Here is a 456,601-nt window from a genome sequence, read left to right as displayed (position 1 = left end):
TTCAGATCAGCATCATGCACCGCGGGCATCTGATCCACCGGGCGCACCGTGACGCCGGACGCAACGATATTGACCGAGAGACCGTCATCCGGGATCGGCGGTCCCTTGCGCGACAGGTTATGCACCGGCGAATTGACGCCGACATCGATGCGCTGGAGCGTACCGCGGTCGATCCGCTCGATCACCCATTCGCGCACTTCGGGCACGATGATGACCGGCCACATCCGCTTCAGGGCGGACGCCGACATCGGCGTGCCGGCGAATCCGAGCTGCAGCCGCGGCTCGCCGGAATAGTCGATGCTGCCGGTGCCGGCGACGCCGATCTCGCCGTTAGAGATGTCGGCCTGGGTCAGCAGCACCCGCTTCTTCTCGGTGTCGAAGCGGAAGCCGATGTTGATGCGATTGAAGATCAGCGGCGGTTCGTTCTTGTCGGCGCCGGCGAGCACGATGGTGCCGCCGGACAGTCCCGCCTGCCAGTCGGTGACATTATCGTTGGGCGGCTCAAGATGCCCGAGCAGCGTGATGCGGTTGGCGCCCGAGACGATCTTGATCGGCGCCAGCAGCACCCGCCGCCCCGAATCCCACTCGACGCTCATCTCGGCCGAATCGACCGGCATCGGGTAGTCCGGCGTATCGGTGTCGATGATGTTGCCGGCGCCGACATTGATCTTGCCGCGGAAATAGGTCGGCAGCCCGTCGCGGCCGAGCTCGCCCTTCATCTCGCCCGACAGCGGCAGGTCGGCGGTGTAGGTGAGATCCTTGGTCCGCATCGCGAGCAGGATGTTCCGGGTGGACACCTTGTCGGCCTTGATGTCGACCGAGCGCACGCCGTTCTGCTGCGGTCCGACCAGGACGCGCACCGACCAGGGCTTTGCGCCCTCCTCGCCAAAGCTGAGCGCAACGCCGCCGCCGCTCGGGCGCCGCAGGCTCAGGCTGATATTCTCGAAGCTCCATTTGTTGCCGCGCTGCTGGTCGTCGACGACCAGATTGCCGTTCTTCAGACCGATCTCGTTGAGGTTCTGACCGTCGAGGCCGGTCATGCTGAGGCTGTCGAGCCAGTCGAGACCAGCCAGCAGCCCGCTCTGGGCCGAATCCGGCGCGGCCGCCGAGGGCTCGGAAGCAACCGGCGGCGAGGCAGCCGGCGGCGGCGCTGCGGGCGCCGGACGCGGGAATGTCGGCGGCAGGCCCGCCTCGCGCTTGGAGGCGACGCCGGTCGCCAGCGGTTTTGCGGTGTCGCCGGCGGACACGGTCACATTGCCATCGGGCGTGATGCGGACCGACAGTTCCGCGTCGACCAGATTGAGGCTCTCCGCCCGCAACTGGCCCATCAGCAGGGCCGTCCCCGACAACCGCACTTCGGCTTTCGGCGCGCTGGCAACCACCGCGTGGTCGCGGTCGCGCACGATGATGTCGCGGATGCGCACCGCGATCCTGACCCGGCCGGCGCGCTCGATCTGCGTTCCGCCGACCTCGACCGTGTTGCCGTGGCCGATATTCTCCTCGATCGCCGCGGCCAGCCACGGCGTCGCCAGATCGAGATTGATCGGACCGGCGCCGAGCCGCCACCACAATGCGCCGAAACAGGTCGTGAAAAGCACGACCAAGACCACGAGAACCAATCCGATGCGACGGATCCAGCGCTCGCCATGCAGCCAGCGCTGCATGCCGGAGCAGAAATCGGTGAAGCGATGCAGATTGGTGTTGGAACGCGACAGCAATTGCCGCGCACGGTTGCCCGCCGCCTCATCCTGCTCGTCCCACGCGGCGTCGTCTTCCCATTGCGAGAAGTCAGACCCGGCGCGCGGATTTGGACCCTGCGGCGACGTGTTCCTTGCCATTGCCTCTCGGTGCTGACGGCGAAGCTGCTCGCCGTCATCGGGGCGCCCGTCGATTCGTATCGAGCGCTCCCGTGCCGGCATCGCCGCCTATCCTCGCCTAATCATGTTACTCGCCGATGGCCCCCAGAACGGACCAAACCAACCAATCAAAAAGCCAATTCAGCAAGCGGACGGGTTACGCGTCGAATTCCTTGTCACCATACTCCGCGGCCATCAAACTTGCCCAGCGGCCGACGCGAATCCGGCCACTGCGAATAAGACCCGCAATACCCCAATGGTTGAGCTTCGGAAAGCGACGAAAGGAAGGCGTATGTCCAAGAAAACGCGCAAGAAATCCTCCAACACAACCGGAAAGCGGGTCGCAACAAAGGTTGCGCGCGCCGCAAGCGCAAGCACTGGGAAGTCCGCGACGAAAACCCGCACAACGGTTGCGAAAAAGCCTGTGGCCAAGAGAGCCAACAAGAAGGCCACCAAGACAACGAAGCCAAAGGCCAAGTCCGCAGCGGGTGTTCAAGGCAAAGCCTCGCACAAGGCTGCATCGAAACCGTTAAAGCCGGAGCCGGGCCCGACCGTGACCAAGTCGCCCGCTGTCACACTTGCCGAGGGTGCCGCGGCGCCTGGCTTCGACCTGCCGCGCGATGGCGGGGGCAGCGTTTCGCTGAAGGATTTCGCCGGCAAGAAGCTGGTGCTGTTCTTCTATCCCCGCGCCGACACCCCCGGCTGCACCAGGGAGGCGATCGACTTCACCCGGCTCAAGGGCGAGTTCGTTGCTGCCGGTACCGAGGTGGTCGGCATTTCAGCCGATACGGTTAAGGCGCAGGAGTCATTTCGAAACAAACACCAGCTATCAGTGCCGCTGGTCTCGGATAGCGCCCATCAGATGCTGGAGGCGTACGGTGCCTGGGGCGAAAAATCCATGTATGGCAGGACCTTCATGGGGATTATTCGCACCACGGTTCTGGTCGATTCCAGTGGAAAAGTCGCCCGAATATGGCGCCATGTGAAGGTCGACGGCCATGCCGAAGCGGTATTGGAGGCCGCCCGGTCGCTCTGACGGAAGGGGTTCCGTTTCCTGAAAATTAACCATGGCGGGCTCAAATCGGCCCCGCAAATTAGCCGTACGGAGCTTGGTCCGACCGGCCGCGGGAGTACCGATGTCGAGCCGGTCCGGTCATCACCAGGAATACCAGAAACACCATCATCCCCAGGACCATGGCCGCGCACCGGCGCGCCGTTCGGCCGCCCATCACGCCGCACCGGCGGCGGCCTCAGGCGAGGGCTATACCCTGGTCCATGCCGGCAAGCAGGTCCGGTTCGGGCCGGTCGTGTTCTGGATCGCGGTCGGCACCGTGGTCCTGCTCGGCATGTGGTCGGCGGCGACCGCGACCTATTTTGCGTTCCGTGACGACGTCCTGACCCGGCTGATCGCGCGCCAGGCCGAGATGCAATACGCCTATGAGGACCGCATCTCCGAGCTGCGCGCCAAGGTAGATCGCACCACCAGCCGCCAGTTGCTCGACCAGGAGCAGTTCGACCAGAAGCTCGACCAGATCATGAAGCGGCAGTCGACGCTGGAATCGCGCGCCACCGCGCTCGGGGCGATGCCCGATGCCACCTCGACCGGTTCGATAAAGCCGCAGGGCCGCGCCGAGGCGGCGCCGTCATCCGGCACGCCAAAGCCCTCCCCGATCAGCGACACCGTGATCTTCGTGGCGCCGCCGGATCGCGAGGCGCGGCTGGAATCGCGCGCCCCGCTGATCGCCAAGGCGCAGCCGAACCAGTTCGCCAAGGCCCAGGGCGTCGACAACGTCCTGGTCCGTCTGCAGACCTCGCTTGACCAGGTCGAGCGCCGCCAGGTCGCCGCGCTCTCCTCGGTCGAGGACGGCATCGAATCGCGGGTGCGCCGGATGCGCGGCGTGATCTCTGATCTCGGCCTCAACATGTCGCAGCTCGAAGCCGCTGTGCCGCGCTCCGGCATGGGCGGCCCATATGTGCCGGTGAAGCTCGCGCCCGACGCCGGCGCGTTCGAGCGCCAGCTCTACCGCATCAACATCAACCGCGCGCAGATGCAGCGCCTGAACCAGACATTGGCGCTGGTGCCTTACCGCAAGCCTGTGGTCGGCGAGGTCGAGTTCACCAGCGGCTTCGGCGTTCGCAGCGATCCCTTCCTCGGCCGGCCGGCAATGCACACCGGCCTCGACTTCCGCGCCGCGCAGGGCGACCCGGTACGCGTCACCGCCAACGGCAAGGTGGTTTCGGCGGGCTGGGCCGGCGGCTATGGCCGCATGGTCGAGGTCGACCACGGCAATGGCCTTTCGACCCGCTACGGCCATCTCTCCGAGATCGGCGTCAAGGTCGGCGAATACGTCAAGATCGGCCAGGTGATCGGCGCGGTCGGGTCGACCGGCCGTTCCACCGGTCCGCACCTGCACTACGAAACCCGCATCGACGGCGAAGCGGTCGATCCGCAGCGCTTCCTCCGCGCCGGCATCCGGCTCAGCGCGGGCTAGCTCAATCCCACGACCATCGATCTGAACATCGGCGCAAGCGTCTCGCTTGCGCCGATTTCGTTGTGCTTCAGCGGCGGCCGCCGCCGCCCATGCCGCCACCCGGCCCGCCGCCACCGAACCCGCCACCGCCGAATCCGCCGCCCGGCCCGAACGGGCCACCGCCGCCACCGGGACCAAACGGTCCGCCGGGCGAGCCAAAGCCGCCGGGGCCAGGACCAGTCGTTCCGCCACTCAGCGGATCAGGTGCAGGACCGCCGCCGCCGCCAGGCGGCAGTCCGCCTGATGGTCCGGACGGCCCTCCGCCGGGCCCGCCACCCGGGCCGCCACCGGGACCACCCCGTCCGCCTGGTCCGGATCCACCTCCCGGCCCGGAGCCGCCGCCACCCGAGCCGCGGCCCGGCGTGCCGGGGCTCCTCACCGACGAGCCCGGGAACTTGGCAATCGATTGCACCGATTCGACGCGCAGCTCGCGGGTGCCCGTCAGCTGGGCGTTGACGACCACGCGCGTATCGGCCGCCGGCGCAAACCGCGAGTGGTCGCGTGCGACAAAGCCGGAGCCGAGCTGCAGATCATTGCCGACCCGCCGCACATAGGCCTCGATGAGCAGCCGCTTCGCGCCGGCAAGATCGGAGAAGTCGTCGGCGCGGCTGCGCGAGACCTGCATCACGCCCTGCGCGACATGGCCCTCGGCCTGTACGCGCTGGCCGGCCAGCGCCGCGTCGACGCCGCTGAGCTTGAGCTCGCCGATCCTTAAAGTCCCTGCGCGATCGTGCTCGAGCGGCCCGGCGACGCGCATCACGGCGTCATGACGCTCCTGCACCAGACTCGCGACGACGAGACCGTCGGTGCGACGCAGCCCGAACACGGCAACATGTGTTCCGACCTTCAGCCAGCTGTCGCGGCCGCTCCAGGCGACCTTCTGGCCGAGCACCGTCAGCTCGCCCGATTTCATCTGCTCCACCGGTCCGGTCACTTCGCTCGCCACGTCGATGCGCTTGGTCGACAGCGTGCCGCCGGCATCGCGCTCGGCCACCACGCGCGCGAGCTGCCCTATCCGCAGCGCCTTGGCGCTCGCCGCCTCGCCATCAATCCGAACCGGCACGTCAGCCGCATAGGCGACGCGCTCGCCATTCACATAGATCGAGCCGAACCGCTGGATCACGCCGACGATGCCGGTGCCGCCGATGCCCTGGTCGGAGCCGGTGATCCCGGTGCCGCCGATGCCCTGATCGTTGCCACGCTTCTTGACCTGAGCACCCGCGAGCGACGTGCCGGCGAGCCAGAACGCGGCGAGCAGCGCGCGGCGCGAGATGATGGGGCCGCTCATGTCGCGCCGCTTTCGTCTGAATCGTCATCGACGGGACCGTCCGGTCCCTCGCGATAGATGTAGATGCCGAAATTCCAGCGGTAGTCGCCACCCTTGTCCTTGGCCAAAGCACGGTTGGCCTCGCGGTTGGCGACCTTCAGCGCCTCCATCGCAAGTTCGCGCGAGCGGCCCTCGAGCCGCTTGGCGAGCTTGGCCGACAGTCCGTCGTAATGCACCGCGCGTTCGAGGAAGCGCGGTGCCGCGGAGGACACGTTCATCTCGGCGGCTGCGACATGGTCGTGCAGATTGCGGCCGAGATAGTGCCATTTGCGGTCGTCGTCGCCATGCGGCACGAACGCCTCTTCGACCAGCATGATCTGGTCGCGGTCATTGATGGTGACGAGTTTGCGGTCGAGCCATTCGTCCAGCACCGCGCGCGGCCGCACGTCCTTCGTGATCGATTCGACCAGCGTCTCGAACGACGGTGCGCCGCCATCTGCGGTACGCGGCAACGGCAGCGGATCGCCCTTCGCGTCGGTGAACTCGGGCGCGGCCAGCCAGCGCGCGATGATCGCGCTGGTACGCGACAGCGTCGCCGGCACCGCGTTGACCGGCGCACCCGCGCCGCGCAGCCGCGCCACCTCCTTGCGGTGGATGCCGGTCAGCAGGCTGACGCGGCTGTCGGTCTGCTCCTTGCCCTCGAGCGCGAAGTCGTGTTCGGCGACATTGACATAGAGCTCGCGCAGCAGCTGGGTCAGCGCCGGGAAGGTCATGCCGCCGCGGATGCAAAGCCGCACCAGCGGGCGCAGCATCCGCGCGAGCGGCGCGTGCAGATTCGCTGCGGCGATCGGCGCAGGCGATCCCACCTTCGACTTCGGGGCCTTGGCATTCATGCTTAACTTTTACCCGTCCCCTGCGTGGGATACAATCCCACCTCACTTGACGTGTGACATTTTCCCACTTATGGGAAAGTCACCTCCGGACACAACGCCCGCTGGCGGGCGCGGCTGTCACGGTGGCCCGGCACAGCCGCCAATACGGACCGCTCCATGACATCACCCCGATTCGACCTTGCGATCGCGGAAGCCTGCCGGATCGCCCAGGTTCCTTACGAGGAGTTCGTGTCGACAGTGATGGCGGGCGGCTATCCCTGCCTGCCGGGCGTGGTGCCCGGAACGCCGCGCCGCTTCGACGAAACCGACCTGCTGGCGCTGTACATCTATGGCCGCCTGCTCGCGTTCGGCTTCGGCGGTCTGCGCGCCGGCGAATATGCAAGCCGCGCGCATGCCGGCCTCATCACAGAGCCGCGCGCAAATTCGATCTCGATCGCGCTGACATCGGATGGCGGCAAGCGTGTCGTCATCGAGCAGGATTTGCAGCGGCCGGCGGCCGCAATGCTGCCCGAGCGGATCCATTTCGACATCCCGGCCATCAGGCGCCAATTGCAGCAGCCGACCGAACGCAGCTCCGCCGAGCCGGCCTGACGGCTCCGCCAGCAACTCCCGCATTCGCCCGATCGCCCGCGCAGTCGCGGCGCGACCGCGCGCCATCATGCGTTCCGAATTCCCTCAATTCCCTCCTCCCAAAAAAGTTGTCCACCGCCTTACGTGGGACATAATCCCACATTTTAGTCCCCGACGCCATTGACGTGTGAAATTTTCCCACATATCCAGAAATCCATTCAGCAGGGAATCCGACGCAATGTCTCTTCGTTCGGCCCGCGACCCCGAATCCGCTCGGTTCGCCGCCATCACCCCCCGTTTCACCGCGCAGGCGCCGTTCTGCTTCACGCCGCAGGCATTCTCGTTCACGCCGCGGGCGGCCTGCGGTCCGATCGAGCCGGTGTTTCCGGCACTGCTGCGTTCGGCGGTGTTCTTCACCGCGCTGGCGCTGCCGTTCGTCGTCGCCCTGTACGCAGCATGATCCGGATCGAGCCGCCCATGATGGTTCTCAACCAGCAGCCGGCCCGGCGTCCGTCGGTGCTGCACATCTTCAAGGTCTACTACCCCGACCTGTTCGGCGGCACGCTGACCGTGATCCGCGACATCTGCGCCGGGTTGAAGGACACGTTCAACGCCGCCGTGCTGGTCTGCTCGCGCTCCGGCGGCGAGCGGCAGATCGTGGTCAATGACGTGGCCGTCGAGCGCGTGCATTCGTTCGGCGACGTGCTGTCGCTGCCGGCCGCGCCGACCTATCCGTGGCGGCTGTGGCGCCGCATCGCCGAACACGATCTGCTGGCGCTGCACGCGCCCTTCCCGCTCGCCGACCTCGTGTTCGCATTCGGGCTCGGCCGCACCCGTCCGCTGGTCGTGCACTGGCACGCCGACATCGTCTCGCACGCGGCATTGCGCTTCCTGGTCGAGCCGATGATGCGGCGAACCTTGCGGCGGGCGTCCGCGATCATCGTCTCCGATCCGGTGCTGATCGAAACCACACCGCTGCTGCAGGAATTTTCCGACAAGTGCCACGCCGTTCCGTTCGGCGTCGATGTCGAGAAATACGACCGGCCTGCCGCGCACAGCGACGACGTCAACGTCCGCGGCCGCCTCGTGCTCGCCTGCGGCCGGCTGGTGCCTTACAAGGGCTTCGACGTCCTGGTGCGATCGGCCCACGCCCGCAATTTCGAGGTCTGGATCGTCGGCGAGGGCCGCGAGCGCGACCATCTCGAGCAGCTGATCCGCGACTACGGCTTGCAGGACCGCGTCCGCCTGCTCGGCTCGGTGTCCGAGAGCGAACGCGTCAAGCTGCTGCGCATCGCCGACGTCTTCGTGATGCCGTCGGTGACCAATGCGGAAACCTTCGGGCTGGCCCAGCTCGAGGCGATGGCGGCGAGCCGTCCGATCGTCAACACCGCGCTCGACACCGGCGTCCCCCATGTCGCCCGCGACGGCCTCGAGGCCATCACGGTGCCGCCCGGCGATCCCACCGCGCTTGCCGACGCCATCGAGACGCTGATCAACGATCCGGAGCGGCGCCGCCGCATGGGGCAGGCCGCGCGGCATCGCGCACTGACGAAATACTCGACAACAGCCTTCAAGGAGGGAGTGGAGACGGTGTACCGCAAGGTCGTTTCCGAAGAGGCCACCGCAAAGGACGCAGGGTCATTAGCCCCAGCCCCGCGTCCCCAAACGGCCGGTTTCGTCGGCGCGATCCAGATCGCCGCCGCGCTGGCCTGGTCTGACGTACGCCATCGCTACGTCCGCTCCCTCCTTGGACCCTTCTGGATGTCGATCCAGATGGCGATCATGGTGGCCGTGCTCGGCTCGGTCATCGGCCATCTCTCCAACGCCAGCGCAGTGGCGCGGCTGCCGATGCTGGCGGCGAGCCTCACCGCCTGGACCTTCCTCAACAGCGTCGTGCTCGACGCCACCACCGCGCTGCAGGGCTCGGCCAGCCTGATCAAGGATCGCGCGCTGCCGCCGGTGATCTTCCTGCTGCAATGTACCTTCCGCCAGGCGCTGTTCGCGGTCCACAACGCGGTGGTGCCGCTGGTCCTGTGGCTCGCGCTGACGCCGAGGGACGTCGGTGGTGCGGTCGCCGCCTTGCCCGGCCTCTTCCTGTTCGTCATCGCTGCCCTCGGCGTGAGCCTCGTGCTCGGCGCGCTGGCGACCCGCTACCGCGACATCAAGCCGATCATCGAGTCCTCGCTGACGCTGGCATTCCTGGCCTCGCCGATCATCTGGACGCCCGAGATGATCGATCGCGGCTCCACGGTGATGCGGCTCAATCCGCTGACCCATCTGTTCGCGGTCTGGCGCGATCCGCTGGCGTCAGGTCATGTCGCGATGACCAGCGTGATCTACGTGCTGGCCTGCCTTGCCGCGCTCGCGGCCGCCGCGGTCGTGACCATCACTCAATTGCGCAAAGCGGCGTTCTGGATCTAGGCATGGCACGCATTCACCTCCGCGACGTCTGCCTCGATTATCCGCTGTACGGCGCCTACGACTTCTCGCTGAAGCGCCGCCTGCTCGGGAGCCTATTCCGTCAGAGCAGCGAGATGCGCATCATCCGCGCGATCGATGGCATCTCGATCGAGGCAGAGGCCGGCGCTCGGATCGGCCTCGCGGGGCCGAACGGCTCCGGCAAGTCCACCCTGCTGCGGCTGATCGCCGGCGTCTTCCCGGCGACCAGCGGCAAGGTCGGGATAACAGGCAATATCGTGCCGCTGCTCGGCCTTGGCGCCGGCGTCAATCTCGATTTCGTCGCCGCCGACAATATCAGCCTGCTGCTGCGGATCTCCGGCCGCAAGCCGACGCCGGCGATCCTGGAAGAGATCTGGGCCTTCACGGAGCTGGAAGAGCGCATGCAGCGGCTGCCGCTGCGCATGTTCTCCTCGGGCATGCTGATGCGCGTGCTGTTCGCGACCGCGACCGCATTTCCCGCCGACATCCTGCTGCTCGACGAATGGCTCAGCGTGGTCGACGAGAATTTCTCGGCCAAGGCAGAGCAGCGGCTGCGCAAGATGGTCGAGACCGCGGCGATCGTGATCATCGCCTCGCATGACCACGCGCTGCTGCGCCGGACCTGCAACAGCATCATCAACCTCGATCACGGCCGCATCGCCAGCACCGTCGCGCTGGATGCACCCGTCCCGCATCACCTCGAGCTCAGAGAAATCAGCGCATGACAAAGATCCTGGTCGTCAGCGAGGCGCTCGGCGAACCCAACCACAAGCGCGGCATCTTCCATTTCACGCGCGAACTGATCCGCTCGCTGGCCGGCGACGGCCACGAGCTGACGCTGCTGGTCGAGACCACGCGCCGCTATCGCAAGCTGCGCCGCCGTCAGCAGCGCACAAGGCTGCTGCCCGACGGGTCGCGGCTGATCGAGCTGCTCGCGCTCTATCGCTTCCTCGACGAAGCCGACATGAATGCGCCGGTGATGCGCAGCAGCGGCGGCCTGCGCCGCACCATCGAGTGGTTCCGCAGCAAGCTCCGCGCCGCGACCTCGCTGGAATTCGCGGTCAGCTTCCTGCGCGCGCTGCATTTGCTGCCTGCCGGCGTCAGCCTGATCGAAAACCATGCCGACGGCCTCGAATACATCCCGACCGATCTGCGCCATCTCAGGCTGTTCGGCGATTTCCTGCTCGAACCCGGCTTCTACAGCTATCAGGACACATCGGCGCTGCTGCGGCTGCCGCCGCCCCGCGTCGATGCGCGCGGCTATGACGTCATTCTCATCGATACGCCGACGCGGGTGGCGATCCAGCGCAAGCGCGGCGCCAAGGTGATCTGCGTCGTGCACGACCTGTTGCCGCTGACCGACCTCAAGCTCAGCGACGTCGCGACGCGGCTGTTCCTGTCGCGTCTGTTCACCAGCCTGCAACAGGCCGACGAGCTCGCCTTCGTCTCGAACTACAGCCTCGGCCGGTTCCGCGTCCTGCTTCCGCAATTCGCGCATCTGCCGGCGCGGGTGGTCTACCCCCGCACAAAGTTCGACACATCAGCGCCGCCGCTGGCGATGGCTGGCGCAAGCAGCAGACGGCCCTACTTCGTCGTGATCGTCTCTGCCGAACCGCGCAAGAACCTCGCCGCCGTCATCCGCGCGTTCCGCAAGCTGCCGCAGGCCGATCTCGTCGTGATCGGCTACACCGGGGACCCCACCCTGACCCGCCATGCGCCGCCCAACGTCCGCTTCTCCGGTTATGTCGAGGAATACGAGAAAGCCGCGCTGATCGCCGACGCGCATGGCCTGATCATGCCGAGCCTCGCCGAGGGTTTTGGGGTGCCGATCATCGAGGCGCTGGCCGCCAACACGCCGGTGCTGTGCTCCGATATCGCCGTGTTCCGCGAGGTCGCGGGCGATCTCGCCGACTACTTCGACCCGTTCTCGATCGAGTCCATCGGCGCCTCGGTGACCCGGGTTCTGGCGCAGCAGGAGCAGTGGCGCGACCGGATCCGCGAGCACCGGGCCGAGCTCGCCGAACGGTTCGGCCACCACACCCAGGCGCGCGACCTGCTGTCGCATCGGGTCGCCACGGAGACCATGACCTCGGTGCCCGCGGCCTCTGCCGCGATGGCGGCATTCAATGGCGCCACCGTGTAGCCCGTCATGACCACCGATCTCCACGCGATCGATGCCGCCGTCGCGCCCGCCATGCGCTGGCGCGACCGCGTTCGCACCTGGTCCGGATCGACAGCTTATGTCCGTGCGACCGACATCCTGATCGTGCTGGCCGCGGCCTCGCTGCCATGGTCGACGTCGCTGCTCGCGATTTTCATGCTGCTGTGGCTAGTCGCCGTGATCCCAACCGTCGACTGGGAGCAGTTCATTCTCGACCTCACCCGGCCCGCCTTTGCATTGCCCGTTGCGTTGCTAGCGCTCGCGGTGATCGGCGTGGCGTGGTCGGAGACCGGCTGGGCCGAACGGCTCCAGGGCATCAAGCCACTCAGCAAGTTGCTGCTGCTGCCGTTCCTGCTCGGCTACTTCCAGCGCTCGCAGCGCGGGCTCTGGGTGTTCCTGGCCTTCCTGCTGTCGTGCACGCTGCTGATGATTCTGTCCTGGATCGTGCTGGCGCTGCCGCAGCTCAAGCTCGCGCACACCGCCTCCGACGGCGTGCCGGTCAAGAATTACCTCGACCAGAGCCAGGAATTCGCGCTCTGCGCCTTCGCGCTGGCGCTGCCGGCATTGACGGCCCTGCGGGCCCGACAGTGGCGCCTCGCCGCCGGCGCCATCGCGCTGATGCTGCTGTTCGTCGTCAACATGCTCTACGTCGTCTCGGCGCGGACCGCGCTGGTCTACATGCCGGTGCTGTTGGTCCTGTTCGCCTCGCTGCATCTGTCCCGGCGCGCCACACGCCTGTTGTTCGCCGCGGTCGCCGTCACGAGCCTCGTGGTCTGGACGACGTCACCCTATCTGCGCCAACGCATCGCCGATGTCGGCATCGAGTATCACGCGCAGGATACTTCGGGCATCGCCTCCACCGCGCAGCGCCTGACCTATTGGCGGAAGTCGGTGAAGTTCATCGGCGAGGCACCCTTGCTCGGCCACGGCACCGGCTCGATCAAGCAGTTGTTCACGCGGGATGCAGCCGGGAAAACCGGCCTTCAGGCCGAGGTGATCAACAACCCGCACAACCAGACCCTCAATGTCGGGGTCCAGTGGGGGCTCCTGGGCATCCTGCTGCTCTGCGCGATGTGGGCCAGCCACGTCAGGCTGTTCGCCGGCCGCGATCTCGTGAGTTGGATCGGGCTCGCCGTGGTGGTGCAGAACATCACCAGCTCGCTGCTCAATTCGCACCTGTCCGATTTTCACGAAGGCTGGATGTACGTGATCGGCGTCGGCGTCGCCGGCGGCATGGCGCTCCGCGCCCGCCGGCCGGAGAATATCCTGGCGGACGCCGCCACGGTGCGCCGGGGATGACCTGCGCTTTGAACCCACGACCGCGCAACAAACTCGATGTCGTCCCGGGCAAGCGAAGCGCGACCCGGGACCCATAACCACAAATGGCTGTTGTTGCACAGCGCTGGAGTCCCAGCTCGCTTCAACAACACGCGCCTGTGGCTATGGGTCCCTGCTTTCGCAGGGACGACAGCGGTGTGTCGGCGCGAGCCGGGTCCTTCTCAGGAGCGAGCTCCTACCGTGTCGCGTCGTGACCTACCTCGCCCGTGATGACGTCGCCGAACAGCTCCCAAGCCTCGCCGTTGAACCGCATCAACTGCATCTGCTCGATCGGGAAGTAGTCGTCCGGCGAGGTGTTGACCATGACGCCCGGCAGCATCAGGTCGGAGTGGAAGTTCTTCAAATTGGCGGCCTGCTTCATCACGTTCTCGCGCGTCAGATTGTCGCCGCACTGCTTCAGCACCTGCACCATGGCCTCGGCCTGCACATAGCCATAGAGGTTGTTGGCGTTGCCCTTGTCGCCGTCGGGATAATATTTGTCCATGAACGCGCGCCATTTCACGACGGGAGGATCCTTGTCCCAGGTCGGATCGGTCGGGTCCTTCAGATAGGCCGTCGAGATGATGTCCTTGGAATATTCGAGCCCCGCCGGCTTCAAGACCGAGGCGACCGAGGTCGCGGTGTTGGCGAGGAAGAATTTCGGCTTCCAGCCGAGTTCGCCGACCTTGCGAATCGCCTGCGCCGATCCCTTCGGCGCCGCCCATGAAAAGAAGATGTCGGCGCCGGAATCGTGCAGCGCGACGATCTGCGAATCGATCGAGGGATCGGAGACCTCGTAGGACTTGTCGGCGATGATCATGCCCGCCTTGTCGCCGAGCCCGTCCTTCAGGCCCTTGAACTGATCCTTGCCGGCATCGTCGTTCTGCCAGAACACCGCGATCTTGCCGTTTGGAAACTTGTCGCGAATGTATTTCGCATAGATGCGCCCCTCGCTCTGGTAGTTGGGCTGAAAGCCCATCGTCCAGGGGAAATTCTTGGGGTCGCCGAACTTGGTGCCGCCGGAGGCGACGAACAATTGCGGCACCTTCTTGGCATTCATGTATTTCATGATTGCCGAATTGGACGGCGTGCCGAGCGCCTGGAAGATCAGCAGCACCTCGTCGCTCTCGACCAGCTTGCGCGCCTGCTCGATCGCCTTCGGCGGCGAATAGGCATCGTCGTAGCTGATGAAGTTGATCTTGCGGCCGTTGATGCCGCCCTGTTCGTTGATCATCTTGAAGAACGCGGCCTCGGTCTTGCCGATCACGCCGTAGGACGACGCCGGGCCGCTATAAGGCATGATGTTCCCAATCTTGATTTCGGTATCGGTCGCGCCGGGATCGTATTTCTTCTGGGCGTGGGCCGAGGTCGTGAGCAGTGCCACACTTGCGAAGGCCGCGATTGCGCCAATATATCCAGAACGAGCCGGCATCGTTTTCTCCCGATTTTTGTCGTGGTTTTGACGGCAAGTCTCGCAAGAGACGCATACGCTGGCAAGCGCCGGGTTTTTCCGTTGGGCGAAACGGCATTGTTGCCTGGCGCTATTTATGATTGAAGGTCGATCTGGGGATCACGAGTCGAGGCGTTCTGATTGCGTAAACCGGACATTCGTACCGGTCCGCGGCATCCGCGTATTGCGGCTGCGGGCTATGAAATCACGCGCCGCCTCAGCGAACGTGCGCTGGCTGGTCGCGGCCTGCACAAGGTCAATGGCGAGTTCGCGCAAGCCACGATCGCCTCGATCCGCGAAAGGCTGCAGCGCGGCGAGACCGTCTATATCGCGGGCCTCGCCTGCCCCGGCACGCACAACACCGGCGTCGCGCTGGTCGAGGTCACCCAGAAGGACGGCCCGCGCCTGATCGTCAACAACGAGGAAGAGCGCTTTTCCGGAAACAAACATACCAACGAGTTTCCGCAATACGCGCTCGAGGATATGCGCAAGGTGCTGCAGCGCATGGGCCGCGACATCGGCGACATCGCGGCCTTCGTCACGACATGGGACTATCCGGCACTGCTGTCGATGCTGATCCGCACCTCGCTCGAGGAAGCGCCGGCCAGCATCAAATTGCTGCGCGCGCCGATCGCGCCCGCCATCAACCTGCGACAGATGGACCAGGTGCGGCGCATCTCGCGCAGGCTCGGCAGGATGTACGGGCTCGGCGAGCAACTGCCGCTGATCTGCATGCCGCATCACGACAATCACGCCTGGTACTCGTTCACTGCCTCGCCGTTCGCCGATCTGCGCGAGCGCGTCGCGATCGCGGTGCTCGACGGCACCGGCGATCTCGGCTCGATCTCGCTCTATGTCGCCGAGAACGGCGAGATGAAGCAGCTCTATTGCAACGAGAGCCTGTTCGATTCGCTCGGCGCCTTCTACACCGTGATCTCGTCGAGCCAGGGCGGCTGGACCTGGCTCTCCAGCGAGGGCCGCTACATGGGCGCCGCCGCCTGGGGCGACATGAACCGCGCCACCAATCCCTACTATCAGCGATTGAAGGACGTGCTGCAGCTCGGCCCCGACGGCAGTGTGCAGCTCAATCGTGCGATGGCCAATTGGTATGCCGATCCCGCCGACAATCCGTACAAGCAGCCGCTGATCGACATCCTCGGTCCGCCGCTGCGACCCGATCAGCTCTGGAATCCCGACGCCGTGCTGCGCGTCGAGGACATCAATCACCGCCCCGACACCAAGGATCGCGTCGACAAGGCCGCCGCGACGCAGCTGGTGTTCGAGGATGCGATGATCCATGTCATCGATCACCTCTTGCGCATCACCGGCACCGATCGCCTGGTGCTGACCGGCGGCGTGGCGCTGAACGCGCTCGGCAACATGCGGCTGCTCGAGCATTTTGACGAAGCGTGGTTCGAACGCGCGCAGCAGCGCAAGACGCGGCTGCACATGTGGGTACCACCGGTGCCCGGCGATCCCGGCGTGCCGATCGGCGCCGCATGGCTGTTTGCGCATATGGCGGGAGCGCCGCGCGGCGCGCCGCTGTCGCATGCGTTCTATTGCGGCCTGCCGCCCTCGAACGCCGACATCACCGCGGCGCTCAACGCCGACGACATAGCCTCGACCGCGATCGGCAATGTCGCAACGTCGGAGGGGCGCGATGCCGTTGCCGATCTGATGGCGAGCATGGTGGCGCAAGGCGGCGTGATAGCGATCTATCAGGGCGCGGCCGAGACCGGCCCGCGCGCGCTCGGCCATCGCTCGATCCTCGCCAACCCCTGCGATCCCGAGGTGCGCGAGCGGCTCAACGAGCGCGTCAAGTACCGCGAGGCGATCCGGCCGCTGGCGCCGATGGCGACGCTTGAAGCCGCACGCGATTATTTCGAGCTGGAAGACGGCGCATCCGACGGCGACTACAACGCCTACAACTACATGGTGCTCACGGCGCATTCGAAGCCGGAAGCGCGGGCCAGGATTCCGGCCGTGGTTCACGCCGACGGCACCGGCCGCATCCAGATCGTGCGCGCGGCCGACGATCCCCTCACCTACGCCTATCTGAAGGCGCTCGGCCGTCACATCGGCGTCGAGATGTCGGTCAACACGTCGTTCAACGTCGCAGGCCCGATCGCGCAGACCCCGGCGCAGGCGATGGACACGCTGCGCCGCTCCAAGGGCCTCGATGCCGTGGTGCTGGTCGCCGATGACGGCACCGCCTATGCCGCCTGGCACGGCGGCGAGCGCGACAGCGGACGCTTTACCGGATGGTATGCGGCGTGGAAGCAGGCGCGCGGCTGAACCAGCTCAGCACACGCCCGTCGATCAGCAGCAGCGCGCTTGAGATCACGAGCGCGCCGATGATCTCGCGCAGCGCGATCGGCTCGCCGAGGACGAGGTAGCCGAGCAGCATCGCGGTGACTGGAATTAGCAGCGTCACCAGCATCACATTGGTCGCGCCGGAGCGCTGCAGGATCTGAAAGAACACGATGTAGGCCAGCGCCGTCGACAGTGCCGCGAGCCCAAGCACGGCGAGCCACGTGGTCGAATGCGGCATCGGCAGCAGCCAGGGCCGATCGGCCACGGCGGCGATCGGCGCCATCATCACTGCCGATGTCATCATCTGGAATGTCGCCGTGCCGAGCGGCGGCACGCGCTGTGGCAGCCGCCGCCCGACCAGCGCCGCGATGCCGTAGCTGAAGGCGCCGGCGAGGCACAGCAGGATGCCGATGCCCTGGCGGCTCTCGAAGCCGAGTGCATCGCCGTGCAGGATCGCGACCCCGATCAGCCCGACCACCACGCCCGCGACGCGGCGCGCCTGCAGCCTCTCCTCGCCGGCCGTTGCCATGATGATCACCGCGAACAGCGGGGTCGTCGCGTTGAGGATCGAAGCCAGCCCGCTCGGAATATAGGTCTGCCCGAACACGATCAGCGAGAACGGCAGCACGTTGTTGAACAGCCCCATCGCGAAGAACGGCGCCCAGGCGGAGGCGCCGCGCGGGAATTCGATCTTCGCGGCTCGCAGCAGCGGCAGCAGGATGATCGCGCCGAGCATGACGCGCAGCAGCACCAGCGTCAGCGGCGGCAATTCGCGCAGGATCACGCCGTTGAAGAAGAACGAGCCACCCCAGAGCACCGACAGCAGGCCAAGCAGGCCCCAGTCGCGGCGATCGATCCTGTTGTCGGTGGAAGGCATGTCGGGCTCTCGTCGGCGCTGGCACCGCTGACTAGCGCGATGCTGCGAAAATTCCCACCCGATTTCCGTGAATGACGGCCCTGCCTATTTCGGCCGCGACACGATCTCGATCATCTGGCCTTCGTCGCCGTCGGGGGCATGAGCCCTCGCCTTGTCGTAGGCGGCGAGCGCGGCGCGGCTCACGGGCACGCCGGGCAGCAGCGTCTCGGCGAGCCGCACGGCATATTCCGCATCCTTGTGGCGCAGCGCCGCAGTGAAGGATGCGCCGGAGAAATTGCGCTCGACCATCCGCTTGCTGTGGCGGATCACCTGCGGGCTGGCGATCGCGCCGGTCCCGAGCGCCTCGGCGACCAATTTCATGTCGAGACCGGCCTGCTCGGCGATCGCAACGCCCTCGGCGAGGCTCGCGATCTGCACCGCGCCGATCAGGTTGTTGATCAGCTTGAACACGGTGCCGGTGCCGACCGCGCCGAAATGGCGGATCGTGCTGCCGATCGGCGCGAGGAACGGCCGTGCCTTGTCGAGGTCGGCACTGTCTGCGCCCACCAGCAGCGTCAGCTTACCGGCGGCTGCCGCTTCCGGCAGGCCGGTGACGGGGCAATCGATGTAGATCAGGCCGCGGCTCTGCAGTTCGCGCGCCATATCGAGCGTGTGCTGATAGGAGACCGTGGAGCACTCGATCGCAAGCGTGCCGGCCTTCATCGTGGCGGCGGCACCATCCCTGGTCAGCCAGACGGCGCGCGATGCCTCATCGTCAGCGACCATGGTCACGACGGCATCAGCATCGATTGCCGCATCCTCCGGAGAGGTCGCCCACAGCGCGCCGCGGGCGATCAGGTCCTCGGCCTTGGGCTTGCTGCGGTTCCACACCGCAACAGTGAAGCCGGCATCGAGGTAGCGCGTCGCCATCCCGTGGCCCATGCGTCCCAATCCGATGAAAGCGACGCGCGGCATGGGCTAATCCACATCCTCGACGGAGCCGGGCCCGGTGCCGAAGGCACGTTGCGCCAGGGTCGCCGCCATGAATTCATCGAGATCGCCGTCGAGCACCCCAGAGGTGTCGGAGGTCTGCACGCCGGTGCGCAAATCCTTCACCATCTGATAGGGCTGCAGCACATAGGAGCGGATTTGGTGACCCCAGCCGATGTCGGTCTTGGCGGCCTGATCGGCAGCCGCCTGCTCCTCGCGCTTCTTCAGCTCGATCTCGTAAAGCCGCGCACGCAGCATGTCCCAGGCCTGCGCCCGGTTCTTGTGCTGGGAGCGGCCGGCCTGGCAGACCACGGCGATGCCGGTCGGAATGTGCGTGAGGCGCACCGCCGACTCGGTCTTGTTGACGTGCTGACCGCCGGCGCCGCCCGACCGCATCGTGTCGGTGCGGACGTCGGACTCCTTGATCTCGATCTTGATGCTGTCGTCGATCACAGGGAAAATCTGCACCGACGAGAACGAGGTATGCCGCCGCGCATTGGAATCGAACGGCGAGATGCGCACCAGGCGGTGCACGCCGGCCTCGGTCTTCAGCCAGCCATAGGCATTATGGCCGGAGATCTGGATCGTGGCGGACTTGATGCCGGCCTCTTCGCCCTGGGACTCTTCGAGGAACTCGATCTTGAAGCCGTGCTTCTCCGCCCAGCGCGTGTACATGCGCAGCAGCATCTGCGCCCAGTCCTGGCTCTCGGTACCGCCGGCGCCGGCATGGACCTCGAGATAGGAATCGAACTTGTCGGCCTCGCCCGAGAGCAGCGCTTCCAGCTCGCGCCGGGCAACCTCCTTCTTGAGGTCCTTGAGCGCCTTCTCGGCTTCAGCGACCACGCCGGCGTCGTTCTCGGCCTCGCCGAGCTCGATCATGCCGACCTGATCCTCGAGCTCGCGCTCGACTTTGCCGATGCCCGAGAGCGCGTCCTCCAACGAGGTGCGCTCCTGCATCAGCCGCTGGGCCTTCTGGGGATCGTTCCAGAGATTGGAATCTTCTGCGAGCTTGTTCAGCTCAGCGAGGCGTGCCGTCGATTGTTCGACGTCAAAGATGCCTCCTCAGCAGCCCGACTGACTGCTTGATCTCTTCAACAAGGCGTTCGATTTCCGCGCGCATGGTCTTTCAGGTGTTGGCGAAAAGGTTCCGGGGGATGTAGCGAGCGGCGCGGCAAAGCGCAATCGGCTTGGCCGCACTATCCCGGCGATTTGCGTTCGTAGGCTGCTGGAGCCATGCCCACGATTGCATCGGAACGGGGCTCTAGCGTTTTGTTTTGACGGCTGTTCTTCAGACGAGCCGGTGTCCGCTTCGCGCGAAAACGCCCTAGTAAAGTCCCCCGGTTCCCGGGCGCATGAAGAAGCCGCCGTCGGGCTGGCCGCCACTCTGCGACGGCTGCGGGCCGGGCGCAGGGCTGCGGCCATCGGCATCGGCGACCCCGATCACCGAGTAATTCTCCGGCGGCGCGGTGCCCGGCTTGAAGGCTTCGAGGATGGTGTTGCCGCCATCGCCCGGGCCGGCGCGCATGCCGGTCTTGGCGTCGACGCGGATCAGCTTGATCCCGGCCGGCACCTTGAACGGCGTCGGCGGCTTGTCGGCGAGCGCGAGCTTGAGGAAATCGCGGGCAATCGGCGCGGCCACGTGACCACCAGTGGCGGTGCGGCCGAGATTACGCGGCTTGTCGTAGCCCATGTAGACGCCGACCGCGAGATCCGGCGAGAAGCCGACGAACCAGACATCCTTCTCGTCGTTGGTGGTGCCGGTCTTGCCGGCGATCGGCTTGCCGACCTCCTTCACGACGGTCGCGGTGCCGCGCTGGACGACGCCCTCCATCATCTCGGTGATCTGGTAGGCCGTCATCGGATCGAGCACCTGCTCGCGGCGATCGACCAGCTGGGGCTCCGGCTGGCTCTTCCAGCCCCCCGGCGCGTCGCAGCCGCGGCATTCGCGGGTATCGTGCTTGAAGATGGTATGGCCGTAGCGGTCCTGGATGCGATCGATCAAGGTCGGCTTCACGCGGCGGCCGCCATTGGCGAACATCGAATAGGCCGTGACCATGCGCATCACGGTGGTTTCGCCGGCCCCGAGCGCATACGACAGATAGTTCGGCAGCTCGTCATAGACGCCGAAGCGTTTTGCATACTCGCCGACCAGCGGCATGCCGATGTCCTGTGCGAGGCGCACCGTCACCGTGTTGAGCGAGCGCTGCAACGCGTTACGCAGCGTGGTCGGGCCGTAATACTTGCCGGTCGAATAGTTCTCCGGACGCCAGACGCCGGCGCCCTGCCCCTGATCGATCTCGATCGGCGCGTCGATCACCGTGGTCGACGGCGTATAGCCATTGTCCAGCGCCGACGAATACACGATCGGCTTGAACGACGAGCCCGGCTGCCGGTAGGCCTGCGTCGCCCGGTTAAACTGGCTCTGGTCGAACGAGAAACCGCCGACCATCGCCAGCACGCGGCCGGTCCACGGATCCATCGCCACCATCGCGCCGGAGACCTCGGGCAACTGCCGCAGGCGATACTGGCCTTCGACCGCCGTGCCTTCCTTGGTCACCAGCGGATCGGCATAGATCACGTCGCCCGGCTGCAGCACCTGCGACACCGCCGTCGGCGCCTTGCCCTTGGTCTTGGCCCAGCGCACGCCGTCGATCGTGATGATGCCGGTCTGCCGCTCCTTGCTGACCGCGCCGCCGAGTTCGCGGCCCGGCTGGAAGCCGATCCGCGCCGACTGATCGCTGGTCTCGAGCACCACTGCCATCCGCCACGGCGAGATGTCGGAAAGCGATTTGACGTCGGCCAGCTTGACGCCCCAGTCGCCGGAAATGTCGAGCTTGTGCAGCGCGCCGCGCCAGCCCTGCGCCTCGTCGTAATTGACGAGACCTGCGACCATGGTCTTGCGCGCCATCACCTGGATCTTTGGATCCAGCGTGGTGCGCACCGACAGGCCACCCTCGTAGAGTTTCTTTTCGCCGTAGCGCTCGAAAATGTCGCGACGGACTTCCTCGGCGAAATACTCGCCGGCGAAGATGTGCGCGCCGTTCGAGCGGCTGGTGACGTTGAGCGGGTCCTTGCGCGCCTTGTCGGCATCGGCCTGTTTGATCCAGCCGTTCTCCAGCAGGCGGTCGATCACGTAGTTGCGGCGCTCGATGGCGCGGTCGCGGTTGCGGACCGGATGCAGCGCGGCCGGCGCCTTCGGCAGCGAGGCAAGATAGGACGCCTCCGCGATCGTCAGCTCGTTGACCGATTTGTCGAAGTAGACCAGCGACGCCGCCGCGATGCCGTAGGCACCAAGCCCGAGATAGATTTCGTTGAGATAGAGTTCGAGGATGCGGTCCTTGGAATAGGCGCGCTCGATGCGCATCGCCAGCAAGGCTTCCTTGATCTTGCGCGCGAACGAGACCTCGTTGGTCAGCAGGAAGTTCTTGGCGACCTGCTGGGTGATGGTCGAGGCGCCCTGCGGGCGGCGGTTGGAGCCGTAGTTCTGCGCGTAGAGGATCGCAGCGCGCGCCATGCCCTGGTAGTCGATGCCGCCATGCTCGTAGAAGTTCTTGTCCTCGGCGGCGAGGAACGCGTTGATGACGAGCTTCGGCACCGCCTGGATCGGCAGATAGAGCCGGCGCTCCTTGGAATATTCGCCGAGCAGCGCGCCGTCAGAGGCGTGCACGCGGGTCATCACCGGAGGCTCGTAGTCCTGCAGCTGCGAGTAATCGGGCAGATCCTTGGAGAAATGCCAGATGGCGCCGGCGACGGCTGCGACTCCGACCAGGAACACGACGGTTCCAGCGGCGAACAGGAAACCCAAAAACCGCACGAGCAGGCGCATTATCGACGTTCCGTTCCTACCCTCCGGCGCTCAGTCGTCAGAAGCGCCTGTCCAAAAGTGCGAAACCTCACACAACGAGGCCTTGGCCCAGCGAGCCATCGAGCGCACACGAAAATACAAGAGCCGCCGGACAATATGGTCGATTCTGCGGACCTGCGGTCCATTGTCTATACCGTCGGCGCTGTGGCCAAACTAGGGCTTCCGGGCAACGACCCCGGCTTTTCAGACTGCCGATTTCACTTTGCCGGTCCGGCAGTTGCCAGCCGTTTGGCGAAGAACGTGTCGATCGCCTGGACCATCGATCCGACGGCCTTGTTCCGCCAGTTCTCGGACACCAAGTGCTCGAGGTCGCCCTTGTTGGAGACGTAGCCGATCTCGACCAGCACGGACGGCACGTCGGGAGCCTTCAGCACCCGGAAGCCAGCCGATTTCAGCGGATGCTTGTGCATCCGCACCGTGGTCTTCATCTCGTCCATCAAAAGACGGGCGAACCGATTGGAAAAGGTCTTGGTTTCGCGCTGCGCGAGGTCGATCAGGATGTCGGCGACCTCGGTCGGCTCGTCGGTCAGGTTGACGCCGGCGATGGCGTCAGCCTTGTTCTCCGCTTCCGCCAGCCGCTCGGCCTCGGCGTCGGAGGCCTTGTCCGACACCGTGTAGATCGTGGCGCCCTGGGCATCGCCCTCGCGGCGCGGCAAGGCGTCGGCATGGATCGAGACGAACAGCGCCGCGGATTGCGCGCGCGCGATCTTCACCCGGTCGTTCAGTGGAATGAAGGTATCGTCGGACCGGGTCATGACCACGCGATATTTGCCCGACTTCTCGATCCGGTCGCGCAGCGCAAGGCCAAAGCCCAGCACCAGGTTCTTCTCGGTCTGGTCGCCGGACTGGGTGCCGTTGTCGATGCCGCCGTGACCGGGATCGATCACGATCAGCGGGCGCGCGTCGGTGGTCGCAAGCGGCGGCAGCGCCGCGCTGGTGACGGCCGGAATGGTCGCGGTGGTGGATTCGGAGATCGCCGGCTTCAATTCGGGTCGGCTCTCCGGCGCGAGCGACTGCACGAAGCTGGTGCGATCGACCTGCTCGAAATCCAGCACCAGCCGCGGTGGCTGGCCATTGGCAGCGTCGAGCACGTAGGAATTGGCGATTTTCACCGGACCGGTCATGTCGAACACTATCCGCGAGCCGCCGGGCATCACGAGGCCATAGCGGAACGCCTTCACCAATCCCCGCGCCGCCGAGCCGGTGCCGGCCGCGAGCTGGAAATTGACCTGCGGGATGTCGACCACCACGCGGTACGGGTCGGCCAGCGGGAAGGCGCGAAACTCGATCTTGCGGTCGAGATCGAGGATGAATCGGGTCTGCTTGTCGTCTCCGGCGAGCCTGGCGCCGGATGCGACCGGGAAATTCGGGGTGCTGGCGTCGGACGAGGTGGCGGCGGGCGCGCTTGTGGGCGGCGCAGACTGACCGGTCTGCGGTCCTTCGGCTGCGCTCGGGGCGCTGGCCACGGCAAACACCGATGCTGCAGCGCACAACAGCCCGCATCCCAGAAAAACAAGGTGTTTTGCGCGGTTCTCCACCCGATTCGGAGCCTCCCAGCTGCTTCTTACCGCATTAGAACCACACGGTTAATCGCACCCTAATGACGCCAAGGCGAAAAGAACCGAGTGTTGCGGCGGCGTGACGCTTCGCTTGCGCGCGACGGTCAATCCACGTATGTACGGGATGCTGACGGCTAGTACTCCCGGTTGTGTCGCGTTCAGCCTCCCGGTGCAGCGGTGGAACCTTCCAAGTCGAAGATCCCGCCGTGTTTTTCCGGTCCCTCCCCAGCCAGCGCCGCGCGCGGCTGACACGGAGTGGCGGATTCAAGCCCGAGCGGCGTCCGGTCCCAGACACACTCCCTCGCCAGAGGGACGGTTTGAGACACGGCGTAACCGATTATCCGGTCCCTTGGGGCCTCGATATGCGATGGCCGGCAGGCGCTTCGGCGCCGGACGGGGCTTTCAGCAAAAGATACGGCGGTCAATTTCGCCGCCAACATGTTTAGACGGGCCGACGCTTAATGCGCCAGACTGTATTGCCGACCAGGATCCCCCGAATGATCGCGCTGACGCGAGGTGAAAACCTCGCCCGTCGCATCATCCCGGTGAGTTCCCGTCCGGCGCTGCGCCGCGAGACGCGTTTTGGCCTTCCCCTCACCCCCGAATCAGGTGGACCGTCGCGTCACCGGGCGGCGCAGTTTGCGCGCGCCATGATCCGCGCCCGCCGCCGTCAAGAGCCCCAAAATGCCCAACAAGATGTTGATCGATGCCACCCACCCGGAAGAAACCCGGGTCGTCGTGGTCCGCGGCAATCGCGTCGAAGAGTTTGATTTCGAGACCGCCCAGCGCAAACAACTGCGCGGCAACATTTACCTCGCCAAGGTCACGCGCGTTGAGCCGTCGCTGCAGGCTGCCTTCATCGAGTATGGCGGCAACCGTCACGGCTTCCTGGCCTTCAGCGAAATCCATCCCGACTACTACCAGATCCCGGTCGCCGACCGTCAGGCGCTGATCGAAGCCGACGAGCGCGCCCATCGCGAGGCCGAGGAAGAGCACGAGAATCGCGGCCATCGCCGCCGCTCGCGCCATCGCAATGCCCGCCGCCGCGGCCATGGCGACCGTGTCCAGAGCGAGGTGATCGAGGGGGCCGGCGACGCCCAGGCGCTGCCCGCGGCCGAACACCCGGTCGATGCCGAGCACCATGAACATGATGCCGAGCACCACGAGCATGGCGTGATCGCCCACGAGGGTCACGAGCATGAAGCGCATGATCATGCGCAGCACGAGGACCACGAGCATCACCATGATCATGATCATGACCACGCTCATGACGATCATGGCCACGATGACCACGATCACGACCACCACGACCATGACCATGCGCACGACCACGACCACGCCCCGGCCGTGAGCGAGGCGCCGGCTGCCGACGCTCCGACCGATCCCGTCGTCGCGGTGGTCGAAGCCTCGGTTGCATCTGCCGCGCCGGAGGCCTTCGAGCCCATCGAGGTCAATCACGAGCCCGAGCGGGCCCATGAGGAGCAGGTCGAGGAAAACGCTGCTCATGCCGACGACGCGCCGCATGTGGCTGACGACGAAGTTCACGCCGTGGCCGATGAGCATGCGGTCGCCGAATATGCCGCGTTCGCTGAAGTGGCCGCGCCCGAGGCCGTGCCTGGCGACGACGCCGGTGAAGATGATGAAGAGGATGACGGCGAGGAAGGCGAGGAAGAGGACGTCGTCGAATCCGTCGGCGGCGACGATGTGCTCGAGGAGGTTCCGGAGCGCGCGTTCCGCCCGCGCCGCCAGTACAAGATCCAGGAAGTGATCAAGCGCCGGCAGGTGATGCTGGTGCAGGTCGTCAAGGAAGAGCGCGGCAACAAGGGCGCGGCTCTCACCACCTATCTGTCGCTCGCCGGCCGCTATGCCGTGCTGATGCCCAACACCGCGCGCGGCGGCGGCATCAGCCGCAAGATCACCTCGGCCCAGGACCGTTCCCGGCTGAAGGAAGTGGTCCAGGACCTCGACGTGCCCGAGGGCATGGGGATCATCCTGCGCACCGCCGGTGCTTCCCGCAGCAAGCCGGAGATCAAGCGCGACTTCGAGTACCTGATCCGGATGTGGGAGACGGTGCGCGACCTGACGCTGAAGTCGCAGGCGCCGACCCTGGTCTACGAGGAAGGCTCGCTGATCAAGCGCTCGCTGCGCGACCTCTACAACAAGGAGATCGACGAGATTCAGGTGGCGGGCGAAGCCGGCTACCGCGAAGCACGCGACTTCATGAAGATGCTGATGCCGGCGAACGTGCGCGCGGTGAAGCAGTATCGCGACGGCCAGCCGCTGTTCTCGCGGATGGGCGTCGAGAGCCAGCTCGACGCGATGTTCTCGCCGACCGTGCAGCTGCGCTCCGGCGGCTACATCGTGATCAACCAGACCGAGGCACTGGTCTCGATCGACGTCAACTCCGGCCGCGCCACGCGCGAGCACCATATCGAGGACACCGCGCTCAAGACCAATCTGGAAGCCGCGGAAGAAGTGGCGCGACAGCTGCGCCTGCGCGATCTCGCGGGCCTGATCGTCATCGACTTCATCGACATGGACGAGAAGCGCAACAACCGCGCGGTCGAGCGCAAGCTGTCCGACTGCCTGCGTCAGGATCGCGCGCGGATCCAGGTCGGCCGCATCTCGCATTTCGGCCTCCTGGAAATGTCGCGCCAGCGCATCCGCGCCAGCGTGCTGGAGAGTTCGACCGAGCCCTGTCCGCAATGCGGCGGTTCAGGCCACGTCCGTTCGGTCTCGTCGGTGGCGCTGCAACTGCTGCGCGGCATCGAGGAAATCCTGATGAAGGGCGCGACCCACAATCTCGTGGTCCGCACCCGCACCGACGTCGCGCTCTATGTGCTCAACCACAAGCGCGGCCATCTGCGCGACCTCGAAGACTCCTTCCGCGTCTCGCTGTCGATCGTCGCCGACGCCACGGTGCACGGACAGCAATCCTACATCATCGACCGCGGCGAGCAGGTCCATACGCTCGAAGCTGCCAAGGCGCTGCTCGCGGCGCAGGCGGCCTCCGCGCCCTCGCAGGCCGAAGAGGCCGATGACGAGGAAGAACTGTTCGAATACGAGGCAGAGGTTGAGACCGACGAGACCGAAGGCCTCTCCGACGACCGTGCGGCCGGCGAGGAGACAGGTGCCGCCGAGGGTGAAGGCGACGGCCAGCGCCGCAAGCGGCGCCGCCGGCGCCGCGGGCGTGGTGGTAGCGAGGCGCGTGACGGCGCTCAGCCGCCGCGCGAGGACGGCGATCTGATGCATGTCCTGCCCGAAGGCACCGAGGCGGTAGCCGCCTCCGATGCCGAAGGCGAAGAGGAAGAAGGCGACGAAGCCCAGGGCGCAGCCCGCGACGATCAGGCCGGCAACGGCGATCGCCGTCCGCGTCGCCGCGGACGCCGTGGCGGCCGCCGCCGGCGCGGCAGTGGCGGGCCGGATGATGGTCTCGCCGGATCGATCGCAGATGAGCTGAGCCCGGCGCCGGCGCCCGAAGCCGCCGACGCGGTCGCCGATTTCGACAGCCACGACGCGGAGCCGGCGCCCTCGCTCGTGCAGCCCGAACTGATCGCCGCGCCGCCGGAATGGCAGCCGGTTGAAGCCGCGCCTGTTGAGGCGGTCGCCGCGCGCGAGCCCGAACCCGTTGCAGCGCCCGTCGCAGACGACACGGCCGCCGAAGGCGACCGCGCGCAGCGCCGCCGCTCGACGGTGCGCGAAAAGGTCAGCTTCACGTCGAGCCCGCAACCGGAGGCACCGGCTCAGAGCCCGGCGGAGCACACTGCCCCCGCGCCTGAACCCGTAGCTGCTGCGCCAGAGCCCGCAGCGGCCGAGGCGCCGGCCCGCAAGGGTTGGTGGTCGCGCCGTTTCGGCGGCGGCAACTAGCGCCAGCGACAAGTCAAAACGCCCGGTTCACGCCGGGCGTTTTTATTGGACAGGTCATCCGTTCGTCAGGCGTAACGGAGCCTGACGGAGACGGATGCAATGCAAAGCGCGATCGTTCTTGGCGGCGGCATGGTGGGCGTCAGCACGGCGCTGCATTTGCAGCGCCGCGGCTGGTCGGTCACGCTGGTCGACCGCAAGGAACCGGGCCGCGAGACCAGCTACGGCAACGCCGGCATCATTCAGAGCGAGGCGGTGCGGCCCTATCCGATGCCGCGCGATCCCGCCACGCTGGCGAGGATCGCGATGGGGCGCACCAACGACGTGCGCTACCGCCTGGCCTCGCTGCCGCGGCACGCCGGTCCGCTGCTGCGCTATTGGTGGAACTCGACGCCGGAGCGACACCGCGAAGCGACCCTCGCCTGGGCGCGCCTGATCGCCTACGCCACCGCGGAGCACGACACGCTGATCCGCGACGCGCATGCCGACAATCTGATCCGCCGCGCCGGCTATCGGCTGCTGCACCGCGACCCCGCAGCGCTCGAGCAGGCGATCGCCGTCGCGGAAGAGAACCGGCGCGACTTCGGCGTGCAGTTTCGCGTGCTCGACGGCCGCGAACTCGCCAAGGCGGAGCCGTTGCTGCGCGACGACCTGCCCGGCGCCATCCACTGGCTCGGGCCGTGGACCGTGTCGGATCCCGGCGGGCTGGTGTCCGCCTATGCCGGCTTGTTCGAGCGTCTCGGCGGCACGCTGCTGCACGGCGATGCGCAGACGCTGGCGCAGACGACGTCCGGCTGGTCGGTCGACACCACGGGCGGCCGGATCAATGCCGCCAACGTCGTCGTGACGCTGGGTCCGTGGTCACCGCAATTGCTGCGCAAGTTCGGCTACCGGATCCCGCTGGTGCGCAAGCGCGGCTACCACATGCACTACCAGGGCGGCCGCTCGCTCGATCTGCCCTTGGTCGACACTGCAAACGGCTATGCGATGGCGCCGATGGCCAAGGGGATCCGCATCACCACCGGCGCGGAGCTGACCAGTCCCGATGCGCCGGCGACGCCGATCCAGCTCGGCTACGCCGAAGCTGCGGCGCGGCAACTGATCGAGATCGGCAGCCGCGTCGAACCCGAGCCATGGTTCGGCACCCGCCCCTGCACCACCGACATGCTGCCGGTGCTCGGGCCTGCGCCGCGCCATCGCGGACTGTGGGTGAACTTCGGTCACGGCCATCAGGGCTTCACGCTCGGCCCTGCGACGGCGCGGGTGCTGGCCGAAACGATGAACGGCGAGGCATCCGCGGTGGACACCTCGCCGTATCGGCTGGACCGGTTCTAGCTGCGGACGCGGATCAATCCGTCGTCAGCGCGGTCTCCATGTCGGTCGGATCGATCTGCCGCGAGAGATTGGCGTTGAGCTTGTCGCGGTCGAGCTCGCCCTCCCACCAGGCGACGATCACGCAGGCGACGCCGTTGCCGCACAGATTGGTCAGCGCGCGGCACTCGCTCATGAACTTGTCGATGCCGAGCACGATCGCCATGCCCGGCACCAGCCGCGGATCGACCACCGCAAGCGTTGCGGCCAGCGTGATGAAACCCGCGCCGGTGATCCCGGAGGCGCCCTTCGAGGTCAGCATCGCCACGACCAGGATCGTGAGCTGCTGGCTGAACGAAAGGTCGTAGCCCAGCGCCTGCGCGATGAACAACGTCGCCAGCGTCATGTAGATGTTGGTGCCGTCGAGGTTGAACGAGTAGCCCGTGGGCACCACGAGCCCGACCACGGATTTCGAGCAACCGAGCCGTTCGAGCTTCTCCATCAACGACGGCAGCGCGCTCTCGGAGGACGACGTGCCGAGCACGATCAGGAGCTCGTCCTTGATATAGGCCAGGAACTTGAAGATCGAGAAGCCCGCGATCCGCGCGATGATGCCGAGCACCACGAACACGAACAGCGCGGCGGTCAGGTAGAACGTCGCGATCAGCCCCATCAGATTGAGGATCGCGCCGGTGCCGAACTTGCCGATGGTGAAGGCCATCGCGCCGAACGCGCCGATCGGCGCCGCCCGCATCACGATCGAGATCACGCCGAACACCGCATGAGCGGCGTCGTCGATGAACGAGCGGATGGTGTGGCCGCGCTCGCCGAGGCCCATGATCGCGAAACCGAACAGCACCGAGAACAGCAGCACCTGCAGGATCTCGCCCTGCGCGAAGGCGCCGACCACCGTGTCCGGAATGATATGCAGCACGAAGTCGACGCTCTTCTGCGCCTCCGCCTGCTTGGCATAATTGGCGACCGCCTGCGCATTCGCCGCCGCGCTGCCGAAGCCCGCACCCGGCTTCACCAGATTGCCGATCAGCAATCCGATCACCAGCGCGAAGGTCGAGACGACCTCGAAATAGACCAGCGCCTTGACGCCGATGCGGCCGACCTTCTTGGCGTCCTGGATATGCGCGATGCCCGAGACCACGGTGCAGAAGATGATCGGCGCGATCACCATCTTGATCAGCTTGATGAAGCCGTCACCGAGCGCCTTGATCCAGTCGTTGGTGGCAAGCGATGGCCAGAACGCGCCGACCAGCGCGCCGAGCACGATCGCGATCAGGACCTGGACATAGAGAATCTTATACCACGGCTTGCCACCGGCAGACGCCGGTGAAGCCGTGGCAACGGTTGCCGTTGCCATGTGTCACTCCCCCTCAGAAATGGCGGAAATAGCCAAGATCAACTTGGCCGTTCAAGTCAAATGGAACTGTGTGAGGCCTGCCGTTTATCCGCGGCGATCTGTCGCGTGCCGCAGCGCCGAAACAGGCACGGCGCTTGCGAAGCGGATCGAACCGACAAGATGGAAGGCTCTTGAAGATTGCGGGCTATTTAAGCCAATGCGCGATCCGCGCAACTGCTTCCTGCATCTCCGCCGCGGAACGCGCATAGGAAAATCGGATGAAGGCGCGGCCGTGGATCGGATCGAAATCGACGCCAGGGGTCGCCGCGACATGCGCCTTCTCGAGCATCTCGCTGGCGAAGGCGAAGCTGTCGGAGGTGAAGTCGGAGACGTCGGCATAGAGATAGAACGCGCCGTCGGCCGGCAGGAACTTGGTCAGCCCGGCCTTCGGCAGGCCTTCGATCAGGATGCGGCGGTTCTCCTGATAACCGCGCTTGATCGCCTCCATCTCCTCGCGGCCCTCGAACGCGGCTTCGGCGGCGATCTGCGACAGGGTCGGCACCGAGATCGACAGGTTCTGCTGCAGCCGTTCGATCGGCCGCACCAGCACCTCGGGCACCACCATCCAGCCGACCCGCCAGCCGGTCATGCAGAAGTACTTCGAGAACGAGTTGATCACGAGCGCATTCGGCGACAGCTCGGCCGCCGTCACCGCGGGGAACGCATAGTCGAGCCCGTGATAGATCTCGTCGGAGATGAAGCGGATGCCCGCACTGTCGGCGGCCGCCATCAGGCTCGACAGCGCCTCGCGCGACATCATGGTGCCGGTCGGGTTGGCCGGGCTGCCGACCAGCACGCCCTTCAGCGGCGCCTTGCGATGGGCTGCCAGCAGCGCCTCGCCGGTCAAGGCATGGCGGGTGTCGCCAGAGGTCTCGATCAGCACCGGCTCGCAGCCCAGCGCCGTCAGGATGTGCCGGTACGGCGGATAGCCCGGTACGGTGACCGCGACCCGGTCGCCCGGCTCGAACATCGCGAGGAACGCCAGGATGAAGCCGCCGGACGAGCCGGTCGTGACGATGATGCGCTCGGCATCGACCGCGCAGCCATACGTGTCGCGGTAATGCCGCGCGATGCGCGCGCGCAGCGAGGGAATCCCGAGCGCCGAGGTGTAGTCGATCCGGCCGCCGGCAAGCGCAGCCTGCGCAGCCGCGATCGCCTGCTTCGGCGCGCCCTCGGCGGGCTGCCCCACCTCCATATGGATGACATGGCCGCCGGCGGCCTCGATTCGCGCCGCGGCGGCCATCACGTCCATCACCATGAACGGCGGAACATCGCTCCGCCCGGACGCTGTCAAAAGGCTGCTCACACGGTCTCTCGCTGTCGCTTCAGGCATGGATTTCTGCTATTGCACGGCCGCGGCCGGATTTGGGTTCCCGTCATCCGCGACCGCCCCAGACTGGCCGCATTCGGTGGCTCCTTATAGCGCTTTCAGGCCAGGTGAATACCCCAAGTGCATCCCCGGTTCGCGTGAAGAAGAACTGTAAAAACAACAGACTGCGCCACGCGTACGATCCGGCCGGCCCCGGAACCCGCGTTTGCTTCGGCGCGGCCCGTCATCGCCGATAGATCGCCCATGCTGTTCCGCCTCACTCGGACCTTCAAGCTGACCGCCCTGCTGACCGCGGTTGCCCTCGCCGTTGGTCCCGTCGTCCCTGCGCGGGCCCAGCAGAAGGGCCCGCCGGTGCTGCGCGACACCGAGTCCGAGCAGCTGCTGCGCGAATACACCCGGCCGATCCTGCGCGCCGCCGGTCTGGAGAAGCAGAACATCCAGATCGTGATCATCAACGACAGCTCGTTCAACGCCTTCGTCGCCGACGGCCGCCGTATCTTCGTCAATTACGGCGCGCTGCTGCAATCGGAGACGCCGAACCAGATCATCGGCGTGCTGGCGCATGAGACGGGCCATCTGGCCGGCGGCCATCTTGCCAAGATGCGCGAGCAACTGGCGCAGGCGCAGACCCAGATGATCATCGCGATGCTGCTCGGCGTCGGCGCGCTCGCCGCGGGTGCGGGCGGCCGCGGTGCCGGCAACGGCCTTTCCAGCGCCGGCGCGGCGGCGATCTCGGCGCCGCAATCGGTCATCCAGCGCTCGCTATTGTCCTATCAGCGCCAGCAGGAAGAAAACGCCGACCGCGCCGGGGTCAAGTTCCTGACTGCGACCGGGCAGTCGGCCCGGGGCATGTACGAGACGTTCAAGCGCTTCACCGACGAGAGCCTGTTCGCCGCGCGCGGCGCCGATCCCTATCTGCAGTCGCATCCGATGCCGGTCGATCGCGTGTCCGCGCTGGAGGAACTGGCGCGCTCGAGCCCCTATTGGGACAAGAAGGACGATCCGGCGCTGCAGCTGCGTCACGACATGATGCGCGCCAAGATCTCGGGCTTCATGGAGCGACAGGACACCGTCTACCGCCGCTACCCGCTGTCCAACACCAGCCTGCCGGCGCGCTATGCCCGCGCGATCACCACCTATCTGCACGGCGATCTGCGTTCGGCGATCGCGCAGATCGACGGCTTGATCCAGGTCCAGCCCAACAATCCCTATTTCTACGAATTGCGCGGCCAGGCCCTGCTCGAAGGCGGCCGGCCGGCGGAGGCGATCGCGCCGCTGCGCCGCGCGGTGCAGCTCTCCAGCAATTCACCGCTGATCGAGATGCTGCTCGGTCAGGCGCTGGTCGCCACCGACAACAAGGCCACCACCGACGAGGCGATCAACATGCTGCGCGCCGCGGTGGCGCGCGAGCCCGAGGCGCCGCTCGGCTACACCCAGCTCGCGATGGCCTATGGCCGCAAGGGCGACTATGCCCAAGCCGACCTCGCCTCGGCCCAGGCCGCCTATCTCCGCGGCGACGCCAAGACCGCCCGGGAGCTGGCGTCGCGCGCCAAGACGCGGTTCGCGATCGGCACGCCCGGCTGGGTCAAAGCTGACGACATTGTGAGCGCCAAGCCGATGCCGGGTCAGAAAAACAACTAGAAATAAACCGTAGTTCCATACAACGATCACCGAAACCGGCCCACGGCGATGCCGCATTTCGGGCCACCTCGAACAAGGATTTTGTCTATGCCAGCGCTTCGTTTTCTTGCCCCTGCCCTGCTCGCGCTAGGCGTTTGCGCCGCGCCGCTGACGGCGTCCGCGCAGAGCTTCAACGACACCCAGCGCGGCGACATCGAGACCATCGTGCGCAACTACCTGATCGCGCATCCCGAGGTGCTCGAAGAGGCAATGAACGAGCTCAGCAAGCGGCAGGCCGCCGCCGAGGCCGAGAAGCATGAGCAGAGCGTCGCCAAGAACGCCGACACGATCTTCAACTCGCCGCGCGGCGTCATGCTCGGCAACAAGGACGGCGACGTCACCTTCGTCGAGTTCTTCGATTACAATTGCGGCTACTGCAAGCGCGCGATGTCCGACATGCTCGACCTGATGAAGTCGGATCCGAAGCTGAAGGTGGTGCTGAAGGAATTCCCGGTGCTGAGCCAGGGCTCGGTCGAGGCCGCGCAGGTCGCGGTTGCCGTGCGCATGCAGGATCCGACCGGCAAGAAGTATCTCGAGTTTCACCAGAAGCTCCTGGGCGGCCGCGGCGCAGCCGACAAGGCGCGCGCTCTTGCAGTTGCCAAGGACGTCGGCCTCGACATGGCGAAGCTCGAGAAGGACATGGCGAGCCCCGAGGTCAAGGCGACCATCGAGGAGAACTTCCGTCTGGCCGAATCCATGGGCATGAACGGCACGCCGAGCTACGTGATCGGCAAGCAGGTCGTGATCGGCGCGGTCGGCGTCGACGGCCTCAAGGAGAAGATCGGCATTGCCCGCTGCGGCAAGGCGACCTGCTGATCCCCTTCCCGACGAAGCTCGTTCACTCAACGAAATCCGGCTGCCAGGCAGCCGGATTTTTTGTTGCGGTCACCGAACCAACTCCGCGCTGGCCGCAACCAAGGGCCGTCACCAACAACGGAAGCCGCACGCGATGCCGCTCGCCCCGCCAACCCTTGGCTACGACCTCACGCTGCTGAAGACCGCGCCGCAGCGCGGCTCCGACCATGATCACGGCTGGTGCTACGGCCTGCCATCAGGCATTCGCAGCGAGCAATGGCCGCTCAGTCCGCACGACGGCTTTCCGATGCAGCACTGCTTCACGCTGCGCGTTCCGACGCAGTATCGCGCCAACGGCGACGCCTATGTCGCGCTCGCGATGTTCGCCGATCAGCAATACGACGAACCCGTCGAGATCGATGCGGTCGCGCAATATCTCGCGGCCGAGACCATCGAACGTCCGTCCGATCTGAATCTGTTGCCGTACTTCGCGTATCGACAGAACCGTCATCCGATGGAATTCCGGATGAAGGATATCATCGACCACAATTTCGCGGCGATCTGGCTCACCGAGGCCGAGTTCGCAGGATCGCTGTGCCAACCACCTGAGCTTGCCGACAATCCGCTGCTGGAAGCCAATCCGCCGCCGCGCTGGCTCGTGAAGGGCGCGGCGCGCACGGCGTTCGACGTCAATGTCGGACGCGGTACCCGGATCGACGAGCTGGAGAAGACCTACTGGTATCGCCTGTTCGGCTGCATCCCGGAGACCGGACACCACGCCTACGGCATCGCGCTCGCGCCGCGCGACGACGATCCCAATGTCGGCAAGCCGCCGCGCGATCATCTGCTGCACAAGGGCGAGCTCGGCGACTACATCGCGCCCTATGGCGAGGCCGGCACGTCGCAAGGTCTCGACCGGCTGCACGGCCGCAACCATCTCGGCGGCACGATGTTTCCCAATCAGTGGACGCCGAAATACAGCGCGACCTATCTCGAGATCGAAGAGCATTTCGGCGGTTTCAATTTCGGCGGCGGCAATGGCCAGCTCGATCTTGCGAGCATGGAGTTCGACTGGGCCTGCGGTTGAAGCGCGCGCTGTTCATCGCGCATTCACACAGGAAACAAAGCGGGGGGAACCGCAAATCAACAGGAACATCGCACATCCTCTTTTGTTGTCGGCGCGGGCAATGCTGAAGAACGAGGAGGAATTTCGATGTCTAAACGCTTTCTGATTTCGGTCGCTGCGGCGGCTCTGCTCGCCGGCACCGGTTTCGCGAATGCACAGGGCGCCGGCGGCGCCAACAAGGAATCCGGGGCCGGCGGTGGCGCGACCATGCAGCACTCTGCACCGTCAGGTGGCGCGTCGTCGGGCACGATGCAGCATGATTCCGGTGGCATGAAGGGTTCCGATCATTCGACGACCGGTGAGTCTTCTTCGGGCATGAAGGGTGAATCGCCCGGCATGAAGGGCGCCGAGTCCGACAAGGCAGGCCCCGCCACCAAGGGCGCCCAGGAAAATACCCAAAAGTCGAAGGGCATGAGCTCGGAGAACGAGACCACCAAGGGCAAGGAGAGCTCGAAGGACATGAAGGCCGAGGGCCGCGACAAGAGCGGCAACATGAAGGCCGAAGAGCGTGACAAGAGCGGCAACATGAAAGCCGAGGGTCGTGAGAAGAACGGCAACATGAACGCCGAGAGCCGCGAGAAGAACGGCGCCACCACCAACCAGAACGCTCAGACCAAGAGCCCGACCGACACCAATCGCGCCCAGACCAACGACACCAGCCGCACCCAGACCACCACCGGCAACGCGGCGACGTCGGCCACCGCGGCTCCGCCGGCCGAGAAGCGCACCCAGATCTCGACCGCGATCAAGTCGGAGCACGTCACCGAGGTCACCAACGTGAACTTCAACGTGGCGGTTGGCACCCGCGTCCCGACTGACGTGCACTTCTATCCAGTGCCGGAGCGGGTCGTGACGATCTACCCGCAGTGGCGCGGCTATGAGTTCATCCTGGTCCACGGCCGCTACATCATCGTGCAGCCGGAGACCCACGAGATCGTCTACATCATCGAGGGCTAAGCCGGCCTCGGTGCGGGGGTGCCGTGAGAGGCCCCCGCCGACTCTCAACCCCGCCCCATTCGGGGCGGGGTTTTGCATTCGGCCGGCTCTCGCGTCACGGCGGTGGATGGCGGGGCGGGAGCGCCACCCCGGCGTGGCTTCCGCGAGGTTTGGTTAACCAGCAATTTCCGTAGGTTACACCAGCTACCTGACAACGCGGAGGAAGCCGTTGAAGGCATTCCGATTTCACCTAAAGGCTTCCCCTGCGGCCGGTTGTTACCTATAACCCGGCCCACTCCACCCCTCGTCGGAACCCCTCGGACCTCTTGTCGGACCTCTTGGCCGGAACCCCTGCAATGGCTGCTGCCGGAACGATCTATGTGCTGAACGGCCCGAACCTCAATCTGCTGGGGACGCGCGAGCCGGAGACCTACGGCCACGCCACCCTTGCCGATGTCGAGAAGCTGTGCGCGGACACCGCGCGCCAGTTCGGGCTGACCGCCGACTGCCGGCAGTCCAACCGCGAGGGCGAACTGATCGACTTCATCCATGAGGCCCACGCCAAGAAGGCGGTCGGCATCATCATCAATGCCGGCGGTTACTCCCATACCTCGATCGCGCTGCATGACGCGCTGGTTGCGGTGAGGATTCCCGCTGTCGAGGTTCATGTCAGCAACATCCACGCCCGCGAGAGCTTCCGGGACCACTCGTTCACTGCTAAAGCCGCCTTCGCGTCACTTTGCGGCTTCGGCATCGACGGCTACCGGCTTGCGATCATCGGCCTTGCCACCAAAATCGGTGCCAAGATCGATGCAAAGGCAAAGACTTAATCGTCAATCCTGACGTTCCCCGTCACCAGACAGAGATTTCGGATCAAACAACATGGCGCGCCAGCCAGACGACAAATCAGCCGTAAAGTCCAAGAGCGAGTCGAAGAGCGACGACAGCGCCCTCATTCGCGAGCTCGCGCTGCTGCTCGCCGAGACCAACCTCACCGAGATCGAGATCGAGCGTGCCGGCCTGCGCGTCCGTGTCGCCCGCAACATCAGCATCGCGGCATCCGTGCCCGCTGCCGTCCACGCGGTTGCCGCGCCCGCCGTCGTCGCAGCGCCTGCTGTTGCGGCTGCGACCGACCTTGCGAAACATCCTGGCGCCGTGCCCTCGCCGATGGTCGGCACCGCCTATTGGGCGCCCGAGCCGGGCGCCAAGCCGTTCATTGAAGTCGGCTCGAAGGTCAGCGCCGGCCAGACGCTTCTGATCATCGAGGCGATGAAGACGATGAACCAGATCCCGTCGCCGCGCGCGGGCACCGTGACGCAGATCCTCGTCGAGGACGGCCAGCCCGTCGAATTCGGCGAGCCGCTCGTGATCATTGAATAGCTTCCGTCAACGTCAGGCGCTGCGATGTTCGACAAGATCCTCATAGCCAATCGCGGCGAGATCGCGCTTCGCGTGCTGCGCGCCTGCAAGGAGCTCGGCATCTCCACCGTCGCGGTGCATTCCACCGCCGACGCCGACGCCATGCATGTGCGGCTCGCCGACGAGAGCGTGTGCATCGGCCCGCCGCCGTCGAAGGATTCCTATCTCAACGTTCCGGCGCTGCTGGCCGCCTGCGAGATCACCGGCGCCGACGCCGTGCATCCCGGCTACGGCTTCCTGTCCGAGAACGCGCGCTTCGCCGAGATCCTCGCCGACCACAATCTCGGCTTCATCGGTCCGAAGGCCGAGCACATCCGCCTGATGGGCGACAAGATCGAAGCCAAGAAGACCGCCAAGCGCCTCGGCATTCCCGTCGTGCCCGGCTCGGACGGCGCGGTGACCTCGGAGGGCGACGCGCTGGCGATCGGCAAGGAGATCGGCTTCCCGGTGCTGGTGAAGGCGGCGGCCGGCGGCGGTGGCCGCGGCATGAAGGTCGCGCACACCGAGGCCGACCTTGCGCTCGCGCTCTCCACCGCGGCCAACGAAGCCAAGTCGGCGTTCGGCGACGCCTCGGTCTATCTGGAGAAATACCTGCAGAAGCCGCGCCATATCGAGATCCAGATTCTCGGCGACGGCCGCGGCGGCGCGATCCATCTCGGCGAGCGCGACTGCTCGCTGCAGCGCCGCCACCAGAAGGTCTGGGAGGAAGGCCCCTCGCCCGTGCTCGCAGCGGCCGCCCGCGCCAGGATCGGCGAGACCTGCGCCAAGGCGATGCGGGACATGAAATATCTCGGCGTCGGCACCATCGAATTCCTCTACGAGGACGGCGAGTTCTATTTCATCGAAATGAACACCCGCATCCAGGTCGAGCATCCCGTCACCGAAAGCATCACCGATATCGATCTGGTGCTGGAGCAGATCCGGATTGCCGCCGGCGGCGACCTGCCGGCCAAGCAGAGCGACATCGCGATCATCGGCCACGCCATCGAGTGCCGCATCAATGCGGAGAACCCGCAAACCTTCCGTCCCTCGCCCGGACGGATCACCCAATTCCATCCGCCGGGCGGCCTCGGCGTGCGGATCGATTCCGCCGTCTACCAGGGCTATGTGATTCCGCCCTATTACGACTCGCTGGTCGGCAAGCTGATCGTGCACGGCAAGACCCGCGGCGAATGCCTGATGCGACTGCGCCGGGCGCTCGACGAGATGGTGGTCGACGGGATCGAGACGACGCTGCCGCTGTTCCGCGCGCTGGTGCGCGAGCCCGACATCATCGAGGGCGACTACCACATCCACTGGCTGGAGCAGTACCTCGCCGGCCAGCCGTCCGACGTTCCAAAATAGTTCGGAACTCCGTGGAACCCGAGCCCTGTTCAAGCGTATTAAAGGGTTATTGGCTTTCCACGGGGACGCATTGAATCCCAATCCCGCAAAGAGACCGTCGTGACGCCAGTTTCACGACGCCGATCCACGTTGCAAATCCTCCTGCTGTCGGCGGGATTTTTCGTGCTGGTCGCGATCAGCGTGGCGTCCGTCCTGCTGGTCAACAAGGCGCGCGAGGATAACGCCTGGGTCGTCCACACCGTGGAGGTCGAGAGCCAGGTTGCCAACCTGCTGCTGGATATCCGGCGCGCCGAAAGCGCGACCAGGGCTTATCTGCTGACATCGGCACCACAGTACCTGACCGAGTACCAGTCGGCCGCGGCGGGACTCCCGGCCGCGCTCAGCCATCTTCAGCTGACGACCGTCGATAATCCGGTGCAGGTCGCCAATGCCGCGAAGCTCAAGGCCGCGGTCGAACAACGGCTCGCCGAGTTCGCCCTCAGTATCGAGCGCGTCAGAAACAACGACGCCGTGACCAGCATCGACGTCTTGCGCAAGGGCACCTCGACCGATGCGGTGGAGGCGATCACCCGGATCGGCCGCGATATGCGCGCCGAGGAGGACCGCCTGCTGGCAGCGCGCACCGCGACCGCGGACCGGACCCAGGTGCTGGCCTCCTCGGTCACCATCGCCGGCTCCTGCATGGTGCTGGCGCTCGCCGCCCTGTCGGTGATGCTGCTGCGGCAATCGTCAAAGGCACGCGACGAGGCCGAAGCCAGGCTGCGCGACAGCAACGTCAATCTCGAAACCATCGTCGACGAGCGGACCTCCGACCTGCGCGAGGCCAACGAGGAAATCCAGCGCTTCGCCTATATCGTCAGCCACGACCTGCGCTCTCCGCTGGTCAACATCATGGGCTTCACCAGCGAGCTGGAGGAATTGCGCGGCACCATCTTCAAGCGCATCGCAACGCTCAATCGCAGCGCGTCGCTGGCGCCGGCGATGCCGGAAGATGCGACCGACGTGGCCGAGCCCGAGCTCGAAGGCCCCGACAGGCAGCTATCCGACGATTTCAACGAATCGCTCGGCTTCATCAAGTCGTCGATCGCCAAGATGGACCGCCTGATCAGCGCGATCCTCAATCTCACCCGCGAGGGCCGCCGCGAGTTCAAGCCGGAGCGGATCGATCTCCGCGAGCTGATCGAGGGCATCGTCAAAACGGTCGCGCACCAGGCGGCCGAGGCCAACGCGGCCGTCCAGATCGGCGCGTTGCCGAATATCGTCAGCGACCGCCTCGCGCTGGAGCAGATCTTCTCCAACCTGATCGACAATGCGCTCAAATACCTCAAGGACGGCGTCCCCGGCGAGATCGCGATCGAGGGCCGCACCAAGCTCGGCTTTGCGATCTTCGAGGTTACGGACAATGGCCGCGGCATTGATCCGAAGGACCATCAGCGAATCTTCGATTTGTTCCGCCGCGCCGGAACCCAGGACAAGCCCGGTCAGGGCATCGGGCTTGCCCATGTCCGCGCACTTGTGCGCAGACTGGGCGGCACCATGTCGGTAGCATCGGAACTTCACAACGGCAGCACGTTCACGATCACGCTGCCTATCAAATGGTCAGGCAAGAACCGGGAAAAAGCATCATGAGCGATCCAGTCACCATCATCATGATCGAGGACGACGAGGGCCATGCCCGCCTGATTGAGAGGAATATCCGGCGCTCAGGTGTCAACAATGAGATCATCCCGTTCACCAACGGTACAGAGGCCGTGAACTACCTGTTCGGCAAGGATGGCAGCGCGGTCGAGCGCAAGAACAAGGCCCTGCTCATCCTGCTTGATCTCAATCTGCCTGACATGACCGGCATCGACATTCTGAAGCGGGTCAAGGAGAACAAGTATCTCAAGTCGACGCCGGTGGTCGTGCTGACCACGACGGATGACTCCCAGGAGATCAAGCGTTGCTACGAACTCGGTTGCAACGTCTACATCACCAAGCCGGTGAACTACGAAAGCTTCGCCAACGCCATTCGCCAGCTTGGCCTGTTCTTTTCCGTGATTCAGGTGCCGCCAGCCTCCGCATGACCAGCGCAACGCCGACACTGCTCTATATCGACGACGATGCGACGCTGGCGCGCCTGGTCGAACGCGGCCTAACGCGCGCCGGCTACAAGGTCGTGCACGCCGCGAGCGGTCAGGAAGGCCTCGACCGGCTCGCCCAGGGCGGCATCGACGTCATCGCGCTCGACCAGTACATGCCCGGCCTAGACGGGCTGGAGACGCTGGAGCGGATCCTCAAGATACCCGACGCCCCTCCGGTGGTGTTCGTTACCGCCTCGCAGGACTCGGCGATTGCGGTCACCGCGCTGAAGGCCGGCGCAGCCGACTATCTGGTCAAGGATGTCAGGGGCGAGTTCATCCCCCTGCTCCAGGTCGCGGTGAATGGCGCGGTGCGGCGGGCGGAGATCCAGAAAGCGCGCGACGAAGCCGAGGCCGAGGTGCACGCCTCCCGCGACCGCTACGCCGCGCTCGCCGCCGAGCGCGAGGTGCTGCTGCGCGAGGTCAACCATCGCGTCGGCAACTCGTTGCAGATCATCGCATCGCTGCTGCATCTGCAGGCCAATTCCGCGAGCCAGCAGGACGTCAAGGCGGCGCTCACCAACGCCATGGGCCGCGTCGCCGCCGTCGCGCAGGTGCACCGCCGGCTCTATACCTCGCACGATTTCAAGACCGTGATGCTCAACCAGTATCTCGAGGCGCTGCTCGAGGACCTCAGGCGATCGGCCGAAGGCAACAAGATGTCGCGGCTGACGCTGAAGGCCGAGCCGGTCGAGATCGATCCCGACCGCGCAGTCGCGATCGGCATCATCGTCAACGAGCTGGTAATGAACGCGGTGAAGTACGCCTATCCCGATGGCGCCGGGCCGATCCATGTCGAGCTCAAGCCGCAGGGAGACGACCTCCAGCTTGCGATCAGCGATGAAGGCGTGGGGTTCTCCGACAAGGCCGATCCGCGCGGCACCGGCATGGGCCAGCGCATCGTCGCGGCGATGGCCGCCAAGCTCGATGCCAGCGTCGAGCGCGACCCCACCCACAACGGCACCCGCTTCGTGGTGCGGTTCGCGCGCGTCAGCCCGGCGCCGGTGAAGTCGACAAGCGCCGCAGCCAGTTAGGCTGCGGCCGCGGGCGGATTGATCGACTTTTCGCGGTGGCCTTAACGCGCGCGTCACCCTGTTGTTCAATCGCAGCCGGCTGCTCTGACCGGTTAAGACAAATCTGGGCTTTGTTCGCCATGCTTTTCGCCCAGCTTGGCAGGATCGGCACGCGATGTTCGGGCGCAGGGTGGTTTTCGGAAAGAAGCAGGAGACCTTGAGCGAGCTCAAGGAGGCCGTGCGTGCGGCTCCCGATGCCGATGGCGCAGCCCCCACTTTTCACAAGAAGCAGTGGGATGATCCGAGGATCGGCTCGATGCTGCGCGACGCGGGTTTCGCGCCGGATGACGAACGCGGCATTGCGCCGACCGCCGACAATCGCCTTGCCGTGTTCGCTGCGGCCAACCAGCGGCTGCAGCAGCGCACCGAGGCCTTCAACCGCGACATGACGGCGCGCCACGGCCATTGCCAAGCGGTACCGTTTCTGGTCATCGATCAGAAGATCTGGGACGGGCCGCACGGCGCGTTTCTCTACGCGCAGATGGGTCTGATCGGCTTCGACGAGTGGAACGTGATGATGCTGGCAGGCGATCCGCAGACCACGGAGGCATGCGGCCTGGCCGGCCATCCGGGCTTTCTCCCGGCGGTGACGCAAGCCATGACCGAGCATGTGATCGGGTGGAAGGCGCAGCACGACACGCTGCTCAAGACGTTCGGGATCCCCGCCGGCGGCGGCCGCGACGTCGCGCACGAGCAATATGAGATGGAAAGGGACACCCTGCGCCGTGAGATTATCGACAAGGCCGGCTGGATGAAGCCGCGCATCATCGAAGATCTCCTGCGCAAGGGCTAACGGCGCAGGCCCCTTCCCGAGCATCTCAATCGGGCCGATCGCGCAGTCGCCGCTGATGATGCGGGCGGCAATCCCGGCACGGTGCACCGAAGATCACCTGCGACGGATACGGCCGCGCCGAGTGATATGGCGTCGAGCCGAACAGACCTGCCGCGCCGAAGCCCGCGCTGAAGGGATCGGCGGCGAAGCTGCCTGGGAACGAGCCGTTGCTGCGGAAATCGCGGTCGTCATTCCTGCCGTCGAAATACGCGCCGCCGGTGCTGCCGTAGCGCAGCGGCCGGTCCTGAGCCGATACGGCAGCCGTGCCGAGCGCGACGGCAGCGCAGGCGATCAATGCTCTGCTGGCGATCATGGCGGAGATCCTCATGGCGGAGTGGTCCCCCAGTCGCCCTTCCAGGCGATCAGGCGGCCCTTGCCGAATTGCAGATAGAGCCCGTCGCTGCGCCGCGACAGCACGCTGCCCCTGACATTGGGCAGCGCGACGAACAGTTCATTGCCCGGCGTGCCGTGCACATAGTTCAAGGGCACGCCGAGCGACTGGCTGGCCTGGTCGGCGTTCATGCCGAAGGCGAGCGGAACGCTGTTGGGCGGCCGCTGCTGCGCCCGGGCCATGCCGACCGGCGCCCCCAGCGCGACGACAAGGGCAACGACGAAGAGTGTGGCGAACCGCTGCATCGTCGACCTCACTGCCCTGCTGCCGCAAGCGTGCCGGCCGGCGTCCAGCCGCCGCCGAGCGCCTGGAACAGGCTACTCGCCGCCAAGAGCTTGTTGAGCCGCACCGTGACCAGATTGTTTTCGGCCGTGAACAGCGTCTGCTGCGCCTGCAGCACCGTGATGAGGTTGACCGTGCCGCCGCGCAGCTGCGTCTCGGCAACCTCGAACGCCTTGCGCGAGCTTGCCACCACGTCGGACTGCAAGCGCTCCTGCAGCGTATACTTCTGCAGGGCGATCAGCGCCTTCTCGACATCGGCGAAGGCCGACAGCACCGCCTTGCGATAGGCCTGCAGGTTCTGCAATTGCTGGCCCTTGGCGAGCTTGAGCTGGCTCTCCAGCAGGAAGCCGTCGAACAGCGGCTGGGTCAGCCCGGCGGCCAGCGTGTAGTACCAGGCGCCCGGCGCGAACAGCGAGGCGAGCGCCGCGCTCTGGAAGCCCGTGGTGCCGGTGAGCTGGATCTGCGGGAAGAACGCCGCGCGCGCCGCATCGACGCTGAAATTGGAGGACGCCAGTTGCGCCTCGGCCTGGCGAATGTCGGGCCGCTGGTAGAGCAATTCCGACGGCATCCCGGGCGTCACGCGCGGCACCGCGATCTGCGTCGTGGAGCCGCCGCGCACCTGGAAATCGGCCGGCGCGCGCGCCACCAGCAGGGCGAGCGCGGCCATGTTCTGCCCGACCGTCACCTCGAGCGGCGGGATCGCCGCGCGCTGCGTCGCGACCAGTGCCTCCTGCTGCGACAGATCGAGCTGCGAGGCGGTGCCGCCGGCGAACTGCGATTTGATCAGCGCGAGGATACGCTCGGCCGCCGCCAGATTGCGCCTTGTGACCCTGATCTGGTCCTGCGCCGCCAGCACCTGGAAATAGGTGTTGGCAACCGTCGCCATCGTGCTCAGCGCGACCACCTCGCGATTGTAGCGGGCGCTGGTGGCGCTCTCCTCCGACGCCGCCAGCGTCGCGCGGTTCTTGCCCCAGAAGTCCACGATATAGCTTGCGCTCAGTCCCAGGCTGTACTGCGAGAATGTCCCGCTGCTGCCGCCGAGCAACGAACTCGATCCCGTCGCCACCTTCTGACGCTCGGCATTCGCCGATCCGGAGAGGGACGGTAGCAGCGCGGCGCCGGACACGCCGACCTGCGCGTCGGCCTGCACGATTTGGGCGATCGCCACCGCGATATCGAGATTGTAGAGCTGCGCTGACTCCATCAGCCCGGTCAGTTCGGGCGAGCGGAAGCCGCGCCACCAGGCGAGCGCCGGAACGGCGGCGTCGGCATCGCCCTTGGCGGCGGCGCGATAGGTCGCCGGCACTTCGAGGCTGAGCTCGGGCTTCTCCGCCCCGGGGATGCAGCCGGACAGGCCGAGGCCGAGACCAAGGCTCAGGCCGCCGAACGCCGCCCCACGCAGGAATCGGACCGGCTTTCGCATGATTTCAAGACTTCGCAACGCTGCACCTGTCGGCATTTACTCGCCCGGCTGAAGTGAGGAGCCCGGCATCCGCATCGCGCCGCCGTGGCGGACGCGCAGGGCCCATAGGCGGAACCGGTCGAGATAGAGGTAGATCACGGGCGTCGTGTAGAGCGTCAGAACCTGGCTCAGGATCAGGCCGCCGACGATGGCGATGCCGAGCGGCTGCCGCAACTCGCCGCCGTCGCCCATCCCGACCGCCAACGGCACGGCGCCGAGCAGCGCGGCCATCGTCGTCATCATGATCGGACGGAAGCGCAGCAGGCAGGCCTCCCTGATCGCCTCGAGCGGCTCCAGCCCGCGCCCGCGTTCCGCCTCCAGCGCAAAGTCGATCATCATGATGGCGTTCTTCTTCACAATGCCGATCAGCAGGATGACGCCGATCAGCGCCATGATACTGAACTCGGTCTTGAATGCCATCAGCGCCAGCAAGGCGCCCACACCTGCGGAGGGCAATGTGGACAAGATGGTCAGCGGGTGAACGTAGCTCTCATAGAGCACGCCCAGCACGATGTAGATCGTGATGATCGCGGCCAGGATCAGGAACGGTTGGTTGTTGAGCGAATCCTGGAACGCCTTGGCGGAGCCCTGGAAGGTGCCCCGGATCGTCGCCGGAACGCCGATCCGGTTCATGGTCGCCTCGATGCTGGCGACCGCGGTGCTCAGCGACACGTTGGGCGGCAGGTTGAACGAGATGGTGTTGGCGACCAGGAGGCCCTGGTGGTTGACCGCCAGCGGCGTCGCGCCCTGCCTGAACGCCGCCACCGCCGAAAGGGGGATCATGGTCTCGCTGTTGGTCGAGACCGCCGATCCGGTCGAGGCCGCGCCCTTCCCAGTCGAGCCGATCGAATTGGTGGCCTGGTTGCGCGCGGCCTGGGCGTTGGCAGAACTCGCCGCGCTCGAGGTTCCCGCCGCCACCACGGTGCCCGCCACCGCGTTGGTCGATTGCGATCCGCCGACCGATGCGCCCGAGGTGCTGATGTAGACGTCCTTCAGCGTCTCCGGACTCTGCCAGTAGCGCGGCGCGACCTCCATGATGACGTGATACTGGTTGCGCGCGACATAGATCGTCGACACCTGGCGCTGGCCGAAGGCGTCGTAGAGGGTGTTGTCGATCTGGCTCACCGTGATGCCGAGCCGGGCCGCGGCGTCGCGGTCGATCACGAGGTCGGACTCCAGGCCCTTGTTCTGCTGGTCGCTGTTGACGTCGGCGAGGTTCGGATCGCGCTGCAGCGCCGCCGCGATCTTCGGCGTCCAGTCATTGAGCTCTTCCAGCGTCGAGCCCTGCAGCGTGTACTGATACTGCGCGTTCGACGCCCTGCCCCCGACCCTGATGTCCTGCACCGCCTGCAGGAACAGGCTCGCGCCGGGCACCACCGCCATCTCGCGGCGCAGCCGCGCGATCACGCCGTCGGCGCCGAGCTTGCGCTGGTCAAGCGGCCGCAGCGAGACGAACACGAAGCCGGAATTGGTCTGCCCGCCGCCGGTGAAGCCGACCACGGTCTCCACCGCCGGATCGCGCTTGATGATGCCGACAAACTGCGCGAGCTTCTGCTGCATCAGCTGGAACGAGACGCTCTGGTCGGCCTGGATCGAGCCGACCAGCCGCCCGGTGTCCTGTTGCGGGAAGAAGCCCTTCGGGATCACGACGTAGAGATAGCCGGTCAGGCCGATCGTGACGAAGAAGATCAGCACGATGCTCAGGGGATGCTCGAGCGCACCGGTCAGTGTCCGTCGATAGAACCCCAGCATCGCATCGAAGAAGCGCTCGCTGAACTGATAGAGCCTGCCGTGACCACCGGTATCCGGCCGCAGCAGCACGGCGCACATCATCGGCGTCGTCGCCAGCGAGACTGCGAGCGAGATCACGATCGAGATCGAGATCGTCACGGCGAATTCGCGGAACAGGCGGCCGATGATGCCCGACATCATCAGGATCGGGATGAACACCGCGATCAGCGAGATGCTCATCGACAGCACGGTGAAGCCGACCTCGTTGGCGCCCTTCAGGGCCGCCTCGAGCGGGCTCATGCCCTCCTCGATGTAGCGGGTGACGTTCTCCAGCACCACGATGGCGTCGTCGACCACGAACCCGGTCGCCACCGTCAGCGCCATCAGTGACAGATTGTCGAGGCTGTAACCGAACAGGTACATCGCCCCGAAGGTCGCGACCAGCGACACCGAGACCGCGACCACCGGGATGAAGGTGGCGCGCGCGCTGCGCAGGAACGCGAACACCACGAAGACCACCAGCAGCACCGCGAGGATCAGGGTGCGCTCGACGTCCCTGAGCGAGGTGCGGATCGTGGTCGAACGGTCGACCGCAAGGCCGATATCGATCGCCGGCGACACCGAGGCCTTCAGCTGCGGCATCAATGCCTTCACGAGGTCGACGGTCGAGATGATATTGGCATTGGGCTGGCGGTAGAGGATGACCAGCACGGCCGGCTTGCCATCGGCAAGCCCGGCGTTGCGCAGATTCTCGACGCCGTCGGCCACCTCGCCGACGTCGGAGAGATGGACCGGCGCGCCGTTGCGGTAGGCCACGATCAGCGACCGGTAATCGTTGGCTTTGTTGGCCTGGTCGTTGGCGTAGACTTGGTAGCGCTGGTCGCCGACATCGATGCCGCCCTTGGGGCTGTGGGCGTTGGCGTTCGACAGCGCCGCGCGCACGTCCTCCAGGCCGATGCCGTATTTGTAGAGCGCCTGCGGGGTCAGATCGACGCGGACGGCGGGCAGCGAGCTGCCGCCCACCACGACCTGGCCGATGCCCTCGACCTGCGACAGCTTCTGCGCCAGCACCGTGGACGCCGCATCGTAGAGGTCGCCGCGGGTCAGCGTATCCGACGTCAGCGTCAGGATCAGGATCGGCGCGTCGGCCGGATTGACCTTGCGGTAGGTTGGATTGCTGCGCAGGCTGGTCGGCAGATCGGCGCGCGCCGCGTTGATCGCGGCCTGCACGTCGCGCGCGGCGCCGTCGATGTCACGGTTGAGGTTGAACTGCAGCGTGATCCGGGTCTGCCCGACCGAGCTCGACGAGGTCATCTCGCTCACATCGGCGATCTGGCCGAGATGCCGCTCCAGCGGGCTTGCCACTGTGGTCGCGACGTCCTCGGGGCTGGCGCCGGGCAGCGTCGCCTGTACCGAGATGGTCGGGAAATCCACCGCCGGCAGCGGCGACACCGGCAGCTTGAAGAACGCCACGATGCCTGCCGCCGCAAGTCCGAAGGTCAACAGCGTGGTTGCGACCGGCCGGCGGATGAATGGCGTCGACGGACCCATGGCTCAACGCGACCCGCTCGCCTCGCCGACCTCGTCCGCCCGCCCGGCAAACCGCAGCGCCAGGCGATCGAACCACAGATAGATCACCGGCGTCGTGAACAGCGTCAGCAGCTGGCTCACCAGGAGGCCGCCGACGATCGAGATGCCGAGCGGATGCCGCAGCTCCGAGCCGGCACCGCTGCCGAGCATCAGCGGCAGCGCGCCAAGTACTGCTGCCATGGTCGTCATGATGATCGGCCGGAACCGCAGCAGGCAGGCCTGGTAGATCGCCTCGCGCGGCGGCTTGCCCTCGTTGCGTTCGGCGTCGAGCGCGAAGTCGATCATCATGATCGCGTTCTTCTTCACGATGCCGATCAAGAGGATGATGCCGATGATCGCGATGATGGTCAGATCCTGCCCGGCCATCATCAGCGCCAGCAGCGCGCCGATGCCGGCCGAGGGCAGCGTCGAGAGGATGGTCAGCGGATGGATGAAGCTCTCATACAGCACGCCGAGCACGATATAGACCGTGATGATCGCGGCCAGGATCAGGAACAGCTGGTTGGACAGCGAGGACTGGAACGCCAGCGCCGCGCCCTGGAAGCTCGTGATCATGCCGAGCGGCTGGTTGATATCGGCCTGCGCCTGCTTGATCGCCGTTACTGCACTGCCGAGCGAAGCGCCGGGCGCGAGGTTGAACGAGACCGTGGCCGACGGGAACTGGCCGAGATGCGAGACCTGCAGCGGCGCGGTTTCCACCCGCATCTTGGCCATGACCGACAGCGGCACCGGCGTCGAGCCGACCGATGACGGCAAGTAGATCGACGACAGCGAATCCAGCGAATTCTGCAACGACGGGTCGGCCTCGAGGATAACCCGGTACTGGTTCGAATTGGTGAACACGGTGGAGACGATGCGCTGGCCGTAGGAATCGTACAGTGCGTTGTCGATCGTCGCCGGCGTGATGCCGAACCGCGCCGCCTGGTCGCGGTCGATGTCGACGAACACCGACAGCCCCTGCGCGGAAATATCGCTGGAGACGTCGCTGAGTTCAGGCAGCTCACGCAGCTTGTCGACCAGCTTCGGCGTCCATTCCGCAAGCTCGTTGGGATCGGCATCCTGCAGGATGAACTGGTACTGCGTCCGGCTCACCGTGCCTTCGATGGTGAGGTCCTGCACCGGCTGCATGTAGAGCGTGATACCGGTCAGATCAGCCGTGCTGGCCTTGATCCGGTTCATCACCGTCGCAACACCGGCCTTGCGCTGCTCGTGCGGCTTCAGATTGATCAGGATGCGGCCGCTGTTGAGCGTGGTGTTGGTGCCGTCGACGCCGATGAAGGACGACAGGCTTTCGACGTCGGGATCCCTGAGGATCGCGCTGGCGAGCCGCTGCTGCCGTTCGGCCATCGCCGCATAGGATACCGATTGCGGCGCCTCCGAGATCGCCTGGATCACGCCGGTGTCCTGCACCGGAAAGAAGCCCTTGGGGATGACGACGTAGAGCAACGCCGTCAGCCCGAAGGTGGCGAGCGCGATCAGCAGCACGAAGGTCTGGCGATCCAGCACCCAGTTGAGCATCCGGGCGTAGATCGCGATGACATGGTCGAAGCCTTCGCGGCTGAGCCGCTGGAAGGTGTTTTCGCGCGACATGGCCTCCGGCTTCAGGAGTTTCGCGCAGGCCATCGGCACCAGCGTCAGCGACACCACGGCGGAGATCAGGATCGTCACCGACAGCGTGATGGCGAATTCGCGGAACAGGCGGCCGACGACGTCGCCCATGAACAGCAGCGGGATCAGCACCGCGATCAGTGACACGGTCAGCGAGATGATGGTGAAGCCGATCTGCTCGGAGCCGCGCAGCGCGGCTTCCAGTGGCGACTCGCCCTCCTCGATGTAGCGCGAGATGTTCTCGATCACGACGATGGCGTCGTCGACTACGAAGCCGGTCGCGATCGTCAGCGCCATCAGCGACAGATTATTCAAGCTGAAGCCGAACAGATACATCGCCCCGAGCGTGCCGACCAGCGACAGCGGCACCGACAGGCTCGGGATCAGCGTGGCGCGGGTCGAGCGCAGGAACACGAAGATGACAAGCACGACCAGGATTACCGCGAGCGACAGCTCGTATTCGACGTCGCGCACCGAGGCCCGGATCGTCACGGTACGGTCGGTCAGGATGTTGAGGTCGATCGCCGCCGGCAGCGTCGCCTGCAACTGCGGCAGCAGGTCCTTGATGCCCTGCACGACCGAGATCACGTTGGCGCCGGGCTGGCGCTGGATGTTGAGGATGATCGCCGGCGTCTCGTTCATCCAGGCGCCGAGCTTGTCGTTCTGCGCGCCGTCGACGACGTTGCCGACGTCGCTGAGGCGGACCGGCGAGCCGTTCTTGTAAGCGATGATCAGCGAGCGGTAGTCGCTGGCATTGCGGATCTGGTCGTTGGCGTTGATGGTGTAGGCGCGCATCGCGCCGTCGAAATTGCCCTTCGGCGTGTTGACGTTGGCATTGCCGAGCGTGGTGCGGAGATCGTCGATGTTGAGGCCGTAGGCCGCGAGCTTGCGGATGTCGGCCTGGATGCGCACCGCGGGCCGCTGGCCGCCGCTGATGCTGACAAGGCCGACGCCGGGCAGCTGCGAGATCTTCTGCGCCAGCCTTGTGTCGACGAAGTCCTGCACCTGGGTCAGCGGCATCGTCTTCGAGGTCAGCCCCAGCGTCAGGATCGGCGCGTCGGCCGGATTGACCTTTGCGTAGATCGGCGGCGCCGGCAGGTCCGACGGCAACAGATTGCCCGCGGCATTGATCGCGGCCTGCACCTCCTGCTCGGCGACGTCGAGCGAGATCGACAGGCCGAATTGCAGCGTGATGACGGACGAGCCGGCCGAGCTCACCGAACTCATCTGGTTCAAATTCGGCATCTGGCCGAATTGAACCTCGAGCGGCGCCGTCACCGACGACGTCATCACGTCAGGGCTGGCGCCGGGATAGAAGGTCTGCACCTGGATGGTCGGATAGTCGACCTCCGGCAGCGCCGCGACGGGCAGGAATCTGAACGCCAGCATGCCCGACAGCATGATGGCGATCATCATCAGGGTCGTCGCCACCGGCCGCAGGATGAATGGCCGCGACGGGTTCATTTGGTCTGCCCGTCCTCGGACCGCTTGTGCTGGCCGCCTCCCGCCTTGTCGGGATCGGCGCCGCCCTTGCTATCGCCCTTCGCAGCCCCATTTGCCGCGCCACTCACCGTCCCCTTGGCCGCGCCGGCCGGGTTCGCAGCATCGGCGGCGGAGCGCACGACGACCTTGGCGCCCTCGCGCAACTTGTCGGCGCCGTCGATCACGATGCGATCGCCGGCCACAAGCCCCGACGGCACCTCGACGCGGTCGCCGTCGGTGACGCCGAGCTTGACCGGCCGCACCGAGACCGTGCTGTCGGCATTGACGAGATAGACGAAGGTGCCGGGTACGCCGCGCTGGATGCCGGCGGTCGACATCGTGGTGGCATCCTTGTGGGTGTCGAGCAGGAGGCGGATGTTGACGAACTGGTTCGGATACAGCGTGCGCTTGTCGTTCTCGAACTGGGCGCGCAGCTTGATCGTGCCGGTGGTCGCATCGATCTGGCTGTCGAAGGTCTGCAGCGATCCCTCGGCGAGCTTGTTGGCGCCGCTGCGGTCATAGGCCGCCGTCGGCAGCACCGCGCCCTCCTTCAACCGCTTCGCGACCGCCTGCAGATTGTCCTCCGGCAACGTGAACAGCACGCTGATCGGCTCGAGCTGCGTGATCACGACCAGGCCGTTGGTGTCGCCCGGCGTCACGTAGTTGCCGAGATCGACCTGGCGCAGTCCGACCCGCCCGTTGATCGGCGACACGATGCGGCAATACGCCAAGTTCACTTCGGCCGACTTCACCGCGGCGCGGTCGGCCTCCACCGTGCCCTGATACTGCGCGACCAGCGCGACCTGGGTATCCAGCGTCTGGTGCGGCACAGCGTTCTGGGTGGCGAGGCCCTGATAGCGCGTAAGATCGACCTGGGCGCCCTTCAGTTGCGCCTCGTCGCGCGCCAGCGTGCCCTTGGCCTGCGCCAGCGTCGCCTCATAGGGTCGCGAATCGATCTCGGCGATCAGGTCACCCTTCTTGACCTCGTCGCCCTCCTTGAAATCGATCTTCATCAGGTAGCCGCTGATCTGGCTCCTGATCGTCACGGTCGCGAGCGATGTCACGGTGCCGAGGGCGTTGAGGCTGACGCCGATATCGCCCTTGCCGATGGTCTCCGGCACGATCGACATCGGACCGGCATTGCGCCCGCCGCCGGCCTGCGGCGGTGCGGCCTGCTGCCGCGTCCACCAGACGATGCCAGCGAGTATCGCCAGCACCACACATCCGGTCAGAAACCCCGGCCAACGCGACGCTCGCCTGACGGGTCCAGGTGCGACGATCGACGGGTCTTTGATATGCTGGTCCATAAACTTGCCCACGAAGAAACACGAACGAGCTCGCGCGGCTCTATGTGTCCCCTGAAATCCGCGCGCGCCACATTCGAGGAAGCATTTTGAACGCTTCCCTCTGACAATGCGCGTTAAGAATCGGAAAGGATGGCCCCTCCTTCCCGGTCGAGCGCTGTTTCACGCTGGATTGTGGCTATTTTACCCGATCGACTGTAACCAGGGCAACACGATCAGCAACAATCCGGCAAAGTAGATCAGGCCGAAGATCAGCCCGAATTTCCAGAAGTCGCCTTTGCCGATATAGCCGCTGCCGTAATACATCGGCGCCGGTCCCGTGGCGTAGGGCGAGATCACGCCCATCAGCCCGAGCGAATACACACACAGCAGCATCAGGGTCTGCACCGACAGGCCGGGAATGCTGGAGCCGACCGCGAGCACCACCGGCAGCACGGCCGCAGTATGCGAGGTGATGCTCGAGAAGAAATAGTGGATCCAGAAGAAGAAGGTGACGAGCAGGATCATCCCGACCAGCGGCGAGGTGCCGGAGAGCGGCTTGGCGTAGCCCTCGGCCACCCATTTGATGAAGCCGATCTCGTTCAATCCTGACGACAGCGTGAGCAGCGAAGTGAAATAGAAGAATACCTCCCAGGCGCTCTTCTCCGCGACGATGTCCTCGAACGCGATCACGCCGGTGAGAAGCATCAGCGAGATCACGACGAACACCACGGTGGTCGCGTTGATGAAGTTCGAGCCGAGCAGCGGCACGCTGATATTGGGGTTGGAGCCGCAGATCCACAGGAACATCGCGAGCAGCACCAGCACCGCCATGATCCATTCTTGCCGTGACGGCGCCCCCATCTTGGCGAGCTCGCCCTCGCTCCAGGTCACGATCTCCGGGCTCTCCTTGATCTCGGGCCGGCAGACCAAATAGCTCAAGAGCGGCACCAGCAGCAGCAAGAGGATACCGAGCGGCGCGAAGCCGATGAACCATTGCGACCAGCCGACCTCGATGTTGACGAGCTTCTTGGCGATCGAGAGCGCGGCGGCGTTCGGCGCCAGCGCGGTCAAAAACAGCGAGCTGGTCACCGCCGTGGTCGCGAACGCCGTCCACATCACGAAGGTGCCGATCTTGCCCGCGGTCGGACCGGGCTCGGAGCCATAGATGCGCGGGATGTTGCTGACGATCGGATAGATGGTGCCACCCGAGCGCGCGGTGTTGGACGGCGTCGCCGGCGCCAGCACGAGATCGGAGAACGCCACCGCATAGCCGAGCCCGATGGTGCGGCGGCCGAGCCCGCGCACCAGCAGCAGCGCCAGCCTTCGGCCGAGCCCGCTCTTGCGGTAGCCGATCGAGAACACGAAGGCCCCGACAATCAGCCACACCGTGCTCTCGGAAAAGCCGCCGAGCATCCAGCGCAGCGACTTGTTCGGATCGGGCTCGACATAGCCGCCGACGCCGGCGACTGTCAGGCCGATCAGGCCCACCGCGCCGACCGGCATCGATTCGAGGATCAACCCGGTGATGACGGCGGCGAACACCGCAAAATAGTGCCACTGATTGGCGTTCAGCCCTGATGGCACCGGCACCAGATAGATCACCAGCCAGACCAGCAACGGCGCAAACGTCCGCCATGACGACTTCATGCAGCGTCCCCCTCAATGTGTCCTGATTGTCGGGCGTGCAAGCCGCCAAGTGCCCAACCAAGTCCCGGGCGGCGCCGCCATGTTTTTGTTGCAATGTAGCACGGTCGCGCAGTCCGTCTCGGGTGACTGCGGCCGAATGGCGCGGCTTGTGGAGGAACTGGCGCGTTTCGTCAACACGTCGCGCCCCCGCGGCAGCCCCCATCGCAAGACCGCCCGCGCTTTGCTATCCTCTGTGGCATGACGTCACGCGACTCCGCTTCCTCCGAGATCACACCCGAGGTGCTGCTGCGCGCCTATGCCTGCGGCATCTTCCCGATGGCGGAAAGCGCCGACGATCCGACCCTGTTCTGGGTCGAGCCGGAGTTGCGCGGCGTGATTCCGCTGGACGGCTTCCGCGTCTCCTCCCGCCTGGCGCGCACGGTGCGCTCGGACGTGTTCACGGTCACCGTCGACACCGCGTTCAAGGCCGTGATCGCCGGTTGCGCCGCGCCGCAGCCGGGCCGCGACGACACCTGGATCAACAAGCGCATCCGCGATCTCTATCTCGGGCTGTACACGTCGGGCCATTGCCACAGCGTCGAGGTCTGGCAGGACGACAATCTGGTCGGCGGCCTCTATGGCGTCAGCCTCGGCCGCGCCTTCTTCGGCGAGAGCATGTTTCACATCGTGCGCGACGCCTCGAAGGTCGCGCTGGTGCATCTGGTGGCCCGACTGATCGCCGGCGGCTTCGAACTGCTCGACACACAATACGTGACCGAGCACCTGAAGACGTTCGGCGCGGTCGAAATCTCGCGCCGCCGCTATCGCGCGCTGCTCGACAAGGCGATATCGGGCGCGCCGGCGGATTTCCGCAAGCTCGACGCCACGCAACCGGTCAAGGGTGCCGACGCGCTCGCGATCATCGCGGCCCGCCGCTAGACAGATCCCGCCGGGATCGTCGGCAAGCGCGTCCAGAAGGGCGTGACCGTGCTCGGGCGGGTTTCAAACTGGATGGGCGGCGTGCATCGCGGAACGTCCACGCACCTGCACTTCGATTGCAGCCAGACGCTTCAGCTGGGCGGCGGCAAGGTTGGCAATATCCATATCCCGATCTATCCCTCGCTGATCGTCGCCTACGCGGACGTTTGGCAACTCACCGGGCTGACCGTGCAGAACCACGTGCTGCTGCCCGGAAGCCCCTTTGAAAAGTGAGACGCACATGCGCCGCAGCACAGAAGGCCCATCGACCCTCACGCGCCGCGATGCGCTGTTGGGATGCCTTGCCGTCTCGGCATTCGGGCATCGCGCAACCGCCGCAACGTCGGCTGCCGTGAAGCTTCAGCTTCCAGCTGATCGCCGACTCGTCGGAGGACGTCACCCGGGCCCTTCCCGCCATCAAGCAAAGCGGCGTCAAGGCGATCGTCACATACTACGCAGCGGGCTACCAGCCGAGCCTGCCCACCAAACGCATCACGAAACCGGAGGCCGATGCGATCCTGGATGCCGGCCTCGCACTGGGCATCGCGTACCAATACAACAACAGCAGCCTTCAGACGTTCACGGCCGAGCGCGGCAGAACGGACGCCCTGTTCTCGCTCGATGAGGCCGGCCGGATTGGCCAGCCTGCGCGAACCACGGTCTATTTCGGTGTCGATGGCGATTGGCCGGACGCCCGCAGCGTCGCAAAGGTCCTGAGCTATTTCGAGGCGGTCAACGAAGCGTTCCGGCAGCGCGGGACGCTCCACGTCGGCGTCTACGGCTCCGGCAAGATCTGCAACGAACTCGGACAGCGCGGGCTCGCCACGCAGTTCTGGCTTCCAGGCTCCACCGGATGGGCCGACACAAGGAGCTTCTACAACAATGCCGGCTGGACGCTCTACCAGCATGCGCTGGAGCTGCCGTGCGGCAATGTTTCACTCGACGTCAATCTGGTCCGAGCCGACGCCGCCAGCCTCGGCTTCTTCGATCGCTCGGGGCCGTGGATCGCCGCGGACGACCTCACCAGGATCAATCAGTCGCGCATGTTCGTGGAGCAGCCTGGAGCCGGCCTGTTCGCGCAGCCGTCGGCAGGGTCCGACGTGCTCAAATCTCTGCGCCGCGGATCGACGGTGACGGTCCTTGAGAGCAAGTCGAGCTGGGTGCGTGTCGCGGCGACCGAAGGGCGCGATGGCTCGGGCTTCTGCCATGCCGGACAGCTCGCCCCGATCAATCGGATGCCTTGATCGGGATGAGCGTCCCGCGGTCGTCGCAGGACGCGATCAGTTTCCGAACAGGCCGCCGAACAACCCGCCCGGCCGCTGCTGCTGGGGCGGCGGAGGTGGCGGCTGCTGCTGATATTGCGGCAGCGGCTGCGGCGGCGGACGCGGCGCGGCCTGCTTCGGCGGCGCGCGCTTCTGGGCCGGCGGCGGAGGCGGCGTCGGCGCCTTCGGCGGATCGGGCGCGGCGGTCACGATGGTCTGGTCCGGCCCTTTGCAGTCGGTCAGCCAGATGTCGTAGATCGGATGCTCGACACCATGCAGGCCGGGGCTCGCCGCGAACATCCAGCCGGAGAAGATACGCTTCACCTCGCCCTGCAAGGTGATCTCGTCGACCTCGACAAAGGCGTCGGTGTTGGCGGCTTCGGTCGACGGCCTGGTGTAGCAGGCATCGGTCTTCACCCGCAGCGCGCCGAACTGCACGGTCTCGCCGATATCCTCGTCGAAATTGATGATGCGTCCGGTGATCTTGTCGAGGCCGGAGAAGCTCGCCTTCTTGTTGGTGATCTTGGTCGAAGGCGGCTCCTGCACCACCTCGTCACCCGGCTGCAGCGCGGCCGGCGTCTGCGGCGCGGCGCCCTGTGGTGCAGCTTGCGGCGCGCCCTTGGGCCGCTGTCCCGGCGGCAATGGATTGGCGCCGGGCGGCGTGTTGGCAACGGCGGGACCGCCGGGCTGCGGCGGCTGCACGGCAACGCCGGGCGGAGCGACCGTGGAGCCGGGCGGCGGCGCCAAAGGCTGCGACTGCACGTTGCCGGGCGGCGGCACCGCTTGGCCTGGCGGCAATGCCCGCGGCTGGGTCGGCAGCAGGCGGCCGCGCGGCAATTCCGGCACTTCCTCGTCGTCGTCGCTGGGCGGCGCCACCTGGCCACGCGGGATCGAGCCTGGCGGACGCGGCGCGGGATCGGAGAAAATCGTTCCGATCTGCGCGCGCGCGGGCGGCGCAAGCGAGATGGTTGAGGCGGCAACCAGGGCCGCAAAGCCAGTCAGGGCAACGGTTCGAAGCATCTCGCGCGGCTTTAAAGGGCGAATCGGGCTCGCGACAGTCTACCTTGATATCGGCCGCTCGCAGGCCACCGGTTAACACGCCGAATACGGCGGGGAAAGGGCACCCGGCCACCTCTCCCCGGCCCGCCGGCCACCCTCTGGTCACCCTCTGGTCACCCCTGGGAACACGTGTGATAGTCCTCACGCTGAAGCCACGCGGCACCGCGTGAAACCAGGAAAATCCGGATCGAACCGGACCAGCCAGAGGAAACCCAACATGCCCGATCGCATCAGGCTCGACGGCCGGGTCGCCGTCGTCACCGGGGCTGCCGGCGTCATCGGAACCGCCACGCTCCATCTGCTCGCCGAACGCGGTGCGCGGATTGTCGCAGTCGACCGCAAGGGGGCCGATCTTGCCGCCGCCGTCAAGGACCTCCCCGCCTCGGCCGAGGCCTTGGCGATCACGGCCGATGTCACCGACGAGGACGAGGTCAAGGACTATGTCCGCGCCGCCGTGGACCGCTTCGGCACCATCGACGCCTTCTACAACAACGCCGGCATCGAGGGCGACGTCAGGCCGATCCCTGAATATTCGCTGGAGAGCTTCCGCCGCGTGCTCGACGTCAATGTCGTCGGCGTCTTCCTCGGCATGAAGCATGTGCTGCCGGTGATGCTGAAGCAGAACAAGGGCAGCATCATCAACACCGCCTCGATCGCCGGCCTGATGGGATCGCCGATGATCGCGGTCTACAGCGCCAGCAAGCACGCGGTGATCGGGCTGACCAAGAGCGCGGCATGGGAATGCACCGGCACCGGCGTGCGGGTCAATTGCGTCTGCCCGGGCATGATCGAAAGCCGAATGCTGAGCACCATCCTACAGGGCCGCTCCGGCGGCAACGCGCCGCCCCCGGTCGAGAAGATCGTCGACCGCATCCCGGCGCGCCGGCTCGGCCTCGCCAGCGAGGTCGCCTCCATCGTCGCATTCCTCGCTTCCGACGAGGCGAGCTACGTCTCCGGCTCCGCCTACACCGTCGACGGCGGCCGCACCGCCGCCTGACACCCCAGCCCAGCATCACAACAAGGTTTGTCGTCCATGCCCGTCGTTCTCGATCCCGATGCCGCCGCCGTCTACAAGGCGTTCCAGGAGGCCGGCCGCCCCGCCTATGAATCGCTGACCGCGCCGGAAGCACGCGAATATTATCGCGCCGCCCGTATCGTCTCCAATCCGGAGCCGCCGGCGCTTGAATCGAGCAAGGAGCTCGCGATCCCGGCGCCGCACGGCAGCATCCCGGCGCGCATCTACACGCCGAACACGCTGCGCAAGGCGAACGGGCTCGCGCCGTGCCTGGTGTTCTTCCACGGCGGCGGCTGGGTGATCGGCGACCTCGATACCCATGAGGTGGTCTGCCAGAAGCTCGCCCATGAGGGCGAGCTGATCGTGGTCTCAGTGGACTATCGCCTCGCGCCCGAACACCGCTTCCCTGCCGCGGTCGACGACGCCGTCACCGCAACCAGATGGGTCGCCGCCAACGCCAAGGATCTCGGCATCGACGCCGCGCGCCTGATCGTCGGCGGCGACAGCGCCGGCGGCAATCTCGCGGCGGTGGTTGCACTCACCACCCGCGACGGCGGACCGAAGCTCGTGGCCCAGCTTCTGGTCTATCCCGCGACCGATTTCTCGCGGCAGCATCCCTCGCATCGCGAGCCCGAGACCAGCATCCTGCTGACCCATTCGGTGATCGGTTGGTTCGGCGACCACTATCTCGGTGATGCCGACGACAGCGACTGGCGCGCATCGCCCGCGCGCGCGAACGACTTCGCCGGCCTGCCTCCGGCCTATGTGCTGACCGCCGGCGCCGATCCCTTGCGCGACGAAGGCGACGAGTACGCGAAATTCCTCGAGGGCGCCGGCGTGCCCGTGACGTACCGGCATTTCCCCGGCCAATTCCATGGCTTCTTCACCATGGGCAAGCTGCTCAATCAGGCCAATGTCGCGGTGACCGAGATCAGCGCCTGGCTGAAGTCGCTGGGCTGATGTCCTCCTCGATCGAAATCGCCAGGCACACGCTGCTCTCCTGCGGCCTGGTCCTGGCGATCGGCACGGTCGCGGCGCTGCTCGCCCAGAAGATCCGGATTCCCGACGTCGCGGTGTTCCTCATCGTCGGCATCCTGATCGGCCCACATGCGCTGGGACTCGTCAATATCGCTGCCGATTCCGCGCTGAACCAGATCATACTGCTGTTCGGCGCGAGCTACATCCTGTTCGACGGCGGTGCGACGCTGCGGCTTGCCGTGCTGAAACAGGTCTGGGTCACGATCGCCGTGATCGCGACGGTTGGCGTCGTGATCACTGCGACGATCACGGGAACGGCGGCCAAGTTCATCCTGGGCGTTCCCGCGATCGTGGCGTTCCTGCTTGCGGCAACACTCGCCTCGACCGATCCGGCGACGCTCGTGCCGATCTTCCGCCAGGTTCGGATCAGGGACCGTGTCGCGCAAACCGTGATGAGCGAGTCGGCGTTCAATGATGCCATGGGTGCGATCATCACCTTCAGCCTGCTGGGCCTTGCGACCGGCAGTGCCTTCTCGCTCTCCGCCTCCCTGCTCCAGTTGCTGACGCATTCCGTCATCGGCATCGTCGCCGGCGTCGTGCTCGGTTATCTCGCGGCGCTGTTGATCGCTCACGAAAAGTGGGCGTTCCTCGCGGAATATGCGCCGGTGGTCACCGTCGTCGCCGTCATCAGCGCCTATTTCACCGCCGAGGGCATGCACGCATCCGGCTTCATGGCGGTGTTCGTGTTCGGCATCATGCTCGGCAACAAGGAGAGTTTCGGCTTCCAGATGGAGCCCGGCGAAGCGCAAAAGCTCGACGAGTTCGTGCTGACCACGGCCTTCATCCTGCGCCTCTTCATTTTCATTCTGCTGGGCGCTCAGGTCAATTTTGCGCTGATGCAGCAGTATTGGCTTGGCGGCGTCGCGGTCACGCTGGTGTTGATGTTTCTGGCGCGCCCCGCCACCGTCTTCCTGTGCGCGCTGCCCGATCGCCGCGCTCGCTGGAGTTTGCCGGAAATGCTGTTCATGTGCTGGACCCGCGAGACCGGCGTGATCCCCGCCGCGCTCGCCGGCCTCATGCTCGGCATGAAGGCGCCCGGAGCCGAGATGATCGCCTCCGTCACCTTCATTGCGATCCTGATGACGATCCTGATCCAGGCCTCGACCACACGCTGGCTTGCGTCGCGGCTCGGCCTGCTCGCGGTCGATTAGAACCGCCAGGCAAGAGCACCGGTGCGCTGCCGACGCTTATGTCGTCTTTATGCCGCGCGACCGCCGGTCGTCTCGCTTTCCTATGCCGTTCCCGCCATGTTTCGCGAGGCAAACGGCGCACGATCCCGTGGCGCCGCAGACGAGTTCCTCATTGAGGTGCGGTCATGCAGTATCCGTCACAAGACAACGATCGGAACCCGTATTCGCCGCTGCTGTGCATCGCCGTTTTCCTAATGTTCGGCGCGGCCACGCAGGTCAACGGTTTTGCGGGCTGGTTCTGACGGCTCCTCTCCTGCGCGCTTTTGACGCCCCGGCCGGCGCGCCACCACGTCGTCGCGAGCCTCGGTTAGGGTTGCTTTGCCCGGATTGCCGTGCGAAATCGCCCATGGGTGTTTGCTGCATGGAGCAGTGACAGGTTGAGCGATGGTCGGGCCACCACGCGGGAAGCGTGCGCCCGATGGACCACCGACTGCCAGCCGAAGACCCGCCGTCAACCCAACTGCTCGCGCAGCGCGCGTTCGCGACGCTCCAGCGTTTCCTGCATGTCGAGGCCGTCAGCGGTTGCGTGCTGCTGATGGCTGCCGTGGCGGCGTTGATCTGGGCCAATTCGCCCTTCGCCGGCAGCTACCACGCCCTTTGGCATCAGCCCGTCGCGATCCAGCTTGGCTCGTTCGTGTTCTCCAAGCCGCTGCACTTCTGGATCAACGATGGCCTGATGACGATCTTCTTCCTCGTCGTCGGCATGGAGATTCGTCGCGAGGCCCACGAGGGCGCGTTGAGCAGGTTCGACCAGGCGATCCTGCCCGTGGTCGCCGCAGCCGGCGGCGTCGTCGCCCCCGCCCTGATCTATCTGAGCCTGAACACCGATGCGGTGCGCGGCCAGGGTTGGGCCGTCCCCACGGCGACGGACATCGCGTTTGCCGTCGGCGTGCTCGCGCTGCTCGGACGGTCGATCCCGGTCAATCTGCGGATATTCTTGCTGGCGCTGGCGATCGTCGACGACGTCATCGCGGTGCTGATCATCGCGTTCTTCTATTCCGGAGGCCTTGGGTTCGGCGGCCTGCTTGTCGCCTCGTTCGGCATCCTGATGGTGCTGGCGCTGCAACGGATCGGGATCGGCTCGGCAATTGTCTACATCGTCCCCGGCGCGATCGTCTGGTCTGGTCTCCTGATGAGCGGAGCCCATCCGACGCTTGCCGGCATCGTGCTCGGCCTGATGACGCCGGTGCGGTCGATGCCTCTTGGAGAACATCCGTTGCAGATGCTGTCGCGGGTCGCCGGAGAGCTGCAAAACGGCGACGCGCTTCAAGGCAGTGAGACGCATCATCTGGCGTCACCGCGGCGGCAGCTTCGTCTCGCGCAACGCGAGATGTTGCCGCCCGTGGTACGCGTGCAGACTGCACTGCATCCCTGGGTCTCCTACGGCATCATGCCGCTGTTCGCATTGGCCAACGCCGGCGTCAGCCTGACTGGAATTGATCTCTCGGCCGGCGCTCAATCCGTGATGCTGGGCGTAGGCTTTGCACTCGTCGTTGGAAAGCCCGTTGGCGTAATCGGTACGACCTGGCTTGCGGTGCGGCTCGGCTGGTGCCGGCTGGCCCCCGCCGTTTCGTGGGGCGGCGTCTGCCTGGTCGGCCTGTTGGCCGGCATCGGCTTCACCATGTCGATCTTCATCGCGATGCTGGCCTTCGCCGATGAAGCCCTGTTGAACGCGGCTAAGCTGGGCGTGCTGCTCGGCTCGGTCGTCGCCGCCATGCTCGGCCTCGGTTGGGGTGCGATCTACATCCGGCGCCGTCGCAGCGTGACGCGCGCGCGTCGGTCGCCTGCCGCAGATCGATATGCCCGGAGACCGCACGGGCAGCCGGGCGAACGCTCGGCCGCCGGCTAACCCGCGACCGGCGCTCCGCATTGACGCTCCTCGCCCGCGCCCCGTTGGAACAGACGGACGACGAAATCGAAGCGGTGAGCTCGCATCGACCACGTGGCAATATTCGACCTCTCTCACCGATGCCGGACTACGTCGAGCACCGCAATGGCGTCAATGAAGTGGGCAAGCTGTCGGCCGAGGCCGTCGTGCGCGAGTATGAAGCGGCGGTGAAAGAGATCGAGGCCCTCGGAACGGAACAGCAATTGGCTGCCAAGAACTGCGAAGTAATGGTGGCCGGCGTCCATGACATGATCGCAGAGATCAAGGAGTTCGCCGCGGGTTACCGCGATCAGGGCAAGCGCTTCTTCCTGCAGATCGAAGCCGTCTCGTTGATGACCATGGAGGTCAGGGATACCTGCGAGACACTCAAGAAGAAGATCGCGACCGATACATTGAGCCAGTGATTTATTTCGGTTGAAGCACATTTCATGATCAGCATCCGAGGATCTCTGCGATCGTGGGCTGATCCTGTATTTGGTAAATGACTGCGCTAGTCCGGCGCGGCGGAACCGTTAGTTCTATTCAAGACCAGTTTGTTCAAGACCAAGTCATTCAACATCTTGCCCCGCTTCGGCGGGGCATTTGTGTTGTGAGACGAGCATTCCCTGCACGCGTCGCGTGCTCGAACTGGCCGGCCCTTCGTCCTGACTTAGCGTGCGTCAGGTGCACGCTCGGCTGTGTCCGCGGCCGGAGACAATGCGGATATCGGGGACCAGCGGTCGCTGAAATCCTTGGCCGGCAGCGTGTCTGCACCGGAGGCGACGACGTCGTCGGTCCGCGACGCGTGCGACCTCATCGTGGCGGCGGTTGCAGTGACGGCCAGCAGGGCGACAGCCACGAACCCGGTAATCGTTCGATGCTTTGTCATTAGAACCTCCTCGGGTCCCCAATGCCCACTAGACGTGGGTCACGGGAACCTTCGCGAGGTTCATCAGCGCAAGACGGCATGCATCGCATGAAATCGGACAACGATATTGTCCCAGGACTCAAGGTGCCGTCATCGGGTAGCAGTTGCCGCTTCGCCGCCGGAATGACCTTCGATCCACAAATCGCCGCAGCTTCCGCAGTCGACGACCTACCCCGCCCGCGAGGCCCGGCGCAGCGATTGCGGGGGTTGGCCGAAGGCGCGGATGAAGGCGCGGCGCATCCGCTCGGGATCGCGGAAGCCGGTGATCTCGGCGACGCGCTCGATCGCCTCGCCCGACGACTGCACGCGCTGCCGCGCCACCTCTATTCTCAGCCGCTCGACGGCCTTCGACGGCGTGGTGCCGGTCTCGGCGATGAAGGCGCGGGTGAAATGCCGCGAGCTCATCCCGGCCTTGTCGGCGAGGTCCTCGACCGTCAGCGGCGCGTCGAGATTTTCCCGTGCCCAGGCCAGCAGCGGCCCGAACCTGCCGTTCGGCGTCTTCAATTCCAGCAGCGAGGAGAACTGCGACTGCCCGCCACTGCGCCGGTGATACAGCACGAGCTGGCGCGCGGTGTTCTGCGCGACCTCGTCGCCATAGTCCTCGGTGATCATGGCGAGCGCGAGATCGATGCCGGCGGTGATGCCGGCCGAGCTCCAGATATTGCCGTCGCGGACGAAGATCTGGTCCGGCTCGAGCTTGATCTTCGGATAGGTCTTCACGAAATGCGGCGTGCGCTGCCAATGCGTGGTGGCGCGGCGGCCGTCGAGCAGGCCAGCTTCGGCCAGCACATAGGCGCCCGAGCAGACGCTGGCGACACGGACTCCGCGGTCCGCCATCCGCCGCACGAATGACAGCGTGGTCGGACAGGTCGCCGGCGTACGCACGCCGTTGCCGCCCGCGATGATCAGCGTCGTGATTGCTGCCGACGGCTTGAGGCCGCGTGCCAGCATCTCGACGCCGGACGACGAGCGCACCGGCCCGGCCTTCACGGCAATCGTCTTGATGCCCGGTGGATTGTTGGCGAAGCGCGCCGCGATCTCGAACGCCGCAATCGGGCCGGCCGCATCGAGCAGCTGGAAGTCGGGAAAGATCAGGATGCCGATCATCGCCAAATCCTTTGAACCCGGCCTCGTCCGAAAACGAGGGAAATACGCCATTCTTGACAGGAGGCCATCATGGCATCCTGGTTCCGTCAAGCGCTATTTGGAGGCCTCCGATGTCCGACCCCCTGCAGATTGGATTGCTCGTCTTCCCGAAGGTGACCCAGCTCGACCTGACCGGTCCGCTGCAGGTGTTCTCCTCGGTCCCCGGCGCGAAGGTGCATCTGATCTGGAAGCGGATCGAACCGGTTCCGACCGATTCCGTCATGGTGTTGACGCCGACCACGACCTTTGCCGACTGCCCGCAGCTCGACGTGATCTGCGTGCCCGGCGGCTTCGGCACCGACGACATGGTCGGCGACGAGGAGATGCTCGGATTCCTGCGCCGCCAGGCCGCGGGCGCGAAATACGTCACATCCGTTTGCACGGGATCGCTGGTGCTCGGCGCCGCCGGCCTGCTCAAGGGCTATCGCGCCACCACGCATTGGAGTGCGATCGATTTCCTCGCGGGCTTCGGCGCCATTCCGACCAAGACCCGCGTCTGCGTCGACCGCAACCGCTTCACCGGCGGCGGGGTCACGGCCGGCATCGACTTCGCACTGACGCTGGTGTCCGAGCTGGTCGATCGCAAGACCGCGGAAGCGATCCAGCTCAGGCTCGAATACAACCCGGCCCCGCCGTTCAATGCCGGCTCGCCCGACACGGCACCGGCCGAGATCCTGGCGCTGATGAAGGAGCGCATGGGACCGGCGCATGCGCGTCGCGGCGAATTGATGGGCCGGGCTGCGGCGCGGCTGGCTTGACCTGTTCGCTGCAAAGAAACTTGACCTGATCGCCCAAAGAAAAAGGCCGCCCGGTTTCCCGAGCGGCCCTTCCTGTCTCACGGTAGCCTCACATTTGCGGGCGATTTCAGGACATCTGTACCGGGGGCCTATCTCCCGGCCGCATCCAACTCGGAGGCCGCTGCTCATCGGGACAGTCGCGATCTGGAGCCCGATCCGACGCGATGGTTTCCCATCTCCGTAAGATGGCTTCATTGAGCCGCGAAGATGCGGACCGCGCAAGTGGACAGCATCGGCGGCGGCCGACCTGTCCCCGCTGTTACCGTTGTCCACAGGCGCGCACCTGCGCTGCCCGGCAACGCGTGCGCTGCACGCGCGCGATTGCGCACGTGCAGGGGTCAGCAATGCGTGAAGATCAGCTTCCCGGGGTCCAGGCGTGGTAGTCGCCGGTCGCCTTCGGGCGACGGCCGCTTGCCAGCGTCGAGCCGGACGGACGGTAAGCCTGGGCAGTGCCGGTCATGTTCGGCAGATGCGGCTTTTCCCATTCCTTGGCGACGTACTTCTCGTCGGTCGGGGGCACGTCGACCGTGTGGTGCAGCCAGCCGTGCCAGCCGGCCGGAATCCGGGACGCCTCGGCATAGCCGTTATAGACCACCCAGCGGCGCTCGAAATGCAGCGTCGGGTCGATCTCGCCGCCCTTGGTGCGATAGTAGCGGTTGCCCTGCTCGTCCTCGCCGACCAGTTCGCCGAATCGCGAGGTCCACAATTGCGTGCCAAAGGTCTGGCCGTTCCACCAGGTGAAGAATTTCAGCAGGAATTGTTTCATGCGTGGCCGGTCACAGGTTCGAGGCAGTCCGGCTCTGATGCCACCTGAATCCGCAAATGTCCAGCCGCCGCCAAGGTAGCCAGGCACTCCCGGAATAGACCCCATCACCTGCCCGTTTGGCGACCAAATGACGCGGTCACGGAGAGTTTTGTTCACCTGCCATACATGCGCCTCCGGCCAAACAAAGATGACGGACAATCAATGTCGCGCGCTGGAACGTCCAACCGCAGAAATGGTTAGACATTGTCCGTTTTGATGGAGTCCAAAATGATCAATATGAAGGTTCTGAGCACCGCTGCGGCGCTGGCGCTTGCGCTGCCGCTGGCTGTGGCGCCGACCGTTTCGTTCGCCCAGACGGCCGCGCAAATGGGCGCGATGGGCGGTGGCGGTGGAGCACGCGGCGGCGGCGGCGGTGGTGGCGGCGGGGGCCGCATTGGCGGTGGCGGTGGCGGCGGCTGGCACGGCGGCGGTGGCGGCGGCCACTGGGCCGGTGGCGGCGGCGGTGGTTGGCACGGCGGCGGCGGTGGCTGGCACGGTGGCTACCATCGTGGCGGCGGCTTCTGGCCGGGCGCAGTTGCCGGTGCAGTCGTCGGCGGCGCCCTCGCTTCGGGCGCGTACTACGGCTACGGGCCGGGATACGGCTACTATGACGACAGCTACGGCTATTACGACGACAGCGCACCTGTCGCCGTGGAAGCCGCGCCGGGCGGCGATGCGAGCTACTGCGCGCAGCGCTACAGGTCCTACGATCCGGCCTCGGGTACCTATCTCGGCTTTGACGGCCTGCGGCACCCCTGCCCGTAACGAGGATCCAAATTCCGGTTGAACAGAGGGCGGCGGCAACGCCGCCCTTTTTCATACCGGCTAGTTCAGGTCCGCAGGGCCACCGCGACGGCCGCGAACGTCACCAGCAGCGCCGCGATGTCGCTCGCGCTGAGCGGCTCGCGCAGCATGGCTGCCGCCGCCAGCACGCCGACCACGGGAACCAGCAGCGTGCCGATCGACGCAGTCGCCGCCGGCAGCCGCTCGAGCGCCGCAAACCAACAGACGTAGCAAAGGCAGAACTGGATCAGCGTCATGTAGAGCATCGACGCCCAGCCGAGCTGCGACAGCGCGGCGAGCTGCGGCTGCTCGATCAGGACGCCGGTGATTGCGATCGGCACGCAGCCGATCGCAAGCTGCCAGGCCGCGAGCGACAGCGGCGGCATTGCGAGCTTGAAGAACTTGGTCAGCACCGTGCCGAGCCCGACGCAAAGCGCGCCCGCAAGCGCGAACAGAATGCCCGGCAACTTGCCGAGGCTGGCGTCGATCCCGCCGCCGCCGATCAGCGCCGCGATCCCGGCGAGCGCCACCGCAAGCGCAAGCGCGCGCGGCAGCGACACGCGCTCGTCGAGCACCGGCCAGGCCACCAGCGCGACCCACACCGGAATCGAGATGCCGAGCACGGCCGCCTCGCTGGCCCGCAGCCAGATCAGCGCGAGGCCCATCGACGCGACCCAGCCGCCGATCGACAGCGTCGACACCAGGGTAAGCCGCAACCACATGCCATCGGGCACACGCAGCGTCTGTCCGCGTGCGAGCGCCACCAGAGCGAGCCCGGCCGCGCCGACCACGCCGCACAGCCCGCGCGACGACAACGGCGGCCACTCCGTCAGCAGGAATTTCATGATCGGGAAATTGAGGCCCCAGCCGGTCGAGGCGACGACCAGGAATGCGAGGCCGAGCGGTGACAGCGGCGCGCGGCCGGCGACGGGAACTGCGGTCATGGACCTGTCGTAATGTGGACGGACAAATACTAGTGATGGTATCAGGGCTAGCTGGAAATCTGCTTGTCAGCAAACAGCATATGCATTCTATGATACAGACTTTCCATCCAGGTTCCGCCTTAATCGGCAGCCGGGCCTAGCGAGTCGTCGGCACGCGAGGCCGCAGAAAGAGGATGCATCGTGCCGAGCGTTCTCGTGGTCGATGACGACCCGATGGTGTGCGTTGCCATCGAGGTGTGTTTGCAGCGCCAGGGCTTCGACGTCACCGTTGCGGATGGCGGTGAAGCCGGCATGCGCGCGCTGGACCAGGCCGCGTTCGACGTCATGCTGGTCGACGTCTTCATGCCGCATATGCGCGGTTTCGAGGCGATTCGCATCTTCCACGAGCGCGCCCCCGATATTCCCGTCATCGCGATGTCGGGCTATGCCTTCGCCAATGCCGACCGAGCGCCGGACTTCCTGCGGATGACGATCGAGCTCGGGGCGTCCGCCTGCCTGCGCAAGCCGTTCACCCCGCAGGCGCTGGTTGCCGCCGTTAACGAATGTCTTGCGAAGTCTGCTCCTTCTGCTCGTCTTTCCAAATAATTGCTCGTACTAATCGTCGATGGCTTCCCAGCGTCTCATTCTTGGCAGTGGCCTTGCGATCCTCCTCGTCATCAGCGCGGCGTCGATCGGGCTGGACGTCAAGTCGCGCAGCGAGATTGATTCGGTCGATCACACCCTCAGAATCCTCAAATGCATCTCGGATGCGCGTCCGCTGCCGCGGGGCGTCGAGAGCGCGGCGCGCGGTTTCGCGCTGACGGGCGATGCGTCCTTTGCCAACGAGTTCCGCGAGCAGAGCGCGGCCCTCACCGCCGCCTTCGACGAGTTGACGAACGCGGTGAAGTCGGCGCCCGAGGAAGCGCGGCTGATCGCGGGCACCAGGGGACAGGTCGAGCGCGCCATCGCGCTCGGCGCCGAACTGATCAGGTTGCGCGAGGCGGGCGACACCGCCGGCGCCGCTGCGCTGATCTCCGCCGACGAAAGCCGCTCCCTGATGGACAAGGTCGGCACCGCGCTCGACCGCCTGGTCGCCGAGGAGCGCCGCCTGCTCGGGATCCGCACCGACCAGTCGAAGACCAACGGCCGGCTGCTGCTGGCCATCGACCTCGCCGGCGTCTCGATGATCCTGCTGCTCGCGATCGCGCTGACCGTGACGGCCCGGCGTGCCAGCCGTGAACTGCAAGGCGCGCTCAGCGCGACCAAGGCGACCAACCTGTCGCTCGAGGGCAAGGTGGCCGAGCGCACCAAGGATCTCGGCGCCGCGCTCGAAGGGCTGCGCCGTTCGACCTCGGTGATGGAAACCACCTTCCGCAGCATGGCTGAGGCGGTGCTGGTGATCGACACCGAGGGCATCGTGCTGCTGTCGAATCCGGCCGCCGAGAAGATGCTGCGCTACAAGACGGGCATGACGGTCCGGCAGCTGCGCGCCATGAGCAACGTGTTCCAGTCCGACGGCGTCACGCCGATGCAGGCCGACGACATGCCCTCGGCCAAGGCGCTACGCGGCGAGGAATTCGACGGTCTGGAATTCGTCGCCCGGCCGGTGCGCGGCGCGCCGGAGATTCACCTCGTGGTGTCGGGCCGGCCGCTGCGCGATGGCGACAACACCATCACCGGCGCGGCACTGATCTATCACGACATCACCGCCTCGCGCGAAACCGAGCACAAGCTGCAACAGGCGCAGAAGCTCGACGCCATCGGCAAGCTGACCGGCGGCGTCGCGCACGACTTCAACAACATGCTGACGGTTATCACCGGCACCACCGAGACGCTGGTCGACAGCCTGCGCTCCCAGCCCAAGCTTGCGCAGACCGCCGAGCTGATCGACCGCGCCGCGGAACGCTGCCGCGAGCTGATCCAGCATCTGCTCGCCTTCGCCCGCCGCCAGCCGCTGGAGCCGCGCACCGTCGACATCAACGGCACCGTGGTCGACATCTCCAAGCTGCTGCGGCCGACGCTCGGCGAGCAGATCGAGATCAACTCGGTGCTCGCGCCCGACGTCGCCAGCGTCCATATCGATCCGTCGCAGCTTGCCAACTCGCTGCTCAACATGGCGATCAACGCCCGCGACGCGATGCCGAACGGCGGCAAGCTGCTGTTCGAGACCAGCAACATCGTGCTCGACGATGCCTATGCTGCGATCAATCCGGACATCACGCCGGGCCGCTACGTGCTGCTCGCGGTCAGCGACACCGGCACCGGCATGTCGCACGCAGTGCAGGACAAGGTGTTCGAGCCGTTCTTCACCACCAAGGAGGTCGGCAAGGGCTCCGGTCTCGGCATGAGCATGGTGTACGGCTTCGTCAAGCAGTCCGGCGGCCACATCAAGATCTACAGCGAGGAAGGCCACGGCACCACGATCAAGCTCTATCTGCCCCCTGCCCGCGGCCAGGTCGAGGTCGAAGCGCCCGCACCGGAGCCGCCGCGTCGCGGCAGCGAAGTCATCCTCGTCGTGGAGGACGACCAGCTGGTGCGCAACTACGTGGTCACGCAGCTCGGCAGCCTCGGCTACAAGACCATCGCCGTTCCCGATGCCCGCGCCGCGCTGGCGCTGGTCGACAAGGGCGAGAAGTTCGACCTGTTGTTCACCGACGTCATCATGCCCGGCGGCATGAACGGCCGGCAGCTCGCCGACGAAGTGAGAAAGCGGCGGCCCGGCCTCAAGGTGCTCTACACCTCCGGCTATACCGAGAACGCCATCGTGCATCACGGCCGCCTCGATGAAGGCGTGCTGTTGCTTGCAAAGCCCTACCGCAAGGCGCAACTCGCCAGCATGCTGCAGCAGGCGCTCGGCGAGTGATGTGCGCGCGTCTCCTGCGGGAGACGTGACTTCTTTCGCACACCTCCAGGTGAGCTGATCCAGTTTCGGGAATTCAGCTTGCTCCGATCATCGATCGGATGTATGTGCACGCCCCTGCTTCAACCTAAACGTTCAACCGATGAGGAGATCAGCCGTGAAACCGCTCTCGCGATCGACACTATCCGTGCCGACGCCAGCAGTGCGTCCGGCTGAACGTCATCCCATCATGTTGAACGACAATGGCACAATCATTGATCCAGCGCCGGCAGGAGGCCGAGCGCGCGCGGGCTGAAGCCCATGCGTTCTCGCTGCGACATGTGTCGCAGCGGACGCGCCCTCCACCGGATTTCCAGAAGGCGATCAAAGAGGCCAGGCGCGGCTTCGAGGCATACGTCCTGCGTGACGCCGATGCCTGGAAGCCGCAGCTGAAGACTCGCGATGCAGCACGCCTGCGTCTTGCCGCAGCCCGTCATCTCTTCGCGCGCTTTCCCGTTGCCGAGCATCTGGAGCAAATCTGGATCGACACGGCCGGGCTGGGCGACGGCGAGATCGCGTTGCGCAAGCGCTGGTACGTCGCGGCGGCTGGCGGCGGCTCGCTCTACAAGGCGGGTGCGGACGCATGGCTGTCTCGCAAGGAGGTTCATGCGTTCCTCAATCCGCTGGGAAGCCTCGCCTTCGACGAAGCGATCTGGCAGGCGATCGCCCGTTCCTATACGGACGATCAGGGCGTCGCACTGAGGATCGCGCGCTCGGGCATCGCGCGGACGCCGCGCGCCCAGCTTGGCTTCTGGCGTGAGGTGGCGCGCTTCTTCTGCGTACATCCGGCCACGGTCGAGGAGATGAGCGATCTCCGCGATTACCTTGCCGCGTGTTACCGACGCAATCGGAAGTTCAGTCTCAAGGGACGGACCCCGATCTCGCTCGGGCGACAGATGCACGCATGGCACCGCGAGCTCGCGGCGAACGCGCGCATTGAGGCCGCTCGCCGTCGCGCTGCGGCGGCGCAGAACCGTGCGCACGGGGTGTCGGCGACGCTCGATCCATCCGGCGACAGCTGGCCAGGCATCTCGCTCGCGGACTGGTCATGGAGCCCATCGTGCAAGGTCCATGGCCGCCGCGAGGAATATGTGGTGGTCCAGCTGCGCACCGCGGTCGATCTCGTCACCGAGACGCAGACCATGCGCCACTGCGTCGCGAGCTACGCGGCAAAGTGCATTGCCGGCCACGCGTCGATCTGGTCGCTGCGTCGTCGCGCCGCGGGCCATACCGAGCGACTGCTGACGATCGAAGTTGATCGTCACCAACGTGCGGTGCAGGTGCGTGGATTTGCCAACCGCGCACCGCTCACGGAGGAGCGCAAGATCCTCGAGCGGTGGGCCAAGGCACGCGCAATTGCGCTGCTATGACGATGCGCTGCGCACTCTCGCGCAGCGCATCGTTCGCGTTCGGGACGCTACCGCGTCGCGAGCGCGACGCCGGCGAGCGTGAACAGCAGCGCGACGATCTGCGTCGGCCCGAGCGGCTCGTGTAGCGCGAGCGCGGAGGCGATCACGCCGATCACCGGCACCGCCATGGTGCCGATCGCAGCGACTGAAGCCGGCAGCCGTGCCAGCGCGGCAAACCAGGCGACATAGGCGACGCAGAACTGGATCAGCGTCGAATAGACCAAGAGCCACCAGCCGACCGTCGTGATGCGGTCGAGATGCGTGGTCTCGATCAGGAAGCCGACGATCGCGATCGGCACGCAGCCGAGGCCGATCTGCCAGGCCGCGGCCGGGATCGGCGGCATCACCAGCGGGTATTTCTTCGCCAGCACCGTGCCGAGCGCAAAGCCGAACGCGCCGCCGAGCGCCATGATGATTCCCGGCAGCTTCTCTTCGCTCGCGGAAATCCCGTTGCCGCCCATGATCGCGGCGAGCCCGGCGAACGCCATCACCAGCGCGATGGTCCGCAGCAGCGTCGGCCGCTCGCCGAGCACCGGCCAGGCCAGCAGCGAAGCCCATACCGGCATGGTGTAGGCGATCAGCGCGGTCTCGCTCGCCGGCAGCCACAGTAGCGCGAGCCCCATCAGCACCATCCAGCCGGTGACGTTGAGCGCCGCATACAGCACGAGCCGCGGCCACATCCTGGCCTCGACATGCAGGCTCTGGGAACGGATCAGCGCCAGCGCGGCCAGCAGCGCGGCGCCGATCACCCCGGTGGTGCCGCGCAGGGTCAGCGGCGGCAGCTCGCTGAGCAGGAATTTTGTGGACGGCCAGTTGAACCCCCAGCCCACCGAGGTGATGGCGAGGAACATCAAGCCGGCGGGCGCAAGGCGCGGCCGCACGGAAGGCTTCTTATCTGTCATGGAACCCGGCAAGGGCGTGAAAAGGATGTGAGTCGGCCGCACCTTGCCCGCGATTTTGTCGCCCGACCATCACGCCTCTGACATGCCTGATCCGTAGTTTGCCCGTAGCCTTACGTGAGTCCCCAAAATTCAATCCGGGACGGCGAATAAAAACTTCGCCTGTGAACAGCGGGGCGAAACTCCAATCCACAGGCGCTAGGAATTTTTTTGGCTTGGGAATCCCTGAGGACTCACCGATAGTTGGCTCGATCACAGGCGCGGCACCGCCCCCTGTTATCCCCTCCCCTCCACCATATTTAGTGTTTGATTCAGAAACTCGTACTAGTTCTTGACGGGCGTGACGGACATGGCCTAGCTTTCAACCTGTTCGGCGCGAGTGTGTTTGGGTCCCCGCCGGTCGCTCCCACAAGGGTTCCAAAATGACCACTCCGCCAGGCCTTCGGGCCGCGGGTGAAGGGCTTTTCTGCCCTGATTTTGGGTCGCCGTCGGGACGACAAACGGGCCGAGAAGGACCCGGAAACAGAGGCCGTAACCGGCCCGCAAAGAGCGTACGCGTGACGTGTCGCGTGAAGCGTTTTGGGGCGTTGAATGCATGATCCGGAGGACCCGACCAGTCGGGCACCCCCAAGGGATTGTGCCACTGCCGGGCCGGGCCAAACCGGTGCCGAGCGGACGAGAGAACAGGCCGGATCCACCGGCTGAGCTGCGGATGACGGGAGGCGTGCACGCGTGTCCCGAAGTCCGCGAACAGATAACATTCCGGCAACCTGCGGGGAAACGTGGGACCGGGCAGAAGAAGTGACGGGGCTCGACCATGCGAATCGAACGACGCAACACCACCAGCGGACAATCCCCCTACGCCGGGATCAATTTCCGCCTGACCACCTCAGAGATCCGCAATCCGGACGGCTCGGTCGTATTCCGTGCCGAGAACGTCGAGGTTCCGGAGTTCTGGTCGCAGGTCGCCTCCGACGTGCTGGCGCAGAAGTATTTCCGCAAGGCCGGCGTCGCCGCGCGCCTGAAGAAGGTCGAGGAAGAGACCGTGCCGTCGTGGCTGTGGCGTTCGGTGCCGGACACCGAGGCGCTCGCAGCGCTGCCCGAGAACGAGCGCATCGTCGGTGAGACCTCTGCAAAGCAGGTGTTCGATCGCCTCGCCGGCTGCTGGACCTATTGGGGCTGGAAGGGCGGCTACTTCTCTTCGGAAGAAGATGCCCTCGCCTTCTACGACGAGCTGCGTTTCCAACTGGCAAAACAGATGGTCGCGCCGAACTCGCCGCAGTGGTTCAACACCGGGCTCCATTGGGCCTATGGCGTCGATGGCCCGGGCCAAGGCCACTACTATGTGGACTGGAAGACCGGCAAACTCACAAAATCGAAGTCGGCCTATGAGCATCCGCAGCCGCATGCCTGCTTCATCCAGGGCGTCGGCGACGACCTCGTCAACGAGGGCGGCATCATGGACCTCTGGGTGCGCGAGGCGCGCCTGTTCAAGTATGGCTCCGGCACCGGCTCCAACTTCTCGAGCCTGCGCGGCGAAGGCGAAAGGCTCTCCGGCGGCGGCCGCTCGTCGGGCCTGATGAGCTTCCTCAAGATCGGCGACCGCGCCGCCGGCGCGATCAAGTCGGGCGGCACCACCCGCCGCGCCGCCAAGATGGTCGTGGTCGATGCCGATCATCCCGATATCGAGACCTATATCGACTGGAAGGTGAAGGAGGAGCAGAAGGTCGCCGCGCTCGTCACCGGCTCCAAGATCAACCAGAAGCACCTCAAGGCCGTGATGAAGGCCTGCGTGAACTGCGAAGGCTCTGGCGACGACTGCTTCGATCCGGAAAAGAACCCGGCGCTCCGCCGCGAGATCAAGCTCGCCCGCCGCGCGCTGGTGCCCGACAACTACATCAAGCGGGTCATCCAATTTGCAAAACAGGGCTACAAGGAGATCTCGTTCGACACCTACGACACCGACTGGGACTCGGAAGCGTATCTCACCGTCTCCGGCCAGAACTCCAACAATTCGGTGTCGCTGAAGGATGACTTCCTGCGCGCGGTGGAAACCGACGGCGACTGGAATCTGGTCGGCCGCACCACGAAGAAGGTTACCAAGACGCTGAAAGCGCGCGACCTCTGGGAGAAGATCGGTTACGCCGCCTGGGCCTCCGCCGATCCCGGCCTGCACTTCAACACCACGATGAACGACTGGCACACCTGCAAGTCGTCCGGCGACATCCGCGCCTCCAATCCGTGCTCGGAATACATGTTCCTGGACGACACGGCGTGCAACCTCGCCTCCGCCAACCTGCTGACGTTCTACAACACGTCAACCAAGCGGTTCGATATCGAGTCCTACGAGCATCTGTGCCGGCTCTGGACCATCGTGCTCGAAATCTCCGTCATGATGGCCCAGTTCCCGTCGAAGGCGATCGCCGAGCTGTCCTACGAGTTCCGCACCCTCGGCCTCGGTTTTGCAAATATCGGCGGCCTCCTGATGACCATGGGCCTGCCCTATGACTCGAAGGAAGGCCGCTCGCTGTGCGGCGCGCTGACCGCGGTCATGACCGGCATCTCCTACAAGACCTCGGCGGAGATGGCGGCCGAGCTCGGCACCTTCCCGGGCTACAAGAAGAACGCCGCCCACATGCTGCGCGTGATCCGCAACCACCGCCGCGCCGCCCACGGCAACGCGACCGGCTATGAAGCGCTCTCGGTCAACCCGGTGCCGCTTGATCACGCCTCCTGCCCGCAAGCCGACATCGTCGCGCACGCCAAGCTGGCGTGGGACGACGCGCTGGCGCTCGGCGAGGTCAACGGCTATCGCAACGCCCAGACCACCGTCGTGGCGCCGACCGGCACCATTGGCCTCGTGATGGATTGCGACACCACCGGCATCGAGCCCGACTTCGCGCTGGTCAAGTTCAAGAAGCTCGCCGGCGGCGGCTACTTCAAGATCATCAACCAGGCGGTGCCCTCGGCGCTGCGCGCGCTCGGCTATCGCGAGAGCGAGATCGCCGAGATCGAGGCCTACGCCGTCGGCCACGGCTCGCTGTCCAATGCACCCGGGATCAACGCCTCGACGCTGAAGGCAAAAGGCTTCACCGACGAAGCCATCGCCAAGGTCGAAAAGGCGCTGCCGACCGCGTTCGACATCAAGTTCGCCTTCAACAAGTGGACCTTCGGTGAGGACTTCATCCGCGACCAGCTCGGCATCGGCGCCGAGGCGATCGCGGCCCCCGGCTTCGACCTGCTCCAGGCCGTTGGCTTCACCAAGCGCGAGATCGAAGCCGCCAACGTGCACATCTGCGGCGCGATGACGGTGGAAGGTGCCCCGCACCTCAAGTCCGAGCACTATCCGGTGTTCGACTGCGCCAATCCCTGTGGCAAGATCGGCAAGCGCTATCTCTCGGTCGAGAGCCACATCCGGATGATGGCGGCCTCGCAGCCGTTCATCTCGGGCGCGATCTCCAAAACCATCAACATGCCGAACGATGCCACGGTGGAGGACTGCAAGTCCGCCTACCTGTTGTCGTGGAAGCTGGCGCTGAAGGCCAACGCGCTCTATCGCGACGGCTCCAAGCTGTCGCAGCCGCTCAACTCGCAGCTCATCAGTGACGATGAGGACGAGGACGATGCGGTGGAAGCGCTCTACGAGAAGCCGATGGCGGCGCGTGCCGCCCAGGTCTCGGAGAAGATCGTCGAGAAGCTGGTCGAGCGCATCGTCGTGATGCGCGAGCGCGAGAAGATGCCGGACCGCCGCAAGGGCTACACCCAGAAGGCTGTGGTCGGCGGCCACAAGGTCTATCTCCGCACCGGCGAATATGACGACGGCCGGCTCGGCGAGATCTTCATCGACATGCACAAGGAAGGTGCGGCGCTGCGCTCCTTCATCAACAATTTTGCGATCGCGGTGTCGCTCGGTCTGCAATACGGCGTGCCGCTGGAAGAGTATGTCGACGCCTTCACCTTCACCCGCTTCGAGCCCGCGGGTCCGGTGCAGGGCAACGACTCGATCAAGTACGCGACCTCGATCCTCGACTATGTCTTCCGCGAGCTCGCGGTGAGCTACATGTCGCGCTTCGACCTCGCCCATGTCGATCCGAACGAATCCGGCTTCGACGCGCTCGGCAAGGGCGTCGAGGAAGGCAAGGAGCAGCCGGAAGAGGCTCCGCACCACCAGGCCACCAAGTATCTGTCGAAGGGCCTGACCCGGTCGCGCACCGACAACCTCGTCGTCATGCGCGGCGGCTCGACTGCGGTGAGCGGCAATTCCGACAGCGCCCCCGCCGGCGGCAGCCGCGTGACCTCACTGGCCTCCCACGGCGCAACCGCCCGCGGCGCCTCCGACACCGTCGAAGGCGCAGTCGCCCTGAAGCAGGAAGTCAGCCACGACCTCTCGCCGACCGAGAAGCTCGAGGCCCTGAACTGGAGCAAGCCCGGCACCGCCGCAGCCGCAGCCCCGAGCAAGGCCGAGCGCCGCGCCGAAGCGAAGGCCAAGGGCTACGAAGGCGAGATGTGCTCGGAGTGCGGCAACTTCACGCTGGTGCGGAACGGCACCTGCATGAAGTGCGATACCTGCGGCAGCACGACGGGGTGTTCGTGAGGCGGTAACCGACGACGCCGACGATCGTCATAACCGGATGCGGCGACAAGCATAAAGCGCCCCCTAATAAAACGCCCTCTACTTTTGCAGAGGACAAAAAACCCCGCCGGAGACGGCGGGGTTTTCATTTTGGCAGTGTGTTACGCTCTTTTCCCGGGCTTCACGTCGTAGATCAGCAGCCCTTCATTGTGTGCTAAGGATTGCTAACCTCGGTCACGCTGTAAGAACGAGCAGAGGATTCATGTGTACCGGTACAACGGCAGTCGTGCTGTTTCTTGCCTTCTCTGCGTTCGCACCACCAGCGTATCCCGCGGAGCGCAAAATCGTCGCAACCCCACCCCTTCAGGTGATGACGCCGGGCCATCTGGACAAGGCGAATGGAATCGGACCGCGCTTCCAATTCGCCCAGCCCCCATCCGAATTGCCAGCGAAATGCGCCACGTCGATCAGGCCTCACCTCAACGACGGGGGGTTTGTTGACTATCCTGGACTGCGTACGGCAGAGGAATTTCGCTCAAAGGCAGCCCGCGGCGTCCCCTTGAATGCCGACGACGCCGCGGGCGCAGCAGTCCACACAAACTATACATTGAGCGGCGAAGGATCAGTGTCTCCTGCCCTCTGCTTCAACGCCAAGGCCGGCCCGGAGGCGCGGGGCTTCTGTACGGCAGTGATTTCTGGGAACGATTATACGGTCGTGTACAACTTCGATCCGGTTGCCTGCCAATACGACAATTTAGGCGTGGCAAGAGCTCTGGAAACCAGGCTCTCCGTCGGGAGCCTCCCGGTGCCCGAGGAATCTGATTGCGCGGCTAAATTGGAAGAGTTCGTGACGGACATCGACGAGGTCTTGTCGAAGAAGCCGCGCGATATTTTCGATGTCATGGACGTGCTGGATCGACATTTCCCACTGCACGGCTGCACAGCCGAACGCGTTTCATCGGTGTTGGGCAAATCCAGGTACTTCCGCTCCGTGGGCATGAATGGCCCAAAGATGCACGTATTCAGTCTCGCTTCTCGCGAAGTGGTGGTGGGATTTGGCCTCACCGATAGCGGGGATTCCGAGCTGCCCTACGCCAAGTGGACAACGCCGTCTCTATAGACTCGTGGGGGCTGGCCGTTCCGTCACTCTGAACCGCGTCCGCGAGTTCATTGCGCCCTGTTACTGAGCTAATAATCACTGAAAAGTAGCTGGCGCTTTATCGCCAGCGCTCTGAGGCTTGGACGCTACATCTAACAACGCGCGTCAGCAAGCGTAGGGCGGATTAGCCGAAGGCGTAATCCGCCGTCTCCAACGGTTGTCGGCGGGTTACGCTTCGCTAACCCGCCCTACCTGCTGCGCCCTGCCACCCGACCGCCGACGAGCAAACTCAGCTTTCGTTAATCTTGCGAGCGCGCGCTCGCCTTTGGCCCGCGACGGTCGTGGTATTGTGCCGCCGCTCCGCCCGGGATCAACCATGTTCCGCCTTTCCACTGAACCACACAGCTATTCGCAGTTGGACCCCGACGAATGGAAGCGTTCTCGAACGGTCAAATTCGTCGACGTTCCGGTTCTCGCTGAAGTCCTGAGCCGGGACGATGGCTTGAAGCTGATCTGTCTCGGCAACAGAAAAGGCATCAAGGGCCCCTACTATCGCTATATGAAAGGCGAGACCGTATTCGAGTTCGGCGCGGACCGCACGCATTGGGGCGGCACTGCGACCGACACCTACAGTGTTGTTTTCAATTTTCAGCGCGGATGGAGCCTCGGGGGTCGCACATGGCCGCTACCGCGCTCCGCGGTGGAGGACATCGCCGCCGATATCGATGCGGCTCTTCGCGCGTGGCCCACACCAGCCGGACACCCGCATATACCTGTTGGGGTCGTGTGCTTCCTCGTTCTCGTGTCAGGGACGGTTCCGCGCGCCCCTGCCGCAGTTCCTGGCGACTATGCTCGGTACGAATTGAAGTTCGGGCATCCGGTCGCGCTGCGTCAAATCCCTCCCTCATCGCGCTGGCAAATGCGCGTGACGCCCCTGCGCGTGCGCGACCGGCCGTTCGATCCCGATGCGGTTCGGGATCACCAGGTTTTGGTCCGTGACGACGGGGTCGAAGTGATCCACCGCCCAACGCTCAGGGGTCCCACAGACGATGGGCCGGACCGCTACGACTATGTTGATGACGGTCTGACGTTCGAATTTTCCGCCGAGCGTCGGCTCTCCATTACCCTCGTCACCGACACCTGGGAGGTGCGGCTCAATCCGCGGCGTTCGAACGGCTTCTCGCCGGAATTGCGCGCACGGCTCGGTGCGGCAAGGTGCGCCGCGATCATCGCGAACATCGAGGAGGCACTTTTCGCCTGGCCGCTCGGGAAGGGATACGCGGAAAAAGTCCCGGTCAACCGCGTCGTGTTTCTTGACGCTGAGACCGGGCCTCACCCGAACGGGCATGGCCCTGTCGATTGATCGGCAAGCGTAGGGCGAATTACCGCGAACCCTGGGCGCGCTTTTCGAGAACCAGCGTGCGGTCGGCGATGTCCTTCAATTCGAACGCCTGAGAGTCGAGGAAGGCGACGGAGCCGTTGTTGGGGTCCGCGGCGAGGCGATGGGTTTCGCTGAGATGATGCTTCAGCCAGGCCCGCTGCTCCCCGAGCAATTGCGCGTGCGCCTCGCCCTTCGAGCTGGCGAGAACGGCTTGATAGGCGGTGTTGAGCCTCGTGTCCCACTTGCCGATTTCGGCCTTGCCGCAATCGAGCATCTTGGTCGACACCCCTTCGGCCTTGGCCATGCACGCATCAAACTCGGCGCTTTGCTGCGCGCGAACCGCTGAAGTCCCGAGCACGAGCATGGAAGCAACAATGACAAGCCTTCGCGAAAGCATCACCACGTCCAAATCACCCTGCCTAGCGTCGTTCGCCAACCATCGCCGCACAAAAACGTCCGAAATGAGATCAAGGAATTGATGCACCTGCGATCCGGCGGGGGCTGCACGGCAAGCTTAGGACAGATGAGCCGCGCGACATCCGGGGTAAGTACTACAGACCATACGACCGCCCCGCATTTCGCTTCGCTCATGCGGGCTACTTGTTGTTGCCGAGATTGCGGCGCCTCGGAAACTCTTCCTCAACCCGTAGATGTTGTAAATTTCTCAGCCACATCCAGCGGGCGGAGTGTCCAGATGGGAACCTCGATTGGCGACACCGCCTCCACAATCGTGTCGATCACGCTCTTTGTTCTGGGGTTCGTCATAACGGTCCTGTGGGGGCCGCCGTCCCTCACGCGGCTCAGCGAAGACGTTGAGATCTTCAAGGTGGTCGGCATCGGGCTGATCGCGTTCTTCTGGATCGCAATCACCTTCAGGCTCATCTGAACACCGCCCTTGGAAGTGCGGCTCCGGGTCAAAGGGCGATAAAGGCGGCTGACCGCGCGACTGTCCGCTTCGGGCAAAGCCGAGGCAGATCAGCCCGCCGGGTCCGCGCGCATTGCGGCCCGATCACAGGCTCCGGCGTAATCCGCCGTCTCGCTAGCAACAGGGCGCCGCGGGATTTCTCACTTCAGCCAATTCAACAACACAGGCTCTATCAGAACAAAAGTAAGTAGTCCGGAGCCCACCACCGCTATGGCCCAGAGCCTGCTATATTGGTTGGGGCTGAGGTTGCCCTTTTTTCTGAGTGCATCGGTCCAAGGTGTAGCCCACCGCTCGTTCAGCATCGCCACTGCGAGCGAAACTGCGACGGCGATCAGTACTGCGGTGGTGCTCATGGAGCTCAACACCTGCTGGACTACATTAGCAAGCGTAGGGCGGATTAGCGAAGCGCAATCCGCCGTTTCGCCGGCAACAGACGCGGCGGGTTACGCTTCCGCCTTCGCTCAATGAGCTACGGCGGACAAGTCGCCAACCCGCCCTGCTCGCTGCCTTCTGGTGGAAGCGCACAACGCGCCTCCGCAGCCCTCACGCCGCCTTTGCGGTCTTGTCTTCCGCCGGTGCGGTTTCCATCGCGCGCATGTAGAGATCGAGCAGGCTTTCACGCTCGTCGCGCTCGTCCTGGTCCTGCTTGCGCAGCTTGATGATCTCCTTGAGGATCTTCACGTCGAAGCCGTCGCCCTTCGCTTCCGAGAAGACCTCCTTCTTCTGCTCGCTGAGTTCCTGGATCTCAGTGTCCAGGTTCTCGATCCGCTCGACAAAGGAACGGATTTTTCCGCCGGGAATGGTGATGTCGGACATGGTGCCTCCTGCTGAATGAGGTCGTGAAAATGCGAGCAAAGAGATGACCAATGTCTTAACCGTGCGATCGCCGCGGCGTCGGTATTGTAGGATGGCTAGAGCCAACGGGTCCGCAACGCGCGGCCCGATGATAAACTCCGCGAAATCCATCGACTTTCGTCCGTGGCACCAATGATGCGAACGTCATGGCAGCTTACCGTTGGGCAATCCGACAATAATGCCAAGAAACCATCCGCCAAAAAAGGAGACGACCAGCATGAGAAGATCGGTCGTCGTGGAGGGACCGAATTCTTGCGTGCCTTGAACACGATCAAACCCGATTAGCCCCAGCGCAAAGGCTGCCGCGCAGAATGCGGGCAAAAACGCCGCGAGCCGTCCCTGAGGGTTCCGTAATAGAGTTCTGGATCGACGATACGATATCGCGGCACTCAACACGACCACGATCAGGCAGGCGGCGAGGAAGTACATGGACACAATCCTTCATGCCTGAAGGTTTTATCGGCTCGCTCCAAAGAAAGACTTGCCGAGCAGATCGAAGTTTATCGATTGCGACGTTGGTTCCGTAACCCGCCCTGCTCGCGCCGCGCTCGCAAGCGTCACAACGTCATCGCAATCGATCACTCAGGCACCGTCCGCCACGCGCAACGTGATGCGCGTCAATTCTGAGGGACGGCCGAGCCGCAGGGCAAAGCCCGGCCACAGCGCGGTGCCGTTGTTGACGTAGAGCGTCATGCCGTCGACGTCGTAGCGGCCGGAGACGAAGCCGGCATTGGCGGGCGCGGCCAGGCGGTCGATGCCGACGATCAATCCGCCATGGGTGTGCCCGGAGAGTTGCAGGGCGACACCGTGCGCAGCGGAGTTGCGGGCATCGCTCGGCTGGTGATCGAGCAGGATGATTGGCGCGTCCTTGGGGGCGCCGTCGAGCACCGCGGCGAGATCGCGGACCGGATGCGCCCTGCGGCGCGACGCGCGGTCGGTAATGCCAGCGATCACCAGGCGGCCGCCGCCGCGCTCGAGCGCGATGTGGCTGTTCTCGAGCGAGCGCAGGCCGAGCGCAGCGTAGTGCGCCATCCAGCCGTCATAGCCGAAGATATATTCGTGATTGCCCGAGATCACGTAGACGCCGTCGGCGGCCACGAGGTCCTGCAGCGGCGCGATGTCGCTTCGCCGCGCATCGATGGTGCCGTCGATCAGATCACCGGTGATCGCGATCAGGTCGACGTCGAGCTTGTTCGATCGCGCGACGACCTCGCGCGCCCATGATGCAGGAAACAGCCGGCTGATGTGCAGGTCGGTCAGTTGCAGGATGGTGTAGCCGTCGAACGCGCGCGGCAGTCCGCGGATCGCGACTTCGACATCGTTCAGCGGCGGAATGCGCATCGCCTGATGGACGCCGATCGCGGCGGCTATGGCCGCGACGCCGGCAATTGCGTAGCGAACGCCGTCAGGCGCGCCGACGAAGCCGCCGTGGATCACCGCGGCGACGATCAATCCCGCATCGAGCGCCAGTTGCAGCAGCGCCAGCAGGATGATGGCACCGAACGCCCAGTTGAACAGCGCGACCACCGGACGCGGAAACTCCGGCGAGAATTCCGATCCCGACGACAGGCGGTTCCAGCGGTGAAACTGCAAGGCGACCAGCACGAACAGCGCTGCGACGATCTTAGCCGGGAGCGGCCAGTCGAGCGGCCAGATGAAACGGGCGAGGATCAAGAGGCTGGTCAGGCCGAAGATGAGTTGGGGAATTGGTTCGCTCCGGATCGGATCGGTTAAGGCTGGGCGGTCGGCGCCCGGCAAAGGTAGGGTGGATCGGCCGCAGGCGTAAGCGTCACCATCAGCACATTTTCGGCATGTGGCGCTTCGCTCAGGCCCCCTGCGCGCGGGCCGCCCCTATGTAATGGCGCAAACGCCGGAAGCGCCCGATCAGTCTTCGATATCGGCAATGCGCCTGAGCACGATCACGACGGCGAGGACCAGGCCAAAAACGCCGCTGGCAGCTCCGGCCAGACCAGAGCCGAAGGCACCACCGACATCCCGGTCGGACAGAACGAACACCACCACTTCAGCCGCAAAGCCCATCCCCAGCGGCAGGGCAATGATGATGGCGACGCATTTGAGAAATTCGATCGCAAATCGAACGGTCATATCTTCCAGGGCATCGAGCGCGCGGGTCATACGACTGTTCGAGCGAGGGGCGACCGGGCGACGCGCGCTCCGATGCGTGCCGATTGCGGCGCTGGAGGAGGCTGTGCCGATCAATCGGTTCGCACGGGGATTGTCGTTGGGATCATCGAGCGCCCTGATGTCCTGTTTGAGTTCTCGGCGCACAATCAGCGTAACAAGCAGCGCGCAACATAACAGCGCGACCAGGCCAGCCCAGATGTTGAAGCTACCCGCGAGCAAGATCAGAAAGACGCCGGCATACGCCAACACCTCGCCACAAGCATAACCCACCATCGCGGTGGCGATTTCAGCGAAAGACGGCCTTCGCTTGGCGAGGAAATCCGCCGGCCTCATCGGTTGCCTTTCGACGCTGCGCTACCTGCACGATCAGCCGCTCAATTCATGTGGCGCGCCGGCCGTCGGGTGCAATGCTTGCGCAGGCCGCGCCGACCGAGATCACAGAGGCGGCTGCAACGAGCGGCCTTCGCCACGGCTCAACTGAGCCGGTCTCGCCCATCCAGGCTGGCCGAAATCGCCGCACAAAATAGAACTTGAACATTGCTCAATCTTCTGGTCTATTATTGAACATTGTTCATTTTTGGAGCCGGCCATGCAGACGACCTTCCGGATCGACGGATTGACCGGGTCCGCGCGGCCTGTGAAGCCGTGGATGAAGGCCGCCCCGGCGATCGCCACGATCGGCATCATCGCAGCGTTCGCGCTGCACGGACGCATCGCGCAGCCGGCCCACTACAACGATTTCGCCGACCACTCGGCCCTTCTCGGAATCCCGCACGCAGGCGACGTGCTTTCCAACGCAGGCTTCGCGCTGGTCGCGATCTGGGGCTGGCTTGCGCTCCGGCCCCACCGCAAAAGCGATCAGCTTCGCGCCGGATGGCCGGGCTATCGGCAGTTCCTGATCGGGCTGTTGCTGACCGCGTTCGGCTCCGCCTACTTTCATCTCGCCCCCGGCAACGGCCGGCTGACCTGGGACATGCTGCCGATCGCACTCGCCGGCGCAGGCCTGCTGGTCGGCGTCCGCGGCGACACGCATCCGCGATCGCGCGCGAACCTCGAAGCGATCGCTCTCGCGCTTTTCGCCACGGCCGGCGTCGCGTGGTGGGTTTATACCGACAGGCATGGCGCGGGCGACCTGCGGCCGTATCTGCTGCTGCAGGTCCTCCCGCTGGTCCTGATCCCGCTGTGGCAGTCGATCCATCGTGCGCCGCGCAGCGAGCGCATCGCGTTCGCCGCCGCGATGGGGTTGTACGTTCTGGCCAAGATCGCCGAGGTGCTCGACCATCCGATCGCCGACGCGCTCGGCGTCGTCAGCGGACACACCTTGAAGCACCTGATCGCGACCGCAGCCACCGCCGCAATCGTCTGGGGCGTGACGCGACGCTTCGCCGGCGGTGGCCGGCGAACGGCGGGCACTCGCACGATTTCGGAATAATGGAAATGTATCGCTGATTTGCCCGACGGGTCAAGTCGCTTTTCGGAGTTCCGGCGGCCGCCCGCCGCTTTGCATGGGGTTGTTTTCGATATTTTGCGACGCGCCGCTTCGCGCCGTCGCCATCACCGGCGAATACCGCGGTCGCATCCGGCCGATTGACCCGCACGCAAACCATATCCATATGCATCTGCATGAATCGGCCGCCCGCGCCGTTTCGCCCCCACCTGGACACAGCCAAATACCACCGGCTCCCGTCCGCAACGTTCCGGAGCCGCCGTGGCCGCCCTCTCCATCCTTGATCTCGTCCGCGTCACCGAGGAAACCGACGCGCGCGGCGCGCTGTACAATGCGCGCGATGTCGCCCGCCATGCCGAGGCCTTGGGTTATCGCCGGATCTGGGTGGCGGAGCACCACAACATGGCGGGGATCGCGAGCGCCGCGACGTCGGTCGTGATCGGACACATCGCGGCGGGCACCAGCACCATCCGGGTCGGCGCCGGCGGCATCATGCTGCCGAACCACGCGCCCTACGTGATTGCCGAGCAGTTCGGCACGCTGGAGCGGCTGTTTCCCGGTCGTATCGACCTCGGGCTCGGCCGCGCGCCGGGCACCGATCAGCTGACCTTGCGCGCGCTCCGTCGCACGCCGGAGTCGGCCGAGAACTTTCCGCAGGACGTGCTCGAGGTGCAGGCCTTCCTCGCCGCCGCCGGCCCCAACCAGCGCATCCAGGCGGTGCCGGCCGCGGGCACCGACGTGCCGCTGTGGATTCTCGGCTCGAGCAATTTCGGCGCGATGCTGGCCGGCGAGCTCGGCCTGCCCTACGCCTTCGCCTCGCACTTTGCCCCCGAGCTGCTGAACCAGGCGCTGCAGATCTATCGCGCCCGCTTCAAGCCGTCGGAGCAGCTCGCGCAGCCGTACACGATGGTCGGCGTCAACATCATTGCCGCCGACACCGACGCCGAAGCGCGGCGGCTTGCGACCACGCAGCAGATGTCGTTCACCAACATCTTCCGCGGCGCGCGCGGCCTGAGCCAGCCGCCGATCGACGACATCGAGAGTTACTGGTCGCCGCAGGAGAAGGTCCAGGCGATGCGGATGCTGGAGCGCTCCATCATCGGCTCGCCCGAGACGGTGCGCGCCGGCATCGACGCGCTGGTCGCCGAGACCGGCGCCGACGAGTTGATGATCGTGTCCGACGTCTACGACCACCAGAAGCGGCTGCGCTCGTTCGAGCTGATCGCCAAGGCCGGCGGGATCGCGCCGCAGCCGTAGGCGGGCGCGGGATTGCGGGCCTACTTGCTCGCGATCTCGTTCGCCGAGACCAGGATCACGTCACCATCGAGGATCGGCTTCGCGACCTCGAAGAACCGCGCCACGGCGGGCGAATTGTTGTGCCGGTCCATCGCCGCCTGGTCGGCGTAGCGCTCGTAGGTCGCGAACACGCAGGCATCGGCGGCATCCTGTGACACGTGATAGCCGACGGTGGCCGGCTCGTTCGCCCTGACATGCGCGACGACGTCAAGCAGCGCCTGACGCATCGTCGCCTCGTGTCCCTTCTTTGCCCGGATGACCGCGGTAATCGTCAACATCCAGCCTCTCCTGCCCTGTGCATCTGCTTCACACCCGGCTCAACGCCTGCGCGATGTCGGCGACCAGATCGGACGGATGCTCGATCCCGATCGACAGCCGGATCGTGGTGTCGAGCACGCCGATCTTCTTCCTGATATCGGCCGGCACGCCGGAATGCGTCATGGTCGCCGGCAGGCTCGCCAGCGACTCGGTGCCGCCGAGGCTCACCGCGAGCTTGAAGATCTGCAGATTGTTGAGGAATGTCTCCGCGGCCTCTTGCCCGCCGACAATGTCAAACGAGAAGGTCGAGCCGGCCCCGGAGCTCTGGCTGGCGAACACCCGCCCCGCCGGCGATGCCGGGTCGTGATGGCCGAGATAATGCACCTGCGCCACCTTGGGATGGTCCCGCAGATAGTCGGCGACGATCCGCGCATTGCGGTCGGCCTTTTCCATCCGCAGGCTGAGCGTTTCCAGCGAGCGGCTGATCATCCAGCAGGAATGCGGATCGAGCTGGGTGCCGATCGCGCCGCGCAGCGCCTTGACGTCCTTCATCAGCTTCTTCGAGCCGAGCGCCGCGCCCGCGATCAGGTCGGAATGGCCGCCGACATATTTAGTCAGCGAATACAGCGACAGATCGGCACCGTGCTCGATCGGACGTTGAAACACCGGCCCGAGCAGCGTGTTGTCGCAGGCGATGATCGGGGTGAAGCCCTGCGCCTTGCCGATCGCGTCGGCGACACGCCTTGTCAGCGCGACATCGACCAGACCGTTGGTCGGATTGGCCGGCGTCTCGATGAAGATCATCGCAACGCGGCCCTTCTTCATCGCCTCGTCGGCAGCGGTGCGCACCACGCCCTCGTCGAGGCCGTCGGCAAACCCCACGGCCTGAATCGAGAACGCCGCGAGCGTCTTGGTGAACAGCGTCTCGGTGCCGCCATAGAGCGGCTGCGAGTGCAGGATCACGTCGCCGGGCCGCGCGAAGGCGAGCACCGTGGTCGAGATCGCCGACATGCCTGACGAGAACAACGCGCAGCTTTCGGTGCGCTCATAGATCGCGAGCCGGTCCTCGACGATCTCGCTGTTCGGATGGTTGAAACGCGAATAGACCAGCCCCGCGCCCATGCCTTCCGGCGGCTCGCGGCGGCCGGCGACGAAATCGAAGAAGTCCTTGCCGTCCTCGGCGGTGCGGAACACGAAGGTCGAGGTGAGGAATACCGGCGGCTTGACCGCGCCCTCGGACAGCTGCGGATCGTAGCCGTAGTTCAGCATCTGGGTTTCCGGATGCAGCAGATGGTTGCCGATGTGGGTTCTGGACGGAAACGGTTTTGTCATGGCCGGTCTCCTGTTCGCGAGACCACCGCGCCGGCGGCGATTCCCGGAATGATGCGACCGAGCATACCCCAGCTTTATGCCATTCGGCCAAAGCCCGGCATCACGCAGCTCTGGATAACAAACGGCCGGCATGCGCCTTGCGCCGCCGGCCGTTCGGAAGCTCACACGCTGGTGAGGATGCAGTTACCAGCTGCGATCCACGTTGCGCACCTCACCGGTGCGTGCGTCGACATCGACCTGCATCCAGCGGCCGAGCCGGTCGCGGCCCTCGACCTCCCATTCATCGCCGAGGAACTGGGTGTTGGACACCGTCACGACGCCGATGCCGGTCGCGACGTCGAGCGCGGCCTCCATCGAGATCTGGCTGCCGGAATCATAGGCCATCGCCGGCGTCGCCGCGCCGATCGCCAACGCCGCGATCGCGGGAATAATAAAGCTTCGCATCAGTCACTCCTCATGGAACGGGATGTCATGCCGCATAAAACGAGCGGCGCACCCGATCAGTTCCAGGAACAGCAACGACCGAACAGCGCGAAACTTCGGCAGCTGCGGCAATTTGGTGGCGGTTCCGGTTTCATCGGCGCGGTTTGCGCACCGCCTTCTTCCACATCCGGAAACCGCCCTCGAATGCGTTGGCATTGTCGCCGAACCTCACCTTCGGCGGCGGATTGTCGATCTTTTCGGCATTGCCGCCGCCGAGCACGATGTAGTCGGGCTCCAGCGCCGCCGACAGCCGCGCGATGACGTCGTCGACGCTCTTGCGCCACTTCTTCAGACCGCGCCGCTCGAGGCCGGCAGCGCCGACATAGTCCTCGAACGTCGCACCCTTGCGATAGGGCAAATGACCGAGCTCCATCGGCTCATACACGCCTTCCACGATCATCGCCGAACCGAGCCCGGTGCCGAGGCCGAGAAACAGCATCCGGCCGCCCTGATAGCTGCCGATCGCCTGCATCAACGCATCGTTGACGACCTTCACTGGCCGGCCGAACGCACGATGAAAATCGAAGCCGGCCCAGCCGCGGCCGAGATTATGCGGCTCGGTCAGCGGACGGTTGTGAACGACCGGTCCGGGATAGCCGATCGAGATCACGTCATAGGACCAGTCCCTGGTCAGCACCTTGACCTGCCGTACCATCTCGGTCGCAGACAGATTGCGACCGGACTCGAATTCGCGCTTGATGCGGTCCCGGTCGGTCATGACCTTGACATGCGTGCCGCCGACGTCGATTGCGAGCACCGTCCGGCGCGACGCGGGACCTTTCGCTGTTGTGCTGGTGGTCCCGTTCGTTTTCTTATTCGTCTTCCTGCTCACCTTCTTGGCTGTCTTGCCGGCCATCGATCCGCTCTCTCTTGTGCGCTCCGAGTGGAGCAGAGAAACGCCTCGCGCGCCACAACCGCGTTCTGCCTCTGACTCCAATTTGTTCGCGGGGAACGAATCGGAATCAGGAAAATCGGCGCGGCTCAGACATTAACAACATGTGTCGGCGGACGGCATCCGCACCATCGATGTTGTACCATGGTGGGAATATTGCGCGCGCTACGCAATATCTCCGAGCCATTCGCGGCCAATCGCATCCGCCGGCATCCCGGATCAAGCGCCAGACCGCATCATCGCCGCGTTCTCCGTTCGACTCCATTTCGTTCGCGAAGAACGAATCAGAATCGAAGAATCGGCGCGAAGCGATTCTTAACAACGCGTTTGCATAGCGCGAGCGATTCACCTGCATGTCGTTTTCCTTCATCCGCACGACATGCTTCGCCCATCGCGATCCGTTCCTCATCCGACTCCATTTTGTTCGCAAAGAACGAATCGGAATCGGACAAATCAGCTTGGACCGATTCTTAACAACATATTTGCAGTCGCGATGCCGATCGGCTTTGTAGGACGGATTGGCGCAAGTGCCGGCCGCCATCGAACGCAGCACGCGAGCCGCGGGCTACGCCTCGCTAACCCGCCTCGCGTTCTGCTTTTCGTAGGCAAGCTCCGGCCGCAGCGCGCGCATCTTCTCCGCGAGCCTGCGGCTTGCCGTCTCCTGCGCGCATGCGAGGCGGTTGACGAGCGCGACATAGTCGGCATCGCTCTTGTGCTGATTGAGTTTCGATTGCCCCTCGATCTCGTCGACGACGAGATCGATCACCCTGATCGACGCCAGCATCTGTTCGCGCTTGCCGGGCTCCATCTGCGTGAGGTCCCAGGCCTGCTTCGACAGCCGCGCCTCGGAGACCGCGAGCAGCGCGTCGCCGTGGCCGCGATTCTCGCCGTGATCGCGCAGCTGCGCGATGCCGGACAGATGCACCGCCTCGTAGAGCCAGGTCGAAACATTGTCGCGCGAGACGTACCAATCGTTCGAGATGTAGGCGTCGTCGCCGGAGACAATCAGCAGGAAGCGCCTGATGCCGTCGACGAGCTCGACCAGCGGATTCTTGGCGGTGAGATGGAGCTGCACGATCACGCGATCATCGCGCCGCACGATCACGAAGGGAACATGGGACGCTCGCGGGCCGCGTGCATCTGCGGCGACGATGGCGCCGAAGCCGCGCGCCGCCGCGAAGGCCAGCGCGTGGTCGTCCTCGATGCGAAACTGGGGACGGAGGATGTGCATGGCGGCGGCGCTCGCGGCTGGAGGGAGACGACCCAGCGAGGCTAGCGCAACTTTTGCCGGAGATCACCGCCATGCACCGTCCGGCTCAGCAGATCATGGCGTTGTCGCCGTGGTCGCAGACGCCGCCGGGCTGATCCCGGGGCAGCGTTTCGAATTCGCCGAAGCGCGGCACCGCCATGCGCGGCGGCCCGCCGCCCCAGCGGCCGGCGACCGCGGCATGGCCTTTCACGATTGCATATGTGCCGGCCGGGACGTCGCGCGCCATGGCCGATGTCGTCAGCATACCGAGGGCGAGCAAGCCCGCCGCGACGTGTTTGATCGTGGTCATCGAGCATCTCCTGCTGGATTCAACAGGATGGGATCATCTCGCCGGCCTGTCGAAGCGTTTTCGCTAGAACCATGACGAACGGCGCCACCAGATTATTCCGCGACGACGCAACGAATTTGCATGCCGGCGCCCCTAAAAGCCGGAACTCAGTTCGACACATTCGATTGATCGGAGCGTGACCGCTCGTCGTTCCGGGCCCCCGAAGGCTAGAGCCCGGAACAACCGCTGGATACGCGTGGTGCGCCCCATTGGCGCTGTCATCGCCCAGCTTGACCGGGCGATGACACTGCCGGTCTGACATCTTGACGCGGGAACCATCCATCGCCGTCGTCCTGGCGAAAGCCAGGAGCCGTTACCCCAACTCTCAATTGTTGCGCGACGCCGGGGCGACAGCGCGTTTCTACAATGTAGCCCTGTAGTTACGGGTCCCTGCTTTCGCAGGGACGACGGTGCGGAGGGAGGCACACTTCGATCTCAGCGGCGGTGTTCGCCCCGTTGAACTGGCGGCACACGGCGGGTTACGCTGTCACCCATCTCACGCCCTCCCGCTGGAAGGATCACCATGAACGGCAATCGGTATTACGGCGTCCGCGTCGAGGGTGCGAAATACGGCGTGGGGTTCGGCTCGGCGCTGGCGATTGCGATCTCCTACACCAAGAACCATTCGATCCTGTGGGCGATCATCCACGGCATCCTGGGCTGGCTCTACGTGATCTACGCCGCACTGTTCGGCTGATGCGGACACTATGACCGTCATCTCGATCCAGTCGCAGGTCGCCTTCGGCCATGTCGGCAACAGCGCCGCCACCTTCCCGATCCAGTTGCATGGCATCGACGTCGTCGCCGTGCCGACCACGCTGCTCAGCAACCGGCCGGGCTATCCGACCATCCGCGGCCGCGTGCTCGACGTGCAACTCGTCGCCGACCTCCTGCAAGGCATCGAGGAGCGCGGCGCGATCGAGAGCGCGCGGATGATTCTGTCGGGCTATCTCGGCTCGGCCGACATCGGCTCTGACGTCGCGGACTTCGTTGCCCGTGCGAAAGCGGCGAACTCGGCCCTGCTGTATTGCTGCGATCCGGTGCTCGGCGACCGCGACCGCGGCATGTTCGTTCGGTCGGACGTCCCTCCACTGGTGCGCGACCAGCTCTGTCCGCTGGCCGATATCATCACGCCCAATCATTTCGAGTTCGAGTTCCTCTGCGGTGCGCGCGTGACGACGATCGATGACGTCGTCGCCAAGGCCCGTGCGCTGATGGCGCGGGGTCCCGCGACCATCGTCATCACCAGCGCCGAGCTTGCCGGCACGCCGACGGCCGAGATCGAGACGCTGGCAATCGAGCGCGCGGGTTCCGAGGGCATTCGCGCCTGGCGCGTACGCACCCCGCGCGTGCCGATCAGCCCGTCCGGCACCGGCGACCTGTTCGCTGGGCTGTTCACGGCCGCGCGCGTGCGCGGCCTGGCGACGCCGGACGCGCTCAGCCACGCCGCGTCAGGCATCCACGGCGTGCTGGTGCGCACGGCGGAGCGAGGAACCGAGGAAATGCGCATCGTCGAAAGCGCCGGTGTGATGCTCGATCCGAAGCCGCGCTTCGCGGCCGTCACCATCGACGCATCCGAATATCAGGGACACGTTTCATGATCGACACCACCACCCTCCTCACCTACGCCGCCGTCGTGCTCGGCCTGTTCCTGATCCCCGGGCCCGCGGTGCTGCTGGTGCTCGCGCGCTCGGTCACCGGCGGACCGCGCGCCGGCGTCGCCACCGGGTTCGGCATCGCGCTCGGCGATCTCGTCCACACCGCGATGGCGACATTCGGCCTGTCGGCCGTGCTGATGACCTCGGCGCTGGCATTCTCGATCGTCAAATATGCCGGCGTGATCTACCTGATCGTGCTCGGCATCCGCGCCCTGTTCGAGAAGAACGACGACCTGCATCTGCCGGCGGCGCAGCCGGTCGATCCCAGGCGTGCGTTTCGCCAGGCGATCTGGGCGGAAATGCTCAATCCGAAGACCGCGCTGTTCTTCCTCGCCTTCCTGCCGCAGTTCGTGCATCCCGGTCACGGCTCGGCCGTCGCGCAATTCGCGACGCTGGGCTTGATCTTCGTCGTGATGAGCGCGGCCTACACCTCGCTGCTCGCGCTCGCCGCCGGCCAGATCAGCCCGTGGATCCGACGGCATCGCCGCATCGGCCAGTGGCAGGGCCGCGTGGTCGGCACGATCTATATCGCGCTCGGCATCCGCCTCGCGTTCCAGGAGCGCTGATGTCGCCGCTCAAGCCGCAAGCCACCTATGACGACTTCGCGCGCCTCGATATCAGGACCGGCAGGGTCGTCGAGGTGCAGCCGTTTCCGCGCGCCCGCAATCCGTCCTACAAGGTCGGCGTCGATGTCGGCGCCGGCCGGATCATGTGGTCGAGCGCGCAGATCACGAATTACGAGCCGGCGGCGCTGGTCGGCTCGCTGGTGGTCTGCATCTGCAATCTGGGGCCGAAGAACATCGCCGGTTTCACCTCGGAACTGCTGATCCTCGGCGCCAGGGACGCCGCCGGCCAGGTGATCGTGCTCGGCCCGCGCAGCGAGGTTGCGGTCGGCGAACCGATCTTCTGACGGCCCGCGCTCATCACGGCCGCGTGATTCAAATTGTCTGAAATCCCCGTAGTTTACCGATGGGGGATGATCCGGATTCTCGGTGCCCGCGCGCGCTGCTATTCCATCGTGCGAGAATCGCTTTGGCATGGGAATCGGAAGATGTCCGCAGTTTTCTTTCACTGCTCCGACGACAAGCACGTCATCCTCGACCGCACCGGCGTCGCCATGGACCTCTCGGAAGCCTGGGTGCACGCGGAGCGGCTGGCGCGCAGCTTTGTCATGACACCGAGCGCGGAGGACTGGCGCAACTGGGCGGTCCACGTCACCGACGACATCGGGACCGAGATCTTCGAGCTGCCGTTCACCGCCGTCCTCGGCGAATTGCACTGAGGGCGTGCCATGAACGCGATGGAACTCGCCCTGCAGCCCTTGCGCCGCGGCCTCGCCCGCATCGTTGCGCGCTGCGTCGCGCTGCTCGACGGCGTCATCAACCCCTATCGCCCTGAACTGTATTACATGCGCGGGCCCGGCCCGAAATGCCGCGCCAGGCGCCAGGCCGTGCTGCGCGACTAGCGTCGAGGAGCGCCAGAGCGCACCAGGAGCGTTCGCAAACGAGAAAAGGCCGGCGGGCGTTACGCCACCGGCCTTCTCCTGCAGCTGCCGGTTCCCGGAGTCCGGTTCCGCCGCGGTCCACTTGGGCTCAAGCTTGCGCCGACAGTTTTAATCAAATCTTAACGGCATGGCGGTGAGCTGGTTCAAAGACTTCTTCGCCGTGCCGCGCGTGCCTGATCGTTCGTCGTGCCTGACGCGTTGCACATCGTTTTTGCGCGGATCGCTCGACGATTGTGTCCATGCATCTTAGGGAATGCACGACTCAGTGTTACCCTGTGATGCAAACCGAAACGGAGAACTTCGGAATGCCGTACTACACCTTCGATCTCGTGGTGGGGGACGAGTTCCGTAATCAAGGAACGATCATCCTCGAAGACATCAACCTTGCCTCCGATCGCGCCGATCAGCTCGCCAACGAGCTGTCGCAGGTCAAGCCGGAATTGAAGGCGCGCGGTTGTGCCGTGCGCGTCACCGACATAGACCGGCGCGAGCTCTACCGGACGCCGCTCGATCCCGTGCCGCGGTGGCGCAGGATCGGCTAGCGTCGGCAGGCCTCAGGTACTGACGATCGCGCTTGTTGCCGCGCGCTGCCGGTCTTGCTGTGCGCGGCGGCCGGTCACTTCTTCAGGTTCAAGCGGCCGATGAAGTCGCGCTTGCCTAGCGGCGCCCCCTTGTGGCGCAGGATGTCGTAGGCCGTTGTCGAATGAAAGAAGAAGTTCGGCAGCGAGAACGACATCAGAAATCCCTCGGCCGTGAACGGCATCGACCGATCTCCGACCTTGAACGTCACGTCGCGCCCGAGCAGCGCATTGACCGCATCCGGCGTCAGGGCCGACAACTCACTTTGCGCGTCCTTCACCAGCGCCTGCAATGCGGCGTAGTCCAGGTCGGGCTTGCCGGATGGCGGGACGAATACGCCGTTCTTCGCCGCCTCCATCGCGCCGCGGGAGTGGTGCGCGAGCGAGACCACCTGAAAGCGGAACGGCAACATGTCCGGAAACAACCGGGTCTCGACGATCTCGGCCGAATCGATGCCGTTGTCCTTGAAATGCGCGAGGCTCTTCTCGAGAAAGCCCGAGACGGAGCCGAGTATCTGCAGATAGTTGGCAACGGTCGCGTCGTAGAGTGAAAAGGCCATGGCGAATTCCCCCAGATAGAATTTGTCTGCTGCTTGCCCGAACAGAGTTCCCGGAATTTCCGGCGAAGGCAAGCGGCTCTGGGGAGTTCACCAATCGAACGATCCGGCGTGCAGTGCCGGATCACTCGACCATGCTGACGATCAGCGGTCAGCTCTGATGCGGTCCGCGCATCATCTTCATGGCGTCTTCGATATGGCGCCAGTCGCGGGCGTCTTCGGTCTCGCCCTTGCGCTCGCAGGCCACCGCGTTCTGCGCTGCCTGCGCGATCGCCTCCGGCCCGTGCTTCAGCAGCATCTGCCGCGCAATGGTGTGAATTTGCATCTCACCTATCATGGCGCTCTCCTCGGCTGTCGACCGCCGCCGGACGGGCGAATGCGCGTCCCGCGGCGCTGACATCAGAACCACCGAATGCCGCCTCTGGTTCCCGCGCGCGATGCAATCAGCGGTTCCCACGCGCCTCGGCGGCGGTTACAGAGACCAACTCCATCCCTTTCCCGAGTTGGCGTGCCATGGCGCAAAACATCTATGACGATCCCGGCTTCTTCGCCGGCTACAGCCAGCTCCCGCGGCAGGTCCGCGGGCTGCTCGGCGCGCCCGAATGGCCCGCCATCCGCGCCATGCTGCCTGATGTCACGGGCAAGCGCGCCGTCGATCTCGGCTGCGGCTTCGGTTGGGTGTCGCGCTGGATGCGCGAGCAAGGCGCGTCCGACGTGCTCGGCGTCGACCTGTCGCAGAACATGATCGCCCGCGCCACCGCCATGACGCAGGATACAGCGATCACCTACGAGATCGCCGATCTGGAAACGCTGGAACTGCCGAAGGGCACATTCGATCTCGCCTACAGCGCCCTCACCTTCCATTACGTCAGGGACTTCGATCGCCTCGCGCGCATGCTCTACCGCACGCTCGTCCCGGAGGGGCATCTGGTCTTCACGACAGAGCATCCGATCTACATGGCAGCCACGCGTCCGGAGTGGCTGCAGGATGCAGGCGGCCGCAAGACCTGGCCGGTCAACCGCTACTTCATCGAAGGCGAACGCCGAACCGACTGGTATGTGCAGGGAGTGCTGAAATATCACCGCACAGTCGGCACCACGCTGAATGCGCTGATCGGTGCCGGCTTCATGCTGCGGCATGTCGAGGAATTCTCCCCGACACGCGAGCAGATCAAGGCGATGCCTGAGCTGGCCGACGAACTCGAGCGGCCGATGATGCTGCTGGTGTCAGCACAGCGCTAGCATGATCCGGGAAACTGCGAAGCCGGTCTCCCCCGCGACAGGCGCGCAGCGTTTGCGCGGAAATCCTGCGCAACCACGAGCATCACGCCGCGAGCAGCTTGTCGAAATCCTCGAGCGGGTATGATTTGCCGTCCTTGTCGGTGATCACCACCTGCCACCCTTCGCTGGCCCAGACCTTGGCCTTGGCGATGATGATGAAGGTGCTCTCCCGCTCGATCCTGACCGTTTCGTTCTCGCGTTCTGCGATCATCTTGTAGGCCAATGCTTGTCCCTCGCCGAGATCGTCCATCCGGCGGTGTGTTGGCAGCGGCTTTGGGCTGCATTTCGCTGGGAGTGTGACAATTTGGTGGAAGCCTGCCGCAAGATGCGGCAGAGCGCAATTTGTGATGGCAGTTACGTCAACTTGCCCATCAAGGTCGGCATATCCAGCGCCGACGAGTTGACATTGACGCTGCGCGCGAATCGCATCTGCGGTCCCTCGAATGTGCAGGTCACGGTGTCGCGGAACGCCGATTCGACGAAGGTCCAGGTCATCACGAAGGTTCGCAGGTCGCGCCAGGTGCCGCTCGCGACCACGCGCATCACATCGGGCTGATACTCGTGATGCAGCTTGTTGCCGGTCATCGTCGTGGTGCCTTCGCGCGGCGCGTCGAGTCCGACCTCGACCTTGTGCGTGCCTCTGCCGTCCTCGAGCGTGAAGGTGCAGGTCTTGTCGGCGAAGCTGAGATTGACCGATTTGATCGCATCGGCATTCTCCGGCATCTGCCAGGTCTTGCCGGAAATCTCCGCTGCAACCCGCGATGATGCCGTGACCAATGGCGGCAGCAACTGCAAGGCCGCGGTTCGCGCCTTCAGCTTCCCGGCATCTGCGTCGTTCTTCGCGACCGTGCCAGCGAACATCGCCGGGAAATGCCGGAACACCAGCTTGTTGAAACCGCTACGCTGCGGGATGCCGGCGGTGATCGCCAGCACCGCATTGTGCTTGGGAAAGACGAAGCTGAGCTGGTCGAACAGGCCGTCGGCGTAGAATGTCCCGGGCCCGATCCACCATTGATAACCGTAGGTGTCCTTGACGTGCGGCTGCTGCACCGCCGCTACCCAATCGGCCGGCAGCACCTGCTTGCCGTTCCAGATGCCGTTCTGCGCATACAGGATGCCGAGCTTGAGGCAATCGACCGTCTTCCAGCTCAGGCCGTTGGCGCCGGGTGAGATGCCCTCGGGCCCGACCGGCCATTGATAGCCGGAGATCCCAAGAGGATCGAACAGCCGCGGCTTCAGATAGTCGGCCACCGCCTCGCCGGTCGTCTTGGTGACGATCGCCGACAGCAGATAGGTCGCGGCCGAGGTGTAGACCCATTTGGTGCCAGGCTGGTAGACGACCGGAATCTTGAAGAACTCGGCGACCCAACTGGTCTTGATCGGCCGCCATGCCGATCCCGACGTCATCGAGGCGTGGCCGGTGCGCATGGTCAGCAGGTCTTCGACGGTCATCGCCGCGAGCTTGTCGTCGACGACGGGCGGCAGCTTGTCCTTGAAGAACGAGACGGCCTTGTCCTGCAGGCCGAAACGCTTGTCGGCCATGGCAAGCCCGACCGCGGATACGGTGACGCTCTTGGTCAGCGAATGCATCATATGGTTGCGATCGGCGCGATACGGCGACCACCAGCCCTCGGCAACCACCCGGCCGTTGCGCCACAGCATGAAGCTGTGCAGCTCGTAACCCTGGCGGTCGACATCGTCGAGGAAGTCGAGGATCGCTGACGGCGCGATGCCCTGCTCCTCCGGCTGACCGCGCGGCAGTCCATCGGAAAAGGCGGTCTCGGCCTGCGCCATCGTCACGGCACCAAGGCGTCCATCCGGCGCGAGCAGCACGGCGGCGCCGCCCAGAAACAGCTGCAATGCTCCGCGCCGAGAGGGCTGACTTGATACGACGGCGTCAATTTCTTGATTGTTGTTTGGCATGCGCCATCTTCCGAATGCGAAGCGGAGGTTATGGCTCCGACCGGCACTGTCAACGCGTGCGGCGCGCATGGCTCCAAAACAAAAAATCCCGCCTTGGCGGGACACTCCAAGGCGGGGAAAGGTTCGTTGGGTAGAAATCCACGCGCCTGGAAAATGCGAGCACGGGGAAGTAGCAGCGCCAATTCTATTGGGCTGGGTGCTTCGGACAACAGGATTAAAGCGCGCACTACGCCGGGAGTTTTTCCCGGTCCAGCCGGCAAAAAATCCCGAACCTCGGCTGTGCGACGCGGCTCACTGCACCACGTCGAGCCTGACATTCGCGACGCCCTTGCCGATCATGCCGAGCGACTGTGCCGCGGAATACGAGACGTCGACGATGCGCCCCGGCACGTAAGGCCCGCGGTCATTGACGCGCACGGTGACCGAGCGGCCGGTCTTGACATCGGTGACGCGCAGCTTGGTGCCGAACGGCAATGTCGGATGCGCGGCCGTCAGATCATGCGCATTGAACTTCTCGCCGCTCGCGGTCTCCTGCTCGTCGCTGTAGAAGCTCGCAACGCCCTGCGATGCGATCTTGCTGTCGGCGGTCTTGCGCGAGGCATACGGCGCGTGCCTGTGCGCGGTTGCGACATGCGTGCGCGTCGCCGACGCGGCCCGGGTCGGCTCGGCCGACGCCGGCCGACTGGCGAGCGCCTGCGAGCGCTGGCTGACGACGGATGATTGCGCGCAAGCCGCGAGCGAGGCGGCGCCGATCACCATCGCGAACAGCCGCAGCGGCTTTCGCGCATGGGCAAACCGGATCGCGGGCGCGGCACCGCGCGCGCGGCTGATAACGTCGACGTACGAAATGACTGCATCGTCGCGTGACATGTTGCATCCCCAACTCGCGCCCCAGCCCAAGCCGAAAATCCAACACCCGCCTAATGAGCCGAATCCAATCGGGGCAGAACGGTGGCGAACCGCAGTCAGACACGCCTTGCAGCGCACGATTTCCCCTCAGGTGTGGTGGATGCGCCACACAACCCTGGAGACTCCCCTGGAATTGCAGCCCTGGAGCTGACCGCCCGCATGTCAATTCCCGCGCCGTCGGCTGCCCGCTCCGGTTCCCGAAACTCCCCAACCTCTCCACCCTCTCGCCTTGCTTTGGTCAAACCCGGCTGGAGTTGTGGGGACAGGGCCAGGGGTCGATACAGAGCGAAATTTGCCGGCCGCCCATTTGCGGTTTGACCTTGGACTGAAACGGGGACCGCCATGCAATCCACACTGAAAGACGCAGATCCGCACGACATCTTCGCGATCGAACCGAGCTTCGCGCCGGCCCGCCCGGACAACGCTGCCGCTGCACCAGCGGCCGCCGGCAAGGCAGCGCCGGGGCAGCGCGAGCCGTGGTTCGGCCCAAGTCTCGCGCCCTCTTCCACGCCACAGGTCGCGCCTGCTGCTGCCGTGGCCTCGGTGCCGCCGGTCGCGCCGGCAGCGATGACGGCGGTGCCGCCGGCCGCGCCGGAATACAGCGCTGCGAGCCATGACGGCAGACTGGACGACATCCGGCTGGAGCGCGCGCCGCGCCCCACCAACAAATGGGCGATCCGCGCTTTCTGGTTCCTGTTCGCGATCGCCGGCGCCATGGGCACGGCGGCGTGGCAGCACTACGGACATCGCGTCAAGCAGATGGTGGCCGAGTACGTGCCGCAGGTCGAGGCGCTGACGTCGCTGCTGCCGGGCAAATCGACCGCCGCGCCGGACCAGGCCACCCCGCCGGCAGCACAGGCGGCAACCTCCGAGCAGCCCGCCGAGGCCGCTCCGACGGCTCCTCCGCAGGACGTTGCCACCGCCGCGCCCGCGCCTGCCGCAGCACCGGCCGCCGCCGCAGCGCCGGTCGCACCCGCTGCGCCGGCAGCGGCCGCAGCCGTGCCTGACCAGACGCAATTGTTGCAGTCGATGGCGCGCGACCTCGCGTCGATGGGACAGCAGATCGAGCAGCTCAAGACCAGCATCGATCAGCTCAAGGCCGGCCAGGATCAACTGGCGCAGCGTGTCGCGAGGACGACCGAGACCCGGGCCGTCGAACCACGGCCGGTCGCCCCGCGCCCACGCGCCGCGATCACGCCTCAGGCCGTGCCGCATGCGGCCGTTGCTCCGCCGCCGGTGCGCCGGCCGGCGCAGGCCTATATCCCGCCGCCGCCTCCGTCGGCCTCAGCGGCGCCGCTGCCGGCCCCCGTTGCGGTCGCGCCGCAGGCTGCGGCACCGCGGCCGATACAACCGCAGCAACAGTCGAACATCGTCGATGCTGATGATGGCGGCCCGGTGGTTCGGCCGCCGATGCCGCTGCGCTGACGGCTGACCAACTGCTAAAAAAAACGGCCGGTCGCGGTTGACGCGATCGGCCGCTTTGCACTTTGAGTGCGAATTAGGCGCTCTGGCCCGGCGGCAGCACGACCACGGTCGCGCCCGGCTTGACGTGCTGGTAGAGGTCGATGACGTCGGCGTTGTTCATGCGGATGCAGCCCGACGAGATCGCCTGCCCGATATATTCGGGCTGGTTGGTACCGTGAATGCGGTACAGCGTGTCCTTGTTGCCCTGGTAGAGGTAGATGCCGCGGGCACCCAGCGGATTGGCCGGCCCGCCGGCGACACGCGCCGGGTACGGCCCGAGCCGCTCCTGGATGTCTTTGGTCGGAACCCAATCGGGCCACTCGGCCAGGCGGCCGACGGTGGCGACACCGGAGAACGCCATCGCCTCCTCGCCGACGGCGACGCCGTAGCGGATCGCCTTGCCGCCGGGCAGCACGTAATAGAGGTAGCGCGCGTCGGTATCGACCAGGATCGAACCCGGCTGCTCCTTGCGCGTGTAATCGACAATGTGGCGCTGGAACTGATCCGGGATCTTGGCGTCCGCATAGGGCGGATGCGCCAGCAATTGCCGATCGCGCGGCGTCATCGCGGCATCCGTCACCGGCGACAGCGTCGCCTGCATGCAGCCGCCAAGTGCAAGCGAACCCACCAGCACCGCAGCAAGCCCCAACTTCGACACGATCATTCTCCCCTGCGTCAACTTGTGGCACTTGCTGCCGAATCGTGCTGAAATCGTGGCAGCCCCGGTCGGAACACGGCTGTTTGATCGGTTCCTTCGGCAGGTGTGTCCTTGCGGTTGCAGTCAGTTCCCGCGGACGCTAGCCTTGCGACAAAATGTCTAAAACCCTCGGGAGGAATTCGATGCGTTACGCTCTGCTGGTCGGCGGCCTGATTGTCGCGGCAACCCCGGCCCACGCCGATCCGCGCGCGGCCTATGTCACGATGGTGCTGCAGGCCTTCGCCGCCAAGGTCGAGTGCCCCGGCACCGATCTCGTCTATCAGGACCTCGTGCAGCGAGCGCAGGACATGCACCTGCCCGACGGCACCACCGAGCAGGTGCGCAAGGCGATCGCCTTCATGCATACCGGCGGCAAGATGGGCGAAAAGCAGTCCGACGAGTTGATGACCGAAGTTGCGATCGCAACCCAGACCACCGATCTCGATCAGCGCCGCGCCGGCAGCATGACGACCTGGTGCCAGGACCAGAAGACGCGGCTCGCAGGGTACATCAGGACCAAGTAGTCAGCGTCAATTCTCAATCGAGCTCCGGCGGCGCGAACCAGTTGGTCAACGACAATCCGCCGTCGACCACGATCGATGCGCCGGTGACATAGCCGGAGATCTTGTGCGACAGCACGGCGACCGCCAGCGGCGCAAGATCCTCCGCCTGGCCAAGCCGCCCGAGCGGAATGTGCTTTGCCAGCGCGGGATCGGCGACGAAGCCGCCGGCCGCGATCGCCCCGGGCACCAGCGCATTGACGCGGATGCCGTGGCGACCCCAGCTCTTGGCGAGCTCCTTCACCAGCATCGCCATGCCGGCCTTCGCCGTCGAGTAATGCGGCAAGTTGCGCGGCGTGCCGGCATGCAGCGAGGTGAGCAGCAGGAACGAGCCCGGCGTCTTCGCCGCGATCAGTCTGCGCGCCAGTTCGCGCGACAGATGAAAGCCCGCATCGAGATTGACCGCGTGCATCTGCCGCCAGGTCTCGTCGTCGACCGCCATCGCATGATCGGCCTCGCGACGCGGCGGCGAGGCGCTGTGGACGAAGTGCGTCACCTGCCCGAGTGAAGCTTGCGCATGTGCCAGCAGGGCATCGCACGCCTTACGCTGCGCAAGATCGCCGACCCAGGGCAGCGCCAGCTCCGGACGTGGGGCGGCCTTGATCGCGGCCAGAACCCTGTCCTCATGCAGATCGGCGAACACGGTGCGCACACCCTCGCCGACCAGGGCCTGCGCGATGGCGCGGCCGATGCCGTTGCCTGCGCCGGTCACCAAAGCTGCCTCGCGCGCGGGATCGAACGGCGATGTGAAGAGGCTCATGGTTCCTCAGCTCCCGGACTTGCAGACCTGCCTCAGTATGGCGGTGCCTTGCGCGCGCGCTGTGCCTTGGCGGCTTCGATCCACCAGGTGAAGTCGTCGGCGAAGCGTGGAAAGGCGCGCTCGAGCGCCTTGCCGCCCTCGCCGATCGGCTTGCCTTCGGCCGACAGCGTCTGCGCGATCGGCCCCGCGCTGATCGTGCTCGACACCACCACCATGCCCATCTCCGAGAGCGTGCCGTGCCAGGCGGTGGCGGCGCGCGCCCCGGCGAACCGCCCGGCCGAATAGCTTGCGATCGCCGCCGGACGCCAGAACCATTCCTCAAGGAAATGATCGGTCAGGTTCTTCAGCCCGGGCTGCATGCCCCAATTGTACTCACCGGTGACGAACAGGAAGCCGTCGGCGTCGCGGATCTTGCCGGCGAGCGTTTCCAGCACGGCCGGCGCCTGCCCCTTGGGATGCTCCTTGTACATGCGGTCGAGCATCGGCAGGCCGACCTCCTTGGCGTCGATCAGCTCGACGTCGTCGCCGCGCCCGCGAAGGCCGTCGATGACGAAGTGGGCCAGCCGGATGCCCATGCGATCTGAGCGATAGGAGCCGTAGAGAACGAGAATGCGGTGGGTCATGATGCGATCATCGTAGCACGCAGTCGCGACACCGTCGCGCCGCCGGCTTCGATCGCCCCCGCTCCATTGGGTCGCGCCGCCAGGCAGAAGTTAACGCCGATCCGGCCGGCTTTTCCCGGCATTAAGCAATTCGTCGCAGGTCCCCCGCCCCGGCCAAAAATCGCCAGATTTCTTTTCTGGATATGGATTTGCTTCGAGAAGGAGAACCCGACATGCGGATCGCAAAGCTGGTTTTCGCAGGTTCGCTCGCGGCCATCGCTGCCGTGGCTACGCCGGCGCTGGCGAAAAGTGCCGAGCGGCAGAAAGCCGAAGAGAAATCCACCGCCACCACTTCGGTCGGCTGCCAGGCCTACCAGCAGGCCGCCGACGGGACCTGGAACCAGCTTCCCTGCGGCGAAGCGGGCGCGGGCGGCGCCACGCAGCACCGCGCCGCGACCAAGGGCGCGGACGGCGACGAACACTGATCGTCACGCCGCGCTGCTGAGCGACGCGGCGCCTTCGACTTTCGGATCATACGAATGAGCGGGACCCCCACGGGTCCCGTATCATAAACCCTGGGTTAATGCGCACCCGGTACGGTTGAGGCCTCTCCTCTCCCCGTCAAGAAATGGCGCGCATCCCATGAAAATCGGTACTCTCCTGACCGCCGCGATCGTCTCGTTGTCCGCGGTCGGCGGCGGCCTCGCGGCATACGTCGCGGTCACCAAGTATCAGACCATGGACAAGGTCTCGACCGCGCAGAGCCGGCTCGAGATCGTCCGCGCCGTCGGCGATATCCCGCGCTACATGAACCCCGAGCGTGGCTACGCCACCAACCTGCTGCTTGGGGGCGCCACGATCGATCCGAAGCAGATCGCCGAGCTCGACCGTCAGCGTCAGCTGACTGACGGCGCGCTCGCCAAGGTCAACCAGGTGCGCGCCACCCTGCCGGGATCACTCGACGATGGCGAGGCCGTCGCGCGGGAGATCGACGCGCTGAAGGTGAAGTTTGCCGGGCTGCGCGACGCCATCGCCGCTGCAATTGCCGGACCGGCTGATGTCCGCCGCGCCGCCGCCGGCAAGATCGTCGCCGACAATTCAGTGTTCAATGCCGGCGTCACCACGCTGCTCGACGAGCAGGTGCGCCGCCTCGCCGGCCTCGACGGCAACGCCTACCGCCAGGCCAGCTACGCCAACGTTGCCTGGATGCTGCGCGACACCGGCGGCCTCAACGCCAGCCTGCATAAGGCGCTGGTCGGCGCCAAGCGCGTCGCGACCGAACCGGAGAAGATGGAACTCTATCGCTCGACCGGCCGCACCGAGCAGATCCTTTCGACCTTGCAGGAGCTCCGCAACAATCCGGCGACGCCCGCGAACGTCATGACTGCGCTCGGCAAGATGCAGGCCGACTATGTCGAGCGCTTCGGCAAGGCACTGAAGCTCGCCAAGGAAGGCGCCGTGACCGGCAAGTACGAGCAGGATCTCGACACCTACTATCCGGAATCGCAGATCGGCCTCGCCGCCATCATCACCGTGCGCGACGCGTTCTACGAGAATGCCGAGCAGGTGCTCGCCAGCGCCTATTCGGCGGCGCGCTTCAGCTTCGTGATTGCGTTGATCGGCCTGCTCGCCGTCAGCGCCGTCAGCGCCGGCCTCATCGTCGTGGTCCGCCGCCGCATCCTCAACCCGATCGCCGCCCTCACCGGCCGGATGTCGCGGCTCGCCGCGGGCGAGGTCGCCGAAGCGATCCCGGGCGCCGCGCGCAACGACGAGATCGGCGCGATGGCCGCCGCCGTGCAGGTGTTCAAGGACAACCGGATCGAGGCCGATCGCCTCGCGACCGAGAAGGAAGCCGAGAACGACGTCAAGATGCGGCGCGCCCGGGTGCTCGACGACCTCACCCGCGCCTTCGAAGCCAAGGTCACCGAACTTGTCGGCGGATTGTCCGCGGCCTCATCGGTCATGGAGGACACCGCGCAATCGATGTCGGCGACCGCCGCCGCCACCAACCGCCAGGCCTCGGTCGTCGCTGCTGCTTCGGATCAGACTTCGACCAACGTGCAGACGGTGGCGAGTGCGACCGAGGAACTGACCTCGTCGATCTCGGAGATCGCCCGGCAGGTCGCGACCTCGACCGAGATCGCCGCGCGTGCAGTCGACCATGCCCGCCGCACCGGCGACACCGCGCGCTCGCTGGCCGAGGGCGCGCAGAAGATCGGCGACGTCGTGACGCTGATCCAGAGCATCGCGGCGCAGACCAACCTGCTGGCGCTCAACGCCACCATCGAAGCGGCCCGCGCCGGCGAGGCCGGCCGCGGCTTTGCCGTGGTCGCCTCGGAGGTGAAATCGCTGGCCGGCCAGACCGCCAAGGCCACCACCGAGATTTCCGAACAGATCACCGCGATCCAGACCGCGAGCGACGAGACCGTGACCGCGATCAGGAGCGTCGTCGACGTCATCACCGAGATCGACCAGATCGGCACCGCGATTGCCGCCGCGATCGAGGAACAGGGCTCGGCGACCAAGGAGATCTCGCGCAGCGTGCAGGAAGCCGCACGCGGCACCCAGGAGGTCAACTCCAACATCTCCGGCGTGCAGCGCGCCGCCGACGATACCGGCGCGGCGGCAACCCAGGTGCTGGGTGCAGCCGAACAGCTCTCGACGCAGTCGAAGGACCTCGCCGGCCAGGTCAACCGCTTCCTGTCAGACGTGCGGGCGGCGTAAGCGCGATCAGTCATCGCGCTTTGGATTCCTGTTTCGGCATCACCTTGTCGGATACCGCTTCGCACTTTTCCGGATCATGCTCCCGTCAGTTCGCAAGCCGCTCGATCAGGAGATCGAGCAGCGCACGCAGGCGTGCGAGCCGCTTCAGGTCGCGATGATAGCCGACAAAGGTGTCGCGCCCCGGAGGTGGTGCGCCGAGATCGATCAGGCGCAATCCGATCATTGAATCCGCAAGCGGCCGTGGCAAGACGGCGATGCCGGCGCCCTCTGCACACATCCGTGCCTGCACCTCCCGATTGTTGCTGCGTGAGACGATGTGAGCATTCGGCATCATCTTCTTCAGCCACACTGCATCGGGCATGCCGCCGAACGCCGTATCCATCGTGATCAGCGGCGTGCCGCGCCCATCACCCGGCTTCGGCGCGAATGAACGGTCGGCTCGCACGTAGACGCCATATTCGATGTGCATCAGCCGCCGCGAGATCACCTCCGCCTCGTCGAACGGTGTAATGCGGAATGCGATGTCGGCCTCGCGGCGCGGCAGGCTGTACAGCCGCGCATCCGTTAGTAGCTCGACCACCACGCGTGGCTGAAGCCTGGCGAATTCGGCGAGTACCGGCGTCAAGAGATGGGCGCCGAACCAGTCCGACGATGAAATCCGTAACAGACCATCGAGCTGTCGATCCTGTCCGGCGACCTCGCGCGCCAGCGCGTCGGCTTCCTCCTCCATACGTTCGGCATGGACGAGCACGCTGGTGCCTTCGTCGGTCAGTACGAAGCCGCCCGCGGTGCGCTGAAATAGCGTCTGTCCGAGCGCGTGCTCAAGCGCGCGGAGCCGCCGCCCCATCGTCGGCTGACTCTGCCCGAGCTTGCGCGCCGCCGACCCAAGGGTCCCTTCGCGCGCGACGGCGAGGAATATTTTGAGATCGCTCCATTCCATCGGCCATCTCATTCAAGAATGAATGGACAGACTACAATATCGTCTATTTCCAAACAATCATGACGCCGTCAGATTTGAGCGCAACCAAGGAGTTCGAGATGACCGACCAATCTTCGATGCGCGCCGCGATACTCGACGCCCCCAACACGCCCTTTCGTCCGACCGACATTGCGCGGCCGCAGGCGGGACCCGGCCAGGTGCTGGTCCGCATCAACGCGAGTGGTGTGAATCCGCTTGATCTCAAGATTGCGGCAGGTAAGGCAGCGCATGCCCGGCAGCCGCTGCCTGCCATCCTCGGGATCGATCTCAGCGGCGTTGTCGAGGCTGTCGGCCCCGGCGTGACAGGATTCCACAGGGGTGACGAGGTCTACGGCATGACCGGCGGCGTCGGCGGGCTCCAGGGTGCGCTTGCCGATTATGCGGCCGTCGATGCCGACCTGCTGGCGCCGAAGCCTTCCAATCTCTCTATGCGCGAAGCCGCGGCACTGCCGCTGATCTTCATCACCGCGTGGGAAGGTCTGGTCGATCGCGCGCAAGTCGCCGCCGGCCGGAAAGTTCTGATCCATGGCGGAGCCGGCGGTGTCGGCCATATCGCCATCCAGATCGCGCGCGCCTTCGGTGCCGACGTCTATGCCACCGGCTCGGCAAACAGCCTGCCGCTCATCGAACGTCTCGGTGCAACGCCGATCGACTACACCAGCGCGACCGTCGAGGAATACGTCGCCCGCCACACGGACGGCCGCGGCTTCGACATCGTGTTCGACACCGTCGGCGGCGCGACACTCGACGCTTCCTTCAACGCGGTGCGCCGCTTCGGCCACGTCGTCAGCGCGCTCGGCTGGGGCACGCACGCACTGGCACCGCTGTCGTTTCGCGCCGCAAGCTATTCGGGTGTGTTCACGCTGCTACCGTTGCTGACCGGCGAAGGCCGCGTGCATCACGGCGAGATTCTGCGCGAGGCGACGCGGCTGGTCGAAAACGGCAAGATCGTGCCCCGCCTCGATCCGCGTCACTTCACGCTGGCGACGATCGCCGATGCGCACGCCGCGATCCGGGACCGGACCGCGACCGGCAAGGTGGTGGTGGATGTCGCGGTCTAGTCTTGGCCGTCGCGCCCCGAAGCCTAACCTCCCCGCAGGCCGAGCACGCGGCGCGCGATCGCCTGGCGATGGACTTCGCTCGGGCCCTCATAGACCCGCATCAGGCGGGCCTTCTGCCACAGCGCATTCAGCGGCAATTCCAGCGTCACGCCGAGCGCGCCGAGCGTCTGCATGGCGTGGTCGCAGGCGTCGTAGGCCATCTCGGTCGCGAATACCTTGATCATCGAGGCCTCGTGGCGGATGTCCTCGCCGCGATCGGTCTTGTCGGCGGCATCCCGCACCATCAGCCGGCAGGCGTGCATCCGCGTCGAGATGTCGGCGATCCACCACTGGATCGCCTGGCGCTCGGCGAGCCTGACGCCGAACGTCTCGCGCTGCTTGGCGTGCTCGCACATCATGTCGAGCGCGCGCTTGGTGATGCCGACGCAGGTCGATCCCATCTCGAGCCGCCGCGTGCGCAGGCGCAGCTGCATCGGCGCGTAGCCCTTGCCGACCTCGCCCAGCACGGAGTCCTTCGGGATGCGGCAGTCCTCGAACACGATCTCGTAGGTCGAGCCGCCGCCGACCATCGGGATCTCGCGCTCGATGATGAAGCCGGGCGTGCCCTTTTCGACGATGAAGGAGGTGATGCCACCCTGGCGCTGATCGCTGCCGACCCGCGCCATCACGATGATGAAGTCGGCGGCGCGCGCATTGCTGATCCAGATCTTGCGGCCGTTCAGCACCCACTGTTCACCCTCGAGCAGCGCGCGCGTCTTCATGCCTGCAGGATCGCCGCCGGCGCCGGGCTCGGAAATCGCGATCGCCGACGCCATCCGGCCTTCGATATAGGGCTGCAGGTATTTCTTCTTCTGCGCGTCGGTGCCGACCGCCTGCAGCATGCGCAGGTTCGGCGAGTCCGGCGGCAGCACGAACGGCACGCAGCTGCGGCCTAGCTCTTCGTGCACCGCAGCCATCGTGCGCGTCGGCAAATCGTGGCCTCCGAGATCCTCGGGCGCATCGAGGCCCCAGAGGCCGAGCTCCTTGGAGACGTCGCGCAGCCGCTTGCGATGCTCCTGCGTCAGCTCGGGATGATCGCTGCCGGGCAGTTTCGATTTCAGATATTGCGGCTCGAGCGGGATCAGTTCGCGGTCGACGAACTTCGCGACGGTCTCGCGGATCATGGCTGTCTGTTCATCATCGCTCATCTGACATTCCTCGCCTGTGCTGTTTCGTTTCACAAAACCAGTAGCGCATTTTTCATCGGCAGGAATAGCGGAAACGCGCGCTTACGCTCACTGTCGCGCGATGGTTTCATGGTGCGGAATTCAATATCCCGCGGCGCGGTCAGCGCGTGCGCAATTGCGCCGGACGCTCCGGCGCGTCGAGCAATCGATCTCGCAGCACCAGGTGATTGGCCGCAAGAAAGCGATCGACGATCGGCGCCCAGATCGCCGATCCATTGACGCTGAACAGCATGTGACCGTCGCTGCCGAAGGCGGCCGCGCGAACCAGTGAGAGCTTGCCGCCAGACTTGGCGAATGCATCCGACAACCGCGTCACGAGTTTCGGACCGAAGAAGTGGTCGTTGTCGGCGGAGACCCAGAGCAGCGGAACGCGCGAGGATTGGCCGAACTGCGCGAATGCGTCGACAAGCTCGCCTTCCCCGCAGACCGTATCGGGGCCGCTCGATCCACGGCCCGGCGCGAACACGATGGCGGCCGCCAGACCCGACGGAGCAATCGACGTCAAGGCGACCGTGGCGAAGCCGCCGGCCGAGCGGCCGACGCTGATCCACTTTCCCCTGCTGACGTAAGCCTGGCCGGTCATGAATTTGGCGGCGGCCGCGATGTCGCTGGCGCCGGCGCGGCCGGCTTTCTCGTAGTCCGGACCGGAGCACGGTCCGTAAGTCTCGGCCCACCCGCCCTGCGAGGTGCCGTAGCCGCGGCGCAGGAACGCCACCGCCACCCAGCCCCGCCGCGCAAACTCCGCAGCCTGCGCCCACATTCCGTAGGGGCTCATCGCCGGGCGGTCGCTCGCCGAAGGCGGCGAGCCGTGATTGAGCAGGACCAGCGGATGCGGCTGGCCGTCATCGGGCCGCAGCACGATCGCGTCGAGCAGCGCAGTGGGCGGCCCTGCCCCTCCCGCATTCGGCACCGGGATCTTGAGGGTATCGAGGCGCACGCCCTCGGCTCGCCCGGCCCCGAAGGTCGAGATCAAGAGCGCCAGGGCCAGAACGGCCGCGCCGATGCTGCCGCTCCGCGCTGGTCGGATCATTCGCTAGTCCGCAAAGCCGACGTAGCGAACGAAGTCGCTGTTGGCCTCGCGGTCCGACCGCACCGCATTGGCGGCAAAGCTGTCGTCGGGATAGCCCATCGCGACGCAGGTCATGATCACCTGGTCTTCCGGGATGTTGGCAACCTCGCGCACGATGTCCGAGCGCATGATGCCCTGGCCGTTGATCACGCTGCCAAGACCGCGATCCCAGGCCGCCAGCACGATGCCGTAGCAGAGCGCGCCGAGATCGAAATGGCAGACCGCGCCGGGATCGAGGATCCGGTCGTAGGCCAGGACCAGCGAGACCGGGGCGTCGAACTGGCGGAAGCCGCGCAGCACCCAGTCCTGCCGCATCGGCTTGTCGTCGCGGGCAATCCCCATGGCGCCGAACAGCTTCTTGGCGATGTCGACCTGGCGGCCGCGGTGCACGCCCTGGTACTCGCCATGGCTGACGATGTCGCGCTTGGCCTTGGCGCCGGCGACCATCTCCTCCATGTTGCGGCGGCGCACTTCCTCGAGCGGCTCCCCGGTCAGGACATGGACGTGCCAGGGCTGAGTGTTCATCGAGGACGGCGCGCGCTTGGCCACCTCGATGATCTCCTCGACGGTCGCCCGGGACACCGGCTGCTTCTTGAACCCGCGCACGCTTTTGCGTGTCTGTACCAGCGTCTCGAAATCCATTCCGCGTTTCCCCCATTTTGTTCCGCGCCGCACACGGAATTTTCTCGCGGCTATCCGGGTATTTTATAGACAAAATCGGCTGTGGGAACTTGATCGGGCCAAGAATCCGATATCCAATCCGGTCACTGGTTTGGTTTAGGGAGAACCCAGATGAAGCGGATTTTCTTGGCGGCCGTGATCGCGACCTTTGCCGCCGGTTCAGCATTTGCTCAGGACGCCTCCTGCGAGACGAAGGCCGTCGGCAAGGACGGCAAGCCGCTGGCCGGCGCAGCCAAGACCTCGTTCATGAAGAAGTGCACGATGGATACCTGCGAGACCAAGGCGGTCGGCTCGGACGGCAAGAAGCTCGCCGGCGCGGCCAAGACCTCATTCATGAAGAAGTGCCAGAGCGGCGCCTGAGGCCCCTCGCCGGCGCCTATTCACTCCCTCAATCGGGATCGACCATCGGGTCGCGCGGCGCGCGGCCCGTTCACTATTGACGCGTCGCGGCTGCGGCCCGTTGACTATTGACGAATGGATGGACCGCTCAGAACGAGACGCCGACCCGGACGCCCTTGCTCCAGACCCGCCGGCAACGCTTCCGGGTGTTGCCGTGAAACATCTCGAAGCGCTCGGGCAGCTGAACCGGCTTTGCGAATTCCAGGCAGGCTCCGCCGGCGGAATAATCCACCAGCCGGCACTCAATCAGCGGCGCCTTCGGCTCGATCTGAAGTTTGACCACGCTGGACACGCATCCTGACGGACGAACACGCGCAAATCGTCGGGGATGCATCAGGCCGCCTCTGGTGGAATCGTACCAACAGATTCCCCACCGGCCGTTAAGATTCCGTTCAGACCGAATGTTACGAATCATGTCTGGCGTCGGTCACGACGCCGGGACGACGCGAAGCCGCCAGCGTCTCCGACGGCGCTTCCCCGAACTGCGACCGGTAGCTCCGCGAGAAATCGCTGAGGTGCCAGAACCCATAGGCCAGCGCACAGGCCTTGACGCTGGGCGCACCGGCGAGCAGCTGCTGGCGCACCAGCCAGAGCCGGCGCAAACGCAAATAGCGATGCAGGCTCACGCCCCGGTAGCGCTGGATCGCATCGTGCAGCGTGCGCACGGACACCCCGATCTGCCTGGCGAGTTCGCCGCTATAGATCGGATGAGCGACGTCGCCGGCGAGAATGGCACGCGCGTCGTTGAACACCTTGAACTGGCGCGTCGTGTTGGCCCGCGTCGTCCACTTGGCCGGAACGACTTCGGAGAACGCGTTGTCGATCGCCGCAAGCAGCGTCTCCTTGATCGATGCGCCGGTCGCGAACTCGGCTATCGTCACCTGGTCAGACGTCACGAGCAGCACCTGTCTCACAAGTTCACGCAGCAGATCCTGCGCGCGTTGTGAAATTTCGTGAATGCTGAAATGGAGACCGGGGTTCGGCCAACCGCGGTCAAGGATCTCGGGCGTGAACATCACCGAGACGTACTGGCGGGGTGTCTCCTCGACGGACGTGTAGAACGCGCCGCCGCCGCCGAGCACGATCACCGCGCGGTCGCGCTCGACGCCGTTGAAGCGCATCGGCACGCCGTCGTCCATCGTGAAGCCGACCGCGGTCGTATGCGGCGCAAGCTGGGCGTCGACGATCCGTGGAAACGACTGCGTGTAGTTGAGCTCGCATCCCGGCAAGCTCAGGATGACCTGCTCGGCCGAAATCTTCCGCGCAAGTGGCGTGAAATCAACATCCAGGTTTCGGATCGAACTCCGGAACGCATCAACGTCGTCAAAACGAAAGACTCTCGGCACCAGCAATGGCGCCGTCAAATGACCGCTCCTATGAAATGTTCTTGAAATTTCTTGCGCGGCGCCGCGCCTGGCGCGCCGGCCTCATCGATAATGTCCATGCACCAAATGCGAATCGTCAGACGAATACAATCAGAAAAAATGCGGGCCGTTCGTCGAACCGGACAATCAGGCAAATGATCCCTGCTGCCGAATTTCGATAGTGTTAGCCGGGATATCCACCGTCGGGACCGGCCATCCCATCAAATTCTATACCCCTATTAAAGATTCGGGGAGCAGATTGGCATTGGGAACGATGATGTTCCCCGTCGCGGAACATTTTAAGGACCGCAATGACAGCTATTGCCTCGCCCGATCTCATTGCCAAGCTCGACCACGTCTTGAAAGCCGGCTCCCCCGACCTCTGCACGCGCATGCTGCAGGAGGTGGCCGGGCTGTTTCTCGAGGACGCGCATCGCCTCAGCGCACGCCACGTCGAGGTGTTCGACGACATCCTGCTCCGCCTGAGCGAGAGCGTCGAGCTGCGGACCCTGACGACGCTGAGCCGCTCGCTCGCCGACCTCCATCTGGTGCCGAGGAAGCTCGCGCGTCGCCTGGCCAACCATGACGACGCCGACGTCGCCGCACCAATCCTGCGGGCCTGCGACTGCATCCCCGAGACCGATCTGATCGATATTGCCTGGATGCGCGCCGAGGGACACCTCAGCGCGATCGCAGGGCGCAAGGCCGTCAGCCAGGAGCTCACGGATATTCTGCTGATGCGCGGTGACGGCAGCGTGCTTCGCGTGCTCGCGGGCAACCCCGGCGCCGATATCACCAGCGCAGGCCTCGCCATGATGGTCGACGCCGCCGAATGCGACGAGGAGATCGCGGGCGCGTTGATCGCGCGCAAGGACCTCCCTCGCCGCGTTCTCGCCGACCTCGTGAGGCGATCCACGCCCCGCCAGCAGGCCCGGCTGCTCAAGATCGCGCGTCCCGACATCCAGGACGCAATCCGCGCGGCCATTGATGCCGGCGCCGCCCGCGCCTTCGCGAACCCACCAGCCACGATCGACGATGCGAAGGCGCGGGCCAAGGCGATGACCAAGCCATTTTCAGTGTGAGTAGTGTCATGACGTATGGTGACCGCAGGGCGGAGCGCGTCAAGCTCGAGACGCGCCACCCCGTCAATCTGATGGGCGTCGATGGCACGTGGCGGCGAAGCTGCATCCTGCTCGACGTCTCGCAGAGCGGCGCCCGGCTCGAGGTCGACGGAACGCTGGATGTGCTGAAGGCCCAGGAGTTCTTCCTGGTGTTGTCCTCGCGGGGACTGGCGTTCCGGCGCTGCGAGCTGGTTCGCGTCGACGGCACCGAAATCGGCGTCAGATTCATCGAAGAACGCAAGCGAAAGGGACACCCCGTCATTCCAAGATGAGATTTGCCGAGATGAGGATTGGCGGCGACCGGCTTGAGGGGAAGTTGACGACATGACCGTGCAGAGAGCGACCAACATCGCGGTATCGACCGCGTCCGCCGGGCCCCTTCGCGGGACCATCGAAATCGATTGCGCGGGCACCGTCGCCGCGTTCGAGATCGATGAGGAACTCGCCCACCGCCTCTGCGCCGATCTCGAACGCTTCCTGACCCAGGTCCCGCGCCGGACCGGCACGGCGCGATCCGGGTGACCTGCCCCCCGAACGCCGGCGCCGCTACTCGCGCTTGAAGCGGTAGTCGAAGCGGTCGCCGTCCGCCGTGATCAGGCCGACGGTCGGGGCCGGAAAATGGACCGGCAGGATCAGCGTGTCGGTCCCGGCAACAGAGGCAAAGAATTTTCGCCGCGACACCGCCGACTGCTTCGGATCCCAATCGGGCCTTGCCGACCACTCCGGCTCGCGGCACTGGATCGCATGGTGCATCAGATCGCCGGCGACCACCGCGCGCTGTCCCTTCGAGAAGATGTTGACGCAGCAATGGCAGGGCGAATGGCCCGGCGTCGGCGTCAGCGTGACGGTGTCGTCGAGCGCATAGTCGTCGTCGACCAGGAGCGCCTGCCCGGCCTCGACGATCGGCAAGCAATTGTCGCGAAACACCGTGCCGGGCGGATTGGCGCCCTTGGCGTTCTCCGCCTCCCAGGCCGCATACTCACGCTTGTGGAAGACGTATTTCGCATTCGGAAAGGTCGGCACCCAGCGCCCGTCGCGCAGCGTGGTGTTCCAGCCGGTGTGATCGATGTGCAGATGGGTGCAGAACACGTAGTCGATCTGCTCATAGGAGATGCCGAGTGCGAACAGCTCGTTGCGCCAGCGCTCCTTGCCCGGGAAATCGAACGGCGGCGCATGCCCCTTGTCCTCGCCGGTGCAGGTGTCGACCAGGATGGTGTAGTGCGGCGTCCGCACCACGAAGGTCTGGTAGGTGATCATCATCAAGCCGCGCGCGGCATCGAAGACCTCAGGCTCCATCGTCTTGAGGTGATGCTTGAACACCGCGTCGTCATAGGTCGGGAAGAAATCCTGCGGCCGCCGCCACGGCCCTTCGCGCTCGATCACCGCGTCGATCGTGATGTCGCCGATCCTGATTTGTCTCATGCCGTTTCGCTCCCGCTTTTTTGCTGAAGCGTAACGGGCGGCACCTGGCCTCACAAGCCGAGCAGCACGCAGCGTGCCATGCCGCTTTGCATTGCTGGTGGGAAACGGCGATGCCGCAATTCATCCGAAATGTTGTCCATGCTGCGCCGATGACCCACCGCGCGATTCAGATTGCTCTCCTGATGCTGACGATATTGCCGACGGCGGCGGCGGCCGCGCCCGATACGGTTTTCTTCCCGAGCGCCGACGGCAAGACCGAGATCATCGGCTATCTGTTCAGGCCGCAAATCCCGGGCCCACACCCCGCGATCGTGCTGCTGCACGGCCGCGGCGGCCCCTATTCGATCAACGTCAACAAGGACTGCGCGCTGGTATCGCGGGCCAATCCGTCCGCGGCCTGCAATGCCGGCAGCCTGTCCAAGCGCCACGCGATGTGGGGACAGTATTGGGCCGACCACGGCTATATCGCGATCTTGCCGGACAGTTTTGGGCCGCGCGGCAAGGCCCATGGCTTCGGCCGCTTCACCCATGGCGATTCCGATCGCGCCGACGTCAATGAAAAGACCGTGCGGCCGCTCGACGCCGAGGGCGCGCTGAACTGGCTGCGCAGCCAGAAGGATGTCAGCACCAATCGCATCTTCCTGCAGGGATGGTCGAACGGCGGCAGCACTGCGCTGAATGTGATGCAGCGGCAAGGCGCGGCGTTGGGCTATCGTGCCGCGCTGGCGTTCTACCCGGGCTGCGGACCGGCCGCCCTGCTGGCACAGACACTGACGTCGGCTGCGCCGATCACGATGTTGCTCGGCACCGCCGACGAAGAGGTATCGCCCGAACGCTGCCAGGACGTCGCCCGCCGCTCGATCGCCGCCGGCAGCAAGATCGACGTCGTGGTCTATCCCGACGCGACCCACGATTTCGACGATCCCGGCCGCAAGCGTCAATCGAATCCCGCCAACAGCGCGGCCCTGGAGGACGCGATGGTCAGGGCGATCGCCGCGGTAGATGCGCTGAAAAACTAGACTGCGGGTACCTGTTCTCCTCTTCTGTCATCTCGCCGTAACAAAAATCGTGCGACTGAAACGGCTCGCCATATCGAGGACAATGCCATGACCGCACCGAAGCCTTCCCGCCCAAAGCTTGCCGAAACCGTCATCGAGCCGACGGTCAAGCTGCGGGAGGTCGAGATCGGGCGTTGCTGTGAAGTGCTCGGCGACACGGCGATCGAATACACCGAGCTCGGCGACTACTCCTATCTCGGCAGCGGCTGCATGGTCGCCGACGCCGTGATCGGCCGGTTCTGCGCGATCGCGGCGCAGGTCCGGATCGGCGCGCCGAACCATCCGGTCGAGCGCCCGTCGCAGCATCGCTTCACCTATTGCCCTGAATACTACTCGGCCTCCGCCGAGCGCGATCACGGCTTCTTCAGCGAGCGGCGCGCGGACCGCGTCGTGATCGGCAACGACGTCTGGATCGGCCATGGCGTGATCGTACTGCCCGGCGTCACCGTCGGCGACGGCGCGGTGCTCGCAGCCGGCGCTGTGGTCTCGCGCGATGTCGCGCCCTACACCATCGTCGGCGGCGTGCCGGCGCGGCCGATCAAGGAGCGCTTCAGCCGCAGGATCGCGGCCGAGCTGTCGCAGATCGCCTGGTGGAACTGGCCGCCGGAAACCATCTGGGAGCGCCTGCCGGAGTTTCAGTCCGGCGACGTGGAAGCGTTCTGCGCGCGGTGGCGGGCTTGAGCTAGCTCCGCAACCCGGGCGCTTCATGGCCGGTGCGCGCGACGTATTCGGTGTAGCCGCCACCAAATTGATGGATGCCCTCGGGCGTCAGCTCCAGCACGCGGTTGGAGAGCGCCGCAAGGAAGTGACGGTCGTGCGAGACGAACAGCATGGTGCCCTCGAACTCGGAGAGGGCGTTGATCAGCATTTCCTTGGTGGCGAGATCGAGATGGTTGGTCGGCTCGTCCAGCACCAGGAAGTTCGGCGGATCGAACAGCATCTTGGCCATCACCAGCCGGGCCTTCTCGCCGCCCGACAGCACCCGGCACTTCTTCTCGACGTCGTCGCCGGAGAATCCGAAGCAGCCGGCGAGTGCGCGCAGCGAGCCCTGCCCGGCCTGCGGAAACGCATCTTCAAGCGACTGGAACACGGTACGCTCGCCGTCGAGCAGGTCCATCGCGTGCTGGGCGAAATAGCCCATTTTGACGCTGCCGCCGATCGCGACCGCGCCATCGTCGGGGTCGGTTGAGCCGGCCACCAACTTCAAGAGCGTCGACTTGCCGGCGCCGTTGATGCCCATCACGCACCAGCGCTCGCGGCGACGGATCATGAAGTCGAGCCCGTCATAGATCCGCTTGCTGCCATAGGCCTTGTGGACGTTCTTCAGGCTGACGACGTCCTCGCCCGAGCGCGGCGCCGGCTGAAATTCGAACGCCACGGTCTGGCGCCGCCGCGGCGGCTCGACCCGCTCGATCTTGTCGAGCTTCTTGACCCGGCTTTGCACCTGGGCGGCGTGCGAGGCGCGCGCCTTGAAGCGCTCGATGAACTTGATCTCCTTGGCGAGCATCGCCTGCTGCCGCTCGAACTGCGCCTGCTGTTGCTTGTCGGACAGCGCGCGCTGCTGCTCGTAGAACTCGTAATTGCCGGAATAGGTGGTGAGCTGCCCGGCGTCGATCTCGACCACCTTGTTGATGATGCGGTTGATGAACTCGCGGTCATGCGAGGTCATCAGCAGCGCGCCCTCATAGCCCTTCAGGAACTGCTCGAGCCAGATCAGGCTTTCCAGATCGAGGTGGTTGCTCGGCTCGTCGAGCAGCATCACGTCGGGCCGCATCAGGAGGATGCGGGCCAGCGCCACGCGCATCTTCCAGCCGCCGGAGAGTTTGCCGACGTCGCCGTCCATCATCTCCTGGCTGAAGCCGAGCCCCGCCAGCGCCTCACGCGCGCGGCCGTCGAGCGCGTAGCCGTCGAGCTCCTCGAACTGATGCTGCACCTCGCCATAGCGCGCGATGATGTCATCCATCTCGTCGGCCTTGTCGGGGTCGGCCATCGCGGCCTCGAGTTCCCGGAGCTCGGCCGCGACCACGCTGACCGGTCCTGCGCCGTCCATCACCTCGGCGACCGCGCTGCGGCCACTCATTTCGCCGACATCCTGGCTGAAATAGCCGATCGAGATGCCGCGATCGAGCGAGACCTGGCCCTCATCGGGGATTTCGCGGCCCGAGATCATGCGGAACAGCGTGGTCTTGCCGGCGCCGTTCGGGCCGACCAGGCCGATCTTCTCGCCCTTCTGGAGCGCCGCGGAGGCTTCGATGAAGAGGATCTGGTGGCCGACTTGCTTGGAGACGTTATCGAGGCGGATCATTCGAATACTGGGGGATTGAGGGTTTGCGGCCTCTTATTCGATCTGGGACGCGGGTGGAAGCCCATTCCGCAGGTCAGCCGCCATGCTCTGTGCATGCCACGATCGTTGCCAATGGAATATGACATGAGTCCTGCGGCGATCCGCATTGGGGGCATCACATGCAAGTCTGGTTTCTCTATCTCCTCGCGCTCGGCGCCGGCATCAGCGTTGCCACCCAGCAGGTCCTGAACGGCAATTTGCGGTCGGCCCTGAACTCGCCCGCCTGGGCCGGGCTGGTCAGCTATCTCGGCGGGCTCGTGACGATGGCGGTCGTGCTGGTCGCGACGCGGGAGCCGGTACCGTCCTGGAAACTGGTGGCGGCCGTGCCCTGGTGGGCCTGGAGCGGCGGCATCCTCGGCGGCGTGTTCATCCTTCTGATGATCCTGCTGCTGCCGTCGCTCGGTGCCGCGACCCTGCTGGCGCTGGTGGTAGCAGGCCAGATGATCGCGGGCATCGCGATGGACCATTTCGGCCTGTTCGGCCTGACGCAGCATCCGGTGTCGATCTCGCGACTGGTCGGTATCGCACTGATCATCGGCGGCGTGCTGCTGATCAAGGATTGAGGAAGCAGTCGCCGCGCTTTGGTTAGGCGCGGCGCATCAGCCGCAGTTCGGCCGACAGGCGAAGGCTGCGCTTGCCGGCCAGCGCGATGCCTTCGAGCTCGGCGCCGTCCTCGCGGCACGAGCCGGCGAAGCCGATGCCGACCTCATAGCCGCCGAACACCGGATACTCGCCCCTCGCCGGCGTGTGCTCCTGGTTGACGATCTCGCCACGCCAGCGGCCATCCGCCGACGAATACGAGCCGAGATAGTAGAAGAACGCATCGCCGCCGAGGATGCGGCCGTCCATCAGCAGCATCACCCCGGTGAGGCCGGCATCGACACCATCGAGCGCGCGGAGCTGGATCGCGTAGAGCCCGTTGGCGATGCCGCCTGGCCCAACCGCCCCGCGTGGCGGCAACGCCTCATCGTCGAGCGGCGCCAAATTCGCCCAGAACACGCCGTCCGGCATGGCGTCAGCCTTGCCCTCGAGCAGGATGGTCGAGCCCTCGGTTCGCCCGCGCACCTTGATGACGGCGACGTCGGCGCCCATCAGCGGCTGGAAGTTGACATCGTCGTTGTGACGTTCGGTGATCACGTCGGCGATGATCTCGCCATTCGTCACCTGATAGGTGCCGAGATGGGCGAAGGCCGAATTGCCACCCATCATCTTGCCGTCGTGCAGGCACATGATGCTTCGGCCGAATGCGCCATTGATGCCGTACTCGACCTTGTAAAGTCCGTTGAGCACGCAAAAATCCAATGAATAAAATTGATTCTGTTCGCCACATAGCACCGGGCCCAAAACCGCACCATTGGGTGTTTTGGCGCAGGGCAAGCCGGCAATGTCAGGGTGTGGACACCGGCCGATTCGTCGCTTAGCTGTAGGCATCCGCCCGCGTCGTGCCGCGTCGCGCGGGATCTATACTCCCTGTTCACTACTCTCCAGTTCTTTGCGTCCAAGCATTTGCGCATTCCGCTAATGGTCGCGCGGCCGCATCCGGCTGCGGCGTTGGCGCGAGGCTTCGAGGAGCATCACATGATCAATCGATTTCGCGCGGCCGCCGCGCTGGCACTGCTGCTCGGCAACAGCGGTGCTGCGCTGGCCCAGTCGCTGCCCGACTACATGGCACCGATCTCGGGCAAGACCTCTTCGACGCCGGCCGATGTCGCGACCAAGGATGTGCTCGCGCTCAACACCGGCATGTTCGAGCTCTATGGCGATGCGGCACGGATCTTCCAGAAGAACGTGCTCGACAAGCACCCGGTGATCCTCGGCCTGTTCTCCGGCGCCGGCGGACGCCTGATCCTGTACCGGCCGGGCAAGCCGCCGACCGAGGCGCCGCAGGTGCCGATCGTCTATCAGCTGCTCAAATCGGTCGGCCACAGCACAATGGCGCTGGCCGAGGTGGTCGGCCCCTATGTCAACAATCCCGACGACAAATCGTGGCGTGGGTCGATGCAGGCCTATCGCAGCCGGATGCAATCGGCGCTTGACGGGCTCGACGCCACGCCGATGCAGGCGGACTGGCGCGACAACAACCGCGCCATCCTCAAGAACAACATCGCCTTCATGGACGAATGCCTCGCCGCCGGCGCGATCCCGTTCGCGACGCTCGAGGCATTCGGAAAGAAACAGGCGCCACTGCTCGCCAAGAACGTCGCCTGGGCAGCGCAGACCCAGGTCGCGCACTGGATGACGGTCATGGCCGATTGGAAGGCCCAGCTCGGCCCCGACTGGGACAAGACCTATGGTGCGAGCAACACGATCTACGTGGCTCGGCAGAACAACGTGATCTTCAGCGTGCTGGCGCAGTTCTTCGGGCCCGACGCCATCAACAGCCGCCTGATGCTGATCGAGACCATCTCCTTCACCACGACGCCGTCGGACATGCTGGAATCGCTGACCCGGATCATCGCCGACCGCTCGGTCGGCGCGCTGTTCTTCGGCAGCTACCATTTGATGGATTACGAACTGATGGGGGGCGATGCGCGCGAAGCGATCATCGCGGAGACCAGGAAGCGCGGCATGACGGCCTTCCTGCCGCCGCTGGTGCCGTTCGGCTCCAAGCAATGGCCGACCCTGATCACGCCGGGCCCGGGACCGGCCACCATCGCCGACCTCAAGTGAGGCCAACGCTGCAGGTGAGAAGGCTACGACCTATTGCGGCATTGCCGTTGCACTCGCTTTGCCGCAATACTTCCACGTGTATTTCAAAACTTGTTAAACCCCGGCGCGATATGCCGTCGAGGTGTCGATGAAAGATCGGACCATGCGGCCCTCGCGACGCGAATTCGTGAAGTGGTTGTCGGCAGGCGGCATCTCGGTCAGCCTGTCGCATCTGGCGCTTGCCAAGGAGCCGGCTTTCGCGAGCCGCGAGACGCTGCCCGGGCGCGGCCATTTCAATCCGGCGGCCAAGGGCGCCGGCCGCGTCGACGGCGTGGCCAAGGTCACCGGCGCAAAACTCTACGCGTCCGACTTTCGCGCCGCCGACATGCCGGGCTGGCCTGCGACCACCTCGCACGCCATCCTGGTCCGCGCCAACGACGCCACCCATGTCTATGCCGGCCTGGACCTCGCCCGCCTCGATGGTCCGGCGAAGCCGTCGGTCGTCGTGACCGCAGCCGACCTCGAGCGGATCGGCACAAGGGTGCCCGAGTTCCATGCCGGCGACCTGCTCTGTCCGGTCGGCAAGACGCCGCTCTATCTCGGACAACCGGTCGCGCTCTTGATCTTCGAGCAGTTCGACGCCTTCGACCGCGCGCGCCTCGCGCTGCGCGATGTCGGCTTCGTCAAGTTCGGTGACGAGACCGGGCCGGTCATCCTCCCGGACTTTGGCGCGTATCGCTTCACGCGCGTGGCCGGCGCGACGCCCGATGCGCCCGACGTCTATTCGCCGATCCAGGCCGGCTGGGTTTCGCCGAGCCGCATCCAGAACGCGGCGCTGCCGGTCTGGCTGCCGCTCGCCAAGGAGACCAAGGCCGACTACGCCAAGGCCGCAATCCATGGCGAAGCGATCCGCGCCCAGCTCGCCAAAGACGATCCGTCGCAGCTAGTGCTCGACCGCGAGTTCGAGACCCAGTCGGTCGATCCGATGTTCCTCGAACCGGAAAGCGGTCTGGCCTGGTACAGCGACAGCACCGGCAACCTCGAACTGGTGCTCGGCGTGCAGTCGCCCTATGAGGCGGCCGAGTCGATTGCCTTCATGCTCGGCAAGGCCCGGTCCCCGTTCCGCCCCTCGCACATCAATGCGCAGTTCGCCCATGTCGGCGGCGGCTTCGGCGGCCGCGACCACACTCCGTTCGTGCTCTACGTGGCGCTCGCGGCGATGTTCTTCCCGGGACGGCCGGTGCGGCTGGCCCACGACCGCTACCAGCAATTCCAGGGCGGCATCAAACGTCACGCGATCAAGATGCGCTCAAGGATCGGGATCGATCGCGCCAGCGGCAAGATCACGGCATTCGCCGCCGACCATGTGCTCGACGGCGGCGGGCTCGCCAACTTCTCCGCCAACGTCGCGGTCGTCGCCGCGACTGCAGCGATCGGCATCTACGATATCCCGAAGGTCGACGTCACCACCGTGGCGGTGCATTCGCGCGGCGTCACCGCCGGTTCGATGCGCGGCTACGGCACGCTGCAGACCATGACCGCGCTGGAAGTGCTGATCGACGAGGCGGCCAGCGAGCTCAAGGCCGATCCGATCGCGTTCCGCCGCAACAATGCGCTGAAGCAGAACGGCCGGACCATGACCGGCAATCCCTACATCGTGTCGGTGCGAACACCTGACATCCTCGACAAGCTCGAGAAGCATCCGATCTGGCAGCAGCGCGCCGACTTCAAGCAGAAGGCGCCGGAGGGACGGCTGGTCGGCACCGGCGTCGCCTGCGTCACCAAGGATTACGGCTCGGGCGCGGATTGCTCGCTCGGCCGGGTCGAGATCGATCCCGAGGGGCGGATCGCGATCCACTGCGATCATGTCGAGATGGGCAATGGCGTCGGCACCGCGCTCGCCAACCGGGTCGCGGGCCATCTCGGCGCCGTGGCCGACGAAGTCGCGGTCTCGCGGGTCGACAGCTACGAGGCGCTCGGGCTCGTCACCTCCGGCGATCCCTACACGATGGACCAGAAGACCCAGGACCGCGCCGAAAAAAATCCGCGCTGGGTGCCCGCGATCAGCTCGGCCACGAGCGCCTCGATCGGCGCCCATGTCGGCACGCACTCCGCGGCCGAGGCCGCCCGTATCATCTTCCGCTTCGGCCTGTGGCCGGCGGCGCTCGAGCTCTGGCACATTGCGAAGACCGATCCCCGCGCCCGGCAATGGGACAAAGCGCGCTGGCGGGACGGCCAGCTCGTGCTCGATGATCTCGCCCCGCTGCCATTGCCAAGGCTTGCGGCGACCGCGCATGCGCGCGGCTTCGTCACCGGCGCAATCGCGCACAGTTTCTCGCGCTGGGCCTGGTCGCGCGCGCGCTTCCCGCTGTTCGGCGAGCAGGTCCGCGCCGAGATCGATGCGCTGGCGATCCGCCGCGGCCGCGGCCGGTTCGAGCGGATCGACCGAACCAGCGTGAAATTTCCGCCGACCGACAACAACCGGATCGGCACCGCATACACCTCGATGTGCGGCACGCTGGTCCGCGTCGAGATCGAGCGCGCGACCGGCATCTTGCGCATCGCCAAGGCCTACAGCGTGTTCGAATGCGGTCAGGCGCTGGTGCCTGAAGTGGTGCTCGGCCAGTCGCATGGCGGTTTTGCCATGGGCGTCGGCTACGCGCTGCTCGAATCCCTGCCGCCGTTCGAAGGTGGTCCCGGCAACGGGCAATGGAATCTCGGCCAGTATCTGATCGCGCGCGGCTCCGACCTGCCGCTGCACGATCTCGAGATCGAGATGCTGCCGCCGCTGACGCCGGACGAGCCGCCCAAGGGCATGGCGGAGGTTGTCATGATCCCGATCGTGCCGGCACTGCTCAACGCCATCAACGATGCCACCGGCCACCGCTTCCGCTCGTTGCCGGTGACAACGAGCCTGCTCAAGGGAGCGCTTGCGTGACGACGCTCAACCTCACCATCAACGGCCAGAAGCATGGCCCGATCGAGGTCCGCGACGAGCTCTCGATGAACGATTTCCTGCGGGAAATGCTCGGGATGACCGGCACCAAGTTCGGCTGTGGCGCCGCGCAGTGCCTGAGCTGCGCCGTCATCATCGATAATCCCGACGGTACGAGCTACACCACGCCGACCTGCGTGGTGCCGGCGGCGAATTTCGACGGCATGGCGATCCGCACCGTCGAGGGCCACGCCAAGGACGGCGAGCTCTCGGCGTTGCAGCGCGCGTTCATCGACCACTTCGCGTTCCAGTGCGGCTATTGCACGGCCGGCTTCCTCAATGAGGGCCAGGTGTTGCTCGAGCGGCTGGCGAAGGCGCCGGTGGCGCGTGACCAGCTCGAGGCCGTCATCGCGGAGGCGCTCGACGGCCATCTGTGCCGCTGCACCGGCTACATCAAATATCACCAGGCAGTGCGCGATGTGATCCTCGCCGATTCCAACCGCTATCTGACCGCCAACAAGTGAGCCCGCGATGACATCGGACACGCGGTTTCGGATCATTGCGGTGCTGACGGCGCTCGCGACCAGCCTGTGCGCCGGCTACGCAGCGTCGGAGAGCGCAAGCCACGCCCTCGCCTCGCCGGAGAGCTTTGCCGGGATCGAGAATGTCGAGCAGCGCTCCGCAGCGATCTTCACCGAGCTCGGCAAGGTGCTGACGCATCCGCGCTGCACCAATTGCCATCCCGCCGGTGACAGCCCGCGGCAGGGCGACATAAGCCGCATGCACCAGCCGCCGGTCTCGCGCGGAGCCGATGGTCACGGCACCAACGCGATGCGCTGCTCGATCTGTCATCAGCACGCAAATTTCGATCCCGGCCGCGTGCCGGGGCACCCGGAATGGCATCTCGCGCCGCGCGAGATGGCATGGGCCGGCAAGACCGTCGGCGAAATCTGCGCGCAGATCCGCGATCCCGCACGCAATGGCGGCCGCAAGGTCGAGGAGCTGATCGAGCATATCGGCAAGGACACGCTGGTCGGCTGGGCCTGGCATCCCGGTTTCGGTCGCTCACCGGCACCCGGCACGCAGGCACAGGCCGGCGCGCTGGTCGAGGCCTGGGTGAAGACCGGCGCGGCCTGCCCCACGCCGTGACGCATGATCTGGAAAAGTGCGCAGCGGTTTCCGAAAAGATCATGCGTCCACAAAGAGCACGCGGTCCTAGTGGCGCTTGAAGTACTGCACGTCACGCTCGTGCTTCTCTGCGGCGGCGCGTGACTTGAAGGTGCCGAGATTGCGGCGCTTGCCGGTCTTCGGATTGACCTTGCGGGAGTACAGCCGGTATTCGCCGGAACGCAGCTTGCGGATCATGACGTCGCCTCGCCAATGCCTTTCGCGGGTCAACGATACGCGGGCGTGAGCGTTCCTGTTTGATCAGAAGCAAAGATTGGTCACGGCATTGCCGCGCTTGTCCTTGATGACATAGGGACAGCGGGCGCGCTCCAGCGCCTTCTTGGCATCCTCATCGCCGAGCGCGGCGGCGCGCTCGTAATAGGCTTTTGCCGCATCGCTATCCTTCGGCCCTCCGCGGCCGGCCTGCGCGAAGGCGCCCATCCGCTCGAGTGCGCCCGGATGGTTCTGCGCAGCGGCCTTCTCGAACAATGCCCGCGCGCCGGCATCATCTTGCGCGCCGCCCTTGCCTTCGGCGAGCATCATGCCGAGCTGGTACTGCGCTTCCGCATTGGTCTCGGCAGACTTGGCGAGCAACTCGCGCGCACGTGCCGGATCCGCAGCCGCGCTGCCGCCGAGCGCCGCGAGATTGCTGACGCCGCGCGCATTGCCGGCCTGCGCCGCGCGCTCGAACAATTTGCGCGCCTGCGCCTCGTCCTTGGCCACGCCGGTGCCGTTGCCGTAGAGCACGCCGAGCTCGACCATCGCCGACGTCGAGCCCTTGTCGGCCGCCTTGCGCCAGGCGGCGGCCGCTTCCGCCGTCTGCCGGTTGGCGGCATAGGCACGGCCGAGTTCGTACATCGCGCGGCGCGACGATTTTGCCGCCACTGCGCAATACTTGACCGCGGTCGCGATATCCGCCGACGCGATCTCGGACACGCCTTTCACGTCGGCCGGCTTGTCCGGATCGGAGGGATCGGCGGCGAGCCGGTCGCACAGCACGAGGTCGGCGGATTGCGCATGGGCGAGCGCCGGAGCAGCCAGCGCTGCGACGACGACAATTGCATGGAAGGGTCTGAACATGGGCGGCAGGTTGCGTCGCGGTGCAGGCAAATTCAAGGCTCGAGCCCGGTCTCGCGCAGCACCGGCGCGACCTCGGGTGACGACAGATAACGCAACAGATGCTCGGCGGCCGCGGCGCGCTGCGAGGCCGTCATCCGGCCTGCGGAAAACACCGCCGGCGTCTGCAAATCCAGCGGAATTGGCCCGACGACCTCGATGCCGTCGACCTGCTTCAACTCGCTGATCTGCTGGATCGCAAGGTCGGCCTCGCCGGTGACGAGCTTCTCCGCGGTGAAGCCCATTGGAATGATCACCGCGCGCGCGTTGATCGCCTCGGCGATGCCGAGACGCGCGATCAGCTGCGCGAACAGGATGCCGCTGGCGCCGAGCCGCGAATAGGCCACCGCCCGTGCCCCGAGCAAAGCCTCTCGCAACGCGGCTTCGGTCGCGATGTCGGGATGCGCAGCCCCCGCCTTCACCGCAACGCCGACATAGGAGCGCGCCAGGTCGACTGCACTTTCCGGCGTAACGCGCACCTCGCCGATCATCTCCTCGAGGCCTTCGCGGGTCAGGATCACCACATCGGCCACCTCGCCGCCACGCAGACGTTCGAGCAGCGCCAGCGTCGGCGCGAAATCCGCATCGATCGCAACCCCGCTTGCCGCCTGATAGGCCGCGGCAAGGCGCGCGACCGCGCCCTTCAGCGCCAGCGTCGAGAGCACACGAACCGAATGGTCCATCCCGCTTACGCCCGTCGCATCAGCTTGAGCGCGGCGGTAAGACGGAGGCTGCGCTTGCCGGCCAGTGCAGTCGCTTCGAGCACGGCGCCCTCCGCATCGCAGGTGCCGGCGAAGCCGATCCCGACCTCATGGCCGCCGAAGATCGGGTTCTCGCCCATCGCCGAGGTGTGCTCCTGGTTAAGGATCTGGCCTTTCCAGCGGCCTTTCTCGGAGGTGTAGGTGCCGAGATAATAGAAGAACGCATCGCCGCCGAGGATGCGGCCGTCGTTGAGCAGCATCACGCCGGTGAGGCCGCCGTCGATACCATCGAGCACGCGGATGTGGATCGAATAGAGCCCGTTGACGATACCACCCTCGCCGACCCCGCCGGCGATTGGGATGTCGCCCTCCGTGATCGGCGTCATCACCGACTGGAACGGCACGCCGGGCAACTCCTTCAGCTCGCCCTTGAAGCGGTAGAGCTCGCCGTCCGGCCCGCCTTTGGCGAGCAGCGTCGCATCATCGGTGCCGGCCATGGCGCGGTAGTTCAGGTCGGGGTTATGGCGGACCGTCTGGATCTCGACCGCGACCTCGTCGCCGTCTTTCTCGTAGGTGCCGATATGGGCGAACGCCGAATTGCCGCCGAGCATCTTGCCGTTGCCCACATACATCACGCTGCGGCCGACGGCGCCGCCCAGCTCGAACCGGACCTTATAAAACCCCTCAAACAAGCGCCGTGTCCCCGGCAGCAAATATTCATTCGTTATCTAGCGCGGTTCATAACGCAGCGAAACCGCTTTCGGCGGCGAGCCGCCCGCAAACACTGTCGTAAAAAGCAAGGGTCCGCCAAGGCAGTCGCCCTGGCGGACCCGATTGCGGTACCGGATGGCTCCATCCGGGTCCGGAAGCGCTCAGGCCGCAGCCGCTTAAGCGGCAGCCTTGGCGCCGGTCGGAACCTCGGAGATCGTCTTCAGGATCTGCGAAGCGATCTGGTAGGGGTCGCCTTGGGAGTTCGGGCGGCGGTCTTCCAGATAGCCCTTATAGCCATTGTTGACGAAGGAGTGCGGAACGCGGATCGACGCACCGCGATCAGCCACGCCGTAGCTGAACTTGTTCCACGGCGCGGTCTCGTGCTTGCCGGTCAGACGCTTGTCGTTGTCCGGGCCGTAGACGGCGATGTGGTCCATCAGGTTCTTGTCGAAGGCCTTCATCAGGCTTTCGAAATATTCCTTGCCGCCGACTTCGCGCATGTACTTGGTCGAGAAGTTGGCGTGCATGCCCGAGCCGTTCCAGTCGGTGTCGCCGAGCGGCTTGCAGTGGAATTCGATATCGATGCCGTAGCTCTCGGTGAGACGCAGCATCAGATAGCGGGCCATCCACATCTGGTCAGCAGCGGTCTTGGAGCCCTTGCCGAAGATCTGGAATTCCCACTGGCCCTTCGCCACCTCGGCGTTGATGCCTTCGTGGTTGATGCCGGCGTGCAGGCAGAGATTGAGATGCTCTTCGACGATCTTGCGGGCAACGCTGCCGACGTTCTTGTAGCCGACGCCGGTGTAGTACGGACCCTGCGGAGCCGGATAACCCTGCTCCGGGAAGCCGAGCGGGCGGCCGTCCTTGTAGAAGAAGTACTCCTGCTCGAAGCCGAACCAGGCGCCTTCGTCGTCCAGGATGGTGGCGCGCTTGTTGGACGCGTGCGGCGTCTTGCCATCGGGCATCATGACTTCGCACATCACCAGCACGCCGTTCTCGCGCGCTCCGTCGGGATAGCAGGCGACCGGCTTCAGCACGCAGTCAGAGCTGTGGCCTTCAGCCTGCTGGGTGGACGAACCGTCAAAGCCCCACAGCGGAAGCTGTTCGAGGGTCGGGAACGACGCGAATTCCTTGATCTGCGTCTTGCCGCGCAGGCTCGGCGTCGGCGTATATCCGTCGAGCCAGATATACTCGAGCTTGTACTTGGTCATTGAACCTCTCTGTTGATGATGCAAAACCGTGAGGAACCGAAAGCCAGTCGGCCGCCGCACGCGTACCCGGCCACCATCGGCCAGCTCTTACTAAGCAATTAAAATGCCAGTCGCTGCACTGCGGCACCGCCCAGCCGGCGGATGTCCACAGCGGACATCGCATTTTTCTCTGCGACAAAGTAGCGCGGCTGGCATGCGCCGCGATCAGCCAAAATCTTCTCCTCACCCCCTCCACCGCCCGTTTCTGCAGCAAATTCGGCTACGGCTTGGGCCGCCGATTAATGCGGCGGCAGCGCCGTGTGACAGTTCGTGTCCAACCGCCGGGTGCCCGGCAACCATCGGCTCGGCCCAAGCGTTGGTCAGCTGCATCCTGCCTCGCAGGATGCAAACCGGGACTTGCACACGAATTAGACAAAACCTGACTATTTCTTGGTCACTTGCACCCTGCCGAGCCCGGACCGATGTTGAAAGCACGGTAACCACACACGAATGAGTCGGGCGCACCATGGAGGCTCGCACCGGCCAAAGGAGACTTTGACATGATCACCACGGGCCAAAATCAGGGATCGGCAACGATCTATCAATTCCCGGCAGGGGGCCGCGCGGCTCTCGGCGGACGCCGCTACGGCGAAGTACGGACGGCACGCGATCTTGCCGCTGAGGTCGAGACCTCGGCATGCAGCGAGAGCTGGTACCACCAGGCCGCCATCGACGACGCCAAGCCGAGCCGCGATCACTGATGTCGATCAGGCGGAGAGGCGTGACGCACAAACGTCAGACAACAGAGCGGTAAGAGAGGGTCGGAACGAAGCGTTTCGGCCCTTTTTTCATGCCAGCTCGCAGGCCGTGACCGGCCGCTTCGCATGGCGCAGCGTGGTCAATCCGGCCCGGCTGATCTCCAGCGTGACGCCACCGCCTTTGTAGCGCGCACCCCTCAGCGACAGCCGTTTCGTCGCCGTCACCGCCTTGCCGTCGACCTGCAGATGCGCACGCGTGTCACCATTGAAGAACGCTGCAATGAACTGCGTGCCGTCGGCACAACGATAATTCCGGAAGGCGGACTGCGCCGGCGCCGCCGAAGAACCAAAGATCATTAGAAGAATTGCGCCGATCGGAATGGCGCCCCCGCGATAAGTCATATTCTCCCCCCGAGAGGCCGGCTATAGACCTGTCTGCGCCGATACTCCTGCGCAAGATCCTGCGCATCAAGACCTCCTCAATCAAGCCCGCAACAGCTGCAACAGGCCCGCCGATGTCAGAAGCCCCTGCCCGTCACCTCAATCTCGCCGGCGCCAGCAATTTTCGTGACCTCGGCGGCTACCAGACGCGTGACGGACGGACGGTGCGCTGGCGGCAAATCTTCCGCTCCAACCATCTTGCGCATCTCACCGAGCAGGACGTCGCGGTGGTGCGTGGCCTCGGGGTCAAGAGTGCATTCGATTTCCGCGGCGTCGCCGAGCGCGCCGAGGCGCTGTGCGGCATGAACGACGTCACCGTGCATTCCCTGCCCGTCGAGCCGACGGTGGTGGCTGCGCTGCGCGAGATCGCCAGCAGCCGCGCGCTCTCGGAAGCCGACGCGATCGACGTGATGCGAGATTCCTATCGCGGCTACGTGCAGGACAACACGCCGCGCTATCGCACGCTATTTGCCCATCTGCTCGAAGACCGCGCGCCGCTGGTGATCCACTGCACCGCAGGCAAGGATCGCACCGGCTTTGCCTGCGCGCTGATCCTGCACGCGCTCGGCGTATCCGAGCAGGTGATCGCGGACGACTATCTCCTGACCAACCAGTACTACAAGCGCGATCCGGCCCACAGCACCGAATTGCCCGACGACGTCAAGCAGGTGCTCGGCACCGTGCGCGCGGCGTTCCTGGAGGCGTCGTTCGAAGCGATCGATGCCGACTATGGCAGTCTCGACGGATATTTCCGCGAGGGCCTCGGGCTCGGCCCGGCCGAGCGCAAGGCGCTTGAAGGCCGCTATCTGCAGGCCTGATCGGTTCGCTCAGGCCGCGGCGGCCTCGAGCTCGAGCTCTGCGTCGAGATCGGCGATGACGTCCTCGAAGGCCGAGATGGCCTGCTGGATCGCCGCGATCTGCATCAATTCCCAGCTACCCACCGGGCCCTTGCGATTCTGTAGCGCTACGACGAGATCGCGCCGCTGTTCCTTAAGCTGAACGAGCGGTAAACCGTGATCCGGAAGATTTCCCATTGCAAAAACCCCTACCTTGGCTGGAGTTCCGCTTCTAAGGAAAGGGTTCTGCAAACGACTTACAGAACTGCCGCAAATTTTATCCAACTGGCCTTCCCCCGTAGTCTTACGTAGTCAGGACGACGTGTTCGCGCTGCGCGCCACCGCATCGTTGATCGCACCGAGCAACGCTTGCGTGACGCAATCGGTCGCCCACTCGCTCGTATGGAGATGCTCCTGCGCACCATCGTCGAGCTCGGAAAGCGGAATTCCGCCATCGACCCATTGCTTCATCAGCGCAAAGCGGCCGAACAGGTTGACCTTCCTGCTTGCAGCGACGTCGGCGATCATCGGCATGAACTGGTTGGCGAGCTTGAGCACGTCCGGCGTGCCGATGATTGCCTGGGTGTATTGCGAGTCCATCACCACGACGTCCAGCGGCAGCCCGGCGAGCACATCCAGCCCTGCCTCGAATGTCGCTTGCACCTGATCGAAGTTGTAGTTCCTGTACACCGCGTTGGTGCCGACCTGCCAAATCACCATCACCGGTGCTTCAGCGATGACATCGGACTCGATGCGCGAGAACTCTTCCGGCGCCTCTTGCCCGCCGATCCCCCGGTTGATGATGTCGATCATCCGGCCGAAGGACTGCTTCTGGCTCCGCCACAGCATCTCCAGCCGTGGCGGAAACGGGAGGATCTTGTCGGCTCCCGCGGTCGATGACGATCCGAGGGCAACGATCCTGATCTTGCGTTCGCGCTCGAGCGCTTGCGCAAGATGCGGCAATCCGTAGCTGAACTTGACGAGTTCGAGATGGGTTTCGCACGGCCTTGGTGTCGGCATCGCAAACATCCCTGAGGCGAATGAACTGATGAATGCGCGCAGTAGGAGATGAAATCGGCGGCATTGCAAATGAATTCCGCCTGATCATAGTGGACGCTCGCCTGTTGCTGATACGGAGACCGCCATGAACGGAAAAGCCATCGTCATCACCGGAGCGCTTGGCGCGCTTGGCAAGGTGGTCGCCGAAGAAGCCCTGGCGCGCGGTGCCCGCGTTGCCGGCATCGATCATGCGGCCTCGCAGCTTGCGGCGACGGCCGACCGCATCGAGCTCGGCGGGGTCGACCTCACCGACACCGCGCATGCGACGGCTGCAATCGACAAGGCGGCGGCGCATTTCGGCCGGCTCGACGCACTGATCAACATTGCCGGCGGCTTCACCTTCGAGGCGGTCAGCGACGGCGATCCCGCGACCTGGCAGCGCATGTATGCGATGAACGTGATGACCGCCTTCAACACCTCGCGCGCGGCGATCCCGCATCTCACCAAATCCGGCGCCGGACGCATCGTCAACATCGGCGCGCTCGGCGCCTTGCAGGCCGCCTCCGGCATGGGTCCCTACGCCGCCTCGAAGGCCGGCGTGCACCGCCTCACCGAGTCGCTCGCCGCCGAGCTCAAGGGCAAGGTTACGGTCAACGCCGTGTTGCCCTCGATCATCGACACCGCCGCCAATCGCGCCGCGATGCCGAAGGCCGATGTCTCCAAATGGGTGTCGCCGAAGGAGCTCGCCGAGGTGATCCTGTTCCTCGCCAGCGATGCTGCCAGTGCCGTCACCGGCGCGCTGCTGCCGGTCAACGGGCGGGTTTAGTCCGCAACCAAGAGCCGTAGCTTCGACCTGAAGCGGATGCTCTGCTTGCCGGCAAGCGCCATGCCGTCGCCCTCGGCGGTCTCGTCGGTATAGGTGCCGGTAAAGCCGATGGTCACGACCTTGCGTTCCCAGACCGGGCGTTCGCCGTAAGTCGGCGAATGCTCCTCGTTGGTGACCTCGCCCTTCCACCTGCCGTCGGCCGCGGTATAGCTGCCATAGGCGTAGAAGAACGAGTCGCCGCCGCGCATCTGGCCGTCGCGCAGCACCATGACGCCCTGGTTGCCGCCAGAGACGCCGTCGAGAAATTCGACGGTGATGTGATAGAGCCCGTTCCGGATCATGCAAATGGTCGCGCCGTTGTCCCCGGCCCAACATAACCGCTTGGCCGCGCATTGGGCAAATTCGATCCGCCTCGATGGGCGCAATTCCGCGCTATGCTGGCGCACCGAGTCGCGGCCGGAGGCCGCAGGAGCCTGCCCGTTGGAAACCGCGCTTTACCAGCCCGTCAAACGCTTCCTCGAAAAGCTCGGCTTCACGGTGAAGGGCGAGATCGGCGGCTGCGACCTCGTGGCGCTGAGCGGCGACGATCCACCGGTCGTCGTGATCGGTGAACTCAAGCTCGCATTCAATCTCGAGCTGATCCTCCAGGCGGTCGATCGCGCCGGCGCCGCCGACGAGGTGTGGATCGCGGCCAAGGTCTCGGCCCGCGGCAAGGGCCGCGAGAGCGACGCGCGGTATCGCAATCTGTGCCGGCGGCTCGGCTTCGGCATGCTCGGCGTCACCGATCGCGGCGACGTCGAGGTGCTGGTGCCGCCGCCGACCGCAGCACCGCGCCGCAATCCGAAGAAGCGCTCGCGCCTGATCACCGAGCATCGCAAGCGCAAGGGCGATCCTGCCATGGGCGGGTCGACGCGGGCGCCGATCATGACCGCCTACCGGCAGCAGGCGCTGGCCTGCGCCTGCGCGCTCTCGGACGGGCCGCGGCGCGTCAAGGACCTGCGGGCCGAGTGCCCTGACGCCGGCAAGATCTTGCAGCATAATGTCTACGGCTGGTTCGATCGCGCCGAGCGCGGCATCTATGTCCTGACCGATGCCGGCCGCGCCGCGCTGAAACGCTGGCCGCAGCAGCCAATCAGTGCGTCCGGGGCAGAAGCTGCCTCGTAAAGCATGATCCGGAAAAGTGCGAAGCGGTTTTCCGAGAAGATCATGCTCAAACAAGAACCCTGAGCGCGATGAAGACGTCGCGCTTTGGACTGGGGGAGATCATGATTGTCGTCACCGGCAGCGTCAGCGCCCGCCCCGACTCATTCGACGAGGTGAAGCGTTTGAGCCTCGAGCATGTCCATCGCTCGCGCACCGAGCCCGGCTGCATCTCGCACGCAGTCCATGTCGACTGCGAGAATCCGCTCAGGCTGGTGTTTTTCGAGCAATGGGCCGACCGCGCCGCGCTGGCGGCGCATTTTGCGGTCCCCGCGTCGCGCGATTTCGTCCGCTCCCTGCAATCTCTGGCGGCCGCAGCGACCACCATCGAACTTTATGACGCTCACAAGATTGAGAGACTCTAGCTGCATGGCTGTATTGCCATCCCACATTCATATTGCAATGCAACATTAGGCACCTTACGTATCTCCCGCGATTCAAGGATGAGGCGACGATGAGCGGAGATTGGAACACCAAATACGGCACAAGGCGTGTGCGGCACGATCCGCCGACGCTGGAAGAGGCAATCTTCGCCGCCATCGGTATCACCGACGACGTGGAGGCCCAGGCCGAGATTGCATCGTCCCTGATGGGGCTGCCCTATGACGAGGTGCTGGCCGAGGTGAAGAAGACCGCGCGCGTCAGCGCCCGCACCGGCACGGCGACCCGCGTGATCGCTGGCGAACAGGGCGCGCAGCGTTCCGTCGTGGTCGAGCGCCGCGTGGTCCGCCGCTTCGCGATCGACAAGCGCACCGGCACCTGAACGACACCATCCAGTCATTCAAAGAAAAAGGGCAATCCACTGAGTGGATTGCCCTTTTTACGTTTGACGTGAGATCTCAGCTTCAGGCGGCCCGACCCCAGCCGGACATCTGCATCACCATTCGCCAATAGGCGCGGTTCATGTCGACGAGCGCGCGCGCGGCCGCGACCGGCGTCACGGGCACGATCGCCGGTGCTGGCTCGGACTGGCGCTGTTCGGTCAGGTCGATGCTGCCCGTGGATTCACCGTGACGGAAGGTCAGTTGCGCACCGAACTTGGTGGCGAGCGCTCGCATTGCGTCGTTCTGCGCGCCGGTGGTGATGCGCAGGCCGGTGTAGCCCTTGGCATGCGCCTCGGCGATCAGCTTGCGGAACAGCGTGCTGCCGACGCCCTTGCGCCGCGCCGACCGCTCGACGCTGAAGGCGATCTCGGGCTGCGCATCCGGCGACTGCTCCGGCGGATGCAGCTCGGCCGCACCGCGGACCACGCCGTCCTCGAAATAGGCGATGATGACCGTGCCGTCGTTGGCGCAGCGCTCGGCATAGCGGCGGATGAAACTGTCGTCGATGAAGCCATGAAAGCGATCATGACGGCTGGTTCGATCCAGTCTCAGCAGATGATCGCGCAGCAGAGGAAGCTCCTCCTGCTGGCTCAACGTCCGCACGGTGCCCCGAGCAGATGTCGAACTGATGGAATCGTGGTTCATTTCATAACTCCTCTTGGTGGCCCTCGAGGAGGCGTCGACTCCCTAACCCGTCCTATATTGTGCGTTGCACCATATAATTCAAGTGTCTAGATTCATTTAAGTAAACAATGATGTGATCTGAAAATCACATCATTGCCTCATCATAATACCAATTGCGTTTGCGTAACCACGGCGACCAGCTTGCCGTCTTCGGTCTCCAGCCTGGTCTGCCAGACCTGGGTCCGCCGGCCCCGGTGAACCGGCGTCGCCGTGGCGATCACAGTGCTCCCCTCCTTGGCGCCGCCGATGAAGTTGGTCTTGCTCTCCAGCGTCGTGGTGCCCTTGGCATCCTCAGGCAGGTTGATCACGGTGGCAGCGGCGCCGACCGAGTCCGCAAAGGCCATCACCGCGCCGCCATGAATCGTGTTCCGCAGGGTGCAGAGGTCCGGTCGCACCACCATCTTCGCGACCACGCGATCCTGCCCAGCCTCGGTGAAGGTGACGCCCTTCAGTTCCGCAAACGGCATCTTCATCGACTGGATCTTTTCGAGCGGCGTCATGGGCACTCCCTGCTTGTGGCCTTCTTCGAGGTTCGTGCCGGCATGATGGATTGCCTGACCGGGCCGGGCAATGACCTCCGAGGTAATCAAGCGGATGACGTCATGGCGCCGTGACAACCCTTGGCGAGTCTGCATACCGTCCGCGATGCGCGACTTCCCTCCCCGCCGGATCGTCTGCCTGACCGAGGAGACGGTCGAGACGCTCTATCTGCTCGGCGAGCAGGACCGCATCGTCGGCGTCTCCGGCTACGCGGTGCGCCCGCCGCGGGTCCGCCGCGAGAAGCCGCGGGTGTCTGCCTTCATCTCCGCCGACATTCCAAAGATCCTGGCGCTCGATCCGGATCTGGTGCTCGCCTTCTCCGATTTGCAGGCCGACATCGTCGCCGATCTCGTGCGTGCCGGCATCGCCGTCCATGTCTTCAATCAGCGCGACGTCGCCGGCATCCTTGCGATGATCCGCAGCCTCGGTGCGATGGTCGGCGCCGCCGATCGCGCCGCACGGCTCGCGCAAAGCCTCGAACAACGGCTGGCCGCGATCGCGGCAACGCCACGTCCGGCACCGCGGCCAAAAGTCTACTTCGAGGAATGGGACGAGCCGCTGATCAGCGGCATCGGCTGGGTGTCCGAACTGATCGAGATCGCCGGCGGCGCGGACGCGCTGCCGCATCTGCGCGCGCACAAGGCTGCCAAGGATCGCATCGTCACCCCTGATGCCGTGCGCGCGACGATGCCCGACGTGATCCTGGCATCCTGGTGCGGCAAGAAGGTCGTGGCCGACCGCATCAGGGCCCGTGACGGCTGGAGCGACATTCCGGCCGTCCGCAACGATCGCATCGTCGAGATCAAGTCGCCGATCATTCTGCAGCCCGGCCCCGCCGCGCTGACCGATGGGCTCGATGCGATCGTCAATGCGTTGTGGTCGCGGCACCCATGATTGCTCACCGCAGACACCATGAGGCTTCGGGGCAACGCTCGTCGCTCACGTCACTGCATTCACGACCTGATACTCTTGCCGGCGCCACACCTCGCCAATGATCACCTCCTCGATGATCTCGGCGGCCTTCAGCAGCTCGGCCTCGCCGATATAGAGCGGCGTGATCCCGAACCGCATGATGTCAGGCGCCCGGAAGTCACCGATCACGCCGCGGGCAATCAGCGCCTGCATGGCGGCATATCCGCCGGCGAAGGCGAAGGACACTTGCGACCCGCGCTGCGCATGCGTCCTTGGCGTTACCAGCCTCAGCGACGGACAGCGTCGCGCGATCTCGGCTATCAGCAAGTCGCCGAGCGCGAGCGAGCGTGCGCGGACTTCGCACATATCGACACGATCCCAGATGTCGAGCGATGCCTCCAGCGCGGCCATCGCCAGCACCGGCGGTGTGCCGACACGCATGCGCTCGACGCCGCCGGCAGGTTGATAACCGAGATCGAAGGCGAACGGCTTTGCGTGCCCCATCCAGCCAGACAACGCGGCGCGCGCCTGATCGGCATGCTGCGGCGCGACGTAAAGGAAGGCCGGCGCGCCCGGGCCCGCGTTCAGATATTTGTAGGTGCAGCCGGCGGCGAAATCGGCGCCGACGCCGGCGAGATCGACCGGCAGCGCGCCGGCCGAATGCGCGAGATCCCAGACCGTGACGATGCCCAGGGCATGCGCCTTCGCGGTCAGGGTCCGCATGTCGTGGCGACGGCCGGTGCGGTAGTCGACCTCCGTCAAATAGAGCACCGCAATGTCGTCCGACAGCGATGGCTCGACCTCCTCCGGGGCTAACAGCCGCAATTGATGGCCGCGCCCGAGCGTGGCGATCAGCCCTTCCGCCATATAGAGATCGGTCGGGAAATTGCCGGCATCGGACAGAACGACCTTGCGCTCCCGGTTCATCTCGAGCGCAGCCGCAAGCGCCTGATAGACTTTGAGCGACAGCGTGTCGCCGATCATCACCGTGCCGGGCGCGGCGCCGATCAGGCGAGCGATGCGGTCGCCCACGCGGCGCGGCTGCACGTACCAGCCGGCGCTGTTCCAGGCCCGAATGAGCTCATCGCCCCACTCTGACGTGATGACATGCGCAACGCGTTCGGCAACGCCCAGCGGCAACGCACCAAGCGAGTTGCCGTCAAGATAGATGACATCAGCGGGCAGATGGAACATTGCCTTGGTGTCGTCGTAGACGCGCAGTTGCGATTTCGCTTCAATCATGACACCTCGCCTAGAGGACGGTCCGGACACGCCACAGTTCGGGAAACAGCTCGACCTCGAGCATCCGCTTGAGATAGCTGACCCCACCGGTACCGCCGGTGCCGCGCTTGAAGCCGATCACGCGTTCCACCGTCGTCACGTGATTGAAGCGCCAGCGGCGGAAATAATCCTCGAAGTCGACCAGCTTCTCGGCGAGCTCATAGAGCATCCAATTGGCTTCGGGAGCTTCGTAGACACGGCGCCAGGCTTGCATCACCCCCTCGTCGAAGTGATGGGTCTCATGGACGTCGCGTGACAGGACGGCCGCGGGCATCGTGAGCCCCTTGCGGTCGGCAAGCCGGAGCACCTCGTCATAAAGGCTCGGCGTCGCAAGCTCGGTCTTGAGCAAGGCCGTCACCTCGGGGTCATGTGCGTGCGGCTTCAACATCGCGCCATTGCGATTGCCGAGCAGATACTCGATCAGCCGGTATTGATACGACTGGAGGCCCGAGGATTGTCCCAGCCGCGAGCGGAAATGGGTATATTCGCTGGGCGTCATGGTCCGCAGCACGTCCCAGGCATTGTTCAACTGCTCGAAGATGCGGGAGACGCGCGCGAGCATCTTCATCGCCGGCGACACCTCTTCGCGGGCGATGGCGTGGCGGGCGGCCCGGAGCTCGTGGATGGCGAGCCGCATCCACAGTTCGGAGGTTTGATGCTGGATGATGAAGAGCATCTCATCATGCGCATCCGAAATCGGATGCTGGGCGCCGAGCAGCGCATCGAGTTGCAGATAGTCGCTGTACGACATTTTCCGGGCGAAATCGGTCTCGGCGCCCTCGACCGCGGGATCGTAGTCGTTGCTGCTCATGACACATCCTCTCGATCGATCCCCTGCCTCAAGCAAGGCCCAGAAGGCGCCTCGTGATGGCAGAGGATGGATCCTTCAGCCCATCGACGACAGTAAAATGGTTATGCCCGGGGTCGACGACGAGGTGCGTGGGCACGTCGAACCCGGTCCAGATGTTGGCCATCAGCTCGGCCTGACGGATGAACTCGGGGCGCTCGCTACCACCGACCCAGGTGGTCAGCGGCGACTTGCCCCGTGGCAGATGCAAGGCGGCGCTTTCGATTGCGGCCTCGCCCATGTTCATCCGGAGCGTCGCGTTCATCGCGGTCTTCAGAAGCGGCCGCAGGTCGTGCAGACCGCTGATCGACAGCGTCGCCACGATCCTGTCGTAGACCTCAGGTTCGAGACGGCCGTCGTCGCACAGCATGCGCGTAACCAAATGGCCGCCTGCGGAATGGCCGGCCAATCTTATCGGCCCGGAGACCTCGCCCGCGGCCAAGGCAATCGCGGCCGCGATCTCGGCCGTGATGTCCGAGATGCGCGCAGCCGGTGCCAGCGTGTAGCTTGGCAGTACTACCGTCCAGCCGTGGCTTCGCGCGCCTTCCGCAAGGTCTGTCCATGACGATTTGTCGAAGCGCATCCAGTACCCGCCATGCACGAAGACGACGAGACCTTTGCTGTCGCCGTCCGGCAGGATCAGGTCGAGGCGCTGCCGCTCTGCCGATCCATAGGCAATATCCGGCTTGAATGATTTAAGTCTGGCGCGATAGGCCGCCGCCCGCTCCGCCCACCGCGCCGGCAGCGCATCCGACCCCGGCACGTGGGCCGAATTGGCGTAGGCATCATCCCAATCGCGCATCGTGGCTCCCCCGAAGATTCGCCGTCGATCGGACGCCATTTTGCCACCGGCGGAGCTGTTCGCCCAGCCTTTATTTTAAACCTAAAGCATCTGGGTGACCCGCGCCCGATCCCTCCCCGGCAAACGGAGCGATAGCGCGGCGGGCCCGCAATGCAGAAAGGCTACGCCTTCTCCACCCCGCACCATTCCGCGACGAACAGCGCCATGGCCTTGGTCGCTTTCCGCAGCGAGTCCAGCTCGACATATTCGTTGAAGCCGTGCATCGCCGCGCCGCTGGCGCCGAAGCAGAGGCTTGGGATGTCGTAGTTCAGGCCGTAGAACCGCGTGTCTGTCAGCGCGGTGAAGGCGCGATCTTCGACTGCTCCGCCATAGACCGCCTGATGTGCCTTGGCGAAGGCAGCTTCCGGGGCCTCAGAGTTCACCAGCTCGTAGCCTTCCGACAGGAAGCCCGACCATTCCACCTGCGGCGGATTGTTGGACAGGAAGCGATGGTCGCGCGCCGCAGCCGACACGCAGGCCAGGATCTCCTTCTGGCATTCGGCGATCGACCAGCCCGGCAAGACCGCGATACGGCAATCGACATCGCACCAGGCCGGCACGCTGGAAGCCCAGTCGCCGCCCTTGATGATGCCCGGATTGAAGTTGATCGGATGATTGACGTCCTTGAAATGCTTGTCGGCCTTGGCGCGCTCGTTCCAGGCGATCTCGAGCTTCTCCAGCGCATGCACCAGATGATACGCCGCCATGATCGCGTTCGAGCCGGCGCCGGCCTCGAACACATGCACCGGGAAGCCGCGCACCTTCAGGCGAAACCAGATCACGCCGACCTGCGAGCGGATCATCTTGCCGTTGGTCGGCTCCGGGATGAAGCAGGCATCGGCGCGATAGCCGCGCTGCAAGGTCGAGAGCGCGCCGACACCGGTGCTCTCCTCCTCGATCACGGACTGGAAGTGGATCCGCGCCGTCGGCTTCAGGCCGGCCTTCTTGATCGCATCCAGCGCATAGAGCGCGGCGATGGTGCCGGACTTCATGTCGCAGGCGCCGCGGCCATACATCCTGCCGTCCTTGATCACGGGCGAGAACGGCGGCGTCTCCCACATCTCCAGCGGACCGGTCGGCACCACGTCGCAGTGGCCCTGCAGGATCAGCGATTTGCCGGAATTGGTCGCGGGGCGGTAGGTACCAACCACCGTGCGCGCCTTGGAGAAATCGTGCTCGATCGGGCCGAAGCCGCGCAGATCCCTGAGCTCGTCGAGATCGATGTGCCAGTCGTCGACCTCATAGCCGCGCTCGCGCAAGAGGTCGCCGATCATGTCCTGGCACGGCCCCTCGGCGCCGCGGGTCGAGGGAATCGCGACAAAGGCCTGCGTCGTCGCAAGCTGCGCATCGAATCCCTCGTCAACGGCGCTAAGGATTCGTTGTTGCGTCTCGGCAGTCATGCGGCAGCTCCATGGGGAAGTCAGAAAAGGCGGGAGCCGCAGCGTAACCTGATTTCAATCCGCGGGGTATTGCGCAAAATAGGCATCCCGCAATGCATCTTCGAGCAGACGGCCTTCCGAATAGCCATCGAGCGTCGCAGGCCGCGTCACGCCGTCGAGCAGTCGCGGGCACGGCTCGGGCGCGCCGAGCACGGTGCGCACCGGAATGCGCTCGGCGTAGATCGGCAACTCGTAATCCTCGTCGTCATCGGCGACGCCCTTGGCACGCACCTTGGCCGAGGCCTCCTCGATCTCCATCGCGATGAACGAGGTCGCCTTGATCTCCTGCCTGTTGCTGGCGCGCAGGCTCGCGGTGCGCTCGGGAAAGAAGCGGTCGACCATCGCGACGATGGCCCGCTCCTTCTCTGCGGGATCGGTGACGAGATAGGCCGACCCGAACGCCATCACGGCGCGATAGTCGGCCGAGTGGTTGAAGCCGCAGCGCGCCAGCACCAGGCTGTCGAGATGGGCGACGGTCAGGCACACCCGCTGTCCTTCCGATTGGTTCTCCAGCATCCGGCTCGCGCTCGAGCCGTGCCAGTAGAGCCTGGTGCCTTCGCGCCAGAAGAACGTCGGCGTGCAATAGGGCTGGCCGTCGATCACATAGGAGACATGGCACAGCATCGAGGCGTCGAGGATCTTGTGCACGGTGACGTGGTCGTAGAAGCCGCGGTCATGGCGGCGCTTGACCCGGTTACGGGACGACAGCGGATAGGACGGAGTGGATGCGCCTTCGGTCACGGTTAAGCCTCGTCAAATCTGGAATCCGTCCAGAGTTGTAGCTGTTCATTTGGTCTGCGATAGTGCCAATTCCATGCGAAAAATTCCGACCAATTCCCGCAGTTCCGCGGCGCGCAAGCCCGAGCTGCCGCTTGACCTCACCGGCCCGCATGTCACGGCAGGCGCGGCTTCGCAGCAGCAGCTCTATCAGGCGCTGTGCCACACCATCGTCGGCGGCCTGGTCAAGCCGGGCGAGCCGCTACCGCCGTCGCGGGCGCTAGCCAGGCAGACCGGCTTTCGCCGCAACGCCGTCACCACGGCCTATGAGCGGCTGATCGCCGACGGCTTTGCAGTGGCAACCACAGGCTCCGGCACCTTCGTCGCGGCGCGCATTCCGGCGCGGGCCGGCGCACAGCGACGCGCGAAGATCGAGATCGAGCCGCCGCAGCACAGCGCGCTGTCGCTCGGCTGCACCCATATCGATGAGCGCGCGCTGCAGCGCTTCCGCGCCTTTGCCGGTCGCAGGCTGCGCGCCTTCGGCTCCGAGCACCTGCACTACGGCGATCCCCGCGGCAGCGGCGAGTTGCGCGCCGCGATATCGGACCATCTGCTCTCGGCGCGCGGGCTGCGCTGCGACCCCGACCAGATCATGCTGGCGTCTGGCACGCTGCACGCGCTGCGCATCGTGCTCGGAACCATCCTCGAGCCCGGCGACCAGGTCTGGTGCGAGGATCCCGGCTATCCCGCGGCGCGGCGTGCGATCGAGCATTGCGGCTATCGCCCGGTGTCGGTGCCGGTCGACGCTTCCGGAATGCGCATCGACAAGGGGCGCGCGGCCGGGTCGCAGGCGCGCGCCGCCTATGTCACGCCATCGCACCAGTTTCCGCTCGGCGTGCAGATGTCGATGCCGCGCCGGCTCGAGCTGCTCGATTGGGCACGGGAAGCCGGCGCCTTCGTGTTCGAAGACGATTACGACAGCGAGTTCCGCTACGACGGCGCGCCGCTGCTGTCGCTCGCCGGCATCGATCATCTGCGCCGCGTGATCTACATGGGTACGTTTGCGAAGACGCTGTTTCCGGGATTGCGGATCGGTTACTGCGCCCTGCCCGAGGCCTTGATCGGTCCGGTGACTGAAGCGCGCGCCGCGCTCGACCGCTTTCCCGGCACGTTGATGGAAGGCGCGGTCGCCGACATGCTGAACTCCGGCGCCTTCGCCGCGAACTTGCGCAAATCACGAAAACTCTATCGCGAGGCGCGCGACGTGCTGGCCGCGACGCTTGCCACTGCATCGGAGGGCGAGCTTACGGTTCCCGTGCCGTCGCAGGGCCTGCATCTCGTGGCGCGGCTCGATCCCGCGACCGACCCGTTGGTTGCCGCGCAGGCGAAGACGGCCGCCGGCGTCGGCGGCTGGTTGCTCGCCGAGACCTATCATCGCGCGCGGCCGCTGCCCGGCTTCGTGCTGGGATTCTCCGGTCATCCGGTTCCGCAACTCGTCGCGGCGGCGGAACAACTGGCGAAGACAACGTTGAGCGCGCTGCGCGCGACGCGCAAGATGTCCGTCAAGGCATCCGCCAAGCCACCGCGCTCTAGGAGAATCGCAGCCACCTGACTAAGGTCGCCGCTCGTTGAGTCAGTGTCCGCTTTACGGAGATACCGGATGCCCAATCGCAACGTCCTGTATCTCGTGATCGGCGCGCTGGTCGTGATCGCAGGCATGCTCGGCTACAACCTCTACCAGGCGAAGAAACAGCCCGAAGGCCTGCAGATCAATGTCGGCCCCGACGGGCTCAAGATCCAGAACAAGTGAAGGAGGCTGCGATGTTGCGCATGGGACTGGTCGCACTGGTCAGCATCGCAGCGCTTGGCGCGATGGTTCACTCCGCTGCCGCAGAGCAGTCCTTCATGCGCGAGGGTGACATCGTCGACCTCAGGGTCGGTCAACGCGTCTTCGTCGATGACGGCTCGTGCCCCGCCGGGCAGATCAAGCAGGTCGTCGGTTCCAAGCTGAGCGAGAACGGCGTAGTGCGTACCCGCAGTTGCGTGCCGCGGCTCGCCAAAAAATAAACGCCCCGCTGTCGCGAGGCGCTTCCTTCATCGCGGCTTTGACCTGATTGCTCAGTTCGAGATCGGCTCGAACATGCATTGCAGCGTCGGCTTGGCGATCTTGGTGAAGGTCGGGCCGATCTCGCCCTGCTTGGACGGTGGCACCCAATCAGTCTCGATGGTCGGAACGCCGGTCTCGCTAATCCCGCGCAGCAGCGCCTGGCGGAGATCGGGATCGTCCACCGTCGCAGCGGCATGATCGTGCAGGCAACCGCAAACGGCTTCGGGATGTGCCCAGCGGCCGAGCATATGCGGCGCGCACTGACGCACGAATTCGTCGCGCGGCTCAGGCACCCGGTACAGCGACCGGATCTGCATCGACTCGAGCGGAAGTTGGGATTGGGCTTGCGCGGAACCCGCCAAAGGGCCGATCACGGCGAGCGATGCGAGCATCGCGGCGGAACAGAGTCGGAGCAACATGGGGAGCCTTTACCGGCGTTTCTGTTTTTCGCGTCGCGATCAGTTGGCCTGCGCCACCACCATCGGGGCCGAAGTGACGACCGGCGAGCCGTTATATGAGAAGGTGCCGATGCCGGGCAAACCGTTGTCCGGGGTGCCGGCCATCGACGAACCGGCCATCACAAAGGCGAAGGCGAGGATCAGGCTCATGGTCCGCATCTGACAGTCTCCGTCATTTCGGGTCGGCGCTCGGCGCCGCTGTGTTGACGGTTTGATAACGATCTGCCGTTTCGGGAGTTCTGCGGAACAAGCTGAAAATGGTTTCGTCGCGATCAGAATTGTTTCGTCGGCCGGCAGCCCACGAAACATTAAGCGAAAAAACCCAATGCTTTCAATGGCAACGATGTGGCAAGCGGCCTGCTCAAGATTTCGCGCGTCCGACCGGCTCGGCTGTGGATGGCTCGATTATGCCTGCAAACCGAGTGGGCTACCGCGCTTTCTTAACTTTCCTCTGCTGAGACAGGAAGCAGTTCAGCAGGGGGCGGCTTGAACCGGGCCACGGTTCGGCCGACTCATCTGGGCGCCGTGCAACCAACTCCGCGGTGGCACGTTGTCGTGATCCCGATCCAACGGTTGTTGAGATCCAATCCAACGAAGGATGTCAGTCGTGGGCAATGGCAACATCGGTGTTGGCAATGAATCCGCGGCCCGCAAATCCGGCCAGCAGCAACAGATGACGGCCGCAATGCCGCAGCAGGGCGCTTACGTGATGGGTGACAATGAGTGCGCACCACAGAAGCTGGTCCGCCTCGTCGGCTGCCGCGACTCGAAGCTCAAGCCGAGCCTCAGCATTGGCACGAGGCAGTTCGGGCAAACCAAGCGCTAGCTCGCCTGCTGCTTCAGCCGCCCCGGCCAAGCCCCTGCTCCCGCTACTGAATGAACTCGCCGCACTTCTGCACCGCGGCAGCATCGGCCGCGCCCCATGGCATGATCGGCACCGATGACGTCGAGTTCTTCGGCGAGCCCTCGATCAGCTTGTCCGAATAGACCATGTAGACCAGCACGTTGCGCTTGGCGTCGCAGCCGCGCACGATCTGCATCTTCTTGAAGAACAGCGACCTCCGCTGGCGGAACATGTCGTCGCCCTGGCCGAGCTTGTTCTTGAAGCGGATCGGGCCGATCTGCCGGCAGGCCAGCGAGATATCAGAGACTTCCTCGGCAAGGCCAAGCCAACCCTTGAAGCCACCCTTCTCCGGCACCGTGAAGTGACAGGCGACGCCCTCGACCTCGGGGTCGTCGACGCCATAGGTCGCGAGCTTGTCGTTGGGGCTGACCCATTTGAACACCGTCGAGCGGCGGAAGATCAGGTCCGGCTCGTCCGCCGCAGCGGCAGAAGTTGCCTGCCCCAGGGTCGCCAATGAGGTGAGCAACATCAGCAGCGCCGCGCACCCCCATCGAGACAGCGGTCGGGCGTCACACAAGCTCACAGTTCTCGATGTCATTGAAGTCTCCGCGGGTGGGTCCCGCCCATGTAGTGCGCAAACGCCACACAGGAAGGCGCTGACAGTTCGGTGATCGCGCCCCGCGCTTTAACCTCTTGTGAGGCTTTTTTGCTACTCTTTCGTCGAAAATCCGCCCCTCACGGAAGGGTTAGATCGCTTGCGCTGGTGAACGCGTTCGGCGTCTGCGACAACCAATAGATAGTTTGGACTGGGATTCGGAATATGCGCGCAAGCGGACGTCGGATTTCGATTTTTGATTCTGCGAATGGGCGGTTCTGGCAGTTTGCAATTCTGACTGCGGTTGGCACCGTGGCCGCCTCCTCGCAGGCCGACGCGGCGCTGTTCTACTGGAACCGCGATTCCACCTATTACGGCGATGTCGAGCCGATGCCGCAGCCGGTTCGGCCGAAGCCGAAGCGCAATCTCGCCAAGAAGAATCCAGCGATCGCGAAGGAGGCCGGGAGCAAGCCACAGGGTCCCCTGATCATCTCGGTCTCGATCGACCAGCAGCGGGTCAGCATCTACGACGCCAACGGCCTCTACGCAGAGAGCCCGGTGTCGACAGGCATGAAGGGGCACTCGACCCCGATGGGTGTCTTCAGCGTCATCCAGAAGCAGAAGTACCATCAGTCCAACATCTATAGCGGCGCGCCGATGCCGTACATGCAGCGCATCACCTGGTCGGGCATCGCGATGCACGCCGGTGTGCTGCCCGGCTACCCTGCCTCGCATGGCTGCATCCGCATGCCGATGTCGTTTGCGGTCAAGATGTACAACTGGACCCGGATGGGCGCCCGCGTATTCGTCACGCCCGGCACGATCTCTCCGGAGAATTTCTCTCACCCGCTCCTGGTGACGCAGAAGGTCACGCCGCAACAGCCGGTGGCCGACGAGATTCTGAAGATGGATGCGCCGCTGGGCGTGAAAAGCGACAAGGGCGCGGACAAGCCGCAGACCGGACTCGATTTGCGCAGCAGCGTCGGACATACCGCCGCCGCGTCACTGCGCGACAACACCCACACTGCCGACGCCAGCGGCGCGAGCGCGTCGGTGACGATGTCCGACGCGTCCTCCGCCGCGAGTGATCCCATCGCCGACAAGCTTGCAGCCGACCCATCACAGCCGACCAAGCCTGAGATCGCCGCGGCCGACAAGCCGGCCGAAACCAATTCCGCGGCCAGCAGCGTCGCCGCCGATGAGAAGGCGGTCAGCGAAACCACTGGCAGCACCGATACGCCGAAGTCCGAGGTCTCCGCCAACGACCCGGTGAAGGCGGAAGCCAAGGCCGACGAACCGAAGGCGGATGCCGCCAGACCTGATGTCGCCGAGGCGCCCAAGGTCGACACGAAGACCGATGCATCGAAGACCGATGCGGCCAAAGCTGATGTCACGAAGGACGCCGCCAAGGCGACGGATGCCGTCAAGACCCTCGACAAGCCCGCCGAGGCAGCAACCGCAGCGGACGCGCCCGACGCCAACAAGGATGTAGCCAAGGATCCGGCGCGATTGCCGGGCATCGCCAAGATCGACGTGTCGAAGCGTGCCGGCCAGATCGCGGTGTTCATCAGCCGCAAGGATTCCAAGCTGTATGTGCGGCAGAACTTTGCGCCGCTGTTCGACGTGCCGGTGACGATCGCGGCCAGCGACCGGCCGCTCGGCACACATGTGTTTACCGCGGAAGCCGACAAGTCAGATGCCAATCTGCTGCGCTGGTCGGTGGTGACGCTGCCGACCCGCAACGCTGCCCGCATCGACGTCGAGGAGCGCGCCTCGCATCGCCGCAAGGTAGCGGCCGCAGCGCCGGTCGAGATGAAGCCGCAGCCGGCGACCAACAGCCCGGCCGAGGCGCTCGACCGCATCTCGATCCCGGCTGACGTGATGGCGCGGATCAACGAGGCGCTCGGCACCGGCGGATCGATCATCGTCTCCGACCTCGGCGTCAACCAGGGCGAGACAGGCGAAGGCACCGACTTCATCCTGCCGCTGCGCTGAGCCCCTCTATAACGCCTTCTTGAAAGCCTGCGCCTGCCCGCTGGATTATGATGCGAGCCGCATCTGCTCCGGGGACGAGACCATGATGGACCGCAGGACACTGATGGTGGCAGCCTTGGCCGCGGCCGCAGGCTCCCGTGCGCTGCATGCCGAGCAGCCCGCGATGAGCCGGATCATCGCCTACGCCTTCTCGTTCCCGGCGCTCAGTGGCGGCGACATCCGCCTTGCTGACTATGCCGGCCGTCCCCTGATGATCGTGAACACGGCTTCGCTGTGTGGCTTCACGCCGCAATATGCCGGCCTGCAACAATTGTGGACCGAATTCCGCGACCGCGGCTTCGTCATCATCGGCGTGCCCTCCAATGATTTCGGCGGCCAGGAACCCGGCGGCCCGACCGAGATCGCCGAGACCGCGCAGCATCAATACGGCGTCACCTTCCCGATCGCAGCGAAAGCGGTGGTCCGGGGAGGAGGCGCGCATCCGTTCTACCGGTGGGCGGCGGAGGCACGGCCGAAGGACGTGCCGCGCTGGAATTTCCACAAATACCTGATCGGCCGCGACGGCTATATCGCCGACGTCTTCCCTGAGTCGGTCACTCCCGACGACACCCGCATCAAGACCGGGATCGCACGGGCCTTGGCGGCGGCCTAAGAAGCACCGATAATCCCCGGAATTAACTGGGATTTCGGGCACAGCCCCGCCACGTTCATTGCCTTGGCGCCGCCACTGCGACTAGGGTACGATGAGTTTGGGGCGAAAGCGGCCCGGTCGCGGCAAAGCCGGTACCGGGAGCGCGATCAGCAGGGAACACGCCATGCGCATTGCGGCAGGTCTGATTTTCGCAGGGACCGTATCGTTGCTCGCGTCGAGCGCAGCTTGGTCGCAGACGCCGCCCGCCAAGGGCGCCCCTGCTGCGCCGGCGGCAGCTCCAGCCGCCGCAGCTCCAGCCGCGGCGCCTGCACCCACCGCAGCGGCTGCCCAAGTGCCTCCGAAGCAACCGGCGCAGCCGGCACGCGCCGCCTGCACCAATCCGAACGCGCTCGGCGTCGCCCGCACCGTCGAGATCGACACCACGGGCGGACCGGGCTTCGGCTTCGAGCATTTCAAGCAGCTCGACTTCCTGCGCGACCATGAGGTGGTGCTGACCTTCGACGACGGTCCATGGCCGGGCAACACGCCGGCGGTGCTGAAGGCGCTCGCGGATGAATGCACCACGGGCATCTTCTTCCCGATCGGCAAGCACGCCACCTATCACCCCGAAATCCTGCGTCAGGTCTATGCCGCCGGCCACACCGTCGGTTCGCACACCTGGTCGCACGAGAACCTGAACAACAAGAAGCTGACCGAGGATCAGAAGAAGGACGAGATCGAGCGCGGCTTCGCCGCGGTCAAATGGGCGCTCGAAACCTCCCCCTCGCCGTTCTTCCGCTTCCCGGCGTTGCAGCATCCGCCGGAAATGGTCACCTATCTCGGCAACCGCAACATTGCGATCTTCTCCTGCGATCTCGACTCCTTCGACTTCAAGTCGAAGAACTCGCAGCAGGTGATCGACACCGTGATGAAGAAGCTCGCCAAGCTCGGCAAGGGCATCATCCTGATGCACGACTTCCAGAAGCACACCGCGGAAGCCCTGCCGACGCTGCTGACGCAGCTCAAGGCCGGCGGCTACAAGGTGGTCGCCATGCGCGCCAAATTCCCGGCGACCGTGCTGCCGCAATACGAGCAGGAGCTCGCCAAGGACGTCAAGCTGCCGACCGTGAGCTCGCGCCCGGTCAACAGCGTCGTCACCACCGTCGATCAGTAAAAGCGCCGGCGATCGTCCTGGTGTCTGAGTTGCGTATCGAGGGTTTCGTCATCGTCTCGGCCGATGGCCGGCTGGCGAATGCACGCAACGTGATGCCGGACGATCTCAAGATCGAAGGCGACAAGAAATTCTTCACCGCAGCGCTCGACCGCGCCGATCTCGTCGTGCACGGCCGTCACTCCCAGGAAGAGCAGCCGAACGCGCCGAAGCGCCGCCGCCTGATCCTGACCGGCAAGGTCGCGGCCCTCGCGCCCGACCCTGACAATCCGAAGGCGCTGCTGTGGAATCCAACCGGCTGCCCGTTCGACACGGCGCGCCGCGAGGCCGGCGTGACCTCCGGCATGGTCGCGATCATCGGCGGTCCCGGCGTGTTCGGCATGTTCATGGATCGCTATGACACGTTCTGGCTCTCGGTCGCCTCGAAGGTGCGCATCCCCGACGGCGAGCCGTGCTTTCCCGGCGTGCCTGCCCGCACCCCGCAGCAGGTGCTGTCAGCGCACGGCCTTCACGCCGGCGCGCCGCAGCTGATCGACCCGGCGCAGGATGTCAGCGTCACGCCGTGGCGGCGGAGCGTATAGATCCCGTGCAGCTTGCCACGAACAGCGTCATGACTTCCCTCGCGAAGGTAGTTGCTGGCATGGCGCTGGCGTCGCTGGTCACAACCAGCGCAGTCGGCGCCTGCAAGACCACTCTGCGCGGCGAACTCGTGCAAGCGCCCGGCGACCGCAAGGCCGATGTCGGAGAATTCCTCTACTTCTACCTCGTCGAAATGACGCCGGAGAGCCCGACAGGCTCAGAGAGGCGTTTTCAGTCCTTCGTGGTTCCCAACACGAGCAAGAGGCTTCCCATTCCGTTCGCCCTGGAGATCGATTCATCCAAAGACTGTCCAGGCGAACTCGAGCTGCGCGTCGATACCAAAGACCGAGATATCATGAGACTTGGCACCGATACGTCATCAGCTGGCGGGAAAACGGTCCGGCTTGAAAGGTTTGAGAGCGTACCTATGTGGGGACCATTTTTCTGAACTTCACAGCGGCGCATGAGTGCGTGACATGCCGACAACGCGTCGGACGCGTTAACGCATCGTAGGCCGCCGTGCGGTCCGCCGCCGCCCCCTATACGTCACCATACGCCGGATCGTCCCGGCGCGGACCGCGGCCGTAGCCGGCGATGATGAACAGCGCGCCGATCAGCGACAGGTTCTTCAGCGCGTCGATCAGGGTCCTGAGATTGTCGGGCGCCGGCTGATTCCAGAAATCATGGAAGTAGAAGGTGACGACGCACACATAGATGATCAAGAGCAGCGCGAAGAACCGCGCCAGCACGTTCACCGCGATCATCAGCCCGGCGAGGATCTCGAAGCCACCGACCACGATCGCCAAGAGCTGCATGAACGGCATGCCGACGAAGGTTTCGATCTGCTGCGTATACGGCGCGGCGATGGCCGGGATCGTCAGCTTCGCCGCGATCACATCCGCGGTGGCCTGGATGCCGAACAGCTTGCTCGCTCCCGAATAGAGGAACAGCACGGCAAACAGAATCCGTCCGAAGGTGATGAACGCTGGCATGGGTCGGCCTCACTGGATGGCAGAAATCGGACGAAGCAGGCGCAGCGATTATGGTCGCTCCGCCTGCTTCGATCAAATCGAATCCATCTCGGCTCGGGCACCATGCAGAAAACCGCGCTGCGGTTTTCCGAACATAACGTGCTCAAACAACGCCCGTCAGCCGAACAGCGTCGGTTGCGCGCGGCCGGCCCGCTCCTGGGCCTCGACCGCGGCGACCGCGGTCATGTTGAGGATGCCACGCGCCGTCACACCGGGGGTGAGGATATGCGCCGGGCGAGCCGGACCGATCAGGATCGGCCCCACCGGCAACGCGTTGGCCAGCGATTTGATCATCTGATAGGCGATGTTGGCCGCGTCGAGGGTCGGCATGATCAGAATGTTGGCCTCGCCTTCCAGCCGCGACTGCGGCAGCACCATGCGCCGCGCCGCGGCCGACAGCGCGGTGTCGCCCTGCATTTCGCCGTCGGCCTCGATCTCCGGATGCTTGTCCTTCAACAGCTGGGTGGCCCGCCGCATCTTGCGCGAGGAGTCGGTATCATAGCTGCCGAAGTCGGAATGTGACACGAACGCGACCTTCGGCTTGAAGGCGAAGCGCTGGACGTGGATCGCCGCGAGCGAGGCCACTTCCGCCAGCTCTTCCGCGCTCGGATTCGGCCGCACCTGGGTGTCGGCGATGAAATGGGCGCCGGTCGAGGTGATCATCAGCGCCAGCGCGGCGTAGTCGCTGACCCCCGGCAGGAAGCCGATGATCTCGCGGACATGGCGCAGATGGCTCATGTAGCGGCCCTCGACGCCGCACAGCATCGCGTCGGCCTCACCGCGCGACACCGCCAGCGCCGCGATGACCGTGTTGTTGGTGCGAACCACGGTCCGTGCTGCCTCCGGCGTCACGCCGCGGCGGCCGGCGACGTCGATATAGGACTGCACATAGGAGCGGTAGCGCGGATCGTCTTCGGGATTGACCAGATCGAAATCGCGGCCGGCCTTGATCGACAGCCCGAAGCGCTTGATCCTGGTCTCGACCACCGAGGGACGGCCGACCAGGATCGGCCGCGCCAGCTTTTCCTCGAGCACCACCTGGGTCGCGCGCAGCACCCGTTCATCCTCGCCTTCGGCGTAGATCACGCGCACCGGCTGGGTCTTCGCCTTGGCAAACACCGGCTTCATGGTGAGGCCGGAGCGGAACGAGTAGCGTTGCAGTTCGGCGCGGTACTCGTCGAAGTTCTTGATCGGCCGCGTCGCGACGCCCGACTCCATCGCCGCCTTGGCCACCGCCGGGGCGATGCGCAGGATCAGGCGCGGATCGAACGGGCTCGGGATCAGCGAGCCCGGGCCGAACCCCTGGGTCTCGCCGGTCTCGAGGCCATGGGCCACCGCATCCGACGGCGGATCGCGCGCGAGCTGCGCGATCGCATCCACTGCGGCATGCTTCATCGCCTCGTTGATCGCGGTGGCGCCGACATCGAGCGCGCCACGGAAGATGAAGGGGAAGCACAGCACGTTGTTGACCTGGTTCGGATAGTCCGAACGTCCGGTGCAGATCATCGCGTCGGGACGCGCCGCACGCGCCTCTTCCGGCATGATCTCGGGCACCGGATTAGCAAGCGCCATCACCAGCGGCTTGTCCCCCATCTGCTTGACCATCTCGGGCTTGAGCACGCCCGGCGCCGACAGTCCGATGAAGATGTCCGCGCCGGGAATGACGTCGCCCAGCACGCGTGCGTCGGTCTTCTGGGTATAGACCGCCTTCCAGCGATCCATCGTGGTGTTACGCCCCTCATAGACGACACCGTCGATGTCGCAGACAAAGATGTTCTTGCGCTGCGCGCCCATCGAGACCAGCAGGTTGAGGGTCGCGATCGCGGCGGCACCGGCGCCCGAGCAGACGATCTTCACGTCGCTCAGTTGCTTGCCGTTAAGCAGCAGTCCGTTGACGATCGCGGCGGCGACGATGATCGCGGTGCCATGCTGGTCGTCGTGGAACACCGGGATCTTCATGCGCTCCTTGAGCTGGCTCTCGATCTCGAAGCACTCCGGTCCGCGGATGTCCTCCAGATTGATGCCGCCGAAGGTCGGCTCCAGCGCGGCGACGGTCTCGACCACGCGTTCGATCGTGTCGGCCTTGATCTCGATGTCGAACACGTCGATGCCGGCGAACTTCTTGAACAGCACCGCCTTGCCTTCCATGACGGGCTTCGAGGCCAGCGGGCCGATATTGCCGAGGCCGAGCACCGCGGTGCCGTTCGAGACCACCGCGACGAGATTGGCGCGGGCCGTCAGCGTCGCCGCCTCGGCCGGGTTCTTGGCGATCTCGGTGCAGGCGGCGGCGACGCCGGGCGAATAGGCCAGCGCCAGGTCGCGCTGGTTGGCCAGCGGCTTGATCGCCTGGATCTCGAGCTTCCCCGGGCGCGGCAGCCGGTGATAGGCGAGCGCGGCGTTATGGAGTTCTTCAGACGATGACGACATGCGTGCTCCCCGCGTTTCCGGCCCAAATTTCTTGTTTCTGTGCTAATCCAGGCAAAGGTCAGTTGTCCGGCAAATCGAGCTGGATGTGAAGCATGTCCGGCCGCTTGGATGCAACATCCGATAATATCCCCGTCAACAGGCCCGGACGGCCCAATCCGCCGATGCTGCACCGACCGGCCACGGCTTGGCAATTTTTTCCCCTTGATGATCCGGAGTTGACCGAATGAAGAAAATTCTGCTCGGCCTGATCGCCGTCGCAGTGATCGCGGCCGGCGGCTACTTCGGCTTCGACCTTTATGCCCAGCGCCGGGTCACGCGCGACGTCGAGGCCGCCTTCGAGCAGGTCCGAGCCGCCGGTGCCAAGGTGAGCCACGGCAAGATCGCCTTCGACACCAAGAGCCGTACCCTGACGATTTCGGACATCGCCACCGAGTCGGGGACGCAATCCCCGGTCAGCGTCAAGATTGCCAGCCTCACGATGACCGGCCTCGGCCAGCCGGACGCGGCTCGGGTCTCCGCCGGCAATGTCGAATTCAGCGATATCGAGATCGGCGTAGCGAACCCGACGCCGACGATCGCCTCCCTGAGCTACAAGGCGCCGCGGATCACTGTGAAGGACTATTCCGGTCCCGCCGGCCTGCCGCAGCTCCCGGCCTCGTCGTCGATCCTCGAGTTGTACCGGTTTGGATTGGGGCAGCTTGCGAGCATCAACGCCTCATCCGTGAGCGCGCCCAACCTGACTGGAGCGATGACGTTCAGTGCGGCCGCACGTGCGGGCGACGGCGCCGGCGGCACGTTCGATTACTCCGGCCTTGCCATCGAAAACATGAAGGACGGAAAGATCGGGTCGAGCAAGACCGGCAGGATGACGTTCACGATCAACCAGCAGGCCGCAGGCAAGCCGGTCAAGATGACCGGCGACCTCGCCAATATCGTCGCGACCGATATCGACGTCGGCGCGATGGCGGCGATGTTCGATCCGGCCAAGGCCAACGACGACAGGGACTACCGGGTTCAAGGACATGTTTCGGCCGGTCCCTATGTGATCAGCGTGACGCCTGATGCCGCCACAGCCATGCCCGGCTTGAACATGCGGATCGATGGCGTGGCGATCGACGATGTCAGGATAAACCCGTCACGGATGCAACTGCCGGCGCTGCTGGCCATGATCCCGCCACCGGGAAGCCCGCCGCCGTCTCCGGCCCAGGCGCGCGAACTGCTGGAGAAGATCTCCAGCCTCTATTCGGGCGCCGGCATCGGGAATGCCGAGATGCATGGGCTCTTGGTTGAGACACCGAAGGGCCCACTCAAGCTGTCCTCGATGCGGTTCAACTTCGAACACGGCAAGATCGGCGAGCTCGCGGTCGAGGGACTTGACGGCAATGCGCCGAACGGTCCCTTCAAGGTCGGACGCTTCGCGCTGAAGGCGCTCGACGTCGCGAGCCTCATGCGGCTGTCGGCACAATTCGCCGGGCAGAAACCGTCGCCTGAACAGGCGCTGGCGCTATTTCCGATGATCGAGGGTGTTGAGGTCAAGGGTGTCACGTCGCCCTACAAGGCCACCGGCAAGCCGGTCAACATCGACGTCTTCAGCCTCGACTGGGGTCAGTTCGTCGGGCCGATCCCGAGCAAGCTGCACCTGATCGCGAAAATGGCGGCACCGCTGGATGCCGCCGATCCGCAGCAGCAGGCGCTGGTCGCTGCCGGAATAGACCGGATGGCCGTCGATGCCGATCTCGGCGCGGCCTGGACGGAGGCGTCGCGCGCCTTCGCGCTTGAGCCGGTCAAGCTCGACATGGCGGGCCTGTTGAAGGCATCGGCGAAGCTCACGCTCGGCAACGTGCCGCGCGAGGCGTTTTCGACCAGCGCCGCGGAATCCATCGGCGCCGCGGCGCAGATCGAGGCCGGCGTGATCGAACTGACCATCCACGATCTCGGCGTCATCGATCTCGCGATCGCGCAGTTCGCACGCAGCCAGAACGTCGGCCGTGACGAGGCGCGCAAAGCCATCCTTGATAGCATCAAGGCACAGGACGACGCGATCGGCGGAGGCAATCCGGATGCGGCAACCCTCGTCACCGCGGTCAGCCAGTTCATCGAGACGCCGGGGCAGACGCTGGTCATCAGGCTGACCCCGCGCGCGAAAGCGCCGGTGCTTCAATTGATGCAACTGCTCAAGACCGATCCGCAATCGGCGCTGGCGCAATTCAAGATCGAGGCGTCGACGGGGCTGTGATGTGGCTTCTCGCTCTCCCCGTTCTTCCGGGGAGAGCTTCGCGTCACCTCTCTCCACAAGGGCGTGGAGAGGTGACTTCAGAGGCTAGCTCTTCGCCGGCGGGTTAGGCCGGATGTGCAGCTCCTTGAGCTGCTTCGGCGTCGCCTCAGATGGCGCGCCCATCAGCAAGTCCACGTACTGCTGATTCATCGGGAACAGCGAGATCTCGCGCAGATTGTTGGTGCCGCAGAGCAGCATCGTGATGCGCTCGATACCGGCCGCCATGCCGCCATGCGGCGGCGCGCCGTACTGGAAGGCACGGTACATGCCGCCGAACCGGTCGATGACCTCCTGCTCGCCGTAGCCCGCGATCTCGAACGCCTTCACCATCGCTTCCGGCTTGTGGTTGCGGATGCCGCCGGACGCCATCTCGTAGCCGTTGCAGGCGATGTCGTACTGGAACGCCTTGATCGTGAGCGGGTCCTGCGACTGCAGCGCCTCGAGACCACCTTGCGGCATCGAGAACGGGTTGTGCGAGAAGTCAACCTTCTTGTTCTCCTCGTCATACTCGTACATCGGGAAGTCGACGATCCAGGCGAACTCGAACCGGTCCTTGTCAATCAGGTTCAGTTCCTCGCCGAGCTTGGTGCGCGCGAGGCCGGCGAACTTCCAGAACTTCTCGGGATCGCCGGCGACGAAGAACGCGGCATCGCCTTCCTTCAGGCCGAGCTGGTCGCGGATCGCAGCGGTGCGCTCCGGGCCGATGTTGTTGGCGAGCGGGCCCGCGCCCTCGCCGCCCTCGCGCCACATGATGTAGCCGAGGCCGGGCTGGCCTTCGCCCTGCGCCCAGGAGTTCATGCGGTCGCAGAACGCCCGCGACCCGCCGCCCTTGCCCGGGATTCCCCAGACCTGGTTCTTCGGGTCCTCCAGCATCCGCGCGAACACCTTGAAGCCGGAACCGCGGAAATGCTCGGAGACCTCCTGCATCACGATGGGGTTGCGCAGGTCCGGCTTGTCGGAGCCGTATTTGCGCACGGCCTCGGCGAACGGAATCCGCGGCCAGTTTTTCGTGACCGGCTTGCCATTGGCGAATTCCTCGAACACGCCCGTGATGACCGGCTCCAGCGCCGCGAACACGTCGTCCTGGGTGACGAAGCTCATCTCGACGTCGAGCTGGTAGAACTCCGGCAGGCGATCGGCGCGCGGGTCCTCGTCGCGGAAACACGGCGCGATCTGGAAGTAGCGGTCGAAGCCCGACATCATCAGCAGCTGCTTGTACTGCTGCGGCGCCTGCGGCAGCGCGTAGAACTTGCCGGGATGGATGCGCGAGGGCACCAGGAAGTCGCGTGCGCCCTCCGGCGAGGACGCCGACAGGATCGGGGTCTGGAATTCGAAGAAGCCCTGCCCCTTCATCCGCCTGCGGATCGAATCGACGATCGCGCCGCGGGTCATGATGTTCTGGTGCAGCTTGTCGCGACGCAGGTCGAGAAAGCGGTACTTGAGCCTGATGTCCTCGGGATATTCCTGCTCGCCGAACACCGGCAGCGGCAACTCGGCCGCCGGGCCAAGCACCTCGATCTCCTTGATGTAGACCTCGACCGTGCCGGTCGGCAGTTCCGGATTGTCGGTGCCGGCGGGACGGCGGCGCACCTTGCCGTCGATCCGCACCACCCACTCCGAGCGGAACTTCTCGACCTCGGCGAACGCCGGCGAGTCCGGATCGGCCACGCACTGGGTGATGCCGTAATGATCGCGCAAATCGACGAACAGCACGCCGCCATGGTCGCGGACCCGGTGGACCCAGCCTGACAGCCGGGCCGTCTGGTCGATATCGCTCTCACGGAGCGCGCCGCATGTGTGTGACCGGTAGCGATGCATTTTCGTTCCAAAACTGATGTCGGAGGGTCGAATCGCGACAGGGCCAAAATGCCCCGTCCGAAGTTGCGGAGGGTTTACCCGACGGGGCCGGGTGCGGCAACCAATGGAACGCCGCCTTTTCGGGCCAAACCGCAGATTTTCGGCACCGACGCAGCCAATCGTTTGCCTATTCGGGCCGCCGGCCTATCTTTCCGATATGACCGTCCATTTCCCGTTCCAGAACACCTATTCGGCGCTGCCGGCGAACTTTTTCGCCCGGGTCGCGCCGACCCCCGTGGCCGCCCCCCGGCTGATCAAGCTGAACCGGCCGTTGGCGCTCCAGCTCGGGCTAGATCCGGACCTGCTGGCCACGGCGGAGGGCACCGAAATCCTCGCCGGCAAGCGGCTACCTGACGGCGCCGACCCGATCGCCATGGCCTATGCCGGCCACCAGTTCGGACACTTTGTTCCCCAACTCGGCGACGGTCGCGCCATCCTGCTCGGCGAGGTCATCGACAAGGACGGCGTCCGCCGCGACATCCAGCTCAAGGGATCAGGCCCGACTCCGTTCTCCCGCCGCGGCGACGGCCGCGCCGCACTCGGTCCGGTCCTGCGCGAATACATCGTCAGCGAGGCGATGTTCGCCCTGGGCATCCCGACCACCCGCTCGCTCGCCGCCGTCGTCACTGGCGAGCCGGTGATGCGCGAGACCGCGCTGCCGGGCGCGGTGCTGACCCGGGTCGCCTCGAGCCACATCCGCGTCGGCACCTTCCAGTTCTTCGCCGCCCGCGGCGACACCGACGGCGTACGCGCCCTCGCCGACCATGTCATCGCGAGGCACTACCCCGAGCTGAAGGATGCCGCCCAGCCCTATCACGCGCTGCTCGCCGGCGTCGTGGCGCGGCAAGCCGCGCTGGTCGCGCGCTGGCTCCTGGTCGGCTTCATCCACGGCGTGATGAACACCGACAACACCTCGATCTCGGGCGAGACCATCGACTACGGCCCCTGCGCCTTCCTCGATGCCTACAATCCGGCGCAGGTGTTCTCCTCGATCGACGAGATGGGCCGCTACGCCTATGCCAACCAGCCGCGCATCGCGCTGTGGAATCTGACCCGGCTCGCCGAATGCCTGCTGCCGCTGTTCGACAGCGAGCAGGAGAAGGCGATCGAGCAGGCGCAAGTGATCCTCGGCGAATTCCCCGAAAAATTCACCGCGGCCTATCAGGCCGGGCTGCGCGCCAAGGTTGGCTTCTTCACCGCGCAGGATGGTGACGAGGCGCTGATCCAGGACCTGCTCGACGCGATGGCGAAGAACGCCGCCGACTTCACGCTGACGTTCCGGCATCTCGGCGCGGCAGCAGCCGATGACGCCGCCGACGTCCGCGCGCAGTTCACTGATCCCGCAGCATTCGACGAATGGGCCACCCGCTGGCGCGCCCGCCTCGCGCTGGAGCAGCAGAGCGCAGCCGAGCGCAAGGCCGCGATGGCTGCCGTCAACCCGGCCTTCATCCCGCGCAACCACCGCATCGAGGCGGTGATCCAGGCGGCTGTCAACAGCGACGACTACGCGCCGTTCGAGGAGTTGCTGACGGTGCTGGCAAAGCCGTTCGAGGACCAGCCGCAGTTCACCTCCTACGCCGATCCACCGCTGCCCGAGCAGATGGTGACGCAGACGTTCTGCGGGACGTGAGGCACCGGCGTCATTGCGAGTAGTTTCGTAGGATGGGTAGAGCGCAGCGAAACCCATCAATTACAACCGCGTGGCGGGACGATGTGTTTCGCTTCGCTCTACCCATCCTACGATCCCTACTTACACCGTCACCACGATCTTCCCGAACTGCACGTTCGACTCCAGATACCGGTGCGCCTCGACGATCTCCTCGAACGCAAACGTCCGCGCGATGATCGGCTTCAGCGCGCCGTCCGCAAGCCCGTCGAGGATGAACGCCTTCGCCGCGGCGAGCCGCGCGGGATCCTGGACAATCTCGTGCACGCGGTAGCCGCGCAGGATCAGGCTCTTGCTCAGCACGGTGAACAGCGGAAACGGCGTCGGCTCGGAGCTGAGCCCACCATACTCGATCAGGATGCCGCCATGCGCCATCGCCGCTGTCAGCGGCACGAAGACGGGGCCGCCGACCGGGTCGAGCACCACACGAACGCCGTCCCGCCCCGCGATCTGCTCCAGCCTTGACTGCAGGTCCTCCTCCGCGGACGCGATCACATGTGCGGCGCCGGCATCGCGCAGGGCCTGCGCCTTTGCGGAGGTCCGCGTGACCGCGATCGGGATCGCACCGACGCGGTTGGCGATCTGGATCGCGGCAAGCCCGACGCTGCTCGATGCCGCCGTGATCACGGCGAACTCCCCGCGGCCAAGCTTCGCAATATCGATCAGGGCGCCATAGGCCGTCAGGTATTGCATCCACACCGCAGCCGCCGTCTCGAACCCCAGCGCCGGCGGATGCTTGACGACCAGCTCGGCCGGAAACGACGCGAGCTCGGCATAGGCCGGCCATCGCGCCATCGAGATCGGCGGCACGATGCTGACGGCATTCCCCGGCGCGAAATCGACGATGCCCTCGCCGACGGCTTCCACAATGCCGGCGGCCTCGAGGCCGAGGCCGGACGGCAGCACCGGCGTCTCGATATAGGTCCCGCTGCGCATCAGGACCTCGGCGCGGTTCAGTCCGAGCGCCTTGATCCGGATCTGGACCTCGCCGCGCGCGGGTGGCGCGCTCGCCACATCCTCGATCCTCAGCACCTCGGGACCACCAATTTGGTGAAAACGAACGACACGCATCATCGGCGACACTCCAAAACAGTTGAATTGAATGAAGCTATGCCGGAGCAAAATCAGCGGATAAATCATCGCGCAGACTTAACAGTGAAAACTGGGAGTTTCGAATGATGGACCGCCTGACCAGCATGGCCGTCTTTCTCAGGGCAGTCGATCTCGGCTCGTTCGCGGCCGCGGCCGACGCGCTCGAGATGTCCGGACCGATGGTCGGCAAGCACGTCCGCTTCCTCGAACAGCGGCTCGGCGTTCGCCTGATCCACCGCACCACGCGGCGTCAAAGCCTGACCGAATTCGGACAGGCCTATTACGAGCGCTGCCGCGCCGTGCTTGCCGAGGCGGAAGCGGCCGACGCGATCGCGGCCGACGCGTTGTCCGAACCGCGCGGGCGGCTGCGGGTGACCATGCCGGCGCTGCTCGGCCGGCACTGCGTGGCGCCGCTGCTGCTCAAGCTGGCGCAGAAATATCCAGCGCTGGAGCTCGATCTCTCGTTCGGCGACCCGGTCGCCGATCTGATGGAGGGCGGCTACGACCTTGCGATCAGGACCGGCGAGCTCACCGAGCAGGCGAGCGTGATCACGCGGCGCATCGCGCGCCAACGCATGGTGGTGTGCGGTTCGCGCGCCTATCTGAAGGCACATGGCAGGCCGCGAACGCTCGACGAACTCGGCCAGCACCAGGCGCTGGTCTATCGCCGCTCCGGGCGGCTTCGCCCATGGCTGTTCCCGCGCGATGGTCAGCCCCCGCACGAGGTCTGGCCGGCAGGCCGCCACAAGTTCGACGATCTCGAAGCGATCGCCGACGCCGCCGCGCGCGGCATGGGGCTGGCGTGGTTGCCGTCCTGGCTGGTGCGCGAACGCCTCGAACGCGGCGCGCTGGTCCGCGTTCTCGGCAACGAAGGTGAACTGCCCTATGACTGCCACGCGCTGTGGCTGCCGACGCCGCGCCTGCCGCTCAAGGTCCGCCTTGCGGTCGACGCGCTCGCCGCCGCGCTGCCGAAGCTCGTGGCCTAGCGTGCACTCGGTTCCCGCGATGCCGCGTCGTGAGCGTTAACTCACCCTGCACCATGCCGGGAGGCTCGCGGCGGTAACCATAAGGCTTAACAGCGCGTCAACGCTCCCCCAACAAGTCTAACTGTTTCTGATGGGGGGGAGAACGGCCCGTGGACGCATTTGCATTTGAATTTATGGGGCTCGCGATGATCGCGCTGTGTCTGGTCGTTCTGGCGATGCCTGCGGCGCGCCGGCCATCGAAGAACATGCGCTACGAGTGAGCCATCGCGATGGCCACCGGCGTATCGGTCGCATGGCGCCCATCTATTTCGCTGCAACCAGCTAATATCGCGCTCAGGCGTCACCAAATCGCGATATCGTTGCCCTGATGAGTCCTCACGCGGGACGTAAGCCAGGGAATTGACGGCGCTTGAACGACACCGACATCCAGCACTCGAACACGACGCCCGCCGCCGCGCATTCGCCGCTCGAGGTACTGCTGATCTTTCTCAAGCTCGGCGTCAGCTGCTTTGGCGGCCCGATCGCCCATATCGGCTATTTCCGCGACGAATTCGTCACCCGCCGGCGCTGGCTCGACGAGCAGGCCTATGCGGATCTGGTCGCGCTCTGCCAATTCCTGCCGGGCCCGGCGAGCAGCCAGGTCGGCTTTTCGCTCGGGCTGATGCGCGCGGGCTATCTCGGCGCGCTGGCGGCCTGGACCGGCTTCACGCTGCCGTCGGCGATTGCGCTGGTGCTGTTTGCCTATGGCGCGAGCGGATTGAGCGGACCGGCCGGCGTCGGACTGGTGCATGGCCTCAAGCTGGTCGCAGTCGCAATCGTGGCCCAGGCCGTCTGGGGCATGGCGCGCTCGCTCTGTCCCGACCGTGAGCGCGCATCGATAGCGACGGTGGCGGCGCTGGTCATTCTGACGAGCGCCTCGTCGATCGCGCAGATCGGCGCCATCGTGCTCGGCGCCATCGCCGGGCTCTGGTTCTGCCGGGCGCAAACCGCCAATGGCGCCACCCATATTGCGATGCCGGTGTCGCGGCGTGTTGGCGTCGCAGCGCTGATCCTGTTCCTTGCCCTGCTGGTCGGATTGCCGCTGCTCGCCCGGACCTGGCCCGGCCTCGGCCTGTTCGAGGCGTTCTACCGCTCCGGCGCGCTGGTGTTCGGCGGCGGTCACGTCGTGCTGCCGCTGCTGCGCGAAGCCGTGGTGACGCCGGGCTGGATCGGCGACGATGCGTTCCTGACCGGCTACGGCGCCGCACAGGCCGTGCCGGGCCCGCTGTTCACCTTCGCCGCCTATCTCGGCGCCGTGATCGGCGGACTGCCGGGCGCGGTCACAGGCCTGATCGGCATCTTCATCCCGGGAATCCTGGTCCTGCTCGCCGCACTGCCGTTCTGGGACAGCTTCCGCAAGCAGGCCACGGCACAGGCGATGATGCGCGGCGTCAACGCCGCCGTGGTCGGCATCCTCGGCGCGGCGCTCTACAATCCGGTCTGGACCAGCAGCGTGCAGCGTCCGCTCGATTTCGGCATCGCGCTGGCCGGTTTCGTGCTGCTCACGGCCTGGCGGGCGCCGCCGCTCGCGGTGGTCGTCCTCAGCGCCGCCGCCGGCATCGCCGCCGGGCTCCTGCAATCGTGAACGGCCGTGCCGGCCGCCTCGCCGGCCGGATTAAGAACGCCTTCATGCCTCGCCGCCATGATAACGGGCGTATGCCGAGCGTTGCCAAACAACCGGATCCGACCCGGGTTCCTGTGCTGGACCTGCTGCGGCTCGCCGCGGTCGGGGCCGTGATCCTGTACCATTACGGCTTCTGGGGCACTGCATCGCACGGGGTTCAGAAGGTGGCGATGCCCTACCTCGCCCCGGTCGCCCAGTACGGCTTCCTCGGCGTTCCCGTGTTCTTCGCGATCTCGGGCTTCGTCATCGCCTATTCGGCGGAAGGCCGCACGCCGGTCGGCTTCGCGATCGCCCGCTTCAGCCGGATCTATCCGACCTTCGTCATCTGCATGACGTTGACCTTCCTGGTGACCCTTCTCCTGGGCTACCCCTGGTTTCAGGTGACGTGGGGACAGTGGCTGGCGAACCTGATCATCGCCGCGCCGATGCTCGGTCAGCCCTACATGGACGACGCCTATTGGTCGCTGGTGATCGAGGTCGTGTTCTACGCCTGGGTCGCGCTGTTCCTAGCCTGGGGCGTATTCCCACGGCGGATCGACACCATCATCGTGGTGTGGATCGCCATCACCTTCGCCAACGAGCTGACGCTGGATGTCCCGCTGTTCGAGAAGCTCTTCATGGCCGACGACAGCGGCTTCTTCGCCGTTGGCCTCTTGATCTATGAGCATTACCGCGGACGGCGCGACATGAGACTCTACAGCCTGCTGACGCTGGCGATGGGAACGGCGACGTTCCAGGCCGTGCACAAGCTGGAGCGACTCGGCGTCCACACCCACGGCAGCTTCGATCCGCGCGTCGTGGCGGCGATCTGCATCGTCTCGCTCGCCATCGTGTTCGCCGCCACCCGGATCAAGTCCGTGCTGCTGCCGGACAGCGTCGTCCGGGCGGTGGGCGGCATCACCTATCCGCTCTATCTGCTGCACCTGCAGCTCGGCTACGTGATCCTGCTGCTGATCACCCCAGCGCCGAATGCGCTCTCGACCACGCTTGTCGTGGCCGGCATGGTGGTGCTGGCGTGGTTCGTCTGGCGCTTCCTCGAGGCTCCCGCGCATTATCGTGTCAGGGACGGGCTCACGACGCTGGCCTCACGATATGGATGGCCGTCGCGCATTCGCGCCGGCGACGCGCGGATCAACCCGGGCAACATCGCCGCGCCGGCCGAGGCCGGGCGGATCGCCAATCATTGATGTGCCGGATGGCGCAAGTCCGCACGGCAACCTCCCACGTCATTCCGAGGCTCGCGAAGCGAGAGCCCGGAATCCATTGATCTACGCGGTTTGCGGCCCAATGGATTCCAGGCTCAGCCCTTCGGGCTGGCCCGGAATGACGAACTGAAGACATCCGCTTGAAGAAGCCACTGCCGCGATAGGTGTCGCGGACTGCGGTGCCCGACAGATAGATGACCGGCGTGCCGTCAACGGCCAGACGCTGGATGATCATGTAGGCCACGCATGTACCGCCGTCATGAAGCAGGACTAGGCCGTGGTCCGGTTTGAACGGCGAGTGCTGGCGCGACCAGAATCTCTCCGCTGTCAGCCAATTGGTTTCGATGATGCTGTTGATGTCGTCGAGCACGGCATCGCGGCAATGCTCCAGCCTCTGGCCGTGTCGCGATCACGGCGGCTCCTACTGCAATTCGACTTCCGGTTGCCGTCTTATGTTGCGGCACCCGTGACTCGCCTCGCAAGTCGGAACGCGCCGATCGCAGTTCTCAACGCCCCACCAACGGGCACTTACTCTCCTCGAGCGAGCGAAACGCCTCGTCCGGCTGGATCGTGGTGACGAGCTTGGCCACGTCCCACGGCCCCTTCGATTCCGCTGGTGTCTTGACCTGCACGAGATAGAGGTCGTGCACCATGCGCTGGTCCGCGCGGATCGTCCCCTGCGGCGTATAGGCGTCCGCCACCGGCGTCGCCTTCATCTTCGCCATGACGATCTCGCCGTCGTCTGAATTCGTGTCCTTCACCGCCTGCAGATAGTGCCGGACGGCCGAATAGACCCCGGCCTGGATCTGCGACGGCATCGCCTTGCGCCGGGCAAAGAACGCATCGGCCCATTTGCGCGCCGCCGGCGAAACATCCTCGAAGAAACTGGTCGCGATCAGGTCGCCCTGCGCGACCGACAGCCCGGCAGCAACGATGTCGACGTTCTGGAACGTCATCGGAACCACCGCGATGCCCTGCTGCGCGAAACCGAACTCCTGTGCCTGCTTCATGATCGTGACATTGTCGCCAGCCGCGTTCAGCGCCAGCACCTTGGCGCCACTGGCCTCCGCCTGCAGCAAGAAGGAAGCGAAATCAGCGGTGTTGAGCGCGGTCTTGACGCTGCCGGCGACCTTGACGCCGAGCTTGTCGAGCTTGGCCCGCGCGATCTCCTCCACCGCGTGCCCGAACGCATAGTCCGCGGTGATGAAGAACCACGAACCTTGCACGGTCTTCGACACGCCGGCGACGACCGCATTGGCCGTCGAAGCCGCATCATGCGTCCACTGCACGCTGGTCGGCGCGCAGGCCTTCTCCGTCAGCTCGACGGCGCCCGCGCCCGAGACCAGGAACACTCGCTTGTTCTCGCGCACCAGCTCCTGCACGGCGAGCGCCGCGCCGGAACTGCCGCCGTCGGCGATGGCCTGAACGCCCTCGCGGTCGAACCAGCGCCGCGCGATTGCCGACGCCACGTCGGCCTTGTTCTGGTGGTCGGCCTGCAGGATCTCGATCGGCTTGCCGTTGATCTTGCCGCCGAAATCCTCGGCAGCCATCCGCGCCGCCTCGACCGAGCCCGGCCCCATCGCGGTTGCGAAGATACCGCTCATGTCGGTCAGCACGCCGACGCGGATTGCATCGCCCTTGATCTCGGCCGACGCGCTGCCCGACAGCGCCACAATTGCGAGCATCGGCAGCATTGCGCCACCCAGCAATCGGACGATCAGGCTTGGTTTCCCGGCCATCAGTGCCTCCCCTGTCTTATGTTTTCTGGACTGATGTGCCGCGCCCGGTCACCGCGTCGAGCCACGGACAATCCGGCACCGGCGCGCGCACGCCGCGCGCGGCGGCCGACAGCCGCATCTCGCGCAGACGCGCGCGGCTCTCCGGCTCCATGTAGAGCCGGTCGTGGCCCCAGAAGCTTGGGCCGTCGAAGGTCTCGTGCGGCTGCCAGGTGGCGGGATCGATGACGCGGCCGCCCCAGCCATATTCGACGAAGAAGCCAGAGGGCGTCGTGGCGTAGAACGAGGTCACGAAATCGTTGGTGTGCCGGCCGAGCGTGAAGGCGACCCGGCCCTCGTCGAGTTGCGCCAGATCGTAGCCCTGTCCGACGTCGTCGAGGCTGTAGAGTTCGACCATGAAGTGATGCAGCCCGCGCCGGCCTGAGCCGACCATCGCAAAGCTGTGGTGACGGCCGTTGACGTGGAAGAAATACAGTTTGTACGGCGTCAGCCCGTAGTCGCTGACCCTGAAGCCGAGCAGATCGCGATAGAACGGCAACAGCGGTTCGACATCCTCGACATTCAGCACGACATGGCCCATGCCGAGCGGCCCGGTCTTGAATCCCGAGATGGGCCGCGCCGGCGCGAACGGCGTGTCTGCGATCGCAGGGCCGTGGAAAACCTCCAGCGGATTGCCGGCGGGGTCGCGGAAGCTGATCAGATCGGCGACGTGCCGTTCGTCCGCGAGCTGACGGGTGCCGCGATGAACCGCGGTGCCGTGCCGCTCCAGCCGCGCCGCCAGCCGTTCAAGCGCGGCGGCATCAGTGACCTCCCATCCGAAGAAGCCGGCATCGTCGCCGTCCCGATCGCTCACCACCAGGCGCTGCTTCCGGTCGTCCATCCGGAAGGCACGCGTGCCGCCGCCACGATCGACCGGCTGCATGCCGAGCAGCCTGGTCGCGAAGCCGGACCAGTCCTCGAGCCGCTGCGACTGGATGCCGATATAGCCGAGCGCGTTGATTTCCGATGCAGTTTCCATGGCTCCCTCCCGTCACATCGCTTCCGCCACCACCGGATTGCGCAGCACGCCGATCCCCGAGATTTCGACCTCGGCGACGTCGCCGGGCCTCATCCAGAGCGGCGGGTTGCGCTTGGCGCCGACACCGCCCGGCGTGCCAGACACGATCACGTCGCCGGGCAGCAGCGGCAGGATGGTCGAGATGTAGGCGATCAAATGCGGGATATCGGTGATCAGGAGATCCGTCGTGGTGTGCTGCACCACCTGCCCGTTGATCCGCGTCTCCAGCTTGAGCTTAGAGGGATCGGCGATCTCGTCGCTTGTCACCATCCACGGCCCGAATGCGCCGGTGCCCGCGAAGGTCTTGCCGGAGAGGAACTGGCTGGTGTGACGCTGCCAGTCGCGGATGCTGCCCTCGTTGTAGCAGGCATAGCCCGCGACATGCGCCAGCGCCGCATGCGGCGCGATGTGCCGCCCGCCCCTGCCGATGATAACGGCGAGTTCGCCCTCGTAGTCGAACTCGTCGGAGGCCCTGGGCTTCACCAGCGGCGCAAGATGGCCGATCTGGCTGCCGGCGTAGCGCGCGAACAGCGCCGGCTTGTCCGTGACCGTGCGGCCGGTCTCGGCGACGTGGTCGCGGTAGTTGAGGCCGACGCAGATGATCTTGTCGGGATTGGGGATGACCGGTTCGAAGGCGACGTCGCTCAAAGCAAGGTCCGGCGTCGATGCCTTTGCAAGTGCAGCGGCCTCGCCAAGCAATCCGCCTGCGAGGAGATCGCGCAGGGTCGGCGCGCGGTCGCCAAATGCCGTCGACAGCGTGACGATGCCGTCACCGACAACGCAGCCATAGCCGCCTCCATCGGCGGTCGAGAACGACGCGAGTTTCATCCAAAATCCTCCTGGCTCATGCTGTCGACCAGCGCCGACAATTGCTGCGGGGTCTCCGCCAAACCAACAATGTATCGATCCGGCCGAACCAGCGCTGCATGCGCCCCGATGCTGTCGAGCCAATCGCTAAGCGGACCCTGGCCATCTGCGACCAGGGTGATGCCGCGCCGGCTGCAGCGGTCGCGGGCCGCGTGATCAAGTCCATCCAGAAAGTCCGGCCGCGCTAACACGGCAATTCGATATCCGACGTGATCGTCGAGCCGGCGTCCGGTCGAGAGCATCGGCTGCGGGACCGGCGTGCCCGCAATGGCGCACTCGCGCCGGAACAGGCCCGGTCCGAGCCGCGGCTTGATGGTCGCCATCCGTCGTGGTTCTGCGTCCGCCTCCCGATCCTCGCTGCGCGTCGCGTTGATCAGGCTTCCGAGCCGGACCGCAAGCTCGACATACTCGCGAACGTGCGGGTGGCGTTCAGTCTGGTAGCTGTTCAGCAAGGCATTGTTCGCCTCGCCACGGATCACCCGCCCGAGCTTCCAGGCCAGATTGGCCACATCGCGAATGCCGGCGCACATCCCCTGCCCGAGAAACGGCGGGGTCTGGTGCGCGGCATCACCGGCGATCAACAACCGCTCGCGGCGCCAGGTCGAAGCAATGACCGAATGAAAACTGTAGGCCGCCGCGCGCTCCAGGTCGGCGTCATCGGGAGTGATCCAGCGCGCCAATAGCTTCCAGACATTTTCCGGATCGGTGATCCGCCGCGCATCGTCATCCGGCATGATCGCGATTTCCCAACGTCGGCGATTGCCGACGCTGCGGACATAGGTCGCTGGACGGCGCGCGTCGCAAAACTGAACGCTGTAGTCGCCGAGCTCCGGCATCGGCCGCTTCAGGATCGCGTCGATCACCAGCCAGGGCTCGTGAAAGCCGAGATCGTCCATCTCCGAACCGATCAGCCGGCGGACCAGTGAGCGCGCGCCGTCGCAACCCACGACGTAGCGCGCCCGCGCCTCCTCGAGCTTGCCATTGGCGACGCTTTCAAAGCGGATCGCGACGTGATCGCTGCGTTGATCGATCGCAAAGGCGTCGGCGCGCAAGCGGATGTTGACGGATGCATGCGCCCGCGCGCCAGCCCGCAGCACGCGCTCGAGTTCGGGCTGGTGGAAGCGATAGCTGATGTTCCATCCGTTCGGACCGATCTCCAGCGGCCGCGACCAGTCGAGGAAAAGGCGCCCGTCACCATCGACGAAATGCATGCCGGGGGAGACGTGGGTGAACGGCAATATCTCGTCCGCCAGACCAATAGTCTGGAACACCCGCATCACCTCGTCGTCGAAGTGCACGGCGCGGGGCAGCGCATAGGGTTCGGTTTCGCGCTCGAGTGCGATCACACTGAGCCCGTCAACCGCCAGCAGATTGGCGAGCGTGGCGCCGACCGGGCCCAGCCCGATGATGGCGACGTCATAAAGCCCTTCTGCGCGTTGCGGCCCGTCCATGCGTTTCCCTTTCCGTTGCGATAGGGCTTGCCAGCCGGTCGTGAGCCGTGCAACGACGATGGCAATTCTGTTCACCAGGTGAACATCGATGGACGTCAAACCGATCCGCGCGTTCGGCCGCGGCCTTGCCGTGCTCGCCGCGCTGAACCGCCACGCATCCGCCACCGCGCTGACCCTGGCGCGGGAAACCGGCCTGCCGCGGGCCACGGTCTATCGCTCGCTGAAAACCCTGATCGACACCGGCTACATCATGCAGAGCCGGTCCGATGACCGGTTCACGTTACTCCTGAAAGTGCGCGAGCTCTCGGACGGGTTCGAGGACGAGCAATGGCTCGGGGCCGCGGCGGCGCCCGTGATCTTCGATCTCACGCGCAAGATCCTCTGGCCGAGTGACGTTACGACGCTCGAAGGCGTGCGAATGGTGGTGCGCGAATCCACCCATCGCTTCGCGCCGATGTCGATCGATCGCAGCATGGTTGGCGTGCGCATTCCCCTGCTCGCGAGCTCCGCGGGTCTCGCCTACCTCGCATTCACCGCAGCGCGCGAGCGCGCCCTGCTGCTCGATCTGCTGGAGACGTCAGGCGAGCTCACGGATCGCGCCGCAACCGAGAAGCAGCTCGTGGGCATCCGCCGCCGGGGCTATGCGGTGCGCCAGGGTGGCCGGATCTGGCCTCACACCGGCACCATCGCGATGCCGATCCGCCGCGACAGGCAGGTGATCGGCTGCGCCTCGGTCATCTGGATGACCAAGGCGCTGACCGCTGCGGACGGGATCGCGCGCTGCAACGGCCCGCTGCGTCAGGCGATCCGCGATATCGAGGCCCGGCTGCGTTAGGTCTTGATGGCGCCGATCCCGTGTCGCGAGAACGCGGGGCCATATCAACTCGCCAGTGATCGCCCTGTTCGGCGCCCTAAGTTTGCCTGGCTTTCGCCAGGACGACGGACGAATTCGCGGCAGGATCAGGCCGAAAACCCCCTCGAATCACGTCCAATCAATTCAAAAAAGCCCTGTCCCTCACCCCGTGCAGGGCCAAAATCCCTGCAAGACCCTTGACATAGCTGCCCTTTCGGCAGAACGCGTGTGGTCAAGCCGTCATGGACAGTTCATGGATCTGATTAGCACGACCTCCGACCTCGCCGCCGCCTGTGATCGGCTCGCCCAACACAAGGTCATCACCGTCGACACCGAGTTCCTGCGGGAGACGACCTACTATCCCCTGCTCTGCGTCGTGCAGATGGCAAGTGCGGATGAAGCCGTCGTGGTCGACGCACTGGCGCCCGGCATCGACCTCAAGCCGTTCTTCGAACTGATGTCGAACGAGGCCGTGCTGAAGGTTTTCCACGCCGCGCGACAGGACATCGAAATCGTCTGGCACCTGTCCGGCACGATCCCGCATCCGATTTTCGACACCCAGGTCGCGGCCATGGTGCTCGGCTATGGCGACAGCATCGCCTATGACCAGCTGGTCGATCGCGTCACCGGCCACCGCCCCGACAAGACCCATCGCTTCACCGACTGGTCGCGCCGTCCGCTGAGCGAGGAGCAGCTGCATTACGCGGTCTCCGACGTCACCCATCTGCGCGAAGTGTTCGCAGCGCTCGATGCCGATTTGCGCAAGCGCGACCGCAGCGACTGGGTCAGCGAGGAGATGGAGATCCTGACCTCGCCGAAAACCTACGACTTCCATCCCGAGCGTGCCTGGGAGCGGCTCAAGACCCGCGTGCGCAAGCCGCGCGAGCTCGCGGTGCTGATCGAGGTCGCGGCCTGGCGCGAGCAGGAGGCGCAGAGCCGCGACGTGCCGCGTTCCCGCGTGCTCAAGGACGATGCGGTCGGCGACATCGCCACCCATGCGCCGACCTCGCTGGAGAAGCTCGGCAACCTGCGCTCGCTGCCGAAGGGCTTCGAGCGCTCGAAATGGGGCGCCGACATCATCGCCGCGGTGCAGCGCGGGCTGGCCCGCGACCAGGCGACGCTGCCCAAGCTGGAAAAGCCGAGAAACAATTCCAACGGCGCGGCCACCGTCGAACTGCTCAAGGTGCTGCTGCGCATGACCTCGGAACGCCACGGCGTCGCCAGCAAGGTGATCGCCACCGTCGACGATCTCGAGCAGATCGCAGCCAGCGATCAGGCCGAGGTCGGCGCCCTGCACGGCTGGCGGCGCGAATTGTTCGGCGAGGCGGCACTCAAGCTCAAGCACGGCCAGCTCGCGCTCGCGATCGACAAGGGCCGCGTGGTGCGGGTGGATCGGGGCTAGCGCACCGGGTTCCATCCGACCGTCGGCCAATGGCCGAATAGCTGGGCCTTGAGTTCGATCGGCACAGGCTGAGGTTGCGTCAGGCAAAACCACCGCGCTTGCTAAGGCGCAATTTTCGTGTTGCAATCCCTTCACAATCGGATTGCGGCCGTTCGACTGTGCGTTTCACGACGTTGATATCCAAGGCTTCAATACACAAGCCTTCGACGTACAAGACTTCGACAGGCGAAACTTCGGACTTGAAGACTTTGGATCTGAAGACCCGGGAATTGAACAGACAGCGGAAAGCGCGCTTGTGGCGTGGCACGTGGAAAACGTGGCCGCGTCTTTTTTATGTCTAGACTGGGAGAGAGACGATGCCGAAGGGTACCGTCAAATGGTTCAACCCGACCAAAGGTTACGGGTTCATCAAGCCGGCCGTCGGCGACAAGGATGTGTTCGTCCACATCTCGGCGGTCGAACGCGCAGGCCTCAGCACACTCAACGAGAACCAGACCGTCGAGTACGAGCTGGTGGAGAACCGCGGCAAGGCGTCGGCAGAGAACCTCAAGGTTCACTGAACGCGGCTGTCGGCGGAATTCATCCTGATGCCTCCCTCGGCCGCATCACCCGGGGGATTTTCCAGCGGCACGAGCGTAGACTAGGGCGCCGGCGCGATCAGCGTTCCGTCGGTTGTAGTGCTGCCTTCCGTGCTGCAGCGATCGCCGTCGAGCTTGAGCCGGCCGCTCGCCAAAAGCCGCAGCGCCTCCGGATAGATGCGGTGCTCGATGGTGATCACGCGTGCGGCGAGCGTCTCGGGCGTGTCGTCGTCAGCCACCATGACCGCACCCTGCATCACGATCGGTCCGGCATCGGTCTCCGGGATCACGAAATGCACCGTCGCGCCGGACAGCTTGACCCCTGCACGCAGCGCCTGGCCGTGCGGATCGAGGCCCGGAAAACACGGCAGCAGCGAGGGATGGATGTTGAGCATCCGGCCGTACCAGTGCCGGGCGAAGTCGGCGGTGAACAGCCGCATGAAGCCGCCGAGGCAGATCAGCTCGACCTTGTTGTCGTCGAGTGCCTGTTGCAGCACCGCCTCGAAACCGGCGCGATCCTTGCCGAACGGCTTGCTTGCGATGACGACGGTCGGAATGCCACTCGCGGCAGCCTTCTCCAGCCCGGGCGCGTCGGCGCGGTTGGAGATCACGACCGCGATCTCGGCCGGAAAGTCCGCAGCCTTCGCAGCCTCGATCAGCGCGGCCATGTTGGAGCCGCGGCCGGAGATCAGGATGGCTGTACGGCGCTTCATCGCGAGAGATCGAGATGACCGTTATAGACCACCCGATGCTCACCCTTGGCCTCGATCACCTCGCCGAGCAGCGTCACGGTCTCGCCGCCGGCGGTGAAGGCTTCGGTCACCGCATCGACCGCATCGGCCTTGACGATCGCGATCATGCCGATGCCGCAGTTGAAGGTGCGCAGCAGCTCGAGCTCGGCGATGCCGCCCTGCTCGGCCAGCCATTTGAACACCGGCAGCACCGGCAGCCGCGCCAGGTCGATGCCGACGCCGAGATGCTTCGGCAGCACGCGCGGAATGTTGTCGGTGAAGCCGCCGCCGGTGATGTGGGCGAGGCCCTTCACCGCACCGGTGTCGCGGATCGCGCGCAGGCAGGATTTCACGTAAAGCTTCGTGGGCGTCAGCAGCGCCGCACCGAGCGTCATGACCGGCGCGAACGGCGCCGGCGCGTCATAGGCCACGCCGGACAGCTCGACGAGCTTGCGCACCAACGAATAGCCGTTGGAGTGCACGCCCGAGGACGCAAGCCCGATCACGGCGTCGCCCGCCGCGATGTCCCCGGTCGGCAGCAGGGTGCCGCGCTCGGCCGCGCCGACCGCGAAGCCGCCGAGGTCGTAATCGCCATCCTTGTAGAGGCCGGGCATCTCGGCGGTCTCGCCACCGATCAGCGCGCAGCCGGATTCGCGGCAGCCCTCGGCGATACCTGCGACGATCTGCGCGGTGGCCTCCGGGTGCAGCTTGCCGCAGGCGAAATAGTCGAGGAAGAACAGCGGTTCCGCGCCCTGCACGACGAGGTCGTTGACCGACATCGCGACCAGGTCGATGCCGATGCCGCTATGGATGCCGGTCTCGATCGCGATCTTCAGCTTGGTGCCGACGCCATCGGTCGCGGCCACCAGGACAGGATCCTTGAAGCCCGCGGCCTTGAGGTCGAACAGCCCGCCGAATCCGCCGATCTCGGCGTCCGCGCCGGGCCGTGCGGTGGCCCGTACCATCGGCTTGATCAGATCGACCAGACGATTGCCGGCGTCGATATCGACGCCCGAATCCGCGTAAGTGAGCCCGTTTTTGCGCTCGGTCATGCCCAATTCCAGATGATCAGGGGCTGGTTACGAGGAATTCCGCCCCCGCGCAATGGCTCGCGGCGATGCTGCCGCGATACTATGTAGATAACACAAGGCCGCAGCTGAAAAGAGCCGGATATCGAGTAAAATCAGGCTTCTAGCCGGGAAGCGATTCAAGTTGAGCATTCCGAACATCATTACCCTCGGCCGCATCATCCTGGTGCCGGTGATCGTCTGGGCCATCGTGTCCAGCCAGATGGAGATCGCATTCGCGATCTTCGTGATCGCCGGCGTCTCGGACGCGGTCGACGGTTTCCTTGCCAAGCGCTTCAACATGACGAGCGAGCTCGGCGCCCTGCTCGACCCGCTCGCCGACAAGGCGCTGCTGGTGTCGATCTATGTCGCGCTCGGAATCTGGGGCGCAGTGCCGCGCTGGATCGTAATTCTCGTGGTGTCGCGCGACATCATGATCGTCTCCGCCGTGATTGTGTCATGGTTGTTCGACAAGCCGGTCGAGATGAAGCCGCTGATGGTGTCGAAGCTGAACACGGTGGCGCAGGTCGGCTTCGCGGCGTTGGTGCTGGCCTCGCTCGGCTTCGGCTTCGAGCCGCATCCCTACGACTGGATCCTGATGGGCCTGGTCACGATCTTTACTTTGGGTTCGGTGTCCCTCTATCTCGTGGAGTGGGTGCGGCACATGAGCACGATCGAGGCTCGGTAGGCACGATCCGGAAAAGTGGAAACCGGTTTTTCCGCGACAAACGCGAAGCGTTTGCGCAGGGATCATGCTAGAATGAAGTGGTTTGGAGACTTGCGTGGCCGGTAGCGTTCAACCTCGTCAATTGGCCTTGGCCCTGCCGCACGAGGAGAAACTGACCCGCGACGATTTCCTCGAGGGGCCCGCCAACGAAGCCGCGCTGGCACTGATCGACGGCTGGCCCGACTGGCCGAACCGAATCATGCTGCTGGTCGGGCCCGGCGGCTCAGGCAAAAGCCACCTCGCCGCGATCTGGGCCGAGAGCGCCGGCGCCCGCTCGACCGCGGCGCATGCGCTGACGGCAGAGGCGGTGCCGACGGCGCTTGCGACCGGCGCGCTGGTGATCGAGGATCTGCGGCCGTCGGATTTCGACGAGCGCGCGATGTTTCACCTGATGAATCTGGCGCGCCAGGACGATGCCTTCGTTTTGATCACGGCGCGCGTCCCGCCGTCGGCATTCGAGATCGAGCTGCGCGATCTGCGGTCGCGGCTTCGCGCGGTGCCGATCGTGACGCTGCTGCCGCCCGACGACCAGCTGTTCCGCGGCCTGATCGTCAAATTCTGCGCCGACCGCCAGATGAGCGTGGACGAACCGCTGGTCAGCTACCTGACCAACCGGATCGAGCGCTCCTATACCGCCGTCCGCCAGGCGGTCGAGCTGCTCGATACCGAGGCGCTGCGGCTCGGCCGGCCGGTCACCCGGGCGCTGGCGGCGGAGCTGTTGCGGGACGCCTGACCCGACCTGCGGCTTGACGGCGCGGGCGGGCGGAACATCAATGTCATCGAAACGTCATCGCAATATCACATGGTCTCTGCGGCCTTCGGCTAGACCGCTCCGGCCCCCTGCCCCGAATTGGACCAGCACTTGATGGACTCCGCACAAGCAACTGAAATCAAAGAGAAAGAGGCGGAGCTCCCGCCCGTCCCCGCGATCGCGAGCAGCCCCGAGCGCTTCATCAACCGGGAGCTCTCCTGGCTGCACTTCAACCGCCGGGTGCTCGAGGAATCGGTCAACACAGGCCATCCCGTGCTGGAGCGGGTCCGCTTCCTGTCGATTTCGGCGAACAATCTCGACGAATTCTTCATGGTGCGCGTCGCCGGCATCAAGGCGCAGGTCCGCGAGGGTATCGCCGAGCGCAGCCCGGACGGCCTGCTGCCGGCCGAGCAGCTCGTCATGATCAACAAGACGGTGTCGCAGCTCGCCTCCGACCAGCAGGCGATCTGGAGCGACCTTCGTGACATCCTGTCCAAGGTCGGCATCCAGCTAGTCGATGGGCGCGACGTCACCAAGTCCGAGCGCGCCTGGATCGAGGATCACTTCCTCCACAACATCTTTCCGCTGTTGACCCCGCTGGCGATCGATCCGGCGCATCCCTTCCCGTTCATCCCGAACCTCGGCTTCACGGTCGCGCTGCAGCTGTCGCGGATCTCCGACGGCAAGGCGATGAACGCGCTGATCCGCATGCCCGGCAAGATCGACCGCTTCATCCGTATTCCCACCACAAAGGAAGGAGCTCCGGCGCGGCTGATCACGCTCGAGCAGGCCACTGGTCTGTTCATCGGCCGCCTGTTCCCCGGCTACACCGTCAAGGGCCAGGGTGCATTCCGCATCATCAGGGACTCCGAGCTCGAAATCGAGGAAGAGGCCGAAGACCTCGTGCGCCTGTTCGAGACCGCGCTGAAGCGCCGCCGGCGCGGGTCGGTGATCCGGCTCGAGATCGAGGCCTCGATGCCCGAAGAGCTGCGCATTTTCGTGCAGCACGCATTGTCGGCAGCCGACGATGAAGTGATCCTGGTCGACGGCGTGCTGGCGATGAACGAGCTGTCGCAGCTCACCCGCCTCAATCGCCCCGACCTCGAATTCCCGCCCTACGTGCCGCGCCACCCCGAGCGCGTGCGCGACCATGGCGGCGATATCTTCGCTGCCATCCGCCAGAAGGACCTCGTGGTCCACCACCCCTACGAATCCTTCGACGTCGTCGTCCAGTTCCTGCAGCAGGCTGCGCGCGATCCCGACGTGGTCGCGATCAAGCAGACCCTCTATCGCACCTCGAACAACTCGCCGATCGTGCGTGCGCTCGCCGAGGCCGCCGAAGCCGGCAAGTCGGTGACCGCGCTGATCGAACTCAAGGCGCGCTTCGACGAGGAAGCCAACATCCGCTGGGCGCGCGACCTCGAGCGGGCCGGCGTGCAGGTGGTCTACGGCTTCATCGAACTGAAGACGCATGCCAAGCTGTCGATGGTGGTGCGCCGCGAGGGCGGCAACCTCACGACCTATGTGCACACCGGCACCGGCAACTATCATCCGGTCACCGCGCGCATCTACACCGACCTCTCCTACTTCACTTCGGATCCGATCATCGGTCGCGACGTCGCGCGGGTCTTCAACTACATCACCGGCTATGCCGAGCCGAGCGACATCGAGAAGATGGCGGTGTCGCCGCTGACGCTGCGCAAGCGGATCATCGAGCACATCCATGGCGAGATCGCCCACGTCAAGCACGGACGGCCGGGCGCGGTCTGGATGAAGATGAATGCGCTGGTCGACCCCGACATCATCGACGCGCTGTACGAGGCCTCGCAGGCCGGCGTCTCGGTCGAACTCGTGGTGCGCGGCATCTGCTGCCTGCGGCCCGGCCTCCCGGGATTGTCGGAGAACATCCGCGTCAAATCGGTGATCGGCCGGTTCCTGGAACACGGCCGAATCTATTGCTTCGGCATGGGCCAGGGCCTGCCGAGCACAAAAGCTGCTGTGTATATCTCGTCCGCCGACATGATGCCGCGCAACCTCGACCGCCGCGTCGAGGTTCTCTGTCCGCTGCAAAATCCTACGGTGCATCAGCAGGTTCTCGAACAGATCATGGTCGCGAACCTGAAGGACACCGAGCAGAGCTGGCAATTGTTGCCCGACGGATCGTCAACGCGTATGAAGGCCGCGAAGGGCGAAGAGCCCTTCAACCTGCATGACTATTTTATGACAAATCCGAGTCTGTCCGGCCGTGGTAAGTCTCTCAAGGAATCTTCACCGCGCCGTCTCACGCGTCGCAACGAGCGTCAGCAGCCATCGTCTTAAGGGGGCCTACCGGTGAAGCGGCCGCGGAAGCGCGCTTCCAGCGTCGCTGTGATCGATATCGGCTCGAACTCGGTTCGTCTCGTGGTTTACGAGTCGATGGCGTGCAGCCTCATCACGATCTTCAACGAGAAGGCGCTGTGCGGGCTCGGGCGCGAGGTGCAGAGCACCGGCCTGCTCGCAATCGACGCGGTCAACAAGGCGCTGACCGCGCTGCGCCGCTTCCGCGCGCTGTGCCGGATCCAGCAGGTCGGCCGCGTCTATGCGATCGCGACCGCGGCCTGCCGCGACGCCAAGAACGGTCCGGACTTCATCGCCAAGGCCGAGCGCATCTGTGGCGCCAAGATCGAGATTCTCACCGGACCGCGTGAAGCGAAGCTGTCGGCGCTCGGCGTCGTCTCGGGCGTGCACAATCCGAACGGCATCGTCGGCGATCTCGGCGGCGGCTCACTCGAACTGATCGACGTCAAGGGCAACCGCGTGCGCAGCGGCGTGACGCTGCCGCTCGGCAGCCTCGCGCTGCAGGACCTCTCGAACAAATCGCTCAAGCGCGCGGAACGCATCGTCAAGAACGAGCTGCTCGGCGTTGCCCAGCTCAAGACCGGCCGCGGCCGCACCTTCTACGCGGTCGGCGGCACCTGGCGTGCGCTGGCGCGCATCCACATCATCCAGAGCGGCTACCCGCTCAAGGTGATGCACGGCTATTCGATCCCGGCCGCCGATGCGCTCGACTTCGCGCAGCGGCTGCGGCGGCTGGCGGCCACCAACATGCTGGCCAATATCGAATCGATCGCCGATGCGCGGCGGCCGCTGCTGGCCTACGCCGCGCTCGTGCTCGAATACATCATCCGCGTGGCCCAGCCGAAGACCATTGTGTTCTCGACCTTCGGCGTGCGCGAGGGCCTGCTCTACGAGATGCTGCCGCCGGCCGAGCGCGCCAAGGACGGCCTCGCCTGCGCCGCGCAGAACCTCAACGAGCTGCTGTCACGCTCCGCCCGCCACGCCAAGGAGCTGACTGCCTGGACCGACCGCCTGGTGCGGGTCGTCAGGCTGCGCGAGACCGAGGAGGACCGCAGGCTGCGTCACGTCGCCTGCCTGCTCTCCGACATCGGCTGGCGCGTGCATCCCGATCACCGCGGCGAGGAAACCCTCAGCCTGATCATGAACGGCAATTTCGGCTCGATCACGCATCAGGGCCGCGCCTTCGTCGCGCTCTCGGTGTTCTATCGCTATGCCGGCCTCAGCGAGGAGAACGAACCGCCGCCGCAGATCCGCTCGCTGGTGACGCCGGCGATGGACGAGCGTGCGCGCGTGCTCGGCGCCGCGTTCCGGGTCGCGCATCTGATCACGGCGGCGCGCACCGGCGTGCTGCCGGCGACCCATTTCCGCACCCAGGGCCGCAAGCTGATGCTGGTGTTCGAGCATCGGATGGTCGATCTGGTCGCCGATCGCGTCGGCAGCCGCTTCAGGCAGTTGGCGCGGCTCGTCGGGCGCGCCGGCTCGATCGTGCGGCGCTAGGAGCGTTCCCGACACCACCAGGATCGAACCGGGCTTCCTTGTCGGATGATTCAATTCGAGAGCTGTGGCGGTCGTTACGGCCTGAGCAAAATGGACCCGACGGTTGCACCTTGCTCGAGACGGAGATGCGCTTTGGCAGCGTCGCCCAGTGGAAGCTCGGCGCCGATCTTGATCTTCAGGCCGCGTCCGAGTTGCTCAAACAAGGCGGCCGTAGCGCGGGCGTAGGAATTTGGATCGCTGGCATAGGCAAAGAAGCTGGGCCGCGCGAGCGACAATGACCGACGGGGTCCCAACTCGCCGAGCGCGATCGCCGGCAAAGAGCCGCTGGCCTGGCCGACGCTGATGATGCTGCCGAACGGCTTCATCGCATCGAGCGTCCGTATCAACGTTTCACCGCCCACCCCGTCATAGGCGATGTCGACGCCGCCGCCATCGGTTAGACGCCGAACCTCCGCGACGAAATCCGTCTCGCGATACTGGATCGCGTGATCGAGCCCGTGGCTGCGCGCAAGCTCTGCCTTGTCGGGGGAGCCGACCGTACCGATCACAGTTGCGCCGAGCCGCTTTGCCCACTGCGTGAGGATCAACCCGAGTCCTCCCGCGGCGGCGTGCACGAGCACCACCATGCCCTGACGGACCGGGCAGACGCGATCGAGCAACATGTGCGCAGTGATGCCGCGCAACATGGCGGCCGCTGCGGTCTGGTCATCGATCCCGTCGGGAATGCGCACCAGCCTGCTGGCCGGCAGGTTGCGCGCTTCGGCATAGCCGCCGAGCGGCAGGCCGGCATAGGCGACACGATCGCCGATGCGAAACGCCTCGACCTCGGTCCCGACAGCTTCCACGATGCCGGCACCCTCGACTCCGAGGACGGCGGGCATGCTGGGTACGGGATAAAGCCCCATGCGCTGGTAGATATCGACAAAGTTAACGCCGATCGCGGTTTGACGCAGCCGCACCTCATCGGCGGCCGGATGTGGAAGGTCCGCGCGAACGGGCGCGAAGACGTCGACGCCGCCGGGCGCGGTCATGGCAATGCTCAGGGTCATTGGTGGTCTCCAGATGGTGAGGCCAACCTAGGGCGACCGCCTGCGCGCAAGAATTCCTTATCTCCGCGCAGTTTCTGTGCAAAAATTCGCACATGGATTGGGATGACCTGCGTTTCTTTGCCGAACTGGTGCGCCAGGGCAATCTCTCGGCCACCGCCCGCCGGCTTCGCGCCGACCATTCGACGGTCGCCCGACGTATCGACAGCCTGGAGCGCGCGCTCAAGATCAAGCTGTTCGATCGCCTGCCACGCGGATATGTGTTGACGGCCGAAGGCGAACGTATCGCCGAACGCGTCGGCTCACTCGAAGAAGCTGTCTTCTCGATTCAACGCCTCGAAGGCGGTGAGGCTGCGATCAATGGCCGGGTTAGGATCAGCGCGCCGCCTGCGTTCGCAAGCCTCTGGCTGGTTCCTCGGCTTGCGGCTCTGGGCCGGGATCATCCCGGTCTCGTTCTCGACGTTCTCGGTGCTACCGCCGCAGCGAGCCTCGCCCGCCGCGAAGCCGATATTGCGTTGCGGCTGTCACGCCCCGAGGACAGCGGCTTGACGATCCGGAACCTGGGCCACCTGCGATACGGCATCTACGGTGCGCACGCTTATCTCGACGAGGTCGCCGAGCCAGATCGGGTCTTTCTCGCCTATGACGAAGCGCTTGACGCTTCTCCGCAGCAACGCTGGTTGCGCAAGTTCGCCGGAGATCGGCCCATCGTGATGCTTGCCAACGATCTGGTGTCCCTGATTTCGGGTGCCCGCGCCGGGATGGGGCTCGCCGCCGTACCCCACGTACTCGCGGCGGACTGCAAGGAGCTCCGCTGCGTGGCTGAAAGCGAGGAAGCCACGCGCCAATTGTGGCTCGTCTATCACCCCGACATCGGCCGCTCGGCACGGATCCGCGTCGTGATCGATCACCTCGTGACCATAACCCAGTGCCTGAGGTGAGCCGGGACATCTCGTAGCCACACTTCTGCGCGTTTGCGCACAGGAACTGCGCACAGATCGGCAGTTCTCCTCCGCACCACCGCGATGCACAGGTCGCTCGCAGGCAAATGCCGGTCTCGCAAAGGAGGACGATTCGAAATGGCGAACGTATCGCTTGTGGAACATGACGCCGCCGAACAGGTATGGCTGCTGCCGGAAGTACTGCATGGCAAGGACACTTCGAGCCCGGCGGACTTCCTGGCACTCGACCTGCTGCTCACACCTGCGGAGCGCAGCGAACGCGATGCCGTGAGGCAGTTCGTCGAAACAGAGCTGAAGCCCCATACACGGGATTGGTTCAAGACAAGGCCGCCCCTTCGCGAACTGACGAAGCTGTTCGGCCGGCACCGGATGTTCGGCAGATTGATCGGGGAATCTGCCGCCCGGATCCCGCCTGCAGTCTCGTTCGGCTTGCAGATGCTCGAGCTCGAAGCAGGCGACACCGCCTTTCGGCAGCTCGTTTCAACGCAAGACAACCTCGTGATGTTCGCGCTGGCCGAGTACGGTTCGCCGGACCAACGTTCGGAATGGTTGCCGCAGCTTGCCACAGGCGAGGCTGTCGGCTGCTTCGCGTTGACCGAGCCCAATGCCGGCAGCGATATCGCCGGCATGCAGACGGTGGCCCGGCGGGACGGTCCCGACTGGGTGCTGAATGGCAGCAAGCGCTGGATCACCAATGGCGTAGATGCAGACATTGCGATCGTCTGGGCGAAGACCGACGATGGGATTCGTGGCTTCGTCGTCCCGACCCGAACCACCGGCTTCAGCGCCGTCGACATCGGCGACAAGGTCGCGATGCGCCATTCCTCTTCCACGGAACTCAGCCTCTCCGACGTTCGGCTGCCGGCATCGGCGTTGCTTCCCCTTGCGCTTGGCCCACGCGCGCCCCTCTCCTGCACCAGCGAAGCGCGCTACGGGATTCTCTGGGGCGCGGCGGGAGCAGCGCGCGACTGCTTCCTCGCGGCACTGGAGCGATCGCTCGCGCGAACACAGTTCGGCCGTCCGCTGGCGAACTTCCAGCTCACACAGCAGCGCCTTGCGGTGATGTGTTCGAAGGTCGGCCACGCCACCATGCTCGCCATTCATCTCGGCCGCCTGAGAGAACAGGGGTGCGTGACGGCCGCGCAGCTCAGCCTGGGCAAGCTTCAGAACGTTCAGGCAGGTCTTGAGGTCGCACGTGAAGCCCGCGCCCTGCATGGCGGTGACGGCATTACTTTGGAATTTGCGCCGATCCGCCACATGATCAATCTCGAGGCTGTCTCGACATACGAAGGCACGCATGAAATTCATACGCTTGCCGTCGGACGCGCGCTGACCGGGATCGATGCGTTCCGTTGACGATTCCGTGGCCCGCCCGAAGCGAGCGATCGCAGGAGCCGGTCACGCCGCCTTGGCGGCGTGCTTGGCCTTGCGGAGCGCGTGACGGCGCCAGAGCGATCCGATCACCAGCACCACGATGATGCCGAGCACGGCGAGCGTGATTTCGCCGCCGCTGCCGCCATGGGCGAATTGCGGCGACATCCCGAGCGACGTCAGCCAGGAATCGAGCCTGGCGCCGAGCGAGCCGGCGAACAGCGCATCGAGCTTCGGATGCACCGCCGGATCGGTCGCGATCACGTCGCCGGCGATCCAGCCGAGCAGCGCGGCGCCTGCCCAGACCAGGATCGGCAACTTGGTGAGCAGCGCCATGATCAGCGCCGCGCCGGCAACGATCAAGGGAACGCTGATCGCAAGGCCGAGCACCAGCAGCGGCACGCTGCCATTGGCGGCAGCCGCCACCGCGATCACATTGTCGAGGCTCATCACGATGTCGGCGACGACGACGATCTGCACCGCGGCCCACAGATGCGAGGCCGCCTGCACGCCGTCCTCGTCCTCCTGCTCCGGTACCAGCAGCTTGGCGGCGATCACGATCAGCGCCAGTCCGCCGACCAGCTTCAGGAAAGGCAGCTCCATCAGGCTGGCGACGATGCCGGTGAAGATGACGCGCAGCAGCACCGCCGCGGCGGCACCGAGAATCATGCCCCACAGGCGCTGGCGCGGCGCGAGCCCGCGGCAGGCGAGCGCGATCACGAGCGCGTTGTCGCCCGACAGCAGGACATTGATCCAGATGATCTTGCCGACGGCGACCCAGAAGGTCGGCGTCGCCATCTCGTTCTTGAACTCGGTGAAGAACGCGCCGATGTACGCCGGATCAAAGATCTGCCACAGCCAGTCCACAGCGAGTCCTATTCGGCCTTGCGGCCGCCCCTGGCGGCGGTCGTCCGCCGCTCCCCAGTCTATTTCGACACGGTCTCCTCAAGGAGACCGTGTCACTTTCAGTTGTACGTCGTTAGCCGACGATCTCGTTACCAGCGAAGAACTGCGCGATCTCGATCACCGCGGTCTCCGGCGCATCCGAACCGTGCACCGAGTTCTCGCCGATCGACTTCGCATAGAGCTTGCGGATGGTGCCTTCGGCCGCCTTCGACGGATCGGTCGCGCCCATCACGTCGCGATACTTCAGGATGGCGCCCTCGCCTTCCAGCACCTGGACCACCACCGGGCCCGAGGTCATGAAGTCGACCAGCTCGCCGAAGAACGGGCGCGCCTTGTGGACGGCGTAGAAGGTCTCGGCCTGGCCGCGGGTCATGCGGATGCGCTTCTGCGCGACGACCCGCAGGCCCGCCTTCTCGATCACCGCATTGACCGCGCCAGTCAGGTTGCGCTCGGTGGCATCGGGCTTGATGATCGAAAAGGTGCGTTCAATCGCCATGATTTCGTCCTTGTAAACGGTGGCTGGGAGTTGCGGGGGCTTATATCGGCGCGATGGGGTAACGGCAAGCGACCCTGTGACGCGTTAGCCTTTAGTTTTGATGGATTTTCAAGACGAAAACCGCCATTCGCTCGGCCTTGGGGCCGCGACCGGCTCGCCCGGCTTACCGCGATTTCACCTAGGTGAACCCATTCTGTCAGCGCCGTGCCGCTGCCGTTCAGCTCCACCCGCATAGGCTCTCCACCGATCGGACGCCTTGCTGGCCCCCCATCCGCAAGCCTCACAGGACGTCTCGGGAAACGATGTCACCGCGGGCGCGCCGCGCGCGCCCATAGCTCGAGGAGACGATCATGTTACGCAAGATTACGCTGGCCGCCATTGCCGCAATTTCGCTCGGCGCCGCCGCGCTCGCCCCGACCTCCGCCTCGGCATGGGGCGGTTGGCATGGCGGCTGGCACGGTGGATGGCACCACGGCTGGTGGGGTGGCCCGCGCGTCATCGTCGGTGGTCCGGCCTATTACGGCGGTTACGGATATGGCTACGGCGGCTGCTACGTGCGCCGCGTGGTGCCGACCCCGTGGGGTCCCCGCTGGCGCCTGGTCAACCGCTGCTACTGATCCATCTGGTCTCTATCGCCTGCTCCCCTGACTGACCTCAGCCCCGGCCTCGCGCCGGGGCTTTTTTCGTGTCCACCTGGGAACCCGGCGGCGCCACGCGCCCCACCACCTGAAGGCGAGAGTAAGGCAGAACGGAAACCAAATTCGGGGTCGCGACTTGTCATGGCGAGCATTGGCCGAACACGCGAGGTGGAACTCGCCAAGAAACATCGAAGAGATCTGCCGAGAGACCAGCCATGACGATGACAATGACCAAGATCGACAACGACGCCGATCAGATCGACCACAAGACCTGCCGTTACATCTGCGATGCCGTGGGTGAACGGCTTCAGCAGAGCATGCGGCCGGAGCCCGCGCTGTCGTCCCGCCTGCAACAGCTTCTCGACGAGATGCAACGACGGGAAGGCGATCATCACTAGTTGGCTTTGGGCTGACCGGCAGCCCAAACGCTCTTTCGGGGCCGTCGCCCGGACAGATTTTACCAACAGACGGGTTGCGTTTGGCAGCGGGTCCGGTGACAACGCTGCATGCTCTCCATCACTGACATCTCGGTCCGGATCGCCGGACGGCTCCTGATTGATCACAGTTCTGTGCAAATCGTGCCCGGAGCCCGCGTCGGATTTGTCGGCCGCAACGGCGTCGGCAAATCGACGCTGTTTCATGCCATCCGCGGCGACCTGCCGACCGAGAGCGGCAGCATCACGCTGCCGCCGCGCTGGCGGATCGGCAGCCTCGCGCAGGAAGCGCCGGACGGGCCGGAAAGTCTGATCAACGTCGTCCTGAAGGCCGATCTCGAGCGCGACGCGCTGTTGCGCGAGGCCGAGACCGCGCACGATCCGCATCGGATCGCCGAGATCCAGACCCGGCTGGTCGACATCGACGCCCACTCCGCTCCCGCCCGCGCCGCGGCGATCCTCTCCGGCCTCGGCTTCTCGACGTCAGACCAGGCGCGGCCCTGCGCGGAATTTTCCGGCGGCTGGCGCATGCGCGTGGCGCTGGCGGCGACGCTGTTCTCCGCGCCCGATCTCCTGCTGCTGGACGAACCGACCAACTATCTCGATCTCGAAGGCACGCTGTGGCTCGAGAACCATCTCGCCAACTATCCGCGCACAGTGATCGTGATTAGCCACGACCGCGATCTGCTCGACACCTCGGTCGATCAGATCCTGCATCTCGATCGCGGCAAGCTGACGCTCTACAAGGGCACCTACTCCTCGTTCGAGGAACAGCGCGCCGCGCGCGAGCTGCTCGACGCCAAGCACGCCAAGCGGCAGGCCGATGAGCGCAAGCGCCTGCAGGATTTCGTCGACCGCTTCAAGGCCAAGGCCTCCAAGGCCCGCCAGGCGCAGTCGCGCGTGAAGATGCTGGAACGGATGAAGCCGATCACCGCACTGGTGACCCAGGACGTTCACGAGATCTCGTTCCCGGCGCCCGAGAAGCTGCTGTCGCCGCCGATCATCGCGGTCGATGACGTCTCGGTCGGCTACGAGCCGGGCAAGCCGGTGCTCAATCGCGTGACGCTGCGCGTCGATAGCGACGACCGCATCGCGCTGCTCGGCTCCAACGGCAACGGCAAGTCGACGCTGGTCAAGCTGTTGGCGGGCAAGCTCGCGCCGTTCTCGGGCAGGATCACCAAGGCCGACAAGCTCTCGGTCGGCTATTTCGCCCAGCACCAGGTCGACGAGCTCAATCTCGACGGCTCGCCCTATGATCACATCCGCAAGCTGATGCCCGAGGCGCCGGAGAGCAAGGTGCGCGGCCGGGTCGGCGCGATCGGCTTCTCCGGCAAGGCCGGCGACACGCTGGTGCGGAGCCTGTCGGGCGGCGAGAAGGCGCGGCTGCTGCTCGGGCTTGCCACGTTCTACGGCCCGAACATGATCATCCTCGACGAGCCGACCAACCATCTCGATATCGACAGCCGCGCGGCGCTGGCGGAGGCGATCAACGAATTCCCCGGCGCCATCATCATGGTCTCGCACGATCGCTATCTGATCGAAGCCTGCGCCGACCGGTTGTGGGTCGTGGCGAACCAGACCGTGACGGCCTATGACGGCGATCTCGACGAGTATCGCCGCATGATCCTGTCGGCCAATGACGGACGGACCGCCTCGCGCGAGCGCGCCAAGGAGATCGCCGCAAAGCCCGAGCGCATTCGCAATGAAAGGCGCGCCTCACCCCGCCAGCGGGTGACGCAAGCCGAGTCCGAGATCGAGCGCATCAACGGCATCATCGCCAAGATCGATACCGCGCTCGCGCTGCCCGATATCTTTACCCGCGATCCCAAGCAGGCTGCGCAGCTGACCAAGGCGCGCGCCGGTGCCGAGAGCGCGCTGCAACGCGCCGAGGAAGAGTGGCTGGAGGCCAGCGCCGAACTCGACCAGGCCGCGAACTAGAGCATGATCCACCGGGCGGAGCCGCATGTTCGGTGTCGTCCCTGCGAAAGCAGGGACCCATAATCACCGATGGTCACTGTTGCGCGATCGTCGAACGACGAGTCCCGTCAGCCGCATCCGCCGCGGGGTATGGGTCCCTGCTCCCGTGCGCAATTGCGCACTAGGCTGGGACGACGTGTGGTGAAAAGCGTGGGCTCTCATCCTTCCGGTGTCACGCCCGCGCATGCAAGCATCGACCTGCCGCTGCGGCAAAAACAGCTCAACCGTTCGAGGTTGGCGCCGGCTTCTTCGGCTTCTTCTTCGCCGGCTTCGCGACCTTCGGCTCCGGCGCAGCATCGGGGCCGCGTTCGACGGACGTAAGGCGCCCGCCGGAGAACGTATAGATGCCGGCGCGTGCGCCACGCGACCAGGTCACGACCGCGACGCGTTCGCCGCCAGGTCCGTTCGACAGGTTCACGCTATCGGGGGCGCCGATGCCGCGCACGACGTCGCATTCGGTGTGACCAAGCGCGACACTGCCGCCGGTCGGCTGCGGCGGCGGTGCACCGCCGGCCTGTGCATTCGCATCGGCAGCGCCCGGTGGGGGCGCCATGCCTGGACAGCTGCCGTCGGCGCTGACGAGGTCGTCATTGGTGACCGGCTTGTCCGGCGTGAGCGGCGGCGATTCGATCGAGATGTTGCGGATGAACACCCGTCCGGGCCGCGAGAACCAGTCGGCGTCGCGCGAGAAAATATCGGACGCGCTCGAGCAACCGGCAAGGCCAGGTGCAAGCACCAGCAAGGCCAGCAACGACTTCCGACTGAATGTTCCGTCTCGCACGATCGACAAGGCTCCTAACCCCTCTACCTAAGGGGTTGTCCGAACATCACTTTGCGGCATGACCGTGACCCGCCCCGGGAAACGTCGAATTATCATTAATTAGTCGATATCGCTATTGGCGCCGCTGCCAACGTCCCCGCTCGTCGGTCTGCCAATAGGTGACCTCGAAGCCCCGTGACTTGCAGGCGGTCCAGCTCGCCCTCGCCGCGGCCACGGCGTCGGGATCGTCGCCGTTGAACACGAGGACCACCCGCTCGTAGCTGTCGCAGTCGGCCGGCAGCGCCGCGTTGTCGACCAGGAAACGGACGTTGGCCCGGTTCGGATTATCTTCCTCGATCGACAGGAGGATGGGCTGGTCCTGCGCATCGGCAACGCGCGCGCTGGCGTGCGGCAGGAACGAATCGTCGCTGTAGGTCCACAGATGCGCGTCGAGCGCCTCGGCGCGCTCCTGTGACGTCGATTGCACGACCACCCGCCAGCCGCGCTCGAGCGATTTCTCGAGCAGCGGCGGCAACACGCTCTCCAGCGTCATGTTCTGCAGATGGTAGAACAGAACCTCGGTCATGCGCGGGCCGACACTCTCTTACTTCCTGGCTTCGTAATACTCGGAAACCAGCCGATCGAGCAGCCGGACGCCGTAACCCGAACCCCAGCTCTGATTGATCTCGGTCTTCGGCGCGCCCATCGCGGTGCCGGCGATGTCGAGATGGGCCCAGGGCGTGCCGTCGACGAAGCGCTGCAGGAATTGCGCTGCGGTGATCGAGCCGCCGTTGCGGCCGCCGGTGTTCTTCATGTCGGCGAATTGCGAGTCGATCTGCTTGTCGTATTCGGGACCGAGCGGCATACGCCACACCTTCTCCCCGGTCTCCAGGCCGACCTTCGCGAGGCGCTCGGCGAGCTCGTCATTGTTGGAGAACAGGCCGGCGTGATCAGTGCCGAGCGCGACCATGATCGCGCCGGTCAGCGTCGCGAGATCGACCATGAACTTCGGCTTGCACTTCTTGGCGACGTACCAGAGCACGTCGGCGAGCACGAGACGCCCCTCGGCGTCGGTGTTGATGATCTCAATGGTCTGGCCGGACATCGAGGTGACGATGTCGCCGGGACGCTGCGCATTGCCGTCGGGCATGTTCTCGACAACACCGATGGCGCCGACCGCGTTGACGCGGGCCTTGCGCGCGGCAAGCGCGTGCATCAGCCCGACCACGCAGGCCGCGCCGCCCATGTCGCCCTTCATATCCTCCATGCCGCCGGCCGACTTGATCGAGATACCGCCGGTGTCGAAGCAGACGCCCTTGCCAACGAACGCGACCGGCGCCTCGCTCTTCTTTCCGCCGTTCCAGCGCATGATCACGGTGCGGCTGGGCCGTACCGAGCCCTGCCCGACGCCGAGCAGCGCGCCCATGCCGAGCTTGGTCATCGCCTTGACGTCAAGGACCTCGACGGTGACGCCGAGCTTGCGGAGCTGGCTGGCGCGGCGCGCGAACTCCTCGGGGTACAGCACGTTCGGCGGCTCGTTGACGAGCTCACGCGCGAGATTGACGCCGTCGACGATCGACGATTCCGGCGCGAACGCCTTCTTTGCAGACGCGACGTCGTCGACCGCGATCGAGACCTCGGCCCGCACGGTGCCGTCATCGCCGTCCTTCTTCTTGGTCTTGTAACGATCGAACTTGTAGGCGCGCAGGCGGATGCCGGTGGCAATCGTGGCAGCCTGGGCGCCGGTCATTGCAGCATCGGGCAGTTCCGCGAGGACGGTCATCGCGGCGCTGCCGGCATTGAGCTTGCCGGCCGCCACGCCGCCGAATTTGAGAAGATCCTTCTCCTTGAGGTCGGCCGCCTTTCCGGTGCCGATCACGATCAGCCGATCGACCTTGATTCCCTCCGGCGCCAGGATGTCCAGGGCTGCCCCACTCTTGCCCTTGAACTGGTTGGCGGCGGCAGCCCGCTTGACCGTCTCCGCGGCGGCTCCCAGCACCTTCTTTGTGGCAGACCCCAGCTTCAATTGCTCGTCGCAAAAGGCGACCAGGATGCCGCGAGCGGACGCGGAGAATGGGACAAAGCCGACCTTGACGGCGTCGGACATAGGAAAATCCTCCAGAACTCAGGGTGTTGCTCGGACCTGAGGCGGTCCTTCCGGCACGCGGGGGTGAGCATTGCGATGGCGGTCCGGACGTCCCCGGACCGGGCTTGTGACACACTATGACCTGCCGGCTGCGCCGCTGCCAAGCGCCGGAGTGGCCGGAAGGCCACAAAAGCGATTAATTAACCATAAATTAAGCGCGCCTTGGCACGGCCATTTTGTTGACGGATCAAAGGGATGGTAGTGAGACTGTGAACAGTGAGTGAGCCGGACGGATCCGCGGCTCGACCATAGGGGAACCCGGGTTGACGGGATTGGTCGAAAGCCGTGCGTTTGGTTGTGCGAAGGGGGACGTAGGGGTCGTGCGGTAGCGATGGGGTCGGTCGACAAGTACATCTTCAAAACGACGCTGGCGTCGTTTGCGCTTGTCCTGGTCAGCCTCACCGGGGTGATCTGGATTACCCAGGCGTTGCGCGGCATCGACCTGATGACCAGCCAGGGTCAGACCATCCTCACCTTCCTCGGCATCACCGGGCTCGTGATCCCTGCCCTCGTGCTGATCATCGCCCCGATCGCGCTGATGATCGCGATCTCGCACACGCTGAACAAGCTCGCGACCGATTCCGAGATCATCGTGATGAACGCGGCCGGCTTCTCGCCGTTCCGGCTGTTCTACCCGTTCTTCTATGCCACCTGCGTGGTCGCGGCGCTGGTCGCCTTCATCGGCGCCTATCTAGCCCCCGACGGCATGCGCCGGATCAAGCAGTGGGATGCCGAGATCACCGCCGACGTCCTGACCAACATCCTGCAGCCCGGCCGCTTCGCCCAGCTCGACCAGAACCTGACGATTCGAATCCGCGAGCGCCTGCCCGGCGGCGTGCTCGGCGGCGTCTTCGTCGACGATCGCCGCGATCCGCAGCAGCGCGTCACCATCGTCGCCGACCACGGCACCGTGCTGAAGAACGAAAGCGGCTCCTATCTGGTGCTGGAGGACGGCAATCTCGAGCGATTCGAGGTCGGCAAGCGCGATCCGACGCTGGTGGTGTTTCAGCGCTACGCGTTCGACATGTCGAAATTCTCGCAAGGGCGCGACGTCACGCTCGGAATTCGCGAGCGGTACCTGTGGGAGCTGATGTGGCCGGACGAGCACGATCAGACCTATCAGCAGCTGTCAGGCCAGTTCTTCGCGGAGCTGCATGATCGCTTCATGGCGCCGATCTATCCGTTTGCGTTCGCGGCCCTCACCTTTGCCTTCCTCGGCGCGCCGCGCACCACGAGGCAAAGCCGCAATTTCTCGATCGGCGGCTCGGTATTTGCGGTGTTCGGCCTGCGCATGGTCGGATTCGCCTGCTCGGTGATGGCGGTGAAGACGCCGATCGCGGCACTGGTGCAATATCTGATGCTGTTCGCCGGCATCGGCATCGGCCTCTGGATGATCATCGGCGGCGTCGTCGTCGAGCCGCCGCCGCGGCTGCTGGAAGCCATCAACAGGAACAACGAGCGCATTGCGCGGCTGTTCCGGAGGCCGGCAACCGCATGAGCATGGTCACAAATACGCTCGGGCGCTATTTCGCCGGCCGATTCGTGATCGCGGCGGTCGGCGTGTTCGCGGGCATCTTCGTGCTGCTCGTGCTGGTCGATTACATCGAGATGGTGCGCAAGACGTCCGGCCTGGTCGGCGCCTCCGCCATCACCGTCGCCGAGACCTCGCTGTTCCGCGTGCCGCAACTGCTCGAAAAGCTGATGCCGTTCTGCGTGCTGATCGGCGCGATGACCTGCTATCTCGCGTTGTCGCGGCGGCTGGAGCTCGTCGTGGCCCGCGCCGCCGGCGTCTCGGCCTGGCAATTCATCTCGCCGGCGCTGGCCAGCGCGATCGTGCTCGGCATCTTTGCGACCACCGCCTACAATCCGATGTCGGCCAATCTGCGCGAGCTCTCGAAACGGATGGAAGCAGAACTGTTCGGCTCGGCGCCGGGCGGCGGCATTCAGGACGCGTCGGGCTTCTGGCTCAACCAGATCAATGACGAGGGCCAGGCGATCATCAATGCGGCCCGCAGCGAGCAGCAGGGCGTGCGGCTGACCGGCCTGACGGTGTTCCGATTCGATACGGCGTTGCAGTTCAAGGAGCGAATCGAGGCGCGCGAAGCGACGCTCGAAGAAGGCCGCTGGGTGTTCACGGGAGTACGCCGATACACCCTCGACAAGGCTCCGGTGGATCAGGACACCTTCTATCTGACCACGACTCTCACCCCGGCACAGGTGCGCAACAGTTTCTCCACCCCCGAAACTGTGTCCTTTTGGCAACTGCCGAACTACATCCGCTCGTCGGAGAGCTCAGGGTTCGCGACGGCTGGCTATCGCTTGCAGTATCACAAGCTCATCGCACAGCCGTTTTTGCTGGCTGCGATGGTGATGTTGGCGGCTTCTGTGAGCCTCCGCTTCTTTCGGATGGGCGGCGTGCAGAAGATGGTTTTGAGTGGCGTGGGCGCAGGCTTTCTGCTCTACGTGCTGTCGAAAGTAACTGAAGATTTGAGCAAGGCTGAGTTGATGCATCCCATCGCTGCGGCGTGGTTGCCCGTCGTCGTGGGTAGCCTCACCGGTTTCTTAGCCTTGCTGTACCAGGAGGACGGGTAGTGGCTAGTGTCGCCGCCCGCCAGTTGATGTCGCCTGCATTCGGGCGGCGCAGTGCCCTGCGCCGTCAACGGAGCCGCATGGCCGCGTTTGGCGTTTCGATTTCCGCTCTCCTCGCCGCGTTCGTCGTGGTCAGCGCGCTCGACGTCGTCGCGTCGACGCCGGCCGCCGCGCAGGCGTTCACCTACAATCCGCGTCCGCCGAAGCCGCCCCGCCCGCCGGCCAAGAATGACGGGCAGATGCTCGTTCAGGCGACCGAGGTCGATTACGACTACAACAACTCGCGCATCTCGGCCGTCGGCAACGTCCAGATGTTCTACAACGGCACCAGCGTCGAGGCCGACAAGGTCATCTACGACCAGAAGACCAAGCGTCTTCATGCCGAAGGCAACATCCGCATGACCGATGCGGAAGGCAAGATCACCTACGCCAACATCCTAGATCTCAGCGACGACTACCGCGACGGCTTCGTCGATTCGCTGCGCGTCGACACCGAGGACCAGACCCGCATGGCGGCGACCCGCGCCGATCGGTCGAGCGGCAATTACACGGTGTTCGACAACGGCGTTTATACCGCCTGCGCACCCTGTAAGGATGATCCGAAGAAGCCGCCGCTCTGGCAGGTCAAGGGCGCGCGCATCATCCATGACCAGACCGAGAAGATGCTCTATTTCGAGAACGCCCAGCTCGAGTTCTTCGGCGTTCCGATGGCGTATCTGCCCTACTTCTCGACGCCCGATCCGACCGTGAAGCGCAAGAGCGGCTTCCTGATGCCGGGCTTCACCAGCTACACGGCGTTCGGCTACGGCGTCGAAATCCCCTATTATTGGGCGATCGCGCCTGACATGGACGCGACCTTCAATCCGCGCATCACGTCCAAGCAGGGCGTGCTGATGCAGACCGAATTCCGCCAACGCTTTGCGGACGGCTCCTATCAGATCCGGCTCTATGGCATCGACCAGCTCGACCAGAAACAATTTGCCGGCCAGCCGGGCGACCGCCAATTCCGCTGGGGCGTCGACACCAAGGGCCAGTTCGCGCTGAACGACAAATGGGTCTGGGGCTGGGACGGCGTCCTGTTGTCCGACTACTTCTTCATGTCCGACTACCGGCTCGCCCAGTACAAGGACCCGTTCGGTTCGTTCCTGTCGCTGCCGACGGAAGCAATCTCGCAGCTCTATCTGACCGGGGTCGGCAACCGCAGCTTCTTCGATGCGCGCGCGATCTATTATCTCAGCTACTCGGGTAACCAGAACCAGGTCCCAGTGGTCGCGCCCGTCATCGACTACAACAACGTGATCAACAGCAATATCCTGGGCGGCGAGTTCAGCTACAAGATGAACTTCGTCAACCTGACCCGCGAAACCGCGGTGTTCGATCCGATCACGACGACTGCCAACACCAACAGCCTGTGCCTGACGACATCGGCCGATCCGATGGCGCGCACACCGTCGCAGTGCCTGCTGCGCGGCATGCCGGGCACCTACACCCGACTGACGGCCGAGGCGCAGTGGCGGAAGTCCTACACCGACCCGTTGGGCCAGATCTGGACGCCGTTCGCCAGCATCCGTGCCGATGCGATCAACGCCGACGTCTCGAACCAGCCGGGCGTTTCCAACTACCTGCCGGTCGGCGACACCCAGACGGTTCGCCTGATGCCGACCGTCGGCCTCGAATACCGCTACCCGTTCATCAATGTGCAGCCGTGGGGCACGACCACCGTCGAGCCGATTGCGCAGGTCATCATCCGGCCGAACGAACCCAATGCCGGCAAGCTTCCGAACGAGGACGCGCAGAGCCTGGTGTTCGACACATCGAACCTGTTCTCGGTCGACAAGTTCTCCGGCTACGACCGCGTCGAAGGCGGTAGCCGCGCCAATGTCGGCGTGCAGGCCACCACGCAGTTCGATCGCGGCGGCAGCATCAAGGCGATGTTCGGACAGTCCTACCAGATGTTCGGGCTGAACTCGTTCGCGGTCGCCGACGTCACCAACACCGGCGTCGATTCCGGTCTGCAGAACCCGCGCTCGGACTATGTCGCGAGCCTCGCCTATTCGCCCAACCGCACCTATACGTTCAGCGTCCGCACGCGGATGGATGAGGCGACCTGGAACATCAACCGGTTCGAGGCCACAGCAGCCGCGAATTTCGACCGCTGGTCGGTGGCCGTGACGTATGGCGACTACGCAGCGCAGCCGGAACTCGGCTACCTGACGCGCCGCGAGGGCATCCTTACCAGCGGCTCGATCAAGGTGGCGTCGAACTGGGTGGTCCAGGGTGCGGCGCGCTGGGACCTTGAAGCGAACAAGATCAACCAGTATGCCTTGGGCGCGGGCTATGTGGACGACTGCTTCGTGTTGGCTGCCAACTATGTCACGTCCTATACCTACCAGGCCGGTTCGCAGCCGCCCGTCCTCAGCCACGCGATCATGTTCCAGATCGGGCTGCGGACGATCGCCCAGACCTCCACGACCAGCAGTTCGGCTGGCATGCAGTAGCAGTGAGGGCCTATCAGGGGGGCTTGTATTGCCGCGGGCCTGTGGCCCCGGCTTGAATTGGTTTAAACGGCTGACATGACCATACCAACGACCGCTAGCTCGCCAACGCGCCTCCATTCGTTCGTGTTGAGTTCCCTGCTGGCTCTTTTCCTTCTGCTCGGGGGCGGTGCGCGCCTGCACGCCCAGACCATCGCCGTGATGGTCAATGGCGAACCCATTACCAATTACGACATCGAGCAGCGCGCCAAGCTGAACGCCCTGACCGGCGGCAAGGCGCCCGATCGAAAGGTCATCCTCGACGAGCTGATCGACGAGAAGCTGAAGATCAAGGAAGCCAAGAAGTTCGGCGTCGACCCCACTGCCAACGACATCGAACAGTCCTATGGCGGCATGGCGCAGCGGATGCGGCTGAACAACGATCAGCTGACCAAGGTCCTCGAGAGCAAAGGCATCCGCCCCGATACGCTCAAGCAGCGCATCAGGGCCGACATGGTCTGGACCAGCCTTGTCCGTGGCCGTTTCAAGGAAAGCCTGCAGGTTGGCGAAAAGGACGTCGCCACCGCGGTCAAGGAGACCGGCGACGCCCCCGACGCCGAAGCATTCGAGTACAGGATGCAGCCGGTCGTTCTGATTGTGCCCCGCGGCTCGCCGCAATCCGAGTTCGAGGCCCGTCGCAAGGAAGCGGATTCCCTGCGCGAGCGTGTGACCAGTTGCGAGGAAGCCAACACGTTCTTCAAGTCGATGCGCAACGCCGCGATCCGCGAGATCGTCGTGAAAACATCGGCGGACCTGCCGCAGGCGCTGCGCGACATCCTGGACAAGACCCCGGTCGGCCACCTCACCCCGCCCGAGCTCACCAAGCAGGGCATCGAGATGGTCGCCCTCTGCGGCCGGAAGGCGACCACCGTGGACACGCCCAAGAAGCGTGAAATGCGGGACAAGATGTACGTGCAGAAGTACGAGGCGAAGTCGAAGGCCTACCTGCAGGAAGTCCGAAAAGCCGCGATGATCGAATATCCAGGCGGGCGGTGATCGACTATCGTTGACGCATGGCTCAACCTCTCGCACTGACATCCGGCGAGCCCGCAGGCATCGGCCCCGACATCACGCTCGCCGCATGGCTGCGCCGCCGCGAACTCGATCTGCCGCCGTTCTACCTGCTTGGTGACCGCGCCTCGCTGGCCGAACGCGCCAAGACGCTCGGACTTGCGGTGGAGCTTGCCGAGGTCAACGCCGAGGAGGCCTCCGCGACGTTTGAACGGGCCCTCCCCGTGGTTGCGACCGGCAAGGCGGCGACGGCGCGACCGGGCCAGCCGGACGCGACCAGCGCCGACGCCGCGCTGGCATCGATCCGTCAGGCCGTCGCCGATGTCGCCGCCGGCAAGGCCAGCGCCGTCGTCACCAACCCGATCGCCAAGAACGTGCTGTACCGCGCCGGCTTCCGTCATCCCGGCCACACCGAATTCCTCGCCGAGCTTGCCGCGCGCGGCGGAGCCGCACCGCAGCCGGTGATGATGCTGTGGTCGCCGGCGCTCGCCGTCGTCCCGGTGACGATCCACGTTTCGGTGCGAGAGGCGCTGGCGCAATTGTCGACCGACCTGATCGTCTCGACCGCGCGGATCGTGGTCGCTGACATGAAGGCGCGGTTCGGCCTCGCCTCGCCGCGGCTTGCCGTCGCCGGCCTCAACCCGCATGCCGGCGAAGACGGCACGCTCGGCATGGAAGATGTCGAGATCGTCGCGCCCGCGGTCGAGATCCTGCGCCGCGACGGCATTGCCGTCCGGGGTCCGCTGCCGGCCGACACCATGTTCCACGCCGCGGCGCGAAAGACCTATGACTGCGCGCTCTGCATGTATCACGACCAGGCGCTGATCCCGATCAAGACCGTCGCGTTCGAGGACGCCGTCAACGTCACGCTCGGCCTGCCCTTCGTCCGGACGTCGCCCGATCACGGCACTGCCTTCGACATCGCCGGCACCGGCAAGGCCAATCCCTCGAGCCTGATCGCCGCGCTGCGGCTCGCCGCGCGGATGGCCGCGGCTTCAAGCTGAGTGAGCACGATCGACGATCTGCCGCCGCTGCGCGACATCATTCGCGAGCATTCGCTGTCGGCGCGCAAATCGCTCGGGCAAAACTTCCTGCTCGATCTCAATCTCACCGCACGGATCGCCCGCGCCGCGGGTCCGCTGGAAGACTGCACCGTGATCGAGGTCGGGCCCGGCCCCGGTGGACTGACCCGCGCGCTGCTTGCGATGGGCGCCAGGCGCGTGATCGCGATCGAGCGCGACGAACGGGCCCTTGCTGCGCTCGACTACATCGTCAAGCGCTATCCCGGCCGCATCGAGATCGTGCATGGCGATGCGCAGCATTTCGATCCGCGTCCCTTGCTCGATGGCGGCAAGGCCAAGATCGTCGCCAACCTGCCCTACAACATCGCAACCCAGCTTTTGGTCGACTGGCTGTCGATCGAGCCGTGGCCGCCCTGGTACGACACCATGGTGCTGATGTTCCAGCGCGAGGTCGCCGAGCGCATCGTCGCCCAAGAAGACGAGGAGGCCTATGGCCGGCTCGCGGTGCTCGCCAACTGGCGCGCCGAGACCAAGATCCTGTTCGACATCTCGCCCGCGGCCTTCGTGCCGCAACCGAAGGTCACGTCCTCGGTGGTCCGCCTGATCCCGCGCGCCGCGCCCGAGCCGTGCGACCGCCGCATGCTCGAGCAGGTCGCAGCCGCCGCCTTCGGCCAGCGCCGCAAGATGTTGCGCCAGAGCCTGAAATCGCTGTCGGTCGATCCGGCGCGGCTTGCTGCCGCAGCCGGTATCGACGCGACACGCCGCGCCGAGACCATTCCGGTCGCGGGCTTTGTTGCCATGGCGCGTGAATTGGCCGATATACGGTCCACAAAATAGAACATCAGGAGAAAACGTAATGGCGCGTATGGTTCGCCAATCCCTCGTCAAATTCGATGCACCGCTGTGCGAAACCATCGTGGACACGCCGAAGCCCCAGGGACGCGAAGTGCTGGTGCGCATCGAGCGCTGCGGCCTGTGCCATTCCGACCTCCACATCCAGGACGGCTACGCCGATCTCGGCGGCGGCAAGAAGCTCGACACCACCCGCGGCATGACGCTGCCCTTCACGCTCGGCCATGAGATCGCAGGCGTGGTCGACGAGGTCGGTCCGGACGCGCCGAAGGATCTGGTCGGGACGAAGAAGGCGGTCTTCCCCTGGATCGGCTGCGGCCAGTGCCGCGACTGTCTCGCCGGCGACGAGAATCTCTGCGCCAAGCAACGCTTCCTCGGCGTCTCGATCGACGGCGGCTTCGCGACCCACGTGCTGGTGCCCGACGCAAAGTACCTGCTCGACTACGATCCGCTTCCGGTCAATCAGGCCGCCACGCTGATGTGCTCCGGCGTGACCGCCTATGGCGCGCTGAAGCGCCTGGTGGATCGTCCGCGCCAGCGCAATCTGCTGCTGATCGGCCTCGGCGGCGTCGGCATGATGGGCCTGTCGTTCGCGCAGGCGATGTTCAAGCAGCCGATCACGGTTGCCGATCTCAGCCCCGCGGCCCGCGAGACCGCGCTGAAGAACGGCGCCGCAGCCGCCTATGACCCGGCGGAGCCGGATGTCGTCAAGCGCATGCTGAAGGAGAGTGACGGCGGCTTCGACGGCGTCGTCGACTTTGCCGGCAACGAGAAGTCGATGGCATTCGCGGTCTCGACCGTCGCACGCGGCGGCAAGATCGTAGTGTCCGGACTGATGGGCGGCCAGTTCACGCTGCCGATGGTGCAGTGGGTCTACAAGCGCATGACCATCGAAGGCTTCATGGTCGGCACGCTGGCCGAAGGCCAGGAGTTGATGGCGCTCGCCCGCGCCGGCAAGATCAAGCCGACGCCGATGAAGGAAGAGCCGATGGCCGACGTCCAGAAATGGATCGACGAGTTGCGCGCCGGCAAGGTCGTGGGACGCATCGTTCTGAAGAATTAGCCAGGACGTCCCTCCGGCCTCGCCCGACAAAGATGGGGGAGGACGCGAATGAGGAAGAAACGTTCGACGATCCGGGCATGGGCGACGCTCGCGCTCGCCCTTGCCGTGACGCCGGCCCTTGCGCAGAAACGTTACGGGCCCGGCGTCACCGACAGCGAGATCAAGATCGGCACCACGACGCCCTATAGCGGTCCGGCGTCGGCCTATTCCGCCGGCGCGATCTCCATCACCGCCTATTTCGCGATGATCAACGATCAGGGCGGCGTCAACGGCCGCAAGATCAACTTCATCAGCCTCGACGATGCCTACAGCCCGCCGAAGACGGTCGAGCAGATCCGCCGCCTGATCGAGAGCGACGAGGTGCTGTTCCTCGTCAACCCGGTCGGCACCGCGCCCAACATGGCGGTGGTCAAATACATCAACCAGAAGCAAGTGCCGCATCTGTTCGTCGGATCCGGCGCTACGATCTTCAATGATCCCGAGCATTATCCGTGGACGATGAGCTGGACGCCGCATTACGCATCCGAAGGCGAGATCTACGCCAGGTACATCCTGTCGACACTGCCGGACGCCAGGATCGGCATCCTCGCGCAGAACGACGATCTTGGTCGCGACTACATACTCGGCTTCAAGCGCGGGCTCGGCGACAAGGCCGCGTCGATGATCGTGTCGCAGCAGGCCTACAACACCAGCGATCCCACCGTGGATTCGCAGATCGTGTCGCTGAGGGCCGCGGGCGCCAACGTGCTGTTCATCGCCGCAGTGCCGAAATTCGCGGCGCAGGCGATCCGCAAGGCCTACGATATCGACTGGCACCCGCAGGAATTCCTCTCCAGCATCGGCTCTTCGATCGCGGGCGCGATCCGTCCCGCCGGCTTCGAGGCAGCCAAGGGCGTGATCTCCGCGGCCTATCAGAAAGACCCTGCTGATCCGCAGTGGAAGGACGATCCGGCCATGCAGGCCTGGAACGCGTGGATGGACAAGTACAACCCGCATGTCGACAAGAGCGACTACTACGCGCCCTACGGCTACAACATCGGCTACGCGGTGGTGCAGATCCTCAAGCAGTGCGGCAACGACCTGACGCGCGAGAACGTCATGAAGCAGGCCTCTCACCTCGACATGGAGCTGCCGCTGCTGCTGCCTGGTATCCGCCTGCGGACCTCGCCGACCGACCTGCGGCCGATCAAGCAGATGCGTCTGGTCCGCTTCAACGGCCAGCGCTACGTGCTGTTCAGCGACGTGCTCGAGAGCAACTAGACGTTCGCCGGGCGCATCCAACAGACCGGTTCCTCGGCCTCCGGCTCGCCGCAATTGCGACACGCCGCGAGCCCCAATTAAGCCCTACCCGCTCCGGATTTGCGGCGCATTGCGACCCAACTCTTTACCGAGATTGGCTGCACCAGCGTTTGCTAAAAAAAGAAATACCGGGGACGTGTATGTCAAATCGTTCAGCGAAATTCGCTGCGGCGCTTGCCGCCAGCATCTTGGGGGGCGCCAGCTTCGGCGCCATGGCGCAGACCGCCGCCAATACCGCGAGCACCAATACGGCGAGTGCCAAGACGGCGGACACCTGTCAGGCCGCGCCGAAGGGTACCGCGCCGGCGGGAAGCCACTGGTTCTATCACCTCGACCGCAGCACCCAGAAGAAGTGCTGGTATCTCGGTGACGCCAGGAACAAGGTTGTCGCCAAGCCCGCCGCCACCGCGCAGCAACAGCCTGCGGCAGCCGCGCCGGACACCGCGACGGCCGACGCGGCGCCGCCACAGAGCCAGCCGGCGACCGTGGTACCGCCACCTGCGATGCGTAAATCCGTCGCCAATGCCCACGCCGAGTGGCCCTCGCCGCAGGCCCCTGCCGCGCCAGCCGCGAGCCCCGATGCCGGTCAAGCCGGCACCACGGCGGCGCCGGCCGATCCGGTCGCGACAGCGACGCCCGCCGGTGCCGGCGCCCCGCCGTCGGACGTGAACACCCGATGGCTGGATGCATCGAGCATGGCCGGAACCAATGGCACCCGGCATGCGGCAGATCAGCCGACCGTGGTCGCGCAGGCCGACGCGACGCCGCAACAGGCGGCCGCGCCAGCACCTGCCGCTCCCGCTACGGCCGAGGCGTCCGTCGAGAAGTCAGCGTCCTCGACGCAAATGCTGCTGGTCGTGATGGTCGGCGCGCTGGCGCTCGCCGGCCTAGTCAGCGCGCTGGTGTTCCGCCTGACCCGCACGCGGACGAAGCCCTACCAGATCAGCGACGAGTGGCGGGCCCCCTGGGATTCGCTGCACACCGAGCCGGCGCCGCCGATGGCCGTCGTCAGTCGCGACCGTCCGCTGCGGCTGTCGGAGGCAGCGCCGCGCCGCGCCGAGACACCGGTTCCGCGCCGCGCCGAGACGTCGGCGCCGCGCCGCGAGACGGCACGTGATCCGGCGCAGACCGAACAAGACAATAAGCAGATCGCGGCGATGCTGCAGCGACTGGCGCGCAGCGCGGCGAACTAGACCGCGCGCTGGAAGCAATGACTCGTGATGCGATCCATGCGATCGCATCACGATCGAGGTCAGCTACTTCTCGAGCTGACGCTGCAGGCCACGCACGAATTCGGTGAGGCCGGTGCGACGCTCCCGCTTGAGACGCTCGGCTTTCAGGATCGATTGCACCTCGGAAAAGGCGTCGTCGACGTTCTGGTTGACGACGATGTAGTCGTATTCGGCCCAGTGGCTCAGCTCGTGACTGGCGCGGTTCATCCGCCCGCGGATCACCTCTTCCGAATCCTGCGCACGGGTGTGCAAGCGCCTCTCGAGATCGACGGCCGACGGCGGCAGGATGAAGACCCGCACCACGTCGACGCTGGCCTTCTGGTGAAGCTGCTGCGTGCCCTGCCAATCGATGTCGAACAGGACGTCCTGCCCGACCGATAGCGCCGCCTCGACCGGCGCGCGCGGCGTGCCGTAGAGATTGTCGAACACGGTCGCCCATTCGAGCAGCTCACCCTGCTCGACCATGTTCTCGAACTTCTTCTTGTCGACGAAGAAATAGTCACGGGCTTCGACCTCGCCCGGCCGCTTCGGGCGCGTGGTCGCCGACACCGACATTTTCAGGCCCGGCTCGCGCTCAAGCAGCATGCGCGACAGCGTCGTCTTGCCGGCGCCAGAGGGCGACGACAGGACGAACATCAGTCCGCGCCGCTCAACGCCGTCAAAACCCTGCGCCGTCATCATTCACTCCAGATTCTGGACCTGTTCGCGGAACTGCTCGACCACGTTCTTCATCTCAAGCCCGGTGTTGGTCAGCTCGACGTCGTTCGACTTCGAGCAGCAGGTGTTGACCTCGCGATTGAACTCCTGGGCGAGGAAGTCGAGCCGCCGCCCGACCGGGCCGCCCTTGCCGATCATCTCGCGGGCCTGGCCGACGTGCGAGGCGATGCGATCGAGCTCCTCGCGGATATCGGCCTTGGTGGCGATCAGGATCGCCTCCTGGCTCAGCCGGTCGGCATCGAAGCGGTCGGAGGTCTCGAGCAGCGCGGCGATCTGTTCGGCGAGCCGGGCCTTGATCGCTTCGGGCTTGCGGCCGGGCGCGGTCTCGGCGCGCTTGGCGAGCCGCTCGATCTCGTCCATGCGCTGCATCAGGATCCGGCCCAGCGCATCGCCCTCGCGGCGGCGCATCTCGACAAGGCTCGTGAGCGCCTGCTCGAACGCCTTCGCCGCGGCCTCGCGCGCCGCCTTGTCCTCGTCCTCGTTGCTCTCGGGCTCGACCACCTCGATGACGCCCTTGATGCCGAGCAGCCCGTCGATGCTCGGCGCCACCGCGTCGATCCGTTGCGCGAGCTCACCCGCGACCTTCACCACGGCGGCGAGCACGTCCTCGTTGATCCGGATGGTCTGCGCCGCATCGGTGCGCTTGACGGTGAGATTGGCGTAGACCGTGCCGCGCGACAGCAGCTCGCCGGCGCGCTTCTTGGCCAGGGCTTCCAGCTCGTCCCAGCCCGGTGGCAGCCGCAACCGCAGGTCAAAGCCCTTGGCGTTGACCGATTTCAGCTCCCACTCGAACGTATAGGGACCGCTCGCGCCATGGCTCCGGGCAAAGCCAGTCATGCTCGACAGCGCCATCGCGTAAAACTCTCCAACAGAAGGATATGGGACCAACCCGGAGCCTTCCGAGACTCGTGGGCAGCCGTGACGACCTTAAAACGGATTCCGTGAAAGTGGAATTACGTCCACCTTCCGGAAACGCAGAGCTGAGGCATGATCTGGGCGACTGTGAAGCAGTCTTCCGGAAGATCATGCCCAAACAGAAGCCAAAGCGCGATGATCGCACCGCGCCTCAGCGCTGCACGACGGGCGGCGAATTGGTCTGCTGGGCTGCGCCCTGGCGACCGCCGCGCGGCGGCTTCTTCTGATTGGTGGGCTTCGGCGGCGTGGCCGCCGTGGGATTGGTGTCGGCCGCTCCGGGGGCCGCGGCGGCAGGCGCCGGATCATCCGCGGGCTCGACGGTGTCGTTCTGGATCTGCTTCTCCGACGCGCGCAGCTTGGCGACGTTCTTGGCGTGCTGGTCGTAGGTTTCGGTGAAGGCGTGGCCGCCGGTTCCGTCGGCAACGAAGAATAGGTCGCGCGTACGCGCCGGATTGGCGGTCGCCTCCAGCGAGGCGCGGCCGGGATTGGCAATCGGTCCGGGTGGCAGGCCGTCGATCACATAGGTGTTGTAGGGCGACGGCTGCGTGATCTCGCTGCGCTTGATCGGACGCCCCAGCGTGCCCTTGCCGCCCACCAGCCCGTAGATGATGGTCGGATCTGACTGCAGCTTCATCCGCTGCCGCAGGCGGTTGACGAACACGGCGGCGACGCGGCTGCGCTCGTCGGCGCGGCCGGTTTCCTTCTCGACGATCGAGGCCAGCGTCACCAGCTGGTCCGGCGATTTCAGCGGCGTGTCGGTGTTGCGACGTTCCCAGATCTCCGCAAGCACGCGCTTCTGCGCCTGCTGCAGGCGCTGGATCACCTGGTCGCGCGTGGTGCCGCGCGGGAATTTGTAGGTCTCCGGCAGCAGCGTGCCCTCGCGCGGAATCTCGCGCACCGAGCCGGTGAAGATGTCGTTGTCGGAGAGCCGCGACACGATCTGCTCCGAGGTCAGGCCTTCCGGGATCGTGATGGCGTGCTGCACCACCTTGCCGTCGACGATGGTGGCGATGACGTCGCGCAGGCTGGCATTCTTCTGGAACGAATATTCGCCGGGCTTGAGGTCGGAGCTCGCCTTCAGCGCAAACACGCCGCCGATGAAGACCCACGGATTGACGTTGATCACGCCCTCGCGCAACAGCACGTCGGCGATGTCGCGCTTGCCGGCGCGCGCGGGGATGTTGACGATCTTGTCTTCCTGCAGCGGTCCCGGCGATTCCAGCGCCTGCTTGCCGTAGTAGTACGTCGCGCCGGCGCCGAGCATCAGGATGATCAGGATCGTGAAGATGGCATTGCCGACGATCACGAAGGGATTGCGGGCGCGATCCGAGCGCTTGGGCGGCGGCGGAACCTGTTCAGGCTCCAGCGCGGCACGTGGACTCCTCGGTGAAATGGGCGGCCTCTCACTCATCGATGCAAACCAATATCCTGCCGGTTGAATCGTGGCCGGACAAACCCCTGCCCTGCCAATAGCATACGCCCGCTATTAGGAGTCACCGCGGAATACGGCAAAACGGTGGACTAGTTCTAAAGACCTACTAATTGGTCACGCGCTGCACGATCACGGAGGCGTTGGTGCCGCCGAAACCGAAGGAATTGGACAGCGCCACATTGACGTCACGCTTGCGCGACGTGTGCGGCACGAGATCAATCGCCGTTTGCACCGACGGATTGTCGAGATTGATGGTCGGCGGCACCACGTTATCGCGAATCGCCAGGATCGCGAAGATCGCCTCGATCGCGCCGGCCGCACCAAGCAGATGTCCGGTCGCGGACTTGGTCGACGACATCGACACCTTCGAGGCCGCATTGCCGAGCAGACGCTCAACCGCGCCGAGCTCGATCTCGTCGCCGACCAGCGTCGAGGTGCCGTGCGCGTTGATATAGTCGAGATCGGACGCCGCAAGGCCGGCGCGCTTCAGCGCCATGCTCATGCTGCGGAAGCCGCCATTGCCGTCCGGCGGCGGCGAGGTGATGTGGAAAGCGTCGCCCGACAGGCCGTAACCGGTGACCTCGGCGTAGATCTTCGCACCGCGCCGCTTGGCGTGCTCGTATTCCTCGAGCACGAGAACGCCGGCGCCCTCGCCCATCACGAAGCCGTCGCGATCCTTGTCGTAGGGCCGCGATGCCTTTTCCGGGGTGTCGTTGAAGCCGGTGGACAGCGCGCGCGCGGCACAGAAGCCGGCAATGCCGATGCGCGAGATCGGCGATTCGGCGCCGCCCGCAACCATCACCTCGGCATCGCCGAGCGCGATCAGCCGCGCCGCATCGCCGACCGCATGCGCTCCGGTCGAGCACGCGGTGACGACCGCATGATTGGGGCCCTTCAGGCCGTGCTCGATCGAAACGTAGCCGGACGCCAGATTGATCAGGCGGCCCGGAATGAAGAACGGAGAAATCCTGCGCGGGCCACGCTCCTTCAGCAGCACCGCGGTCTCGGCAATGCCGGTGAGGCCGCCGATGCCGGAGCCGATCATCGTGCCGGTCGCGAACTGGTCCTCGTCGGACTTCGGATGCCAGTCGGCATCGTCGAGCGCCTGCTTGGCCGCGCACATCGCATACACGATGAAGTCGTCGACCTTGCGCTGGTCCTTCGGCTCCATCCATTGATCGGGATTGAAGGTGCCGTTCGATCCGTCGCCGCGCGGAATGTAGCAGGCGACCTGGCTCGGCAGGTCGGACACCTCGAAGGTGTCGATCTTCTTGCCGCCGCTGTCTCCGGCGAGGATGCGCGTCCAGGTTGCGTCAACGCCGCAGCCGAGCGGTGTAAGCATGCCCAGCCCCGTGACGACAACCCGTCTCATTTCCACGTCTCCGGCCAGCAATGCGCGGCTGATAGTAAGAAGCCGGGGGACCGCTCGATCACGGTCCGTCCGGCCCCGTCAACGTCGCGATCGGCGTCAGCTCTTCGCGTTCTTCTCAAGAAACTTGGTCGCGTCGCCCACGGTCAGGATCGTCTCCGCCGCGTCGTCCGGAATCTCGCAACCGAATTCTTCTTCGAAAGCCATCACGAGCTCGACGGTGTCGAGGCTGTCGGCGCCGAGGTCATCGATGAAGCTCGCGCTATCGACCACCTTCTCGGGTTCGACACCAAGGTGCTCGACCACAATCTTCTTAACCCGCTCGCCAATCTCACTCATCGTTCAACCTCGTTGTTCCATTGGACCCGACCCCAAGACGATACGAGCCATCGTGGTCGTCTCGATTACTCAGCCGCGCATAGTCTTGATTCGGCCCGGTCGTAGCCGACTAAAGCCCCGGCGAACGGCAGGCGTCGCCACGCCAATATACAGGGTTTCAAAATCCTGCAATGGCGTTCTTCGCCCATCCACGGGGGGTTCAGCTACCATACTTCCAAAGCCTTGACTACACGCCTGAACCGGCTCCCGAAAACGGCTTTTCGCCGCATTGCGAGAGGCCGGTAAGTAGCTCAAATCATAGCCATCCCACCGTTGACGTGAATCGTCTGTCCGGTGACGTAGGCGGCCTCGTTCGAGGCCAGATAGACCGCTGCCGCAGCGATATCCTCGGGCGTCCCGAGCCGCGCCGCAGGAACCTTCGCCAGGATGGTTTCGCGCTGCTTGTCGTTCAGCGCATCGGTCATCGGCGTCTTGATGAAACCCGGCGCGATGCAGTTGGCGGTGACGCCGCGCTTGGCGTATTCGGCGCCCAGTGTCTTGATCAGGCCGATGATGCCGGCCTTCGACGCGGTGTAGTTGCCCTGCCCCGGATTGCCGGTGACGCCGACGATCGAGGTGATCGCGATGATGCGGCCGAAGCGCTTGCGCATCATCAGTTTGGTCGCCGCGCGTGCCAGCCGGAAGGTCGCGGTCAGGTTGACCGCGATGACGTCGTCCCAATCCTCATCGCGCAATTGCACGAACAGATTGTCGCGGGTGATGCCGGCGTTGGCGATCAGGATATCGACCTGCCCCATCGCCGCTTCCGCCGCCGGCACCAGCGCCTCGACATCATCCTTGCTCGAGAGGTTGCACGGCAGCACGTGAACGCGCTCGCCGAGCTTGGCCGCGAAGCCGTCCAGCACCTCGCGCCGGGTCCCCGAGATCGCGACCGTCGCGCCCTGCGAGTGCAGCGCCTGCGCGATCGCGCCGCCGATGCCGCCGGTTGCGCCGGTGACGAGTGCGGTCTTGCCAGTCAGATCAAACATCGAATTCCCCTCCCGGCTTCAAGCCGACGCTGCCAGCGCATCCTTGGCCGCAGCAATATCGTTCGGACCGCCGACGGACACGCCGACCGCGCCATCTGCAATGCGCTTGACGAGGCCGCTCAGCACCTTGCCGGCGCCGATCTCGAAGAACCGCGTCACGCCCTGCGCTGCCATATAGGCAACCGACTCGCGCCAGCGAACGGTGCCGGTGACCTGCTCGACCAGACGGCGGCGGATCTCGTCGGGATCAGTGATGGCGGAGGCCAGTACGTTGGAAACGAGCGGCGCTGCGGGCGCCTTGATGGTGACGCCAGCCAGCGCCTCCGCCATCGCATCGGCCGCCGGCTGCATCAGCTTACAGTGGAACGGCGCCGAGACCGGCAGCAGCATCGCGCGCTTGGCACCCTTGGTCTTGGCGATCTCGACGGCGCGGTCGACCGCCGCCTTGTCGCCGGAGACCACCACCTGGCCGCCGCCATTGTCGTTGGCGGCCTGGCAGACCTGGCCCTGCGCCGCCTCATTGGCGACCGCGACGGCCGCCTCGTAATCCAGGCCGAGCAGCGCGGCCATCGCACCAGCACCGACCGGCACCGCCTTCTGCATCGCGAGCCCGCGGGTGCGCAGCAGCCGCGCGGTGTCGCTGACGGTGAGGCTGCCGGCGGCGGCCAGCGCCGAATACTCGCCGAGCGAATGCCCGGCAACGAACGCAGCGTTGCGGCCGACCGAGAAGCCGGCTTCGCTCTCGAGCACGCGCAAGGTGGCGATCGAGACCGCCATCAGCGCCGGCTGGGCATTTTGGGTGAGCTGCAGCGTTTCCGCCGGACCATCCCAGATGATCGCGGTCAGCTTCTCGCCCAGCGCGGCATCGACCTCGTCGAACACCGCCTTGGCGACCGGAAAGGCATCGGCCAGCGCCTTGCCCATGCCGACCGCCTGCGAGCCCTGCCCGGGAAACGTAAATGCTGCCGTCATCGGCGATCCCTACCTTGTTGAGCGTGATCTCCGCGCAGGCGCCTCGCGCCTGCCGCAGGGGAAAACGGTATCCGCGTTGCGCGAAACGCGCCACAGCGGGTCCGGGCCAATCCCTTGCAACCAAGTCATGCAACCGGCCTCAGACCGGGCCGTAAGACACCGTTGGGGGGCGCGATGTCAAGCCGCGTGGGCGGAACCCCTGGGGATGCCGAACCGGTTCGGCCCTAGAATCCGCCGGCATTCTGGTCAGCGTTAACCTTGGCACCGGCCCGCGCCCGGCGGGCGCTGTTGACCAATTGCCCCGGCCGGTCCTCGTGGACAGGCCTCGCCGTCGCCAGCCGCAGCACGGCGGCGTAGCCCGGCTGCACCTCCATCCTGTCGGCAAAGCGGCTTCCGCTCAGGATGCGGTGGACGCGCGGCAGGTTGTAGCACGGCACGTAGAACAGCAGATGATGCTCGAGGTGATAGTTCACGTAGTACGGCGCGATGAACAGCCGCTCAAGGAGGTTGGCCCGCGTCGTGCGGGTGTTGCGCAGGGGATCGGCGCTGTCGGGCACGACGGCATGCTCGGCGATGTTGCGGATGCGCGTGATCACCATCATCCAGGTCAGGAGCGGCACCAGCCACAACAGCGGATAGGCCCACCACACGCCGGCGGCGGCAAGGCCTGCGAACAGCACCGCGTTGGTGACGCATTGCGGCCCGAGCTTCTGCCGGAAGTTGGCGGCGCGCTGCGACAGCGGCCACTCCTTCGGCCCGATCGCGTTGAGCAGCTGCGCCTTGCGCTGCTGGTAGCCGGTCTGCCCGGTGATGTCGCGAAGGAATTTCCGGCGGTAGCTCAGCTTCGTGATCGGAAACGGCGCCGACAGCACGAGATCCGGATCGTCCTCCTGCTGCGTCCGCGCATGATGCTGCAGATGATAACGGCGATAGCCACGGGTTTCGGCGAAGATCGGATAGGCGCAGAACCATTGGCTCAGCGTCAGATTGGTCCTCTCGTCCGCCGACAGACAGCCATGCGCGCCGTCATGCATCAGGATGGCGAGGCCGAGCTGGCGCGAGCCGATGGTTGCGACGGCGAGCAGATAGGTGAGCGGATTCGGCCACCACGCTACCAGCGCGATCGCGCCCAGGATCAGCGCCCAGGCGTGCGCGATCAACGCGACACCCTTCCATGTCGTGCGCTCGCGCACCGCCACGAGTTCGTCTTCGGTGAGGAAATCGCGGGCACGCATGCGAAGCGCGGTCATGAGCTGGTCTCCCCGTCCGGAGCGGATGAACTGTCGCGGTCGCCAACCAGGCGCAGGCGCGTCGTGTCAGCGGCCGATGTCGATGTTGCCTGCTCGCCGAGCGCGCGCAGCAATTCGCGGCACATCTCCTCGGCGCCGCGGCCCATCGCAAAACCTTCGACGATCACGCCGATCGCAATCGCCCAGAACCGCCGCGAGCTCTCTTCGGGGGCGCGCAGCGAACGCCAGCCGTGGCGCTCGACCTGGCCTGCATAGGCACGCGCGCCTTCGCTGTGCAGGCGCTCGATGGTGCGCTCGACCAGCGGCGCGAGGTCCTGCCGGCGCCGTGTCAGGGTCAGGGCTTCGGCGAAGAAGGCGACCGTGTCGGTCGCGGTCACGGTCTCGGCCAAAGCGTGGGTGTATTCGCGCGGCGTGTGGGCCTTCAGGGCAGCCTGCTCGGTCGCGCGCGCGAGATAAAGCATGTCGCGGCTGGCGGCTTCGACGAACAGCGCCTCCTTGGTGCGGAAGTAATAGGTGATCTGGCTTGGAAAGGCGTCCGCCGCGGCGGCGATGTCGGAGATCGAGGTGCCGGAGAGCCCACGCTCCTTGAACAGGCGGCTCGCGGCATCGAGCAGCAGCGAGCGCATCTTGCGCCCCGCCGACCGCGTCGCGCGGACCGCGTGTTTCGGATCGGACGCAGACATGCCGCTGGCGGTCTCCGAACCCATCGATCATCCTCCCGGATTTATTTGTATGATATACAAACAAAGAAATCAACCGAAAACGGCCGAAAGTTGCGCGGAAGGGCCTGACGCCTACGTCGCCTTGCAAATCCCGGGGCCCGGCGCCTGCCTGGACCCTTGCCTTCGCAGCCAAAATCCGTATAAAGCGCGCCATTCGTGGGCTCCGGCCGGGAGCTGAACGGACGGTCTCAGCAAACTCACCCGTTGATTTTGATGTGGCAGGGCCAGTCGGCCCGTCGTCCCGTGCTCCCGCCTTCTGAGCAGCTCGAGTCCTTTCCGAAGGTCTCGAAGGGCTTGTCGCCGGAAACCCGCGCCAACACAGGAAAGGACAACCATGCCTCTTTATGAGCATGTTTTTCTCGCGCGTCAGGATGCGAGCACCCAGCAGGTGGATGAACTGACGGCCCAGATGACGGGTATCGTCGAACAGGGCGGCGGCAAGGTCACCAAGACCGAGAGCTGGGGCGTGCGCTCCCTCACCTACCGCATGAACAAGAACCGCAAAGCGCATTTCGTGCTGATGAACATCGACGCTCCGTCGGCTGTCGTCACCGAGATCGAGCGCCAGGAGCGGATCAACGAAGACGTCATCCGTTACCTCACCGTGCGCGTCGAAGAGCACGAGGAAGGCCCGTCCGCGATGATGCGCAAGGCCGACCGTGATCGCGAGCGCGATGACCGTGGTGGTGGCTTCCGTGGCGACCGCGAAGGCGGTGGCTTCCGTGGCGATCGCGAAGGTGGTTTCCGTGGCGACCGTGGTCCGCGCCGTCCGCGCGACGAAGAAGCTGCGACCGAGGAGTAATGAATCATGGCTGATGCTGGTGCCCGCCGTCCGTTTTTCCGTCGTCGCAAGTCCTGCCCGTTCACGGGCGCGAATGCGCCGAAGATCGACTACAAGGATTCCAAGCTGCTGATGCGTTACGTCTCCGAGCGCGGCAAGATCGTGCCGAGCCGCATCACGGCCGTGTCCGCCAAGAAGCAGCGTGAGCTCGCCCGCGCCATCAAGCGCGCGCGCTTCCTCGGCCTGCTGCCTTACGTTATCAGGTAATTGACGACGGCCGGCGGCATAAGCCGCCGGCCGCTTACTCTCATAAGGCTTCCGGGTCGTTCCGGTCGCCGATGGTTGGGGTTCTCGACTGAGGACCCCTAACCGCTCAAAGGGGGCGGGACAGCTGATGATCGCGATATTCATCGTTGCACTTGCAGCCGGCGCCGCGTCGGCGCTGATGTTCGCCTCGATCGTTTCGGGCGCGGCGATCTCGATCGTGCTGTTCTATCTGGCCCCACTGCCCGTGATGGTCACGGCGCTCGGCTGGGGCCCGCTCGCCGCCACCATTGGCGGCATCGGTGCGGCATCCGCGCTCGGCGCGATCTTCGGGCTTCCCTACTGCATCGCTTTTGCCATGATGGTCGCCGTGCCCGGCTGGTGGCTCGGCCACCTCGCACTGCTCGGACGGCCGATCGCGGGCGCGGCCGGCGATGGCGCCACCCAACAGCCGCCCGCGCTGGAATGGTATCCCGTCGGCCGGATCCTGCTCTGGATCGCGGCCTTTGCGGTGATCACCACGACGGCAACGCTGCTCACGCTCGGCTCGGATAGCGATGCGATTACCGGCGCTTTGCGACGCGGGCTGCTGAAGGTGCTCAGCAGCGGCGAAGGACAAGGCGGCGGCGAGATCGAACGGCTGGTCGACATGCTGGTGATCCTCGCGCCGCTGGCCGCGACGATCCTCTCGATGGTCACGCTGACGCTGAATCTGTGGCTGGCCGGCAAGATCACGCAGACCTCCGGACGGCTCAACCGGCCCTGGCCGGAACTGCGCAGCACCGCGCTTCCCGCCATGACGCTGGTCGCGCTACTGGTGGCGGCGGCGCTCAGCTTCGTCGGCGGCATGCTTGCGCTGCTTGCCCAGATCATCACCACGGCACTCGTGATCGGTTATGCGCTGGTCGGCTTCGCGGTGCTGCACACGCTGACGCTGTCGCTCAACAGCCGCGGCTTCTGGCTCGGCGGCATCTACGCCGTCGTCGTCATGTTCGGCTGGCCGGTCGTTGCGATCTTCGCGCTCGGCATTGCCGACGCCGTATTCGGACTGCGCCAGCGCTATCTGCAAACCAGACCGCCGCCGCTGCCCGCGGCCTGACATTCGATCCAACCACTTAAACCCGATACTTAGACTCTAAAGGAGAACGAAAATGGAAGTCATTCTGCTGGAACGCGTTGCCAAGCTTGGCCAGATGGGCGAAGTCGTGCGCGTCAAGGACGGGTTCGCCCGCAATTTCCTGCTGAAGCGCGGCAAGGCGCTGCGCGCCACCGAGGCGAACCGCGCCAAGTATGACGGCATGAAGGCCGAGCTCGAGGCCAACAACATCAAGGCCAAGGGTGAAGCCAGCGTGGTCGCCGAGAAGATCGACGGCCGCGACATCGTCATCATCCGCCAGGCCTCCGAATCCGGCCAGTTGTTCGGCTCGGTCACGGTGCGCGACATCGTCACCGCGCTCGCCGCCGACGGCGTGACCGTCGCCCGTCCGCAGGTCTGGCTCGACTCGCCGATCAAGGTGATCGGCAAGCAGAAGGTGACAATCGCGGTTCACCCCGAGGTCGAGACCAGCGTCACGGTCACGGTTGCCCGCTCCGCCGAAGAGGCCGAGCGCATCAAGCGCGGCGAGGACATCTCGACCCGCCAGGAAGACCAGGACGCTGCCGCCGAGGCGCTCGCCGCCGCCGGCGAATTCTTCGATCCGGAAGCCCAGCACGACGACGAAGCCGCACCGGCTCCGGCCGCCGAAGAGAAGTAAGCTTCTCGCGATCGTCGAACCGACCACATGCGACCAAGCCCGGCCCCATCAGGCCGGGCTTTGGATTCGTGCCGCCGCCTGATCGTCGAGCATCGCGATCGATGCCAGCGCGGTCGCGGTGTGCTTCTCCTTGCCGTCGATGACGCAGAACACGTCGGCCGCGACGACGGCGACCTGACGCCCCGGCTTGATCACGCGCGCCCGGCAGATCAGCCGATCCCCCGACGCCGGCGACAGCAGGTTGAGTTTGTACTCGGCCGTCAGCGCCGGCTGGCCGCGCGACGTCGCGGCCGCAATCGTGGTGGCGTTGTCGACCAGAAACGCCGTCACCCCGCCGTGAAACAGGCCGTGCTGCTGCAACAGTTCGGGCCGGCGGTCGACCGCGAGCGTGCACGTTCCGCGCGACAGTTCGGCCACTTCAGCACCGACAAGTCCCATGAAGCCCTGACGGCCGACATTGTCGCGGATCCGCGTTTCGATCGGCGCAAAGTCCGGATCGGTCTCGTTCATGACGTCCCTCCTGTTCGCTCCGGCGCTCCCGGCGCCACCACCGCGCGGATCGCGCAGGCGATCAACGTCTCGGCCTGTTCGCGCGGATCGCCGGGCTGGCGGCCCGACAGATAGGCGCGGCAGAAGATCTGCGCCGGCCCGATGATCTGGCTGAAGAACAGCACCGCGCTCATCGGCAGCAATTCGCCGCGCGCGAGCAACGGTGCGCGCCAGCGCTCGATGCCGTCGGCAAGCCGCGCGTTCTCGGTGCGCTGTGCGCCGCGCACCTCCTCGCCCCACTCGCTGCGTGAAATCTCGAACAGGAAGCGTGCCTCGCGCCTGGAGGTCACGACCCAGTCGAGATGGGCGTGGATCAGCCGCGCGACGCCCTCGCTGGCGCCGCATGTCTCGTCGACCGCGGTGATGATCGCGGCGTGATAGGCCTGCAGGATCTCGAGGAACAGGGTTCCGGCGAGCGCCTTCTTCGAGGTGAAGAAGTGGAAGAAGCTGCCGTTGGACGCACGGGCGCGGGCGCGGATCTCGGCCACCGTCGCGCCCTCGAAGCCATCGCGGTCGAACACCGCCAGCCCCGCGGCCAGCAGATCTTCCCGTGCCGTGCTCACTTCGCCTCCCCGGTATCTCCTTGGCTAGATCATTACTCTAGAGTTTTACTCTAGCGACGGTCAAATGAAAACGCCGGACCTCATGGGCCCGGCGTCGGCAGTTACTTCGAGCTTGGCGCTTCCGGCGTGCCGGAGCCTGACGTCGTCGGGGGTGGAGGCGGCGGCGGCGGAGGTGCCGTCGCGGTCACCGGCGCGGCGGGCGCCGGTGTGGGAGAAGCCGCAGCGGCCGGCTCGGGCGCGGTTGGCGCCGGAGCGACCTGCGGCACCGGGTCGGAACGCACGGCAGAAGGCTCGCTGCTCTTGGGCGCATCGATCTTGGGCGCATCGAGCTTGGCCGCGTCGGGCTGGCTGGCGGGTTTCGCCGGCTTCTCGGCCTCACCGTTGTCCTCGTGCTTCACGGCAGTCTGGGACTTCGGCTCGTCGCCGGAGGTCTCGCCCTTGGCCGCCTCGCCCGACTTCGGCTCCTCGACCGGCTTGCCGCGGCGGCCATGCTTCTGGCGCGACGGCTTGCCCTCGCTTGCGGCCTGCGGCGTCTGACCGTCCTCCGGCTTGGCGCCCTCGGGCGTTTCGGTCGGGCGGGCCATCCGCCGGCCGCGGTGGCCATGACGTCCCTCGGCCGGCGCCTGGGTCAAACCGTCGGCATCGGGCTTTGTACCTTCCCTGGCACCTTCCTGCGCCGCTGCACCCTGGTGCTGCCGGCGCGACGGACGCTCGGAGGCCTGCTCCGGAGGCTGGTTTGCCTCCTGCCTGCTCTCCCTGCCCTTGGCTCCCTTGGGCTGATCCTTGGCCTGGTAGCGCGGGTCGTTGGCGCCGTTCGAAATCAGATAGGACGCGAGCACCCCGGCCATGTCGCTGGAAGTCGTGTAGTGCTGACGCAGAAAGCCCGGCAACGAACCGGCGGGCACGGTCTTCAGCAGGCCGCGCGGGCTCTTGTGGCACGCTGTGCAAGTGTTTGCGAAAATCTGGGAGGGGCTTTTGCCGGCCTCGAGGTTTTGCGCGCGCGCTGACCCGGCCGACAGGCCAACCAGCAGCGTCACCGTCGCCAGACTGAGGGCTCGGCTCAACATTCCTTAAGTCTCCAGATTCCGGAAAATTCGCCGCCTGTGCCTGATGGATCGGCCGCGGCGGTCACCTTTTAGACGATTATCGCGCGAATGGAAGCGCGCGCGTGACGCATCCACGCAATTGTCACATTTTGGAATATCGGCTTTGAGCACAACGCAATAGCGCGATCCAATTCCCTGCCTATGTTTTGGTTTGGGGACACATTGGAGTGATCAACTCCGGTGGTGTCGGTGTGCAGCTTGCCGTTCCGTTGGTGTTTCGATGGACCGATTGTTGCGATACTTCTTGGGGCGCTTCATCCGCCGCGGTTCGATCACGTTCACGACCGCGAGCGGCGCTCAATTCAGCTGTGGTGACGGAACCGGCGTTCCGGTTGCCGCGCGCTTCATGTCCAGGGCGGCCGAAATCCGCATTCTGGTCGACCCAGAACTTTACCTCGGCGAAGCCTTCATGGACGGCACGTTCGTGGTGGAGCAAGGCACTATCGCCGACGTCCTGGCTGTGCTGATGGGCCAGGCAGCCATGTTGCCGAACTTTGCCAGGTTACAGGCCTGGCTGCGCTTCCTCGGTCGGCGCGCCCAGCAGATCAATGTGCGCGGCCGCTCCAGAAGTAACGTCGCCCGCCATTACGATCTCGACGGCCGCCTCTATTCGCTCTTCCTCGATGCGGACAAGCAATACAGCTGCGCCTATTTCGAGACGCCGGACGCGACGCTGGACGACGCCCAGCTCGCCAAGAAGCGCCACCTCGCCGCAAAGCTTCTGATCAAACCAGGCCAACGCGTGCTCGACATCGGTTCCGGCTGGGGCGGCCTCGGGCTCTATCTTGCCGAGATGAGCGGCGCCGACGTCACCGGCGTCACGCTGTCGACCGAGCAGTTGCAGATCTCCAACGCCCGGGCGGCTGAGCGCAACCTGGCGCAATCGGCGCGTTTCCTGATGCAGGACTATCGCGACATTCCCGGCCCGTTCGACCGCATCGTGTCGGTCGGCATGTTCGAGCATGTCGGGGTCGCCTACTACGAGACCTTCTTCAAGCGCTGCGCCGAGCTCCTGAGCGATGACGGTGTCATGATGCTGCACTCGATCGGCCGCTCGACCGGTCCCGACGTCACCAGCCCGTGGATCCGGAAATACATCTTTCCCGGCGGCTACATTCCGGCGCTCTCGGAGGTCATGCCGGCGATCGAGAAGGCCGGATTGCTGATCTGCGACATGGAGATCCTGCGCCTGCACTACGCCGAGACCCTGAAGGCATGGCGCGACCGCTTCATGGCGCGGCGCGAGGAGGCCGTCCGGCTCTACGACGAGACCTTTGCCCGGATGTGGGAATTCTACCTGGCGGCTTCGGAGATGTCGTTCCGCGTCCAGAACATGATGAACTTCCAGCTGCAGCTCACCAAGCGCCAGGGCATCGTGCCGATGACCCGCGATTATATCGGGCGCGAGGAAGGCCGGCTGCGCCTCAAGGAAGCCGGCGCCTCAAGGCCCCGGCTGCAACTCGCCGGCGAGTGAATGCGCTGTAGGAGGTGCTGCTAGTTGCGCAGGCTGTAAGCCGACCCACAATGGGCGAAGCTTGGGGCCGGACGCGCCAAATGCGCTACGGCGGCGGACACCAGCCTGGGATCGCAGGGAACATTCCGGACCTCCGGACGCGCCGCCTGCTCCATCGCATCGACAAGCGCCACCAGCCAGCGGCGGTCCATGCCGCCTGCCCTGCCAAGTCCTGATCGCGCGGTCTGAAACTCTCGAGCCATCGACGCCGTATCTTCCCTGAGCAAGGACAACCCGGAATCCGCCGGGTCGTTCCCGCGAAGCTGCCGCAAAGAAAATGCGACAGATGTGATCTGCTTCACAGAGGTCCGCTCCGGGCTGTCGTAGTGGTCCAGAATGACCCCAGAAACGCATCAGACGATGTTGGACCCGCAGCGCGACCTCGTGACCGACTACGCCTTGATCGCAACTGGCGTAGCGGCCGCCTTGATCGCGCTGGCTTTCCTCATCCTGATCTGAGCCACGAACGCCAGCACCGACCTCGCTGCTGGTTGGGCGCGGCTGCCCGCAAAAAGGTTCAGGCTGCGCCGAATTTTCGCCAATGACATCGCTGACCGGGCGGCCTCCGCCCGATTCCGGGCAAAACCCCCGTCAAGCGGAATACGTCCGGCCGTCCCGGATTCACACATCGCGTTGTGTGAATCGTGCATAAGAAACATCCGTCCTTTCGCTTCGTGCCGGGCTGGCGCTTGATCGCCGCCCCACAGCCGAAAATCTCAGTTACGACGAAATCAGAAGAATAAGCTCGTCCATGGCCTTGATTGATTCGAACGTTCACAAGCTCGCGCCCGACGCCGCATCCCCGGCCTACCGGAGCGCGCCGCACAACATCGAAGCGGAACAGGGCCTCCTGGGGGCGATCCTGGTCAACAATGACGCGTTCTATCGCGTCTCCGATTTCCTCGAGCCGAAGCATTTCTTCGAGCCGCTGCACCAGACCATCTACGAGACCGCGAGCTCCCTGATCCGGATGGGCAAGGTCGCGACCCCCGTCACCCTGAAGACCTTCCTGCCAGCCGATACCGACATCGGCGGCATGACGATCAGCCAATACCTCGCGCGCCTCGCCGCCGAAGCGACCACCATCATCAACGCACAGGACTACGGCCGTACCGTTTACGACCTCAGCCTGCGGCGCAATCTGATCCAGATCGGCGAGGAGATCGTCAACGTCGCCTATGACGCGCCGGTCGACTTTGCCCCGCGCGCGCAGATCGAGGATGCCGAGCGGCAGCTCTACAGCCTCGCCGAAACCGGCCGCTATGACGGCGGCTTCCAGCGCTTTTCGCAGGCCCTCACGATTGCCGTCGACATGGCGGCGAAGGCGTTCCAGCGCGACGGCAAGCTGTCCGGCATCTCGACCGGCCTGCGCGACCTCGACGCCCGGATGGGCGGCCTGCAACCGTCCGACCTCATCGTGCTCGCCGGCCGTCCCGGCATGGGCAAGACGTCGCTCGCCACCAACATCGCCTACAACATCGCCAAGGCCTATGAGGGCGAGGTCCAGCCGGACGGCACCACCAAGGCGATCCACGGCGGCTGTGTCGGCTTCTTCTCCTGCGAAATGAGCGGCGAGCAGCTCGCCACCCGTATTCTCGCCGAACGCACCGGCATCCCGTCGAGCCATATCCGGCGCGGCGGCATTTCCGAACTCGATTTCGAGAAGATCCGCGACTGCTCGATCGAGTTGCAGTCATTGCCGTTCTACGTCGACGAAACCGGCGGCCTCTCGATCTCGCAGCTCACTGCCCGCGCCCGCCGCCTCAAGCGGCAGAAGGGCCTCGACCTGATCGTGATCGACTACATTCAGCTGCTGCAGGGCTCGGGCAAGAAAGGCAATGACAACCGCGTCCAGGAAATCACCGAGATCACCACCAATCTGAAGGCGCTGGCGAAGGAACTGAACGTACCCGTGATCGCGCTGTCGCAGCTCTCGCGCCAGGTCGAAAACCGCGACGACAAGCGCCCCCAGCTTTCCGACCTTCGTGAATCCGGCTCGATCGAGCAGGACGCCGACGTCGTGATGTTCGTGTATCGCGAGGAATACTACCTTGCCAACAAGGAGCCGCGCCCCGGCACCCCCGAGCACGAGAAATGGCAGATGGAGCTGGAACTGGCCCATGGCAAGGCCGAAGTCATCATCGGCAAACAGCGCCACGGCCCGACCGGCACCGTCGAACTGCACTTCGAGGCCAGCGTCACCAGGTTCGGCGATCTCGCACCCGACGGTCAGATTCCGGATCACTCCCATTGATTCAGCGGCGCGGTTGAACGGCAGAAGCGCGACGCGTACAACTGCGCCATGAACATCGTGACCGACGCGAAATCGCAGCTGACGCCCGACGCCAATCTGCTGGCGGCCCATCCGACCGCCACCGGTATCCTGACCGTCGACCTCGACGCCATCATCGCCAACTGGCGCAGGCTCGAGAAGACCGCTGTCCCGGCGGAATGCGCCGCCGTGGTCAAGGCCAACGCCTATGGCTGCGGCGCCGAGCAGGTGTCGCGGGCGCTGGCCAAGGCCGGCTGCAAGACCTTCTTCGTCGCCACCGTCGAAGAGGCCGCCGTGGTCCGCGCGGCCGTTCCGCAGGCGACCGTGTACGCGCTCGGCGGCTTCTTCCAGCAGACCGGCGATGCCTATGCCAAAATCGACTGCAAGCCCGTGATCGGCGATCTCAATGAGCTCGCCGAATGGGACGTGTTCTGCCGCCGCTCCGGCTGGTCCGGCGGCGCCGCCATCCATATCGATACCGGCATGAACCGGCTCGGGCTCACGGTCAGCGAAGCGCAGGGCATCATCCCGCGGATCAATGCCGGCGATCACGGCATCACGCTTGTGATGAGCCACCTCGTCTCCGCCGAGTTGCTCAACAGTCCCGCCAACGCCAAGCAGCTTGCGAGCTTCCGCGAGATCGCGAGCCTGTTCACCGGCGTGCCGGCCTCGCTGGCGAATTCATCCGGCGTGTTCCTCGGCGCCCAATTCCAGTTCGAGATGGTGCGGCCCGGGTGCGCGCTCTACGGCGTCAATCCGACGCCGGAGGCCGATAACCCGATGCAGCCTGTGGTCGACCTCAAGGCGCGCATCGTGCAGATCCGCAACATCGATCGCGGCGAGACCGTCGGCTATGGCGGCACCTGGACCGCGCGGCGGCCGACCCGGCTTGCGATCGTCGCCGCCGGCTATGCCGACGGCTATTTCCGCGCCGCCAGCGCCAATGACGGCACCCGCGGCGCCGAGGTCGTGGTCGCCGGCAAGCGCTGCCCGATCGCCGGCCGCGTCTCGATGGACCTGATCGCGGTCGACGTCACCGACCTCGACAAGAACGCGGTGCGGCGCGGCCACATGGTGACGCTGATCGGCGAAGGCATCACCGTCGACGAGCTCGCGCATCATTTCGGCACCATCGGCTACGAGGTGCTGACCAGCCTCGGCCGCCGCTTCGTGCGCATCTACAAGGGCGGCGATGCCGTCGCCGCGAGCGACACCGTCGCCGCGAAGAGCGATGCAGTCGCCGAGAAGAGCGAGCCTGCCGCCACGCCGGCGGCGCCTCCCGCCTTGCCGACGGCAGCGCCCGCTGCACCGCCGCCATTGCCTGCCGAGCCGTCCACACCGGCCAGCTGACCCGATCGATCGTCGCGCATGAAGATCGCGACCTTCAACATCAACAATGTCAACCGGCGGCTGCCGAACCTGTTGCGCTGGCTGAAATCGGCCAAGCCCGACGTCGTCAGCCTGCAGGAGCTGAAGGCAAGCGACGCCGAGTTTCCCCAGGCCGCGATCGAGCAGGCCGGCTACGGCGCGGTGTGGCAGGGGCAGAAGACCTGGAACGGCGTCGCGATCCTGGCGCGCAAGGCCGAGCCGGTGCTGATCCGCACCGCCCTGCCCGGCGACGCCGGCGATCATGAGGCGCGCTACATCGAGGCCGCGGTGCGCGGCATCGTCGTCACGAGCCTCTATCTGCCGAACGGCAATCCGCAGCCCGGTCCGAAATTCGACTACAAGCTGGCCTGGTTCAAGCGGCTGCGCGCGCACGCCGCCAAACTGCTCAAGCAGGACGTGCCGGTCGTGCTCGCCGGCGACTACAATGTCGCGCCGGCGCCGTTCGACATCTATCCGACCCGTTCCTGGGACAAGGACGCGCTGATCCAGCCGAAGAGCCGCGCCGCGTTCAAGGCGCTGGTCGACCAGGGCTGGTGCGATGCGATCCGCACGCTGCATCCGGATGATCCGATGTTCACCTTCTGGGACTACAAGCGCCAGCGCTGGCCGCGCGATGCCGGCCTGCGGCTCGATCATCTCCTGCTCAGCCCACAGGTCGCGGCGCGACTTCAGAAAGCCGGCGTCGATCGCAACATCCGCGGCGAGGAAGGCGCGAGCGATCACGCGCCGGCATGGGTGGTGTTGAAGTGATCGGTGGTTGCCCCACACCACTGCTGTCGTCCCTGCGAAAGCAGGGACCCATAACCACAGGTCGCCATTGTTGAACGACGCCCGAACGACGAGTCCCACCAACAATATCCGCTGCGGAGTATGGGTCCCTGCTTTCGCAGGGACGACGACGGTGGGAATCCGATTCATCCGTCAAACAGCTGGTTCGGTGTCATCACCCGCGAAAGCGGGTGATCCAGTATTCCAGAGACGGCAGTGCTTGAGCCGATAGCCCGCGGCGCACCGGATTGCCCGGTCAAGCCGGGCGATGACATCACGCCGGCATTCGTACTGTCGCTGCGGGCGACGGCGCATCCGTGGATCAGCGGCGCCCTTGCGCTGTCGCGAACGATGAGGTCACAGTAAGTCCCACTCCCGGAGCGCGCAGGTGGGCTTCCTCTTCGTCCTGATCGTCGGCCTGGTCGCCGGCACCATTTCCGGCATCGTCGGCACCGGCTCGTCGATCATGCTGATGCCGGTCTTGGTCTATCAGTACGGACCGAAGCAGGCAGTGCCGATCATGGCGGTCGCCGCCGTAATGGCCAATCTGTCGCGCATCCTGGCGTGGTGGCGCGAGGTCGACTGGCGCGCCTGCCTCGCCTACTCGATCACGGGCATCCCGGCCGCCGCACTCGGTGCGCGCACCTTGCTTGCGCTGCCCTCTCATGCGGTCGATGTTGCGATCGGCGTGTTCCTGATCGCGATGGTGCCGGTGCGGCACTGGCTGGCGCGGCACGAGCTGAAGGCCAATCTCTGGCATCTCGCAATCGGTGGCGCCGTCATCGGCTATCTCACCGGCATCGTGGTGTCGACCGGTCCGCTCAGCGTGCCGCTGTTTTTGTTCTATGGCCTCACCAAGGGCGCGTTCCTCGCCACCGAAGCGGCGAGCTCGCTCGGGCTCTATGTCAGCAAGTCGGTGACGTTCCAGCGATTCGGCGCGCTGACGCCTGATATCGCGCTGAAAGGCCTGATCGCCGGCGCCTCGCTGATGGCCGGCGCCTTCATCGCCAAGCGCTTCGTGCTGCAGATGAAGCCGGAGGCGTTCCGCCTGATCATGGACGGCATCATGCTGGCGGCGGGCGTGTCGCTATTGTGGTCGGCAATGGCAGCGTAGGCTCGCAGCGATATCGTGATTTTACGGGGGTCGACGCGCCTGGACGTTGTACTCCGAAAGAGCCCTGCCGAGCGCCCGGTTCCCGGTGTTATCCGGATTGCCTCCATCCGGCGACTGCGTTTATGACGATCTCATTACTTGCACTCGATCGTTTGCGGACAAGCACTTTGCTCTAGCAGGCATCGCGGGATTGATCGACGACCCGGATGCGAATCCCCAGGAGTCAGGCAGCACAAGGTGCGCAATCGAGCGCGCGCCTCAGCGTCTGGTGTCGGCCTGACGGATTCGAGATCGCAAGTCGAAGCACTGGGACTGGCGGGCTATCGGAACCCCGGCAGGCGAGAAAGGCAGACGCGCGATGCGCAAGATGATGATCACGACTGCGGTGACCGTAACGCTCGCTGTTGCCGGCTCGGCCTTGTGGCCGACAGCAAGCCCCGACGTCGAGCACTTCGGAGACAGCGTCTACGAAACGATCTGGGTCTGGCGCATTCCGGCCTACGCGAACAATCCGTCTTGGCGTGTTCGCTGGAGCTGGAGCGATCCGCTGCGCGCGCAGGCAAGATGCTGCCGGGCTTTGCCGACGGGCTCGGTGCTGCGCGGGAATTCACCGCTGCTGCTGTCCGGGCGAGCCATCCGCGTCTAGAGCATGATCCGGAAAAGGGCGAAGCGGTTTTCCGAAAAGATCATGCTTGGACAAGAAACCAAATCGCGACATCTCATCGCGCTTTGGACACGGCGGCCGAGAGCATCATTCAGGTTCCACGCGCCGGAGAGCATTTGATTCAAATTCTCGCTGTAGTTGAACTTACTTTTTATCCTTAACCAGAAACACGATCTTTAATTTACATCTACAAGGTGTGGTTTACCTTGTCTCCGCGAACACAGCGGAGACAGGGACAACAAGATGCGTCAGCTAGGCCTTACCCTGTCGCTGATCTTCCTTCTGGCAGCACAAGGTTTTGGCGTCGCCGCGGACGATACGAAACCCGGCCAATCGGCTGCCGTCGCCGACCGCGTCGCATGTTCCCTGCAGCCGAAAGCCACGGAACCGTCCGATCCGTCGTCGACCTCGGCGATACCGCACGTCGAAAAATTCATCGCGAAAGAGCATTTCAAGGAAGACGTTGCGTCGAGCGCTTCGGTCAAGATCTCCTGGCTGGGCGCGACATTCGCCAAGCGCTTCGCGAACAAGGTCGAGGACGATGTCGGCGGCGCATCGTTGCAAACCTTCGTCATGAACGCAGCCTCGAGCGACAACGAGATCCTGGCCAGACTGGGCCAGAGCCACGAGAGCCGGCTGGCCGACGTCTGGTGCATGTTGCAGCAACAGCCCAACGGCAGCGGCGGCTCCCTCGAGATCAGCGCCAAGCCGAATGTGTTTTACGTCCGCGATGTCGCGGGAGAGCTCGGTGCCGTCGACGTGCTCTGGGGCGGCGTCGGGTGGGAGATCGGCGCAAGCCCGGTGAGCGACCGGCCGCGATGGCCGGCCGGAACACGGGTCTTCTCCCGCTGATTCGGCGTGCGGCGCTGAGATAGTCTGCAACAGAACGTGTTGCGCGCATGGTGGCCCGGTTCTGCTAGGACGGCGTCGTCTGCTTTGGGGGCTACGCGCGTGGGCGCATTGATCTTCGACTTCGACGGTGTGATCGCCGACAGCGAGGCCATTGCCAACACCGTGCTGGCGAAGACCGTCAGTGACCTCGGACAACCGACCACGCTCGACCAGGCACTCGGTCGCTATTCGGGCAAACGATGGGCCGACGTCATCGCCGAGATCGAAGCCGCGATCGGACGACCGGTGCCACCGATTTCCTGAGCGCGTTCAACCGCGCCACGCTGGACCGGCTTCGCTCTGACCTCAAGGAGGTCAGCGGCGCCACCGACTTCATCCGGAAATTCTCCGACATGCCGCGCTGCATCGCCTCGTCCAGCTCGATGGAGCGCCTGCAATTGTGCCTCTCGGTGCTTGGACTGGAAGCGGAATTCGACGGCCGCGTCTTCAGTGCCGACATGGTCGCGCGCGGCAAGCCGCATCCCGATATCTTCCTGCTTGCCGCCGAGCAGCTCGGCGCAAAGCCCAGTGCGTGCCTCGTCATCGAGGACACCGCCGGCGGCATCAGGGGAGCGGTGGCGGCCGGCATGACCGCGATCGGCCTGTGCGCCGCGAGCCACATCCGCGACGGGCACGACGAAGTCCTGCGCAACGCAGGCGCGGTAAATCTGGCGACCTCGTGGCGCGAAGTGGAGCAGATCGCCCGGCATTTCTTCCGGATGGCTGGGTGATCCATCGAGCATGTCGCTCGCATCAGGCTTTCCGTGCTAAGCAGCCGTGCATCGTCGACCACGCGACTCATCTGCTCCATGGCCAAATCCACCCTCTCCTTCGTCTGCCAGAACTGCGGCGCGGCGTATAATCGCTGGCAGGGCAAATGCGACTCCTGCGGCGAGTGGAACACGCTGGCCGAGGAAGACACCACGGGCTCGGTGCCGGTCTCGATCCGCAGCAAGCGCAAGGGACGGACGTTTGCGCTGGAATCACTGTCCGGCAAGACCCAGGACGCGCCGCGGCTGTCGTCCGGCATGACCGAGCTCGACCGCGTCACCGGCGGCGGCTTCGTCCGCGGCTCGGTGCTGCTGGTCGGCGGCGATCCCGGCATCGGCAAATCGACGCTGCTCACGCAGGCCACCTCCATGATGGCGCGCGCCGGCCACCGCGCGGTCTATATCTCCGGCGAAGAGGCGGTGGCGCAAGTGCGGCTGCGCGCCGAGCGGCTCGGGCTCGCCGATGCGCCGGTGCAGCTGGCGTCCGAGACCTCGGTCGAGGACATCGTGTCGACGCTGTCCGAAGGCGCGGTGCCGCGCCTGATCGTGATCGATTCGATCCAGACCATGTGGACCGATACGGTGGAATCCGCGCCTGGCACGGTGACCCAGGTCCGCGCCTCGGCGCAGGCCCTCATTCGTTTCGCCAAGAAGACCGGGGCCGCGATCATCCTGGTCGGCCATGTCACAAAGGATGGCCAGATCGCCGGCCCCCGCGTGGTCGAGCACATGGTCGATGCGGTGCTGTCGTTCGAGGGCGAAGGCTCGCAGCAGTTCCGCATCCTCCGCTCGGTGAAGAACCGTTTCGGCGCGACCGACGAGATCGGCGTATTCGAGATGACCGGGCTCGGCCTGCGCGAGGTCACCAACCCCTCCGAATTGTTCCTCAGCGAACGCGAGCTCGGCAGCCCTGGCACGGCCGTGTTCGCCGGCATCGAGGGCACCCGCCCGGTGCTGGTCGAATTGCAGGCGCTGGTGGCGCCGACCTCGCTCGGCACGCCGCGCCGCGCCGTGGTGGGCTGGGACCCGAGCCGGCTGTCGATGGTGCTGGCGGTGCTCGAGGCGCATTGCGGCGTCAAATTGTCCGGACATGACGTCTATCTCAACGTCGCCGGCGGGCTGCGCATCCAGGAGCCGGCCGCGGACCTCGCCGCGGCCGCCGCACTGGTGTCCTCGCTGGTGAATGCGCCCTTGCCGACGGATGCGGTCTATTTCGGCGAGATTTCGCTGTCGGGTGCGATCCGCCCTGTCGCGCAGACCCCGGCCCGGCTCAAGGAGGCGCTCAAGCTCGGCTTCGGCCGCGCCATCCTGCCCGAATCGGCCCGCGGCGAACCGGGTGGCGATATGGGGCTCTCGTTCAACAGCGTCGGCAATCTGACCACGCTGGTCGCGGAAATTGCGGCGCGCGGCACGCCCAGAGGCGGCCGGGCTGCGCCGAGGAACGACCAGGGCGGCTCCGGGGGCACTGATGCGGCTGAGAAAAATGCCACACCGGCCCGATTCCGTCGCGAGACGAGCTAATGCAGGCGTGACGTAACAGCCCCCCGCCGCTATACATCCGCCGCGCGGGACAGGTGGCGCTCCGGCCTTGCCGGATGCCCCCGATGCGCCTCAGTTAGGACGGCACCGAGACGCCGATTCGCGAGAGCCTTAACGACGTAAGCCCTTAACAGCATACCGAAACGTACCAGCGGACCTGACCAGCCGATGCCCATAACGATCCTCGATCTCGTCCTGCTCGGCGTGATGCTGATTTCGGGCCTGCTTGCCATGGTGCGCGGCTTCATGCGCGAGATCCTGTCGATCGCGGCCTGGGGCGCCGCCGCGCTGGTCACGCTGTATGCTTTCTCCAAGCTGCTGCCGACTGCCAAAACTTACTTCAATAACGACACGGTCGCGGCCGTGGTCGTGGTGGCCGGCACCTTCATCGGCACGCTGATCGTGGTCTCGGTGATCACGGTGCGGATCTCGGACATGATCCTGGATTCCCGGATCGGCGCGCTCGACCGCACCCTCGGCTTCCTGTTCGGGCTCGCCCGCGGCCTGCTGATCGTGGTCGTGGCGTTCATGTTCTTCACCTGGCTGGTTCCGGACAAGCAGCGGCCCGATTGGGTGACCGGCGCGAAGTCCCGGGTGGTGCTGCAGGGAACCGGGGATTGGCTGATGTCGCTCTTGCCTGACGACCCCGAGAACACCATCTTAAAGAAGTTCAAGAAGAATAAGCCAGACGACGATTCTGCGGCTGATACCAACGATCAGGCGACGCCGGCGTCGGGTGATGGCTATAGCAAACCTGCGCGTGACAGCTTGAAAAAGCTGATCGAGAAACCCGCGGGCCGATAAACTGTTTGGGCCCTTACGAGAGGCGATGAACGAGATGCAAACCCCTTCCGATCACGCCGACCAACTGGATCTCGACCTCGGCCCGACGGAATTGCAGGAACATCTCCGGGAAGACGATCTCCGGTACCACCCCGACCTGGATGGCGACACGCTTCGCGAGGAATGCGGCGTGTTCGGCATCTTCGGCCACTCCGAGGCCGCCGCGATCACCGCGCTCGGCCTGCACGCCTTGCAGCATCGCGGCCAGGAAGCCGCCGGCATCGTCTCCTTCGACGGCGGCCGCTTCCACAGTGAACGCCGCCTCGGCCTAGTCGGCGACGCCTTCTCCCGCCGCGAGGTGATCGACCGCCTGCCCGGCAACGCCGCGGTCGGCCATGTCCGCTACTCCACGACCGGCGGCACCATCCTGCGCAACGTGCAGCCGCTGTTCGCGGAGCTCAGCGCCGGCGGCTTCGCGGTCGGCCACAACGGCAATTTGACCAACGGCTTGACCCTGCGCCGCGAGTTGGTCAAGGGCGGCGCCATGATGCAGTCGACGACCGACACCGAGGTGATCCTGCATCTCGTCGCGCAGTCGAAGCGCACGCGTTTCATCGACCGTTTCATCGAAGCGCTGCGCACCATCGAGGGCGCCTATGCGCTGGTCGCGCTGACCAACAAGAAGCTGGTCGGCGCACGCGATCCGCTCGGCATCCGCCCCCTGGTGCTCGGCGATCTCGACGGCCATCCGATCCTGACCTCGGAGACCTGCGCGCTCGACATGATCGGCGCCAAATATGTCCGCGACATCGAGCCCGGCGAGATCATCGTGTTCGACGAGAAGGGCGCGCACAGCCACAAGCCGTTCCCGCCGAAGCCGGCGCGGCCCTGTATCTTCGAGTACATCTATTTCGCGCGGCCGGATTCGATCGTCGGGGGCCGCTCGGTCTATGACGTGCGCAAGGCCTTCGGCGCGCAGCTCGCGCGCGAGAGCCATCCCGAGGTCGACGTCGTGGTGCCGGTGCCGGATTCCGGCGTGCCCGCCGCGGTCGGCTACAGCCAGTATTCCGGCGTGCCGTTCGAGCTCGGCATCATCCGCAACCACTATGTCGGCCGCACCTTCATCCAGCCGACCCAGACCGTGCGCGAGCTCGGCGTGCGCATGAAGCATTCGGCCAACCGCGCGGCGATCGAGGGCAAGCGCATCATCCTGATCGACGACAGCCTGGTGCGCGGCACCACCTCGAAGAAGATCGTGCGCATGATGCGCGACGCCGGCGCCCGCGAGGTGCATTTCCGCCTCGCCTCGCCGCCGATCCTCTATCCCGACTATTACGGCATCGACCTGCCCGATCGCGGCGGTCTGCTGGCAGCGACCCATTCGCTCGAGGAGATGCGCGACATCATTGGCGCCGACTCGCTCGCCTTCCTGTCGATCGACGGCATGTACCGCGCGATGGGCTATGAGGGACGCGATCCCGCCAGCCCGAAATTCGCCGACCACTGCTTCACCGGCGCCTATCCGACCCACCTCACCGACCAGAGCGAGACCGAGCCCGCGCCGCGCCAGCTCTCGCTGCTGGCGGAGGCGAGCTGACGGAACGAGGCCATGCAGCCAATCATCGGCATTCTCTGTGGGGTGCTGCTGGTTGGCTTCATCGTATTTGCCTTCCGCCAGGGCATGAAGGTGACACCCGACAATTCGGGCAACGGGACCAACAGCGCCAATATGGACCAAGGCGGCAGTTTGTGAGCTTCGGTAGTGCAGGAATTCATCATGGCCGGGCTTGTCCCGGCCATTTCTGTCTGTAATACCCCCGGCAAAGACGCGGACAGACAGACATGACAAAACCCCTCGCCTCCCGTATCGCCCTCGTGACCGGCGCCTCGCGCGGCATCGGCTACGCGACATCAGTCGCCCTTGCAAAAGCCGGCGCGCATGTCGTCGCGGTGGCGCGCACGCAGGGCGGGCTGGAAGAGCTCGACGACGAGATCCGCAAGCACGGCGGCAGCGCCACGCTGGTGCCGCTCTCGCTGACCGATTACGAGGGCATCGCGCGGCTCGGGCTCGCGCTGCATGAGCGCCATGGCAAGCTCGACATCCTGGTCGGCAATGCCGGCACCGCCGGCCCGTCCTCGCCGCTCGGCCATATCGAGCTGAAGCCGTGGAACGACGTGATGGCGATCAACGTCACCGCCAATTTCCAGCTGATCCGTTGCATGGACCCGCTGCTGCGCCAGTCCGACGCCGGCCGCGCGGTGTTCGTGACCTCGGGCGTGGCGCACAAGGCCAGCGCCTATCTCGGCCCCTATGCCGCCTCGAAGGCCGCGCTGGACGCGCTGGTGCGCTCCTGGGCCAACGAGACCGCCAACACGGCGCTGCGCGTCAATCTGTTCAGCCCCGGCCCGATCCGCACCCGGATGCGCGCGCAGGTGTTTCCCGGCGAAGACCCGATGACGCTGGATACGCCCGACATGGCGGCCGAATTCATCGTGCCGATGTGTGCGCCCGAGTGGACCGAAACCGGGAAGCTCTACGACTACAAGGCCCGCACGCTGCGGACGTTTCAGCCGCCGGCGTAATCGAACGTCTAAGCCGATCTACTTTGTATCGGCCGCGAGCTGGACACCGATGTTGGCCAGTTCGTCGATCTGACGCCAGACTTCGACTTGCCGGCCTGCGAGTTGCACGGCGACCGCCGGCGACAACGGCCTGATGATCTCGACCAGATGATCGATCGCGCCCGGATCGGTCACGCCGAATTTGTCCACGATGGTGATCATGCTCGCCGGCGTGCCAGACCCGTCGAGCCGCCAAGCCAATTCGGCCGCGAGACCGGCGTCGTTGCCGGTCAGCCGGGCCATCGTCAGGACCTGCGCGAGATCGTCGCGCGTCCGGTCTTCGTCGCCGGTCATGTACCGGGCATTAGCAGCAGCGAGCAGCAAGGGCGCATCCTGCGCAGTCCCCGCGCGCTGTTCGAGCGCCTCGATCGCCGGCGCGGCCGCCGCGCCGTGGCCAGTGTCAATCGCGCGTTTGACGACATAAGAAATCGTTTCGCGGACCTTCGCATCATCGCGAACCTTGGTGGCAGCTGCGATCGCGCCATCGACGTCGCCGCGCCCAGCGCGCGCAAGTGCCAGATTGATCAGAGCCTCGTTATGCTCCCATTGCGGCTTGGTATCCCCAGTGGGAGATGACATCGCGAGCATCATGGCTTCCGCATCGCGCTTTTCGACGAGATCGCGGCGTCCGCGCCGGGAATATTCGTCCGCGGCCTTGCTCAGACACTGGCTGCGACGTGCGGGAGTGCTCACCGCAGCGGCGGCAGTCTCGACGTCACGATCCCGCGCCAGCCCCGCCAGCACCGTGATCAGTTCACTGACTACATTGAATCGAGCTGTATCGTCCTTGCCGTCCAGCCATTGCGGCCACGGCTCGACCAGTCTCGCCGCCGGTTGAGGTGACCCGGCGGCGAGCAAGGCGCGCGCGAGTGCGATCACTTCCGACGGCTGAGCATCGATGCTGGTCATCCGGTCGACGGCCCTGGCTGCGCGCTGTCCTGCGCGGGAAATCTCGGCCTGATCGCCGCGCGTCAGCGCATCGCTCAGCAACTGCTGCAGCGGAAAAGGCTCGTTGAGGCGTTCGGCCTCACGCCACGCCTCTTCGCGCCAGCCCGCCGCCGGATAGGTATTGGCAATTACGAGCAACCAATCAACCGTCGACGCGCCATGGCCGCCGACAAGACGCAAGGTCCGATCGGACTGACCGAGGCCGGCCCATACTTTTGCAGCAAGCGCGGGGATGGCTTGCGATGCTTCATCGCTGTCCCCGGCGATCGACGGCAATTCGCGTTCGACGTCCTCGACAATCTCGCGCGCTTGCGCCGCATCCTTCTCCACCAGGAGAGCGGCCACGACAATCATTCCGCCGAGCCGCTCCACCGTCGATCTTCGCTGCCTCGCGGTCTCGAGGGCGTCGCCGAAGCGGCCCGCGCGCGCAATCCACTCGATAGCTTCCCAAGGCGACGGATCGGGATTGTCTGAAGTCACGTAATCGAGTGCAACTTCGAGATTAGTGTCCGCCAATTCCTGCTCGGCGAATTCAACATGCGCTCGATTGCCGTCACCAGCCGGCAATTTCTTCGCGAGCAGGAAGGCTTCAGTCGCCAGGCATTTGACGCTCGGCGCCGTCGCGCAATCGATCGGAATAGCGGCCGAGGAGCTCAGGCAAAGCATCGACGCCGCCATCCCGGCCAACCACCTATGCATCCGTTCGGCCTCGCTACCTGAGATAGCAGCTTGATACCGCACGCCAAGTGGTCGCGCAACGCGCCTGCCACGGATTGACTCCTCCGCCGCCTCACGATTGACTGCCCTCCCCAGCGGGACGACCGCCAAGAAAAATCTCGGGAGGCATCATGACGCCGACGTTCAATCGCGCGCGCTCCATTCTCACTGGATTGTTTCTCTCCGCTGGCATCGCATCATCAGCGCTTCTCATGCCGCCCGCGCCCGCCAGGGCCGGCGAGGTCCCGACCTTCGCGGTCGATCCGTCCTGGCCGAAGCAGCTGCCCAACAACTGGATCATCGGCCAGGTCGGCGGCATCACCGTCGACTGGCAGGGGCATATCTGGGTGGTGCACCGGCCGCGCTCGCTGACCGACGGCGAGAAGGCGGCGAGCCTGACCCCGCCGCGCGCGAAATGCTGCGTGGCGGCGCCGCCGGTGCTCGAATTCGACGTCGACGGCAATCTGCTGCGCGCCTGGGGCGGCCCCGGTGACGGTTATCAATGGGTCGGCCGCGAGCACGGCATCGAGGTCGACGAGCGCGGCTTCGTCTGGATCGGCGGCAATGCCGATGACGACAGCGAAATCCTGAAGTTCTCGCTCGACGGCAAGTATCTCGGCCAGATCGGCAAGATCGCAGCCCGCACCAACAGCAACGACACCACCCAGCTCGGCCGGCCCGCCGAAATGGCGATCGACAAGGCGGCCAGCGAGCTCTACATCGCCGACGGCTACGGCAACCGCCGCGTCATCGTGTTCGACGCCACCACGCTCGCCTACAAGCGGCACTGGGGCGGCTACGGCAAGCTGCCCACCGACGACAAGCAGCCGCCTTACGATCCGAGCGCCGCGGTGCAGGAGCAGTTCGGCAATCCCGTGCATTGCATCAAGATCGCCAATGACGGGCTGGTCTATGTCTGCGACCGCAGCCAGGACCGCATCCAGGTGTTCCAGAAGAACGGCACCTTCGTGCGGGAATGGTTCTACGAGAAGAACACCCGCGGCGACGGCGCGGTGTTCGATCTCGCGCTGTGGCCCGATCCGAAACAGACCTATCTGCTCAACGCCGACGGCGCCAACAACGAGATCCGCGTGCTGAAGCGCGACGACGGCAGCGTGGTCGGCACCTTCGGCCATAGCGGCCGCAATGCCGGGCAATTCGCCCTGCTCCACGTCATGGCCGTCGACCAGAAGGGCAATGTCTACACCGGCGAGGTCGAGGGCAAGCGGGTCCAGAAGTTCAAGCTGACCTCGGACGCGCTGAAGTAGAGATGACCAAAGGATGACGCTTCGACGCAGCTCATCCGGCTTTATGCGGATTGCCGCCTCCACCCGGACAGGGTAAGCGGGAACCCGAACGACCGGCACAAGGCTCCCCAAGAGGGCCGTCCGGAAAAAATCACAGTGGAGGGAATGTCTGATGACGACGACGCTCGCACGGCGCCACGCCGTGCTTCTCGCTTGCGCTGCACTCGGCCTTGCAACCCCTGCCCTTGCGCAGGACAAGAACGTCAAGATCGGCGTGCTGAACGACATGTCGGGCCTCTATGCCGACATCGGCGGCCCCAATTCAGTGGCTGCGGCCAACATGGCGGTGGAAGATTCCGGCCTGCGCGCCAAGGGCTGGAAGATCGAGGTGGTCAGCGGCGACCACCAGAACAAGCCCGACGTCGGCGTCAACATCGCGCGCAACTGGATCGACAATGAGAAGGTCGACATCATCACCGACACGCCGAACTCCGGCGTCGCGCTGGCGGTGAGCAACCTCGCCAAGGAGAAGAACTCGATCGTGCTCAATTCGGGCGCGGCGACCGCCGATCTCACCGGCAAGGCCTGCAACGCCAACACGATCTCCTACACGTTCGACACCTACATGCTCGCCAACGGCACCGGCAAGGCGCTGACCAAGGCGGGCGGCGACACCTGGTTCTTCCTCACCGCAGACTACGCCTTCGGCCATGCGCTGGAACGCGACACCTCCGCGGTCGTCACCGCCAACGGCGGCAAGGTGCTCGGCGGCGTCAAGCACCCGCTCAACACCGCCGACTTCTCCTCGTTCCTGCTGCAGGCGCAGGCGTCCAAGGCCAAGATCATCGGCCTCGCCAATGCCGGCGGCGACACCACCAACGCGATCAAGCAGGCGTCCGAATTCGGCATCACCGCGGGCGGGCAGAAGCTCGCGGCGCTGCTGCTGTTCGTCAACGACGTGCACGCGCTGGGCCTCAAGATCGCGCAGGGCCTCACCTTCACCGAGTCGTTCTATTGGGACATGAACGACCAGACCCGCGCCTGGTCGAAGCGCTTCCAGAAGGTCTCGCCGAAGGGCTCGATGCCCTCGATGACGGTGGCCGGCGTCTATGCCGGCGTGCTGCATTATTTGAAGGCGCTGGACGCGATGGGCGGCAATCCGCATGACGGCGCCAAGGTCGTGGCCAAGATGAAGGAGATCCCGACCGACGATCCCTTGTTCGGCAAGGGCCCGCTGCGGATCGACGGCCGCCGCATCATCCCGGCCTATCTGTTCGAGGTGAAGAAGCCCGAGGAGTCCAAATACCCCTGGGACTATTACAAGCTGATCGCCACCATCTCGCCGGAAGACGCCGCCAAGCCGCTCGAGGCCAGCGATTGTCCGCTGGTGAAGAAATAGGCAGCACACCATTCCTTCGTCATTGCGAGCGAAGCGAAGCAATCCATAGCACCGCAAACGCGGCACGATGGATTGCTTCGTCGCTTCGCTCCTCGCAATGACGTTCCACAGCGAGCCAGCCCACTAGCGCACCCGACGCTCCATCACTTCGCCGCCGACTTCCTTGCCGGCGGCGGCAGCGAGGCCCACTCCCGGTCGGCGCGCGGGCCGCCGACGTCGCCGGTCAGGCCGACGAGCTGTCCGGGCTGCACGTCGAGGGTCTGCGTCCAGGTCTGGGTCTGGCACAGGAACTTCATCAGACATCCCTTCAGCTTCAGCCGGTCGGATTTGTCGCGCCACAGCGAGACCGAATAGGACTTGCCGTCCTCGGCATTGTAGATGTCGCCGTCGAACCGGCCCTCCGGCGACAGCTTTAATCCGAGGATCAGCTGATGGCCGAGCAGCGCGCGCGTGCGCTTGTCGGGATCGGAATTGAGGCTGTCGCGGAGCGGCTGGCCGCGCGGATCGAGCGGCTCCTTCATCCACACGATGAAGCCGCAGATGCGGTCGCGCGCGCTGCCGCAGCGCTCGAGGCGAATGCGCGCCTGTCCGTTTTCGGTCAGCCAGGTGCCGCTGGGATCTGTGGGGATCGTCTCGGCGCGGCCGGTCGAGCTCATCAGTAAGGCGGCGACGAGGCTGCGCAGAAACATGCGAACCAGAAAGTTCATTGTCCAGGACCTTTCAGTGTCGGGATGATTTGCAGGACGCGCGCGACGCGCCTCACTTCAGTTGCGCCATGAAGGCGTCGGCACCCTTGTCGATACCGGTGGTGGCGGCGGCGAGATCGCCGACGCTCGCCTTGATGTCGTAGGCGTTGGGATACTGCTTGCTGACATAGGCGCCGAGCAGCCGCGCGGTCGAGCTGTCGAACATCTCGACCGCATAGATCACCGAGCCGGTCATCGTGCCCTCGCCGTCACGCGCGGCCTGCACGCCGTTGTAGATCGCGCCGGCCATGTCGAAGCGCGACAGCGTGCCGAGCACCGGCGTGTTGGCGACCGCGCCGGTCAAGGTCAGCCGCACGCGAAACGTGTTCGGCCCGCGCGTATTCACCAGCGTGAAGCGGCCGCGCAATTTGTCGGCGAAGCGGGTCTGCATATAGGCGGCGAGCGTCTCCTTGTCCTTCTCGGACATGTTGCCGAACTGATGATCGGCGCCGCGATAGATCACGACCGGATCGAGCATCACCTTGTTGTAGCTCCGCCAGTCGACCGGCGGCGCATAGCGATACGGCACGCGGCCTGAGGAATCCGACGTGTCCGGCGTCATGTAGGCCGATGAGGCCACCTCCGAATAAGCCACCGGCGTGACGGCGGCACATCCTCCCGCGAGGACGCAAAGCGCCATCGCTCCCAGACCGCGCACGGCGATCGAGCTCTCCATTCCAATCTCCTCATCCGATCCTAAGGCGGAAGAGCAGCTCGGCCGCAGCCGCGTCCGGGGCTAAAGTTACGGCTGCGGCCGTCACTGCCGATCTGGCTCGCTGTGAGCGCGCCGCCAGACCTTGCCTCAGTGCGATGAACTATAAAACCGACCAGTTGGTTTGTAAAGTTGCAATCGCAGGAAACGGATGGAAAATTTCAGCGGTCGAAGCGCTGGGGAAATGAGTGAGGCAGCTTCGCGAACAGCGGTCGTGCCTTGTCACAAACCTGCGACATCTCCTGTGCTACCGCACAGCTCGCCGGGGGATTTCAGGGGCCCGGTGCCGATCCAACGCCGCCAAGCGATCCATATTCCGCTTGGGCGGCGTTGTGTTTTCGAGCAGCGCCGGAAATCAGCTGCGCTTGCGCGCCGATGCCGGCTTTGCGGCGCGTGCGGCGGCAGGCTGCGGCGATGCCGTCGTCCTGGCTGGCTTTGCCTTCGTACCCTGCTCCAGCGTCGTCCACTTGCTGTCGTCGAGCAACCGCTCGAACAGCCGGTCGCGCTCGGCGTCCGACAGCGACGACAGGCCGAACAGCGAGCTGAGCAGCAGCCCCCTCGCCGCTGCCCAGCGCAGCAGCGCGAGATCCGGATCGCGCGCCTCGGCCTTCATGCGCGCGACCTTCTCGATGTCGACATCGCGCGGCATCGCCATCAATTCCGGATTCTCGTTCATCGCGGCGAGCAGTGCGAACGCGCCCGACCGCGGCGTCGAGATCGCCTCGCGCAGCGTTGCGATCTGCGCCGCCAGCTCCGGCTGGTCCGTGGTCTCGCGCGCCTTGGCGATGTAGCGGTTCGAGAACTCCTCGAAATACGCCATCTGCTGTTCGAGCAGAGCACGCAGCACCGCTTCCTTGGTGCGGAACTGATGCATCACGCCGCCCTTGCTGAGACCGCTCTCGCGCGCAATTGCGTCCAGCGTCAGGCGTCCCGGACCGTCGCGTGTCAGGATGGTGGTCGCAGCGTCGAGTGCGGCGTTGCGGGAGCGTTCCGAGCGGGAAGGATTATCCATGGTTTACTCAGCAGAGAGTCGCTTGAAACGGCAGTATCTCAGCGGCTCCGGTCAATCTCAAGCGCTGCATCGAAGTCCGCCGGCAGCGCGAACGACGTCCCCGAAATGCCGGTGCCGGCCTCAAGGGAACGCATCAGTTTCAGCAATCAATCATCGCGCTATCCAATAACTCACGCGCACAAGCGAACCTTCTGCAGCAGGCCGTGAAGGAAACCGCGAGCCATCCGGCCGATCACCCTTTCGCCTCGACCGCGCGCGCGGGCGACAGCCTGGGCGTCGGCATAACTGGCGGCGACGATCGTGCCGTGCCTGCCGCCATCGAGCTTCAGGTCGGTCAGATAGACGAGGCTGCGCGACGTCAGCAGCGCCGCCTGCGCGTCGCTGAAGCGGGTCAACTCATCGCAGATTTCAATGGCCTCGTCGGTCACCATGCTCCTCCTGGCGGCGCGGCCTCCGGGGCGATGCACGCATCTTCAACCAGCACCCGGTTTTATACAAACCAACCGGATGGTTTGTAAATAGCCAAAATGACGCAATCGTCATCGAGGCGGCCGGTCGGCCTGTGTCGGACGGGCGCAGCCGCATTCGTCCTCGAAGCATCCAAAACAAATTTGGAAACCCCGACCGATGACACAGCAGAAACAGACGGCGGAAGCCGAAATCAGGTCACTTATCGACGCCTGGGCCGACGCCGTCCGCCGACAGGACTATCCCGGCGTTCTCGCCCATCACGATCAGGACATCGTGATGTTCGACGTGCCGCCGCCGTTACAGTCGCGCGGTTTGGACGAGTACCGGAAGACGTGGGACCTGTTCTACACGTGCTACCGCCCCTCCCACGCCTTCAATATCGAGGAGATCGCGATCACCGCCGGCGACGACGTGGCGTTCGCGGTGATGGTGATGCGGTGCGGCCCGCCCGACGCCACGTTCCAGTTCCGACTGACGATCGGATTGCGCAAGGTTGGCGGCAGTTGGCGCATCACGCACGAGCATCATTCGGTGCCGGCGACGGACTAGAGGAGAGAAGCCGACCTCGACGAGGTCGCGACAAGACGCATTGATACAGATCAAGAGCGGTGGAACTCGTCCCCCTATCGTCCAAGGAGGCCAGGAGGGTTCGCCATGTCGATCAGCCGTCGTCAAATGCTTGCACTGCTCAGCGCCGCAGCCTCGCCGCTCGCGCTTTCGCGGGTGGCACGCGCCGATTTCGATGGTCCGGTGGTCCGGGCATGGGAGGGCGGCGACGATTTCTGGCTCGCCCAGGATGCCTATGTCTACGGCTATCCGCTGGTGACGATGGAAATGACCCGCCGGGTCATGACGAACGTCGCCGCCGTGGAAGGCACGCGGGGGCCGATGGGGCAATTCGTCAAGCTCCGCAAATACCCCGATGCCAGCTTCAGGGACGTCACCGCGCCTAACGCCGATACCCTCTACACGACGGCCTGGATCGACGTGGGCGACGAGCCTTGGGTCCTCAGCATGCCGGACATGAAGGACCGCTACTTCCTTTTTCCGATGCTGGATGGCTGGACCAACGTGTTCCAGGTGCCGGGCAAGCGCACGACCGGCACCAGGGCGCAGACCTACGCGATCACTGGACCGGGCTGGAAGGGAGCACTTCCCGCGGGCGTCAAGGAGTACAAATCGCCGACGAGCATGGTCTGGATCCTGGGCCGCATCTACTGCACCGGTACGCCGGAGGATTATGCAGCCGTGCACGCCGCGCAGGACGAGTTCAAGCTCGTGCCCCTCAGCGCTTACGGCAAATCGTATACACCCCCGCCAGGCAAGGTCGATGCGTCGATCGACATGAAGACGGCGGTTCGCGAGCAGGTCAACCGTCTGGATGCTGCGACCTATTTCACCCTGCTCGCGCAACTGATGAAGCGCAATCCGCCCGCGGCCGCTGATGCATCCGAGGTCGCCAGATTCGCGAAGATCGGTCTTGTCCCGGGCCAGGATTTTGATCCGCGCAAATTCGATGTCGCGTTCGCCAAGCGCGTCCCGCAGGTGGCATTCGACCGGATCATGTTGCAGTTCAAGGTCAACAAGGCGATCCGGAACGTGAACGGCTGGGCTTTCGACAGCGAAGCCGGCATCTATGGCACCAACTATTTCAACCGTGCCTTTGTCACTGCGATCGGACTTGGTGCCAATCGCATTCAGGATGCGTGCTATCCGACATCGCAGAAGGACGTCGACGACCAGGACTATCTCGGCAGCAACAAATACGTCATGCATTTTCCAAAGGGACAACTTCCTCCGGTCGCAGGCTTCTGGTCGCTGACGATGTATGACGAGAACTACTTCTTCGTCGCCAATCCGATCAACCGCCAGTCGATCAGCGCCCGCCAGAACCTCAAACCCAACCCGGATGGTTCGATCGATCTCTACATCCAGAAGGATAGTCCGGGCCCTGACAAGGAGAGCAACTGGCTTCCCGCCCCTGCGGGCAAGTTTATCCTGATGTTGCGGATGTACTGGCCGAACGAGAAGGCACCGTCGATCATCAACGGGAGCTGGAAACCGCCTCCGGCACGCAAGGTGACAAGCATGAAGGAAGTGTCGCGTTGACCCGGCGGTCGATGGACGGAGGTGGGCCCGATGCTGTATCCCGACACTCCGTCCGTCGAACAATTATCGCAGGTGATCGTCCAGGTCACTGCTCCCTCGTTCCTGCTCGGAGCTGTTGCCGGGTTCGTCTCGCTGCTGATCGCCCGCATGAACCGGGTGAGCGACCGGATCCAGGCGCTCACTGCAATCGCGGACAGCAGCGCTGAAAAGATCGGGTCGAAGCGGGACATGCCCCAGCTGAGGCGTCGCGCCGAATTGCTCAACCGGGCGATCGTGTTCTCCGCGGTGAGCGCAATACTGACCTGCCTGCTCGTGATCGTGGCGTTCGTCAGCGCATATTACCGGCTCCGGCACGAATATGGTGTAGCTGTGCTCTTTATTGTCGCTCTCGGCTTCTTCATGGCGGCGTTGGTCAATCTCGTCCGTGAGACCTGGATTTCCGTGCACGAGTACACGCTCGATCGCTAGAGCCGCGGCCCGCGCGATTACGAAACCTTCGCCGCCGTCGTGCGCGCGGCGATCGCGAGTGCGAGCAGCAGCAGCGCGCCGGCCAGATAGAACGGCGCGCCGGGCAGCTTGAGCGGCGCGTTGTCGCCGATGAAATAGGCAAACGTCAGCGTGAACAAAAACGGGCCGAGCAATTCCGACATGCTTTGCACGCTCGAGGTCGCGCCCTGCAGCTGGCCCTGCTGGTCGGCGGCGACGAGTTGCGTCGTCAGCGCCTGCGTCGCAGCGCCCGAGATGCCCCACAGCGCCATCACGGGAATGCCGATCCAGAACAGCTGGCCTGATGGCGCCGCGCCGAAGATCGCAAAACCCAGGGCGCCGCAGACGAGGCCGAGGAACAGCGCGTTGCGCTCGCCCAGCCGCCGCACGATCGGGCCGATCGCCGCGCCCTGCACGACCATGCCGCAGAGGCCGACCAGCGCCAGCGTCGCGCCGACGGTGCCGGTATCCCAGCCGTAGCGATAGGTGGCGTAGAGCACGAACACCGAGGGCAGCACGACGTGCGCGAGCTGGCCGAAGAACGTCGCCAGCGACAGGCCGGCCAGCGTCCGGTTCGAACGCAGGAATTGCAGCGCGCCGACCGGATTGGCGCTTTTCCATCTGAACGGTGCACGCCGCTCCGGCGGCAGCGATTCCGGCAGGATGAACAGGCCGTAGAGCCCGTTGACGAAGCTCAGGCCCGCCGCTGCCCAGAACGGCAGCCGCGGATCGATCTCGCCGAGCAGGCCGCCCAGCGCCGGCCCCATGATGAAGCCCGCACCGAACGCGACGCCGATCTTGCCGAACATCGCGGCACGCTGCTCCGGCGCAGTGACGTCGGCGATGTAGGCGAATACGGTCGAGATGCTCGACGAGGTGATGCCCGAGATCGCCCGCCCGATGAACAGCCAGATCAGGTTCGGCGCCAGCGCCATCAACACATAGTCGGCGGCGAGGCCAAAATTCGACAGCAGCACCACCGGCCGGCGGCCGAAGCGATCCGACAATGCGCCAAGGATCGGCGAGCAGACGAACTGCATCAACGCCCAGATCGAGCCGAACACGCCGAAGATGCGCGCCGCGCTCGCGGTGTCGTTGCTGACGAAGCCTTCGATCAGTTTCGGCAGGATCGGGACGATGATCCCGAGCGCCAGCATGTCGAGCAGCAGAGTGATGAAGATGAAGACCACCGCGCCGCTGCGCGCCGGGGCTGCGGCAGCCGTGTCACTCGCCGCTGTATGATTCTCGTTTTGACGCGTTTTCTTCACGCGAACCGGGACCCACTTCGCTCGAAAACGCTATGTCCGCTCACGACGGCCGCTTGCGCTTGTGGGCGAACGGATTGGCCTTTTCCCTGAGCGTAATACGAATGGGCGTGCCCGGCAGATCGAAAGTCTCGCGCAGCGAGTTGATGAGGTAGCGCAGATAGGACCGCGGGATCGCATCCGCACGCGAGCAGAACAGCACGAAGCTCGGCGGGCGCGCCTTCACCTGCGTGATGTAGTTCAGCTTCAACCGGCGGCCCGACACCGCCGGCGGCGGGTTGGCCTGGATCGCCTGTTCGAACCAGCGATTGAGCGCCGAGGTCGGCAGGCGCCGGTTCCAGACCGCATAGGCCTCCTGGATCGCCGTCATCAGGCGGTCGATGCCCTCGCCCATCAGGCCGGAGACGGCGACGATCGGCGCGCCCTTGACCTGCGGCAGCCAGTGGTCGGCATCGGTGCGCAGCTGCGAGATCTGGTTGGGCTTGCGCTCGACCAGGTCCCATTTGTTGACCGCGAGCACGATGGCGCGGCCCTCGCGCTCGACCAGGTCGGCGATGCGCAGGTCCTGCTCCTCGAACTTGTTCTGCGCGTCCATCATCATGACGACGACCTCGGCGAAGCGCACCGCGCGCAGCGCGTCGGCGACCGAAAGCTTTTCCAGCTTCTCCTCGATCCGCGATCGGCGGCGCAGGCCGGCGGTGTCGAACACCCGGAACTGGCGGCCCTGCCAGGTGATCTCGACCGCGATGGAATCGCGCGTGGTGCCGGCCTCGGGGCTGGTCAGCAGCCGCTCCTCGCCAAGCAGATGATTGATCAGCGTCGACTTGCCGGCATTGGGCCGGCCGACGATGGCGACGCGGATCGGGCGCTGCGCGGCCTCCTCCTCCGAAATGTCCTCGTCGTTCTCGACCTCGTCGTCTTGCTCCGATGTCTCCGGCACCAGCGCGCTCAGCGCCTCGTGCAGGTCGCCCATGCCCTCGCCATGCTCGGCCGAGATCTGCACGGGATCGCCGAGCCCGAGCGCGTAGGATTCCATCGCGCCGATCTCGCCATGCTTGCCCTCGGCCTTGTTGGCGACCAGCACCACCGGCTTGTTGGCCTTGCGGGCGAAATCGGCGAAGGCACGATCGGTCGGGGTCAGGCCGACGCGGGCGTCGATCACGAACATCAGCGCGTCGGCGAGCTCGATCGCGGTTTCGGTCTGCTCCTGCATCCGCGCCGTCAGCGAACCCTTGGCACCCTCGTCGAGCCCCGCGGTGTCGATGATGGTGAAGTCGAGGTCGTAGAGCTTGGCCTGGCCCTCGCGGCGGTCGCGCGTCACGCCGGGCTCGTCATCGACCAGCGCGAGCTTCTGGCCGACCAGCCGGTTGAACAGCGTCGACTTTCCGACATTGGGCCGGCCGATGATGGCGATGGTGAAAGACATGGATAATCCAGACGCCGCGGCGCGGCGCGCGTCAATGAATTGAAAGAGGAGCCTAACGCGCGACGAGGTTGGGTTGAACCGTCATCGCGCTTCTTATTTTAGCATGATCTTTTCGGAAAACCGCTTCGCACTATTCCGGATCATGCTTTAGCGGCTAAACCCACCGCTCGGTAGCGGCGCGGGGAACGCGCCGCCGGATTGCTGCGTGGTCTGGGTCTGCTGGGCCGGCGCTGCAGGCTGCGCCTGCTGGTCGTCGGCGGGCGGCGCAGTGGTGCGGCGGCGGACGATCTTCTTCGGCTTCGGCTCGGGGGGCAGCGCGGCGGGCGCGCCCTCTTCCGGCGCGGCGGCGTCGGGAGCAGCCGCCTGATCCGCTGCCGGCGCTGCCCGCTTGGTGTGCTTCTTGGCGCCCTTCGGCGGCTCCGGCGGCGGAGCCGGCTGGGCAGCGGCTGCCGCGGCGTTCTGCTGGTCGAGCTGCTCCTGCTGCGAGCCCTTGTACAATTCCTTCGGCACGCCCTGCTCGAGGCCGGGCACGCCTTCGGGGAAGACCGGCTTGCGGTCGCCGGCCAGCTTCTTCTTGGTGTCGAGGAAGTCGAGCAGATCGCTCGGATCGAAATTGGCCATGCCGCCACCGCCGCAGCCCGCCAACGCGCTGCAAAGCGCGGTCAGAACTGCGGCTGCGATCAGGCGTTGCGAGCGGCGCATAGTCGATCTCTCACTCAAACTCGGGTTTCGCGCCAGCTCAGCTTTTCGCAACTGGCGGCAACAAGGCCTGCAGCGCTTCGGCGCGCGAACGCAGGCTCGGCGGCGTCTCGCCGTCGTTGGCAATCTGGTCCAGCCACTGCCGCGCGGCGGTGGCATCGTTGGCGTGCCAGGCCGACAGCGCCAGCAACTCGCGCGCGGAATGGCGGAACGTCGAGTCCTTCGACGTTGCCATCGCCTCGAGCCGTTGCTGCATGTTCGGATAGGTCGTGGTGTCCATCACGAGCTGCGCGGCACGGATCCGTGCCAGGTCCTGGTCGGGACCGCCGACGCTGCGGTCGGCTGCAATCTCGTCATAGAGCTTCGCGGCGGCCGGCTGATCGCGGGTCGCGACCTCGGCAGCCATGCGCAGCCGCGCAAGGTTGCGGTAACCGGACGGCGCCTTGGTGATCAAATCGGCAAAGGCGGCCTCGGCCTCGGCATGCTTGTTCTGGTCCGACAGCTCGACGGCGCGGTCGAACGCCGCACCGGCCTCGGCGGCCTTCTTGGCCTCGAGATATTGGTAGCCGCGCCAGCCACCGACGCCGGCGACCACCAGGACCGCCAGCGCGATGATAAAGATCGAGTACTTGTCCCACAGCTTCTTGAGCTGATCGCGACGGACTTCCTCGTCTACTTCGTCAAATAATTCAGACACTTAAAGCTATCCCATCCCCTCGGGACCACGAATCTCGGTGGAGCCTGGCCCCTCCCCGATCCCCACATCGCGGCGGCGTTACCCTAACGGTGTGGCGGAGGCAAGGCAAAGCGAGGCGGATCAAAGCGTTAACGGGGGAAGTTTGCCCTGCCCCGGTTCACGCTCCGGCCGCAGTCAGGCTCTCCCTGAGCTGGCGCTTGATCACCTTGCCGTTGGCGTTGCGTGGCAACGGCTGTGAGGTCAGCGCCATCGTCTCCGGCACCTTGTAGTCGGACAGGCGCTCGGCGCACCAGGCGCGCAGGCTCTCGGCATTCACCTCAGCGCGCGTCACGATCACGGCGTGCACGCGCTCGCCGAGCACCGGACAGGGCTTTGCGATGATCGCGCTCTCGACCACGGCCGGATGGCCCGCCAACACGGACTCGACCTCGGCGGAATAGATCTTCAGCCCGCCGCGGTTGATCATGTCCTTCTGGCGATCGAACACGCGGACGAAATTGTCGGCATCGACCGAGCCGAGATCGCCGGAATGCCAGAAGCCTGCGGTGAAGCTCTCCGCGGTCGCCTTCGGATTATTCCAGTAGCCCTTGATCACGGAGGCGCTGCGGATCCACAGCTCGCCGATTTCGCCGCGCAGCACCTCGCGGCCCTCGGCGCCCATCACGACGATCTCGGCGCCGGGACACGGCAGGCCGACGCTGTCGATATGGGCGGCGGTCAGTTCGCCCGGCATCAGGGTCGAGGGCGATGTGGTCTCGGTCGCGCCGTAGCAATTGGCGAGCTTCAGCCCGGGAATCTTGGCGTCGAGCTTTTCGATGGTCGCAACCGGCATCGGCGCGCCGCCGAAGCCGCCAATGCGCCAGCTCGACAGATCGTAGCTGTCGAAATCCGGCTGCATTAGGCAGAGATTGTACATCGCCGGCACCATCACCGTGTAGCTGACGCGCTCGCGTGCCGCGACCTTCAGATACTCCGCCGCCTTGAACTCCGGCATGATGATCAGCGCGCCGGCGCAGCGCGCCATGGTGGTGACGTTGGCGACCGCACCGGTGACATGCGCGAGTGGCACCGCGGCGATCGAGCGATCGGCTTTCGTCAGCCTGAGACAGGATGCGAACACCATCGAGGAATGGATGATGTTGCAATGGGCGAGCATCGCGCCCTTCGGCCGGCCCGTAGTGCCCGAGGTGTAGAGGATCATCGCGGTGTCCTCTTCTCTCACCTCAGCCGGCGCTTGCGCCCTTGCATTGTCGCGCAGACGAGCGAATTGCGACGCGCCGTCGTCGCTGACCGGGATGCGATGCGCAAGGCCCGGAATATCGGCGGCGTCAGGAATGCGATCGCTGAGCGTGGCCTCATGGACCAGACACTTCGCGCCGCAATCGTTCAGCACATAGGCGATCTCGGGCTTCTGCTGACGCGTCGAGAGCAGCACCGTCACCAGCCCGGCATGGGCGGCGGCGAACATCGTCAGCACGAACTCGATGCGGTTGCCGAGCAGGATCGCGACGCGGTCGCCGGGTGCCAGGCCGAGTTTTGAAAAGCCTGCCGCGACCTTCGCCGATTGCTCGGCGACCTCACGCCAGGATAGGCGCGTCCCGCCGCAGACCAGCGCTTCGCCGTCGCCATTCGCTGCGACCGCGTCCGCGATCATCGCCCACAGGCTGGCCGGCCGCTCGGCGAATGCCGGCACGACGCGGTCGCCGAACCTTGGCTCGAGCCGCATCGGCGGCAGTGCGTGTTGCGACCAGTCCATGCGTGCCTCGTCAGCTCTTCTTCATTCCGTAGACATGCTCCGGCCCCGGGAAGGCACGGCTCTTGACGTCGCGCGCATAGCCCGCGATCGCTTCCTCGATCGCCGGTCCGAGATTGCCGTAGCGGCGGACGAATTTCGGCGCGCGCGGCGACAGGCCGAGCATGTCCTCCAGCACCAGCACCTGGCCGTCGCAGGCAGCACTTGCGCCGATGCCGATCGTCGGCACGGCGATCGATTGCGTGATCTTGCGCGCCAGCGGCTCGGCGACCGCCTCGACCACGATCGAGAAGGCGCCGGCTTCCGCGATCGCCCTGGCGTCGCTCTCGATCGGAGCCCAGGTCTCCTCCTCGCGGCCCTGCGCGCGGAACGAGCCGAGCGTGTTGATCGACTGCGGCGTCAGGCCGATATGCCCCATCACGGGAATGCCGCGCTCCGACAGGAACGCCACCGTCTCCGCCATCCGCGCACCGCCCTCGAGCTTGACGGCGCCGCACAGCGTTTCCTTCATGATCCGCACCGCGGACTGGAACGCCTGCTCCTTCGAGCCCTCATAGGAGCCGAACGGCATATCCACGACAACAAGCGCGGCCTGCGAGCCGCGCATCACCGCGCGGCCCTGCAGGATCATCATGTCGAGCGTGACCGGCACGGTGGTCTCGAAGCCGTGCATGACGTTGCCAAGGGAGTCGCCGACCAGGATGGCATCGCAGTGGCGGTCGACCAGCGCCGCGGTGTGCGCGTGATACGAGGTCAGCATCACGATCGGTTCGCCATTCTTGCGGGCGCGCAGATCCGGCGCGGTCTTGCGCTTGATGGCGGATTGAACAGACATAGTCAGGCTCCCATGACAGGCACGCCGATCACGACCGGGTGGAACGCAAACGCCAGCGCCAGATATGCGATGACCCCGACCGCGATCGCGATCAGGTCGTTGGTTGGGCCGCCCACCGGGATCGGCGGCGCGCCGGCATCCGCGCGGCGCTTCAGCGAGATGCGGTCATAGACCGCCCAGCCGAGAAACGAGCCGAACAGGATGATCGAGCCGAGATCGCCATTGGCGAGCAGATGCGCGAACGCCCACAGCTTCACGCCCGCCAGCATCGGATGCTTCAGCGTGGTGTAGATGTGGCCGCGGATATAGGAGGCGACGACGAGGATGACGGCGGGCAGCATCAGCGCCACCGTGATGTGCTTGAACGCGGTCGGCGGCGTCCAGACATCGATCCAGCCGGTCGCACGGTAGTGCCCGAAGCCCCAGATGATCAACGCAAGGCCAGCGAACGACACCAGCGAATAGACGCCCTTGTAGGCCCCCTCGCCCATCGTTTTGACGATCCCGGCGCGCATCTCGCGCAGGCTGGTCAACACGTGGATGCCGAGGAACAGCACGAGACCCAGGATCATGACGAGCAGTCCCACGATGTTCCTCCCTGATTGTTAGTGCCTTCGCGTAACATCTTCGCCGGGCGGGTGGCAATGCGTCACGCCGGGGTGCGGATCATGGATTACCGGTCGGCTTGCCCAGTTCGCGGTTGTCGACATAGCGGATCATGATCGGCCGGCCGGCGAGCGCTCCGCCGAGCCCGCCGGTGAATTTCAGCGGCAGGCAGGCGCCGAGCGAGGCGTTGATCGCGTTGAGGTAGGCGGTGCGGGTATCGGCCGGGACGCCCCGCGTCGAAAACGTCAGGCGCGGCGCGCCGATCATTTCGCCTGATCGCTTGAAGCTGAAGCGCACCGACATCTGCATGCCCGCGCGCGCGTCGTCTGGTGGCGGCGGCGCCCAGCAGGCGCGCAGCGCGGCAAAGAGGTCGCCGATGGTATTGAGATCATGATCGGGCTTGCGGTACTTCTCGGCCTGCCCCTCGGGCGGCACGGTCAGGATCGTGAGCTGGAGATTTTCGCCGTACGGATAATCCATCTCGGGAAAGCACGGCCCGTGATTGAACACGCTGCAATAGGACGGGATGCAAGGCCCTTCGTCGAGCACGCTGCAAGGCGTGTGTGCGAACGGCGCCGGGTCAGTCTGCTGGCGCTGCTGCGCCGAGGCGGCGCCTGCGAGCGCAAAGGCCAGCACGGCATAAGCGAGACAGATGGCGACGCGTCGGAGCATGCAGACGGACCCGGATTGCGCTCCGGGGAACATGGTACCGTGGCCGGACCGGAGCAAGCGGGCTGGCGTTCAATTCCTTGCGCGCGCGCCGCAACCACAACTGTCATAGCCCGGCTCGACCGGGCGATGCAGTATTCCAGAGACGGTTGTGAATCACGGAGGAGCCGCGGCGTACTGGATCCCCCGGTCGAGCCGGGGCGACGAGTGGATAGTGTACTGCTCTTTTCCACGCGTCGTCCCGGCGAAGGCCGGGACCCATACGCCGCGGCCGATGCTGTTGAAGGGACTCGTCGTTCCACCATCGTGCAACAATGACCATCGGTGGTTATGGGTCCCGGCTTTCGCCGGGACGACACCGAGTACTGGGCCTTACGCCTTCTTCTTCACGTCCTTGACGTTGGAGAAGGTGATGCCCTCGGCGCGCTCGCGGGTGTAGCCGAGATAGAACTCGTTCTTGGCCATGAACACCGGATCGCCGTCGACGTCGTCGGCGATGCCGGAATTGTTGGCGGAGATGAAAGCGTCGAGCGCCTTGCGGTCGTCGGACGAGATCCAGCGCGCCAGCGAGAATTCGGAGACCTCGAACTCAACCGGCAGCGAGTATTCCGCATCGAGCCGTGCCTTCAGCACGTCGAGCTGCAGCGGGCCGACCACGCCGACCAGCGCCGGCGCACCGTCACGCGGGCGGAACACCTGCACGACGCCCTCCTCCGACATCTGCTGCAAGGCTTCCTTCAGCTTCTTCGCCTTCATCGCATCGGTGAGGCGAACGCGGCGGACGATTTCCGGCGCGAAGCTCGGCACGCCGACGAAGGTCAGATCCTCACCCTCGGTGAGCGTGTCGCCGATCCGCAGAGTGCCGTGATTGGGAATGCCGACGACGTCGCCGGCAAAGGCCTCGTCCGCCACCGAGCGGTCCTGCGCGAAGAAGAATTGCGGGCTCGACAGGCTCATGTTCTTGCCGGTGCGCACCAGCTTGGCCTTCATGCCGCGGCTGAGCTTGCCCGAGCACAGCCGGGCGAACGCGATGCGGTCGCGGTGGTTCGGATCCATGTTGGCCTGGATCTTGAACACGAACGCGCTCATGCGTGGCTCCGCCGCCTCGACCTTGCGCAGATCGGAATCCTGCGCGCGCGGTGCCGGCGCGAACTTGCCGAGACCTTCGAGCAGATCGCCGACGCCGAAATTGCGTAGCGCGCTGCCGAAATAGACCGGCGTCAGATGGCCCTCGCGGAACGCGCCGAGCTCGAACGGCTTGCAGGCTTCGGACGCCAGCGCGAGCTCGTCCTTGACCTCGGCGACGTCGAGATTGGGGTTGCGCTTGCCGAGATCGGCGATGTCGATCTGCTCGGTGGCGCCGGTCTTGGCGCCGCCGCCCTCGAGCAGCCGCACGCCGCCATTGACGACGTCATAGGTGCCGAGGAAGTCGCGGCCGCGGCCGACCGGCCAGGTCATCGGCGTGGTGTCGAGCGCCAGCGTCTTCTCGATCTCGTCGAGGAGCTCGAAGGTGTCGCGGCTCTCGCGGTCCATCTTGTTGATGAAGGTGATGATCGGGATGTCGCGCAGCCGGCACACCTCGAACAGCTTTCGCGTGCGCGCCTCGATGCCCTTGGCGGCGTCGATCACCATGACCGCGGAGTCGACCGCAGTCAGCGTGCGATAGGTGTCTTCCGAAAAGTCCTCGTGACCCGGCGTGTCCAGCAAGTTGAACACGAGGTCGTTGAACTCGAAGGTCATCACCGAGGTGACGACCGAGATGCCGCGCTCGCGCTCGATCTTCATCCAGTCCGAGCGCGTGTTGCGCCGTTCGCCCTTGGCCTTGACCTGACCCGCGAGGTTGATGGCGCCGCCGAACAGCAGCAGCTTTTCCGTCAGCGTGGTCTTGCCGGCGTCTGGGTGCGAGATGATCGCAAAGGTGCGCCGTCGCGCCACTTCCTCTGATAGCGGCGAGCGGGACGGCGATTCGGTGGTTGCAGCGGTATCGGACATGGAGGGGCATTTGGCAGGGAAAACGGGCGCAATCAAGGGCGTTTTGTCGCAATGCGGCGTGGCCGCACCATTCCCATATAGGCACGGGAAGGACGACCTTCTCCTCACCATCCCATCTGCGGGGACGACCCTGCCTTATCCGGAGGGTTCGTCATGGCTTGGGCCATTCTGTTCATCGCAGGCCTGCTCGAGATCGGCTGGGCGATCGGGCTGAAATATACCGAGGGGTTCTCGCGGCTGGTGCCGTCGGTCCTGACGCTCGCCGCAATGGCCGGCAGCATCATCCTGCTCGGCCTTGCGCTGAAGACGCTGCCGATTGGAACCGCCTATGCGGTCTGGACCGGGATCGGCGCGGTCGGCACCGCGGCGCTCGGCATCATCCTGCTCGGCGAACCCGCGACCGCGATGCGGCTTGCCAGCATCGGGCTGATCGTGTCCGGCATCGTCGGGCTGAAGCTGGTCGGTTAATCACGCATTTTGGACGCGTTTCCTTTGACGCGAACCGGCTTTCACTTCGCTCGAAAACGCTACTTCAATATCTGCACGATCCAATAGGTTGCGGCGGCGACCGCCGCCGACGCCGGGATCGTGATCACCCAGGCGTAGACGATCGAACTCGCCACGTTCCAGCGCACGGCGGAGAGCCGCCGTGCGGCGCCGACGCCGACGATGGCGCCGGTGATGGTGTGGGTGGTCGACACCGGAACCCCGAGATAGGTCGCGATGAACAGCGTCGCGGCGCCGCCGGTCTCGGCGCAGAACCCCTGCATCGGCGTCAGCTTGGTGATCCGCAGCCCCATGGTGCGGACGATCCGCCAGCCGCCCATCAGGGTGCCCAGCGCCATCGCGCTCTGGCAGGCCAGCACGACCCAGAACGGAATCTCGAAGGTGTCGCCGAGATGGCCCTGCGAGTACAGCAGCACGGCGATGATGCCCATGGTCTTCTGCGCGTCATTGCCGCCATGGCCGAGCGAATAGAGCGAGGCCGAGGCGAATTGCAGGATCCGGAAGGCGCGATCGACCGCGAACGGCGTCGAGCGCACCGACAGCCAGGACACGATCGCAACCAGCACCAGCGCCAGCAGAAAGCCGACCAGCGGCGATAGCACGATCGCGAGCAAGGTCTTGGTGAGCCCGCTCCACACCGCGGCCGAAAGGCCTGCCTTGGCCATGCCGGCACCGACCAGGCCGCCGATCAGCGCGTGCGAGCTCGACGACGGAATGCCCAGCGCCCAGGTGATCACGTTCCAGACGATCGCGCCGACCAGCGCGGCGAAGATCACCGTCGCGTCCACCACCGCCGGGTCGATGATCCCGGTGCCGATCGTGTTGGCGACGTGCAGGCCGAACACCGCGAACGCGACGAAGTTGAAAAAGGCCGCCCAGAACACCGCGTATTGCGGCCGCAGCACCCGGGTCGAGACGATGGTCGCGATCGAGTTGGCGGCATCGTGCAGGCCGTTCAGGAAGTCGAACAGCAGCGCGACCGCGATCAGGATGGTCAGGACCGGAAGACCCAGCGTGGCGTCCACGAGATGGCCCTGCCCTAAACCTGTTCGATCACGATCGAATTGATCTCGTTGGCGACGTCGTCGAAACGGTCGGCCACCTTCTCGAGGTGATCGTAGATCTCAGCACCGACGATGAAGTCCATCGTGTTGGCATCGCGGTGCTTCAGGAACAATTCCTTGAGCCCGATGTCATGGAGATCGTCGACCCGGCCCTCGAGCTTGGTCAGTTCCTCGGTGATCTGGGTCAGCATCGAGACGTTCTGGCCGATGCCCTGCAACAAGGGCAGCGCGCGGACGACCAGATTGGCGCATTCCACGATAAGCGTGCCGATCTCGCGCATCGGCGGCTCGAACTCGCGCACCTCGAACAGCATGACCGCCTTTGCGGTCGCCTGCATCTGGTCGACCGCGTCATCCATCGACGTGATCAGGTTCTTGATGTCGCCGCGGTCGAACGGGGTGATGAAGGTACGGCGAACCGCAGTCAGCACCTCGCGGGTGACACTGTCGGCGTCGTTCTCGAACTGATTGACCCGCTGGCAGAAGACCGGGGTCTCATCCCCGCCCTTCAGCATGTCCTGCAGCGCCAACGAGCACTGCACCGAGGTCTGGGCGTGGCGGGCGAACAGGTCGAAAAAGCGCTCTTCCTTGGGCAGAAAGGCGCGAAACCAGCGCAGCATGTCTCAGTTCCATCGTTCCGGGACAGCCCTTTTAACGACTGTCACAGAACTGTCATAGAGCATCCGGCGGGGAAAATACCGGACACGACCGCCCGAACGGTCGGTCGTCCACCGCTATATCGGCCGAAATTCGCCCGGCCTGCCCTACAGCGACCGCCGCAACAGGTGGGCCAGCTCGCCGACAAGGCCGCGCCGGAACAGCAGCACGCAGGAGACGAAGATCACGCCCTGGATCACCGTCACCCACTGGCCGAAACCGGCAAGATATTGCTGCATGGCGATGATCACGAAGGCGCCGACCACCGGACCGAAGATGGTGCCGAGGCCGCCGACCAGCGTCATCAGCACGATTTCACCGGACATCGACCAGTGCACGTCGGTCAGCGAGGCGTTCTGCGCCACGAACACCTTCAGCGAGCCGGCGAAGCCCGCCAGCGTGCCCGACAGGATGAAGGCAAGCAGCTTGTACTGGTCGGTCTTGTAGCCGAGCGAAATCGCGCGCGGTTCGTTCTCGCGGATCGACTTCAACACCTCGCCGAACGGCGAGTTGATGGTCCGGTAGATCAGCAGGAAGCCCGCCAGGAAGCCGACCAGCACGACGTAGTACAGCACGATCGGCTTCGACAGATCGAATATCCCGAGCAGATGGCCCTGCGGGATGCCCTGGATGCCGTCCTCACCGTGGGTGAACGGCGCCTGCAGATAGAGGAAGTAAAGCAGCTGCGACAGCGCCAGCGTGATCATCGAGAAGTAGATGCCCTGGCGCTTGATCGAGATGTAGCCGGTGACGAGTCCGAGCAAGGCCGCAGCAGCCGTGCCGACCACGATGCCGAGCTCCGGCGGCAGCCCCCAGACCTTCAGCGCATGCGCCGAGACGTAGCCGGCGGTGCCGAGGAACATGGCATGGCCGAACGACAGCAGGCCGCCATAGCCGATCAGCAGGTTGAAGGCGCAGGCGAGCAGCGCAAAGCACAGCGCCTGCATCACGAAGAACGGATAGATCCCCGTGAACGGCACCACCGCCAGCAGTGCGGCCATCACGGCGAATACGATCATCTCGTCGCGCATCGCGCGCGGCGTCACCGGAAGTGTATCGTCGGTCAATGCTGACATATCAGGCCGCCCGTCCCGTCAGTCCCGTTGGCTTCACCAGCAACACCACCACCATCAGGACAAACACCACGGTGTTGGAGGCTTCGGGATAAAAAAACTTGGTCAGTCCCTCGATCACGCCGAGCGCGAAGCCGGTGATGATCGAGCCCATGATCGAGCCCATGCCGCCGATCACGACCACCGCGAACACCACGATGATGAGGTCGGCGCCCATCAGCGGGCGGACCTGGTTGATCGGCGCCGACAAGACGCCGGCGAGCGCGGCAAGGCCGACGCCGAGCCCGTAGGTCAGCGTGATCATGCGCGGCACGTTGATGCCGAAGGCGCGCACCAGCGTCGGATTCTCGGTGGCGGCGCGCAGGTAGGCGCCGAGCTGCGTCTTCTCGATCAGGAACCAGGTGGCAAGGCACACCACCAGCGAGAAGATGACGACCCAGCCGCGATAGATCGGCAGGAACATGAAGCCGAGGTTGACGCCGCCCTTGAGCTGATCGGGGATCGAGTAAGGCAGGCCCGAGGAGCCGAAATAGTTCTGGAACACGCCCTGCACGATCAGCGCGATGCCGAACGTCAGCAGCAGTCCGTAGAGATGGTCGAGCCCGGCGAGCCATTGCAGCATGGTCCGTTCGAGGATCATGCCGAAGATGCCGACGATGACTGGTGCGATGATCAGCGCCCACCAGTAATTGATGCCGCCCAGATTGAGCAGGAAGTACGCCACGAAGGCGCCCATCATGTAGAGCGCGCCGTGCGCGAAATTGATGATGTTGAGCATGCCGAAGATGACGGCGAGCCCCAGACTGAGCAGCGCGTAGAACGAGCCGTTGATCAGTCCCACCAGAAGCTGTGCGTAGAGAGCCTGCATCGAATGAGCTTTCGCTGGATAGATGAAGCCCGCCGGCCACGCCCATGGCCGGCGGGCGTGATCGTCACTTCTTCAGAAGCGCACAGGTGCTCTTGTCGAGCGGCGTGAAGGCCTGGTTGCCCGGCACGGTGCCGACCAGCTTGTAGAAGTCCCACGGGCCCTTGGACTCCGAGGGCTTCTTGACTTCGAACAGATAGGCGTCGTGGGTGACGCGGCCGTTGGCCTCGACCTCGCCCTTGCCGAACAGGGGATCGTCGGTCGGGATCGTCTTCATCTTCGCGACCACCTTGGCGCCGTCGTGCGGATTGCCGCCGAGCGCTTCCAGCGCCTTGAAGTAATGCAACAGGCCCGCATAGACGCCGGCCTGCACCATGGTCGGGGGCGCGCCGTTCTTCATCTTCTCCGCGAAGCGCTTCGAGAACGCCCGGGTGTTGTCGTTGAGGTCCCAGTAGAACGTCTCGGTGAAGTTGAGGCCCTGCGCGGTCTCGAGGCCAATCGCCTTGACGTCGGTAAGGAACAGCAGCAGCGCGGCGAGCTTCTGGCCGCCCTTGACGATGCCGAACTCGGCAGCCTGCTTGATCGAGTTGGTGGTGTCGCCGCCGGCATTGGCCAGACCGATGATCTTGGCCTTGGAGGCCTGCGCCTGCAGCAGGAAGGAGGAGAAGTCAGCGGTGTTGAGCGGATGCTTGACGCCGCCGACCACCTTGCCGCCATTGGCGGTGATGACCGCGGTGGTATCGCGCTCCAGCGCCGCGCCGAACGCGTAGTCCGCGGTCAGGAAGAACCAGGTGTCCCCACCCGCCTTCACCAGCGCCTGGCCGGTGGCGTGCGCCAGCATGTAGGTGTCGTAGGTCCAGTGCACCGTGTTCGGCGTGCACTGCGCGTTGGTGAGATCCGAGGTCGCGGCGCCCGAATTGATGTAGACGCCGTTCTTTTCCTTGACGACGTTGTTGACCGCGAGCGCGACGCCGGAATTCGGCACGTCGACGATGGTGTCGACCTTGTCGACGTCGAACCACTGGCGCGCGATGGTGGTACCGATGTCGGGCTTGTTCTGGTGATCGCCCGAGATCAAATCGATGGTCCAGCCCTTGGCCTTGAGGCCGGAATCCTCGATCGCCATCTGGGCCGCAAGCGTCGAGCCGGGGCCGGCGAGGTCCGCATAGAGGCCGGACTGATCCGACAACACGCCGATCTTGACGACCTTGTCGTCGGCGGAGGCAACGCCGACAGCGCTGAGCGCCATCGCGGTGCCGAGCAGAAGCGCAGAAATCGTGTTCTTCATGGGTATTTCCTCAGTTCTTAAATTTTCTGGCTCGGGCGAGTTCAGACGCCGAGATAGGTATGCAGCTTGTCCATGTTGGCGGACAGCTCGGAATTGGCGAAGCCGTCGATCACCTTGCCGTGCTCGACGATGTAGTAGCGGTCGGCAACGGTCGAGGCGAAACGGAAATTCTGCTCGACCAGCAGGATGGTGAAGCCCTGCGACTTCAGGCGCGCAATGGTGTGCCCGATCTGCTGAATGATGACCGGCGCCAGGCCTTCGGTCGGCTCGTCCAGCATCAGGAAGCGCGCGCCGGTGCGCAGGATGCGCGCGATCGCTAGCATCTGCTGCTCGCCGCCCGACAGCTTGGTGCCCTGGCTGGTGAGACGCTCCTTCAGGTTCGGAAACAGCGTGAAGATCTGGTCGAGCGGCAGGCCGCCCGGACGCACCACCGGCGGCAGCATCAGGTTCTCGCGCACGTCGAGGCTCGAGAAGATGCCGCGCTCCTCGGGGCAGAAGGCGATGCCGAGCCGCGCGATCTTGTCCGAGGTGGCGCGGATGATCTCCTTGTTGTCGAAGCGGATCGAGCCGGTGCGCTTGTTGATGACGCCCATGATCGACTTCAACGTGGTGGTCTTGCCGGCGCCGTTGCGGCCGAGCAGCGTCACCACCTCGCCTGCCCTGACGTTGAAATTGATGCCGTGAAGGATGTGCGATTCACCGTACCAGGCCTGCAGGTCCTGAATCGTCAGCACCTCGGCGCCGGCCGCAGCCGCGGGCCTCTCCGCCAGTTTTGCCTCAGCCATGACCCGCTCCCAGATAGGCTTCCTTCACGCGCTCGTCCTTGGAGAGGTCGGCGTAATTGCCCTCCGCCAGCACCTGCCCGCGCGTCAGCACGGTGATGATGTCGGAGAGGTTGGCCACCACCGAGAGGTTATGTTCGACCATCAGGATGGTGTATTTGGCCGAGATCCGCTTGATCAGCGCCGCGATCTTGTCGATGTCCTCATGGCCCATGCCGGCCATCGGCTCGTCGAGCAGCATCATCTCGGGGTCGAGCGCGAGCGTCGTTGCAATTTCAAGTGCGCGCTTGCGGCCGTACGGCATCTCGACCGCCGGCGTGTTGGCGAACTCGCTCAACCCGACGTCGTTCAGGAGCTCATGGGCGCGCGGATTGAAGCGATCGAGCACGCTCTTCGAGCGCCAGAAATCGAATGACGACCCGTGCTGGCGCTGCAGCGCGACGCGCACGTTTTCGAGCGCGGTCAGATGCGGAAATACCGCCGAAATCTGGAACGAGCGGACCAGCCCGAGCCGCGCCACGTCGGCCGGCGGCATCGCGGTGATGTCCTGGCCCTTGTAGCGAATCTGCCCGCCGGTCGGCTTCAGGAATTTGGTGAGCAGATTGAAACAGGTGGTCTTGCCGGCGCCGTTGGGCCCGATCAACGCATGGATACTGCCGCGACGCACCTTGAGCGCAACGTCGCGAACGGCGAAGAAACCCGCGAATTCCTTGGTCAATCCGCTGGTTTCGAGAATGAACTCATCGGCCAAATAGATTCCCCCATACGCCATCGCCGCGAAGCCCGTCGCCCGCGTGGCCAGCTTTTTTCATGTCCGACAGGTTGTCCGTACGTCTTGGAAACCGTCCGGGGGCCTGTCGCCTCCGGGCCGGAATATGCCGTCATATGCGGCGGTTACGCAAGGTGGAAAGCTGTGCAGTGCAGTATCGATACCACCAGTTCCGGTTGATCCTTAGTCGAATGGTATTTGAACGGGCTTTGCGCCTCGGAAAGTCGCCATTAAGGCTGTTTTGCTCCGGACTTTCCTTTTCATAGAATATTTCCGCCTCTCGCCGAAGCTTCCGCCATTGGATTATGAACGGCTAGAGCCTTGCATTTCGAGAACGCCAATTCCCCGGTCATCAAGTCGATCCGACAGCGCGATGTCCTGAACACGCGGCTGCGGCTTTATGCCCGCGGCCCAACCACCCCACGCTTCGGCTAGCCGATGCCATTCCAGAGTGCCGATCCATCGGTGGTCAAATCGATCACGCAACGGGTGCAGTTGAACGCCTGGCTGCGCGCGGTGCGCACGCCGGACGCCCTTCCTCTGCTATGCGACTTCCACACCGAAGGCAGCGCCGACGAGCGCGCCGACATGATGGGCTTCGACGTGGTCGGCAGCGGTGACGACGCGCGCTTCCTGATCACGCAAGAAGGCGCGCGGCTGACCACGGCCTACGGCAACGAGCACGTCGAGCCGCAGCAGCGCACCGACCGTTATCTCGACGACGCGATCGGCCCGGAGCGCTATGCCGGCGTGATCCTGTCGTATCGCGCCTGCCTCGCGCGCAAGCGTCCGACCTACACCGTCGCGGAAGTCACCGACGCCGATGGCAAGGACGTGTCCTATGAGCGATTGCTGCTGCCGTTCGGACGCGGCGAGCGCGTCGAGCACATCATCGGCTCCTACAAGGCGATCAGTATCGAGGGCGGCTTCCGGCTGCACAATCTGATGGGCGTGAAGGCGAAGTCTCTCCCGGTCGTCACGGTGCGCGCGGTGATCGACCGCAGGTTCGTGCCGGCGGATCATACGGCGAGCCAGGATACGGTCGAGTTGATCTAGCTCCACGAACCGGCATCGTGTCGCGCAGAATGCGTCAGCCTTTCTTGCGCGCCTTCGCCGGTACTTCCTTGGCATAGATGTCCGGCTTGAAGCCGACGACGCGCTTCGGTCCGAGGTCGAGCACCGGACGCTTGATCATCGAGGGCTGCTCGGCCATCAGCGCCAGCGCCTTGCGCTCGTTCAGGCCTTCCTTGTCGGCGTCAGGCAGCTTCTTGAAGGTGGTGCCGGCGCGGTTGAGCAGCGTCTCCCAGCCGACCTCCTCGCTCCACTGCTTGAGCTTGTCCTTGGCGATCCCGGCCGCCTTGTAGTCGTGGAAGTCGTAGGCGACGCCGTGATCGTCGAGCCAGGCGCGCGCCTTCTTCATGGTGTCGCAGTTCTTGATGCCGTAGATGGTGATGGTCAAAGCCGTTCCCCGCATGCGATTGCAGCGGGAAACTAGCCCTGCTCTAATCACAGCGCCAGATCGGAGCCATCAGGTCTCCACACCGATATTGCCGGCACTCAACGCGCGTAGTGCGTGAAGACGAAATCGTGATCGCTGGCGTGGGCCTCGTGGCAGGCGAAGCAGGTCTCGTGCTGGGCGGCATCGACCGGCTTGTCGTCGATGAAGCGGCCAAAGCCCCAGCCGCCGGTCGCGGCATATTTGGCGGAGTCCTTGACCATGACCTGCACCGTGGTCGCCGGCCCCGTGATGAAGGCGCCGTCGAGGCCCGCGACCGGCTTGCGCTTCCAGGCGAGCTTCACCAGCACCGCGCCGTCGGGGAAACGCGCGGCGCCGTCCTGATAGGCCTTCACGGCAGTGGCGTTGCCGAGCACGCTGCGCAGTTCGTCGAGCCCGGTCTCCTCGCCGACCGCGATCAGCTTCCAGTCGCGATAGCCGTCGGGGATTTTCACGCCGAAGATCGGCGATGCCAGTGCCGCGTCGTCGGCATGCCCGAGGGCAAACGGCAATGACGCGCTGATGCAGGCTGCCGCGATCGCGGCAGCTGCCCATTTCACAACCTGTCTCATGATATGTCGTCTGCCCGCCCGCTCTTGTTTGACGCGTTTCTTCACGCGAACCGATACCCACTTCGCTCGAAAACGCTCTAGACCTTGCTGACGTCGATGATCGCCTGCACGAAAGCCTGCGGCGCCTCCTGCGGCAAATTGTGGCCGATGCCGCCGGGCAGTTGGCGATGCTCGTAATGCCCGGAGAACTTCTTGGCATAGGCCGCCGGCTCCGGATGCGGCGCGCCGTTGGCATCGCCCTCCATCGTGATGGTCGGGATCGCGATCACGGGCGCCTGGGCCAGCGTCTTCTCGAAGGCGTCGTACTTCGCCTCGCCCTCGGCGAGCCCGAGCCGCCAGCGGTAATTGTGGATCACGACTTCGACATGGTCGGGGTTCTCGAAGGCAACAGCGCTGCGGTCGTAAGTGGCGTCGTCGAACTTCCACTGCGGCGAGGCGAGCTGCCAGATCAGCTTGTTGAAGTCGTGCCGGTTCTTGGCATAGCCCTCGCGGCCGCGCTCGGTTGCGAAATAGAACTGGTACCACCATTGCAGCTCGGCCTTCGGCGGCAGCGGCACCTTGCCGGCCGCCTGGCTGCCGATCAAATAGCCGCTGACCGAGACCATCGCCTTGCAGCGCTCGGGCCAGAGCACCGCCATGATGTTGGCGGTGCGCGCACCCCAGTCATAGCCGCCGAGCACGGCCTTCTCGATCTTCAGGGCATCCATCAAGGCAATGATGTCGGCGGCGACCGCGACCGGCTGGCCGCTACGCTTGGTATCGCTGGAGAGGAAGCGCGTGCTGCCGTAGCCGCGCAGATGCGGCACGATCACGCGGTAACCGGCCTCCGCCAGCGCCGGCGCGACGTCGGCATAGCTATGGATGTCGTAGGGCCAGCCGTGCAGCAGGATGACGGCGGGACCGGACGCCGGACCCATCTCGACATAGCCGGTGTCGAGCACGCCGGCATTGATCTGCTTGACCGGACCGATCGAGGTATGGGCGCCGACCTTGACCGCGGGCGCTGCCGCCTTGGCCTGCGCACTGGCCGATCCGATCAAGCCGAACCGGGAAACGGCGAGGATCCCGCCGGCGATACCGAGGAAGCGGCGGCGTTGTTGATTGATCGATTGGGACATGGCGATCTCCTTAGGTCTGGTGTCGGGATTGAATATCGCAGAGACCGAACCCGTCCGCTTTCAGAGGACGTGGATTTGTCCTTCAGACCGTCGTGATTTTGGCTCCGCCCGGCCTGTGCTAGGTTCCGCCGCGGACTCAGCCGCCGGCCGCCGGACTCTTCGATTTGACCTATCATTTCAACGACTTGACCCTCGATTCCGAGCGCCGGGAGCTGCGCCGCGGCGATGCCCTGGTGGCCGTCGAGCCGCAGGTCTTCGACCTCCTGGAATTCCTGATCCGTACCCGCGACCGCGTCGTCAGCCGCGACGAGGTGCTGGCCGCGGTCTGGCACGGGCGGATCGTCTCGGAGGCGACCCTGAGCAGCCGGGTCAACGCCGCGCGCACCGCGATCGGCGACAATGGCGAGGAGCAGCGACTGATCCGCACCCTGCCCCGCAAAGGTCTCCGCTTTGTCGGCGAAGTCAGGGAGGACAGCGCGCCCACGCATCCGGCCGCTGATAACGCCACCCCGCCACGGCCTAGCGAGGGCCCGTCGATCGCGGTGCTGCCGTTCACCAACATGAGCGGCGATGCCGAGCAGGATTATTTCGCCGACGGGATCGCCGAGGACATCACCACCGCACTCGCCCGGTGCAGCCGCCTCACCGTGATCGCGCGCAACTCGGCCTTCACCTACAAGGGCAAGGCAGTCGATATCCGCCAGGTCGGCCGCGAGCTCGGCGTCGGCTACGTGCTCGAGGGCAGCGTCCGCCGTGGCGGCGACCGCCTGCGCATCACCGGACAGTTGATCGACGCAACCTCCGGCGCGCATCTGTGGGCCGACCGGTTCGACGGCGCAGCGAACGACGTGTTCGACCTGCAGGACCGCATCACCGAGAACGTGGTCGGCGCGATCGAGCCGACCATGCTGGTCGCCGAGGCCGAGCGGGTGCGGGCCGCGCCGCCCGACAAGCTCGACGCCTACGATCTGCTGCTGCGCGCCTACAGTCTGCGCTACGAGTTCACACCCGAGAGCATGGAAGCCGCGCTCGACTGCCTCGACCAGGCGCTGGCGCTCGATCCGAACTACGCGCCGGCGCTTGCTGCGTCGGCCTATTGCCACGCGATGCGCCATGTCCAGGGCTGGCTGAAGCCTGATGACTCCTACCGGGAGCGCGCGGTCGCGCAGGCATGGCGCGCGGTCGAGCTTACGCCCGGTGATCCGCAGGTGCTGTGGATGGCGGCGTTCGCGATCTGGAACATGGCCGACGAGATCGAACCCGCGCGCGAATTGTTCGAGCGCTCGCTCGCGATCAATCCGAACTCTGCGATGGCGCTGGTGCTCGGCGGCTGGGTCGAGGCGATGCGCGGCAACCAGCAGGCCGGCCGGGCCATGATCGAGCGCGCACAGCGGCTCAACCCGCGCGACCCGCGCGGCTGGTTCGCCTCCGCAGCGCTCGCGATCTGCGCGGTGCTCGACGGAAATTTCGCCGAAGCGGTTGTTTGGGCCGACAAGGCGCTGGCGCAGAATCGCCGCTTCGCAGTCGCGCTGCGCGTCCTGATCGTGGCGCTGGTGAAGACCGGCGAGACCGCGCGCGCAACCCAGATCGCGCGCGAGTTGCTCAAGGTCGATCCGGAATTTTCGATCTCCGGATTCCTGTCGCGAATTCCGTTCCCGGTGCAATCGATGTCCGCGACCTATCGCGAGACCCTCAAGGCTGCCGGCGTCCCGGACTGACGCCGCTCTAGGCGGCGCGACGCTCATTCGTGATACGTCGCGCGGCCTGCCAGGCAGCAGCGGCCTTCCCGCAAGTCTGGGCGAGCCGTTCTTATCCTTTGCGAGCCTTGGGATCGTTGGTGCCACCATCGCGTTTCTGCGCGCCTTGGCTCTTCCTCAGGTCAGCAAACTCTTGCCGGAGCAGGTCCACCACCGTTTTGACTTTCGGGAGGTCGGCCATGCGTTTGTGGCAGATAATCGAGACGGCTGCGCGCAGCGACGCTGGAAGCGCAAGCTTTAGCTCCACGAGCTCACCCGGTCGCTTGAGCCGATGCGAGGTCTTGAGAAGGATCATTGCACCGACGCCGGCATGGCAAGCTGCCACTTGCACGCTGTAATCGTCGGATGTGAAGGCGGGGCGAAAGTCCGGGATCCTGGCAGCGAACTCCGGATTCGGGCTCACCATCTCGAGCTCTCCTGCCCATGCTATCCAGTCGAGATCGCGGAAATCGTATCGCGCAGGCAGTCTCCGAACGTAGTCTCTGCTCGCATAGGCGCCGATCGGAATCACAACCTCGTCGACCGTGATGAGATCAGGATCGTCGGATGGATATCTCCTGAGCGCGATGTCCGCCTCGCCGAGCGAAAGGTTCAAGCGCTCGGTGCTGGCCAGAACTTCGAGAGTGATCTGCGGATGCTTCCTCTTCAGCCTTTCCGCTATCGGAGGCAGGAAATCAAAAGCGAATGCTGGCACGGCCGCGATGCGCACGCGGCCGCTGACGGGCGAGTTCTTCGCGTCGACCGCGCGGTTCGCTTCCGTCGCCCATTGCGCCATTCCCTGCGCCGCAGGAAGCAACCTGGCTCCGGTTTTCGTCAAGGCGATGCCCTGGTTCTTGCGGATGAAAAGGGGCTCGCCGAGCGCGTACTCCATCTCTGCGATCCTCCGGCTCAAGGTCGGTTGACTCGCCTTGAGGCGGCGCGCGGCGCCGCTCAAGCTGCCGGCGTCGGCGACGGCGAGAAAAATCCGCAAGTCATCCCATTGCAGGTCCACGTTCGTTTCTCGCATCTGTCCCGCGCCCATTCATTTATGGATAGCCATATAGGAATTTAGACGATTGCTATTCTAGCGGTCCGAAGCGAAAGCGGTAGCAGAAATGAGGAAAAAACCATCATGCTCCGCAAATCAGGACTCTTTTTCATTGGCGCCGTTGCCATCGTCGCGCTTTCCGGGTGCGCACAAACCTCGCATCCGACGAAATCTGCCAGCCTCGGAAAGTCGATCAACTCGGCGGCCATGGAGGCCTTGATCGATCAGCCGGGACCGATCGAGTTAAGGACGGTCACCAGCGCGGATTGGGTCGCCGATCTTTCGGGGCTGATCAATCTGAAGGACCCCCAAGCGGTCCAGGCGGGGCTCAAGGACCACGAGGAGCCGATCCAGATCTATACGCATCTGCTGCGGCATCCGACGCAGGGATTCTACATGGTCGACACCGGTGTTTCGAAGCGGCTTGTCGAGGACCCCAAGAGTCTGGGTGTCGGATGGGTAGTGCGGAACTTCGCAAAGCTCGACAAGATACAAGTGCGGCAAGACCCCTCGTCGATCATCAAGTCGGAAGGGGCTCCCCTCAAAGGGGTGCTCATGACCCATCTTCATCTCGACCATATCTCCGGGATGTCCGACATTCCGAAGGATGTGCCGTTTTATACAGGTCCTGGAGAGGCCGAGGAAAAGAAGCCCGAGAACTTCTTCGTCGAGGGGATGGAAGACGCCTTCTTCGAGGGCCGGCCGGCCATTCAGGAATTTCAGTTCACCAGGGATCCGGACGGCAAGTTCGAAGGGGTGATCGATGTCTTCGGTGACGGCTCGTTGTTCGCAATCCTGACTCCCGGACACACGGCTGGCCATGTCTCCTATCTCGCCCGCACGCCGAAGGGTCCGGTGCTCCTCACCGGCGACGCTTGCCACACCCGCTGGGGCTGGGAGCACGGAGTTGAACCTGGCAGCTTTACATTCGACCGCGAAGACGAACGGAAGAGTTTGCTCGCGTTGAAGGCTCTGAGTGGACGTCATCCGCAGATGACTGTGAAGCTAGGTCATCAGGCCTGAGCCCGGATTTACCGAGCCCATCACGATGGAAGGCCGCCCACCGCGGATGATCGCTCTCCCGTCGTGAGCCATGGGACTGTCTGCAAATCGCCCTTCGACGATCTCGGGAGATGTCCGCTTCCCCGCAGTTGTGCGGGTCAAGCGGACATCGATCACCAGCCAACCATGATGATTGTCATCGTTTCACCCATGAGAGCGAATATCTCCTCTTCATCGTCCCTTCTTTGGTCGGCCAAGCCAGATCACGACCGCACCCGCGACCAACACGGCAGCCGATATCACCAGCGAGGCATGGGCGCCGGCAATGAACCCATTGTCCCCTTGGACCAGTGAGCCGAACAGGGCAACGCCAAGCACGCTGCCTGTCTGTCGCGTCGCATTCAGCACGCCTGCGGCGATGCCGGATCGCGACTTCTCGACACTGCCGAGCAGTGTCGAGGTCAAAGGCGGCACGAGCAGGCCGAGGCCGCCGCCGAGGACGACGAGTTGCGCGCCGATCGCCCAGTAGCTCGTGCCTGAGGTGATGGGCAGCAGCGCAATGCAGCCCGCGGCGGTGATCAACGAAGCCAGCGCGATGGTTTGCGGTGCGCCCAGGCGCTCGCTGACCGACGCGGCGACGAGGTTGGCGGGCAGCACCATGCCCATCATGGGCACAAAGGCGAGGCCCGTTGCGAACGGCGACCAGCCACTGACCTTCTGGAAATAGAGGCTCAGCACGAAAATCAGGCCGTAGAAGGCGATGTTGAAGAGAAGCCCGACCAGCGCGGTCAGCGCGAACATGCGATGGCCAAACAGCGAGAGCGGCAACATCGGTTGTGGCGCGCGTGCCTCGCGCCACACGAACAGGAAACTGATCACGGCCGCCGCCGCGAAGCCCATGATGACGAGCGGATGGCTCCAGCCGAGCACGCCGCCCTCGATCAGAGCACCGGCCAGCGTGCCGAGCGCTGCGATCGCCGCGATCTGGCCCGGCAGATCGATCTCGCGCTGCACAAGTCGCGGCGTCTCCTCCGCATAGCGCCATGCGAGCCAGAGGCCGGCGGCGCCAATCGGCAGGTTGACCAGGAAGATCGAGCGCCAGCCGACCAGCGCGATCAGCGTGCCGCCGACGAACGGCCCTGCAGTCAGTGCGACGCTCGCACCTGCAGCCCAGAAGCCGACCGCGCGGCCGCGCGCCTTCGGGTCGGCATAGGCGTGATTGAGCAACGTCAGCGAGTTCGGCACCAGGATCGCCGCCGCCAGGCCCTGCACGGAGCGCGCGGCGATCAGGAACACCGCCGACGAGGCCAGTGCGCAGGCGAGCGAAGCCAACGTGAAGATTGCAAAGCCCCCGATGAATATCCGTTTGGCGCCAACGCGATCACCGAGCGCGCCGGCAGTCAAAATGAAGGCAGCGAACGCGATGGTATAGGCGGTCACCACCCATTGCAGCTCGGCGACGCTGCCGCCGAGCGAGGTCCCGATGCTGCTCAGCGCGGTGTTGACGATGGTGATGTCGAGCTGCACCACGCCAAGGCCGAGGCTCATGGCCGCAAGCGCCAGCGGCTTCGCGAGATGCGAATGCAATGACGTGTTGTCGGAGCGGGCTTGTTCCCGATGCCTTGTGTCGAGCAAAGTTGGTTGCATTGATCACACTCAGTTGTCCGTGAGAATTTGTCGGCTCGGATAAGCCCCGTTTTGCGATGATCATTCGATACCGATCGAATATTCGACGCCGCAGGATGATCTATGCTTCGTGGCAGCACTTCCTTCGACGGGGCGTATCGGCGTCCGCGCAATCTATGTCCCGCGATCGCGCCGGTCTCGCAGAAACACTACGATCTTCGCCGAAGTGTTTGTGCTTGGCGCTGCGTCCTGGTCGGCGTAGGACAAAGACATGGACACGGGACCCAAGATCGCACAGGTCGCGGCACTCGTCGGCGATCCCGCGCGCGCCAACATGCTTAGTGCGCTGATGGATGGCCGAACATTGACCGCAACAGAGCTCGCCTATCTGTCCGGCGTGGCGCCGCAGACGGCGAGTGGCCATCTCGCGAAACTCAGCGACGCCAGACTGCTCGCGCTTGAAAGGCGGGGCCGACGACGATATTTCCGTCTGGCCTCTCCGCTTGTCGCACGCATGCTGGAAGGTCTCATGGTCGTGGCACAGGAAGGCCCCGCACGGCAGCGCAATCTCTGGCGCGGAGGAGAGACGCTTCGACACGCGCGCACGTGCTATGACCACATGGCCGGCCGCATCGCCGTTGCAATCGCCGACCGGCTGGTCCAACAGTCGTTTATTCTGCTCGACGAGGATGGCGGCCAACTGACCGATGCCGGTCAGTCATTCTTCGATCGATTGGGCGTCGATCTTTGCCTCGCCTCCAAGCGCCGAGTGTTCTGCCGACCTTGTCTCGACTGGAGCGAGCGCCGGCCGCATCTGGCCGGGGCGGTCGGCGCTGCCATTCTTCGTCACGCCCTCGATCACGCTTGGGTCGAGCATATCCGGGATAGCCGCGCGCTCCTCGTGACTCCCGTTGGCGTGAGAGAGCTTGCCGCAACGTTCGACATTGAGGGCGCACCACCAACGGACGCCTGCAAGGGGCCTGTTGCATCACTGTCCCGAGGCCGGGCGGCGGTTAATTCGGTTTAGGCAGCCCTTGCCTTCGTTCAACTGGGCCTCAATCAGGCTGCGCCTCGATGAGTCCACATCCGAGCGCGCAACCAAATGGCGCATGGCTGCCGTTTGCCCGCAAATCTCATGGGCGCGCGCCAACGTTTACAGCACTGCGCGCAGCCCCGGAACGCGCCGAGCCAGCAATCCGACGACCAGAAAGCTGGCGACCACGCCAATGAGGCTTGCCAACAGGAACTTCCATTGCGGGGCAACGGACCAATCGTGCATGACGCGCGTCACTGCGATCAGCACAGGGGCATGCAGCACGTAGACGCCGAAAGCATTGCGGCTGAGGAACCCTGTCACCGGACCCTGCCAGTCGAACAGGTCACGATACAGCACCGCCAACCCCAGGCTGAGCGAGGCGCACGTCGCCGACCGCCAAAAGTCCATGCCTGCCGCCTGCCAATGCCAACCGCCGCCATAGTCGGCCAGCCGGCCCTCGAGGGCTCCCCCGAACACGACAATCGCGGCCCACAGCGTGACGCTCCCCACCAGCCCGCAGACCAGCCAGCGCCGTCCTGCGCCGCTCGAAATCTGTCGCAGCCAATCCCCCCGCCACGCCGCCACCCCGGCGGCGAACATGAAGGGGTACTGCGGCGCGTCGTGAATGGCGATGTTGAGGATGGTGCGGCCTTCCGGCGCCAGCTGCCCCACCGCGAACGTCACGGCGCTCATCGCCAGGACAAAGCCGAGCACGGCGGCGAGGCTCGGCACCGGCCGGGCGGAGGGCTGGCCGATCGGCCGGAATCTGCACAGCAAGGCAAAGCAGCCGGAAAACAGCAACAGCACGAGGCAGAACCAGAGGGGGCCGGAGCCGTCAAGAAGCTGGCCGTTGGAGGCGTGGTGCAACCAGTCCTCAGTGAAGCTCCGGCGCGGCTGCGACCACCATGATCCCGCCACGTAGTATTCGGTCAGCGGTCCAATAAGCCCGATGTAAAGCAGCAGAGGTATGCCGAGCCGATACAGCCGTTCCTTCAAGAAGCCGACGACGCCGCGGCGGGCCACCATGCCGGCGGCAAAGTATCCGGCTATGCCGAACAGCAGCCCCATCGAGACGGCGTGCTGAAACGCCTGATAGGCCGCAAACGCCACCCGAGTGCCCAGGCCCAACGGCGGATGTTCGCGATAGTACCAGCTTCCAAACGGCGAGTAGGTCACGGCGGCATGCATGACCACGACCATGCTGATCGCCGACCAGCGCAGATTGTCGATATAAAGGAGCCTGTGGGGCGTCGGTCGAACGGGGTGTTCCATGCGCGTCTCCTTTGCGGGAGGCCGAACATGGTGGCCAAGGCCGGGCCGGTCGCGCCGAAAGTCGCACTCAGGGTCGCCGAAACCTGCAAAACCTGGCCGTTTGCGACAATCGGTGCGTCACACCGGCCCGGCCAGGGCCCGTTTGCGGAATGTGCTCGGCGTTTCTCCGGTCACCGCCTTGAACGCGCGATTGAACGGGCCGATCGACTCGAAGCCGGCATCCAGTGCAATGGTCAGGATCGGGACACGCGCCTGGCCGGCATCGGCCAGGGCCGCGCGCGCTTCCGCCAGCCGGTAGGAATTGACGAAGCGGGCGAAGTTGCCGTGGCCGAGCCGCTGATTGATGAGCAGGCGCACGCGGTACTCCGGCGCGTCGAGCCGCTTGGCCAGGCTGGCGATCGTCATGCTGCCGTCGCGGTAGGCCCGCTCCACCTCCATGACCGTCAGCAGACGCCGATAGAGGGCCGCTTCCGGCTCGGTCATTTCACATGTTGATGCGGCCGGGCCCGATGCCGGTGGCGCGGCGGCGACCGTGGAGATCGGGCTTGCCCGATGCAGGCGGAACAAGGCAGCCGCAAGTGCGATGCCCAGCACACCGGGGAGCGCAGGCGTCATCGCGAGATTGGTCGACCCGATCAGCGTGCAGCCCGCGATCGCGAGGCCCAAACCCCACGCGAACACGACCCGATCCCGACGGCGCATCTCGATCAGGTCGTCGGCTCGGCCCAGCAGCACGCGACCGATCGCGATCACCACAAGCATGAGGGCGCAGACATGGGTTGCGAGCCAGGCCCATGAAGAGTCGGTGACCACGGCCCAGACGGCAAGCAAGGCCATCAAGCCCACCGCTGTCCAACCGATCAACGGCGGCCTCGCCGTGTCGTCGAAAACCTCCTCGCTCCAGAGCACGAAGACGCCCGCCGCCATATTGCTCGCCAGCCGCAGGACGAGGACCCACACTGCCTGGCTGTCGCGAAATTGCGGAGCCGTCTCAATGAGAAACGCAATTCCGCACAGGTCGAAAACCAGGGTGATGCGGCCGAGCCTGCTGTTGCGCAACTGCAGCAGCGCGTCGAGCGCGAGAAGCACCAGCAAAGCGAGCGCCCCGCCGCGAAGTCCTATATCCAGGAGCATCTTCTTCACCAAGCTGGTCGACGGGCTCGCCAGCGATGTGGGCGCGGCGGGGCGAAGGGACACCCGCGCCATTTCGGAATATTAGAAAATACCCCTGAATTGCCCGACGTGTCAAGTTGCCCGGCCGAACGCCGGCCGCCGCCGGCCCCTTTGCATGGGGTTGTTTTCGATATTTTGGCAGCGCCCCCTGCGACGCCCCCACGACGTCATGCTGCCTACCCGGAGGCGCCCGGCTCCAGCGCCTCGCCGAGCTGGAGCGGATGCGCCATCGTCTCGTGCAGCGCGTCCTTGTCGAGCTCGCCTTCGGAGAGGCTGATCACGACGCAGGCGACGCCGTTGCCGATCAGATTGGTCAGCGCGCGGCATTCGCTCATGAACTTGTCGATGCCGACCAGGATCGCGATCGACTGGATCGGAATATCGGGCACGATCGACAGCGTCGCGGCGAGCGTGATGAAGCCGGCGCCGGTGACGCCGGACGCGCCCTTCGAGGTGATCATGGCGACGCCGAGAATGCCGAGCTCCTGCCAGATCGTCAGATGCGTGTTGGTGGCCTGCGCCAGGAACAGCGTCGCCAGCGTCATGTAGATGTTGGTGCCGTCGAGATTGAAGCTGTAGCCGGTCGGCACCACGAGACCGACCACCGAGCGCGAGGCGCCGAGATGCTCCATCTTCTGGATCATCTGCGGCAGCACCGTCTCCGACGACGAGGTGCCGAGCACGATCAGGAGCTCGTCCTTGATATAGGCGATGAAGCGGATGATCGAGAAACCCGCCAGCCGCGCGATCGCACCGAGCACGATCAGCACGAACAGGATGCTGGTGAGATAGAAGGTCGCGATCAGCGCCGCCAGGTTGACCAGCGAGCCGAGGCCGTAGGCACCGACCGTGAAGGCCATCGCGCCGAACGCGCCGAGTGGCGCGACCCGGACGATCATGCGGATGATGCCGAAGAACATCTTGGACGCCTTGTCGATCGCCTCGGCGATCGGCTCGCCGGGCTTGCCCATCAAGGCGATGGCAAACCCCGACAGGATCGAGATCAACAGCACTTGCAGCAGGTCGCCGCGCGCCAGCGCGCCGAAGAAGCTGTCCGGAATGATCGCCATCAGATGGGCGACGATGCCCTGCTCCTTCGCCTGCGTCACGTAGGTCGAGACGGCCTTCGGATCGATCGTCGAGGGGTCGATGTTGAAGCCGCGGCCAGGCTGCAGCAGCTCGCCGATCAGAAGGCCGACCGCGAGCGCGACGGTCGACACCGCCTCGAAATAGATCAGCGCCTTCAGCCCGACCCGGCCGACGCGCTTGAGGTCGCCCATCGAGGAGATGCCGTGCACCACGGTGCAGAAGATCACCGGCGCGATCATCATCTTGATCAGCGCGATGAAGCCGTCGCCGAGCGGCTTCAGTTGCTTGCCGAGGCCGGGATAGAAATGCCCGATCAAGACGCCTGCCGCGATCGCGATCAGCACCTGGATGTAGAGGATCTTGTACCAGGGCTGATGATGGGGATGGGCAACCGGCTTGATCGCGTCTGTGGTCATGAGATGTCCCGGAAGGCTAGGATTTGACACAACGAGTGGTGCCATCTTGGCGGAGCAACGCGCAAGCGACAATGCCCATTCGCGCCGCCGCCGGCACACACGAATCTGTCATAGACTGCGGCCGGCTCGCACCCGGAGGCTGAGGATGGAATTCACCGCACTGTTTCTCGCCATCACCATCGCCATGCTGGTGGCTTGGCGTGGTCCGCGTCGGCTGGCGATCGGCCTGTTCGCGGTGATCCTGGTCGCCTGCGTCGCGACCTTGCTGCATCACGCCACCGACCGTCTCACCTTGTCGTTCTGAGGCCAGCGATGACCGATACAAGGGCCGTGATCCTGAATGCGCTCGCGCTCTATGCCCTCGCGCTGCTGCTGAGTGCGGCTTTTGCGGCGCAACTGCTGCTGCACGAGCTGCCCTGCCCGCTGTGTTTGCTGCAGCGCATCCTGTTCGCCCTGCTGGCGATCGGGCCGATCCTGAACATCCGCTTCGGACCACGGCCGAGCCATTATGCCCTGTCGCTGCTAACGGCTGTGCTCGGCGCCTCGGTCTCGACCCGGCAGGTGCTGCTGCACATCCTCCCCGGCGATGCCGGCTACGGCTCGGCACTGCTCGGCTATCACTATTATACGTGGGCGCTGATCGGCTTCATCGCGGCGATCGTCCTGCTCGCCGGCATGCTGCTGTTCGACCGCCAGTTCGACCACCGCGCAGCACAAGCCACCGTGCCCGGCGGATTGGCGCAAGGCGCCGTCTGGCTGGTGATCGGGCTGACGGCGCTGAACGTGGTCTCGACCCTGCTCGAGTGCGGTCTGCGTGCCTGCGCCGACAATCCGATCGTCTATGAGTTGCTGAAATAGCTGCTCACGGACGCTTCGGAATATTCAACCCGCGTTCCACGGCCGGGCGCTTCAGACCGCGTTCGAGCCACGCAGCGACGTTCTTGAACCGGTCGAACTCGACGAGCTCGCGCGCGCCGTAGAAGCCGATCAGATTGCGCACCCAGCCGAGCATCGAGATGTCGGCAATGGTATATTCATCGTCCATGAACCACTGCCGTCCGGCGAGATGGCTCTCCATCACACCGAGCAGGCGCGCGGACTCCGCGACGTAGCGCTGCAACGGCCGCTTGTCCTCATAATCCTTGCCGGCGAATTTGTGGAAGAAGCCGACCTGGCCGAACATCGGCCCGATGCCGCCCATCTGGAAGTGCACCCACTGGATCGCCTGGTAGCGGCGCGCTGCATCCGCCGGCAACAGCTTGCCGGTCTTCTCCGCGAGATATTGCAGGATTGCGCCGGACTCGAACAGCGCCAGCGGCTTGCCGCCGGGGCCGTTGGGATCGAGGATCGCCGGGATCTTGCCGTTCGGGTTCAACGACAGGAACTCGGCCGACTTCTGGTCGTCCTTGTTGAAGTCGACGAGATGGACCTCGTACGGCAGCCCGATCTCCTCAAGCATGATCGAGACCTTCACGCCGTTCGGCGTCGGCAACGAATAGAGCTGCAGACGGTCCGGATGCTGGGCGGGCCAGCGTTTTGTGATGGGAAAAGCCGACAGATCGGTCATATCAGACATTCTTTGCAGGGTTGTTGTTGGGTGGCTAATGTACGGAGCTCAGTGAATGCCGCAAGGTCCGCAACCGGCCATGAACGATCAAGGGCACGATCAACAGACAGGCGCAGCGCTCGGCCTCTCCGACGACGAGCTCGCTACACACCCGACCGTGTTCGCGGCCGACGCGCTGGCCGGTCAGGTGGTCGTGGTGTCCGGCGGCGCCGGCGGCATCGGCCGCGCCATCGCCTGGCTGTTCGCCCGGCTCGGCGCGCATGTCGTCGTCGCGGGACGCAATGCCGACAAACTCGACGCGCTGGTCGATCATCTCGGCCATCGCGGGCTGAAGGCGTCCGCGCATGTCGCCGACATCAGGGATGCCGATGCGGTCAACATGATGTTCGACGCGCTGTGGGCCGAGCACGGCCGCATCGATCATCTCGTCAACAGCGCCGGTGGCCAGTTCCCGCAGGCCGCGATCGATGTCTCGATCAAGGGCTGGAACGCGGTCATCAACACCAACCTCAACGGCACCTGGTACATGATGCAGGCGGCGGCGCAGCGCTGGCGCGACCGCAAACATCAGGGCAGCATCGTCAACATCGTCGTGGTCACGACGCACGGCCTCTACGGCATCGCGCACTCGATCGCGGCACGCTCCGGCGTGATCGGGCTGTCGCGTGCGCTTGCGGTCGAATGGGCGCCGCTGCACATCCGCATCAACTGCATCGCGCCCGGCGCGATCGAGACTGATGGCTGGAACGTCTACAGCGAGGCGGCGCGCGCCGCCTATCCACGCTCCAACCCGATGATGCGCCCGGGCACGCCCTGGGACATCGCGGAAGCCGCCGTCTATCTCGCCGCGCCCTCCGGCAAGTTCATCACCGGCGAGACGCTGACCGTCGACGGCGGCGGCCAGCATTGGGGCGAGACCTGGACGACCGGCAAGCCGGACTATTTCAAGGGCGGCGAGTAACGCACGCATACCGGTCGCCGCCTCCGCTTTCATTTCCCGTCGTCGAAGCTGACGATGACGGCGGCGTTCGCGATCAGGATCGGGTCGTTGCCGAGATCGGACGGAATCTCGAGCCCGCCGGCGATCGCCTTCACGGTCTTGGTGCCATAGGGCAGTTCCTTGGCGACGGCTTCGGTATCGACCGCTTCGGGATTCGGCACGGCGATCGTGACGTCGACGAACATGTCGTTGGCGGTCTTGCCGAGCATGCGGAAGAAGCCGAGGCTGGAATGGCGGATCGCATCCGACACCGCCCGCTTGGCAGCCTTGGTGGCATCGCGGCCGTGAACGTCGACGCCCATGCCCATTTCGGTGATACAGCGCACGCGTGTCATGAAACTTTCCTGTTGTCGTTGGCGTGAGAGACGGATCCCTCCTTCGCCCTCCGCGTCGGCGCCGTCAAGCCGGGCCCCTTGCCTCACCCACGCGGTTGTGATCGCCGCGCGCGAGCAGCCAAGCAGCGAGACCGGCGAGGATCGCCGCCACGACCACCATCACGCTGGCTGCGCCCCAGCCCCAGGCCGAAACGACCGCGCCGACCGCGATCGGTCCGGTGACCTGGCCGAAATTGCTGCCGGTCATCAACAGCCCCATCATGACCGGCACCATCGCCGCCGAACGCGCCGCCGCCGGCGCGGTTGCGAGCAGCGTCGCCGGGATCAGGCCGCCGACAGCCGAGAACAGCAGACACAGCCAGAATGCACCCCAGCCGCCGAGCACCGGCAGGAATATCCCGAGCGCGGAGACGCCCATCACGAACGCCGCCACGGCAATCAGCACATTGCGGTTGACGCCACGCGCCAGCAAACTGCCGGCAGCGAGATTGCCGACCACGTTGGCCGCCGCCGCCAGTGCACTGAGACCGCCTGCGGCTTGGCCGGAGACTCCGAGCCGCGCGGTGAGCAGGATCGGCAGGAAGCTGAACAGCGCAAAGAACATCAGGCTGTAGAGCGCAAACAGCAGCATCAGCAGCGCCGGAGTGCGGCGCCGCGCCAGCGCGGTTGCTTCCTGCATCAGGCCGGCACGCGCCGGGCCGCTCCGCGATGCGACTTCAGGGACGAAGACGCTGGCGAGAATGAACAGCAACGCGACGAACGCGGCACTGGCCCACCAGATCGCGCGCCAGCCATCGAACATCGGCCCCGCGACCAGCGCCAGCGCGATCCCGAACGGCATCACGCAACTCCACACCGCCATCGTGACGTCGCGCGCACCGACAGCAACGACGCGATCGAGCAGTGCGGGAGCTGCTACCATCACCAGCAGGAAGCCGAGCCCTTCCAGCAGACGCGATGCCAGCAGCACCGCAAGTGACGGCGCGAGCGCGCCGGACGCCGCACCGAGCGTGATGGCGGCAAGGCCGCACAGCATTACCCGGCGCGCGCCGACCGCTGCGATCACGACGCCCGCCGGCACGCTGCCGACCAGCCCGAGCACCGCAAAGATACCGCCGACCGAGCCGACCGCGGCGAGGTCGATGCCGAGGTTCTGCTGCAGCATCGCCGCGGCGATCGGCACCTTGCCGACCTGCAGCGCGGCGCCGATCCCGCAACCGATCACGACGGCGACCGTCGCCCATCGCCTCGCCTCGCTCTGCCGCGCCAAGGTCGTCTCGATCGTCATGCGTGCACCCACCCTATTGAAGTCACCACAAATAGCGTTTCCCGATCATCGACAGGAGTGATATGTTTTGCATCCTGTTGATCGATTCAATAGATCATGCTCGACAACCTCACGCTCGACCAGATCCGCGTCTTCGTCTCCATCGCCGACAGCGGCAGCTTCCGCGCCGCCGCGGCGAAGCTGGCGCGGGTGCAGTCCGCGGTCAGCCACGCCATCGCCAACCTCGAGGCCGAGCTCGGCATCATGCTGTTCGACCGCACCAGCCATCGCCCGGTGCTGACGGCCGAGGGCAAGGCGCTGCTCGGCAACGCGCGCGACCTGCTGCTCCGGGTCGATGCGATGCGGGCACGGGCGCACGGTCTTGGCGACGGGGTGGAGTCGGAACTCGCTGTCGTCGTCGACACGCTGTTTCCGATCGCCGCCGTCGGCGCGGCGCTGACGGAAATGCGGGCGGCCTATCCATCGGTGAGCGTGCGGCTCGCGGTCGAACCGATGGGCGGGCCGATCGCCGCCCTGACCGAACGGCGCAGCGCGCTCGCGGTCACCGTCGGTGAGGATTTTCGCGATCCCCGCCTCGCGCTCGACGCGATCTGCTCCGTGCAGATCATCGCCGTCGCCTCCGCAAGCCATCCGCTCGCGCGCCGCGGCCGCAAGAGCGTCGCCGACCTCGCCGATCATCTGCAGATCGTGCTGTCGGACCCGACGCCGTTATCGGAAGGCCGCACCTTCGGCGTCCTCTCGCCGCAGATTTGCAGGGTCAGCAATCAGGACACCAAGCACGCCATGATCCTGGCCGGACTCGGTTGGGGCCGGCTGCCGCGCTGGCAGGTGGCGCGCGACTTGAGCGAACGCCGCCTGGTGCGGATCGAGACCGGTGCGCTTGGTCGCAACGCGGCGCTTGCAATGGAGGCCTATCTCGCGCACCGGCTCGACGAGCCGCTCGGTCCCGCCGCACGCGCGTTTGCAGATGCGCTGACGCGGATCGCTGCGCGCGGCAGCAAGCCCGCGAACAACGCGAAGCCGCGCAAGCAGCGCTGAATTTTCCGTCGCTATCATTTCCGTTGTTGACAACAACATTGGCGAGGCGTATGTCCCGCAACCTTCGCGAGCACCATCGCTCGCGATCAAACATGAGCCCGATGATGCACTACGGATTTGAAAGATTCCGCCAACTGTCGAACGGCCTGCGGCCGATCGATAGCGCGTGCCCGGCTCATGGGAGCGACCTCGCATAATGCGAGGTCGACAGTCCGCCCAAACGGACCCTCCCGAGCCAAGTGCTCCGGAGGGTTTTTTGTTGTCCGAAGCGCGGCTCATCTGAACTGCCCGGCGCAAGCCGGAACGGGAGACCCGGATCCCGGGGCTCGCGCGGAGACGCGCGTGCCCAAGCGCGCGGGGCCTGCCGGAGGGAACGAGGCGATGAGCCGGATACCGATGGCAGAGCGAACTCCGAGGAGTTCGCAATGGGCGGCGCGTCGACAGCGCCGCCATCAACTATTCACGAAACGGTCGGCCGCATCGCTGTGGTCCGACCGCCGTTGGTGGTGAAGATGTCGGATACTTCGTCTGGTGAAAGCGGGTTCGATCCCCGCCTTTGGCGTACGCACCGGGATGCGGCCCTCGCGAGGGGATCCGCACGCGGCCCGGCACGGTTTTCCTCCGCAAGGATGGATGCCGTGTTGCGTCACTGCTCAAGCCGATATCGCCCGTTCCCCAGCGGACCCATTCGCCGATGCGCAAGCATCGGCGCGGCGGTGGTGAAGATGTCTGTTACTTCGTCTGAACCACGGTGCCCGCAAGGGCAGCAACAGCATCGCTTGTTCCCCGCCGACCCCTTCCACGCCCCGTGGTGAAGATCGCTGTTACATCGTCTGTGAAACGAGAGGTCGCGGGTTCGAATCCCGCCCGGTGTCATGTGCACCGGTAGCTCAGCGGATAGAGCGCTACCCGGCCGGCCTTGGCTGACCGGGGTCTCAGCAATCGCCTGTTCCCGGGACGTGGTCCGTCAATGCCGGTGGTGAAGAGCGCTGTTACATCGGATCGCAAGGCAGAAGGTTCGATTCCTTCCGGACCAAAAGTCCGTGGCTCGATGGAAGAGCGTGCGACGCCCGCAAGGGCAGTACAGGCTCGCCTGTTCCCCGGCACCACTTTCCAACCCATGCTCAACCAGAGAGGAGGCCATCATGGCCACGATCAACAAGATCATGCGCGCCTTCACCCGTGAGGGTGCGCGGGGCAAGCGCTTCACGCCCGAGATGGAGCTGCGGCGCGCGCTGCTGAACTGCCTCCTGTGGGAGAGCCAGTTCTACGAGGACGGGGTCGCGATCGCCGACCGCATCAAGGCACTCGTGCCGCTGGTCGTCCCCGAGCGGACGGCCGAACTCGCCGTCGCTGCGCGCGAGGCCATGAAGCTGCGGCACGCGCCGCTGCTCGTGGTCCGCGAGATGGCGCGGCATCCGACCCATCGCGCCCTCGTTGCCGATACGCTGGCGCGGGTGATCCAGCGGCCTGACGAGATGACCGAGCTGCTTGCGATCTACTGGGCGGATGTGCTCGGCCCCCAGCAGCAGCGCAAGCGTCAGCCCGTCTCGGCGCAGATCAAGAAGGGCCTGGCGCGGGCGCTGACCAAGTTCGACGCCTACCAGCTCGCGAAGTACGATCGCGACGGCGCGGTGCGGATCAAGGACGTACTGTTCCTGGTCCACGCCAAGCCGAGGGACGCCGCGCAGGAGAAGGTGTGGAAGCAGCTCGTCGACGGCGAGCTGGCCTCGCCCGACACCTGGGAGGTTTCGCTCTCGTCCGGTAAGGGCAAGCGTGAGACCTTCGAGCGGCTGATCGCCGAGAACAGGCTCGGTGGCCTGGCGCTGCTCCGCAACCTGCGCTTGATGCAGAAGGCGGAAGTGCCGCGCCGGACCATCGCGGAGGCGATCGACGCGATGCGGACCGACCGCATCCTGCCCTACCGCTTCATCACGGCGGCGCGCTATGCGCCGGACTTCGAGCCGGAGCTCGAGGCAGCGATGCTGAAGTCGGTCAAGGACTACGCGCGGCTCGATGGCCGCACGCGGCTCCTGATCGACGTGTCGGGATCGATGTTCTCGCCGCTCTCGGCCCAGTCGGAGATGACGCGGGCGGAAGCGGCCTGCGGACTTGCGATCCTCGCCCGCGAGGTCTGCGACGAGGTGGAGATCTTCACGTTCAGCAATGAGGTCGTGAAGCTGCCGCCGCGCCGTGGCTTCGCGCTGCGCGATGCGATCATCGGCTCGCAGCCGCATGGCGGGACGTATCTCGGCAAGGCGGTGACGGAGATCGATCGCAAGGGCGATCGCCTGATCGTCTTCACCGACGAGCAGAGCCACGACCAGGTGCCCGCCCCCAAGGGACGCGGATACATGGTCAACGTGGCGTCCTATCAGCACGGCGTCGGACACGGCCCGTGGACGCGGGTCGACGGCTTCTCCGAGGCCGTGATCGCCTGGATCTCGGCGTCGGAACAGACGATGCACTGACGCCTGCTCGACAACAATGGGCCCGGACGCGCCTGCGCGCCCGGGCTCAATACATTTTGGTGCGATGGACGAGCGCACCGCTCGCGCAGCGCACGACCGGCGGCAACGTCATTCACAATCTCGAGAGCGGCGGCGCCAGCTCCACGCTGTTTGGCTCCAATTCATCTTCGCGGACCGACCATGCGCGCGACCGGTCGCAGTCCTGCAAGGAGACGCACTCGATGTCGATCAGCCGCCGGCGGGCGCTGACGCTTGCTTCGCTATTTGTCGCGGGCCCGCTGTTCGGCACGGAAAGCCGCGCCGAGCAGACGTCGGTCCCGGGCGCGGCCAGCTTCGACATGGCCACCTTCACCGCGACATCAGGCGGTGACGCCGACGCGGCCTTTGCCAAGGCGCTGGCCGCAATCGCCAAGGCAGCGGGCGATGTCAGCAAGGCGGGGCCGGTTCACATCGTGCTCAACCTGGAGAAGAACGCCAGCTACCGGATCAAGCGGCCGCTCGCGTTTCGGCAGTTGCACGGCTTCGAGCTCAACGGCAACGGCGCGGAACTGATCAACACCACGCGCAGCGGGACCTTGGTGATCTCCGGCTGCAACCGCCTCACCGTTCGCGATCTCACCATCGATTACGACCCGCTGCCCTTCACGCAAGGGACGATCACCGCTTTCGACAAGCAGGCGGTCGAGATCACAGTGAAGGTCGACCCCGGCTTCCCCGATGATGCCGTACTGCTCGCCGCCTTCACGGACGGCTTCTTCAAGGTGATGGACCGCCGCAACCGGGCGCTGAAGACCGGCGCCAGGGATTTCCTGTCGCCGGCCCGAGCCACGCGCCTCAGCGACGGCGTGATCAAGGTGCAGTTGCGGTGGAGCGCGAATGACCGTTTCCCAAGCCAGCTGCCGATCACCATCGGCGACGTCGTCACCATCGCAAATAGCGGCACACATGCCATCGCCGTCGACTCCAGCGTCGCCACCAGCCTGATCGACCTCAAACTTCTGGCCTCGCCGGGAATGGGCATCATCGAGAATGGCGGCGAAGGCTCGATGCTGCTGCAGAAGGTTTCGGTCGTCCCGGGACCGCGGCCAAAGGGCTCTGCGACCGACCGTCTGATCTCGACCAATTCCGACGGCTCGCACTTCACCGCGGTCGCGCACGGTCCGACCATGGAGGATTGCAGCTTCGCCAATACCTCCGACGACGCCATCAACGTGCATGGCTTCTATTACTACGTCGTGGCGAAGTCCGCGCCGCGCCGGTTCCTGCTCAGCCCGAAATGGGACATCGGCCTTGACGCGGGCGACGACATCGAGAGCTGCGACCACGCGACGTTTCGCTCACTCGGACGCGGCAAGGTCGCGCAATTGACCAAGCGTCACGCACCGGAGCTGAAGGCGAAGATCGCCCAGCTCTGGAAGGACCGGAGCCCGACCACCCAGCCGGATTTGATCTACGACGTGGTCCTGCAACAGGACCTGCCGCTCAAGGTCGGCGACGCCGTCACCTCGCTGACACATATCGGGTCCGGCGCCACCGTGCTGCGATGCAATTTCCACGCTTGCGGCCGCGTGCTGATGAAGGCACCGAACGCCATCGTCGAGAACTGCCGGTTCACCTTCTCGACCGGGGTGGCGCTGCAGGCGGGCAGCGACATCGGCTTCTGGTCGGAGTCCGGGTTTGCCGACAACCTGGTGTTCCGCAACAACCGCTTCAGCCACTGCGTCAACGGCGCCAATGAGCTGACCAGCGGCAGCGGAACGCTCGGCGCGATCTATGTCGGCATAGTGCCGCCGGAAGGGGCCAAGGGATTCCAGGACAATTTCGAGAACCGGCGCGTCATCATCGAAGGCAACCACATCGACGATTCCTACATCTACGCGATCTTCGTCAGCAATGCCGACGGCGCGAAGATCGCCGGCAATGTGATCGGCCAGACGTTTCTGCGCGGCAATGTGTTCGGCGCCGGCGAGTTGTTCCACATCAAGCCCGACAGCGCGATCTTCGTCGGCCGCGCCAGGAACGTCGAGATCAGCAACAACATCGCCGCACGCGGGCACATCACGACGACTGCCGTCGCGATCGACCCGAGCTGCGACAAGCGCACGGTGCATCTCGCCGGCAACAGGCTGGCCTGAGCGCGCCACGCTCTCCGCTCAGGGTGTCATCCCGAGCGCGCGCCACATCGCACGGATGATCCGGAACGAGCGGGCATCGCCGACCAGCCCGCGCTGCATCCGGTTCATCGCATAGGCAAACGTCATGCGCGCGTCGGTATCAATGAGCACGAACGACCCGCCGCCGCCCGACCAGAACAGCGTGTTCGGGTTCGGCGGCACCAGGCTGAGGATCGGGCTCGGCAAACCGTAGCCGAGGCCGAAGCGGACCGAGATGCCGCGCATCACGAGATCCGGCCCATCGATCTGCACCTCCAGCGCCCTGCGACAGCCGGCTTCCGACATGATGCGCTGCCCCTTCGCGGTGCCGCCTGTCGCCAGGATGGTCTGGATCGCGGCGATCGAACGGGCGTTGCCGTGGCCGTTCACCGCCGGGATCTCGGCGCCGCGCCAGGCACGGGTGCGGGTCGAGGGCACGTCGGTGCGGGTGTCGCTGAAGGTGATCTGCTGGATCGTCGTCATTTTCACGCCGGTCGCGGCAGACGACGGCAGGAACGGCACGAGGTCGGCGACGCGATGGTCCTCACTGGCCGGCAGGCCGATCCAGAAATCCGCGTTCAACGGAGCTGCGATCTCCTCGCGGAACACCGTGCCGAGCGTCCTGCCGGTGATCCGCCTGACAACCTCGCCGATCAGGAAGCCGAACGTGTAGACGTGATAGCCCGACGCGCTCCCCGGCGCCCACAGCGGCGCCTGTGCGGCCAACGTCGATGTCGCCTTCTCCCAGTCATAAAAGTCCTCGCCGCTGATCGCGGGATGCCAGCCCGAGAGGCCGGCCGAGTGGCTCATCAGCTGCGCCACGGTGATGCCGGCCTTGCCGTTCGCGGCGAATTCCGGCCAGTAACGCGCGACCGGCGCCGCGAAATCGAGCGCGCCGCGATCGGCGAGCCACAACGCGGTCAGCGCGGTCATGGTCTTGGTGATCGAATAGACGTTGACGATGGTGTCGCGCGTCCAGGGCAGCTGCTCCGCCTCGTCGGCGAAGCCGCCCCACAGATCGACCACGGTCTCGCCGTCGATCGTGGCGCAGAACGATGCGCCGAGTTCCTCCCCGTCAGCGAAATTGGCCTCGAACGCCTCACGCGCCGCCGCAAACCGCGCGTCGGCGAATCCGTCTGTCGTCGCAACTGCCATGGCCTTGCTCCCCGCTGCATCCCCCGGCTTTGAGGGAGGCGGGACATACGCGGGGAGACAGCCGCCTGGCAATTCTTGAACTGAACTCTTTCATTCCCATGTATCTGGGCAGAGACGTCCCCCTTTCAGCCCGGCGCTAGCCCTGCTTCTGCAACACCGTGATGTGCAGACGGCGGCGGATTTCCATGCCCTGGCGCCGGTACAGCGCGATCGCCGAGACGTTGCTGGTGAAGACATGCAGGAAGGGAATTTCGCCGCGGGCCGCGATCTGGTGGCCGACCGCCGACAGCAGCGCCTGCGCATAGCCGCGGCCGCGGTGATCCGGATGCACGCACACAGCGGTCATCTCGGTATAATTCCCCGGCTTCATCCGTTCGCCGGTCATCGCGACCAGCTCGCCGCCGACGCGGATGCCGAGGAAGTTGCCGAGCTCATGCGTCCTTGCGCTGAACGGTCCAGGCTTGGTCAGTTCCGTCAGCGCCACCATCGCGGGAACGTCAGCTAGCCCGAGCCTGGCGATCTCGACGCCAGGCAGAGAAAAGTCCGCCGGCGTGCCGATCATCTGCTCGCCGGTCTCGGCCAGCAGCACCTTGAACTCCGGCGGTACAGTGACCGGCTCAGGCGTGAACAGCACCGCGATCTCAGGTCCCGACAGCAGCGCGCCGAGCGCCGCAAAGCTCTGCGGCGACATGTCGAGCATGTCGGCGAAGGGTGCGATCGCAACCGGAAAGCGCCGGGCATTGGTGCCACCTTCCGCCAGCTCACGCTGTCTCGTGGTTAGCGCGCTCCAGATCGGGCGATCGAGTGGATGATGAGGCGGGACTTCGGACATGCGGCGCTTCGCTCCCTGTTTTTTGGGAGCAGAGCAAGAAGCGCCGACAAAATCCAGCATGGCGTGAGGCCGTTGCGGCTCACAATCACGCCAGCGGGATTTTCCGCCTGCGTGCGGAACGGATCCTCGCGCCACTTCAGGCAGAGCTCGCTGCCGCCCTTGAGCGGCAGCGTTACTCCGTGCCTGCGACTAACGTCACTGCTGCAGGATTTCAGCGGTGGCGCGGTCCAGGATCTTTGCGATCCGCTGTGCCTCGGCGGCATCGCAGCCGCGCTTCCGGCGCAGCGCGCTCTTCAGCGCGTGACGGGCGCGGTGCAAATCGTCGGACGCTCCGCCATCGAGATCGCTGACGCCGGCGAAGGCTTCGCGCACCTCCTCCATGCGGCGGCCGATCCGCGATAGCGCTTCGAGAATGGTGTCGGCGGTGGCGCGGTTCTCGGCGAGATGCGCCTTGCCCTGCTCGGTGATGCTGTAGAGCTTGCGCGCCGCATCCTGGGTGACGCTGGCGTGCCCGATCTCCTCGAGGAAGGTCAGCGCCGGATAGATCACGCCCGGGCTCGGGCTGTAGAAGCCGTCCGACCGCTCCTCGATTTTCTTGATCAGCTCATAGCCGTGCCCCGGCTGCTCGCCGAGCAGCGCCAGGATCACGAGTTGCAGGTCCTGCGACGACAGCCGCCGCGATCCCGGAAAGTCACCGCCGCCGCCCCGCCCGAAGAAGCCATGGCCGCCGCGGCCAAAGCGGTGGCCGCCCCTGCCGTGCCGGCCCACGAAGAAGCCAAATCCAAAACCCTCGTCGCCCCGGTCGCGAAACATCGATCGTCTCATTGTGTCATTCCTTACTGAAATCATATCTTACGATATATCTATAGATGGACTGACGACAACCCACGATTTCGTGAGGTCGTGAGGATAGAGCGGGGATCGGAACGAGCCTGGGGATCGGCGGCCCTCACCGGGCTTGTCGACCGTAGCGTCGCCGGCTTATGGCTTAGAGCACTCCCGGCCCGCTCGATTCATGCGCCCAAAGACCTTCGAAACCCATTGCCTGCGCCTGCCCGCCGCCACCAAGGTGGTGCAATGGGAGGGCACGTCGGTGTTCAAGGTCGGCGGCAAGATGTTCGCGCTCGCCGGCGGCTACATCGAGAGCACCGGCGGCTTCATGTTCAAGACATCGAACATGGCCTACCAGCTTCTGATCGAGCAGGGCCTGGCGCGGCCGGCGCCATATCTGGCGCGCGCCACATGGGTGCAGCTGGTGAGGAACGACGCCCTCCCCGACGCCGAGCTCAAGGCCTATCTCGATCAGGCGCACGCGCTGATCGCCGCGAAGCTGACGCGGAAATCGCGCAAGGCGCTCGGGCTGGATTGATCGGCGCAGTTGCGGCGCGGCTCAGCCGCCGAGTGGCTTGTCGGAATCGCCCGACAGCAATTTTGGAAACAGCTCCTTGAAGGCGAACTTGTCGTCGCCCTTGGCGCGCTCGAAGCGCAGCACGACGTCGAACCGGCTTCCCTCCCATTTGGTCGGCGGCGTACCCTTGCTGACCGGGATCAGCGGCAGGATGTCGGAGATGATCGCCTTGTGCTCCCAGCACAAGAGCACGATGCCCTTCGACGCGAGCACCGCCTTCATCAAGGCCGGCTCGTCACCCTTGCCGAACCCTACGTTCGGCGTCAGGCCGCGCCGCGCTGCTAGCGCCGAGATCGTCTCGGCGGGACGGCTCGACGGTGGCTGATTGGGCTCGGTTCCCGGTGTCGCGGCATAGATCGCATCAGGCTTGGCATAGTCGCCGCCGGTGAGATCGGTACCGAACAAGGCCGTCCAGGCGCCGGCGCGCTGCCAGCCGCGGAGCACCAGCGACTCGTTATCGGACACGCCGTTCGCGGTGAAGCCGGGCCCCGGCCAGGACTCGCCCGGCTTCTCGGCGTGGCGGATGATGAAGAGCGTGAGCGCGTCCATGGCAGCCTCGCGGAAAAGTTGCATGATATTGGAGCAATTCTGATAGGTTGACCCTATCCCCGATCGGGCCTCCGCTTGATGAACGGCATCACAGTTTGCGAAAACTCGACCGGTACTGCGCAGGCGACACGCCGAGCCGTTCGGTGAACACGATGCGCATCCGGTCGGCCGAGCCGAAGCCGCAGTCGAAGGCAACCGCCTTCAGCGGGCGGTCCGAGCCTTCGAGCAGCCGGCGTGCAGCGTCGACGCGGGCGCGCTCGACGAATTCATGCGGCGTGATGCCGGTCTCCTGCGCGAAGGCGCGGCCGAAATTGCGCACGCTCATGCCGACGGCCTCGGCCAGCGATTGCAGCGTGTGGCGCTCGCCGACGTGCTGCATGATATGCGCTTGCGCACGCGCAATCGGTGAATCCTCGTCGACCGGCGCGGTGAGATAGGGGCTGAACTGCGACTGCCCACCCTGGCGCTGCGCCACCACGACCAGCCGCTTGGCCACCGCGACCGCGACCTGCGGCCCGTGCCGCTCGGCGACCAGCGCAAGGCCGAGATCGATGCCTGCGGTCACGCCGGCCGACGTCATCAGTCTACCGTCACGAATATAGATCCGGTCGAAGATCACCTCGGCAGCCGGAAACCGCGCCGCCAGAAGCTGCGCGTTCTGCCAATGCGTCGTCACCTTATGGCCGTCGAGCAGTCCGGCATGGCCGAGCGCGAAGGCGCCGGTGCAGATCGAACCGTAGAGTTCGGCGCGCTCGGGCGCACGGCGCAGCCACTGCGTCAGTTCGGGATCAGGCTCGGCGTCGGGCAAAGCCGGGCCGCCGGCAACGAGCAGGATATCGAATTTGGCATCCGCCTCGTTGAAACTGAGGTCGGCGGAGATCCTCATGCCGTTCGATGCGCGCAGCGGTTCGCGGCTGGCGCCGACCAGCACGGTCTCATAGCCATCGCCATCAGCGACGAAACCGTTCGTCTCCGCGAATACGTCGACCGGGCCTGCCACGTCGAGCGCCTGCACCCCTTCGTGAATCGCGATCGCGACCTTCTGAACCGCCATACTTTCTCCCCGCCCCGCTGGCGCGAAACGACGCCTCGTTGGCCCGATCCGGCGGCGCGCGATCGTTGCGCGATCGGGCCTAACCGGGCGACAACGACGCGACGGATCACACCACCAGGCGATCCGAACACACATCGCAGAGACGAGCGCCGGCGTCCGCGTGTCCGCATGCCACGGCATCGTCTTGCCACATCGAGGAGCGTCTTGAAATGACCGAGATCATCGCCGGCATCCGCGTACCCGACAGCGCCATGGCCCGCGCCGCGACCCAGCTGGTGCGCGATACCGAGGACGATCTGCTCTACAATCACAGCCGCCGCGTGTTCTTCTGGGGCGCTCTGACCGGCAACCGCCGCAAGCTGCAATTCGATCCCGAGCTGCTTTATATCGGCGCCATGTTCCACGACATGGGCCTCACCGCTCGACATGCGAGCCCCGACCTGCGCTTCGAGGTCGACGGCGCCAACGCCGCCCGCGACTTCCTCAGGGGTTATGGCGTGCCGGAGCGCGACATCGAGGACGTCTGGACCTCGATCGCGCTGCACACCACGCCCGGCGTGCCCGAGCATATGCGTCCAACCATCGCGCTGGTCACCGCCGGAGTCGAGATGGACGTGCTCGGCATCGCCTATGACGATTTCTCGCACGAGCACCGCGACCACGTCTGTGCGCACCATCCGCGCGAGGCGAACTTCAAGGAGAACATCATCGATCACTTCGCCGCCGGCACCATCAAGAAGCCGCTCACGACATTCGGCAACGTCAAGGCCGACGTGCTGGCGCTCAAGGACATGAACTACACCAGGATGAATTTCTGCTCGATCATCCTCGGGTCGAAATGGCCGACCTGACGTGCTGTCAGGCGTGCGGACCGTCAGGGCCAACAGCTTGGCCTCCCGCCACGCGTGCGAGCCTGCCAAGATAATGCGCCCACCCCTTGGCATGGCTCGCGCACTGCGCCTCGTTCGGCAGGCCGCTATGGGTCATCCGCAACAGCGTGCCGTTATTCTGCTCCGTCAGGTCGATCTCGATCAGGCTCGATCCGGGCGGCACTTCCGCGCCGCCTTCCCAGCCGAAGCTGTAGGCAAGACGGTGCACCGGCACGACCTCGCGGAACGCGCCGCGCGCAGCCCGCGACATATCTCCGGACACACCCTTGAGCAGATAGAGCCCGCCGGGATGCAGCTCGGTCTCGGCCTCGAGCCCCATCCAGCTTATGATCTTCTGCGGATCGGTCAGGAAGGCAAACACGGTCGCGGGCGGGGCTGCGATCTGCATCTCGCGTTGAACGATGAAGGCTTCAGTCATCGATCCATCCTCCGTGGGTGGTCATCAGGGATAATTCGTGACAAGGGCAGTGCGTCACCCCCATGATGGGGCGATGCGATTGTCCTCGACACTGAGCTGGCTGGTCGACGCCGCCGCCGAGACCGCGAGCGCCAACCGGTTGCTGGCGGACCTCGGAAGCCACCTTATCACAGATGGCCTGCCGCTTGCCGGTGGCACCCTGACGCTCGAAGTTCCGCACCCGCTGATCGCACGGCGCACCTGGCTGTGGCGCGCCGAGAATGGCGAGGTGATCGAGGCGCTCGGCTTCGCACCGGAACAACCTTTTGCAATGCCTGAGATGGTCGGATCCGGCGATGCCGGCCGGCGCTGGCTCAATAGCCTCGCGCCCGGCCCGATCCACGAGGACACGATCGGAACGCGGCCGGACGGCCCGACGCTCGGCTGGATCGGAACACGTGCCTTCACGCCTGCCGAAGCGGATCGACTGCGCGAGGCGGCGCGTTTCATGGCCGCGCCGCTCGCGGCACTCGCCGCGCGCGCGACATTGACGGCGGCGCTGGAGGCCTATCTCGGCCGGCGCAGCGCCGCGCGCGTCCTGGCAGCACCATTGCGGCGCAACACCGGCGAGACCATCCGGGCGGCACTTCTGTTTGCCGACCTGCGCGGCTTCACCGCGCTCTCCGAAAGCCATCCGCCCGCCGAGGTGATCGCGGCACTCGACGCCTGGTTCGACCGCATCGCCGGTGCGATCCACGCTTTCGGCGGCGAGGTGCTGAAGTTCATTGGCGACGGCCTGCTCGCGATCTTTCCGGTCACGACCAGCGCCCGCAGCGCATGCGATGCGGCATTGCGCGCGGTATCGGCGGCGCGCGTCGGCATGGCGCATCTCGATACGGAGCGGCGCAAGCAGGGCTTGCCGCCACTGCCGTTCGGCGCGGCGTTGCATCTCGGCGAAGTGCATTGGGGCAATATCGGCGCCGCCGATCGCCTCGACTTCACCGCGATCGGCGCCGCGGTCAATCTGGTCAGCCGGCTCGAAGGCCTGTGCAAGCCGCTGGAGCAGACCGTGCTGGTCTCGGGCGCCGTCGCCGCCGAGACCGAGACGCCGCTGGTCGCGCTCGGCACCCATGAGCTGCGCGGCATCGCGCGGCCCTGCGCCGTATTCACCCTGCCGGAGGCATGAGCCGGTCATCGGAACAGGCGCAACCACGGCGCCAAATGAAATGCGCTCATCAGCGCGTACATCGGGACCATCCCCTGCAATGACAGCGGTCCCTGCATGGCGCCGCAGACTATGTCGGCCGGCGCCAGCGCGGCAGTCAGCGCCATCACCGCGAAGGTCGGCGCCGCCGCGAGCGACAGCCACCGCGCTGCGATGGCACCACGGCCGCCAAACCGGCCCTTCAACCAATCCTCATGTGTTTCGATTCCGGTCATCATTCGATCTCTCTGGAGATGATCCATGTCGTCATGTGCTAGGTTAGGACCGGGCCTCGGAGGGCGAGAGTGACAAGTGTGTCGGGATTCGAATGGACTCGCTGATTACGGCTGCGGCGCGCGCGCTCGCGGCGGGTGATCCCCTCGGCGCACTGAAACGGGTGGCCCTGCGCGACGATGCGCCGGCGCTGGCGCTGCGCGGCATCGCGATGGCCCGGCTCGGCGATTTCACCCGCGCCAAGGAGCTGTTGCGGCGTGCCGGCCGCGCCTTCGGTCCGCGTGAAGCCATCGCGCGGGCACGCTGCGTAGTGGCCGAGGCCGAGATCGCGCTGGTGTCGCGCGACCTGTCCTTTCCCGGCAAGAGCCTCGCCGCGGCGCGCGCAACGCTCGCAGCGCGCGGTGATGCGCTCAACGCCGCGCACGCCGGCTACCTGGAAATCCGCCGCCTGCTGCTGATCGGGAGCCTCGATGCGGCTGAGCGTATGCTTGACGGTCTCGATCCGGCGCCCTTTCCGCCGGCGCTGCGCGTCGGCCATGAGCTGGTCGTCGCCGGCATCGCGATGCGGCGGCTGCGCACCAAGCCGGCGCGCGAGGCGCTGGCACGGGCAAGGGATGCCGCAGGGCGCGCCGGCATCGCGGAGCTAGCTGCCGAAGTCGAGAGCACCGCACGCCTGCTCGCGACGCCCGCGGCGCGCCTGATCGCACGTGGCAGCGAACGGCCGCTGTTGCTCGAAGAGGTCGAGGCCCTGATGGCGTCGAAGGCGCTCGTGATCGACGCCTGCCGCTACGTCGTGCGCGATGCCGGCACGACCGTTTCGCTGACACGGCGGCCGGTACTGTTCGCGCTCGCTCGCGCGCTGGGTGAGGCCTGGCCGCAGGACGTGTCGCGCGGTGCGCTGATCGCGCGCGCGTTTCGCGGCAAACATGCCGATGAATCGCATCGCGCGCGGCTGCGGGTCGAGATCGGACGGCTGCGCCGGGCCTTGCAGCCGCTTGCCGATCTCAGCGCGACACCCGACGGCTTCGTGCTGGAGCCGCGTGGCCGCCGCGAGGTCACCGTGCTGGCGCTGCCGGTCGAGGAGGAGCATGCGGCGGTGCTGGCCTTCCTCGCCGATGGCGAGGCCTGGTCGAGCTCGGCGCTGTCGGTCGCGCTCGGCGCCAGCCAGCGCACCGTGCAGCGCGCGCTCGATGCGCTCGCCGCGACCGGCAAGGTGCAGGCGGTCGGCCGCGCCCGGGCGCGGCGCTGGATGACGCCCCCGGTGCCGGGATTCACGACGACGTTGTTACTCCCTGCCCCGCTGCCGAACGGCTAGCATCGGGTTGAGATCAGACAACTGGAGCGCCGCATGAAGAAGTCCGAAGCCGAGATCATCCGGGAATATGCCTTCGAAGGCGTCGAGAGTGTCGGCGGCGTCAGCTTCGACGGCGAGCAGGTCTGGTTCGCCGCCGGCGGCCAGCTGGTCGCCTTCGACCCCGGCAGCGGCGAGAGAACCCGCACCCTCGACATTGCGGCCCATGCCGGCACCGCCTTCGACGGCAAGCACCTCTATCAGATCGCCGAGGACCGCATCCTGAAGATCGAGCCGAACAGCGGACGCGTGGTCTCGACGATTCCCTCGCCCGGCGGCGGCCGCGACTCCGGCCTCGCTTGGGCGGAGGGCTCGCTGTGGGTCGGCCAGTATCGCGACCGCACCATCGTTCAGGTCGATCCGGAAACCGGCAAGGTCATTCGCACCATCGAAAGCAACCGCTTCGTCACCGGCGTCTCCTGGGTCGATGGCGAGCTCTGGCACGGCACCTGGGAAGAGGACCAGAGCGACGTCAGGCGCATCGATCCACAGACCGGTGAAGTCATGGAAAGGCTGGAGATGCCGAAGGGCACGTTCGTCTCCGGGCTCGAATCCGACGGCAAGGACCGCTTCTTCTGCGGCAGCGGCTCGACCAACAACAAGGTGCGCGCGATCCGGCGACCGAAGCGCAGCGGCGCGTGAAGCGACCAATCGCTCCACGCGCTGAGCCGGCTCAAGCCGGCGCAGGCACCGCGGTGGGCCGCGCCGATACCATCGGGCGGAAGGTCATCATGATCAGGAACGCACCGAGGCCCGTGGCCCAGGAGCCGACATAGAGCCACGTATAGCTCGCAAAGGTGTCGTAGATCAGCCCACCGGCAAGCGGTCCGGTCGCCATGCCGAGACTGCCGGCCATCGCGGTGCCGCCGATCACGGTGCCCATCATGCGCAGCGGAAAATTCTCGCGGATCAACACCGAATACAGCGGCATGGTGCCGGCATAGATGAAGCCGAAGATCGCCGCGACCGCGTAGAACGCGGCCAGCTCGCGCACGAAGACATAACCGAGCGCGCCGAATGCCTGCGCCAGCAGCCCGTGCACCAGCACGCGCTTGGCGCCGAAGCGGTCGCCGAGCAGCCCGAAGGCGATCCGGCCGCCCATGCCGGCGAGCCCTTCCACGCTGTAGATCGTCACCGCGGCGACCAGCGGAATGCCGCAGGTGACCGCGTAGCTCACGGTGTGGATGATCGGCCCGGAATGCGTGGCGCAGCAGAAGAAATTGGTCGTGATCAGGATGATGAATTGCGGCGAGCGCAGCGCCTGCGCCAGCGTCAGCGGCGGCTCCCCGTTGTCGGAAGTCACGGCGGCGTGGTCGCCTTGCAGCGCCGGCGGGCGGCGCACCAAGAACGAGACCGGGATCATGATCGCGCCGACGACGCCTGAGACGATCAGCATCGCAGTGCGCCAGTCGTGATGGGAGATCAGCCAGGCCGCCAGCGGCGACATCGTCATCGGCGCCATGCCCATGCCGGCCGACACCAGGGAGACGGCGATGCTGCGATGGGTGTCGAACCAGCCGGTGACGCAAGCCATCATCGGTGCGAAGATCGCGGCCGTGGCGGCGCCGACCAGCACGCCGAACATGAATTGAAACGCCAGCAGCGAAGGTGCCTGGCTCGCCAGCGCAAGGCTTGCCGCGAGCACAATCGATCCGGTCAGCACCACCGGGAGCGGCCCGGAGCGGTCGGACAGCGTGCCCCAGATCATGCTGGTGAAGGCCATCGCGAGGAAGCCGATCGTCATCGCGCTGGAGATCCCCGTCACCGACCAGCCGGTCTCCCGCGCCATCGGCTGCAAGAACACCGGCAGCGAGAACATGCCGCCGATCGCGACGCAGCCAAGCAGGCCGCCGGCCGCGACGATCACCCAGCGATAGGTCGAATTGCTCATTCCGGAACTCCCATGCCGCTCGTTCTGGATGGAAGACGAACGGATCGAACTGGAACCGACACCGAAGGATCGTTCCAGCTCACCTTTTTTGAGTCTGGCAGCGTCCGGCGGCCCCCGCGACGGGAGGGGTTCCTATTCGCTCGCCGCCGGTGTTTCCTCTATCGCGGGAGAACAGGCATGCAGGGTACGCTGGGAGAGAAGATCGGCGATGGGCTCTTTGCTGACGTCCACGCCTGGGCGCCCGGTCAGGTCGTCAAGCTGGCCAAGCCAACTATCCCGCAATGGGTCGTCCAGCACGAGATGCAAATGACCCGCGCGGTCTTCGCCGCCGGCGGCCCGGCGCCGGATGTGCTCGGCGAAGTCACCCTGGACGGGCGCTTCGGCATCGTGCTGCCGCGGTTCGATGGACCGACCCTGCTGCAGGCTACGCGCACCGGCGCCATCACGCATGAACAAGCGGGCGCAATTCTTGCGACGCTCTGCCATGCCGTTCACAAGACGCGACCGCCGCCGGACGCACTCTCGCTGCGCGAGGCGATGGACGCCAGATTGCGGTTCGGCGGCAGCGTGCTTCCGGAGCGCATCATCACCGGCGTCCTCGCGCTGATCGAGCACCTCGCATCCGATGACGTGCTGTGCCATTCCGATCTTCACCCCGGCAACGTGATCATGACGGCGCAGGGCCCGAGGCTGATCGACTGGATCGGCGCGGCTCGTGCGCCCGCCGCCTACGAGATTGCGCAGTGCCATGTCCTGATTGCCGAGCTTGACCCGGAACACGCCGATGATCCGGGGCGGGCCACGGTCAATTCGGTTCTGCAGGCAGAGTATGCGCGGCTGGCCGGCACAACGCCTGCGGCGCTGACGACGGCGATGCAGCCCTATTTGCCGATCGTCCGCGTATTCCTACTGCTCGGCGGGGCCAAGCCCGACATGCGGGAGCGGCTGGTCCAGCGCGTCGAGGCGGCCCTGCGCCCGGAAGGCTGAGTGGTTTTGGTCGCGCGCGAGCCGGAGTGGCCTGTCGAAGCGAGCCGTCAGTGTCGCCTCTGGGTGACAAGGCGATATCCCTGACGTCAGGTCGTGCGGTACGCGCTGGCCTCCTGTCAACGGCCCGCCAGACTGCATCCGGGCTGCGGCGTGATCTGACCGAGCGCACGAATCTGGACGAGTTCCGTACCCTGCGTCCTGGCGATGAACATGTTCATCGCCGTGTGATGGTCCTGGCCGAGCGTCACCGGGCCCGTCGGCGACGGAATGGTGAGGCCGGCCATCGCATCGATGATGGCCTCCTTGTCGAGCTTGCCGGCCTTCTCGGCCGCCGCCTTGAGCGCGATCAGCGTGTTGTAATGCGTCATCACATAGTTCGACACCGCGACGCCCGGCTCAGCGGCGGCGCGGGCCTTTGCGACGAACGCCTTGACCGCGGGATCCTCGCTCGCCGCGACCGCCGGCACCACCGTCACCATGTTCTGGCCCTTGCCGCGGAAGATGCCGAGATCGACCTCCGACAGTCCGAGGAAGGCAACCGTGGTGTCCCTCAGCAACCCGGCCTCGTCGGCCTGGCGGATGAAATCCATCCCGTCACCCTTCAGCGCGAACAGCAATACCCTGGCCTTGCTCGCCGCGGCCTCCTTGATCAGCGGTGAGAAGTCGGTCTCCGTCCCCAGCGTGTATTTGGTCCCGACCACCTTGCCGCCGAGCTTCTCGATCAAGGGCTGCGCGATGCCGAACATCTGATGCGGCCAGACCCGGTCGGCGCCGAGCAGGAAATAGGTGTTGCCGTAGGTCTGCGTCATGTAGTGCAGCAGCTGGCCAAGCTCCTGGTTCGGCACCGCGCCGAACGAAAACAGATAGCGGCTGCATTTGCCGCCCTCGTAGTTGGTGGCGTAGAGCAACGGCGTCTTCGAGCTCTCGGCGAGCGGCACCAGCGCATTCAGATTGCGCGAGGTGATCGGGCCGACCACCGCAATCACACCCGACTTCTCGACCAGCGAACGCATCGCATCAGCGGCCGGCTCCGGCCGTGTCTTGTCGTCGGCATAGATGATCTCGACGGGCCGACCGAGAATGCCGCCCGCCGCGTTGATATCCTTCGCGGCGAGGTCGAGGCCGAGCTTCGCCTGCTGGCCATAGAGCTCGACGCCACCGGAAAACGGCAGCACCGCGCCGACGCGGACCGGCTCAGCTGCGCGCGATGGATGAAGCAGCACGCCGTAGGCCAACAGCGCGAGCGTCATGCAAGCGATCGAGCGTGATGCCATGTGTGTCTTCCCTTCGCGCAGGATGCAGCCATGCTTGATCGATCCTATCGGCGGGGCACTGAAGATTTCGTCAAGCACACACCTCATTGCGTCACATGCGCACAGAGGCCGGCGCGACGCTTGACATTCAGAGGTTGTAGGCATATTTCGACGACCCTCGCGAGCACCATGTTCGCGAACCAAAGCGAGCGAAACCGATGCAACCGAGACCGCAGCCAGGATACGAACAGATCCGCAAACCGTCGGCCAATCTACGGCCGATCGTCTGTGCATGCCCGGTTCATGGGAGCGGTCCCGCTTAAGCGCGATCGACAATCCGTACGTCACGGACCCTCCCGAGCCAGCCGCTTCGGAGGGTTTTTTGTTGCCCACAAGCGGTCTGGTCAAGCTCCGGCAAGGACAATCCCGAATGCCCGCGCGGCGTGCGCGCGGCTTTGTCCAGATTCAGCAGGAACCAAGACAATGCGACGACCTGATCCCTACCAGGAACGCGCCCGCGAACTCTGCCTCGCTGCGGGCATCGATCCGGATTCCCGCATCGGCGAAGGCCGCGGCCAGCCGGCCTGCTGCCTGTATCGCGACGCCGCCCGCAAGGAGAAGCTTGCGCGCGAGGCCGATGCGGCCTCGGCGGAGATCGCGATGCTGCGCCCGCAGGAGGAGCGCTTCAAGAACGCGCCGCTGAAGGTATTCGGCGAGCATAACGCGGCGACCATCAAGCAGATGCGAAACTGCATGGCGGTCGGCAACGTCGTGTCCGGCGTGATCTGCGCCGACGGCCATCTCGGCTATGCCCAGCCGGTCGGCGGCGTGATCGCCTACGAGAAGCAGATCAGCATCTCCGGCTTCGACATCGGCTGCGGCAACATGGCCGCGCGGCTCGATGTGCGCTTCGACGACATCCGCGAGACCGTCCCGACCATCATCCGCGACGTTGCCAAGGTGATCTCCTTCGGCATCGGCCGGAAGAATGTCGAGAAGGTCGAACATGCGCTGTTCGACGATAGCGACGCCTGGCGCGAGAGCGACATGGAGGCATACCGGCAGAAGGCCGTCGGCCAGCTCGGCACGGTCGGCTCCGGCAACCACTATGTCGACCTGATGCGCGACGAGGCAGGCTTCGTCTGGATCGGCGTTCACTTCGGAAGCCGCGGGCTCGGGCACACCAGCGCGACCCGCTACCTCAAGGCCGCCGGCGGCAAGGACGGGATGAATGTTCCGCCTGGCATCGTCGACGAGGATTCCGAACTTGGGCGCCGCTATATCGCCGCCATGCAGCTCGCCGGGCGCTATTCCTATGCGGGCCGCGAGTGGTCGTGGATCGTGTCCGCCAGATCATCGGCGGCAAGGTCACCGAGTCCGTGCACAACCACCACAACTACGCCTGGCGGGAAACGCATGACGGCAAGGATCTGTGGGTGGTGCGCAAGGGCGCGACGCCGGCCTTCCCCGGACAGCGGGGCTTTGTCGGCGGGTCGATGGGCGATGATGCCGTCATTCTCGAGGGCATCGATAGTCCGGAGGCCAAGGCCTCGCTCTACTCGACGGTGCACGGCGCCGGCCGGCTGTTCGGCCGCAACGAAGCGAAGCGCCGCTTCACGCGCGAGGAGATGGACCGCTGGCTCAATGAGCGCGGCGTCACGCTTGTCGGCGCCGATCTCGACGAGAGCCCGATGGCCTATCGGCGCCTGCCGGAGGTGCTTGCCCACCACGCCGGAACGGTGAAGGTGCTGCACACGCTGCGGCCGTATGCCGTGGCCATGGCCGGTGAAGGCGAGTTCGATCCGTTCAAGGACTAAAGCGAGGCGTACGCGCCTCGCTCGGGTGTGGTGGCGAAATGGGAACGCTGCGGTCTGCAAAACCGCCATGAGCCGGTTCGACTCCGGCCCACACCTCCAAGGCTTGTTGCCTGTCCAGGACCAGGAAGCTATCCTGGTCCTGCCCGTCGAGAACGTCTCCGGGCGATCCCCCAAATCCGCAAGTTCCGTCAGGCGTTCCGCGACCGCGGACCGCCTGCTCTCACGATCGCAAGCAAAGGACCTTCTCTTGAACGATCGCTTTGTCCTGATCTCCGGCTGCTCGGGCGGCGGCAAGTCGACGCTGCTGGCCGAGTTGCACGCGCGCGGTTATCCGGTTGTCGAAGAGCCCGGCCGCCGCATCATCGCCGATGAGCTCGCGTCCAGCGGCACCGCCCTGCCCTGGGTCGATGCGCCGGCGTTCCTGCGCCGCGCCATCGACGTCGCGCTGAAGGATATGGCGACCGCCAAGGCCCATGCCGGATGGGTGTTCTTCGATCGCGGCCTCGTCGATGCGGCCTCGGCGCTGGAGGCATTGACGGGCGAGACGGTGCTGCGCCCGATCTGCGCCGCCCGTCGCTACCACCGGCGCGTGTTCGTGACGCCGCCATGGCCCGAGATTTACGTCACCGACACCGAACGCCGCCACGGCTTCGAGGCGGCGGCAGCTGAGTATCACCGGCTGGTGCAGACGTTTCCGATGCTCGGCTACGACGTCATCGACCTGCCGAAGATCTCGCCATCCGCGCGCGCCGATTTCGTGCTGACGACGCTCGGCAGCGGCGGCGCATCGACGGCTTGATCAAACGAACCAACAGCGCTCCTAGAACGACGTCCCGCCACCGAACCGGAACTCCTGCACGATATCGTACTTGCCCTTCGTGATCGGCACTGCGTAGTCGAAGCGCAGCGGCCCGAACGGCGACGCCCAGATCAGGCCGACGCCGACCGAGGTCCTCACCACGTTCTCATCGTCATACTGCAGGCCGCATTTGCAGGCGGCGGTGTTCACCTCACCGGTCGCGGCCCACGACGTCGGGCCTTCATATCCCCACAGCGAGCCGGCATCCGCGTAGACCGCCCCCTTCAGCCCAACCTCCGAGGGCAGGAACCAGAACGGCATCTGCAGCTCCATCGACGCGCCCCAATATTTGGTGCCGCCGAGCGCATCCCCGACCGCCCCGAAGCTCGCATAGGTAATATCGCGCGGCCCGATGCCGTTGGTGGCAAAGCCACGCACCAGGTTCGGCCCCATCTGGAAATGATCCAGCATGCGCAGGTCGTTGTCCCCGACCTTGGTGAGCACGCCGCCCTGCAGGTGGATCAGCCCGACGAGATCGGACACCAGCGGGGTGTAGTATTTCGCGTCGACCGCGCTCTTCAGATACGTCACGTCGCCGCCGACGCCGGCAAAATCCTGCTTGAAGTCGATCAGCAGGCCGTCGGTCGGGTTCTTGTTGTTGTCGAGGGTATTGTAGGTCAGGGTGTAGCCGATCATCGAGGTCCAGGTCGCACCTGCGGCCAACTCCTTGCGCACGGGCAAGGTGGACTCGCCGTCGCCGTAGCAACCATAACCATAAAGCCCCGACGAGACCGAGTTCGTCGGATCGACGCCGCCGAGCACGCTCTTGATGTAGGCCGGCGTCGGATTGAATGCGAGCGATGTGTTGGACGCATTGTTGTTGCAATTGTCGTAGGCGCTATCGAGCGAGACTTCCTGCTGGTACAGCGAATAGCGCAACTGCAGCGTCAGGTCCTCGCGCAAGGCAAGACCCAACCGCGGCGAGAACCCGATCGTCTTCACGCCGTAGGTCGTGTAGGTCGTCGGCAGCTGCTCCTTGTAATAGGCATCGAGCCCGAGCGCGACGCGGTAGTGGAGCAGATACGGCTCGACAAAGGACAGCGACAGGCCGCGCGAGTACTGGCCGTAGCTGACCGATGCCTTCGCGAACAGGCCACGGCCGAGCAGATTGCGTTCGGAGACGCTGACTTCGGCAAGCGCGCCGTCGGTCGTGGAATAGCCGCCCGAGACGGAGAAGTCGCCGGTCGACTTTTCCTCCAGATCGACAACCAGGATCACGCGATCGCTCGATGAGCCCGGCTCGGTGGTGATCTTGACCGTCTTGAAGTAGTCCAGATTCTTCAGCCGCCGTTCGGCGCGATCGACCAGCGCGCGGTTATATGCATCGCCCTCGCAGAGATCGAACTCGCGCCGGATCACGTAGTCGCGCGTGCGGCCGTTGCCGCGGATGTCGATCCGCTCGATATAGGTCCGCGGCCCCTCCTCTATGCGAAACACGATCCCCACGGTGTGGGCCTCGAAATTGCGATCGCCATCCGGACGAACCACGGCGAAGGCGTAACCGCGGCGCGACGCCTCGATCTGCATGTCCTCGACCGACTTCTCGACCGCCTCGGCATTGTAGAGCGAGCCTTCGCTGACGCGCGAGAGCGAGCGCAGACTATTCGGATCGAAGCCCGCGATTGTCGATCGCAAGCTCACGGCGGCAACGCGGTACTGCTGTCCCTCGTCGATCTTGAACGTGACCTGAAAACCCTTGTGTTCCGGGTCATACTCGGCGAGCGCGGCCACGACCTGCACGTCGGCATAGCCGTGCTTCAGATAGAAGCGGCGGATCAGGTCGCGATCGGCCTCGACACGGTCGGGGTCGTAGATGTTGGCGGTGCCGAGGAAGCTCAGGAAGTTCGTCTCATGGGTCTTGATCACGTCCTTCAGGCGCGCCGCCGAATAGCTGTCGTTGCCCATGAACTCGATGGTCTTGATTCCGGTCTTCGCTCCCTCGTCGATGGTGAAGACGAGATCGACGCGGTTGTTCGAGCGTTCGATGATCTCCGGCTTGACGCGTACATCGTAGCGGCCCGAGTGGCGGTAGATCTCGGCGATGCGCAGCGCGTCCGACTGCACCATCGGCCGCGACAGCGTGCCGCGCGGTTTGGACTGCACCTCCGCCGTGAGCTGCTCATCCTTGACCTTCTTGTTGCCCTCGAACGCGACCCGGTCGATCACCGGATTCTCGATTACCGAAACGATGACCCGGCCGCCGGTATGACTGATCTTGACGTCCTGGAACAGGCCAGTCGCGACCAGCTCCTTGAGGCCGTCGTCGATGGCGGCCTGATCGAGACGGCCGCCGGGCCCCGGCCTGAAATAGGAGCGAATGGTCTCCGCCTCGACCCTGCGGTTGCCTTCGATCGTGATCGCATCAACCGATTGGGCTGCTGCGGGTGCCAACACCAGCCATGTCACCGATGTCGCCGGGATCGAACACCCCATGAGCACGATCGCTGCGACCAAGCTCCGCCACGTCTTCATTCCACACCTCGCAAACAAGCCGCCCGTTGTGACGGGATGCTGATGGCTGCGGTGTGGCTGCCGGATTGCGGGATTATTTCCAGTGATTGGGGACTGTAAGCGCCGAACGACGCGGCCATCGGCCCGGTTTGTTTCCGCCCGCGGGCGCTGCTTACAGTTCAGAAACACTATGCTTACGAAAAGGCGCAATGCCGCCCACAAGCGACGCGCATGCTGGTCGATTGGTGGCCAAGCCGACGCGCCGGAATGCGCGCAAATGCCCTTATGACGAGGCCCAGTCGCGGACCATGCTTGCACACACGCCAAAGATCCTGGTCGTCGAGGACGACCTGCCGACCAGAGACCTGATTGCCCGCTATCTCCGCGACCAATCCTGCCTGGTGGCCACGGCCTCGAACGGCAGGGAAATGGATCGTTACCTTGCCGGCCACTCGCTCGATCTCGTCGTGCTCGATCTGATGCTGCCGGGAGAGGATGGACTGACCCTGTGCCGCCGCCTGCGCGGCGACTCGACGATCCCGATCATCATGCTCACAGCGAAGGGCGAGGACCTCGACCGGATCCTCGGCCTCGAGATGGGAGCGGACGATTATCTCGCCAAACCGTTCAATCCGCGCGAGCTGCTGGCGCGGATCAACGCCGTGCTGCGCCGCCAGGCCCAGGCCGGCCTCGCCGGACGCTCCGGCCAGAGCGCGGCGCGCCTGCGCTTCCAGGACTGGGCCATCGACCTTCGCCTGCGCGAGCTGCGCGATCCCGACGGCGCCCAGGTCCCGCTGACCAGCGCCGAGTTCGACCTGCTGCAAGCGTTCTGCGAACGGCCCGGCCGGATCCTGACGCGCGATGGCCTGCTGACCATGACGCGCAGCCGCCCGGCCAGTCCGTTCGGGCGCAGCATCGACGTGCTGGTCAGCCGGCTCCGCCGCAAGCTCGATGCGGGCGAAGGACCATCGATCATCAGGACGGTGCGCACCGGCGGCTACATCTTCACGCCGCATGTTGAGGACGCATGAGCTGGACCCGCAGGATTGCCGCACTGTTCAGCTTCCGGCGGATCAGCGGCCAGATCGCCGCGCTGATCCTGCTTTCGCTGGTGTTGATCCACGCGCTGATCGGGCTCTATGTCACCGGCCAGAAACCGAGGTCATTTCCGGACCGGCCCGTCCACCAGTTCGAAATGATCGCAAAACTGCTGGCCGAGAGCCCCGCGGCCGATCGCGCAACGGTGCTGCAAGCTGCCAGGCGAGCCTTCCCCCAGTTGCACATTGTGCTGCATGAGGCAGGCCCAAGTACAACCAGCGATCCGCTGTCCTCCGCGAAGGCGGTGCCGGCCACGATCCGGTTGCCCGATGGAGCGATGGTCGAAGCGACGATCGGCTCGACAAAACTGCCGCCCTTCTTCGGCGGCTTCTGGGTCAGCACCATCCTGTTCCTGTTCGTCAGCGTTACGCTGCTCGGCGTGTGGGCCGGTCGTGCGCTCAGCGCGCCGCTGTCCGCCTTTGCCCGCGCCGCCGAGAATTTCAGCATCAGCCAGGCGGCTGCTCCGCTGCCGGAAAGCGGCCCGGAGGAAATCCGCGCCGCGGCGGTCGCGCTCAATCGCATGCGCGAACGCATCACCACGCTGATGAACGACCGCACGCGGATGCTGGCCGCCATCAGTCACGATCTGCGAACGCCGATCACCCGGCTGCGGCTGCGGTCCGAATATATCGAGAACGACGCCCAGCGTGCCGAGACCCTGCACGACCTCGACCAGATGCAGGCCATGCTGGAATCCGTGCTGTCGTTCCTGAGCGGCGGCAGCGCGGCGAAGCCGACCCTTGTGAACGTGGCCGCGCTTCTGCAGACGATTGGCGAGCAATTCTCCGATTTCGGTCATGTCGTGCGTTACCAAGGCCCGGTCAGGGCCTCGCTGCTGATCCGCCCCGGCGACATCAGCCGCACCGTGACCAACCTCGTCGAAAACGCCCTGCGGTTCGGCAGCGAGGTCGACATCCGGCTGACGGCATCCACGCACCAAACCATCATCGACGTCTCGGACGACGGCCCGGGGATTCCGGAGCATCGCCGCGCCGAAATGCTGAAGCCCTTCGTCCGCGGCGACGAGGCCCGCACCATGGACGAGAAGAGCGGGTTTGGACTCGGTCTTTCGATCGCTCAGGCCATGGTGAGCGGTCATGGTGGCGAGTTGTCCCTGCACGACAACACACCGCACGGCCTGCTTGTCCGCATCAGATTGCCGGGAGCCACGCATCTCGGATCGGATCGAAGCGGGGCGAGCCCGTCTCGATCAGAGCTTCGCGAGCTCGCGTAGACCGAACTTCGGGTCGCGTTCGTCCGCGGCTCGGCCGGCACGCTATGCAGCCGCCGATCAGCCCTTCTTCGGATCGCCGCGCGTGTGATGCAGCAGATTGTCGCGCAGCCTGACCACACTCTTCTGCACGATCGGAAATTCGTCGCCGAGCCCGGTGGCTTCGACCAGCGACGCGTTGATCTCCTTGTCGAGCAGGCGCCGGCCGGCCGGCGTCAGGCTCACCCGCACCTGCCGCTCGTCGGCGGGATCGCGGGTACGGCTGATGTAGCCGCTCTGCTCCAGCTTCTTGAGGATCGGCGTCAGCGTGTTGGATTCCAGGAACAGCTTTTCGCCGAGCGCGCTGACGGTCTGCTCGTCCGCCTCCGACAGCGCGATCAGGGCAATGTACTGGGTGTAGGTCAGGCCGAACGCGTCGAGAATCGGCTTGTAGGCGCGGCCGAAGGCCAGATTGGCCGAATAGACCGCAAAGCACAGAAAACTCGATAGTTTTCGGCCCTTTGTGTCGGCCTTGGACGAACGGGTCACGGGCGTCTCCGGAGTTTGTGAAGTCCAGACCAATATAAATCGTATCCGATTAAATCGGAAGAGCTTGACACCGCCTGACCCGGGATCTATTTCAACTCGCATCCGATTATATCGGGTACGATCTATATTCATCCAAAAGGAGTTCGCCATGACTGCCAATGCAAAGGTTCTCGTCACCGGAAAGACCCACGTCACCGCCGGCCCGAACGGCGTCGCCCGCTCGCGCGACGGCTTCCTCGACGTCAAGCTGCCGCAGCCGCACCCCGCCGCCGAAAACCTGTTCGCCGCCGCCTGGTCGGCCTGCTACATCGGCGCAATCCAGCTCGCCGCCGGACAGCGCAAGGTGAAGCTCGCGAGCGAGCCCGAGGTCGACGCCGAGATCGACCTGAACCAGGCCGGCGGCGCCTTCTTCCTGAGCGCCCGCCTCAACGTCCACGTCCCAGGCGTCGAGCGCGAGGTTGCGCAGGAGCTGATCGAAGCCGCGCACGGCATCTGCCCCTACTCCAAGGCGGTTCACGGCAACATCAATGTCACGACCACCCTCGTCTGAAGCACAGGGATGACGACCTCCGACGCGAACCGGGCTCTTGCCGGTTCGCGGTCGGACAGACCCAGAAGACAAACCCGGAGTTCAAGATGACCAGGAAGCTGTTGAAGGCGACGCGCCTCCTCGCAAGGACGGCCTTGTTCGCTGCAAGTCTCCTGACGATCCCGAGCGCGCAGGCGCAGCAGCCGGCTGGCATCGCCCGAACCGATCTGCAGCGCCATGATCTCAGTGCGCCTGGACGTGAAGCCGTCCAGGTGCGCGTCGACATCGCGCCGCGCAAGGCATTCGGCCAGCACACCCATCCCGGCGAAGAGATCATCTATGTGCTGGCAGGCACACTCGAATACGATGTCGAGGGCAAGCCGCCGGCAACGCTGAAGGCCGGCGACGTGCTGTTCATCCCGGCCGGCACCATCCACGCGGCGAAGAACGTCGGCGACGTGACGGCCAGCGAGCTTGCGACCTATATCGTCGAGAAAGACAAGCCGCTGCTGACCCTCGTGGAGTGACTGATGCCGCCTGCTCGCACCTACGCAATTCTCATCTTGGAGCGAGCGCGGCGACATCACATCACTTGGTGCACTGAACCTCCGGCTGACGCACCGTCCGCCCATTGAAGATCAGGAAGCTGATCGCGGCCATGATCCAGACGCCGATACCGCCGTAAAGCATCACCCAGCCAAAACCGCTCGCCAGCGCCTGATGTACGATCGGACCGGTCAGTTCCGGCGCGGATGCGGCATCGCCGGACGCGATCCGCTCGGCAAGGACACGGAGTTGCGCGCCATCGAGCGCCGGCAGCACGGCCCTCAGATGCGCGAGCACGCCGCTCGCCAGGATGAACCCCATCAGCGCGATGTTGACCGACAGGGAGACCATCCGCGCGCTCATGTCGATGCCGGAGGCCATGCCGGCGCGATCGCTCGAGACCGAGCCGGTCGTCGTGTTGGTGACCGGCGTATTGGTGATCCCAAGGCCGATGCCGGCAAGCAGGCAGCCCGGCAGCATCGTCAGCCAATCGGGCTGCGCGGCGGCGCTGCCGAACTTCATCAGCATGAATCCGGTGCCGATGGTGAACAGTCCCGCCGGAATGATCAGACCCGGCTGATAGCGCAGCGACAGGCGCTCGGCGAACGGCGGCATCACCAATGTCGGCAGCGTGTAGGCGAGCAAGGCGAGTCCCGCGGACACGCTGTCATAGCCGAGGCCGGCGTGAAACCAGATCGGCAGATAGATCATGAACGGCCAGTAGCTGAGGTTCATCGCCGCCGAACCGACAATCGAACCGGAGAACGCGGGGATCCGGAACACGGAAAAATCGAACATCGGCCGCCGGCTGATTCTCTCGGCGACGAGGAATGCAATGAAGCTCATCGCAGAGACGCCGAGGATCGCAAGCCCCTTCGGGCTGGCAAAGCCGAGATCCGGCCCCTGCGTGATGTAGAAGGCGAGACAGAACACCGCGAGCGACATCGTCACGATACCGGCGACGTCGAGGCTGCTGGCCTTCGGGTCCTTCGATTCGTGCACGCCGCCGATCGTGAGGACGAACGCGACGGCTGCGAACAGCACGTGGACGAGAAACACCCACTCCCAGCTCAGCACCGCGACCACGGCACCGCCGATGATCGGCCCGAAGCCGAGACCGATGCCGAAGATGACGCCCACCAGCCCCAGGCGACCGCACGCAGGCGGCCACCCTGGAATTCGTGCGACAGCACGGCGATCTGGCAGATCAGGAGCGCGCCACCGCTCAGGCCCTGCAGGAAGCGGGCAACGATCAGCATCTCGACGCTCGAGGCGACGCCGCAGATCAGCGAGGTGATGCCGAAAGCCGCGATCGCGACCAAGAAGATGCGCTTGCGTCCGTAGCGGTCCGCCACCGTCCCAATCGCCATCAGCACCGTCGTCACCGCGATGGTGTAGGCGTTCATGATCCATTGCAGCGCCTTGAAGTCGGCATGCAGCACCCGCTCCAGCGTCGGCAGGATCGCGGGGATGCTGGAAATCTCCAATCCGAACATCAGGCAGGCAAGGCATACGGCGGAGAGAACGACAGCGCCGCGGCGGCTCAGTTCAGTAGACATGATCAGGCCTTTTGTTGTGGCAAGCCAACGGCATACCGCACGCTGTTGCCAGGGTGCTGGCAGCAGCGTCGGTCGATCGACTCACGATGTATTGAGGCAGCAGCGGCAGGAATCGGGTGGCCACGGCGCTTCACGACACAAAGCTAGTGACGCCTTGAGCATTGGTGAATTGGATGACTAGATATTTCAGAGACAACAATTCCGGATGACTGACATGACCACGCTCGACATCGACGCCGTGAAGACCTTCGTGACCATCGCCGAGCTCAAGAGCTTCACCCGTGCCGCCGAAGCGCTCGGCACGACGCAAGGCGCGATCAGCGTCAAGCTGAAGCGGCTGGAACGCCAGGTCGGCCACAGGCTGATCGAGCGGACGCCGCGGCTGGTGCGCCTGTCGGCCCAGGGTGCCGAGTTCCTTGCACCCGCGCGCGAGCTGCTCGCCGCGCATGATCGCGCCGTCGCCGGGCTGTCGTCAGCCCGCCGCCGCTTTTCACTGGGGATCGCCACGCACGTCGGCGCCCCCGAACTTCCCACCCTGCTCGCCCGGTTGAGTGCACATGATCCCATGCTTACGATCGAGGTGCGCCTCGACGATGCCCGTGACCTGCTCGACACCTTCGATCGCGGAATGATCGACGCCGTGATCATCTTCCGGGACGACGATCGCCGCGACGGCGTCGTTCTCGGCCCCGATCATTTCGGCTGGTTCGCCACGCCGGAGTTTCTCCATCGCGCCGGAGAGCCGTTTCGATTGGCCGCATCGTCACCCGCCTGCGGCATCCTCAACACCGCGACGCGCGCGCTCGACGCGGCGGGATTGCCATGGACGGAAACCTTCCTCGGTTGCGGAGCTTTTGCCGTCGCCGAGGCGGTCTCGGCGGGCCTCGCGATCTCGGTGTTCTCACGCCGGGTGGCGCCGCCCGGCACAATCGAGGTGACGGAGAAGTTCGGCCTTCCCGCCTTGCCCCCATCCGAGATCATGCTGCTGTCGACACTGTCAGACGCCAGGTCGCGCGCGGCGTTGAAGACGTTGGCAAGTGCCTTTCGCGAGCACCATCGTCCGCCTGCGAGCACAACGAGGAACGCGCGAACCGTGGCCGTCGCTGTCGGATCCTGAACAATCAGCGACGCGCAGATCGCCTGCCGGCTAACGCCGCGCCCGCTCGGTGCGTCTTCCCTCGAACAACGCGCGCTCGGCCGCGAGCGCCTCGGCGAGAAAATCCAGCGTGGCACGGATGCGCGCGGTGCGCCTGAGATCGTCATGCGTCAACAGCCATAGCGCCGATCGCGGCTCGGCGAGCGGCTTCGGCGCGAGGCGGCGCAGCGCCGGCGCGAGATCGCCGACATAGCACGGCAGCAGCGCCAGCCCCATTCCCGCCGCCGCGGCGTCGCGTAGCGCCGGAAGCGCATCGACGCGGCAGGCGACGCGCGCCGCACGCAGGTTCTCGCGCATCCAGCCGGCGATCACGGTTCCCGCCAGCGCGTCGTCGAGCCCAATCCAGTCATGCGCAGACAGATCCTTGTCGTCGCGCCGGGCGAGATAGGCGCGCGATCCGTAGACCGCATGGGCAATGTCGGCGATGCGCCGCCCGACCAGCAGCTCGGACGGCGCCGGCGTCGGCCGAATCGCGATGTCGGCCTCGCGGCGCGTCAGGTTGGCCATCGCATTCGAGACGATGATCTCGGGCTGGATCTCCGGATGCGCACGGCGCATCCCGGGCAGATGCCGCATCAGCACCGCCCCGAGCGTGTCCGTCGTCGTGATGCGGACCGGGCCGGCCGGCCTGAGGTCCTGTCCGGCCAGCCTACGCTCGAGCGCGAGCACCTCGTCCTCGAGCCGGGCCGCCGACGCCGCTGCGGTCTCACCGGCGGGCGTCGGCGCATAACCGTCGCGGAAGCGCTCGAACAGCCGCGTCCCGATCGCCGTTTCGATCGCGCCGAGCCGGCGAAACACCGTGGAATGAGTCACGCCCAGTCTGCGCGCCGCGCCTGAGAGGCTGCCCTCGCGCGCGACCGCGAGGACAAGACGAAGGTCATTCCAGTCGAGAGGGCTGTGCATTTTTGCAAACTCATTTGGCAGCTTTGGATAATACCATATCACAAATGAACAGGCCATCTTCCGGGACGTTGGAGCGGAGCGCCGACGATGCAGAGGAGCTGGCAAGTGACGAGCGAAACCACCGAGACGTTGCAATTGCACGACACGCTGCCGGTAACGGTCGACCCGCGGCGATGGCTGGCGCTGCCTGTGCTGCTGACGGGCGCCTTCCTGCCGATCCTCGACTTCAACGTCGTCAACCTCGCGCTACCGGCCATTCGCGCCAATCTCGGCGCGACGGCGAGCGAGATGCAGTTCGTGATCTCGGCCTATGCCGCGACCTACGCGGTCTTCCTGATCACGGGTGGTCGGCTCGGCGACCTGCTCGGCCGGCGGCGCATGTTCCTGACCGGTGTCGCCGGCTTCACGGTCGCTTCCGTGCTGTGCGGCATTGCATGGTCGCCCACCGTACTGGTCGCCGGACGGATCCTGCAAGGCCTCACCGCCACCGTGATGGCGCCGCAGGTGCTCGCGTCGATCCGCGTGCTGTTTCCCGCGGCAGAACAGGGCCGCGCGCTCGGCTTCTACGGCGCGACGTTCGGCCTTGCCAACATCTGCGGCCAGGTGCTCGGCGGCGTGCTGGTGTCGACACATCCGTTCGGCCTCGCCTGGCAGGCGATCTTCCTGATCAACCTGCCGATCGGCCTTGTCGCGTTCATCGGCGGCCTGCTGTACCTCGCCGACTCGCGCGCCGATCATGCACAGCGGCTCGACGTCGGCGGCGTCGTCCTGCTGTCGCTCACGCTCGGCCTTCTGGTCTATCCGCTGATCGAGGGACGCGAATCCGGCTGGCCCGTCTGGATCATCGCGATGCTGCTGGCGTCTCCGCTAATGCTTGCGGCTTTCGTCCGCTTCGAGGCGCGGCTGTCCGCACGTGGCGGCGATCCGCTGGTTGCCCTACAACTGCTGCGCAACAGCGACTTCGTGATCGGGCTGGTGATGGCGCTCGCCTTCTACATGCTGTCGTCGTTCTATTTGACCTTTGCGGTCTACCTGCAAAGCGGGCTGCATTTTTCACCGCTGGCGGCCGGCCTTGCCACCCTGCCCTTTGCGACCGGCTTCTTCGTGAGCTCGCTGGTATCGTCGCTGGTGATGCAGTGGCTCGGCGCGCGCACGCTAACGCTTGGGTTCGCGCTCCAGGTCATTGGCTTCGGCATCGTGATGCTGTCGGTGAGCGGCGTGCTTCCGCAGAGTGCCGAATTCGGCCTGATCTGCGGCGGGCTAGGCTTCGGCACCGTGATGCCGTCGGTCATCAAGGTCGTGATCGGCAGCATCGATCCGCGCCACGCGGGACTCGCGTCAGGCATGATGATCTCGACCTTCCAGATCGGCGCCGCACTCGGCGTCGCCGTGATCGGCGGCGTCTTCTACAGCCTGCTCGGGCCGCACCCGCACGCCGACGACTATGCACACGCCTTCACGATCGCGCTCGGCTGCAACGTCGCGCTGCTGGCGCTCGGCGGCTGGCTGTCGCTGTGGCTGCCGCGCGAGCCGGCGGCAAGTTGACATCGTCGCAACCGATGGTGAATGCCATGAAGCTCATGATCAACGGCATCTGGCGCGGCGATGTCGAGCCGACGCCCGAACTGCGGGCACAGCAGATGATCCATGCCGGTCGCTTTCGCGACCGCATCAGCGCAGACGGCGCGTCGGGTTTCCGCGCGGAGCCGGGGCGCTATCACCTCTATGCGTCGCCGGCCTGTCCGTTCTCGCACCGCGTCCTGATCGTGCGCGCACTCAAGCAACTGGAGGACATCGTCGGCCTCTCGATCCTGCATCCCCATTGGGACTCGCCGAATGGCTGGGGCTTCGCGGATACCGCGCTGTCGACAATCGACGGTGCCGGCAATGGCTTCCGGCGTCTGCACGAGGCCTATCGCGCCTCGGCGCCGGACTATACCGGCAAGGTCACCGTTCCAGTGCTTTGGGATCGGCGCTCATGCCGCATCGTCAACAATGAATCGCTCGAGATCGCAGCAATGCTGAACGACGCCTTCGATGCGATCGCCGGCGATCGCGGTCCCGATCTCTGCCCTGCCGATCTCAAGTCCGAGATGGACGACCTGAACGACGGGATTGCCCGCCGGCTGTCGGTCGGCGTCTACGCAGTGGCCGGCGCGACGCATCAGGGCGCATACGCCGCAGCGATGGATCAGTTGTTCGGTTTTCTGGATGAACTCGACGGCCGGCTGAGCGACGACCGCCGATTTTGCCTCGGCGAACGTCCAACGCTGGCCGATGTCCTGGTCTACGCAACGCTGGCGCGCTTCGACGCCGTCTACAATCCGCTGTTCCGCGCGAGCCGCAGGCGGCTTGTCGACTATCCGCACCTGCCGAGGCTGCTGAAGCGTTTCCACGCCCTTCCCGGCGTCGGCGCGACGCTTCGTTACGACCATATCCTCACGCACTACTACGATGGCGATTGGGCGGTTGCGGCCCGCCGCGGCATCGTGCCGGAGCTTCCGATGACGAACTGGCTTGCTCCGGATCGGACAACACAAACTGGAGAGCGCCCATGACCACACCACTGTACGACGCCTCCGTCCCCGTGTTCCGCCAGATGCTCGACGCTCTCGCCGACCTGCTGCGCAAGGGCGAGGCTCACGCCCGCGAGCGTGGTCTCGATCCCGACGCCATGCTCGCGGCGCGGCTGGCGCCCGACATGCTGACGCTGGTCGGTCAGGTGCAACGGGCCAGTGATCACGCCAAGGGTGCCGCCGGGCGGCTCGCCGGTCTCGAGCCACCGCCGTTTGCCGACGACGAACAGAGCCTCGCCGAGGCTCACGACCGCATCTCGCGGACGCTCGACTATATCGACACCGTTCCGCTGCAGGCATTCGACCAGGCGGCAGAACGCATCATCACGTTGCCCTTCGGCGTCCCGCCAATGCCGGCGGCGCGCTACCTCTACGGCTTCGCACTGCCGAGCCTGTTCTTCCACGTCACCACCGCCTACGCCATCTTGCGCCATCGCGGCGTGCCGCTCGGCAAGCGGGATTTCCTTGGCAGTTACCTCCCGAACTGATCGCTACTTTTTCGCCACCTCGCGAAGCGTGGTGTAGACCCACTCGGCACCCTGCTTGACGGCCTCGACGCCGATCCGTTCGTCGTTGCCGTGCATCCGGCTCAGGATGTCGTCGTCGAGCGGATACGGATAGATGCCGTAGACGGGTACGTTGCGCTCGCGCCAGGCGGTGGCGTCAGTCCCGGCCTCGAACATGGTCGGCACCAGGACGGCGTCCTTCCAGACCCGCTTGGCGTTGCGCTCCAGCGCGGCATAGAGTTCGGTATCGACCGGCGAGCCCGGCATCTTGCTCCGCATCAGATAAGCGTCCCGCGCCTCCTGCTGCGTCAGCGAGGTCACAATGCTGACCTCGATGCCGGGATCGCCGACCACGCGCTTGATCTCCGCGATCATCTGGTCGGTCGTCGTTCCCGGCAGCAGCCGCGTGTTCACGACCGCCTTGGCGTCGCCTGGGATGACGTTTGGCTTGATGCCGGCGTCGATCATCGTGATCACCATGGTGTCGCGCAGAAGGGCGTGCAGCAGCAGGCTGTCCTTGGGATTGTCGGCGACCAGTTTCTTGCCGGCCGCTTCGAGCTCGCTCTGGTCCTTTGCGGCCAACAGCTGCTTGATATCGGCTGCCGTCTGTTCCGAACTGATCGGAAGCAGCGCCTTGAAATAGGCTTCCGTCGCCGGCACCAGCTTGACGGCCGGATCGTGCACCGCGAGCTTGGCCAGCGCCGCGACCAGGCGGTCGTTGGCCATCGTGCCGGCTGGAAACGGCCGCGACGAATGGCCGGAGGGACCGGTCGCCCTCAGGGCAAACGTCGCCGAGAGTTTTTCCGCCGTCGTGACATTGATCTGCCGCACCGTGCCGTCGCGCTCCTGCAGGACGTAACCACCCTCGTTCAGCGCGAATTCCGCGTCGATCTTGTCCCAATGGTTCTTCGCCAGCCACACCGTGCTGTACTGCCCCTGCTCCTCGTCGGCCTCGGCCAGGAAAATCACATCGCGCGCCAGCGGCGTCTTCTCCTCCGCCAGCCGCATCACGGCGCTGGCAAAGACGGCGAGCCCGCCCTTGAAGTCCATCGCGCCGCGCCCGTAGACGAAACCGTCCTTTTCGACGCCGCCGAACGGCTCCACGGTCCACTTCTCGCGCTCGACCGGAACGACGTCGGCATGCGCGGCGAGCAACACAGGCTTCTTCGAGCCGTCGCCGCGCAGCCGCGCGATGAAATGCGCGGCCTTGCCGTTCGGAGCGACGAAGATGTCCACCTCGGCGCCGAGCGGTGCGAACTGCGACTTCAGATACTCGGCGAGCGCCCGCGTATCGCCCGGGCCATTCGAGGTGTCGAACGAGATCAGCTTCTTGAGCAAGGCAACCGTGCGGTCCCCATTCGGGTCGGCGGCGGCAAGTCCGGTTCCAAAGAGAAAGACACCAGTGGCAAGCATCAAGGCGGCGAGATTGTTTCTGGTCTGCGACGTCACGTTTTTCTTCCTCCCGTTTTGATCAAGCGTATCTCGCACGGCCGGCGTCAGTGAGCCCTTCCGAACAGCAGTTTCAGCATGGCTGCCGCGACAAGTGTCGTCAGGGCGAGGCCGGTCGAGAGATAGAGTGCGCTCGCATCGCCGAACCGGTCGATCACGATCGCATAGGCCAACGGCGCTGCCGCCGGCAGGATGAAGCTCGGCACGATGAGTCGGCCAACCAGCGTGCCGTAGCTGCGATGATCGAACAGGATCAGCGGCAGCGTTCCCCTGGTGATGGTCAGAATGCCATTGCAGGCGCCGTAGAGCAGCGCGAAGGCGATCGCCATCTGCTTCGACGACCCGCTGAACAATCCCGCGATGAAGGAGAGCGGCATGATCAGGCAGGCCATCAGATTGAGCGCCAGCGGATCGAGCCGTGCACCGAACAGCACCTCGCAGAGACGCGCGGCGGATTGCCCGATGCCGCGCAGCGTTGCGATCCAGACGGCCACGGTGACGGTGAGCCCGAGGCCTGAGAGCACCGCGATCATGTGCGCCGACATGCCAGCATTCAGGAAATTCGCGCCGGTCATGATCACGGCGTAGAGCGCGCCCGCCGCCGCAAGCCGCTCCCGGCCAACGGCCCGTGGCTTCCTGGATGCCACCGTGTCCGAACGCGACACGCCGGCGAACCGCTCGTTCGGAATCAGCAAGTGCAGCGGGATCGTCAGCAGCGCGAGACCGGCATAGACCAGCACCGCGATGCGCCAACCGAACTGTTCCGAGAGCATGTGGCCGAGCGGCCAGAACACGGTGGCCGCCAGGCCGCCGAGCAGGGTGATCCCGGACATCGCGCGGCGCGCCTCCGGTCCGCCGATTCGGGCCAGCGCCGCGAATGCCGCATCGTACAGCGTCAACCGCATGCCGAGCCCGAGAACGATCCACGATGCGTAGTAGGTGCCGATCTGATGCGAGACCGCGAGACCCGCGCAGCCGAGCGCGTTGATCACCGCGCCTGCGACCATGACCTGACGGCCACCGCTTCTGTCCACCCACCTCCCCGCAAGGGGCGACGTCACCCCCATCACCAGCAGCGCCGCGGCGAATCCGCCGTAGACGATGTCGCGCCCCCAGCCAAGCTCCGCTGATATCTGCTCGCCGAAGCCGCCGATCAGATAGTAGGTCGCGCCCCACGAGATCAGTTGAGCCAGCCCAAGGGCGGCCACGACGCGGCGGGCGATCACGGCGGCAGTTCCCGCTCCGCGGGAAGCGCCGATGCGCCCGGCCCAAGCTGCCGCTGCATCAGCACGGTGTCGACCCATTGCCCGAGCTTGAAGCCGACCGATCTCAGCGTGCCGACCATCTCGAAGCCCATGCGCCGGTGCAGCGCGATCGATCCGGCGTTGCCGCTGTTGCCGATCACGGCGATCATCTGTCGCCACGGCCCCGCCTCCGATCGCTCGATCAGCGCCTGCAGCAGCGCAGCCCCGACGCGGCGGCCGCGCAAGGCTTCCGACACGTACACCGAGTCTTCGATTGTGTTGCGATAGGCGGGCCGCGGCCGGTACGCCGTCGCGTAGGAGTAGCCGGCCACGCGTCCATCGACATCGGCCACAAGATACGGCAGCCCCGCGGCCAGCACGGCGGCGCGGCGCCGGAGCATCTCGTCGAGCATTGGCGGTTCTTCCTCGAAGGTCGCGAGCCCGTTGAGCACGTGGTGCGCGTAAATGCGCTGCACCTCAGCCATGTCGACCTCTGTGGCGTCGCGGATCACGGTGGCTTCGCTGTCTCTCATCCTTGCACTCTCGTCCTGCGGCATCATGCCTGTGCTTCGGCGGCGCGTCGGCGCTTTCTGCACGCACCATGGGTTCAACTCGACATCGCTGCGCGACAGTCCGACATCCGCCAGCAGACGATCGTCGAGCTCGCGGAGCGCCTGCCAGCGGCGGATGCGCGAATGCGGTGAGACCGCGAGGTAGCGCCCCAGCTCGACGATAACGCCGCCAATGCGCTTGAGGCCAGACAATGCCTGCTCCCGATCTGCCGAAGCCGTCGCTTGCCGGACTATGCGCTCCGGTCGTATATAAGTGAAGCTTTGATAACTTATGCGATGTATAAGCGTTACTTTGATGAAGAACCTCAATCTCGACTATCTCGAAAGCTTCGCTGTCGTGATCGACAGCGGCAGCTTCTCCGCCGCGGCCGAGCGGCTTCAGCTGACCCAGCCTGCGGTGAGCCTGCAGGTGCGCCAGCTCGAACGCAGCCTGAATGCGACCTTGATCGAGCGGGTCGGACGACGGGCCAGGCCGACGGCTGCCGGCGTCGCGCTGCTGTCGCACGCGCATCAGATCAACGCGGCGGTGACGTCGGCGGTCGACGCCGTCGCACAGCAGACCACGGGTACCGCGGGCCGCGTGCGGCTCGGCACCGGCGCCACCGCCTGCATCTTCCTGCTGCCACCGATCCTCAGGGAGTTGCGGGCAGCAATGCCCTCACTTGAGATCACGGTCACGACCGGCAACACCGCGGAGATCGCGCGGGCCGTCGAGGACAACACGATCGACATCGCGCTGGTCACGCTGCCGGTGTCGGGCCGCAGCTTCGAGGTCACCCCGGTCATGAACGATGAGTTCGTGCTGATCGCGCCGCGCGAGATGAAGCTGCCGGCGCGGATCACGCCGGAGGTGCTGGCGACCAGGCCGGTTCTGCTGTTCGAGCCCGGCGGCAACACCAGGCGCACCGCCGACGAGTGGCTGGCGCGCGGCGGCGTGTCGCTGAAGCCGTTGATGTCGCTCGGCAGCGTCGAGGCGATCAAGGAGATGGTGCGCGCCGGCCTCGGCTGCGCGATCCTGCCCGGCATGGCCGTCCCGGCCAAGCCCAGGCAGCATGACCTGATCGTCCGGTCGCTATCGCCGAAACTCTACCGCCGGCTCGCGGTCGTGATCCGCCGCGACAAGCGCCTCGACCGTGGCCTCCGGCAGACGTTGGCAGCGCTGAAGGCGCTCACGGCCGCAAAGAACGATGGCGGCTAGGGAGGACGCCGCGCGTCCTCCCTGCTCCACCCTCAAGTCGCCTTGCGTTCCTGCTCGGCGATCTTGCGGAACGCAGCCTCGCCGGCGTCGGTCACGGCCGCCCATTTCGCGTTCGGCGCAGTCTCGACCTCGTAATTGTCGTGCCAGTTCCACCATTTGTAGGTCGGGCCCTGCGGATAGCCCTTCGGCGAATCCTCCCAGAGCTCCTGGCGGCCGAACGGGGTGATGTCGAGATAGCTCCACACCGTGCCCATCGATTCGTCGCCGCGGCTGTTGACGAGATAGGTGCGGAAGATCCGATCGCCGTCGCGGATGAACACGTTGTGGCCGTGCCACTCGGCGACGCCGAAATCGGCGTCGAAACTGTCGGTGATGGTGTACCACGGCATCTCCCATTCCATCCGTGCCTTCAGCCGCGCGATGTCGGCCTGCGGCGCGCGCGAGGCGTAGGCCAGCGTGGTGTCGCGCTGGTTGAGATGCGAGAGATGGCTGACCTGATCGGCGCCGAGCGAGCAGCCGCGGCAGCCATGATCCGGCCAGCCGAACACGCCGGGCTCGAAGAACGCGCGGTAGACGATCAACTGCCGGCGGCCCTCGAACAGGTCGAGCAGGCTCGCCTTGCCATTCGGTCCCTCGAACACATACGGCTTCTCGACCGCCATCCAGGGCATCCGCCGCCGCTCGGCCGCGAGGGCGTCGCGCGCGCGCACCTGCGCCTTTTCCTTCACCAGCAGCTCCAGGCGCGCCGCCTCCCACGCCTCGCGTGACACCACGGGCGGCGTCTGCATTCCCGCCAGCCCGCCGCGATCGTTTTCAGCCGATTTGCTCATGATGATCTCCATCTCTCGAATTGGACGAACTCCGGCACCACTGCGCAGTTCCATTGCTGGCGGCCGTTCGTCATTGGCCATGCCGTAATCTGGCGCGGCGGCGGCGGACGGTGGGAGTGACAAGTGTGTCGGGATTTTCATGCTCTATTTCGAGTTGGTGCGCCGGCTCGGCCCCGGCCGCGCCGCCTACACGCTCGCATTGGTCCCGCTCGTCGCGCTCGTGCTGTCGGCGCTGTTCGCGCAACTCGCGCTCGGCTGGCCGGTGCTCGCCGGCGCCCCGCGATCCTGGCCGGCAACGTGCTCGTGATGGCGCACGCCTGGTGCGCCTGCCCGCCGCGCACCAATTGACGCGACGACGATATCTGACTAAAGTCAGATATATGCTCGACCCAGTTTCCCGCGTCCGCCGCTTCAACCGTGCCGTCACCTCCGCCGTCGGCGCGCTCGACACCTCGTTCCTCGGCCGCGGCCGGCCGCTCGGCGCGGCGCGTGTATTGAATGCGATCGGGCACGGCCGCACTGACGTCGGCGAGATCAGGGACTATCTCGGGCTCGATTCCGGCCTGATGAGCCGGCTGCTGCGTAGCCTCGAAGACGAAGGGCTGATCGAGACCACGGCGCATGACGACGATGCGCGCCGCCGCATCGCCAAGCTGACGGCGGCGGGCAAGCGCGAGTTCAACGCCTATGAGGCGATCTCCAACCGCCAGGCGACGGACTTCCTCGCCCACCACACCCAACGCGAGGCGCTGCTGGCGGCGATGGATCTGATCGCCTCGGCGCTCGGGCGCGATGGCACCGCGCTGCACGAGACGGATCCGCGGAGCGAGGAAGCGCGCTACTGCCTCGGCGAATACTACGCCGAGTTGGCGCGGCGGTTCAAACAGGGCTTTGACGTCAAGCTGTCGCGCGATCCCGACGCCAAGGACATGGTGCGGCCGCGCGGCAGCTTCATCGTGGCGATGTCGGACGGCCTGCCGCTCGGCTGCGTCGGGCTGAAGGGTGGCGGCCGCGAATACGCCGAGATCAAGCGGCTGTGGGTCGCGCCTGCCGCGCGCGGCCTCGGCCTCGGCCGCCGCCTGATGGACGCGGCTGAAAGTTCCGCGCGCGAGCTCGGCATCGCACTATTGCGGCTCGACACCAACAGCGCGCTGGCGGAAGCCGGCCAGCTCTACCGCCGAAGCGGCTGGACCGAGATCCCGCGCTTCAACGACGACCCCTACCCCGATCTGTTCTTCGAAAAGCGTCTCTGAGCGGCGCGCCGCGTGCGGACTCCTTATCCGCGTGTTGTCCGGCGCGATGTGCTGACCTAAGACAATGGGATGACCATTCGACCCATCGTCCGCTATCCCGATCCGCGGCTGGCGCTGCCCGCCGAGCCTGTGACCATGTTCGACGACGCGCTGCGCGAGCTGGCGCAGGATCTGCTCGAGACCATGGGCGCCGCGCCCGGCATCGGTATCACCGCGCCGCATATCGGCGTGGCGCAGCGCGTGGTGGTGCTCGAGCTCGACGCGCGCGAGGGTCCGCGGACCTATGTCAATCCGGAAATCATCTACACCTCGGACGAGATCATCCTGCACAAGGAAGGCAGCGTCTCGATGCCCGGGGTCACCGACGAGGTTGAGCGCCATGCGCGGGTCCGCATCCGCTACCAGGATCTAGACGGCAACATGCAGATCGAAGAATCCGACGGCCTGCGCGCCGTCTGCCATCAGCACGAGATCGACCAGCTCGACGGCGTGTTCTGGATCAGGCGGCTGTCGCGCTTGAAGCGGGAGCGCCTGATCAAGCGGTTCGAGAAGATGTCGCGCGCGTGAGCCGACTTCACCCTCCCGCCATCAAATCCTTCGCCAGCGCCATGTAGGCCGGCAGCGTCACCGGGTCGTTGGCGGCGTTCCCGGCCATCGGGTGCGAGGCGTAACGCGCGATCACCATCTCGGCTTTCGGATCGATATAGATGCCCTGGCCGTGCACGCCGCGCGCCATGAAGGCGCCGTGCGCATTGTGCGTCACCCACCATTGATTGCGGTAGGACGCGCCCGGCAGCGTGGTGTAGCCGGCCGGCTTGAATTTTTCGGGATCACCGCCGCGTGCGATGTCTTCCACGACCGATGACGGCACGATCTGGCGGCCGTTGAAGCGGCCGTGATTGCGGATGGTCTCGCCGAAGCGGGCGAGGTCGCGCAGCGTGGTCGACAGCCCGCCACCACCGCTTTCGGTGCCAATGCGGTCGACGTGATAATGCGCGTCCTCCTCCGCGCCCATCGGCGCCCAGATCTTGTCGGAGAGCAGGTCCGACAATGTCATGCCGCTGGCGCGCCTGACGATCCAGGCCAGCACATCGGAATTGACGGTCTTGTAGGCGAACGCCTTGCCGTGCTCTCCCTGCTTCTGCTGCGCGCAGAGGAAATCGAAGATGGTGGTCGCGCCGTCATAGCCTGGCGGGATCGGCGCCATGCCGTTGGCGCGGCGCAGCCCCCAAACATCGGAATTCTTGTCGGTGTAGACCTCGGTGTATTTGAGGCCGGTGGTCATATCCATCGCCTCCTGCACGCGGGCATCGCCGAACGCGCTGGCCTTCAATTCCGGCACATAGTCGGTGACCGGCGCCTGCGGATCGATCTTGCCCTCGGCGATCAGGATGCCGGCGAGCGTGCCGGTGAACGACTTCGTCACCGACATCGCGATGTGCGGCTTGTGCGGCTTCAAGGCGCCGAAATAGCGCTCGTAGATCAATTTGCCCCGGTGCAGCACGGCGACGCCGTCGGCATAGCTGTCCTCCAGCATGCGCGCGAAGGTCTGCGGACGGCCATCCATCGTCACCGACGCGGACGCGCCGATGTCGTGATCCTCGCGCGGCAACACCGACGCTCCACCCGCCCCGCGCCAGACATTCACGGTCGGCACCAGCTGGCGAATGTTGCTCCAGGCCCAGCGCAATTCGGGGAAGCTGCGGAACGAGCCGTCCTGGAACGTGACGGCCTTGTCCTGCGGCGGCGGAAAGCCCTGCATCCAGCCGAGCGCTTGCGGATCAGTCTCGGCGGCGGTGGCGGGCTGTTGTTGATTGGCGGCTGCGACGGACATCAAGGCTGGCTCCAGAGCTGCGATACGAATTTCGTATCACGCAACGGAATGAGGCACACCCCGCGTTTGCGCCGAGGTGGTCGTCGCCCCGAGCGCATGCCGGCGCCAGGATTTCCGGCACACGGATTACCCTGCGGCCGCCCGCTCGATCGCGGCGATGTCGATGTTCTTCATCGTCATCATCGCCTCCATCGCGCGCCGCCCGGCAGCGCGATCGGATCCGTTGACCAGTTCGAGCAGCCGCCGCGGCGTGATCTGCCAGGTGAAGCCCCAGCGATCCCGACACCAGCCGCACGGCAATTCCTTGCCGCCATTGCCAACCACTGCATTCCAGTAGCGGTCGGTCTCCTCCTGGCTGTTGGTCAGCACCATGAAACTCACCGCCTCGTTCGGCGTGAAGTTGTCGCCGCCGTTCAGCCCGACGAAGCGGCGGCCAAGCACGGTGAACTCGACCGTCAATTCGTCGCCCTGCCCGATGCCCGCGATCGGCGAGACATGCCCCGCATCGACGTGGCTGTCGGGAAAGGTCGCGGCGTAGAACTCCGCCGCTTCGCGCGCCCGGCCCTGATCGAACCACAGGCATGTAACGAGATCCGTCATCGCAGTCTCCTTTGTTTGCGCGGAGGACGGTTGGCGAAGACACCAGCCGACAGGCTGACGAAAATAATTTGCGGGAACTCCGTTTGCCGCAACCCTCTACGCACGCCAACGTCGTCCTGGCGAAAGCCAGGACCCATAACCACCGAATTTGACGATAAACGGGACTCTGGCCCCCACGTCGCATAGCCAATTGCCATTTGAGGTAATGGGTCCTGGCCTCCGCCAGGACGACGGCGGTTGATCAATTTCGACCCGGACGTCAAACACGCGGTGTCATCCCGCTCCCTCAGTCGCGCGATACGGACAATCCCGCGAGAAGCGGCGCGTAAGCGGCGAGCCTGCGCGATACGAACTCGGTGAAGAACCGCACGCGCTTCGTCTTGCGTGTCTCGCCCTGGGTGAGAAGCCAAAGCGTTCCGTACATGTGCAGGCCGGTGCCTGGCACCCTCACCAGAAGCGGGTCGGCATCGCCGATGAAGCACGGCAGTGTCGTCATCCCGAGCCCCTGTCGTACCGCAACGATCTGCGCCTCGGCGTCCGTGATCCTGAACGGAACCCCCGTGGCGCGAACCTCACCCTCGTGGGCCCAGTCCGGGACTCCGTGCATGCTGATGACGATCCACCTGACAGGATCAGGCGCGCCCGCGCGCCACGCGGCCAGTCGATCGCGCGACATGTAGATTCCGCCGAACAGCTCCGGTCCCTTCTGGCCGTGAAGATTGAGCGGCAGGGTCTTGCGGTCGTAGACGACGCGGATCGCGACGTCGGCCTCCCGGTTGGTCAGGTTTGCCAGCTCGCCGGACGACAGGATGTCCATCTCGATGTCCGGATGCAGGCGCGCGAAATCGGCGAAGTCCGGCATCAGCAAGTGTGTCACCAGCGGCGGCGCCAGCGTGACCCGCAGACGCCCGCGCACGCTCTGGTCGCGCCCGAAGACGCGCGTCTGCAACTGGTGCGACGACGCATCCATCTGGTTCGCGAACTCGAGCACCTCCTCCCCCGCCGCCGTCAGGCGGTAACCCGACGGCAGCTTCTCGAACATCTGCGCGCCGAGGCGCTCCTCGAGTTGGGCGATGCGTCGCAGCACGGTCGAGTGATTCACCCCGAGGTGCTCGGCGGCAGCCCGCACCGAGCCGCCGCGCGCGACGGCAAGAAAATAGCGAACGTCATCCCAGTCGATCATGGTGCAATCCGGCACCGCATGGTGCGCCTTCCAGGGCCCGCATCTAACACATCGAACAGCAATACGGGCAGCCATCATAGTCTATGCCGACGAGCGCGGCCGGGTTCCGCACGAGCGGATACCAATCGTCGCCGCTGGCGTCAGTCGTTCAGCCGGATCGATTTCGCACCACCGATGTGCGCGCTTGCGTACTCAACGCCTGACTCCGACGGACCCATGTTGGCGTTCTCGGGGGCATCCCCGAACAAAGGCGAAGCCCGAAGGAGAAGTCATGGGAAAGCTTGAAGGTAAGGTTGCAGTCGTCACAGGTGGATCGAGCGGCATGGCGCTGGCGAGCGCCAAGCGGTTCGTTGAAGAAGGCGCCTATGTTTTCATCACGGGCCGGAGGCAGGAGGCGCTCGACGCGGCCGTCAGGCTGGTTGGCCGGAACGTAACTGGCGTGCGCGGCGACGCGGCCAATCTCGGCGACCTCGACCGCTTGTTCGATACGGTGAAGCGGGAAAAGGGCAGGATCGACGTCCTGTACGCGAGCGCCGGCATCGGCGAAGCCGTCCCGCTGGGCGAGATTACCGAGCAGCATTTCGATGCGGCCTTTGGCCTGAATACGCGCGGCACGCTGTTTGCGGTCCAGAAGGCGTTGCCGCTGTTCAACGACGGCGGATCGATCTTCATGACCGGGTCAGTTGCCTCGGTGAAGGGCTTTCCCGGTTACGGCGTGTATGCGGCGAGCAAGGCGGCGTTGCGCTCATTCGCGCGCACCTGGCTCAACGAACTGAAGGGCAGGAATATCCGGGTGAACGTGCTGAGCCCAGGGCCGATCGCCACACCGATGCAGGACCAGGTCCTCACCGAGGAGGCGAAGCGGATGTTCGAATCCCTGATCCCGCGAGGAAAGATGGGTCGTCCCGAGGAAATTGCAGCGGCCGCAGTGTTTCTCGCTTCCGACGATTCCAGCTTCGTGAATGGGGTGGAGCTGTCTGTCGACGGCGGCTTCTCGGCCATCTGAAGGCGGGCAATCAAAATCAACACGGATCGGAGAAGCATCATGAGTTACGCAATTATCGGCTTCGGCAAGGTGGGCCAGGCCCTCGCCCACGCCTTCGCCCGCAAGAACATCGACGTGGCCGTCGCCAGCCGCCGGCCGGCCGAGGCGCTGGCGCCGCAGGCCCGGGCGATCGGGCCCACGGTCGTCGCCAGGTCGCTACGTGACGCACTGGCAGCCGAGACGATCATCCTGGCGGTCCCGTTCGAGCAGCATCGCGAGGTCGCGAAGGCCGCGCCGAGCTGGCACGGCAAGACGGTGATCGACGCAATGAACGCGTTGCTTCCCCCTGAGGAACTGGACGGTCTTCCGTCCTCCGCCTTCGCCGCGAAGGCGTTCGCCGGCGCCAGCTACGTGAAAGGCTTCAATCACCTGATCGCTGCCAAACTGGCTGCCGATCCGATCGTCGAAGGCGGCCACCGGGTGGTCTTTCTGTCTGGTGACGACGAGGACGCGATCGCACCCGTGGCGGCCCTGGCGAAGCAACTCGGGTTCGCACCCGTCAAGCTCGGAAAGTTCAACGAGGGTGGCGCGCTGGTGCACGCACGCGGCCGCGTCTGGGGCCCGCTCATCTTCCAGGATTTGTTCAAGAAGGAGCAGTGATCGATCCACGATCGCGTGATCGATCCGAGAAGCGAGTAGCCCGCATGAGCACAGCCACATGCGGGACACCGCGCGACACGATGACAGAAGTGCGCCACCGCTGTGCTTGATTGCGGGTCACGCCTGCTCACGCGACGTTGAGCCGGCGTGAGCGAGGATTGCATTCAAATCCGCCATTGCCGCGCACATCTATTTGGCGAGGCCAGACTCCTTGGCTCCATAAAAAATGGAGAAACTCGATGACGAACGTCAAACTTCTGTCGGCTGCCTTGATCGCGGTTGCCATGATCGCGTCGCCGGCAATGGCGCGTGAAACCCACGCCGCGTCCCGCCATGTCGCGGAGGCTAACTCCGCCGCGCCGGCCGAGCCCGTCTACGTCGACGGCCGCGCGTGCATTCCAGCACCGCGCGTCGGTTCGTTCGCCACCGCGCCCTGGACTGGCGACAACGTTCCGTGCGAACCGGGTGCGTATTGATCGCGCTTGCAGCTGAGCTGACGCGATCCCCCCGCCACCAGACTGCAGCATTTGCGATTCAAATGGCGTGAACGTCCGCCATCTCGCGACATGATCTGTCCGAGCTTTGTCCATCGTTCCGCCCTCTCTTGAACAGAGGGCGCAGGGAAGGCCAAGCGGCCGATCGCATTCATGGGCCCCGAGCAATAGGTAGAAAGCTCGGGGGTAGGACCACAGGTGTAACCGGGAACAACCCGGCCTTCCCTGCGCGATGGTTGTGCGACTTACTTCGTGCTCTCCCCGGCGAGACCAGGCCTTTTGTCACCGCTTTTCGCCAAACGCTTGCGCGTTTGGCTAGAGGACACCTACTCGCGGCAACTCAGGCCCACGACGTATTCGTAGGTGCGGCGAGCGATGCAGATGTTGTGCGACGGACGCGTTGGTCGTGACGATCGCCGCTGCGCTTGGCCACGCCTCCCAGACTGCTTCCGACCGATCGGCGCCACCGCACCCGTTAGCAGCAATCGCTCTGCAATGTCCGCAACAGCGCTGGGGCACCGTGGCACCAGGCTGGCTAGATGGTCAACGTGCCCATGCCAACACAGGAGAAACAATGGCCTGGCAGGTTCCAATGAATTGCTCGATTTCAAGCGTGCTGGCGATTGTGCTTGGTCTCGGGCTGGCGTCCGGGAATTGTGCGTGGGCGCAATCGGCAGCCGCGCCCGGAGAAGCGGGTGCGGCCTATCAGGATATGCCGGCGATCGCCCCGATCGGCGTCCGCGTTGACCGGTATCTGCCGCTCCCGAACGCCACTGCAGTGCCGCCGGTGGATCCCGCCAAAGGCTACCGCCTCCAGCAGCTGGGCGATGGTCTCTACATGGTGACCGACAATGCATACCAGTCGATGTTCCTGGTCTACGACAAGGGTGTCGTGGTGATGGATGCGCCGCCAAGCTATTCAGCACATCTGAAGCAGGCGATCGCGGAAGTGACGGATCGGCCGATCACCTATTTGATCTACAGCCATGCCCATATCGACCATATCGGCGGCGCGGCAGATCTGGGCGGGCACCCCATCATCATCGCTCAGGAGGAAACACGACGTCTGCTCGAACGAGCAAACGATCCGAAGCGGCACCTGCCCACGATCACGTTCAAGGATCGATACACTCTGAAGGTCGGCGGTCAGGTCCTTGAGCTCAGCTACCACGGTGTCGCCCACGAGCCCGGCAACATCTTCATCTGGGCACCGGCACAGAAGGTGCTGATGGTGGTCGATGTCGTCTTCCCGGGCTGGATGGCCTGGTCGGGCTTCGCCGACGCGCAGGATATACCTGGCTATTTCGAGCAAGTCGCCGAGATCGACAAGATTCCGTTCGAGACCTTGGTCGGAGGGCACGTGGATCGCGTCGGCACCCACGCCGACGTGCGCGAACAGCTCGAATTCATGAATGACGTGAAGTCGGCCACGAGGACGGCACTTGCGACCACCGCCCCGTTCGTCGGGATGGCTGCTGCAGACAAGACCAACCCCTGGGCAGTGGCTGACAACTACATCGACCGCGTGGTGGTCAGTTGCGTCAACGCGGTGACGCCGAAATGGCAGTCTCGCCTGGCGGCGTACGACGTTTTCATCTGGTCGCAGTGCTTCGCCATGCAGCAGAGCCTTCGGATCGACTGAACGCTCGTTATATCGCCCGCTGACCGGGCGTTGGAAAAGGAGGATGACATGGACATCGGGTTGAAGGGACGGCAGGCAGTGGTCTGCGGGTCGAGCCAGGGGCTCGGGCGGGCCTGTGCGCTGGAGCTGGCGCGGGCCGGTTGCAGTGTGGTGGTCAACGGCCGCGACCAGGCGACGCTGGAGCGGACCGCCGACGAGATCCGGACCGAGACCGGGGCGGAGGTGATCGCCGTCGCCGGCGACGTCACCACCCGCGCTTGCCAGGACGCGCTGATGCAGGCCGTGCCCCGGGTCGACATTCTGGTCAACAACAATGGCGGCCCGCCGCTGCGTGACTTCCGCGAGATCGATCGCGAGGCACTGCTGACCGGCGTGGTCGGCAACATGGCAGCTCCGATCGAGTTGGTGCAGCGGGTGATCGACGGCATGGTCGAGCGGCGCTTCGGCCGCATCGTCAACATCACCTCGGCCACGGTGAAGATGCCGATCGCAAGGCTCGATTTGTCGAGCGGCGCGCGGGCCGGGCTGACCGGCTTTCTTGCCGGCGTGGCGCGGTCGGTGGCGCATGCCAACGTCACCATCAACTTCCTGCTGCCCGGCGCGTTCGAAACCCGCCGGCGCCGCACCAACGAGCGGACTACAGCCGAACGCCGCGGCGTTGCGATCGAGACCGTGCGGCAGGAGAGCCAGGCCGAGATTCCCGCCGGGCGCTACGGTGACGCCTCCGAATTCGGTGCTGCCTGCGCCTTCCTGTGCTCGGCCCAGGCAGGCTACATCACCGGGCAGAGCCTCCTGATCGATGGCGGCGCCTACCGCGGGATTTTGTAGAGCGAGCCGCGTGGCCCGCATGAGCGCAGCGATGTGCGGGAGACCGCGACACGAATGAAGGAGCCCGGATGTCGCTGCACTCGTCCGGGCTGCGCTTGCGGCACGTGCCGATCCGCCCTCGCTCAGGACTCGCGAGAGCGGACGTGCGCGGTTTCCGCTCAACCAGATGCCTTGTCCGGTTCGGACATCGTGATCCGGTTCTTGACGCTCGGACGCTCCTGCATCCTTGCGTACCACGCCGAAAGAGCCTCGCACTCCGCCGGCACAGCCACCTTCAGGAGTCCGGCGAAGATCAGGCCGCCGATGACGGTGATATCAGCCATCGTGAACGCCTCGCCGGTGACGAACGGCTGGCTTTTCAGAATGCCGTCGAAGTAGTGCATCCCCCTGAGGGCCTTGTCGCGCTGACGGAAGCCCCACTCGGGGTTCTGATAGATCTCGACATGCGGCCCAAGACCCGGCGTGGCGTGGTGGAAATAGACGCTGATGGGGTCGAGCAGCTCCAGTTCGGCGCGCTTGCTCATCATGTGGATCACGCCCTTTTCGCGCGGCGTCCTGCCGGTCAGCGTCGGCGCGCCATCGAGCGCATCAAGGTACTCGGTAATGGCCGTGCATTCGCCAATGAAGGTGCCGTCGTCGAGTTCGAGCACCGGCAGCGTGCCCGAGTAGTTCTTGGCCAGGAATTCGGGCTTCTTGTGCTCGCCCTTGTAGAGATCGACCAGGACGAACTGCACCTGCGACCGCAGGTTCTTCTCGGCCAGGGCGATGCGGACGCGGGCCGGATATGGGCCGGTTGGCCAATCGTAGATATTCATCATAACTCCAGTTTTCACCTACCTGTCACTTGGTAGGCTCGATATGAGTACTTCACATCTGGCTGGTCAAGCCCTACCTGTCACTTGGTAGATAACGAAGCAGTGAGAGGATGACGTGAGTTCAAGCGCTCGGGAGGCCATCTTGGCGGCAGCAAAGCGGACCGCGCAGGCGCGCGGTTATGGCGGCTTGAATTTCCGCGATCTCGCCGCCGAGGTCGGGATCAAGGCCGCCAGCATCTATCACCATTTCCCGAGCAAGGCCGAACTCGGCGCCGCCGTCGCGCGGCGCTACTGGGAGGACACCGCAGCTCAGCTCGAGGCGATGCTGGCGGAAACGGCGGATCCCGTCCGCTGCCTGCGTCGATATCCCGAGGTGTTTCGCAAGGCGCTCGAGAACAACAATCGCATGTGCCTGTGCAGCTTCATGTCCGCGGAGGTCGACGACCTGCCGGACGCGGTGAAGCAGGAGGTCCAGACCTTTGCCGACGTCAACGTGGCGTGGCTGAGCAAGCTGCTGGTGGCGGCGCGCCTGGCCAGTGCAAGAAAGAGCGAACAGCGCGCCCGCGCCATCTTCGCCGCCGTCGCCGGCGCGCAGCTGATGGCCCGAAGCCGCTCGAATATTTCGCTCTACGACTCCTTGATCGACAGCTATCGCGCCGCCGGTCTGCTGCCGGCGTAGCCCATCCATGGCTCGATGATCGATGTGGTGCATCACGCCTCCCCGGCCGATCCGCCCTGCCCGCTTCAGCGGCGCGCGGGCATGAAACCGCATTCTCGCGACTGAACCGTCCGAGCTTTGCTCTTGGTTTTCACCCTCGTTGACAACAGAGGGCGCAGGGAAAGCCGGGCGCCGATCGCACCCATGGGCCCCGAGCAATGGGTAGGAAGCTCGGGGAGTAGGACCACAGGTGTAACCGGAAACAACCCGGCTTTCCCTGCACGATGGGCTACGGCTTACTTCGTGCTCTCCCCGGCGAGACCAGGCTTTCTTGTCACCGTCTTCGCCACGCGCACCGCGCAATGTGAAGAGACACCTGCCATGAGGGCGTCAGGACCACACGACTTCGCCGTCCGCCTCACGCGCACTCGTCAGTCGCGCATTCAGCGTCCACCGCATCTCGACCCGCGTTCGTGACGATCGCGAAGCGCCCCTCGTGTCGGGTGAGACGCGCATATTGAACAGCTGAGTTGGGTCAAACGCCAAGCGGAATATTTTCTTGTTCGCGGATTGACGGGTTTTGCTGAGTTGCCCGTCGGGGTGATTTGTCGCAGGTGGCCTTTGACGCCCGTGTCGCAACTCAGCTTTCAGAGCGGCCCGATACAGCCGACACATTATCCGCCGGCCATAGTGCCGATCAACGACCTAGAGACGAAAACATAACGGCGCTTTGTCGATCAAGAAATTCGTTGAAGTTTGACAACTACAAGGCGTAGCTTGCCGCATATCAATCTCCTATATTCAGCTACCCGGATGAGCGCAGCGAGATTTGGATCTTCATCACTCCGCTGCTTGTCTCGTACGCATGGCGTTCTGCTCTGGCCACGTCCCCGACCGCTAGTACTTGGGGAAACAGAGTGGCGGTGGCCGAAGTATTGCACGCACACTGCAATTGAGCCTCCATTGTCCAAAGCAGGGAGCCTTGCAAAATGGAAGGATGGTGCGCTTGCCATCTTGCTCTAGTCGGGGCATACGTCTCAATCATGCCAATCGAAACATCTCGTCTCCTCGATGAACGTCCTCAAAACGCGCTCTGCATGTCGAACTAAGTCGCGGTCGCGAGTTTGGTAGGGTGATTTCGAGCCATGAAACATATTGCAGCGAATTGCATAGATCGTTCGAAGCAACTGAGGCCAGGTGGGAGTATCGCCGTCACTCCAGCCAACTGGCTGAAATTTAACTTCTTTCGCTAGGCACTCCTGTAGAAGCTCGCCGCTAGACAATCGAACAAAGGCATCTCTTCCGAGCTTTCTTCGAAGATCGCGCACATTTGCGACCGGCCACATTTCAGCGAAGGTCATAACTTGGTGCCGAAATTGAGATGATGATTCGAGTAGTTCATCATACGCCTTCATTATTCGCCGACTTTCGCCGAGCGCCGAGAGCATCGCAGCGTCGGTAGCTTCGTCAGTCACCGCCTCCATCCAACCGTTAAACGCCATCCATGTAGTAGCGAATGCAGTAAACGAGGATCGCTGTCGAACCGAACTATCGAATAAGTCGTGCGTAGTATTAGTGGCGTCCGAGTTGAGCATCTGAAAGTTGCTAAATTTGACCATCACCAAAGCCGTTTCGGTTGGATAACAGTTTTGCCCCTTTGCAATTTGATGTGCCAACAGGAATGATCGGCCGATGGTGGCATGTTGCATGCATAGACATGCTCGCGGGATCGATCAAAGCCATCAATGCTATCAACGATGAGCCTTTGGGCTAAAGACTTAGGCCTTGCACCCGAGATGACCGATAGCCGCAACCGAGACACGGAAGAAGCGCGATTAATATCGCCTCGCTCATAATAGGATCATCGGCTAGCAGCGTTAATAACTCAGTCGAGTTTACTTGAAGCCATAGTATCTGAGCGCAGCCTCACTCAAAATTTGAGTGGCGACCGAGACGCCGACCTTCCAGGTACCGTCGACTGCCTTGCTAAGGTTCTTCGCAATCCACGACTTAGCATTCCTTCCAAAGGGCTCCTCTCTACTTTCCGGTGCTTCAGACGCAAATATCTTCGATATTGCCTGAGCGTCATCCGGTGTTATGCCAGCTGCCTCCAACTCCTTGGCGACCGATGCCGCATCGTTGCTATTGATGTGCAGATTAAACTGCGCCCCCTGACCCGTATTGGAGATCGAAGTGTAGTTTCCGTGAACGATTTGATTCGTTATTTGTGTCACCGCTTTTTTTTCCTTCTCCCCGGGCTCGGCCTTTGGCGGCCCAAGAACGATGTCGCTAGCAGTCGGAAGATTTTTCTCAATCTGAATCGTTAGTTCCAACACTCGCGCGCGGACTATATTCTGAATTTCTGCCATCAAACTTTTTGACAGCTGACCGGTTACGCTGTTGCAGGCGTAGTCTTCGTAGATATTACCCTGCAATAGCAAAATGAGGTTCGCTGCATTGACGTAAAGAGTACCTGACTCCTTCGCGGAACGTGCAAGCTCATCGATAGACGAGATACCTTCTCGTATCTCGCGGGTATTCCAGTGCTCTCCGGCAAACTTCGCTATAAGGTAGGGAGGGATCGGAGCATTTCTTACTCCAGATCCAAACGCACCACTGAAAGTCCCAACGTAAGAGACCGGCAGCTTCCGATAGTCGGGTACGGCCACATTGGATGGGTATCCCTCAGATTCATGTTTTACCCAGTCTTCGAGAACGTCGCTGCCGAGCCGAGACGCCAAAAAGCGAAGCTTTAGCAGAATCGGACCTAATGGCTGCCCATCGATCAGCGCAGATTGAATCCCCCTAAGTAAGCTCATTCTGCCTTTATCCTCAGAGAGTGACCCCTATTCCCACTCGATCGTCCCCGGCGGCTTGCTCGTCACGTCGTACACCACGCGGTTCACGCCCTTCACCTCGTTGATGATGCGTGTCGCGGTCTCGGCCAAAAACTTCATGTCGAACTGGTAGAAGTCGGCGGTCATGCCGTCGGTCGAGGTGACGGCGCGCAGGCCGACGACATATTCGTAGGTGCGGCCGTCGCCCATCACGCCGACGGTCTTGACCGGCAGCAGCACCGCAAAGGCCTGCCAGATCGCGTCATAGAGGCCGTGCTTGCGGATCTGGTCGATATAGACCGCATCCGCGTTGCGCAGGATGTCGAGCTTCTCTCTGGTGATGTCGCCGGGGCAGCGGATCGCAAGGCCGGGGCCCGGGAACGGGTGGCGGCCGACGAACACTTCGGGCAGGCCGAGCTCGCGGCCGAGCACGCGCACCTCGTCCTTGAACAGCTCGCGCAAGGGCTCGACCAGCTTCATGTTCATGCGCGCCGGAAGGCCGCCGACATTGTGGTGCGACTTAATGGTGACGGAAGGTCCGCCGGTGAAGGAGACGCTCTCGATCACGTCGGGATAGAGCGTGCCCTGCGCCAGGAATTGCGCGCCGCCGATCTTCTTGGCTTCCGCCTCGAACACGTCGATGAACAGGCGCCCGATGGTCTTGCGCTTCACCTCGGGATCGGTGACCCCAGCGAGCTCGCCGAGAAACTCCTTTGACGCGTCCACATGGACCAGCGGGATGTTGTAGTGGTTGCGGAACAGGTCGACGACGGTCCTGGCCTCGTCGAGCCGCAGCAGGCCGTGATCGACGAACACGCAGGTGAGCTGGTCGCCGATCGCCTCGTGGATCAGCACTGCCGCGACGGCGGAATCGACGCCGCCGGAGAGGCCGCAGATCACCTTGCCGGTGCCCACCTGGGCGCGGATCTTCTCGATCGCTTCCTCGCGGAAGGCGCGCATGGTCCAGTCGCCGGTCAGCCCCGCCACCTTGCGCACGAAATTGCGCAGCAGTTTTGCGCCGTCGGGCGTGTGCACCACCTCGGGGTGGAACATCAGGCCGTAATACTTCCGCTTCTCGTCCTGGATGATCGCGAACGGCGCGTTCGGCGAGGTGCCGGCGACGGAGAAGCCGGGCGGCATTTTGGTGATGCGGTCGCCATGGCTCATCCACACCTGGTGCTTCTCGCCGTGGTTCCAGAGGCCGTCGAACAGGCAGCTATCGGTCTTGACCTCCACGTCGGCGCGGCCGAATTCGCGGTGATGCCCGCCCTCGACCTCGCCGCCGAGCTGGGCCGCCAGGGTCATCTGGCCGTAGCAGATGCCGAGCACGGGAACGCCTGACTCGAAGATCAGCTGCGGGGCGCGCGGCGAGCCGGTCTCGTGCACCGATTCCGGACCGCCGGAGAGGATCACCGCCTTCGGCTTCATCTCCTTGAAGGCGGCCTCCGCCTTCTGGAACGGGACGATCTCGGAATAGACGCCCATCTCGCGAACGCGGCGGGCGATCAGTTGCGTCACCTGGCTGCCGAAATCGACAATCAGAATCTTGTCATGCGCCGAGGCCACCGAGGGCGCCGACGATTCACGGTCTGTGTGCTGGGCTGTCATGGCAAGCAGATACGCGACAGCGCCCGCCCCCGCAACCGCGGCCAGCGTTGCGCCCACATTCTTCTTTGGGCATGGACAAATCGATATAGGTCAGTATTATTGACCTAATTTGACCATAAGCAACAAGGAGGAAACCAATGCCCGATTTTCACGACCCGTCCCGCCTCTTGGCCCTCGGCCACGACTGGATCGCCGCATGGAACGCACGCGACCTCGAGCGCGTGCTGGCGATGTATTCCGATGATACCGAGATGACCTCGGACCGGATTCCGGCGTTCGGCTTCGGCCCGTCAGGCACGGTGCGCGGCAAGGCGCAGCTGCGGGCCTATTGGAGCGCTGCGCTCGCCAAACTGCCCGAGCTGCATTTCGAGCTGATCGATCTCTATGTGTCGCCCGACAGCGTCGTCGTGTTCTACCAGAACGAACGCGGCAAGAAGATCTGCGAGTATCTGCGGCTCGATGATGAGGGCAAGATCAGGCAGGGCTCGGCGAACCATCTGGTGCATTGAGGTTGCTGCGTAGTTACCGTCATCCCCGCGCAAAGGCTTCGCCGTTGCGCGGGGATGACGCCGACGTTTGAGGATGCAAACCCGAAGGCAAGTAAAGACCAGGACCTACGCATCATGAAAATCCCGACCCTGCCCTTCACCGTCACGGACTGGAGCAACGTCGAACCTTCAGTGCATCCCGGCGAGACCGGGCAGGCGCTGTGGCGCACGCTCAACATCGGCGATTTGCGGGTGCGGATGGTGGAATATTCGCCTGATTATCTCGCCGATCACTGGTGCGATCGCGGCCACGTGCTCTACGTCGTCAAGGGCGAGCTCGACACCGAGCTGCGCGACGGCCGCAAATTCACGCTGAAGCCCGGCATGAGCTATCAGGTCTCCGATTTCGGCGACGCCGCGCACCGTTCGTCGACGGCGACCGGCGCGACGCTGTTCATCGTGGATTGAGCTGAGGTCGTACGAGCCCGCGGCTCACCGCTTCCGCGCCGCGACCTTCCTCACCTTGGTATCCGCCCAGCCCAGCGGCTTGCCGCTCTTCGATGGCAGCACCAGTTGCCCGACCCCCTGCCCGGCCTGGTCGAGCAGGACCGAATGCGGCTCGCCGCGCGCATAGAGATGCGCCTCGCCCCACTGCCGCAGGCCCACCACGATCGGGAACAGGTCGTGGCCGCGCTTGGTCAGCGCGTATTCCTGATAGGCGCTGCCGTCTGACGCTGCGACCTGTTCGAGCACGCCTGTTGCAACCAGCGTGCGCAGCCGCGTCGTCAGCATGCCCTTGGCGATGCCGAGATTCTTCTGGAAGTCGCCGAACCGGCGCAGGCCGTCGAACGCGTCGCGCACGATCAAGAGCGACCACCAGTCGCCGATCGCATCCAGCGCGCGCGCCACCGGGCAGTCTGCCTTGGCGAATCCGGTCCGCTTCATCGCGCACCACCTCTCTCGATCACGATTCCGAACTGGTCTTAAAATAGGACTAGACAGCGCTCAGCGCAACTGGTCTCATTATAAGACTAGATTGCAGTGGAGACTGATGATGATGAACCAGACTGTGGCAGACGGGCCGGCCGGGCGGGATCATGAGGCGGGCAAAAAGCCCGCCGGTGCGACGGCGGGCGCGCTGTCACCCGCCGTGGTGCTGCTGTTCGCGGTCGCCTGCGGGCTCAGCGTCGCCAACATCTATTTCGCGCAGCCGCTGCTCGACACCATGGCGCAGGATCTCGCCATCACACCGGCTGTGATCGGCGGCGTCGTGACCCTGACGCAGATCGGCTACGCGTTCGGGCTGATGCTGATCGTGCCGCTCGGCGATCTCTGGGACCGCCGCAGGTTGATCGTCGGCCAGACCGTGCTGTCGGCGCTTGCGCTTGCCGTCGTCGGCACCGCACCGAACGCCGCCGTGCTGCTCGCCGGCATGGTGCTGGTCGGGCTGCTCGCGGTCGTGATCCAGGTGCTGGTTGCCTACGCCGCGACACTGGCCGCCCCCGCCGACCGCGGCCGCACCATCGGCACCGTCACCAGCGGCGTGGTGTCGGGCATCCTGCTGGCACGTTTTGCCGCCGGCGCGCTGGCCGATCTCGGAGGTTGGCGCGCGGTCTATCTCACCTCCGCTGCGCTGACGCTGGTGCTGGCGGCGCTTTTGGCGCGCGCGCTGCCGCGGCACGCGCCGCAGCCGATGACCCGATCGTCCTATGCAAAGCTGCTGCGCTCGACGGTCGCGCTGTTCGTCGAGGAGCCGGTGTTGCGCGAGCGCGCAGTGTTCGCGCTGCTGATCTTCGCAAGCTTCAGCGTGTTCTGGAGCTCGGTCGTGCTGCCGCTCGCCGCCCCGCCGCTGTCGCTGTCGCACACCACGATCGGCATGCTGGGGATCGCGGGCCTTGCCGGCGCGCTCGCCGCGCGCAATTCCGGCCAGCTCGCCGATCGCGGCTGGGGTCAGCGCACCACCGGATTGTCGCTGCTGTTGATGCTCGCCGGCTGGGTGCCGATCGCCTGCCTGCATACGTCGCTGTGGCTGGTGCTGGCCGGCGTGCTGATGATCGACTTCGCGGTGCAGGCGATCCACGTCACCAACCAGAGCCTGATCGTCGCGGCGCGCCCCGAGGCCGCGAGTCGCCTGGTCGGTGGCTACATGGTGTTCTATTCGATCGGCACCGGGTTCGGCGCGATCTCTTCGACAATGGCCTATGCGGCGGCCGGCTGGTTCGGCGTCTGCGCGCTGGGTGCTGCGATCAGCGCCACCGCGCTGCTGTTCTGGGTGATCGTGGTGAGCCGGACGCCGGCGCCGGTGGGCGCGTGCTCCGAAGCGTAGCGAAGTTCATCCGTCATTGCGAGTGAAGCGAAGCAATCCACCTGTCCGCATCTGCGGACGATGGATTGCTTCGTCGCTACGCTCCTCGCGATGACGGCGGAGAAAGGTTCACGCCTTCTTCAACACCGCGACGAAGAACCCGTCCGTGCCAGTGCGGCGCGGCGTCATCAGCAGGCCCTCGGCCGACATCAGGGCGGCCTCGGCAAACGCCTCCGCCTTGTCCCACAGCACCGATGCGGTCTGCTCCGGCGGCTGCACCGAGAACTCAGGATGCCGCGCGGTATAAGCCCTGACCTGCTCGCCGTTCTCCTCCGCCAGCACCGAGCAGGTGATGTAGGCGATGCGGCCGCCGGCCTTCACCAGCGGCACCGCGCGCTCCAGCACCTCGGCCTGGTCCTTCAACCGCACCTCGAGCGCGCCGGGACGCATCCGCCATTTGGCGTCGGGATTGCGGCGCCAGGTGCCGGTGCCGGTGCAGGGAGCGTCGATCAAGACAAGGTCGGCGGAGGCCTTGATGTCGGACAGCACCTCCTCCTCGCCGCGCGGCGTGCGGACGTCGCAATTGTGCACACCGGCGCGCGACAGCCGCTCATGGATCGGCGCGAGCTGGCGCTTGTCGCTGTCGGTCGCGATCAGCCGGCCCTTGCCTTGCATCATCGCTGCGATCGCCAGCGTCTTGCCGCCGGCGCCGGCACAGAGATCGATCACCTGCTCGCCGGGCTTGGCCGCCGAGAACAGCGCAGCAAGCTGCGAACCCTCGTCCTGCACCTCGATGGCGCCCTTGATGAAATCCTCCTCGGCATGGATGCCGGGATTGCGCGCGTCGGCCCCGAGCTCGATGCGCAGGCCGAGCGGCGACCACGGCGTTTCCCTGGCGCCGAGATGCGACAGCCGCGGCAGCACCTTCTCGCGCTTGGCCTTGAGGGTGTTGACGCGCAGATCGAGCGGCGCGCGGCTCGCCATCGCGGTGGCTTCCGCCGCGCGGTCGTCGCCGAACACCTTTGCCAGATGCGGATCGAGCCAGTCCGGATAATCGCCCGCGACATGGGCCGGCGCGTCCTTGAGCGTGCGCGAGGCCAGTGCGGCCTCTTCGGTCGCGGTCAGCGGATCCGGCGCGAAGCGGCCGCCGTCGCACAGCGCCGAGATCGTCGGGACATCCATGCCGCGCTCGAGCTTGAGCATGCCGAGCACGCGCGCGCGGGCGCTGTCGTCCTGCATCAGCCAGGCCGCGGAGGATTGCCGGCGCAGCACGTCCCAGATCAGGCCGGAGATCGCGGCGCGATCGCCTGAGCCGGCATAACGGTGCGCAGTGCCCCATTCCTTCAGCGCCTTCGCCGCAGGAATGCGCTGTGCATCGATGGTGGCGATCAATTCGATCGCGGCGGAAAGCCGGGCAGCGGGAGTCATCGTTCTCTTTCGGTTGGGCGCGTCAAATCAGCAGCAGCAGTCTGAGCGCGAAATACAGCCACATCGCCGCCAGCACCAGCACGCCGGCGAACCAGGCGAGCGAGCGCGGCCGCACGTCGTTGGAGGTGACGAACACCCCGGCATGGGCAAACCGGGTCACCACGAACACCCAGGACATCAGGACGATGAACAGATCGGCACGGCGCAGCGGCAGCGCAATGGCGATCAGGACATAGAACAGCACCGGCAGCTCGAACTGGTTGGCAAAGCTGTTGGCGAACTGGGTGGCGCGGGCCGGCCAGTTCGGCTCGCGCAGCGCGATGTCCCGCATCTTGGTCTCGCCGCTCGCCAGCGTCCGCGTGCGCAGCGTCGCCATCCCGAACAGGAGCGCGAAGGTGAGCCCAATCTGGATGAAGACCGGCAATAGAACCATTTGAACCGACACGAAAAACCTCCTCAGCCGCGGGCACCCGGCCGCCCTCTTAGCCGCCGCACGCGCCCCTGACAATGAAGCGTAAGCGGTAACCCGTTGAACCATGATCCGAGCCCGGGTGACCAACTCCCGGGACCAATGGCGGTTTCAGTTCCTCAGGGATGACGCGATGCGCTTCATCACCCCGATCCTCGACGGCGCGGCCCAGGCGGCGGCGACCCTCGGCGATCTCCTCACCTCCCTCTTGAAGGCGATAGACCTCGGCATCGGCTGGTTCGATGATTCGGCGGATGGCGGGCTCGGCATGGTGATGTCGGGGCTCGCCGGCGTCGCCGCGGCGCTCCTGGTCGCGATCCTGTTCTCGGTCTATTTCCGCAGCGGCTATCGCTCGACGCGCGACATCGTCAGGCACAGCCTTGCCGCGGCGATGCTGCTCGCCCTGCTCGGCTTTGCGGCCTACGACATGGGCCACGATGCGCTGGCCTATCTTGGGCTCGACGGACAGCAGGCCGTGACGGGAACAAATTCCAACACCGGACTGCTCGGAAACCGCGTCCGGCCGCCTGCCCTGCCGACGCCTTCGATCACGCAGCTCGCGATCTAGGCTCGACACCAACGCTTCGAACAAGACTCTTCAAACAAGACATCAAACAACGCATCAAACAGGGCAGCAAATAACACGACGAAATCGTCATCGTTCCGACTTCGCGCCGACCTATGCTCCGGCCGAAAGGAGCGATGCATGCCCCAGTTTCGCCTGACCCAGATCTCCGACACCCACCTCGCTCGCCGCTTCAAGCCGCTCGTCGACAACTTTCACCGCGTCAGCGAGTACATCGATGCGACGCGTCCCGATCTCGTGCTCAACTCCGGCGACGTCTCGTTCGACGGACCGACCAGCCGCGACGACATGGTGTTCGCCAAGCAGTTGCACAATGCGCTGCCGGTCGACTGCCTCTATCTGCCGGGCAATCACGACATCGGCGACAATCCGACCGCGGTCGGCCCCGCTCCGGCGCAACTGCCGACCGAACAAACGCGCGGCGCCTTCACCTCGGTGCTCGGCGAGGACCGCTGGCATTTCGACGCCGCCGGCTGGTGCTTCATCGGCCTCAATTCGCTGATCATGAACACCGGCCTCGACAGTGAGGCCGAGCAATTCGACTGGCTCGCAGGCACGCTCGACAAGGCCGTCGGCCGGCCGGTCGCGCTGTTCGTGCACAAGCCGCTCTATCTCGACGTGCCCTACGATGCCGAGCGCGTCGAGACCGCGATCCGTTACGTGCCGCAGCCGGCGCGCCGCCGCCTGATCGAGATGTTCGGCAAGGTCGATTGGCGTCTGGTCGGCAGCGGCCATGTGCACCAGCGCCGCGACTACACGTTCGAGCATGTCAGGCACGTCTGGGCGCCCTCGGCCGGCTTCATCATTTCCGATGCGCGGCAGGAGGTGATCGGCATCAAGGAGGTTGGCCTCGTCGAGTACCGCTTCCGGTCCGACAGCTTCGAGGTGCGCCATGTCAGGGCCAAGGGCCAGGTCGATGTCGACCTCGACATGCTGCTCGGCAAGCGGCCGGCAGCCTGAGCCGCGGTGGCTATCGCGCGGCGTCGTGCAGGTCCCGCTTGATGACGGTGAGCAGCGCCTGCAGCGAATCCTTGTTCGGTCGCGGCGCTGTCGGCGCGGTCCGCACGCGAGGCGCGTGCCGCATCAGGCGCGTCGACTCGGCCGCCGGCTCCTCCTCGACGAATTTTCCATGCAAGACGTCGTCGCGGCGGCCCATGACGAACATCGTCGCCCAATAGCCGACGGCGAGGAGAATGACCCCAAAAACAATAGCTTCAAAAACCATGGCTACACCTGAAATATAGCCATATTGAATCAACTGCTCCGGGTCCCCGTCAAGCAAATGGGGGCCGAAAAGCCCCCAAAAGCCCGCCAATGTGGCGTTTTTGATACTTTGTTGCGCGGAATGGGAGCTGAGGGGCCCCTGCGTCAGGCCTTGTCCGGCCCGACCCGGACCAGCTGCTTGCCGAAATTGGCGCCCTTGAGCAGGCCCATGAAGGCCTCCGGCGCGCTGTCCAGCCCCTCGGTCACGAACTCCTTGTACTTGACCTTGCCCTCGCGCACCCACTGCGACATGTCGCGCAGGAAGTCGCCATGCATCGCGGCGAAGTCGCTGACGATGAAGCCGCGGAAGGTCAGCCGCTTGGTCAGGATCGCGAACATGATCGACGAAGCCCATTTCGGCGCCCGCGCTTCGCGATCGTTATAGTGCGCGATCAGGCCGCACACCGGGACGCGCGCAAACGCGTTGAGCTGCGGGTAGACCGCCTCGAATACGGGCCCGCCGACATTCTCGAAATAGACATCGATGCCCTTCGGGCAGGCCTCCTTCAGCTTCGCCGCCAGATCCGGATCGCGATGATCGAGGCATGCATCGAAGCCGAGTTCGCGCGTGACGTAGTCGCACTTGTCCTTGCCGCCGGCGATGCCGACCGCGCGCGCCCCCTTGATCTTTGCGATCTGGCCGACAGCCGACCCGACCGCGCCGGAGGCGCCGGCAACCACCACCGTCTCGCCCGGCTTCGGCTTGCCGATCTCGAGCAGGCCGGTATAGGCGGTCATGCCGGGCATGCCGAGCACGCCGACCGCGGTCGAGATCGGCGCGATCTTCGGATCGATCTTGGCGAGGCCCTTGCCGTCGGACAGCGCATGGGTCTGCCAGCCCGCGCGCGACAGCACGATATCGCCCTTGGCAAAGCCGGGATTGTTGGACGCGATCACCTCGCTCACCGTGCCGCCTTCCATCACGCCGTCGACCGGCACCGGCGCGGCGTAGGATGGGCCGTCGTTCATGCGCCCGCGCATATAGGGATCGAGCGACAGCCAGATGGTGCGGAGCAGCACCTCGCCCGCACCCGGCGTCGGCGGCGTGTAGTCCTCGAGCCTGAAATTAGCCGGCGTGGGCTCGCCATGCGGGCGCGAAGCCAGAACGATGCGCTTTCCTTGGGACATGATTTCCTCTTGGATGATTGGTTCGTGGCGCACACGTAGTCATGCAATCCGTCTCCCCGCAAGGGAGATGGATTTTGTTCTTTCGCGTCGAGCTGTTTGAAACGTTGTTTGAAATGACGGCCGTCATTTCGGAGAGGCGGTGGCGACGACTCTGAAGGTCGTCCTTCCCCGATGCGCAATTGCGCATCGGGGAAGGGCGTGGGCGAAGTGGCTTACACCCCGCCCGGATAGTTCGGGGCTTCGCGCGTGATGGTGACGTCGTGGACGTGGCTCTCGCGCAGACCGGCGCCGGTGATGCGGACGAACTCGGCTTTCTCGTGGAAATCCTTGATGTCCTTGGCACCGACATAGCCCATCGCCGCGCGGAGGCCGCCGGCGAGCTGGTGCATCACGTTGCCGACCGGGCCCTTGTAGGGCACCTGGCCCTCGATGCCTTCCGGCACGAGCTTCAGCGTGTCCTTGATGTCCTGCTGGAAGTAACGGTCGGCCGAGCCGCGCGCCATCGCGCCGACCGAGCCCATGCCGCGATAGGCCTTGTAGGAGCGGCCCTGCCACAGGAAGACTTCGCCGGGCGTCTCGTCGGTGCCGGCGAGCAGCGAGCCGACCATCGCGATGTCGGCGCCGGCGGCAAGCGCCTTGGCGAGGTCGCCGGAATATTTGATGCCGCCGTCGGCGATGACAGGCACGTCGGCCTTCTTCGCCGCCGCGACCGCATCCATGATCGCGGTGAGCTGCGGCACGCCGACGCCGGCGACGATCCGGGTGGTGCAGATCGAGCCCGGGCCGATGCCGACCTTGATGCAATCGGCGCCGGCATCGATCAGGGCCTGCGCGCCGCCTTCGGTGGCGACGTTGCCGGCCACGACCTGCACCGCGTTGGAAAGCCGCTTGATGCGATTGACGGCGTTGAGCACATGACGCGAATGACCATGCGCAGTGTCGACCACGACGACGTCGACACCGGCGTCGATCAGGCGCTCGGTGCGCTCATAGCCGGTCTCGCCGACCGTGGTGGCGGCGGCAACGCGAAGACGGCCCTGCGCATCCTTGCAGGCGAGCGGATGGGCGACCGCCTTTTCGATGTCCTTCACGGTGATCAGGCCAACGCAGCGATATTGATCGTCGACGACCAAGAGCTTCTCGATGCGGTGCTTGTGCAGCATCCGCTTCGCCTCGTCCTGGCCGACGCCCTCGCGCACCGTCACGAGGTTCTCGTGCGTCATCAGCTCCGAGACTTTCTGGCGGGGATCGCTGGCGAAGCGCACGTCGCGGTTGGTCAGGATACCGACCAGCTTGCCCGGCACGTTCTTGGCGCTACCGGTAACCACCGGAATGCCGGAAATGCCGTTCTCCTTCATCAGCGCCAGCGCGTCGGCCAGCGTGGCATCGGGACCGATGGTCAGCGGATTGACCACCATGCCGGATTCGAACTTCTTCACCTGCCGCACCTGGGCGGCCTGGCCGTCCGGATCGAAGTTGCGGTGGATGACGCCGAGGCCGCCGGCCTGCGCCATCGCAATCGCCATCCGCGCTTCGGTGACGGTATCCATCGCGGACGCCATGATCGGGATGTTGAGCGAGATCGCGCGGGTGACGCGCGAGCGGATATCGACTTCCGAGGGAAGGACGTCGGACAGACCGGGCTTCAGAAGCACATCGTCGAACGTGAAGGCTTCTCGGATAGCCGGAAATCCCGTGGCCATTGCCAACTCCTTATCTGCGGACGCAGCCGCGATGGGTCTTACGGATGAACGCCGCCTGCGGCGACGCTCGCTGCGTCACCGTCGAATCGGTGCCCATCGGTGGGGTTGACGCTGGTCGATAGCATGGCGGCATGACGAATCAAAGTGTTTGCCAGCCATGCACAGGCTTTTTACGGGCCTGGTCAGGGCACCCTGTAGCCGGGTGGCGGGCCGTGCCGGCGGATCGCCTCGACCATCTCGCGGTGGCGCCGGTCCTCCCGCTTCATGTGGACCGCGATCACCGCATGGGCCGACGGCACCAGCAGCAAGACATGGAAAAACAGCCCGAAAATCGCGCAAAACACGATCAGGACCAGATTGAAGATGGCCGAAAACGGCTGTCCGTTCAGGAGCAGCCCGATCGGCGGCAAGAGAGCGGCAAGGACGTAGATCACGGCGCACACCTCGAACGCTGGCGGATGCATAGCAGCGTCACGCAGGATTTAGGGCGTTTGGCCGGTTCCGCAATAGCGTGGCCGAAGGCAGGATGATATGGCCCCCTCGCCCGCCTTTTTCAGCATAGCTGTCCTATTTTGATGAACAAACAACGCCTGATCCCGCTCATCGTGGCCACCGCCTTGTTCATGGAAAACATGGACTCCACGGTGATTGCGACCTCGCTGCCGGCAATCGCCGCCGATATCGGCACAAGCCCCCTGACGCTCAAGCTCGCGATCACGTCCTATCTGCTGTCGTTGGCGGTGTTCATCCCGGCGAGCGGCTGGACTGCGGACCGCTTCGGTGCCCGCATCGTGTTTGCCGGCGCCGTCGCCGTGTTCATGCTGGGCTCGATCGGCTGCGCATTGTCGTCCTCGGTGACCGATTTCGTGTTCGCGCGCATCCTGCAAGGCCTCGGCGGGGCGATGATGACGCCGGTCGGGCGGCTGGTGCTGCTGCGCTCGGTCGACAAGAGCGCGCTGGTCAACGCGATGGCCTGGGTGACGGTGCCGGCGCTGATCGGCCCGGTGATCGGGCCGCCACTCGGCGGCTTCATCACCACCTATTTCTCCTGGCACTGGATCTTCCTGATCAACATCCCGATCGGGCTGCTCGGCATCTTCCTGGCGCTGAAATATATCGACCCGATCAAGAGCGAAGACCCCGAGCGTTTCGATCTGATGGGTCTGGTGCTGGCCGGCATCGGCCTCGCCGGCATCGCCTTCGGGCTGTCGGTCGCAGGCCTCAATCTCCTGCCCTGGCCGATCGTCGCGGCCCTGGTCGGGGTCGGCTCCATCTCGATGACGCTCTACGTGCTGCATGCGCGGCGGACCGGATCGCCGGTGCTGGATTTTTCGCTGCTGCGGCTGCCGACCATGCGCGCCTCGATCGTCGGCGGCTTCATGTTCCGGCTCGGCATCGGCGCGCTGCCGTTCCTGCTGCCGCTGTTGATGCAGGTCGGCTTCGGCCTGTCGCCGTTCCAATCCGGCCTCGTGACGTTTGCGTCCGCGGTCGGCGCCATGGGCATGAAGACGCTGGCGGCCCGCATCATCAAGGCGTTCGGCTTCCGCAACATGATGACCGTGAACGCGGTGGTCAGCTCGGCCTTCCTCGCCGCCTGCGCGCTGTTCACGATCTCGACGCCGCTGATGCTGATCTTCACCATCCTGGTGGTCGGCGGCTTCTTCCGCTCGCTGCAATTCACCGCGATCAACACGGTCGCTTATGCCGAGGTCGAGGCGCCGCAGATGAGCCGTGCCACGACCCTCGTTAGCGTCAACCAGCAGCTCGCGGTGTCCGCGGGTGTCGCCGTCGGCGCGTTTTCGGTCGAAACCGTGCTGGCAATGCATCACCAGACCGAGCTCTCCGCCGACGTGTTCGGGCCGGCCTTCATCGTGGTGTCGCTGATCTCGGCGGCCTCGGCCTGGTTCTTCTGGCAGATGCCGGCCGACGCCGGCAACGAAATCTCCGGCCGCAAGGCGATCGATATTTCCAGCCGCAAGGGCGCCGAGAAGCGCCGCGCCACCGAAGCCGTCAAGGTCGCGACCGAGGACACCCAGAACGCGCGGGATCAGCGGCTGGGATAGGTGCCGCCGCTCGCGTCATTGCGAGCGGAGCGAAGCAATTCATCGAGCCGCATATGCGGAACCATGGATTACTTCGACGCTACGCTCCTCGCAATGACGGCGGCTGTCCGCGAAACCCCGTCGCGAGCACGTAACGCTCCGACGAGTCCTGCCGGCTCGCGGACGGCTTGACGTGACGGACGGTGGCGAAATCGCGCTTCAGCTGCGCCACCAGCTCGGCGTCGGCGCCGCTCTGGAACACCTTTGCCAGGAACGTGCCGCCGGGATTGAGCACCTCGCCGGCGAAATGCGCGGCGGTCTCGACCAGGCCGATGATGCGGAGCTGGTCGGTCTTGCGATGGCCTGTCGTGTTGGCGGCCATGTCGGACATCACGAAATCGGCGCGGCCGCCCATCATCGCGATCAGTTTTTCCGGCGCGTCATGATCGAGGAAATCGAGCTGCGCGAAGGTGACGCCGGGAATCTCGCCCATCTCCAGCAGATCGATCGCGACCACCTTGCCCTTGCCATCGGCAGCGCCAGTACGCTTGGCCGCGATCTGGCTCCAGCCGCCGGGCGCAGCGCCAAGATCGACCACGGTCATGCCCGGCTTGAGCAGGCGGTATTTGTCGTCGATCTCGAGCAGCTTGAAGGCCGCGCGTGAGCGGTAGCCCATCGCCTTGGCCTTGGCGACATAGGGATCGTTGAGCTGGCGCTCGAGCCAGAGTTTTGACGACAGTTTACGCTTGCCGCCGCTCTTGACCGTGACGTGCAGCCGCCCGGTGGTGTCTTTCGCCATGATCTTTCTTGGATTGGTGTGATTGGGCGTGTTCTAGCACGCCCGCAGCGCGCCGTCCTCGCGCATCATCTCGACCAGCATGCCCTCGCGCAGGCCGCGATCGGCGACGCGGAGCCGCGGCATCGGGAACGCGTTGCGGATCGCATCGAGGATCGCGCAGCCGGCGAGCACCAAATCGGCTCGCTCGACGCTGATGCAGCTGTTGTTGACGCGCGCCTCATAGCTCATGCCAAGCAGCCTCTGGATCGTCGCTGACACGTCGCCATCGTTCATCCAGATGCCGTCGATGCGGCGGCGGTCGTAGCGCGACAGATTGAGGAAGACGCCGGCGAGCGTGGTCACGGTGCCCGAGGTGCCGAGCATGTGCATGTCGCGCAGGTCCCGGCCATGCTCGGCCGCGAACGGCGCGACGTGGCGCGCGACCTCCTCGATCATCTGCGCGTACAATTCGCGGGTCACGTTCCTGCCGCCGAAATGTTCGGCGAGGGTCACGACGCCAAGCGGGATCGACATCCACGCCTTGATGCGCGGCGGCAGATCGGGCGCAGCCGGATCACGCTCGATCCGCACCAGCTCGGTCGAGCCGCCGCCGATGTCGAACAGGATGGCGCCACGCCCCTTCGGATCGAGCAGCGGCGAGCAGCCGATCACGGCAAGCGTCGCCTCGGTCTCGCGATCGATCACCTCGAGCTCGATGCCGGTCTCGGCCGCGACGCGCGCGCGAAAGCTCTCGGCGTTGCCGGCAGCGCGGCAGGCCTCGGTGGCGATCAGCCGCAGCCGGCGGGCCTTGCGATAGCGGATCTTGTCGCTGCAAATGGCGAGCGCGGCGATCGCGCGCTCGATTGCCGCCTCGCTGATCGAGCCGGTGGCTGCGATGCCCTCGCCGAGCCGGATGATCCGCGAGAAGGAGTCGACCACGCGGAACCCGTCGCCAGTGGGACAGGCAATCAAGAGCCGGCAATTGTTGGTGCCAAGGTCGAGCGCGGCGTAGACGCCGCTTTCCGCGGCCGCCGCAACCAACCCCGACGGGGCTTCGCCGGCCGGAGGGCCGTCGCAAAGCCGCACATGGTCGTTCATCAAAACTGTCTTTCCGCAGGCCCCCAAGGGCGATCCCTGGGCCCGCCGAATAATTGTCGTTCACGGAAACTTTAGCAGCGTCAAAGCCCTGCGCAAACTCCGTTCACATTGGGTCCATGCCCAATCGGGCGTTGTCGTTAAGGGGAGCGTGCGTTATCTCCTCAACGCCCCCAAACTCCAGCAAATCCGGGCATTTCAGGTCATTTTCGATGCAAGATCATACGCCGCCCGCCTCCCTCGATAACGCTATCGCACTGCAAAAATACGGTGTCGGACAGCCCGTTCGACGAAAGGAGGACGACACCCTGGTGCGCGGCAAGGGCCGATACACCGACGATTTCTCCCTGCCCGGCCAGGCCATCTGCTGGATGGTGCGCTCCTCCCATGCCCACGGGCTGATCAAGGGGATCGACACCGAAGCCGCCAAGGCGATGCCGGGCGTGCTCGGGGTATGGACCGGCGCCGACCTCGCGGCCGCCGGCTACAAGCCGTTCACCTGCGGCCTGCCGCTGAAGAATCGCGACGGCTCGCCGCTGCTGCAGACCAACCGCCCGGCGCTCGTCACCGACAAGGTGCGCTTCGTCGGCGATCCCGTCGCCTTCGTGGTCGCGGAGACCGCGGCGCAGGCCCGCGATGCCGCGGAGGCCGTGGAGGTCGACATCGAGCCGTTGCCGGCGGTGACGGATGCGGCGGAAGCGGCCAAGCCCGGCGCGCCGCAGCTCTACGACAACATCCCCAACAACGTCGCGCTCGACTATCACTATGGCGACACCGCGAAGATCGAGGCTGCGTTCGCCGCCGCCGCGCACGTCACCAAACTCGACATCGTCAACACCCGCGTCGCCGTGGTCTCGATGGAGCCGCGCGTCGCGCTCGCCCACTACGACAAGGCGACCGAGCGCTTCACGCTGCAGGTGCCGACCCAGGGCGTCTCCGGCAACAAGGCAATCCTGGCGCGCCTGCTCAACGTGCCCGCCGACAAGGTCCGCATCCTCACCGGCAATGTCGGCGGCTCGTTCGGGATGAAGAACCTCAACTATCCCGAATACACCTGCATCGCGCATGCGGCGCGCGAGCTCGGCCGTCCCGTGAAGTGGCTCGACGAACGCTCGACCAGCTTCCTGTCCGACAGCCAGGGCCGCGCGCAACTGATCCATGCCGAGCTCGCGCTCGACGCCGACGGCAAGTTCCTCGCGGTGCGCCTCTCCGGTTACGGCAATCTCGGCGCCTACATCACCGGCGTCGCGCCGGGACCGCTGTCGCTCAACACCGGCAAGAACCTCGCCAGCGTCTATCGCACGCCGCTGCTTGGCGTCGACATCAAGACGGTCCTGACCAACACCACGCTGATGGGCGCCTATCGCGGCGCCGGCCGGCCCGAGGCCAATTACTACATGGAGCGGCTGATCGACGCCGCCGCCGACGAGATGGGCATCAACCGCTTCACCTTGCGCAAGCGCAACTTCATCAAGCCGTCGCAGCTGCCATTCCCGGCGGCTTCCGGCGTCACCTACGACAGCGGCGATTTCGCCGGCGTGTTCCAGAAGGCGCTGGAGATTTCCGACTACGACAATTTCGCCAAGCGCAAGAAGGAGAGCAGGAAGACCGGCAAGCTGCGTGGCATCGCCGTCGGCTCCTATCTCGAGGTCACCGCGCCGCCCTCTGGCGAGCTCGGCAAGATCACCTTCGAGCCCGACGGCTCGGTGAAGCTCACCACCGGCACGCTGGATTACGGCCAGGGGCACGCCACGCCGTTCGCCCAAGTGCTGTCCGAGCAGCTCGGGGTGCCCTTCGAGAAGATCACGCTCGAACAGGGCGACAGCGATCTGGTGCGGTTCGGCAACGGCACCGGCGGCTCGCGCTCGATCACCGCGACGGGACAGGCGATCGTCGAGGCTTCCGCGCTCGTCGTCGAGAAGGGCAAGAAGGCCGCCGCACACATGCTGGAGGCCTCCGAGGCCGATATCGAGTTCGGCCAGGGCCGCTTCACCATTGCCGGCACCGACCGCTCGATCGGCATCATGGAGCTCGCCGAGCGGATGCGCGCCGGCAAGATGCCGGAGGGCACGCCTGAGACGCTCGACGTCGACCACGCCACCAAGGAAACCGCGTCGACCTTCCCCAACGGCTGCCACGTCGCCGAGGTCGAGATCGATCCCGACACCGGCGTGACGCGGATCGTGCGCTACTCGGCGGTCAACGATTTCGGCGTCGTGGTCAATCCGATGATCGTCGCGGGCCAGCTGCATGGCGGCGTGGCGCAGGGCATCGGCCAGGCGCTGATGGAGGAAGTCAGCTACGACGCCTCCGGCCAGCCGATCACCGGCTCGTTCATGGACTACGCTCTGCCGCGCGCCGGCGACGTGCCCGCGATGCAGGTCGGCGATCACCCCTCGCCGGCGAAGTCCAACCCGCTCGGCACCAAGGGCTGCGGCGAAGCCGGCTGCGCCGGCAGCCTCGTCTGCATCGTCAACGCCGTGGTGGACGCGCTGTCGGAATACGGCGTCAAGCACATCAACATGCCGCTGACGCCCGAACGCGTCTGGCGCGCGATCCAGGACGCCAAGGCGAACGCGGCGTAAGGGCGCCGCTTCGCCTCACCCATCGCTGTCATCACCCGCGAAAGCGGGTGATCCAGTATTCCAGAGACGTCAGCGATAGAACCGACAAGCCGCAGCGTACTGGATACCCCGCATGCGCGGGGTATGACAGTTGCGTGTGGATGGTTTTCGCCCCTTCCCTACGCCGGCGCCCGCTCGGGTCCGATCAAGCCGATTTCTTCAGCGCGCGTTCCAGAAACTCCAGGCGGTCCTGCCCCCAGAAAATCTCGCCGGACGGCAGCACGTAGCTCGGCGCGCCGAAAACGCCGGCCTTCAGCGCGTCCTGCGTGTTCGCCTCGTAGATCCGGTCAAGCTCGGCATCCGACGGAGCGCCTGCGCGCACGGCCGCGGCGTCGAGGCCGGCACGTTGCGCGGCCGCCGACATGACATCCGCGTCGGAGAGCGCCTCCTCGCGCTCCCAGATGGCGCGGCCGAATTCCAGCGACAGCCGGTGGGCATCCTTGCCCTGCAGGGCGGCAGCAATGACGAGACGCACCGCCGCGAGGTCGTCGCTCGGAAAATGCTTGGGCTCGACGTTGAGCGGAATGCCCCTCACCTCACGCCAGCGCTTCAGCTCGACCAGGCGGTAGGCCTGCCGTTGCGGCGAGCGCTTTGGCAGCGGCAAGCCACCGGTCTGCTCGAAGATCGGACCGAACTTGCAGGGCTTGACGTTGACGATCGCGCCATGGCGCCGCGCGATCTCGGCAAACGGCGCGCTGCCCATAAACGTCCATGGCGAGTTGAGCGACAGGTAATAGTCGATGATGACCGACATCTACGCCGCCGCCTGTTCGCGGGGCTGGGTGATCGCGATGTGCCAGCAATGCGCGAGCGGGATGCCGTTGCCGAGCACCAGCGCGTCGAGCTCGACGAAGCGGTGGCCCTTCTTGTCGTAATTGCCGGTCACCTTGGCGCGCGCGGTGAGCTGGTCGCCGATCTTACCGGCCGACAACAGTTGCATGCGGGTGCCGACATGGATCCAGGGCCCGAGGATCGCATTGTCGACCAAGACCTTGTTCATCACCCGAGGCAGCAGGCCGGGATGGCCGAGACCCTCACGCAGATAGATCGGGTCGGTCTCCCTGATATCGGCGAGATACTCCTTCGCCGCATCGCCGGACCAGTCGCGCGGGATGACGCCGAGCCACTTGCCCTCCTCATAGGACGACGCACTGACCGGCTTGCGTTCGGCAACCGCGGCGACCTGCTTGTAGTCGTCGAGCGTGAATGCCGGCGAAGACGCCGGCAGCGACGCAGTGCCGGTGGCACAGAGCTCGCCGCGGCTATGGAGTTCGATCGACAGTCCATTGCCGGTCTCCCGGCCGGTCAGTTCCGCGATCTCGCCGTCATAGACCGGCTTGACGAACCGCGCCTCGATCAGGCCGCGTTCGAGGAAATCGCGGCCCCATTTCTCGACCGGCAGGTGCATCATGTAGGCCATCACGTCGACGCCGGGCACCAGACCGCCGGAAAAGCCGAACTTCCGCGCCACCGTGTCGTCGTGGATCTTGTTTTCCGAGAGCTTGGAGGTGTTGTAGGCCGAGACGCGATAGGTCTGCGCGGCGGTCGTCGAAGACATCGGGTTTCCCCTTATTTCGGTTGTTTTTCGCAGGCAATCGTAGTCGAACCGGGCAGCGTGACAAGCCTCTCGTTTTGCTCGCAATTTTCCGCACCATGGAGTACACGCAGGCCGTGCCTGCGAACCCTGAATCGATGACTGAACCCCCCGCCCTGACCCGCATCTATGTCGACGCCGACGCCTGTCCGGTGAAGGACGAAATCTATCGCGTCGCGATCCGGCTCGGCGTGCCGGTCAGCGTGGTCGCGGGCAATTTCATCCGTGTACCGCAGGATCCGCTGATCGAGCGCATCGCCGCCGGTTCCGGCATGGATGCCGCCGACGACTGGATCGCCGAACGCGCCCATGCGGGCGACGTCGTGATCACCGCCGACATTCCGCTGGCGAGCCGCTGCGTGAAGGCCGGCGCCGACGTAATCGCGCCGAACGGCAAGCCCTTCACCGAGCAATCGATCGGCATGACGCTCGCGGTGCGCAACCTGATGACTGACCTGCGTTCGTCCGGCGAGATCACCGGCGGGCCGAAATCATACTCGCCGCGCGACCGCTCGACCTTCCTGTCGACGCTCGACCAGACCATCCGCCGCATCCAGCGCCGCCGCGCCGAGCAGGCACCGGCGAACGGGAGTTAGCGCGATGGCTCCGCCTCCTCTGATCCAGCTCAAGGACATCAGCCTGACCTTTGGCGGCACGCCGCTGCTGTCAGGCGTCGAGCTGTCGGTCTCCGCCGGCGAACGTGTCTGCCTGATCGGCCGCAATGGCTCCGGCAAGTCGACCTTGCTGCGGATCGCGGCCGGCCTGGTCGAGCCGGACGCCGGCAGCCGTTTCGTGCAGCCCGGCGCCACCATTCGCTATCTGCCACAGGAGCCTGATTTCGGCGAGCACAAGACGACGCTCGCCTACGTCGAGGCCGGCCTTGGCCCCGGCGACGATCACTACCAGGCGCGCTACCTGCTCGAGCAACTCGGCCTGACAGGCGAGGAAGACCCGGCGCACGTCTCCGGCGGCGAGGCGCGCCGCGCGGCGCTGGCGCGGGTGCTGGCGCCCTCGCCCGACATCCTGCTGCTGGACGAGCCGACCAACCATCTCGACCTACCGACCATCGAATGGCTCGAAGGCGAACTGGAACGCCGGCGCTGCGCGCTGGTGCTGATCAGCCATGACCGCCGCTTCCTCACCAATTTGTCGCGCACCACCGCCTGGCTTGACCGCGGCCAGATCCGGCAGATCGAGCGCGGCTTCGGCGCCTTCGAGGAATGGCGCGACGAGGTGCTGGCCGAAGAAGAGCGCGAGCAGCACAAGCTCGACCGCAAGATCGTCAACGAGGAACACTGGCTGCGCTACGGCGTCTCCGGCCGCCGCAAGCGCAACGTCAAGCGGCTCGGCAATCTGCATGCGCTGCGCGACCAGCGCCGCAACTATCGCGGCGCCACCGGCAATGCCACGCTCGCCGCCGCCGAGGCCGAGAAATCCGGCCGCCTGGTGATCGAGGCCAAGAACATCGCCAAGGCCTTTGGCGAGCGCAAGATCGTCGACGGCTTTTCGACTAGGATCCAGCGCGGCGACCGGCTCGGCATCGTCGGCCCCAACGGCGCCGGCAAGACCACGCTGGTGCATCTTCTGATCGGCAACGATCCGCCCGATTCCGGCTCGGTGCGGCTGGGCGCCAATATCGAGATGGCGACGCTTGATCAGCACCGCGAGAGCCTCGATCCGAAGCTGACGCTCGCCGAGGCGCTCACCGGCGGCCGCGGCGATCACGTCATGGTCGGCGACAAGTCGAAGCACGTGATCGGCTACATGAAGGATTTCCTATTCGCGCAGGAGCAGCGCGGCACGCCGCTCGAAGCGCTATCTGGCGGCGAACGCGGCCGGCTGATGCTGGCCCGCGCATTGGCAAAACCGTCGAACCTCCTGATCCTGGACGAGCCGACCAACGACCTCGATCTCGAAACCCTCGACGTGCTCGAGGACATGCTCGGCGACTACGAGGGCACCGTGATCCTGATCAGCCACGACCGCGACTTCCTCGACCGCGTCGTGACGTCGGTGATCGTGCCCGAGGGCCATGGCCGCTGGATCGAATATGCCGGCGGCTATTCCGACATGCTGGCGCAGCGCGGCACGGATGTGAAGCGCGAGACGGTGAAGGCAGAAGCCCCAACTGAAGAGAAGAAGGAAGCCAGGGCCGCGGCGCCCGAAGCCGCACCGAGGCGACGGCTGAGCTTCAACGAGAAGCACGCGCTGGAGACGCTGCCGAAGACGATCGACAAGCTGCACGCCGAGATCGCCAAGCAGCAGAAGCTGCTCGACGATCCCGATCTCTATGCGAAGGATCGCAAGAAATTCGACGCCGCTTCCGCGGCGATCGCCAAGGCACAGGACGAGCTCGCCGCCGCCGAGGACCGTTGGCTCGAACTCGAAGTGCTGCGCGAAGAGATTGAGCAGGCATAGTTCGTAGAGCCGTCGGATGGGTAGAGCGAAGCGAAACCCATCACGGCAAGACGACCAATATCGATGGGTTTCGCTTCGCTCTACCCATCCTACGAGGCCGGAGAAGAAGGACAGACAATGACCACGCCCCTCGCCGCCAAGATCGCCAGGGAATACGGCACGCCCTGCGCCGTGATCGACATGGACCGGGTCGAGCGCAACATCGCGCGCATCCAGAAGGCCTGCGACGAGGCCGGAATCGCCAACCGGCCGCACATCAAGACCCACAAGAATCCGATGCTGGCGCAGCTTCAGATCAAGGCCGGCGCCAGGGGCATCACCTGCCAGAAGCTCGGCGAAGCCGAGATCATGGCCGACAGCGGCATCGACGACATCCTGATCAGCTACAATCTGCTCGGCGACGAGAAGATGGCGCGGCTCGGCGCGCTGCAAGGCAAGGCTAACGTCACCGTCGCGGCGGATAATTCCGTCGTTATCGGCGATCTGCCGAAGGCGGCGGCCGCTTCGGGCCGTCCGCTCTCGGTCGTTGTCGAATGCGATACCGGGCGCAAGCGCGCCGGCGTCGAGACCCCGGCCGAGGCGATCGCGCTGGCGCGCGAGATCGCCGGCTCAAAGGGCCTGAGCTTCGCGGGCTTCATGCTGTACCCGACCGAAACCGGCTGGGCGGATGCGCAGAAATTCTACGACGAGGCGCTGGCCGGCGTGCGCGCCCACGGCCTCGATGCGGCGATCGTCTCGACCGGCGGCACGCCGAACCTCGTCAATCTCGGCAGATTGAAGGGCGGCACCGAGCACCGTTTCGGCACCTACATCTACAACGACCGCATGCAGGTCGCGGCCGGCGTCGCGACCTGGGACGATTGCGCGCTGCATATCTATTCCACCGTGGTCAGCCGCGCCGGCCCCGAGCGCGGCATCCTCGATGCCGGCTCCAAGACGCTGACCTCGGACACCGGCGGGCTCGAAGGCCATGGCCTGATCCTCGAACATCCCGAGGCCAAGATCGCGCGCTTTGCCGAGGAGCACGGCTTCCTCGACCTATCCCGCAGCAACACGCGGCCGAATGTCGGCGACGTCGTGCGGATCGTGCCCAATCACGTCTGCGTTGTCGTCAACATGATGGACGAGGTCGTGATGGTGCGCGGCGACGAGATCATCGGCGCGTTGCCGGTGACGGCGCGCGGCAAGCTGCGCTAGGCGCGGATCAGCGCCTGCAGCTCCTGATCCAGCGCCGAACGAAACACCTCGATCGGCCGCGCCAGGCGGCCGGCGGGCGGACGGTGCACGATCCAGGCGCGCACCGCGGCCTTGAACCCTTCGATCCTGACCACCTTAAGCCGGTTACGGAGCGCGCTTCGCTTCAGCGCGACCGGCGTCACGACGCCGATGCCGAGCCCGCGCGCGACCAGCGACAGCCGCAGCTCACTGTCGAGCGCCTCGACCGCGACGTTGAACGGCAGATGCGCGGCTTCGAACTGGCGCTTCAATGTTTGGCGGAAGCCGCAACCGTCCTGGTTCATCACCCATCCCATGCGCGACAGCCATTCGAGGTCGGCGGATTTCGGCAGCTTGATGTCGCGCGCGACGACGAAGATGACCGGCTGCGCACCGAGATCGTCGGCGGCTAGGTCCGCCGGCGGCACGGCACCGTCCGGAATGCAGATCGCCGCCGCGTCCAGCTCGTTGCGGGAGACCGCGTCGACCTGGTGCGGCGAGAGACCCGCAACGACGCGCACTGCGAGGGCGGGAAACTCCGCGCGCACCGCATCGAGCGGACCGGCCAGCCCCGCCTCCGACAAATACGGCGTCAGGCCGAGCCTGAACTCGCCGCGCACCACGCCGTCATTGGCGACGCCCGACTTGAGGTCGTCAAGCATGCGCAGCACGCGGCGTCCCTGCTCATAGGCCTCGATCCCCGCAGCCGTCGGCCTCAGCGGCTTCGACAGCCGGTCGAGCAGCTGCGCGCCGAGCATCTCCTCGAGATTCTGGATCCGCCGCGTCACACCGGGCTGGGTCAGGTTCAGCCGCGCCGACGCCGCGACGATGGATCCGGTCTCCACCACGGCGACGAACGCCACGAGGTCATGCGTGTTCATAACAATCTCGCATATTCTTCATCATCTTATTTGAATTGTAGCATATTAGTCCGATCCCCTAAAGGGGGCCTCGCCACTTCCTCCCGAGGTCCCATGACCATTTCCGAAGCCACCAAACTCTCCCCTGACCGCACCGTCTCGGTGCGTCCCCTGATCTGGATCGGCGCCATCACGACCGGCACCGTCGTCACCAATCTGTTTGCCCCGCAAATCCTGGTTGGCCTGATCGGCCGCTCGCTCGGCATGACAGCGTTCCAAGCCGGCTTGATCTCGACGCTGACCCTGCTCGGCTACGCGCTCGGGCTGTTGCTGCTGGTGCCACTGGTCGACCTCGTCGAGAACAAACGGCTGATCCTGCGCACGCTGGCCTGCGCCATCATCGCCGCGATCGGCACTGCGATGGCCCCGACGCCGGTGATCCTGCTCGCCGCCACCTTCATCCTCGGCGCGTCCTGCGCCGCGATCCAGATGGTGGTGCCGCTGGTGGCGTCGATGGTCCCGCCGGAACGTCGTGGACAGGCGATCGGTGACGTCATGAGCGGCTTGATGATCGGCATCCTGCTGTCGCGGCCGCTGGCAAGCCTGATCGCGGACAGCTGGAACTGGCGCGGCTACTATGTCATCTCGGCCGTACTGATGACGGTGCTCGCCGGCGCGCTGGCGCGCTATCTGCCGACCTTGCAGCCGGCGGCAAGAGTCAGCTACGGCGCGCTGCTGCGTTCGTTCCCCAAACTGTTGCGCGAGGAGCCGGTGCTGCGCGTGCGTTCCTGGACGGCCGCGCTGGTGATGGCACCCTTCACCGCGTTCTGGGCTGCTGTCGCGCTGCGCCTGCCGGAGGCGCCGTTCAAGCTCGATGCCAGGGGAATAGCGCTGTTCGCGCTGATCGGCGTTGCCGGTGCCGCAGCGACGCCGCTCGCCGGCCGCTGGGGCGATCGCGGTCTTGCGCGGCCGCTGCTGATCGTCTCGCACCTTCTCATCGCCGGTGCGCTGGCGCTCTGCGCCTGGGCCGGCATGATCGAGTCGCAGGTCGCTGCCCTTTCACTGCTTGGTGTCGGCGCCGTGCTGCTCGATTTCGGCATCACCACCGACCAGACGCTCGGCCGCCGCGCCGTCAACCTGCTGCAACCCGAGGCGCGCGGCCGGATCAACGGCCTGTTCGTGGCGCTGTTCTTCATCGGCGGCGCGGTCGGCGCGGCAGCAGCATCCACGGCGTGGAGCTATGGCGGCTGGACGGCGGTCTGCGCGGTCGCCGCCACGTTCGGCGTGCTCGGCCTGATCACCGATCTTGCAACGAAGACGGGTACGGAATAAGCCGCCTCACAAGGCGCGTTGCGCGAGCCAGCTCAACGCGCCCTTCCCGGCGGCAAAGCCGGTCGCGAACGATGCCTGCAACAGATAGCCGCCGGTCGGCGCCTCCCAGTCGAGCATCTCGCCGGCGGCGAAGACGCCGGGCAGCCGCCGCAGCATGAAATGCGCGTCGAGCTCGTCGAACCTGATGCCGCCGGCGCTCGAGATCGCGCGTGCGATCGGCGCGACGCCCGTGAGCTGAACCGGAATCGCGTTGATCAACCGCGCGAGCTCTGCCGGCGAGAACGATGTCAATGGCCGGTCGGAGGCAATCGCCGCCTCCTGCATCAGCCCGATGCCGACAGGAGAGAGTTGCGCCGCCTTGCGCAGGAAATTCGCGAGCGACTGCTTGCCGCGCGTCCCGGACAGGCGGGTAGTCAGCGCGGAGGCGTCGAGGTCCGGCCGCAGCGCGATCGTCAGCGTCGCCTGCCCGATGCCCAGCACCGCCTCACGCAATTCCGCCGACAGCGCGTAGATCGCGCCGCCTTCGATGCCCGTGCGGGTGACGACCGCCTCGCCGCGTACCGTATGCGGACCGATCGTGAGGGCGATACCCTTCAGCGGCTGCCCCTCAAACCGGTCGCGGAAGATATTCGACCACGCGACGGTGAAGCCGGAATTGGCCGGTCGCATCGGCGCCACGGCAATGCCCTTCGCCGCCAGGAGCTCCGCCCAGGCAGCGTCCGAGCCGAGCCGCGGCCAGCTCGCGCCACCGAGCGCGAGCACGGTCGCGTCAGCCCTAACCGCGCGCTTTCCGTCGGGTATCTCGAACAGCAGTGCACCCTGCGCATCCCATCCGACCCAGCGATGCCGGAATGCGAACGCGACGCCCGCGCCATCGAGCCGGCGAAGCCAGGCGCGCAGCAGCGGCGATGCCTTGAAGGCTTTTGGGAATACACGGCCGCTGGTGCCGACAAACGTCGGCTGACCCAGCACCTCGCTCCAGGCGCGCAAGGCATCGGGCGGGAATGCCTCGACCGTGGATTTGAGATGCGGCATCGCCTCGCGATAGCGCGCAAGGAAATCCGGCAGCGGCTCGGAGTGGGTGAGATTGAGCCCGCCGCGTCCGGCCATCAGGAACTTGCGGCCGGCCGACGGCATCGCGTCGTAGACGGTGACCTCTGCGCCGCCTTGCGCGAGCACCTCCGCCGCCATCAGGCCGGCAGGTCCGGCTCCGATGACGGCGACCTTCATGCTCAGAGCTTGATCCCGGCCCGCGCGGCGGCCTGGGCGACGTATTTCTGTGTCTGCTCGAATGCACCCTGGAGCGCCTTCGCGGTCGACATGTCACTGATCGCGTTGAAGTGCGCGGCGACACCGTCCGGCGTCCACTCCGCCTGCGGCAGGTTGACGCCTTCGGTCTCCAGCACGCGGATGACGGCGAACGAGCCGGCACCGGCGCCCATGATGGTGCGGGTCGGCGCATCCTCGCTGAGCAGGAATTCAACCGCCGGCGTGATCGCCTCCGGCTTCATCAGCTGAAGCGCCTGCGGCGGCAGCAGTTCCTCGGTCATGCGGGTCGCAGCCGTCGGCGAGATGGTGTTGACCTTGATGTTGTTCTTGCGGCCCTCTTCGGCGAGCACGTTCATCAGGCCGACCATGCCGGCCTTCGCCGCACCGTAATTGGCCTGGCCGAAATTGCCGAACAGGCCGGACGACGAGGTCGTCAGCACGATGCGGCCGTAATTGCGCTCACGCATGCCGGCCCACACCGCCTTGCAGCAGTAGAACGTGCCGGTCAGATGCACGTCGAGCACCTTGGCCCAGTCGGCAACCTCCATCTTGGCGAACGACTTGTCGCGCAGGATGCCGGCATTGGCACAGAGCAGATCGACGCTGCCCCACTCCTTGGTGGCGCGCTCGACCATTGCGGTGACCTGCTCGAAGTTCGAGACGTCGGCGCCGTCGGCCATCGCGGTGCCGCCGGCTTTGCGGATCTCCTCGACCACAGTCTCGGCCGGCGACAGCGAACCGCCGGTGCCGTCGCGCGCGCCGCCGAAATCATTGACCACGACCTTGGCGCCGCGGCTGGCGAGCCCCAGCGCATGCGCCCGCCCAAGACCATTGCCCGCGCCGGTGACGATTGCGACGCGTCCGTCAAACCTGATTGCCATGCCGTTGATTCCTGTTCTTCCCTTCCCCGTTGTGGGAGAAGATGGCGCGCAGCGCGCCGGATAAGGGGTCTCCGCGAGCGCATGTGAGAGTCTTTGCGTGGAGACAGACCCCTCACCCACCCGCGATTGGCAGCTTTTGAGCAGCGATGGATGGCCGGGTCAAGTGCGGCACTGACCGGGCCAAGGGGGGGGTTAGACCGAAGGGGTCATCGATCCGCAGGGCTTCAGGCTTTTGAGCAGGTGCCCGCTCCAGCACTCGTGATGCTCCTGGGCGTAGCTCATCGAGCCGATCAGAAGCAAACCGACCACGACAAGTCCGGCGACGATGTTCTGCACCATGGCTGCCACTCCCGGGACCGCACCGCCTAGAGGCGACATGATGGACACCAGGATTCAAGGCCGTCAATGCACTACTTGGACGAGGCGGGCTCGCTCCACCTCTCCTGCTTGCAGGAAAGGTGGAGCTACTCAACCATCTGCTAGCTGAAATAGATCAGCCCAAGCCAGTCGGCGACCAGCGCGGGCTTTTCCTCGCCCTCGATCTCGACCGTGACGTTGGTGCGCGACAGCAGCTCCTTCGGCTTGCGCAGCGTGGCCTCGGCCAGCACGAAGCGGCCACGAACGCGCTTGCCCGAGCGCACCGGCGAGATGAAGCGCAGCTTGTCAAAGCCGTAATTGACGCCCATCGCGGTGCCTTCGAGCACCGGCATCACCTCGTAGGACATGATGCTGAGCAGCGACATCGTGAGGAAGCCGTGGGCGATCGTGGTGCCGAACGCGGTCTCCTTCTTGGCCCGCTCGGGATCGACATGGATGAACTGGTGATCCTCGATCACGTCGGCGTAGGTATTGATGCGGCCCTGATCGAGCACGTGCCACGAGGACACGCCGATCTCTTTGCCGACCATGCCCTGGTAGGTTTCCAGCGACACCGGCGGCTTCTTCCAGACTTCGTTCATTGGCTGACCTCCTAACCGGAGGTCCGCACCTTCTGCAGCTCCGGAAACTCTTCCTCGCGGAACTCGGCTCCGCGCAACGCATCTGTGCGATTATCGTCATGTTCGAGCCGGCGCAACTGTACCCGGCGGATTTTTCCGGAGATCGTCTTCGGCAGTTCGGTCACGAGCTCGATCTTACGGATGCGCTTGAACGGCGCGAGCCTTGTGTGCAGGTGCTGGAAGATCGACAGCGCCGTCTCGGGGCTGCGCTCGACACCGGAGACCAGCAACACATAGGCCTTGGGGATCGCGAGCCGGATCGGGTCCGGGCTCGGCACCACGGCGGCCTCCGCCACCGCATCATGCTCCAGCAGCACGCTCTCCAATTCGAACGGCGAGATGCGGTAATCGGAAGATTTGAACACGTCGTCGGTCCGGCCGACGAAAGTGAGATAGCCCTCGTCGTCGGTGAACACGACGTCGCCGCTGCGATAGATCTCGCCGTCCGTACCAATGAGCTTGCCGTCGTCGCCCTGATAGCCCTGCATCAGACCGGCCGGCCTGTCGGCGCCGAGCAGCAAGGTCACCTCGCCTTCCTTGGCGGCGTGGCCGTCATTGTCGGTCACCTGGACGCGATAGCCCGGCAGCGGCCGGCCCATCGAGCCGACCTTCACCTTTTGCCCCGGCGAATTGCCCGCCAGCGCGGTGGTCTCGGTCTGGCCGTAGCCGTCGCGAATGGTCAGGCCCCAGGCCGATTTGACCTGGTCGATGATCTCAGGATTGAGCGGCTCGCCGGCGCCGCAGACCTCGCGCAGCGAGACCTTGAAGCTTGCGAGATCTTCCTGGATGAACATCCGCCACACCGTCGGCGGCGCGCACAGCGTGGTGACGCCGCAGCGGCCGATGATCGCGAGCAGTCCTTTCGCCTCGAAGCGCGGCTGGTTGGCGATGAAGATCGTTGCGCCGGCGTTCCACGGCGCGAAGAAGCAGCTCCAGGCATGCTTGGCCCAGCCGGGCGACGAGATGTTGAGATGGATGTCGCCGGGCTGCAGGCCGATCCAGTACATGGTCGAGAGATGGCCGACCGGATAGCTGCGCTGGCTGTGCCGCACCAGCTTCGGCTTTGCCGTGGTGCCCGAGGTGAAATAGAGCAGCATCGGATCGTCGGCTTGGGTCGGGCCGTCGGCCGTGAAGTCGTCTGGCGCCTTGGTCGCCTCCTCGAACGGCAGCCAGCCGTCCTGCGCCTGCGTCGCGCCGACGACGATGCGCACGAGCTTGTCGCTGCCGAGGCCTGCGAACTTTGCGACCTGATCCTGGGTTGCGACCACCGCCCTCGCCTTGCCGCGATCGAGCCGGTCGCGCAATTCGTCGGCGGTGAGCAGCGTGGTCGCGGGGATCACGACCACGCCGAGCTTCATGGCGGCCAGCATGGTCTCCCACAGCGGCACGACATTGCCGAGCAGCAGCAACAGATGATCGCCGGGCTTCAACCCCTGCGCCCGCAGGAAATTGGCGACCTGATTTGAGCGGTGCGACAGCTCGGCGAAGCTGAGCTTGGTTTCATTACCGCTGGCGGCATCGACGATCCACAGCGCCGCACGGTCGCGGCTGTCGGCATTGCGCGCGAGCTCGGCGTCGAACCAGTCGAGCGCCCAGTTGAACGGCACGGCATCCGGCCAGCGGAAGCCCTTCACCGCCGCGTCGTAGTCGGTTCGGTGCTTGAGTAGAAAGGCGCGTGCGTCCTGAAATGTGGTCATCCGGCTTCTCCACATCCGCTGTCGTCATCCCCGCGCAACGCTTTGCGTTGTCGCTCGAGGAGCCGCGCTATACGCGGCGTCCAAAGGATGACGCAATAGAATTACTTCCCAGCGAGGCTGCGAACGTGCTGGATAATTCCGGAAAAGTCGACCCCGCCGTGGCCCGACGCGTCGAAGGTCTTATAGAGCTCCTGCGCATGCTTGCCGAGCGGCGTCACCGCGCCGGCGGCATTGGCGGCGTCCTGTGCCAGCGTCAGGTCCTTCACCATCAGGTTCGAAGCGAAGCCCGGCTTGTAGTCGTTGTTGGCCGGCGAGGTCGGCACCGGACCGGGAACCGGGCAGTAGGTCGTCAGCGACCAGCACTGCCCCGACGAGGTCGAGGCGACGTCGAACAGCGCCTGGTGCGACAGGCCGAGCTTTTCAGCCAACACGAAAGCCTCGCCGACCGCGATCATGGAGATGCCGAGGATCATGTTGTTGCAGATCTTCGCCGCCTGCCCCGCGCCGCCGGCGCCGCAATGCACGATCTTCTTGCCCATGTTGGCCAGCATCGGCTGGGCCGCCGCGAAGGCCTTGGCCTCGCCGCCGCACATGAAGGTCAGCGTCGCACCCTTGGCGCCGCCGGTGCCGCCGGAGACCGGCGCATCGATCGAGGCCATGCCGTGCTTGGCGGCCAGCGCATGCGCCTGCTTGGCGCTCTCGACGTCGATGGTCGAGCAGTCGATGATCAGCGCGCCCTTGGCCATCGCCGGAAGCACTTCGTTCCAGACGCCGAGCACATGCTTGCCGGCCGGCAGCATGGTGATGACAACATCGGCGCCCTTCACCGCGCCGACGCCGCTCTCGGCGATCGCGGCACCGTCGCTCTTCGCCTGATCGCGGGACGCGGCGACCAGATCGAACGCGGTCACCTTGTGGCCGGCCTTGACCAGATTGGCCGCCATCGGCCCGCCCATATTGCCGAGCCCGATGAATGCGACGTTTGCCATGGGAAGTTCCTCCGCTTGCGACGTTTCTATTTGCTGTCAGGGAATCTCAGTTCATCGGCGCCGATCTCGGCGAAGTAAGGCGCCAGCATCTCCGCCGTCACGTCCTCGATCCCAGGCGGCGACCATTTCGGACTGCGGTCCTTGTCGATCACGGCGGCGCGCACGCCCTCACGGAAATCGTCGCTGGCAAACACTTCAAGTGCGGCGCGATATTCGCGCACCAGGCACTCTTCCAGCGTCTCGGTCGCCCGCGCCAGCCGCAACAGTTTCAGCGTCACCGCCATGCCGCGCGGCGACTTCTCATTGAGCGTCTTCAGCGTGGCCTGCGCCAGGTCCGATCCGTCGGCCGTCAGTGCGGCGACGATGTCTTCCATCCGGCCGCGCGCGAACCAGCCGTCGATCTTGGCCTGCATCGCGGCAACAGGGCCGGATTTTTCGCCGGTCGCAAAGCCCGCGATCAGCCGGTCGATCTCCGCCGAACTGGTGCGTGGTGCGACCTTGGTCAGCGCCTCGCGCAGCGCGGGGAGCTTTGCGCTCGGCACCACGGCGTCGGCGAATTTGGCGTAGATCGCATCCGGACCATTCATGGTGGTGCCGGTGAGACCAAAATAGGTGCCGATCTCGCCCGGCGAGCGCGACAGCAGATAGGTGCCGCCGACGTCGGGGAAGAAACCAAGCCCGACTTCAGGCATCGCGAGTTTCGTCCGTTCTGTCACCACGCGGTGGCGGCTGTGCGCCGACAGGCCGACTCCGCCGCCCATCACGATGCCGTCCATGAACGCGACATAGGGCTTTGGGAACTGCTTGATCCGCGCGTTGAGGATGTACTCGTCACGCCACAGGATCTTGCCGAGATCACCCTTGACCTTGGAGCTTTCCCAGAGCGCGCGGATATCGCCGCCGGCACACAGGCCGCGCTCGCCGGCACCTTCCAGCACGATCACGGCGACCTCGGGATCGGCCTCGAACGCATCGAGCGCCCTGTCGATGTCGTGGAACATCTCCAGCGTGACGGCATTGATCGCCTTCGGCCGGTTGAGCCGGATGATGCCGGCCGCCCCTTCCTTGCGTGCGATCAGATCGCCTTCCGCGGCAACATCGTTCATCGCGCGCCCTCGATCAATTTGCGCGACACGATCAGCCGCATGATTTCATTGGTGCCTTCGAGGATCTGGTGCACGCGCAAATCGCGCACGATCTTCTCGACGCCGTACTCACTGAGATAACCGTAGCCGCCGTGCAGTTGCAGCGCCTGGTTGGCAACCTCGAAGCCGACATCGGTGCCGAAGCGCTTCGCCATCGCGCACAGCATCGAGGCGTCGGGGTCCTTGCGATCGAGCGCCGCCGCGGCGCGCCACAGGAAGGTGCGCGCGGCTTCCAGCTCGGTCGCCATGTCGGCGATCTTGAATTGCAGGGCCTGGAATTCGTCGAGGCGCTTTCCAAAGGCCTTGCGGTCCTTCATGTAGGCCAGCGCCTTGTCGAGCGCCGCCTGCGCGCCGCCGAGCGAGCACGCCGCGATGTTGAGACGGCCGCCGTCGAGGCCGGCCATCGCGATCTTGAAGCCGATGCCCTCCTCGCCGAGCCGGTTCGCGACCGGCACGCGGGCATTCTCGAAAACGACCGCGCGGGTCGGCTGCGCGTTCCAGCCCATCTTGCGCTCGTTGTTACCGAACGACACACCCGGCGTCTTGCCGTCGATCACGATGGTCGAAACGCCGCCGGGGCCATCGCCGCCGGTGCGTACCATCGCCACCAAGAGGTCGGTGCTGCCGGCGCCCGAGATGAACTGCTTCTGGCCGTTGAGCACGTAATGATCGCCGTCGCGCACCGCGCGGGTGCGCAAGGCGGCGGCGTCGGAGCCGGCACCCGGCTCGGTCAGGCAGTAGCTGGCGATCAGCTCCATGGTGCAGAGCTTCGGCAGCCATTGGTGGCGCTGGGTGTCGTTGCCGTAAGCATCGATCATCCAGGACGCCATGTTGTGGATCGAGATGAAGGCGGACGTGGTCGGACAGCCCGTCGCCAGCGCCTCGAAGATCAGCGCGGCATCGAACCGCGTCATCGCCGAGCCGCCGACTTCGTCCTTGATATAGATGCCGCCGATGCCGAGGCCTGCGGCCTCGCGCATCACGTCGACCGGAAAGTGCTTCTTCTCGTCCCATTCGAGCGCGTGCGGCGCGATCTTTTCCGCCGCAAACGCCCGCGCCATGTCGCGAACCGCGATCTGGTCCTCGTTGAGAGCGAACTGCATCATTGCCTCGCCCTGAACGGACTTACTTCATCGTCGGGATCGAGAACTCCGCACCGTCCTTGACGCCAGACGGCCAGCGCGAGGTCACCGTCTTGGTCTTGGTGTAGAAGCGGACCGAGTCCGGGCCGTGCTGGTTGAGATCGCCGAAGCCGGACTTCTTCCAGCCGCCGAAGGTGTAATAGGCGATCGGCACCGGGATCGGCACGTTGACGCCGACCATGCCGACATTGACCTTGGCTGCGAAGTCGCGCGCGGCGTCGCCGTCGCGGGTGAAGATCGCAACGCCGTTGCCATAGTCATGGTCGGACGGCAGCGCCAGCGCCTCGTGATAGTCCTTGGCGCGCACCACCGACAGCACCGGGCCAAAAATCTCTTCCTTGTAGATCCGCATGTCCTTGGTGACGTTGTCGAACAGCGAACCGCCGAGATAGAAGCCGTTCTCGTAGCCCTGCATCTTGAAGCCGCGGCCGTCGACCGCGAGCGTGGCGCCTTCCTTGACGCCGATGTCGATGTAGCTCTTGACCTTCTCGACCGCCTCGCGGGTCACCAGCGGGCCGTAGTCGGCCGACGGATCGACCGAGGTGCCGATCTTGAGCGACTCGACGCGCGGGATCAGCTTTTCCATCAGCCGGTCAGCGGTGGTCTTGCCGACGGGCACCGCAACCGACACCGCCATGCAGCGCTCGCCGGCCGAGCCGTAGCCGGCGCCGATCAGCGCGTCGACCGCCTGGTCCATGTCGGCGTCGGGCATGATGATGGCGTGGTTCTTGGCGCCGCCGAAGCACTGGCAGCGCTTGCCGGTCTGCGCGGCGCGCTCATAGATATACTGGGCAATGGGCGTGGAGCCGACGAAGCCGATCGCCTTGACGTCGGGATCGTCCAGGATGGCGTCGACCGCTTCCTTGTCGCCGTTGACGACATTGAGGATGCCGGCCGGCAGCCCGGCTTCGATCATCAGTTCGGCGAGCTTCATCGGCACGCCGGGATCGCGCTCCGAGGGCTTCAGGATGAACGCGTTGCCGCAGGCGATCGCAGGGGCGAACTTCCACATCGGGATCATCGCCGGGAAGTTGAACGGCGTGATGCCGGCGACGACGCCGAGCGGCTGGCGCATCGAATAGATGTCGATGCCGGGACCGGCGCCTTCGGTGTACTCGCCCTTCATCAGATGCGGGATGCCGCAGGCGAACTCGGCGACCTCGAGGCCGCGCTGGATGTCGCCCTTGGCGTCGGGAACGGTCTTGCCGTGCTCGCGCGCGAGCAATTCGGCGAGCTTGTCGTAGTCGCGCTGCACCAGTTCGACGAACTTCATCATGACGCGGGCGCGGCGCTGCGGGTTGGTAGCCGCCCATTCGCCCTGTGCCGCCCTGGCGTTCTCGACCGCGGCGCGGACTTCGGCCTTGGAGGCCAGCGCGACCTTGGCCTGGACCTCGCCGGTCATCGGCTCGAAAACGTCTGCCGTACGGCCCGAGGTGCCCTTGACCTCCTTGCCACCGATGAAATGTCCGATTGAACGCATGGATAACCCTCCCTGAAGGACCTGAATCGCCAGCCGGCCGGCGGGATCACTTTACAAACCCTAATGACCCTGCATTTTATGGGATTCAAGTCCGATAAATTGCACCATAGATGTGCGGAAATGCAGGATCAAGGCGGCGACACGATCGACTGGGACGACTTCCGTTTCGTGCTTGCCATCGTGCGCGGCGGGTCGGTTTCGGCTGCCGCCAAGCAGCTTGGCGTCGATCATGCCACAGTGATCCGGCGTGTCGACCGGCTGGAAGGCCACCTCTCCGCAAAACTGTTTGATCGCCGCAAGACCGGCTACCTGCTCACCGAGGCCGGCCAGCGCGTCGCCGACAGCGCGGAGGCGATGGAATCCACCATCGTCGCCAACCAGGAGGCGGTCGGCGGCTCGCGCGCCCACTTGACCGGCACGGTGCGGATCGGCGCGCCCGACGGCTTCGGCAGCCACTTTTTGGCCTCGCGGCTGGTCAAGTTCACCGAGCGGTATCCCGATCTCGATCTGCAGCTCGTCGCCACCGCGCGGCTGTTCTCGCTCTCCAAGCGCGAGGCCGACATTGCGATCAGCCTGACCATGCCGAAGGAAGGCCGCATCGTCGGCCGCAAGCTCCTGGACTACACGCTCGGGCTTTATGCCGCGCCCGCCTATCTGGCGCAGGCGCCTGCCATCGCCGCGCGTACCGACCTGCCGCGGCACCGCTTCGTCGGTTACATCGAGGAGCTGCTGTTCACACCGGAACTGGACTATCTCCCGCAGGTCTCTCCGAAGATCTCCGCGAAATTCCGCAGCGCCAATCTGATCGCGCAGCTCAATGCCACCATTGCCGGCTTCGGCATCGCCGTGCTGCCGCACTTCATGGCATCAGCCCATCCCGAGCTGCAGCCGGTGCTGCGCGACGAGGTGCGCATCTCGCGCACCTTCTGGCTCCTGATGCACGCCGACAGCAAGGACCTCGCCCGCATCCGGGCGGTGGCGGATTATATCTACGAGACCGTGGAAGCCGAGCGCGCGCTATTTAGTGGGCCGTAGGGCTCGGCGACGTCATCCGGCGGATCGGATGCCGCGCGGGTCGACATCCCGGTTCGATGCGACGTAGTCGACCTCGCCGCGCGATATCCCGATATCCATGAGCTCCCGATCGCTCAGGCTGCCGAGGTCGGCGCGCAGCCGCTCCCATTTGCGCCATTCCTGAATTGCGTCCCAAAAGCTCCTGAAGGCGCCGGAGATCCGCGGCGTCGATGCGGTCGCTTGGGCCGAATTCAATGGACCGTAGGTCGTGCTCATTGCAGCACCTCGAGGTTCGTTCCGTCAGGACACGGTACCGGGGCGTGCTCGAGCGCACTTGACAGGCGGCTTACATTTTCCTCACCGGCGGCTTATTCTTGGCCCGTGAGGCCCGGCCACAGTGCCTCATCGCGACCATCGGACGCACACCCAAGGGATTCGCGGCTTGCGCTATCTCTTCGAGGAGTACGCACTCGACACGGACCGGCGCGAGCTGCATCGCGGGACGGACGTGGTCTCCGTCGCGCCACAGGTATTCGACCTGCTCGACTTTCTGATCCGCAACAGGGAGCGCGTCGTCAGCAAGGACGATCTCATCGAGGCGATCTGGAACGGGCGTTGCGTGTCCGATGCGGCCCTGACCACACGTTTCAACGCTGCGCGGAGCGCGATCGGCGATTCCGGCCAGGCGCAGCGCCTCATCAAGACCCTGCCGCGCAAGGGCTTCCGGTTCGTCGGCATGGTCCGGGAAGAGCCGGTGCCGGCGAGCGCGGCAACAGCCGACCCACCGGTCGAACCGCAGCAGCCACCCCGCAAGCTCACCGACAAGCCTTCGATCGCCGTGCTGCCGTTTCAGAACCTCAGCGCCGACCCGGAACAAGAGTATTTCGCCGATGGCGTCGTGGAAGAGATCACGATGGCGCTGTCGCGGTTTCGCTGGCTGCTCGTGATCGCGCGCAATTCGAGTTTCACATACAAGGGCCGGCCCGTGGACATCAAGCAGGTCGGCCGCGAGCTTGCGGTGCGCTATGTGCTCGAAGGCAGCGTGCGCAAGGCCGGAAACCGCATTCGCATCGCCGGTCAGCTGATCGATACCGAAACCGGCGCACATCTCTGGGCGGACCGCTTTGACGGGGCGCTCGAAGATATCTTCGATCTGCAGGACCAGGTGACCTCCACCGTCGTGGGCGCCATCGCACCCATGCTGCAGCGCGAGGAAATCAAGCGAGCCAGGCGCAAGCCAACCGAGAATCTGGATGCATACGACTATTACCTGCGTGGATTGGCGATCGTTCGCCAGTGGACCAGGGAAGCCAACGGCGAAGCGCTCCAGCTCTTCAGCAAGGCGATCCAGCTCGACCCCGGTCTCGCCTGCGCCTATGGCATGGCCGGGTGGTGCTACATCCAACGCAAAGCGCGCCACTGGATGATGGATCGTGTGCAGGAAAGTGCCGAAGCTACGAGGCTAGGCTGGAAGGCGGTGCATCTCGGAGCAGACGACCCTGCAGCGATCTGCATGGGTGCCTATGTCCTCGCCTTCATCGCCCATGAATTCGATGATGCCGCCGCCTTCGTGGATCGCGGGCTGGCGGTCAATCCGAACCTGGCGCAAGCGTGGCATCTCGGTGCATGGGTGAGAGCCTTCAGGGGCGAACCCGATCTCGCGCTTGACTACGCGATGCACGCCATGCGCCTCAGCCCTCTCGATCCGTCCATGTACGGCATACACGGAGCGGTGTCGTATGCGCATTTTCTCTCGGGCCGCTACGAAATGGCGTCGTCATGGGCCGAAAGAGCATTGCGCGACAATTCGGATTTCCTGCTGGCCATCTGCATGTCCGCAGCCAGCAACGCACTCACCGGACGCCTCGAGGCGGCACAAAAGGGCATCGCACGCATCCGCGAGCGCGATCCCGATTTGCGCATCTCCAATCTGGGAGAGCTCGCACCATTTCGGCGAGCGGAGGATCTTGCGCTCTTTACCAAGGCTCTTCGCGCAGCCGGGCTCCCCGAATGAATGTGGGTTCGCGGCGCACCCTCAGCAGCAGAATCGAACCGGCAAACCGCGTCGGTGGCCGACTACATCCTACACTACAAGACGATGGAAACCGGGCGCACGCCGCTTAGCGGGCCATGATGTCGTCGTCCCGGCTTTCGCCGGGACGACGCGGGGAACCAAATCGGCTAGTTTGCCTTGGCTTTCTTCGCCGACGCCTTCACTGTCGTCGCACGTCCCAGCGCCGCCTCGCGGCCCGCGCTCAGGATTTCGTCGGACATCTCGCCATTGCCGGCGATCCGCGACATCACGATGGTGCCCAGCATGGTCGCGAGCACACCCATGGCCTGCTTGCGCGCGGTCTTGCGCGGCACGTCCTGGATCTGGTCGGTGATCATGTCGATCATCTGATCCAGCTTGAGCGCAAAGGCCTTGCGGGTCTTCAGGCTTTCGCGGGCGATCTCGGCGCCGAGCGCCGGCACCGCACAGCCCTGGCCGGGGTCGTCGCGATGGGTCGCCGACAGGTAGCCGTCGACGATGGTCGAAAGCCGCTTCTCCGGCGCCACTTCCGCGGTGACCTTGCGCCAGCGCTCGGTGGCGCGGTCCATCGCATAGTTGAACGCCTCGATCACCAGCGCCTCGCGCGAGTCGAAATGCGCGTAGAAGCCGCCATGGGTCAGCCCGGCGTCCTTCATCAGGTCGGCGACGCCGATGCCATGGGCGCCCTTCTCGCGCAGCCGCGTCGCAGCCCGCTTCACGATCCGTGCGTGGGTCTCCTGCTTGTGCTCTTTCGAATAGCGCATGCCGATCTCATGGAATGTTTCTAATCATATAATAGCAGATTTGCAGCCGCGACGCTGCATTTATTTCGTCTTATTCAGGGGGTTGGGGTTCCGCCCAGCATGGAAAATGTCGCGGTCGCGTGCACCGCAAGATTGCCCTTGCCGTCGCGGACGAACCCCTCGGTGTAGCTGGTCTGGCGGCCGAGCTTGATCACCTTGCCCTCGGCCGCGATGGTTCCGGACCGCGCCGACAGCGGACGCAGATAGGTCAGCTTGAGGTCGAGCGTGACCGAGGTCTGCCCGGCGGGCAGCAGGGTCGAGATCGCGCAGCCCATCGCGGTATCGAGCAGCGCCGCGGCGGTCGCGCCGTGCAGCAGGCCGATCGTGTTCTCCAGGCTCTCGTGCGCATCGAGTTCCATCACGATACGCCCCTCCTCGACTGCGGCCACGCGGAAGCCGATCAGCCTGGCCATCGGCGGCGGCGGCAACACGCCGTCGCGGATCGCACGCATCGCCTCGATGCCGGACATCGGCAGCGCCGCCTTCGCCACCGGCCCGGGCGCCTGCCATTCCACCACGCGCGTGCGCGTCAGCTCGGGCGAATGAAGATCTGCTGTCTCAGCGGCGGTCATGACGGCTCCATTTATATGATGAATATAATTCTATATATCCGCGTTCGCCGGCGCAACCGCGGCGCCGATGCTTGACAGGGACCGGGTTTGTCCGGGACATGGCGCGATCAATTCTTGCGCCGGGACTTTTTCCATGGACATGCTCAATCCCCACTGCGGCATCGACCGCGACCACAGAGGCGTCGTCCGCCTCACCATCTGCAACGCCGGCAAGCTGAACATCGTCAGCTCGGCCGTGACCAATGGCGTGCGCGAAGGCTTTGAGCATCTGGCCGCCGATCCGACCATCCGCGCGGTGATCCTGGCCGGCGAAAGCGAACGCAGCATGATCGGCGGCGCCGACATCAAGGAGATGGCGACGCTCGACCAGACATCGGCCGAGGCCTTCATCAGCCGCCTGCGCGACCTCTGCGAGGCGGTGCGCAAATTCCCCGCGCCTGTCATCGCCCGCCTGCCCGGCTGGTGCCTCGGCGGTGGCCTCGAGGTTGCGGCCGCCTGCGACGTCCGCGTCGCGGCGCATGATGCGATGTTCGGCATGCCCGAGGTGCGCGTCGGCATCCCCTCGGTGATCCATGCCGCGCTGCTGCCGCGGCTGATCGGCTGGGGCCGCGCCCGCTGGCTGATGATGACCGCCGAGAACATCGACGCCCCGACGGCGCTGTCCTGGGGCCTGGTCGACACAGTGGCAAAACCCGGCGGTCTCGATGAGGCCGTCGAGCACACCGTCAAGGCGCTGCTGGAATGCGGCCCCGAGGCGCTGCGCATCCAGAAGGACCTGCTGCGGCAATGGGAGGAGCTGCCGCTGACCGAGTCGGTCAACCTCAGCGTCGGCGTGTTCGGAAAATCGTTCCAGACCGGCGAGCCGCAGCGGCTGCTGCAGGGGTTTTTGGATCGCAAACGGTAATAGCAACAACGCATTTGACGGACTGTTGACCGCCGACGACAGCCGACTAGGCTAACCTGAACGACGAGACAGGCGCGTCCGATCGAGAACGTCGATCGCAACGGCCGTCTCGCCGACGCCCGCGGGCCAAGAAGACAATCATTTTCGGGACAAACGCACGGGGGCACCACTCAAAGGCAGCAGGAGGACATATGGTCCAAAAGCGCGACGTTCCCGGTATCCGCCCCTATGATGCTCCGGCCGGCGGCTGGGGCGCCCTCAAGGCCACCGCCGAGGCGGTTCGCACCCAGATGGATCTGGTCGAGGCGCCGATCACGCTGCTGCGGACCAACAAGCCCGACGGCTTCGATTGTCCGGGCTGCGCCTGGCCCGACAAGGAGCACACCTCCACCTTCCAGTTCTGCGAGAACGGCGCCAAGGCCGTGACCTGGGAGGCGACCAGCAAGCGCGTCACACCGGAATTCTTCGCCGCGCACACCGTGACCGAACTGCTCGGCTGGACCGATTTCCATCTGGAGAACGAGGGCCGGCTGACCGAGCCGCTCGCCTATGATTCCGCAAGCGACACCTACCAGCCGATCGCGTGGGATGCCGCCTTTGCGCGGATCGGCGAGAGCCTGCGCGCGCTGCCGGATCCCAACATGGCCGAGTTCTACACCTCCGGCCGCGCCTCGAACGAGGCCGCCTTCCTGTTCCAGATCTTCGCGCGCGAATACGGCAGCAACAATTTCCCCGACTGCTCGAACATGTGCCACGAGGCGACCAGCGTCGGGCTGCCGCAATCGATCGGCATCGGCAAGGGTACGGTGTCGCTGGATGATTTCGACCATTGCGAGCTGATCATCGCGATGGGCCACAACCCCGGCACCAACCATCCGCGCATGATGGGCACGCTGTGGGAGGTCTCGCGCCGCGGCGTGCCGATCATCGTGTTCAATCCGCTGCGCGAGCGCGCGCTGGAGCGTTTTGCCGATCCGCAGGACCCGATCGAGATGGCAACGCTCGGCTCGACCCGGATCGCCTCGACCTATTATCAGCCCAAGGTCGGCGCCGACGCCGCGGTGCTGAAGGGCGTCATGAAGGCGCTGATCGAGAAGGATGACGCGAGCCACGACGTGCTCGATCATGCCTTCATCGCCGAGCACACCAACGGCTTCGAGGCTTTCGCGGCCGATCTCCGCGCCACGCCGTGGGAAGCGATCGAGACCGTCTCAGGCTTCAGCCGCGCCCAGCTCGGCGAGGTCGCCGCCGCCTACGCCAAGTCCAACGCCACCATCGTCACCTACGGCATGGGCATCACCCAGCACATGCGCGGCACCGACAATGTGCAGCAGATCGCAAACCTGCTGCTCTTGAAGGGCAATTACGGCAAGCCCGGCGCCGGCATCTGCCCGCTGCGCGGTCACTCCAACGTGCAGGGCAATCGCACCGTCGGCATCACCGAGAAACCCAATATCCCGATGTTCGAGGGCATCGAGCGCACCTTCGGCTTCAAGCCGCCGCGCCATCACGGCCATGACGCGGTCGCCGCGATGGAGGCGATCGACGACGGAAGATCCAAGGTGCTGATTTGTCTCGGCGGCAATTTTGCCATCGCCCTGCCCGACCCCGAGCGTTGCACATCCGCCATGCGCAAGCTCGAGCTTGCCGTGCATCTCGGCACCAAGCTCAACCGCTCGCATCTCCTGGTCGGCAAGCAGTCGATCATCCTGCCGGTGCTGGGCCGCACCGAACGCGATATCCAGGCCTCGGGCCCGCAGGTGGTCACCGTCGAGGATTCGATGTCGATGGTGCATGCCTCGCGCGGCAAGCTCACCCCGGCCTCGGAAAATCTGCTCTCGGAATCGGCGATCGTTGCCGGCATGGCGATGGCGACCTTGCCGGCGAGCAAGGTGCCGTGGACCGAGCTGATCGCCGACTACGACCGCATCCGCGACGCCATCGAGGGCGTCTTCCCCGACTTCAGGGATTACAACGCGCGGATCCGGATTCCCGGCGGCTTCCGCCTGCCGCTGCCGCCGACCGAGCGCAAATGGACCACGCCGTCAGGCAAGGCCGAATTCCTGATCTTCAAGGGCCTCGAAGAAGACCCTGCCCTGGCCGACAACAGCGTCCTCAAGCTCGCCACCATCCGCAGCCACGATCAGTACAACACCACGATCTATGGGCTGAACGACCGCTATCGCGGCGTGTTCGGGCGACGCGACGTGCTGTTCACCAACGCAGCCGATCTCGCCGAGCGCGGGCTTGCCCATGGCGACCTCGTCGAGATCGAGACGGCGCTGCCCTCGGGCGCGCCGCGCCGCCTCACCCTCACGGCGATCGCCTACGACATCGCCCGCGGCTCGGTCGCCGCCTATTATCCCGAAGCCAACGGCCTGGTGCCGCTCGACTATCAGGACAAGGAAAGCGGCACGCCGTCGTACAAATCGGTGCCGGTGCACATCCGCAAGGCGGCCCAGGCAGTGTAAGCGACCAGGCCGTAGCCCGGATGAAACGCAGCGATATGCGGGGTATTCCTATCCCCGGATATCGCTGCGTTCATCTGAACTACCGTGTTTGCTCATCCAAATAACACTCGCAGGAGTTGTGCTATCAGTGCAGCCATTATACTGTTTCGACACTCACCCCGGAGTGATCGATGGGATCGTTGTTTTCTGCGTTCAAGGCGCTCAAGCGAGTCGTCAGCGGACAAGTGATTGAGCGGATAGACACTCCCATGAACGGCGGCTTCTCGACGATCTCCCTGCGGCTTAAGCAAGAGAGCTCGTCCGGCGACTATTATGTCGTTCTGGCGGAGCTGAGCAGCGGCAACTACCAGTACGCTGCGTTCACGAAGGAAGAGTTCGGAGAGTTCTCGGATGCAGTCTCGCGCATCCAGAAACTTCTGCGTGAACACAACCCGTGACTTGCATAGGCCCAGCGGTGGTGTACGGAACCCGGCGCGCACCGGATATCAAATGCACCGCCCCTCACCTCGCATTCGCCGGCGCGTGCACCGGCCAGAGATCGGCGCGCCAGTGCACGGCGATCGCCAGCATCGCCATGAAGCCGGCGGCGGCCAGCAGCGTGCCGGTCGCGGTGTAGCCGATTAGATCGATCAGGCTGCCGGCCGCGAGCAGGCCGAGCGGCAGGCCGTAGATCACCATCATCCGCACGCCCATCACGCGGCCGCGCAGATGCGCGCTGGCATTGCGCATCAGCATCACGGCCGCCGAGATCATCGACATGCTCTGCGCGATGCCGGCAAGCACCAGGCAGGCCATCGCCACCGGCATGGTGCGGAGCTCGACGAACACCAACAGCATCGCGTACCAGGCGAGCGTCGCACCGATCAGAAGCCGCGCGATGCGCACGCCGCCGGCCATGCTGAGCGTGATCGAGCCGATCAGCGAGCCGACCGCAAAGCTTGCGGAGAGATAGCCGAGGCCGGTCTGGTCGGTGTGGAAGATGTCGCGCGCGACATAGGGCAACAGCCCGTTGGTGAGCGGAAACGCGGTGAGGTTGGCGAGGAAGGCGACACACAGCGCGGCGCGCATGCCCGGGCCGCTCCAGGCATAGACGATGCCCTCCTTGAGATCGCGCAGCAATTTTGAGCCCGGCAGGTCGACGTCAGACTGAGCGGCTGCGCCGTGGGACTTCGGCCGGCCCATGCAGAGCATCAGGATGGCGGCGACGAAATAGAAGCTGGCGATCCCGACATAGACATAACCGATGCCGAGCGCAGCGAACAATCCCGCCCCGGTCAGCGCACCGGCGATGCGCGCGGAGTCCTGCGTGGTGCGCGCCAGGCTGATGGCACCGACCAGCTGCTCCGGCGGCATGATGTCGGCGAGCAGCGCGCCACGCACGCCGAGATCCGATGGGCGGATCAGCCCCATGATCGCGACGATGATCATGACGTTGAGCGGTGCGAGATGTCCCGTCAGCGCCAGCGTCATGATGGTGCCGGCCAGCGCCGTATAGGCAAAGCGCATCACGGCGAGGAGATCCCGGTGCCCCATGCGGTCGCCGATCATGCCGACCACGGGCGCGACCAGGGTGCCGACATATTGTAGTGAGGCGAGCACGGTCAGCAGCAGCACCGAGCCAGTCTCGACCATGATGTACCAGCCGAGCACCAGCGTCTCGACCTCGAACGCCCAGGAGGTGAGCAGGTCGGACGGCCATTGGAAGCGATAGCTGCGGATGCGAAACGGTGCGAGCGCGGAGGTCCGCGTGGTCCCGCTCACGACGCGATGACGCGTGTCACGGCGTGTCCTGCCCTTTTCTTGGTTCTTCTGGGTCTTGAATCCGGGTGTTGATTCTCTTGCGAAAATTCCCTGTTCCGGAACGTAGCGCTGACGGTGTCCGTGTCAATCGAAGCCGCCGCATGCGGCCATGCGCGGCGGTAGCGGCGTGCTGCACTGCCCACCAACGCGTGTTGTCGGGCCATCCGTCTGGTCCGCCCCGTGAGATGATGTGCTACAATGCCGATCCGAAACCGCGGAGGACCACATGACAGCCTTCGAAGTTTTCGCGATCTACGTGACGCCCTTTGTGATCATCGGGATCGCAATCAAGTTGCTGATGAAGCGTTACGCCGTCGATCTGCCCGACGTGCAGAAGCAGGCCGGCTCCGCACCGAAGCGGCGATTTCTGCTCGGCGCCTGGCGGTCGGATTAGGCAATGAAGTCGAGCGCTTGAGGCCCCGCTCTGGTTTACAAGACTACGGCCACGGCGTAGCGCTTCGTCCTTGACCCGTGTTTGGATCGCCCTGAGGAGGGAGTAATACCGTGCCTGGCCCGGAAAGCCTTCCAATCGACCAGATCTACGTTCCCCTGAAGAAGAGGAAGACCCTCAGGCCCGAGGTCGTTCAAGAGATCGCCGCGAGCATTCTGGAGGTCGGACAGCAACTCCCGATTCTCGTTCGGCCTGACGAGGGCCGGCTCGTCTTGCTCGAGGGATTGCATCGGCTCGAGGCCTGCAAGGCACTGGGCGAGACCACGATTATCGGAGTGCTGGGTTCGGCAGAGACTGCGCACCACAAGGCGTTGCTATCCGACACTGCTGAAACCGAGGCTGAGCGGGACAAGATGGCGCGATTGAAAAAGCTGCGCCTCGAAAAGGAAGCTGCGGATAGATCGACCGCATCCGCGGCTGCAACCATGAAACCTCAATCGACCGAGCTCCGGTCAACGCGTTCCGGCAGGAACATTGGACGAGGCCCGTCCCGCGATGCAGGATCGAAAACGAAAACCCTGTCGGAATGGCTCACGCAGCAAAAGCGCGATGGCGGCCGCTACTAATGGCCGGACCGTATATGCCGGCCATGTGCTCCTGCGTCTAGCACCCCCGCGCTGATTCAGGCAGCCCAGCCCGCCGCAGCGCCCCTCATCATCTTCAAGATGTATTCTAGCTGGAAGCAATACATGCGGTAGAAAGCTGTCAGCCTTTCACAGAGCATGCAACACCTTCGGTGTCGTCCCTGCGAAAGCAGGGACCCATAACCACGAATGGCTATTGTGCACGATGTCGGTGCGACGAGTCCCTTTCATCCGCCGCGGAGTATGGGTCCCTGCTTTCGCAGGGACACGTGACGGGAATCTTGTCCCCACCAACACCCGTCGTCGCCCGGCTTGACCGGGCGATCCAGCACGCCGCGGCCCATCGGTTCAACAACGACTACCTCTGGAATGCTGGATCACCGCTTTCGCCTTCGCGGGTGATGACACCGCGTGCTTGATATCCTGAATCGAGAACCATCCACAGCGTCGTCCTGGTGAAAGCCAGGACGACAGCGGAGATCGGGGTGAAGCATGTCCCCCACCAACTCATGCGAACACGACATTTTGTCATGGGAGCCGCAGTTGCATTTTTTGCATCGCATCATATGATGCACATAATTCAATTAGATTCCCGCATGGAACGGAGTTCCGCCATGGCATCCAGCGCCGATCCCGTCGTCATCCTCTCCGCCGCCCGCACCCCGCTCGGCCGTTTCATGGGCGAGCTCACACCGCTCGCCGCCCACAAGCTCGGCTCGCATGTGATCGGCGCGGCGCTCGAACGCGCCAAACTCGCGCCCGAGCGAATCGACGAGGTGTTCATGGGCAACGTGCTGCCCGCCGGCCAGGGCCAGGCCCCCGCCCGCCAGGCCGCGCGCGGCGCCAGGCTGCCGGATGCGACCGGCGCCACCACCGTCAACAAGGTCTGCGGCTCCGGCATGAAGGCGACCATGCTGGCTCACGACATCATCAGGGCGGGCTCGGCCGAGATCGTGCTGTCCGGCGGCATGGAGAGCATGAGCAATGCACCGTATCTGTTGCAGAAGGCACGCGGCGGCTATCGCGCCGGCCACGATCGCATCATCGACCACATGATGATGGACGGGCTCGAGGACGCCTATGAGACCGGCCGCTCGATGGGCGATTTCGGCGAGGCCACCGCGGAGGCCTATCAGTTCACCCGCGCCGACCAGGACACTTATGCGATGGAAACGCTGAGCCGCGCCCGCAAGGCGGTCGAGGGCGGCGCCTTCAAGGCCGAGATCGCGCCGATCACGCTCACCGAGAAGGCAGGGCCACGCATCATCGCCAATGACGAGCACCCGCTGAAGGTGGATCCGGCAAAGATCCCCGGCCTTAAGCCGGCGTTCCGCGCCAACGGCACCATCACGCCGGCGGCCTCCTCGGCCAATGCCGACGGCGCCGCGGCGCTGATCCTTGCGAAGCGCTCGCTCGCCGATCGCGACGGACTGCCGGTGCTCGCCGAAATCAAGGGCCACGCCACCCACAGCCAGGAGCCGCAGTGGTTTACGACAGCGCCGATCCCTGCGATCAGAAAGCTGCTCGACAAGGTCGGCTGGAGCGTCGGCGATGTCGACCTGTTCGAGATCAACGAGGCGTTCGCGGTGGTCGCGATGGCGGCGCAGCGCGACCTCGGCATTCCCCGTGACCGGCTCAACATCAATGGCGGCGCCTGCGCGCTCGGCCATCCGATCGGCGCCACCGGCGCGCGGCTGATCGTGACCCTGCTGCACGCGCTGGAGGCGCAGAACCTGAAGCGCGGCGTTGCCGCGCTGTGCATCGGCGGCGGCGAAGCCACCGCGATCGCGGTCGAGCGGGTGGTGCATTAAGCGATAGCGTTCCCCGTCATTGCGAGCGAAGCGAAGCAATCCATCGTCCCGCATATGCGGCGCCATGGATTGCTTCGTCGCTTTGCTGCTCGCAATGACGCCGTTGCGGAAAGCCATTACCCACCTAATGTCCGAAAACGAGGGAACTTCGCCATTTTAGACATGGACGCGCCGTGCCATATTGCGCATCGCGAATACAACCTCATTGCATTTGATCTGGACCACAATGATCTCGAATTGGCTTGCTTCCGCCCTCGCCCGCCGCAACGTCCACTATGGCTGGGTGATGGTCGCCGTGACCTTCCTCGCCGCGTTGATCTCGGCCGGCACCGTCGGCGCACCCGGCGTCTTCATCGTGCCGCTGCAGAAGGAATTCGGCTGGTCCACCGCCGAGATCTCCTCGGCGCTGTCGATCCGCTTCATCCTGTTCGGGCTCATGGCGCCGTTCGCCGCCGCGCTGATGAACCGCTACGGCCTGCGCAACGTGACGCTGGCGGCGCAGCTGATCGTGGTCTCCGGCCTTGTCGCGTCACTGGCGATGACCCAGGTCTGGCAGCTCATCCTGCTTTGGGGCGTCGTGATCGGGATCGGCACCGGCATGACCGCGCTGGTGCTCGGCGCAACCATCGCCACGCGCTGGTTCGTGGCGCGACGCGGCCTCGTGATCGGCATGCTCACCGCGAGCGTCGCGACCGGGCAGCTCGCCTTCCTGCCGCTGCTCGCCACGATCACGGAGCGCTATGGCTGGCGCGTCGCACTTGGATTCGTCTGCGTCATGCTCGGCGTCGCCGCCTTTGCGGTGCTGATGCTGATGCGCGACCGGCCGAGCGACGTCGGCCTGCGCCCGTTCGGCGATACGGGCACCGCGCCCCTCCCCGCGCCGCCGCCGGCCAATGCGCCGATCATGGCCGCGGCGCTCGGCACGCTGCGCGACTCCTCGAAATCGTCGGTGTTCTGGATCCTGTTCGCGACGTTCTTCGTCTGCGGCGCCTCGACCAACGGCCTGGTCCAGGTCCATCTGATCCCGATGTGTCTCGACTTCGGCATCCCGCAGGTGCAGGCCGCGAGCCTGCTCGCCGCGATGGGCATCTTCGATTTCTTCGGCACCATCATCTCGGGCTGGCTGTCCGACCGCTACGACAACCGCTATCTGCTGTTCTGGTATTACGGCCTGCGCGGGCTGTCGCTGCTGTACCTGCCCTACTCCGATTTCACCTTCTACGGCCTGTCGCTGTTCGCGATGTTCTACGGGCTCGACTGGATCGCAACCGTGCCGCCGACGGTGCGCCTCACCGCGCAGCGCTTCGGCGCCGAGCGCGCCAATCTGGTGTTCGGCTGGATCTTCGCCGGCCACCAGCTCGGCGCCGGCGCGGCCGCGTTCGGCGCCGGCGTATCGCGCACGGTCTATTCCAGCTATCTGCCGGCGTTCTTCATCGCCGGCGCACTATGTGTCTGCGCTGCGCTGATGACACTGGCGATCGCGCGGCCGCAACCGAAGCCGGTGGCCGAGCCAAAACCGGCCGCGGCTTGAGCGGCCGCGCCGGTTCCGGCCCTATGCCTACCGCGGCCGGCGCCTACTCCGCAGCGAGGCCGGTCGGCGCTGCGGCCTCGGCGGCTTCCTTGTTGTAGTCGTGCACGACGCGGCCGAACGGCAGCGTCAGGTCGGCGATGTAGTGATGCGCGCCGACCACGCGCTTGACCGGGAAATCCGCGACCGGTGCGTTGACGTGCGGCACGAGATGCAGCCGGCCCGGCCCGATCCACGAACCCTTGACGACGATGTCGGTCAGGTTGATCGCGACCAGCTGGCAGACCTCTAGACGGCCGTCGACGCCGGGGATCATCTTCAGATTGACTTGCGTCTTCGACAGCGTGGCGCGGGTGACGTCGCCATTGCCCGCCATGCTCTCGTGCTTGTAGCCCATCGTGCCCATCGCAACGAGCTGGCCGGCATATTCCAGCGTGCCGGTCAGGGTGTCCTTGACGATCTCGAGCTTGGGATGGGCGTATTTCTTCGGGAAGCCCCAGATCTCGCGGCCGGCCGCGATCGGCGGATCATCGTCGAGATACATCTGGCAGACGAAGTTGACCTCTTCACCATGCAGCCGCGCAGGGATCACGAGGCCGGACTCGGTGTAGCTGCCGAAGCCGGAGCTGTCGGGCATCTTGATCCATTCGTAATGTACGATCGCCTGCTCGATCGGCTCCAGCGGTTCAGGCAGCCCGGCGCGGATCAATTCCGGATCGGTCTCATAGGTGATGACGAGGAATTCGCGATCGATGAAGCGGTAAGGACCGGCGGGATAGCTCGGACCGGCGGCCGGCATGGACGGAAGCTTGAGCAGATCTTCCCTGCGCATCGCAATAACCCCCTGTTGGCAAATGTAGCGCGGAAGCTATCGGCCGAGATTGACAGCGATATGAGGGATTTCCGTCAGGGGCGTGACCTCGGTTCGGCCGATGAGCCCAATGCTAACCATGCAGGCAGCCATGCCGAACGCGCCAAGCGCGGGGCCTCACTTGTCATCACGGCGTCATCGGCGCCCTGAATTCTCGCCGCGAATTGTTGGAGTGCCTGACATGGACGCGCGTACCCCTCATGTCGACGATATCGAGCATGCGACGCCCGGCTGGCGTCCCGAAGGCTGCGATCGCGTGGCGCTGGTGCTGCAGGGCGGCGGCGCGCTCGGCGCCTATCAGGCCGGCGTCTACCAGGCGCTGCATGAGTGCAACATCGAGCCCGACTGGGTCTGCGGCGTCTCGATCGGCGCGATCAACTCGGCGATCATCGCCGGCAATCCGCCCGACAAGCGGCTGGAGCGGCTGCACACTTTCTGGGATCGCATCACCAGCCGCAAGATCTGGCACTACACGCCGGACGGCGACATCTTCCGCAGGGCGCGCAATCTCACCAGCTCATGGCTGACGACGACGCTGGGGCAGCCCGGCTTCTTCACCCCGCATCAGAGCAATCCGTGGCTCAGCCCGGCCGGCGCGCGTACCGCGACGAGCTATTACGACACCACGCCCTTGCGTGAATCGCTGCTCGAGCTCGTCGATTTCGACCGCATCAATTCCAAGAAGATGCGCTTCGCGGTCGGCGCCGTGAACGTGCTGTCCGGCAACTTCATCTATTTCGACAATGCCCATGACGAGATCATCCCCGAACACATCATGGCGAGCGGCGCGTTGCCGCCGGCACTGCCGATGGTGAAGGTCGGCACGGATCATTTCTGGGACGGCGGCATCGTCTCCAACACGCCGCTGCAGCATTTGCTCGACCAGGAGGACAATGCCAATTCGCTGGTGTTCCAGGTCGACCTGTTCTCGGCCCGCGGTGTGCTGCCACGCGACATCCAGGACGTGATGGCCCGCCATAAGGACATCATGTATTCGTCGCGCACCCGCTACAACACCGACGTCTACCGCAAGACCTACAATCTGCGCACCGCCCTGCACAACGCGCTGGGAAAGATTCCGGACGACCAGCTCTCGGACGAGGAGCGCCAGCTCAAGAAGGCCAACAGCCGGCTGCCGGGCATCACGCTGCTACAGCTGATCTATCAGCAGAAGGCCTATGAGGGCGACGCCAAGGACCACGAGTTCTCCGGCACCTCGATGCGCGAGCACTGGGCGAGCGGACACGAGGATACCAAGCGCTCGCTGAAGCGGCGCGACTGGATCAAGATGCCCGAGAACGGCATGGGCATCGTGATCCACGACGTGCATCGCGAGAGCGAGTAGGAAGCGGCCTTACGGCCGCGTCGACATGTTGCTTGGCGGGCCGGCCTTGCGGATCGGCTCGGCAAGGCGCGCGAATTCGCAGAGCAGCGAGCGCGTCTTGCGCGGGTCGATCACCTCTTCGACCCAGAACTTCTCGGCCGAGCGGAACGGCGAGCGCAGCTTGTTGAGGCGGTCCTCGATCTCGCGCAGCTTGGCGGCGGGATCGGCGGCCGCGTCGATCTCGGCACGATAGGCCGCCTCGATGCCGCCCTCGAGCGGCAGCGAACCCCAGTAGGCCGATGGCCAGGCATAGCGCATCGAGAAGCGGTTGGCCGGCTGATGCACCACGCCGGCGACGCCGAAGGCGTTGCGGATGATGATGGTGCACCACGGCACCGTGCTCTGGTTGACCGCGGCCATCGCCCGCACGCCGTGGCGGATGGTCGCCGACTTCTCCGCCTCGAGCCCGATCATGAAGCCGGGGCAATCCATCAGATAGACCACCGGCAGATGGAAGGTCTCGGCGAAGTCGACCCAGCGCACCACCTTGGCGCAGGCATCCGCGGTCCACGAGCCGCCATAGTGGAACGGGTCGCTGGCGAGCAGCAGCACTGCTCGGCCCTCGATCCGCGCCAGGCCGGTGATGACCGGGCGGCCGAAATTGGCAGCGACCTCGAAGAACGAGCCCTTGTCGACCACGGCCTCGATGATCGGACGCATCTTGTAGACCTGGCGGCGATTGCGCGGCACGGCCTTTAGCAGCGACTCCTCGGCCCGTTCCGGATCGTCGGTGCAGGGAATGGTCGGCGGCAGATCGTAGACCGACGCCGGCAGATAGGACAGGAAGCGCCGCGCATAGTCGAACGCCTCCTCCTCGGTCTCGACGGCCTGGTCGATCGCGCCGGCGCGGGTCTGGATGTCGGCGCCGCCGAGCTCCTGCTTGGTCAGATCCTGGCCGAGCCGCTTCACCACCGGCGGGCCGGCGACGAACATCGCGGAATTCTTGGTCATGATCGAGTAATGCGTGGCCGCGAGCCGGGCGGCGCCAAGGCCCGCGACCGAGCCGAGCCCGAGGCCGACCACCGGCACCCGCGCCAGATTGGCGGTCGTGTACCAGTACCAGCGCGTGCCGCCGACGCCGCCGGGCAGATTGGCGGCGCCCCTGGTCTCGATCGTCTTCACCGAGCCGCCGCCGCCGGAGCCTTCGATCACGCGGACGATCGGCAGACGGAAGTCGTGCGCCATCTCCTCGGCCATCAACGGCTTGGCGGAGATCGATGCATCGGCCGAGCCGCCGCGCACGGTGAAATCGTCGCCGACCACCACCACGGTGCGGCCGTCGACCCTGGCACGGCCGAACACGCAGTTCGCCGGCGTCAGATGCTTGAGTTCGTTGCTCTCGTCGTATTCGGCGATGCCGGAGATGGCGCCGACCTCGTGAAAGCTGTTCTGGTCGACGAGCTTGTCGATGCGCTCACGAACCGTGAGCCGGCCCTGGTCGCGTTGCCGCTTGACCTTGTCAACGCCTCCCATCTCCCGCGCGAACGCTTCGCGCCGGGCGAGGTCGTCGAGTTCCGGCTTCCAGTTCATTCATTGCCTCCGTCTTGATGATTTTGTTGTTGTTATGGGTGGTCACGGGAAGCGACTTGCGCTCGATCCGATTGCTGAAGATGTCGCCGTCGGCGCCTTCGAGCAGGCTGCCGAGTGCGGCAGCGAGGTCGACCATCTGCGGTGCGACCTCGCGGTGCAGCCGCTGCTCGTCATACATCGCCGACAGCAGGCCGATCGTGGTGACCACATAGGTCTGATATTGCGGCGACCACAGCGGCACCGCGACGCCGTTGATGTGCGGGCTCCACAGGCCGCAGGCAACGACGTAGCCGTGCTCCTGCAGATGCCGGCGATTGGCCGCGATGCGCGGCGTCAGCATCTTGGCGCTCTCGGGCAGTTCGCCTTCCATCTCCGCGATCAGCGCATCGCCGATCGCAGGATCGAGCGCCGCGGTATAGGCGTGGCCGGCGGCGGTGGTCGCCATCGAGATGCGGCTGCCGGTGGCCTCATGCAGGCCGAGCGCATTCGCCGCGCGGGCGAACTCCAGATAGACCAGATGAAAGCGGTCCGGGATGACGAAGCCCACCGTGCCGGGCAATTGATCGGCGACATCCTGCAAACGCAGCCGGATCAGATTGCGGAGCTGCAGCCCCTTCATCATCGAGGTGCTCATCGCAACCGCACTCGGGCCGATGCGATATTTCTGATCGCGCGGCAGATAGACGAGCTGTCCCATCCGCGTCAGCGTGTGCGTCAAGCGCGACACCGTCGATCGCGGCAGACCGCAGCGGTTCGAGATCTCGAGATTGCCGAGCCGCGCTTCATGTCCCTCGAAGCACCGCAATACGTCAAACGCGCGCGACACCACCTGGATGACATCGCCATCGCCAGTCTCGCTGGCGAGCATTCCCTGCCGGCTAAGCCGTTCCGAGCGCCGTCCCATCTTGTTTGGCTCCATTCCGTCTTGCGGAATAAAATTCCACTTGCAGATGAAGCTACCTCAGGCAATCTGCCGCCACAACAAAAAGCCGTTCGCCGGATGAAATTTCCGCAAGACGGTATCGGAGAGTGGAATGCCAGAGATCAAGGTTGTGACCGACGTTGCCGGGCGCGTTTGCGCGCTTTCTGTTGAAACCGGCAGCAGCATCGGCAGCGGCGACGAGATTGCGTTCGTCGAGGCGATGAAGATGGAGATCCCGGTCACATCGACGGCAGCAGGCAAAATCAAGTCGATTCTGGTGCGGATTGACGATGTCATCGCCGAAGGCCAGGCGATCGCGATCGTCGAGACCTGACGGCGACCGCTCAAATCTCACCCGCGACAATCTGTCTGGTGATGCACGGGCATTAATCGCCGGCTTGCGCGGGTGGTGGCGTTGCCATCGCAAGTTCGTGATGCAATCATTCTCTTCAGAAAAATTTCGTACAGCGAAACACTGGGAGGAATTATGCTTCTTCGGCTGATGGCGCGTGCGCCTGCCGCTCTTGCCGGCCTTTTGATCGTCGCTGCCCTGCCCGCCTCGGCCGAGGACATCAAGCTGCCGCCGACCATGGCAGTGACCGCCTATGACACCGGCACCGCCGGCTTCAACATCGCGGTCGGCGTCGGCAAGATGATGAAGGACAAATACGGCACCGACGTCCGCGTGCTGCCGGCCGGCAACGACGTCGCGCGGCTAGCGCCGCTGCGCGCCAAGCGCGCGATCTCCTCGGCGATGGGGTCGGGAACGTATTTCGCGCAGGAAGGCGTGTTCGAGTTCGGCGCCAGGGAATGGGGCCCGCAGTCACTGCAACTGCTGCTCTCGTCGGTCGACTGCAATTGCGGCGCGCTCGGCGTTGCGGCCGATGCCGGCGTCAAGCAGATCAAGGATCTGCGCGGCAAGCGCGTCGGCTTCGTGGTCGGCTCGCCGGCGCTGAACCAGAACTCGCTTGCCATGCTCGCCTTCGGCGGTCTCACCGAGAAGGACGTCAAGATCGTCGAGTTCGCAAGCTACGGCGCGATGTGGAAAGGCTTGATCAACAACGACGCTGACGCGGCCTTCGGCACCACCATCACCGGCCCCGCCAAGGAAGCCGAGACCTCGCCGCGCGGATTGATGTGGCCACCGCTGCCCGCCGACGACAAGGACGGCTGGGCGCGGGTGAAGAAGGTCGGCTCGTTCTTCTTCCCGCAAACCGCGACCTGCGGCGCCGGCATCACGCCCGACAAGCCGATCCAGCTTGGCAATTATCCCTACCCGATCTTCGTCGCCTATGCCGCGCAGCCGGCCGACCAGATCTATGCGATCACCAAGGCGATGATCGTCAACTACGACGCCTACAAGGATTCGGCGCCCGGAGCCGCCGGCCTCGGCGCCGACCGGCAGACCAAGAACTGGGTCGTTCCCGTGCATCCCGGCGCGGTCAAGGCGCTCAAGGAGACGGGCCACTGGAGCGACGCGCAGGAGGCGCACAACTCCGCGCTTTACAAGCGGCAGGAGGTGCTTGCCGCCGCCTGGACCGACTACGGCAAGTCGAACCCGCCGGCGGACGACAAGGCCTTTCTCGACGGCTGGATGAAGGCGCGTGCCACGGCGCTGGCGAAAGCCAGCATGCCGAACGGCTTTGAGTAACGCCCGCCGGGCCTGCGGCCAAAACCAACAGCATTGGGGGATGCGTGATGCCCGATAACGCCGCGGCCGCGCCTGCGAAGCGAATCGAGTTCGAGGATCCGCACGCCGGCCTCGACAATCTGCAGGAGGCCGAGGTCACGCGCGTGCGCTCCTTGCACGGGCCGTGGCGCTGGGCGCTGGTGGTTGCGACCGCCGCGACCATCCTGCTCTGCATCAACCAGCAATTCTCGCTGCGCTTCTTCATCGACTACACCCAGCTCAACACCGAGTATTTCTATCTTCTGATCGCGCTGATGCTGCCGTTCACGTTCCTGATCTTTCCGGGAACGGAGCGCGCTTCGCTGACGCGCATTCCCTGGTATGACCTCGCGCTCGCGGTCGCGACCTTCGCCGCCTCGATCTGGCTGATGCTGAACGTGCGCAAGGCGGCGCAATATGGCTGGGAATCCGACGGCGCACCGCGCAACGTCATCATCGCCGGCCTCGTAATGTGGGCGATGCTGATGGAGGCGCTGCGCCGGACCGGCGGCTGGAGCCTGCTGCTCAGCGTGCTCCCCTTCACCGTGTATCCGCTGTTTGCCGAAGCGGGCTGGCTCGGCCCCTTCCGCGGATCGCAGCTCACGCTTGACCAGACCACGGCCTATCACGTGCTGTCGGGCGAGAGCCTGCTCGGCATTCCGATCCAGGCCTTCGCCGACACCGTGATCGGCTTCCTGGTGTTCGGCACCGCGCTGATGATGACCGGCGCCGGAAAGTTCTTCATCAACCTCGCCTTCGCACTGTGCGGCACGTTCCGCGGCGGTGCCGCCAAGGTGTGCATTTTCGCCTCCGGCCTGCTCGGCATGATGTCGGGCTCGATCGTCTCCAACGTGCTGACCGCAGGCACCATGACGATCCCGGTCATGAAGAAGAGCGGCTTCCGCGCCTCCTATGCCGGCGCGATCGAGGCCTGCGCCTCGACCGGCGCGGTGCTGGCGCCGCCGGTGATGGGCGCGACCGCGTTCGTGATCGCCCAGTTCCTCAACATCAGCTACGCCGAGGTCGCGGTCGCCGCGATCGTCCCGGCGACGCTGTACTATATCGGCCTGTTCATGCAGGTCGATTCCTACGCCGCGCGCCATGGGCTGAAGGGCATCCCGCGCGCCGAGCTGCCGCGGGTGATGGATACGATCAAGGACGGCTGGTACTACGTCTTCGTGATCGCGCTGCTGATCGTGATGCTGCTGTATTTCAAGCGCGAGAGCCACGCGCCGTTCTATGCGACCGCGCTGTTGCTGGTGCTCAACCAGATCTTCTCCAAGGAGACCCGCTGGAGCTTCGCGACGATCGGAAAATTCCTCGAAGTCAACGGCCGCACCTTCGTCGAACTGGTCGGTATCCTCGCCGGCTGCGGCCTCTTGATCGGCGCGTTCTCGATGACCGGCGTGGTTTCGAGCCTCGCCAACGACCTGCTGACGCTCGCCGGCGACAACGCGTTCCTGCTGCTCGTGATGTGCGCCTTCACCAGCCTGATCCTCGGCCTCGGGCTGACCACAACGGCCTGCTACATCTTCCTCGCCATCCTGGTCGCGCCGGCGCTGGAGAAGCTCGGACTCAACCGGATGGCAGTGCACATGTTCATCTTCTACTGGGGCATGCTGTCGTCGATCACGCCGCCGGTCGCGATCGCCTCCTTTGCCGCGGCCGGTATCGCCGGCTCGCCCGCGATGAAGACCGGATGGGAATCGATGTGGGTCGGCAGCATCATCTATTTCATCCCGTTCTTCTTCGTACTCAACCCGGCGCTGGTGATGCAGGGCCCGAGCCCCTATCTCGCCGGCCTCGGCCTGATGGCGCTGGCAGCGTGCGGCACGCTGTTCATCTGCGGCGGCATCCAGGGCTATCAGGCGTTCGTCGGCGACCTCCGCGGCGCCGGCGCGCTGGAGTGGCCGCTGCGGGTGCTACTTGTAATCGGCGGCTTCGTGCTGGCGACGCCCGGCGGCGGCATCAACCCGCTGTCGCAGTTGCAAGTCACGCTGCTGGGGCTGGCGATCCTCGCCCCGACGATCCTGATCGCGCTGATGCTGGTCCGCCGCCAGGCGCTGGTCCCGAACCAGTTGCGCGCGCCCTGATTGCGTTGCACAACAGGAGGCGATGAAACGATCGCCTCCTCCCGTCACCGCCAGCACCGTCAACTGGACCCGCTCGCAGCCGCCGCTGCTGCGGTTTCTGCACACTTGTTACGCAAATTTCGTCACCGAGGCCGCCGGCGCAGTGGCCGATTACATCCCCGAGCTGGGCAAGGCCGATCCTGCCCATTTTGGCATCAGCCTCGCGACGCTTGACGGCCACGTCTACGAGGTCGGCGACACCCGCGTTCCCTTCACCATCCAGTCGATGTCCAAGCCGTTCGTGTTCGCGCTTGCGCTCGACACCCTGGGCGCCGAGCGGGTGGAGAGCGTGATCGGCGTCGAGCCGTCTGGCGACCCCTTCAATTCGATCCGGCTCAATGCCGACAACCATCCGTTCAATGCGATGGTCAATGCCGGCGCGATCGCCTGCTCGGGCCTGCTCCATGCCGACAAGGGCGACGGCGCGTTCGACTATATTCGTCACGCGCTCGGCCGCTTCGCTGGCCGCGAGCTCGACGTCGACGAGGCGGTCTACGCCTCCGAGAGCGCCACCGGCGACCGCAACCGGGCGATCGGCTATCTCTTGCGCACCAACAGCGTGATCACCGAGAACGTGCCGGCAGTGCTCGACGTCTATTTCCGGCAATGCGCCATCCTCGTCACTGCGCGCGACACCGCCGTGATGGCGGCGACGCTCGCCAACCGCGGCATCAACCCGCTGACCGGCGAGCAGGTGGTGACGCCCTACGCGATCGCGCGCACGCTGTCGGTGATGACCTCGTCGGGCATGTACGACTTCGCCGGCGAATGGATCTACCGCGTCGGCATTCCCGCCAAGAGCGGCGTCGGCGGCGGCATCCTGGCAGCGCTGCCGGCGCGGCTCGGACTCGGCAGCTACTCGCCGAAGCTCGACAAGCACGGCAACAGCGTACGCGGCATCAAGGTCTGCGAGACGCTGTCGGCGCATTACGACCTGCACATGCTGAACCGCAGCGACGACGCCCGCCACAGCATCATCGCCGACTACAACATCGGCAAGAACCCGTCGCGTCGGGTGCGGCGGCCACAGGAGCAGGAGATCCTGGCCAAGCACTTCCAGGAGGTGCGCGTGATCGAACTGGTCGGCACGCTGTCGCTCTCCAATGTCGACTATGTCTCGCGCCGCCTCGCCGGCAGCCCGCGACCGGAATTCGTGATCTTCGACCTGCGCCGCGTCACCGCGACGACGCGCGCCGGCGCCCGACTGGTGGCGGAGGCCTTCCAGGAGCTGGCCGAGCTCGGCGTCACCGTGATCCTGTCCGGCATCAAGCGGACCTCGCGCGAATGGACCACGATCAGCGAGTGGACCAACCGGCTGGGCAATATCAGGGATTTCTACCTGCTCGACACCGCGATCGAATGGGCCGAGGACCAGATCGTCTACCGCTATGGCGGCTCGATCGACTTCCTCGAGACCACGGAGCTTGCCGAGCAACCGCTGCTTGCCGGACTGAGCGCCGACGAGATCGCCGATCTCGCCTCGCTCTGCGCGGTCAGGGCCTACCAGCCGAACGAAAAGATCATCACCGCAGGCAGCGACGCGAGCTCGTTGTTCTTCCTGCGCAGCGGCGTGGTCCACGTCACCTTGCCCGACGGCATCCGGCTCGCGACGCTGACCGCCGGCATGGCGTTCGGCGAGATGGCGCTGCTGGAGCCGAAGCGCTCGGCGGATGTGGTGGCCGACATGTCGGCCACCGCCTATGAGGTATCGATTGCAGATTTCGAGCGCTTCCGGGAGCAGCATCCGCGTGCCGGCGAGCGGATCATGCGCAACCTCGCCCAGATTCTCGCCGAGCGGCTGATCGTGGCGAACGCGAAGGTGGATCTGCTGACGTCGGGGTAGGTCTTTCTGCTCGCTCGCCCCGCCCTTGCCGGGCGAGGCGAAGAAAGGGTCAACTCACCACTTCCGTCACCGGCTGCATGTCGATCTCGAAAGTCTCGAGAAACTTCGACGTCATGATGTAGAAGCCGACCGAGAGCTGCAGCTCGATCAAGGCGGCCGGCGTCAGCAGCGCCGCGATCGCCTTGAAGGTCGCGTCCGTCGGCTTCTTCAGCTTGACGATCTCGTCGGTGAAGGTGAGCGCGGTGCGCTGCACCTCGTTGAAGCAGCTCGCGGACTGCCAGTCGTCGAGCGCTGCGTTCTGCTCATCGGTAACGCCGACATTCTTGCCGATGCGCTTATGCGCGACGATTTCGTAAGGCGCCTCGCAGAGAATGCCGGTGCGCGTGATCGCAAGCTCGCGCACGACCGGATCGAGCTCACCCTTGTGACGGATCGCGCCGCCGAGCCGGCAGTACTGTTCAAAGTAACTCGGCGAATGCGCCATCATGCGGAAGATGTTGGCGTTGCGGTTCTTGTCGAGGATCTCGCGGGTGCGCGGGCTTGCCTTCGCGGGATCGGAGTAGTCGATACGGGCCATTTCCTAACCTTGATCTTGCTGTCGTTTCTGTCGGGTTCGAAACAGTATCTGCCGGCCGTCGCAGGAGCAACACGCCCGAGTCAAATTGCCGCCGCATTCAAAGACAACCCTGCGAAAGTCGATATTCGCTGAGTGGGGACTCATCAAAGCGAATGCTCGACGCGGGGTGTTCCGAGTACAAAAATCTGGCCGTCTTGCGCGTTCTCGGCGCAACGATGAGTCACGCCCAAGTCTAGGGGAAACGCATGAAGGAAGCCACCAAGAGGGCGGCCTCGGAAGCGCTTGCGCAAATGCTGGCGGTGACGGCGATGCTCGTCATCGCCAGCTTTGTCTTTTACTGGCACTGAAGCATGATCCCGAAAAGTGTGTAGCGGTTTTCGGAAAAGATCATGCCCAAAATGATCCGCAACTGGAGGGGCGAGAGCGACCCAATTCAGCCTGGTTTGGCGTTCTGACTGGATCGTTCAGCCCCTCATTTCGTCTTTGCAAAGTATGGAACCAGCCGTCCGGCAAACTGCGTGAAGCGCGCCAAGACCTTGTCGCCGATGGCAAGGTCGTTGTCGCCATGGGCCATCATGCGAAAGCCCTCGTCAGCATCGACCAGCACGATGTTGTAAGGCACATGCGCCCGCGTCTCCGGCGTTGCGGCACGGCAGACCAGCGAGGTCGCATACACCGTCCCTGCCCCGCTCGCGCGATGCTCGGCGAGATCAGTCGCGCCGCAGGCGGCGCAGAAGCTGCGGCGGAAATATTGCCGCGCGCCGCAGGCGTTGCAGGTCTGATAGACGATGGCTTCCGCGCCCTTGGTCCAGTCAGCGATCGGTCCGCTCATCGCACGCGCTCCAGGAACATGCTGACATGCGAGGACAGCACGCCGCCGTCGCCGTGCAGCAGCGCGACCGAGGCGTCGCGCACCTGACGGTTTTCGGCGCGGCCGGTCATCTGCAGCTGGGTTTCGACCAGATGCGCCATCGCGCCGCCGACGCCGCAATGGCCATAGCTGAGCAATCCGCCATGGGTGTTGAGCGGCATCTCGCCATCCCCGTTGAAATAGCCGGCGCGCACCCGCGCCGCCGCCTCGCCGCGTCCGGCGAGGCCGAGATCCTCCAGCAGCATCGCCAGCGTGATCGTGAAGCTGTCGTAGACTGCGGCGTAACGCACGTCCGAGATCGCAATGCCGGCCGCCTGCTTCGCTTTCGCGATCGAAATCTCCGCACCGAGCTCGCTCAATGCGGGCGCGGCCGTGACGTGCTGATGGGTGTGCGCCTGGGCGCAGCCGCGGACGCGGATCCGCCGGTCCCCGGTCGGCTCGCGGCTGACCACGCAGGCGGCGCCGCCGTCCGACACCGGACAGCAGTCAAGCAGCTTGAGCGGCATCGCCACCGGCTTCGAAGCCATCACGTCGGCAACCGTGATCGGCTCGTGGAACTGGGCGCCGGGATGCGTCAGCGCGTGCTTGCGCATCAAGACGGCGAACTCGGCCAGGTCCTCCTGCGTGAGGCCATATTCATGCATGTAGCGGGTCGCGACCAGGCCGTAATAGGCCGGGATCGTCGGCCCCAGCGTCACCTCGTAGTCGGGATGCCCGACCTGGGCCAGCGCCTGGATCGAGGCGTCGCGGCTCTGTCCGGTCAGCCGGTTCTCGCCGCCGACCACCAGCACGTGCTTGGCCACGCCGGCATCGACGAGCTGATGCGCCAGCATGGTCATGGCAAGCCCGGTGGCGCCGCCGACCTGCACGGCATGGGCGTAGGACGGCCGAATGCCGAAATGCTCGGCGAACACGGTGGCCAGCATGATGTGCGGCGACACCGTAGAGTAGCCGCACAGGATGCCGTCGATGTCGGATCGCTTCAGCCCTGCATCCGTGATCGCAAGCTCGGCCGCCTTGCTCATCAGGTCGAGCGAGGATGAGCCCTCATGCTTGCCGTAGGATGTGAGGCCAACGCCGGTGACGAAGCTCATGGTGTCCCTACCCTCTCCCCCGTCATTCCGGGCCTGCGCCTTGCGGCGCATCCCGGAATGACGAGCGGAGATATCTCGCGCTGATCATCAATACGACTTCGGAAGGCCGAGCACCTTCTCACCGATGAAGCTGAGGATGAGTTGCGGGCTGATTGGCGCGATGCGCGGGATCAGCGACTCCCGCAGGTAGCGCTCGACGTGGTACTCCTTGGCATAGCCGAAGCCACCATGGGTCATCACCGCCTGCTCGCAGGCGTGGAAGCCGGCTTCCGCCGCGAGATATTTCGCCGAGTTCGCCGCGGGGCCGCACGGCAGGTTCTGGTCATACTGCCAGCCGGCGCGCAGCACCATCAGCCAGGCCGCTTCAAGCTCCATCCAGCACTTCGCCAGCGGATGCTGGATCGCCTGGTTCATGCCGATCGGGCGGTTGAACACGATGCGGCCCTTGGCATATTCCGACGCCCGCTTCAGCGCGATCTGGCCGAGGCCGACCGCTTCGGCCGCGATCAGGATGCGCTCGGGGTTCATGCCGTGCAGGATGTATTCGAAGCCGCGGCCCTCTTCGCCGATGCGGTCCTCGACCGGGATCTCGAAATTCTCGAAGAACAATTCGTTGGAGTCGACCGGCTTGCGGCCCATCTTCTCGATCTCATGCACGGTGACGCGCTTGCGGTCGAAATCGGTGTAGAACAGGCTCAGCCCATGGGTCGGGCTGCGCACCTCCTCCAGCGGCGTGGTGCGCGCGAGCAGCAGGATCTTGTTGGCGACCTGCGCGGTCGAGATCCACACCTTCTGGCCGTTGACGATGTACTTGTCGCCCTGCCGCACGGCGCGGGTCTTGAGCTGCGTGGTGTTGAGGCCGGTGTTGGGCTCGGTCACCGCGAAACAGGACTTGTCGCGGCCGTCGATGATCGGCGGCAGCATGCGCTGGCACTGTTCCTTGGTGCCGAACACCACCACCGGATTGAGTCCGAACACGTTCATGTGCACGGCCGATGCGCCGGACATGCCGGCGCCGGATTCCGAGATCGTTCGCATCATGATCGCGGCATCGGTGATGCCGAGCCCGGAGCCGCCATATTCCTCGGGGATACAGATGCCGAGCCAGCCGGCATCCGCGAGCGCGCGGTGGAAGTCGGCCGGATAGCCGCCCTCCTTGTCCTTCTTCAGCCAGTAGGCTTCGTCAAAGCGCGAGCAGATTTTTGCCACCGCGTCGCGGATCGATTCCTGGTTGGCGGAGAGTGCGAAATCCATCTGTCGTGCTCCTATGCCTGCACTGCTTTGGCCGCGCCGTCGCGCAGCATCGCCGCGATCTCCTCGGCGGAGAAACCCGCTTCCCGCAGAATTTCCACGCTGTGCTCGCCGAGCCGCGGTGCCAGCCGGCTCGGCTCGACCTTGGTCTCCGACCAGCGCGCCGACGGCGTCATGCTGCGGATGCGGCCCTCGGTCGGATGATCGATCACGGGGAAGACACCGGTCGCAACCATATGCGGGTCCTCGAGCAGGCTCTCAAGATCATGCATCGGCATCACGGGCACGTCGGCCTTCTCGAGGATTGCGTTCCATTCGGCCGTGGTCTTGGTCTCAAGAATGCGCGCGAGCTCGGCATAGACGACATCGATGTTGGTGGCGCGGCCGGCGAAGGTGGCGAATTTCGGATCGCTGCGCAGATCGTCGCGCCCGGTCGCCTTGAAGAAATTCTCCCACTGCTTGTCGTTGTAGACGATCACGCAGATGTAGCCGTCCAGCGTCTTGTACGGCCGCCGGTCCGGCGAGAGGTGGCGCGCATAGCCGCCCTTGTCGAGCGGAGGATCGTAAGTGAGCCCGCCCATGTGATCGCCCATGACGAAGCCGGCCATGGTCTCGAACATCGGGATGTCGACGCGTTGGCCCTGCCCGGTGCGGTCGCGATGCACGAGGCTCGCGCAGATCGCGCCGACCGCGGTGAGGCCGACGATGCGATCGACCAGCGCGTTCGGCACGTAGCGCGGCACGCCGTCCGAGGTCTGCGCCATCAGCGCCGGCAGCGCGGTGGCGCCCTGGATCAGATCGTCATAGGCGGGCTTCGCCGCATAGGGCCCGTTCTGGCCGAAGCCGAACACGCCGGCATAGATCAGCCGCGGATTGACCTTGGCGACGACGTCGTAGCCGAGCTGCAGCCGCGCCATCGCCTGCGGCCGCACATTGTAGACCAGCACGTCGGCCTTCGCGATCAGCCGCAGCACGGCCTCGCGCCCCGCCGGCTTCTTCAGGTCGAGGCAGACCGAGCGCTTGCTGCGGTTGGTGTTGAGGAACACCGGGCCCATGCCGGGATGCCGGGTCGGACCGATCTGCCGCGTCACGTCGCCGTCGGGCGATTCCACCTTGATGACGTCGGCGCCGTAATCGCCGAGCATCTGCGTGGCGTAGGGTCCCATCAGCACGGTCGTCATGTCGACGACCTTGATACCCTGCAATGGTCCCATCGTGCTGCTCGCTCCCCGGCTGTTCTGGATTGAAGCCTAGTAACGGGAGGTTTTCTCGGAGATCAAGCTGCGCCGGGCGTATGGGCGTATGCGCGGTGGCGGCCGGCAGTTTCCGCGAAACGGAACGCGTGCATTCTTTCAGAGCCGGCGGAGGGTGGGCACGGCGCACGCGCCCTCGCCCATCCTACCGGCCACCCGTCATCACCTCGCGCGCCTTCAGGAGCTTCTCCAGTTCCGCGTTCTGCTGCTCGAGCCGCTCGGCGATGCGCTCCTCGACTTCGGCGCCGGCAGCGCCTGCGGCCTGCTCGATCAGCTGCCTGATATTGTCCCGGAGGATCGCGATGCGATCGTTCACTTCCGACAGCGACAGAGACGTCTCGATTCCCATGGTCCGTTCTCCCGGTGACTGGGCGCAGGCAGCTTAGCGCGACGGGAGACGGCGGCCTATCCCTTAACGGCTCCAGCGACCCCAATCCCTACTGTGCATGGGGTTGTTTTCGATATTTTCGATTCAACCCGGCCTCACCGCGCCCTAGCCCATGCCTTTGGCCATCATCTCCCGCAGCGCGGTCTTCAGCACCTTGCCGTAATTGTTCTTCGGCAAGGCATCGAGATAGACGTAGCGTTTCGGCCGCTTGAAGCGGGCAATCGAGGCAAGGCAATGCGCATCGAGCCTGCCGTTGTCGGCGATGGCGCCATCCTCCAGCACGACGCAGGCGACCACGATCTCGCCCCATTCCGGATCCGGCACACCGATCGCCGAGACCTCGCGGACGTCTGGATGCGTCAGCAGGGCTTCCTCGACCTCGCGCGGATAGATATTGGTGCCGCCGGAGATGATCACATCCTTGGAGCGGTCTGACAGCGTCAGGAAGCCGTCGGCGTCGAGCCGGCCGACATCGCCGGTGCGTAGCCAGCCGTCCTTCAGCGTCTCCGCATTGGCCTTCGGATTGTTCCAGTAGCCGAGCATCACGGTTAAGCCCTTAACCTCGATCTCGCCGGTCGCGCCGGCGGGCAGCGGCTTGCCGTCCTTGCCGGTGATGCGCACGGTGACGACGCTCTGCGCGGTGCCGACCGAGGCCAGCCGTTCGAGATAGCGCGGGTGATCGCTCTGCCCATGCCATTCGCGCGACAGCGCCGTGATCGTCATCGGCGACTCGCCCTGGCCGTAGATCTGCACGAAGCGCAGGCCCATCGTCGCCATCGCATCTCTGATGTCGGCCGTGTACATCGGCCCGCCGCCATAGATGATGGTGCGCAGCCCCTCGCCGTTCTCGCCACGCTTCTTGGCGGCATCGACCAACCGGCGCACCATGGTGGGCGCCGCGAACATCACGACATTGTCGAGCTGCCGGCCGAGGTTGAGCACTTCGTCCGGGTCGAAGCCGCCGGTTTCGGGAACGACGTGGCGGCCGCCCATGCGGACATGCGGAAAATTGTAGAGACCCGCGCCATGCGAGATCGGCGCGGCATAGAGCGAGGCATCGTTGGGCGTCGCCGGATCGACGTCGGCGAGATAGCACAGCGACATCGCAAGCAGATTGCCGTGGCTCAGCATCACGCCCTTGGGACGGCCTGTGGTGCCGGATGTATAAAACAGCCAGGCGAGATCGTTGCTCTCGCGCGGCAGAGGCTCAAGCGCGCCCTCGCCGCTGCGCATCGCCCTGTACGCGTCGCTGTCGACCGACAGCATGGTCATGCCGGCGGGGCAGTCGTCCCGCGCCTCCGTCAACGCGCTGATCGTGTCATCGGAGACGAAAGCGAGTTTGGCACCGCCGTTGCCGCAGATCCAGGCCGCCTCGCGGCCGTGCAGCTTGGCGTTGATCGGGATCGCGGCCGCGCCGACCCACCAGATGCCGTAGAGGCATTCGAGATATTGCGTGCAATTGCTGGCAAACAGCGCGACGCGGTCGCCGGCGGCAACCCCGTGATCGCGCGCCAGCGCCGCCCCGATCGAGGCGGCGCGGCGGGCGAAGGTCGCGTAATCGGCGTCGAGATCAAAGCCGGTCAGCAGCGCCGGCGCATCGGGACGCGCCCGCGCCGTCGCTGCCAGCCATTCGCCAATGTTCAAGCTACTTCGCCGGCTCGAGGATCGAGACGTAATTGGCGACCGCAGCACCGCCCATGTTGAAGATGCCGCCGATCTGGGCGTTCTTGAGCTGCATGCCCTCGGGCGCCTGCCCGGCGAGCTGCATCGCGCTCATCACGTGCATGGAGACGCCGGTGGCGCCGATCGGATGGCCCTTGGCCTTGAGACCGCCGGACGGATTGACCGGCAGCTTGCCGTCCTTCTGGGTCCAACCTTCCTTGATGGCGCGCGCACCCTGCCCCTTCGGCGTCAGACCCATCGCTTCATATTCGATCAGCTCGGCGACCGTGAAGCAGTCGTGGGTTTCGACAAAGGACAGATCGGAGAGCTTCAGGCCAGCCTTGTCCAGCGCACGCTGCCAGGCAACGGTGCAGCCTTCGAACTGCAGGATGTCGCGCTTGGACATCGGCAGGAAATCCTGTGCATGCGCGGTCGCGCGGATGTTCACCGCCTTGCCCATGGTCCTGGCGGTCTCGGCATCGGCCAGCACCAGCGCGGCGGCGCCATCCGACACCAGCGAGCAGTCGGTGCGCTTCAAGGGGCCGGCGACATAGGGGTTCTTCTCGCTCTCGGCGCGGCAGAACTCGAAGCCGAAATCCTTGCGCATCTGCGCATAGGGATTGGCGACGCCGTTCTTGTGGTTCTTCGCCGCGATCATCGCCAGCGCGTCCGACTGGTCGCCGTATTTCTGGAAATAGGACTGCGCGATCTTGCCGAACACGCCCGCGAAGCCGCCGACCGTGTCGCCGTCCTCGGGCAGATACGATGCCTTCAGAAGGTTCTTGCCGATCTCCGGCCCCGGCGTCTTGGTCATCTGCTCGACGCCGACCACCAGCACGATCTTGGCAGCGCCGGCCTCGATGGCGCGAATGCCCTGATGCACGGCGGCTGAACCGGTGGCGCAGGCGTTCTCGACCCGGGTGGTCGGCTTGAAGCGCAGCGCCGGATTGGCCTGCAGCACCAGGGAAGCCGTGAAATCCTGCGGCGAGAAGCCGGCGTTGAAATGGCCGAGCATGATCTCGTCGACATCGGACGCGGCAATGCCGGCATCGGCGAGCGCCTCATTGGCGACCTTGACCACGAGACCCTCGACGGTCTCCGCGTCGAACTTTCCGAATGGCGTGTGCGCCCAACCTACGATGCTGGCTGCTGTCATGGCCGTATCTCCCTGTTCCTGTTCGGGAGTTATGTAGCGTATCTTCAGGCGGCTTTCAGCGTTTTCATCGCCTTGGCGCACATGGCGGTTATGCCCGCCCAGTTGCCGGCGCGGATATCGGCCGCCGGGCACAGCCAGGAGCCGCCGACCGCCAGCACGTTCGGCTCGGCAAGCCAGGTCGCCGCATTGGCCTCACCAATCCCGCCGGTCGGGCAGACCCTGACATGCGGGAATGGGCCGGCCAAGGCGCGCAGTGCCTTGATACCGCCGGCCTGCTCGGCGGGGAAGAATTTGACGACGTCGAAGCCGTGGGCCAGCGCCTGCATCAGCTCGGAGGCGGTCGCAATCCCCGGCGCGAACGGCAGCTTGCTGGCAGCGACCGCCTTCAGCAGCTCGGGCGTCGCCCCCGGGCTGATGCCGAATTTGGCACCGAGCGCCTCGGCGCGGGCCAGATCGTCGGCATTGAGGATGGTGCCGATCCCGACCACCGCGTCGGGCACCTCGGTGATGATGGCCTTGGCCGCATCGGCCGCGACCGCCGTACGCAGCGTCACCTCCAGCGTCCGCACGCCTCCCGCGACCAACGCCCTCGCGAGGGGTACGGCGTCCTCGAGCCGCTCGATGGTCAGCACCGGGATCACGGTGGCCTGGCGGATCAGCTCGGCGATCCGGTCCTGCTTTGATGTCGTCGTCATTGCGAGGCCTTGCGGGATGGTGGGGGACGAGGCGCCTTCTTCGGCGGCATGGCGTAGCGCGGAATGATCGCACCGGGATAGCACACCACGACGCCGGCTAGACGGTGACCGGCGCGCGCCGCCTCGGGAGGCTCAGCACCACCGAGCCGCGCAGCAAGATAGGCCGCGGCGAAACTGTCGCCGGCCGCCGTGGTATCGACCACCGGCTTGATGAGCGGCTCCGCCCTCACCTCGTTCGTCCCTGCGTGGGAGCGCACGATGCAGGCGGGCTCGGCGAGCTTCAGCACGACCTCGGGGCTCGAGATGCCAGCGAGCAGCGCCGTGTTGCTCTCGCCGGGATAGAGCGGCGCCAAGTCTTCGGTCGAAGCCAGCACGATATCGGCGGTCTCAAACGCACTGCTGAACACCTTCCGCGCGATAGTCAGATCCGGCCAGCCGCGGGCGCGGAAATTGGTGTCGAACGCGAAACGCGTGCCCAGGAGCCGCGCCCGCGTCAGCGCCGCCATCAGCCGCTCGCGTCCCTCCTCGCGCAGGATCGAGAGCGAGATCGCAGAGAGATAGACGAGGTCGTACGTCGCGAGCGAGTTCAGGAGATCTTCCGTCTCGGGCAGGTCCATCAGCTCGCGGGCGGCGGCGCTGTCGCGCCAGTGGAAGAACCGCCGCTCGCCCTTGTCGTCGGTCTGGATCATATAGAGCCCGGGCAGCCTGCCCGCCAATCGCGCGACATGCTTGGTCCCGATGCCTTCCGCCGCCCAGCCGGCGATCATCTCATCACTGAGCGCGTCGTCGCCGACCGCCGTGATGTAATCGATGTGGACACCGAGCCGGGACAGATAGACCGCCGTGTTCAGCGTGTCGCCGCCATAGAAGCGCGAATACAATCCACCAAGCTGCCCGCCCGGCGCCTGGCGCAGTTCGATCATGCATTCGCCGATGCTGGCAACCCTGGTCATCCCAAGACCTGTGAGCCTGCCGAGCTAGGCAGCAAACTTGCCTCCAAGCTCGTCCTCGATGTGGATGCGGATGATGTCGTCGAAGGTCTTCTCGGCGGTGGTGAAGCCGAGCTTCAGCGCGCGGTCGGTCGCGAAATCGCGCGGCCAGCCCGAGACGATGCTGATGATGGTCGGATCCGGCACCCGCTTGATCCGCGCGGTGACGTTCTTGCCGGCAACGCGCTCCAACGAGGCGATCTGCTCGCCGACGGAGACGGACATCCCGGGCATGCTGAGATTGCGCCGCGGTCCCATCGCGTTCAGGTCCATCGTGCCGGCATGAACCAGGAAGCCGACCGCCGACTTCGGCGAGGCGTGCCAATGCCGGACATCCTCGGACACCGGCAGAACAGCCTCCTCGCCCGCCAGCGGCTCGCGGATGATGTTGGAGAAGAAACCGGACGCCGCCTTGTTCGGCTTGCCCGGACGCACACAGATCGTCGGCAGGCGGATGGAGATGCCGTCGAGCAGACCCCTGCGGGTGTAGTCGTTGATCAGGAGCTCGCAGATCGACTTCTGCGTGCCATAGCTCGTCAGCGGTGTGTGGAAGAACTCGTCGCCGATCTTCTCCGGGAACGGGGCGCCGAACACCGCGATCGAGGAGGTGAACACCAGCCGCGGCTTATAGCCACCGCCGACGGCGCGGATCGCGTCGATCAGGTAGCGGGTACCGTCGAGATTGATCCGGTAGCCCTTGTCGAACTCGGCCTCTGCCTCGCCCGAGACGATCGCGGCGAGATGGAAGATCACGTCGGGGCGCTCGGCGATCAGGGGCGCGGCAGCGCCGGCGTCGGCAAAATCGGAGGCGACCACATTGACCGGGATCGAGGCATTCGCGGGCTTGGCCGGCGCGACCACATCCTGCAGGGTCATCCTGGAGATGTCCTGCTTGCCGAGACGGCCCTCGCGCAGCAAGCGTTCGGTCAGCTTGCGGCCGACCATGCCGGCGGCGCCCAGAATCAGAATGTGCACGACCCTGCTCCTTTTTCTTTTCTCTTGTTCGAATTCAGATGCGGGCCTTGCGCCTATTCCTTCACGGCACCCGTCATCGCCGAGACATAATGCTCAACGAAGAAGGCGTAAAGAATAACCAGCGGCAGCGAGCCGCATAGCGCCCCTGCCATCAGGGAGCCCCAGCGATAGATGTCACCGTCGACGAATTCGTTGACGATGGCGACCGGCACGGTCTTGTTCGGGGTCGATTGCAGGAACGTCAGCGCATAGATGAACTCGTTCCAGCACAGCGTGAAGCAGAAGATGAAGGCCGAGATCAGGCCGGGAATAGCAAGCGGCAGCACGATCTTGATCAGGATCTGCCAGCGGCTGGCGCCGTCGATCAGCGCGCACTCCTCGAGCTCGAACGGGATGGTCTTGAAATAGCCCATCAGAAGCCAGGTCGAGAACGGGATCAGGATGGTCGGATAGGTCAGGATCAGCGCCAACGGCGAGTCGAACAGACCGTACTGGAACACGACGGTGGCAAGCGGAATGAACAGGATCGACGGCGGCACCAGATAGGCCAGGAAGATCAGGCCGCCGACGACATTGGCGCCCTTGTAGCGCAGCCGCACGATCGCGTAGGCCGCGAGCACGCTCGCGATGATCGACAGCACGGTGGCGCCGATCGCCACATACATCGTGTTCCAGAGCCAGTGCGGATAGTAGCTCTCGAACAGTAGCTTGTGGATGTGCTTGAAGGTCGGATTCCAGGTCCAGAACGGATTGTACTTGTCTAGGTCGAGCAGCTGGTCGTCCGGCTTGATCGCGGTCAGCCCCATCCAATAGAACGGGAACAGCAGGATGATGACGATGATCGACAGCGGGATGTAGAGCGTCACGATCCGCCGCGGCACCGACTGCAAATAGCTCATGCCCTCGCTGTTATCGACGCGGGCCGGCGTCGATAGGATGGACTTGAGGTCGGCCTTCTGTGCGGGGAGATCAGTCATTGTTTTCTCCCGGGCGCGCGCGGGGCTCGCCCCGTTCGCGCAAAGAAACCAGCAAGCGGGAGAGATCAGTCATTGCTCTCTCCCTGTTGCCACTTCCGGCGCTGCAGGCCGAACCAGGACACCATGATCGCGGCGAGCAGGAACGGGATCATCGCGCTCGAGATCGCAGCCCCTTCGCCCAATTGTCCCGCGATGATCGCGCGCTGGTAGGACAGCGTCGCCATCAGATGGGTGGCGTTGACCGGGCCGCCGCGGGTCATCGCCCAGATCAGCTGGAAGTCGGTGAAGGTGAACAGCACCGAGAACGTCATCACGACGGCGATGATCGGCGTCAGCAAGGGATATGTGATGAAGCGGAACATCTGCCAGCGCGAGGCGCCATCCAGCGTCGCCGCTTCATAGAGCGACGGCTGCACCGTTTGCAGGCCTGCCAGCAGCGTGATCGCGACGAACGGCACGCCGCGCCAGATATTGGCGAAGATCACGCAGATGCGGGCCCAGGTGCTGTCGCCGAGGAAATTGATGTTCTGCGTGATCAGGCCGAGATGCTTCAGCGACCAGGAGATGATCGAGAACTGGGAATCGAAGATCCACCAGAACGCCAGTGCCGACAGCACGGTCGGCACGATGAAGGGGATCAGCACGGCGGCGCGCAGCAGCGCCTTGAACGGCATGCGCTCATTGAGGAGCAGCGCGAGATACAGCCCGACCGCGAATTTGATGGCGCTGGCAATGGACGTGTAGAGCAGCGTGTTGAAAACCGACAGCCAGAAGATCGAATCGTCCCACAGCCACTCGTAGTTCTCGGTGCCGATGTAGTGGCCGACGCGCCCGATCCGCGCATCCGTGAACGAGAGCCAGATCCCGAGCCCCAGCGGATAGGCCAGGAAGAAGATCAGGAACGCCATCGCCGGCACCATGAACCAGAAGCCGAGCCAGTTCTTGTTGTGGCGCAACTTGTCCCAGGCGGTCGCTTCGCGGATTTCGGTCTTCGCACGTCGCGGCGCGAGCGCAATGTCAGCCATAGGCGATATCCCGATTGCTCAACGGATTGAGCATGACTACGCGAGCTTCCAATGATGGCATTCCAATGATGGTGCGAGCGGCGGCGATCCGCCGCCCGCGCCGATCACATCAGCGATAGATGCGCTTCAGCTGCCGTTCGGCTTCCACCATCGCAGCCTTGGCGTCCTTGGCACCAGTGCAGTAGTTCGCGAACATGTCGACCACGATGAAGTCTGCGATTGCGGTCGCCGCCTTCTCGCCGGGCGTGCCGATGCCGGAGGCCGGCAGCGTGCGCTTGGAGGCCTGTGCGAACACGGCGTTCTTGGGGTCCGCCGTCCACACCGGCGCCGACTCATAGGCATTCAGTGTTTGCGTAAGATAGCCCTGAGCGCCATCCAGCCACTTGTCGTACTGCGCCTTCTCCAGCATGAACGCGACAAACGCCTTTGCGGCATTCGGATACTTCGTGAAGTTGAAGGCAAGGATCGGGAACGCCAGCTGCAATTCCGTCGGCTTGCCGATCGGGCCGATCGGATGGAGCGCGTGATAGGTGTCTTCGGCAAGTTCCTTCTTGGTGGGGTCGGTTTTGGCGGCCACGTAGATGGAAATGCCATTCAGCGTGCAATAGAGCTCGCCGGCCAGGAACGCCTTGTTGTTCGAGGAGTCGTTCCAGGATGCGACGCCGGGAATGAAGGTCTCCGACAGCGCCTTTGCATATTCCAGCGCCTTCATCGTTTCCGGCGAGTTGATGATGACCTTGTCGTCCTTGTCGACGGTCCAGGCGTTGTGGCCCCAGAGCAGCCAGTGCAGCCAGCCGTTGGCGTCGCCGCTGGCATGTCCCAGCGCAAAGCCGGCCGGCGTGTTGTTCGCCTTCAATGCCTTGCACATCTCGAGGAAGCCCGGAAAATCTTTCGGGAATTCCTTGAAGCCCGCCTTGTCGGTCGCTGACTTGCGATAGGTCATATACCCGCCGTTGGTGGCGACGGGGATGCCGAGCCAATCATTGCCCAGCTTGCAGGTCTTGGCGGCGGCATCCGTCCAGCCGCCATACTTGGTGCCGAGATAATCGGCAACGTCGTTCATCTTGAGGACCTTGGTCGGGAACAGCTGCGGCAGCGTGTGCAGGCCCCAGGCGAGGTCGAGGCCCGAGCCGGTGTTGGCGGCGACCGAAGCCTTCGGCTGCACGTCCTCGAAGGACTCGCTGAATACGTTCATCTCGGTGCCGGTTGCCGCCTTGAAGGCCGCCACCATGGCGTTAAACGCATCGTCTTCCGCGGGCACGAAGCGCTTCCAGCGCATCACGGTGAGCTTGGCGCCGGGCTCCGCCTTCCACGGCGCGCTCTGCGCCCAGGCTTTGGCGAAGTCAAATAGCGCCGGCCCGGTGAGCATCCCGGTTGCGGCCAGCGCGGTGCCGCCCTGAAGTAGCGAGCGGCGAGTCAAATCGTGCATCGTCCTTCCTCCCAATAATGTATGTGTTTTTATTGTTTTTTGATCTGGCCTGTTGGTCGGCCATTATGATCGATCAGTCCGTCAGCTATTCAGTCGTTTCCCCGTCGCATCATCGAACAGATGGACCAGCGCCGGATCCGGCTTGAGCCGAACCTTGTCGCCGGGATTGAACAGATGGCGCTCGCGGAACACGGCGACGACCTGCTCGCCGCCAAGCTTGGCGAACACCTGGGTCTCCGACCCGGTCGGCTCGACCACCACGATTTCGGCCTCGGCGCCGTCATCGGCGATCGTGAAATGCTCCGGCCGCACGCCGTACACCGCGGGCTTGCCGTCGGAATTGGCCGGCGCCGATTTCAGAGGCAGCTTGACCCCGTTCGGTCCCTCGAAATAGGCGGCGCCGTTCACCTTCACATTGCCCTTGAGGAAGTTCATCGCGGGCGAGCCGATGAAGCCGGCCACGAACTGGTTCGCCGGCGTGTCGTAGAGCTCGAGCGGCGACCCCATCTGCTCGACGATGCCGTCATGCATCACCACGATCTTGTCGGCCATGGTCATGGCCTCGATCTGGTCGTGGGTGACGTAGACCGTCGTGGTCTTCAGCCGCTGGTGCAGCTCCTTGATCTCGGTGCGCATCGCGACGCGCAGCTTGGCGTCGAGGTTCGACAGCGGCTCGTCGAACAGGAACACCTGGGGATCGCGCACGATGGCGCGGCCCATCGCGACACGCTGGCGCTGGCCGCCGGAGAGCTGGCGGGGATAGCGTTCGAGCAGCGGGGTCAAAGCGAGGATTTCCGCCGCGCGCTTGACGCCGGTCGAGATTTCCTCGGGCTTGGCGCCGCGCAGCTTCAGCGAGAAGCCCATATTGTCGGCGACCGTCATGTGCGGATAAAGCGCGTAGTTCTGGAACACCATCGCAATGTCGCGCTCTTTGGGCTGGACATTGTTGACGACGCGGTCGCCGATCGAGATCGTTCCTGAGGTGATGTTCTCAAGTCCCGCCAGCATGCGCAGCAGGGTCGACTTGCCGCAGCCCGACGGGCCGACCAGAACGACGAACTCGCCGTCCTCGATCGGGATCGACACGCCGTGCAGGACTTCAAAATTGCCGAACGATTTCCGCACGTCGCGAATCTGGACCGACGACATCCACTTCCCTCCCTCAAGTTCCCGACGGCGTACGACGAGTGCCGCCACCGCTCTGTTTTGTTCCGGCCACGCTGGGCGCGCGGCTCTGTTGGACTGGCGATATTGTCCGCAGTTTATCCGGTTTTGGCAATCGTTCGATTAGCAATCGCTTGGTAGCGCTGTCAATATCGGTTTGTCTGCGACGAACGTCGTGATATGAGCGGCAAATGGCCCGAAAGCGCATCACGCCTGGCAAGATCCGGCTCGCCGAAGTCGCGAAGCTCGCCGGCGTCAGTCCGATTACGGCCTCGCGTTTCTTCAGGAATCCGGACGCGCTCTCGGCCGGCAAGCGCGCCCGGGTCGAGAGTGCGGCAAAAGAACTCGGTTACGTGCCCAATCTCGCGGCACGCGCGCTTGCGTCGCAGCGTACCGAGGTGATCGGTGTCCTGATCCCGTCGCTGACCAACAACGTGTTCGCGGACGTGCTGCGCGGCATCTATGACGCGCTCGACGGCAGCCGCTACAGCATTCAGCTCGCCAACACCCGCTACAGCATCCTGCAGGAAGAGCGCCTGCTGCGTCTTTTTCTGGCACAGAAGCCGGCCGGGCTGATCATTACCGGCATCAACCAGACCGCCGATTCCCGCCGCGTCATGGAGGCAGTGGATTGCCCGATCGTGCAAATCATGGAGGTCGGCCCCTCGCCGATCGACATGATGATCGGATTCTCGCATTTTGACGCGGCAAAAGCCGCGATCGCCCACCTCCTTGCGCAGGGCTACCGGCGGATCGGCTTCCTCGGCGCGCGAATGGATCCGCGGGTGCAGCGGCGGCTTGACGGCTATCGCGCCGCGATGACCGAGGCCGCCCTGTTCGATCCGCAGCTCATCGTCACCACGGCGATACCGACCTCGGTGACGCTGGGCGGGACGCTGTTTGCCGACCTGCTCGCCAAAGCGCCCGACATCGACGCGGTGTTCTGCGTCAATGACGACCTTGCACTCGGCGCGCTGTTCGAATGCAAGCGCCGCCACGTGGCGGTGCCGGAGCAGATGGCGATCGTCGGCTTCAACGACCTCGAATTCATGGCGTCGAGCGAGCCGACGCTGAGCAGCGTGCGCACCAATCGTTACGAAATGGGCAGAAACGCTGCCATGATGGTGATCGAGACGCTGGAAGGCCGCCGTCCCGCTAAGCCCGTCGTCGACCTCGGCTTCAGTGTCATGGAACGGCAAAGCTCGGCGCGACGCAGCTGACATGCACTTGACACCAGCCCGTCACAAGGACGCGAAAAATGACAAAATGATAGCGCAACCAAGCGCCTTCAACTAAGGTCCAATTCATCCATCGAAACACCTGTGCCTGATCGCCTGGGTTTGTAATGCCCGACGATTTGCGCAAGGTAGAACAACGTTGAACCAGAGCCCTTGAATGGGCCCAGCACGATTTGCATTGCGGGAGAAACCAATGACAAAACCCCATACCAACGGGCACAGCGCCGCAGGCGAGACCACAAAGGGCAAGGGCCGCAGGCTCCGCTCCCAGGAATGGTTCGACAACCCGCACAATCCGGGCATGACCGCGCTCTATCTCGAGCGCTATCTCAATTACGGCCTGACCCGCGAGGAATTGCAGTCGGGCAAGCCGATCATCGGCATCGCACAGACCGGCAACGACCTGTCGCCCTGCAACCGGCATCACCTCGAGCTCGCCCACCGCGTCCGCGAGGGCATCCGCGCCGCCGGCGGCATCGCGATGGAGTTTCCGACCCATCCGATCCAGGAGACCGGCAAGCGCCCGACCGCGGCGCTCGACCGCAACCTCGCCTATCTCGGCCTCGTCGAGGTGCTGTTCGGCTATCCGCTCGACGGTGTCGTGCTGACCACCGGCTGCGACAAGACCACGCCGGCGTGCATGATGGCGGCGGCGACCGTGAACCTGCCGGCGATCGTGCTGTCGGGCGGCCCGATGCTCAACGGCTGGCACGAAGGCCAGCGCACCGGCTCCGGCACCGTGGTGTGGAAGGCGCGCGAACGGCTCGCCGCGGGCGAGATCGACTATGAGCAGTTCATCGAGATCGTGGCCTCCTCGGCACCCTCGGTCGGTCACTGCAACACGATGGGCACCGCTTCCACGATGAATTCGCTCGCCGAAGCGCTCGGCTTCTCGCTGCCGGGCTGCGCCGCGATCCCGGCGCCCTATCGCGAACGCGGCCAGATCGCCTACGAGACCGGCAAACGCATCGTCGACATGGTCTGGGAAGATTTGAAGCCGTCGGACTTCCTGACCCGCGAGGCGTTCGAGAACTGCATCGTGGTCAACTCCGCGATCGGCGGCTCGACCAACGCGCCGATCCACATCAATGCACTGGCGCGCCATGTCGGCGTCGAGCTGTCGATCGACGACTGGCAGAAATACGGCCACGACGTGCCGCTGCTGGTCAACATGCAGCCGGCGGGCTTCTATCTCGGCGAGGAATATCACCGCGCCGGCGGCGTGCCCTCGGTCGTACGCGAGCTGATCAAGCACAAGCGCATCCATGAAGGCGCTCTCACCGTCAACGGCCGCACCATGGGCGAGAATTGCAAGGAAGCGCCGAAGCCCGACGGCGACGTGATCTGGGGCTACGACAAGCCGCTGGTGAAGGATGCCGGCTTCATCGTGCTGCGCGGCAATCTGTTTGATTCCGCGATCATGAAGACCAGCGTGATCTCGAAGGAATTCCGCGACCGCTATCTGTCCAACCCGAAGGACCTCAACGCCTTCGAGGGCCGCGCCGTCGTGTTCGAGGGCCCGGAGGACTATCACGCGCGGATCGAGGATCCGGCGCTCGACATCGACGAGCACTGCATCCTGTTCATCCGCGGCACCGGCCCGATCGGCTATCCCGGCGGCGCCGAGGTGGTGAACATGCAGCCGCCGGCGGCGCTGATCAAACGCGGCATCCTGTCCCTGCCCTGCATCGGCGACGGCCGGCAGTCCGGCACCTCGGGCTCGCCGTCGATCCTCAACGCCTCGCCGGAGGCCGCGGCCGATGGCGGGCTCGCGATCCTGAGGAGCGGTGACAAGGTGCGCATCGACCTCAACAAAGGCAGCGCCAACATCATGATCTCCGAGGATGAGCTGCGCACCCGCCGCGCCGAGCTGAAGGCCAAGGGCGGCTTCCCGCACCCGGCCAACCAGACGCCGTGGCAGGAGCTCTACCGCCAGACCGTCGGCCAGCACGCCACCGGCGCCTGCCTCGAGCTCGCGACGCGCTACCACGACATTGCCGGCAAGGTCGGCGTGGCGCGGGACAATCACTGAAGCATCAACCGTCATTCCGGGATGGTGCGTAAGCACCAGACCCGGATTCTCGAGATTCCGGGTTCGCGCTGCGCGCGCCCCGGAATGACGGGCAAGAGGAAGGGAAGAAAAGCATGTCAGACAGACTGAAGGGCAAACGCGCCGTTGTCACCGCCGCGGCGGCGGGCATCGGGCGTGCATGCGCGATCGCATTCGCCCGTGAAGGCGCGACCGTGATCGCCACCGACATCAACGAGAGCGGCATCGCCACGCTGGGCAAGGAAGGCATCGCCGAGACCGCGCGGCTGGACGTTCGCAGCACGGCCGATGTCAACAGCTTCGCCAAGCGTGTCGGCAAGATCGACATCCTGCTCAATGCGGCGGGCTTCGTGCATCACGGCACCATTCTGGAGTGCTCGGACGAAGACTTCGACTTCTCGTTCGATCTCAACGTCAAGTCCATGCACCGGACCATCAAGGCGTTTCTGCCTGCGATGCTGGCAGGCGGAGGCGGCAGCATCGTCAACATTTCGTCCTGCGCGGCATTGCGGCCCCCGGCCAATCGCTACGTCTACAGTGCGTCGAAGGCGGCGGTTTCGCTGCTCACGCGCGCGGTCGCGCTCGACTTCATCACCCAGGGCATCCGCTGCAATGCGATCTGCCCCGGCACCGTCGAGACGCCCTCGATGCTGGAGCGCGCGGCCGCCGCGGGTCCGGACGGACGCGAGAAGTTCGTCGCCCGCCAGAAGATGGGCCGGCTCGGCACCGCCGAGGAAATCGCGGCCATGGCGGTGTATCTTGCGAGCGACGAAGCGGCTTTCACCACCGGCGTCGACATGGTCGTCGACGGCGGCTTCATGCTCTGACGGGCACGCAAAGGCATTCAGCATGAACAAAATCGATCTCAACGGCCGCTGCGCCGTCGTCACCGGCGGCGCGCAGGGGTTCGGCCGCGCCATCACCGAGCGCTTCGTCGCATCCGGCGCCAAGGTCGCGATCTGGGATTTCGACCAGCCGCTGGCGGAGAAGACCGCGCGGGCGATTGGCGAGAACGTGATGGCGATCAAGACCGACATCGCCGATCCCGATGCGGTCGACGCCGCGCGCGATCAGACGCTCAGGGCATTCGGCAAGATCGACATCCTGGTCAACAATGCCGGTATCACCGGCGCCAACAAGCCCGTCTGGGAAACCGATCTCGACGACTGGCGCCGGGTGATGCGCATCAATCTCGAGGGTCCCTTCATCTGCTGCAAGGCGATCGTGCCGACCATGATCGGCCAGAAATACGGCCGCATCGTCAACATCGCCTCGATCGCCGGCAAGGAAGGTAACCCGAACGCCGCGCACTATTCCTCGTCGAAGGCTGGCCTGATCGCGCTGACGAAATCGCTCGGAAAGGAGCTCGCGCAGCACGACATCCTGGTCAATGCGGTGACGCCGGCCGCGGCGAAGACCGCGATCTTCGACCAGATGACGCAAGCCCATATCGACTTCATGCTGTCGAAGATTCCGAAGGCCCGCTTCGTGCAGGTCGAGGAACTGGCTTCGATGGTGGCTTGGCTGGCTTCGGAAGACTGCGCCTTCTCGACCGGCGCGGTGTTCGACATCTCGGGCGGCCGGGCGACGTACTAGCTCGCCCGCTTCGCCGGCTGCCGAAGCGCGGCGACCAGGTGATCTGCCAAGAGTGATGCCGCGCGCGACAGCTTTGGCGCGCGGTGCAGGCGGATTTCGGCCCGCGGCAGCCGCGGCATGCCATCACGCGCCGTCAGGCGCCGCAGCGCCGGCGGAAAGGTGCCGGACTTGACCACGGTCACAGCGAGGCCCTGCGCCGCGATTGCCTCGACCGCAGACAGGCTATGGCTGACAAAGGCGAGCCGCCATGGCCGACTCGCTTCGTCCAGCGCCTGCATCGCCCAGCTCCGAAACAGGCAGCCCTGCGGATAGAGCGCGACCGGCAGCGGATCCATTTCTTCGACACGATGCGATGCACTGGCGGCCCACACCGCCTGCTCGGTGCGCAGCAACTCGCCCTCGCCGCGCCCTTCCGGATGCATCGCGATCACGAGGTCATAGGCTTCGCCGAGCCGGTCGGGCATCGACGATGTCAGCCCGGTCTCCATCTCGACCTGGATCAGCGGATAGTTGGCGACAAATTCCTTGAGCAGCGGCGGCACGATCAAAGTGCCGTAGTCATCCATCACGCCGAGGCGAACCTGCCCGTCGGTGCCGTGCTCGCGCACCCGGCCGATCGCTTCCGCGTTGAGGCTCAAGATGCGGCGGGCGTAACCCAGCAACCCTTCGCCGGCTGCGCTGAGGTCGACGCTGGATGTGCTGCGGTGAAACAACTCGGCCTGCAGCCGTTCTTCCAGCCGCTTCACCTGCATGCTGACGGCGGATTGGGTCCGGTTCAGCGCCGAGGCGGCCCGGGTGAAGGAGCGATGGTCCGCCACCGCGACAAAGGCTTGCAGCAGATCCGGGTCGAGGACGGGCGCGCTCATAACAAATCTTGATTTTAATCATCATATTTATTCCATTCCATGGATACCTCCCCTTCCCTAGGTTGCGCAAGCGAAACAGAGGGATCGATCGGGATGGGCGAAATCTGGGGCGTATCGGCCGCGGTGTTGTCGAGTGCGATCGGCGGAACCTCGATCGGAGCGACGCGGTTCCTGGTCGGCGCGATCGATCCATTGGCGATCGGCGCGTTCCGGTTCGGCATCGGCGTCCTGCTGCTGCTGCCGCTCGCATTGCTACAACCTGGAAGCTGGCCGCCGCGGCGCGACTGGCTCGGTGTCACCGGCCTCGGCCTGCTGTTCTTCGCGGTGTTTCCGATCCTGTTCAACGCCTCGCTGATTTTCACGACTGCCGCGCGGGGCGCGCTTGCGCTCTCGACTTTGCCGCTGCTGACCATGCTGGTCGGCGCAGCGCTCGGTGCCGAGCCACTCACCGCGCGCAAGGCCACGGGCGTGCTGGTCACCATCCTTGGTGTCGCGATGGCGCTGCTCTCCGGCCTTGCCACGGCTCCGCCGGACGCCTGGCGCGGCGATCTCTTGATGGTCGCGGCCGCGCTTTGCATGGCGCTCTACAGCATCTGGTCGAAGCCCTTCATCCGCCGCTCCGGCCCGATCCCCTTCACCACGCTCGCGATGGCTGCCGGGGCCGTGGTCCTGATCGCGGCCTCGCTGCTGCGCGGCAGTTTTGCGCCGGTCGCGGAGTTTGGCGCGCCGCAATGGTTCGGCGCGACCTATCTTGGCGCGTTCGGCGCGGCGCTCACCTTCTATCTCTGGGCCTTCGCGCTGGAGCGGACGACGCCAACCCGGGTGGCGATCTCGGTCACCGTCAATCCGATCGCGGCCGCGCTGGTCGGTGCGGTCCTGCTCGGCGAGCCGCTGAGCTGGAATCTTGTCGCCGGGATCGTCACCGTGTTTGCCGGCATCTGGATCGCGACCACGCAGCCGCACCAGGCTCGCGTGGTCTCACCGGAGACATCCTGACCCGCGACCAAGCACCCGCAAAGCCGCCGCCGAATCCGTGCTAGCCTGAAGGTCATTCCCGAGCGAACCCAAAGGGCGGCACGCCATTGAACATTTCCCTCTACGACGTCTCCGTCTGGGTCCTGCCGCTGGTCATCGCGATCACGTTTCACGAAGCCGCACACGGCTTCGTCGCCCACCGGCTCGGCGACGACACCGCCTGGAAGCTCGGGCGCGTCAGCTTCAACCCGCTGAAACATATCGACCCGTTCGGCACGCTGATCCTGCCGGCGGTGCTGCTGTTCGCGCATTCGCCGTTCCTGTTCGGCTACGCCAAGCCGGTGCCCGTGAGCTTCCGCAAGCTGAACCATCCCAAGCTCGACATGGTCTGGGTGGCGCTGGCCGGCCCGGTCACCAACATCATCCTGGCGACCGTAGCGGCGCTGGCATTCCACGCGCTGCCATTGGTTCCGGCAGATGCGGCAAAATGGACTGCGGACAATCTGAAAAACGCGTTCCTGATCAACATCGTGCTCGCGATCTTCAACATGATGCCGATCCCGCCGCTGGACGGCGGAAGGGTCGCGGTCGGGCTGCTGCCGCGGCCGCTGGCGATCCCGCTGGCCCGGCTGGAGCCCTACGGCATGCTGATCCTGATCGGCCTTCTGATCCTGCTGCCCGTGATTGGCAGGCAAGTCGGCCTAAATCTTGATGTTATTTCAACGATACTGCGAACTCTGACCGGCTATGTGATCAATGCCCTTCTCCTCATTACCGGAAACACATAGCCTTTGATTTGGCGCATGATCTGACCGGAATTCGGTGCCAATCTCCGGATCATGCGTAGGGACAGGAACGCTTCGAGGCCATGGTGATCAAAGCTGCCGATATGCTGATTGCACGACGCGCCGACACGCGTGCGCGGGCTGACTTTGCAACCTGGAAGATGATGGCGAAGCTGAACGGCGCTTCTGCTTTGCCGCCCGAGGCGCAGAATTTCCTGGCCATCTACAAGAGGCTGCTGGAGCAGATGACCGACGCCGAGGCCAGCGAGGCGACGATCCAGGAGATGTACCGCACCTATTATGCGGAAATGGGCGGCGCCGGAAAGGCGCCCGAGGTTCCGGCGCGCACGCGCGAACCGGTTGCCGACACCGGCAACGTCACCGCGTTCCGCCGCCTGCCCGCCAAGAAAGCGGCCACATCGGACCCGAACGCCAAGCGTCCGATGCCGGTGGCGCTGATCTTCGCCTGCCTCGTCGTGGTCTACGTCGCGATCCGCTACTACTGGAAATAGCGCCGCCCGCGCTTCATCCCGTTCGACACATTCATGACAGACACGCGAACGCCGCGGCATCGCGTCGCGCGTCATCGGCCATTCAATCACCGCGGCGTGGAATATCGCGCGCGCTCGATCGAAGCAGCGCCCTAGGCGATGCGCCCGATGCCGGGCATAATGCGGAACTCAAAAAACAAAATCATACTGGAGGGAAGATGAAGCGTTCCATTGCAGCCCTGGTCACGACAGCCCTGGCCGCGACCACGAGTCTCGTGTTCGCCGGCACAGCGTCGGCGCAGACGATGGACAAGGTCGCCAAGGTCGGCGCGCTTGGCGATCAGTCCGGACTCTATCAGGATATCGGCGGTCCCGGCTCGACGGTCGCGGCGCAGATGGCAATCGAGGATTCCGGGCTGCTGGCCAAGGGCTGGAAGATCGATTTGATCTCGGCCGACCACCAGAACAAGCCGGATGTTGCGGTCAATATCGGCAAGCAGTGGATCGATGTCGAGAAGGTCGACGTGTTCGTCGATCTGGCGGCGTCCAATGTCGGGCTTGCGATCGCCAACCTCGCCAAGGAGAAGAACGTCGTCAATTTGAACTCGGGCTCTGCCTCGTCCGACCTCACGGGCGCGCAGTGCTCGCCGAACACGGTGCACTGGGTCTACGATACCTACATGCTCGCCAACGGCACCGGCAAGGCGCTGGTGAAATCCGGCGGCGACACCTGGTTCTTCCTCACCGCGGACTATGCGTTCGGCCAGGCGCTGGAGCGCGACACCTCGAATGTCGTCACCGCGAATGGCGGCAAGGTGCTCGGCAGCGTCAAGCATCCGCTCAACAACGCAGACTTCTCGTCCTTCCTGCTGCAGGCACAAAGCTCGAAGGCCAAGATCGTCGGCCTTGCCAATGCCGGCGGCGACACCACCAACGCAATCAAGCAGGCCGCCGAATTCGGCATCGTCTCGGGCGGCCAGCGGCTCGCCGGCATGCTGCTGTTCATTACCGACATCAATGCGCTCGGCCTCAACGTTGCGCAGGGCCTGAACTTCACCGAGACGTTCTACTGGGACATGAACGATCAGACCCGCGCCTTCACCAAGCGCTTCATGGAGCGCTTCAAGAAGAACCCGCCGACCATGGTGCAGGCCGGCGTCTATTCGTCGCTGATCCACTATTTCAAGGCGCTGGAGGCACTCGGCGGCAATCCGCATGACGGCCGCGCCGTGGTCGCCAAGATGAAGGAGCTGCCGACCGACGATCCGCTGTTCGGCAAGGGCTCAATCCGCGTCGACGGCCGCAAGATCCACCCCGCCTACCTGTTCGAGGTGAAGAAGCCTTCGGAGTCGAAATATCCGTGGGACTATTACAAGCTGATCGCGACGATCCCGGCGGATGAAGCCTGGTTGCCGCTCGAGAAGAGCGTCTGCCCACTCGTGAAGAAGAGCTGAGTACCCGTCATTCCCCGATGCACAATTGCGCATCGGGGAATGACGACAGCTACTTCTTCGGTTTGTTGAACGTGACGGGAAGTGTGAAGGAGAACTGGTCCTCGGTCAGTCCGGCCGGCGGCGCCGGCACCGGATCGGAGCGGTGGACCATCGAGACCGCTGCGTCGTCGAACGCGGCATCCCCGGACGTTTCCATCACCGCAACGGACAAGACCTTGCCGAGGCGATTGAGCACCAGGGCAAGCTTCACCTTGCCCTCCTTGGTCTTGCTGTTCTCCGGGAATTTCTTGTGCAAGTCGAGATAGGCGCTGATCTTCTTGCCCCATTTGGCGGTCAGCGCGAACTTGTCCTTGCCGATCCCGGGATTGGGCGCCTTGGTCGTCTCCGACTGACGCGAAGCGTCTTCCAGCTTGGTTGGCGATTGGTCTTGGTGCTGCTCGGCGGCCTCGCTCGTCTCGGTCTGAACCTTGGCGACCTGCGCCTCGTCCTCCTTCGGCTTCTTGCTATTGTCTTCCGTGACGAGGCGATCGGCGTCCTCAGTTTCGGTCGGCTTGGCCTGCGGAAGATCGGTCTCCTTGACCTCCGCCTTCTGCTGGGTCATTTCCGGCGAAGCTTCCTGCGCACGGTCCTCCGGTCCAGGGGGCGCCGGGTTATCCTCGTCGGTCGCGGACGCAAGCTCGACGGCGTACTCCGCGCCGGCAGCACCAAGCCCCTCGTCGCCGTCGTCGCCGCGCAAATTCGTCAGCGCCAGCGCCGCGCCGCCCAGATGCAGCCCGACCGCCGTCACCGCGGCGATCACCCAGAGCCGCTTCGACGTCCGCAGATCGAGATCGGGGTTGGTGGACATCGCTGATCGCCGTCAGGGTTTGGCCGGCTCGGCCTGCGGGGCCGCGGGCGCGCCCGGCACGCCCTCGAGCGCGACCAGCTTCACATGCGTGTAGCCGCCGGCGCGCAACAGCTCCATGACGCCCATCAGCTCGCCATAGGGCACCATGCGATCGGCGCGCAGGAACACGTATTTGTCCCGGCTCATGTCGGGCACCGCATCCAGCGAATTGATCAGGTCGGCCCGCTTCACTGCGTTCTCCCCGATCGCCAACGTCAGGTCCGGCTTGATGCTGAGATAGGTCGGCTTGTCCGGCTTCTTCTGCGGCGTCGCGCTGGAGGTCGGCAGATCGATCGGCAGGTCGACGGTCGAGAGCGGTGCCGCCACCATGAAGATGATCAGCAGCACCAGCATCACGTCGATGAACGGCGTGACGTTGATCTCGTGGGATTCCGCGAAATCGTCGTCGCCGTCGTTCTCGGAGATCGAGACTGCCATCGCCTACTCCGCCGCGGCGGCGCGCCCGTGCGCGCTGCGCGGAACCTCGCCGGGAATGCTGCCATGGGTGCGATCGAGATCGCGCGACAGCAGCCGCCCCGCGGCGCCCGAGGCGCGGTTGACGAGCTCGAGATAGACCTTCGTGACGCGCGAGAAATGGTTGTAGATGATGACCGCGGGGATCGCCGCGACGAGGCCGATCGCGGTTGCGAGCAGCGCTTCCGCGATGCCCGGCGCCACCACGGCAAGGTTCGTCGTCTGCGACTTCGAAATGCCGATGAAGCTGTTCATGATGCCCCAGACGGTGCCGAACAGGCCGACGAACGGCGACGTTGCGCCGATGGTCGCGAGCAGGCCCATGCCGATGCGGATCTTGCGGGCTTCGGCGCGCACGATCTCGGCAAAGCTCGAGGCCGCGCGTTCCTTGATGCCGGCATCGCTCGAGATGCCCGCCGACAGGCGCCCCTCGCGCATCGCCGCGCCGATGAACGACGACAGCACGGTGCCCTTGGCGCCTAGCGCGAACTGCGCTTCGGCGAGCGAGCGCGATTCAGCGATCTTGGCGAGCGCGCCGCGCAGCTTGCTTTGCGCGACGGTCAGCTCGACCATCTTGGCGATGAACACCGTCCAGGTCACGAGCGATGCGAACGCAAGACCGAGCATCACCGCCTTCACGATGATGTCGGCGTTCAAGAACATATTCCACGGCGACAATTCGTGCAGGCCGGTCGCGGTCGATTTCAGCGCCTTGCCATCGCCGCTCGCAGGCGCGCCCGATGACACATCGAGCGCCGCCGGTGCCGGAGCCGCAGCGGCCGGTGTCACCTGTGCTTGCGGCGCTGCGGTCGCCGGCTGGGCTGCCGGCGCGGCCTGAGCAGTAGCAGGCTGGGCCGTCGCAGGCTGAGCCGCTGCAGGCTGCACCGCCTGCGGTTGGGCCACGGCTGCGGGCTGGGGCCGGGTCACGGGCTGCGCGGCAGGCGCCGTTTGCTGCTGCGCCGAAGACGGCGCGGCCAGCAACAGCATCGCCAGCGAGGCGATCATGGCGGATGCAACGGGGAACTTGAATGTCATCATCAGTTACACTTCAGCCCAGTGACGGATCAGGTTGTGATAAATCCCGGTCAATTTGACCGTTTCAGGGTCATCGCGCCCCAGCCGCTCCACCAGAGCCTGGATCGCGGTGTCGAGATCAAAGATCAGGCTGCGCGCGTGGGCATCCCGTACCATGCTCTGCAGCCAGAAAAAAGACGCTACCCGGGTCCCCCGCGTGACCGGCGTGACCAGATGCAAGCTGGACGCAGGATAAACCACGAGATCGCCTGCCGGCAGCTTGATTTCGTGCGATCCGTAGAGGTCTTCGATGACGAGCTCGCCGCCATCATAGTCTTCCGGCTCCGATAAAAACAGTGTGACCGACAGGTCGGTGCGGATCCGCAAGCCCGTCAGCCTGTCGCCCCGCACCGCATTGTCGACATGCAGGCCGAAATGGTGCCCGTCGCTTGCTGCGTAGCGGTTGAACAAGGGTGGAAAGATTCGAAGCGGGATCGCCGCCGAGATGAAGCGCGGGCTTGCCGACAGCGCCGACAGGACCCGGTTGCCGAGCTGCCGCGCGACCTCGCTGTCGGGCGGCAACTGCTCGTTGCGCTTGACCATCGCGGAGGCAGCCCCCGCGGTCGAGCGGCCGTCTTCCCATTCGGCTTGCTCCATGATGCGGCGGAAGTCCGCCACATCAGCCTTGCTCAATACGTTGGGAATACAGACCAGCATCTTGTGCCGCGAGGCCTCCGTCAGTAACGCGCAGACACAACCAGATACGCAGCGCGTCCTGGCGCCTCGAGCACGAAGGGTGCTGCGCTCTGGTACAGCGCGTCGTAGTAACGCTTGTCGAAGATGTTGTTGACGAACAGCTTCATGGTCCAGTGCTTGTCGATCTTGGCCTCGGCAAAGGCGTCGAAGCGCCAGTAGCTCGGGATCGACGTGCCCTGGTTCGCCGCCAGCAGCGTGCCGCCATAGACCTTGGAGCGGTACACCGCCTGCCCGCCGAGCTCCCACATGTCGGTGAGCTGGTACTTCGTCAACATGCTGAACGACTGATGCGCGACGTTGGCGAGCGGCAGCCCGACATTACTCGAATACAGGATCGTGTTGGCCGGCGGTGCCAGTGACCTGGTCACTTCCGATTGCATCAGCACGAGGCCACCGAACACGCTCCACTTGTCGGTGATCTTGCCGCCGACACCGAGATCGATGCCGCGGATGCGATAGGCTGCACCCGCCGTGATGCAGGAGACGTTGCCGGTCGTTCCGGCCGGATAGACGCAACCCGGGATCGCCGCGGCTGCGGTGGTGCTGCCGACGTTCTGCGCTTCGCGCGCGTTTTCCTTCTCGGTCTGGAATAGCGCGGCCGTCACCAGGAGATGCCGGTCGAACAGCTCCCATTTGGTGCCGACCTCGATGGCCTTGTTCTTCTCCGGCCCGAAGATCTGGGTATTGCCGCCGTTGAGAACCGGATTGATGCCGCCATAGGCGGTGCTGGTGCCGTCGAACTCGGCGCCGACAGGGTTGGACGAGGTCGCATAGGCCGCATAGACGCTGCCGTTCGGCAGCGGCTTCAGTGTGAGGCCGACGTTGAAATTCGGCATCCCGAAATCGGCCGACTGCTTGCCGAATGTGCTGACGCCGTTCACCGTGCCGTATCCGGACGTCGTGAGCTGGTAGTCGTCGTAACGGACGCCGCCATTGAGAATGACGAAATCATTCCAGTTCGCGGTATCCATGACGTAGCCGCTGACCGTGTCGATGCCGATCTTGGTCGCCTGACCGGATAGCCCTGACGGAATCTGGAACGGAATGTTGGTGTATTGCGGATTGAACACGCTAACGCCGGAGAGAGATCCGCTTCCCGTGAAAGCCGATGTGCCAGTCGTCACTTCGGAGCTCAGCCCGAGATATTTGTCGATCGAAGACCGCTCGTTGTCGTATTCGACGCCGGCCGTCGTGGTGTGCTTGAAGCCGAGACCGTCGACCGACTTGTAGGTCGCCTCGGTCTGGTTGGCGAACACGTCAGTGACCTGGTAGCGGCTCTGCGGATTGAGGCTGAGCGTCGAGGCCGAGAGCGGATTGGTCAGCACCGGCGATTCCGGCAGCGTGCCGATGTAGTTCTGGGTCGAGCGCGACTCCCGGATCTTGTTGCTGATCACGAGGTCAGGCGTGACCTGCACCTCGGCGTTGATCGTGCCGATGTCCTGCCCGGTCCTGAAGAAGTCGCGATTGACGAAGCCGTAGAAATTATTGCGGTTGACGCCGAAGTCCGGGAACGGGCCGCCGGCCGTGCTCGCGGTGCTAGGCCGGTAGTACGGCACGCCGAAATCCGGGATGCCGGTGAGCTCGGTGTGGATGTAATTGCCGGTGATCTTCACCGCATCGACCGGGTTCCACGTGCCGGCGACGAACGCGCCGTCGCGGTTGTCGGTGACGTAGCTGCGGCCGGCGACGCCGGCATCCTGGAACAGGCCGCCGGCGCGGATCGCCAGCGTCGGGCTGATCACCTGGTTGACATCGAGCGTCACCCGCTTGGTGCGATCGGTGCCGAACGTGGTGTCCATGTTGTAGAAGCTGTTCTCCGTCGTCGCCTGCTTGGTGACGATGTTGATCGCGCCGCCGGTGGTGCCGCGGCCGGCAAAGGACGAGCCAGGGCCGCGCAGGATCTCGACCTGCTCGGTGAAGAAGTTCTCGCGGACGCTGACGCCGGCGTCGCGCACACCGTCGATGAAGATGTCGTTGCGGGCATCGAAGCCGCGAATGAAGAAGCGGTCGCCGAACGCGTTGCCGCCCTCGCCCGTGCCGAGCGTGACGCCGGCCGTCGACAGGATTGCGGACTTCAGCGAGGTCGCGTTCTTGTCCTCGAGCACGTCCTTGGTCAGCACCGTCACCGACTTCGGCGTATTCAGGATCGGCTCGGGATATTTCCCGGATGCCTGCAAGCGGTCGCCCTTGTACGGCGCGGCCGGATCCGCGTAGCGGTCGCGGTCAGCGGGAAGACCGCCGGCGTTGGGAAACGGCACCGGCGCCTGCTGGGCCTGCTGGTTGGTGCGGCGTGCCGCGCGGCGCAGCGCGTTGCGGGCGCGGACCTGGTCCGACGTCGGCTTGGAGGAGACGGGCCGCGGGCGCGCGACCGGAGCATCGACATTCACCGGCGGCAGGTTGGTCTGCTGCGCTTCGGCGCCCGAAAACGACGCCACCGCGATCAGGCTCGCGACTGCGGAGACCTTCGTGGCGGAATAACCCGTATCATCAGCCGAGCCGATTGCTGCTTCGAAGCGCAGCGATCTCGGCGCCTTCACATTGCTCATTGTCTTGCACGCCCCCAGAAACCAAATTCGTCGCGAAATCTCCTGCGACGAACTGTCTCCTCCGGTTATCGAGCGTGACCTTTTTTATCAATGCGATCAGCGCCACAGTTTGCTTGAATCGCCCCAGTTCAAAGGGATTCTAATCTGTGGTTTGAAATCGTTCTAAACTCTAGTTTTTAAGCGTTCTAATAACGATTCTAAACTGCGGCCGACAATCACTCGGCGCTTGGCGGCTTCATCAGCGAAAACAGCTCGTCGATGGTCCGCTGCGCGACCTGCCGCACACGGTCGCTGTTCTCGAGGCCGGCAATATTGACGCCGTTGACGACCGCTTTGATCTCGTCGCGGAAGTCACTGAGAAAACGCAGCGGGTCGCGCTGCTCGTTGGCGACGCGCGCGATCAATCCAGTGACCAGGATCTGGCAAGCCATCATGCGTCCGTTCAACTCATCCATCGCGGCCCTCATCCTCTCGCATCGTCGCTGCGCGATATGAACGACATCCCGCGGCGTTTCAACCGCGTCGCGCAAGCCGCGAGCCGATGAAGGGGTCGAGCGCAGGACTGCGCGCTACCAGACGCGCGCTATTTCGCGGCGATGTGCTCGGCGTCCTCGCCAAGCGCCTTGATGCGATCCTTGACCTCGCGAAGCGTGGCGAGGCCGCTTTCGACATGCCGGTCCGAGACGTCGCGCAGCACGTCGCCGGCGATCGCATCGCGCAGACTGTCGAGATCGTCGACGAGGCGGCGCCCGGTCCTGGTCAGGAACAGGCGATTGGCGCGGCGATCCCTGGGGTCGGGACGGCGTTCGAGCAGGCCATGCTCGACCAGCCGGTCAAGCAGCCGCACCAGCGAGATCGGCTGCAATTCGAGGACGTCGGCAAGGTCAACCTGGGACAGTCCTTCCTGCTCACGCAGACGGAAGAGCACGATCCATTGAGCGCGGGTGGTGCCTCGCGCCTTGGCGCGATGATCGATATAATTGCGCAGCAGCCTGGAACTCTCGACGAGCTGCGCAATGAACTGGCGTTTGAGGTCGAGCGACATAGGGGTCCTCGGTGCGTTTTCCAGCCGGAATGTTTCTGCTCGTTTCTGACCTAAACCTTTCCAAATGTTTAGGATTCTCAAGCCTTGGTGTGTTTACACATTAAGTGCACGCATATTATATCCGCAAGCTCTGTGAACCGTTTCGATCGCCCTTTATTGTTACGTCGAACCCAAGAGTCCGCATGTCAAAGTCACGCACCATCGGTTGGGTTTTAGTGATCGCTGCGGTTGGCGCCGCCGGTTATTTCGGCTGGCAAAAATATTCCGACAACAAGCTGGCGGCTGAGGCTGCGCAGAAGCGTGCCGCCCAGCAACGTCCGGCCGTTCCGGTCAAGATTTCGCCGGTCGAGAAGGCCGACTTCCCGGTCTACCTGACCGGTCTCGGCACGGTGCAGGCGTTCAACACCGTCCAGGTTCGCACCCGGGTCGACGGCCAGATCACCAAGATCGCTTTCAAGGAAGGCCAGTTCGTCAAGGCCGGCGACACGCTGGTGGAGATCGATCCGCGGCCTTATCAGGCGACGCTCGACCAGGCCAAGGCCAAGAAGGCCCAAGACGAGGCCAACCTCGCCAACGCCAATCTCGACCTGCAACGCTACACCAAGCTCGGCGAGTTCGCGACCCGCCAGCAGCTCGACACCCAGCGCTCCACCGTGGCCCAGCTGACGGCGCAGATCGCGGCCGACGAAGCCGCCATCTTCAACGCGCAGACCCAGGTCGACTACACCACCGTCAAGTCGCCGATCGACGGCATCGTCGGCCTGCGACTGGTCGACATCGGCAACATCGTCAACGCCTCGGCCCAGACCGGCATCGTGACGATCACCCAGATCGAGCCGATCACCGTGATCTTCACCGCGCCGGAAGACCAGCTGCCCGACATCAAGGCGGCGCTGGCCGTGGCGCCGCCCAAGACCATTGCCCTGACCACCGACGGCAAGCGGGTGCTGTCGACCGGAACCCTGGCGCTGATCAACAATCAGGTCGACACCACGAGCGGGACTGTCCGGCTGAAGGCGGTGTTTGATAACAAGGACCATGCGCTGTGGCCGGGCCAGTCGGTCTCGACCCGGCTCCTGGTCCGAACCTTGAAGGATGCCACCGTCGTGCCGGATGACGCGGTGCAGCATGGCACCGAAGGCCTGTACGCGTATTCAGTCAATCAGGAGAACAAGGCCGAGCTTCGCAAGTTGAAGGTCAGCCAGTCGATCGACGGCAAGTCGGTGATCGACGAAGGCCTGTCGCCGGGACAGCAGGTGATCACCGCGGGCCAGTACAAGGTCTCGCCGGGAACCCTGGTGACGACGGCGGTGGCGAGCTCGGACCAGTCCCAGTCGAAGGTTACGCAGGAATGAGCGACGGAATATCCGCACCATTCATTCGCTTCCCTATCGGCACCTCGCTGCTGATGGCCGGCATCCTGTTTGTCGGCCTCGTTGCCTATCCCCTGCTTCCGGTGGCGCCGCTGCCGCAAGTCGACTTCCCGACCATCCAGATCACCGCGACGCTCCCGGGCGGCAGCCCGGAGACCATGGCGAGTTCGGTCGCCCAGCCGCTGGAGCGCCAGTTCGCGCAGATCCCCGGCATCGCGCAGATGACCTCGACGAGCTATCTCGGCACGGCGTCGGTCACGATCCAGTTCGACCTCAACCGCTCGATCGACGGCGCCGCCAACGACGTGCAGGCCGCGATCAACGCCGCCAGCGGCCAGTTGCCGAAGAACCTTCCCTCGCCGCCGACCTATCGCAAGGTCAATCCGGCGGACGCGCCGATCATGCTGCTGTCGGCGACATCAGACACGCTGCCGCTGACCACGGTCAGCGATTCCGTCGACGCCCAGCTTGCGCAGCAGATCAGCCAGATCTCCGGCGTCGCGCAGGTCATCATCGGCGGCCAGCAGAAGCCGTCGGTCCGCGTCCAGATCGACCCGGCCAAGCTGGTCGCGAAGGGCCTGTCGCTGGAGGACGTCCGCGCAGCGATCAACATCGCAACCGTGGACAGCCCGAAGGGCAATATCGACGGCGCCACCCGCGCCTACACCATCTATGCCAACGACCAGTTGCTCACGGCGGAGCCCTGGAACGACGTCATCATCGCGTACCGCAATGGCGGACCTTTGCGGATCCGCGACATCGGTCAAGCCGTGACCGGGCCGGAGGACGCCAAGCAGGCTGCCTGGGCCAACGGCAAGCGCGGCGTGTTCCTCGTCGTCTTCAAGCAGCCCGGCGCCAACGTCATCGACACCGTCGACAAGATCAAGGCGGCGCTGCCGCGGCTGGTCGCAGCCATTCCACCGGCGGTCAAGATCGAGGTCATCTCCGACCGCACCACCACTATCCGCGCCGCGGTGGAGGACGTCCAGTTCACCCTGATGCTGACCATCTTCCTGGTCGTGATGGTGATCTTCGTCTTCCTGCGCAGCTTCTGGGCGACCGTGATCCCTGCCGTGACGGTGCCGCTGGCGCTGCTCGGCGCCTGCGCGCTGATGTGGATCTTCGGCTACACGCTCGACAATCTATCGCTGATGGCGCTCACGATCGCGGTCGGCTTCGTGGTCGACGATGCCATCGTGATGCTGGAGAACATCAGCCGCTACATCGAGGAAGGCGAGCGGCCGATGGCGGCCGCCTTCAAGGGTTCCAAGGAAATCGGCTTCACCATCGTCTCGATCAGCATCTCGCTGGTCGCGGTGCTGATTCCGTTGCTGCTGATGGGCGGCATCATCGGCCGCCTGTTCCGCGAATTCGCTGTCGTGCTGGCGATGACGATCTTCGTCTCGATGTTCGTGTCGCTGACGCTGACGCCGATGATGGCCTCGCGCTTCCTGCGCGCCCACAACGAGGAGAGGCACGGCCGTCTCTACAAGCTCAGCGAGCGCGGCTTCGACGCCATGCTGCGCGGCTATCAGAGCGGGCTCGACCTTGCGCTGCGCTGGAAGTTCACCACCCTGATGATCTTCTTCGCGACGCTGGCGCTGTCGATCTACATGTTCGTCATCATCCCGAAGGGCTTCTTCCCGCAGCAGGACGTCGGTCTGATCACCGCGACCTCGGAGGCCAACCAGGACATCTCCTTCGCTGAAATGAAGGGCAAGCAGGAGCAGCTCAGCAAGATCGTGATGCAGGATCCCGGCGTGGCGACGGTTGCGATGGCGATCGGCGGCAGCGGCCGGGCCGGCAACAACGGCAACATGTTCATCACGCTCAAGCCGCTGAACGAGCGCGATGCCAACGCGCAGCAGATCATCGCTCGCCTTCGGCCGAAGTTGGAGAAGGTGCTCGGCGCCCGGCTGTTCATGCAGGCCGCGCAGGACGTTCGCCTCGGTGGCCGCCCGACCCGTACCCAGTTCGAGTTCACGTTGCAGGACGCCAACCTCGCCGAGCTGAACGAATGGGCGCCGAAGATCCTCGGCAAGATGCAGACGCTGCCGCAGCTGCGCGACGTCGCCACCGACCAGCAGACCAACGGGACGACCGTCGAGCTGAAGATCAACCGCGACACCGCCTCGCGCTACGGCATCCAGCCGCAGCTGATCGACGACACGCTCTATGACGCGTTCGGCCAGCGCCAGGTGACGCAGTACTTCACCCAGCTCAACAGCTACCACGTCATCCTCGAGGTGCTGCCGGAGCTGCAGGGCTCGATCGACACGCTGAACAACATCTACATCAAGTCGCCGCTGACCGGCGAACAGGTGCCGCTGTCGACCTTCGCGAAATGGACCACCGTGCCGGTGCGGCCGCTGTCGATCAGCCACCAGGGCCAGTTCCCGGCGATCACCATTTCGTTCAACCTGGCGCAGGGTGTCGCGCTCGGCCAGGCGACCGAAGCAGTGCAGAAGGCCATGATCGACCTTGGCGCCCCGCCGACCCTGAGCTCGAGCTTCCAGGGCACCGCGCAGGCGTTCCAGCAATCGCTGTCGACCGTGCCGCTATTGATTCTGGCGGCGCTCGTGGTCGTCTATTTGATCCTCGGTATCCTCTACGAGAGCTACATCCACCCGATCACCATTCTGTCGACGCTGCCCTCGGCCGGCGTCGGCGCGCTGGCGATCCTGATGGCCGCGGGCTTCGACTTCTCGCTGATCGCGCTGATCGGCATCATCCTGCTGATCGGCATCGTGAAGAAGAACGGCATCATGATGGTCGACTTCGCGATCGCCGCCGAGCGCGACCAGCACATGGAGCCGGTGGCGGCGATCCGTCAGGCTGCCCTGCTCCGCTTCCGCCCGATCATGATGACGACGATGGCCGCAATGCTCGGCGGCGTGCCGCTGATGCTCGGGACCGGCACCGGCTCCGAAATCCGCCAGCCGCTCGGCTACGCCATGGTCGGCGGCCTGATCGTCAGCCAGGCGCTGACGCTGTTCACGACGCCGGTCGTCTATCTCTATCTCGACAGGCTCTCCAATGCGTTCGCGAATTGGGGCCGCTCGCCGCGCGCTGACCACGACGCCGACGATGGCGAAGACCGATCGGTCAAGCAGGCCGCCGAGTGACTTGACTTTTCACCCCATACCGGCACACCCGAAGGATGTTCATTTCGGAGCCGGTATCGTGAAGATTGTCGCAAAGTCGCTTCTCGCCCTGTTCACCGTGGTCGGCGCAGCCGGCCTTGGCCACGCCCAGACGCCCAAGGGCAAGACTGCGCCCGCACCGGTTCCGGCCGCCGCTCCCGCCGCGCCTCAAGGCGATGCATCCGGCAACAATACCGGCTGGGTCGCGCGCTGCACCAGCGCGAGCCGCGACGCGCCGCTCGAATGCGCGATGGAACAGACCGCGGTTCTCACCAAGACCGGCCAGCTCATCGTGCTGGTCAATATCCGCGTTCCCGGCGACACCCGCACCCCGGTTGCGCTGATCCAGCTGCCGCTCGGCCTGAACCTGCCGGCCGGCGCCAAGCTGCAGGTCGACGACGGCAAGGCGGTCGACGTGCCGATCCAGACCTGCGAAGCGCGCGGCTGCTACATCAATGCGCCGATCGCGGCCGACGTCCTGACCCAGTTGAAATCGGGCAAGCAGCTCAAGATCGCGTTCCAGAATCTCGGCAAGGAAACCATCAGCATCCCGATGCCGCTCGCCGACTTCGCGACGGTCTACGACAAGATCAAGTAAGGTTGCTACTGCCGCGCCATCTGCGCGGTCCCGACGCCATCACCATCGAGCTTCTGGTCGTCACGCATGACGACCGTCACCTGCAAGAGCTTGCCGGTGAATTCGAACGGCGCTGCATAGTGCGAGACCGGGCTGCCGGGATCGCGTCCGATGTCGAGCCCGGACCACGAGATGAAATTGTGGAAGCCGAGCTGGGTCTGCATCGATCCCGCAGGCTCACCATCGATCGTCAGCGTGTATTCGGTGACGCCAGTCCGCGCGCCCTTGGCCGGCGCCTCCCCGCGCAGCAACCGCTCGACATGGACGCCGAGCCGGTGCGCGCCCGCAGGCACCTTGCGGCTGGATGTCACGAGCTCATGGCCGCCGCCGACATTCAGATCGTGCACCAGAAAGCCATCCTTGATGTACAGGCTATAGCCCGAGGTGGCGTCGCCATGCGCGATCAGCACGCCGCTCGCGCCGTCGGCGATCTCGACATGCGCCTCGATAGTGTAGCTGCGGCTGCGGACATCGGGCGCGACGTCGGTCGGCACGTGCCCCATGCCGGCATGAAACGTAAACCTGGTCCGTGCGCCATGAAAGCGCGCCGCGTTCTCGGCAAAGCGCGGACCGAAACGATCGTCGAGCGGCAGCACGTTGTGCGCCTCGGCCTCGCTCCACCACAGTTTTGTCATCTGCTCCAGACGCTCGGGTTCCTTCGTTGCGAGGTCATCGACCTCGGAGAAGTCGCGGTCGAGATGATAGAGCTCCCACTTGTCGTTCTCGAACGGCGTGCCGGAGGGATGAAACGACACCGCCTTCCAGCCGTCCTTCCAGAGCCCGCGATGGCCGAACATCTCGAAATATTGCGCCGATGCCTTCGACGGTGCCGAGGCGTCGTCGATCGAGCGCGCGAAGCTCTCGCCTTCGAGCGGCATTTGCGGACAACCCGCGATCTCCCCCGGCGCGGAGATGCCGATCAGATCGAGCAGCGTCGGCGTCAGGTCGCAGGCGTGCACAAATTGATGGCGCAGTTCGCCCCTCGCCTTGATCCGCTTCGGCCAGCTCATCACGAAGGGATCGCGGATGCCGCCGCCATGGGTGTTCTGCTTGTAGCGCCGCAGCGGCGTGTTCGAGGCCATCGCCCAGCCGTGCGGAAAATTGGAGTGGGTATCGGGCCCGCCGATATCGTCGATCCGCTGCAATTTCACCGGCAGCGGCTCGGGCCGGAAATTGTATGGTCCCATCGCATTGACGAATCCGAGCGGCCCGCCCTCCTGGCTTGCGCCGTTGTCGGACATCACGATGATCAGCGTGTTGTCGCGAATGCCGGCCTTGTCGAGGAAGGCAATCAGCCGCGCCAGATGCTGGTCGGCATGATCCAGCATGCCGGCATAGGCCGCCTGCAACCGCGTGAAGACGCGTTGCTCGTCGGCGGAATGCTCGTCCCACGCTTTCACGCCGTCGTTTCGCGCCGGCATCCTGGTGGCTTCCGGCACCAGCCCCATCGCCTTCTGCCGCGCCATCCGCAGTTCGCGCTCGATGTCCCAGCCGTGGGCAAAGGTTGCGTCATAGCTCCTGATGAGATCGGCCGGCGCCTGATGCGGCGCGTGGCAGGCGCCGGGTGCAAGCCAGGTTAGCCACGGCAGGTCGGGACGATCGGCCAGATGATCGGCGATGAAGCGGATCGACTGGTCGACCAGATCGGCTGTCAGATGATAGCCGGTCTCGAAAGTGCCCGGAGGATTGATCTGCGTGTTGTCGGACACCAGCTCCGGCGCATATTGATCGGTCTCCGCGTCGAGGAAGCCGTAGAAGCGATCGAAGCCGCGGCCGAGCGGCCAGCCGTCGAACGGCCCCGTGGCGCCGCTCTCGGTCAGCGGCGTGACGTGCCACTTGCCGACCATGTAGTTGCGATAGCCGTGCGGCCGCAACATCTCGGCAAGCGTCCCCGCCTCGCGCGCGATCTTGCCGCGATAGCCCGGATAGCCGGAATCGAAATTGGCGAGGCAGCCGACGCCGACCGAATGGTGGTTGCGCCCGGTGAGCAGCGCCGCGCGCGTGGTCGAGCACATCGCGGTGGTGTGGAAGCCGCTGTAGCGCAGGCCTTCGGCGGCGAGCCGGTCGATGGTCGGCGTCCGGATCGGTGAGCCGTAGCAGCCGAAATCGGAGAAGCCGACATCGTCGAACAGCACGACGAGGATGTTCGGCGCGCCGGCCGGCGGCTGACGTGCATCGGGCCACCACGGCTTCGAGGTCGCAACCGTCTTGCCGATGCTGCCGCCGAACGGCGGCCGGCGATGCTCGCTCATGGCGCTCTCCCTGTCCTCGCCGCGGCTGACCCGCTGCACGGTTCCGGCACGGTGCGGCCGGATTGCCTGAAATGATAATCCGAATTATGATTATGAAAACCAGGAGACGCAAGCGCAAATGCCGCGGCTTTCAGCCCAGTTCGACCTTCCCGGCGTCACCCCCTCGCGCCAGAAGCGCAGCCGCGAGACGACGCTGGCGCTGCTCGAGGCGGGCGCCGAACTATTGCGGACGAGAAGCCTCGCCGAGTTGTCGATCGAAGCCCTGTGTACCAAGGTCGGCGCCACCGTCGGCGCCTTCTACAGCCGCTTCGAGAACAAGGAAGCTTATTTCAACGCGCTGATCGCGCTGGCGGCGCAGGACGGCGCGCGCCACCTCGCCCGGATGGACAATCCCGCCGGCGATGTCGCGCTCGACGACCGCTGCCGACTCGTCGTGTCGGGTGTCGTCGGCTGGATCCGCGCCCATGAAGGCGTGCTGCGCGCCGCGCTCCAGCACGACGGCACCAGGCCGGACAAGTGGACCCCCTTCAAGGGCCTCGCGCGCGCGACCACCGAGCACGCCACCCCGCTGCTGCTGCCGGCGATGGGCAAGGGCCGCAAGGCAGCGAAGACCGGCGCCATTGCCTTCGGCTTCCAGGTCGTGCTCGGCACGCTGGTCAACGCGATCCTCAACGATCCCGGGCCGCTGTCGCTGCGCGACAGGGAGATCGAGCGGCGGCTGGCGGGCTGCCTTGCGCTGCTGCTGAAGGAGGAGATGAGATAGCGCGCCGCGGGCCTCTGCCGGCCGCTATCGCTCGCGCTTGTAGAGAAACGCGTTGTCCGGCTGCGGCATGCCGATCGACTTGTAGAATCCCATCGAGTCCGGCGCCGACAGCAACAGGCACATCGATTCAGGTCCGGCGAGGCGCCGCGTTTCCGCAATCAGGCGCTTGCCGATGCCGTGCCCCTGATGCGCCAGATCGACCGCAAGGTCCGACAGATAGCAGCAATAAGCGAAATCGGTCAGCGCGCGCGAGACGCCGACGAGCCGCTGCGCCTTGCGCGCCGTCACGATCAGGTTGGCATTGGCGATCATGCGCGCCATCCGCTCGGTATCCGCCAGCGGGCGCCGTTCGCCGAGGCCCGATTGGCGCAGCACCTCGATGAACTCGTCGATGCCAATCGACGCCTCGCGCGCATAAACAATCTCGTCCATCAGCTTAAACCTCTGTCGCAACACCCAGGACCACGCGCGCGAGACCATGGTGGAATACGTCGCTCTAATCCACCCTGGATGCCGTGATGGCAGCCACTGCTTCGCGGCGGGTCGGCAGCAGGCTGCTAGAGGCAATCATCGGAATTTGGGACGATGGCTTCGCCATCGGGCGCAGATTGGCTGGGGAACCTGGATTCGAACCAAGACAAACAGAGTCAGAGTCTGTTGTGCTACCGTTACACCATTCCCCAAGAAGTGTCCGTGGTATCAACAGCTTAGCTGGATGACTGGACATCTCGGTGCAGCGGGTTCGCCTGCCAAATCAGCGCCCGCGCGCGAGCGACCTTCTACCCGCTTGGTCCCACGCTTGGCAAGCATTGATGGCGTGGAATGGGCGCGAAAGTTGTCGGCCGATCAGCCGTCGGCCAAGGGTGTTACATTTCGGCGAGTACTCCAAGGAGCAGCTCAGGACGGGCTGCAAGCAAGGCTCCAAGGCCAAATCCGATGGTGCCGAGCGTGATGGCACCGATCCAGCCATGCCACACCCATCCAAGGACCGCGCCCATCAGAGTTGCCGCGCCAACCACGATAACGGTCCAAATCACCCGAACTACAGCAACCAGCGCCTTGATCATCGCGATTCACGGCCTAACACGCGCCCGACGCCTTCGACGCAACGTGAACGCCGCGTTTCCTGCTTCTCCGAGGGCTCAATTTTGAGTCGGCGCCGCGAGCGGCACGTTCAACTTCGGCGGCATGACGCGCCCTGACACAACGCCGCACCGCCGCGTGGCCACGGCGGTGCAGGAGACTGAACAGAAGGCAGTCGGCGGAGTGTCCTGTCGGCCGGGCGTCAGTACAGCCCGCCCGTCCCTGACCGCATCACGGCGCGATCCGCGTCCGGCGGAATTGCCTGCTGGGTGCCGTCGATCACATCGGTGCCGGCGACCAGCGTCGGATCATAGTATGGCGGCGCCTGGCCCGGCTTGAAGGCTTCGAGCACCACGCCCCGGTTCTGACCAGGCGTGGCGCGCAGGCCGGTCTTGGCGTCGACCAGCACCAAGCGGATGCCGACCGGCTGCTTGAACGGGGTGGCGGGCTTGTCGGCCAGCGCGAGCTTCAGGAAGTCGCGCGCGATCGGCGCCGCGGTGTGGCCGGCCTGCGCGTTGCGGCCGAGCGAGCGCGGCTTGTCGTAGCCGACATAGAGACCGACCACGAGGTCCGGCGAGAAGCCGACGAACCAGAGGTCCTTGGCCTCATTCGAGGTACCGGTCTTGCCGGCGAGCGGCTTGCCGACCTCCTTCAGCGCGGTGCCGGTACCGGCCTGGATCACGCCCTCCATCAGCGAGGTGATCTGATAGGCGGTCATCGCGTCGAGCACCCGCTCGCGGCGGTCGACGAGCTGCGGCTCCGGCTGGTTCTTCCAGCCCTCCGGCGCGTCGCAGCCGCGGCATTCGCGCTGGTCGTGCCTGAAGATGGTGTGGCCGTAGCGATCCTGGATGCGGTCGATCAGAGTCGGCTTCACGCGGACGCCGCCATTGGCGATCATCGAATAGGCCGTGGCCATCCGCATCACCGTGGTCTCGCCGGCCCCGAGCGCGTAGGCGAGATAGTTCGGCAGCTCGTCATAGACGCCGAAGCGCTTGGCGTACTCACCGATCACAGGCATGCCGATTTCCTGCGCGAGGCGCACGGTCACGGTGTTGAGCGACAGGCGGAGCGCGTTGCGCAGCGTGACCTGGCCCAGATACTTGCCGGTGGAGAAGTTCTCCGGCCGCCAGATATTGCCCTGGCCCTGGTCGATCTCGATCGGACCGTCGATCATCATGGTCGAGCCGGTGTAGCCGTTGTCGAGCGCCGTCGAATAGACGATCGGCTTGAAAGTCGAGCCGGGCTGCCGGTAGGCCTGCGTCGCGCGGTTGAACTGGCTCTGATCGAACGAGAAGCCGCCGACCATCGCGAGCACACGGCCGGTGTGCGGATCCATCGCCACCATCGCGCCCGACAATTCGGGAATCTGGCGCAGCCGGTACTGGCCCTCGACGGGCTTGCCGTCCTTAGTGAACAGCGGATCGGCGTAGATCACGTCGCCGGGCTGCAGCACCTGCGCCACCGAGGTCGGCGTCTTGCCCTTGTACGGGCCGGACGTTGCCCGCGCCCATCGCACGCCTTCCAGCGTCACGATGCCGGTCTCGCGCTGCTTGCTGATGGCGCCGCCGAGCTCGCGGCCCGGCTGGAAACCGATTCGCGCCGACTGGTCGTTGCTCTCCAGCACCACCGCCATCCGCCATGGCGAGATGTCCGAGAGCGACTTGATCTCGGCCAGCGGCACGCCCCAATCGGCCGACAGATCGAGCTTCTGGATCGCGCCGCGATAGCCCTGCTGCTCGTCATAGTTCACGAGGCCGGCCACCATCGCCTTGCGCGCCATCACCTGGATCTTGGGATCCAGCGTCGTGCGCACCGACAGGCCGCCTTCATAGAGCTTCTTCTCGCCATAGCGTTCGAAGATGTCGCGGCGGACTTCTTCCGAGAAGTATTCGCCGGCGAAGGTGTGCGCGCCGCTGCTGCGGTTGGTGACGGTCAGCGGATCCTTGCGCGCCTTGTCGGCGTCGGCAGCAGTGATCCAACCGTTCTCCTGCAGGCGGTCGATCACATAGTTGCGGCGCTCGACGGCGCGCGCATGGTTGCGCACCGGATGCAGGCTGGCCGGCATTTTCGGCAGCGCTGCCAGATAGGCCGCTTCGGCAACGGTCAGTTCATTGACGGACTTGTCGAAGTAGACCAGCGAGGCCGCCGCGATGCCATAGGCGCCGAGGCCGAGATAGATTTCGTTGAGATAGAGCTCGAGGATCTTGTCCTTGGAATAGGCCCGCTCGATTCGCATCGCCAGCAGGGCTTCCTTGATCTTGCGGCTGAACGACACCTCGTTGGTCAGAAGGAAGTTCTTGGCGACCTGCTGGGTGATCGTCGAAGCACCCTGCGGACGGCGGTTGGAACCGAAGTTCTGGATGTAGGCGACGCCGGCGCGCGCCATGCCGGTGTAGTCGACGCCGCCGTGCTCGTAGAAATTCTTGTCCTCGGCCGCGAGGAACGCGTTGATCACGAGTTTCGGCACCGCCTGGATCGGCAGATAGAGCCGGCGCTCCTTGGCGAACTCGCCCAGCAGCGATCCATCCGCCGCGTGCACGCGGGTCATCACCGGCGGCTCGTAGTTCTGGAGCTGCGAGTAGTCGGGCAGGTCCTTGGAAAAATGCCAGAACAGCCCTGCGACCGCGGCCAGACCGGCCAGGAACAGGATGGTCCCTGCGGTGAACAGGAACCCGAAGAACCGCAACAGAAATTTCATCGACCAGATTTTCCGTGGCGAATACGTCGCTCGTTCTGAGGGCGCTGCGTGCCACTTAGGCCGCCCGGTATATCGGTCGCACCATGGACCTGCAATTCAACACGGGAGAATTAAAGCGTGCCAGACGTCAAACTTATGCCATAGAGCCCGGCTCGCGCGCACAGCCAAATCAGCGGTCCCCATCCCAGGCGGAATGCTCCGCAGGACTGCGTCGGCCTCCCGCCTCCCCGCGCCGATTCGCCCGCCCGTGCGCCGAACGCGCTCCAGCCGGCAATCGCTCCGCTTGCGCGGTGAGCGCGTCGCGAAAGGAAAGCGCAGGTCCGGCCCACTGCTTCCACTACCCCGTTGCCGTTACAGGTACGACACCATCATAAACCGGTGGACAGTGCCGGCCGGCCGATCCGATTAACGGCCCATTAACTATAACTACCGCAAGTTGTTGGTATACACGCGACTCGCGAGGGGCTGACTTGCATGGCACTGCGCGGTTTTAAACGGCCGTTTGCCGTCGACCCGAACATCGTTGGATTTCCGAAACCACCCACATCGGCGATGGGCACCGAGGCCCTAGACCTCGTCTATCAGGCGGCGGATCTGTTCCGCAGCATCGAAGACAGGGCCCGCGCCGGCGAGGCCCGCGCCGAGGCCGCCGAACAGGCCCAGCTCGAAATCATCGCCGCGACCGAGCGCAAGCTGAGGGACGCGTCCCGGGCGCTCGAAGAGGCGCGACGGCGCATCGAGTCCCAGCAGGAGCAGCTCGATGCGGCCGAATACCGCGCCCAGGCCGCCGAAGCCGAGGCCCGCGAAGCCAAGCAATCGCTGGCCCTGATCGAAGATGCGATCCGCCGGCGCTTGCTGCTGACCAGCGGGCACGACGACGGCAGATCGGGCGCCGTCGCCTGAGCCGAGATCGATCCGGCGGCAGCAGGCCCTGCCGCCGCTGAGCGATCGCACGACGGCAATCAGTAGCCGGCCGCCAGCCCTGAATTGCGGCGCGGATCATTCGCGCCATAGAAGCGGTTGTTGCCGACCGGCTCGCCGCCGAGCGACGGTGCGCCGATGATGATCACCGCGAGATGGTTGGCCGGCTGCGGCGGGCCGAATTTGTGGCCCATCCCTTCCAGCATCTTCCGCGTATCCGGCGACAGCGTGTAATTCTCGAGGTTGGTGGCCTCCGGAAGCCACTGCTGGTGGAAGCGCGGCATGTCCACGGCCTCCTGCGCGTTCATGCCGTAGTCGATGGCGTTGACCATCGTCAGCAGCACCGCCGTGATGATGCGGCTGCCGCCGGGCGTGCCCACTACCATGACCGGCTTGCCATCCCTGGTGACGATGGTCGGGCTCATCGAGGACAGCGGGCGCTTGCCCGGCACGATCGAATTGGCCTCGCCCTGCACCAGACCATACAGATTCGGCACGCCCACCTTGGCGGTGAAGTCATCCATCTCGTCGTTGAGCAGCACGCCGGTCTTGGCCGCGGTCACCTTGGCGCCGAACCAATCGTTGAGCGTGTAGGTGACCGACACCGCGTTGCCGTCCTTGTCGGCGATCGAATAATGCGTGGTGTTGCTGCCCTCATGCGGCGGAACGCCGGGCTTGATCTCCTTGGACACGCCGGCCTTGGTCGGGTCGATCACGGCACGGACCTTGGCGGCGTAATTCTTGTCGAGCAGCCGCTCGAGCGGATTCTTCACGAAGTCGGGGTCGCCCAGATAGCTGTTGCGATCGACATAGGCGTGGCGCATCGCTTCGATCTGGTAATGCACCGCCTGCGCGGAGTGATAGCCCAGATCCTTCAGCGGATAGCCCTCGAGGATGTTCAATATCTCGCAGATCACGACGCCGCCCGAGCTTGGCGGCGGCGCCGAGACCACGTGGTAGCCACGATAGTCGCATTCGACCGGCGCGAGCTCGCGAACCTTGTAGTTGTCGAGGTCCTCCTGGGTGAGCAGGCCCTTGCCGGCCTGGCTCGAGGCGACGATCGCCGCCCCTACCCAGCCCTTGTAGAAACCATCGGTGCCGCGCTTGCTGATTTCGCGTAGCGTCTCGGCGAGCTCGTGCTGCGTCAGCCGCTCGCCGACCTGGAACGGCTTGCCATTGTTGAGGAAGATCGCGGCCGAGGCCGGATCCTCCTGAAAATCCTTGGTCGCGGTCTGGAACATGCTGATGTCGCCCTGATCCAGCACGAAGCCGTCCTCGGCGAGTTGCAGCGCCGGCGCGATCACGTCCGCGCGCTTCATCGTGCCGTACTTCTCGCGCGCATATTCCATGCCGGCCACCGAGCCTGGCACGCCGACGGCGAGGTGCCCCTTGGTTGAGAGGCCTGCGATGACGTTGCCGTCCTTGTCGAGATACATGTTGGCGGTGGCACCCTTCGGCGCCGTTTCGCGGAAATCCAGGAAGGTCTTGCGGCCGTCGGCAAGCTGGATGGTCATGAACCCGCCACCACCGAGATTGCCGGCGGCGGGATAGACCACCGCAAGCGCGTAACCGACCGCAACCGCCGCGTCGACCGCGTTGCCGCCCCGCTTCAACACCTCGATGCCGACCTGCGTTGCGAGATGCTGCGCCGAGACCACCATGCCGTTCTCGGCGGCGACCGGCGCCACCGACGCCGCGCGCGCGGGAGCAGCCGATGCGAGGCCGATCGAAACCATCGCGGCGGCGATCCACCGCGCGCGCATCGTTGAATTTTGCATGGAAGCCTCCCGGGACCTGCGCCGACTATCGCGGCTTAACGACCTTAGCGCGCGAACCTAGCAGGCCGCTCGCATGCGCACTATAGGCCCTCGCCGCGCATCCGCAGCCGGCTGTGGCGTCTGCCGTAGGCCGCATAGATCGCCAGCCCGATCACGAGCCACACCGCGAGCCTGATCCAGGTGTCGAGCGGCAGGCCGAACATCAGGAACAGCGAGGTTCCGGCGGCAGCCGGGGCCACCAGCCAGATCGCCGGCGCCTTGAACGGGCGCGGCAATTGCGGATCGCGCACGCGCAGCACCAGCGTTCCGATCGAGACCACGGTGAATGCGAACAGCGTGCCGATCGAAACGAGCTCGCCGACCAGTCCGATCGGCAGCAGGCCGCCGAGAATGGCAGCGACGGTGCCGGCGAAGATGGTCGAGACATGGGGGGTTTGGAAGCGCGGGTGGATCTTTGCGGCAAAGCCCGGCAGCAGCCCGTCATGCGCCATGGCGCGGAAGATCCGCGGCTGCGCCAGCAGCATGATGAGGATCACCGACGTCAGCCCGAACAGGATGCCGAGCTTGATGAAGGGACCGAGCCAGCCGATGCCAACCGCATCGATGCCGACGGCGATCGGATCCGGCACGCTGAGCTTGTCATACGGCACGATGCCGGTCAGCACGAAGCCGACCGCGACATAGAGCGCGGCGCAGATCACGAGCGAGCCGAGGATGCCGATCGGCATGTCGCGCGCCGGCGTCTTCGCCTCCTGCGCTGCGGTCGAGATCGCATCGAAGCCGATATAGGCGAAGAACACCACCGCCGCGCCGCGGACCACGCCGGACCAGCCGAATGCGCCGGGACCGGCATTCGGCGGGATCAGCGCGCCCTCCGGATTACCCGCCGTCACCCAGTTCGCCAGCGATACCGAGGAGGCTGCGGCGGCGAGAAACAACGCGATGACGACGAGCTTGACCACGACGACGAAGCCGGTGAAGCGCGCGGACTCGCGAATGCCGACCACGAGCAGTGCGGTGACGAACGCAATGATCGCCATCGCCGGGATGTTGATGACCGCGCCGGTCGACGACCAGGCCCCGGTGTTGGTGTCGTAGGCGAGCGGCGCCGAGGTGAATTGCTGCGGCAGATTGATGCCGAAATCACGCATGAAGCTGACGAAATAGCCGGACCATCCGACCGAGACCGCGATCGCGCCGACGGCATATTCGAGGATCAGGTCCCAGCCGATGATCCAGGCGATCAATTCGCCGAGCGTGGCATAAGCGTAAGTATAGGCGCTGCCGGAGATCGGCACGGTCGACGACATCTCGGCGTAGCACAGGCCGGCAAAGGCGCAGGCGACCGCACCGAGCATGAAGGAGAGCGTGACGGCGGGGCCGGCATTGGCTGCGGCCGCGTGCCCCGTCAGCACGAAAATGCCGGCGCCGATGATGCCGCCGATGCCGAGCGTGACCAGCTGCAACGCCGAGAGCGAGCGTTTGAAGGCCGGCGTCTCCGCGTCGCCGTCGGCGCGTGCCGCCTCCCGCAACAGCTCGGAGGTCGATTTTCGATCCCAGAAACCGCTCAGGGTGTCCGTCACGCCTGATGCCCTCCGCCGCACGGCCCGATGCGATCGACGGATTATAGCGCGGGCAACGTCCGATCGTTCGAGCGCCGGGCAATTGCCGGCGCCCTTATCCACCGCCAAGAACGGCGGTCAAGCGCGGTACGTTGCCTATCGGCAGGAATGGCGGCGGCCATCGCGGCCAAGGTAAGTGCCGGACGCCGGATCGAACGAACGGTAGCGTGCGCAGGACGAGGATGGCGCCGGCGGCACGGCGCCGTAGGCGTTCGCGGGGTTGCCGCTGCGTTGTGCTGCCGCCTGCGCCTCACCCCATGGTGTGAGCGCACCGCCGTTGATCGCGCTGCGCCCGGGATTCTGCGCGTCAAAAAGGGCCGGCTCCGAAATCTGGGCCGACACCGGCGTGAATGTCATTCCCACCAGCAGCACAGCGGCTGCAACGGCCCTGAGTCCGGCCATCTGACCTCTCCGATGCATCAATTGAAAGTTGCCCTGGGGCGGCAGGAAGGCCCTGTGCCCATATCTGATGTGGTGACGATCAAATTCGGGGCACAGAGGCAGGAAGTCACAATGCTGCGAGGCGCCCTCCGTGGGGCATGACCACTGCGGTTCGCGACAAACGTCTCGCAGCTCAGTGATTATGCACGTCGGGCCGCGGGTCGGAGACGAACCCATCGCGGTTCGGCATCTTGACGGCGGCGAGCGACTTGGCGTCGAGCACGGCATTGGCGGGGACGACGCCGTTGAGGCTGAGGATGTAGGCGGACACCGCGTAGACGTCCTCATTGCTCAGCGACTGCGGTGCGTTCTGCGGCATCGCGCGCCTGATGTAGTCGAACAGGGTCGGGGCATAGGGCCAGTAGCTGCCGACGGTTCGGATCGGCTTTGGGCTTGCCAGCGTGCCCTGTCCGCCGACCAGACGATCGCCGACGCCGCCCTGCCCGTTGTCGCCGTGGCATGTCGCACATTGCTCGGCGAACACAGCGCGGCCGCGCTCGGCGCTGCCACTGCCCGGCGGCAGGTTGGAGCCGTCGCGGCCGATATCGATATTCCAGCCGGCGATCTCGGCGGGCGTTACCGGACGCCCGATGCCAAAGCGATCCTCGGCCTGCGCAGCGGCCGCGAGCATCGCGATCGCCCCTACCAGAAACGCTGCCTTGAGGTTACGCCTGGGCATTCGTCACCTCACCATTCGCACCGATGCGCCAGGGCCAGATCGCGTTGTTGTGGTAGAACGAATTGAGACCACGCACCTTGACCAATTCCGCCAGCGTCGGCTGCACGTAGCCGGTCTCGTCGATGGCGCGGCTCTGTATCACGACGGGCGTGCCGTCCCAGTGCCATGGCAAGCGGAAGCGGGTCAGCGCGCGCGTCAGCACCGGCTCCTGGAGCTCCGCCTGCTGCCAGCTCTTGCCCTCGTCGAGCGAGATCTCGACGCTCTTGATCTTGCCGTGGCCGCTCCAGGCGATCCCGGTGATCTCGTGGAAGCCGTGCGTGGTCAGCTTCTGCCCGCCCGACGGCCGCGTGATGATCGACTTGGCCTCCATGTAGAAGGTGAATTCGCGCGACGTGCCGTCGGGCATCGGGTCTGTATATTTCGAGGTCTCCTCGCGCGAATAGGCCGGCTCGGCTGTGACCTTGAGGCGGCGCAGCCATTTCACGTTCATGTTGCCCTCGAAGCCGGGCAGCAACAGGCGCAGCGGATAGCCCTGCTGCGGACGCAGCCGCTCGCCGTTCTGGCTGTAGACCAGCATGGCGTCGTCGAGGCACTTCTCGATCGGGATCGAGCGCGTCAGCGCGGCGGCATCGGCGCCTTCGGCAACAATCCACTTGGCACCTGCCTGCAGGCCCGCTTCGTCCAGCACCGTCTTCAGCGGCACGCCGGTCCATTCCGCGCAGCTCAGGAGGCCGACGAGGTCGGACGCCGTCTTGCCGTAGGGCTTGGTGTAGATCGGATTGCCGGAGCATTCGAGGAAATGGATGCGCGACTGCGACGGAAAGCGCCTTATGTCCTCCATCGTGAACACCAGCGGGCGATCGACCATGCCGTGCAGCATCAGCCGGTGCTCGGCCGGATCGATGGTCGGCACGCCGCCATGGTGGCGTTCGTAGAACAGACCGTTCGGGGTGATGATGCCGTCAAGCTCCTGCAACGGCGTGCGGCCCGATGCGGAGATATATTGCGGCAGCGCCTTCGAGATGTTCTTGACGACGCCCTTCTCGTAAGCCGATGGCGTGCCGTAGGGCTGGCTTCCCATCGGGTCGCCGGGCGCTTTCATCCATTCCGGCACGTTGGGCGGAAGATTCTTCCCCTGTTGGGCAAGCGCAGGAGAACCGGCAACTCCCGCCATCGCGGAGCCTCCGGCCAGTGCCGCACCCGCCTGAAGAAATCGCCTGCGAGACGCCTCTCGCACGCGCTTGTCCGTCGTGTGTTCGCTCATCGACGTTTTCCTCTGACGTTACCAGAGCATGATCCGGAAAAGCACGAAGCGGCTTTCCGAGAAGACCATGCCAGGACAACAAGGCGCGATGACGATTCATCGTGCTTTGGTGCAGCCTAACACCAAACGCCCGAGGCGAGGCAATGATCGCGCGTGCATGGCCGCACCGACGGCGCGTGATGGCCGTGGCTCACCGGGCTTCGCTTGCGCGGCCGCTCAGATCCGTTCGCCGGGCAATTGACTGGCCTGCTTCACCCAGGCGGTGAACTGGGCTTCGTCGAGCTGGTCGTTCTCGTGGATGTTGAGGTAGCGCGTGTGCTGCTGCTTGGACTCGCCCGGCGGTACGGGACGTAGCAATGCGCCGCGAAAAAACGCCACCTTGATGTAGCGCGTGAAGACATGGATGCCGAGGAACCAGCCTTCGCCTGCCACGCCGTAAAGTGGCGAGTTCCATTTCACTGCCTTGTGCACGCCGGGGATGGTCCGCACAATGAGCTCGTCAAGCCTGCGTCCGACCTCGCTCTTCCACCCCGGCATCGCCGCGATATAGGCTTGCACGGGCGCGTCACCAACTCCCTTCGCGATCTGCGGATTGCCGCCCGCGAGCAGGCGCGGCTTTGCGCCCGCGCGCGTCGCGGCTCGCTTCTTTGCGCTCTTCGCCGACCTCTTGGACGTCTTGCCAACCATTGTCCTGTTTCCAGCGGTCCACGTGCCGCGCACTTGCGCAGCGCTCACCCTCTCGACCCGGATCATATGGTTGTGCGTCGATGTTGTCGTCAGGGACCGCGCCTGTGCGTGGCGGCCTATCGACGCGCGCGATCGGTCGTTTTTGCCGCAGTCCGGCGCCTAGTCGATCACCGGTGGCGTGCCGTGGGTGTGGAACGACTCGATCGTCTTCAATCCCCACGCCTGGCCCTTCTTGCGCTCCTCCTCGGTCCACACGATCGGTTTCCAGTCCGGCGCCAGGATCAGACGGGCTCCGGCATTGGCGACCTCGACGCGGTTGCCGCCGGGCTCATAGACATAGAGGAAGAAGGTCTGCTGGATCGCGTGCTTGTGCGGGCCGGTCTCGATATGCACCCCATGCTCGAGGAAAATATCGGCGGCCCGCAGGATCTCCTCGCGGCTGTCCAGCGCGTAGGTCACATGATGGAATCGGCCGCGCTTGCCGTAGTGGTCACGCGTGTAGGCGAAGTCGTAGCTCTTGTTCGACATGGTCATCCACATCGCTGCTTCCGTGCCGTCGTTGAGCACGATCTGCTCGGTGGTGCGGCATCCGAGGTAGTTCTCGAAGAACAGGCGATTGGCCCTGATGTCGACCGCGAGGCAGTTGAGGTGGTCGAGCCGGCGGACATTGACGCCGCGGGCCGGAAAGCGCTGCGCCTGGTTCTTTAACGCAGGCTTCAGCCCGGCCGGCGCCTCGTACCATTCGGTCTCGTAATAGAGCTCGATGATATGGCCGTCGGGATCGCGGCAGCGGAATGCCGGCCCCTGCCCCATGTCGCCGTCGATCCAGCCGATGTCGAAGCCCGAGCCCTTCAGCGCGGCGACGCGGCGCTCGAGTGCCTGCGGGCTGCGCGCCCGCAGCGCCATGTGCTCCATGCCAGAGGTCTTCGATGCGGTCAGCTTCAGCGAATAGCGCTCATAGTCGTCCCAGCCACGCAGATAGACCGACTCGCCCTGTCGGCCGCTGACCGTCATGCCCATCACATCGACGAAGAACCTCAAGCTCTCGTCCGGTTTCGGCGTCAGCAGCTCCATGTGCCCGAGATGAGCGAGATCGAAGATCGGTTCCGGCTGCATGGGGCGTTCTCCTCGAACGACGCAACCGGCGTCTTATCCGCTCGGGCGAGCGGTGCCGGCGCTATTTGTACCAGTGTACAAAGGATTAGGTCCCGTCAACAAATTATTGGCGCCGGTAATCGCAGCCGCGGGCCGCTAGCAGCGTCCGCGCCTACCCCTTGGACGCCATTACCGGCGCCGCATCATGCGGCCGGGACATGGTCGCCGACACCGTCAGCGCGACGGCAAGCGCACATACCATGCAGAGCTTCATCCGCGCCGTGCGGCGGTCGGTCATCGGCAGGAAGAAGAAGAACGCGATCGCCAGAACGAGAAGCGCATTCACGAGATAGTACATGGCAGGGCCCTCTTGTTGCGTCTCAACAAGATGGCCGGCGCCTGCGCGGCATTCCGTGGCCGGAATCACATAGGGAAACCGCCCGCGGTCAGGCGACCGAGACGGCGTCCTCGCGATGCGAGGACAGCAGCCTGCGGATTTCGACGTCCGGCACCGGCCGGCTGAACAGGTAGCCCTGCATCTCGGTGCAGCCGAGAATGCGCAGCAGACTGCGCTGCTGCTCCGTCTCGACGCCCTCGGCGGTGGTCGTCATGTCGCTCGCAGCAGCGATGTTCACGACGGCCTGGACGATCGTGGACGACGCGCCGGTCCCGGCGAGATCCTTGATGAAGGCGCGGTCGATCTTGATCTTGTCGAAGGGAAAGCGCTGCAGATAGCTGAGCGACGAATAGCCGGTGCCGAAATCGTCGAGCGCGATGCGCACGCCCAGGTCGCGCAGCTGATGCAGGATATCGAGCGCGGCCTCGTCGTCGCGGATCAGCACCGCCTCGGTGATCTCAAGCTCAAGCCGTGCGGGCGCGAGCCCCGACGCCGCCAGCGCTGCGGCGACGTTCAGCGCCAGCGCCTGGCTCTTGAACTGGATCGGCGACACGTTGACCGCGACGTGGATATGATCCGGCCAGTTCACGGCCTCCCGGCACGCGGTGTTGAGCACCCAGTGGCCGAGATCATTGATCAGGCCGGTATCCTCGGCGACCGGAATGAAATCCGCCGGCGAGATGGTGCCGCGTTCGGGATGGCGCCAGCGCAGCAGCGCCTCGCAGCAGCTGACCCTGCCGTCCCCGAGATGAAGCAGCGGTTGATAATGCAGCTCGAAGCTGCCCTCGACGATGGCTTGGCGCAGCTCCAGCTCCAGATTGCGCCGCGCCTTGGCGCGCGCGTCCATGCCGGCCTCGAAGAAGCGGTAGGTGCGGCGGCCATCGCTCTTCGCTCCATAGAGCGCAAGGTCGGCGTTGCGCAGCAATTGATCGAGGTCGGTGCCGTCGGCCGGCGCCACCGCGATGCCGATGCTGGCGTCGGTCGTGATCAGGTGTCCGCTGCAATCGATCGGCTGGCGGATCCTCTGGTAGATCGCGGCGAGCAGCTGCATGGTCTGGGTCTGATCGCGGACCGCGGTCTGGATCACGGCAAATTCGTCGCCGCCGAGCCGTGCCGCGACATCGCTCTCTCCGAGGCAGGAGCGCAGGCGGTCGGCGACCGCCGTCAGCAGTTCATCGCCGATCTGATGGCCGAGCGCGTCGTTGACGGCTTTGAACTCGTCGATATCGATATACATGACCGCGAGCTGGTCATCCGGGCCCATCGTCCTCAGCGCCTGTTCGAGGCGCTGGCGGAACAGCACGCGATTGGGCAGATCGGTGAGCGCATCATAATGCGCCATGTAGGCGATCTTGTTCTCGGTTCGCGTCCGCTCGGTGACATCCTCGATGGTCGCCACCCATCCGCCGTCCGGCAGCGGCTTGTTGACGATCTCGATCGCGCGGCCGCCCGGTGCCTCGGTCAGCTGACGCGTCGCCTTGCCCAGCTTCACATTGCGGATGATGGCATCGCAGAACGCGTCGACGTCGCCGTCGAACGAGCCGGTCTCCTGGCGGTGCGCGATCAGCCGCTGCATGGTGCAGCCCGGCTTCGCCACGTCGGGGGAAAGCCCGAACATCTCGATGTAAGGACCGTTGCAGATGATGATGCGCGCCGACGCGTCGTAGAGCACGAGCCCCTGCGGAATGTTGTTCACCGCGGTCATGAGATTGCGGCGCTCGGTGGCGAGCCGAGCGTCGGAGATTTCGTGCCGCTTCAGCAGCAGGAAGACGATCGTGGCCATGATCGCAAACGCCGCCATCAGCAGGCCTTCGCGCTCGCTCCATTGCGCGGTGACGCTTCCGAGCAGGCTGCCGACGAGCAGGCCGGCGCAGAACGCCAGTCCCTTGGTCGAACCGGCGTCGGCATTCCCTGGCGATGAATTGCGATGTTCGATGCGCACGCTGATCTCTCCCGAGCGCGGCATCGTTACGCAGCACAAATGGAAAGGTCGTTACAACTCGCAGTTAGCAATCGGTTACACGATACCTGGAGCCATCGCGCAACACATCGCGCCGAACCCCCGTAAAGCTACGGAGCCGCCGATGCACTCCTCGAAGATGGTGAATCCGGTATTAACAGATAAACCGTGAAACAAACGCTGCTGTGCCGGAAAGCGACGATTTCGCCGCCGATGCGCGCGACCGGGCGCAATCTCGCGGCACGATAGAAACAAATCGTCACCGGGAAGGTGTAGATTTAGCCGATGCCGAACCCGGCCGACTTAACGGTTTTTCCAATCCCGGGCGGGCATATTGGTCCGGACATTTAGATTTCGAGAACGAGCCAGGCTGGAACTGTGACACCTTTCGGACGTGTGATCTCTGTGCGCGGCTCGCAGGCCCGGGTGGGGCTGCTGGCAGGCGGCCAGATGCAACTTTCAGAAATGCGCGCGACCGTCGGCCGGTTCGTCAGCATCCGCTGCGCGACCTCGGTCATCGTCGCCATGATCACCGAGGTGTCGTGCGAAAATCTGCCGGCGTCCGACGAATACATGGCGACCGCATCGGTCGACCTGCTCGGCGAAATCCTCGGCGGCGACCGCCCGAAATTCCAGCGCGGCGTCACCCACTATCCGACCATCGGCGACAGCACCGATCTGATCACCAACCAGGAGCTGCGCACGGTCTATGCACCGAGCGGCTCGGACCAGATCAATGTCGGCACGCTGCAACAGGATCGCTCCGTCATCGCCTATGTCGACGTCGAGGAAATGCTGTCCAAGCACTTCGCGGTGCTCGGCTCGACCGGCGTCGGCAAATCCACCGGCGTGTCGCTGCTGCTGAACGAGATCCTGAAGTCGCGGCCGAACCTGCGCATCTTCCTGCTCGACGTCCACAACGAATACGGCCGCTGCTTCGGCGAGCGCGCGCAGGTGCTCAACCCGCGAAACCTGAAGCTGCCATTCTGGCTGTTCAATTTCGAGGAGATCGTCGACGTGCTGTTCGGCGGCCGGCCCGGCGTGCCCGAAGAGCTCGACATCCTCGCCGAAGTGATCCCGATGGCGAAGGGCATCTACACCCAGTACCAGAACTCCGACCGGGTCGGTCTGGGACTGAAGCGCATCGATCCGAAGCAGGTCGGCTACACCGTCGACACGCCGGTGCCCTATCGCCTCGTCGACCTGATCTCGCTGATCGACGAGCGCATGGGCAAGCTCGAGAACCGCTCCTCGCGCATCATCTATCACAAGCTGATCTCGCGCATCGACGCAGTGCGCAACGATCCGCGCTACGCCTTCATGTTCGACAATGCCAATGTCGGCGGCGATACCATGGCCGAGGTGATCAGCCACCTGTTCCGCCTGCCCGCCAACGGCAAGCCGATGACCATCATGCAGCTTGCCGGCTTCCCCGCCGAAGTCGTCGATTCCGTGGTGTCGGTCCTGTGCCGCATGGCATTCGATTTCGGGCTGTGGAGCGACGGCGTCTCGCCGATGCTGTTCGTCTGCGAGGAAGCGCACCGCTATGCCTCCGCGGACCGCAACATCGGCTTCGGGCCGACCCGCAAGGCGGTGTCGCGCATCGCCAAGGAAGGCCGCAAATACGGCGTCTATCTCGGCCTGATCACCCAGCGTCCGGCCGAACTCGACGCCACCATCATCTCCCAGTGCAACACGCTGTTCACGATGCGGCTTGCCAACGACCGCGACCAGGCGTTGCTGCGCTCGGCGGTGTCGGATGCCGCCGCCAATTTGCTGTCGTTCGTGCCCTCGCTCGGCACCCGCGAAGTGCTGGCGTTCGGCGAAGGCGTCGCGCTGCCGACCCGGCTGCGCTTCAAGGAGGTGCCGCCGCACCAGCTGCCGCGCGGCGAGGCCACCATCGCGACGGTGCCGTCGGTCACCGCCGGCCATGACATGCATTTCGTCAGCGCCGTGCTGGAGCGCTGGCGCGGCGCCACCTCGCATCGCGATTCGCCGAGCGGCGATGCCAATTTCAACGCTCCGCCGCCGGCGCGCACCATGGCGCCCGCCGAGGCACCGATGCTGCAGCCGTCACTCGGTCTCGATCCCGATCGCTTCTCGCTGCTGAAGAAGCCGCTTCGCTAGCCGCATTTCGCCAGGATTCGGCCAAGGCGCCAATGCGCCTTGCGCCCGACCCGTCATCCTCTATGGTTTCCCGTGACGCCGCATCCATGCGGCATGCCGGAACCATCTCATGACGCAGCCGACCGCAAATCGCTTCCCGACGCCCGCTCTGGACAAGCTCCCCGAGGATATCCGCACCCGCATCCTGGCGGTGCAGGAGAAATCCGGCTTCGTGCCGAACGTCTTCCTCACTTTGGCCTACCGGCCCGACGAGTTTCGCGCCTTCTTTGCCTATCATGACGCGCTGATGGAAAAGGACTCCGGCCTCTCCAAGGCCGAGCGCGAGATGATCGTGGTGGCGACCAGCGCTGCCAACCAGTGCCAATATTGCGTGATCGCCCACGGCGCGATCCTGCGCATCCGCGCCAAGAACCCGGAGATCGCCGACCAGATCGCGATCAACTACCGCAAGGCCGACATCACGCCGCGGCAGCGCGCGATGCTCGATTTCGCCATGAAGGTGAGCCGCGCGGCCGAGGAGGTCGCGGAGGCGGACTTCGCCGCGCTGGCCGCCCACGGCTTCAGCAACGACGACGTCTGGGACATCGCCGCGGTGGCGGCGTTCTTCGCGCTCTCGAACCGGCTCGCCAACATCACCGGCATGCGGCCGAACGCCGAGTTCTACATGCTCGGGCGGCAGCCGAAATAGACGACGGCCTGTAGAGGACATCTTGGCAGACTGGAGCGAGATCATCCTGCGCCTCGGCGCGGCCATGCTTGCCGGCGGCGCGATCGGGCTCGACCGCGACCTCCGCGGCAAGCCGATCGGCCTGAAGACGCTTGGTCTCGTCAGCCTCTCGACGGCCACGGTCGTGCTGCTGGCATTGCAGGCGGTTCAGCCCGGCCAGTTCACCGATGCGGTGAGCCGCGTGATCCAGGGCGTGCTGACCGGCATCGGATTTCTCGGCGCCGGCGTGATCGTGCGTCAGGGCGACCGCTCTCAGGTCCACGGCCTGACCAGCGCCGCATGCGCGTTCTTCGCCGCATGCGTCGGAATCGTCTGCGGCGCTGGGCACTGGCCGATCGTCCTCACCGCCCTTGCGCTGGCATTCCTGCTGCTAACCTTCGGCAGGCGGATCGAGCGATGGCTGCACCACGCGCTCGGCGGCAAGGACTATCCGCACAATTCGGAAGCCGCGCCGCCTCAATCGTCGGATGCCGGCCCGCACCAGCCGGGCAGATAGACCGCTGCCCCGCTGCGACCCAGCGCCAGTCCCTTCTCCAGCGCCTTGGCGAAATTGTTCTCCACCGTCTTGCGCGGGATGTGGCGACGCAGGAAATCGGCCCACAGGAATTCGCTGAACGGCGTCGTGTCCTTGGCGAAGCCGCCGGCCCGGCGCATCTCGCCGGCAAGGCTGCGGAATGGATCGTCCTTGAGATCCTTGATCGATTTCGGAATGTCCCTGAAGTGGCAGCGCTCACCCTTCGAGTTGTAGGGATAGACCCAGCGCTTGTTGTCCATCACGCCCCAGAACACGTCACGCTCGACCATGGTGAGATCGCCGATCACGGTGACCAGGATGTCCTTGACGCCCTCCTCGTGCAGCGCGCGCGCCATGTGATGGTGGTCGACCACATAGTAGCGATCGTCGGGACCATGGACCACCGGGATCATGTGCTTGCCCAGAAGCTCGGCGCGCTTCTTGTCCGATCTGTGCTCGCGCCAGCGCTTCCGCTTCTCCTTCACCTCCTGCATTCCGACCGTCATCTGGGTCGGTCGCAGTGACAGGATCGGGACCGGTTTGACGTAAGGCTCGCGCGTATGGGCCATGATTGTACTCCCGTTTGACCGGCACTCCGGAATGGGTTCCATTATGACATGATGTCTCAGGCAGACGAAAGAGCCGGTCCGGCGGAATGGCTTTGAGAGCAAGCGAACGCGTGAAGGCACGCACGGTCCGCCTCGGCAACCGCGAGGTCGTGACCGAGGGGCTGGAGCTCAGTTTCTGGGCGGACATCAGCCACCGTTGCATGACGGCATCGTGGCCCGCCTTTATCGGCGGTGCAGCATTGGTGTTCATCACCTTCAACGCTGTCTTCGCGCTGCTCTACTGGCTCGGCGATCATCCGATCGCCAACGTGCCTGACGGCCAGTACATCGACTACCTGTATTTCAGCATCGAAACACTCTCGACCGCCGGCTACGGCGACATGCACCCGCAGACCCACTACGGGCACTTCATCGCCGCCATCGAGCTCTTCACCGGCATCTTCTCGATGTCGTTGATGACGGGGCTGATCTTCGCCCGCTTCTCGCGGCCGAGCGCGCGGCTGCTGTTCGCCGACAACCCCGTGATCTCGAACCATGAGGGCGAGCTGACGCTGATGATCCGTCTTGCCAACGAGCGGCACAACATCATCGCCAATGCCACCGCACGGCTGTGGCTGTTCAAGAACGGCGTCAGCAAGGAAGGCACGCCATACCGCCGGTTCTACGAACTGCCGCTCGTGCGCAGCGAAAGCCCGGCGCTGGCGCTGAGCTGGACCCTGTTTCATGTGATCGACCAGGACAGCCCGCTCGCCGGCCTCGACGCCGCGGACCTGCAAGCCCTCAATGCCGGTCTCGGCCTCTTCGTGTCGGGCTATGACGACGTTGCAGCGCAAACCTTGCATGCGCGAAAATCTTATGAACATTCCGACGTCCGCTTCGGCCATCGCTATGCCGAGATCCTGCAGGCGACCGACGACGGCCGTCTGCGGATCGACTACAGTCGGTTCCACGAGACCATCGAAGGATAAATACCACCTCTGCGGGTATCAAGATTTTAGGTGTGAAACGCGCCGGACATGCTAAACATGAGCGGCGACGCGACCGGACGGACAACAGTGAAGACGCAGCGGCCAATTTCCTCGGAAGACGAGCACGTGGTGCTCAAATTCCGGCCGCGTACTTCGGCGCAGCCGCCGGGCAAGCGCGAGGACCCGATCCGATCGACCCGCCCGGCTTCCATCGCTCCCGTTTCCGTCGCCAACGACCTCTCCCGCTATGAGAAGCCGCGCGAGGAGCCGGATGACTTCCGCCAGCGCATGCTCGCCAATATCGCCGCCTTTGCCTTCACGGTGGCGCTGACCGCGATCGGTATCTGGCTCGCCATGAGCATCGCCGATCTGCGCAAGACCCAGGATTGCGTGCTGATGGGCCGCCGGGATTGCGCGAAGATTACGGTGATGCCGCGCACCTAGGCTGGCCGGAACCAGGCTCAAAAACCGTCCTGGCGAGGCCGGCCAAGCTCCATTGAACTAACGGCCCTGCTCCGATATACGGGCACACGACTCCCGGCAGCAGCAATAGGGCATTCCGGGGCAACGCGCCCGCCTCCTCCGAGTTGACCCGGAATTACCTTCAATATATCAAAGGCTTAATGATGTCTTCCACATTCGAGCAGATCGCCAACATTATTGCGGAGACCTGCGACATCCCGCGCGATACGATCAAGCCGGAGAGCCACGCGATCGACGATCTGGGGATCGACAGCCTCGACTTCCTGGACATCGCCTTCGCCATCGACAAGGCCTTCGGGATCAAGATGCCGCTCGAAAAGTGGACCCAGGAGGTCAACGACGGCAAAGCCACGACGGAGCAGTACTTCGTGTTGCAGAATCTCGCCGACCGCATCGACGAGTTGGTTGCGGCCAAGAACGCGGGCGCGGGCTCGGCCTCGTAATCGCCCGCCATGCAGCTTGAAACTTTTCAGCTGATCGATCGGATCGTCGAGCTCAACCTCGACGCAAAGACCATTGTCGTCGAGGCGTACGTTCCGCCGGCGAGCCATTCGGTGTTCGCCGGGCATTTCCCGGGCTATCCGATCATGCCCGGCGTGCTGCTCACCGAAGCGATGGCGCAGAGCTCGGGCTGGCTGATCCTCGGTCTGACCAAGTTCGAGCGCATGCCCTTCCTCGCCATGGTCAAGGAAGCCAAGATGCGCGGCTTCGTCAGCCCCGGCTCGACCCTGACGATCGACGCCAAGATCGAACACGAAGGTTCAGGCTTCACTGTGACCTCGGCGAAGGTCCGTGTCGGCAAGGAGCTCAAATGCAATGCCGAGCTGACCTTCCGTCATATCCCCTTCCCCAACCCGGACTTGCGCGTGCACATGGATGCGATGGCCAACAGGATCGGGTTTCCGCAGCAGGCAATGAGTAATGGCTGAGAAGGAAGTCTGGATCACCGGCGTCGGCCTGCTCTCCTCGCTCGGCGAGGGACTGGACGCGCATTGGCAGGCGCTCGGTGAGAAGCGCGTCAATGCCGACGACAAGCGTCTTGCGCCCTACGTGATCCATCCGATCGCCCCCGTCAGCTTCGACGCCCAGATCCCGAAGAAGGGCGATCAGCGCCAGATGGAGACGTGGCAGCGCATCGGCACCTATGCCGCCGGGCTGGCGCTCGATTCCGCCGGCGTCAAAGGCAATCAGGAAATCCTGTCGCGGATGGACATGATCATCGCTGCCGGTGGCGGCGAGCGTGACCTCAATGTCGACCTCGCGATCATGAACGCCGATGCGCAGGGCAAGCTGCCGCCCGCCCTGCTCAACGAGAAGCTGATGAACGAACTGCGCCCGACGCTGTTCCTGGCCCAGCTCTCCAATCTGCTCGCCGGCAATATCGCGATCGTTCATGGCGTGTGCGGGACGTCGCGCACCTTCATGGGCGAGGAAGCCTCGAGCATCGACGCCGCGCGGATCGCGGTCGCGCGCATCGGCGCCGGACAGAGCGACATCGCGCTGGTCGGCGCCGCCCATAATGGCGATCGCGGCGACCTCTTGATGCTGTATTCGTTCGGCGACTTTGCCCTCAAGGATCGATACGCGCCGGTCTGGGCCCGCAGGAATCACCCGGGCTTTGCCATCGGGTCCGCCGGCGCCTTCCTGGTGATGGAATCGCGCGAGCACGCCGAGGCGCGCGGCGCCAAGCCGTATGCCAAGCTGACCAAGGTGGTCGCCGATCTTGCCAAGCGCAAGCAGCCCGGCGCGGTGACGAAGTCGCTGCGGGCGATGTGGCCGCAGCTCGGGGTCAGCAACGACAACGCCGTGCTGATCACGGGCGCGACCGGCGCCGAGCCTGCGACCAGCGAAGAGCGCGAATTCCTCGGGCAACATCCCGGCCTTGCCGTGCGCGCCACCGGGACGACCTTTGGGCACACCATGGAGGCCCAGTTCCCGCTCGGGCTCGCGCTGGCCGCGCTCTCGATTTCCCGCGGCGCACTCTATCCGGCCAACGACCCGACCGGGTTGGAGGTTGAAAAGACCGAAGCGCCAACCCAAATTGTCGTATTGGGGGTCGGCCACTGGCAGGGCGAAGGCATGGCACTGGTCGAGGCCGTCAAGTAATTCTGCGCAAGCACCGACGGGGACACCATGACAGCACCACGCGATAAATTCGGCCGACCGATCGTCGTCGTGACCGGCATGGGAATCGTGACGTCGCTCGGCGGCGGCAAAGCCGACAATTGGAAGCGCCTCACCGCCGGCGAGTCCGGCATCAAGACCGTGACGCGCTTCCCGCTCGACAGCCTGAAGACGACGATGGCCGGCGCCGTCGATTTCGTCACCGTCGATCCGTTCTCCTCAACCAGCCTGTCGCAACGTCTCGCCGAGATCGCGACTGAAGAGGCCCTGGAGCAATCCGGCATCGGCAACAAGGGCGACTTCCCCGGCCCGTTGTTTCTCGCGGTCGCGCCGATCGAAACCGAGTGGCCGCAGCGGCTCGAAATCGCGCGCGAGGTTCCGGCCAAGGACTTTGGCATCATCGATTATCTGGCGACCTGCAGCGGCGGCAAGTTTGCGCACTTCCACCGGCGCTTCACCTTCGGTTCGGTCGCGCTCAACCTCGCCGAGACCTTCGGCACCAAGGGGTCGCCGATCTCGCTCTCGACGGCTTGCGCGTCCGGCGCGACCGCAATCCAGCTCGGCGTCGAGGCGATCCGCCGCGGCGAAACCGATGCAACGCTGTGCGTCGCGACCGACGGCTCGGTCAATCCCGAAGCCATGGTGCGCTTCTCGCTGCTCTCGGCTCTCTCGACCCAGAACGATCCGCCGCAGGGGGCCTCAAAGCCGTTCTCGAAGAACCGCGACGGCTTCGTGATGGCCGAAGGCGCCGGCGCGCTGGTGCTCGAGAGCTACGAGGCCGCGATGGCGCGCGGCGCGCGCATCCTGGGCGTCGTCGCCGGCTGCGGCGAGCTCACCGACTCCTTCCATCGCACCCGCTCGGCCCCCGACGGCAAACCGGCGATCGGCTGCGTGCGCAAGACGCTCGCGGATGCCGGGATGGAGCCCGAGCAGATCGACCACATCAACGCGCACGGCACCTCGACGCCGGAAAACGACAAGATGGAATATCTTGCCACCTCGGCAGTGTTCGGCGAACACACCAAAAACATCCCGGTGTCGTCGAACAAGTCGATGGTCGGCCACACCATCTCGGCCGCCGGCGCAGTCGAGGCGATCTTCTCGCTGCTCACGCTCGAGCATCAGCGGATCCCGCCGACGATCAATTACGAGGTCCCCGATCCCGCGATCCCGTTCGACGTGGTCGGCAACAAGGCGCGCGACGCCAAGGTGACTGCCGTGATGTCGAACTCGTTCGGATTCGGCGGGCAGAACGCCTCGCTGATCCTGACGCGCGAGCCGGCTTAGGCCCGCGCCCTCGCCTCGATGAAACGCCTGATCCTTCGCACCAGGGCGCAGCTGCGCGACGCTGCCAAGCCCGTGACCAATGTCGCCATTGGCGCGTTGACGACCGGGCTGCTGCGTACCACGCGCTATTTCGATCCGGAGAAGACCGCACGATTCTTCGGCCATGCCGCGCATTTCATCGGCCGCCGGCTGCGCGAGGATCGCATCGGCCGCGAGAACCTCAAGGCGGCCTTCCCGGAGAAGTCACCGCAGGAAATCGAGGAGATCCTGACTGGCGTCTGGCACAACCTCGGACGCATCGGCGCCGAATTCGCGCATATCGACCGCATCTGGGACCATGATCCCGGCAATCCCGACAAGCCGGGCCGCGTCGAATTCTCCGCGCGCAGCAAGCAGCTGTTCGACCAATTGCGTGACGACGGCAAGCCGGCGCTGTTCTTCGCCGCGCATCTCGGCAACTGGGAGCTCTCGCCAATTGCCGCCGCCGCGCACGGGCTCGACGCCACCATCCTGTTCCGGCGGCCGAACATCGAGGCCGCCGATCGCGCCATCGAACGCATCCGCGCCGTCAATCTGGGCACGCTGGTCCCGGCCGGCCGCGACGCGCCGCTCAAGCTGGCGCAGGCGCTGAAGAACGGCCAGCACGTCGCGATGCTGGTCGACCAGTATCTGACCAACGGCGTTCCCGTGACCTTCTTCGGCCGCAAGACCACCGCGAACCCGCTGCTGGCGCGCCTGCGCCGGCAGATCGATTGCCCGATCCACGGCACGCGGATCATCCGCCTGCCCGACGGCCGTTTCCGCGGTGAGGTCACCGAGGAAGTGAAGCCGTTGTTCGACGCATCCGGCCAGATCGACATCCAGGGCACGATGCAGGCGATCACCGACATCGTCGAAGGCTGGGTCCGCGAATATCCGGATCAATGGCTCTGGCTGCACCGCCGCTGGCGGTAAGGCTTGTCGCAAATCCAACCGCGTCATTGCGAGCCAACGGGTCGCGCGAACGCGCGCCCGATGACAGGCTCCGCGAAGCAATCCATTCGTCCGTTTGCGAAGCTGCGGATTGCTCCGTCGCTACGCTCCTCGCAATTGACGGATAGACCTATTTCCCCGTCTTCACGCGGGTCCACAGCCGGTTGATGATCCGCTGCGTCGCCGGATCGCGCGCCGTGATTACGAACAGCTTCTTCTGCATCGCCTCGTCGGGATAGATGTTCTTGTCGTTGAAGATCTTCGGATCGATCAGCTTCTGGCTCGCCAGATTGCCGTTGGCGTAGGACAGGAAGTTCGAATTCTTCGCCGCGACCTCGGGGCGGTAGAGGTAGTTGATCAGCTCATAGGCCTCGGCGACGTTCTTGGCATCGGCGGGGATCGCGAGATTGTCGAAGAACATCTGCGCACCCTCCTTCGGGATCGTGTAGCCGATCTCGACGCCGGTCTTGGCTTCCGCCGCCCGGCTGCGCGCCTGCATGATGTCGCCAGACCATCCGACGACGAAGCAGATTTCGCCCGAGGCCAGCGCGCTGAGATATTCGGACGAATGAAATTTGCGCACATAAGGCCGGATCTTGATGACGAGATCGGCGGCCTTCTCGAGGTCAGCCTGCTTGGTCGAGTTCGGATCGAGGCCGAGATAGCTCAGCGCCGCCGGCAGGATGTCGTCGGCGGAATCCAGCATGTGGATGCCGCAATCCTTGAACTTGGCGAGGTTCTCCGGCTTGAACACCATGTCCCAGCTGTCGATCTTCGCGTCAGGACCGAGGATCTTCTCCGCCATCTTCACATTGTAGCCGATGCCGGTGGTGCCCCACATGTAGTTGGCGCCGTAATTGTTGCCGGGATCATAGGTCGCGAGCTGCCCCGTCACGACGGGCCAGGCATTGGCAAGATTCGGCAGCTTCGACTTGTCGAGCTTGAGGAACACCTTCGCCGTGATCTGGCGCTGCAGGAAATAGCCGGTCGGCACCACGACGTCGTAGCCCGACTTGCCGGCGAGCAGCCGCGTTTCCAGCGTCTCGTTGGCGTCGAACGTGTCGTAGACGACCTTGATGCCGGTTTCCTTGGTGAAGTCCTCGAGGACTTCCGGCGCCATGTAGTTCGACCAGTTGTAGAAGTTGACCGTGCGCTCCTCCGCACTGGCGGAGGTAGCGAACAACAGAACCGTGGCGATCGCACCGACGAGGCTGACGAGACGACGGTCCTGCTTCTGCATTCTGGTCTACCTCTTGCGACGATGAACGGCGTCGGACAACCGCTCAAGCGCGGTGTCGAGCGTCGAGTCCTTCTTGGCGAAACAGAACCGCACCACCGACGTCACCGCATCCTGCTCGTAAAACGCCGACACAGGAATAGCCGCGACCTTGTAATCCCTTACAATTCGCCAGCAGAACTCCGCATCGGTCTCGTTGAGCCCGAGCGGCGATAGATCGACGGTGAGGAAGTAGGTCCCCTGCGACTTCAGCACCGGAAACCCGATGCGCTCGAGTCCTTTGGTGAGACGATCGCGGCTCCGCGCCATGTCCCTGCGCATGTCGAGGAAGTAGTCGTCCGGCTTGCCGAGGCCGTACGCGACCGCTGCCTGCAGATTGGGCGCCGTCGTGAAGGTGAGGAACTGGTGCACCTTGGCGGCGACGCGCAGCAGCGGCGGCGCGGCGCAGACGAAGCCGATCTTCCATCCCGTCAGCGAGAAGATCTTGCCGGCGCTGCCGACCTTGATGGTGCGGTCGCGCATGCCGGGGATCGTGATCAGCGGGATGTGCTCGCGGCCGTCGAACACGACGTGCTCCCAGACCTCGTCGCAGATCGCGACCACGTCGAACTCCTGACAGAACCGCGCCAGCAGTTCGAGGTCCTCGCGCGGATAGACCACCGCCGCCGGGTTCAGCGGATTGTTGAACAGCACCGCCTTGGTCTTGTGGTTGAAGACGCTGCGCAGCATCTCCTCGTTCAGCCGCCACTCCGGCGGCTCGAGCCGCAACAGGCGTGGAATGCCGCCGGCCTGGCGGATGATCGGCAGGTAGGAATCATAGACCGGCTGGAAGCACACCACCTCGTCGCCCGGCTCGACCAGGGAGAGGATCGAGGAGGTCAGCGCCTCGGTGCCGCCGGACGTCACCATCACCTCGGTCATCGGATCGAGCTTGAGCCCGTGCCAGTGGCCGTAATGCGATGCGATCGCCTGACGCAGTTCCGGAATGCCCATCATCGACGGGTACTGGTTGTAGCCGTTGATGGACGCGTCCGCGGCGGCGCGGCGGATGTCCTCCGGTCCGGGATCGTCGGGAAAGCCCTGGCCGAGATTGATGGCGTTGTTGTCGCGCGCAGCCTGCGACATCGCCTCGAAGATCGTGACGGGAAGGTCTGCGAAGACCTTGTTCATGGAGGTCATGTCAGGGATCAGCCGCCCGCCTTGGTCGTCAGTCCCGCCGCCTTCCAGCCGATCATGCCGCCCGCCAGGTGCTTGTCATAGGGCAGGCCCGCGGCCTGAGCGGCCAGCGAGGCGGTCACCGAGCGCTTGCCGGAGCGGCAGGCGAACACCACCTGCTTGCCTTGCGGATCGGGAATCGCTGCTGGATCGAACGTCGACAGCGGCACTACGACGCCGTCGGGATAGGCCTCGACGGCAACCTCATTGGGCTCGCGGACATCGACCAGGAGATAGCGGCCTTCCGCTATGCCCTTCGACACCTCGTCCGGAAACAAATCTTCCACCTTGTGGTCCGCCACGGAAATATCCTCCCGACTGTCCGATTGGCGAGCGTCGCGCGGCTCGCCGGTCCGGGCCGCAAACTCGCCCCTTGCGTCGAGAAAATCAAGCGCCCGAAACGGGTTAGATATCGCGCGGAAATGGCGCGTCGTGGCCCCTAGATCGTGACTTGCGTACCGACCTCGACCACCCGCCCGGTCGGGATCTGGAAATAGTCGGTGGCATCGTTCGAGGAGCGGCTCAGCGCGATGAACAGATGGTCCTGCCAGCTCGGCATGCCCGAATGCGCCGCCGGCTTCAGCGCGCGGCGGGACAGGAAGAACGAGGTCGACATGATGTCGAACTGCCAGCCGAGCTTGCGGGCGATGGCCAGCGTCTTCGGCACGTTGGGCTGCTCCATGAAGCCGAATTTCAGCGTCACCTTGGAGAAGGTCTCGGTCAGCTGCTCCATCCGCACCCGCTCGGACGGATCGATGCGCGGCGTCGGCGCGGTCTCGATGGTGAGGATGACGTTCTTCTCGTGCAGCACCTTGTAGTGCTTGAGGCTGTGCATCAGCGCGGTCGGCGCGCTGACGGGATCGCTGGTCAGGAACACGGCGGTGCCGGACACGCGCTGCGGCGGCCGCTTCTCCAGCATCGCGACGAGATCGGCAAGCGGGAATTCCAGCTTGCGCGACTTCTCGAACAGCAGCCGGCTGCCGCGCCGCCAGGTGTACATCACCACGATCATGGCCCCGCCGAGCGCCAGCGGCACCCAGCCGCCCTCGAACACCTTGAGCAGGTTGGCGGCCAGGAACGTGATGTCGAGGAACAGGAATGGCGCGA

General features: G+C 65.2%; 439 protein-coding genes, 2 tRNA genes and 5 pseudogenes (2 of these 446 cut by a window edge). 219 read left to right on the top strand and 227 right to left on the bottom strand.

The features are described from left to right. Positions 1-1,919: the 5' portion of a YhdP family protein gene (locus tag CK489_RS26665; RefSeq protein WP_095734374.1), read on the bottom strand. The gene continues 1,783 nt to the left of window position 1, outside the view; the window shows 1,919 of its 3,702 coding nt (coding positions 1-1,919); its start codon is at positions 1,917-1,919; the stop codon falls past the left edge of the window. A 229-nt stretch (positions 1,920-2,148) separates the two neighbouring features. Here CK489_RS26665 and CK489_RS41860 point away from each other — a divergent pair, with 229 nt between their 5' ends. Together CK489_RS41860 and CK489_RS26650 are read left to right on the top strand one after the other, a co-directional pair. Then, a complete protein-coding gene (locus tag CK489_RS41860; RefSeq protein ID WP_198961031.1) occupies positions 2,149-2,892 on the top strand; it encodes a peroxiredoxin in 744 nt (247 codons plus the stop codon). A 100-nt stretch (positions 2,893-2,992) separates the two neighbouring features. Continuing rightward, entirely contained in the window at positions 2,993-4,348 is a 1,356-nt protein-coding gene (locus CK489_RS26650) for a M23 family metallopeptidase (RefSeq protein ID WP_050629429.1), read from the top strand. Between the two features lie 67 nt (positions 4,349-4,415). Here the strand turns inward: CK489_RS26650 and CK489_RS41455 are convergent, their stop codons facing one another. After that, entirely contained in the window at positions 4,416-5,675 is a 1,260-nt protein-coding gene (locus tag CK489_RS41455; protein ID WP_158226505.1) for a DUF5666 domain-containing protein, read from the bottom strand. Next, positions 5,672-6,547, bottom strand: a complete 876-nt coding sequence (locus CK489_RS26640) for a DUF6502 family protein (protein ID WP_095734372.1) — start codon at positions 6,545-6,547, stop codon at positions 5,672-5,674. Before CK489_RS26640 ends, CK489_RS41455 begins: the two co-directional genes overlap by 4 nt. A 156-nt stretch (positions 6,548-6,703) precedes the next feature. On the opposite strand from CK489_RS26640, the gene CK489_RS26635 reads away from it, so the two are divergent. From CK489_RS26635 to CK489_RS26610, 6 genes are all read left to right on the top strand, one after another. Further along, positions 6,704-7,138, top strand: a complete 435-nt coding sequence (locus CK489_RS26635; protein ID WP_095734371.1) for a hypothetical protein — start codon at positions 6,704-6,706, stop codon at positions 7,136-7,138. Positions 7,139-7,355: 217 nt separating this feature from the next. Continuing rightward, positions 7,356-7,577 (top strand): hypothetical protein, encoded by a 222-nt coding sequence (locus tag CK489_RS26630; protein WP_050631422.1) that lies wholly within the window; start codon positions 7,356-7,358, stop codon positions 7,575-7,577. A 20-nt stretch (positions 7,578-7,597) separates the two neighbouring features. After that, positions 7,598-9,538: a glycosyltransferase gene (locus tag CK489_RS26625; RefSeq protein WP_502694150.1), complete on the top strand. Its 1,941-nt coding sequence runs from the start codon at positions 7,598-7,600 to the stop codon at positions 9,536-9,538. A gap of 2 nt (positions 9,539-9,540) precedes the next feature. Then, positions 9,541-10,281, top strand: coding sequence for an ABC transporter ATP-binding protein (locus CK489_RS26620; RefSeq protein WP_095734369.1), 741 nt, complete (start codon positions 9,541-9,543; stop codon positions 10,279-10,281). Continuing rightward, the gene (locus tag CK489_RS26615; RefSeq protein WP_095734368.1) at positions 10,278-11,699 is read left to right on the top strand and encodes a glycosyltransferase family 4 protein; all 1,422 of its coding nucleotides are present in this window, start codon (positions 10,278-10,280) and stop codon (positions 11,697-11,699) included. The genes CK489_RS26620 and CK489_RS26615 overlap by 4 nt, the downstream gene beginning before the upstream one ends. 6 nt (positions 11,700-11,705) lie before the next feature. After that, the gene (locus CK489_RS26610) at positions 11,706-13,016 is read left to right on the top strand and encodes an O-antigen ligase family protein (RefSeq protein WP_095734367.1); all 1,311 of its coding nucleotides are present in this window, start codon (positions 11,706-11,708) and stop codon (positions 13,014-13,016) included. Between the two features lie 214 nt (positions 13,017-13,230). Here the strand turns inward: CK489_RS26610 and CK489_RS26605 are convergent, their stop codons facing one another. Beyond that, complete coding sequence (locus CK489_RS26605) at positions 13,231-14,466, bottom strand: ABC transporter substrate-binding protein (RefSeq protein ID WP_095734366.1); 1,236 nt, start codon at positions 14,464-14,466, stop codon at positions 13,231-13,233. A 159-nt stretch (positions 14,467-14,625) separates the two neighbouring features. Here CK489_RS26605 and CK489_RS26600 point away from each other — a divergent pair, with 159 nt between their 5' ends. Continuing rightward, positions 14,626-16,779, top strand: coding sequence for a carbamoyltransferase C-terminal domain-containing protein (locus tag CK489_RS26600; RefSeq protein ID WP_095734365.1), 2,154 nt, complete (start codon positions 14,626-14,628; stop codon positions 16,777-16,779). Here CK489_RS26600 and CK489_RS26595 read toward each other — a convergent pair. The 6 genes from CK489_RS26595 to CK489_RS42665 form a co-directional block, all read right to left on the bottom strand. Beyond that, a complete protein-coding gene (locus CK489_RS26595) occupies positions 16,739-17,674 on the bottom strand; it encodes a DMT family transporter (RefSeq protein ID WP_095734364.1) in 936 nt (311 codons plus the stop codon). The two genes, CK489_RS26600 and CK489_RS26595, sit on opposite strands and share 41 nt — an antisense overlap. Positions 17,675-17,758: 84 nt before the next feature. Then, entirely contained in the window at positions 17,759-18,628 is an 870-nt protein-coding gene (locus tag CK489_RS26590; protein WP_095734363.1) for an NAD(P)-dependent oxidoreductase, read from the bottom strand. Positions 18,629-18,631: 3 nt separating this feature from the next. Then, positions 18,632-19,763, bottom strand: a protein-coding gene (gene prfB / locus CK489_RS26585) for a peptide chain release factor 2 (protein WP_106939930.1) whose coding sequence is annotated in 2 segments (ribosomal slippage) — positions 18,632-19,693 and positions 19,695-19,763 — 1,131 coding nt in all. Because the reading frame shifts where the segments join, the coding sequence is not laid out codon by codon here. Between the two features lie 204 nt (positions 19,764-19,967). After that, on the bottom strand, positions 19,968-22,469 hold the full coding sequence (locus tag CK489_RS26580; protein WP_050631413.1) for a penicillin-binding protein 1A: 2,502 nt from the start codon (positions 22,467-22,469) through the stop codon (positions 19,968-19,970). Positions 22,470-22,705: 236 nt separating this feature from the next. After that, positions 22,706-24,046 (bottom strand): N-acetylmuramoyl-L-alanine amidase, encoded by a 1,341-nt coding sequence (locus CK489_RS26575; protein WP_050631412.1) that lies wholly within the window; start codon positions 24,044-24,046, stop codon positions 22,706-22,708. Positions 24,047-24,661: 615 nt separating this feature from the next. Further along, entirely contained in the window at positions 24,662-25,630 is a 969-nt protein-coding gene (locus CK489_RS42665; RefSeq protein WP_283807308.1) for a hypothetical protein, read from the bottom strand. Here CK489_RS42665 and CK489_RS26570 point away from each other — a divergent pair. Then, on the top strand, positions 25,616-27,934 hold the full coding sequence (locus CK489_RS26570; protein WP_283807307.1) for an Rne/Rng family ribonuclease: 2,319 nt from the start codon (positions 25,616-25,618) through the stop codon (positions 27,932-27,934). The genes CK489_RS42665 and CK489_RS26570 overlap by 15 nt on opposite strands. A 99-nt stretch (positions 27,935-28,033) precedes the next feature. Then, positions 28,034-29,266, top strand: a complete 1,233-nt coding sequence (locus CK489_RS26565; RefSeq protein WP_095734361.1) for an NAD(P)/FAD-dependent oxidoreductase — start codon at positions 28,034-28,036, stop codon at positions 29,264-29,266. A 13-nt stretch (positions 29,267-29,279) separates the two neighbouring features. Here the strand turns inward: CK489_RS26565 and CK489_RS26560 are convergent, their stop codons facing one another. Further along, the gene (locus CK489_RS26560) at positions 29,280-30,614 is read right to left on the bottom strand and encodes a dicarboxylate/amino acid:cation symporter (RefSeq protein WP_095734360.1); all 1,335 of its coding nucleotides are present in this window, start codon (positions 30,612-30,614) and stop codon (positions 29,280-29,282) included. A gap of 184 nt (positions 30,615-30,798) precedes the next feature. Continuing rightward, positions 30,799-31,986, bottom strand: coding sequence for a pyridoxal phosphate-dependent aminotransferase (locus CK489_RS26555; RefSeq protein ID WP_095734359.1), 1,188 nt, complete (start codon positions 31,984-31,986; stop codon positions 30,799-30,801). A gap of 240 nt (positions 31,987-32,226) precedes the next feature. Here CK489_RS26555 and CK489_RS26550 point away from each other — a divergent pair, with 240 nt between their 5' ends. The 11 genes from CK489_RS26550 (at position 32,227) to CK489_RS26500 (ending at position 43,269) form a co-directional block, all read left to right on the top strand. Continuing rightward, on the top strand, positions 32,227-33,624 hold the full coding sequence (locus CK489_RS26550) for a M48 family metalloprotease (RefSeq protein ID WP_050631408.1): 1,398 nt from the start codon (positions 32,227-32,229) through the stop codon (positions 33,622-33,624). 87 nt (positions 33,625-33,711) lie between these two features. Then, positions 33,712-34,479, top strand: a complete 768-nt coding sequence (locus CK489_RS26545) for a DsbA family protein (RefSeq protein ID WP_050631407.1) — start codon at positions 33,712-33,714, stop codon at positions 34,477-34,479. A gap of 133 nt (positions 34,480-34,612) precedes the next feature. Next, positions 34,613-35,545: a hypothetical protein gene (locus CK489_RS26540; protein ID WP_095734358.1), complete on the top strand. Its 933-nt coding sequence runs from the start codon at positions 34,613-34,615 to the stop codon at positions 35,543-35,545. Between the two features lie 126 nt (positions 35,546-35,671). Continuing rightward, positions 35,672-36,541 (top strand): DUF1236 domain-containing protein, encoded by an 870-nt coding sequence (locus CK489_RS26535; RefSeq protein ID WP_095734357.1) that lies wholly within the window; start codon positions 35,672-35,674, stop codon positions 36,539-36,541. A gap of 335 nt (positions 36,542-36,876) precedes the next feature. Then, the gene (aroQ, locus tag CK489_RS26530) at positions 36,877-37,350 is read left to right on the top strand and encodes a type II 3-dehydroquinate dehydratase (protein WP_095734356.1); all 474 of its coding nucleotides are present in this window, start codon (positions 36,877-36,879) and stop codon (positions 37,348-37,350) included. Between the two features lie 52 nt (positions 37,351-37,402). Next, entirely contained in the window at positions 37,403-37,900 is a 498-nt protein-coding gene (accB, locus tag CK489_RS26525) for an acetyl-CoA carboxylase biotin carboxyl carrier protein (protein WP_095734355.1), read from the top strand. A 24-nt stretch (positions 37,901-37,924) separates the two neighbouring features. Next, entirely contained in the window at positions 37,925-39,283 is a 1,359-nt protein-coding gene (gene accC / locus CK489_RS26520; RefSeq protein WP_095734354.1) for an acetyl-CoA carboxylase biotin carboxylase subunit, read from the top strand. Positions 39,284-39,382: 99 nt separating this feature from the next. Beyond that, positions 39,383-40,912, top strand: a complete 1,530-nt coding sequence (locus tag CK489_RS26515; protein WP_095734353.1) for a sensor histidine kinase — start codon at positions 39,383-39,385, stop codon at positions 40,910-40,912. Next, on the top strand, positions 40,909-41,349 hold the full coding sequence (locus CK489_RS26510) for a response regulator (protein WP_050631402.1): 441 nt from the start codon (positions 40,909-40,911) through the stop codon (positions 41,347-41,349). The genes CK489_RS26515 and CK489_RS26510 overlap by 4 nt, the downstream gene beginning before the upstream one ends. Next, a complete protein-coding gene (locus CK489_RS26505) occupies positions 41,346-42,437 on the top strand; it encodes a sensor histidine kinase (protein ID WP_050631401.1) in 1,092 nt (363 codons plus the stop codon). Before CK489_RS26510 ends, CK489_RS26505 begins: the two co-directional genes overlap by 4 nt. A gap of 295 nt (positions 42,438-42,732) precedes the next feature. Further along, a complete protein-coding gene (locus tag CK489_RS26500; protein WP_143278224.1) occupies positions 42,733-43,269 on the top strand; it encodes a hypothetical protein in 537 nt (178 codons plus the stop codon). Positions 43,270-43,294: 25 nt separating this feature from the next. On the opposite strand, the gene CK489_RS26495 is transcribed toward CK489_RS26500, so the two are convergent. The 7 genes from CK489_RS26495 to CK489_RS26465 all read right to left on the bottom strand — a co-directional run bounded on the left by CK489_RS26495 (position 43,295) and on the right by CK489_RS26465 (position 54,787). After that, entirely contained in the window at positions 43,295-43,621 is a 327-nt protein-coding gene (locus CK489_RS26495; protein ID WP_244486415.1) for a BA14K family protein, read from the bottom strand. Between the two features lie 11 nt (positions 43,622-43,632). Next, complete coding sequence (locus CK489_RS26490; protein ID WP_095734351.1) at positions 43,633-43,944, bottom strand: hypothetical protein; 312 nt, start codon at positions 43,942-43,944, stop codon at positions 43,633-43,635. Between the two features lie 8 nt (positions 43,945-43,952). Beyond that, a complete protein-coding gene (locus tag CK489_RS26485) occupies positions 43,953-45,404 on the bottom strand; it encodes an efflux transporter outer membrane subunit (RefSeq protein WP_198961029.1) in 1,452 nt (483 codons plus the stop codon). A 36-nt stretch (positions 45,405-45,440) separates the two neighbouring features. After that, positions 45,441-48,725, bottom strand: coding sequence for an efflux RND transporter permease subunit (locus CK489_RS26480; protein WP_095734350.1), 3,285 nt, complete (start codon positions 48,723-48,725; stop codon positions 45,441-45,443). A 3-nt stretch (positions 48,726-48,728) separates the two neighbouring features. Continuing rightward, entirely contained in the window at positions 48,729-51,836 is a 3,108-nt protein-coding gene (locus CK489_RS26475) for an MdtB/MuxB family multidrug efflux RND transporter permease subunit (protein WP_095734349.1), read from the bottom strand. Next, on the bottom strand, positions 51,833-53,071 hold the full coding sequence (locus tag CK489_RS26470; protein ID WP_245350510.1) for an MdtA/MuxA family multidrug efflux RND transporter periplasmic adaptor subunit: 1,239 nt from the start codon (positions 53,069-53,071) through the stop codon (positions 51,833-51,835). The genes CK489_RS26475 and CK489_RS26470 overlap by 4 nt, the downstream gene beginning before the upstream one ends. Positions 53,072-53,341: 270 nt before the next feature. Further along, positions 53,342-54,787 carry a DASS family sodium-coupled anion symporter gene (locus tag CK489_RS26465; protein WP_050631396.1) on the bottom strand — a complete coding sequence of 482 codons (1,446 nt, stop codon included), beginning with the start codon at positions 54,785-54,787 and terminating at the stop codon, positions 53,342-53,344. A 237-nt stretch (positions 54,788-55,024) separates the two neighbouring features. Between CK489_RS26465 and aat the strand changes: the two genes are divergently transcribed. The 4 genes and pseudogenes from aat to CK489_RS40960 all read left to right on the top strand — a co-directional run bounded on the left by aat (position 55,025) and on the right by CK489_RS40960 (position 56,988). Next, complete coding sequence (gene aat, locus CK489_RS26460; RefSeq protein WP_095734348.1) at positions 55,025-55,705, top strand: leucyl/phenylalanyl-tRNA--protein transferase; 681 nt, start codon at positions 55,025-55,027, stop codon at positions 55,703-55,705. A 42-nt stretch (positions 55,706-55,747) separates the two neighbouring features. After that, complete coding sequence (locus tag CK489_RS26455) at positions 55,748-55,978, top strand: hypothetical protein (RefSeq protein WP_143278223.1); 231 nt, start codon at positions 55,748-55,750, stop codon at positions 55,976-55,978. Positions 55,979-56,115: 137 nt separating this feature from the next. Next, positions 56,116-56,580: pseudogene (locus tag CK489_RS42940) on the top strand (glycoside hydrolase domain-containing protein); the annotation flags it as partial. A 207-nt stretch (positions 56,581-56,787) separates the two neighbouring features. Beyond that, positions 56,788-56,988: an SH3 domain-containing protein gene (locus tag CK489_RS40960; protein WP_143278222.1), complete on the top strand. Its 201-nt coding sequence runs from the start codon at positions 56,788-56,790 to the stop codon at positions 56,986-56,988. A 36-nt stretch (positions 56,989-57,024) separates the two neighbouring features. Here CK489_RS40960 and CK489_RS26445 read toward each other — a convergent pair whose 3' ends face one another. Then, positions 57,025-58,026: a DUF2155 domain-containing protein gene (locus tag CK489_RS26445; protein WP_198961028.1), complete on the bottom strand. Its 1,002-nt coding sequence runs from the start codon at positions 58,024-58,026 to the stop codon at positions 57,025-57,027. A 256-nt stretch (positions 58,027-58,282) separates the two neighbouring features. On the opposite strand from CK489_RS26445, the gene CK489_RS26440 reads away from it, so the two are divergent. From CK489_RS26440 to CK489_RS26420, 5 genes and pseudogenes are all read left to right on the top strand, one after another. Continuing rightward, positions 58,283-59,062, top strand: a complete 780-nt coding sequence (locus CK489_RS26440; RefSeq protein WP_095734345.1) for an SDR family NAD(P)-dependent oxidoreductase — start codon at positions 58,283-58,285, stop codon at positions 59,060-59,062. Positions 59,063-59,098: 36 nt separating this feature from the next. Further along, positions 59,099-60,040, top strand: coding sequence for a LipP1 family hormone-sensitive lipase (gene lipP1, locus CK489_RS26435; RefSeq protein ID WP_095734344.1), 942 nt, complete (start codon positions 59,099-59,101; stop codon positions 60,038-60,040). Beyond that, on the top strand, positions 60,040-61,269 hold the full coding sequence (locus CK489_RS26430) for a cation:proton antiporter (protein ID WP_095734343.1): 1,230 nt from the start codon (positions 60,040-60,042) through the stop codon (positions 61,267-61,269). Before lipP1 ends, CK489_RS26430 begins: the two co-directional genes overlap by 1 nt. A 457-nt stretch (positions 61,270-61,726) precedes the next feature. Beyond that, positions 61,727-63,073, top strand: a pseudogene (gene nhaA, locus CK489_RS26425) (Na+/H+ antiporter NhaA); the annotation flags it as partial. Between the two features lie 104 nt (positions 63,074-63,177). Further along, the gene (locus tag CK489_RS26420; protein ID WP_245350508.1) at positions 63,178-63,600 is read left to right on the top strand and encodes a hypothetical protein; all 423 of its coding nucleotides are present in this window, start codon (positions 63,178-63,180) and stop codon (positions 63,598-63,600) included. 245 nt (positions 63,601-63,845) lie between these two features. Here CK489_RS26420 and CK489_RS26415 read toward each other — a convergent pair whose 3' ends face one another. Together CK489_RS26415 and CK489_RS26410 are read right to left on the bottom strand one after the other, a co-directional pair. After that, complete coding sequence (locus CK489_RS26415) at positions 63,846-64,064, bottom strand: hypothetical protein (RefSeq protein ID WP_050632052.1); 219 nt, start codon at positions 64,062-64,064, stop codon at positions 63,846-63,848. Between the two features lie 207 nt (positions 64,065-64,271). After that, complete coding sequence (locus tag CK489_RS26410; RefSeq protein WP_050632055.1) at positions 64,272-65,210, bottom strand: GlxA family transcriptional regulator; 939 nt, start codon at positions 65,208-65,210, stop codon at positions 64,272-64,274. Between the two features lie 110 nt (positions 65,211-65,320). On the opposite strand from CK489_RS26410, the gene CK489_RS26405 reads away from it, so the two are divergent. Further along, on the top strand, positions 65,321-66,007 hold the full coding sequence (locus CK489_RS26405) for a DJ-1/PfpI family protein (protein WP_050632053.1): 687 nt from the start codon (positions 65,321-65,323) through the stop codon (positions 66,005-66,007). A 394-nt stretch (positions 66,008-66,401) separates the two neighbouring features. On the opposite strand, the gene CK489_RS26400 is transcribed toward CK489_RS26405, so the two are convergent. Then, a complete protein-coding gene (locus CK489_RS26400; RefSeq protein WP_050632054.1) occupies positions 66,402-66,812 on the bottom strand; it encodes an NADH:ubiquinone oxidoreductase subunit NDUFA12 in 411 nt (136 codons plus the stop codon). A 267-nt stretch (positions 66,813-67,079) separates the two neighbouring features. Between CK489_RS26400 and CK489_RS26395 the strand changes: the two genes are divergently transcribed. Then, positions 67,080-67,616, top strand: a complete 537-nt coding sequence (locus tag CK489_RS26395) for a BA14K family protein (protein ID WP_095734340.1) — start codon at positions 67,080-67,082, stop codon at positions 67,614-67,616. 65 nt (positions 67,617-67,681) lie between these two features. On the opposite strand, the gene CK489_RS26390 is transcribed toward CK489_RS26395, so the two are convergent. Beyond that, positions 67,682-68,578, bottom strand: coding sequence for a DMT family transporter (locus CK489_RS26390; RefSeq protein WP_095734339.1), 897 nt, complete (start codon positions 68,576-68,578; stop codon positions 67,682-67,684). Between the two features lie 180 nt (positions 68,579-68,758). Here CK489_RS26390 and CK489_RS26385 point away from each other — a divergent pair, with 180 nt between their 5' ends. The 3 genes from CK489_RS26385 (at position 68,759) to CK489_RS26375 (ending at position 72,826) form a co-directional block, all read left to right on the top strand. Beyond that, positions 68,759-69,163, top strand: a complete 405-nt coding sequence (locus tag CK489_RS26385) for a response regulator (protein WP_050631763.1) — start codon at positions 68,759-68,761, stop codon at positions 69,161-69,163. A 19-nt stretch (positions 69,164-69,182) separates the two neighbouring features. Further along, positions 69,183-71,420 carry a CHASE3 domain-containing protein gene (locus tag CK489_RS26380; RefSeq protein WP_095734338.1) on the top strand — a complete coding sequence of 746 codons (2,238 nt, stop codon included), beginning with the start codon at positions 69,183-69,185 and terminating at the stop codon, positions 71,418-71,420. Positions 71,421-71,659: 239 nt separating this feature from the next. Further along, the gene (locus CK489_RS26375; RefSeq protein WP_095734337.1) at positions 71,660-72,826 is read left to right on the top strand and encodes a PcfJ domain-containing protein; all 1,167 of its coding nucleotides are present in this window, start codon (positions 71,660-71,662) and stop codon (positions 72,824-72,826) included. Positions 72,827-72,873: 47 nt separating this feature from the next. Here CK489_RS26375 and CK489_RS26370 read toward each other — a convergent pair whose 3' ends face one another. Beyond that, a complete protein-coding gene (locus CK489_RS26370; RefSeq protein ID WP_095734336.1) occupies positions 72,874-73,767 on the bottom strand; it encodes a DMT family transporter in 894 nt (297 codons plus the stop codon). A gap of 814 nt (positions 73,768-74,581) precedes the next feature. Between CK489_RS26370 and CK489_RS26365 the strand changes: the two genes are divergently transcribed. The 3 genes from CK489_RS26365 to CK489_RS26355 all read left to right on the top strand — a co-directional run bounded on the left by CK489_RS26365 (position 74,582) and on the right by CK489_RS26355 (position 80,799). After that, complete coding sequence (locus tag CK489_RS26365) at positions 74,582-78,358, top strand: vitamin B12-dependent ribonucleotide reductase (RefSeq protein ID WP_095734335.1); 3,777 nt, start codon at positions 74,582-74,584, stop codon at positions 78,356-78,358. 241 nt (positions 78,359-78,599) lie between these two features. Further along, positions 78,600-79,457 (top strand): hypothetical protein, encoded by an 858-nt coding sequence (locus tag CK489_RS26360; protein WP_143278221.1) that lies wholly within the window; start codon positions 78,600-78,602, stop codon positions 79,455-79,457. Positions 79,458-79,812: 355 nt separating this feature from the next. Continuing rightward, positions 79,813-80,799, top strand: a complete 987-nt coding sequence (locus tag CK489_RS26355; RefSeq protein WP_050631866.1) for a hypothetical protein — start codon at positions 79,813-79,815, stop codon at positions 80,797-80,799. Positions 80,800-80,818: 19 nt separating this feature from the next. Here the strand turns inward: CK489_RS26355 and CK489_RS26350 are convergent, their stop codons facing one another. After that, a complete protein-coding gene (locus tag CK489_RS26350; protein WP_245350532.1) occupies positions 80,819-81,220 on the bottom strand; it encodes a lysozyme inhibitor LprI family protein in 402 nt (133 codons plus the stop codon). 291 nt (positions 81,221-81,511) lie between these two features. Between CK489_RS26350 and CK489_RS26345 the strand changes: the two genes are divergently transcribed. After that, the gene (locus tag CK489_RS26345; protein WP_095734334.1) at positions 81,512-81,703 is read left to right on the top strand and encodes a hypothetical protein; all 192 of its coding nucleotides are present in this window, start codon (positions 81,512-81,514) and stop codon (positions 81,701-81,703) included. 179 nt (positions 81,704-81,882) lie between these two features. On the opposite strand, the gene CK489_RS40955 is transcribed toward CK489_RS26345, so the two are convergent. The 5 genes from CK489_RS40955 to CK489_RS41855 all read right to left on the bottom strand — a co-directional run bounded on the left by CK489_RS40955 (position 81,883) and on the right by CK489_RS41855 (position 85,075). Continuing rightward, positions 81,883-82,095 carry a hypothetical protein gene (locus CK489_RS40955; protein WP_143278220.1) on the bottom strand — a complete coding sequence of 71 codons (213 nt, stop codon included), beginning with the start codon at positions 82,093-82,095 and terminating at the stop codon, positions 81,883-81,885. Between the two features lie 190 nt (positions 82,096-82,285). Further along, positions 82,286-82,558 carry a DUF2312 domain-containing protein gene (locus tag CK489_RS26335; protein WP_021079629.1) on the bottom strand — a complete coding sequence of 91 codons (273 nt, stop codon included), beginning with the start codon at positions 82,556-82,558 and terminating at the stop codon, positions 82,286-82,288. 183 nt (positions 82,559-82,741) lie between these two features. Beyond that, on the bottom strand, positions 82,742-83,026 hold the full coding sequence (locus tag CK489_RS26330; RefSeq protein WP_095734332.1) for a hypothetical protein: 285 nt from the start codon (positions 83,024-83,026) through the stop codon (positions 82,742-82,744). A 153-nt stretch (positions 83,027-83,179) separates the two neighbouring features. Continuing rightward, positions 83,180-84,304 carry a metallophosphoesterase gene (locus CK489_RS26325; protein ID WP_095734668.1) on the bottom strand — a complete coding sequence of 375 codons (1,125 nt, stop codon included), beginning with the start codon at positions 84,302-84,304 and terminating at the stop codon, positions 83,180-83,182. Positions 84,305-84,481: 177 nt separating this feature from the next. Further along, on the bottom strand, positions 84,482-85,075 hold the full coding sequence (locus CK489_RS41855) for a hypothetical protein (RefSeq protein ID WP_198961027.1): 594 nt from the start codon (positions 85,073-85,075) through the stop codon (positions 84,482-84,484). A 256-nt stretch (positions 85,076-85,331) separates the two neighbouring features. Between CK489_RS41855 and CK489_RS26315 the strand changes: the two genes are divergently transcribed. Then, complete coding sequence (locus tag CK489_RS26315; RefSeq protein ID WP_095734331.1) at positions 85,332-86,174, top strand: alkaline phytoceramidase; 843 nt, start codon at positions 85,332-85,334, stop codon at positions 86,172-86,174. A 276-nt stretch (positions 86,175-86,450) separates the two neighbouring features. After that, positions 86,451-87,446, top strand: a complete 996-nt coding sequence (locus CK489_RS26310) for an LLM class flavin-dependent oxidoreductase (RefSeq protein ID WP_095734330.1) — start codon at positions 86,451-86,453, stop codon at positions 87,444-87,446. A gap of 20 nt (positions 87,447-87,466) precedes the next feature. Here CK489_RS26310 and CK489_RS26305 read toward each other — a convergent pair whose 3' ends face one another. From CK489_RS26305 to CK489_RS26280, 6 genes are all read right to left on the bottom strand, one after another. Then, on the bottom strand, positions 87,467-87,763 hold the full coding sequence (locus CK489_RS26305; RefSeq protein ID WP_095734329.1) for a putative quinol monooxygenase: 297 nt from the start codon (positions 87,761-87,763) through the stop codon (positions 87,467-87,469). A 28-nt stretch (positions 87,764-87,791) separates the two neighbouring features. After that, positions 87,792-89,075 carry a cystathionine gamma-synthase family protein gene (locus CK489_RS26300; protein WP_095734328.1) on the bottom strand — a complete coding sequence of 428 codons (1,284 nt, stop codon included), beginning with the start codon at positions 89,073-89,075 and terminating at the stop codon, positions 87,792-87,794. A 183-nt stretch (positions 89,076-89,258) separates the two neighbouring features. Continuing rightward, positions 89,259-89,519, bottom strand: coding sequence for a PepSY domain-containing protein (locus CK489_RS26295; RefSeq protein ID WP_050631875.1), 261 nt, complete (start codon positions 89,517-89,519; stop codon positions 89,259-89,261). A gap of 130 nt (positions 89,520-89,649) precedes the next feature. Then, complete coding sequence (locus CK489_RS26290; protein WP_502694142.1) at positions 89,650-90,414, bottom strand: ROK family protein; 765 nt, start codon at positions 90,412-90,414, stop codon at positions 89,650-89,652. A gap of 601 nt (positions 90,415-91,015) precedes the next feature. Continuing rightward, complete coding sequence (locus CK489_RS26285; RefSeq protein ID WP_050631877.1) at positions 91,016-91,681, bottom strand: FMN-binding negative transcriptional regulator; 666 nt, start codon at positions 91,679-91,681, stop codon at positions 91,016-91,018. An 85-nt stretch (positions 91,682-91,766) separates the two neighbouring features. Beyond that, on the bottom strand, positions 91,767-92,009 hold the full coding sequence (locus tag CK489_RS26280) for a hypothetical protein (protein ID WP_050631878.1): 243 nt from the start codon (positions 92,007-92,009) through the stop codon (positions 91,767-91,769). Between the two features lie 562 nt (positions 92,010-92,571). Here CK489_RS26280 and CK489_RS41850 point away from each other — a divergent pair. The 7 genes from CK489_RS41850 to CK489_RS26255 all read left to right on the top strand — a co-directional run bounded on the left by CK489_RS41850 (position 92,572) and on the right by CK489_RS26255 (position 95,752). Next, positions 92,572-92,745 carry a hypothetical protein gene (locus CK489_RS41850; protein WP_016840760.1) on the top strand — a complete coding sequence of 58 codons (174 nt, stop codon included), beginning with the start codon at positions 92,572-92,574 and terminating at the stop codon, positions 92,743-92,745. 10 nt (positions 92,746-92,755) lie between these two features. Further along, the gene (gene pdxY / locus CK489_RS26275; RefSeq protein ID WP_095734327.1) at positions 92,756-93,649 is read left to right on the top strand and encodes a pyridoxal kinase PdxY; all 894 of its coding nucleotides are present in this window, start codon (positions 92,756-92,758) and stop codon (positions 93,647-93,649) included. Beyond that, entirely contained in the window at positions 93,646-94,272 is a 627-nt protein-coding gene (locus CK489_RS26270) for a LysE family translocator (RefSeq protein ID WP_095734326.1), read from the top strand. Before pdxY ends, CK489_RS26270 begins: the two co-directional genes overlap by 4 nt. Beyond that, positions 94,272-94,616, top strand: a complete 345-nt coding sequence (locus CK489_RS26265; RefSeq protein ID WP_095734325.1) for a tRNA-binding protein — start codon at positions 94,272-94,274, stop codon at positions 94,614-94,616. Before CK489_RS26270 ends, CK489_RS26265 begins: the two co-directional genes overlap by 1 nt. Before the next feature lie 141 nt (positions 94,617-94,757). Next, complete coding sequence (locus CK489_RS26260; RefSeq protein WP_095734666.1) at positions 94,758-94,988, top strand: DUF6894 family protein; 231 nt, start codon at positions 94,758-94,760, stop codon at positions 94,986-94,988. 9 nt (positions 94,989-94,997) lie between these two features. Further along, positions 94,998-95,171 carry a hypothetical protein gene (locus CK489_RS41845; RefSeq protein ID WP_167350196.1) on the top strand — a complete coding sequence of 58 codons (174 nt, stop codon included), beginning with the start codon at positions 94,998-95,000 and terminating at the stop codon, positions 95,169-95,171. A gap of 344 nt (positions 95,172-95,515) precedes the next feature. After that, a complete protein-coding gene (locus CK489_RS26255; protein WP_050631888.1) occupies positions 95,516-95,752 on the top strand; it encodes a hypothetical protein in 237 nt (78 codons plus the stop codon). 74 nt (positions 95,753-95,826) lie between these two features. Here the strand turns inward: CK489_RS26255 and CK489_RS26250 are convergent, their stop codons facing one another. Further along, positions 95,827-96,348, bottom strand: a complete 522-nt coding sequence (locus tag CK489_RS26250) for a DUF1993 domain-containing protein (RefSeq protein WP_095734324.1) — start codon at positions 96,346-96,348, stop codon at positions 95,827-95,829. Positions 96,349-96,496: 148 nt separating this feature from the next. Beyond that, positions 96,497-96,682, bottom strand: coding sequence for a hypothetical protein (locus CK489_RS26245; RefSeq protein ID WP_094194399.1), 186 nt, complete (start codon positions 96,680-96,682; stop codon positions 96,497-96,499). Positions 96,683-96,858: 176 nt separating this feature from the next. On the opposite strand from CK489_RS26245, the gene CK489_RS26240 reads away from it, so the two are divergent. Then, complete coding sequence (locus CK489_RS26240) at positions 96,859-97,587, top strand: class I SAM-dependent methyltransferase (protein ID WP_095734323.1); 729 nt, start codon at positions 96,859-96,861, stop codon at positions 97,585-97,587. Positions 97,588-97,669: 82 nt separating this feature from the next. Here CK489_RS26240 and CK489_RS26235 read toward each other — a convergent pair whose 3' ends face one another. From CK489_RS26235 to CK489_RS26225, 3 genes are all read right to left on the bottom strand, one after another. Then, positions 97,670-97,876, bottom strand: coding sequence for a hypothetical protein (locus tag CK489_RS26235; protein ID WP_050631882.1), 207 nt, complete (start codon positions 97,874-97,876; stop codon positions 97,670-97,672). Positions 97,877-97,980: 104 nt separating this feature from the next. Further along, positions 97,981-99,486, bottom strand: a complete 1,506-nt coding sequence (locus tag CK489_RS26230; RefSeq protein WP_050631883.1) for a serine hydrolase domain-containing protein — start codon at positions 99,484-99,486, stop codon at positions 97,981-97,983. Between the two features lie 354 nt (positions 99,487-99,840). Next, complete coding sequence (locus CK489_RS26225; RefSeq protein WP_094194398.1) at positions 99,841-100,419, bottom strand: septal ring lytic transglycosylase RlpA family protein; 579 nt, start codon at positions 100,417-100,419, stop codon at positions 99,841-99,843. 381 nt (positions 100,420-100,800) lie between these two features. Between CK489_RS26225 and CK489_RS41840 the strand changes: the two genes are divergently transcribed. Continuing rightward, on the top strand, positions 100,801-101,883 hold the full coding sequence (locus CK489_RS41840) for a hypothetical protein (protein ID WP_095734321.1): 1,083 nt from the start codon (positions 100,801-100,803) through the stop codon (positions 101,881-101,883). A 73-nt stretch (positions 101,884-101,956) separates the two neighbouring features. On the opposite strand, the gene CK489_RS26215 is transcribed toward CK489_RS41840, so the two are convergent. Continuing rightward, the gene (locus CK489_RS26215; protein ID WP_244486461.1) at positions 101,957-102,586 is read right to left on the bottom strand and encodes a L,D-transpeptidase; all 630 of its coding nucleotides are present in this window, start codon (positions 102,584-102,586) and stop codon (positions 101,957-101,959) included. A gap of 176 nt (positions 102,587-102,762) precedes the next feature. Between CK489_RS26215 and CK489_RS26210 the strand changes: the two genes are divergently transcribed. Continuing rightward, entirely contained in the window at positions 102,763-103,143 is a 381-nt protein-coding gene (locus tag CK489_RS26210; RefSeq protein ID WP_095734320.1) for a hypothetical protein, read from the top strand. 13 nt (positions 103,144-103,156) lie between these two features. Here CK489_RS26210 and CK489_RS26205 read toward each other — a convergent pair whose 3' ends face one another. Together CK489_RS26205 and CK489_RS26200 are read right to left on the bottom strand one after the other, a co-directional pair. Beyond that, positions 103,157-103,939, bottom strand: coding sequence for an SDR family NAD(P)-dependent oxidoreductase (locus CK489_RS26205; protein WP_050627628.1), 783 nt, complete (start codon positions 103,937-103,939; stop codon positions 103,157-103,159). A gap of 32 nt (positions 103,940-103,971) precedes the next feature. Beyond that, the gene (locus CK489_RS26200; RefSeq protein ID WP_050627627.1) at positions 103,972-104,562 is read right to left on the bottom strand and encodes an NADPH-dependent FMN reductase; all 591 of its coding nucleotides are present in this window, start codon (positions 104,560-104,562) and stop codon (positions 103,972-103,974) included. Positions 104,563-104,774: 212 nt separating this feature from the next. Between CK489_RS26200 and CK489_RS26195 the strand changes: the two genes are divergently transcribed. Both CK489_RS26195 and CK489_RS26190 read left to right on the top strand, forming a co-directional pair. Further along, positions 104,775-105,026, top strand: coding sequence for a hypothetical protein (locus CK489_RS26195; RefSeq protein WP_050627626.1), 252 nt, complete (start codon positions 104,775-104,777; stop codon positions 105,024-105,026). A gap of 157 nt (positions 105,027-105,183) precedes the next feature. Then, the gene (locus CK489_RS26190; protein ID WP_095734319.1) at positions 105,184-107,265 is read left to right on the top strand and encodes a methyl-accepting chemotaxis protein; all 2,082 of its coding nucleotides are present in this window, start codon (positions 105,184-105,186) and stop codon (positions 107,263-107,265) included. Between the two features lie 85 nt (positions 107,266-107,350). Here CK489_RS26190 and CK489_RS26185 read toward each other — a convergent pair whose 3' ends face one another. Continuing rightward, positions 107,351-108,205, bottom strand: coding sequence for a LysR family transcriptional regulator (locus CK489_RS26185; RefSeq protein WP_050627624.1), 855 nt, complete (start codon positions 108,203-108,205; stop codon positions 107,351-107,353). 98 nt (positions 108,206-108,303) lie between these two features. Here CK489_RS26185 and CK489_RS26180 point away from each other — a divergent pair, with 98 nt between their 5' ends. After that, entirely contained in the window at positions 108,304-109,305 is a 1,002-nt protein-coding gene (locus CK489_RS26180) for a zinc-dependent alcohol dehydrogenase family protein (RefSeq protein WP_198961026.1), read from the top strand. Between the two features lie 23 nt (positions 109,306-109,328). On the opposite strand, the gene CK489_RS26175 is transcribed toward CK489_RS26180, so the two are convergent. From CK489_RS26175 to CK489_RS26165, 3 genes are all read right to left on the bottom strand, one after another. After that, entirely contained in the window at positions 109,329-110,492 is a 1,164-nt protein-coding gene (locus tag CK489_RS26175) for an acyl-CoA dehydrogenase family protein (protein WP_095734318.1), read from the bottom strand. 139 nt (positions 110,493-110,631) lie between these two features. Continuing rightward, positions 110,632-111,561 carry an alpha/beta hydrolase family protein gene (locus CK489_RS26170; RefSeq protein WP_095734317.1) on the bottom strand — a complete coding sequence of 310 codons (930 nt, stop codon included), beginning with the start codon at positions 111,559-111,561 and terminating at the stop codon, positions 110,632-110,634. 3 nt (positions 111,562-111,564) lie between these two features. Then, the gene (locus CK489_RS26165; RefSeq protein WP_095734316.1) at positions 111,565-112,242 is read right to left on the bottom strand and encodes a nitroreductase; all 678 of its coding nucleotides are present in this window, start codon (positions 112,240-112,242) and stop codon (positions 111,565-111,567) included. 150 nt (positions 112,243-112,392) lie between these two features. Between CK489_RS26165 and CK489_RS26160 the strand changes: the two genes are divergently transcribed. Continuing rightward, positions 112,393-112,641 carry a hypothetical protein gene (locus tag CK489_RS26160; RefSeq protein WP_076860250.1) on the top strand — a complete coding sequence of 83 codons (249 nt, stop codon included), beginning with the start codon at positions 112,393-112,395 and terminating at the stop codon, positions 112,639-112,641. Positions 112,642-112,768: 127 nt separating this feature from the next. On the opposite strand, the gene CK489_RS26155 is transcribed toward CK489_RS26160, so the two are convergent. After that, positions 112,769-113,014, bottom strand: a complete 246-nt coding sequence (locus CK489_RS26155; protein ID WP_198961025.1) for a PilZ domain-containing protein — start codon at positions 113,012-113,014, stop codon at positions 112,769-112,771. A 70-nt stretch (positions 113,015-113,084) separates the two neighbouring features. Beyond that, the gene (locus tag CK489_RS26150) at positions 113,085-114,044 is read right to left on the bottom strand and encodes an AraC family transcriptional regulator (protein WP_245350507.1); all 960 of its coding nucleotides are present in this window, start codon (positions 114,042-114,044) and stop codon (positions 113,085-113,087) included. Positions 114,045-114,355: 311 nt separating this feature from the next. Here CK489_RS26150 and CK489_RS26145 point away from each other — a divergent pair, with 311 nt between their 5' ends. The 3 genes from CK489_RS26145 to CK489_RS26135 are packed head-to-tail and all read left to right on the top strand — an operon-like array spanning position 114,356 to position 115,687. After that, entirely contained in the window at positions 114,356-115,126 is a 771-nt protein-coding gene (locus CK489_RS26145; protein ID WP_095734313.1) for a DUF2336 domain-containing protein, read from the top strand. An 8-nt stretch (positions 115,127-115,134) separates the two neighbouring features. After that, the gene (locus CK489_RS26140; RefSeq protein WP_050627618.1) at positions 115,135-115,437 is read left to right on the top strand and encodes a PilZ domain-containing protein; all 303 of its coding nucleotides are present in this window, start codon (positions 115,135-115,137) and stop codon (positions 115,435-115,437) included. A 52-nt stretch (positions 115,438-115,489) separates the two neighbouring features. Further along, positions 115,490-115,687: a hypothetical protein gene (locus CK489_RS26135; protein ID WP_095734312.1), complete on the top strand. Its 198-nt coding sequence runs from the start codon at positions 115,490-115,492 to the stop codon at positions 115,685-115,687. Positions 115,688-115,711: 24 nt separating this feature from the next. Here CK489_RS26135 and CK489_RS26130 read toward each other — a convergent pair whose 3' ends face one another. Continuing rightward, entirely contained in the window at positions 115,712-116,587 is an 876-nt protein-coding gene (locus CK489_RS26130; RefSeq protein ID WP_050627616.1) for an MBL fold metallo-hydrolase, read from the bottom strand. Between the two features lie 110 nt (positions 116,588-116,697). Here CK489_RS26130 and CK489_RS26125 point away from each other — a divergent pair, with 110 nt between their 5' ends. Next, complete coding sequence (locus CK489_RS26125) at positions 116,698-117,606, top strand: dienelactone hydrolase family protein (protein ID WP_245350506.1); 909 nt, start codon at positions 116,698-116,700, stop codon at positions 117,604-117,606. Positions 117,607-117,693: 87 nt separating this feature from the next. After that, positions 117,694-118,326: a DapH/DapD/GlmU-related protein gene (locus CK489_RS26120; protein WP_095734311.1), complete on the top strand. Its 633-nt coding sequence runs from the start codon at positions 117,694-117,696 to the stop codon at positions 118,324-118,326. A 1-nt stretch (position 118,327) separates the two neighbouring features. Here CK489_RS26120 and CK489_RS26115 read toward each other — a convergent pair whose 3' ends face one another. Beyond that, positions 118,328-119,950 (bottom strand): ABC-F family ATP-binding cassette domain-containing protein, encoded by a 1,623-nt coding sequence (locus CK489_RS26115; RefSeq protein WP_095734310.1) that lies wholly within the window; start codon positions 119,948-119,950, stop codon positions 118,328-118,330. A gap of 158 nt (positions 119,951-120,108) precedes the next feature. Here CK489_RS26115 and CK489_RS26110 point away from each other — a divergent pair, with 158 nt between their 5' ends. Then, positions 120,109-120,552, top strand: coding sequence for a DMT family transporter (locus tag CK489_RS26110; protein ID WP_095734309.1), 444 nt, complete (start codon positions 120,109-120,111; stop codon positions 120,550-120,552). A gap of 22 nt (positions 120,553-120,574) precedes the next feature. Here CK489_RS26110 and CK489_RS26105 read toward each other — a convergent pair whose 3' ends face one another. Then, a complete protein-coding gene (locus CK489_RS26105) occupies positions 120,575-121,279 on the bottom strand; it encodes a GrlR family regulatory protein (protein ID WP_095734308.1) in 705 nt (234 codons plus the stop codon). Between the two features lie 288 nt (positions 121,280-121,567). On the opposite strand from CK489_RS26105, the gene CK489_RS26100 reads away from it, so the two are divergent. The 4 genes from CK489_RS26100 to CK489_RS26085 all read left to right on the top strand — a co-directional run bounded on the left by CK489_RS26100 (position 121,568) and on the right by CK489_RS26085 (position 126,722). Next, complete coding sequence (locus tag CK489_RS26100; RefSeq protein WP_095734663.1) at positions 121,568-122,659, top strand: hypothetical protein; 1,092 nt, start codon at positions 121,568-121,570, stop codon at positions 122,657-122,659. A 142-nt stretch (positions 122,660-122,801) separates the two neighbouring features. Beyond that, entirely contained in the window at positions 122,802-125,576 is a 2,775-nt protein-coding gene (locus CK489_RS26095) for a xanthine dehydrogenase family protein molybdopterin-binding subunit (protein ID WP_095734307.1), read from the top strand. Further along, complete coding sequence (locus tag CK489_RS26090) at positions 125,573-126,097, top strand: (2Fe-2S)-binding protein (protein ID WP_095734306.1); 525 nt, start codon at positions 125,573-125,575, stop codon at positions 126,095-126,097. The genes CK489_RS26095 and CK489_RS26090 overlap by 4 nt, the downstream gene beginning before the upstream one ends. 7 nt (positions 126,098-126,104) lie before the next feature. After that, positions 126,105-126,722 (top strand): Isoquinoline 1-oxidoreductase subunit, encoded by a 618-nt coding sequence (locus tag CK489_RS26085; RefSeq protein WP_095734305.1) that lies wholly within the window; start codon positions 126,105-126,107, stop codon positions 126,720-126,722. Between the two features lie 66 nt (positions 126,723-126,788). On the opposite strand, the gene CK489_RS26080 is transcribed toward CK489_RS26085, so the two are convergent. The 5 genes from CK489_RS26080 to CK489_RS26060 all read right to left on the bottom strand — a co-directional run bounded on the left by CK489_RS26080 (position 126,789) and on the right by CK489_RS26060 (position 130,479). Then, positions 126,789-126,938, bottom strand: coding sequence for a hypothetical protein (locus CK489_RS26080; protein WP_016843021.1), 150 nt, complete (start codon positions 126,936-126,938; stop codon positions 126,789-126,791). A gap of 63 nt (positions 126,939-127,001) precedes the next feature. Beyond that, on the bottom strand, positions 127,002-127,820 hold the full coding sequence (locus CK489_RS26075) for a tetratricopeptide repeat protein (RefSeq protein WP_050627609.1): 819 nt from the start codon (positions 127,818-127,820) through the stop codon (positions 127,002-127,004). A gap of 32 nt (positions 127,821-127,852) precedes the next feature. Continuing rightward, a complete protein-coding gene (locus CK489_RS26070) occupies positions 127,853-128,539 on the bottom strand; it encodes a substrate-binding domain-containing protein (protein ID WP_095734304.1) in 687 nt (228 codons plus the stop codon). A gap of 5 nt (positions 128,540-128,544) precedes the next feature. Next, a complete protein-coding gene (locus tag CK489_RS26065; protein WP_095734303.1) occupies positions 128,545-129,249 on the bottom strand; it encodes a hypothetical protein in 705 nt (234 codons plus the stop codon). A gap of 195 nt (positions 129,250-129,444) precedes the next feature. Next, complete coding sequence (locus tag CK489_RS26060) at positions 129,445-130,479, bottom strand: glutamine synthetase beta-grasp domain-containing protein (RefSeq protein WP_050627606.1); 1,035 nt, start codon at positions 130,477-130,479, stop codon at positions 129,445-129,447. 539 nt (positions 130,480-131,018) lie between these two features. Between CK489_RS26060 and CK489_RS26055 the strand changes: the two genes are divergently transcribed. Beyond that, positions 131,019-131,219, top strand: a complete 201-nt coding sequence (locus tag CK489_RS26055) for a DUF2735 domain-containing protein (RefSeq protein ID WP_050627605.1) — start codon at positions 131,019-131,021, stop codon at positions 131,217-131,219. Between the two features lie 87 nt (positions 131,220-131,306). On the opposite strand, the gene CK489_RS26050 is transcribed toward CK489_RS26055, so the two are convergent. Next, positions 131,307-131,618 carry an MliC family protein gene (locus tag CK489_RS26050; protein WP_095734302.1) on the bottom strand — a complete coding sequence of 104 codons (312 nt, stop codon included), beginning with the start codon at positions 131,616-131,618 and terminating at the stop codon, positions 131,307-131,309. 113 nt (positions 131,619-131,731) lie between these two features. Between CK489_RS26050 and CK489_RS26045 the strand changes: the two genes are divergently transcribed. After that, positions 131,732-132,475 (top strand): tyrosine-protein phosphatase, encoded by a 744-nt coding sequence (locus CK489_RS26045; protein ID WP_095734301.1) that lies wholly within the window; start codon positions 131,732-131,734, stop codon positions 132,473-132,475. 9 nt (positions 132,476-132,484) lie between these two features. Here the strand turns inward: CK489_RS26045 and CK489_RS26040 are convergent, their stop codons facing one another. Both CK489_RS26040 and CK489_RS26035 read right to left on the bottom strand, forming a co-directional pair. Then, positions 132,485-132,691, bottom strand: a complete 207-nt coding sequence (locus CK489_RS26040; protein WP_035634033.1) for a hypothetical protein — start codon at positions 132,689-132,691, stop codon at positions 132,485-132,487. Positions 132,692-132,805: 114 nt separating this feature from the next. Beyond that, positions 132,806-133,513: an SGNH/GDSL hydrolase family protein gene (locus tag CK489_RS26035; RefSeq protein WP_050627641.1), complete on the bottom strand. Its 708-nt coding sequence runs from the start codon at positions 133,511-133,513 to the stop codon at positions 132,806-132,808. A gap of 124 nt (positions 133,514-133,637) precedes the next feature. On the opposite strand from CK489_RS26035, the gene fabG (CK489_RS26030) reads away from it, so the two are divergent. After that, positions 133,638-134,318: a 3-oxoacyl-ACP reductase FabG gene (gene fabG / locus CK489_RS26030; protein WP_095734300.1), complete on the top strand. Its 681-nt coding sequence runs from the start codon at positions 133,638-133,640 to the stop codon at positions 134,316-134,318. On the opposite strand, the gene CK489_RS26025 is transcribed toward fabG (CK489_RS26030), so the two are convergent. After that, complete coding sequence (locus tag CK489_RS26025) at positions 134,315-134,659, bottom strand: GrlR family regulatory protein (protein WP_050627601.1); 345 nt, start codon at positions 134,657-134,659, stop codon at positions 134,315-134,317. The genes fabG (CK489_RS26030) and CK489_RS26025 overlap by 4 nt on opposite strands. 139 nt (positions 134,660-134,798) lie before the next feature. Between CK489_RS26025 and CK489_RS26020 the strand changes: the two genes are divergently transcribed. The 3 genes from CK489_RS26020 (at position 134,799) to CK489_RS26010 (ending at position 136,281) form a co-directional block, all read left to right on the top strand. Then, complete coding sequence (locus CK489_RS26020) at positions 134,799-135,482, top strand: DUF2161 domain-containing phosphodiesterase (RefSeq protein WP_050627640.1); 684 nt, start codon at positions 134,799-134,801, stop codon at positions 135,480-135,482. Between the two features lie 68 nt (positions 135,483-135,550). Then, the gene (locus CK489_RS26015) at positions 135,551-135,883 is read left to right on the top strand and encodes a putative quinol monooxygenase (RefSeq protein WP_347336286.1); all 333 of its coding nucleotides are present in this window, start codon (positions 135,551-135,553) and stop codon (positions 135,881-135,883) included. Between the two features lie 89 nt (positions 135,884-135,972). Beyond that, a complete protein-coding gene (locus tag CK489_RS26010) occupies positions 135,973-136,281 on the top strand; it encodes a hypothetical protein (protein ID WP_021079685.1) in 309 nt (102 codons plus the stop codon). An 82-nt stretch (positions 136,282-136,363) separates the two neighbouring features. On the opposite strand, the gene CK489_RS26005 is transcribed toward CK489_RS26010, so the two are convergent. Continuing rightward, positions 136,364-136,987: a GNAT family N-acetyltransferase gene (locus tag CK489_RS26005; RefSeq protein ID WP_050627600.1), complete on the bottom strand. Its 624-nt coding sequence runs from the start codon at positions 136,985-136,987 to the stop codon at positions 136,364-136,366. 140 nt (positions 136,988-137,127) lie between these two features. Beyond that, positions 137,128-137,526, bottom strand: coding sequence for a PaaI family thioesterase (locus tag CK489_RS26000; protein WP_050627638.1), 399 nt, complete (start codon positions 137,524-137,526; stop codon positions 137,128-137,130). Positions 137,527-137,671: 145 nt separating this feature from the next. Between CK489_RS26000 and CK489_RS25995 the strand changes: the two genes are divergently transcribed. Continuing rightward, positions 137,672-138,460, top strand: coding sequence for a cobalamin-binding protein (locus CK489_RS25995; protein WP_095734299.1), 789 nt, complete (start codon positions 137,672-137,674; stop codon positions 138,458-138,460). 45 nt (positions 138,461-138,505) lie between these two features. Here CK489_RS25995 and kynU read toward each other — a convergent pair whose 3' ends face one another. From kynU to CK489_RS25970, 5 genes are all read right to left on the bottom strand, one after another. Beyond that, the gene (kynU, locus tag CK489_RS25990; RefSeq protein ID WP_095734298.1) at positions 138,506-139,720 is read right to left on the bottom strand and encodes a kynureninase; all 1,215 of its coding nucleotides are present in this window, start codon (positions 139,718-139,720) and stop codon (positions 138,506-138,508) included. 10 nt (positions 139,721-139,730) lie between these two features. Next, the gene (kynA, locus tag CK489_RS25985; RefSeq protein ID WP_050627597.1) at positions 139,731-140,570 is read right to left on the bottom strand and encodes a tryptophan 2,3-dioxygenase; all 840 of its coding nucleotides are present in this window, start codon (positions 140,568-140,570) and stop codon (positions 139,731-139,733) included. A gap of 28 nt (positions 140,571-140,598) precedes the next feature. Further along, entirely contained in the window at positions 140,599-141,408 is an 810-nt protein-coding gene (locus CK489_RS25980; protein WP_095734297.1) for a hormone-sensitive lipase, read from the bottom strand. Between the two features lie 161 nt (positions 141,409-141,569). Next, positions 141,570-142,847, bottom strand: a complete 1,278-nt coding sequence (locus CK489_RS25975) for an ArgE/DapE family deacylase (protein WP_095734296.1) — start codon at positions 142,845-142,847, stop codon at positions 141,570-141,572. A 54-nt stretch (positions 142,848-142,901) separates the two neighbouring features. Further along, positions 142,902-143,627: a pyridoxamine 5'-phosphate oxidase family protein gene (locus tag CK489_RS25970; RefSeq protein ID WP_095734295.1), complete on the bottom strand. Its 726-nt coding sequence runs from the start codon at positions 143,625-143,627 to the stop codon at positions 142,902-142,904. Positions 143,628-143,700: 73 nt separating this feature from the next. On the opposite strand from CK489_RS25970, the gene pdxR reads away from it, so the two are divergent. Genes pdxR through CK489_RS25960 form a run of 3 tightly spaced genes read left to right on the top strand, consistent with a single transcriptional unit; the run spans position 143,701 to position 145,670 of the window. Next, a complete protein-coding gene (gene pdxR, locus CK489_RS25965; protein ID WP_095734294.1) occupies positions 143,701-145,215 on the top strand; it encodes a MocR-like pyridoxine biosynthesis transcription factor PdxR in 1,515 nt (504 codons plus the stop codon). Between the two features lie 48 nt (positions 145,216-145,263). Further along, a complete protein-coding gene (locus tag CK489_RS41835) occupies positions 145,264-145,413 on the top strand; it encodes a hypothetical protein (protein WP_021079695.1) in 150 nt (49 codons plus the stop codon). Positions 145,414-145,433: 20 nt separating this feature from the next. Then, complete coding sequence (locus tag CK489_RS25960; protein WP_347336287.1) at positions 145,434-145,670, top strand: DUF6719 family protein; 237 nt, start codon at positions 145,434-145,436, stop codon at positions 145,668-145,670. 51 nt (positions 145,671-145,721) lie between these two features. Here CK489_RS25960 and CK489_RS25955 read toward each other — a convergent pair whose 3' ends face one another. Next, the gene (locus CK489_RS25955) at positions 145,722-146,129 is read right to left on the bottom strand and encodes a hypothetical protein (RefSeq protein ID WP_095734293.1); all 408 of its coding nucleotides are present in this window, start codon (positions 146,127-146,129) and stop codon (positions 145,722-145,724) included. A 39-nt stretch (positions 146,130-146,168) separates the two neighbouring features. Then, positions 146,169-146,327: a hypothetical protein gene (locus CK489_RS41830; protein WP_021079698.1), complete on the bottom strand. Its 159-nt coding sequence runs from the start codon at positions 146,325-146,327 to the stop codon at positions 146,169-146,171. Positions 146,328-146,766: 439 nt separating this feature from the next. Between CK489_RS41830 and CK489_RS25950 the strand changes: the two genes are divergently transcribed. Continuing rightward, positions 146,767-146,994: a hypothetical protein gene (locus tag CK489_RS25950; protein WP_095734292.1), complete on the top strand. Its 228-nt coding sequence runs from the start codon at positions 146,767-146,769 to the stop codon at positions 146,992-146,994. 43 nt (positions 146,995-147,037) lie between these two features. On the opposite strand, the gene CK489_RS25945 is transcribed toward CK489_RS25950, so the two are convergent. After that, positions 147,038-147,541, bottom strand: coding sequence for a CreA family protein (locus tag CK489_RS25945; RefSeq protein ID WP_050627593.1), 504 nt, complete (start codon positions 147,539-147,541; stop codon positions 147,038-147,040). Positions 147,542-147,832: 291 nt separating this feature from the next. On the opposite strand from CK489_RS25945, the gene CK489_RS25940 reads away from it, so the two are divergent. The 5 genes from CK489_RS25940 (at position 147,833) to CK489_RS25920 (ending at position 152,431) form a co-directional block, all read left to right on the top strand. After that, complete coding sequence (locus CK489_RS25940) at positions 147,833-149,602, top strand: L,D-transpeptidase family protein (RefSeq protein WP_095734291.1); 1,770 nt, start codon at positions 147,833-147,835, stop codon at positions 149,600-149,602. 82 nt (positions 149,603-149,684) lie between these two features. Then, a complete protein-coding gene (locus tag CK489_RS25935) occupies positions 149,685-150,254 on the top strand; it encodes a glutathione peroxidase (protein WP_095734662.1) in 570 nt (189 codons plus the stop codon). 163 nt (positions 150,255-150,417) lie between these two features. Next, positions 150,418-151,407 carry a polysaccharide deacetylase family protein gene (locus tag CK489_RS25930; RefSeq protein ID WP_095734290.1) on the top strand — a complete coding sequence of 330 codons (990 nt, stop codon included), beginning with the start codon at positions 150,418-150,420 and terminating at the stop codon, positions 151,405-151,407. A gap of 20 nt (positions 151,408-151,427) precedes the next feature. Beyond that, positions 151,428-151,985 carry a dihydrofolate reductase family protein gene (locus CK489_RS25925; protein ID WP_095734289.1) on the top strand — a complete coding sequence of 186 codons (558 nt, stop codon included), beginning with the start codon at positions 151,428-151,430 and terminating at the stop codon, positions 151,983-151,985. Positions 151,986-152,014: 29 nt separating this feature from the next. Then, a complete protein-coding gene (locus CK489_RS25920; RefSeq protein ID WP_143278219.1) occupies positions 152,015-152,431 on the top strand; it encodes a hypothetical protein in 417 nt (138 codons plus the stop codon). Between the two features lie 91 nt (positions 152,432-152,522). Here the strand turns inward: CK489_RS25920 and CK489_RS25915 are convergent, their stop codons facing one another. Together CK489_RS25915 and CK489_RS25910 are read right to left on the bottom strand one after the other, a co-directional pair. Further along, positions 152,523-152,975 (bottom strand): DoxX family protein, encoded by a 453-nt coding sequence (locus tag CK489_RS25915; RefSeq protein WP_095734288.1) that lies wholly within the window; start codon positions 152,973-152,975, stop codon positions 152,523-152,525. 156 nt (positions 152,976-153,131) lie between these two features. Then, entirely contained in the window at positions 153,132-155,441 is a 2,310-nt protein-coding gene (locus CK489_RS25910) for an NADP-dependent malic enzyme (protein WP_095734287.1), read from the bottom strand. A gap of 223 nt (positions 155,442-155,664) precedes the next feature. Between CK489_RS25910 and CK489_RS25905 the strand changes: the two genes are divergently transcribed. Continuing rightward, positions 155,665-157,677, top strand: a complete 2,013-nt coding sequence (locus tag CK489_RS25905; RefSeq protein ID WP_095734286.1) for an aq_1923 C-terminal domain — start codon at positions 155,665-155,667, stop codon at positions 157,675-157,677. An 84-nt stretch (positions 157,678-157,761) separates the two neighbouring features. Here CK489_RS25905 and aspS read toward each other — a convergent pair whose 3' ends face one another. Next, positions 157,762-159,534, bottom strand: a complete 1,773-nt coding sequence (aspS, locus tag CK489_RS25900; RefSeq protein WP_095734285.1) for an aspartate--tRNA ligase — start codon at positions 159,532-159,534, stop codon at positions 157,762-157,764. 196 nt (positions 159,535-159,730) lie between these two features. On the opposite strand from aspS, the gene CK489_RS25895 reads away from it, so the two are divergent. After that, on the top strand, positions 159,731-161,203 hold the full coding sequence (locus tag CK489_RS25895; RefSeq protein WP_095734284.1) for a protein adenylyltransferase SelO: 1,473 nt from the start codon (positions 159,731-159,733) through the stop codon (positions 161,201-161,203). Positions 161,204-161,323: 120 nt separating this feature from the next. On the opposite strand, the gene CK489_RS25890 is transcribed toward CK489_RS25895, so the two are convergent. Next, complete coding sequence (locus CK489_RS25890) at positions 161,324-162,313, bottom strand: zinc-dependent alcohol dehydrogenase family protein (protein WP_095734661.1); 990 nt, start codon at positions 162,311-162,313, stop codon at positions 161,324-161,326. A gap of 104 nt (positions 162,314-162,417) precedes the next feature. Here CK489_RS25890 and CK489_RS25885 point away from each other — a divergent pair, with 104 nt between their 5' ends. The 3 genes from CK489_RS25885 to CK489_RS25875 all read left to right on the top strand — a co-directional run bounded on the left by CK489_RS25885 (position 162,418) and on the right by CK489_RS25875 (position 166,167). Next, positions 162,418-163,317, top strand: coding sequence for a LysR family transcriptional regulator (locus tag CK489_RS25885; RefSeq protein WP_095734660.1), 900 nt, complete (start codon positions 162,418-162,420; stop codon positions 163,315-163,317). 409 nt (positions 163,318-163,726) lie between these two features. Next, the gene (chrA, locus tag CK489_RS25880; RefSeq protein WP_198961024.1) at positions 163,727-164,941 is read left to right on the top strand and encodes a chromate efflux transporter; all 1,215 of its coding nucleotides are present in this window, start codon (positions 163,727-163,729) and stop codon (positions 164,939-164,941) included. A gap of 71 nt (positions 164,942-165,012) precedes the next feature. Continuing rightward, positions 165,013-166,167, top strand: a complete 1,155-nt coding sequence (locus CK489_RS25875; RefSeq protein ID WP_198961023.1) for an acyltransferase family protein — start codon at positions 165,013-165,015, stop codon at positions 166,165-166,167. Positions 166,168-166,691: 524 nt separating this feature from the next. Here CK489_RS25875 and CK489_RS25870 read toward each other — a convergent pair. The 4 genes from CK489_RS25870 to mhpA form a co-directional block, all read right to left on the bottom strand. Then, complete coding sequence (locus CK489_RS25870) at positions 166,692-167,879, bottom strand: ABC transporter substrate-binding protein (RefSeq protein ID WP_095734283.1); 1,188 nt, start codon at positions 167,877-167,879, stop codon at positions 166,692-166,694. A 61-nt stretch (positions 167,880-167,940) separates the two neighbouring features. Beyond that, positions 167,941-168,939, bottom strand: coding sequence for a VOC family protein (locus tag CK489_RS25865; protein WP_095734282.1), 999 nt, complete (start codon positions 168,937-168,939; stop codon positions 167,941-167,943). Positions 168,940-168,951: 12 nt separating this feature from the next. Then, positions 168,952-169,806, bottom strand: a complete 855-nt coding sequence (locus tag CK489_RS25860) for a fumarylacetoacetate hydrolase family protein (RefSeq protein ID WP_095734281.1) — start codon at positions 169,804-169,806, stop codon at positions 168,952-168,954. Then, entirely contained in the window at positions 169,803-171,296 is a 1,494-nt protein-coding gene (gene mhpA / locus CK489_RS25855; protein ID WP_095734280.1) for a bifunctional 3-(3-hydroxy-phenyl)propionate/3-hydroxycinnamic acid hydroxylase MhpA, read from the bottom strand. Before mhpA ends, CK489_RS25860 begins: the two co-directional genes overlap by 4 nt. Before the next feature lie 88 nt (positions 171,297-171,384). Between mhpA and CK489_RS25850 the strand changes: the two genes are divergently transcribed. From CK489_RS25850 to CK489_RS25840, 3 genes are all read left to right on the top strand, one after another. Continuing rightward, positions 171,385-172,131, top strand: a complete 747-nt coding sequence (locus CK489_RS25850; RefSeq protein WP_095734279.1) for a helix-turn-helix domain-containing protein — start codon at positions 171,385-171,387, stop codon at positions 172,129-172,131. A gap of 271 nt (positions 172,132-172,402) precedes the next feature. Further along, complete coding sequence (rnd, locus tag CK489_RS25845; protein WP_095734278.1) at positions 172,403-173,551, top strand: ribonuclease D; 1,149 nt, start codon at positions 172,403-172,405, stop codon at positions 173,549-173,551. 356 nt (positions 173,552-173,907) lie between these two features. Beyond that, positions 173,908-174,111 carry a cold-shock protein gene (locus CK489_RS25840; RefSeq protein WP_021079877.1) on the top strand — a complete coding sequence of 68 codons (204 nt, stop codon included), beginning with the start codon at positions 173,908-173,910 and terminating at the stop codon, positions 174,109-174,111. 80 nt (positions 174,112-174,191) lie between these two features. Here CK489_RS25840 and purN read toward each other — a convergent pair whose 3' ends face one another. Further along, a complete protein-coding gene (gene purN / locus CK489_RS25835) occupies positions 174,192-174,842 on the bottom strand; it encodes a phosphoribosylglycinamide formyltransferase (RefSeq protein WP_095734277.1) in 651 nt (216 codons plus the stop codon). Then, on the bottom strand, positions 174,839-175,912 hold the full coding sequence (gene purM / locus CK489_RS25830) for a phosphoribosylformylglycinamidine cyclo-ligase (RefSeq protein ID WP_095734276.1): 1,074 nt from the start codon (positions 175,910-175,912) through the stop codon (positions 174,839-174,841). Before purM ends, purN begins: the two co-directional genes overlap by 4 nt. A 160-nt stretch (positions 175,913-176,072) precedes the next feature. Between purM and CK489_RS25825 the strand changes: the two genes are divergently transcribed. The 4 genes from CK489_RS25825 (at position 176,073) to ppx (ending at position 181,239) form a co-directional block, all read left to right on the top strand. Further along, a complete protein-coding gene (locus tag CK489_RS25825; protein WP_095734275.1) occupies positions 176,073-176,615 on the top strand; it encodes a CDP-alcohol phosphatidyltransferase family protein in 543 nt (180 codons plus the stop codon). Between the two features lie 94 nt (positions 176,616-176,709). Continuing rightward, positions 176,710-177,387, top strand: coding sequence for a P-loop NTPase family protein (locus CK489_RS25820; RefSeq protein ID WP_095734274.1), 678 nt, complete (start codon positions 176,710-176,712; stop codon positions 177,385-177,387). Positions 177,388-177,519: 132 nt separating this feature from the next. Then, positions 177,520-179,724 (top strand): RNA degradosome polyphosphate kinase, encoded by a 2,205-nt coding sequence (locus CK489_RS25815; protein ID WP_095734273.1) that lies wholly within the window; start codon positions 177,520-177,522, stop codon positions 179,722-179,724. A gap of 12 nt (positions 179,725-179,736) precedes the next feature. After that, on the top strand, positions 179,737-181,239 hold the full coding sequence (gene ppx, locus CK489_RS25810) for an exopolyphosphatase (RefSeq protein WP_095734272.1): 1,503 nt from the start codon (positions 179,737-179,739) through the stop codon (positions 181,237-181,239). A 74-nt stretch (positions 181,240-181,313) separates the two neighbouring features. On the opposite strand, the gene CK489_RS25805 is transcribed toward ppx, so the two are convergent. After that, entirely contained in the window at positions 181,314-182,270 is a 957-nt protein-coding gene (locus CK489_RS25805) for a quinone oxidoreductase family protein (RefSeq protein WP_349626946.1), read from the bottom strand. Between the two features lie 110 nt (positions 182,271-182,380). Here CK489_RS25805 and CK489_RS25800 point away from each other — a divergent pair, with 110 nt between their 5' ends. Beyond that, positions 182,381-183,226 (top strand): LysR family transcriptional regulator, encoded by an 846-nt coding sequence (locus CK489_RS25800; RefSeq protein ID WP_050627573.1) that lies wholly within the window; start codon positions 182,381-182,383, stop codon positions 183,224-183,226. A gap of 138 nt (positions 183,227-183,364) precedes the next feature. After that, a complete protein-coding gene (locus CK489_RS25795; protein ID WP_094193857.1) occupies positions 183,365-184,603 on the top strand; it encodes an acyl-CoA dehydrogenase family protein in 1,239 nt (412 codons plus the stop codon). A gap of 42 nt (positions 184,604-184,645) precedes the next feature. On the opposite strand, the gene CK489_RS25790 is transcribed toward CK489_RS25795, so the two are convergent. Together CK489_RS25790 and ndk are read right to left on the bottom strand one after the other, a co-directional pair. Then, on the bottom strand, positions 184,646-185,485 hold the full coding sequence (locus CK489_RS25790) for a TerC family protein (protein WP_050627572.1): 840 nt from the start codon (positions 185,483-185,485) through the stop codon (positions 184,646-184,648). 112 nt (positions 185,486-185,597) lie between these two features. Continuing rightward, positions 185,598-186,020 carry a nucleoside-diphosphate kinase gene (gene ndk, locus CK489_RS25785; RefSeq protein ID WP_016847423.1) on the bottom strand — a complete coding sequence of 141 codons (423 nt, stop codon included), beginning with the start codon at positions 186,018-186,020 and terminating at the stop codon, positions 185,598-185,600. A gap of 350 nt (positions 186,021-186,370) precedes the next feature. Between ndk and CK489_RS25780 the strand changes: the two genes are divergently transcribed. The 3 genes from CK489_RS25780 to CK489_RS25770 all read left to right on the top strand — a co-directional run bounded on the left by CK489_RS25780 (position 186,371) and on the right by CK489_RS25770 (position 189,030). Beyond that, on the top strand, positions 186,371-186,637 hold the full coding sequence (locus CK489_RS25780; RefSeq protein ID WP_095734270.1) for a sulfur globule protein precursor: 267 nt from the start codon (positions 186,371-186,373) through the stop codon (positions 186,635-186,637). 248 nt (positions 186,638-186,885) lie between these two features. Beyond that, the gene (locus tag CK489_RS25775) at positions 186,886-187,056 is read left to right on the top strand and encodes a hypothetical protein (protein ID WP_167350144.1); all 171 of its coding nucleotides are present in this window, start codon (positions 186,886-186,888) and stop codon (positions 187,054-187,056) included. A gap of 108 nt (positions 187,057-187,164) precedes the next feature. Next, positions 187,165-189,030 carry an ABC-F family ATP-binding cassette domain-containing protein gene (locus tag CK489_RS25770; RefSeq protein ID WP_095734269.1) on the top strand — a complete coding sequence of 622 codons (1,866 nt, stop codon included), beginning with the start codon at positions 187,165-187,167 and terminating at the stop codon, positions 189,028-189,030. 259 nt (positions 189,031-189,289) lie between these two features. Here the strand turns inward: CK489_RS25770 and CK489_RS25765 are convergent, their stop codons facing one another. The 3 genes from CK489_RS25765 to CK489_RS25755 all read right to left on the bottom strand — a co-directional run bounded on the left by CK489_RS25765 (position 189,290) and on the right by CK489_RS25755 (position 191,936). Beyond that, positions 189,290-189,859: a hypothetical protein gene (locus CK489_RS25765; protein ID WP_094193856.1), complete on the bottom strand. Its 570-nt coding sequence runs from the start codon at positions 189,857-189,859 to the stop codon at positions 189,290-189,292. 103 nt (positions 189,860-189,962) lie between these two features. Then, a complete protein-coding gene (locus CK489_RS25760; protein WP_050627569.1) occupies positions 189,963-190,415 on the bottom strand; it encodes a DNA polymerase III subunit chi in 453 nt (150 codons plus the stop codon). 18 nt (positions 190,416-190,433) lie between these two features. Then, positions 190,434-191,936: a leucyl aminopeptidase gene (locus tag CK489_RS25755; protein ID WP_095734268.1), complete on the bottom strand. Its 1,503-nt coding sequence runs from the start codon at positions 191,934-191,936 to the stop codon at positions 190,434-190,436. Positions 191,937-192,306: 370 nt separating this feature from the next. Between CK489_RS25755 and lptF the strand changes: the two genes are divergently transcribed. From lptF to CK489_RS25710, 9 genes are all read left to right on the top strand, one after another. After that, positions 192,307-193,473, top strand: coding sequence for an LPS export ABC transporter permease LptF (gene lptF / locus CK489_RS25750; protein ID WP_050627567.1), 1,167 nt, complete (start codon positions 192,307-192,309; stop codon positions 193,471-193,473). Further along, on the top strand, positions 193,470-194,567 hold the full coding sequence (gene lptG / locus CK489_RS25745) for an LPS export ABC transporter permease LptG (RefSeq protein WP_095734267.1): 1,098 nt from the start codon (positions 193,470-193,472) through the stop codon (positions 194,565-194,567). The genes lptF and lptG overlap by 4 nt, the downstream gene beginning before the upstream one ends. Before the next feature lie 77 nt (positions 194,568-194,644). Beyond that, positions 194,645-197,062, top strand: coding sequence for an LPS-assembly protein LptD (locus CK489_RS25740; RefSeq protein ID WP_050627566.1), 2,418 nt, complete (start codon positions 194,645-194,647; stop codon positions 197,060-197,062). Between the two features lie 75 nt (positions 197,063-197,137). Next, the gene (locus CK489_RS25735) at positions 197,138-198,094 is read left to right on the top strand and encodes a SurA N-terminal domain-containing protein (protein WP_050627565.1); all 957 of its coding nucleotides are present in this window, start codon (positions 197,138-197,140) and stop codon (positions 198,092-198,094) included. A 17-nt stretch (positions 198,095-198,111) separates the two neighbouring features. Continuing rightward, positions 198,112-199,113, top strand: a complete 1,002-nt coding sequence (pdxA, locus tag CK489_RS25730) for a 4-hydroxythreonine-4-phosphate dehydrogenase PdxA (RefSeq protein WP_095734266.1) — start codon at positions 198,112-198,114, stop codon at positions 199,111-199,113. Then, a complete protein-coding gene (rsmA, locus tag CK489_RS25725; protein ID WP_095734265.1) occupies positions 199,114-199,968 on the top strand; it encodes a 16S rRNA (adenine(1518)-N(6)/adenine(1519)-N(6))-dimethyltransferase RsmA in 855 nt (284 codons plus the stop codon). A 19-nt stretch (positions 199,969-199,987) separates the two neighbouring features. Then, positions 199,988-201,046 carry an alcohol dehydrogenase gene (locus tag CK489_RS25720; protein WP_095734264.1) on the top strand — a complete coding sequence of 353 codons (1,059 nt, stop codon included), beginning with the start codon at positions 199,988-199,990 and terminating at the stop codon, positions 201,044-201,046. A gap of 48 nt (positions 201,047-201,094) precedes the next feature. Next, positions 201,095-202,306, top strand: coding sequence for an ABC transporter substrate-binding protein (locus tag CK489_RS25715; protein ID WP_050627563.1), 1,212 nt, complete (start codon positions 201,095-201,097; stop codon positions 202,304-202,306). Positions 202,307-202,485: 179 nt separating this feature from the next. After that, positions 202,486-203,538, top strand: coding sequence for a hypothetical protein (locus CK489_RS25710; protein WP_095734263.1), 1,053 nt, complete (start codon positions 202,486-202,488; stop codon positions 203,536-203,538). 63 nt (positions 203,539-203,601) lie between these two features. Here CK489_RS25710 and gmk read toward each other — a convergent pair whose 3' ends face one another. From gmk to CK489_RS25665, 9 genes are all read right to left on the bottom strand, one after another. Beyond that, positions 203,602-204,255: a guanylate kinase gene (gene gmk, locus CK489_RS25705; protein ID WP_198961051.1), complete on the bottom strand. Its 654-nt coding sequence runs from the start codon at positions 204,253-204,255 to the stop codon at positions 203,602-203,604. A gap of 3 nt (positions 204,256-204,258) precedes the next feature. Then, positions 204,259-205,146, bottom strand: coding sequence for a YicC/YloC family endoribonuclease (locus CK489_RS25700; protein WP_095734261.1), 888 nt, complete (start codon positions 205,144-205,146; stop codon positions 204,259-204,261). 214 nt (positions 205,147-205,360) lie between these two features. After that, positions 205,361-206,620 (bottom strand): endolytic transglycosylase MltG, encoded by a 1,260-nt coding sequence (mltG, locus tag CK489_RS25695; RefSeq protein ID WP_095734260.1) that lies wholly within the window; start codon positions 206,618-206,620, stop codon positions 205,361-205,363. 127 nt (positions 206,621-206,747) lie between these two features. After that, the gene (gene fabF / locus CK489_RS25690) at positions 206,748-208,013 is read right to left on the bottom strand and encodes a beta-ketoacyl-ACP synthase II (protein WP_095734259.1); all 1,266 of its coding nucleotides are present in this window, start codon (positions 208,011-208,013) and stop codon (positions 206,748-206,750) included. Positions 208,014-208,109: 96 nt separating this feature from the next. Continuing rightward, complete coding sequence (locus tag CK489_RS25685) at positions 208,110-208,349, bottom strand: acyl carrier protein (protein ID WP_002716125.1); 240 nt, start codon at positions 208,347-208,349, stop codon at positions 208,110-208,112. 290 nt (positions 208,350-208,639) lie between these two features. Continuing rightward, entirely contained in the window at positions 208,640-209,377 is a 738-nt protein-coding gene (gene fabG / locus CK489_RS25680; RefSeq protein ID WP_050627630.1) for a 3-oxoacyl-[acyl-carrier-protein] reductase, read from the bottom strand. Between the two features lie 18 nt (positions 209,378-209,395). Continuing rightward, entirely contained in the window at positions 209,396-210,349 is a 954-nt protein-coding gene (fabD, locus tag CK489_RS25675; protein WP_095734258.1) for an ACP S-malonyltransferase, read from the bottom strand. A 224-nt stretch (positions 210,350-210,573) separates the two neighbouring features. Further along, entirely contained in the window at positions 210,574-211,599 is a 1,026-nt protein-coding gene (locus CK489_RS25670; RefSeq protein ID WP_095734257.1) for a fatty acid desaturase family protein, read from the bottom strand. After that, the gene (locus tag CK489_RS25665; protein ID WP_050627556.1) at positions 211,596-212,306 is read right to left on the bottom strand and encodes a TetR/AcrR family transcriptional regulator C-terminal domain-containing protein; all 711 of its coding nucleotides are present in this window, start codon (positions 212,304-212,306) and stop codon (positions 211,596-211,598) included. The genes CK489_RS25670 and CK489_RS25665 overlap by 4 nt, the downstream gene beginning before the upstream one ends. A gap of 349 nt (positions 212,307-212,655) precedes the next feature. On the opposite strand from CK489_RS25665, the gene rpsF reads away from it, so the two are divergent. The 4 genes from rpsF (at position 212,656) to rplI (ending at position 215,120) form a co-directional block, all read left to right on the top strand. Next, entirely contained in the window at positions 212,656-213,123 is a 468-nt protein-coding gene (gene rpsF / locus CK489_RS25660) for a 30S ribosomal protein S6 (RefSeq protein WP_021079846.1), read from the top strand. A 6-nt stretch (positions 213,124-213,129) separates the two neighbouring features. After that, positions 213,130-213,369 carry a 30S ribosomal protein S18 gene (rpsR, locus tag CK489_RS25655; RefSeq protein WP_016844287.1) on the top strand — a complete coding sequence of 80 codons (240 nt, stop codon included), beginning with the start codon at positions 213,130-213,132 and terminating at the stop codon, positions 213,367-213,369. Positions 213,370-213,496: 127 nt separating this feature from the next. Beyond that, the gene (locus CK489_RS25650; RefSeq protein WP_095734256.1) at positions 213,497-214,465 is read left to right on the top strand and encodes a DUF2232 domain-containing protein; all 969 of its coding nucleotides are present in this window, start codon (positions 213,497-213,499) and stop codon (positions 214,463-214,465) included. 52 nt (positions 214,466-214,517) lie between these two features. After that, positions 214,518-215,120 (top strand): 50S ribosomal protein L9, encoded by a 603-nt coding sequence (gene rplI, locus CK489_RS25645; protein ID WP_050627554.1) that lies wholly within the window; start codon positions 214,518-214,520, stop codon positions 215,118-215,120. A 48-nt stretch (positions 215,121-215,168) separates the two neighbouring features. Here the strand turns inward: rplI and CK489_RS25640 are convergent, their stop codons facing one another. The 3 genes from CK489_RS25640 to CK489_RS41450 all read right to left on the bottom strand — a co-directional run bounded on the left by CK489_RS25640 (position 215,169) and on the right by CK489_RS41450 (position 217,299). After that, on the bottom strand, positions 215,169-215,630 hold the full coding sequence (locus tag CK489_RS25640) for a PaaI family thioesterase (RefSeq protein WP_050627553.1): 462 nt from the start codon (positions 215,628-215,630) through the stop codon (positions 215,169-215,171). Next, complete coding sequence (locus tag CK489_RS25635) at positions 215,627-216,232, bottom strand: TetR/AcrR family transcriptional regulator (RefSeq protein WP_050627552.1); 606 nt, start codon at positions 216,230-216,232, stop codon at positions 215,627-215,629. The genes CK489_RS25640 and CK489_RS25635 overlap by 4 nt, the downstream gene beginning before the upstream one ends. A 101-nt stretch (positions 216,233-216,333) precedes the next feature. Next, positions 216,334-217,299, bottom strand: a complete 966-nt coding sequence (locus CK489_RS41450) for a prolipoprotein diacylglyceryl transferase (RefSeq protein ID WP_158226504.1) — start codon at positions 217,297-217,299, stop codon at positions 216,334-216,336. A 259-nt stretch (positions 217,300-217,558) separates the two neighbouring features. Between CK489_RS41450 and CK489_RS25625 the strand changes: the two genes are divergently transcribed. The 14 genes from CK489_RS25625 to CK489_RS25560 all read left to right on the top strand — a co-directional run bounded on the left by CK489_RS25625 (position 217,559) and on the right by CK489_RS25560 (position 231,624). Beyond that, a complete protein-coding gene (locus tag CK489_RS25625) occupies positions 217,559-218,812 on the top strand; it encodes a cyclopropane fatty acid synthase (RefSeq protein ID WP_095734254.1) in 1,254 nt (417 codons plus the stop codon). A 790-nt stretch (positions 218,813-219,602) separates the two neighbouring features. Then, the gene (locus CK489_RS25615; RefSeq protein WP_050627549.1) at positions 219,603-221,105 is read left to right on the top strand and encodes a replicative DNA helicase; all 1,503 of its coding nucleotides are present in this window, start codon (positions 219,603-219,605) and stop codon (positions 221,103-221,105) included. Between the two features lie 48 nt (positions 221,106-221,153). Next, on the top strand, positions 221,154-222,473 hold the full coding sequence (gene alr, locus CK489_RS25610; RefSeq protein ID WP_095734252.1) for an alanine racemase: 1,320 nt from the start codon (positions 221,154-221,156) through the stop codon (positions 222,471-222,473). Positions 222,474-222,491: 18 nt separating this feature from the next. Next, entirely contained in the window at positions 222,492-223,262 is a 771-nt protein-coding gene (gene xth, locus CK489_RS25605; protein WP_095734251.1) for an exodeoxyribonuclease III, read from the top strand. Between the two features lie 406 nt (positions 223,263-223,668). Beyond that, a complete protein-coding gene (locus CK489_RS25600; protein ID WP_095734250.1) occupies positions 223,669-224,394 on the top strand; it encodes a sulfite exporter TauE/SafE family protein in 726 nt (241 codons plus the stop codon). Positions 224,395-224,752: 358 nt separating this feature from the next. Next, entirely contained in the window at positions 224,753-225,040 is a 288-nt protein-coding gene (locus tag CK489_RS25595; RefSeq protein WP_095734249.1) for a hypothetical protein, read from the top strand. A 261-nt stretch (positions 225,041-225,301) separates the two neighbouring features. Beyond that, positions 225,302-225,910 (top strand): hypothetical protein, encoded by a 609-nt coding sequence (locus tag CK489_RS25590; RefSeq protein ID WP_095734248.1) that lies wholly within the window; start codon positions 225,302-225,304, stop codon positions 225,908-225,910. 99 nt (positions 225,911-226,009) lie between these two features. After that, a complete protein-coding gene (locus CK489_RS25585) occupies positions 226,010-226,213 on the top strand; it encodes an HAD family hydrolase (RefSeq protein WP_095734247.1) in 204 nt (67 codons plus the stop codon). Then, positions 226,150-226,680, top strand: a complete 531-nt coding sequence (locus CK489_RS25580) for an HAD-IA family hydrolase (RefSeq protein ID WP_095734246.1) — start codon at positions 226,150-226,152, stop codon at positions 226,678-226,680. Before CK489_RS25585 ends, CK489_RS25580 begins: the two co-directional genes overlap by 64 nt. Before the next feature lie 78 nt (positions 226,681-226,758). Further along, positions 226,759-228,240, top strand: a complete 1,482-nt coding sequence (gene radA / locus CK489_RS25575) for a DNA repair protein RadA (protein WP_095734245.1) — start codon at positions 226,759-226,761, stop codon at positions 228,238-228,240. 186 nt (positions 228,241-228,426) lie between these two features. Further along, the gene (locus CK489_RS25570; protein WP_050425444.1) at positions 228,427-229,062 is read left to right on the top strand and encodes a CvpA family protein; all 636 of its coding nucleotides are present in this window, start codon (positions 228,427-228,429) and stop codon (positions 229,060-229,062) included. A gap of 34 nt (positions 229,063-229,096) precedes the next feature. Continuing rightward, positions 229,097-230,638, top strand: a complete 1,542-nt coding sequence (purF, locus tag CK489_RS25565) for an amidophosphoribosyltransferase (RefSeq protein ID WP_095734657.1) — start codon at positions 229,097-229,099, stop codon at positions 230,636-230,638. 12 nt (positions 230,639-230,650) lie between these two features. Continuing rightward, complete coding sequence (locus CK489_RS41825) at positions 230,651-230,794, top strand: hypothetical protein (RefSeq protein ID WP_198961022.1); 144 nt, start codon at positions 230,651-230,653, stop codon at positions 230,792-230,794. A gap of 89 nt (positions 230,795-230,883) precedes the next feature. Then, positions 230,884-231,624, top strand: coding sequence for an SDR family NAD(P)-dependent oxidoreductase (locus CK489_RS25560; protein ID WP_095734244.1), 741 nt, complete (start codon positions 230,884-230,886; stop codon positions 231,622-231,624). 18 nt (positions 231,625-231,642) lie between these two features. Here the strand turns inward: CK489_RS25560 and CK489_RS25555 are convergent, their stop codons facing one another. Then, positions 231,643-233,289, bottom strand: coding sequence for a hypothetical protein (locus CK489_RS25555; protein ID WP_095734243.1), 1,647 nt, complete (start codon positions 233,287-233,289; stop codon positions 231,643-231,645). Between the two features lie 170 nt (positions 233,290-233,459). Here CK489_RS25555 and CK489_RS25550 point away from each other — a divergent pair, with 170 nt between their 5' ends. Both CK489_RS25550 and CK489_RS25545 read left to right on the top strand, forming a co-directional pair. Next, positions 233,460-234,596, top strand: a complete 1,137-nt coding sequence (locus tag CK489_RS25550) for an NHL repeat-containing protein (protein ID WP_095734242.1) — start codon at positions 233,460-233,462, stop codon at positions 234,594-234,596. 151 nt (positions 234,597-234,747) lie between these two features. Further along, positions 234,748-235,974: an ABC transporter substrate-binding protein gene (locus CK489_RS25545; protein WP_050627539.1), complete on the top strand. Its 1,227-nt coding sequence runs from the start codon at positions 234,748-234,750 to the stop codon at positions 235,972-235,974. Between the two features lie 143 nt (positions 235,975-236,117). Here CK489_RS25545 and CK489_RS25540 read toward each other — a convergent pair whose 3' ends face one another. From CK489_RS25540 to CK489_RS25525, 4 genes are all read right to left on the bottom strand, one after another. Beyond that, positions 236,118-236,681, bottom strand: a complete 564-nt coding sequence (locus CK489_RS25540; protein WP_095734241.1) for a DUF2147 domain-containing protein — start codon at positions 236,679-236,681, stop codon at positions 236,118-236,120. 52 nt (positions 236,682-236,733) lie between these two features. After that, positions 236,734-237,396: a DUF3313 domain-containing protein gene (locus CK489_RS25535; protein ID WP_050627537.1), complete on the bottom strand. Its 663-nt coding sequence runs from the start codon at positions 237,394-237,396 to the stop codon at positions 236,734-236,736. A 391-nt stretch (positions 237,397-237,787) separates the two neighbouring features. Next, positions 237,788-238,444, bottom strand: a complete 657-nt coding sequence (locus CK489_RS25530; RefSeq protein ID WP_095734240.1) for a TetR/AcrR family transcriptional regulator — start codon at positions 238,442-238,444, stop codon at positions 237,788-237,790. A 170-nt stretch (positions 238,445-238,614) separates the two neighbouring features. After that, positions 238,615-238,875, bottom strand: coding sequence for a hypothetical protein (locus CK489_RS25525; protein WP_095734239.1), 261 nt, complete (start codon positions 238,873-238,875; stop codon positions 238,615-238,617). A 196-nt stretch (positions 238,876-239,071) separates the two neighbouring features. Between CK489_RS25525 and CK489_RS25520 the strand changes: the two genes are divergently transcribed. From CK489_RS25520 to CK489_RS25510, 3 genes are all read left to right on the top strand, one after another. After that, the gene (locus CK489_RS25520) at positions 239,072-239,464 is read left to right on the top strand and encodes a YybH family protein (protein ID WP_050627534.1); all 393 of its coding nucleotides are present in this window, start codon (positions 239,072-239,074) and stop codon (positions 239,462-239,464) included. Positions 239,465-239,569: 105 nt separating this feature from the next. Beyond that, entirely contained in the window at positions 239,570-241,024 is a 1,455-nt protein-coding gene (locus CK489_RS25515) for a DUF1254 domain-containing protein (RefSeq protein ID WP_095734238.1), read from the top strand. A gap of 30 nt (positions 241,025-241,054) precedes the next feature. Beyond that, positions 241,055-241,492: a DUF2721 domain-containing protein gene (locus tag CK489_RS25510; RefSeq protein ID WP_095734237.1), complete on the top strand. Its 438-nt coding sequence runs from the start codon at positions 241,055-241,057 to the stop codon at positions 241,490-241,492. A gap of 17 nt (positions 241,493-241,509) precedes the next feature. Here CK489_RS25510 and CK489_RS25505 read toward each other — a convergent pair whose 3' ends face one another. From CK489_RS25505 to CK489_RS25465, 9 genes are all read right to left on the bottom strand, one after another. Then, a complete protein-coding gene (locus CK489_RS25505) occupies positions 241,510-242,778 on the bottom strand; it encodes a TCR/Tet family MFS transporter (protein ID WP_095734236.1) in 1,269 nt (422 codons plus the stop codon). A gap of 40 nt (positions 242,779-242,818) precedes the next feature. Continuing rightward, a complete protein-coding gene (der, locus tag CK489_RS25500) occupies positions 242,819-244,201 on the bottom strand; it encodes a ribosome biogenesis GTPase Der (protein ID WP_095734235.1) in 1,383 nt (460 codons plus the stop codon). A 147-nt stretch (positions 244,202-244,348) separates the two neighbouring features. Then, positions 244,349-244,903 carry a hypothetical protein gene (locus CK489_RS25495; RefSeq protein WP_095734234.1) on the bottom strand — a complete coding sequence of 185 codons (555 nt, stop codon included), beginning with the start codon at positions 244,901-244,903 and terminating at the stop codon, positions 244,349-244,351. Positions 244,904-244,940: 37 nt separating this feature from the next. Then, the gene (locus CK489_RS25490; RefSeq protein ID WP_095734233.1) at positions 244,941-245,597 is read right to left on the bottom strand and encodes a tetratricopeptide repeat protein; all 657 of its coding nucleotides are present in this window, start codon (positions 245,595-245,597) and stop codon (positions 244,941-244,943) included. Positions 245,598-245,754: 157 nt separating this feature from the next. After that, positions 245,755-247,353, bottom strand: a complete 1,599-nt coding sequence (locus tag CK489_RS25485; protein ID WP_050627528.1) for a class I adenylate-forming enzyme family protein — start codon at positions 247,351-247,353, stop codon at positions 245,755-245,757. Between the two features lie 10 nt (positions 247,354-247,363). Continuing rightward, complete coding sequence (panB, locus tag CK489_RS25480) at positions 247,364-248,185, bottom strand: 3-methyl-2-oxobutanoate hydroxymethyltransferase (RefSeq protein ID WP_095734232.1); 822 nt, start codon at positions 248,183-248,185, stop codon at positions 247,364-247,366. 2 nt (positions 248,186-248,187) lie between these two features. Further along, positions 248,188-248,772, bottom strand: a complete 585-nt coding sequence (locus tag CK489_RS25475) for an NnrU family protein (RefSeq protein WP_095734231.1) — start codon at positions 248,770-248,772, stop codon at positions 248,188-248,190. Positions 248,773-248,851: 79 nt separating this feature from the next. Beyond that, positions 248,852-249,463, bottom strand: a complete 612-nt coding sequence (locus tag CK489_RS25470; protein WP_050627525.1) for a UCP034077 family protein — start codon at positions 249,461-249,463, stop codon at positions 248,852-248,854. 369 nt (positions 249,464-249,832) lie between these two features. After that, a complete protein-coding gene (locus CK489_RS25465) occupies positions 249,833-251,452 on the bottom strand; it encodes a peptide chain release factor 3 (protein WP_095734230.1) in 1,620 nt (539 codons plus the stop codon). Positions 251,453-251,605: 153 nt separating this feature from the next. Here CK489_RS25465 and sugE point away from each other — a divergent pair, with 153 nt between their 5' ends. Next, positions 251,606-251,920: a quaternary ammonium compound efflux SMR transporter SugE gene (gene sugE, locus CK489_RS25460; protein ID WP_050627524.1), complete on the top strand. Its 315-nt coding sequence runs from the start codon at positions 251,606-251,608 to the stop codon at positions 251,918-251,920. 59 nt (positions 251,921-251,979) lie between these two features. Here the strand turns inward: sugE and CK489_RS25455 are convergent, their stop codons facing one another. From CK489_RS25455 to CK489_RS25425, 7 genes are all read right to left on the bottom strand, one after another. After that, positions 251,980-252,984: an inorganic phosphate transporter gene (locus CK489_RS25455; protein ID WP_050627523.1), complete on the bottom strand. Its 1,005-nt coding sequence runs from the start codon at positions 252,982-252,984 to the stop codon at positions 251,980-251,982. Between the two features lie 14 nt (positions 252,985-252,998). Next, positions 252,999-253,643 carry a DUF47 domain-containing protein gene (locus CK489_RS25450; RefSeq protein WP_050627522.1) on the bottom strand — a complete coding sequence of 215 codons (645 nt, stop codon included), beginning with the start codon at positions 253,641-253,643 and terminating at the stop codon, positions 252,999-253,001. 144 nt (positions 253,644-253,787) lie between these two features. Continuing rightward, entirely contained in the window at positions 253,788-254,756 is a 969-nt protein-coding gene (locus tag CK489_RS25445; RefSeq protein WP_050627521.1) for a branched-chain amino acid ABC transporter permease, read from the bottom strand. Position 254,757: 1 nt separating this feature from the next. Next, positions 254,758-255,621: a branched-chain amino acid ABC transporter permease gene (locus tag CK489_RS25440; RefSeq protein WP_021079811.1), complete on the bottom strand. Its 864-nt coding sequence runs from the start codon at positions 255,619-255,621 to the stop codon at positions 254,758-254,760. Between the two features lie 64 nt (positions 255,622-255,685). Beyond that, positions 255,686-256,906, bottom strand: coding sequence for an ABC transporter substrate-binding protein (locus CK489_RS25435; RefSeq protein WP_050627520.1), 1,221 nt, complete (start codon positions 256,904-256,906; stop codon positions 255,686-255,688). A 41-nt stretch (positions 256,907-256,947) separates the two neighbouring features. Beyond that, positions 256,948-257,691 carry an ABC transporter ATP-binding protein gene (locus CK489_RS25430; RefSeq protein ID WP_095734229.1) on the bottom strand — a complete coding sequence of 248 codons (744 nt, stop codon included), beginning with the start codon at positions 257,689-257,691 and terminating at the stop codon, positions 256,948-256,950. Further along, complete coding sequence (locus CK489_RS25425) at positions 257,684-258,439, bottom strand: ABC transporter ATP-binding protein (protein ID WP_050419084.1); 756 nt, start codon at positions 258,437-258,439, stop codon at positions 257,684-257,686. The genes CK489_RS25430 and CK489_RS25425 overlap by 8 nt, the downstream gene beginning before the upstream one ends. A 456-nt stretch (positions 258,440-258,895) precedes the next feature. Between CK489_RS25425 and CK489_RS25420 the strand changes: the two genes are divergently transcribed. After that, complete coding sequence (locus tag CK489_RS25420) at positions 258,896-259,513, top strand: hypothetical protein (RefSeq protein ID WP_095734228.1); 618 nt, start codon at positions 258,896-258,898, stop codon at positions 259,511-259,513. A gap of 34 nt (positions 259,514-259,547) precedes the next feature. On the opposite strand, the gene CK489_RS25415 is transcribed toward CK489_RS25420, so the two are convergent. The 3 genes from CK489_RS25415 to CK489_RS25405 all read right to left on the bottom strand — a co-directional run bounded on the left by CK489_RS25415 (position 259,548) and on the right by CK489_RS25405 (position 261,642). After that, on the bottom strand, positions 259,548-259,916 hold the full coding sequence (locus tag CK489_RS25415) for an ArsC family reductase (RefSeq protein WP_095734227.1): 369 nt from the start codon (positions 259,914-259,916) through the stop codon (positions 259,548-259,550). Positions 259,917-260,014: 98 nt separating this feature from the next. Next, the gene (locus CK489_RS25410; protein WP_095734226.1) at positions 260,015-260,524 is read right to left on the bottom strand and encodes a cytochrome P460 family protein; all 510 of its coding nucleotides are present in this window, start codon (positions 260,522-260,524) and stop codon (positions 260,015-260,017) included. A 77-nt stretch (positions 260,525-260,601) separates the two neighbouring features. After that, positions 260,602-261,642 (bottom strand): alpha/beta fold hydrolase, encoded by a 1,041-nt coding sequence (locus tag CK489_RS25405; RefSeq protein WP_095734225.1) that lies wholly within the window; start codon positions 261,640-261,642, stop codon positions 260,602-260,604. Between the two features lie 164 nt (positions 261,643-261,806). Between CK489_RS25405 and CK489_RS25400 the strand changes: the two genes are divergently transcribed. Beyond that, positions 261,807-263,360: a winged helix-turn-helix domain-containing protein gene (locus CK489_RS25400; RefSeq protein WP_095734224.1), complete on the top strand. Its 1,554-nt coding sequence runs from the start codon at positions 261,807-261,809 to the stop codon at positions 263,358-263,360. 91 nt (positions 263,361-263,451) lie between these two features. On the opposite strand, the gene CK489_RS25395 is transcribed toward CK489_RS25400, so the two are convergent. Then, positions 263,452-264,405: a LysR family transcriptional regulator gene (locus CK489_RS25395; protein WP_158226503.1), complete on the bottom strand. Its 954-nt coding sequence runs from the start codon at positions 264,403-264,405 to the stop codon at positions 263,452-263,454. Positions 264,406-264,510: 105 nt separating this feature from the next. Here CK489_RS25395 and CK489_RS25390 point away from each other — a divergent pair, with 105 nt between their 5' ends. Continuing rightward, positions 264,511-265,449: an MBL fold metallo-hydrolase gene (locus CK489_RS25390; protein ID WP_095734222.1), complete on the top strand. Its 939-nt coding sequence runs from the start codon at positions 264,511-264,513 to the stop codon at positions 265,447-265,449. A 210-nt stretch (positions 265,450-265,659) separates the two neighbouring features. Here the strand turns inward: CK489_RS25390 and CK489_RS25385 are convergent, their stop codons facing one another. Then, the gene (locus CK489_RS25385; protein WP_095734221.1) at positions 265,660-267,075 is read right to left on the bottom strand and encodes an MFS transporter; all 1,416 of its coding nucleotides are present in this window, start codon (positions 267,073-267,075) and stop codon (positions 265,660-265,662) included. 250 nt (positions 267,076-267,325) lie between these two features. Between CK489_RS25385 and CK489_RS25380 the strand changes: the two genes are divergently transcribed. Further along, a complete protein-coding gene (locus tag CK489_RS25380; protein WP_095734220.1) occupies positions 267,326-268,081 on the top strand; it encodes an ArsR/SmtB family transcription factor in 756 nt (251 codons plus the stop codon). Between the two features lie 126 nt (positions 268,082-268,207). On the opposite strand, the gene CK489_RS25375 is transcribed toward CK489_RS25380, so the two are convergent. The 3 genes from CK489_RS25375 to CK489_RS25365 form a co-directional block, all read right to left on the bottom strand. After that, a complete protein-coding gene (locus CK489_RS25375; protein WP_095734219.1) occupies positions 268,208-269,362 on the bottom strand; it encodes an acyltransferase family protein in 1,155 nt (384 codons plus the stop codon). Positions 269,363-269,479: 117 nt separating this feature from the next. Continuing rightward, positions 269,480-270,496, bottom strand: coding sequence for an AraC family transcriptional regulator (locus CK489_RS25370; protein ID WP_245350529.1), 1,017 nt, complete (start codon positions 270,494-270,496; stop codon positions 269,480-269,482). Positions 270,497-270,711: 215 nt separating this feature from the next. Next, entirely contained in the window at positions 270,712-272,040 is a 1,329-nt protein-coding gene (locus CK489_RS25365; RefSeq protein ID WP_095734217.1) for a dicarboxylate/amino acid:cation symporter, read from the bottom strand. 145 nt (positions 272,041-272,185) lie between these two features. Between CK489_RS25365 and CK489_RS41820 the strand changes: the two genes are divergently transcribed. Beyond that, complete coding sequence (locus tag CK489_RS41820) at positions 272,186-272,344, top strand: DUF5993 family protein (RefSeq protein WP_167350143.1); 159 nt, start codon at positions 272,186-272,188, stop codon at positions 272,342-272,344. 8 nt (positions 272,345-272,352) lie between these two features. After that, the gene (locus CK489_RS25360) at positions 272,353-272,898 is read left to right on the top strand and encodes a disulfide bond formation protein B (RefSeq protein WP_095734216.1); all 546 of its coding nucleotides are present in this window, start codon (positions 272,353-272,355) and stop codon (positions 272,896-272,898) included. Between the two features lie 4 nt (positions 272,899-272,902). Here CK489_RS25360 and CK489_RS25355 read toward each other — a convergent pair whose 3' ends face one another. After that, complete coding sequence (locus CK489_RS25355; protein WP_095734215.1) at positions 272,903-273,607, bottom strand: glutathione S-transferase family protein; 705 nt, start codon at positions 273,605-273,607, stop codon at positions 272,903-272,905. A gap of 79 nt (positions 273,608-273,686) precedes the next feature. Between CK489_RS25355 and CK489_RS25350 the strand changes: the two genes are divergently transcribed. Next, a complete protein-coding gene (locus CK489_RS25350; protein ID WP_095734214.1) occupies positions 273,687-274,568 on the top strand; it encodes an SDR family oxidoreductase in 882 nt (293 codons plus the stop codon). Between the two features lie 29 nt (positions 274,569-274,597). Here the strand turns inward: CK489_RS25350 and CK489_RS25345 are convergent, their stop codons facing one another. Further along, positions 274,598-274,942: a Lin0512 family protein gene (locus tag CK489_RS25345; RefSeq protein WP_050627504.1), complete on the bottom strand. Its 345-nt coding sequence runs from the start codon at positions 274,940-274,942 to the stop codon at positions 274,598-274,600. 64 nt (positions 274,943-275,006) lie between these two features. After that, positions 275,007-276,230, bottom strand: coding sequence for an MFS transporter (locus CK489_RS25340; RefSeq protein WP_095734213.1), 1,224 nt, complete (start codon positions 276,228-276,230; stop codon positions 275,007-275,009). Positions 276,231-276,326: 96 nt separating this feature from the next. On the opposite strand from CK489_RS25340, the gene CK489_RS25335 reads away from it, so the two are divergent. The 3 genes from CK489_RS25335 (at position 276,327) to CK489_RS25320 (ending at position 281,874) form a co-directional block, all read left to right on the top strand. Next, positions 276,327-277,268, top strand: a complete 942-nt coding sequence (locus CK489_RS25335; RefSeq protein ID WP_095734212.1) for a LysR family transcriptional regulator — start codon at positions 276,327-276,329, stop codon at positions 277,266-277,268. 1,145 nt (positions 277,269-278,413) lie between these two features. Continuing rightward, positions 278,414-279,739 (top strand): TROVE domain-containing protein, encoded by a 1,326-nt coding sequence (locus tag CK489_RS25325; RefSeq protein ID WP_095734211.1) that lies wholly within the window; start codon positions 278,414-278,416, stop codon positions 279,737-279,739. A 59-nt stretch (positions 279,740-279,798) separates the two neighbouring features. Continuing rightward, the gene (locus CK489_RS25320) at positions 279,799-281,874 is read left to right on the top strand and encodes a right-handed parallel beta-helix repeat-containing protein (RefSeq protein ID WP_095734210.1); all 2,076 of its coding nucleotides are present in this window, start codon (positions 279,799-279,801) and stop codon (positions 281,872-281,874) included. 18 nt (positions 281,875-281,892) lie between these two features. Here CK489_RS25320 and CK489_RS25315 read toward each other — a convergent pair whose 3' ends face one another. From CK489_RS25315 to CK489_RS25305, 3 genes are all read right to left on the bottom strand, one after another. Continuing rightward, positions 281,893-283,047: a serine hydrolase domain-containing protein gene (locus CK489_RS25315; protein ID WP_095734209.1), complete on the bottom strand. Its 1,155-nt coding sequence runs from the start codon at positions 283,045-283,047 to the stop codon at positions 281,893-281,895. A gap of 136 nt (positions 283,048-283,183) precedes the next feature. Then, complete coding sequence (locus tag CK489_RS25310) at positions 283,184-283,879, bottom strand: GNAT family N-acetyltransferase (protein WP_095734208.1); 696 nt, start codon at positions 283,877-283,879, stop codon at positions 283,184-283,186. A 195-nt stretch (positions 283,880-284,074) separates the two neighbouring features. Beyond that, on the bottom strand, positions 284,075-284,704 hold the full coding sequence (locus CK489_RS25305) for a PadR family transcriptional regulator (protein ID WP_245350505.1): 630 nt from the start codon (positions 284,702-284,704) through the stop codon (positions 284,075-284,077). 190 nt (positions 284,705-284,894) lie between these two features. On the opposite strand from CK489_RS25305, the gene CK489_RS25300 reads away from it, so the two are divergent. Further along, entirely contained in the window at positions 284,895-285,248 is a 354-nt protein-coding gene (locus CK489_RS25300; RefSeq protein WP_095734206.1) for an MmcQ/YjbR family DNA-binding protein, read from the top strand. Positions 285,249-285,269: 21 nt separating this feature from the next. Here CK489_RS25300 and CK489_RS25295 read toward each other — a convergent pair whose 3' ends face one another. Beyond that, complete coding sequence (locus CK489_RS25295) at positions 285,270-285,836, bottom strand: histidine phosphatase family protein (protein ID WP_095734205.1); 567 nt, start codon at positions 285,834-285,836, stop codon at positions 285,270-285,272. Positions 285,837-285,924: 88 nt separating this feature from the next. Continuing rightward, positions 285,925-286,890: a GlxA family transcriptional regulator gene (locus tag CK489_RS25290; RefSeq protein WP_095734204.1), complete on the bottom strand. Its 966-nt coding sequence runs from the start codon at positions 286,888-286,890 to the stop codon at positions 285,925-285,927. 209 nt (positions 286,891-287,099) lie between these two features. On the opposite strand from CK489_RS25290, the gene CK489_RS25285 reads away from it, so the two are divergent. Further along, positions 287,100-287,741 carry an HD domain-containing protein gene (locus CK489_RS25285; RefSeq protein ID WP_050626924.1) on the top strand — a complete coding sequence of 214 codons (642 nt, stop codon included), beginning with the start codon at positions 287,100-287,102 and terminating at the stop codon, positions 287,739-287,741. A gap of 7 nt (positions 287,742-287,748) precedes the next feature. Here the strand turns inward: CK489_RS25285 and CK489_RS25280 are convergent, their stop codons facing one another. Continuing rightward, positions 287,749-288,198 carry an SRPBCC family protein gene (locus tag CK489_RS25280; protein ID WP_095734203.1) on the bottom strand — a complete coding sequence of 150 codons (450 nt, stop codon included), beginning with the start codon at positions 288,196-288,198 and terminating at the stop codon, positions 287,749-287,751. A gap of 73 nt (positions 288,199-288,271) precedes the next feature. On the opposite strand from CK489_RS25280, the gene CK489_RS25275 reads away from it, so the two are divergent. Continuing rightward, on the top strand, positions 288,272-289,363 hold the full coding sequence (locus CK489_RS25275) for an adenylate/guanylate cyclase domain-containing protein (protein ID WP_050626925.1): 1,092 nt from the start codon (positions 288,272-288,274) through the stop codon (positions 289,361-289,363). Between the two features lie 5 nt (positions 289,364-289,368). Here CK489_RS25275 and CK489_RS25270 read toward each other — a convergent pair whose 3' ends face one another. Continuing rightward, positions 289,369-289,617: a hypothetical protein gene (locus CK489_RS25270; RefSeq protein ID WP_245350528.1), complete on the bottom strand. Its 249-nt coding sequence runs from the start codon at positions 289,615-289,617 to the stop codon at positions 289,369-289,371. 92 nt (positions 289,618-289,709) lie between these two features. Between CK489_RS25270 and CK489_RS25265 the strand changes: the two genes are divergently transcribed. Beyond that, positions 289,710-290,930 carry a winged helix-turn-helix domain-containing protein gene (locus tag CK489_RS25265; protein ID WP_095734202.1) on the top strand — a complete coding sequence of 407 codons (1,221 nt, stop codon included), beginning with the start codon at positions 289,710-289,712 and terminating at the stop codon, positions 290,928-290,930. A 33-nt stretch (positions 290,931-290,963) separates the two neighbouring features. Continuing rightward, complete coding sequence (locus CK489_RS25260) at positions 290,964-291,608, top strand: Vgb family protein (RefSeq protein WP_095734201.1); 645 nt, start codon at positions 290,964-290,966, stop codon at positions 291,606-291,608. Positions 291,609-291,639: 31 nt separating this feature from the next. On the opposite strand, the gene CK489_RS25255 is transcribed toward CK489_RS25260, so the two are convergent. Continuing rightward, the gene (locus CK489_RS25255; protein WP_095734200.1) at positions 291,640-292,857 is read right to left on the bottom strand and encodes an MFS transporter; all 1,218 of its coding nucleotides are present in this window, start codon (positions 292,855-292,857) and stop codon (positions 291,640-291,642) included. Positions 292,858-293,034: 177 nt separating this feature from the next. Here CK489_RS25255 and CK489_RS25250 point away from each other — a divergent pair, with 177 nt between their 5' ends. Beyond that, positions 293,035-293,844 (top strand): phosphotransferase, encoded by an 810-nt coding sequence (locus tag CK489_RS25250; RefSeq protein ID WP_095734199.1) that lies wholly within the window; start codon positions 293,035-293,037, stop codon positions 293,842-293,844. 116 nt (positions 293,845-293,960) lie between these two features. Here the strand turns inward: CK489_RS25250 and CK489_RS25245 are convergent, their stop codons facing one another. Then, positions 293,961-295,118: an ABC transporter substrate-binding protein gene (locus tag CK489_RS25245; protein WP_158226501.1), complete on the bottom strand. Its 1,158-nt coding sequence runs from the start codon at positions 295,116-295,118 to the stop codon at positions 293,961-293,963. A 30-nt stretch (positions 295,119-295,148) separates the two neighbouring features. Between CK489_RS25245 and CK489_RS42795 the strand changes: the two are divergent. The 4 genes and pseudogenes from CK489_RS42795 to CK489_RS25230 all read left to right on the top strand — a co-directional run. Beyond that, a pseudogene (locus CK489_RS42795) lies at positions 295,149-296,366 on the top strand (RtcB family protein); the annotation flags it as partial. Between the two features lie 65 nt (positions 296,367-296,431). Next, entirely contained in the window at positions 296,432-296,914 is a 483-nt protein-coding gene (locus CK489_RS42655; RefSeq protein ID WP_283807305.1) for an RtcB family protein, read from the top strand. A 24-nt stretch (positions 296,915-296,938) separates the two neighbouring features. Next, a tRNA-Cys gene (locus CK489_RS25235) sits at positions 296,939-297,013 on the top strand. 148 nt (positions 297,014-297,161) lie between these two features. Beyond that, positions 297,162-297,713, top strand: a complete 552-nt coding sequence (locus CK489_RS25230; RefSeq protein ID WP_095734197.1) for an AAA family ATPase — start codon at positions 297,162-297,164, stop codon at positions 297,711-297,713. A 21-nt stretch (positions 297,714-297,734) separates the two neighbouring features. Here the strand turns inward: CK489_RS25230 and bamA are convergent, their stop codons facing one another. Next, positions 297,735-300,206 carry an outer membrane protein assembly factor BamA gene (gene bamA, locus CK489_RS25225; RefSeq protein ID WP_502694149.1) on the bottom strand — a complete coding sequence of 824 codons (2,472 nt, stop codon included), beginning with the start codon at positions 300,204-300,206 and terminating at the stop codon, positions 297,735-297,737. A gap of 326 nt (positions 300,207-300,532) precedes the next feature. Here bamA and CK489_RS25220 point away from each other — a divergent pair, with 326 nt between their 5' ends. Further along, positions 300,533-301,255 (top strand): response regulator, encoded by a 723-nt coding sequence (locus CK489_RS25220; RefSeq protein WP_095734656.1) that lies wholly within the window; start codon positions 300,533-300,535, stop codon positions 301,253-301,255. Continuing rightward, entirely contained in the window at positions 301,252-302,556 is a 1,305-nt protein-coding gene (locus CK489_RS25215; RefSeq protein ID WP_095734195.1) for an ATP-binding protein, read from the top strand. The genes CK489_RS25220 and CK489_RS25215 overlap by 4 nt, the downstream gene beginning before the upstream one ends. Positions 302,557-302,613: 57 nt before the next feature. Here the strand turns inward: CK489_RS25215 and CK489_RS25210 are convergent, their stop codons facing one another. Next, positions 302,614-303,081, bottom strand: coding sequence for a MarR family winged helix-turn-helix transcriptional regulator (locus CK489_RS25210; RefSeq protein WP_050626935.1), 468 nt, complete (start codon positions 303,079-303,081; stop codon positions 302,614-302,616). Positions 303,082-303,229: 148 nt separating this feature from the next. On the opposite strand from CK489_RS25210, the gene CK489_RS25205 reads away from it, so the two are divergent. Both CK489_RS25205 and CK489_RS25200 read left to right on the top strand, forming a co-directional pair. Further along, positions 303,230-303,631 (top strand): Ohr family peroxiredoxin, encoded by a 402-nt coding sequence (locus CK489_RS25205; RefSeq protein ID WP_198961021.1) that lies wholly within the window; start codon positions 303,230-303,232, stop codon positions 303,629-303,631. A gap of 86 nt (positions 303,632-303,717) precedes the next feature. After that, positions 303,718-304,137, top strand: a complete 420-nt coding sequence (locus tag CK489_RS25200; RefSeq protein WP_095734194.1) for a cupin domain-containing protein — start codon at positions 303,718-303,720, stop codon at positions 304,135-304,137. A 61-nt stretch (positions 304,138-304,198) separates the two neighbouring features. On the opposite strand, the pseudogene CK489_RS25195 reads toward CK489_RS25200, so the two are convergent. Continuing rightward, positions 304,199-305,652: pseudogene (locus tag CK489_RS25195) on the bottom strand (MFS transporter). Between the two features lie 277 nt (positions 305,653-305,929). Here CK489_RS25195 and CK489_RS25190 point away from each other — a divergent pair. Further along, a complete protein-coding gene (locus tag CK489_RS25190) occupies positions 305,930-306,832 on the top strand; it encodes a LysR family transcriptional regulator (RefSeq protein ID WP_198961020.1) in 903 nt (300 codons plus the stop codon). Between the two features lie 30 nt (positions 306,833-306,862). Here CK489_RS25190 and CK489_RS25185 read toward each other — a convergent pair whose 3' ends face one another. Then, complete coding sequence (locus CK489_RS25185; protein ID WP_095734192.1) at positions 306,863-307,774, bottom strand: LysR family transcriptional regulator; 912 nt, start codon at positions 307,772-307,774, stop codon at positions 306,863-306,865. A 105-nt stretch (positions 307,775-307,879) separates the two neighbouring features. Between CK489_RS25185 and CK489_RS25180 the strand changes: the two genes are divergently transcribed. From CK489_RS25180 to CK489_RS25170, 3 genes are read left to right on the top strand one after another with little or no spacing between them, the layout of a single operon-like run. Next, a complete protein-coding gene (locus CK489_RS25180; protein ID WP_245350504.1) occupies positions 307,880-309,319 on the top strand; it encodes an MFS transporter in 1,440 nt (479 codons plus the stop codon). A 26-nt stretch (positions 309,320-309,345) separates the two neighbouring features. Further along, positions 309,346-310,332 (top strand): glutathione S-transferase C-terminal domain-containing protein, encoded by a 987-nt coding sequence (locus tag CK489_RS25175; RefSeq protein ID WP_158226500.1) that lies wholly within the window; start codon positions 309,346-309,348, stop codon positions 310,330-310,332. Beyond that, positions 310,329-310,838, top strand: a complete 510-nt coding sequence (locus CK489_RS25170) for a DUF1993 domain-containing protein (RefSeq protein WP_050626943.1) — start codon at positions 310,329-310,331, stop codon at positions 310,836-310,838. The genes CK489_RS25175 and CK489_RS25170 overlap by 4 nt, the downstream gene beginning before the upstream one ends. A 3-nt stretch (positions 310,839-310,841) precedes the next feature. Here the strand turns inward: CK489_RS25170 and CK489_RS25165 are convergent, their stop codons facing one another. The 3 genes from CK489_RS25165 to CK489_RS42790 are packed head-to-tail and all read right to left on the bottom strand — an operon-like array spanning position 310,842 to position 314,430. Beyond that, a complete protein-coding gene (locus tag CK489_RS25165; protein WP_095734189.1) occupies positions 310,842-312,305 on the bottom strand; it encodes a M20/M25/M40 family metallo-hydrolase in 1,464 nt (487 codons plus the stop codon). 47 nt (positions 312,306-312,352) lie between these two features. Further along, positions 312,353-313,531: an MFS transporter gene (locus tag CK489_RS25160; protein WP_050626945.1), complete on the bottom strand. Its 1,179-nt coding sequence runs from the start codon at positions 313,529-313,531 to the stop codon at positions 312,353-312,355. Then, entirely contained in the window at positions 313,528-314,430 is a 903-nt protein-coding gene (locus tag CK489_RS42790) for a GNAT family N-acetyltransferase (RefSeq protein WP_349626944.1), read from the bottom strand. Before CK489_RS42790 ends, CK489_RS25160 begins: the two co-directional genes overlap by 4 nt. Here CK489_RS42790 and CK489_RS25150 point away from each other — a divergent pair. Beyond that, on the top strand, positions 314,417-315,319 hold the full coding sequence (locus CK489_RS25150) for a LysR family transcriptional regulator (protein ID WP_095734187.1): 903 nt from the start codon (positions 314,417-314,419) through the stop codon (positions 315,317-315,319). The two genes, CK489_RS42790 and CK489_RS25150, sit on opposite strands and share 14 nt — an antisense overlap. Positions 315,320-315,351: 32 nt before the next feature. Here CK489_RS25150 and CK489_RS25145 read toward each other — a convergent pair whose 3' ends face one another. Further along, complete coding sequence (locus CK489_RS25145) at positions 315,352-316,149, bottom strand: DUF899 domain-containing protein (protein WP_050627071.1); 798 nt, start codon at positions 316,147-316,149, stop codon at positions 315,352-315,354. Between the two features lie 139 nt (positions 316,150-316,288). On the opposite strand from CK489_RS25145, the gene CK489_RS25140 reads away from it, so the two are divergent. The 3 genes from CK489_RS25140 to CK489_RS25130 all read left to right on the top strand — a co-directional run bounded on the left by CK489_RS25140 (position 316,289) and on the right by CK489_RS25130 (position 317,969). Beyond that, a complete protein-coding gene (locus CK489_RS25140) occupies positions 316,289-316,456 on the top strand; it encodes a hypothetical protein (RefSeq protein ID WP_198961019.1) in 168 nt (55 codons plus the stop codon). Positions 316,457-316,529: 73 nt separating this feature from the next. Further along, positions 316,530-317,402: a bifunctional helix-turn-helix transcriptional regulator/GNAT family N-acetyltransferase gene (locus CK489_RS25135; RefSeq protein WP_050626947.1), complete on the top strand. Its 873-nt coding sequence runs from the start codon at positions 316,530-316,532 to the stop codon at positions 317,400-317,402. 69 nt (positions 317,403-317,471) lie between these two features. After that, positions 317,472-317,969: a peptide deformylase gene (locus CK489_RS25130; RefSeq protein ID WP_095734186.1), complete on the top strand. Its 498-nt coding sequence runs from the start codon at positions 317,472-317,474 to the stop codon at positions 317,967-317,969. A 7-nt stretch (positions 317,970-317,976) separates the two neighbouring features. On the opposite strand, the gene CK489_RS25125 is transcribed toward CK489_RS25130, so the two are convergent. The 3 genes from CK489_RS25125 to CK489_RS25115 all read right to left on the bottom strand — a co-directional run bounded on the left by CK489_RS25125 (position 317,977) and on the right by CK489_RS25115 (position 321,019). Next, complete coding sequence (locus CK489_RS25125) at positions 317,977-319,236, bottom strand: serine hydrolase domain-containing protein (RefSeq protein ID WP_095734185.1); 1,260 nt, start codon at positions 319,234-319,236, stop codon at positions 317,977-317,979. A 126-nt stretch (positions 319,237-319,362) separates the two neighbouring features. Continuing rightward, positions 319,363-319,836: a VOC family protein gene (locus CK489_RS25120; RefSeq protein WP_050626950.1), complete on the bottom strand. Its 474-nt coding sequence runs from the start codon at positions 319,834-319,836 to the stop codon at positions 319,363-319,365. Between the two features lie 286 nt (positions 319,837-320,122). Further along, positions 320,123-321,019, bottom strand: coding sequence for a LysR family transcriptional regulator (locus CK489_RS25115; protein WP_095734184.1), 897 nt, complete (start codon positions 321,017-321,019; stop codon positions 320,123-320,125). Positions 321,020-321,290: 271 nt separating this feature from the next. On the opposite strand from CK489_RS25115, the gene CK489_RS25110 reads away from it, so the two are divergent. The 5 genes from CK489_RS25110 (at position 321,291) to CK489_RS25090 (ending at position 325,628) form a co-directional block, all read left to right on the top strand. Next, on the top strand, positions 321,291-322,025 hold the full coding sequence (locus CK489_RS25110; protein WP_095734183.1) for an SDR family NAD(P)-dependent oxidoreductase: 735 nt from the start codon (positions 321,291-321,293) through the stop codon (positions 322,023-322,025). Between the two features lie 39 nt (positions 322,026-322,064). After that, positions 322,065-322,664, top strand: a complete 600-nt coding sequence (locus CK489_RS25105) for an NADPH-dependent F420 reductase (protein WP_095734182.1) — start codon at positions 322,065-322,067, stop codon at positions 322,662-322,664. 239 nt (positions 322,665-322,903) lie between these two features. Next, entirely contained in the window at positions 322,904-323,140 is a 237-nt protein-coding gene (locus tag CK489_RS25100; RefSeq protein WP_095734181.1) for a hypothetical protein, read from the top strand. A 592-nt stretch (positions 323,141-323,732) separates the two neighbouring features. Then, complete coding sequence (locus CK489_RS25095; RefSeq protein WP_198961018.1) at positions 323,733-324,800, top strand: MBL fold metallo-hydrolase; 1,068 nt, start codon at positions 323,733-323,735, stop codon at positions 324,798-324,800. 48 nt (positions 324,801-324,848) lie between these two features. Then, positions 324,849-325,628, top strand: a complete 780-nt coding sequence (locus CK489_RS25090; RefSeq protein ID WP_095734653.1) for an SDR family NAD(P)-dependent oxidoreductase — start codon at positions 324,849-324,851, stop codon at positions 325,626-325,628. 158 nt (positions 325,629-325,786) lie between these two features. On the opposite strand, the gene CK489_RS25085 is transcribed toward CK489_RS25090, so the two are convergent. Next, on the bottom strand, positions 325,787-326,443 hold the full coding sequence (locus CK489_RS25085; protein ID WP_095734652.1) for a glutathione S-transferase: 657 nt from the start codon (positions 326,441-326,443) through the stop codon (positions 325,787-325,789). A gap of 115 nt (positions 326,444-326,558) precedes the next feature. Between CK489_RS25085 and CK489_RS25080 the strand changes: the two genes are divergently transcribed. Continuing rightward, positions 326,559-327,122 (top strand): TetR/AcrR family transcriptional regulator, encoded by a 564-nt coding sequence (locus CK489_RS25080; RefSeq protein ID WP_095734180.1) that lies wholly within the window; start codon positions 326,559-326,561, stop codon positions 327,120-327,122. Positions 327,123-328,138: 1,016 nt separating this feature from the next. Here the strand turns inward: CK489_RS25080 and CK489_RS25075 are convergent. From CK489_RS25075 to guaA, 3 genes are all read right to left on the bottom strand, one after another. Beyond that, the gene (locus tag CK489_RS25075; RefSeq protein WP_198961017.1) at positions 328,139-328,810 is read right to left on the bottom strand and encodes a hypothetical protein; all 672 of its coding nucleotides are present in this window, start codon (positions 328,808-328,810) and stop codon (positions 328,139-328,141) included. Positions 328,811-328,996: 186 nt separating this feature from the next. Then, positions 328,997-329,920 (bottom strand): AbiTii domain-containing protein, encoded by a 924-nt coding sequence (locus CK489_RS40945; RefSeq protein ID WP_143278217.1) that lies wholly within the window; start codon positions 329,918-329,920, stop codon positions 328,997-328,999. A gap of 27 nt (positions 329,921-329,947) precedes the next feature. After that, on the bottom strand, positions 329,948-331,546 hold the full coding sequence (gene guaA, locus CK489_RS25065; RefSeq protein WP_095734650.1) for a glutamine-hydrolyzing GMP synthase: 1,599 nt from the start codon (positions 331,544-331,546) through the stop codon (positions 329,948-329,950). Positions 331,547-331,683: 137 nt separating this feature from the next. On the opposite strand from guaA, the gene CK489_RS25060 reads away from it, so the two are divergent. Together CK489_RS25060 and CK489_RS25055 are read left to right on the top strand one after the other, a co-directional pair. Beyond that, a complete protein-coding gene (locus tag CK489_RS25060; RefSeq protein ID WP_095734178.1) occupies positions 331,684-332,055 on the top strand; it encodes a nuclear transport factor 2 family protein in 372 nt (123 codons plus the stop codon). Positions 332,056-332,169: 114 nt separating this feature from the next. Further along, complete coding sequence (locus CK489_RS25055) at positions 332,170-332,502, top strand: DHCW motif cupin fold protein (RefSeq protein ID WP_095734649.1); 333 nt, start codon at positions 332,170-332,172, stop codon at positions 332,500-332,502. A gap of 24 nt (positions 332,503-332,526) precedes the next feature. On the opposite strand, the gene CK489_RS25050 is transcribed toward CK489_RS25055, so the two are convergent. Then, positions 332,527-332,979, bottom strand: coding sequence for a winged helix-turn-helix transcriptional regulator (locus tag CK489_RS25050; RefSeq protein ID WP_095734177.1), 453 nt, complete (start codon positions 332,977-332,979; stop codon positions 332,527-332,529). Between the two features lie 109 nt (positions 332,980-333,088). On the opposite strand from CK489_RS25050, the gene CK489_RS25045 reads away from it, so the two are divergent. Then, the gene (locus tag CK489_RS25045) at positions 333,089-334,360 is read left to right on the top strand and encodes an MFS transporter (protein WP_198961016.1); all 1,272 of its coding nucleotides are present in this window, start codon (positions 333,089-333,091) and stop codon (positions 334,358-334,360) included. 108 nt (positions 334,361-334,468) lie between these two features. On the opposite strand, the gene CK489_RS25040 is transcribed toward CK489_RS25045, so the two are convergent. Next, positions 334,469-335,767, bottom strand: a complete 1,299-nt coding sequence (locus tag CK489_RS25040) for an RsmB/NOP family class I SAM-dependent RNA methyltransferase (protein ID WP_095734176.1) — start codon at positions 335,765-335,767, stop codon at positions 334,469-334,471. A 22-nt stretch (positions 335,768-335,789) separates the two neighbouring features. After that, positions 335,790-336,212: an MAPEG family protein gene (locus CK489_RS25035; protein WP_245350503.1), complete on the bottom strand. Its 423-nt coding sequence runs from the start codon at positions 336,210-336,212 to the stop codon at positions 335,790-335,792. A 157-nt stretch (positions 336,213-336,369) separates the two neighbouring features. Here CK489_RS25035 and CK489_RS25030 point away from each other — a divergent pair, with 157 nt between their 5' ends. Then, complete coding sequence (locus CK489_RS25030; protein WP_095734174.1) at positions 336,370-336,804, top strand: hypothetical protein; 435 nt, start codon at positions 336,370-336,372, stop codon at positions 336,802-336,804. A 138-nt stretch (positions 336,805-336,942) separates the two neighbouring features. Further along, positions 336,943-337,782, top strand: a complete 840-nt coding sequence (locus CK489_RS25025; RefSeq protein WP_095734173.1) for a metallophosphoesterase family protein — start codon at positions 336,943-336,945, stop codon at positions 337,780-337,782. 10 nt (positions 337,783-337,792) lie between these two features. On the opposite strand, the gene CK489_RS25020 is transcribed toward CK489_RS25025, so the two are convergent. The 4 genes from CK489_RS25020 to CK489_RS25005 form a co-directional block, all read right to left on the bottom strand. Further along, complete coding sequence (locus CK489_RS25020; protein ID WP_349626943.1) at positions 337,793-338,137, bottom strand: hypothetical protein; 345 nt, start codon at positions 338,135-338,137, stop codon at positions 337,793-337,795. Positions 338,138-338,190: 53 nt separating this feature from the next. Further along, entirely contained in the window at positions 338,191-339,213 is a 1,023-nt protein-coding gene (gene curA, locus CK489_RS25015; RefSeq protein WP_095734647.1) for an NADPH-dependent curcumin/dihydrocurcumin reductase, read from the bottom strand. A gap of 212 nt (positions 339,214-339,425) precedes the next feature. Next, positions 339,426-340,916 (bottom strand): IMP dehydrogenase, encoded by a 1,491-nt coding sequence (guaB, locus tag CK489_RS25010; protein WP_050626965.1) that lies wholly within the window; start codon positions 340,914-340,916, stop codon positions 339,426-339,428. Between the two features lie 182 nt (positions 340,917-341,098). Beyond that, positions 341,099-341,350: a hypothetical protein gene (locus CK489_RS25005; RefSeq protein WP_021081377.1), complete on the bottom strand. Its 252-nt coding sequence runs from the start codon at positions 341,348-341,350 to the stop codon at positions 341,099-341,101. A gap of 141 nt (positions 341,351-341,491) precedes the next feature. Here CK489_RS25005 and CK489_RS25000 point away from each other — a divergent pair, with 141 nt between their 5' ends. Next, positions 341,492-342,979, top strand: coding sequence for a DHA2 family efflux MFS transporter permease subunit (locus CK489_RS25000; protein WP_198961015.1), 1,488 nt, complete (start codon positions 341,492-341,494; stop codon positions 342,977-342,979). A gap of 79 nt (positions 342,980-343,058) precedes the next feature. Here the strand turns inward: CK489_RS25000 and CK489_RS24995 are convergent, their stop codons facing one another. Both CK489_RS24995 and CK489_RS24990 read right to left on the bottom strand, forming a co-directional pair. Further along, positions 343,059-343,757, bottom strand: a complete 699-nt coding sequence (locus CK489_RS24995; RefSeq protein ID WP_095734170.1) for an RlmE family RNA methyltransferase — start codon at positions 343,755-343,757, stop codon at positions 343,059-343,061. A 33-nt stretch (positions 343,758-343,790) separates the two neighbouring features. Then, positions 343,791-344,834: a Ppx/GppA phosphatase family protein gene (locus tag CK489_RS24990; RefSeq protein ID WP_095734169.1), complete on the bottom strand. Its 1,044-nt coding sequence runs from the start codon at positions 344,832-344,834 to the stop codon at positions 343,791-343,793. A gap of 209 nt (positions 344,835-345,043) precedes the next feature. Between CK489_RS24990 and CK489_RS24985 the strand changes: the two genes are divergently transcribed. Then, complete coding sequence (locus CK489_RS24985; RefSeq protein WP_095734168.1) at positions 345,044-347,416, top strand: xanthine dehydrogenase family protein molybdopterin-binding subunit; 2,373 nt, start codon at positions 345,044-345,046, stop codon at positions 347,414-347,416. A gap of 184 nt (positions 347,417-347,600) precedes the next feature. Here CK489_RS24985 and CK489_RS24980 read toward each other — a convergent pair whose 3' ends face one another. Both CK489_RS24980 and CK489_RS24975 read right to left on the bottom strand, forming a co-directional pair. After that, positions 347,601-348,209 carry a 2-hydroxychromene-2-carboxylate isomerase gene (locus CK489_RS24980; protein ID WP_095734167.1) on the bottom strand — a complete coding sequence of 203 codons (609 nt, stop codon included), beginning with the start codon at positions 348,207-348,209 and terminating at the stop codon, positions 347,601-347,603. Beyond that, complete coding sequence (locus tag CK489_RS24975) at positions 348,210-349,013, bottom strand: hotdog family protein (RefSeq protein WP_095734166.1); 804 nt, start codon at positions 349,011-349,013, stop codon at positions 348,210-348,212. Positions 349,014-349,147: 134 nt separating this feature from the next. On the opposite strand from CK489_RS24975, the gene CK489_RS24970 reads away from it, so the two are divergent. The 3 genes from CK489_RS24970 to CK489_RS24960 all read left to right on the top strand — a co-directional run bounded on the left by CK489_RS24970 (position 349,148) and on the right by CK489_RS24960 (position 352,664). Beyond that, positions 349,148-349,645: a YaiI/YqxD family protein gene (locus CK489_RS24970; protein ID WP_095734646.1), complete on the top strand. Its 498-nt coding sequence runs from the start codon at positions 349,148-349,150 to the stop codon at positions 349,643-349,645. Between the two features lie 4 nt (positions 349,646-349,649). After that, positions 349,650-351,467 carry an ABC-F family ATP-binding cassette domain-containing protein gene (locus CK489_RS24965; protein ID WP_095734165.1) on the top strand — a complete coding sequence of 606 codons (1,818 nt, stop codon included), beginning with the start codon at positions 349,650-349,652 and terminating at the stop codon, positions 351,465-351,467. A 117-nt stretch (positions 351,468-351,584) separates the two neighbouring features. Beyond that, complete coding sequence (locus CK489_RS24960) at positions 351,585-352,664, top strand: D-TA family PLP-dependent enzyme (protein WP_050627077.1); 1,080 nt, start codon at positions 351,585-351,587, stop codon at positions 352,662-352,664. Here the strand turns inward: CK489_RS24960 and CK489_RS24955 are convergent. Further along, entirely contained in the window at positions 352,661-353,563 is a 903-nt protein-coding gene (locus tag CK489_RS24955) for a LysR family transcriptional regulator (RefSeq protein ID WP_050626975.1), read from the bottom strand. The two genes, CK489_RS24960 and CK489_RS24955, sit on opposite strands and share 4 nt — an antisense overlap. A 93-nt stretch (positions 353,564-353,656) precedes the next feature. Between CK489_RS24955 and CK489_RS24950 the strand changes: the two genes are divergently transcribed. Beyond that, complete coding sequence (locus CK489_RS24950; RefSeq protein ID WP_095734164.1) at positions 353,657-354,874, top strand: MFS transporter; 1,218 nt, start codon at positions 353,657-353,659, stop codon at positions 354,872-354,874. Between the two features lie 6 nt (positions 354,875-354,880). On the opposite strand, the gene CK489_RS24945 is transcribed toward CK489_RS24950, so the two are convergent. From CK489_RS24945 to CK489_RS24905, 9 genes are all read right to left on the bottom strand, one after another. Continuing rightward, positions 354,881-356,104 carry a BaiN/RdsA family NAD(P)/FAD-dependent oxidoreductase gene (locus CK489_RS24945; protein WP_095734163.1) on the bottom strand — a complete coding sequence of 408 codons (1,224 nt, stop codon included), beginning with the start codon at positions 356,102-356,104 and terminating at the stop codon, positions 354,881-354,883. 2 nt (positions 356,105-356,106) lie between these two features. Beyond that, positions 356,107-357,024 carry an SDR family NAD(P)-dependent oxidoreductase gene (locus tag CK489_RS24940; protein ID WP_050626977.1) on the bottom strand — a complete coding sequence of 306 codons (918 nt, stop codon included), beginning with the start codon at positions 357,022-357,024 and terminating at the stop codon, positions 356,107-356,109. A 192-nt stretch (positions 357,025-357,216) separates the two neighbouring features. Further along, the gene (locus tag CK489_RS24935; RefSeq protein WP_244486004.1) at positions 357,217-357,363 is read right to left on the bottom strand and encodes a hypothetical protein; all 147 of its coding nucleotides are present in this window, start codon (positions 357,361-357,363) and stop codon (positions 357,217-357,219) included. A gap of 140 nt (positions 357,364-357,503) precedes the next feature. Next, positions 357,504-357,983 (bottom strand): MaoC family dehydratase, encoded by a 480-nt coding sequence (locus CK489_RS24930; protein ID WP_024582135.1) that lies wholly within the window; start codon positions 357,981-357,983, stop codon positions 357,504-357,506. An 11-nt stretch (positions 357,984-357,994) separates the two neighbouring features. Continuing rightward, on the bottom strand, positions 357,995-359,719 hold the full coding sequence (locus tag CK489_RS24925) for an AMP-binding protein (RefSeq protein ID WP_095734162.1): 1,725 nt from the start codon (positions 359,717-359,719) through the stop codon (positions 357,995-357,997). Positions 359,720-359,820: 101 nt separating this feature from the next. Further along, the gene (gene mmsB / locus CK489_RS24920) at positions 359,821-360,738 is read right to left on the bottom strand and encodes a 3-hydroxyisobutyrate dehydrogenase (RefSeq protein WP_283807313.1); all 918 of its coding nucleotides are present in this window, start codon (positions 360,736-360,738) and stop codon (positions 359,821-359,823) included. Beyond that, the gene (locus tag CK489_RS24915; protein ID WP_095734160.1) at positions 360,735-361,814 is read right to left on the bottom strand and encodes an enoyl-CoA hydratase/isomerase family protein; all 1,080 of its coding nucleotides are present in this window, start codon (positions 361,812-361,814) and stop codon (positions 360,735-360,737) included. The genes mmsB and CK489_RS24915 overlap by 4 nt, the downstream gene beginning before the upstream one ends. After that, the gene (locus tag CK489_RS24910; RefSeq protein WP_050627080.1) at positions 361,811-362,956 is read right to left on the bottom strand and encodes an isobutyryl-CoA dehydrogenase; all 1,146 of its coding nucleotides are present in this window, start codon (positions 362,954-362,956) and stop codon (positions 361,811-361,813) included. Before CK489_RS24910 ends, CK489_RS24915 begins: the two co-directional genes overlap by 4 nt. A 22-nt stretch (positions 362,957-362,978) precedes the next feature. Further along, positions 362,979-364,475 carry a CoA-acylating methylmalonate-semialdehyde dehydrogenase gene (locus CK489_RS24905; protein ID WP_050626981.1) on the bottom strand — a complete coding sequence of 499 codons (1,497 nt, stop codon included), beginning with the start codon at positions 364,473-364,475 and terminating at the stop codon, positions 362,979-362,981. 120 nt (positions 364,476-364,595) lie between these two features. Here CK489_RS24905 and CK489_RS24900 point away from each other — a divergent pair, with 120 nt between their 5' ends. Beyond that, entirely contained in the window at positions 364,596-365,510 is a 915-nt protein-coding gene (locus tag CK489_RS24900; protein WP_050626982.1) for a LysR family transcriptional regulator, read from the top strand. Between the two features lie 12 nt (positions 365,511-365,522). Here the strand turns inward: CK489_RS24900 and CK489_RS24895 are convergent, their stop codons facing one another. Next, positions 365,523-365,765: a DUF1127 domain-containing protein gene (locus tag CK489_RS24895; protein WP_063781800.1), complete on the bottom strand. Its 243-nt coding sequence runs from the start codon at positions 365,763-365,765 to the stop codon at positions 365,523-365,525. Between the two features lie 166 nt (positions 365,766-365,931). Between CK489_RS24895 and CK489_RS24890 the strand changes: the two genes are divergently transcribed. After that, positions 365,932-367,503 (top strand): winged helix-turn-helix domain-containing tetratricopeptide repeat protein, encoded by a 1,572-nt coding sequence (locus CK489_RS24890; protein WP_095734159.1) that lies wholly within the window; start codon positions 365,932-365,934, stop codon positions 367,501-367,503. Positions 367,504-367,670: 167 nt separating this feature from the next. Here CK489_RS24890 and CK489_RS24885 read toward each other — a convergent pair whose 3' ends face one another. Beyond that, complete coding sequence (locus CK489_RS24885; protein ID WP_095734158.1) at positions 367,671-368,285, bottom strand: TetR/AcrR family transcriptional regulator; 615 nt, start codon at positions 368,283-368,285, stop codon at positions 367,671-367,673. A 74-nt stretch (positions 368,286-368,359) separates the two neighbouring features. Next, on the bottom strand, positions 368,360-368,896 hold the full coding sequence (locus tag CK489_RS24880) for a PaaI family thioesterase (protein ID WP_095734157.1): 537 nt from the start codon (positions 368,894-368,896) through the stop codon (positions 368,360-368,362). A 133-nt stretch (positions 368,897-369,029) separates the two neighbouring features. Here CK489_RS24880 and CK489_RS24875 point away from each other — a divergent pair, with 133 nt between their 5' ends. The 3 genes from CK489_RS24875 (at position 369,030) to CK489_RS24865 (ending at position 372,708) form a co-directional block, all read left to right on the top strand. Beyond that, positions 369,030-369,800 carry an enoyl-CoA hydratase gene (locus tag CK489_RS24875; RefSeq protein ID WP_095734156.1) on the top strand — a complete coding sequence of 257 codons (771 nt, stop codon included), beginning with the start codon at positions 369,030-369,032 and terminating at the stop codon, positions 369,798-369,800. Between the two features lie 191 nt (positions 369,801-369,991). After that, on the top strand, positions 369,992-372,271 hold the full coding sequence (locus tag CK489_RS24870; protein ID WP_095734155.1) for an FdhF/YdeP family oxidoreductase: 2,280 nt from the start codon (positions 369,992-369,994) through the stop codon (positions 372,269-372,271). Between the two features lie 170 nt (positions 372,272-372,441). Further along, positions 372,442-372,708, top strand: a complete 267-nt coding sequence (locus tag CK489_RS24865; protein ID WP_095734154.1) for a hypothetical protein — start codon at positions 372,442-372,444, stop codon at positions 372,706-372,708. 64 nt (positions 372,709-372,772) lie between these two features. Here the strand turns inward: CK489_RS24865 and CK489_RS24860 are convergent, their stop codons facing one another. Further along, on the bottom strand, positions 372,773-374,032 hold the full coding sequence (locus CK489_RS24860) for an MFS transporter (protein WP_050626989.1): 1,260 nt from the start codon (positions 374,030-374,032) through the stop codon (positions 372,773-372,775). A 265-nt stretch (positions 374,033-374,297) separates the two neighbouring features. Here CK489_RS24860 and CK489_RS41815 point away from each other — a divergent pair, with 265 nt between their 5' ends. The 4 genes from CK489_RS41815 (at position 374,298) to CK489_RS24845 (ending at position 378,448) form a co-directional block, all read left to right on the top strand. Next, entirely contained in the window at positions 374,298-374,465 is a 168-nt protein-coding gene (locus tag CK489_RS41815) for a hypothetical protein (protein ID WP_167350138.1), read from the top strand. A 110-nt stretch (positions 374,466-374,575) separates the two neighbouring features. Further along, a complete protein-coding gene (locus tag CK489_RS24855; protein ID WP_095734153.1) occupies positions 374,576-375,088 on the top strand; it encodes a ParB N-terminal domain-containing protein in 513 nt (170 codons plus the stop codon). Between the two features lie 632 nt (positions 375,089-375,720). Then, on the top strand, positions 375,721-376,917 hold the full coding sequence (locus tag CK489_RS24850) for an acetyl-CoA C-acyltransferase (protein WP_095734152.1): 1,197 nt from the start codon (positions 375,721-375,723) through the stop codon (positions 376,915-376,917). Between the two features lie 226 nt (positions 376,918-377,143). Continuing rightward, positions 377,144-378,448, top strand: a complete 1,305-nt coding sequence (locus CK489_RS24845) for an MFS transporter (RefSeq protein WP_095734151.1) — start codon at positions 377,144-377,146, stop codon at positions 378,446-378,448. Positions 378,449-378,491: 43 nt separating this feature from the next. Here CK489_RS24845 and CK489_RS24840 read toward each other — a convergent pair whose 3' ends face one another. Beyond that, the gene (locus tag CK489_RS24840; RefSeq protein WP_095734150.1) at positions 378,492-379,277 is read right to left on the bottom strand and encodes an acetoacetate decarboxylase; all 786 of its coding nucleotides are present in this window, start codon (positions 379,275-379,277) and stop codon (positions 378,492-378,494) included. A gap of 220 nt (positions 379,278-379,497) precedes the next feature. Here CK489_RS24840 and CK489_RS24835 point away from each other — a divergent pair, with 220 nt between their 5' ends. Continuing rightward, positions 379,498-380,661: a patatin-like phospholipase family protein gene (locus CK489_RS24835; protein WP_095734149.1), complete on the top strand. Its 1,164-nt coding sequence runs from the start codon at positions 379,498-379,500 to the stop codon at positions 380,659-380,661. A 9-nt stretch (positions 380,662-380,670) separates the two neighbouring features. Here the strand turns inward: CK489_RS24835 and CK489_RS24830 are convergent, their stop codons facing one another. Together CK489_RS24830 and CK489_RS24825 are read right to left on the bottom strand one after the other, a co-directional pair. After that, on the bottom strand, positions 380,671-382,230 hold the full coding sequence (locus CK489_RS24830; protein WP_095734148.1) for an acyl-CoA carboxylase subunit beta: 1,560 nt from the start codon (positions 382,228-382,230) through the stop codon (positions 380,671-380,673). Then, a complete protein-coding gene (locus tag CK489_RS24825; RefSeq protein WP_050627082.1) occupies positions 382,160-383,134 on the bottom strand; it encodes an IclR family transcriptional regulator in 975 nt (324 codons plus the stop codon). Before CK489_RS24825 ends, CK489_RS24830 begins: the two co-directional genes overlap by 71 nt. A 130-nt stretch (positions 383,135-383,264) precedes the next feature. On the opposite strand from CK489_RS24825, the gene CK489_RS24820 reads away from it, so the two are divergent. The 4 genes from CK489_RS24820 to glsA all read left to right on the top strand — a co-directional run bounded on the left by CK489_RS24820 (position 383,265) and on the right by glsA (position 388,796). After that, the gene (locus CK489_RS24820) at positions 383,265-383,486 is read left to right on the top strand and encodes an acyl-CoA carboxylase biotin carboxyl carrier protein subunit (RefSeq protein WP_095734147.1); all 222 of its coding nucleotides are present in this window, start codon (positions 383,265-383,267) and stop codon (positions 383,484-383,486) included. A gap of 153 nt (positions 383,487-383,639) precedes the next feature. Beyond that, positions 383,640-384,803 (top strand): TAXI family TRAP transporter solute-binding subunit, encoded by a 1,164-nt coding sequence (locus tag CK489_RS24815; RefSeq protein ID WP_095734146.1) that lies wholly within the window; start codon positions 383,640-383,642, stop codon positions 384,801-384,803. Between the two features lie 47 nt (positions 384,804-384,850). Continuing rightward, positions 384,851-386,914: a TRAP transporter permease gene (locus tag CK489_RS24810; RefSeq protein ID WP_095734145.1), complete on the top strand. Its 2,064-nt coding sequence runs from the start codon at positions 384,851-384,853 to the stop codon at positions 386,912-386,914. Positions 386,915-386,936: 22 nt separating this feature from the next. Then, complete coding sequence (gene glsA / locus CK489_RS24805; protein ID WP_095734144.1) at positions 386,937-388,796, top strand: glutaminase A; 1,860 nt, start codon at positions 386,937-386,939, stop codon at positions 388,794-388,796. 49 nt (positions 388,797-388,845) lie between these two features. Here glsA and CK489_RS24800 read toward each other — a convergent pair whose 3' ends face one another. The 15 genes from CK489_RS24800 to CK489_RS24730 all read right to left on the bottom strand — a co-directional run bounded on the left by CK489_RS24800 (position 388,846) and on the right by CK489_RS24730 (position 404,287). Then, on the bottom strand, positions 388,846-389,373 hold the full coding sequence (locus tag CK489_RS24800; protein ID WP_095734143.1) for a carboxymuconolactone decarboxylase family protein: 528 nt from the start codon (positions 389,371-389,373) through the stop codon (positions 388,846-388,848). Positions 389,374-389,845: 472 nt separating this feature from the next. After that, positions 389,846-390,205, bottom strand: coding sequence for a Zn-ribbon domain-containing OB-fold protein (locus tag CK489_RS24795; RefSeq protein WP_095734142.1), 360 nt, complete (start codon positions 390,203-390,205; stop codon positions 389,846-389,848). Next, the gene (locus CK489_RS24790; RefSeq protein WP_095734141.1) at positions 390,202-391,338 is read right to left on the bottom strand and encodes a thiolase family protein; all 1,137 of its coding nucleotides are present in this window, start codon (positions 391,336-391,338) and stop codon (positions 390,202-390,204) included. Before CK489_RS24790 ends, CK489_RS24795 begins: the two co-directional genes overlap by 4 nt. A gap of 87 nt (positions 391,339-391,425) precedes the next feature. Then, on the bottom strand, positions 391,426-392,592 hold the full coding sequence (locus tag CK489_RS24785) for an acyl-CoA dehydrogenase family protein (RefSeq protein ID WP_028344637.1): 1,167 nt from the start codon (positions 392,590-392,592) through the stop codon (positions 391,426-391,428). 11 nt (positions 392,593-392,603) lie between these two features. Beyond that, positions 392,604-393,803, bottom strand: coding sequence for a CaiB/BaiF CoA transferase family protein (locus tag CK489_RS24780; protein WP_095734140.1), 1,200 nt, complete (start codon positions 393,801-393,803; stop codon positions 392,604-392,606). Between the two features lie 184 nt (positions 393,804-393,987). Beyond that, positions 393,988-394,191: a hypothetical protein gene (locus tag CK489_RS24775; RefSeq protein WP_050627002.1), complete on the bottom strand. Its 204-nt coding sequence runs from the start codon at positions 394,189-394,191 to the stop codon at positions 393,988-393,990. Between the two features lie 144 nt (positions 394,192-394,335). After that, positions 394,336-395,874 (bottom strand): class I adenylate-forming enzyme family protein, encoded by a 1,539-nt coding sequence (locus CK489_RS24770; RefSeq protein ID WP_095734139.1) that lies wholly within the window; start codon positions 395,872-395,874, stop codon positions 394,336-394,338. Between the two features lies 1 nt (position 395,875). Further along, entirely contained in the window at positions 395,876-397,048 is a 1,173-nt protein-coding gene (locus CK489_RS24765) for an acetyl-CoA acetyltransferase (protein WP_095734138.1), read from the bottom strand. Positions 397,049-397,092: 44 nt separating this feature from the next. Then, positions 397,093-397,743, bottom strand: a complete 651-nt coding sequence (eda, locus tag CK489_RS24760; RefSeq protein ID WP_095734137.1) for a bifunctional 4-hydroxy-2-oxoglutarate aldolase/2-dehydro-3-deoxy-phosphogluconate aldolase — start codon at positions 397,741-397,743, stop codon at positions 397,093-397,095. Further along, entirely contained in the window at positions 397,740-398,696 is a 957-nt protein-coding gene (locus CK489_RS24755) for a sugar kinase (protein ID WP_050627005.1), read from the bottom strand. The genes eda and CK489_RS24755 overlap by 4 nt, the downstream gene beginning before the upstream one ends. Before the next feature lie 24 nt (positions 398,697-398,720). Continuing rightward, positions 398,721-399,707 (bottom strand): D-erythronate dehydrogenase, encoded by a 987-nt coding sequence (denD, locus tag CK489_RS24750; protein ID WP_095734136.1) that lies wholly within the window; start codon positions 399,705-399,707, stop codon positions 398,721-398,723. Between the two features lie 53 nt (positions 399,708-399,760). Then, the gene (locus CK489_RS24745; RefSeq protein WP_050627007.1) at positions 399,761-400,684 is read right to left on the bottom strand and encodes a carbohydrate ABC transporter permease; all 924 of its coding nucleotides are present in this window, start codon (positions 400,682-400,684) and stop codon (positions 399,761-399,763) included. A 65-nt stretch (positions 400,685-400,749) separates the two neighbouring features. Continuing rightward, a complete protein-coding gene (locus tag CK489_RS24740; protein ID WP_094193784.1) occupies positions 400,750-401,709 on the bottom strand; it encodes a carbohydrate ABC transporter permease in 960 nt (319 codons plus the stop codon). Positions 401,710-401,818: 109 nt separating this feature from the next. Then, entirely contained in the window at positions 401,819-403,138 is a 1,320-nt protein-coding gene (locus CK489_RS24735) for an ABC transporter substrate-binding protein (protein ID WP_095734135.1), read from the bottom strand. An 81-nt stretch (positions 403,139-403,219) separates the two neighbouring features. Beyond that, positions 403,220-404,287 carry an ABC transporter ATP-binding protein gene (locus CK489_RS24730; protein WP_095734134.1) on the bottom strand — a complete coding sequence of 356 codons (1,068 nt, stop codon included), beginning with the start codon at positions 404,285-404,287 and terminating at the stop codon, positions 403,220-403,222. A gap of 206 nt (positions 404,288-404,493) precedes the next feature. Between CK489_RS24730 and gntR the strand changes: the two genes are divergently transcribed. The 4 genes from gntR to CK489_RS24710 all read left to right on the top strand — a co-directional run bounded on the left by gntR (position 404,494) and on the right by CK489_RS24710 (position 409,186). Continuing rightward, the gene (gene gntR / locus CK489_RS24725) at positions 404,494-405,522 is read left to right on the top strand and encodes an HTH-type transcriptional regulator GntR (protein ID WP_095734133.1); all 1,029 of its coding nucleotides are present in this window, start codon (positions 404,494-404,496) and stop codon (positions 405,520-405,522) included. A 211-nt stretch (positions 405,523-405,733) separates the two neighbouring features. Then, entirely contained in the window at positions 405,734-407,572 is a 1,839-nt protein-coding gene (locus CK489_RS24720; RefSeq protein ID WP_095734132.1) for an IlvD/Edd family dehydratase, read from the top strand. Between the two features lie 113 nt (positions 407,573-407,685). After that, on the top strand, positions 407,686-408,417 hold the full coding sequence (locus CK489_RS24715) for an SDR family oxidoreductase (protein ID WP_050627011.1): 732 nt from the start codon (positions 407,686-407,688) through the stop codon (positions 408,415-408,417). 22 nt (positions 408,418-408,439) lie between these two features. After that, positions 408,440-409,186, top strand: a complete 747-nt coding sequence (locus CK489_RS24710; protein WP_095734131.1) for an SDR family NAD(P)-dependent oxidoreductase — start codon at positions 408,440-408,442, stop codon at positions 409,184-409,186. Here CK489_RS24710 and CK489_RS24705 read toward each other — a convergent pair. Beyond that, positions 409,183-410,052: a LysR substrate-binding domain-containing protein gene (locus CK489_RS24705; RefSeq protein ID WP_050627013.1), complete on the bottom strand. Its 870-nt coding sequence runs from the start codon at positions 410,050-410,052 to the stop codon at positions 409,183-409,185. The genes CK489_RS24710 and CK489_RS24705 overlap by 4 nt on opposite strands. A 93-nt stretch (positions 410,053-410,145) precedes the next feature. Here CK489_RS24705 and CK489_RS24700 point away from each other — a divergent pair, with 93 nt between their 5' ends. The 4 genes from CK489_RS24700 (at position 410,146) to CK489_RS24685 (ending at position 413,757) form a co-directional block, all read left to right on the top strand. After that, positions 410,146-411,048, top strand: a complete 903-nt coding sequence (locus CK489_RS24700; RefSeq protein ID WP_095734130.1) for a DMT family transporter — start codon at positions 410,146-410,148, stop codon at positions 411,046-411,048. Between the two features lie 86 nt (positions 411,049-411,134). Continuing rightward, positions 411,135-411,815: a site-2 protease family protein gene (locus CK489_RS24695; protein ID WP_095734129.1), complete on the top strand. Its 681-nt coding sequence runs from the start codon at positions 411,135-411,137 to the stop codon at positions 411,813-411,815. 101 nt (positions 411,816-411,916) lie between these two features. After that, positions 411,917-412,324: a hypothetical protein gene (locus CK489_RS24690; protein WP_050627083.1), complete on the top strand. Its 408-nt coding sequence runs from the start codon at positions 411,917-411,919 to the stop codon at positions 412,322-412,324. A 197-nt stretch (positions 412,325-412,521) separates the two neighbouring features. Then, positions 412,522-413,757, top strand: coding sequence for an ABC transporter substrate-binding protein (locus CK489_RS24685; RefSeq protein WP_095734128.1), 1,236 nt, complete (start codon positions 412,522-412,524; stop codon positions 413,755-413,757). Between the two features lie 49 nt (positions 413,758-413,806). Here CK489_RS24685 and tolA read toward each other — a convergent pair whose 3' ends face one another. From tolA to CK489_RS24650, 7 genes are all read right to left on the bottom strand, one after another. Continuing rightward, on the bottom strand, positions 413,807-414,604 hold the full coding sequence (tolA, locus tag CK489_RS24680) for a cell envelope integrity protein TolA (protein WP_095734127.1): 798 nt from the start codon (positions 414,602-414,604) through the stop codon (positions 413,807-413,809). A 12-nt stretch (positions 414,605-414,616) separates the two neighbouring features. Next, positions 414,617-415,081: a TonB system transport protein ExbD gene (gene exbD / locus CK489_RS24675; protein WP_050627018.1), complete on the bottom strand. Its 465-nt coding sequence runs from the start codon at positions 415,079-415,081 to the stop codon at positions 414,617-414,619. A 3-nt stretch (positions 415,082-415,084) separates the two neighbouring features. Next, positions 415,085-416,155 (bottom strand): tonB-system energizer ExbB, encoded by a 1,071-nt coding sequence (gene exbB / locus CK489_RS24670; RefSeq protein ID WP_095734126.1) that lies wholly within the window; start codon positions 416,153-416,155, stop codon positions 415,085-415,087. Positions 416,156-416,158: 3 nt separating this feature from the next. Beyond that, positions 416,159-416,848, bottom strand: a complete 690-nt coding sequence (locus CK489_RS24665) for a Fe2+-dependent dioxygenase (RefSeq protein ID WP_050627019.1) — start codon at positions 416,846-416,848, stop codon at positions 416,159-416,161. Between the two features lie 20 nt (positions 416,849-416,868). Continuing rightward, positions 416,869-419,433 carry a TonB-dependent receptor gene (locus CK489_RS24660; protein WP_095734125.1) on the bottom strand — a complete coding sequence of 855 codons (2,565 nt, stop codon included), beginning with the start codon at positions 419,431-419,433 and terminating at the stop codon, positions 416,869-416,871. Between the two features lie 215 nt (positions 419,434-419,648). After that, complete coding sequence (locus CK489_RS24655; protein ID WP_050627020.1) at positions 419,649-419,888, bottom strand: hypothetical protein; 240 nt, start codon at positions 419,886-419,888, stop codon at positions 419,649-419,651. 128 nt (positions 419,889-420,016) lie between these two features. After that, positions 420,017-420,478: a MarR family winged helix-turn-helix transcriptional regulator gene (locus CK489_RS24650; protein ID WP_050418810.1), complete on the bottom strand. Its 462-nt coding sequence runs from the start codon at positions 420,476-420,478 to the stop codon at positions 420,017-420,019. A gap of 182 nt (positions 420,479-420,660) precedes the next feature. On the opposite strand from CK489_RS24650, the gene CK489_RS24645 reads away from it, so the two are divergent. From CK489_RS24645 to CK489_RS24635, 3 genes are read left to right on the top strand one after another with little or no spacing between them, the layout of a single operon-like run. Beyond that, complete coding sequence (locus tag CK489_RS24645; RefSeq protein ID WP_050627021.1) at positions 420,661-421,833, top strand: efflux RND transporter periplasmic adaptor subunit; 1,173 nt, start codon at positions 420,661-420,663, stop codon at positions 421,831-421,833. Beyond that, positions 421,830-424,976 (top strand): efflux RND transporter permease subunit, encoded by a 3,147-nt coding sequence (locus CK489_RS24640; protein ID WP_095734124.1) that lies wholly within the window; start codon positions 421,830-421,832, stop codon positions 424,974-424,976. The genes CK489_RS24645 and CK489_RS24640 overlap by 4 nt, the downstream gene beginning before the upstream one ends. A 58-nt stretch (positions 424,977-425,034) precedes the next feature. Further along, positions 425,035-425,592, top strand: coding sequence for an invasion associated locus B family protein (locus tag CK489_RS24635; protein WP_095734123.1), 558 nt, complete (start codon positions 425,035-425,037; stop codon positions 425,590-425,592). A gap of 5 nt (positions 425,593-425,597) precedes the next feature. Here the strand turns inward: CK489_RS24635 and CK489_RS24630 are convergent, their stop codons facing one another. Next, the gene (locus CK489_RS24630; protein WP_095734645.1) at positions 425,598-427,883 is read right to left on the bottom strand and encodes an arylsulfatase; all 2,286 of its coding nucleotides are present in this window, start codon (positions 427,881-427,883) and stop codon (positions 425,598-425,600) included. 118 nt (positions 427,884-428,001) lie between these two features. On the opposite strand from CK489_RS24630, the gene CK489_RS24625 reads away from it, so the two are divergent. Continuing rightward, positions 428,002-428,646, top strand: a complete 645-nt coding sequence (locus CK489_RS24625) for a TetR/AcrR family transcriptional regulator (protein ID WP_095734122.1) — start codon at positions 428,002-428,004, stop codon at positions 428,644-428,646. A gap of 24 nt (positions 428,647-428,670) precedes the next feature. Here the strand turns inward: CK489_RS24625 and CK489_RS24620 are convergent, their stop codons facing one another. From CK489_RS24620 to CK489_RS24605, 4 genes are all read right to left on the bottom strand, one after another. After that, positions 428,671-429,078 (bottom strand): GNAT family N-acetyltransferase, encoded by a 408-nt coding sequence (locus CK489_RS24620; RefSeq protein ID WP_095734121.1) that lies wholly within the window; start codon positions 429,076-429,078, stop codon positions 428,671-428,673. A gap of 177 nt (positions 429,079-429,255) precedes the next feature. Next, a tRNA-Gln gene (locus CK489_RS24615) sits at positions 429,256-429,329 on the bottom strand. Positions 429,330-429,512: 183 nt separating this feature from the next. After that, a complete protein-coding gene (locus CK489_RS24610; protein ID WP_095734120.1) occupies positions 429,513-429,713 on the bottom strand; it encodes a hypothetical protein in 201 nt (66 codons plus the stop codon). 218 nt (positions 429,714-429,931) lie between these two features. Then, positions 429,932-432,427, bottom strand: coding sequence for a penicillin-binding protein 1A (locus tag CK489_RS24605; protein WP_050627026.1), 2,496 nt, complete (start codon positions 432,425-432,427; stop codon positions 429,932-429,934). A gap of 474 nt (positions 432,428-432,901) precedes the next feature. Between CK489_RS24605 and CK489_RS24600 the strand changes: the two genes are divergently transcribed. Then, a complete protein-coding gene (locus tag CK489_RS24600; protein ID WP_244486005.1) occupies positions 432,902-433,330 on the top strand; it encodes a hypothetical protein in 429 nt (142 codons plus the stop codon). A 59-nt stretch (positions 433,331-433,389) separates the two neighbouring features. On the opposite strand, the gene ggt is transcribed toward CK489_RS24600, so the two are convergent. The 9 genes and pseudogenes from ggt to CK489_RS24555 all read right to left on the bottom strand — a co-directional run. Continuing rightward, positions 433,390-435,126 (bottom strand): gamma-glutamyltransferase, encoded by a 1,737-nt coding sequence (gene ggt / locus CK489_RS24595; protein ID WP_198961014.1) that lies wholly within the window; start codon positions 435,124-435,126, stop codon positions 433,390-433,392. A gap of 80 nt (positions 435,127-435,206) precedes the next feature. Continuing rightward, entirely contained in the window at positions 435,207-436,697 is a 1,491-nt protein-coding gene (locus CK489_RS24590) for an amino acid permease (RefSeq protein ID WP_198961050.1), read from the bottom strand. Between the two features lie 147 nt (positions 436,698-436,844). After that, positions 436,845-437,150, bottom strand: coding sequence for a BA14K family protein (locus CK489_RS42350; protein WP_050627029.1), 306 nt, complete (start codon positions 437,148-437,150; stop codon positions 436,845-436,847). 172 nt (positions 437,151-437,322) lie between these two features. Then, a complete protein-coding gene (locus CK489_RS24580) occupies positions 437,323-437,820 on the bottom strand; it encodes a c-type cytochrome (protein ID WP_502694148.1) in 498 nt (165 codons plus the stop codon). 34 nt (positions 437,821-437,854) lie between these two features. Further along, positions 437,855-439,132: a sulfite dehydrogenase gene (gene soxC, locus CK489_RS24575; RefSeq protein ID WP_095734117.1), complete on the bottom strand. Its 1,278-nt coding sequence runs from the start codon at positions 439,130-439,132 to the stop codon at positions 437,855-437,857. Positions 439,133-439,348: 216 nt separating this feature from the next. Beyond that, a complete protein-coding gene (locus CK489_RS24570) occupies positions 439,349-439,819 on the bottom strand; it encodes a DUF1801 domain-containing protein (RefSeq protein ID WP_050627086.1) in 471 nt (156 codons plus the stop codon). A 159-nt stretch (positions 439,820-439,978) separates the two neighbouring features. Beyond that, the gene (locus CK489_RS24565; protein ID WP_050627032.1) at positions 439,979-440,935 is read right to left on the bottom strand and encodes a catechol 2,3-dioxygenase; all 957 of its coding nucleotides are present in this window, start codon (positions 440,933-440,935) and stop codon (positions 439,979-439,981) included. A gap of 151 nt (positions 440,936-441,086) precedes the next feature. Continuing rightward, positions 441,087-441,272 (bottom strand): hypothetical protein, encoded by a 186-nt coding sequence (locus tag CK489_RS24560; RefSeq protein ID WP_050627033.1) that lies wholly within the window; start codon positions 441,270-441,272, stop codon positions 441,087-441,089. A gap of 88 nt (positions 441,273-441,360) precedes the next feature. Beyond that, positions 441,361-443,136, bottom strand: a pseudogene (locus CK489_RS24555) (putative bifunctional diguanylate cyclase/phosphodiesterase); the annotation flags it as partial. A 109-nt stretch (positions 443,137-443,245) separates the two neighbouring features. Between CK489_RS24555 and CK489_RS41810 the strand changes: the two are divergent. The 4 genes from CK489_RS41810 to CK489_RS24540 all read left to right on the top strand — a co-directional run bounded on the left by CK489_RS41810 (position 443,246) and on the right by CK489_RS24540 (position 446,621). Beyond that, positions 443,246-443,443, top strand: coding sequence for a hypothetical protein (locus tag CK489_RS41810; protein WP_198961061.1), 198 nt, complete (start codon positions 443,246-443,248; stop codon positions 443,441-443,443). A gap of 206 nt (positions 443,444-443,649) precedes the next feature. After that, positions 443,650-445,398: an ATP-binding protein gene (locus CK489_RS24550; protein WP_095734116.1), complete on the top strand. Its 1,749-nt coding sequence runs from the start codon at positions 443,650-443,652 to the stop codon at positions 445,396-445,398. A gap of 109 nt (positions 445,399-445,507) precedes the next feature. Then, positions 445,508-446,086 carry a peroxidase-related enzyme gene (locus CK489_RS24545; RefSeq protein ID WP_050627035.1) on the top strand — a complete coding sequence of 193 codons (579 nt, stop codon included), beginning with the start codon at positions 445,508-445,510 and terminating at the stop codon, positions 446,084-446,086. A 22-nt stretch (positions 446,087-446,108) separates the two neighbouring features. Next, entirely contained in the window at positions 446,109-446,621 is a 513-nt protein-coding gene (locus tag CK489_RS24540; RefSeq protein ID WP_050627036.1) for an MgtC/SapB family protein, read from the top strand. Here the strand turns inward: CK489_RS24540 and CK489_RS24535 are convergent. Continuing rightward, positions 446,582-447,208, bottom strand: coding sequence for a ParB-like protein (locus CK489_RS24535; RefSeq protein ID WP_095734115.1), 627 nt, complete (start codon positions 447,206-447,208; stop codon positions 446,582-446,584). The genes CK489_RS24540 and CK489_RS24535 overlap by 40 nt on opposite strands. 110 nt (positions 447,209-447,318) lie before the next feature. Between CK489_RS24535 and CK489_RS24530 the strand changes: the two genes are divergently transcribed. The 7 genes from CK489_RS24530 to CK489_RS24500 all read left to right on the top strand — a co-directional run bounded on the left by CK489_RS24530 (position 447,319) and on the right by CK489_RS24500 (position 453,024). Next, complete coding sequence (locus CK489_RS24530; protein WP_244486008.1) at positions 447,319-448,176, top strand: ion channel; 858 nt, start codon at positions 447,319-447,321, stop codon at positions 448,174-448,176. An 87-nt stretch (positions 448,177-448,263) separates the two neighbouring features. After that, a complete protein-coding gene (locus CK489_RS24525; protein ID WP_095734643.1) occupies positions 448,264-448,620 on the top strand; it encodes a hypothetical protein in 357 nt (118 codons plus the stop codon). 182 nt (positions 448,621-448,802) lie between these two features. Next, a complete protein-coding gene (locus tag CK489_RS24520) occupies positions 448,803-449,102 on the top strand; it encodes an acyl carrier protein (RefSeq protein WP_050419055.1) in 300 nt (99 codons plus the stop codon). Positions 449,103-449,111: 9 nt separating this feature from the next. Then, the gene (locus tag CK489_RS24515; RefSeq protein ID WP_050627038.1) at positions 449,112-449,588 is read left to right on the top strand and encodes a 3-hydroxyacyl-ACP dehydratase FabZ family protein; all 477 of its coding nucleotides are present in this window, start codon (positions 449,112-449,114) and stop codon (positions 449,586-449,588) included. Then, a complete protein-coding gene (locus tag CK489_RS24510; protein WP_095734114.1) occupies positions 449,581-450,765 on the top strand; it encodes a beta-ketoacyl-ACP synthase in 1,185 nt (394 codons plus the stop codon). The genes CK489_RS24515 and CK489_RS24510 overlap by 8 nt, the downstream gene beginning before the upstream one ends. A gap of 27 nt (positions 450,766-450,792) precedes the next feature. Continuing rightward, positions 450,793-452,070 (top strand): beta-ketoacyl-ACP synthase, encoded by a 1,278-nt coding sequence (locus tag CK489_RS24505; protein WP_050627040.1) that lies wholly within the window; start codon positions 450,793-450,795, stop codon positions 452,068-452,070. Between the two features lie 18 nt (positions 452,071-452,088). Next, positions 452,089-453,024 (top strand): lipid A biosynthesis lauroyl acyltransferase, encoded by a 936-nt coding sequence (locus tag CK489_RS24500; RefSeq protein ID WP_095734113.1) that lies wholly within the window; start codon positions 452,089-452,091, stop codon positions 453,022-453,024. 148 nt (positions 453,025-453,172) lie between these two features. Here the strand turns inward: CK489_RS24500 and CK489_RS24495 are convergent, their stop codons facing one another. The 4 genes from CK489_RS24495 to CK489_RS24480 form a co-directional block, all read right to left on the bottom strand. Further along, positions 453,173-454,282: a polyamine ABC transporter substrate-binding protein gene (locus tag CK489_RS24495; protein ID WP_095734112.1), complete on the bottom strand. Its 1,110-nt coding sequence runs from the start codon at positions 454,280-454,282 to the stop codon at positions 453,173-453,175. 6 nt (positions 454,283-454,288) lie between these two features. Further along, positions 454,289-455,458, bottom strand: a complete 1,170-nt coding sequence (locus tag CK489_RS24490) for an aminotransferase (protein ID WP_198961013.1) — start codon at positions 455,456-455,458, stop codon at positions 454,289-454,291. Positions 455,459-455,466: 8 nt separating this feature from the next. Continuing rightward, on the bottom strand, positions 455,467-455,796 hold the full coding sequence (locus CK489_RS24485; protein ID WP_095734110.1) for a rhodanese-like domain-containing protein: 330 nt from the start codon (positions 455,794-455,796) through the stop codon (positions 455,467-455,469). A gap of 137 nt (positions 455,797-455,933) precedes the next feature. Further along, positions 455,934-456,601, bottom strand: the 3' portion of a protein-coding gene (locus tag CK489_RS24480; RefSeq protein WP_095734109.1) for a potassium transporter Kup. It continues 1,258 nt past the right edge of the window; only the last 668 of its 1,926 coding nucleotides appear in the window; its start codon lies beyond the right edge, outside the window — the gene reads right to left on this strand; its stop codon occupies positions 455,934-455,936.

This window comes from Bradyrhizobium sp. UFLA03-84 (assembly GCF_002289535.1).
Taxonomy (GTDB): domain Bacteria; phylum Pseudomonadota; class Alphaproteobacteria; order Rhizobiales; family Xanthobacteraceae; genus Bradyrhizobium; species Bradyrhizobium viridifuturi.
The sequence above is the reverse complement of the archived record's forward strand: the minus strand, read 5'-3'. Positions and strand labels throughout refer to the sequence as shown.

Coding starts and splice junctions, on each gene's coding strand:
- purM (WP_095734276.1), bottom strand. CDS start 175,912: ATGACCGAGCGCAAAAACGGGCTCACTTACGCGGATTCGGGCGTCGAT.
- radA (WP_095734245.1), top strand. CDS start 226,759: ATGGCCAAATCCACCCTCTCCTTCGTCTGCCAGAACTGCGGCGCGGCG.
- CK489_RS25280 (WP_095734203.1), bottom strand. CDS start 288,198: ATGACTGAAGCCTTCATCGTTCAACGCGAGATGCAGATCGCAGCCCCG.
- CK489_RS26070 (WP_095734304.1), bottom strand. CDS start 128,539: ATGGACCATTCGGTTCGTGTGCTCTCGACGCTGGCGCTGAAGGGCGCG.
- CK489_RS24505 (WP_050627040.1), top strand. CDS start 450,793: ATGACAGCACCACGCGATAAATTCGGCCGACCGATCGTCGTCGTGACC.
- CK489_RS26365 (WP_095734335.1), top strand. CDS start 74,582: ATGCGAATCGAACGACGCAACACCACCAGCGGACAATCCCCCTACGCC.
- CK489_RS24800 (WP_095734143.1), bottom strand. CDS start 389,373: ATGGCCCGTATCGACTACTCCGATCCCGCGAAGGCAAGCCCGCGCACC.
- CK489_RS25260 (WP_095734201.1), top strand. CDS start 290,964: ATGAAGAAGTCCGAAGCCGAGATCATCCGGGAATATGCCTTCGAAGGC.
- CK489_RS26360 (WP_143278221.1), top strand. CDS start 78,600: ATGTGTACCGGTACAACGGCAGTCGTGCTGTTTCTTGCCTTCTCTGCG.
- CK489_RS26055 (WP_050627605.1), top strand. CDS start 131,019: ATGATCACCACGGGCCAAAATCAGGGATCGGCAACGATCTATCAATTC.
- CK489_RS26095 (WP_095734307.1), top strand. CDS start 122,802: ATGCGGCCCTCGCGACGCGAATTCGTGAAGTGGTTGTCGGCAGGCGGC.
- kynU (WP_095734298.1), bottom strand. CDS start 139,720: ATGATTGAAGCGAAATCGCAACTGCGCGTCTACGACGACACCAAGGCA.
- CK489_RS26260 (WP_095734666.1), top strand. CDS start 94,758: ATGTCCGCAGTTTTCTTTCACTGCTCCGACGACAAGCACGTCATCCTC.
- CK489_RS25940 (WP_095734291.1), top strand. CDS start 147,833: ATGCGCGCAAGCGGACGTCGGATTTCGATTTTTGATTCTGCGAATGGG.
- CK489_RS26285 (WP_050631877.1), bottom strand. CDS start 91,681: ATGCACATCCTCCGTCCCCAGTTTCGCATCGAGGACGACCACGCGCTG.
- CK489_RS24515 (WP_050627038.1), top strand. CDS start 449,112: ATGCAGCTTGAAACTTTTCAGCTGATCGATCGGATCGTCGAGCTCAAC.
- CK489_RS25205 (WP_198961021.1), top strand. CDS start 303,230: ATGACTGCCAATGCAAAGGTTCTCGTCACCGGAAAGACCCACGTCACC.
- CK489_RS24640 (WP_095734124.1), top strand. CDS start 421,830: ATGAGCGACGGAATATCCGCACCATTCATTCGCTTCCCTATCGGCACC.
- der (WP_095734235.1), bottom strand. CDS start 244,201: ATGTCTTTCACCATCGCCATCATCGGCCGGCCCAATGTCGGAAAGTCG.
- CK489_RS24645 (WP_050627021.1), top strand. CDS start 420,661: ATGTCAAAGTCACGCACCATCGGTTGGGTTTTAGTGATCGCTGCGGTT.
- CK489_RS25395 (WP_158226503.1), bottom strand. CDS start 264,405: ATGCGAGAAACGAACGTGGACCTGCAATGGGATGACTTGCGGATTTTT.
- CK489_RS41840 (WP_095734321.1), top strand. CDS start 100,801: ATGCAATCCACACTGAAAGACGCAGATCCGCACGACATCTTCGCGATC.
- CK489_RS26475 (WP_095734349.1), bottom strand. CDS start 51,836: ATGAACCCGTCGCGGCCATTCATCCTGCGGCCGGTGGCGACGACCCTG.
- CK489_RS26485 (WP_198961029.1), bottom strand. CDS start 45,404: ATGCGAAAGCCGGTCCGATTCCTGCGTGGGGCGGCGTTCGGCGGCCTG.
- CK489_RS25805 (WP_349626946.1), bottom strand. CDS start 182,270: ATGACCGCGCCCGGCGGCGTCGACGTCTTCGCGCCCGTTCGCGCGGAC.
- CK489_RS25375 (WP_095734219.1), bottom strand. CDS start 269,362: ATGGAACACCCCGTTCGACCGACGCCCCACAGGCTCCTTTATATCGAC.
- CK489_RS25580 (WP_095734246.1), top strand. CDS start 226,150: ATGGGCCGACGTCATCGCCGAGATCGAAGCCGCGATCGGACGACCGGT.
- CK489_RS25190 (WP_198961020.1), top strand. CDS start 305,930: ATGACCACGCTCGACATCGACGCCGTGAAGACCTTCGTGACCATCGCC.
- CK489_RS25595 (WP_095734249.1), top strand. CDS start 224,753: ATGCGCAAGATGATGATCACGACTGCGGTGACCGTAACGCTCGCTGTT.
- CK489_RS24905 (WP_050626981.1), bottom strand. CDS start 364,475: ATGCGTTCAATCGGACATTTCATCGGTGGCAAGGAGGTCAAGGGCACC.
- CK489_RS26155 (WP_198961025.1), bottom strand. CDS start 113,014: ATGCATCCCCGACGATTTGCGCGTGTTCGTCCGTCAGGATGCGTGTCC.
- CK489_RS24665 (WP_050627019.1), bottom strand. CDS start 416,848: ATGCTGGTCTGTATTCCCAACGTATTGAGCAAGGCTGATGTGGCGGAC.
- CK489_RS25885 (WP_095734660.1), top strand. CDS start 162,418: ATGGACCGCCTGACCAGCATGGCCGTCTTTCTCAGGGCAGTCGATCTC.
- gmk (WP_198961051.1), bottom strand. CDS start 204,255: ATGACGGCGCAGGGTTTTGACGGCGTTGAGCGGCGCGGACTGATGTTC.
- CK489_RS24660 (WP_095734125.1), bottom strand. CDS start 419,433: ATGAGCAATGTGAAGGCGCCGAGATCGCTGCGCTTCGAAGCAGCAATC.
- CK489_RS26025 (WP_050627601.1), bottom strand. CDS start 134,659: ATGATCCGGAACGGGCTCTATCACATCACCGTCGAATTTCTCGACGGC.
- CK489_RS26115 (WP_095734310.1), bottom strand. CDS start 119,950: ATGATCCGCCTCGATAACGTCTCCAAGCAAGTCGGCCACCAGATCCTC.
- CK489_RS24775 (WP_050627002.1), bottom strand. CDS start 394,191: ATGGGAATCGAGACGTCTCTGTCGCTGTCGGAAGTGAACGATCGCATC.
- pdxR (WP_095734294.1), top strand. CDS start 143,701: ATGCGAAAAATTCCGACCAATTCCCGCAGTTCCGCGGCGCGCAAGCCC.
- CK489_RS26540 (WP_095734358.1), top strand. CDS start 34,613: ATGCCGCTCGCCCCGCCAACCCTTGGCTACGACCTCACGCTGCTGAAG.
- CK489_RS26165 (WP_095734316.1), bottom strand. CDS start 112,242: ATGGATTTCGAGACGCTGGTACAGACACGCAAAAGCGTGCGCGGGTTC.
- CK489_RS25740 (WP_050627566.1), top strand. CDS start 194,645: ATGGCCGCGTTTGGCGTTTCGATTTCCGCTCTCCTCGCCGCGTTCGTC.
- CK489_RS25625 (WP_095734254.1), top strand. CDS start 217,559: ATGGACCGATTGTTGCGATACTTCTTGGGGCGCTTCATCCGCCGCGGT.
- CK489_RS25550 (WP_095734242.1), top strand. CDS start 233,460: ATGACGCCGACGTTCAATCGCGCGCGCTCCATTCTCACTGGATTGTTT.
- CK489_RS26040 (WP_035634033.1), bottom strand. CDS start 132,691: ATGGGAAATCTTCCGGATCACGGTTTACCGCTCGTTCAGCTTAAGGAA.
- CK489_RS24845 (WP_095734151.1), top strand. CDS start 377,144: ATGATCTCGAATTGGCTTGCTTCCGCCCTCGCCCGCCGCAACGTCCAC.
- CK489_RS26565 (WP_095734361.1), top strand. CDS start 28,034: ATGCAAAGCGCGATCGTTCTTGGCGGCGGCATGGTGGGCGTCAGCACG.
- CK489_RS25340 (WP_095734213.1), bottom strand. CDS start 276,230: ATGACGATCGAGACGACCTTGGCGCGGCAGAGCGAGGCGAGGCGATGG.
- CK489_RS25120 (WP_050626950.1), bottom strand. CDS start 319,836: ATGACGGATCTCGTTACATGCCTGTGGTTCGATCAGGGCCGGGCGCGC.
- CK489_RS26405 (WP_050632053.1), top strand. CDS start 65,321: ATGTCCGACCCCCTGCAGATTGGATTGCTCGTCTTCCCGAAGGTGACC.
- CK489_RS26615 (WP_095734368.1), top strand. CDS start 10,278: ATGACAAAGATCCTGGTCGTCAGCGAGGCGCTCGGCGAACCCAACCAC.
- CK489_RS26390 (WP_095734339.1), bottom strand. CDS start 68,578: ATGACCGCAGTTCCCGTCGCCGGCCGCGCGCCGCTGTCACCGCTCGGC.
- CK489_RS25515 (WP_095734238.1), top strand. CDS start 239,570: ATGTCGATCAGCCGTCGTCAAATGCTTGCACTGCTCAGCGCCGCAGCC.
- CK489_RS26010 (WP_021079685.1), top strand. CDS start 135,973: ATGAGCGGAGATTGGAACACCAAATACGGCACAAGGCGTGTGCGGCAC.
- CK489_RS26550 (WP_050631408.1), top strand. CDS start 32,227: ATGCTGTTCCGCCTCACTCGGACCTTCAAGCTGACCGCCCTGCTGACC.
- CK489_RS25650 (WP_095734256.1), top strand. CDS start 213,497: ATGATCGCGATATTCATCGTTGCACTTGCAGCCGGCGCCGCGTCGGCG.
- xth (WP_095734251.1), top strand. CDS start 222,492: ATGAAGATCGCGACCTTCAACATCAACAATGTCAACCGGCGGCTGCCG.
- CK489_RS26110 (WP_095734309.1), top strand. CDS start 120,109: ATGCAAGTCTGGTTTCTCTATCTCCTCGCGCTCGGCGCCGGCATCAGC.
- CK489_RS41860 (WP_198961031.1), top strand. CDS start 2,149: ATGTCCAAGAAAACGCGCAAGAAATCCTCCAACACAACCGGAAAGCGG.
- CK489_RS25520 (WP_050627534.1), top strand. CDS start 239,072: ATGACACAGCAGAAACAGACGGCGGAAGCCGAAATCAGGTCACTTATC.
- rpsF (WP_021079846.1), top strand. CDS start 212,656: ATGCCTCTTTATGAGCATGTTTTTCTCGCGCGTCAGGATGCGAGCACC.
- CK489_RS24870 (WP_095734155.1), top strand. CDS start 369,992: ATGGTCCAAAAGCGCGACGTTCCCGGTATCCGCCCCTATGATGCTCCG.
- tolA (WP_095734127.1), bottom strand. CDS start 414,604: ATGTCCACCAACCCCGATCTCGATCTGCGGACGTCGAAGCGGCTCTGG.
- CK489_RS26650 (WP_050629429.1), top strand. CDS start 2,993: ATGTCGAGCCGGTCCGGTCATCACCAGGAATACCAGAAACACCATCAT.
- CK489_RS25685 (WP_002716125.1), bottom strand. CDS start 208,349: ATGAGTGAGATTGGCGAGCGGGTTAAGAAGATTGTGGTCGAGCACCTT.
- CK489_RS24625 (WP_095734122.1), top strand. CDS start 428,002: ATGCCGCGGCTTTCAGCCCAGTTCGACCTTCCCGGCGTCACCCCCTCG.
- CK489_RS26375 (WP_095734337.1), top strand. CDS start 71,660: ATGGCACAATCATTGATCCAGCGCCGGCAGGAGGCCGAGCGCGCGCGG.
- CK489_RS26440 (WP_095734345.1), top strand. CDS start 58,283: ATGCCCGATCGCATCAGGCTCGACGGCCGGGTCGCCGTCGTCACCGGG.
- CK489_RS26560 (WP_095734360.1), bottom strand. CDS start 30,614: ATGGCAACGGCAACCGTTGCCACGGCTTCACCGGCGTCTGCCGGTGGC.
- CK489_RS25255 (WP_095734200.1), bottom strand. CDS start 292,857: ATGAGCAATTCGACCTATCGCTGGGTGATCGTCGCGGCCGGCGGCCTG.
- CK489_RS26145 (WP_095734313.1), top strand. CDS start 114,356: ATGACAGCTATTGCCTCGCCCGATCTCATTGCCAAGCTCGACCACGTC.
- CK489_RS25800 (WP_050627573.1), top strand. CDS start 182,381: ATGGATTGGGATGACCTGCGTTTCTTTGCCGAACTGGTGCGCCAGGGC.
- CK489_RS25720 (WP_095734264.1), top strand. CDS start 199,988: ATGGCGCGTATGGTTCGCCAATCCCTCGTCAAATTCGATGCACCGCTG.
- CK489_RS25345 (WP_050627504.1), bottom strand. CDS start 274,942: ATGACACGCGTGCGCTGTATCACCGAAATGGGCATGGGCGTCGACGTT.
- CK489_RS25250 (WP_095734199.1), top strand. CDS start 293,035: ATGCAGGGTACGCTGGGAGAGAAGATCGGCGATGGGCTCTTTGCTGAC.
- CK489_RS26590 (WP_095734363.1), bottom strand. CDS start 18,628: ATGCCGCGCGTCGCTTTCATCGGATTGGGACGCATGGGCCACGGGATG.
- CK489_RS25815 (WP_095734273.1), top strand. CDS start 177,520: ATGGACTCCGCACAAGCAACTGAAATCAAAGAGAAAGAGGCGGAGCTC.
- CK489_RS26235 (WP_050631882.1), bottom strand. CDS start 97,876: ATGGACGATCTCGGCGAGGGACAAGCATTGGCCTACAAGATGATCGCA.
- guaB (WP_050626965.1), bottom strand. CDS start 340,916: ATGGCCACGGGATTTCCGGCTATCCGAGAAGCCTTCACGTTCGACGAT.
- CK489_RS24605 (WP_050627026.1), bottom strand. CDS start 432,427: ATGAAATTTCTGTTGCGGTTCTTCGGGTTCCTGTTCACCGCAGGGACC.
- CK489_RS25870 (WP_095734283.1), bottom strand. CDS start 167,879: ATGCTGCCGATGCTCGCAATTGTGGCGCTGTCGGGCAGCGCGTCGGCC.
- CK489_RS26500 (WP_143278224.1), top strand. CDS start 42,733: ATGCTGCGCGACGCGGGTTTCGCGCCGGATGACGAACGCGGCATTGCG.
- CK489_RS25380 (WP_095734220.1), top strand. CDS start 267,326: ATGGACACGGGACCCAAGATCGCACAGGTCGCGGCACTCGTCGGCGAT.
- CK489_RS26140 (WP_050627618.1), top strand. CDS start 115,135: ATGACGTATGGTGACCGCAGGGCGGAGCGCGTCAAGCTCGAGACGCGC.
- CK489_RS25410 (WP_095734226.1), bottom strand. CDS start 260,524: ATGAGACAGGTTGTGAAATGGGCAGCTGCCGCGATCGCGGCAGCCTGC.
- CK489_RS26630 (WP_050631422.1), top strand. CDS start 7,356: ATGTCTCTTCGTTCGGCCCGCGACCCCGAATCCGCTCGGTTCGCCGCC.
- CK489_RS25895 (WP_095734284.1), top strand. CDS start 159,731: ATGACCGTCCATTTCCCGTTCCAGAACACCTATTCGGCGCTGCCGGCG.
- CK489_RS25980 (WP_095734297.1), bottom strand. CDS start 141,408: ATGCGCGATTGGGATGATGCCTACGCCAATTCGGCCCACGTGCCGGGG.
- CK489_RS26625 (WP_502694150.1), top strand. CDS start 7,598: ATGGTTCTCAACCAGCAGCCGGCCCGGCGTCCGTCGGTGCTGCACATC.
- CK489_RS24820 (WP_095734147.1), top strand. CDS start 383,265: ATGCCAGAGATCAAGGTTGTGACCGACGTTGCCGGGCGCGTTTGCGCG.
- CK489_RS24945 (WP_095734163.1), bottom strand. CDS start 356,104: ATGAAGGTCGCCGTCATCGGAGCCGGACCTGCCGGCCTGATGGCGGCG.
- CK489_RS41450 (WP_158226504.1), bottom strand. CDS start 217,299: ATGTTGAGCCGAGCCCTCAGTCTGGCGACGGTGACGCTGCTGGTTGGC.
- CK489_RS24545 (WP_050627035.1), top strand. CDS start 445,508: ATGACGCAGCCGACCGCAAATCGCTTCCCGACGCCCGCTCTGGACAAG.
- CK489_RS25300 (WP_095734206.1), top strand. CDS start 284,895: ATGCGCCCAAAGACCTTCGAAACCCATTGCCTGCGCCTGCCCGCCGCC.
- CK489_RS25125 (WP_095734185.1), bottom strand. CDS start 319,236: ATGTCCGTCGCAGCCGCCAATCAACAACAGCCCGCCACCGCCGCCGAG.
- CK489_RS24715 (WP_050627011.1), top strand. CDS start 407,686: ATGTCAGACAGACTGAAGGGCAAACGCGCCGTTGTCACCGCCGCGGCG.
- CK489_RS24825 (WP_050627082.1), bottom strand. CDS start 383,134: ATGGGACGGCGCTCGGAACGGCTTAGCCGGCAGGGAATGCTCGCCAGC.
- CK489_RS24835 (WP_095734149.1), top strand. CDS start 379,498: ATGGACGCGCGTACCCCTCATGTCGACGATATCGAGCATGCGACGCCC.
- CK489_RS26505 (WP_050631401.1), top strand. CDS start 41,346: ATGACCAGCGCAACGCCGACACTGCTCTATATCGACGACGATGCGACG.
- CK489_RS24815 (WP_095734146.1), top strand. CDS start 383,640: ATGCTTCTTCGGCTGATGGCGCGTGCGCCTGCCGCTCTTGCCGGCCTT.
- CK489_RS24735 (WP_095734135.1), bottom strand. CDS start 403,138: ATGCACGATTTGACTCGCCGCTCGCTACTTCAGGGCGGCACCGCGCTG.
- soxC (WP_095734117.1), bottom strand. CDS start 439,132: ATGAGCGAACACACGACGGACAAGCGCGTGCGAGAGGCGTCTCGCAGG.
- CK489_RS40960 (WP_143278222.1), top strand. CDS start 56,788: ATGTTCGTGGAGCAGCCTGGAGCCGGCCTGTTCGCGCAGCCGTCGGCA.
- CK489_RS26535 (WP_095734357.1), top strand. CDS start 35,672: ATGTCTAAACGCTTTCTGATTTCGGTCGCTGCGGCGGCTCTGCTCGCC.
- CK489_RS25560 (WP_095734244.1), top strand. CDS start 230,884: ATGACAAAACCCCTCGCCTCCCGTATCGCCCTCGTGACCGGCGCCTCG.
- CK489_RS24755 (WP_050627005.1), bottom strand. CDS start 398,696: ATGACCAGGGTTGCCAGCATCGGCGAATGCATGATCGAACTGCGCCAG.
- CK489_RS24610 (WP_095734120.1), bottom strand. CDS start 429,713: ATGATCAAGGCGCTGGTTGCTGTAGTTCGGGTGATTTGGACCGTTATC.
- CK489_RS26495 (WP_244486415.1), bottom strand. CDS start 43,621: ATGATCGCCAGCAGAGCATTGATCGCCTGCGCTGCCGTCGCGCTCGGC.
- CK489_RS25670 (WP_095734257.1), bottom strand. CDS start 211,599: ATGACCGCGCTTCGCATGCGTGCCCGCGATTTCCTCACCGAAGACGAA.
- CK489_RS25420 (WP_095734228.1), top strand. CDS start 258,896: ATGCCATTCCAGAGTGCCGATCCATCGGTGGTCAAATCGATCACGCAA.
- CK489_RS25185 (WP_095734192.1), bottom strand. CDS start 307,774: ATGCACAGCCCTCTCGACTGGAATGACCTTCGTCTTGTCCTCGCGGTC.
- CK489_RS26490 (WP_095734351.1), bottom strand. CDS start 43,944: ATGCAGCGGTTCGCCACACTCTTCGTCGTTGCCCTTGTCGTCGCGCTG.
- CK489_RS25360 (WP_095734216.1), top strand. CDS start 272,353: ATGACCGATACAAGGGCCGTGATCCTGAATGCGCTCGCGCTCTATGCC.
- CK489_RS25640 (WP_050627553.1), bottom strand. CDS start 215,630: ATGAACGAGACCGATCCGGACTTTGCGCCGATCGAAACGCGGATCCGC.
- CK489_RS24710 (WP_095734131.1), top strand. CDS start 408,440: ATGAACAAAATCGATCTCAACGGCCGCTGCGCCGTCGTCACCGGCGGC.
- CK489_RS41815 (WP_167350138.1), top strand. CDS start 374,298: ATGACAGCCTTCGAAGTTTTCGCGATCTACGTGACGCCCTTTGTGATC.
- glsA (WP_095734144.1), top strand. CDS start 386,937: ATGAAACGATCGCCTCCTCCCGTCACCGCCAGCACCGTCAACTGGACC.
- aroQ (WP_095734356.1), top strand. CDS start 36,877: ATGGCTGCTGCCGGAACGATCTATGTGCTGAACGGCCCGAACCTCAAT.
- CK489_RS25795 (WP_094193857.1), top strand. CDS start 183,365: ATGGCGAACGTATCGCTTGTGGAACATGACGCCGCCGAACAGGTATGG.
- CK489_RS25905 (WP_095734286.1), top strand. CDS start 155,665: ATGAAGAAAATTCTGCTCGGCCTGATCGCCGTCGCAGTGATCGCGGCC.
- bamA (WP_502694149.1), bottom strand. CDS start 300,206: ATGGGGTGTTCGATCCCGGCGACATCGGTGACATGGCTGGTGTTGGCA.
- CK489_RS25920 (WP_143278219.1), top strand. CDS start 152,015: ATGACTTCCCTCGCGAAGGTAGTTGCTGGCATGGCGCTGGCGTCGCTG.
- CK489_RS41835 (WP_021079695.1), top strand. CDS start 145,264: ATGCCCAATCGCAACGTCCTGTATCTCGTGATCGGCGCGCTGGTCGTG.
- CK489_RS26225 (WP_094194398.1), bottom strand. CDS start 100,419: ATGTCACGCGACGATGCAGTCATTTCGTACGTCGACGTTATCAGCCGC.
- CK489_RS25105 (WP_095734182.1), top strand. CDS start 322,065: ATGAGTTACGCAATTATCGGCTTCGGCAAGGTGGGCCAGGCCCTCGCC.
- CK489_RS26605 (WP_095734366.1), bottom strand. CDS start 14,466: ATGCCGGCTCGTTCTGGATATATTGGCGCAATCGCGGCCTTCGCAAGT.
- CK489_RS26190 (WP_095734319.1), top strand. CDS start 105,184: ATGAAAATCGGTACTCTCCTGACCGCCGCGATCGTCTCGTTGTCCGCG.
- CK489_RS25245 (WP_158226501.1), bottom strand. CDS start 295,118: ATGGCATCACGCTCGATCGCTTGCATGACGCTCGCGCTGTTGGCCTAC.
- alr (WP_095734252.1), top strand. CDS start 221,154: ATGAACATCGTGACCGACGCGAAATCGCAGCTGACGCCCGACGCCAAT.
- CK489_RS24765 (WP_095734138.1), bottom strand. CDS start 397,048: ATGACAGCAGCCAGCATCGTAGGTTGGGCGCACACGCCATTCGGAAAG.
- CK489_RS24700 (WP_095734130.1), top strand. CDS start 410,146: ATGGGCGAAATCTGGGGCGTATCGGCCGCGGTGTTGTCGAGTGCGATC.
- CK489_RS26445 (WP_198961028.1), bottom strand. CDS start 58,026: ATGCTTCGAACCGTTGCCCTGACTGGCTTTGCGGCCCTGGTTGCCGCC.
- CK489_RS24720 (WP_095734132.1), top strand. CDS start 405,734: ATGACAAAACCCCATACCAACGGGCACAGCGCCGCAGGCGAGACCACA.
- CK489_RS26370 (WP_095734336.1), bottom strand. CDS start 73,767: ATGACAGATAAGAAGCCTTCCGTGCGGCCGCGCCTTGCGCCCGCCGGC.
- CK489_RS24740 (WP_094193784.1), bottom strand. CDS start 401,709: ATGGCTGACATTGCGCTCGCGCCGCGACGTGCGAAGACCGAAATCCGC.
- CK489_RS25875 (WP_198961023.1), top strand. CDS start 165,013: ATGCCGAGCGTTGCCAAACAACCGGATCCGACCCGGGTTCCTGTGCTG.
- CK489_RS25485 (WP_050627528.1), bottom strand. CDS start 247,353: ATGGACTGGTCGCAACACGCACTGCCGCCGATGCGGCTCGAGCCAAGG.
- CK489_RS26510 (WP_050631402.1), top strand. CDS start 40,909: ATGAGCGATCCAGTCACCATCATCATGATCGAGGACGACGAGGGCCAT.
- rnd (WP_095734278.1), top strand. CDS start 172,403: ATGGATCTGATTAGCACGACCTCCGACCTCGCCGCCGCCTGTGATCGG.
- guaA (WP_095734650.1), bottom strand. CDS start 331,546: ATGACAGCCCAGCACACAGACCGTGAATCGTCGGCGCCCTCGGTGGCC.
- CK489_RS24685 (WP_095734128.1), top strand. CDS start 412,522: ATGAAGCGTTCCATTGCAGCCCTGGTCACGACAGCCCTGGCCGCGACC.
- CK489_RS25115 (WP_095734184.1), bottom strand. CDS start 321,019: ATGATCGACTGGGATGACGTTCGCTATTTTCTTGCCGTCGCGCGCGGC.
- CK489_RS26335 (WP_021079629.1), bottom strand. CDS start 82,558: ATGTCCGACATCACCATTCCCGGCGGAAAAATCCGTTCCTTTGTCGAG.
- purN (WP_095734277.1), bottom strand. CDS start 174,842: ATGAAGCGCCGTACAGCCATCCTGATCTCCGGCCGCGGCTCCAACATG.
- CK489_RS24620 (WP_095734121.1), bottom strand. CDS start 429,078: ATGGACGAGATTGTTTATGCGCGCGAGGCGTCGATTGGCATCGACGAG.
- CK489_RS26170 (WP_095734317.1), bottom strand. CDS start 111,561: ATGATCCGACCAGCGCGGAGCGGCAGCATCGGCGCGGCCGTTCTGGCC.
- sugE (WP_050627524.1), top strand. CDS start 251,606: ATGGCTTGGGCCATTCTGTTCATCGCAGGCCTGCTCGAGATCGGCTGG.
- CK489_RS24795 (WP_095734142.1), bottom strand. CDS start 390,205: ATGAGCGGACCGATCGCTGACTGGACCAAGGGCGCGGAAGCCATCGTC.
- mltG (WP_095734260.1), bottom strand. CDS start 206,620: ATGAGTGAGAGGCCGCCCATTTCACCGAGGAGTCCACGTGCCGCGCTG.
- CK489_RS26120 (WP_095734311.1), top strand. CDS start 117,694: ATGACCGCACCGAAGCCTTCCCGCCCAAAGCTTGCCGAAACCGTCATC.
- CK489_RS24580 (WP_502694148.1), bottom strand. CDS start 437,820: ATGCTCGCGGCCGCTGCGCAGGCCGAGGATCGCTTTGGCATCGGGCGT.
- CK489_RS24810 (WP_095734145.1), top strand. CDS start 384,851: ATGCCCGATAACGCCGCGGCCGCGCCTGCGAAGCGAATCGAGTTCGAG.
- CK489_RS25325 (WP_095734211.1), top strand. CDS start 278,414: ATGGCCACGATCAACAAGATCATGCGCGCCTTCACCCGTGAGGGTGCG.
- CK489_RS25760 (WP_050627569.1), bottom strand. CDS start 190,415: ATGACCGAGGTTCTGTTCTACCATCTGCAGAACATGACGCTGGAGAGC.
- CK489_RS24955 (WP_050626975.1), bottom strand. CDS start 353,563: ATGAACACGCATGACCTCGTGGCGTTCGTCGCCGTGGTGGAGACCGGA.
- CK489_RS25090 (WP_095734653.1), top strand. CDS start 324,849: ATGGACATCGGGTTGAAGGGACGGCAGGCAGTGGTCTGCGGGTCGAGC.
- kynA (WP_050627597.1), bottom strand. CDS start 140,570: ATGAGCAGCAACGACTACGATCCCGCGGTCGAGGGCGCCGAGACCGAT.
- CK489_RS25295 (WP_095734205.1), bottom strand. CDS start 285,836: ATGGACGCGCTCACGCTCTTCATCATCCGCCACGCCGAGAAGCCGGGC.
- CK489_RS25570 (WP_050425444.1), top strand. CDS start 228,427: ATGCCCATAACGATCCTCGATCTCGTCCTGCTCGGCGTGATGCTGATT.
- CK489_RS26580 (WP_050631413.1), bottom strand. CDS start 22,469: ATGCGCCTGCTCGTGCGGTTTTTGGGTTTCCTGTTCGCCGCTGGAACC.
- CK489_RS26050 (WP_095734302.1), bottom strand. CDS start 131,618: ATGACTTATCGCGGGGGCGCCATTCCGATCGGCGCAATTCTTCTAATG.
- CK489_RS26305 (WP_095734329.1), bottom strand. CDS start 87,763: ATGTTGACGATTACCGCGGTCATCCGGGCAAAGAAGGGACACGAGGCG.
- CK489_RS25370 (WP_245350529.1), bottom strand. CDS start 270,496: ATGCTCCTGGATATAGGACTTCGCGGCGGGGCGCTCGCTTTGCTGGTG.
- CK489_RS25530 (WP_095734240.1), bottom strand. CDS start 238,444: ATGGATAATCCTTCCCGCTCGGAACGCTCCCGCAACGCCGCACTCGAC.
- CK489_RS25495 (WP_095734234.1), bottom strand. CDS start 244,903: ATGCGCCGCTCGCAACGCCTGATCGCAGCCGCAGTTCTGACCGCGCTT.
- CK489_RS24600 (WP_244486005.1), top strand. CDS start 432,902: ATGGCACTGCGCGGTTTTAAACGGCCGTTTGCCGTCGACCCGAACATC.
- CK489_RS25100 (WP_095734181.1), top strand. CDS start 322,904: ATGACGAACGTCAAACTTCTGTCGGCTGCCTTGATCGCGGTTGCCATG.
- CK489_RS26195 (WP_050627626.1), top strand. CDS start 104,775: ATGCGGATCGCAAAGCTGGTTTTCGCAGGTTCGCTCGCGGCCATCGCT.
- CK489_RS42665 (WP_283807308.1), bottom strand. CDS start 25,630: ATGCTCATCGGCCACGGCGTGAACTTCGTCGTCAGCCACATGCGGCGC.
- CK489_RS26300 (WP_095734328.1), bottom strand. CDS start 89,075: ATGACAAAACCGTTTCCGTCCAGAACCCACATCGGCAACCATCTGCTG.
- fabF (WP_095734259.1), bottom strand. CDS start 208,013: ATGAGACGGGTTGTCGTCACGGGGCTGGGCATGCTTACACCGCTCGGC.
- CK489_RS26045 (WP_095734301.1), top strand. CDS start 131,732: ATGTCAGAAGCCCCTGCCCGTCACCTCAATCTCGCCGGCGCCAGCAAT.
- CK489_RS26245 (WP_094194399.1), bottom strand. CDS start 96,682: ATGATAGGTGAGATGCAAATTCACACCATTGCGCGGCAGATGCTGCTG.
- CK489_RS25910 (WP_095734287.1), bottom strand. CDS start 155,441: ATGTCGTCATCGTCTGAAGAACTCCATAACGCCGCGCTCGCCTATCAC.
- CK489_RS24730 (WP_095734134.1), bottom strand. CDS start 404,287: ATGTCGTCGGTCCAGATTCGCGACGTGCGGAAATCGTTCGGCAATTTT.
- CK489_RS26280 (WP_050631878.1), bottom strand. CDS start 92,009: ATGACCACGATCAAACACGTCGCGGCGGGCTTGCTCGCCCTCGGTATG.
- CK489_RS25110 (WP_095734183.1), top strand. CDS start 321,291: ATGGGAAAGCTTGAAGGTAAGGTTGCAGTCGTCACAGGTGGATCGAGC.
- CK489_RS42350 (WP_050627029.1), bottom strand. CDS start 437,150: ATGGCCGGACTCAGGGCCGTTGCAGCCGCTGTGCTGCTGGTGGGAATG.
- CK489_RS25025 (WP_095734173.1), top strand. CDS start 336,943: ATGCCCCAGTTTCGCCTGACCCAGATCTCCGACACCCACCTCGCTCGC.
- CK489_RS26180 (WP_198961026.1), top strand. CDS start 108,304: ATGACCGACCAATCTTCGATGCGCGCCGCGATACTCGACGCCCCCAAC.
- CK489_RS25975 (WP_095734296.1), bottom strand. CDS start 142,847: ATGACTGCCGAGACGCAACAACGAATCCTTAGCGCCGTTGACGAGGGA.
- CK489_RS25385 (WP_095734221.1), bottom strand. CDS start 267,075: ATGCAACCAACTTTGCTCGACACAAGGCATCGGGAACAAGCCCGCTCC.
- CK489_RS25270 (WP_245350528.1), bottom strand. CDS start 289,617: ATGACCGGAATCGAAACACATGAGGATTGGTTGAAGGGCCGGTTTGGC.
- CK489_RS25615 (WP_050627549.1), top strand. CDS start 219,603: ATGGCCTTGATTGATTCGAACGTTCACAAGCTCGCGCCCGACGCCGCA.
- CK489_RS25305 (WP_245350505.1), bottom strand. CDS start 284,704: ATGAGACGATCGATGTTTCGCGACCGGGGCGACGAGGGTTTTGGATTT.
- CK489_RS24960 (WP_050627077.1), top strand. CDS start 351,585: ATGACCACGCCCCTCGCCGCCAAGATCGCCAGGGAATACGGCACGCCC.
- CK489_RS24560 (WP_050627033.1), bottom strand. CDS start 441,272: ATGTACTATCTCGTGAATGCGCTTCTCGTTCTGGCGATCGCGTTCTTC.
- CK489_RS25945 (WP_050627593.1), bottom strand. CDS start 147,541: ATGTTGCTCACCTCATTGGCGACCCTGGGGCAGGCAACTTCTGCCGCT.
- CK489_RS24495 (WP_095734112.1), bottom strand. CDS start 454,282: ATGCAGAAGCAGGACCGTCGTCTCGTCAGCCTCGTCGGTGCGATCGCC.
- CK489_RS25315 (WP_095734209.1), bottom strand. CDS start 283,047: ATGGCAGTTGCGACGACAGACGGATTCGCCGACGCGCGGTTTGCGGCG.
- CK489_RS24900 (WP_050626982.1), top strand. CDS start 364,596: ATGCAGGATCAAGGCGGCGACACGATCGACTGGGACGACTTCCGTTTC.
- CK489_RS24655 (WP_050627020.1), bottom strand. CDS start 419,888: ATGGATGAGTTGAACGGACGCATGATGGCTTGCCAGATCCTGGTCACT.
- CK489_RS25440 (WP_021079811.1), bottom strand. CDS start 255,621: ATGCAGGCTCTCTACGCACAGCTTCTGGTGGGACTGATCAACGGCTCG.
- CK489_RS41845 (WP_167350196.1), top strand. CDS start 94,998: ATGAACGCGATGGAACTCGCCCTGCAGCCCTTGCGCCGCGGCCTCGCC.
- CK489_RS26465 (WP_050631396.1), bottom strand. CDS start 54,787: ATGAAGTCGTCATGGCGGACGTTTGCGCCGTTGCTGGTCTGGCTGGTG.
- pdxY (WP_095734327.1), top strand. CDS start 92,756: ATGACCGTCATCTCGATCCAGTCGCAGGTCGCCTTCGGCCATGTCGGC.
- CK489_RS24490 (WP_198961013.1), bottom strand. CDS start 455,458: ATGACCTCCATGAACAAGGTCTTCGCAGACCTTCCCGTCACGATCTTC.
- CK489_RS26415 (WP_050632052.1), bottom strand. CDS start 64,064: ATGACAAAGCATCGAACGATTACCGGGTTCGTGGCTGTCGCCCTGCTG.
- CK489_RS26205 (WP_050627628.1), bottom strand. CDS start 103,939: ATGAGCCTCTTCACATCGCCGTTCGATCCCGCGCGCGAGGCAGCTTTG.
- CK489_RS26085 (WP_095734305.1), top strand. CDS start 126,105: ATGACATCGGACACGCGGTTTCGGATCATTGCGGTGCTGACGGCGCTC.
- CK489_RS25435 (WP_050627520.1), bottom strand. CDS start 256,906: ATGAAGAACACGATTTCTGCGCTTCTGCTCGGCACCGCGATGGCGCTC.
- CK489_RS25350 (WP_095734214.1), top strand. CDS start 273,687: ATGAACGATCAAGGGCACGATCAACAGACAGGCGCAGCGCTCGGCCTC.
- CK489_RS26265 (WP_095734325.1), top strand. CDS start 94,272: ATGTCGCCGCTCAAGCCGCAAGCCACCTATGACGACTTCGCGCGCCTC.
- CK489_RS24785 (WP_028344637.1), bottom strand. CDS start 392,592: ATGGATTTCGCACTCTCCGCCAACCAGGAATCGATCCGCGACGCGGTG.
- CK489_RS25955 (WP_095734293.1), bottom strand. CDS start 146,129: ATGTTGCTCCGACTCTGTTCCGCCGCGATGCTCGCATCGCTCGCCGTG.
- purF (WP_095734657.1), top strand. CDS start 229,097: ATGCAAACCCCTTCCGATCACGCCGACCAACTGGATCTCGACCTCGGC.
- CK489_RS26185 (WP_050627624.1), bottom strand. CDS start 108,205: ATGGAATGGAGCGATCTCAAAATATTCCTCGCCGTCGCGCGCGAAGGG.
- CK489_RS26000 (WP_050627638.1), bottom strand. CDS start 137,526: ATGACGCCGCTCGAAAAGATCCAGTCGATGAAGATGCCGTTTGCGGAA.
- exbD (WP_050627018.1), bottom strand. CDS start 415,081: ATGGCAGTCTCGATCTCCGAGAACGACGGCGACGACGATTTCGCGGAA.
- CK489_RS25145 (WP_050627071.1), bottom strand. CDS start 316,149: ATGAGCAAATCGGCTGAAAACGATCGCGGCGGGCTGGCGGGAATGCAG.
- CK489_RS25265 (WP_095734202.1), top strand. CDS start 289,710: ATGGACTCGCTGATTACGGCTGCGGCGCGCGCGCTCGCGGCGGGTGAT.
- CK489_RS24930 (WP_024582135.1), bottom strand. CDS start 357,983: ATGAACGAAGTCTGGAAGAAGCCGCCGGTGTCGCTGGAAACCTACCAG.
- CK489_RS26270 (WP_095734326.1), top strand. CDS start 93,646: ATGATCGACACCACCACCCTCCTCACCTACGCCGCCGTCGTGCTCGGC.
- ggt (WP_198961014.1), bottom strand. CDS start 435,126: ATGCAAAATTCAACGATGCGCGCGCGGTGGATCGCCGCCGCGATGGTT.
- CK489_RS25890 (WP_095734661.1), bottom strand. CDS start 162,313: ATGATGCGTGTCGTTCGTTTTCACCAAATTGGTGGTCCCGAGGTGCTG.
- accC (WP_095734354.1), top strand. CDS start 37,925: ATGTTCGACAAGATCCTCATAGCCAATCGCGGCGAGATCGCGCTTCGC.
- CK489_RS24965 (WP_095734165.1), top strand. CDS start 349,650: ATGGCTCCGCCTCCTCTGATCCAGCTCAAGGACATCAGCCTGACCTTT.
- CK489_RS25770 (WP_095734269.1), top strand. CDS start 187,165: ATGCTCTCCATCACTGACATCTCGGTCCGGATCGCCGGACGGCTCCTG.
- rpsR (WP_016844287.1), top strand. CDS start 213,130: ATGGCTGATGCTGGTGCCCGCCGTCCGTTTTTCCGTCGTCGCAAGTCC.
- CK489_RS24895 (WP_063781800.1), bottom strand. CDS start 365,765: ATGAGCACGACCTACGGTCCATTGAATTCGGCCCAAGCGACCGCATCG.
- CK489_RS41455 (WP_158226505.1), bottom strand. CDS start 5,675: ATGAGCGGCCCCATCATCTCGCGCCGCGCGCTGCTCGCCGCGTTCTGG.
- CK489_RS25755 (WP_095734268.1), bottom strand. CDS start 191,936: ATGTCCGACGCCGTCAAGGTCGGCTTTGTCCCATTCTCCGCGTCCGCT.
- CK489_RS26035 (WP_050627641.1), bottom strand. CDS start 133,513: ATGCCGACACCAAGGCCGTGCGAAACCCATCTCGAACTCGTCAAGTTC.
- CK489_RS25405 (WP_095734225.1), bottom strand. CDS start 261,642: ATGTCCCAATCGATCAATCAACAACGCCGCCGCTTCCTCGGTATCGCC.
- gntR (WP_095734133.1), top strand. CDS start 404,494: ATGGCCCGAAAGCGCATCACGCCTGGCAAGATCCGGCTCGCCGAAGTC.
- CK489_RS25700 (WP_095734261.1), bottom strand. CDS start 205,146: ATGGCGCTGTCGAGCATGACTGGCTTTGCCCGGAGCCATGGCGCGAGC.
- CK489_RS24875 (WP_095734156.1), top strand. CDS start 369,030: ATGGACATGCTCAATCCCCACTGCGGCATCGACCGCGACCACAGAGGC.
- CK489_RS25950 (WP_095734292.1), top strand. CDS start 146,767: ATGTCAGTCGTGGGCAATGGCAACATCGGTGTTGGCAATGAATCCGCG.
- lptG (WP_095734267.1), top strand. CDS start 193,470: ATGAGCATGGTCACAAATACGCTCGGGCGCTATTTCGCCGGCCGATTC.
- CK489_RS26015 (WP_347336286.1), top strand. CDS start 135,551: ATGAAGACGTCGCGCTTTGGACTGGGGGAGATCATGATTGTCGTCACC.
- CK489_RS24570 (WP_050627086.1), bottom strand. CDS start 439,819: ATGGTTGGCAAGACGTCCAAGAGGTCGGCGAAGAGCGCAAAGAAGCGA.
- CK489_RS25840 (WP_021079877.1), top strand. CDS start 173,908: ATGCCGAAGGGTACCGTCAAATGGTTCAACCCGACCAAAGGTTACGGG.
- CK489_RS25535 (WP_050627537.1), bottom strand. CDS start 237,396: ATGGAGAGCTCGATCGCCGTGCGCGGTCTGGGAGCGATGGCGCTTTGC.
- CK489_RS25335 (WP_095734212.1), top strand. CDS start 276,327: ATGCTCGACAACCTCACGCTCGACCAGATCCGCGTCTTCGTCTCCATC.
- CK489_RS26295 (WP_050631875.1), bottom strand. CDS start 89,519: ATGCGAAGCTTTATTATTCCCGCGATCGCGGCGTTGGCGATCGGCGCG.
- CK489_RS24940 (WP_050626977.1), bottom strand. CDS start 357,024: ATGGCAATCAGGTTTGACGGACGCGTCGCAATCGTCACCGGCGCGGGC.
- fabG (WP_095734300.1), top strand. CDS start 133,638: ATGAACGGAAAAGCCATCGTCATCACCGGAGCGCTTGGCGCGCTTGGC.
- CK489_RS24840 (WP_095734150.1), bottom strand. CDS start 379,277: ATGCGCAGGGAAGATCTGCTCAAGCTTCCGTCCATGCCGGCCGCCGGT.
- aspS (WP_095734285.1), bottom strand. CDS start 159,534: ATGCATCGCTACCGGTCACACACATGCGGCGCGCTCCGTGAGAGCGAT.
- CK489_RS26430 (WP_095734343.1), top strand. CDS start 60,040: ATGTCCTCCTCGATCGAAATCGCCAGGCACACGCTGCTCTCCTGCGGC.
- CK489_RS24850 (WP_095734152.1), top strand. CDS start 375,721: ATGGCATCCAGCGCCGATCCCGTCGTCATCCTCTCCGCCGCCCGCACC.
- CK489_RS24885 (WP_095734158.1), bottom strand. CDS start 368,285: ATGCGCTATTCGAAAGAGCACAAGCAGGAGACCCACGCACGGATCGTG.
- CK489_RS25275 (WP_050626925.1), top strand. CDS start 288,272: ATGCGATTGTCCTCGACACTGAGCTGGCTGGTCGACGCCGCCGCCGAG.
- CK489_RS26125 (WP_245350506.1), top strand. CDS start 116,698: ATGCCGCAATTCATCCGAAATGTTGTCCATGCTGCGCCGATGACCCAC.
- CK489_RS26395 (WP_095734340.1), top strand. CDS start 67,080: ATGATCAATATGAAGGTTCTGAGCACCGCTGCGGCGCTGGCGCTTGCG.
- aat (WP_095734348.1), top strand. CDS start 55,025: ATGACGTCACGCGACTCCGCTTCCTCCGAGATCACACCCGAGGTGCTG.
- CK489_RS25140 (WP_198961019.1), top strand. CDS start 316,289: ATGCTCTATTTCGAGTTGGTGCGCCGGCTCGGCCCCGGCCGCGCCGCC.
- rplI (WP_050627554.1), top strand. CDS start 214,518: ATGGAAGTCATTCTGCTGGAACGCGTTGCCAAGCTTGGCCAGATGGGC.
- CK489_RS26075 (WP_050627609.1), bottom strand. CDS start 127,820: ATGTTCAGACCCTTCCATGCAATTGTCGTCGTCGCAGCGCTGGCTGCT.
- CK489_RS26210 (WP_095734320.1), top strand. CDS start 102,763: ATGCGTTACGCTCTGCTGGTCGGCGGCCTGATTGTCGCGGCAACCCCG.
- CK489_RS25960 (WP_347336287.1), top strand. CDS start 145,434: ATGGGACTGGTCGCACTGGTCAGCATCGCAGCGCTTGGCGCGATGGTT.
- CK489_RS26130 (WP_050627616.1), bottom strand. CDS start 116,587: ATGAGACAAATCAGGATCGGCGACATCACGATCGACGCGGTGATCGAG.
- CK489_RS26380 (WP_095734338.1), top strand. CDS start 69,183: ATGGCTTCCCAGCGTCTCATTCTTGGCAGTGGCCTTGCGATCCTCCTC.
- CK489_RS26555 (WP_095734359.1), bottom strand. CDS start 31,986: ATGCCTGAAGCGACAGCGAGAGACCGTGTGAGCAGCCTTTTGACAGCG.
- CK489_RS26290 (WP_502694142.1), bottom strand. CDS start 90,414: ATGGCCGGCAAGACAGCCAAGAAGGTGAGCAGGAAGACGAATAAGAAA.
- CK489_RS25030 (WP_095734174.1), top strand. CDS start 336,370: ATGCGCTTCATCACCCCGATCCTCGACGGCGCGGCCCAGGCGGCGGCG.
- CK489_RS25525 (WP_095734239.1), bottom strand. CDS start 238,875: ATGGTGACCGACGAGGCCATTGAAATCTGCGATGAGTTGACCCGCTTC.
- CK489_RS26330 (WP_095734332.1), bottom strand. CDS start 83,026: ATGTACTTCCTCGCCGCCTGCCTGATCGTGGTCGTGTTGAGTGCCGCG.
- CK489_RS24705 (WP_050627013.1), bottom strand. CDS start 410,052: ATGAGCGCGCCCGTCCTCGACCCGGATCTGCTGCAAGCCTTTGTCGCG.
- CK489_RS26060 (WP_050627606.1), bottom strand. CDS start 130,479: ATGACCAAGTACAAGCTCGAGTATATCTGGCTCGACGGATATACGCCG.
- pdxA (WP_095734266.1), top strand. CDS start 198,112: ATGGCTCAACCTCTCGCACTGACATCCGGCGAGCCCGCAGGCATCGGC.
- CK489_RS25450 (WP_050627522.1), bottom strand. CDS start 253,643: ATGCTGCGCTGGTTTCGCGCCTTTCTGCCCAAGGAAGAGCGCTTTTTC.
- CK489_RS26315 (WP_095734331.1), top strand. CDS start 85,332: ATGCAGACGACCTTCCGGATCGACGGATTGACCGGGTCCGCGCGGCCT.
- CK489_RS25710 (WP_095734263.1), top strand. CDS start 202,486: ATGTCAAATCGTTCAGCGAAATTCGCTGCGGCGCTTGCCGCCAGCATC.
- CK489_RS25075 (WP_198961017.1), bottom strand. CDS start 328,810: ATGCAACATGCCACCATCGGCCGATCATTCCTGTTGGCACATCAAATT.
- CK489_RS25590 (WP_095734248.1), top strand. CDS start 225,302: ATGCGTCAGCTAGGCCTTACCCTGTCGCTGATCTTCCTTCTGGCAGCA.
- CK489_RS25055 (WP_095734649.1), top strand. CDS start 332,170: ATGAAAATCCCGACCCTGCCCTTCACCGTCACGGACTGGAGCAACGTC.
- CK489_RS41855 (WP_198961027.1), bottom strand. CDS start 85,075: ATGAGGCCGGCGGATTTCCTCGCCAAGCGAAGGCCGTCTTTCGCTGAA.
- CK489_RS25510 (WP_095734237.1), top strand. CDS start 241,055: ATGCTGTATCCCGACACTCCGTCCGTCGAACAATTATCGCAGGTGATC.
- CK489_RS40945 (WP_143278217.1), bottom strand. CDS start 329,920: ATGAGCTTACTTAGGGGGATTCAATCTGCGCTGATCGATGGGCAGCCA.
- CK489_RS24745 (WP_050627007.1), bottom strand. CDS start 400,684: ATGACTGATCTCCCCGCACAGAAGGCCGACCTCAAGTCCATCCTATCG.
- curA (WP_095734647.1), bottom strand. CDS start 339,213: ATGTCCCAAGGAAAGCGCATCGTTCTGGCTTCGCGCCCGCATGGCGAG.
- CK489_RS24910 (WP_050627080.1), bottom strand. CDS start 362,956: ATGCAGTTCGCTCTCAACGAGGACCAGATCGCGGTTCGCGACATGGCG.
- CK489_RS26620 (WP_095734369.1), top strand. CDS start 9,541: ATGGCACGCATTCACCTCCGCGACGTCTGCCTCGATTATCCGCTGTAC.
- CK489_RS25470 (WP_050627525.1), bottom strand. CDS start 249,463: ATGCTCCGACGCGTCGCCATCTGTCTCGCTTATGCCGTGCTGGCCTTT.
- CK489_RS24510 (WP_095734114.1), top strand. CDS start 449,581: ATGGCTGAGAAGGAAGTCTGGATCACCGGCGTCGGCCTGCTCTCCTCG.
- CK489_RS25215 (WP_095734195.1), top strand. CDS start 301,252: ATGAGCTGGACCCGCAGGATTGCCGCACTGTTCAGCTTCCGGCGGATC.
- CK489_RS24985 (WP_095734168.1), top strand. CDS start 345,044: ATGCAAGATCATACGCCGCCCGCCTCCCTCGATAACGCTATCGCACTG.
- CK489_RS26080 (WP_016843021.1), bottom strand. CDS start 126,938: ATGATCCGCAAGCTGCGTTCCGGCGAATACCGGCTGTACTCCCGCAAG.
- CK489_RS41810 (WP_198961061.1), top strand. CDS start 443,246: ATGCGCACGCTGATCTCTCCCGAGCGCGGCATCGTTACGCAGCACAAA.
- CK489_RS25430 (WP_095734229.1), bottom strand. CDS start 257,691: ATGGCTGAGGCAAAACTGGCGGAGAGGCCCGCGGCTGCGGCCGGCGCC.
- CK489_RS24995 (WP_095734170.1), bottom strand. CDS start 343,757: ATGGCGAAAGACACCACCGGGCGGCTGCACGTCACGGTCAAGAGCGGC.
- ndk (WP_016847423.1), bottom strand. CDS start 186,020: ATGGCGATTGAACGCACCTTTTCGATCATCAAGCCCGATGCCACCGAG.
- CK489_RS24520 (WP_050419055.1), top strand. CDS start 448,803: ATGTCTTCCACATTCGAGCAGATCGCCAACATTATTGCGGAGACCTGC.
- CK489_RS24935 (WP_244486004.1), bottom strand. CDS start 357,363: ATGGTGCAGAACATCGTCGCCGGACTTGTCGTGGTCGGTTTGCTTCTG.
- CK489_RS24975 (WP_095734166.1), bottom strand. CDS start 349,013: ATGTCTTCGACGACCGCCGCGCAGACCTATCGCGTCTCGGCCTACAAC.
- CK489_RS26160 (WP_076860250.1), top strand. CDS start 112,393: ATGAAGCGGATTTTCTTGGCGGCCGTGATCGCGACCTTTGCCGCCGGT.
- CK489_RS25175 (WP_158226500.1), top strand. CDS start 309,346: ATGAAGCTCATGATCAACGGCATCTGGCGCGGCGATGTCGAGCCGACG.
- CK489_RS25465 (WP_095734230.1), bottom strand. CDS start 251,452: ATGTCCGATACCGCTGCAACCACCGAATCGCCGTCCCGCTCGCCGCTA.
- panB (WP_095734232.1), bottom strand. CDS start 248,185: ATGTCTGTTCAATCCGCCATCAAGCGCAAGACCGCGCCGGATCTGCGC.
- CK489_RS25045 (WP_198961016.1), top strand. CDS start 333,089: ATGATGAACCAGACTGTGGCAGACGGGCCGGCCGGGCGGGATCATGAG.
- CK489_RS25220 (WP_095734656.1), top strand. CDS start 300,533: ATGCTTGCACACACGCCAAAGATCCTGGTCGTCGAGGACGACCTGCCG.
- CK489_RS25085 (WP_095734652.1), bottom strand. CDS start 326,443: ATGAATATCTACGATTGGCCAACCGGCCCATATCCGGCCCGCGTCCGC.
- CK489_RS25860 (WP_095734281.1), bottom strand. CDS start 169,806: ATGAAACTCGCGTCGTTCTCGACCGCCGATGGAGGCGGCTATGGCTGC.
- CK489_RS26610 (WP_095734367.1), top strand. CDS start 11,706: ATGACCACCGATCTCCACGCGATCGATGCCGCCGTCGCGCCCGCCATG.
- CK489_RS24565 (WP_050627032.1), bottom strand. CDS start 440,935: ATGCAGCCGGAACCGATCTTCGATCTCGCTCATCTCGGGCACATGGAG.
- mhpA (WP_095734280.1), bottom strand. CDS start 171,296: ATGGACGGGCCGCAACGCGCAGAAGGGCTTTATGACGTCGCCATCATC.
- CK489_RS24970 (WP_095734646.1), top strand. CDS start 349,148: ATGACTGAACCCCCCGCCCTGACCCGCATCTATGTCGACGCCGACGCC.
- CK489_RS25850 (WP_095734279.1), top strand. CDS start 171,385: ATGGACGTCAAACCGATCCGCGCGTTCGGCCGCGGCCTTGCCGTGCTC.
- CK489_RS24500 (WP_095734113.1), top strand. CDS start 452,089: ATGAAACGCCTGATCCTTCGCACCAGGGCGCAGCTGCGCGACGCTGCC.
- fabD (WP_095734258.1), bottom strand. CDS start 210,349: ATGACGGCAGCATTTACGTTTCCCGGGCAGGGCTCGCAGGCGGTCGGC.
- CK489_RS25715 (WP_050627563.1), top strand. CDS start 201,095: ATGAGGAAGAAACGTTCGACGATCCGGGCATGGGCGACGCTCGCGCTC.
- CK489_RS41825 (WP_198961022.1), top strand. CDS start 230,651: ATGCAGCCAATCATCGGCATTCTCTGTGGGGTGCTGCTGGTTGGCTTC.
- CK489_RS25775 (WP_167350144.1), top strand. CDS start 186,886: ATGACCAAGATCGACAACGACGCCGATCAGATCGACCACAAGACCTGC.
- CK489_RS26255 (WP_050631888.1), top strand. CDS start 95,516: ATGCCGTACTACACCTTCGATCTCGTGGTGGGGGACGAGTTCCGTAAT.
- CK489_RS25995 (WP_095734299.1), top strand. CDS start 137,672: ATGCGCGACTTCCCTCCCCGCCGGATCGTCTGCCTGACCGAGGAGACG.
- CK489_RS24880 (WP_095734157.1), bottom strand. CDS start 368,896: ATGACCGCCGCTGAGACAGCAGATCTTCATTCGCCCGAGCTGACGCGC.
- CK489_RS25915 (WP_095734288.1), bottom strand. CDS start 152,975: ATGCCAGCGTTCATCACCTTCGGACGGATTCTGTTTGCCGTGCTGTTC.
- CK489_RS26400 (WP_050632054.1), bottom strand. CDS start 66,812: ATGAAACAATTCCTGCTGAAATTCTTCACCTGGTGGAACGGCCAGACC.
- fabG (WP_050627630.1), bottom strand. CDS start 209,377: ATGTTTGATCTGACTGGCAAGACCGCACTCGTCACCGGCGCAACCGGC.
- CK489_RS25355 (WP_095734215.1), bottom strand. CDS start 273,607: ATGACCGATCTGTCGGCTTTTCCCATCACAAAACGCTGGCCCGCCCAG.
- CK489_RS25095 (WP_198961018.1), top strand. CDS start 323,733: ATGGCCTGGCAGGTTCCAATGAATTGCTCGATTTCAAGCGTGCTGGCG.
- accB (WP_095734355.1), top strand. CDS start 37,403: ATGGCGCGCCAGCCAGACGACAAATCAGCCGTAAAGTCCAAGAGCGAG.
- CK489_RS26240 (WP_095734323.1), top strand. CDS start 96,859: ATGGCGCAAAACATCTATGACGATCCCGGCTTCTTCGCCGGCTACAGC.
- CK489_RS41820 (WP_167350143.1), top strand. CDS start 272,186: ATGGAATTCACCGCACTGTTTCTCGCCATCACCATCGCCATGCTGGTG.
- CK489_RS25665 (WP_050627556.1), bottom strand. CDS start 212,306: ATGGGTTCGGAGACCGCCAGCGGCATGTCTGCGTCCGATCCGAAACAC.
- CK489_RS25555 (WP_095734243.1), bottom strand. CDS start 233,289: ATGGCGGCGTCGATGCTTTGCCTGAGCTCCTCGGCCGCTATTCCGATC.
- lptF (WP_050627567.1), top strand. CDS start 192,307: ATGGGGTCGGTCGACAAGTACATCTTCAAAACGACGCTGGCGTCGTTT.
- CK489_RS26545 (WP_050631407.1), top strand. CDS start 33,712: ATGCCAGCGCTTCGTTTTCTTGCCCCTGCCCTGCTCGCGCTAGGCGTT.
- CK489_RS26355 (WP_050631866.1), top strand. CDS start 79,813: ATGTTCCGCCTTTCCACTGAACCACACAGCTATTCGCAGTTGGACCCC.
- CK489_RS24790 (WP_095734141.1), bottom strand. CDS start 391,338: ATGAGCTTCGTCACCGGCGTTGGCCTCACATCCTACGGCAAGCATGAG.
- CK489_RS25540 (WP_095734241.1), bottom strand. CDS start 236,681: ATGAACTTTCTGGTTCGCATGTTTCTGCGCAGCCTCGTCGCCGCCTTA.
- CK489_RS24780 (WP_095734140.1), bottom strand. CDS start 393,803: ATGGGACCATTGCAGGGTATCAAGGTCGTCGACATGACGACCGTGCTG.
- CK489_RS26100 (WP_095734663.1), top strand. CDS start 121,568: ATGATCAATCGATTTCGCGCGGCCGCCGCGCTGGCACTGCTGCTCGGC.
- CK489_RS24950 (WP_095734164.1), top strand. CDS start 353,657: ATGACCATTTCCGAAGCCACCAAACTCTCCCCTGACCGCACCGTCTCG.
- eda (WP_095734137.1), bottom strand. CDS start 397,743: ATGACGACGACATCAAAGCAGGACCGGATCGCCGAGCTGATCCGCCAG.
- CK489_RS24535 (WP_095734115.1), bottom strand. CDS start 447,208: ATGGCCCATACGCGCGAGCCTTACGTCAAACCGGTCCCGATCCTGTCA.
- CK489_RS24925 (WP_095734162.1), bottom strand. CDS start 359,719: ATGACCACATTTCAGGACGCACGCGCCTTTCTACTCAAGCACCGAACC.
- CK489_RS24990 (WP_095734169.1), bottom strand. CDS start 344,834: ATGAACGACCATGTGCGGCTTTGCGACGGCCCTCCGGCCGGCGAAGCC.
- CK489_RS25310 (WP_095734208.1), bottom strand. CDS start 283,879: ATGTCCGAAGTCCCGCCTCATCATCCACTCGATCGCCCGATCTGGAGC.
- CK489_RS25150 (WP_095734187.1), top strand. CDS start 314,417: ATGAAGAACCTCAATCTCGACTATCTCGAAAGCTTCGCTGTCGTGATC.
- CK489_RS25865 (WP_095734282.1), bottom strand. CDS start 168,939: ATGGAAACTGCATCGGAAATCAACGCGCTCGGCTATATCGGCATCCAG.
- CK489_RS24915 (WP_095734160.1), bottom strand. CDS start 361,814: ATGAACGATGTTGCCGCGGAAGGCGATCTGATCGCACGCAAGGAAGGG.
- CK489_RS25135 (WP_050626947.1), top strand. CDS start 316,530: ATGCTCGACCCAGTTTCCCGCGTCCGCCGCTTCAACCGTGCCGTCACC.
- CK489_RS25285 (WP_050626924.1), top strand. CDS start 287,100: ATGACCGAGATCATCGCCGGCATCCGCGTACCCGACAGCGCCATGGCC.
- CK489_RS26005 (WP_050627600.1), bottom strand. CDS start 136,987: ATGAACCACGATTCCATCAGTTCGACATCTGCTCGGGGCACCGTGCGG.
- CK489_RS25365 (WP_095734217.1), bottom strand. CDS start 272,040: ATGACCACAGACGCGATCAAGCCGGTTGCCCATCCCCATCATCAGCCC.
- CK489_RS26215 (WP_244486461.1), bottom strand. CDS start 102,586: ATGATCGTGTCGAAGTTGGGGCTTGCTGCGGTGCTGGTGGGTTCGCTT.
- CK489_RS25735 (WP_050627565.1), top strand. CDS start 197,138: ATGACCATACCAACGACCGCTAGCTCGCCAACGCGCCTCCATTCGTTC.
- CK489_RS24650 (WP_050418810.1), bottom strand. CDS start 420,478: ATGTCGCTCGACCTCAAACGCCAGTTCATTGCGCAGCTCGTCGAGAGT.
- CK489_RS25000 (WP_198961015.1), top strand. CDS start 341,492: ATGAACAAACAACGCCTGATCCCGCTCATCGTGGCCACCGCCTTGTTC.
- CK489_RS25050 (WP_095734177.1), bottom strand. CDS start 332,979: ATGAAGCGGACCGGATTCGCCAAGGCAGACTGCCCGGTGGCGCGCGCG.
- CK489_RS25200 (WP_095734194.1), top strand. CDS start 303,718: ATGACCAGGAAGCTGTTGAAGGCGACGCGCCTCCTCGCAAGGACGGCC.
- CK489_RS24690 (WP_050627083.1), top strand. CDS start 411,917: ATGCTGATTGCACGACGCGCCGACACGCGTGCGCGGGCTGACTTTGCA.
- CK489_RS24980 (WP_095734167.1), bottom strand. CDS start 348,209: ATGTCGGTCATCATCGACTATTACCTGTCGCTCAACTCGCCATGGACG.
- CK489_RS25445 (WP_050627521.1), bottom strand. CDS start 254,756: ATGTCAGCATTGACCGACGATACACTTCCGGTGACGCCGCGCGCGATG.
- CK489_RS26640 (WP_095734372.1), bottom strand. CDS start 6,547: ATGAATGCCAAGGCCCCGAAGTCGAAGGTGGGATCGCCTGCGCCGATC.
- CK489_RS25930 (WP_095734290.1), top strand. CDS start 150,418: ATGCGCATTGCGGCAGGTCTGATTTTCGCAGGGACCGTATCGTTGCTC.
- CK489_RS25130 (WP_095734186.1), top strand. CDS start 317,472: ATGACCATTCGACCCATCGTCCGCTATCCCGATCCGCGGCTGGCGCTG.
- CK489_RS26200 (WP_050627627.1), bottom strand. CDS start 104,562: ATGACCCACCGCATTCTCGTTCTCTACGGCTCCTATCGCTCAGATCGC.
- lipP1 (WP_095734344.1), top strand. CDS start 59,099: ATGCCCGTCGTTCTCGATCCCGATGCCGCCGCCGTCTACAAGGCGTTC.
- CK489_RS25390 (WP_095734222.1), top strand. CDS start 264,511: ATGCTCCGCAAATCAGGACTCTTTTTCATTGGCGCCGTTGCCATCGTC.
- CK489_RS26635 (WP_095734371.1), top strand. CDS start 6,704: ATGACATCACCCCGATTCGACCTTGCGATCGCGGAAGCCTGCCGGATC.
- CK489_RS25290 (WP_095734204.1), bottom strand. CDS start 286,890: ATGGCGGTTCAGAAGGTCGCGATCGCGATTCACGAAGGGGTGCAGGCG.
- CK489_RS25170 (WP_050626943.1), top strand. CDS start 310,329: ATGACCACACCACTGTACGACGCCTCCGTCCCCGTGTTCCGCCAGATG.
- CK489_RS25040 (WP_095734176.1), bottom strand. CDS start 335,767: ATGACTCCCGCTGCCCGGCTTTCCGCCGCGATCGAATTGATCGCCACC.
- CK489_RS25060 (WP_095734178.1), top strand. CDS start 331,684: ATGCCCGATTTTCACGACCCGTCCCGCCTCTTGGCCCTCGGCCACGAC.
- CK489_RS25935 (WP_095734662.1), top strand. CDS start 149,685: ATGATGGACCGCAGGACACTGATGGTGGCAGCCTTGGCCGCGGCCGCA.
- CK489_RS26135 (WP_095734312.1), top strand. CDS start 115,490: ATGACCGTGCAGAGAGCGACCAACATCGCGGTATCGACCGCGTCCGCC.
- CK489_RS26595 (WP_095734364.1), bottom strand. CDS start 17,674: ATGCCTTCCACCGACAACAGGATCGATCGCCGCGACTGGGGCCTGCTT.
- exbB (WP_095734126.1), bottom strand. CDS start 416,155: ATGATGACATTCAAGTTCCCCGTTGCATCCGCCATGATCGCCTCGCTG.
- CK489_RS26175 (WP_095734318.1), bottom strand. CDS start 110,492: ATGAGCGATGATGAACAGACAGCCATGATCCGCGAGACCGTCGCGAAG.
- CK489_RS41830 (WP_021079698.1), bottom strand. CDS start 146,327: ATGCGGACCATGAGCCTGATCCTCGCCTTCGCCTTTGTGATGGCCGGT.
- CK489_RS26480 (WP_095734350.1), bottom strand. CDS start 48,725: ATGGGTCCGTCGACGCCATTCATCCGCCGGCCGGTCGCAACCACGCTG.
- CK489_RS26410 (WP_050632055.1), bottom strand. CDS start 65,210: ATGATCGGCATCCTGATCTTTCCCGACTTCCAGCTGCTCGATGCGGCC.
- CK489_RS41850 (WP_016840760.1), top strand. CDS start 92,572: ATGAACGGCAATCGGTATTACGGCGTCCGCGTCGAGGGTGCGAAATAC.
- CK489_RS26250 (WP_095734324.1), bottom strand. CDS start 96,348: ATGGCCTTTTCACTCTACGACGCGACCGTTGCCAACTATCTGCAGATA.
- CK489_RS24830 (WP_095734148.1), bottom strand. CDS start 382,230: ATGAACTGGAAGCCGGAACTCGACGACCTCGCCCGGCGCGAAGCGTTC.
- CK489_RS25780 (WP_095734270.1), top strand. CDS start 186,371: ATGTTACGCAAGATTACGCTGGCCGCCATTGCCGCAATTTCGCTCGGC.
- CK489_RS26345 (WP_095734334.1), top strand. CDS start 81,512: ATGGGAACCTCGATTGGCGACACCGCCTCCACAATCGTGTCGATCACG.
- CK489_RS40955 (WP_143278220.1), bottom strand. CDS start 82,095: ATGAGCACCACCGCAGTACTGATCGCCGTCGCAGTTTCGCTCGCAGTG.
- CK489_RS25545 (WP_050627539.1), top strand. CDS start 234,748: ATGACGACGACGCTCGCACGGCGCCACGCCGTGCTTCTCGCTTGCGCT.
- CK489_RS24865 (WP_095734154.1), top strand. CDS start 372,442: ATGGGATCGTTGTTTTCTGCGTTCAAGGCGCTCAAGCGAGTCGTCAGC.
- CK489_RS24630 (WP_095734645.1), bottom strand. CDS start 427,883: ATGAGCGAGCATCGCCGGCCGCCGTTCGGCGGCAGCATCGGCAAGACG.